Annotated in this window: 413 protein-coding genes, 4 tRNA genes, 1 other RNA gene, 5 pseudogenes and 1 riboswitch (2 of these 424 running past the window's edge); of the genes and pseudogenes, 311 read left to right on the plus strand and 112 right to left on the minus strand. The window is 51.3% G+C overall.

Annotated features, from left to right (window positions below; all coding sequences use genetic code 11):
• The 4 genes in view from PGRAT_RS10460 to PGRAT_RS10475 are tightly spaced (at most 28 nt apart) and all read right to left on the minus strand, a layout consistent with a single transcriptional unit that may run on beyond the window.
• Positions 1 to 405 carry the 5' end (the start) of an ABC transporter ATP-binding protein gene (locus PGRAT_RS10460; RefSeq protein WP_036702997.1) on the minus strand. 600 nt of this gene lie to the left of the window's left edge, so only the first 405 of its 1005 coding nucleotides appear in the window; the start codon lies at positions 403 to 405; the stop codon falls past the left edge of the window.
• A complete protein-coding gene (locus PGRAT_RS10465; protein ID WP_025703491.1) occupies positions 402 to 1184 on the minus strand; it encodes an ABC transporter permease in 783 nt (260 codons plus the stop codon). Before PGRAT_RS10465 ends, PGRAT_RS10460 begins: the two co-directional genes overlap by 4 nt.
• Positions 1185 to 1212: 28 nt before the next feature.
• Positions 1213 to 2031, minus strand: a complete 819-nt coding sequence (locus tag PGRAT_RS10470) for an ABC transporter permease (protein ID WP_025703490.1) — start codon at positions 2029 to 2031, stop codon at positions 1213 to 1215.
• Positions 2031 to 3224: a serine hydrolase domain-containing protein gene (locus PGRAT_RS10475; protein WP_025703489.1), complete on the minus strand. Its 1194-nt coding sequence runs from the start codon at positions 3222 to 3224 to the stop codon at positions 2031 to 2033. Before PGRAT_RS10475 ends, PGRAT_RS10470 begins: the two co-directional genes overlap by 1 nt.
• Positions 3225 to 3523: 299 nt before the next feature.
• Between PGRAT_RS10475 and PGRAT_RS10480 the strand changes: the two genes are divergently transcribed.
• The 3 genes from PGRAT_RS10480 to PGRAT_RS10490 all read left to right on the plus strand — a co-directional run bounded on the left by PGRAT_RS10480 (position 3524) and on the right by PGRAT_RS10490 (position 6177).
• On the plus strand, positions 3524 to 4831 hold the full coding sequence (locus tag PGRAT_RS10480) for an APC family permease (protein WP_036702992.1): 1308 nt from the start codon (positions 3524 to 3526) through the stop codon (positions 4829 to 4831).
• Positions 4832 to 4930: 99 nt separating this feature from the next.
• Positions 4931 to 5509 carry a TetR/AcrR family transcriptional regulator gene (locus PGRAT_RS10485; RefSeq protein WP_025703487.1) on the plus strand — a complete coding sequence of 193 codons (579 nt, stop codon included), beginning with the start codon at positions 4931 to 4933 and terminating at the stop codon, positions 5507 to 5509.
• 146 nt (positions 5510 to 5655) lie between these two features.
• On the plus strand, positions 5656 to 6177 hold the full coding sequence (locus PGRAT_RS10490; protein WP_025703486.1) for a flavodoxin family protein: 522 nt from the start codon (positions 5656 to 5658) through the stop codon (positions 6175 to 6177).
• A gap of 35 nt (positions 6178 to 6212) precedes the next feature.
• Here PGRAT_RS10490 and PGRAT_RS10495 read toward each other — a convergent pair whose 3' ends face one another.
• Positions 6213 to 6578 carry a VOC family protein gene (locus PGRAT_RS10495; RefSeq protein WP_051424677.1) on the minus strand — a complete coding sequence of 122 codons (366 nt, stop codon included), beginning with the start codon at positions 6576 to 6578 and terminating at the stop codon, positions 6213 to 6215.
• A 100-nt stretch (positions 6579 to 6678) separates the two neighbouring features.
• On the opposite strand from PGRAT_RS10495, the gene PGRAT_RS10500 reads away from it, so the two are divergent.
• Complete coding sequence (locus PGRAT_RS10500; protein WP_025703484.1) at positions 6679 to 7548, plus strand: LysR family transcriptional regulator; 870 nt, start codon at positions 6679 to 6681, stop codon at positions 7546 to 7548.
• 130 nt (positions 7549 to 7678) lie between these two features.
• Positions 7679 to 8338 carry a type 1 glutamine amidotransferase domain-containing protein gene (locus PGRAT_RS10505; RefSeq protein ID WP_025703483.1) on the plus strand — a complete coding sequence of 220 codons (660 nt, stop codon included), beginning with the start codon at positions 7679 to 7681 and terminating at the stop codon, positions 8336 to 8338.
• An 84-nt stretch (positions 8339 to 8422) separates the two neighbouring features.
• Here PGRAT_RS10505 and PGRAT_RS10510 read toward each other — a convergent pair whose 3' ends face one another.
• On the minus strand, positions 8423 to 9310 hold the full coding sequence (locus PGRAT_RS10510; protein ID WP_025703482.1) for a fructose bisphosphate aldolase: 888 nt from the start codon (positions 9308 to 9310) through the stop codon (positions 8423 to 8425).
• Positions 9311 to 9444: 134 nt separating this feature from the next.
• Between PGRAT_RS10510 and pyk the strand changes: the two genes are divergently transcribed.
• Together pyk and PGRAT_RS10520 are read left to right on the plus strand one after the other, a co-directional pair.
• A complete protein-coding gene (gene pyk, locus PGRAT_RS10515) occupies positions 9445 to 10554 on the plus strand; it encodes a pyruvate kinase (RefSeq protein WP_025703481.1) in 1110 nt (369 codons plus the stop codon).
• A gap of 209 nt (positions 10555 to 10763) precedes the next feature.
• A tRNA-Lys gene (locus tag PGRAT_RS10520) sits at positions 10764 to 10836 on the plus strand.
• 159 nt (positions 10837 to 10995) lie between these two features.
• Here the strand turns inward: PGRAT_RS10520 and PGRAT_RS10525 are convergent.
• Together PGRAT_RS10525 and PGRAT_RS10530 are read right to left on the minus strand one after the other, a co-directional pair.
• Positions 10996 to 11763, minus strand: coding sequence for an ABC transporter ATP-binding protein (locus PGRAT_RS10525; protein WP_025703480.1), 768 nt, complete (start codon positions 11761 to 11763; stop codon positions 10996 to 10998).
• Complete coding sequence (locus PGRAT_RS10530; RefSeq protein ID WP_025703479.1) at positions 11763 to 12869, minus strand: FecCD family ABC transporter permease; 1107 nt, start codon at positions 12867 to 12869, stop codon at positions 11763 to 11765. The genes PGRAT_RS10525 and PGRAT_RS10530 overlap by 1 nt, the downstream gene beginning before the upstream one ends.
• Before the next feature lie 202 nt (positions 12870 to 13071).
• On the opposite strand from PGRAT_RS10530, the gene PGRAT_RS10535 reads away from it, so the two are divergent.
• From PGRAT_RS10535 to PGRAT_RS10560, 5 genes are all read left to right on the plus strand, one after another.
• Positions 13072 to 14142 (plus strand): ABC transporter substrate-binding protein, encoded by a 1071-nt coding sequence (locus tag PGRAT_RS10535; protein ID WP_025703478.1) that lies wholly within the window; start codon positions 13072 to 13074, stop codon positions 14140 to 14142.
• A 196-nt stretch (positions 14143 to 14338) separates the two neighbouring features.
• Positions 14339 to 15394, plus strand: coding sequence for an LLM class flavin-dependent oxidoreductase (locus PGRAT_RS10540; RefSeq protein ID WP_025703477.1), 1056 nt, complete (start codon positions 14339 to 14341; stop codon positions 15392 to 15394).
• Positions 15395 to 15443: 49 nt separating this feature from the next.
• Entirely contained in the window at positions 15444 to 16739 is a 1296-nt protein-coding gene (locus PGRAT_RS10545; RefSeq protein WP_025703476.1) for an SMI1/KNR4 family protein, read from the plus strand.
• Positions 16740 to 16866: 127 nt separating this feature from the next.
• Positions 16867 to 17520: a hypothetical protein gene (locus PGRAT_RS10550; protein ID WP_036703003.1), complete on the plus strand. Its 654-nt coding sequence runs from the start codon at positions 16867 to 16869 to the stop codon at positions 17518 to 17520.
• Positions 17521 to 17894: 374 nt separating this feature from the next.
• The gene (locus tag PGRAT_RS10560) at positions 17895 to 19139 is read left to right on the plus strand and encodes an RICIN domain-containing protein (protein WP_025703473.1); all 1245 of its coding nucleotides are present in this window, start codon (positions 17895 to 17897) and stop codon (positions 19137 to 19139) included.
• Positions 19140 to 19289: 150 nt separating this feature from the next.
• Here the strand turns inward: PGRAT_RS10560 and PGRAT_RS10565 are convergent, their stop codons facing one another.
• Positions 19290 to 19829 (minus strand): hypothetical protein, encoded by a 540-nt coding sequence (locus tag PGRAT_RS10565; RefSeq protein WP_025703472.1) that lies wholly within the window; start codon positions 19827 to 19829, stop codon positions 19290 to 19292.
• Between the two features lie 119 nt (positions 19830 to 19948).
• Here PGRAT_RS10565 and PGRAT_RS10570 point away from each other — a divergent pair, with 119 nt between their 5' ends.
• From PGRAT_RS10570 to PGRAT_RS33165, 3 genes are all read left to right on the plus strand, one after another.
• On the plus strand, positions 19949 to 20536 hold the full coding sequence (locus PGRAT_RS10570; RefSeq protein ID WP_025703471.1) for a TetR/AcrR family transcriptional regulator: 588 nt from the start codon (positions 19949 to 19951) through the stop codon (positions 20534 to 20536).
• Between the two features lie 27 nt (positions 20537 to 20563).
• The gene (locus PGRAT_RS10575) at positions 20564 to 20947 is read left to right on the plus strand and encodes an iron chaperone (RefSeq protein ID WP_025703470.1); all 384 of its coding nucleotides are present in this window, start codon (positions 20564 to 20566) and stop codon (positions 20945 to 20947) included.
• A 419-nt stretch (positions 20948 to 21366) separates the two neighbouring features.
• Complete coding sequence (locus PGRAT_RS33165) at positions 21367 to 21504, plus strand: hypothetical protein (RefSeq protein ID WP_156124059.1); 138 nt, start codon at positions 21367 to 21369, stop codon at positions 21502 to 21504.
• A 2-nt stretch (positions 21505 to 21506) separates the two neighbouring features.
• Here the strand turns inward: PGRAT_RS33165 and PGRAT_RS10580 are convergent, their stop codons facing one another.
• Positions 21507 to 23198: a M3 family oligoendopeptidase gene (locus tag PGRAT_RS10580; RefSeq protein ID WP_025709023.1), complete on the minus strand. Its 1692-nt coding sequence runs from the start codon at positions 23196 to 23198 to the stop codon at positions 21507 to 21509.
• 190 nt (positions 23199 to 23388) lie between these two features.
• Between PGRAT_RS10580 and PGRAT_RS10585 the strand changes: the two genes are divergently transcribed.
• The 10 genes from PGRAT_RS10585 (at position 23389) to PGRAT_RS10630 (ending at position 33519) form a co-directional block, all read left to right on the plus strand.
• Positions 23389 to 23847, plus strand: coding sequence for a DUF1801 domain-containing protein (locus tag PGRAT_RS10585; protein ID WP_025709021.1), 459 nt, complete (start codon positions 23389 to 23391; stop codon positions 23845 to 23847).
• 181 nt (positions 23848 to 24028) lie between these two features.
• The gene (locus tag PGRAT_RS10590; protein ID WP_025709020.1) at positions 24029 to 24970 is read left to right on the plus strand and encodes an AraC family transcriptional regulator; all 942 of its coding nucleotides are present in this window, start codon (positions 24029 to 24031) and stop codon (positions 24968 to 24970) included.
• 68 nt (positions 24971 to 25038) lie between these two features.
• Positions 25039 to 25995 carry an ABC transporter permease gene (locus tag PGRAT_RS10595; protein ID WP_025709018.1) on the plus strand — a complete coding sequence of 319 codons (957 nt, stop codon included), beginning with the start codon at positions 25039 to 25041 and terminating at the stop codon, positions 25993 to 25995.
• 21 nt (positions 25996 to 26016) lie between these two features.
• Positions 26017 to 26910, plus strand: coding sequence for a carbohydrate ABC transporter permease (locus PGRAT_RS10600; protein WP_025709017.1), 894 nt, complete (start codon positions 26017 to 26019; stop codon positions 26908 to 26910).
• A 24-nt stretch (positions 26911 to 26934) separates the two neighbouring features.
• Positions 26935 to 28602 (plus strand): extracellular solute-binding protein, encoded by a 1668-nt coding sequence (locus PGRAT_RS10605; protein ID WP_025709016.1) that lies wholly within the window; start codon positions 26935 to 26937, stop codon positions 28600 to 28602.
• A 106-nt stretch (positions 28603 to 28708) separates the two neighbouring features.
• Positions 28709 to 29701 carry an N-acetylglucosamine kinase gene (locus tag PGRAT_RS10610; protein WP_025709014.1) on the plus strand — a complete coding sequence of 331 codons (993 nt, stop codon included), beginning with the start codon at positions 28709 to 28711 and terminating at the stop codon, positions 29699 to 29701.
• Positions 29686 to 31002, plus strand: coding sequence for a 6-phospho-beta-glucosidase (locus PGRAT_RS10615; RefSeq protein ID WP_025709011.1), 1317 nt, complete (start codon positions 29686 to 29688; stop codon positions 31000 to 31002). The genes PGRAT_RS10610 and PGRAT_RS10615 overlap by 16 nt, the downstream gene beginning before the upstream one ends.
• Positions 31003 to 31355: 353 nt before the next feature.
• Entirely contained in the window at positions 31356 to 31622 is a 267-nt protein-coding gene (locus PGRAT_RS10620; RefSeq protein ID WP_025709009.1) for a CD3324 family protein, read from the plus strand.
• A gap of 163 nt (positions 31623 to 31785) precedes the next feature.
• Complete coding sequence (locus tag PGRAT_RS10625; protein WP_025709008.1) at positions 31786 to 32670, plus strand: GNAT family N-acetyltransferase; 885 nt, start codon at positions 31786 to 31788, stop codon at positions 32668 to 32670.
• A gap of 93 nt (positions 32671 to 32763) precedes the next feature.
• On the plus strand, positions 32764 to 33519 hold the full coding sequence (locus PGRAT_RS10630; protein ID WP_025709006.1) for a MerR family transcriptional regulator: 756 nt from the start codon (positions 32764 to 32766) through the stop codon (positions 33517 to 33519).
• Positions 33520 to 33734: 215 nt separating this feature from the next.
• Here the strand turns inward: PGRAT_RS10630 and PGRAT_RS10635 are convergent, their stop codons facing one another.
• Entirely contained in the window at positions 33735 to 34565 is an 831-nt protein-coding gene (locus tag PGRAT_RS10635) for a sugar phosphate isomerase/epimerase family protein (protein ID WP_238326923.1), read from the minus strand.
• A gap of 168 nt (positions 34566 to 34733) precedes the next feature.
• Between PGRAT_RS10635 and PGRAT_RS10640 the strand changes: the two genes are divergently transcribed.
• Positions 34734 to 35726, plus strand: coding sequence for a Gfo/Idh/MocA family protein (locus PGRAT_RS10640; protein ID WP_025709003.1), 993 nt, complete (start codon positions 34734 to 34736; stop codon positions 35724 to 35726).
• A 516-nt stretch (positions 35727 to 36242) separates the two neighbouring features.
• Complete coding sequence (locus tag PGRAT_RS10645) at positions 36243 to 38297, plus strand: HelD family protein (RefSeq protein WP_174469024.1); 2055 nt, start codon at positions 36243 to 36245, stop codon at positions 38295 to 38297.
• Between the two features lie 472 nt (positions 38298 to 38769).
• Here PGRAT_RS10645 and PGRAT_RS10650 read toward each other — a convergent pair whose 3' ends face one another.
• Entirely contained in the window at positions 38770 to 40026 is a 1257-nt protein-coding gene (locus tag PGRAT_RS10650) for a S8 family peptidase (RefSeq protein WP_025709001.1), read from the minus strand.
• 169 nt (positions 40027 to 40195) lie between these two features.
• Here PGRAT_RS10650 and PGRAT_RS31555 point away from each other — a divergent pair, with 169 nt between their 5' ends.
• The 4 genes from PGRAT_RS31555 to PGRAT_RS33170 all read left to right on the plus strand — a co-directional run bounded on the left by PGRAT_RS31555 (position 40196) and on the right by PGRAT_RS33170 (position 41993).
• A complete protein-coding gene (locus PGRAT_RS31555) occupies positions 40196 to 40567 on the plus strand; it encodes a hypothetical protein (RefSeq protein ID WP_025709000.1) in 372 nt (123 codons plus the stop codon).
• 183 nt (positions 40568 to 40750) lie between these two features.
• Positions 40751 to 40930, plus strand: coding sequence for a hypothetical protein (locus PGRAT_RS10660; RefSeq protein ID WP_025708998.1), 180 nt, complete (start codon positions 40751 to 40753; stop codon positions 40928 to 40930).
• Positions 40931 to 41064: 134 nt separating this feature from the next.
• Positions 41065 to 41838 carry an aminoglycoside adenylyltransferase domain-containing protein gene (locus tag PGRAT_RS10665; RefSeq protein WP_025708996.1) on the plus strand — a complete coding sequence of 258 codons (774 nt, stop codon included), beginning with the start codon at positions 41065 to 41067 and terminating at the stop codon, positions 41836 to 41838.
• Positions 41835 to 41993 (plus strand): hypothetical protein, encoded by a 159-nt coding sequence (locus PGRAT_RS33170; protein WP_155990558.1) that lies wholly within the window; start codon positions 41835 to 41837, stop codon positions 41991 to 41993. Before PGRAT_RS10665 ends, PGRAT_RS33170 begins: the two co-directional genes overlap by 4 nt.
• Positions 41994 to 42055: 62 nt before the next feature.
• On the opposite strand, the gene PGRAT_RS10670 is transcribed toward PGRAT_RS33170, so the two are convergent.
• Positions 42056 to 42616 carry a TetR/AcrR family transcriptional regulator gene (locus PGRAT_RS10670; protein WP_238326922.1) on the minus strand — a complete coding sequence of 187 codons (561 nt, stop codon included), beginning with the start codon at positions 42614 to 42616 and terminating at the stop codon, positions 42056 to 42058.
• A 228-nt stretch (positions 42617 to 42844) separates the two neighbouring features.
• Between PGRAT_RS10670 and PGRAT_RS10675 the strand changes: the two genes are divergently transcribed.
• The 7 genes from PGRAT_RS10675 (at position 42845) to PGRAT_RS10705 (ending at position 50770) form a co-directional block, all read left to right on the plus strand.
• Positions 42845 to 43735: an oxidoreductase gene (locus PGRAT_RS10675; protein ID WP_238326921.1), complete on the plus strand. Its 891-nt coding sequence runs from the start codon at positions 42845 to 42847 to the stop codon at positions 43733 to 43735.
• A 241-nt stretch (positions 43736 to 43976) separates the two neighbouring features.
• Positions 43977 to 45401: an FAD/NAD(P)-binding protein gene (locus PGRAT_RS10680; RefSeq protein WP_042267987.1), complete on the plus strand. Its 1425-nt coding sequence runs from the start codon at positions 43977 to 43979 to the stop codon at positions 45399 to 45401.
• The gene (locus PGRAT_RS10685) at positions 45377 to 45769 is read left to right on the plus strand and encodes a hypothetical protein (protein WP_042266532.1); all 393 of its coding nucleotides are present in this window, start codon (positions 45377 to 45379) and stop codon (positions 45767 to 45769) included. Before PGRAT_RS10680 ends, PGRAT_RS10685 begins: the two co-directional genes overlap by 25 nt.
• Before the next feature lie 5 nt (positions 45770 to 45774).
• Complete coding sequence (locus tag PGRAT_RS10690; protein ID WP_042266533.1) at positions 45775 to 47640, plus strand: UbiD family decarboxylase; 1866 nt, start codon at positions 45775 to 45777, stop codon at positions 47638 to 47640.
• A gap of 266 nt (positions 47641 to 47906) precedes the next feature.
• Complete coding sequence (locus PGRAT_RS10695) at positions 47907 to 48479, plus strand: GNAT family N-acetyltransferase (RefSeq protein WP_025705026.1); 573 nt, start codon at positions 47907 to 47909, stop codon at positions 48477 to 48479.
• Between the two features lie 5 nt (positions 48480 to 48484).
• Positions 48485 to 49402 carry a helix-turn-helix transcriptional regulator gene (locus tag PGRAT_RS10700; protein ID WP_042266535.1) on the plus strand — a complete coding sequence of 306 codons (918 nt, stop codon included), beginning with the start codon at positions 48485 to 48487 and terminating at the stop codon, positions 49400 to 49402.
• Between the two features lie 435 nt (positions 49403 to 49837).
• A complete protein-coding gene (locus PGRAT_RS10705; protein WP_052415708.1) occupies positions 49838 to 50770 on the plus strand; it encodes an SDR family NAD(P)-dependent oxidoreductase in 933 nt (310 codons plus the stop codon).
• On the opposite strand, the gene PGRAT_RS10710 is transcribed toward PGRAT_RS10705, so the two are convergent.
• The gene (locus tag PGRAT_RS10710) at positions 50710 to 51870 is read right to left on the minus strand and encodes a glycosyltransferase family 4 protein (protein ID WP_025706942.1); all 1161 of its coding nucleotides are present in this window, start codon (positions 51868 to 51870) and stop codon (positions 50710 to 50712) included. The two genes, PGRAT_RS10705 and PGRAT_RS10710, sit on opposite strands and share 61 nt — an antisense overlap.
• A 171-nt stretch (positions 51871 to 52041) precedes the next feature.
• Between PGRAT_RS10710 and PGRAT_RS10715 the strand changes: the two genes are divergently transcribed.
• The 6 genes from PGRAT_RS10715 to PGRAT_RS10740 all read left to right on the plus strand — a co-directional run bounded on the left by PGRAT_RS10715 (position 52042) and on the right by PGRAT_RS10740 (position 57974).
• Positions 52042 to 52758, plus strand: a complete 717-nt coding sequence (locus tag PGRAT_RS10715) for a lantibiotic protection ABC transporter ATP-binding protein (protein ID WP_025706941.1) — start codon at positions 52042 to 52044, stop codon at positions 52756 to 52758.
• Positions 52751 to 53509, plus strand: coding sequence for a lantibiotic immunity ABC transporter MutE/EpiE family permease subunit (locus tag PGRAT_RS10720; protein ID WP_025706940.1), 759 nt, complete (start codon positions 52751 to 52753; stop codon positions 53507 to 53509). Before PGRAT_RS10715 ends, PGRAT_RS10720 begins: the two co-directional genes overlap by 8 nt.
• 2 nt (positions 53510 to 53511) lie before the next feature.
• Positions 53512 to 54297 carry a lantibiotic immunity ABC transporter MutG family permease subunit gene (locus tag PGRAT_RS10725; protein ID WP_025706939.1) on the plus strand — a complete coding sequence of 262 codons (786 nt, stop codon included), beginning with the start codon at positions 53512 to 53514 and terminating at the stop codon, positions 54295 to 54297.
• 20 nt (positions 54298 to 54317) lie between these two features.
• Positions 54318 to 55004 carry a response regulator transcription factor gene (locus tag PGRAT_RS10730; RefSeq protein WP_025706938.1) on the plus strand — a complete coding sequence of 229 codons (687 nt, stop codon included), beginning with the start codon at positions 54318 to 54320 and terminating at the stop codon, positions 55002 to 55004.
• Positions 55005 to 55019: 15 nt separating this feature from the next.
• Complete coding sequence (locus PGRAT_RS10735) at positions 55020 to 56456, plus strand: sensor histidine kinase (protein ID WP_025706937.1); 1437 nt, start codon at positions 55020 to 55022, stop codon at positions 56454 to 56456.
• Between the two features lie 192 nt (positions 56457 to 56648).
• Positions 56649 to 57974, plus strand: coding sequence for an MFS transporter (locus PGRAT_RS10740; RefSeq protein WP_042266538.1), 1326 nt, complete (start codon positions 56649 to 56651; stop codon positions 57972 to 57974).
• Positions 57975 to 58166: 192 nt separating this feature from the next.
• Here the strand turns inward: PGRAT_RS10740 and PGRAT_RS10745 are convergent, their stop codons facing one another.
• Positions 58167 to 59147 carry a zinc dependent phospholipase C family protein gene (locus tag PGRAT_RS10745; protein WP_025707814.1) on the minus strand — a complete coding sequence of 327 codons (981 nt, stop codon included), beginning with the start codon at positions 59145 to 59147 and terminating at the stop codon, positions 58167 to 58169.
• 256 nt (positions 59148 to 59403) lie between these two features.
• Here PGRAT_RS10745 and PGRAT_RS10750 point away from each other — a divergent pair, with 256 nt between their 5' ends.
• Together PGRAT_RS10750 and PGRAT_RS10755 are read left to right on the plus strand one after the other, a co-directional pair.
• Positions 59404 to 59820, plus strand: coding sequence for a VOC family protein (locus PGRAT_RS10750; protein ID WP_025707813.1), 417 nt, complete (start codon positions 59404 to 59406; stop codon positions 59818 to 59820).
• Between the two features lie 222 nt (positions 59821 to 60042).
• A complete protein-coding gene (locus PGRAT_RS10755; protein ID WP_042266540.1) occupies positions 60043 to 62283 on the plus strand; it encodes an AraC family transcriptional regulator in 2241 nt (746 codons plus the stop codon).
• Positions 62284 to 62392: 109 nt separating this feature from the next.
• Here the strand turns inward: PGRAT_RS10755 and PGRAT_RS10760 are convergent, their stop codons facing one another.
• The gene (locus PGRAT_RS10760) at positions 62393 to 63277 is read right to left on the minus strand and encodes a carbohydrate ABC transporter permease (protein WP_025705103.1); all 885 of its coding nucleotides are present in this window, start codon (positions 63275 to 63277) and stop codon (positions 62393 to 62395) included.
• 300 nt (positions 63278 to 63577) lie between these two features.
• Here PGRAT_RS10760 and PGRAT_RS10765 point away from each other — a divergent pair, with 300 nt between their 5' ends.
• The 7 genes from PGRAT_RS10765 to PGRAT_RS10795 all read left to right on the plus strand — a co-directional run bounded on the left by PGRAT_RS10765 (position 63578) and on the right by PGRAT_RS10795 (position 79592).
• On the plus strand, positions 63578 to 64519 hold the full coding sequence (locus PGRAT_RS10765) for an ABC transporter permease (protein WP_042267990.1): 942 nt from the start codon (positions 63578 to 63580) through the stop codon (positions 64517 to 64519).
• Between the two features lie 86 nt (positions 64520 to 64605).
• On the plus strand, positions 64606 to 66144 hold the full coding sequence (locus tag PGRAT_RS10770) for an extracellular solute-binding protein (protein ID WP_025705101.1): 1539 nt from the start codon (positions 64606 to 64608) through the stop codon (positions 66142 to 66144).
• Positions 66145 to 66277: 133 nt separating this feature from the next.
• Positions 66278 to 73657, plus strand: a complete 7380-nt coding sequence (locus PGRAT_RS10775) for a pectinesterase family protein (RefSeq protein ID WP_052415709.1) — start codon at positions 66278 to 66280, stop codon at positions 73655 to 73657.
• Between the two features lie 379 nt (positions 73658 to 74036).
• Positions 74037 to 75326: an MFS transporter gene (locus PGRAT_RS10780; protein WP_025703152.1), complete on the plus strand. Its 1290-nt coding sequence runs from the start codon at positions 74037 to 74039 to the stop codon at positions 75324 to 75326.
• 149 nt (positions 75327 to 75475) lie between these two features.
• Entirely contained in the window at positions 75476 to 76648 is a 1173-nt protein-coding gene (locus tag PGRAT_RS10785; RefSeq protein ID WP_025703150.1) for an aminotransferase-like domain-containing protein, read from the plus strand.
• Between the two features lie 243 nt (positions 76649 to 76891).
• Positions 76892 to 77623, plus strand: coding sequence for a helix-turn-helix transcriptional regulator (locus PGRAT_RS10790; RefSeq protein ID WP_042267994.1), 732 nt, complete (start codon positions 76892 to 76894; stop codon positions 77621 to 77623).
• A gap of 154 nt (positions 77624 to 77777) precedes the next feature.
• The gene (locus PGRAT_RS10795; RefSeq protein ID WP_025703146.1) at positions 77778 to 79592 is read left to right on the plus strand and encodes a methyl-accepting chemotaxis protein; all 1815 of its coding nucleotides are present in this window, start codon (positions 77778 to 77780) and stop codon (positions 79590 to 79592) included.
• On the opposite strand, the gene PGRAT_RS33175 is transcribed toward PGRAT_RS10795, so the two are convergent.
• Positions 79572 to 79754 carry a hypothetical protein gene (locus PGRAT_RS33175; RefSeq protein WP_155990289.1) on the minus strand — a complete coding sequence of 61 codons (183 nt, stop codon included), beginning with the start codon at positions 79752 to 79754 and terminating at the stop codon, positions 79572 to 79574. The genes PGRAT_RS10795 and PGRAT_RS33175 overlap by 21 nt on opposite strands.
• A gap of 39 nt (positions 79755 to 79793) precedes the next feature.
• Positions 79794 to 80561 (minus strand): RNA polymerase sigma factor, encoded by a 768-nt coding sequence (locus PGRAT_RS10800; RefSeq protein ID WP_052415710.1) that lies wholly within the window; start codon positions 80559 to 80561, stop codon positions 79794 to 79796.
• A gap of 179 nt (positions 80562 to 80740) precedes the next feature.
• On the opposite strand from PGRAT_RS10800, the gene clpP reads away from it, so the two are divergent.
• The 28 genes from clpP to PGRAT_RS10940 all read left to right on the plus strand — a co-directional run bounded on the left by clpP (position 80741) and on the right by PGRAT_RS10940 (position 115720).
• On the plus strand, positions 80741 to 81322 hold the full coding sequence (clpP, locus tag PGRAT_RS10805) for an ATP-dependent Clp endopeptidase proteolytic subunit ClpP (RefSeq protein WP_020433613.1): 582 nt from the start codon (positions 80741 to 80743) through the stop codon (positions 81320 to 81322).
• A 20-nt stretch (positions 81323 to 81342) separates the two neighbouring features.
• Complete coding sequence (locus tag PGRAT_RS10810) at positions 81343 to 81549, plus strand: hypothetical protein (protein ID WP_025708232.1); 207 nt, start codon at positions 81343 to 81345, stop codon at positions 81547 to 81549.
• Positions 81550 to 81673: 124 nt separating this feature from the next.
• Positions 81674 to 82078: a hypothetical protein gene (locus PGRAT_RS10815; protein WP_025708231.1), complete on the plus strand. Its 405-nt coding sequence runs from the start codon at positions 81674 to 81676 to the stop codon at positions 82076 to 82078.
• Between the two features lie 637 nt (positions 82079 to 82715).
• On the plus strand, positions 82716 to 84368 hold the full coding sequence (locus PGRAT_RS10820) for an AraC family transcriptional regulator (RefSeq protein WP_025708230.1): 1653 nt from the start codon (positions 82716 to 82718) through the stop codon (positions 84366 to 84368).
• Between the two features lie 100 nt (positions 84369 to 84468).
• Positions 84469 to 85503: an ABC transporter substrate-binding protein gene (locus PGRAT_RS10825; RefSeq protein ID WP_025708229.1), complete on the plus strand. Its 1035-nt coding sequence runs from the start codon at positions 84469 to 84471 to the stop codon at positions 85501 to 85503.
• A 29-nt stretch (positions 85504 to 85532) separates the two neighbouring features.
• A complete protein-coding gene (locus PGRAT_RS10830; RefSeq protein WP_025708228.1) occupies positions 85533 to 86543 on the plus strand; it encodes a FecCD family ABC transporter permease in 1011 nt (336 codons plus the stop codon).
• Between the two features lie 10 nt (positions 86544 to 86553).
• Positions 86554 to 87579, plus strand: a complete 1026-nt coding sequence (locus PGRAT_RS10835; RefSeq protein WP_025708227.1) for a FecCD family ABC transporter permease — start codon at positions 86554 to 86556, stop codon at positions 87577 to 87579.
• A gap of 58 nt (positions 87580 to 87637) precedes the next feature.
• Entirely contained in the window at positions 87638 to 88453 is an 816-nt protein-coding gene (locus PGRAT_RS10840; protein ID WP_025708226.1) for an alpha/beta hydrolase, read from the plus strand.
• A gap of 753 nt (positions 88454 to 89206) precedes the next feature.
• Entirely contained in the window at positions 89207 to 90406 is a 1200-nt protein-coding gene (locus tag PGRAT_RS10845; protein ID WP_025705621.1) for a saccharopine dehydrogenase family protein, read from the plus strand.
• Positions 90407 to 90425: 19 nt separating this feature from the next.
• Positions 90426 to 91562, plus strand: a complete 1137-nt coding sequence (gene nspC, locus PGRAT_RS10850; protein WP_025705620.1) for a carboxynorspermidine decarboxylase — start codon at positions 90426 to 90428, stop codon at positions 91560 to 91562.
• 398 nt (positions 91563 to 91960) lie between these two features.
• Positions 91961 to 93661: a carbamoyltransferase family protein gene (locus PGRAT_RS10855; protein WP_025705619.1), complete on the plus strand. Its 1701-nt coding sequence runs from the start codon at positions 91961 to 91963 to the stop codon at positions 93659 to 93661.
• Positions 93662 to 93708: 47 nt separating this feature from the next.
• Positions 93709 to 94278, plus strand: coding sequence for a flavin reductase family protein (locus tag PGRAT_RS10860; RefSeq protein ID WP_025705618.1), 570 nt, complete (start codon positions 93709 to 93711; stop codon positions 94276 to 94278).
• Between the two features lies 1 nt (position 94279).
• The gene (locus tag PGRAT_RS10865) at positions 94280 to 95866 is read left to right on the plus strand and encodes a pyridoxal phosphate-dependent decarboxylase family protein (protein ID WP_025705617.1); all 1587 of its coding nucleotides are present in this window, start codon (positions 94280 to 94282) and stop codon (positions 95864 to 95866) included.
• Positions 95856 to 96638: a glycosyltransferase family 2 protein gene (locus tag PGRAT_RS31560; protein ID WP_025705615.1), complete on the plus strand. Its 783-nt coding sequence runs from the start codon at positions 95856 to 95858 to the stop codon at positions 96636 to 96638. The genes PGRAT_RS10865 and PGRAT_RS31560 overlap by 11 nt, the downstream gene beginning before the upstream one ends.
• A gap of 21 nt (positions 96639 to 96659) precedes the next feature.
• A complete protein-coding gene (locus PGRAT_RS10875) occupies positions 96660 to 97928 on the plus strand; it encodes a pyridoxal phosphate-dependent aminotransferase (RefSeq protein ID WP_025705614.1) in 1269 nt (422 codons plus the stop codon).
• Complete coding sequence (locus PGRAT_RS10880) at positions 97882 to 99006, plus strand: hypothetical protein (RefSeq protein ID WP_155990389.1); 1125 nt, start codon at positions 97882 to 97884, stop codon at positions 99004 to 99006. Before PGRAT_RS10875 ends, PGRAT_RS10880 begins: the two co-directional genes overlap by 47 nt.
• Positions 98981 to 100216 carry a phenylacetate--CoA ligase family protein gene (locus PGRAT_RS10885; protein WP_025705612.1) on the plus strand — a complete coding sequence of 412 codons (1236 nt, stop codon included), beginning with the start codon at positions 98981 to 98983 and terminating at the stop codon, positions 100214 to 100216. The genes PGRAT_RS10880 and PGRAT_RS10885 overlap by 26 nt, the downstream gene beginning before the upstream one ends.
• A gap of 15 nt (positions 100217 to 100231) precedes the next feature.
• Positions 100232 to 101776, plus strand: a complete 1545-nt coding sequence (locus PGRAT_RS10890; RefSeq protein ID WP_025705611.1) for a class I adenylate-forming enzyme family protein — start codon at positions 100232 to 100234, stop codon at positions 101774 to 101776.
• 7 nt (positions 101777 to 101783) lie between these two features.
• Entirely contained in the window at positions 101784 to 101993 is a 210-nt protein-coding gene (locus PGRAT_RS10895; RefSeq protein ID WP_025705610.1) for an acyl carrier protein, read from the plus strand.
• A 20-nt stretch (positions 101994 to 102013) separates the two neighbouring features.
• On the plus strand, positions 102014 to 103015 hold the full coding sequence (locus PGRAT_RS10900) for a zinc-dependent alcohol dehydrogenase (protein ID WP_025705609.1): 1002 nt from the start codon (positions 102014 to 102016) through the stop codon (positions 103013 to 103015).
• A gap of 23 nt (positions 103016 to 103038) precedes the next feature.
• Positions 103039 to 103923, plus strand: a complete 885-nt coding sequence (locus tag PGRAT_RS10905; RefSeq protein ID WP_025705608.1) for an SAM-dependent methyltransferase — start codon at positions 103039 to 103041, stop codon at positions 103921 to 103923.
• Between the two features lie 54 nt (positions 103924 to 103977).
• The gene (locus PGRAT_RS10910) at positions 103978 to 105687 is read left to right on the plus strand and encodes a B12-binding domain-containing radical SAM protein (RefSeq protein WP_025705607.1); all 1710 of its coding nucleotides are present in this window, start codon (positions 103978 to 103980) and stop codon (positions 105685 to 105687) included.
• Complete coding sequence (locus tag PGRAT_RS10915) at positions 105684 to 107387, plus strand: B12-binding domain-containing radical SAM protein (protein WP_025705606.1); 1704 nt, start codon at positions 105684 to 105686, stop codon at positions 107385 to 107387. The genes PGRAT_RS10910 and PGRAT_RS10915 overlap by 4 nt, the downstream gene beginning before the upstream one ends.
• Positions 107371 to 109146, plus strand: a complete 1776-nt coding sequence (locus tag PGRAT_RS31565; protein ID WP_025705605.1) for an ABC transporter ATP-binding protein — start codon at positions 107371 to 107373, stop codon at positions 109144 to 109146. Before PGRAT_RS10915 ends, PGRAT_RS31565 begins: the two co-directional genes overlap by 17 nt.
• A 41-nt stretch (positions 109147 to 109187) precedes the next feature.
• Positions 109188 to 110885, plus strand: coding sequence for an ABC transporter ATP-binding protein (locus tag PGRAT_RS31570; protein ID WP_162165076.1), 1698 nt, complete (start codon positions 109188 to 109190; stop codon positions 110883 to 110885).
• 41 nt (positions 110886 to 110926) lie between these two features.
• The gene (gene pheS, locus PGRAT_RS10930) at positions 110927 to 111958 is read left to right on the plus strand and encodes a phenylalanine--tRNA ligase subunit alpha (RefSeq protein ID WP_025705603.1); all 1032 of its coding nucleotides are present in this window, start codon (positions 110927 to 110929) and stop codon (positions 111956 to 111958) included.
• 47 nt (positions 111959 to 112005) lie between these two features.
• The gene (gene pheT, locus PGRAT_RS10935; RefSeq protein WP_025705602.1) at positions 112006 to 114132 is read left to right on the plus strand and encodes a phenylalanine--tRNA ligase subunit beta; all 2127 of its coding nucleotides are present in this window, start codon (positions 112006 to 112008) and stop codon (positions 114130 to 114132) included.
• A gap of 13 nt (positions 114133 to 114145) precedes the next feature.
• Positions 114146 to 115720 carry a hypothetical protein gene (locus PGRAT_RS10940; protein ID WP_025705601.1) on the plus strand — a complete coding sequence of 525 codons (1575 nt, stop codon included), beginning with the start codon at positions 114146 to 114148 and terminating at the stop codon, positions 115718 to 115720.
• A gap of 92 nt (positions 115721 to 115812) precedes the next feature.
• Here PGRAT_RS10940 and PGRAT_RS10945 read toward each other — a convergent pair whose 3' ends face one another.
• On the minus strand, positions 115813 to 117318 hold the full coding sequence (locus PGRAT_RS10945; protein WP_025705600.1) for a stalk domain-containing protein: 1506 nt from the start codon (positions 117316 to 117318) through the stop codon (positions 115813 to 115815).
• Positions 117319 to 117548: 230 nt separating this feature from the next.
• Between PGRAT_RS10945 and PGRAT_RS10950 the strand changes: the two genes are divergently transcribed.
• The 10 genes from PGRAT_RS10950 to PGRAT_RS10995 all read left to right on the plus strand — a co-directional run bounded on the left by PGRAT_RS10950 (position 117549) and on the right by PGRAT_RS10995 (position 129364).
• Complete coding sequence (locus PGRAT_RS10950) at positions 117549 to 118172, plus strand: deoxynucleoside kinase (protein WP_025705599.1); 624 nt, start codon at positions 117549 to 117551, stop codon at positions 118170 to 118172.
• A complete protein-coding gene (locus PGRAT_RS10955) occupies positions 118169 to 118831 on the plus strand; it encodes a deoxynucleoside kinase (RefSeq protein WP_025705598.1) in 663 nt (220 codons plus the stop codon). Before PGRAT_RS10950 ends, PGRAT_RS10955 begins: the two co-directional genes overlap by 4 nt.
• Positions 118832 to 118929: 98 nt before the next feature.
• Positions 118930 to 120108: a MalY/PatB family protein gene (locus PGRAT_RS10960; RefSeq protein WP_025705597.1), complete on the plus strand. Its 1179-nt coding sequence runs from the start codon at positions 118930 to 118932 to the stop codon at positions 120106 to 120108.
• 271 nt (positions 120109 to 120379) lie between these two features.
• Entirely contained in the window at positions 120380 to 121624 is a 1245-nt protein-coding gene (locus tag PGRAT_RS10965; RefSeq protein ID WP_025705596.1) for a stalk domain-containing protein, read from the plus strand.
• Positions 121625 to 122073: 449 nt separating this feature from the next.
• Positions 122074 to 122262 (plus strand): hypothetical protein, encoded by a 189-nt coding sequence (locus PGRAT_RS10970; RefSeq protein ID WP_025705595.1) that lies wholly within the window; start codon positions 122074 to 122076, stop codon positions 122260 to 122262.
• Between the two features lie 76 nt (positions 122263 to 122338).
• Entirely contained in the window at positions 122339 to 123292 is a 954-nt protein-coding gene (locus PGRAT_RS10975) for a radical SAM protein (RefSeq protein ID WP_025705594.1), read from the plus strand.
• 282 nt (positions 123293 to 123574) lie between these two features.
• A complete protein-coding gene (locus tag PGRAT_RS10980) occupies positions 123575 to 125608 on the plus strand; it encodes a methyl-accepting chemotaxis protein (RefSeq protein ID WP_025705593.1) in 2034 nt (677 codons plus the stop codon).
• 725 nt (positions 125609 to 126333) lie between these two features.
• On the plus strand, positions 126334 to 127668 hold the full coding sequence (locus PGRAT_RS10985; RefSeq protein WP_036704948.1) for a helix-turn-helix domain-containing protein: 1335 nt from the start codon (positions 126334 to 126336) through the stop codon (positions 127666 to 127668).
• Positions 127669 to 127923: 255 nt separating this feature from the next.
• The gene (locus tag PGRAT_RS10990; RefSeq protein ID WP_025705591.1) at positions 127924 to 128190 is read left to right on the plus strand and encodes a CD3324 family protein; all 267 of its coding nucleotides are present in this window, start codon (positions 127924 to 127926) and stop codon (positions 128188 to 128190) included.
• Between the two features lie 160 nt (positions 128191 to 128350).
• A complete protein-coding gene (locus PGRAT_RS10995) occupies positions 128351 to 129364 on the plus strand; it encodes a phosphotransferase enzyme family protein (protein ID WP_025705590.1) in 1014 nt (337 codons plus the stop codon).
• Between the two features lie 455 nt (positions 129365 to 129819).
• On the opposite strand, the gene PGRAT_RS11000 is transcribed toward PGRAT_RS10995, so the two are convergent.
• Complete coding sequence (locus PGRAT_RS11000) at positions 129820 to 131094, minus strand: histidine--tRNA ligase (RefSeq protein WP_042268000.1); 1275 nt, start codon at positions 131092 to 131094, stop codon at positions 129820 to 129822.
• 303 nt (positions 131095 to 131397) lie between these two features.
• Between PGRAT_RS11000 and PGRAT_RS11005 the strand changes: the two genes are divergently transcribed.
• The gene (locus tag PGRAT_RS11005; RefSeq protein ID WP_025705587.1) at positions 131398 to 132060 is read left to right on the plus strand and encodes an HD domain-containing protein; all 663 of its coding nucleotides are present in this window, start codon (positions 131398 to 131400) and stop codon (positions 132058 to 132060) included.
• Between the two features lie 81 nt (positions 132061 to 132141).
• A complete protein-coding gene (locus tag PGRAT_RS11010; protein ID WP_025705586.1) occupies positions 132142 to 133581 on the plus strand; it encodes a DEAD/DEAH box helicase in 1440 nt (479 codons plus the stop codon).
• A gap of 599 nt (positions 133582 to 134180) precedes the next feature.
• Here the strand turns inward: PGRAT_RS11010 and PGRAT_RS11015 are convergent.
• Positions 134181 to 136442 (minus strand): FAD-dependent oxidoreductase, encoded by a 2262-nt coding sequence (locus PGRAT_RS11015; RefSeq protein ID WP_042266553.1) that lies wholly within the window; start codon positions 136440 to 136442, stop codon positions 134181 to 134183.
• A gap of 146 nt (positions 136443 to 136588) precedes the next feature.
• Between PGRAT_RS11015 and PGRAT_RS11020 the strand changes: the two genes are divergently transcribed.
• From PGRAT_RS11020 to PGRAT_RS11030, 3 genes are all read left to right on the plus strand, one after another.
• Positions 136589 to 137356: an AraC family transcriptional regulator gene (locus PGRAT_RS11020; protein WP_025703916.1), complete on the plus strand. Its 768-nt coding sequence runs from the start codon at positions 136589 to 136591 to the stop codon at positions 137354 to 137356.
• Positions 137357 to 137485: 129 nt separating this feature from the next.
• The gene (locus PGRAT_RS11025) at positions 137486 to 137824 is read left to right on the plus strand and encodes a PadR family transcriptional regulator (RefSeq protein WP_025703917.1); all 339 of its coding nucleotides are present in this window, start codon (positions 137486 to 137488) and stop codon (positions 137822 to 137824) included.
• Positions 137825 to 137827: 3 nt separating this feature from the next.
• Positions 137828 to 138760, plus strand: a complete 933-nt coding sequence (locus PGRAT_RS11030; RefSeq protein WP_025703918.1) for a permease prefix domain 1-containing protein — start codon at positions 137828 to 137830, stop codon at positions 138758 to 138760.
• A 110-nt stretch (positions 138761 to 138870) separates the two neighbouring features.
• On the opposite strand, the gene PGRAT_RS11035 is transcribed toward PGRAT_RS11030, so the two are convergent.
• On the minus strand, positions 138871 to 140586 hold the full coding sequence (locus PGRAT_RS11035; protein ID WP_025703919.1) for an ABC transporter ATP-binding protein: 1716 nt from the start codon (positions 140584 to 140586) through the stop codon (positions 138871 to 138873).
• A gap of 213 nt (positions 140587 to 140799) precedes the next feature.
• On the opposite strand from PGRAT_RS11035, the gene PGRAT_RS34020 reads away from it, so the two are divergent.
• On the plus strand, positions 140800 to 140904 hold the full coding sequence (locus PGRAT_RS34020; RefSeq protein ID WP_020426712.1) for a hypothetical protein: 105 nt from the start codon (positions 140800 to 140802) through the stop codon (positions 140902 to 140904).
• Here PGRAT_RS34020 and PGRAT_RS33180 read toward each other — a convergent pair.
• Entirely contained in the window at positions 140885 to 141112 is a 228-nt protein-coding gene (locus tag PGRAT_RS33180; RefSeq protein WP_155990310.1) for a hypothetical protein, read from the minus strand. The two genes, PGRAT_RS34020 and PGRAT_RS33180, sit on opposite strands and share 20 nt — an antisense overlap.
• 226 nt (positions 141113 to 141338) lie before the next feature.
• Between PGRAT_RS33180 and PGRAT_RS11040 the strand changes: the two genes are divergently transcribed.
• Entirely contained in the window at positions 141339 to 142568 is a 1230-nt protein-coding gene (locus tag PGRAT_RS11040) for a CynX/NimT family MFS transporter (RefSeq protein WP_025703920.1), read from the plus strand.
• A 34-nt stretch (positions 142569 to 142602) separates the two neighbouring features.
• Here PGRAT_RS11040 and PGRAT_RS11045 read toward each other — a convergent pair whose 3' ends face one another.
• A complete protein-coding gene (locus tag PGRAT_RS11045) occupies positions 142603 to 143364 on the minus strand; it encodes a methyltransferase domain-containing protein (RefSeq protein WP_025703921.1) in 762 nt (253 codons plus the stop codon).
• Positions 143365 to 143865: 501 nt separating this feature from the next.
• On the opposite strand from PGRAT_RS11045, the gene PGRAT_RS11050 reads away from it, so the two are divergent.
• Positions 143866 to 143949 (plus strand) — tRNA-Leu (locus tag PGRAT_RS11050).
• A 440-nt stretch (positions 143950 to 144389) separates the two neighbouring features.
• Here the strand turns inward: PGRAT_RS11050 and PGRAT_RS11055 are convergent.
• Positions 144390 to 146297: a serine hydrolase gene (locus tag PGRAT_RS11055; protein ID WP_081758600.1), complete on the minus strand. Its 1908-nt coding sequence runs from the start codon at positions 146295 to 146297 to the stop codon at positions 144390 to 144392.
• A gap of 167 nt (positions 146298 to 146464) precedes the next feature.
• On the opposite strand from PGRAT_RS11055, the gene PGRAT_RS11060 reads away from it, so the two are divergent.
• The 5 genes from PGRAT_RS11060 to PGRAT_RS11080 all read left to right on the plus strand — a co-directional run bounded on the left by PGRAT_RS11060 (position 146465) and on the right by PGRAT_RS11080 (position 152857).
• Positions 146465 to 147181, plus strand: coding sequence for a response regulator transcription factor (locus PGRAT_RS11060; RefSeq protein WP_025703923.1), 717 nt, complete (start codon positions 146465 to 146467; stop codon positions 147179 to 147181).
• A gap of 83 nt (positions 147182 to 147264) precedes the next feature.
• Positions 147265 to 148260, plus strand: a complete 996-nt coding sequence (locus PGRAT_RS11065; RefSeq protein ID WP_081758602.1) for a HAMP domain-containing sensor histidine kinase — start codon at positions 147265 to 147267, stop codon at positions 148258 to 148260.
• Positions 148261 to 148453: 193 nt separating this feature from the next.
• A complete protein-coding gene (locus PGRAT_RS11070) occupies positions 148454 to 151927 on the plus strand; it encodes a PAS domain S-box protein (protein WP_238326748.1) in 3474 nt (1157 codons plus the stop codon).
• Between the two features lie 251 nt (positions 151928 to 152178).
• Entirely contained in the window at positions 152179 to 152367 is a 189-nt protein-coding gene (locus tag PGRAT_RS11075) for a DUF6954 family protein (RefSeq protein ID WP_025703926.1), read from the plus strand.
• A gap of 88 nt (positions 152368 to 152455) precedes the next feature.
• Complete coding sequence (locus PGRAT_RS11080) at positions 152456 to 152857, plus strand: NusG domain II-containing protein (protein WP_025703927.1); 402 nt, start codon at positions 152456 to 152458, stop codon at positions 152855 to 152857.
• Here the strand turns inward: PGRAT_RS11080 and PGRAT_RS11085 are convergent.
• From PGRAT_RS11085 to PGRAT_RS11095, 3 genes are read right to left on the minus strand one after another with little or no spacing between them, the layout of a single operon-like run.
• Positions 152844 to 153719 carry a TIGR03943 family putative permease subunit gene (locus PGRAT_RS11085; RefSeq protein WP_025703928.1) on the minus strand — a complete coding sequence of 292 codons (876 nt, stop codon included), beginning with the start codon at positions 153717 to 153719 and terminating at the stop codon, positions 152844 to 152846. The two genes, PGRAT_RS11080 and PGRAT_RS11085, sit on opposite strands and share 14 nt — an antisense overlap.
• Positions 153720 to 153748: 29 nt before the next feature.
• Positions 153749 to 154738 (minus strand): permease, encoded by a 990-nt coding sequence (locus PGRAT_RS11090; protein ID WP_042266562.1) that lies wholly within the window; start codon positions 154736 to 154738, stop codon positions 153749 to 153751.
• Positions 154735 to 155775 (minus strand): CobW family GTP-binding protein, encoded by a 1041-nt coding sequence (locus PGRAT_RS11095; RefSeq protein WP_042268005.1) that lies wholly within the window; start codon positions 155773 to 155775, stop codon positions 154735 to 154737. The genes PGRAT_RS11090 and PGRAT_RS11095 overlap by 4 nt, the downstream gene beginning before the upstream one ends.
• Before the next feature lie 199 nt (positions 155776 to 155974).
• On the opposite strand from PGRAT_RS11095, the gene rpmG reads away from it, so the two are divergent.
• From rpmG to PGRAT_RS11130, 7 genes are all read left to right on the plus strand, one after another.
• Positions 155975 to 156124, plus strand: coding sequence for a 50S ribosomal protein L33 (rpmG, locus tag PGRAT_RS11100; RefSeq protein WP_025705318.1), 150 nt, complete (start codon positions 155975 to 155977; stop codon positions 156122 to 156124).
• Between the two features lie 51 nt (positions 156125 to 156175).
• Positions 156176 to 157384 (plus strand): GTP-binding protein, encoded by a 1209-nt coding sequence (locus PGRAT_RS11105; RefSeq protein WP_042266565.1) that lies wholly within the window; start codon positions 156176 to 156178, stop codon positions 157382 to 157384.
• Positions 157385 to 157773: 389 nt separating this feature from the next.
• Positions 157774 to 158481, plus strand: coding sequence for a metal ABC transporter ATP-binding protein (locus PGRAT_RS11110; protein ID WP_042266567.1), 708 nt, complete (start codon positions 157774 to 157776; stop codon positions 158479 to 158481).
• Positions 158427 to 159275 carry a metal ABC transporter permease gene (locus tag PGRAT_RS11115; RefSeq protein ID WP_025708022.1) on the plus strand — a complete coding sequence of 283 codons (849 nt, stop codon included), beginning with the start codon at positions 158427 to 158429 and terminating at the stop codon, positions 159273 to 159275. The genes PGRAT_RS11110 and PGRAT_RS11115 overlap by 55 nt, the downstream gene beginning before the upstream one ends.
• Before the next feature lie 8 nt (positions 159276 to 159283).
• Entirely contained in the window at positions 159284 to 160402 is a 1119-nt protein-coding gene (locus tag PGRAT_RS11120; RefSeq protein WP_042266569.1) for a metal ABC transporter substrate-binding protein, read from the plus strand.
• 42 nt (positions 160403 to 160444) lie between these two features.
• Entirely contained in the window at positions 160445 to 160714 is a 270-nt protein-coding gene (gene rpsN / locus PGRAT_RS11125; protein WP_025703747.1) for a 30S ribosomal protein S14, read from the plus strand.
• Positions 160715 to 160989: 275 nt separating this feature from the next.
• Entirely contained in the window at positions 160990 to 161616 is a 627-nt protein-coding gene (locus PGRAT_RS11130) for a class I SAM-dependent methyltransferase (RefSeq protein WP_025703748.1), read from the plus strand.
• A 14-nt stretch (positions 161617 to 161630) separates the two neighbouring features.
• Here the strand turns inward: PGRAT_RS11130 and PGRAT_RS11135 are convergent, their stop codons facing one another.
• Both PGRAT_RS11135 and PGRAT_RS11140 read right to left on the minus strand, forming a co-directional pair.
• Complete coding sequence (locus PGRAT_RS11135; RefSeq protein ID WP_025703749.1) at positions 161631 to 162437, minus strand: MBL fold metallo-hydrolase; 807 nt, start codon at positions 162435 to 162437, stop codon at positions 161631 to 161633.
• A gap of 194 nt (positions 162438 to 162631) precedes the next feature.
• Complete coding sequence (locus PGRAT_RS11140; protein ID WP_025703750.1) at positions 162632 to 163216, minus strand: helix-turn-helix domain-containing protein; 585 nt, start codon at positions 163214 to 163216, stop codon at positions 162632 to 162634.
• Positions 163217 to 163414: 198 nt separating this feature from the next.
• On the opposite strand from PGRAT_RS11140, the gene PGRAT_RS11145 reads away from it, so the two are divergent.
• From PGRAT_RS11145 to PGRAT_RS11195, 10 genes are all read left to right on the plus strand, one after another.
• On the plus strand, positions 163415 to 163702 hold the full coding sequence (locus PGRAT_RS11145; protein WP_025703751.1) for a Dabb family protein: 288 nt from the start codon (positions 163415 to 163417) through the stop codon (positions 163700 to 163702).
• Positions 163703 to 163923: 221 nt separating this feature from the next.
• Complete coding sequence (locus PGRAT_RS11150; protein ID WP_025703752.1) at positions 163924 to 164364, plus strand: DUF86 domain-containing protein; 441 nt, start codon at positions 163924 to 163926, stop codon at positions 164362 to 164364.
• Positions 164365 to 164453: 89 nt separating this feature from the next.
• On the plus strand, positions 164454 to 165119 hold the full coding sequence (locus PGRAT_RS11155) for a helix-turn-helix transcriptional regulator (protein ID WP_025703753.1): 666 nt from the start codon (positions 164454 to 164456) through the stop codon (positions 165117 to 165119).
• A gap of 102 nt (positions 165120 to 165221) precedes the next feature.
• Positions 165222 to 165671 (plus strand): YtxH domain-containing protein, encoded by a 450-nt coding sequence (locus tag PGRAT_RS31575; RefSeq protein WP_025703754.1) that lies wholly within the window; start codon positions 165222 to 165224, stop codon positions 165669 to 165671.
• Positions 165672 to 165909: 238 nt separating this feature from the next.
• On the plus strand, positions 165910 to 166716 hold the full coding sequence (gene racE / locus PGRAT_RS11165; protein WP_025703755.1) for a glutamate racemase: 807 nt from the start codon (positions 165910 to 165912) through the stop codon (positions 166714 to 166716).
• A gap of 284 nt (positions 166717 to 167000) precedes the next feature.
• Positions 167001 to 168209 (plus strand): M14 family metallopeptidase, encoded by a 1209-nt coding sequence (locus PGRAT_RS11170; RefSeq protein ID WP_042266572.1) that lies wholly within the window; start codon positions 167001 to 167003, stop codon positions 168207 to 168209.
• Positions 168210 to 168395: 186 nt separating this feature from the next.
• The gene (locus PGRAT_RS11180; RefSeq protein ID WP_025707580.1) at positions 168396 to 168647 is read left to right on the plus strand and encodes a hypothetical protein; all 252 of its coding nucleotides are present in this window, start codon (positions 168396 to 168398) and stop codon (positions 168645 to 168647) included.
• Positions 168648 to 168772: 125 nt separating this feature from the next.
• On the plus strand, positions 168773 to 169075 hold the full coding sequence (locus tag PGRAT_RS11185) for a HesB/IscA family protein (protein ID WP_025707581.1): 303 nt from the start codon (positions 168773 to 168775) through the stop codon (positions 169073 to 169075).
• Between the two features lie 41 nt (positions 169076 to 169116).
• Positions 169117 to 169356, plus strand: a complete 240-nt coding sequence (locus tag PGRAT_RS11190; RefSeq protein ID WP_020426769.1) for a YuzB family protein — start codon at positions 169117 to 169119, stop codon at positions 169354 to 169356.
• A 195-nt stretch (positions 169357 to 169551) separates the two neighbouring features.
• Positions 169552 to 170376 carry an aldo/keto reductase gene (locus PGRAT_RS11195; RefSeq protein ID WP_025707582.1) on the plus strand — a complete coding sequence of 275 codons (825 nt, stop codon included), beginning with the start codon at positions 169552 to 169554 and terminating at the stop codon, positions 170374 to 170376.
• A gap of 42 nt (positions 170377 to 170418) precedes the next feature.
• On the opposite strand, the gene PGRAT_RS11200 is transcribed toward PGRAT_RS11195, so the two are convergent.
• Positions 170419 to 171534, minus strand: coding sequence for a sensor histidine kinase (locus PGRAT_RS11200; protein WP_025707583.1), 1116 nt, complete (start codon positions 171532 to 171534; stop codon positions 170419 to 170421).
• 1 nt (position 171535) lies between these two features.
• On the minus strand, positions 171536 to 172279 hold the full coding sequence (locus tag PGRAT_RS11205; RefSeq protein ID WP_238326876.1) for a response regulator transcription factor: 744 nt from the start codon (positions 172277 to 172279) through the stop codon (positions 171536 to 171538).
• Between the two features lie 176 nt (positions 172280 to 172455).
• Here PGRAT_RS11205 and PGRAT_RS11210 point away from each other — a divergent pair, with 176 nt between their 5' ends.
• From PGRAT_RS11210 to PGRAT_RS33690, 3 genes are read left to right on the plus strand one after another with little or no spacing between them, the layout of a single operon-like run.
• Positions 172456 to 173331 carry an ABC transporter ATP-binding protein gene (locus tag PGRAT_RS11210; protein ID WP_025707585.1) on the plus strand — a complete coding sequence of 292 codons (876 nt, stop codon included), beginning with the start codon at positions 172456 to 172458 and terminating at the stop codon, positions 173329 to 173331.
• Complete coding sequence (locus PGRAT_RS33685) at positions 173328 to 174920, plus strand: hypothetical protein (RefSeq protein WP_025707586.1); 1593 nt, start codon at positions 173328 to 173330, stop codon at positions 174918 to 174920. Before PGRAT_RS11210 ends, PGRAT_RS33685 begins: the two co-directional genes overlap by 4 nt.
• Positions 174917 to 175531, plus strand: a complete 615-nt coding sequence (locus PGRAT_RS33690; RefSeq protein ID WP_025707587.1) for a DUF4097 family beta strand repeat-containing protein — start codon at positions 174917 to 174919, stop codon at positions 175529 to 175531. Before PGRAT_RS33685 ends, PGRAT_RS33690 begins: the two co-directional genes overlap by 4 nt.
• Positions 175532 to 175649: 118 nt before the next feature.
• Here PGRAT_RS33690 and PGRAT_RS11225 read toward each other — a convergent pair whose 3' ends face one another.
• The gene (locus tag PGRAT_RS11225; protein ID WP_042266576.1) at positions 175650 to 176789 is read right to left on the minus strand and encodes a THUMP domain-containing class I SAM-dependent RNA methyltransferase; all 1140 of its coding nucleotides are present in this window, start codon (positions 176787 to 176789) and stop codon (positions 175650 to 175652) included.
• Between the two features lie 193 nt (positions 176790 to 176982).
• Here PGRAT_RS11225 and PGRAT_RS11230 point away from each other — a divergent pair, with 193 nt between their 5' ends.
• Positions 176983 to 177612 (plus strand): O-methyltransferase, encoded by a 630-nt coding sequence (locus tag PGRAT_RS11230; RefSeq protein WP_025706950.1) that lies wholly within the window; start codon positions 176983 to 176985, stop codon positions 177610 to 177612.
• A gap of 20 nt (positions 177613 to 177632) precedes the next feature.
• Here the strand turns inward: PGRAT_RS11230 and PGRAT_RS11235 are convergent, their stop codons facing one another.
• Positions 177633 to 178850 (minus strand): MFS transporter, encoded by a 1218-nt coding sequence (locus tag PGRAT_RS11235; RefSeq protein ID WP_025706951.1) that lies wholly within the window; start codon positions 178848 to 178850, stop codon positions 177633 to 177635.
• A 225-nt stretch (positions 178851 to 179075) separates the two neighbouring features.
• Between PGRAT_RS11235 and hemE the strand changes: the two genes are divergently transcribed.
• From hemE to PGRAT_RS11290, 11 genes are all read left to right on the plus strand, one after another.
• Positions 179076 to 180143, plus strand: a complete 1068-nt coding sequence (hemE, locus tag PGRAT_RS11240) for a uroporphyrinogen decarboxylase (RefSeq protein WP_042266578.1) — start codon at positions 179076 to 179078, stop codon at positions 180141 to 180143.
• Between the two features lie 45 nt (positions 180144 to 180188).
• The gene (hemH, locus tag PGRAT_RS11245) at positions 180189 to 181145 is read left to right on the plus strand and encodes a ferrochelatase (protein ID WP_025705978.1); all 957 of its coding nucleotides are present in this window, start codon (positions 180189 to 180191) and stop codon (positions 181143 to 181145) included.
• Entirely contained in the window at positions 181142 to 182632 is a 1491-nt protein-coding gene (gene hemG, locus PGRAT_RS11250) for a protoporphyrinogen oxidase (protein ID WP_042266580.1), read from the plus strand. The genes hemH and hemG overlap by 4 nt, the downstream gene beginning before the upstream one ends.
• Positions 182633 to 183561: 929 nt before the next feature.
• Positions 183562 to 184959, plus strand: a complete 1398-nt coding sequence (locus tag PGRAT_RS11255; protein WP_025705980.1) for a CapA family protein — start codon at positions 183562 to 183564, stop codon at positions 184957 to 184959.
• Positions 184960 to 184999: 40 nt separating this feature from the next.
• On the plus strand, positions 185000 to 185731 hold the full coding sequence (locus tag PGRAT_RS11260; RefSeq protein WP_042266582.1) for a glycerophosphodiester phosphodiesterase: 732 nt from the start codon (positions 185000 to 185002) through the stop codon (positions 185729 to 185731).
• A gap of 40 nt (positions 185732 to 185771) precedes the next feature.
• Positions 185772 to 186395 (plus strand): fumarylacetoacetate hydrolase family protein, encoded by a 624-nt coding sequence (locus PGRAT_RS11265; protein WP_025704783.1) that lies wholly within the window; start codon positions 185772 to 185774, stop codon positions 186393 to 186395.
• A 3-nt stretch (positions 186396 to 186398) separates the two neighbouring features.
• Entirely contained in the window at positions 186399 to 187220 is an 822-nt protein-coding gene (locus PGRAT_RS11270; protein ID WP_156124061.1) for a DUF92 domain-containing protein, read from the plus strand.
• Between the two features lie 73 nt (positions 187221 to 187293).
• Positions 187294 to 187899: a TetR/AcrR family transcriptional regulator gene (locus PGRAT_RS11275; RefSeq protein ID WP_025704854.1), complete on the plus strand. Its 606-nt coding sequence runs from the start codon at positions 187294 to 187296 to the stop codon at positions 187897 to 187899.
• A 44-nt stretch (positions 187900 to 187943) separates the two neighbouring features.
• On the plus strand, positions 187944 to 189881 hold the full coding sequence (locus PGRAT_RS11280) for an ABC-F family ATP-binding cassette domain-containing protein (RefSeq protein ID WP_025704855.1): 1938 nt from the start codon (positions 187944 to 187946) through the stop codon (positions 189879 to 189881).
• A gap of 321 nt (positions 189882 to 190202) precedes the next feature.
• Positions 190203 to 190688, plus strand: a complete 486-nt coding sequence (locus PGRAT_RS11285; RefSeq protein WP_025704856.1) for a tetratricopeptide repeat protein — start codon at positions 190203 to 190205, stop codon at positions 190686 to 190688.
• Positions 190689 to 190823: 135 nt separating this feature from the next.
• Positions 190824 to 191315: a DL-endopeptidase inhibitor IseA family protein gene (locus PGRAT_RS11290; protein WP_025704857.1), complete on the plus strand. Its 492-nt coding sequence runs from the start codon at positions 190824 to 190826 to the stop codon at positions 191313 to 191315.
• An 84-nt stretch (positions 191316 to 191399) separates the two neighbouring features.
• Here the strand turns inward: PGRAT_RS11290 and PGRAT_RS11295 are convergent, their stop codons facing one another.
• The 6 genes from PGRAT_RS11295 to PGRAT_RS11320 all read right to left on the minus strand — a co-directional run bounded on the left by PGRAT_RS11295 (position 191400) and on the right by PGRAT_RS11320 (position 196198).
• Positions 191400 to 192122 (minus strand): hypothetical protein, encoded by a 723-nt coding sequence (locus tag PGRAT_RS11295; RefSeq protein ID WP_244884062.1) that lies wholly within the window; start codon positions 192120 to 192122, stop codon positions 191400 to 191402.
• Between the two features lie 91 nt (positions 192123 to 192213).
• Complete coding sequence (locus PGRAT_RS11300; protein ID WP_042266586.1) at positions 192214 to 193257, minus strand: M42 family metallopeptidase; 1044 nt, start codon at positions 193255 to 193257, stop codon at positions 192214 to 192216.
• A gap of 58 nt (positions 193258 to 193315) precedes the next feature.
• The gene (locus tag PGRAT_RS11305; protein WP_025705650.1) at positions 193316 to 193636 is read right to left on the minus strand and encodes a LapA family protein; all 321 of its coding nucleotides are present in this window, start codon (positions 193634 to 193636) and stop codon (positions 193316 to 193318) included.
• Between the two features lie 86 nt (positions 193637 to 193722).
• A complete protein-coding gene (gene pepF / locus PGRAT_RS11310) occupies positions 193723 to 195513 on the minus strand; it encodes an oligoendopeptidase F (protein WP_025705651.1) in 1791 nt (596 codons plus the stop codon).
• A 274-nt stretch (positions 195514 to 195787) separates the two neighbouring features.
• The gene (locus PGRAT_RS33695) at positions 195788 to 195958 is read right to left on the minus strand and encodes a hypothetical protein (protein WP_036704984.1); all 171 of its coding nucleotides are present in this window, start codon (positions 195956 to 195958) and stop codon (positions 195788 to 195790) included.
• 6 nt (positions 195959 to 195964) lie between these two features.
• A complete protein-coding gene (locus PGRAT_RS11320; RefSeq protein WP_025705652.1) occupies positions 195965 to 196198 on the minus strand; it encodes a hypothetical protein in 234 nt (77 codons plus the stop codon).
• Positions 196199 to 196370: 172 nt separating this feature from the next.
• Here PGRAT_RS11320 and PGRAT_RS11325 point away from each other — a divergent pair, with 172 nt between their 5' ends.
• Positions 196371 to 196568: a cold shock domain-containing protein gene (locus PGRAT_RS11325; protein ID WP_019911834.1), complete on the plus strand. Its 198-nt coding sequence runs from the start codon at positions 196371 to 196373 to the stop codon at positions 196566 to 196568.
• A gap of 477 nt (positions 196569 to 197045) precedes the next feature.
• On the opposite strand, the gene PGRAT_RS11330 is transcribed toward PGRAT_RS11325, so the two are convergent.
• Complete coding sequence (locus PGRAT_RS11330) at positions 197046 to 198278, minus strand: MFS transporter (RefSeq protein ID WP_025705654.1); 1233 nt, start codon at positions 198276 to 198278, stop codon at positions 197046 to 197048.
• A gap of 224 nt (positions 198279 to 198502) precedes the next feature.
• Between PGRAT_RS11330 and PGRAT_RS11335 the strand changes: the two genes are divergently transcribed.
• The 5 genes from PGRAT_RS11335 (at position 198503) to PGRAT_RS11355 (ending at position 205130) form a co-directional block, all read left to right on the plus strand.
• Positions 198503 to 199585, plus strand: coding sequence for a tetraprenyl-beta-curcumene synthase family protein (locus tag PGRAT_RS11335; RefSeq protein ID WP_025705655.1), 1083 nt, complete (start codon positions 198503 to 198505; stop codon positions 199583 to 199585).
• A 63-nt stretch (positions 199586 to 199648) separates the two neighbouring features.
• Positions 199649 to 200620: a 6-phosphofructokinase gene (pfkA, locus tag PGRAT_RS11340; RefSeq protein ID WP_025705656.1), complete on the plus strand. Its 972-nt coding sequence runs from the start codon at positions 199649 to 199651 to the stop codon at positions 200618 to 200620.
• Positions 200621 to 200732: 112 nt separating this feature from the next.
• A complete protein-coding gene (locus PGRAT_RS11345) occupies positions 200733 to 203219 on the plus strand; it encodes an FAD-dependent oxidoreductase (protein WP_025705657.1) in 2487 nt (828 codons plus the stop codon).
• 15 nt (positions 203220 to 203234) lie between these two features.
• Positions 203235 to 203495, plus strand: a complete 261-nt coding sequence (locus PGRAT_RS11350) for a metal-sensitive transcriptional regulator (protein ID WP_042266591.1) — start codon at positions 203235 to 203237, stop codon at positions 203493 to 203495.
• A gap of 168 nt (positions 203496 to 203663) precedes the next feature.
• Positions 203664 to 205130, plus strand: coding sequence for an esterase-like activity of phytase family protein (locus tag PGRAT_RS11355; RefSeq protein ID WP_025707757.1), 1467 nt, complete (start codon positions 203664 to 203666; stop codon positions 205128 to 205130).
• Positions 205131 to 205284: 154 nt separating this feature from the next.
• Here the strand turns inward: PGRAT_RS11355 and PGRAT_RS11360 are convergent, their stop codons facing one another.
• From PGRAT_RS11360 to PGRAT_RS11375, 4 genes are all read right to left on the minus strand, one after another.
• Positions 205285 to 206649, minus strand: coding sequence for an MATE family efflux transporter (locus PGRAT_RS11360; protein ID WP_025707758.1), 1365 nt, complete (start codon positions 206647 to 206649; stop codon positions 205285 to 205287).
• Between the two features lie 136 nt (positions 206650 to 206785).
• A complete protein-coding gene (locus tag PGRAT_RS11365) occupies positions 206786 to 208048 on the minus strand; it encodes a putative glycoside hydrolase (RefSeq protein WP_025707759.1) in 1263 nt (420 codons plus the stop codon).
• Between the two features lie 236 nt (positions 208049 to 208284).
• On the minus strand, positions 208285 to 208473 hold the full coding sequence (locus tag PGRAT_RS11370; protein WP_174469026.1) for a hypothetical protein: 189 nt from the start codon (positions 208471 to 208473) through the stop codon (positions 208285 to 208287).
• 174 nt (positions 208474 to 208647) lie between these two features.
• Positions 208648 to 209475, minus strand: a complete 828-nt coding sequence (locus PGRAT_RS11375) for a YitT family protein (RefSeq protein ID WP_025707761.1) — start codon at positions 209473 to 209475, stop codon at positions 208648 to 208650.
• A 316-nt stretch (positions 209476 to 209791) separates the two neighbouring features.
• Here PGRAT_RS11375 and cshA point away from each other — a divergent pair, with 316 nt between their 5' ends.
• Positions 209792 to 211438, plus strand: coding sequence for a degradosome RNA helicase CshA (gene cshA, locus PGRAT_RS11380; RefSeq protein WP_042266592.1), 1647 nt, complete (start codon positions 209792 to 209794; stop codon positions 211436 to 211438).
• Positions 211439 to 211507: 69 nt separating this feature from the next.
• On the opposite strand, the gene PGRAT_RS34300 is transcribed toward cshA, so the two are convergent.
• The gene (locus PGRAT_RS34300) at positions 211508 to 211603 is read right to left on the minus strand and encodes a hypothetical protein (protein WP_025705196.1); all 96 of its coding nucleotides are present in this window, start codon (positions 211601 to 211603) and stop codon (positions 211508 to 211510) included.
• Positions 211604 to 211780: 177 nt separating this feature from the next.
• Here PGRAT_RS34300 and PGRAT_RS11390 point away from each other — a divergent pair, with 177 nt between their 5' ends.
• From PGRAT_RS11390 to PGRAT_RS11395, 3 genes are all read left to right on the plus strand, one after another.
• Positions 211781 to 212593, plus strand: a complete 813-nt coding sequence (locus PGRAT_RS11390) for a YesL family protein (protein WP_025705197.1) — start codon at positions 211781 to 211783, stop codon at positions 212591 to 212593.
• Positions 212594 to 212697: 104 nt separating this feature from the next.
• A non-coding RNA gene (ssrS, locus tag PGRAT_RS32315) (6S RNA) lies at positions 212698 to 212889 on the plus strand.
• Positions 212890 to 213053: 164 nt separating this feature from the next.
• Complete coding sequence (locus PGRAT_RS11395) at positions 213054 to 213443, plus strand: DUF1499 domain-containing protein (RefSeq protein ID WP_020428947.1); 390 nt, start codon at positions 213054 to 213056, stop codon at positions 213441 to 213443.
• A 163-nt stretch (positions 213444 to 213606) separates the two neighbouring features.
• Here the strand turns inward: PGRAT_RS11395 and tpx are convergent, their stop codons facing one another.
• Positions 213607 to 214125 (minus strand): thiol peroxidase, encoded by a 519-nt coding sequence (gene tpx, locus PGRAT_RS11400; RefSeq protein WP_025705198.1) that lies wholly within the window; start codon positions 214123 to 214125, stop codon positions 213607 to 213609.
• A 115-nt stretch (positions 214126 to 214240) separates the two neighbouring features.
• Between tpx and PGRAT_RS11405 the strand changes: the two genes are divergently transcribed.
• Together PGRAT_RS11405 and gltC are read left to right on the plus strand one after the other, a co-directional pair.
• Positions 214241 to 214867, plus strand: coding sequence for a rhomboid family intramembrane serine protease (locus PGRAT_RS11405; RefSeq protein WP_025705199.1), 627 nt, complete (start codon positions 214241 to 214243; stop codon positions 214865 to 214867).
• 13 nt (positions 214868 to 214880) lie between these two features.
• The gene (gene gltC, locus PGRAT_RS11410) at positions 214881 to 215795 is read left to right on the plus strand and encodes a glutamate biosynthesis transcriptional regulator GltC (RefSeq protein ID WP_025705200.1); all 915 of its coding nucleotides are present in this window, start codon (positions 214881 to 214883) and stop codon (positions 215793 to 215795) included.
• Between the two features lie 56 nt (positions 215796 to 215851).
• Here gltC and PGRAT_RS11415 read toward each other — a convergent pair whose 3' ends face one another.
• The gene (locus PGRAT_RS11415; protein WP_020428939.1) at positions 215852 to 216529 is read right to left on the minus strand and encodes a zinc metallopeptidase; all 678 of its coding nucleotides are present in this window, start codon (positions 216527 to 216529) and stop codon (positions 215852 to 215854) included.
• Positions 216530 to 216562: 33 nt separating this feature from the next.
• On the minus strand, positions 216563 to 216994 hold the full coding sequence (locus PGRAT_RS11420) for a MerR family transcriptional regulator (RefSeq protein WP_025705203.1): 432 nt from the start codon (positions 216992 to 216994) through the stop codon (positions 216563 to 216565).
• Positions 216995 to 217647: 653 nt separating this feature from the next.
• On the opposite strand from PGRAT_RS11420, the gene PGRAT_RS11425 reads away from it, so the two are divergent.
• From PGRAT_RS11425 to PGRAT_RS11435, 3 genes are read left to right on the plus strand one after another with little or no spacing between them, the layout of a single operon-like run.
• A complete protein-coding gene (locus PGRAT_RS11425; RefSeq protein WP_025705204.1) occupies positions 217648 to 219042 on the plus strand; it encodes an ammonium transporter in 1395 nt (464 codons plus the stop codon).
• 37 nt (positions 219043 to 219079) lie between these two features.
• Complete coding sequence (locus PGRAT_RS11430; protein ID WP_025705205.1) at positions 219080 to 220153, plus strand: DUF294 nucleotidyltransferase-like domain-containing protein; 1074 nt, start codon at positions 219080 to 219082, stop codon at positions 220151 to 220153.
• Positions 220150 to 220899, plus strand: coding sequence for an exonuclease domain-containing protein (locus tag PGRAT_RS11435; protein WP_025705207.1), 750 nt, complete (start codon positions 220150 to 220152; stop codon positions 220897 to 220899). The genes PGRAT_RS11430 and PGRAT_RS11435 overlap by 4 nt, the downstream gene beginning before the upstream one ends.
• On the opposite strand, the gene PGRAT_RS11440 is transcribed toward PGRAT_RS11435, so the two are convergent.
• A complete protein-coding gene (locus PGRAT_RS11440) occupies positions 220886 to 221353 on the minus strand; it encodes a M67 family metallopeptidase (RefSeq protein ID WP_025705208.1) in 468 nt (155 codons plus the stop codon). The genes PGRAT_RS11435 and PGRAT_RS11440 overlap by 14 nt on opposite strands.
• A gap of 224 nt (positions 221354 to 221577) precedes the next feature.
• On the opposite strand from PGRAT_RS11440, the gene PGRAT_RS11445 reads away from it, so the two are divergent.
• Complete coding sequence (locus tag PGRAT_RS11445) at positions 221578 to 222147, plus strand: TlpA family protein disulfide reductase (protein ID WP_036704574.1); 570 nt, start codon at positions 221578 to 221580, stop codon at positions 222145 to 222147.
• Between the two features lie 100 nt (positions 222148 to 222247).
• Here PGRAT_RS11445 and cimA read toward each other — a convergent pair whose 3' ends face one another.
• Positions 222248 to 223867 carry a citramalate synthase gene (gene cimA, locus PGRAT_RS11450; protein WP_025705210.1) on the minus strand — a complete coding sequence of 540 codons (1620 nt, stop codon included), beginning with the start codon at positions 223865 to 223867 and terminating at the stop codon, positions 222248 to 222250.
• A gap of 161 nt (positions 223868 to 224028) precedes the next feature.
• Here cimA and PGRAT_RS11455 point away from each other — a divergent pair, with 161 nt between their 5' ends.
• The 3 genes from PGRAT_RS11455 to PGRAT_RS11465 all read left to right on the plus strand — a co-directional run bounded on the left by PGRAT_RS11455 (position 224029) and on the right by PGRAT_RS11465 (position 227331).
• Positions 224029 to 225321 (plus strand): DNA polymerase IV, encoded by a 1293-nt coding sequence (locus tag PGRAT_RS11455; protein WP_025705211.1) that lies wholly within the window; start codon positions 224029 to 224031, stop codon positions 225319 to 225321.
• 158 nt (positions 225322 to 225479) lie between these two features.
• Positions 225480 to 225722 carry a ferredoxin gene (locus PGRAT_RS11460; RefSeq protein WP_025705212.1) on the plus strand — a complete coding sequence of 81 codons (243 nt, stop codon included), beginning with the start codon at positions 225480 to 225482 and terminating at the stop codon, positions 225720 to 225722.
• Between the two features lie 187 nt (positions 225723 to 225909).
• Entirely contained in the window at positions 225910 to 227331 is a 1422-nt protein-coding gene (locus tag PGRAT_RS11465; RefSeq protein ID WP_025705213.1) for a L,D-transpeptidase family protein, read from the plus strand.
• On the opposite strand, the gene PGRAT_RS33705 is transcribed toward PGRAT_RS11465, so the two are convergent.
• Positions 227328 to 227465, minus strand: a complete 138-nt coding sequence (locus tag PGRAT_RS33705) for a hypothetical protein (RefSeq protein WP_167330823.1) — start codon at positions 227463 to 227465, stop codon at positions 227328 to 227330. The genes PGRAT_RS11465 and PGRAT_RS33705 overlap by 4 nt on opposite strands.
• Positions 227466 to 227677: 212 nt before the next feature.
• Between PGRAT_RS33705 and PGRAT_RS11470 the strand changes: the two genes are divergently transcribed.
• From PGRAT_RS11470 to PGRAT_RS11495, 6 genes are all read left to right on the plus strand, one after another.
• Positions 227678 to 228772, plus strand: coding sequence for a quinone-dependent dihydroorotate dehydrogenase (locus PGRAT_RS11470; protein WP_025705214.1), 1095 nt, complete (start codon positions 227678 to 227680; stop codon positions 228770 to 228772).
• A gap of 28 nt (positions 228773 to 228800) precedes the next feature.
• Positions 228801 to 229613, plus strand: a complete 813-nt coding sequence (gene yjbM, locus PGRAT_RS11475; RefSeq protein WP_025705216.1) for a GTP diphosphokinase — start codon at positions 228801 to 228803, stop codon at positions 229611 to 229613.
• Positions 229579 to 230055 (plus strand): DUF309 domain-containing protein, encoded by a 477-nt coding sequence (locus PGRAT_RS11480; RefSeq protein ID WP_342342270.1) that lies wholly within the window; start codon positions 229579 to 229581, stop codon positions 230053 to 230055. The genes yjbM and PGRAT_RS11480 overlap by 35 nt, the downstream gene beginning before the upstream one ends.
• Positions 230056 to 230126: 71 nt before the next feature.
• Positions 230127 to 231674 (plus strand): RsmB/NOP family class I SAM-dependent RNA methyltransferase, encoded by a 1548-nt coding sequence (locus PGRAT_RS11485; protein WP_025703100.1) that lies wholly within the window; start codon positions 230127 to 230129, stop codon positions 231672 to 231674.
• Between the two features lie 3 nt (positions 231675 to 231677).
• Positions 231678 to 232469: a pseudouridine synthase gene (locus tag PGRAT_RS11490; RefSeq protein WP_025703101.1), complete on the plus strand. Its 792-nt coding sequence runs from the start codon at positions 231678 to 231680 to the stop codon at positions 232467 to 232469.
• Positions 232470 to 232700: 231 nt separating this feature from the next.
• Positions 232701 to 233501: a Cof-type HAD-IIB family hydrolase gene (locus PGRAT_RS11495; protein WP_025703102.1), complete on the plus strand. Its 801-nt coding sequence runs from the start codon at positions 232701 to 232703 to the stop codon at positions 233499 to 233501.
• Between the two features lie 713 nt (positions 233502 to 234214).
• Here PGRAT_RS11495 and PGRAT_RS11500 read toward each other — a convergent pair.
• Positions 234215 to 235609 (minus strand): RsmF rRNA methyltransferase first C-terminal domain-containing protein, encoded by a 1395-nt coding sequence (locus PGRAT_RS11500; RefSeq protein WP_025703108.1) that lies wholly within the window; start codon positions 235607 to 235609, stop codon positions 234215 to 234217.
• Between the two features lie 174 nt (positions 235610 to 235783).
• On the opposite strand from PGRAT_RS11500, the gene PGRAT_RS11505 reads away from it, so the two are divergent.
• The 3 genes from PGRAT_RS11505 to PGRAT_RS11515 are packed head-to-tail and all read left to right on the plus strand — an operon-like array spanning position 235784 to position 241915.
• Complete coding sequence (locus tag PGRAT_RS11505) at positions 235784 to 236920, plus strand: glycosyltransferase family 4 protein (RefSeq protein ID WP_025703110.1); 1137 nt, start codon at positions 235784 to 235786, stop codon at positions 236918 to 236920.
• 4 nt (positions 236921 to 236924) lie between these two features.
• Positions 236925 to 238451, plus strand: a complete 1527-nt coding sequence (locus tag PGRAT_RS11510) for a metallophosphoesterase family protein (protein WP_025703112.1) — start codon at positions 236925 to 236927, stop codon at positions 238449 to 238451.
• On the plus strand, positions 238448 to 241915 hold the full coding sequence (locus PGRAT_RS11515) for an AAA family ATPase (RefSeq protein WP_042266606.1): 3468 nt from the start codon (positions 238448 to 238450) through the stop codon (positions 241913 to 241915). Before PGRAT_RS11510 ends, PGRAT_RS11515 begins: the two co-directional genes overlap by 4 nt.
• Before the next feature lie 827 nt (positions 241916 to 242742).
• On the opposite strand, the gene PGRAT_RS11520 is transcribed toward PGRAT_RS11515, so the two are convergent.
• The gene (locus tag PGRAT_RS11520) at positions 242743 to 243867 is read right to left on the minus strand and encodes a YkvI family membrane protein (RefSeq protein WP_025704429.1); all 1125 of its coding nucleotides are present in this window, start codon (positions 243865 to 243867) and stop codon (positions 242743 to 242745) included.
• 177 nt (positions 243868 to 244044) lie between these two features.
• Between PGRAT_RS11520 and PGRAT_RS11525 the strand changes: the two genes are divergently transcribed.
• From PGRAT_RS11525 to PGRAT_RS11535, 3 genes are all read left to right on the plus strand, one after another.
• On the plus strand, positions 244045 to 244617 hold the full coding sequence (locus PGRAT_RS11525) for a xanthine phosphoribosyltransferase (RefSeq protein ID WP_025704430.1): 573 nt from the start codon (positions 244045 to 244047) through the stop codon (positions 244615 to 244617).
• A 104-nt stretch (positions 244618 to 244721) separates the two neighbouring features.
• Positions 244722 to 245039, plus strand: a complete 318-nt coding sequence (locus PGRAT_RS11530) for a hypothetical protein (RefSeq protein WP_020433779.1) — start codon at positions 244722 to 244724, stop codon at positions 245037 to 245039.
• Between the two features lie 123 nt (positions 245040 to 245162).
• Positions 245163 to 245381 carry a hypothetical protein gene (locus PGRAT_RS11535; protein WP_025704431.1) on the plus strand — a complete coding sequence of 73 codons (219 nt, stop codon included), beginning with the start codon at positions 245163 to 245165 and terminating at the stop codon, positions 245379 to 245381.
• A 64-nt stretch (positions 245382 to 245445) separates the two neighbouring features.
• On the opposite strand, the gene PGRAT_RS11540 is transcribed toward PGRAT_RS11535, so the two are convergent.
• A complete protein-coding gene (locus PGRAT_RS11540) occupies positions 245446 to 245901 on the minus strand; it encodes a YhjD family protein (protein WP_042266609.1) in 456 nt (151 codons plus the stop codon).
• Positions 245902 to 246079: 178 nt separating this feature from the next.
• On the opposite strand from PGRAT_RS11540, the gene PGRAT_RS11545 reads away from it, so the two are divergent.
• The 3 genes from PGRAT_RS11545 (at position 246080) to PGRAT_RS11555 (ending at position 248003) form a co-directional block, all read left to right on the plus strand.
• Positions 246080 to 246163: transfer RNA gene (locus tag PGRAT_RS11545), tRNA-Leu, on the plus strand.
• A 608-nt stretch (positions 246164 to 246771) separates the two neighbouring features.
• Positions 246772 to 247098, plus strand: a complete 327-nt coding sequence (gene trxA, locus PGRAT_RS11550) for a thioredoxin (RefSeq protein WP_337588158.1) — start codon at positions 246772 to 246774, stop codon at positions 247096 to 247098.
• The gene (locus tag PGRAT_RS11555; protein WP_025704434.1) at positions 247095 to 248003 is read left to right on the plus strand and encodes an NAD(P)/FAD-dependent oxidoreductase; all 909 of its coding nucleotides are present in this window, start codon (positions 247095 to 247097) and stop codon (positions 248001 to 248003) included. The genes trxA and PGRAT_RS11555 overlap by 4 nt, the downstream gene beginning before the upstream one ends.
• Before the next feature lie 358 nt (positions 248004 to 248361).
• Here the strand turns inward: PGRAT_RS11555 and PGRAT_RS11560 are convergent, their stop codons facing one another.
• On the minus strand, positions 248362 to 249057 hold the full coding sequence (locus tag PGRAT_RS11560; protein WP_155990331.1) for a DUF7002 family protein: 696 nt from the start codon (positions 249055 to 249057) through the stop codon (positions 248362 to 248364).
• Positions 249058 to 249140: 83 nt separating this feature from the next.
• Between PGRAT_RS11560 and PGRAT_RS11565 the strand changes: the two genes are divergently transcribed.
• The 3 genes from PGRAT_RS11565 to PGRAT_RS11575 all read left to right on the plus strand — a co-directional run bounded on the left by PGRAT_RS11565 (position 249141) and on the right by PGRAT_RS11575 (position 253792).
• Complete coding sequence (locus PGRAT_RS11565) at positions 249141 to 250052, plus strand: GNAT family N-acetyltransferase (protein WP_025704436.1); 912 nt, start codon at positions 249141 to 249143, stop codon at positions 250050 to 250052.
• A 196-nt stretch (positions 250053 to 250248) separates the two neighbouring features.
• Positions 250249 to 251895, plus strand: a complete 1647-nt coding sequence (locus tag PGRAT_RS11570) for a response regulator transcription factor (RefSeq protein ID WP_025704437.1) — start codon at positions 250249 to 250251, stop codon at positions 251893 to 251895.
• A gap of 49 nt (positions 251896 to 251944) precedes the next feature.
• Positions 251945 to 253792 carry a sensor histidine kinase gene (locus PGRAT_RS11575; protein ID WP_081758657.1) on the plus strand — a complete coding sequence of 616 codons (1848 nt, stop codon included), beginning with the start codon at positions 251945 to 251947 and terminating at the stop codon, positions 253790 to 253792.
• 405 nt (positions 253793 to 254197) lie between these two features.
• On the opposite strand, the gene PGRAT_RS11580 is transcribed toward PGRAT_RS11575, so the two are convergent.
• Positions 254198 to 254545 (minus strand): VOC family protein, encoded by a 348-nt coding sequence (locus PGRAT_RS11580; protein ID WP_025704439.1) that lies wholly within the window; start codon positions 254543 to 254545, stop codon positions 254198 to 254200.
• Between the two features lie 226 nt (positions 254546 to 254771).
• On the opposite strand from PGRAT_RS11580, the gene PGRAT_RS11585 reads away from it, so the two are divergent.
• The 4 genes from PGRAT_RS11585 to PGRAT_RS11600 are packed head-to-tail and all read left to right on the plus strand — an operon-like array spanning position 254772 to position 259625.
• The gene (locus tag PGRAT_RS11585; RefSeq protein ID WP_025704440.1) at positions 254772 to 255737 is read left to right on the plus strand and encodes an ABC transporter permease; all 966 of its coding nucleotides are present in this window, start codon (positions 254772 to 254774) and stop codon (positions 255735 to 255737) included.
• A 22-nt stretch (positions 255738 to 255759) separates the two neighbouring features.
• Entirely contained in the window at positions 255760 to 256635 is an 876-nt protein-coding gene (locus tag PGRAT_RS11590) for a carbohydrate ABC transporter permease (RefSeq protein WP_025704441.1), read from the plus strand.
• Positions 256636 to 256673: 38 nt separating this feature from the next.
• The gene (locus PGRAT_RS11595; protein WP_036703889.1) at positions 256674 to 258203 is read left to right on the plus strand and encodes an extracellular solute-binding protein; all 1530 of its coding nucleotides are present in this window, start codon (positions 256674 to 256676) and stop codon (positions 258201 to 258203) included.
• A gap of 15 nt (positions 258204 to 258218) precedes the next feature.
• The gene (locus PGRAT_RS11600) at positions 258219 to 259625 is read left to right on the plus strand and encodes an FAD-dependent oxidoreductase (RefSeq protein WP_081954748.1); all 1407 of its coding nucleotides are present in this window, start codon (positions 258219 to 258221) and stop codon (positions 259623 to 259625) included.
• Between the two features lies 1 nt (position 259626).
• On the opposite strand, the gene PGRAT_RS11605 is transcribed toward PGRAT_RS11600, so the two are convergent.
• A complete protein-coding gene (locus PGRAT_RS11605; protein ID WP_025706165.1) occupies positions 259627 to 260463 on the minus strand; it encodes a YihY/virulence factor BrkB family protein in 837 nt (278 codons plus the stop codon).
• A gap of 355 nt (positions 260464 to 260818) precedes the next feature.
• A complete protein-coding gene (locus PGRAT_RS11610; protein ID WP_025706166.1) occupies positions 260819 to 261688 on the minus strand; it encodes an SDR family NAD(P)-dependent oxidoreductase in 870 nt (289 codons plus the stop codon).
• A 195-nt stretch (positions 261689 to 261883) separates the two neighbouring features.
• Between PGRAT_RS11610 and PGRAT_RS11615 the strand changes: the two genes are divergently transcribed.
• The 3 genes from PGRAT_RS11615 (at position 261884) to PGRAT_RS11625 (ending at position 264628) form a co-directional block, all read left to right on the plus strand.
• On the plus strand, positions 261884 to 262339 hold the full coding sequence (locus PGRAT_RS11615) for a MerR family transcriptional regulator (protein WP_025706167.1): 456 nt from the start codon (positions 261884 to 261886) through the stop codon (positions 262337 to 262339).
• 158 nt (positions 262340 to 262497) lie between these two features.
• Entirely contained in the window at positions 262498 to 263595 is a 1098-nt protein-coding gene (locus PGRAT_RS11620; RefSeq protein WP_025706168.1) for a glycerol dehydrogenase, read from the plus strand.
• A gap of 97 nt (positions 263596 to 263692) precedes the next feature.
• A complete protein-coding gene (locus PGRAT_RS11625; RefSeq protein WP_042266612.1) occupies positions 263693 to 264628 on the plus strand; it encodes a divergent polysaccharide deacetylase family protein in 936 nt (311 codons plus the stop codon).
• On the opposite strand, the gene PGRAT_RS11630 is transcribed toward PGRAT_RS11625, so the two are convergent.
• A complete protein-coding gene (locus tag PGRAT_RS11630) occupies positions 264615 to 265373 on the minus strand; it encodes an N-acetylmuramoyl-L-alanine amidase (protein WP_052415754.1) in 759 nt (252 codons plus the stop codon). The two genes, PGRAT_RS11625 and PGRAT_RS11630, sit on opposite strands and share 14 nt — an antisense overlap.
• Before the next feature lie 209 nt (positions 265374 to 265582).
• On the opposite strand from PGRAT_RS11630, the gene PGRAT_RS11635 reads away from it, so the two are divergent.
• Positions 265583 to 265828: a YqzE family protein gene (locus PGRAT_RS11635; protein WP_042266615.1), complete on the plus strand. Its 246-nt coding sequence runs from the start codon at positions 265583 to 265585 to the stop codon at positions 265826 to 265828.
• A gap of 125 nt (positions 265829 to 265953) precedes the next feature.
• On the opposite strand, the gene PGRAT_RS11640 is transcribed toward PGRAT_RS11635, so the two are convergent.
• The 3 genes from PGRAT_RS11640 to PGRAT_RS11650 form a co-directional block, all read right to left on the minus strand.
• The gene (locus PGRAT_RS11640; RefSeq protein WP_156124062.1) at positions 265954 to 267027 is read right to left on the minus strand and encodes a hypothetical protein; all 1074 of its coding nucleotides are present in this window, start codon (positions 267025 to 267027) and stop codon (positions 265954 to 265956) included.
• A 156-nt stretch (positions 267028 to 267183) separates the two neighbouring features.
• On the minus strand, positions 267184 to 268260 hold the full coding sequence (locus tag PGRAT_RS11645) for a YqhG family protein (protein WP_042266619.1): 1077 nt from the start codon (positions 268258 to 268260) through the stop codon (positions 267184 to 267186).
• Positions 268257 to 270002: a DEAD/DEAH box helicase gene (locus PGRAT_RS11650; protein ID WP_025703390.1), complete on the minus strand. Its 1746-nt coding sequence runs from the start codon at positions 270000 to 270002 to the stop codon at positions 268257 to 268259. The genes PGRAT_RS11645 and PGRAT_RS11650 overlap by 4 nt, the downstream gene beginning before the upstream one ends.
• A gap of 430 nt (positions 270003 to 270432) precedes the next feature.
• Here PGRAT_RS11650 and PGRAT_RS11655 point away from each other — a divergent pair, with 430 nt between their 5' ends.
• A complete protein-coding gene (locus PGRAT_RS11655) occupies positions 270433 to 273081 on the plus strand; it encodes an adenosylcobalamin-dependent ribonucleoside-diphosphate reductase (protein ID WP_042266621.1) in 2649 nt (882 codons plus the stop codon).
• Positions 273082 to 273341: 260 nt separating this feature from the next.
• Here PGRAT_RS11655 and PGRAT_RS11660 read toward each other — a convergent pair whose 3' ends face one another.
• Both PGRAT_RS11660 and PGRAT_RS11665 read right to left on the minus strand, forming a co-directional pair.
• Positions 273342 to 273737, minus strand: coding sequence for a cupin domain-containing protein (locus tag PGRAT_RS11660; RefSeq protein WP_025707703.1), 396 nt, complete (start codon positions 273735 to 273737; stop codon positions 273342 to 273344).
• A gap of 20 nt (positions 273738 to 273757) precedes the next feature.
• Complete coding sequence (locus PGRAT_RS11665) at positions 273758 to 274078, minus strand: carboxymuconolactone decarboxylase family protein (RefSeq protein ID WP_025707704.1); 321 nt, start codon at positions 274076 to 274078, stop codon at positions 273758 to 273760.
• 168 nt (positions 274079 to 274246) lie between these two features.
• Between PGRAT_RS11665 and PGRAT_RS11670 the strand changes: the two genes are divergently transcribed.
• From PGRAT_RS11670 to PGRAT_RS11715, 10 genes and pseudogenes are all read left to right on the plus strand, one after another.
• Positions 274247 to 275086 (plus strand): DUF3737 family protein, encoded by an 840-nt coding sequence (locus PGRAT_RS11670; RefSeq protein ID WP_025707705.1) that lies wholly within the window; start codon positions 274247 to 274249, stop codon positions 275084 to 275086.
• A 108-nt stretch (positions 275087 to 275194) separates the two neighbouring features.
• Positions 275195 to 276076 (plus strand): LysR family transcriptional regulator, encoded by an 882-nt coding sequence (locus tag PGRAT_RS11675; RefSeq protein ID WP_025707706.1) that lies wholly within the window; start codon positions 275195 to 275197, stop codon positions 276074 to 276076.
• Between the two features lie 168 nt (positions 276077 to 276244).
• Positions 276245 to 278113 carry a beta-glucoside-specific PTS transporter subunit IIABC gene (locus tag PGRAT_RS11680; protein ID WP_025707707.1) on the plus strand — a complete coding sequence of 623 codons (1869 nt, stop codon included), beginning with the start codon at positions 276245 to 276247 and terminating at the stop codon, positions 278111 to 278113.
• Between the two features lie 33 nt (positions 278114 to 278146).
• On the plus strand, positions 278147 to 279571 hold the full coding sequence (locus PGRAT_RS11685; RefSeq protein ID WP_025707708.1) for a 6-phospho-beta-glucosidase: 1425 nt from the start codon (positions 278147 to 278149) through the stop codon (positions 279569 to 279571).
• Between the two features lie 144 nt (positions 279572 to 279715).
• Positions 279716 to 280120 carry a MerR family transcriptional regulator gene (locus PGRAT_RS11690; RefSeq protein ID WP_025707709.1) on the plus strand — a complete coding sequence of 135 codons (405 nt, stop codon included), beginning with the start codon at positions 279716 to 279718 and terminating at the stop codon, positions 280118 to 280120.
• 70 nt (positions 280121 to 280190) lie between these two features.
• Positions 280191 to 281357, plus strand: a complete 1167-nt coding sequence (locus tag PGRAT_RS11695) for an MFS transporter (protein WP_051424781.1) — start codon at positions 280191 to 280193, stop codon at positions 281355 to 281357.
• 196 nt (positions 281358 to 281553) lie between these two features.
• Positions 281554 to 282717: a MalY/PatB family protein gene (locus tag PGRAT_RS11700; protein WP_025707711.1), complete on the plus strand. Its 1164-nt coding sequence runs from the start codon at positions 281554 to 281556 to the stop codon at positions 282715 to 282717.
• Between the two features lie 33 nt (positions 282718 to 282750).
• Complete coding sequence (locus tag PGRAT_RS11705) at positions 282751 to 283107, plus strand: cyclophilin-like fold protein (protein ID WP_025707712.1); 357 nt, start codon at positions 282751 to 282753, stop codon at positions 283105 to 283107.
• Between the two features lie 66 nt (positions 283108 to 283173).
• Positions 283174 to 284055 (plus strand): annotated as a pseudogene (locus tag PGRAT_RS11710) (aldo/keto reductase); the annotation flags it as partial.
• Between the two features lie 535 nt (positions 284056 to 284590).
• Positions 284591 to 292675 carry a glycoside hydrolase family 2 gene (locus tag PGRAT_RS11715; protein ID WP_042266625.1) on the plus strand — a complete coding sequence of 2695 codons (8085 nt, stop codon included), beginning with the start codon at positions 284591 to 284593 and terminating at the stop codon, positions 292673 to 292675.
• Positions 292676 to 292718: 43 nt separating this feature from the next.
• Here PGRAT_RS11715 and PGRAT_RS34890 read toward each other — a convergent pair.
• Positions 292719 to 292996, minus strand: a pseudogene (locus PGRAT_RS34890) (transposase); the annotation flags it as partial.
• Positions 292997 to 293114: 118 nt separating this feature from the next.
• Between PGRAT_RS34890 and PGRAT_RS11720 the strand changes: the two are divergent.
• The 6 genes from PGRAT_RS11720 (at position 293115) to PGRAT_RS11745 (ending at position 302314) form a co-directional block, all read left to right on the plus strand.
• The gene (locus tag PGRAT_RS11720; RefSeq protein ID WP_025706718.1) at positions 293115 to 294134 is read left to right on the plus strand and encodes a LacI family DNA-binding transcriptional regulator; all 1020 of its coding nucleotides are present in this window, start codon (positions 293115 to 293117) and stop codon (positions 294132 to 294134) included.
• Positions 294135 to 294184: 50 nt separating this feature from the next.
• The gene (locus PGRAT_RS11725; protein WP_042266628.1) at positions 294185 to 296485 is read left to right on the plus strand and encodes an AraC family transcriptional regulator; all 2301 of its coding nucleotides are present in this window, start codon (positions 294185 to 294187) and stop codon (positions 296483 to 296485) included.
• A gap of 225 nt (positions 296486 to 296710) precedes the next feature.
• Positions 296711 to 297631, plus strand: coding sequence for an ABC transporter permease (locus PGRAT_RS11730; protein WP_025705998.1), 921 nt, complete (start codon positions 296711 to 296713; stop codon positions 297629 to 297631).
• 15 nt (positions 297632 to 297646) lie between these two features.
• Positions 297647 to 298582, plus strand: coding sequence for a carbohydrate ABC transporter permease (locus PGRAT_RS11735; RefSeq protein ID WP_025705999.1), 936 nt, complete (start codon positions 297647 to 297649; stop codon positions 298580 to 298582).
• A gap of 99 nt (positions 298583 to 298681) precedes the next feature.
• A complete protein-coding gene (locus PGRAT_RS11740; RefSeq protein ID WP_025706000.1) occupies positions 298682 to 300265 on the plus strand; it encodes an extracellular solute-binding protein in 1584 nt (527 codons plus the stop codon).
• 147 nt (positions 300266 to 300412) lie between these two features.
• The gene (locus PGRAT_RS11745; RefSeq protein WP_025706001.1) at positions 300413 to 302314 is read left to right on the plus strand and encodes an RICIN domain-containing protein; all 1902 of its coding nucleotides are present in this window, start codon (positions 300413 to 300415) and stop codon (positions 302312 to 302314) included.
• Positions 302315 to 302455: 141 nt separating this feature from the next.
• Here the strand turns inward: PGRAT_RS11745 and PGRAT_RS11750 are convergent, their stop codons facing one another.
• Entirely contained in the window at positions 302456 to 303295 is an 840-nt protein-coding gene (locus PGRAT_RS11750; RefSeq protein WP_025706002.1) for a YheC/YheD family protein, read from the minus strand.
• 128 nt (positions 303296 to 303423) lie between these two features.
• Between PGRAT_RS11750 and sbnA the strand changes: the two genes are divergently transcribed.
• Positions 303424 to 305676, plus strand: coding sequence for a 2,3-diaminopropionate biosynthesis protein SbnA (sbnA, locus tag PGRAT_RS34785; protein WP_337588166.1), 2253 nt, complete (start codon positions 303424 to 303426; stop codon positions 305674 to 305676).
• An 18-nt stretch (positions 305677 to 305694) separates the two neighbouring features.
• Positions 305695 to 306657 (plus strand): ornithine cyclodeaminase, encoded by a 963-nt coding sequence (locus PGRAT_RS11765; protein WP_025706003.1) that lies wholly within the window; start codon positions 305695 to 305697, stop codon positions 306655 to 306657.
• 113 nt (positions 306658 to 306770) lie between these two features.
• Here PGRAT_RS11765 and PGRAT_RS11770 read toward each other — a convergent pair whose 3' ends face one another.
• A complete protein-coding gene (locus PGRAT_RS11770) occupies positions 306771 to 308072 on the minus strand; it encodes a sugar phosphate nucleotidyltransferase (RefSeq protein WP_025706004.1) in 1302 nt (433 codons plus the stop codon).
• Positions 308073 to 308086: 14 nt separating this feature from the next.
• The gene (locus PGRAT_RS11775; RefSeq protein WP_025706005.1) at positions 308087 to 308899 is read right to left on the minus strand and encodes a DUF6492 family protein; all 813 of its coding nucleotides are present in this window, start codon (positions 308897 to 308899) and stop codon (positions 308087 to 308089) included.
• 211 nt (positions 308900 to 309110) lie between these two features.
• Here PGRAT_RS11775 and PGRAT_RS11780 point away from each other — a divergent pair, with 211 nt between their 5' ends.
• Together PGRAT_RS11780 and PGRAT_RS11785 are read left to right on the plus strand one after the other, a co-directional pair.
• Positions 309111 to 309866, plus strand: coding sequence for a YheC/YheD family protein (locus PGRAT_RS11780; RefSeq protein WP_025706006.1), 756 nt, complete (start codon positions 309111 to 309113; stop codon positions 309864 to 309866).
• A 316-nt stretch (positions 309867 to 310182) separates the two neighbouring features.
• Positions 310183 to 311403 carry an NAD(P)-dependent malic enzyme gene (locus tag PGRAT_RS11785; RefSeq protein WP_238326814.1) on the plus strand — a complete coding sequence of 407 codons (1221 nt, stop codon included), beginning with the start codon at positions 310183 to 310185 and terminating at the stop codon, positions 311401 to 311403.
• A 479-nt stretch (positions 311404 to 311882) separates the two neighbouring features.
• On the opposite strand, the gene dhaK is transcribed toward PGRAT_RS11785, so the two are convergent.
• A complete protein-coding gene (dhaK, locus tag PGRAT_RS32325) occupies positions 311883 to 313643 on the minus strand; it encodes a dihydroxyacetone kinase subunit DhaK (RefSeq protein ID WP_042266631.1) in 1761 nt (586 codons plus the stop codon).
• A 7-nt stretch (positions 313644 to 313650) separates the two neighbouring features.
• Entirely contained in the window at positions 313651 to 314784 is a 1134-nt protein-coding gene (locus PGRAT_RS11795) for a glycerol dehydrogenase (RefSeq protein ID WP_025705018.1), read from the minus strand.
• Between the two features lie 278 nt (positions 314785 to 315062).
• On the opposite strand from PGRAT_RS11795, the gene PGRAT_RS11800 reads away from it, so the two are divergent.
• The gene (locus tag PGRAT_RS11800; RefSeq protein WP_025705019.1) at positions 315063 to 316112 is read left to right on the plus strand and encodes an AraC family transcriptional regulator; all 1050 of its coding nucleotides are present in this window, start codon (positions 315063 to 315065) and stop codon (positions 316110 to 316112) included.
• Here PGRAT_RS11800 and PGRAT_RS11805 read toward each other — a convergent pair.
• A complete protein-coding gene (locus tag PGRAT_RS11805; RefSeq protein ID WP_025705020.1) occupies positions 316099 to 316707 on the minus strand; it encodes a TetR/AcrR family transcriptional regulator in 609 nt (202 codons plus the stop codon). The genes PGRAT_RS11800 and PGRAT_RS11805 overlap by 14 nt on opposite strands.
• 174 nt (positions 316708 to 316881) lie before the next feature.
• Here PGRAT_RS11805 and PGRAT_RS11810 point away from each other — a divergent pair, with 174 nt between their 5' ends.
• The 9 genes from PGRAT_RS11810 (at position 316882) to PGRAT_RS11850 (ending at position 328072) form a co-directional block, all read left to right on the plus strand.
• A complete protein-coding gene (locus PGRAT_RS11810) occupies positions 316882 to 318882 on the plus strand; it encodes an oxidoreductase (protein ID WP_025705021.1) in 2001 nt (666 codons plus the stop codon).
• Between the two features lie 252 nt (positions 318883 to 319134).
• On the plus strand, positions 319135 to 321993 hold the full coding sequence (locus PGRAT_RS11815; RefSeq protein WP_025705022.1) for a Na+/H+ antiporter subunit A: 2859 nt from the start codon (positions 319135 to 319137) through the stop codon (positions 321991 to 321993).
• A 1-nt stretch (position 321994) separates the two neighbouring features.
• Positions 321995 to 322330 carry a Na(+)/H(+) antiporter subunit C gene (locus PGRAT_RS11820; protein WP_025705023.1) on the plus strand — a complete coding sequence of 112 codons (336 nt, stop codon included), beginning with the start codon at positions 321995 to 321997 and terminating at the stop codon, positions 322328 to 322330.
• Entirely contained in the window at positions 322327 to 323802 is a 1476-nt protein-coding gene (locus tag PGRAT_RS11825; protein WP_042266633.1) for a Na+/H+ antiporter subunit D, read from the plus strand. The genes PGRAT_RS11820 and PGRAT_RS11825 overlap by 4 nt, the downstream gene beginning before the upstream one ends.
• Before the next feature lie 6 nt (positions 323803 to 323808).
• Entirely contained in the window at positions 323809 to 324288 is a 480-nt protein-coding gene (locus PGRAT_RS11830; protein ID WP_025704786.1) for a Na+/H+ antiporter subunit E, read from the plus strand.
• The gene (locus PGRAT_RS11835) at positions 324285 to 324578 is read left to right on the plus strand and encodes a Na(+)/H(+) antiporter subunit F1 (protein ID WP_025704787.1); all 294 of its coding nucleotides are present in this window, start codon (positions 324285 to 324287) and stop codon (positions 324576 to 324578) included. The genes PGRAT_RS11830 and PGRAT_RS11835 overlap by 4 nt, the downstream gene beginning before the upstream one ends.
• Entirely contained in the window at positions 324562 to 324945 is a 384-nt protein-coding gene (gene mnhG / locus PGRAT_RS11840) for a monovalent cation/H(+) antiporter subunit G (protein WP_025704788.1), read from the plus strand. The genes PGRAT_RS11835 and mnhG overlap by 17 nt, the downstream gene beginning before the upstream one ends.
• 10 nt (positions 324946 to 324955) lie before the next feature.
• A riboswitch (cyclic di-AMP (ydaO/yuaA leader) is annotated at positions 324956 to 325116 on the plus strand.
• A gap of 7 nt (positions 325117 to 325123) precedes the next feature.
• Positions 325124 to 325939, plus strand: coding sequence for an alpha/beta fold hydrolase (locus PGRAT_RS11845; protein WP_025704789.1), 816 nt, complete (start codon positions 325124 to 325126; stop codon positions 325937 to 325939).
• 264 nt (positions 325940 to 326203) lie between these two features.
• Positions 326204 to 328072 (plus strand): LTA synthase family protein, encoded by a 1869-nt coding sequence (locus tag PGRAT_RS11850; protein WP_025704790.1) that lies wholly within the window; start codon positions 326204 to 326206, stop codon positions 328070 to 328072.
• Between the two features lie 69 nt (positions 328073 to 328141).
• Here PGRAT_RS11850 and PGRAT_RS11855 read toward each other — a convergent pair whose 3' ends face one another.
• Both PGRAT_RS11855 and PGRAT_RS11860 read right to left on the minus strand, forming a co-directional pair.
• On the minus strand, positions 328142 to 328606 hold the full coding sequence (locus PGRAT_RS11855; protein WP_025704791.1) for a MarR family winged helix-turn-helix transcriptional regulator: 465 nt from the start codon (positions 328604 to 328606) through the stop codon (positions 328142 to 328144).
• Between the two features lie 111 nt (positions 328607 to 328717).
• The gene (locus tag PGRAT_RS11860) at positions 328718 to 329488 is read right to left on the minus strand and encodes a DeoR/GlpR family DNA-binding transcription regulator (protein ID WP_025704792.1); all 771 of its coding nucleotides are present in this window, start codon (positions 329486 to 329488) and stop codon (positions 328718 to 328720) included.
• Between the two features lie 223 nt (positions 329489 to 329711).
• On the opposite strand from PGRAT_RS11860, the gene PGRAT_RS11865 reads away from it, so the two are divergent.
• From PGRAT_RS11865 to fucU, 4 genes are read left to right on the plus strand one after another with little or no spacing between them, the layout of a single operon-like run.
• Entirely contained in the window at positions 329712 to 331478 is a 1767-nt protein-coding gene (locus tag PGRAT_RS11865; RefSeq protein WP_025704793.1) for an L-fucose isomerase, read from the plus strand.
• Between the two features lie 26 nt (positions 331479 to 331504).
• On the plus strand, positions 331505 to 332932 hold the full coding sequence (locus PGRAT_RS11870) for a rhamnulokinase (protein WP_042266637.1): 1428 nt from the start codon (positions 331505 to 331507) through the stop codon (positions 332930 to 332932).
• Positions 332933 to 332951: 19 nt separating this feature from the next.
• On the plus strand, positions 332952 to 333602 hold the full coding sequence (locus PGRAT_RS11875) for a class II aldolase/adducin family protein (protein WP_025704279.1): 651 nt from the start codon (positions 332952 to 332954) through the stop codon (positions 333600 to 333602).
• A 15-nt stretch (positions 333603 to 333617) separates the two neighbouring features.
• Positions 333618 to 334049, plus strand: a complete 432-nt coding sequence (gene fucU / locus PGRAT_RS11880) for an L-fucose mutarotase (RefSeq protein ID WP_025704280.1) — start codon at positions 333618 to 333620, stop codon at positions 334047 to 334049.
• A gap of 555 nt (positions 334050 to 334604) precedes the next feature.
• Here the strand turns inward: fucU and PGRAT_RS11885 are convergent.
• On the minus strand, positions 334605 to 336110 hold the full coding sequence (locus tag PGRAT_RS11885; RefSeq protein ID WP_036703756.1) for a serine hydrolase domain-containing protein: 1506 nt from the start codon (positions 336108 to 336110) through the stop codon (positions 334605 to 334607).
• A 376-nt stretch (positions 336111 to 336486) separates the two neighbouring features.
• Here PGRAT_RS11885 and PGRAT_RS11890 point away from each other — a divergent pair, with 376 nt between their 5' ends.
• Together PGRAT_RS11890 and PGRAT_RS11895 are read left to right on the plus strand one after the other, a co-directional pair.
• Positions 336487 to 337533: an aromatic ring-hydroxylating oxygenase subunit alpha gene (locus PGRAT_RS11890; RefSeq protein ID WP_025704281.1), complete on the plus strand. Its 1047-nt coding sequence runs from the start codon at positions 336487 to 336489 to the stop codon at positions 337531 to 337533.
• Positions 337534 to 337760: 227 nt separating this feature from the next.
• The gene (locus PGRAT_RS11895; protein ID WP_025704282.1) at positions 337761 to 338669 is read left to right on the plus strand and encodes a hypothetical protein; all 909 of its coding nucleotides are present in this window, start codon (positions 337761 to 337763) and stop codon (positions 338667 to 338669) included.
• 185 nt (positions 338670 to 338854) lie between these two features.
• Here PGRAT_RS11895 and thiD read toward each other — a convergent pair whose 3' ends face one another.
• Positions 338855 to 339667: a bifunctional hydroxymethylpyrimidine kinase/phosphomethylpyrimidine kinase gene (thiD, locus tag PGRAT_RS11900; RefSeq protein ID WP_025704283.1), complete on the minus strand. Its 813-nt coding sequence runs from the start codon at positions 339665 to 339667 to the stop codon at positions 338855 to 338857.
• Positions 339668 to 339943: 276 nt separating this feature from the next.
• Between thiD and PGRAT_RS11905 the strand changes: the two genes are divergently transcribed.
• Positions 339944 to 341056, plus strand: coding sequence for a glycosyltransferase (locus tag PGRAT_RS11905; protein ID WP_025704284.1), 1113 nt, complete (start codon positions 339944 to 339946; stop codon positions 341054 to 341056).
• Positions 341057 to 341290: 234 nt separating this feature from the next.
• On the opposite strand, the gene PGRAT_RS11910 is transcribed toward PGRAT_RS11905, so the two are convergent.
• A complete protein-coding gene (locus PGRAT_RS11910) occupies positions 341291 to 342058 on the minus strand; it encodes an SGNH/GDSL hydrolase family protein (protein WP_025707549.1) in 768 nt (255 codons plus the stop codon).
• Positions 342059 to 342204: 146 nt separating this feature from the next.
• On the minus strand, positions 342205 to 343311 hold the full coding sequence (locus PGRAT_RS11915) for a glycosyltransferase family 4 protein (protein WP_025707550.1): 1107 nt from the start codon (positions 343309 to 343311) through the stop codon (positions 342205 to 342207).
• A gap of 140 nt (positions 343312 to 343451) precedes the next feature.
• Between PGRAT_RS11915 and PGRAT_RS11920 the strand changes: the two genes are divergently transcribed.
• On the plus strand, positions 343452 to 343958 hold the full coding sequence (locus tag PGRAT_RS11920; RefSeq protein ID WP_025707551.1) for a DinB family protein: 507 nt from the start codon (positions 343452 to 343454) through the stop codon (positions 343956 to 343958).
• On the opposite strand, the gene PGRAT_RS11925 is transcribed toward PGRAT_RS11920, so the two are convergent.
• Positions 343949 to 344794 (minus strand): sugar phosphate isomerase/epimerase family protein, encoded by an 846-nt coding sequence (locus PGRAT_RS11925; RefSeq protein ID WP_036706073.1) that lies wholly within the window; start codon positions 344792 to 344794, stop codon positions 343949 to 343951. The two genes, PGRAT_RS11920 and PGRAT_RS11925, sit on opposite strands and share 10 nt — an antisense overlap.
• 102 nt (positions 344795 to 344896) lie before the next feature.
• Here PGRAT_RS11925 and PGRAT_RS11930 point away from each other — a divergent pair, with 102 nt between their 5' ends.
• Positions 344897 to 345868, plus strand: a complete 972-nt coding sequence (locus PGRAT_RS11930; protein ID WP_025707553.1) for an acetylxylan esterase — start codon at positions 344897 to 344899, stop codon at positions 345866 to 345868.
• 101 nt (positions 345869 to 345969) lie between these two features.
• Here PGRAT_RS11930 and PGRAT_RS11935 read toward each other — a convergent pair whose 3' ends face one another.
• Positions 345970 to 347058 carry a low temperature requirement protein A gene (locus PGRAT_RS11935; protein ID WP_025707554.1) on the minus strand — a complete coding sequence of 363 codons (1089 nt, stop codon included), beginning with the start codon at positions 347056 to 347058 and terminating at the stop codon, positions 345970 to 345972.
• Between the two features lie 136 nt (positions 347059 to 347194).
• Here PGRAT_RS11935 and PGRAT_RS11940 point away from each other — a divergent pair, with 136 nt between their 5' ends.
• Positions 347195 to 347569: a YkvA family protein gene (locus PGRAT_RS11940; protein WP_025707555.1), complete on the plus strand. Its 375-nt coding sequence runs from the start codon at positions 347195 to 347197 to the stop codon at positions 347567 to 347569.
• Between the two features lie 202 nt (positions 347570 to 347771).
• On the opposite strand, the gene PGRAT_RS11945 is transcribed toward PGRAT_RS11940, so the two are convergent.
• Positions 347772 to 348155, minus strand: a complete 384-nt coding sequence (locus tag PGRAT_RS11945) for a winged helix-turn-helix transcriptional regulator (RefSeq protein WP_025707556.1) — start codon at positions 348153 to 348155, stop codon at positions 347772 to 347774.
• Between the two features lie 142 nt (positions 348156 to 348297).
• On the opposite strand from PGRAT_RS11945, the gene PGRAT_RS11950 reads away from it, so the two are divergent.
• From PGRAT_RS11950 to PGRAT_RS11960, 3 genes are all read left to right on the plus strand, one after another.
• Positions 348298 to 348972: an NAD(P)H-dependent oxidoreductase gene (locus PGRAT_RS11950; protein ID WP_025707557.1), complete on the plus strand. Its 675-nt coding sequence runs from the start codon at positions 348298 to 348300 to the stop codon at positions 348970 to 348972.
• A gap of 239 nt (positions 348973 to 349211) precedes the next feature.
• Entirely contained in the window at positions 349212 to 349622 is a 411-nt protein-coding gene (locus tag PGRAT_RS11955; RefSeq protein ID WP_025707558.1) for a CidA/LrgA family protein, read from the plus strand.
• Positions 349619 to 350308 (plus strand): LrgB family protein, encoded by a 690-nt coding sequence (locus tag PGRAT_RS11960; protein WP_025707559.1) that lies wholly within the window; start codon positions 349619 to 349621, stop codon positions 350306 to 350308. The genes PGRAT_RS11955 and PGRAT_RS11960 overlap by 4 nt, the downstream gene beginning before the upstream one ends.
• 10 nt (positions 350309 to 350318) lie before the next feature.
• On the opposite strand, the gene arfA is transcribed toward PGRAT_RS11960, so the two are convergent.
• Entirely contained in the window at positions 350319 to 351827 is a 1509-nt protein-coding gene (gene arfA / locus PGRAT_RS11965) for an arabinosylfuranosidase ArfA (RefSeq protein WP_025707560.1), read from the minus strand.
• A gap of 159 nt (positions 351828 to 351986) precedes the next feature.
• Between arfA and PGRAT_RS11970 the strand changes: the two genes are divergently transcribed.
• The 3 genes from PGRAT_RS11970 to PGRAT_RS11975 all read left to right on the plus strand — a co-directional run bounded on the left by PGRAT_RS11970 (position 351987) and on the right by PGRAT_RS11975 (position 353611).
• Positions 351987 to 352889 carry an ArsR/SmtB family transcription factor gene (locus PGRAT_RS11970; RefSeq protein WP_025707561.1) on the plus strand — a complete coding sequence of 301 codons (903 nt, stop codon included), beginning with the start codon at positions 351987 to 351989 and terminating at the stop codon, positions 352887 to 352889.
• A gap of 115 nt (positions 352890 to 353004) precedes the next feature.
• On the plus strand, positions 353005 to 353178 hold the full coding sequence (locus PGRAT_RS33710; protein ID WP_167337224.1) for a hypothetical protein: 174 nt from the start codon (positions 353005 to 353007) through the stop codon (positions 353176 to 353178).
• Positions 353179 to 353425: 247 nt separating this feature from the next.
• Entirely contained in the window at positions 353426 to 353611 is a 186-nt protein-coding gene (locus PGRAT_RS11975; protein ID WP_020434040.1) for a hypothetical protein, read from the plus strand.
• Positions 353612 to 353791: 180 nt separating this feature from the next.
• Here PGRAT_RS11975 and PGRAT_RS11980 read toward each other — a convergent pair whose 3' ends face one another.
• Both PGRAT_RS11980 and PGRAT_RS11985 read right to left on the minus strand, forming a co-directional pair.
• Complete coding sequence (locus PGRAT_RS11980; protein ID WP_025707562.1) at positions 353792 to 354382, minus strand: acyl-CoA-like ligand-binding transcription factor; 591 nt, start codon at positions 354380 to 354382, stop codon at positions 353792 to 353794.
• Between the two features lie 91 nt (positions 354383 to 354473).
• A complete protein-coding gene (locus PGRAT_RS11985) occupies positions 354474 to 355733 on the minus strand; it encodes an alpha/beta hydrolase family protein (RefSeq protein WP_025707563.1) in 1260 nt (419 codons plus the stop codon).
• 410 nt (positions 355734 to 356143) lie between these two features.
• On the opposite strand from PGRAT_RS11985, the gene PGRAT_RS11990 reads away from it, so the two are divergent.
• From PGRAT_RS11990 to PGRAT_RS12005, 4 genes are all read left to right on the plus strand, one after another.
• Positions 356144 to 356701, plus strand: a complete 558-nt coding sequence (locus tag PGRAT_RS11990) for a putative ABC transporter permease (RefSeq protein WP_244884066.1) — start codon at positions 356144 to 356146, stop codon at positions 356699 to 356701.
• A 191-nt stretch (positions 356702 to 356892) separates the two neighbouring features.
• Positions 356893 to 357180, plus strand: coding sequence for a DUF4362 domain-containing protein (locus tag PGRAT_RS11995; protein WP_025705336.1), 288 nt, complete (start codon positions 356893 to 356895; stop codon positions 357178 to 357180).
• 11 nt (positions 357181 to 357191) lie between these two features.
• Positions 357192 to 357665 (plus strand): NUDIX domain-containing protein, encoded by a 474-nt coding sequence (locus PGRAT_RS12000; RefSeq protein WP_025705337.1) that lies wholly within the window; start codon positions 357192 to 357194, stop codon positions 357663 to 357665.
• A 31-nt stretch (positions 357666 to 357696) separates the two neighbouring features.
• Positions 357697 to 358083 (plus strand): ribosomal maturation YjgA family protein, encoded by a 387-nt coding sequence (locus PGRAT_RS12005; RefSeq protein ID WP_025705338.1) that lies wholly within the window; start codon positions 357697 to 357699, stop codon positions 358081 to 358083.
• Between the two features lie 110 nt (positions 358084 to 358193).
• Here the strand turns inward: PGRAT_RS12005 and PGRAT_RS12010 are convergent, their stop codons facing one another.
• A complete protein-coding gene (locus PGRAT_RS12010; protein WP_025705339.1) occupies positions 358194 to 359225 on the minus strand; it encodes an aldo/keto reductase in 1032 nt (343 codons plus the stop codon).
• A gap of 189 nt (positions 359226 to 359414) precedes the next feature.
• On the opposite strand from PGRAT_RS12010, the gene PGRAT_RS12015 reads away from it, so the two are divergent.
• Both PGRAT_RS12015 and PGRAT_RS12020 read left to right on the plus strand, forming a co-directional pair.
• Positions 359415 to 360023, plus strand: coding sequence for a TetR/AcrR family transcriptional regulator (locus PGRAT_RS12015; protein WP_036704695.1), 609 nt, complete (start codon positions 359415 to 359417; stop codon positions 360021 to 360023).
• Between the two features lie 259 nt (positions 360024 to 360282).
• On the plus strand, positions 360283 to 361074 hold the full coding sequence (locus tag PGRAT_RS12020) for a lipid II flippase Amj family protein (protein ID WP_025705341.1): 792 nt from the start codon (positions 360283 to 360285) through the stop codon (positions 361072 to 361074).
• Positions 361075 to 361153: 79 nt separating this feature from the next.
• Here PGRAT_RS12020 and PGRAT_RS12025 read toward each other — a convergent pair whose 3' ends face one another.
• Complete coding sequence (locus PGRAT_RS12025) at positions 361154 to 361966, minus strand: hypothetical protein (RefSeq protein WP_025705342.1); 813 nt, start codon at positions 361964 to 361966, stop codon at positions 361154 to 361156.
• 293 nt (positions 361967 to 362259) lie between these two features.
• On the opposite strand from PGRAT_RS12025, the gene PGRAT_RS12030 reads away from it, so the two are divergent.
• Genes PGRAT_RS12030 through lepB form a run of 9 tightly spaced genes read left to right on the plus strand, consistent with a single transcriptional unit; the run spans position 362260 to position 370665 of the window.
• Entirely contained in the window at positions 362260 to 363261 is a 1002-nt protein-coding gene (locus tag PGRAT_RS12030; RefSeq protein ID WP_042266647.1) for a beta-ketoacyl-ACP synthase III, read from the plus strand.
• Positions 363251 to 364480 carry an ATP-grasp domain-containing protein gene (locus tag PGRAT_RS12035; protein WP_244884068.1) on the plus strand — a complete coding sequence of 410 codons (1230 nt, stop codon included), beginning with the start codon at positions 363251 to 363253 and terminating at the stop codon, positions 364478 to 364480. The genes PGRAT_RS12030 and PGRAT_RS12035 overlap by 11 nt, the downstream gene beginning before the upstream one ends.
• Positions 364477 to 365469, plus strand: coding sequence for an NAD-dependent epimerase/dehydratase family protein (locus tag PGRAT_RS12040; RefSeq protein WP_025706837.1), 993 nt, complete (start codon positions 364477 to 364479; stop codon positions 365467 to 365469). The genes PGRAT_RS12035 and PGRAT_RS12040 overlap by 4 nt, the downstream gene beginning before the upstream one ends.
• On the plus strand, positions 365466 to 366320 hold the full coding sequence (locus PGRAT_RS12045; RefSeq protein ID WP_025706838.1) for an MBL fold metallo-hydrolase: 855 nt from the start codon (positions 365466 to 365468) through the stop codon (positions 366318 to 366320). The genes PGRAT_RS12040 and PGRAT_RS12045 overlap by 4 nt, the downstream gene beginning before the upstream one ends.
• The gene (locus PGRAT_RS12050; RefSeq protein WP_025706839.1) at positions 366317 to 367633 is read left to right on the plus strand and encodes a F390 synthetase-related protein; all 1317 of its coding nucleotides are present in this window, start codon (positions 366317 to 366319) and stop codon (positions 367631 to 367633) included. Before PGRAT_RS12045 ends, PGRAT_RS12050 begins: the two co-directional genes overlap by 4 nt.
• Positions 367630 to 368772 carry a hypothetical protein gene (locus tag PGRAT_RS12055; RefSeq protein WP_051424756.1) on the plus strand — a complete coding sequence of 381 codons (1143 nt, stop codon included), beginning with the start codon at positions 367630 to 367632 and terminating at the stop codon, positions 368770 to 368772. The genes PGRAT_RS12050 and PGRAT_RS12055 overlap by 4 nt, the downstream gene beginning before the upstream one ends.
• 56 nt (positions 368773 to 368828) lie before the next feature.
• Positions 368829 to 369695, plus strand: a complete 867-nt coding sequence (locus PGRAT_RS12060) for an SDR family oxidoreductase (RefSeq protein ID WP_025706841.1) — start codon at positions 368829 to 368831, stop codon at positions 369693 to 369695.
• Between the two features lie 41 nt (positions 369696 to 369736).
• Positions 369737 to 370138, plus strand: a complete 402-nt coding sequence (locus PGRAT_RS12065; protein ID WP_162165089.1) for a DUF4265 domain-containing protein — start codon at positions 369737 to 369739, stop codon at positions 370136 to 370138.
• A gap of 29 nt (positions 370139 to 370167) precedes the next feature.
• Positions 370168 to 370665 (plus strand): signal peptidase I, encoded by a 498-nt coding sequence (lepB, locus tag PGRAT_RS12070; protein WP_025706843.1) that lies wholly within the window; start codon positions 370168 to 370170, stop codon positions 370663 to 370665.
• Here the strand turns inward: lepB and PGRAT_RS12075 are convergent.
• Entirely contained in the window at positions 370662 to 370964 is a 303-nt protein-coding gene (locus PGRAT_RS12075; RefSeq protein WP_025706844.1) for a Dabb family protein, read from the minus strand. The two genes, lepB and PGRAT_RS12075, sit on opposite strands and share 4 nt — an antisense overlap.
• Before the next feature lie 138 nt (positions 370965 to 371102).
• Here PGRAT_RS12075 and PGRAT_RS12080 point away from each other — a divergent pair, with 138 nt between their 5' ends.
• The 8 genes and pseudogenes from PGRAT_RS12080 to PGRAT_RS12115 all read left to right on the plus strand — a co-directional run bounded on the left by PGRAT_RS12080 (position 371103) and on the right by PGRAT_RS12115 (position 379444).
• Positions 371103 to 371567, plus strand: a complete 465-nt coding sequence (locus tag PGRAT_RS12080; RefSeq protein ID WP_025706845.1) for a hypothetical protein — start codon at positions 371103 to 371105, stop codon at positions 371565 to 371567.
• A gap of 129 nt (positions 371568 to 371696) precedes the next feature.
• Positions 371697 to 372728, plus strand: a complete 1032-nt coding sequence (locus tag PGRAT_RS12085; RefSeq protein WP_025706846.1) for an HD-GYP domain-containing protein — start codon at positions 371697 to 371699, stop codon at positions 372726 to 372728.
• Between the two features lie 144 nt (positions 372729 to 372872).
• On the plus strand, positions 372873 to 373610 hold the full coding sequence (locus tag PGRAT_RS12090; protein WP_025706848.1) for a GTP pyrophosphokinase: 738 nt from the start codon (positions 372873 to 372875) through the stop codon (positions 373608 to 373610).
• 57 nt (positions 373611 to 373667) lie between these two features.
• Positions 373668 to 375293 carry a glycoside hydrolase family 9 protein gene (locus PGRAT_RS12095; protein WP_042266653.1) on the plus strand — a complete coding sequence of 542 codons (1626 nt, stop codon included), beginning with the start codon at positions 373668 to 373670 and terminating at the stop codon, positions 375291 to 375293.
• Positions 375294 to 375320: 27 nt separating this feature from the next.
• Entirely contained in the window at positions 375321 to 376025 is a 705-nt protein-coding gene (locus PGRAT_RS12100; protein ID WP_025707173.1) for an HAD family hydrolase, read from the plus strand.
• A gap of 70 nt (positions 376026 to 376095) precedes the next feature.
• Positions 376096 to 376608 (plus strand): annotated as a pseudogene (locus tag PGRAT_RS12105) (SDR family NAD(P)-dependent oxidoreductase); the annotation flags it as partial.
• A gap of 404 nt (positions 376609 to 377012) precedes the next feature.
• Positions 377013 to 378608, plus strand: a complete 1596-nt coding sequence (locus PGRAT_RS12110; RefSeq protein WP_025707174.1) for a sensor domain-containing diguanylate cyclase — start codon at positions 377013 to 377015, stop codon at positions 378606 to 378608.
• Positions 378609 to 378706: 98 nt separating this feature from the next.
• The gene (locus tag PGRAT_RS12115) at positions 378707 to 379444 is read left to right on the plus strand and encodes a cupin domain-containing protein (protein WP_081758903.1); all 738 of its coding nucleotides are present in this window, start codon (positions 378707 to 378709) and stop codon (positions 379442 to 379444) included.
• A gap of 194 nt (positions 379445 to 379638) precedes the next feature.
• On the opposite strand, the gene PGRAT_RS12120 is transcribed toward PGRAT_RS12115, so the two are convergent.
• Positions 379639 to 380631: an acrylyl-CoA reductase family protein gene (locus PGRAT_RS12120; protein WP_042266657.1), complete on the minus strand. Its 993-nt coding sequence runs from the start codon at positions 380629 to 380631 to the stop codon at positions 379639 to 379641.
• Between the two features lie 121 nt (positions 380632 to 380752).
• Between PGRAT_RS12120 and PGRAT_RS12125 the strand changes: the two genes are divergently transcribed.
• The 4 genes from PGRAT_RS12125 (at position 380753) to PGRAT_RS12140 (ending at position 384221) form a co-directional block, all read left to right on the plus strand.
• Positions 380753 to 381349: a TetR/AcrR family transcriptional regulator gene (locus tag PGRAT_RS12125; RefSeq protein WP_025705956.1), complete on the plus strand. Its 597-nt coding sequence runs from the start codon at positions 380753 to 380755 to the stop codon at positions 381347 to 381349.
• Between the two features lie 180 nt (positions 381350 to 381529).
• Complete coding sequence (locus PGRAT_RS12130) at positions 381530 to 382939, plus strand: NAD-dependent malic enzyme (RefSeq protein ID WP_025705957.1); 1410 nt, start codon at positions 381530 to 381532, stop codon at positions 382937 to 382939.
• A 139-nt stretch (positions 382940 to 383078) separates the two neighbouring features.
• The gene (locus PGRAT_RS12135; RefSeq protein WP_025705958.1) at positions 383079 to 383627 is read left to right on the plus strand and encodes an AAA family ATPase; all 549 of its coding nucleotides are present in this window, start codon (positions 383079 to 383081) and stop codon (positions 383625 to 383627) included.
• A gap of 150 nt (positions 383628 to 383777) precedes the next feature.
• On the plus strand, positions 383778 to 384221 hold the full coding sequence (locus tag PGRAT_RS12140; RefSeq protein WP_025705959.1) for a GNAT family N-acetyltransferase: 444 nt from the start codon (positions 383778 to 383780) through the stop codon (positions 384219 to 384221).
• Between the two features lie 82 nt (positions 384222 to 384303).
• Here the strand turns inward: PGRAT_RS12140 and PGRAT_RS12145 are convergent, their stop codons facing one another.
• The 3 genes from PGRAT_RS12145 to PGRAT_RS12155 all read right to left on the minus strand — a co-directional run bounded on the left by PGRAT_RS12145 (position 384304) and on the right by PGRAT_RS12155 (position 386915).
• Positions 384304 to 385107, minus strand: coding sequence for an ABC transporter permease (locus PGRAT_RS12145; RefSeq protein WP_155990408.1), 804 nt, complete (start codon positions 385105 to 385107; stop codon positions 384304 to 384306).
• The gene (locus PGRAT_RS12150; RefSeq protein WP_025705961.1) at positions 385104 to 385934 is read right to left on the minus strand and encodes an ABC transporter permease; all 831 of its coding nucleotides are present in this window, start codon (positions 385932 to 385934) and stop codon (positions 385104 to 385106) included. The genes PGRAT_RS12145 and PGRAT_RS12150 overlap by 4 nt, the downstream gene beginning before the upstream one ends.
• 165 nt (positions 385935 to 386099) lie before the next feature.
• Positions 386100 to 386915, minus strand: coding sequence for an ABC transporter ATP-binding protein (locus PGRAT_RS12155; RefSeq protein ID WP_025705962.1), 816 nt, complete (start codon positions 386913 to 386915; stop codon positions 386100 to 386102).
• 408 nt (positions 386916 to 387323) lie between these two features.
• On the opposite strand from PGRAT_RS12155, the gene PGRAT_RS12160 reads away from it, so the two are divergent.
• On the plus strand, positions 387324 to 387920 hold the full coding sequence (locus PGRAT_RS12160; protein WP_156124063.1) for a hypothetical protein: 597 nt from the start codon (positions 387324 to 387326) through the stop codon (positions 387918 to 387920).
• 129 nt (positions 387921 to 388049) lie between these two features.
• Positions 388050 to 388541, plus strand: coding sequence for a DinB family protein (locus PGRAT_RS12165; protein ID WP_025705964.1), 492 nt, complete (start codon positions 388050 to 388052; stop codon positions 388539 to 388541).
• A gap of 100 nt (positions 388542 to 388641) precedes the next feature.
• On the opposite strand, the gene PGRAT_RS12170 is transcribed toward PGRAT_RS12165, so the two are convergent.
• Positions 388642 to 390312, minus strand: coding sequence for an ABC transporter substrate-binding protein (locus tag PGRAT_RS12170; RefSeq protein WP_025705965.1), 1671 nt, complete (start codon positions 390310 to 390312; stop codon positions 388642 to 388644).
• A 114-nt stretch (positions 390313 to 390426) separates the two neighbouring features.
• Here PGRAT_RS12170 and PGRAT_RS12175 point away from each other — a divergent pair, with 114 nt between their 5' ends.
• The 10 genes from PGRAT_RS12175 (at position 390427) to PGRAT_RS12220 (ending at position 406257) form a co-directional block, all read left to right on the plus strand.
• Positions 390427 to 391962 carry a DUF4153 domain-containing protein gene (locus PGRAT_RS12175; protein ID WP_025705966.1) on the plus strand — a complete coding sequence of 512 codons (1536 nt, stop codon included), beginning with the start codon at positions 390427 to 390429 and terminating at the stop codon, positions 391960 to 391962.
• A 121-nt stretch (positions 391963 to 392083) separates the two neighbouring features.
• Entirely contained in the window at positions 392084 to 392779 is a 696-nt protein-coding gene (locus PGRAT_RS12180; RefSeq protein ID WP_025705967.1) for a Crp/Fnr family transcriptional regulator, read from the plus strand.
• A gap of 43 nt (positions 392780 to 392822) precedes the next feature.
• The gene (locus tag PGRAT_RS12185; protein ID WP_025705968.1) at positions 392823 to 393398 is read left to right on the plus strand and encodes a DUF4256 domain-containing protein; all 576 of its coding nucleotides are present in this window, start codon (positions 392823 to 392825) and stop codon (positions 393396 to 393398) included.
• Between the two features lie 436 nt (positions 393399 to 393834).
• Positions 393835 to 397710, plus strand: coding sequence for a galactose-binding domain-containing protein (locus PGRAT_RS12190; protein ID WP_025705969.1), 3876 nt, complete (start codon positions 393835 to 393837; stop codon positions 397708 to 397710).
• A 327-nt stretch (positions 397711 to 398037) separates the two neighbouring features.
• Entirely contained in the window at positions 398038 to 398958 is a 921-nt protein-coding gene (gene cysK, locus PGRAT_RS12195) for a cysteine synthase A (protein WP_025705970.1), read from the plus strand.
• A gap of 34 nt (positions 398959 to 398992) precedes the next feature.
• Positions 398993 to 400015 carry a hypothetical protein gene (locus tag PGRAT_RS12200; protein WP_025705971.1) on the plus strand — a complete coding sequence of 341 codons (1023 nt, stop codon included), beginning with the start codon at positions 398993 to 398995 and terminating at the stop codon, positions 400013 to 400015.
• Positions 400016 to 400339: 324 nt separating this feature from the next.
• On the plus strand, positions 400340 to 401137 hold the full coding sequence (locus PGRAT_RS12205) for a sensor histidine kinase (protein ID WP_025705972.1): 798 nt from the start codon (positions 400340 to 400342) through the stop codon (positions 401135 to 401137).
• Positions 401134 to 401799, plus strand: a complete 666-nt coding sequence (locus tag PGRAT_RS12210; RefSeq protein ID WP_025705973.1) for a response regulator — start codon at positions 401134 to 401136, stop codon at positions 401797 to 401799. Before PGRAT_RS12205 ends, PGRAT_RS12210 begins: the two co-directional genes overlap by 4 nt.
• 61 nt (positions 401800 to 401860) lie before the next feature.
• On the plus strand, positions 401861 to 402532 hold the full coding sequence (locus tag PGRAT_RS12215) for a YcnI family protein (RefSeq protein WP_036705177.1): 672 nt from the start codon (positions 401861 to 401863) through the stop codon (positions 402530 to 402532).
• Between the two features lie 338 nt (positions 402533 to 402870).
• Complete coding sequence (locus tag PGRAT_RS12220) at positions 402871 to 406257, plus strand: X2-like carbohydrate binding domain-containing protein (protein ID WP_042266662.1); 3387 nt, start codon at positions 402871 to 402873, stop codon at positions 406255 to 406257.
• A gap of 45 nt (positions 406258 to 406302) precedes the next feature.
• Here PGRAT_RS12220 and PGRAT_RS12225 read toward each other — a convergent pair whose 3' ends face one another.
• Both PGRAT_RS12225 and PGRAT_RS12230 read right to left on the minus strand, forming a co-directional pair.
• Complete coding sequence (locus tag PGRAT_RS12225) at positions 406303 to 406845, minus strand: hypothetical protein (RefSeq protein ID WP_042266664.1); 543 nt, start codon at positions 406843 to 406845, stop codon at positions 406303 to 406305.
• A 374-nt stretch (positions 406846 to 407219) separates the two neighbouring features.
• On the minus strand, positions 407220 to 407960 hold the full coding sequence (locus PGRAT_RS12230) for an SDR family NAD(P)-dependent oxidoreductase (RefSeq protein WP_025703568.1): 741 nt from the start codon (positions 407958 to 407960) through the stop codon (positions 407220 to 407222).
• A 284-nt stretch (positions 407961 to 408244) separates the two neighbouring features.
• Between PGRAT_RS12230 and PGRAT_RS12235 the strand changes: the two genes are divergently transcribed.
• From PGRAT_RS12235 to PGRAT_RS31585, 3 genes are all read left to right on the plus strand, one after another.
• Entirely contained in the window at positions 408245 to 409147 is a 903-nt protein-coding gene (locus tag PGRAT_RS12235) for a LysR family transcriptional regulator (protein WP_025703569.1), read from the plus strand.
• A 33-nt stretch (positions 409148 to 409180) separates the two neighbouring features.
• Positions 409181 to 409873: a class I SAM-dependent methyltransferase gene (locus PGRAT_RS12240; RefSeq protein WP_025703570.1), complete on the plus strand. Its 693-nt coding sequence runs from the start codon at positions 409181 to 409183 to the stop codon at positions 409871 to 409873.
• A gap of 623 nt (positions 409874 to 410496) precedes the next feature.
• Positions 410497 to 411120, plus strand: a complete 624-nt coding sequence (locus tag PGRAT_RS31585) for a hypothetical protein (protein WP_025703571.1) — start codon at positions 410497 to 410499, stop codon at positions 411118 to 411120.
• Between the two features lie 138 nt (positions 411121 to 411258).
• On the opposite strand, the gene PGRAT_RS12250 is transcribed toward PGRAT_RS31585, so the two are convergent.
• The gene (locus PGRAT_RS12250; protein WP_025703572.1) at positions 411259 to 411876 is read right to left on the minus strand and encodes a nitroreductase family protein; all 618 of its coding nucleotides are present in this window, start codon (positions 411874 to 411876) and stop codon (positions 411259 to 411261) included.
• A gap of 331 nt (positions 411877 to 412207) precedes the next feature.
• Here PGRAT_RS12250 and PGRAT_RS12255 point away from each other — a divergent pair, with 331 nt between their 5' ends.
• From PGRAT_RS12255 to PGRAT_RS12320, 15 genes are all read left to right on the plus strand, one after another.
• On the plus strand, positions 412208 to 412621 hold the full coding sequence (locus tag PGRAT_RS12255; protein WP_025703573.1) for a helical membrane plugin domain-containing protein: 414 nt from the start codon (positions 412208 to 412210) through the stop codon (positions 412619 to 412621).
• A gap of 18 nt (positions 412622 to 412639) precedes the next feature.
• A complete protein-coding gene (locus PGRAT_RS12260) occupies positions 412640 to 413818 on the plus strand; it encodes an NAD(P)/FAD-dependent oxidoreductase (protein WP_042266667.1) in 1179 nt (392 codons plus the stop codon).
• A 331-nt stretch (positions 413819 to 414149) separates the two neighbouring features.
• Positions 414150 to 415013: a DUF2785 domain-containing protein gene (locus tag PGRAT_RS12265; protein WP_025707926.1), complete on the plus strand. Its 864-nt coding sequence runs from the start codon at positions 414150 to 414152 to the stop codon at positions 415011 to 415013.
• Between the two features lie 75 nt (positions 415014 to 415088).
• Complete coding sequence (locus PGRAT_RS12270; protein WP_025707927.1) at positions 415089 to 415718, plus strand: SGNH/GDSL hydrolase family protein; 630 nt, start codon at positions 415089 to 415091, stop codon at positions 415716 to 415718.
• A gap of 195 nt (positions 415719 to 415913) precedes the next feature.
• Entirely contained in the window at positions 415914 to 416972 is a 1059-nt protein-coding gene (locus tag PGRAT_RS12275; RefSeq protein WP_025707928.1) for a YhfM domain-containing protein, read from the plus strand.
• A 119-nt stretch (positions 416973 to 417091) separates the two neighbouring features.
• A complete protein-coding gene (gene map / locus PGRAT_RS12280) occupies positions 417092 to 417838 on the plus strand; it encodes a type I methionyl aminopeptidase (RefSeq protein WP_025707929.1) in 747 nt (248 codons plus the stop codon).
• 31 nt (positions 417839 to 417869) lie between these two features.
• Positions 417870 to 418190: a carboxymuconolactone decarboxylase family protein gene (locus PGRAT_RS12285; RefSeq protein ID WP_025707930.1), complete on the plus strand. Its 321-nt coding sequence runs from the start codon at positions 417870 to 417872 to the stop codon at positions 418188 to 418190.
• Positions 418191 to 418220: 30 nt separating this feature from the next.
• Positions 418221 to 418805, plus strand: coding sequence for a DJ-1/PfpI family protein (locus tag PGRAT_RS12290; RefSeq protein ID WP_025707931.1), 585 nt, complete (start codon positions 418221 to 418223; stop codon positions 418803 to 418805).
• Positions 418806 to 418830: 25 nt separating this feature from the next.
• Complete coding sequence (locus PGRAT_RS12295) at positions 418831 to 419646, plus strand: hypothetical protein (protein WP_042266669.1); 816 nt, start codon at positions 418831 to 418833, stop codon at positions 419644 to 419646.
• Between the two features lie 53 nt (positions 419647 to 419699).
• On the plus strand, positions 419700 to 420125 hold the full coding sequence (locus PGRAT_RS12300) for an Rrf2 family transcriptional regulator (RefSeq protein ID WP_025707206.1): 426 nt from the start codon (positions 419700 to 419702) through the stop codon (positions 420123 to 420125).
• A gap of 706 nt (positions 420126 to 420831) precedes the next feature.
• Complete coding sequence (locus PGRAT_RS33185) at positions 420832 to 421008, plus strand: hypothetical protein (protein ID WP_155990478.1); 177 nt, start codon at positions 420832 to 420834, stop codon at positions 421006 to 421008.
• Positions 421009 to 421161: 153 nt separating this feature from the next.
• The gene (locus PGRAT_RS12305) at positions 421162 to 421719 is read left to right on the plus strand and encodes a GNAT family N-acetyltransferase (RefSeq protein WP_025707207.1); all 558 of its coding nucleotides are present in this window, start codon (positions 421162 to 421164) and stop codon (positions 421717 to 421719) included.
• Between the two features lie 63 nt (positions 421720 to 421782).
• Entirely contained in the window at positions 421783 to 422514 is a 732-nt protein-coding gene (locus tag PGRAT_RS12310) for a metallophosphoesterase family protein (protein ID WP_025707208.1), read from the plus strand.
• A gap of 241 nt (positions 422515 to 422755) precedes the next feature.
• The gene (locus PGRAT_RS12315; protein ID WP_025707209.1) at positions 422756 to 423622 is read left to right on the plus strand and encodes a VOC family protein; all 867 of its coding nucleotides are present in this window, start codon (positions 422756 to 422758) and stop codon (positions 423620 to 423622) included.
• Between the two features lie 75 nt (positions 423623 to 423697).
• Positions 423698 to 424573 carry a beta-1,6-N-acetylglucosaminyltransferase gene (locus PGRAT_RS12320; RefSeq protein ID WP_025707210.1) on the plus strand — a complete coding sequence of 292 codons (876 nt, stop codon included), beginning with the start codon at positions 423698 to 423700 and terminating at the stop codon, positions 424571 to 424573.
• Positions 424574 to 424682: 109 nt separating this feature from the next.
• On the opposite strand, the gene PGRAT_RS12325 is transcribed toward PGRAT_RS12320, so the two are convergent.
• Positions 424683 to 425438, minus strand: coding sequence for an MBL fold metallo-hydrolase (locus PGRAT_RS12325; protein ID WP_025707211.1), 756 nt, complete (start codon positions 425436 to 425438; stop codon positions 424683 to 424685).
• Between the two features lie 235 nt (positions 425439 to 425673).
• On the opposite strand from PGRAT_RS12325, the gene PGRAT_RS12330 reads away from it, so the two are divergent.
• The 3 genes from PGRAT_RS12330 (at position 425674) to PGRAT_RS12340 (ending at position 428580) form a co-directional block, all read left to right on the plus strand.
• Positions 425674 to 425874, plus strand: coding sequence for a helix-turn-helix transcriptional regulator (locus PGRAT_RS12330; RefSeq protein ID WP_020433825.1), 201 nt, complete (start codon positions 425674 to 425676; stop codon positions 425872 to 425874).
• A gap of 148 nt (positions 425875 to 426022) precedes the next feature.
• Complete coding sequence (locus PGRAT_RS12335; protein WP_425311845.1) at positions 426023 to 428050, plus strand: Na+/H+ antiporter; 2028 nt, start codon at positions 426023 to 426025, stop codon at positions 428048 to 428050.
• Complete coding sequence (locus PGRAT_RS12340) at positions 428050 to 428580, plus strand: GNAT family N-acetyltransferase (protein ID WP_238326857.1); 531 nt, start codon at positions 428050 to 428052, stop codon at positions 428578 to 428580. Before PGRAT_RS12335 ends, PGRAT_RS12340 begins: the two co-directional genes overlap by 1 nt.
• 103 nt (positions 428581 to 428683) lie before the next feature.
• On the opposite strand, the gene PGRAT_RS12345 is transcribed toward PGRAT_RS12340, so the two are convergent.
• The 3 genes from PGRAT_RS12345 to PGRAT_RS12355 all read right to left on the minus strand — a co-directional run bounded on the left by PGRAT_RS12345 (position 428684) and on the right by PGRAT_RS12355 (position 430710).
• Positions 428684 to 429115, minus strand: coding sequence for a threonine/serine exporter family protein (locus PGRAT_RS12345; RefSeq protein ID WP_025709244.1), 432 nt, complete (start codon positions 429113 to 429115; stop codon positions 428684 to 428686).
• 27 nt (positions 429116 to 429142) lie between these two features.
• Positions 429143 to 429910 (minus strand): threonine/serine exporter family protein, encoded by a 768-nt coding sequence (locus PGRAT_RS12350; RefSeq protein WP_025709242.1) that lies wholly within the window; start codon positions 429908 to 429910, stop codon positions 429143 to 429145.
• A gap of 218 nt (positions 429911 to 430128) precedes the next feature.
• Positions 430129 to 430710 (minus strand): YitT family protein, encoded by a 582-nt coding sequence (locus PGRAT_RS12355; protein ID WP_025709240.1) that lies wholly within the window; start codon positions 430708 to 430710, stop codon positions 430129 to 430131.
• A 309-nt stretch (positions 430711 to 431019) separates the two neighbouring features.
• Here PGRAT_RS12355 and PGRAT_RS12360 point away from each other — a divergent pair, with 309 nt between their 5' ends.
• Positions 431020 to 431241, plus strand: coding sequence for a hypothetical protein (locus PGRAT_RS12360; RefSeq protein WP_025709239.1), 222 nt, complete (start codon positions 431020 to 431022; stop codon positions 431239 to 431241).
• A gap of 62 nt (positions 431242 to 431303) precedes the next feature.
• On the opposite strand, the gene PGRAT_RS12365 is transcribed toward PGRAT_RS12360, so the two are convergent.
• The gene (locus PGRAT_RS12365; protein WP_025709237.1) at positions 431304 to 432176 is read right to left on the minus strand and encodes a helix-turn-helix transcriptional regulator; all 873 of its coding nucleotides are present in this window, start codon (positions 432174 to 432176) and stop codon (positions 431304 to 431306) included.
• Positions 432177 to 432338: 162 nt separating this feature from the next.
• Here PGRAT_RS12365 and PGRAT_RS12370 point away from each other — a divergent pair, with 162 nt between their 5' ends.
• Both PGRAT_RS12370 and PGRAT_RS12375 read left to right on the plus strand, forming a co-directional pair.
• Complete coding sequence (locus PGRAT_RS12370) at positions 432339 to 434306, plus strand: glycoside hydrolase family 127 protein (RefSeq protein WP_042266673.1); 1968 nt, start codon at positions 432339 to 432341, stop codon at positions 434304 to 434306.
• A 328-nt stretch (positions 434307 to 434634) separates the two neighbouring features.
• Complete coding sequence (locus PGRAT_RS12375) at positions 434635 to 435414, plus strand: DUF817 domain-containing protein (protein ID WP_025705244.1); 780 nt, start codon at positions 434635 to 434637, stop codon at positions 435412 to 435414.
• 330 nt (positions 435415 to 435744) lie between these two features.
• Here PGRAT_RS12375 and PGRAT_RS12380 read toward each other — a convergent pair whose 3' ends face one another.
• Both PGRAT_RS12380 and PGRAT_RS12385 read right to left on the minus strand, forming a co-directional pair.
• Positions 435745 to 438180 carry a glycoside hydrolase family 94 protein gene (locus PGRAT_RS12380; RefSeq protein WP_042266674.1) on the minus strand — a complete coding sequence of 812 codons (2436 nt, stop codon included), beginning with the start codon at positions 438178 to 438180 and terminating at the stop codon, positions 435745 to 435747.
• A gap of 174 nt (positions 438181 to 438354) precedes the next feature.
• Entirely contained in the window at positions 438355 to 439599 is a 1245-nt protein-coding gene (locus PGRAT_RS12385; protein ID WP_342342271.1) for a LacI family DNA-binding transcriptional regulator, read from the minus strand.
• On the opposite strand from PGRAT_RS12385, the gene PGRAT_RS12390 reads away from it, so the two are divergent.
• Entirely contained in the window at positions 439569 to 440030 is a 462-nt protein-coding gene (locus PGRAT_RS12390) for a GNAT family N-acetyltransferase (RefSeq protein ID WP_025709178.1), read from the plus strand. The two genes, PGRAT_RS12385 and PGRAT_RS12390, sit on opposite strands and share 31 nt — an antisense overlap.
• A 46-nt stretch (positions 440031 to 440076) precedes the next feature.
• Here PGRAT_RS12390 and PGRAT_RS12395 read toward each other — a convergent pair whose 3' ends face one another.
• Positions 440077 to 440268, minus strand: coding sequence for a hypothetical protein (locus PGRAT_RS12395; RefSeq protein WP_025709177.1), 192 nt, complete (start codon positions 440266 to 440268; stop codon positions 440077 to 440079).
• Between the two features lie 300 nt (positions 440269 to 440568).
• Here PGRAT_RS12395 and PGRAT_RS12400 point away from each other — a divergent pair, with 300 nt between their 5' ends.
• Together PGRAT_RS12400 and PGRAT_RS12405 are read left to right on the plus strand one after the other, a co-directional pair.
• On the plus strand, positions 440569 to 441588 hold the full coding sequence (locus PGRAT_RS12400; protein ID WP_025709175.1) for an ABC transporter substrate-binding protein: 1020 nt from the start codon (positions 440569 to 440571) through the stop codon (positions 441586 to 441588).
• Between the two features lie 115 nt (positions 441589 to 441703).
• Complete coding sequence (locus PGRAT_RS12405; protein WP_025709173.1) at positions 441704 to 443305, plus strand: helix-turn-helix domain-containing protein; 1602 nt, start codon at positions 441704 to 441706, stop codon at positions 443303 to 443305.
• Between the two features lie 38 nt (positions 443306 to 443343).
• On the opposite strand, the gene PGRAT_RS34645 is transcribed toward PGRAT_RS12405, so the two are convergent.
• The gene (locus PGRAT_RS34645; RefSeq protein WP_269847144.1) at positions 443344 to 443466 is read right to left on the minus strand and encodes a hypothetical protein; all 123 of its coding nucleotides are present in this window, start codon (positions 443464 to 443466) and stop codon (positions 443344 to 443346) included.
• A gap of 436 nt (positions 443467 to 443902) precedes the next feature.
• Between PGRAT_RS34645 and PGRAT_RS34025 the strand changes: the two genes are divergently transcribed.
• A complete protein-coding gene (locus PGRAT_RS34025) occupies positions 443903 to 444016 on the plus strand; it encodes a YjcZ family sporulation protein (RefSeq protein ID WP_208619445.1) in 114 nt (37 codons plus the stop codon).
• Positions 444017 to 444113: 97 nt separating this feature from the next.
• Here PGRAT_RS34025 and PGRAT_RS12415 read toward each other — a convergent pair whose 3' ends face one another.
• The 4 genes from PGRAT_RS12415 to PGRAT_RS12430 form a co-directional block, all read right to left on the minus strand.
• A complete protein-coding gene (locus tag PGRAT_RS12415; protein ID WP_025706780.1) occupies positions 444114 to 445820 on the minus strand; it encodes an ABC transporter ATP-binding protein in 1707 nt (568 codons plus the stop codon).
• Between the two features lie 148 nt (positions 445821 to 445968).
• Positions 445969 to 447012, minus strand: coding sequence for an ArsR/SmtB family transcription factor (locus PGRAT_RS12420; protein WP_025706781.1), 1044 nt, complete (start codon positions 447010 to 447012; stop codon positions 445969 to 445971).
• Between the two features lie 98 nt (positions 447013 to 447110).
• Positions 447111 to 447629 carry a spermidine/spermine N(1)-acetyltransferase gene (gene paiA, locus PGRAT_RS12425; protein ID WP_025706782.1) on the minus strand — a complete coding sequence of 173 codons (519 nt, stop codon included), beginning with the start codon at positions 447627 to 447629 and terminating at the stop codon, positions 447111 to 447113.
• A gap of 24 nt (positions 447630 to 447653) precedes the next feature.
• Positions 447654 to 448106, minus strand: coding sequence for a MarR family winged helix-turn-helix transcriptional regulator (locus PGRAT_RS12430; RefSeq protein ID WP_025706783.1), 453 nt, complete (start codon positions 448104 to 448106; stop codon positions 447654 to 447656).
• Positions 448107 to 448418: 312 nt separating this feature from the next.
• On the opposite strand from PGRAT_RS12430, the gene PGRAT_RS12435 reads away from it, so the two are divergent.
• The 8 genes from PGRAT_RS12435 to PGRAT_RS12465 all read left to right on the plus strand — a co-directional run bounded on the left by PGRAT_RS12435 (position 448419) and on the right by PGRAT_RS12465 (position 452570).
• Positions 448419 to 448616 carry a hypothetical protein gene (locus PGRAT_RS12435; protein WP_025706784.1) on the plus strand — a complete coding sequence of 66 codons (198 nt, stop codon included), beginning with the start codon at positions 448419 to 448421 and terminating at the stop codon, positions 448614 to 448616.
• Positions 448609 to 449871 carry a DNA polymerase IV gene (locus PGRAT_RS12440; protein WP_025706785.1) on the plus strand — a complete coding sequence of 421 codons (1263 nt, stop codon included), beginning with the start codon at positions 448609 to 448611 and terminating at the stop codon, positions 449869 to 449871. Before PGRAT_RS12435 ends, PGRAT_RS12440 begins: the two co-directional genes overlap by 8 nt.
• Positions 449868 to 450341 (plus strand): YhjD family protein, encoded by a 474-nt coding sequence (locus PGRAT_RS12445; protein WP_025706786.1) that lies wholly within the window; start codon positions 449868 to 449870, stop codon positions 450339 to 450341. The genes PGRAT_RS12440 and PGRAT_RS12445 overlap by 4 nt, the downstream gene beginning before the upstream one ends.
• Before the next feature lie 252 nt (positions 450342 to 450593).
• On the plus strand, positions 450594 to 451133 hold the full coding sequence (locus tag PGRAT_RS12450; RefSeq protein WP_155990453.1) for a hypothetical protein: 540 nt from the start codon (positions 450594 to 450596) through the stop codon (positions 451131 to 451133).
• Positions 451126 to 451656, plus strand: a complete 531-nt coding sequence (locus PGRAT_RS12455) for an accessory gene regulator ArgB-like protein (protein ID WP_025706788.1) — start codon at positions 451126 to 451128, stop codon at positions 451654 to 451656. The genes PGRAT_RS12450 and PGRAT_RS12455 overlap by 8 nt, the downstream gene beginning before the upstream one ends.
• Entirely contained in the window at positions 451653 to 451790 is a 138-nt protein-coding gene (locus PGRAT_RS32330; protein WP_081758884.1) for a cyclic lactone autoinducer peptide, read from the plus strand. The genes PGRAT_RS12455 and PGRAT_RS32330 overlap by 4 nt, the downstream gene beginning before the upstream one ends.
• A 20-nt stretch (positions 451791 to 451810) precedes the next feature.
• Positions 451811 to 452185 (plus strand): LytTR family transcriptional regulator DNA-binding domain-containing protein, encoded by a 375-nt coding sequence (locus tag PGRAT_RS34895; protein ID WP_411830817.1) that lies wholly within the window; start codon positions 451811 to 451813, stop codon positions 452183 to 452185.
• 67 nt (positions 452186 to 452252) lie between these two features.
• The gene (locus PGRAT_RS12465) at positions 452253 to 452570 is read left to right on the plus strand and encodes a hypothetical protein (RefSeq protein ID WP_042266678.1); all 318 of its coding nucleotides are present in this window, start codon (positions 452253 to 452255) and stop codon (positions 452568 to 452570) included.
• Positions 452571 to 452585: 15 nt separating this feature from the next.
• Here PGRAT_RS12465 and PGRAT_RS12470 read toward each other — a convergent pair whose 3' ends face one another.
• Positions 452586 to 453011 (minus strand): hypothetical protein, encoded by a 426-nt coding sequence (locus PGRAT_RS12470; protein ID WP_025706791.1) that lies wholly within the window; start codon positions 453009 to 453011, stop codon positions 452586 to 452588.
• A gap of 305 nt (positions 453012 to 453316) precedes the next feature.
• On the opposite strand from PGRAT_RS12470, the gene PGRAT_RS12475 reads away from it, so the two are divergent.
• Positions 453317 to 453610 (plus strand): YciI family protein, encoded by a 294-nt coding sequence (locus PGRAT_RS12475; RefSeq protein WP_025706792.1) that lies wholly within the window; start codon positions 453317 to 453319, stop codon positions 453608 to 453610.
• Between the two features lie 414 nt (positions 453611 to 454024).
• On the opposite strand, the gene PGRAT_RS12485 is transcribed toward PGRAT_RS12475, so the two are convergent.
• Positions 454025 to 454480, minus strand: a complete 456-nt coding sequence (locus PGRAT_RS12485; RefSeq protein WP_025706793.1) for a ferritin-like domain-containing protein — start codon at positions 454478 to 454480, stop codon at positions 454025 to 454027.
• A 620-nt stretch (positions 454481 to 455100) separates the two neighbouring features.
• Between PGRAT_RS12485 and PGRAT_RS12490 the strand changes: the two genes are divergently transcribed.
• On the plus strand, positions 455101 to 456066 hold the full coding sequence (locus PGRAT_RS12490) for a helix-turn-helix transcriptional regulator (protein WP_025706794.1): 966 nt from the start codon (positions 455101 to 455103) through the stop codon (positions 456064 to 456066).
• A gap of 399 nt (positions 456067 to 456465) precedes the next feature.
• The gene (locus PGRAT_RS33870) at positions 456466 to 457350 is read left to right on the plus strand and encodes a discoidin domain-containing protein (protein WP_042266681.1); all 885 of its coding nucleotides are present in this window, start codon (positions 456466 to 456468) and stop codon (positions 457348 to 457350) included.
• A gap of 235 nt (positions 457351 to 457585) precedes the next feature.
• Here the strand turns inward: PGRAT_RS33870 and PGRAT_RS31590 are convergent, their stop codons facing one another.
• The gene (locus tag PGRAT_RS31590) at positions 457586 to 458137 is read right to left on the minus strand and encodes a hypothetical protein (RefSeq protein WP_025708038.1); all 552 of its coding nucleotides are present in this window, start codon (positions 458135 to 458137) and stop codon (positions 457586 to 457588) included.
• Positions 458138 to 458674: 537 nt separating this feature from the next.
• On the opposite strand from PGRAT_RS31590, the gene PGRAT_RS12505 reads away from it, so the two are divergent.
• The 3 genes and pseudogenes from PGRAT_RS12505 to PGRAT_RS12520 all read left to right on the plus strand — a co-directional run bounded on the left by PGRAT_RS12505 (position 458675) and on the right by PGRAT_RS12520 (position 460050).
• Entirely contained in the window at positions 458675 to 458872 is a 198-nt protein-coding gene (locus PGRAT_RS12505) for a hypothetical protein (RefSeq protein ID WP_025708039.1), read from the plus strand.
• Between the two features lie 424 nt (positions 458873 to 459296).
• Positions 459297 to 459671 (plus strand): annotated as a pseudogene (locus PGRAT_RS35055) (YhjD family protein).
• A 130-nt stretch (positions 459672 to 459801) separates the two neighbouring features.
• Positions 459802 to 460050 carry a DUF7667 family protein gene (locus tag PGRAT_RS12520; RefSeq protein ID WP_025708240.1) on the plus strand — a complete coding sequence of 83 codons (249 nt, stop codon included), beginning with the start codon at positions 459802 to 459804 and terminating at the stop codon, positions 460048 to 460050.
• Positions 460051 to 460463: 413 nt separating this feature from the next.
• On the opposite strand, the gene PGRAT_RS12525 is transcribed toward PGRAT_RS12520, so the two are convergent.
• Positions 460464 to 460535 (minus strand) — tRNA-Val (locus tag PGRAT_RS12525).
• A 353-nt stretch (positions 460536 to 460888) separates the two neighbouring features.
• Here PGRAT_RS12525 and PGRAT_RS34310 point away from each other — a divergent pair.
• A complete protein-coding gene (locus PGRAT_RS34310; RefSeq protein ID WP_238326903.1) occupies positions 460889 to 461245 on the plus strand; it encodes a helix-turn-helix domain-containing protein in 357 nt (118 codons plus the stop codon).
• A pseudogene (locus PGRAT_RS34315) lies at positions 461246 to 461373 on the plus strand (MmyB family transcriptional regulator); it runs 352 nt beyond the window's last position.

Consider the following 461373-nt stretch of genomic DNA (forward strand, 5'->3'; position numbering starts at 1 on the left):
TTTGAAATCCGGGTTGGCGATGCCGTAGATTGCCTTGTTCATATGGAAGCTGTCGATCGGCGGAATATCCCAGATCAGTTGGGATTTCTGACCGAATACAGCTCCGATTTTGCCGACATAGCGTTTTCTGTCCCGGGCAGGTGAATAACCAAGAACTTGAATTTCACCGCTTGTCGGATACAACGCGCCGCAAAGCATTTTGATCGCCGTCGATTTCCCTGCACCATTGGGACCCAGCATGCCGCAGATCTCCCCCTGCCCAATGGCAAAGCTGATATCGTTGACTGCGTGGACTACGACCTCTTCGCGCTGGAAGAAGCTCTTCAAGGTCTGCCCCATGCCTGCACCGCGCTTATAGGTTTTATATGTTTTGGTCAAATGCTGTACATCAATAACCGGCATCATCCGCCCACCCCCTCGTACAATCTGATCATGTGCCGGTAAATCCATATTCCTGCTGCCAGAAATAAAAAGCAGGGCAGAATAGCCGCGTAATCGCTGGCATGCATCCGTCCAAGAAGAGCAGATGCAGGGAGGAAGCCCACCATTCCCACAGGAATGATCAATGTCGCCACAGCCTGTACAGCTTTTGGAAATACGGGCAGCGGATATTTTCCGATGTGAAGCACACTGTCAGCAAGCTCGGAAATTCTCGAATTGCCTACCCATTTGAAGGAAATAGCAGCCATCATCAGCGATAATCCTGCCAGGACTGCAGTCCCTGCAATAAACATCCCGGCAAATTGCAGCCAGAACAAGACCGGAATAGGGCCTACATGCATAGCGGAGAATATGAATAGGGAAACACCGCCCAGAAACAGCCCCACACTATCGATTGAAAATGTAGTGGCAATAATAAAAAACAGCGGATTCAGCGGTTTAAGAAGAATGACCTCGAAGCTTCCCTCACGGACATGCGACATTGTGGTCCATAGAACGCCGCCGAATATAAGACTAGTAAGCCCGCTGGACATGGTGAATACAGACTGGATCAACAACACCTCGAATAAGCTCCATCCGGGAAAGCTGGAGCCTGCCCGGTATATAAGCAGGGTCACCAACGGAAACAGAATGTTGCCGGCCAGCGTGATCAGACTGCTGACGATGAAGTTCATGCGATAGGCCGCAGCCGACTGCAAGGCGGAATACATGCACTGCTTATAAATATCCATATACCGTTTCATGTAAAGAACTGTCCTTTCATAGGGTCATTCACGCGCCGACAGCAGTAAACTGCTTCATGGCCAGACGGCGAACGAGCTCGCTAAAACCAAATGTTATCAACACCGCCATCGCCTGTATGCCTACAGCTTGCTGAGTGGAGAGCTCAAGGCCTCCAAGCGAATAATGGCCGGTGAAAACCATTGCAGGCATATAGGCTATGTACTGAAACGGCAGGAAGAACTGGACCACCTGAAGCCAATTCGGGAAAAAACCAAGCGGAATGAGCGCCCCTGAAAAAATACCCGATACCAGCATAAACGCGCTTCGTATTCCATTCGACTGGATAATCCAAAATGAAGCCAGGCCAATCGTATAGTTCACATAAAAATTCATCAAAAAGGCAAGCAGTACCGACAGAAAGGTCCATGGAAGGCTTGCCGGCCGCATATCGACTCCAAAAATAAAAATAAAGATTAAAAGGCAGGGCAAAAATTCAAACAGGAAGCCCAAAGAACGATGTCCGATTTTTTGAAATAATGCGAACGAACGGTGATGAATCGGGCGCAGATGAAAGGTGAGAAATTTACCGGTACGTACAAGCATCGATAAGTTCCAGTCGGCAAAATCCATGATCAAATAGCCGATAAGCGCAGTAGCACCGAAGTAGCGGATCATCTGGGGGAGATCCATGCCTCCAAGTGAAGATTGACCGCCATATACCGCTGTCCAGATGAAATATTGCACCATGAAATATACAGGGCCGACGATAACGGACACCAGGGAATGAGTACGGTAGGCACTCCACTCTTTGTAGGTCACCTCCGCTACCGTCCGGCAAATAAGCCAGTTGTGTTTCAACCTGTTCATTAGTTCAGTCCTGACCAGATGATGTTGGTCACATTAAACAATGCCTCTGCGTACCAATTATCCTCGGTGAAAGGCACAAACCATACGGCGGCGAGCTGCTCAGTAGGATCGATGGCCATGCAGCAGGCTCCCGCGCCTTCATGAAAATAGCTGGTCGGAGAATAGAGGAAGGCAGGGCCTCTTCTCATATCCAGTCCAATGCCATAGCTCCGGTCTTTGACATCGTTACCCCAGCAGTAATCTGGTACTCCGTATAGGGTGCGGGTTGTGATTTTCTCGACAGCCTTGCGGCCGATAATACGGGTATCGCCCAGTGTCCCCATGCCCAGCAGCATGTTGGCGAACCGGATAAGATCAGCTGGTGTAGAGGCCAGACCTCCACCGGTACTGGAGACTGTATCCCACAGCTTCTCCAACTGCGAAAATTCCGGCTGATTACCATTGATTAGATCGTTCAGCCGTTTCTCATGTCTCTCGTTTCTTATAATGGCGCGCCCCGCCAGTTCCGGAGTAAGTTCCCAAACGGTGTCCTTCATGCCAAGAGGCTTCAGAATTTGCTCTTCTATGTACTGTTCAGCGGTAACGCCGGTCACCTTCTTGATGATTTCTCCGAGGATGCAGAATCCGAATGAGCAGTATTGCCATTCCTCGCCCAATTTTTTGCTGACCCCGCCGCTCAGCGCGGCTGTGATCCAGTCCGGCTCCCCATCCCCGGGGTTATACTTTTCGAAATACTCCCCGATTAATTGCCAATAAGACTTATGATAGGGGATCAGGCTGCCCGCACAGTCGGGGAACAGGCCGGAGGTATGGGTCAGAAGACTGTAGATATCGATTTTATTGAACGGGGCCACGTTAAACGGCTCCAATATGGCGCCTACCGGGATGTCAAACCGGAGAATACCGTCCTCAACAAGCTTGGCGACCGCTACTGAGGTAACGGCTTTGGTAATAGAAGCGATATTATGAACGGTTGTCGGCAAAAGCGGATCTGCCCTGTCATCCCGGAACGAAAGCGGTCCGATAGCACCGTGCATGAATGTCTTTCCATACCTGGAGACACAGTAAGATGCGGCCTGGATCTTTTTTTGATCGATCAGGGTCTGGAAATGGGCATTCAAAACCTCGATTCTTGAAGTGTCATAACCCACCTCTGCCGGTGGACAGTCGGTAACTCCTGGTGTATGCAGCATAAGATATAGGCCTCCTTATAATATTTACGCCATGCATGGGTAACTACTCTATTAAAGCGCTCTCAATAAGTATATTTCCAAACAATGGATGACACAACAGAGAGTTTTTTTATAATCAAACTTGCCCGGGAGATGCGGCGTGTAAGAAGCAGGATGAAGAAAGATACTAAGGCAGAAGCCCTGTGGCAAACTAGAGATGCGGAAATGAAATTGTTCGCTTTCAAGTTCACGGCTTCATGGTAATATCAGCAGATGGAATATGAAATAATGTCATGACCGAAAGGAAAATAAAATTCACTATGAATACTGAGAAGTCGTTAAAAAAAACGGTAACATTCTTTGAAGCTTTGGCCATTGTTGTAGGAATGATCATCGGTTCCGGGATTTTTCTGAAGCCCGGTATTGTGCTGAATAATGCAGGTACACCCTGGATGAGTATTTTGGCCTGGGGGATTGGAGGAATCATTACCCTGGCTTCAGCCCTGAGCGTAGCAGAAATTGCAGCCGCAATTCCTAAGTCGGGGGGCCTGTACACTTATTTGAGCGAGTTATACGGCGGGGTATTCGGCTATCTGCTGGGTTGGGTACAGGCGGTAATCTCCTATCCGGCTTCTGTAGCGGCGCTTGCAATTGCTTTTGCCACCTATTCCGGCTACTTTTTGCCGCTGAATGGCTGGCAGCAGAAGCTGCTCGCTGTTTGTATATTAGCTTTTATACTGATAATGAACGTCATTGCCACCAAATTCGGCGGGATCATCCAGACGGTAGCGACGGTGGGCAAGCTGATTCCGGTGGTGGGTATTGTAGGCGTGGGCCTGTTCTCGAATCTGGCGCCCGGTTTTGGAGGAATTGAGGCTTCGGCGGCGGGTGCAGGTTTTGGGGTAGCTGTTCTGGGTACACTTTGGGCCTATGACGGCTGGATTAGTGTGACCAATATGGCAGGAGAAATCAAGGACCCGGCAAAGACGCTGCCCAAAGTCATTTCAATCGGGGTTATCTTTGTGATCGCCGTGTATGTGTTATTTAATATTGCAGTTTTCAAGGCGCTGCCTTACGGTCAGATCATTTCTTCCCCGACTCCGGGGGCTGATGCGGCAGAGGCATTGTTCGGCAACGGCGGCGGGGCTTTTATAACTGCAGGAATTATTGTGTCCGTGCTCGGTGCGCTGAATGGTTATCTGATGACCGCTGCGCGTGTACCTCAGGCGATGGGGGAGAACAACCAGATTCCATTTTCCCGGGTGCTCCGCAGCATCCATCCGAAGTTCCAGACCCCGGCCAATGCGCTTATCTTTCAAAGTGTGCTGGCGGTCATCTATATTTTTTCCGGCACCTTTAATACACTGACCGATCTGCTGGTGTTTGTGCTGTGGATTTTCTTTACCATGGGGGTGTTCGGGGTATTCATCCTGCGTCACAAAATGCCGCCGGAAAAGGGGCGCTACCGTGTGCCGCTCTATCCGGTTACCCCAATCATTGGGGTGGCAGGCGGAATCTATATTCTGGCCAGCACGATCATCAGTGATCCGCTGCGCTCCCTGGTCGGTATCGGCATTACGCTGGCCGGACTCCCGGTCTACTATGTGCTGTCCCGCAAAAAACGGTAGGTTCTATCTTTTTACTAAAACGATTTGGATTGACAAATTTTCATCCAGATCATATGATGTGAATGAAAAAATAATTATTCATTCACGGAGCTGCTTAATGTGGAAGATAAAAAATCACTGATTTATGATTGCGCAAAAGAACTGTTTAGCGATAAGGGGTTTAAAGATACGAATGTTTCAGACATCACCAAAAAGGCTGGAATGGCGGTAGGGACTTTTTACAACTACTATTCCTCCAAGGAAAAGCTCTTTATGGAAATTTTTCTCGCAGAAAATGCCAAGCTGAAACAAGAATGTATGCAGTCTCTTGATTTGAGCCAAAGCCCGCTGACTGTAGTTCGGCAAATGATGATGCTCAACATGGAAGGCATGACTGCAAATCCTATACTTAAAGAATGGTATAACAAAAGCGTGTTTGGGAAAATTGAGCAGCTTTTCCGGGAGGAAAACGGTACTCAGTCGGTCGACTTTCTCTATGACAGCTTTCTTGAGATTGTGAAGCAGTGGCAAGCTGAAGGTAAAATGCGGAGTGATATTGACAGCAAAATGATCATGATGGTGTTCACCGCGATTATCAACGTAGAGACTCACAAGGAAGAAATCGGGCCGGAGTATTTTCCGCAGCTTCTGGACCATATGACGGAACTGATTATGAAGGGTTTGACGGACTGCTCCTGACCGAACTAAAGGGGGCAGTTCATTTACCGAATAAAATGAATGAATTTAATATTGTTCATTCACATAATATTCATTCACACATCTTAAGGCACTGAAAATGCGCTTAAGCAGGAACAAACAGAATAAATCGTAAGAGGAGGATTCACATGGACATTGCAGTCATTTCGTATTCTTTTACCGGAAACAATCAGTTATTAGCGGGCAGCATAGCCAAGGAGCTGTCGGCAGAGCATATTCAAATCTCCGAACCGAAGACCCGCACGACGGGTACAATTGCCCTGGACATGATCTTCAGCAGGACACCGCGGGTACAGCCAGCGCCGGAAACCATAGGGGGATATGATTTGGTTCTCTTTTTTGGACCGGTTTGGATGGGGCATGTGGCCGCACCGCTCCGTGCATACTTCAAGTATCTGAAGTCACATCCGCAAAGGTACGGGTTCCTGTCCATCAGCGGTGGAGCGGACGGCACCAACCCGAAGCTGACAGGCGATCTCCACAAAAGAGCAGGTACAGAACCCGCTGTACTTATCGACCTGCATATAGCTGACCTATTGCCTGATCACCAAAAGACTGTCCGGAAAGATACCTCCGCCTACCGGTTAAATGACAGCGATATTCATAAATTGACCCATACCATGATGCAGAAATTAAGGGAAGTAATTTAGACCGTAATCTTTTGTCGAAAACGGTCTGTTTCTCCCTAGCTATGCTCCGCCAACTGTACCTCAAAGCCGTCCGGGTCCAGGATGTAAAAGAACCGCAGGTGGGGGTTCGGCGTGATCGGCCCGCGCGCTACGGGGATACCCTGGCTTTTCAGGTACTCCATGGCCTCATCCAGCGATTTCACTTCAAACCCAACGGAAACACCGCATTCCGGTTTCAGGGCCGGATCGTTTCCCTGAATAAGCTCAAGCTTGGGGTGCGTCCCTGTGTCTAACATCACAATTTGTTTTCCTCTGCTCTCAAATCTGCGCTCAATCGGAAGCCCCAGAATCCCGTGATAGAAATTAAGGGAGGTCTCCAGATCGCGTACCCTCAGCGTAATCCAGTTCAGGCTCAGTTCCATGTTTTTAAATACTCCTCTGTGATTTTTCAATTTTATCATTATATATGTATTATAGAGTATAGCGGGCAATAGTCTATTTGAACCGGAGGAGCTATAGCAAATGGTCGATTTTGAGTGGTACAGAAGCTTTTGCATCATCTATAAATACAACTCGGTGTCCGAAGCGGCAAAGGTGCGGATGATGACCCAACCGGCAATGAGCCAGCACTTAGCCTCTCTGGAAGCTGAGGTGGGTGAAGCGTTATTCATCAGAACCCCGCGAAAAATGATTCCAACGGAACGGGGGAAGCAGTTGTATTCACAGCTGGCTCCGCTTATCGAATCGCTGGAGGAGGCCACGATGAATTTTAAGACGGCTTCGTTACCTACACTCACCTTTATAAAAATAGGGACAGCACATGAATTTTATACGGAAAAGATCCTTCCTCAGCTTCATCAATCCAATAGTTCGGTCATTTCAAGTTTTGGAACTGCGGATCAACTGCTGGAGCTGCTGAAGGAAGATAAATTAGATCTCATTGTCACTTCAAAAAAGATTCCAGCCCCCGGCATTGAGTACCAGAAGGTTATGGATGAAGAATTTGTAATCGTGGCCCCTGCAGCTTATGAGCTTCCAGTTACCGATAGTCTGGAGCATACCGAGCATTGGCTCTCTGCGCAGCATTGGATCAGCTATGGGCTTGATTTACCGATCATCCGGAGAATTTGGAGAGAGCATTTCAAAAAACGTCCGCAAATCAGACCGGTCCATGTCATTCCTAATCTGCATATGATCCTAAAGGCCATCGGGGACGGTGCAGGCCTAAGTGTTATTCCTACTTATCTTTTGGAAAATTCGGGTGATAAACGGACAAAGGTTATTTTCGGGGAATTAAAAGTGAACAATGAGCTGTTCTTCGCCTATAAACTAAAAGATAAACAACTGCCCCAGATCCATGAGATGATGACAATCATACGTGAAAATGGGTAAAAAACGCAGCCAGTCTATATCCGATGTATAAAAATATTTATGGTTAACCTGCTATTTCATAATTTGTTTTATAGCATTAACGGAATTAGAATAAAGGAGGCAAAAAAATATAGTATTGGAGGCAAGTATAATGGCAAAAAAAGTGTTGATCGTCGTTACAAATCATACGGAAATTCATGAAGGCAGACCGACTGGGATCTGGCTGTCTGAGTTTGCCGAAGCCTATATGGGATTTACCAGCCAAGGGTATGAAGTTCTGGTGGCTAGTCCTCTAGGAGGAAAAGCTCCTGTCGATCCAGGCAGTGTGGATGGGCAGACACCGCAGGAAATTTTGGATGCCAAAAAATATCTGGAGAATACTGCAAAGCTTAATGAGGTATCTGCTGAAGGTTTTGATGCTATTTTCTTGCCGGGGGGTCACGGAACAATGTATGATTTGCCTGATAATCAGGCTCTTCAGAAGCTGCTGCGCGATTTCTATGAAGCGGACAAGATTGTAGCTGCCGTATGCCATGGACCTGCCGGACTGGTGGGTGCTACATTGTCTTCGGGTCAACCCCTGGTGGCCGGCAAGCGCGTAAATGCTTTTACGGATCGTGAAGAGGCGGACACGACGCTGGATAAGCATTTGCCTTTCCTGCTTGAAAGCAAGCTGCGTGATTTGGGTGCTATCTATGTGGCTGCGCCGAATTGGACTTCTCATGTTGAAGTGGACGGCAACCTGATTACAGGCCAGAATCCACAGTCGACGGTTGCTGTAACTCAAGCGGTTATCGCAAAACTGGGCTAATTCCACAATCAAGGTTCTATAACGGCCTCATCCTAAACAACAACCCCTGGCTGTTAAAAAGCACAGGGGTTGTTGTGCTTTTCCTTAGGTAATGGATGCCTTGTAAATGGCCTCAGTGGATTGTGCGAGCAACGCATTGAATTCATCGTCTGATTGCTGGTCGCTTAGCCCTTGCGATAAAGCGCGGGAGAAGCTGGCGATCAGCCCGTGGTTATGTGCGAGCTTGTCATTGGCTTCCGCTTGTGTATAACCGCCGGACAAAGCCACCACCCGTACCACATGCGGATCTTGGATTAAATCGCGGTAGAAATCATCTTCAGACGGGATAGACAGCTTCAGCATGACTTTTACGTCTGTGCCAAGAGCGGATAACAAGGCGGAGATTTCCTGTTTTAGAAGCCGTTCGGCTTGTCCTTTATCTGCCATGTGAATATCCACTTCGGGTTCGATAATCGGCACCAGGCCATAGGAGGCGATTTGCTTCGCGATGGCAAACTGCTGTTCAACCACTTGTTTGATGCCGGCAGGATTCGCTTCCTTGATTAGTGAGCGCATCTTGGTCCCAAAGATATTTTTTTGCACGGCGCGCTTCAGGAGATCATCCAATCCGGGGATAGGCTTCATGAGCTGAACCCCGTTTTCAGGCTCGGCCAGCCCTTGATCGATTTTTAAAAAAGGCACTATGCCTTTCTGCTCCCACAGATAATCTGCAGTTAATTGGCCGTCAATGGAGCGGTCCATCGTGTTCTCAAAAAGGATTGCACCCAAAATATGTCTGGAATCAAACGCCGGGCTCTTGATAATACGTGTTCTCATCTCATGCACCAGTTCAAACATCTCTTCTTCATTGGAATAGCGGTCTTCCTGAATACCGTATTGCAGCAGCGCTTTGGGAGTGCTTCCGCCGCTTTGATCCAAAGCTGCAATAAAACCCTTACCTGTGTGAATCCGTTCCAATTGTTTCGTATTCATGGATATGTCCCCTTCCCTTCCGTAAAGTGAATGACAACTGTTTCAATCATGTATAGTTTAGTTAGAAAAAACGAACAATGCAAACTAGATGAAAAAAGACAGGGAAGCCAATCAGGCAGGGAGGGTGAGTTCACATGAGTATTGATTTGATCTGCACGATAGGTCCGGCCAGTTCATCTCCTGCTGTCCTCAAGGAATTGCTGCTGGGCGGGATGACTTCCGCCCGGCTCAACATGTCACACGGGAGCCATGAGGAGCATGGGCGGGTTATTGAAGCTGTGCGGGCAGCCGCCGCCGAAACGGGACAGCCCTTGAGGATTATGGGGGACTTGCAGGGACCGAAAATCCGTCTGAAGAGCATCCAAGGGGACGCGGTTTCATTAGAAGAGGGCCGGACGTTTATCCTTGACCAGTCAGATGAACCGGGAAACCGGGACCGGGCTGCGCTCGATAATCCCGGGGTGATGGAAGATATTTCACAAGGAGCTGCTATCTTAATCAATGACGGGGAAGTCAGGCTTGAGGTGACGGAGAAGCATCCGCAAAGGATCACAACAAAGGTTATAGTCGGTGGTATGATCGGCAGCCGAAAAGGCGTTAATCTTCCGGGAACGATAATCCGCTTGCCGGCCATTACGGAAAAAGATAAACAGGATCTTCAATTCCTGCTGGAGCATCATGTGGATTGGATTGCTTGTTCTTTTATCCGCGAGGCTTCGCATCTGCAGGAAATCCGGGAGTATGTATCCCAACTAGGGAAATACAGCCAACCGGGGCTTATATCCAAGATTGAAACCGTACAAGCTGTCCGTAACTTTCCAGCCATCATGGAGGCGTCCGACGGAATCATGATTGCGCGCGGAGATCTGGGGGTGGAGCTTCCTTTTGAGCGAATCCCGTTCATTCAGAAAATGGTGCTCCGCGAGTGCAGTCTATCCAAGACCTATGTAATTACGGCTACCCAAATGCTGCAATCCATGGTGGAGCATCCGGTTCCGACACGCGCAGAGGTCACAGATGTCTCTCAGGCTGTTCTGGACGGGAGCGATGGCGTGATGCTGTCAGCGGAAAGCTCGGTCGGCCATTATCCGGTGCGAAGCACACAAGTCCTGAATACGGTCGCCAAATTTGCGGAGAACATGCGTGAGCAGGGAGAGAGCGGTATTTCACTGGAGGAGTTATGCGAGGACGACCCTTTTGATGAGCTGTTCAAGAAGGTTGCTCTCCTTAACCGGGCGGATTGATCTGCATCACATTTGGTTCCATATTGATGATCTTGGTTTTCGTCTGGCCCGGTCTCTGCGTTAATGGGATAATAAAGCAATAGGCAGTGTACCGCTCGGAAGAAATAAAAGCTTGAATTGTGGGCTCAAAAATGTTACACTCTTAAACGTGAGAAATTTACAAATCACATTGCAGCCTCTTTATTAGAATAGGACGGTACTGCATATGTGGACTCTTAGCTCAGTTGGTAGAGCAGTTGACTCTTAATCAATTGGTCCAGGGTTCGAGTCCCTGAGAGTCCATCCTGAAGAAACGGCAGAAATGCCGTTTCTTTTTTTGCGTAGAATAATAAGTCCGAAACCCAAAGAAATGCCCTTCCGGCTTCTTATTGGGAAGCGAAAGGGCGGGCAGTTGCTTTCTCGACTTTCAGTTATGCTACATTCATTATTCCGCAGCAATACTTACCGTGCCTCCAGATAAGCAATGCCAAGCGCCCCGGTTACAGGGTTGCGGTAAGTCTCGCAGGCCACATCGAATACCTGGCCGATTAATTCCTTCGTCAATATATCCTCAGGTTTCCCGCTGGCGGCCACTTGGCCTTTTTTCATCACATACAGATAATCGCAGTATTCCGCCGCAAGAGTGAGGTCATGGAGCGCAGCGAGAATGCCGATGTCAAGCTTTTTGACGATATTTAGAATTTGCAGCTGATATTTGATATCCAGATGGTTGGTGGGTTCATCCAGAATCATGAATTCCGGCTGCTGGGCCAGAACACGGGCGAGAATTACACGCTGCTTCTCTCCGCCTGACAATGAATTATAGCTGCGGTCTGCATAACCCTCCAGATTGACCTTGCGCAGAGCCGCAGAGACGATATCCGCATCCTCTTGATTGTCTGTCTCCAGCATCCCTTTATGCGGGGTTCTGCCCATCGCGACCATTTCCCGCACGGTGAAGTCGAAGCTCAGTTCGTTGAACTGGCCGACCACACCCAGCTTTTGCGCCACGAGTCGGGGACTGGATTTCATCAGATTCATTTCAGACAGGGATACTTTGCCCTGGCGCGGTTTGATAACTTTATAAATGCTCTTGAGGAGCGTAGATTTGCCGCAGCCGTTCGGACCGATGAGGCCGACGAATTGTTTGTTTCTGACCTTCAGGGAGACATCCTTTACGATATTTGCATCGGCAAAAGATACGCTTAAATGCTCAACATTCAAATTCATTAGTTTTTCCCTCCAAATGCGTAGCCTTTTTTGATCAGCATGTACATGAACATCGGGGCGCCAATCAAGGCGGTAATGATCCCGATCGGGAGCTCCACATTTGGTACAATCGTCCGGGCGATCACATCGGTCCAGATCAGGAAAATAGCACCGAACAGAACGGACGTTGGCAGCAGCCTCCGGTGATCGGAGCCAACCAGGCCTCTGACCAAATGGGGAATGATGAGCCCCACGAATCCGATCATGCCGCAGCTTGCCACCATCACCCCTGTAATCAGCGCGGTAATCATCATATAGGCTTTGCGGAATGCCCCCAGATGAATCCCCAGAGTGACTGCAGCTTCATCCCCAAGCAGCATGGCGTTCAGAACCCGGAATTGCATCAGGAAAAAGAAAATGGCGGCTAGGACAGCTACTGAGATCAGCGGCAGCTTATCCCAGCTGGCAGCAGCGAGGCTGCCCATCGTCCAGAAGGTAACGGTCTTAATGCCTTCCGCATTGTTGGCAAAGTATACAATGAAGTTGGCAAAGGCCGTACATAAAGCATTAATAACCATACCGGCCAGGACGAGTTTGACGGAGGTCATTTTGCCGCCCGCGCTGGCCAGAATCAAGACCAGAAGTGAAGCGCCGACCGCACCCGCGAAGGCCCAGAAGGCAACGCCCGTCTGGCCCAGCAGCCCCATAGAGCCGAAGCCGATCAGGATGGCGAAAGTTGCTCCAAGCGAAGCGCCGGAAGAGATACCGAGTATGTACGGATCAGCAAGAGGGTTCTGTACGGCCGCCTGCATAATCGTTCCGCACAGCGTCAGCCCGGCACCAATGAACATGGCCATGAGAACGCGGGGAAAGCGGATTTTCCAGATGATATCGACGAATGAACCGGAGGTCAGCTCCTGGATATCTCCAATTTGAATGCCCGTGATGTGGTGGAGCAGAATCCGGTACGATTGCGAAACGGGAATATCGACCTGTCCAAAGGAGACAGCCGCACCCGCTGACAGAATTGTAATCATCAGCAGGATGCCTATGACAGTCAAAAAGCCATATCGGGTATGAATGATAGATTTCTTGGGTTCGGATTGTGCTGCTAGATCAGTTTGCATGTCATTCATAAGGCTCCTTATATTAAATTAAAATGTTTAATTTAAAATATAATTCATAATGAGAATGATTGTCAATGATAATAATTCTCATTGACAGGCAGTCCAACTTTCTATATTCTACGTTTGTATCCCTTGCAGGACACCGTCTTGTCACAATTCATTCAGGATACACAAATGTACATACAGAAAAGGGGACTAGGCAATGAAGAAATCATTTAAAAGATATATGCCGCTGCTGGCGGTTTTGGTAATGGCAGTTATGCTTGCAGCATGTTCATCCGGTACGAAGAATGCGAATGAACCGTCTGAATCGGCTGCACCTGCAAACAGCGCTCCGGCCAGCACGCAGGAAGCTGCTCCAAGCACCAAGACGGTATATCCGCTCACCATTGAGAACTACACCAATAACGGTGAAGGAACGGAATGGAAGGTTAAGTCACAGACTTTTGACAAGGCGCCTGAAAAGGTGGTAGCCAATACCCAGGGAGCGGCTGAGCTGCTGATCAAGCTGGGCTTGACGGACAAAATGGTCGGCGTAGCTGCCCTTTACGGTGCGGGCGATCCGGCGGTGCAGGAGGAGTTCAAGAAGATTCCTGTTATCTCCAAGGAATATGCAAGTAAAGAGCTGGTTGTAGGCGCAAGTCCTGATCTCGTTCTGGGACGCAGTGACCTGTATGCGGATGCGGATTGGGGCAGCGGGACTGTAGAAGGGTTAAACGAACTGGGCATCAAAACGTTCGTGCAAAATACCAGCGTTAAGGGAGCCACACTCGACAGCTTGTACAAGGACATTGAACAGATCGGGCAAATCTTTGATGTGCAGGAGAATGCAGCCGCCTATACCGCTGAATTGAAAAAGCGGGCACAATCGCTTAAGGATAAGGCCGCAGCCAGTGGGGAAAAAACCTTTGCTTATGTGTCTGATGGCGGCAATGGGGCAATCGCCGTGTACAGCGGGAACACCGACACTTTTGCCGGAGATGTCCTTGGTTTGCTGGGACTCAAAAACAGCTTCGGCACGGTTACCGGAGAAATCAGCAAAGAACAGCTGATCGCAACTAACCCCGATGTCCTGCTGCTCTCGGTGTATACCGGAGGCGTGGACCCGGAGAAGACGCTGAAGGCTTTTTATGCCGACCCTTCCCTGCAAAGTCTGAATGCTGTTAAGAACAAAACCATTTATGCGATCGACTTCAACCAGTTCTGGGGGTACAGCTACTCAATCTTTGATGGGGCTGAGAAGCTGGCTTCTGAAATAACCGCTAATAAATAAGAGCAGCAGAGAAATCCGCATACTAGAAGCAGATTGGGCCGTCACCCATGTGACGGTTCGATCTGCTTTTTGAGTGGCGGAAGAGAAGTTTGGATACTTACGGAGCGAATGCGTCCGGAATTTAAATTTTGAATATTCAACTATAAAGATATAGAATATAGTAATTGAATTGACAACAGCTTGGGGGAACAAAGTAGTGGAACTTGGAATCAGCACTTTTGTCGAAACCACACCTGATGTAATCACAGGTGAAACGATGAGCCATGCGGAGCGGCTGCGTGAAGTAGTAGAAGAAATTATGCTCGCGGACCAGGTGGGGCTGGATGTATATGGTGTAGGGGAGCACCACCGCCCGGATTTTGCCGCATCCTCGCCTGCGGTAGTCATGGCTGCGGCAGCGTCCCTGACCTCCCGAATCCGGTTGACCAGCGCGGTGATGATCCTGTCGTCAGCCGATCCGGTGCGCGTCTATCAGGATTTTGCCACACTGGACGGTTTGTCGGGCGGACGGGCTGAGATTATGGTGGGCCGTGGTTCGTTTACGGAGTCCTTTCCTTTATTCGGATGCGATCTGAAAGACTATGAAACCTTATTCGAAGAGAAGCTTGATTTGCTGATGAAGCTCCAGACGTCCGAGAAGGTAAGCTGGGAAGGGCAGCATAGACCTGCCATACATAACCTGGGAATTTATCCGCGTCCGGTGCAGCAGCCATTGCCTGTGTGGATTGCCAGTGCGGGAAGTCCCGAGTCAGCCGTACGTGCAGGAGCACTTGGGCTGCCTTTTGCGCTGGCTATGATTGGTCCGGTGCATCCCCTGGACTTTGCGTCACAGGTTAAGCTCTATAAAGAAGCGGCTGCCCATGCAGGCCATGACAGCTCACGGCTGCCGATTGCGGCGCATGCGCATGGTTTTATTGCGGCGGATACCCGGAAGGCGATTGAACAGTTTTTTCCGTCCACCTATGCGCGGACCAATGTCAGAGCGGCAGAGAAAGGGCTTCCGCCTTATCACCGCGCGGATTACGATGCGGCATGCAGCTTCGACGGAGCTTTATATGTGGGGGACCCGGCAAGTGTCGCGGACAAAATCATTCATCTGCGAAAGCATGTAGGCGTTACAAGATTTCTGCTGCATGTTCCGCACGGCACAATGCCCCACGCTGAGGTGATGGAAGCGATCAGGCTGCTCGGCACCGAAGTGGCGCCCCGCGTCCGTGAGGAAGTAGCGCTTTGGGAGAAGAACAACCTGTAAGATACCTGAATTACACGACATTTGACAACCTGGGGAGGTAGCAGCTCTGATGAAAGAGCAAATGAATGTCTGGAAACGGCAATGGCAGGAGCTTATTCAGGCACTTGGGCAAAAAGGTGCAAACACCCGGTTTAACGTTGGTCCTCCTGCTGCGGAGAGCAGGCTTGCCGGAGTGGAAGCTAGGCTCGGAATCCGGCTTCCGCTGGAGCTGCGTTCCCTGCTGAAAGAGGGGGCAGGCAAAGCTTATGTCTATTGGAATCTGCCAGATGCAGCGATTCTTCCCTTTGAGGTGAGCGGAGAGCTGGGCTGGGATGCGGACCAGCTGGATTTTTTCGTTACTCCCGACGAAGAAGATTCCGGGGAGACTCAGCGTTATCTCAGTTTACATCCGGCAGGCAACGGGGATGAGCTGCTGTTGGATTTGCATAGCGCTTCTGAAACCGCAGTCGTGCATTGGGCCCACGAAACGGCGGAATATCTGCTGCTGGCTCCAAAGATCACGGATTTCATCGGCAAGGTTACGGCGCTGGGTTGTGTAGGTGCGGAGGAATGGCAGTACCCGGAATTTTGCGGTGAGGCCGGGTTGGACCCGGAGAAGCCCGCCAGCAGACAATGGATGGCCTGGTTGAATGAATATTTGACACTGACTCTGGCGCAGGCACAGAAGGAGCTCTCCTTACTCCTTCGCTATGCAGAAATGTTCGGGATGGATCAGGAGACTGCTGAAGCTTTTGGCCGATATGACGCGGATGAGGTGCTGCAGGCTTTTTTGGATCGGGCAGGACAGGAGCGTGACAGCCATAACAAAGAAGCCATCCTTTGTCTTGCGGGAGATGTGCTTAAGGAAAAGGCAGCGGATCTCGTACGCTCAATCTGGGCAGAGACTCTTCCCCTTGAAGTAAGCCGGAGTACACTTGCTTACCTGTCAGCTCATTGTCTTCCGGAGGATGAAGGGTTGGAGCGTGTCTTCCGCTTGCTGGAGCAATTGGCGGCAACCCAAAAGCTGAGCGGTTATCAAGCGAACTCGCTGCTGCAGGATTTTCACAGCCGCAGGGTGCTGGGGTGGATGGAGGATAAGATCGCTTTTCCTTATGACGGGTGGGATACACTTTATGTTCACTCACAGCCCACACCGTCCGACATTGTAATGTGGCTTGGCGGCAGTGACGTTCAGCGCCAGATCGTTATCGCTGCGTTTCCTGTTTTGTATAGCAATACCGGGGCTGAGGTCTTCAGCCCTGCTGAATTGCAGCAGATCCGCTGTCTGCTGGAACAGGCACTGGATGAAGCTGTGCTGAAAAAGGAAAAGCAGGCTGTCCGCGATGCCCTGGGGCTGCTGGCTTGAGTACCGCCCTTTTAAGGACGGCGCAGCGCTTTTCTGCTTGCAATATTGTCAATTGCATGTCTTGTCCATAACAAGATGTCGCTTACAGCCCTGGGATGGTATGATAGGAAGTGGGGTGAATATGATAATGAACAATAAGTCAACGACTGACGAAGCAACAAATGAGGTACAAACAGGCGAGGAAGCAACCAACACAGAGCATACCATGACTGAAGAACAGATGGCTGAGCTTGTAAAGGCGGTTCACCATAATGGCATCGTGGCCCTTAAGATGCATTTCAATGAAGTTCAGGGCCAAGTGATGAATATGGAGGCTTATGGCCCGGTATTTGTATTTCATGTATTGGATGAAGCGAAGGATGTCTATTCCTGCGGCTTTTTCCTGCATGAACTGGTTACCAGATTCCAGACAAACAACAGTCCGAATGTCTGGATGGCTTCGTTCTTCATTGACTTGATGAAGGTCAAGGGGGGCAAAGCTCTCACACCGCCTCCAACCAGTGAAGAAGAAGCCAAGGCGATGATCGATAACGTGCTGGTGCCGCATTGTATTGAAGCTGTACGTGAAGAGTTTGCACCTGAGCAGGTACATGCCGGGCTGGCCTGGAATGAAACCCATGGTCCGGTGTTTGAAGCCGGATTTCCGGCGGTTACCGAAGGGAATAACGTATGCGCAATCCCGCTGCATATGCTGTTAATCCATCTGCAGCTGAACCGCGATCCATCGGAGCTGCTGCTTCAAGGCTTGTATAACATCCGGAAAGAACATGGCATGGAGTAAGCCATCCCGTTCTTTTATCGTGAATAATGCTGCAACAGCCCTCTTCCTGTATAAGGAAGAGGGCTGTTTTGTTTGAATATCAGCAAAGGGATAGGCAGCCCGCAGCCAGTCATGAATAACAGGAATATTATGGGTGGGAAACATATACAATGCAAAGAGAGGATAACGAAAGCGGTTGCGGAAGCAAGGGGAATGTTGCGGGAGGAACGAAACCGGTTGGGGAAACAGAGCTTCCAAAGCGGCGTGAGTGCTAAACTCTGCAATTGCTGGCTGATTCATGTGGAGGCTATACATAGGCAAGGCATCGCTTGGGTTTCAAGAGCACGTTCGCGCGGCGTGTATTGAAATAGTTGTAACATTTGAGGAGGAATAAGATGCTGAAAAGAGGTAAAATGCTTAGCTTGCTGGTGATATTTACACTCCTGACTACGCTCTTTCCCACAGGCAATGTAAACGCGGTTACGAATTGGAATCTGGCATGGAGCGATGAATTCGATGGTACATCCTTGAACACATCTAACTGGACTGCCGAAATTGGTACCGGCGTCAGCGGATGGGGGAATAATGAGCTGCAATATTACACCAACCGCCCGCAGAATCTGCAGGTCACAGGCGGCAATCTCGTAATTACGGCGTTGAAGGAGTCTTATAACGGCAGCAGCTATACCTCTGCACGTATAAAAACACAAGGCAAGAAGAGCTTCACTTATGGAAAAATCGAAGCCAGAATCAAGCTGCCTTCAGGTCAGGGGCTATGGCCGGCCTTTTGGATGCTGGGAACAAATATTGACGTACCTGGCGTGGGCTGGCCCAAATGCGGGGAAACGGATATTATGGAACGCGTGAACAACAATGCTTTTGTCAACGGAACTGTGCACTGGGATGCGAACGGCCAGGCCGATTACGGGCAGATATCCGGAAATCTGGACTTCTCCCAGTATCATGTGTACAGCATTGAATGGGACGCCAAATATATCCGCTGGTTTGTGGACGGCAATAAGTTCAATGAGTTTTATATTGAAAATGGGACCGGAAATACAGAGGAATTCCAGAAGCCGTCGTTCCTTTTGCTGAATCTTGCCGTTGGAGGCAACTGGCCTGGAAGTCCCGATGCTGCTACTCCTTTCCCGGCCAAAATGCTGGTTGACTATGTGCGTGTCTATCAGGCCTCCAATGCGCCGAATATCGTTAGCGGCGGAGTCTACACCTTTGCATCCAAGGCCAGCGGCAAGGTGATGGATGTGGTGGATGTGTCCACGGCGAACGGAGCCAAAATCCAGCAGTGGACCAACTATACCGCCGCCAATCAGCAGTTCAGAGTGGACAGCACGGGAGACGGGTATTATAAGCTAACCGCTGTGCACAGCGGCAAAGTGCTGGATGTACCGGGCTCTTCAACATCGGCCGGAGTACAGCTGCAGCAGTGGGACGACAACGGCAGTAATGCCCAGCAGTGGAGTGTCATAGATGCAGGCGGGGGCTACTACAAGCTGATCTCCAAAGTAAGCGGTTTGGCCGTGGATGTATCAGGCTCATCTACTGCAGATGGAGCAGCGGTCCAGCAATGGACGGATAACGGAAGCGACGCCCAGAAGTGGGCGCTGACCAAGGTGAACTAGCACTCAGCAGATGTATGCGTATCATGTCTTACAAGTAGAAGGATCGTTTATGGCGAGAAGCATATAAATTCTATATTTTGAAAAAAAACACACCGCACGGTGTGTTTTTTTGTCAGAGCGCCTGAAGTCTGGCATGGGAAGCCAGGCGGCTCAGGATTTTGCTTTTCTCGGCCAGATAAAATATGAGCTTGATATAAGGAGATCAATCCCCACTACAACGGTCCATATCTTCAGTATGCTAAAGAGCGCTTCCGTACGTGCCGGGTCGTCGATCCAGATCATGAGTCCATAAAGAATCCCGGCTCCAAGGATAAAAGCAAGCAAATGCTTCAGCCAGCTTTTGAAATAATGTCTGGCATGGTCCATGCCGTAACGTTTGACCGGTGCAGCTCCCTGCTTGGTTACATAATAGCGGAAGCGTTCGTCTGCCCAGCTGATCATACTTTTGCCGAACACAATCGACACGGAAATATAGATGGCTGCAACTGCATGTGCCGTAGTGGCGGAAGCGCCGTTGTACAAATCGATGCCGGCAATGATTAACAGAATCAGATCCAGAACCGGAGTCAAGGCGAGAAAGAACAGTCCCAGCTTCTGGCGTTTGAATAGATAACGTGCTGAAAAACCGGCAAGAATAACAACCCAGAATAAGACCTCACAGGCGACAATCGCCCAAGCAACAAAATTCATAATCCACCCCTTATGTCTAATTGATACGTTTATATATGAAATTATAGCAGCGGATTTTAAATAATACAATTGTATTATTAAAATTGCGCAAGAAGTTTTAAGTATGCTACAATAGGAACATGCCAAAAATTGTGGATCATTCGGAGCGAAAATCGCATATTGCAGAAGCGACCTGGCGCGTCATCATGAATCAGGGAATGAAAGGGGCGACTGTACGAAAAATAGCGCAGGAAGCAGGAGTTTCTCTTGGGGCCTTGCGCCATTATTTCTCTACACAGCATGAGCTGCTTGCTTTTGCCATGAATCTGGTGAAGGACCGGGCCCAAGCCAGGATTGACACTGTTCTACAACTCGATCTGCCGCCCAAGGAGCAGGTGACAAGGGTGCTGATGGAGATGATTCCTGTAGATGACAGTACCATGGCTGAAATGGAGGTATGGTTCGCCTTTGTCTTTCATCTGAAATATACGGACGGGGAGTACGGCGAACTGAACGACGATATCTATTCGGGGATACGCGAGATGGTCGATTTACTGGACGGGCAGGGAATACTGAGAGAAGAACTGGATAAGGCCGTGGAAGCCGAAAGGCTGTACGCATTGGTTGACGGACTGGCCCTGCATGCGATGCTGGAGCCTGAGCGCCTGGACAAGCAGCGGATTATCCGGGTTTTGACCAGTCATTTGGATTCCATAAGCAAGATATAAGAACAGAATAACAGAGAGGAGCCGGTTATGGAACCTGTTAAGATCACTTATGAGTCCATCGACGATTATATTACCCAAGCCCCTTTGGAAATCCGCAAGAAGCTGGAAGCGGTAAGGAAGGTAATTCATGAAGCGGCGCCGGAGGCCGAAGAGAAAATTAGCTACCAGATGCCGACCTTCTTCCTGCATGGGAATCTGGTGCATTTTGCAGCTTTCAAGAAGCATATCGGCTTCTACCCGGCCCCCAGCGGGATTGAGGCTTTTCAGGAGGAGCTGGCACAGTACAAGGGAGCCAAAGGGTCTGTACAGTTTCCTCTGGATAAGCCGCTGCCGCTTGATCTGATTAGCCGGATCGTGAAATTCAGAGCAGCGGAGAATCGGGAGAAGGCGGCAGCGAAGGCCAAGAAATAAGCGGGGCCGCTAAGGCAAGGGAATGAATGGGACAGCAAAAAAATAGGTATATACGCGACAGCAAAGGTACGGAATGAACGCGACAGTGTCCAAAAAAAAGGAGCCTGCTTAGGCTTTAAGCGGGTTCCTTTTTGAGTTCAACCGGAAAAGCTGAGTGCTCGTAAACCTGCTCGCTTCATCTGAAGCCGAAGTTTAAGTGGAAAAAGTAAAACTAATTAGCCGAAATTCTGGATTTTATAGGATTTAGTTGGAATTTGTACACTTATTTTAAGTCAAACCCCCAATTATGGGTGGTTTCAGCGGGAATAGGGGTACTTTTTCCAACTAAGGATGCCTCAGGAGCCAAACACGCTAGATTAGTGGTACTTTTTCCAACTAGGGTACCTTGAGAAGCCAAACTTGGTTGGATTAGTGAACCTTTGTCCACTAAAGATGGCCGTCCTTTGGCAGCCAGAGCAGCCGGAGCAGTCGGGTCAGCCGGAGCAGCCAGAGCAGCCAGAGCAGCCAGCAGCCAGAGCAGCCGGAGCAGTCGGGTCAGCCAGAGCAGCCATCCTTAAGCTTACAGCTGCTTGTCGTCTACGCTGTTCAGCCAGTTTTCAATATCTCCAATCACGGAACGGATGCTGCCATCCCCGAAGGGGGATTTCAGTCCGGCCAGCTCGACCAGCTGGAGGAAGGACAGGCTTCCGCCGGCCTGGCAAAGCCGCAGATAATCGGCCCAGGCTGATGTGAAATCCTCATTCGACCGCTTCCAGAACTGGAAGGCGCAGAGCTGGGCGAGCGTATAGTCAATATAGTAGAACGGGGAGCGGAAGATATGGGCTTGCTTCTGCCAGAATCCGCCTTGTTCCAGATAAGTGTTGTCTTCATAGTCGCGCAAAGGAAGATACTTTTTCTCGATTTCCCGCCAGGCCTGCTTGCGCTCGGCAGGTGTCGCATCCGGATTGGCATAGACAAAATGCTGGAATTCATCGACGGAAACGCCGTACGGGATGAACTGCAGACTGTCCCCCAGATGGCCCAAACGGTACTTGGCGGCGTCCTCTTCAAAGAACAAATCCATCCAGGGCCAAGCAAAAAACTCCATACTCATTGAGTGGATTTCTGCAGCCTCATAGGTTGGAAAAGCGTATTCGGGCACATGAATATGGCGGCTCTGATACACCTGGAATGCATGTCCAACCTCATGAGTCAGCACATCGATATCTCCGGAGGTTCCATTAAAATTAGAGAAAATGAAAGGGGCCTCATACAGGCTGAGATAGGTGCAGTATCCGCCGCCCTGCTTGCCTTTTTTGCTGACAAGATCCATCAGTTCATTCTCCAGCATAAAGCCGAAAAATGCATCGGTTTCAGGAGACAGTTCTTTGTACATTTTGGCCCCATTCGCAATAATCCAGTCGGGATCACCCTTCGGCGCGGCGTTTCCACTGTTGAAATTCAGGCTTTCATCATAATACTTCAACTTCTCCAGACCCAGACGGGCCGCCTGGCGTTCCTTCAGCTTCCGGGAGACCGGAACGATATAATCCTGCACCTGCTTGCGGAAATTAGCGACCATATCGGCATTGTAGTCGGTGCGCAGCATCCGGTCGTAGCCAAGCTCAACGAAGCTCTTATAGCCGAGTTTTTTGGCGATACCGGTACGGACCTTGACCAGCTCGTCAAAAATCCGGTCAAACTCAGCCTCATGCTCGGCCATGAATTGAAACCGGGCCTCCGAAGCGCGCTTGCGCATCCCGCGGTCTGTCGACAGCTCAAACGGTGCGAGCTGCGGCAGTGTGCGCTCCTCACCCTCAAACGGAATTTTCGCCGAAGCAATAATCTGGTTGTATTCGGTAGACAGCTTATTCTCCAGCTGCAGGTCTTCAATAACCTCCGGACTGAACGTCCGCAATGAGATCTCGGCAATCTGAAGCAGCTGTGAGCCCCATTCCTGTTCGAATTCGGCTCTGAATTTGGACTGCACAAGTGCTCTGTAATAGTCGGTTACATACTCCTGAATAACAGGTCCCGCTTCATCCATGTATTCCTGTTCAGCTTTGTAGAATTCATCTTCTGTGTTGATCGAATGTCTGATGCTGACCAGGGTTGCCATCGTGTCAAATTCATTCCGCAGCTTGTTAATTTCACTAAAGGCCGATTTCTGCTCCTCAAGGCGATCTGCGTTAAGACCTTTCAAAAGCTCGGCAAAGCGTACTTTCAGCTTGGCAGCATCCGGACGTTCATACCGGTATTCGCTAAATTTCATGAAATCATCAACATCCTTTCAGGTAGCTTTCATAAACATTTCGTTTTCATTATATTATCTGAAATAATTTTAAGCACTATTTAAACGGAAACTTGAGATGTATCGTGGCATTGACGCTTGTTAATCCATCCGGCTATTTGTATATTGGTACTATTCTGTATCACGGTTTGTACACAAAGGAGGAGCAAGGTTGAAAAAAGAATGGAACAATTCTGAGGATTATATCAGCCAGTTGCCGGAGGAACGGAGGGAAGCCGTATCGAAACTTAGACAGACGATTAAGGTCAACCTGCCTGAGGGGTTTCAGGAAACCATGTCCTACGGAATGATCACCTATGTAGTTCCCCATCAGCTCTATGCACCAGGCTATCATGTCAATCCGGAGCAGCCGCTCCCTTTTGTCAGTATAGCCTCGCAGAAGAATTTTATTGCACTCTACCATATGGGGCTGTATATGTTCCCCGAACTGCTGACATGGTTCAAAGCGGAGTATCCGAAGCATGTCCAGACCAAGCTGGATATGGGCAAATCCTGTGTCCGGTTCAAAAAAGTAAACAACCTTCCCTATGATCTCATTGCTGAACTATGCCGGAAGGTTACTGTGGAAGAATATATTCAGTTGTACGAGAAAGAAGCAGGCAGACACTAAGCGGAAAATCTAATCCATAGGATGTTGCTTCAGAAACTACAGAGGAACGTAATTATATGTAACTATTATTGACATGAAAATAGGAATGACATAGGATGGACCTAATCTTGTTTCGAGAGCTTGATTTTCAGCAAATACAGCAGGTCTTTTCTCAAATTACGTTACTTGGAGGCGAGTGCGGATGGAGATTATCCTTACCGAAGACAGGTTCAGAGAGAAGGTTTTGTTTCCAAGGGAGTATCCAATCTTTCTTGAGGACACGATCGGTGTCACTTCCCATTATCAACGGCTGCATGCCCATGACGCGCTGGAGATTAACATGATCAAATCCGGCACCGGCTACTACAGAATCAACGGGGAGCGTTATGATTTCCGGGAAGGGGATATTCTGCTGATCAACTCCAATGATCTGCACTGTGCCTACGAGACCGATAATTTGGTCATGCAGGTCATTACGTTTGATCCCTCATGGTTTCTGGGCAGCCTGCGCTGTGATCCGGACATACTGTGTCCTTTCAAGGAAATGGGCATTTCGTTCAACAACCTGCTTGACCGCGGCCATCCCAAGATGGACGAGCTCCGGGGGCTTCTGCTGCGGATGCAAGAGGAACACGAGGGCGGAAGGTGCTCATACAACTCCATCGTATATGCTTATCTTCTGCAATTCCTAGTGGCAGTCAACCGCTATTTTCGTGTGGACAACCTGAAGAAGAGCAAGGGAACCATTACTGCCCCGCAGCTTGAAAAAATACGGCATGTCACGCGGATCATGGAACAGCGGTTTGCATATCCCTGGACCCTGGAAGAGCTGGCTGCCCTGACCTACTTGAGCCCCTCGCGCTTCAGCGATATTTTCCGCCGGACCGTCGGCGTGTCCCCCCTCATGTATTTAATTCACCTTCGCCTGGAAAATGCATATGGCCTGCTGGAAGCATCGGACCGTAAAATTGTCGACATTGCCCTGGAATGCGGTTTCCGCACACTCTCCAATTTCAACCGGCTGTTCAAGCGCCATATGGGGACCGAGCCAAGAAACGTCAGAAACAAAGCAAAATCAGCTTGCAGTAAGATAGTGTTAGTTTATGAGCAGTTAGGCGGAGAGTTAGCTGCAGAAGAACGTTAAACTAAGGTTAGATTATATAACTCCACAGGTAATTTCAGCTTACACAATTAGAGGCGAGGGAGGTCAAAATGCAAAAAATCGCATATAAGCTGGAGCATGGACAAAAGACCGGGAACGATTCACTGCTGAAACGGATCCTCAAGCAGTGGGATCTTCAACTCATGGTGGTGCCCGCCCTGTTATTTATCCTCGTGTTCAGTTATATCCCCATGTATGGTGTGCTGATGGCATTTCAGGATTACAATCTTTTTAAAGGTTTCACGGGCAGTCCGTGGGTTGGATTCAAGCACTTTGAGATGTTTTTTCATGCCCCGGAGTTTTGGACCGTTATGCGCAACACCATAGTCATCAGTCTGCTTAAGCTTTTGATTGGCTTTCCGGCTCCCATTGCCTTGGCCCTGATGCTGAACGAAGTCAAAAGCCGGGTATTCAAGCGGACGGTTCAGACCATCAGCTATCTGCCGCATTTTTTATCCTGGGTCATTGTCTCCGGTTTCATAATGTCCATGCTCTCCACAGAGAACGGGAGCGTAAATATGCTGCTGCAGAAGCTGAGCCTGATCTACGAGCCCGTCAATTTTCTCTCGCTTCCCGAATACTTCTGGACCATTCTTGTGGCTACAGGGGTGTGGAAGGAAATCGGCTTCTCCTCAATTGTGTATCTGGCAGCTATCGCCGGTGTCGATCCCCATATGCATGAAGCGGCGGCAATGGACGGCGCAAGCCGGCTGAGACAGATGTTCTCGATCACGCTGCCCTCCATTCTGCCGGTAATCATTGTCTTCATGATTCTGGCGGTTGGCAATCTTCTCAGTGCCGGCTTCGAGGATATTCTGCTGCTTGGCTCGAACCCCGTGCTGCGTGATGTCGGCGATGTCATAGATACTTATGTATACCGGATAGGGATACAAAATAACCGTTATTCCTACGCTACGGCGGCAGGCCTCTTCAAATCACTGATCGGGGTGTTCCTGCTGGTGGGGGCCAACTATGCCGCACGCAAATCCGGCAACAGCTTGTGGTAGCAGAAATGGAGGCAGATATTCATGAAGTCCACGACCGGCGATAAAGTCCTGATAGCGGTCATATACAGTCTGCTGTTCCTTCTGGGGCTTCTGGCCTTTTATCCATTTTGGAACGCTGCTGTAATTTCGTTTAACAACGGAACTGACACGATGAAAGGGGGCATAACTTTTTGGCCCAGGCAATTTTCACTGGAGAATTACAGGGTGGTCTTTGAGGACAGCCGTTTGATTAACGGATTTGTGATCTCGATCCTGAGAACTGTCACCGGCACGCTGGCTTCCATTGCTGCTACGGCTATCTTCGCTTACGGAATGAGCAAATCGGAGCTGATTGGCCGTAAACCCTACATGGTTCTGTGCATTATTACGATGTACTTCAGCGGGGGATTGATTCCTACCTTCCTGCTGATCCGCGAGCTGCATCTGTTCAATACCTTCTGGGTCATGATCATTCCGGGGATTATCAGTGTGTGGAATATGATCATCTTCCGTACCTTTTTCAAAGGTATCCCGCAAGCCCTGGAGGAATCTGCGCGGATTGACGGCTGCTCCAACTGGATGGTGCTGTTCCGGATTATTTTCCCGCTGTCCGGCCCTGTTATTGCCACCTTGTCCTTATTCACCGCCGTCTATCACTGGAACGACTGGTTCACGCCCAGCATTTATATCAGCGATACCGGACTCATGCCGATCCAGACCAAGCTCCAGCAGATTCTGAACTCGAACATTATGAGTGAACAGCTGGCGCAGATGGATTCAGCCGCCCAGGGACGGATGAGCCGGATGAAGGCTGTCACAACCAAATCGCTGTCGATGGCCACGATGATGGTGGCTACGCTCCCGATCCTGTGCATCTATCCGTTTCTGCAGAAATACTTTGTCAAAGGCGTGATGGTCGGTTCGTTGAAAGAATAGCAAAAACGAAGGGGGAAATCTGCGATGAAATCTGTTCGATCAATGGCGGTATCCTTAGCTGCTGTGCTCAGTCTGACCGCGGGTATCGCGGGGTGCTCAGGCGGGAATTCGGCAAAGGACAATGGCGCTCCGGCTAATGCTGCAGGAAATAGCAATTCCTCGGCTAATGCGGCTCCGGGAGGCGGGTATGTTCTTGGAGAACAGCCTTTGGAATTTTCGTTCTATGGTCATTACGACTGGTACACCATGCCGAATTGGGGCGAGGATCTGTCCACCCAGTGGATCAAGGACAATAAGAAGGTTAACGTAGTGCCGATTAGCTCGGGTGGCAACGCGAAGCAAAAGCTCAGCACGATGATCGTCTCCGGTCAGCTGCCGGATGTGATCTGGACCGAGCGGGGAGCGGACGTGGAACAGCTGAGACAGGCGGGCGCACTGGTTCCCTTCGATGATTATCTGGATAAATACCCCAATCTAAAAAAATGGGCGGGCGAAGAAACGCTGAACATGCTGCGTTCGGAAGACGGCAAGCTGTATCAGTTCCCGAACTGGTACACGACCCAGCCGAACGGAAACACCGGTTACATGGTGAACAAGAAAATTTATAACGCTCTGGGAGCTCCAAGTCTCGAAACAACGGAGGATCTCTATAATTATCTGTTGCAGGTGAAGCAGAAGTATCCGGATGTGGTCCCGCTGGAAGTAGGACAAGGCGCGGAGGGCATCGATGTATTGTCATCGGCCTTTGCGGAGAACCGGCCTTACCAATACAGCGCGAAGAGCATGATGGCGGTCCCGAACGGCAGCGGGCTGACCTCCGTGTTCACAGACCCGGCTTTTCGTGAGTCGCTGGTCTACGCCAACAAGCTGTTCCAGGACCGGCTGATCAGCCAGGATGCCTTCACGCAGACCCGGGAGCAGGTAGAGCAGAAGATCATTACGGGCAAAGCGGCTGTATACGCTGCATCCAGCCCGACGGAATTCGGCGCCATCGGCAACTCGCTGCTGGAAGCAGAGGACCCCGAGGCAGGCTACATTATGGTATGGCCGGTCCATAAGGAGGGACTGGACAAGAATAAAATTTTCCCCGGCTCTTATAATCGGTTGGGCTGGAACGTCAGCGTCATCACTACAGCAGCGAAGGACCCTGAAGCCATCTTTGCCTTTCTCGACTGGTTCACTGGACCTGAAGGACAGCGGATTATTATGTGGGGACCTGAAGGCAAGTACTGGGAAGGAACGGACGAGGAAGGTGCGCCGCTCTTTACCGATGCCTTCACTACGGATACCAAAGGGCGCGACGAGCTGATGAATGCTACGGTCAATCTGCAATGGAACGGCAACACAGTATATGTGGATAATTCCAAGATGAAGTTCGAGTCCACGCTGCCGGAGAACAAAAAGAGCTGGGAAACGAAATGGCAATCCGAAATTACCTGGAAAACGCAGTATGACACTACAGAGTTCGTAAACCTGGCTCCGGCCGGCGATTCCCAGGAGGGGATTATCTCGCAAAGCGTGTCTGAAATCTATGAAAAAGCCAGAGCGCAGGCGGTAATGAACGCAGGCAGCGAAGCAGAGGTGCTTGCCATTCTGGACAAAGCGGACAAGGATGCCCAGGCTGTGGGCTATGCCGATCTGCTGGCCTTCAAAACCCGGAAGTGGCAGGAGAACCTGAGCAAGCTGAAGTAATCGGACTCGGGTAATAGGGTAAAATCACAATCTAATACTGCGCTTGCCGGGTACTGAAGCTGGCAATGGACATGAGGTCCCGGCAGCGCTACAGGAGCGGGAGACATTGAACTACTATTTGGGTGTTGATGGAGGAGGCAGCAAGACGCTGGCTGTTGTGACGGACCAGGATGGAAAGGTTATGGGCCGTGCGGCAACGGGCTGCGGCAACCATCAATCCGGAGCCGCGATAGCTGAACAGAATATCCGGCTGGCGGTGGATGAGGCGCTTCACGCTTCGGGCTTGACAAAAGAGAGGATCACATACTCCACGTTCGGTCTGGCGGGAGCCGACCGGGAGGCGGACTATCAGGTGCTGCGGCCGATGATTGCAGGCCTTGGCCTGGAGCGGCATCACATTGTATGCGATACGGTCATTGGTTTGCGTGCCGGAACGCGGCAGTCCCATGGGGTAGTGGTCATCTGCGGAACAGGTACCAACTGCTATGGAATCAATAGGGAGGGGCATGAGCTGCAGGTCGGCGGCTTCGGCTATGCCTTTGGTGATTTTGGCGGCGGTGGAGAGCTGGCCGTAGAAGTATTCCGCTCCGTGATCCGGGCATGGGAAGGGCGTGAACAACCGACAAGGCTGTCCCAGGCCACACTGAATCTGCTGGGATTCGCATCTACAGAAGCGATGTTCCATCATTATCTGGATCATGGCATGCGGGCCCCGCTTGAGATTGCCAAGCTGCTGTTTGAAGTTGCAGAGCACGATGAACTCGCCCGTGATATCCTTCGGAGGCAAGGCCGGGAGCTGGGAATTGCCGCAAGTGCGGTGATCCGCAAGCTGGGCATGCAGCAGGACAGCTTCGATCTGGTAATGGCCGGAAGCCTATTGACCAGGGGCGACAGCCGGTTTATCTCCCCTTACATTGAGGCGGAAGTATGTGCAGCAGCTCCGGGCTGCCGGCTTATGGTGCTCAGACTTGAACCTGTGGCAGGAGCGTTATTCATGGCTATGGAAAAGAGCGGGAATCCGGTAGGCGAATCCGTCTATCATGAGCTTGATGAGCAATTATCGGTACAGGAGGCGAATGCGCTATGGCACAAAAATTGAAGGTAGCCGTAATTGGGGGAGGCTCCTCATATACACCAGAGCTGATCGAAGGCTTCATTCTGAATTATTCCACTTTTCCAGTAAGAGAAATTGTGCTGGTTGATATCGAAGAAGGCTTCCGCAAGCTGTCCATTGTAGGCCAGCTTGCCCAGCGGATGGTCGCGAAATCCGGACTTCCGATTGAAGTGAAGCTGACGCTTGACCGGCGTTCGGCGCTTGCCGGAGCAGACTTTGTCTCGACCCAGATGCGCGTGGGTATGCTGGAAGCCCGCGGCTGGGATGAGACGATCCCGCTGAAGTACGGCATGATCGGCCAGGAAACAACCGGCCCGGGAGGAATGATGAAGGCGCTGCGCACGATTCCGGTGCTGCTGGGGATCGCCCGGGACATGGAAGAGCTGTGCCCGGATGCCTGGCTGCTGAATTTCACCAATCCGGCGGGAATGGTGACGGAGGCCATCAACAAGCACTCCGGCATTAAGTCGATCGGGTTATGCAATTCCCCCATTGCGGCTTATAAATGGCTTTCGTCACTCTATCAGGTCCCCCAGAGCCGGATTTATTGCGAGTTTGCCGGTCTCAATCATCTGCACTTTATCAGCAAGATTACGATTGACGGGAAATCCAAGCTCCCCGAGCTTCTGGCGAACAGGGATGGATACTCGGCGCGGAATGTGCCTCAGTATGAATGGAATGCCAGCCTGCTGCGTTCGCTGGGTTCGATTCCCTCCTATTATTTGAAATATTTCTATTTGCAGCGGGAGATTCTGGAGGAGCAGCTGGCATCAGCAGCCAAAGGAGAAACAAGGGCGGAGGTTGTGCAGCGGCTGGAAGATGAGCTGTTTGAGCTGTATCAGGATGTGAATCTGGCCGAGAAGCCGAAGCAGCTGGAGCTGCGCGGCGGAGCGTATTACTCGGAGGCAGCGGTCCGGCTGATGAATTCGCTGTACAACAACTCCGGCGATATCCAAACGCTTAACGTGGCAAACCGGGGGATTCTTGATTTCCTCCCGGACGACGCCTGTATCGAAGTGAACTGTAAAGTGCTGAAGAATGGACCTGTCCCTATGCCGGTAACGGTTGTGCCTCCTGCCGTGAAAGGGTTGATACATGCCGTCAAAACCTATGAGCAGCTCGCGATTGAGGCGGCAGTCAGCGGCAGCAGGGACATGGCATTGACTGCATTGGCACATCATCCGCTGGTGCCGTCTGTGAATGATGCAGAGGCGATGCTAAATGAGATGCTGGAGCGGAACAAGGCTTATCTGCCGCAGTTTTTTCAGCCTGGCGCTGGACAGTAAGGGCTGGAACTGTAATTAATGGGGTTGCGTGATTGCACTTTCTGCAATAGAATGCTGCTATCCTGAGCATTCTATAGCTTTCGTCGTTGACCCACCTCCGGACGCATTATAAAATCAATGTGTGAATATCCATCAAAATCACATTGAAATTGGCGCATTTGCCGTTGATTAGGAGGTGGAAGTGATGTACCCGATTTTTGATTTCTTACTCAAAAAGCTCCATGCAAAGCCTGTGGGACCCAAGGCGAAGCTTGCATGGAGCGAATAAAATTCGCCTGGATTCAGGAATGAATGGTTAACCCCGCAGGCTTTGCCCTTAAAAGATCAAAATCATTTTAAGGAGCGGAGCCTTTATGGAATATGTAAAAGCGGCAGAGGTGTTACCGGAGTGGTTGCTGAGAGAGATTCAGCAGTATATTCAAGGGGAATTCGTGTATATTCCCACCCTTCCCAGCAGACGGAGAAAATGGGGCGAGAGCTCCGGTGCTGCACAGTATTATCAGGAGCGCAACGAAGAAATCCGCAGAATTTTCCGTACCGGCGCCAGTGTGGATGAGCTGTCCGGGAAATACGGATTGTCCGTAGATAGCATCAAGAAAATAATATATTCCAAGAAATAACTGGACACCCGCAGAATAGATCTGCGGGTGTTTGATGTGGAATGGGCCGCGTAACCGGCCGAGTTCTATGGGAAAAAACTTTTTACATACGAACTTGGCATACCGCTGCATCACCTATCGTTTTACCATAAAGACAATATCATACTGAGGGAGAGGGGTACATATGGGGACCCAATATAGAGCCTATTCGTCGGACGACATGATGAAAGTGAGCCGGTTTCTTTCACATGCGCATTCAAGGCTTAACCGGCCGAGCAGCTGGACAATTGCCCGTTTTCAGTTCGAGATTTTTTTCTATCAGCTGAGAGCGGGATTGCTTCCCGAGTGGGAACAAAATATCGGGCTATGGGAGCACGATAATGGTGAACTGGCTGCCGTCGTTTGCAGGGATGGGGATTTCTACTTCCAACTGGATACGGAGCATCCGCAGGAGGAGCTACTGCGTGAGATGTTCGGATTCATTGAAGCGAAGTCTGCGCCGGGTGCCGTGAAGCTGGCGGTTCCCAAACTAATGCCAAAGCTGCAAGAGATGGCTCACAGCAGAGGATATGTGCTTCTCCCGAACGAAAGTGATAATGTTGTCTCTATCAAGCTGGAGGAGGATCTCCAGGTGGTTATCCCTGCGGGCTTCTCGCTTCAATGCGGGGAAGAGGTATCGGACCAGGCGAAAGCACAGGGACATATCATGGCGTTTAACTATCCAGGCACTGCTCATGCAGAGGAGATGCTGCGATTATACGGGGGAATCCGCCAAGCACCAGGCTACTGTCCAGAGCTGGACTTGTCTCTGGTTAACGGGCAGGGAGAGGTCGTCGCGTTCTGCAATGCTTTTGTGGACGAGGTGAACCGGATTGGAATTCTTGAACCTGTGGGAACCCATGCTGCTTATCGGAAGAGGGGGCTCGGCCAGGCTGTTATCTATGAAGCGCTGAACCGCCTGCGTTCACTCGGTATGGTTAAGGTATATACAGGTCCTATGCAGCCATTCTACCAGCATATCGGGTTTGAGATGGATGTGGAGTTCGGGGTGTGGAAGAAGGAAGGATAGCTCGGAGTAATCATAGTGCAAATAAACAGTTAAGCAGTATTGACTCTCCTCTTAGGGGAGCCTGTAAACTCATCAAGGAAAGGAGGAATCAGAATGCTGTACACAGTAAAGGATGTAGCCGTACTGTCCGGAACTACGGTGAAAGCCCTGCATCATTATCACAAAATGGGTCTGCTGATGCCAGCAGAGGTCAGCGAAGCCGGATACCGGCTGTACGGGATGGCGGAGCTGGAGCGCTTGCAGCAAATTATGCTCTATAAGGAGCTGGACTTCACGCTTGAGCAGATTGGGCAGCTGCTGGAGGAGGAGCCGGAGCGCTTATCTATTCTTGTGGAGCAGGAAAAGCTCCTGCTGCTGCGCAGACAGAGGCTCGATACAATTATTGAAACCTTGCGGAAATCGATAACAAGCAGAGAAAGAGGCGAGATCATGAAAGATACAGAAATGTTCAAGGGACTTGCTAGTGAGCAAGAATGGAAAGCGGCCCTGCAGGAGCAGGGAGAACACTTAAAAGAATCGTACGATTATGACTTGATGGCTGACGGTGCTCCGGTTGATGTCCAGCACATGAACGATATGGCAGCGGAAGCCGCAGCATTTATGACGGCTATGGCAGATGCTCTGCGGTCGGGAGTAAAGGCAGGAGATGTGAGCACAGTGGAATTCATCCGCAACCATCTGGATTTTTTGGGACAGCACGGGCACCCAATGTCTGCTGCGGATTTTGCCGCGCAGAACCGCTTTTTCCTAAGGGATGACTTCCATCTCCGCATGCTTGAAGGGCAGCAGACCGGACTGGCGTACTATCTGAGCGCGGCAGCCGATGCGTTTGCGGCACAGCAGCAATAGGCTAGTATAGCAACAGTTCTAAATCTGTAAATAAGGACGGACCCTCCGTGGTTCGATGAAGAGAAACAACATCAAGCGAGTCTGCTCCTTACAAACCGTAAAACCTTTATTTTCACAAAAACAATGTGGAGAGCAAGTAGGTAGTGTGCAAAGCAAGCGACAAGTATGCAGAGCAAGAGGGGGCCACAGTTTCTGCGGTTCCCTCTTGCTGTCTGTTATGTCTGAAGCTGGTTGAATTTGGCCTGCAGCCATTGTGCAGATTGTTTCATGTAAGCCAGTTGATCCGCAGCGTCAAAATGCTCAATGGCTGCCGTGTTTTTGTACCCGATAGCCACTAGCCGCTCTAAGATCTCTTGCACCGGAATGCAGCCGGAGCCGACAGGAGAAGGAAACAGCCTGGTCCCGTCTGTGCTGATTTTCGGAACTTCACCAGGATGTTCTTCGAGTGAGCGGTCTTTACAGTGAACATGAACAATTCTTGATTTCAGCTTCTCGAAGGCTTCCAGCGCATCTTCGCCCCGGTAGATGAAATTCCCTGTATCGAAGGTGATGCCAAGCTTTGGAACCTCATTCAGGAACCACAGCAGTTCTTCGGAAGTGGAGAATGGCGCCCGGCTGTCATCGAAATCCTCCATCGTGACAACAATACCTGTGCGCTCTGCATACTCGCACATTTCCCTGAGTGCCGCAGCCATGTGCCGCAGCGAGCGTTTCCGCAGCTCCTGGTCTGCCGATTCACCGGTGAAACCGGGAATCACAAGAACTTTGCCCGCACCCAAAAATTCAGCCGTATCAATGAATGCAAGGCCGGGCTGGACATCGGAAGCATTGCCGAAATCAAAAAAAGCGTACATGGAAGCCACAGACATTCCGGCTTGCTCCAGCAGCTTTTTCATAGCCTCAGGGTTCGGCTGCACTTCATCCAGATCCAGCTCTACAGCCTGAATGCCATACCCGCGCGCAAGACCCAGCACCTCCGGCAACGGAAGCCCTGTTTGTTTGCTTGCAGTCACTATATGGTTGTAAAACACAGATATTTGCATCATATGCTCCTTTCATTCTGTGAGATTTTGCAATCGCTTCCTTGACAAGTATAGGGGATATTCGTCAGGGGTTCCACTGGCAATTCCGCAGGAGGACAGGCGTCCTTTTTTTGTTTCCTAAATTGCTCTATGATGAGGGACAAGAATCCATATTCAGGGGAGAGAACACATTTGAATACAGCAAAGCTCAGTTTTATCGGTGCGGGATTTCATGCATCTACGAATATTTATCCTTCGGCCACCCAAGCGGGGGCAGAAATTGTTGCGATTGCGACCCGGAATCTGGAGCGCTCCAGGGCCGCACTCCAGCGGTTTGGCAGCAGCGGCAAACCTTACAGCGACTACCGGAAGATGCTGCAGGAAGTAGAATGCGATGGAGTAGTGGTGGTCGCGCAGCCACAGGATCAAACCGCCCTGGTGCTGGATTGCATCCATGCCGGAAAAAATGTCTATGTAGACAAGCCGCTTGGCTGGAATGGCCCGGAAGCGCTTCAGTTTGCAGATGCTGCCGAACAAGCCGGAGTGGTGCTGATGGTGGGGTTCATGAAGCGTTATGCCCCCGTCTACTTGAAGCTGAAGGAGCTGATTGCGGGAGGAACGCTGGGGGAAGCCCGCTCCTTCCAGGCCCGGTTCGCGGTGGACAGCACACCTTTCTGCAAGGACGAGGAGCAGTTTATGAAGCTCGCTGCCATTCATATTGTGGATTTATTGCGGTTTTTGTTTGGTGAAGCGGTCCAAAGCTCGGGGTTCACGAACAATGACAATGAACGGATCGCCCAGAGCATCTCGCTGAAATTTGCCAATGGCGTCGTGGGCAGCGTCTATTTTGCCGGGATGAGCGCATGGTCCAGAGAAAGCGAGAGCCTGACAGTTACCTTCGATCACGGGTTCGTCTGTGCGGATGAAGTCGTGAAGCTGTCGGTTCATCATTCTCTGGCGGCCAGCGGGCTGCCTTGGCAATCGCTTGCGGAGCAGGATATGGTGTTCACCCCTTCCGCATCTGCGATGTCCGGCGGCTACAGAGATTTGTATCTGCGGGGCTTCGTCGGCGAAATGGCGCATTTCATCCAATGCTGCCGTGAAGGGCTGACGCCTGTCTCCAGCGGCCGGGATAATGTAAAAACCATGGAGCTGTGCGATGCCATTTTGTCTGCATTGATGTAGTAATCCCCTGTAAACATGGCACTTAATTGGCTTCCGGGGACAGGAGATCCGTTATTTCATATGAATGCCTTTTCTTAGGCTGTATAGTCTGAAATAACGGATTCTGAATCCGTATCAATTGGTAAATAAATGGCAGGCCGGGATACCGCGCAAATCCATATACTTGCAATCGGAGCCTGAAGGAACACACGTTTCAATCTGCCTCCATAAGCAGTTAATCCGAAACTTACTTCTCTTCTTCGGCAAATAAAGAAGCCGCCTCACTGCAGCCCGTCCGGTAATCTCAGACAGTAAATACAGCAAAACGGCGTGTACTTCACGACATCTATGGGTTCATTAAATATTATCTATGAGTTCATCAGATATGTACTCTTGAATTGGGAGTTCGGGTTCTTGTGTATGACCTTTTTTGGACCCACGATAATTGCATAATACTACAGCGGGAAGTATAAGTCTATATTTTTTTGGGTTTCTCTCTATACTTATGAGTATTCTCATCAGGAAAAGAGGGCCAATATGATTGTTAATCGAAGTGAAACAGATGAAAAGGTATATTTGCAGGAGGTAGTAGCAAGGCTTAAGTATGCTCTGGAAGCAATCGATGGACGGATAAGCTCAGCCCGGCAAGAGATTCTTGAGGCCAAAAAATACCTCTGGGCCAACTCCGCGCAGATCGATCCTGCGGAACGGGCGGCTAACAAAGTTGAGATATCCCTAAGCATTGGCCATGGAGAACAAGCAGTAGTCAAGCGGGGCAGGCTGCGGAAGCTGCTTCAGACCCCATATTTTGGCAGAGTTGATTTCCAGTCAGATCATCATTCGGAAGCCTTGACCTGTTACATCGGGGTGCATTCTTTTGCCGAAGAAGACAGCCAGGAGAATGTGATCTATGATTGGCGTTCTCCCATCGCAAGCATGTTCTATGATTTCAATACCGGCAGGGCCAACTATTCTTCACCTTCCGGAGAAGTGGCCGGGGAAATCACGCTAAAAAGACAATACAGCATCAAAAACAGCAAAATGGAATATATGATCGAAAGCTCGCTGAACATCAATGACGATGTGCTGCAAAAGGAGCTCAGCCGGACCTCGGACGAGAAAATGAAAAATATTGTCGCTACCATTCAGAAGGAGCAGAATGTGATCATCCGCAATGAATCCGCCCGGGAGCTGATCATCCAGGGTGTTGCCGGCTCGGGTAAAACCTCTGTCGCCTTGCACCGCGTGGCTTATCTGCTGTACCGGTATAAGGAAACCTTAACCTCGCAAAATATCCTGATCCTCTCTCCGAATAAGGTGTTCTCGGATTATATTTCGAATGTCCTGCCGGAGCTGGGCGAAGAGAAAATCATGGAACTCAGCTTCGATGAGCTTGCTGCCGCTGAGCTTGCGGGAATATGCGGATTCCAGACCTTTTACCAGCAGGTCGCAGAGCTGGCCGGTTCGGTGGATGACTCCGCAATTGAACGGATCAGATACAAGGCGGATATGGATTTTGTTCAAGGGCTGGAGAGCTACATTCTGCATATTAGCGAAGCCTATTTTGTTCCTGCTGATATATCCGTTGGTCAGGTGCGGATTCCTGCAGAAGAAGTGCTGAGTGCCTATCAGTCCGCACGCAGTCTGCCGGTTAGACAAAGGCTGGAGAAGACGGCATCGATCCTGTCAGGCCGGACCCGGGATGAGAACGGGCGGAGTTTACCCTCAGCCACAGCCAACACCATCAAAACCGCTGTCAAAAAAATGTTCAAATCGCTTAATATGCTTACGCTCTATAAGGATTTCTACGAGCATACCGGCAGGCCGGAGCTGTTCAAGCTGAAAAAGGCAAAGCTGCTTGAATTCTGCGACGTTTTTCCCCTGGTCTATCTGAAGCTTCGAATGGAAGGAACTAAAGGCTTCGATGCTGTAAAACATCTTTTGGTGGATGAAATGCAGGACTACACGGCCATCCAATACAGGGTTCTAGCGCTTCTTTTTCAATGCAAAAAGACGATACTCGGTGACAGCAGCCAATCCGTGAATCCGTATTCTTCCTCATCCATCTCGGAGATCAAACAGGTTTTTCCCGGAGCCGGTACGGTTGAATTGCTGAAGAGCTACCGCTCCACCCTCGAAATTATTCATTTTGCCCAGGGAATTAATCATAACACCCGGATAGTTCCGGTCGAACGCCATGGTGAGCCTCCGGTGATCATTGGTGCAGACACGCCTGAAGAAGAATTGTCGCACATCAACAGGCTGATCGCGCGCTTCCGTGAATCGGGGCATCATTCCCTCGGGGTGGTCTGCAAGACACACGAGCAGGCGCAAAGTTTGTACGAAGCAGTAAAAAGTGCCCACAAGGATATGGTTCTGCTGGATTTCAGCAGTGACAGATTTCATGAGGGGATTATGATCACCTCCGCACATATGGCTAAGGGGCTGGAGTTCGATCAGGTGATTATCCCTTTTTGTGATGCAGTGAATTATAGGACAGAGCTCGACCGGAGTATGCTCTATATAGCCTGTACCAGAGCCATGCATGTGCTTGCTTTAACCTTTTGCGGTGAAGCCTCTGGGTGGTTATAACCATCCTGCTCTGCGCATACAGCAGTTTAATGTCCTCTGTATGCAGCTTGCGCAAAAATGATCCGGATGAGAGATATGATTTCGAGGCGGTGGACCACAAAGTTTTTATCATATCTGTTTTTTGCTTGCCGATGTTTTGATGATCGTGTGGCTGCGGCTCTTCAGTTCCGGCCGGGTGAATATCAGAGGGAAGGCAGGGCATAAACCCCAAAAACCACCACCAAATTCCTTGCCTCTCGTAAGTAGGGGGAGATGTTCACTTTACTTTGGAGATGATTGTATGCTTCTCAATTCAACTTCCTTGATTGCTAAGGACATTCCGGATCGAACGCGCCGGCTGCCCGGCTGTCAGCCTTCCATCAGCCAGTGTGGACAACCTGCCGCTCGGTTTTCAGTGCATCGGCAGTTACGGCCGGGATGAGGCACTGGCGGTCTGGGCGCGGCAGATTTTAGAATTGGGGCAGATAGCTAATCATCTCTTTCCAAGCAAAAAGCGCATATTAATCTCGCCGCTGCCTGCAGTGTTCGGCTTCAAGCCGAGCCGGAATGCGTTTCTCTTCAGCCGGGCTTTTACCTGGCCGGGTGTAAGCGACGGACAGCTCTGCAGAAGCTGGGCGGCGGCTCCGGAGACGATAGGAGTAGAAACACTGGTGCCGGACAATACGAAATATTGTTTGCCAATCCGCAGGTACGGGGAATTCCGGGCCAGCTGGGAGCCGGGGGCACGAAGGGAAATAACGGATTCTCCCGGGGCTACGATATCCGGTTTAATCTTCCCGCAGGATGTTGGACCCCGGCTGGAATAGAAGGTAATCCGGTCATCCTTTTGCGTGAGGGTCCGGCGGTCATCTACAGCTCCAACCGTAATCGCCGCAGGATTGATGCCCGGTGACTCAATCGTCTTGCGGCCCGGTCCGCTGTTGCCTGCAGCGATTACAACGGTAAGTCCGGCTTGGACGGCTTTGTCTACGGCCTGACAGAGCAGATCGTCCTTACAGGAGGTGTTTACGGGTCCGCCGAACGACATGGACAGAATGCGCAGCTTTAACCGTTTCTTCTCCGCAATACACCATTCTATGCCTTTAATAATCGTAGAGTCATAACCATCTCCGTTGATATCCAGCACTTTAACGCCTACTATACCCGCTTCCGGTGCAGGGCCTTTGTACTTTCCTTTGCTGCTCGAGCCGTTGCCAGCTGCATCCCCGGCAATATGTGTGCCATGGCCGTTGTCGTCATAGGGGCGTTTCCGGTGGTTGACGAAATCCTTGAAGGCCACGATTCGGTTCACGGGACGGACCAGATCGGGGTGGGGGAATACTCCGGTGTCTAACACGGCGATGTTGATGCCTTTTCCGGTAAGCCCCAGCTTGCTTTGAACAGCAGCCGCACCAATGGAAGGAGTAGCAATATCCAGCGATATGGATTTGACATGATCCAGATATACCTTATGAACACCTTCCGAGCAGCACAGCCGTTTCAGGCAATTCACTGAGACATGGGAGGAAAGGGCATTAAGCATAGGAATACGGTGTTTAATAGCAAAAGCATGTGTGCCTAGATGCTTGTGTAAGGCCAACATTTTGCTTGGGGTTATCTTGTGATTGAACTGAACAATAACAGGCAGCGCCGCTGGCCCCTTGCCGGAATGATATGTTTTACGAATTTCGGTCCTCAGCGGACGGTTCATTTTGGAAGCATACTGCTTCACCCACAGTTTATCGCGCATCACTGTCGACCCACCTCTCCGATACAGGGTATGCACGAAAAGGCGCAATGGGTACATAGCTATAATTCTAAGACACTACCACATTTCTCGATTAATAGGCAAAAACGTGTTTCACTGCACGTACAAATTGCATCTACTACTGTATCCTATCAGAAAGTGGTGAAGAGATATGAAAGCTCCTGACAAAAAAGCAGTAATGGCCAAAAAAGCTTTACTGGCCAAAAAAGCAATGATGGCCCGCAAAGCGAAAGCAACGCCTGTGAGAAGAAGACGCAGAATCAGACAAACCTTTGACAGATTCGTAGTTCTTGCTACAAGTCTGGGCAATGTGCCTAAGGACTCCACCGGCTGGACCGCTTCCCTGACTAGCGGTGCAACTACGGTAACTACCGATTTTGACGATTTTGGTGTCGCCCGTTTCCCTACGATTACTACGCTGACAACGGTACCCTATATTCTGAGAATAAGAGATGCAGCGGGCAATCAATTAACACAAAAAAGTGTCCCTGCTGACCGCGAGTTTTATGTAGCCAGATTCTAATCCCGATAAAAGAGTGAATCCAAAGAGCGCGTACCTTTGACGGTATGCGCTTTTTGGTGGTATTGCCCGTCACGTGAATTTCCGGGATGACTATCCCAGGGAATAGTAGTTTATGAAACATCAGCCACGTTTTATATTTCCAGCCGCCATGATATTGTATAAAAGAAATTACTATAATGTATAGTGGATACAGGCCATGCACTGGTGAATGTGATTGATCTGAGCAGGCAGTCTCACATCAAGGCATGGAATGAACTGAAGGACGTCAAAGTGTATGAGCTTCCTGAAGGCATGGATTTTACCGACTTCAATCATGAAACCGCAGAGCCGATTCCCACCGGCATTTCGTTCTTATATGACTAGGATTCTATTCAGTCCATGATCGGCTGGGTCAATCAGGAGTTGGAGGACTTCAGCGGGTCTTGACATAATGTCATTTAAATATAAATGTCATTTAAATATAATGGAAGCCAATGATTGCAAGGAGGCGCAAAAAAGTGAATGTTCAAGTGGAGCCGATTCTGGACCGGTTTACGGCGATTTTCAGAGAAGAATTAGAAGCAGACCTGGCAGGGATATACCTGCATGGCTCTCTGGCGATGGGGTGCTTCAATCCGGCTGGAAGTGATATCGACATTCTGGTGGTAATCCGCACACCGCTTCCCCATGCCCGCGCAGCAAGAATCGCACAAAAGCTGCTGTCCCTGCGTGATGATATAGCAAACGGCCTGGAGATTAGTGTTATCCGGAAAGAAGTACTTGCATCCGTGACCTGTCCGACGCCATGTGAGCTGCATTTCTCCGATTACCACCGGGAGAGGTACCGGGCTGATGCGGATTATCTATGTGGAGGTTATGAGGACGCAGACCTGGCTTCACAAATCGCTGTCGCTTATTACCGGGGCAGAACGTTATACGGGGAACCTCTGGCCATGCAATATCCTCCGGTTAACCCCGGCGCCTATCTCTCATCTATTCTGCATGACATCGCGGAGGCGGCAGCGGAGATTATGGATAACCCGATATACATAACACTGAATTTGTGCCGCGTGCTGTATTACCTACAGGAAGGTAAGATCGCTTCGAAGAGAGAAGGCGGAGAGTGGGGAACAGCAAACCTGCCGTTGGAGTTCAGGGAACTCGTACAGGTCTGCCTGAATCAATATAATGGAGTTTCGGAAAACAGGCAGGTACAGCCAGATCAGTTGGCCGCTTTTGCCGGATATATGCTGGATCAGATTGAGAAGGAAGCAGCAGGTGATGCAAAATGATCTTAGCTGAGGGCGTGGCCACCATCATTCCGGTAGAAATAAAGGCAGAGGCTGTTGAAGTTTTTAAGAGGAGCGGGATTATGAAACTGGAAGTGTGTAAAGACGGATTGATCTACCGCCAGCGTAATTATGATTGCTTTGAGCGGTTTCAGTAAAAGTACTTCTTGTCTAAAAACAGCCCTGGCCTAGATCGCGCAGATCCTGCCAGGGCTGTTTATTACACTCTGATGGCCTTCCAGCAAGCCTCCAGCGTTTGCTGCACCTGCAGCTCGTCCAGGGGGTATTTTTGAATGATGAAGCCCTTGACAATGGATACCATAATCCCGTGAATAATCTGATGGGACAAGTGCGGGTCCATTTCCTTGAATATTCCCTGAGTTTGTCCTTCTTCAATCAGAGAGAGCATGATCTCCCGCGAAGCATCCTCCATTTTACGGAGATCGGCTGAAATGTAAGGAGAATAGGAATAACTGTCGATGAACAGAAATTCCTTTGGAGAGGATAATCCAAAATGCAGCCTGTTCAGCTGCAGGCATTTGTATCTTTCATACAGGCTTAGACCGGGATTATAATTCCGCAGCAGGGCTTCACCCATATGCTTACGAGCCGCCTTGTACACCTCGTTGACCAATTCTTCTTTATTGCTGAAATAGTTGAAAAGCGTGCCGGAGCCCACTTTTGCCCTCTTCATGATCTTGGCAATGGTCACAGACTGCAGACCTTCCTCATCAATCAGATCCAATGTGGCGTTCAGTATATCGTCGCGTTTACTCATCATATACACCTCATAAGCTTAAATGTAGTGCCCGTCTGCTGAAGTGTCAAGTTAATGGATTATTTACTCCGAAAATTCGAGAATGAATTTTATTTTTTTATGCGTTTTAACCTTTTTTATGTACTTATATTCATCGTAGTTGGAATGAATAATCCAAAAAATGCTTGATCTTTCTCTTTTGAAGGACTATACTTGCTTTGGATTAAACATTCCAAATTGAAGGAGATCATAATGATGAGTAAAGTATGGCTGATTACCGGCAGCTCGCGTGGTCTAGGTCTGGAAATTGCCAAAGCGGTCTTAAACAATGGGGATAAAGTGGTGGCAACTGCCCGCCGTCCAGAGCAGCTTAACAGTCTTGTACAGAAATATGGCGATCAGGTACGCACAGCTGAGCTGGATGTCACCAATGCTGCTTCAGCAAAAGCGGCAGTCCAGCTGGCACTGGATGAATTCGGAGCGCTGGATGTGGTAGTGAACAATGCCGGTTATGCCAACAGCTCTCCAATTGAGGAGACGCCTGACGAGGATTTCCGGGCACAGATTGAAGCTAATCTGTTCGGCGTGATCAATGTGACCAAAGCTGCGCTGCCGGTGCTGCGCAAGCAGCGCAGCGGACATTTCATTCAGATTTCATCCGTCGGCGGACGGGTGGGAGGGACACCGGGGCTTGCAGCCTATCAGGCGGCTAAATTCGCGGTTGCCGGCTTCTCGGAGGTGCTTCATAACGAAGTAAAACCGCTTGGCATCAAGGTCACCATCATTGAACCGGGAGCCTTCCGGACCGATTGGGGCGGGTCTTCAATGATCATTCCTCCCGTCGGAGAGGACTATGAGCAGACCGTGGGGGCGATGAATAGATACCGTATATCCGTAAACGGAAAAGAGAACGGTGATCCGGTCCGTGCCGCGGGGATCATCGCGGGTTTGGTCCGGCTGGAGGAGCCCCCGCTGCGCCTTCTGCTAGGTCCTGAAGCAGTAGCACTGGCCCGTGCAGCCTCAGAGGCCCGTGCGGAAGAAGTGGAGAAATGGGCTGACATAAGCATGTCTACCAATTATTTGGATTTGAATGAAATGGTTGACAATCCAGTTCTTCAGCGGATTAAGAATCAGGCACCCTAAGCGTGTGAGGGATTGAAACGGTCCAACAACGGAGGAAATCTTACACGGAAATCTTTCGCATAGCCGGGTTTTATCTTTTGTCAATATAAAAGCCGGGTCAGGCCTCAAATATTAGTGATCGGGTACAATCCGGTTGAGGAATTTTAGATGTAATGACAATAAACCTGACATATCCGTTCAAAAGACGGGGGTTACACGCTATAATATGGCCTAAAGATCCATCCGAAAGGTCTGAGGAATGATGAGTCTGGAAGCCTTAAATGAACGTGTGATCACCGATCTTTCCTATCTTGCTTATGGAGGCGCAGACTGGGTAAGGCCGCTAACCCATCCTGAAGGCCATGTGTATGATGTTGTGGTTGTCGGCGGGGGACAAAGCGGCCTGGGGGCGGCTTTTGGATTGTTGCGTGAACGGATATCCAACATTCTGGTCATTGACGAGAACAGTGAAGGAGCCGAGGGGCCTTGGGAGACTTATGCGCGGATGGTCACGCTGCGGACTCCCAAACATTTAACTTCTGTGGATTTAGGGATTCCTTCACTGACCTTCCGTTCCTGGTGGGAGGCGCAGAACGGATCTGAGGGCTGGGACGCCATAGATAAGATCCCGCGCGGCGAGTGGATGAACTATCTTCGCTGGTACCGCAGGATTCTGGGTTTGCCTGTGATCAATGAGGTGCAGCTTAAGCTGATAGAACCATGCGAAGAAGGGATTCACCGCTTGCATATCTCTGGTGCAGGAGCACCGTCCGGGCAATTGCTGGCGCGCAAGGTTGTGCTGGCCACAGGCATCCAGGGCGGAGGCGAATGGCATGTGCCGCCGATGGTGGCCGACTATCTGCCGAAAGCTCTATACGCCCATACCTCCGAGGCGATAGACTGCAATGTCCTGCGCGGGAAAAGAATTGCGGTTCTCGGCGGCGGTGCCTCGGCCTTCGACAATGCGAACTTTCTGCTCACGGAGGGGGTGGCGGAGGTTCATGTATTTGTCCGCCGCGAGCAGCTTCCGAATATCAACCCGATCCGCCAGATGGAGGTATCGGGCATGATTGAACGGTTTCATACCTTGCCTGACTCTGATAAATACGCCGTAATTTCACATTTTTTCAAAACGAATCAGCCGCCGACCAATGATACCTTCGCCCGTGCGGCGGCTTGGCCGGGCTTCCAGCTTCATCTCGGTTCACCGTGGCTGAAGGTGGAAGCAATCGGCGACAAGGCGGTCGTGACAACGCCGAAAGGGGAATTCTCCTTTGATTTTCTTGTGGTCAGCACCGGACTGCTCAGCGACCCAGGGCTGCGTGCGGAGCTGCGGCTGGTAGACAGCCATATCGCCCGCTGGAGCGACTGCTACGAAGCGCCGCCGGAGCTGGCGAACCCGCTGCTGGATGCGCATCCGTATCTCACTCCGGGCTTTGCGCTCCAAAGCCGGGATGAAGCGGGCCGGGCGCTTGTTCACGGCCTGTTCGTTTTCAACTATTCAGCGCTTGCCAGCTGCGGCCTGTCGGCTTCGGCTATCTCCGGCATGAAGAATGCCGTGCCAAAGCTTGTGGCTGGGGTGGCCGACCAGCTGTTCACGGATAACCGCGAAGCCATCCTAAATGCATTTTTCGCTTATGATGAGGTTGAGTTTACCGGAGCGTGGCCTTTGAAAACGCTGGGCTGACAATCAGGGGGCTGTCTCACTGGCAGATTTATCTGCGAGAGGGGAGCCCCCTTTGTGCTGCCCGGCGGTTCCCGGCTCTGCCAGGCAGCGCCGGAACGGCCGAATCAAAGGTATTTGTACCTTTGAATCTGCCCGGCAGCGCCGGAACAGCCGAATCAAAGGTATTTGTACCTTTGAATCTGCCCGGCAGCGCCGGAACGGCTGAATCAAAGGTATTTGTACCTTTGAATTTGCCCGGCAGCGCCGGAACAGCCGAATCAAAGGTATTTGTACCTTTGATTCAGGCCATCGCCTGGTGCGGCGTTGACCTGGTGCGTTCCCTCATTGATAATAAGGAGAGTTCACATTTCTTCTGGAGATTGGAGTAAGACCCATGAGATACCGCAGTATGGAAGAATGTATTGCCGATTTGGAGAAACATGGACATTTGGTCCGCATACAGGAGGAAGTTGATCCTGATCTGGAGATGGCCGCGATCCATCTGAAGGTCTACGAGGCAGGCGGTCCGGCCCTGCTTTTCGAGAAGGTCAAGGGCTCGAAATACCGTGCAGTGTCGAACCTGTTCGGCACTATAGAACGCAGCAAATTTATCTTCCGCGATACCTGGGAATCGTCCCAGGATGTGATCGCTTTACGCAGTGATCCTATGAAGGCGCTCAAACAGCCTTTTAAATACATCGGGACAGGACTGGCTGCCAGAAAAGCGCTGCCGCTGAAAAAGGGAAACGGTATACCGGCCGGCTTCGAGGAGATTCGGATCTCAGATCTGCCGCAGATTAAGCATTGGCCCGGCGATGGCGGCGCTTTTGTTACTCTGCCACAGGTCTATTCCGAGGACCCTGACAAGCCGGGGATCATGAATTCCAATCTGGGCATGTACCGTATCCAGCTAAGCGGCAATGAGTATGAGATCAATAAGGAAGTCGGCGTGCATTATCAGATTCACCGGGGCATTGGCATTCACCAAACCAAGGCGACGAAAAGAGGTCAGCCGCTCAAGGTCAGCTGCTTCATCGGAGGACCTCCCGCGCATACCCTGGCGGCAGTCATGCCTTTGCCCGAAGGGTTAAGCGAGATGACCTTCGCCGGGCTGCTGGCGGGCCGCCACTTCCGGTACAGCTATGTGGACGGCTTTTGTGTGAGCAGTGACGCCGATTTCGTGATTACGGGCGAGATTCATCCCGGCGAGACCCGGCCGGAGGGGCCTTTTGGCGACCATCTGGGCTACTACAGCCTGACCCATCCGTTCCCTGTGATGAAGGTGCATAAGGTTTATGCGAAACAAGGGGCGATCTTCCCGTTCACTGTTGTAGGACGCCCGCCGCAGGAGGATACCTCTTTCGGGGAACTGATTCATGAATTGACAGGCGGTGCGGTGAAGCAGGAGGTGCCGGGAGTGAAAGAGGTGCATGCGGTCGATGCGGCAGGCGTACATCCTTTGCTGTTCGCTATTGGCAGCGAGCGTTATACACCTTACCAGCAGTTGAAGCAGCCGGCGGAGCTGCTGACCATCGCTAACCGGATACTCGGGACAGGCCAGCTCAGCTTGGCGAAGTATCTGTTCATTACTGCAGAGGAAGAGAGGCCGGTCAGCACTCACAACATCAGGGATTTCCTGGCGTATATTCTGGAGCGGATCAATCTGCGGCGGGACATCCATTTTCAGACTAATACAACCATAGACACTCTGGATTACTCCGGCACGGGAATTAACAGCGGCAGTAAAGTGGTTTTTGCAGCGGTGGGAGAACAGAAGCGGACCTTGTGTACGGAGGTGCCGGAGATACTGGAGAAACTGGAGAATCTGGAAAAGCTGCAAGGGTTCGGACAGGCGAAATTGATTATGCCGGGGATCGTGGCCCTGCAGGGAACGAAGTTCACGAATTATGCGGAAGCACGGAAGGAAACGGACATGTTGAGCGCCGCGATTCAAGAGCAGGGGGGGCTGGATGCATGCCCGATGATCATTTTATGCGATGACAGCACGTTCATGAGTGAATCATTGAGCAACTTCCTCTGGGCGACCTTCACACGCAGCAATCCCTCACATGATATCTACGGGGTGAACAGCGGCGTAGAGCACAAGCACTGGTTCTGTGACAATGTGATGATCGATGCCCGTGTGAAGCCGCATCAGGCACCGCCGCTGATTCCGGATGCGGCAGTGGAACGGAAGATTGAACGCTTTTTTGTACAGGGGGCTGTGCTGGGCGGATTGCGGAAAAAAGAGCTGAGTTAGTCTCGCGGCGGTATGGCGGAAGTAGAGAGAGGAACCACGGCAGGCGTTCTGGACGCAGGCCGTGGTTTTTTACTGCTTGGATTATTATACGCAATAAATAAAACGGACTGAGAAGACGCTATTCAGCGAAAAAAAACGGATTATGCGGATGGGTGCGGACTCAGTAACAGGCTGTCATAAGAAATGTTATTGAAAATTCCGCATTACACTTGCTATATTGTGGATGAATTTAACACCTTGAAGTAGAGATGAAGGGGGATAAAACTATGGAAGTTCTGGAAACACAGCGGTTAACGGTTAGAGGCTTCCAGCCGGAGGATTGGGAGGATCTGCATGAATATCTTTCCCGGGAAGAGGTGGTGAGGTACGAGCCATACGGGGTTTTTGATGCGAAAGCGAGCCGGGCGGAGGCACTTCGGCGCTCTGCGGACCCTGCCTTTTGGGCGGTATGCCTGAAGGAGTCCGGGAAAATGATCGGGAATCTGTATTTTCAGCAGCAGGAGCCGCTGACTTTCCGGACTTGGGAGCTTGGCTATGTCTTCAACAGTGAATTCCATAACAAGGGTTATGCGGCGGAGGCTTGTCAAAGGTTACTGAAATACGCTTTCTGTAATCTGCAGGCTCGAAGAGTGACCGCACACTGTGATCCCCGCAACTTCCCCTCCTGGCGTCTGCTGGAGCGTCTCCAGCTGCGCCGCGAAGGGCATTTGCTTCAGACCGGATATTTTAAATGTGACAATGAAGGACAGCCCCTCTGGCATGACACCTATGCCTATGGAATCCTTGACAGGGAATGGCTGAACAGCAACCAGGCAGATCCGCAGAGTCGGAAGGTATAGCCGGGATGAAGATTGACCGTCTGCTGGGGATCGTGGTCTATCTGCTTAACCGTGAAACGGTCAGTGCCCGGGTGCTGGCTGAGAAGTTTGAAGTGTCGCCGCGCACTATCCAGCGGGATATGGCGTCCATCAGTCTGGCCGGAATTCCTGTGGGCTCGCAGCAGGGGCTGAATGGCGGCTACTACATCATTGACAGTTATAAAATGAACAGACAGCTCCTCCATTCCGAAGATTATACATATATTCTTGCTGCGCTGAAGGGCCTGCTATCCGGGTATGACAACCAGCGGGCACAGGGCACTGTTGAGATTATGACTTCTCTCGCTCCCGACAAAGCGGCACTTGGGCCAATGCTCCAGCTGAACCTGGGCGTGCTGCGTGAAGGAGAGGGGACAGACGGGAATATAGCTATGGTGGAAAAGGCGCTAAGAGAGAAAATAAGGCTTGGATTTCAGTATACGGATGCCCGCGGCGGCGTAACGGACAGAGGGGTGGAGCCGCTGCTATTGACCTATAAATGGTACGCCTGGTATCTGTTCGCATATTGCTGCGACAAGCTGGATTACCGGCTGTTCCGCCTCTCCCGGATGCGGGCCGTTCACCTGATGTCCCAGGCATTTACTTTAACGCATAAGGATGCAGAGCAGCTCCTGTCAGAGCACAGCGACGTCCGGCCGCAAGTGAAAGTCCGTCTGGCCTGTAAGGGAGAGCACAGGGTGCTGCTCCAGGAGGCGTTTCCGCAAGCTGAGCTGCTGGAGGAGCCCGAAGGTGAGTTCCTGATGTCCTTTACTGTCCCGGAAGAGGAGCGTGGCTGGTTCGGTAAGCTGCTGGAGTACAGCCAACTGATTACGGTGCTTGAGCCAGAGCGTCTGAGACGGAGAATGCACAGCCAAGCTGCATTAATCCTGGAAAAGTACCGCTGAAATGACGGTGATGGCCGGGACGGAGTTTGTTCTCCAAGTGGAAAAATATGGTTTCGAATGGAAACGTGCACCGGGCCGGTGAATGCCATTATCGGCACGGGCGCATGGGCATGGCCTATTTGGCCTTGAAGACAGGTGAAATGCCCGGCAGCGGATTATGATTTTGCAGGGGCGGGGAGCCAAGTGGAATTAGTTAACTTAAATGGAACAAAAAGCTTGCTGCAGAGGGATTAGCGGGAAAAAGTAGACTTATTATAAGCGGATTCACCTGAACAGGGGGAAATCGTTCAGATTAGTTATCCTTTTTCCATCTATTGCTTGCGGGGTTTCCTTTTTCCACTTGGCGTGCCTGCGGAGTTGGAGTACTTAATGCTTGCCTTAAAGTGAACATTAAGGAATATGATGATCCCGAAGAATAGAACGGAGGGATAATATATGGAATCACAAACCAACACTTATCTAACGGTTCAAGCGCCGCTCGCAAGTCGGTTCGGTGCCCGGACGACAGCCGCCGAGGTGATCGGCGGCCTGGATCTGACCGGCAAGGTAGCAATTGTAACAGGCGGATATTCCGGGATTGGTCTGGAAACCTCACGTGTGCTTGCCGAAGCGGGGGCCACTGTAATCGTTCCGGCACGGACTCCGGTAAAGGCCAAAGCTGCCGTCTCCGGCATCCCCCGCCTGGAGCTGGAAACTCTTGATCTGATGGACCCCGCCTCGATCGACAGCTTCGCCATGCGGTTCATCGCTTCTGGGCGGCCGCTTCATTTCCTTATCAACAGTGCGGGTATTATGGCTGCGCCGTTGACGCGTGATGCACGCGGTTATGAGTCGCAGTTCGCCACCAACCATCTGGGGCATTTTCAGCTGACGGCCCGCCTCTGGCCTGCCTTGCAGCAAGCGGGTCGGGCCCGGGTCATCTCGGTTTCATCCCGGGCGCACCGTCTCGGCGGTGTTGATCTCACCGATCCGAATTTTGAGCGGCGGGAATATGACAAATGGAAGTCTTATGCCCAGTCCAAAAGCGCGAATGTGCTGTTCGCGGTTGCCCTGGACGGGAAAGCCAAAGCGTATGGAGGCCGGGCCTTTGCCGTTCATCCGGGTCTTATCCCTTCCTCGGGGATAGGCCGTTTTCTGGAGACGGAAGAAACTGGGGTTAAACCCGTCAAGGTTCAACCGGCACAGGAAGACGGGAAGGGGCAGCCTGTATGGGTCTCTAATCCATTATCTGCATCAAAGAAGGGCGCCCGAATTAGGGCGTCCTTCTTTGGATGGAACGAGCGGGCAACGTTCTCGATGCCTCGTCCTCAGGCGGTAAATATCTGCGCACTGGCCTTGATGCGTCTGCCGTCGATTATTTCTTCATAATCCCGGATCAGTCCGTCAAAAATCTGTTCCCAGGAGCGGCCTAGCGCCTGTCTCCGCCCCTCACTCCCCATAGCCGTCCGCAGCATGGAATCGCTGGACATGCGGCATAGTTCCTCCGCGAGCGAGCCCGGATCATGCGGCTGAAACAGCACCCCTGTAACCCCGGGCATGACCAGTTCCTTGCTTCCGCCTGCACCGGCGGCAACGACAGGCAGCCCTGAGGCCATAGCTTCCAGCACTACATTGCCGAAGGTTTCCGTGCTGGACGGGAACACGAACAGGTCGGCGGAGGCGTACAGCTCCGCCAGCTCTTCGCCGTGCTTGGCGCCGGTGAAGGTGACATTGCGCGGTGCCCGGGCACGCAGCTCGGGCAGCAGCGGTCCGTCGCCAACCACCAGCAGGTGGACTCCGGCGGCAACGGATTCCGGCAGCAACTGCAGAGCGTGCAGCAGGGTGGCGATATCCTTTTCCGGGGCAATCCGGCCTACATACAGCAGTACAAGCGGAACGGCTATTCCGTAGCGCTCCTTTACGCCGGCGGCCTGGCGTTTATCCGGGGAATACTGCCGGCAGTCAATGCCTCTGGACCAGAGGCGCAGCCGTTCGAAGCCCTGCTCCCGCAGGATCTCTGCCGTTTCCCGCGACGGGGCAAAGGTGGCACCGCAGGAGCGGTGGAACCATTTCATATACCTCCAGTAGAGTGGGACAATCCGGCGCATGCGGTAATATTCAAGGTAACGGTCGAAATGGGTATGGTAGGAGGCTACATGGGGCAGGCCCTGCCTGTGTGCATAACGGAGGCCGCAGAGGCCGATATTGAACGGGGTGGACATATGCAGCAGATCGGGCTGGAAGGCGTTCAGCTGGCTCTGAATGGAGGACATGCTCGGGAGAGCCAGCCTGCATTCCGGATAGAGAAAAAACGGGATACTGGCAACAGGACGGACCGGATCGGGGTAGCTGTCTTCGGGGGCGGATTTGGGCGTGAACAGCAGATGCTCAATCCCCCGGCGGTTCAGATGGCCGGTTAACTGGCCAAGCGTGCGGGCAACACCGTTGGTTTGCGGAAGAAACGTGTCCGTAAATAAGGCCAGGCGCATGGAATCCCTCCCTATATGTTACTCGCCCTAATCTTATCAGGCGAATATTTCAAGGGCGTTAACCGGAGGTTAAACAAAACACGGTGGACAAAAAGTAATTCCAAAACATTATAAAATCTTTATTTTCTCTTGGTAAGCTGTGTCCAGATAAGCAAGAGAGGATGGGATTAGATGCAATACATTTTGGAGACTAAGCATTTGAGCAAGCGGTTCAAGCGGCAGCAGGCCGTGGAGGACGTTTCACTGAAGATCCCGGCAGGCAGGGTATACGGACTGCTTGGACCGAATGGGGCAGGCAAAACGACGACACTGAAAATGATTACAGGACTTCTGCGCCCGAGCGGGGGAGAGATTCTGATCGGCGGCAAGCCCTGGGAGAGAAAGCAGCTGGAGCGGATTGGCGCATTGATTGAATCTCCGGCGCTGTACGGGAACCTTACGGCCCGGGAAAACCTGACGGTTCATACAAAGCTGCTGGGGCAGCCTGCGCGAAGAATAGATGAGGTGCTGCACACCGTGGATTTACAGGAGACCGGCTCCAAAAAGGCCTCCCAATTTTCCCTCGGCATGAAACAAAGACTGGGCATCGCGATTGCTCTGCTGAACCGTCCGGAGCTGCTGATTCTGGATGAGCCGACGAACGGTCTGGACCCGCTCGGCATTCAGGAGCTGCGGGAACTGATCCGCTCCTTTCCGGCGCAGGGCATTACGGTGATTCTCTCCAGCCACATTTTGTCCGAGGTGGAGCTGATTGCCGATTATATCGGCATTATCAGCGGCGGGCGGCTGGGCTATGAGAGCATAATACACGATGGCGAAGATCTGGAAACCCTGTTCATGCAGGTCGTTGCCCGGAACCGGGAACAGGCGGGGGTGCACCATGCTTAATATCCTTCAGTCTGAGCATTTAAAATACAGACGCAGCTTTTCGGTAAAGCTGGTCTGGGCGGCCCCGTTGTTTTTTGTTCTGTTCGCGCTCGTTGCACTGCTGTATCTTCCCAAAGGACAGAGCTTGCCGGGTGACCTGTTTCTTAGTATGGTTTTTAACTGGTGGCCGTTTGTATTTGTGCCGCTCGGCACGGCGCTTCTCTGTGCGCTGGCTGAGGTTAGGGAACGCAAGGCCGGGAATTACCGCGGCCTCCGGCTGCACAATGTCCGTCCCGGTGCATTATGGTTCGGCAAAATCATGGTGCTGGCCTACTATATGCTGCTGTCCTCCCTGGGAACCATTGCTGCTGTTCTGATTGCCGGCCTGCTGATTACCGATGCAACCCTTCCTGTTGAAAAGGTTGTGGTTGCCAGCCTGCTTACATGGCTGGTCTCGCTGAGCCTGATTCCGCTCCAGCTGCTGGCAGCGGCGTGGAAGGGCATGGCGGCATCCATCGGGCTGGGTGTTGCCGGTATGTTCGCCGGTGTAATTGCCGCACCCGGGCCGAACTGGCTCTATGTTCCTTGGAGCTGGGCTCTGCGGCTGATGTGTCCGGTAGCCGGTGTGCATCCGAACGGAGTCCCGCTGGAATCCGGCAGCCCGCTGCTCGACACCTCGGTGATTCCGGTGGGAATTGCCGTATCCTTGCTGTTTTTTGCGGCCAGCTCCTGGCTCACGGGAATGTGGTTTGCCCGGAAAGAGGTGAAATAACGATGCTGCTGCGATTGCTATCTTCTGACTGGCTCAAAACGAAGCGGACGCCGGTCCGCTGGCTGACGGGGGCCGCCATTCTGGGCTATCCTGCGCTTCTGCTCTGGTATTTCGCCCGCCCTGTGCGTACGGCGGAGCTGCCCTATGAGATCCATCAGGCCTTTTTTCAATCGGCCAGCATTATTCTGCCTGTCGGCATAGGTTTGCTGGCCGGGCTGCTCGCGGCCCAGGAAGAGAACGCCGGGCATTTCAACGGCCTGCTGGGGCAGAGCGCCCCGAGAACGCTGATCTATCTAAGCAAGCTGCTGCAGCTGGTATTGCTGGTGACCGTATTCCTGTTCGGCTCTATGCTGGTGTTGTTATCCGGAATGCGCTATCTGCTGCATATCGGGCAGCCTGGCACCGGGATATTTATGCTCAGCGGCTTGCTTGCACTGGCGGGCAGCCTGGCTCTATGCGTGCTGCATTTGTTCCTGGCACTCGCCTTTGGGCTTGGCGCTTCTGTCGGAGCAGGAGGAGCGGGACTGCTGGTTGCGGCCATCATAGGCACCACTTCCATTGGAGAAGCTATCTGGCCTTGTGTACCTTGGTCCTGGCCGGCGCGGCTGGCCGGACTTCCAGCTTTGGCTATGCCCGGGCTCCCTCTGCCGGAGGGTTTCGCATTATCACGGTTTCTTCAGGATGAATTGATCTGTGGCCTCGTTCCGGCATGCATGGTATTTTTGCTTGCTTCCGTTTGTAGTATACTATGGTTTTGCAGATGGGAAGGCCGCAAGAGCTACGAGTAACACAAGATAGGAGGGATAAGGTGGGCAGAATTCTGATCATCGACGATGAGGTGGCCTTGGTTCTGCTGCTCACCGATGAGCTGCAGTCCAAAGGGCATGAGGTGCTGGCCGCTTATGACGGCAACGAAGGGGTCAGGCTGGCGGCCAGCGAGCCTGATCTGGTGATCCTCGACATTATGATGCCGGGGATGAACGGTTTTGAGGTCTGCCGCAGCATCCGGGACCGGGTAAGCTGCCCGATTATCTTCCTGAGCGCCAGGCAGTCCGAAGCGGACCGTGTGCGCGGGCTGACACTGGGCGGCGATGATTATGTGATCAAGCCGTTTGGCCTCCGGGAGCTGCTGGCCCGGATCGAGGCCAACCTGCGGCGGGAGGAGCGGTCGCGGCAGAAGCCCCAGCAGCAGAGCCGGCTGCGGTTCGGCAAGCTGGAGCTAAGCCTTAAGGAACGGCTGGTCAGTGTGGCAGGAGAGCCGGTTGCGCTAACCCGGCGGGAATATGAGATCACCGAGCTGCTGGCGCTGCATGGCGGGCAGGTTTTTTCGCGCGAGCATATTTATGAGAAGGTGTGGGGTTATGATGCCGAAGGGGATGCCTCCACCGTGGTGGAGCATGTCAAGAAAATCCGCGCCAAGCTGGCTGCTGCCGATCCATCCGGGGATTATATCTCTACAGTGTGGGGAATCGGCTATAAATGGACAAATCCGTAAGCAAGGAGCTGCTGTATGAACAAAAGACCGCTTAAAACCCAGTTTCAGCTGGCCTTCACCTATATTATCCTGGCCAGTGTAGTGGCGACGGTGATTACCTATGCATTTGCCGTGCTGCTCTTTATGCGGGTGGAGAACAAGCTGGTCTATCCCGCCAATCATTATGAGAAACGCCTGCCTGCCATCGAAAGCTACATTCTGCAGCAGCAGACGGCACTGCTTGCCTCTTCTGCCAGAACGGCGCTGGAAGCGGCGATACCGGGTGAGGGCATCACCTACCAGGTGGTGGACAGGAATGCAGATAAACTATATGGCACACTGGACACCGTACATATACAAGGACGAACGGAGCTGTACAAGCTGCTAAATACGACCTCCAGTGTTCAGGGGAGGTATGTGCGGACGGTGCCGATTATCGATGGGGAGGGTGCAGTCAAAGGGGCGGTACTGCTGTCCTATGCCCTGAAGCCTACCTATGTGAATGAATCCGGCAACTGGTGGCTGACAGTGATTTTTATCGGCGCACTGGTGTCACCCTTCCTTTATATCATCCTGTTCGCCCTGCTCTTCTCGCGGGTGGTGTCGAACAACATCAACAAGCCGCTGCGCCTGCTGATGGAGGCTGCCCGCAAGATTAAAGAGAAGGACCTTGACTTCGAAATCGGCTACCATTCGGACAATGAGCTGGGCCAGCTGAGCAGCGCTTTTGATGAAATGAAGACAGAACTGGAAAGCTCGCTCTCGGCACAGTGGCGGATGGAGCAGGAACGGGTAGAAATGGTCGAAGCGCTGGCGCATGATCTGAAGGCTCCGCTCTCCATTATCCGCAGCTACACCGAAGCGCTGATGGATTCAGGAGAGGCGGACGATGAAAAGCTGAGGCGCTATCTTGGCGTGATTCACGAGAATGCTGGTAAAAGCAGCGAGCTGGTGCGCCAGATGCAGTACACCTCGGATATGGAGCGGACGGATACCGTACTCCATGCGGAGACTTTTGAGCTGGCACCGTTTCTGGAACGCAAAATCCAGGCTTACAGGCTGGAGGCGGGCCGGAAAGGGATTGACATTATTCTGCGGATGGAAGACGCGGCGGGGATCTGCCTTTGCACCGATGCAGAGCTGCTGGAGCGTATTCTCGACAATGTGGTAATGAACAGCCTGGAATATACACCCGGCGGGGGTTCGGTTTCGATGTCCGTTGCCCTGCGCGGCAGCCGCGTCTTGTACGAAATCTGTGATACCGGCCCCGGCTTCAGCCGCAGGGATCTGGAAAAGGCTGTTCAGAAATTTTACCGGGGAGATGATGCCAGAGCCAGCAGGGACGGTCATTCCGGGCTTGGCCTGTATATTGCAAAACAGCTGGCTGCAAAGCTGGGCGGATCGATCCGGCTGCGCAACACACCGGAAGGCGGAGCCTGTGTGGTAGTGGAGCATGACCGCGGCGGGCAGTAGCGGATCGTATTTCCGTAACGATAGAGAGGGCAGCGGCATATAAGGAGAGATACACCCCCAATTAATGCCCCCGGCTTAATACTCCGCAAACATTTGCTTAGAACCTCCATGACGTTTCCTCTGTATAATCTATCCGACGGATAACGGTTCAAATGCAGGGGAATTTACTCGGGTGAGGGGAAAATGATTCGCATGAATAAATCTGCGGTACGCGCTTGGCTCATGTATGATTGGGCGAATTCAGCCTATGCGACAACGGTATTGGCAGCAGTGCTGCCAATCTTCTACAGTTCGGTGGCGGCGAGCGGCCTAAGTGAAAATACGGCAGCTTCATATCTCGCGTATACTCACGCGATCGGGATGGCACTGGTCGCGCTGGTGTCGCCGCTGCTTGGCTCCATTTCCGACCTGTCGGGCCGGAAAACCAGCTTTCTGACGGCATTTGCACTGCTTGGCATCGTCTCAACGATGGGCTTCGCCCTGGTCGGAGAGGGGGACTGGCTGCTCGCTTCCGCACTGCTGGTACTATCTACGCTTGGATTTGCCGGCAGCTTAACCTTTTATGACTCGATGCTGCCAGACCTGGTGCCCTCCGGGAAAAGAGAGGATGTCTCCGCCAAAGGTTATGCCCTTGGTTATGTAGGCGGCGGGGTGCTGCTGGCGGTTAATCTGCTGATGATTCAACAGCCGCAGCTGCTGGGTATGAAGGATACGCTGACCGGAACACGGCTCTCGTTCGTAACCGTCGGAATGTGGTGGCTGATCTTCTCCATTCCGGTCATCCGCCGTGTGCCTAATCTCCCCCGGCAGGCTGGCGGCTTAACTGCCGGCGGGTATGTTCGGGCAGCGGCCCGAAGAATCGGCGGTTCCTATCGTGACATCAAGCGATATCCGCAGCTGGTCCGGCTGATCGCTGCTTTCTGGTTCTACAATGATGGGATTAACACGATTATTTTAATGGCTACGATTTATGGAACGACGCTGGGGATCGGCTCGAGCGATCTGATTCTGGCGCTGCTGATTACACAGTTTGTCGGTTTTCCAAGCACGATCCTGCTCGGCAAAACTGCGGAACGCCTCGGTGCCAAACGGATGCTGCTGGTCTCGCTGTTCATCTATGTGCTGATTGTAATCCTCGGCTTCGGCATGACCCAAGCTATTCATTTTTATATCCTGGCGGTTATGGTGGGCCTGGTTCAGGGGGGAAGCCAGTCCATTTCCCGTTCCCTGCTTAGTGATCTGATGCCGCTGAAGCGCACCGGTGAGTTTTTTGGCTTTGTGAACATCACCAGCAAATTCTCTTCGATCTTTGGCCCGTTTGTCTTCGGGCTGACCCAGCAGCTCACCGGGAATCCAAGACTTGGCATTCTCTCCCTGCTGCTGTTCTTCGGGCTGGGGATTATGATAGTGCTGAAGCTCGATGTGGAGAAGGGGAAGCAGGACGCACTGCAGGATGGAGATCCGCCAGTTCCGCCGGCTCCGCCGCATATTCCGGCACATGCGGCAGCAGAGGTATAACCGCTGAATTGCTCTCCACGGACTCAGTGCTGCCCGGAGATAAATAAGTCTTGCACAGAGAGGCCTTCTTGACACCTGCCGCTGCGGAAGCGGCAGGTGTTGTGCGGCTGCAACCAGAAAAAACAGATCTCCCTGCGGAGATCTGCCCAGTTAATGTCCTATAAGGACGGCTTACACCGTACCCGTACGCCTTCAAGAGATAATGCCTGCCTCCCAAATCGGCTCGGCATACAGATTCCTAAGCTTGCTGCTGCATTCTTTGCCTGTATCGTAGGAACGGTCCCCCAGCACCTGCTTGAAACGCTCCAGCGCGCGGGCGGCTTCTGCCGGCACTGTGCTGTTCAGCCACGAAGCCAGAGCACGCAGCACTGTCCGTCCTTCCGCAAGCGCCTCCTCCCACAGGTCCCAGACACTTTCCGTCCGCACCTCGGAGTAGAGCGCCGAATGCCGCCACTCGCCGTGTTTTTCGTTCAGGTAATCGAGCTTCTCTTCCGCAGGGGACAGCTGTTGTGAAAACAGGCGGCGGGCCTTACCCCTGAGCAGCGATTTCTTCCAACCCTTGGGATCGTATAGCCATTTATGCGCTAAAATCATGTCGAGGTAGGCCTCATGCCAGATTTCAGACGGGAGGCGGCGGGACTCGGGATACCAGTCTGACGCTGTTTCGCGGAGAATAGTGTGGATCGGAAAGGGCAGGCGGGAACCCACGTTGATTTTTTTCCAGGCCGCATGCCGCCAGGTATCCAGCTGTTTCAGGCGCTTCATGAACAGCGTGTCAAGGACAATCTCAAAACGCTGGTGATTGCGGTGCTTGTAGCCTGCTTTCCAATTGATATAGGGATGAAGGTTGCGGTCCAGCAAATGGTGGGTAAGGAAACCCAGGAAATATTGCTGCGCCTCCTCCAGCTCACCGGAGGGAAGGGACAAAGCCCGCTGCCAGAAATCAATCAGTACAGGTCCGCAGTTCTCTGTGTGCATAAGGTCACCGAGGCGGATGGCCCGGGTATCCTTTTTCCAGGGAAGAAAGCTGTGGTACAGCAGGAAATCCGGCCCCTGACAGCCCAGGTGGTACAGCTCAGGACGTTTTTTCCTCTCCGCCAGAAAAGGGAAATCACGGCTGAATTCGTCCGCCAGCTGCTGCCCATACTCCAGATGCATCCAAATGTTCGGCATACAGTTCACCCCTTGTGATCGTAGTTAGCTCCAGTATACAGGCTTCATGTTAAAAGAGATTGAATAATGCTCAAGCGGATTGTAATTCTCTTGATGAGCAAGATGGTAAGCCGTCATACCGTGCCTCTTCACCTTTAGGTTACTCCTCACCCTAATCAATTTCAAGAAGTACAGCAATCGGGAAGAAACTGCTGCCGCCGCTTCATGCTATAATCGGGCGGTAAACACTCAAATAAAATGCAGAGGTGATCAGAGAATGGGATTCAAAGCAGGCCAGCTTTTTGTCAATTTGCCGGTAAATGATCTGCAGGCTTCGATTAACTTTTTTACGGCACTTGGTTTCGAATTCAATCTGCAGTATACCGATGAGAACGCCACATGTTTGATCATCAACGACAACACGTTTGCCATGCTGCTGACCAAAGAGTTCTTCAAAACGTTTGTCTCCAAGGAAATTACCGACACCTCCAGCCACACTGAGGTCATTATGGCCTTCTCCGCATCCAGCAGGGCAGAGGTGGACGAGCTGGTACACAAGGCGCTGGCTGCAGGCGGCACGAAATATAATGATCCGGTCGACCACGGATTCATGTACAGCTGGAGCTTCCAGGACATCGACGGGCATCTGTGGGAAACTATGTATATGGAAGAAGGCACGGCAGAGAACGCGTAACCATAGAGAATATGTGTCAAAAGATAGCAGGCCTCCTGAGTCGGGAGGCCTGCTTTTTTGACGGCTTGCTTAAGAACCCGACATAACTGCGCGGGCTTACATCTTAGCCGGATGGCAGCACGCATTCAAGAATATAGACAATGCACACGTTAAATATCCTTGAATTTCAATTTATGAAAACGCTATAATTGAAAATGATTACATAATTGAAGGAGTCTACCTATGAAAAAAGGCAGAATGTTCTACAAGATCTTTATCCCCATTCTGATTCTCGGCATTGGTCTGGTCATCAGCTTTGGCGGTTATATTTACTTAACGACCATCCATTCGGTCATTGACAGGGTCGCGGACAGCAAAAAGAGTCTGATCACCCAGATCAAAAACACGCTGGAGCAAAAAATAAAAACGATTGAATATGCTTTCAATACTTACAGCACCACCAATTCTTTCAGTGAGGTCATCAAAAATCCGATCACGGAGCGGGATTTTGAGGCCTATCGCGATATTAATTCCCAACTTAACTATATTGCCTCCATGGGAATGGACGGCGTTGAATATTCGCTGATCAGTCTGGTGAAGGACTGGCAGATTTCCAATGGCCGGCTGTCTTATTTGACGGAGGATGGCAAAAAAAAGCTGTCTGAGAGCTACATCGGCAACCAGAGCAACTCCCTGTTCTGGATCAAGACGGATACCGGCATCCGTTTCGTCAATACGCTGCCCGTCTTCTCACAGACGAAGCAGGCCATCGCTTTATCGGATATTTCGCTGCAGTCGCTGCAGCACACCCTGCAGACCGAAGAGAACACACCCGTATATCTGCTGAACCGGCAGGGGGATCTGCTCTATGAATCGGACTCCGCCCCCAGCTTGACCGGAGCCCAGCTGAGCCGCATTACGGAGACCGCCGGTAACATGAGCCAGACGGGAAGTGTGGTGCTGGATAAGGAGAAACATCAGGAGGTTACGGCGATCTACGCCAAATCTTCTTATAATAACTGGATCTATGTTACGCTTCTCAACAAGCAGGAAATAGCGGATGCCCTCAAGACCACCCGCTTCGGCTTGTTTATGATGGTTCTGGTCATTACGCTCCTGATTGTGGTCGTAGCCTACGTAATCGCAGTTTATTTCAACAAGCCGATCCAGAAGATCCAGCGGCGGCTGTCGGGCAGTACCCAGCCGGCGCTGAAGGATGAGATCGACTGGATCATCAGCTCCATCGACGACATCCTCATGGAGAAGGAAAGTCTGGAGGATTTGCTGGAATCGGAGCTGCCGCAGCTGGAAACCCAATTCATTCTTAATCTGTTCCGCAGCCGGATTACGGCGGAGGAGCTGGATCATAATATGTCCCGCTTCGGATATTCCCTTACCCAAGGCACGGTGTATGCAACGATGCTGATTCAGCTCGACAATTACGGGGAACGGCAGGCCAGCGACAAGGATCTGCTGCTTGTTGCCGTGAACAGGCTGGTGGAAGAGCTGGTTCCGGATTCGCGGCGGATGACCCCGATTCTGTTGAATGACCGGACGCAGGCCACGATTCTGATCTTTGAGGAAGGCAGCGGGCCCGGAAGCCGCAAGCAGGTGCTGGAGGATGCGAAGCGGATCGTCATCACAGTCAGGGATATCCTGAAGCTGTCGGTCAGTGTCGGAATCAGCGATTTCTACGCAGACCTTACCTTCAGCAAAGAGGCTTGTGAGATGAGCAAGCAGGCGCTGCATCACCGGCTGAATCTGGGCAAGGAATCTATTATTTTCTATGAGGATATTTCCAGAGTGATCTCGGGGCCGGTGCTGCTGCATTATCCGGCAGAGCTGGAGTCGCAGCTGTTCGATGCCATCCGGCTCGGGGATGAAGAGCAGGTGTCGCGTGCGCTCTACCCGCTGCTAGGCGAAATGATGAAGCACAGCAAGAATCCGCTCAATTTCGAAGTAATGCTGATCCGCTTCGTGAACAATCTGATCCAACTGGAGCAGCTGATCGGCGTGGAGGTATTGTTGACTGAGGATAATTACGCCCTGTATCACCGCCTGCTGGATATCCGCAACCCGGAGGAAATTGAGCGGATCCTTGTAAAGGAAGTCATTCAGCCGATGGTTGCTGCGATGAAGGAGAAGACCACCCGCCAGTTCCGCGGCCTGTCCGACCAGATTGCGAACATCGTACGCACTGAATATGATCAGGATCTGTCACTGGAGCTGATCGGTGAGCGCCTGCATTACAGCCCGAACTACTTAAGCAGTATCTTCAAGAAGGAATTCGGCCTGACCTTCAGTGAATATGTAATGGGCTATCGGCTGCAAATGGCAAAAAAATGGCTGGTGGAGACCGAGATGACGATCAAGGAAATTGCAGAGCGTCTCCAGTACCACAACCCGCAGAACTTTATCCGCTCTTTCCGCAAAAAGGAGCATGTCACACCGGGTGCTTACCGGGCCTTGAGGCAGGATAAGTGAAGCAGGATTAGCGGCACCAATTTCAAAAAAAACAAAAAACAGCCAGCTGCCATTTACGGAAGCTGGCTGTTTTTGTGCCGCTGCTGAAGTACTGCGGGTGGCCGGTTGTTCAGCCCTTTACGGCCCCCAGGAGAGCACCTTTAGTGAAATGCTTTTGCACAAACGGATAAGCGATCAGCATCGGTACAGTAGCGACGACAATAACAGCCATCTTGATCGTCTGAGCGGGCGGAATGACATCGACTGACGTACCTTCGGCCTGCATTCCGCTGGAGACGATGACGATCTGGCGCAGCAGCACTTGGATTGGCCATTTTGTGGAATCCGTAATGTACAGGATAGCGGTCATATAAGTGTTCCAGTAAGCTACGCCGTAGAACAGGGACAAGGTAGCGATGGAAGGCAGTGCCAGGGGCAGCATGATTTTGAGGAAGACGCCAAAGTCGTTGGACCCGTCAATTTTGGCCGATTCCTCTAATCCCTCTGGAAGTGCCTGGAAGAAGTTGCGCATGATGATCAGGTTGAAGGCGTTGATGGCGACCGGGAAGACCAGAGACCAGTAAGAGTCGATCAGTCCGAAGGCTTTGACCACTAAAAATGTAGGAATCATTCCCCCGCTGAACAGCATGGAGAATACGACGATAAAATTGATGATATCGCGGCCTGCCAGATACTTTCGGGATAGTCCGTAGGCCATCAGGGCGGTTAGGATCATGCTTACTACAGTACCGGCAAGGGTGACGCCGATAGATATGCCGAGGCCCCTAAAGATGGTGGGGGTAGACAGGATATAACGGTAGGCATCCAGAGAGAAGGTGGTCGGGAACAGGATGAATTTTTTCTCCACCACTTCCTGGGTTGAGGCAAAGGAGCTGGCAAACACGTTGACAAAAGGTAAAAGACAGATGAGGGCAATGAATGCCAGCAGGGTGGTGTTGACTATGGTGAACAGTTTGCTGCCCATAGTTTCTTTTTTTAATGAAGATTGTGCCATGCGGTTATCCTCCTTGTTATCGTTTCAATGACACTGTATCAGGGGGTCTTCATTCCGTATATAATCATTAGCTTTGGCATTGTCCAGGGTGGAAGAAGCAGGCGGAATCCGGCATAATCCTTATGTGCGGTCGGTATCCCTGCATAGGGTGAGCTTACGGAAAACGGCATAACGGCGCGGCTTCGCGGCCCAGAGTAACTAATGATTATTTACGTAACAGGCAAAGGACCGTAATCTGGGAAGCGTTACAGAAATGCGCTCAAGGAGGACGGTAGGGTGGAAGAAGCAAATGTCACCACGATGAAGAGGAAAGTGACACCGGAAAGGAAAAAGCGGACGGGACACAGCCTGCTGGGTCTAAAAAGAAACAAGTTATTGTATTTAATGATACTTCCGGGATTTTTGTATTTTGTTATTTTTAAGTACCTGCCTATGGGCGGGCTGATTATCGCTTTTCAGGATTACCAGCCTTTCCTCGGGATCACGGGCAGTCCCTGGGTCGGACTCAAGCATTTCATAAGGCTGTTTACAGAGCCCACCTTCTTTATGCTGCTGAAGAATACGCTGATCCTGTTTGCGCTGAATATCGTGATTTTTTTTCCGCTGCCGATTATTCTGGCGCTGATGCTTAATGAAGTCAGGCATAAGATGTTCAAAAATGTGGTCCAAACGATCATCTATATTCCCCACTTTCTCTCATGGGTCATCATTGTTTCCATTACTTATGTATTCATGAATGTGGACGGCGGGGTATTGAATGAGATCATTGCCGCCATGGGCGGACACAAAATCAGCTTCCTGACCTCTCCCGAATGGCTGCGCACCGTTTATATCGGCCAGATTATCTGGAAAGAGCTGGGCTGGTCCACGATTATTTATCTCGCGGCTATTACCGTCGTAGATACACAGCTGTACGAGGCTGCGGAAATGGACGGAGCGGCACGGCTGCGCAAAACCTGGCATGTCACCCTGCCGGCGATCCGTCCGGTTATCATTACTCTGCTGATTCTGAAAATCGGACATACCCTGGATCTGGGCTTCGAGCATATGTACCTGCTGATCAACTCCCTGAACCGGGAGGTCGGGGAAATTTTCGATACCTATATTTATACTGCCGGGCTCAAGAACGGCCAGCTCAGTTTCAGTACGACAGTTGGTTTGTTCAAAGGGGTCGTGGGTCTGATCCTCGTTATGCTGTCGAACAAACTGGCGAAAAAAATCGGGGAAGACGGTGTCTATTAGCATACCGCACTTGTGAATTCGTACCCACGCCAATGGCGGGGTGGAAGATACAGCAATGCCAATTCGTAATCAAAGGGGTAATGTTCATGAATCGCAATTACAAGAAACTGGCTGCTCTAATGCTGTGCAGCGGTCTGCTGCTTACCGCTTGCGGCGGAAACGCCAACAACAGCAAGGGCGGGTCAGAAAATGCGGCAGCCAGCGCCGGAGCAAATGGAGGAACGCAGGCCAAAACGAAGATTTCCTGGCTCAACGTTCTGCATACCGCTTCACCGCCAACCGATACCGTGCTGAACAAAATTGAAGAATTCACCAACGCTGACATCGAGTTTTCCTGGATTCCCGATGCCTCTAAGGAAGAGCGGATCAACACCTCGCTGGCCTCCGATTCTCTTGCAGATATCGTAACGCTGACGATTCTAGACAACTCTTCGGTCCGCAACGCATTGAAATCGGGCATGTTCTGGGAGGTGAGCCCTTATCTCGACGAATTCCCGAACCTGGCAGCGATTTCCCAGGATACCCGCACCTCAGCCTCCATTGAAGGCAAGCTGTATGGTGTGCCGTTCCAGAAGTCCAAAGCCAGAAACGGAGTCATTATCCGCAAGGACTGGCTGGATAAGCTGGGGCTTGCTGTTCCCAAAACAACCGCCGAACTGAAGGAAGTTGCGAAAGCGTTTACTGAAAAGGACCCGGACGGCAACGGCAAAAAGGATACTACCGGATTCATGGACCGCAGCGATCTGGTGTACGGGGCGTTCAAAACGCTCGGCTCCTATTTCGGAACCCCGAACAACTGGGCGGTGGACGATGCCGGTGTAATGACGCCCGAATTTGCAACGGAGGGCTACATCCAGACAATGGACTATATGAAAGCCTTGTATGACGGCGGCTACATTAACCAGGACTTTGCAGTAACGGCTAAGAACGATCAGCAACAGAATTTCGCGCAGGGAAAAGCCGGCATTTATGTAGGTGCGCTGTTTGACAGCAAAAACCTGCTGAACTTGGCCAAAGGCATCCAGGACGGCATGGAGCTGGTGATGGTCAATGACATTACTTCCACCGGCAAGCCTGAAGACCGGGCCATCTGGTCATCGAGTAATGGCATCGGCGGCCTGCTGTCCTTCCCTAAATCAGAGGTCAAAGATGAGACCGAACTGAAGCGGCTCCTGAAATTTGTCAACGACCTGATGAGTGATGAAGTGTACGCTCTGATGACATATGGTATCGAAGGCGTGCATTATACAGCAGATGCGAACCTAGCGGTAACCATCAAGGATACCGATCTGTGGCAGCAGGAGGTACAGCCGTTTGCAGCTTCCCGCCCGAATGAGACCGGGTACAAGATTCATGATGCTGATCCGCTGAAGGTGGAGGCCGAACGGCTGATCCAGGAGAATGCGGAATACGGGGTACTGAACCCGGCCTTTTCGCTTGAATCCGAAACCAATACTGCACAGGGCTCTGAACTGCAAAAGATTATTACTGACGCAACCTATAAATACATTCTCGGCAAAATGGGTCTGGATGAATTCAAAGGCGAAATTGATCAATGGAAGAAATCCGGCGGCAGCAAGATCATTTCCGAATACGAGGCTGCCTACAAAGCGGTAAATCCGTAGGTAGCGCGAAATTAATTCATGCCCTTTGGTACTCATAACCACTGGGCTTCTTCCCTGGCGGTTTCACTTTTTAGAGGAGCTCCATGCGTCTGCCAGGAGCTTCTCGATATTTCAATAGATCAGGAGGTCTTATATGAAAAAGAAATGGCTGGCCCAGGTGCTCATCGCAGGTCTGCTGGCAACAAGCTTTCCCGCCGGCGGTGTGCAAGCGGCTTCTCTGCAGGCTCTTCCCGCCTTTCCCGGCGCGGAAGGCGGTGGCAAATATGTAACCGGAGGCCGGGCACAAGCGGTATACGAGGTGACCACGCTTGCCGATTACAGCAGCAAAGACGCACCGGTTCCCGGCTCCTTGCGCGATGCGGTGAGCGGAAGCAACCGGACTATCGTATTCCGCGTGGGCGGGACGATCCACCTGAAGGAGTCGTTGAAGATTACCGGCTCTAATCTGACGATTGCAGGCCAGACCGCACCCGGTGACGGAATTACGGTCGCCGATTACACGACAAGCATAGAGGCGGATAATATCATTATACGGTACATGCGCTTCAGGCTCGGCGACCGGGTGGCCAGCGAAGACGATGCCTTCGGCTCACGCTACCATAAGGATATCATCATCGACCACAGCTCGTTCAGCTGGTCGGTGGATGAGGTTGTAAGTCTGTACGACAATGAAAATACCACTGTCCAGTGGTCGATCTCGGCGGAAAGCATGCTGATGACCACCCACCAGAAAGGGCGGCATGGCTATGGCGGAATTTGGGGCGGCAAGAATGCGAGCTATCACCACAACCTGATCGCCCACAGCGTCAGCCGCAACCCCCGGCTGCCCACGATCACCAGGCTCGCCGATCTTACAGAAATGACTAACAATGTCATTTACAACTGGGGTTTCGCTTCAACTTACGGCGGCGGAGCCGAAGGCTATCTGTACAATCTGACTAACAACTATTATAAGTACGGTCCAAACACTTACAGCAGTGTCAAGCGCCAGTTGTTCGGAGAACTGGCCCCGGTCACCCAGCTGTATCTGGCCGGCAACATGATGGATGGCAGCCCGGAAGTTACCACGGACAACTGGAAAGGGGTGCTGCGCTATTCAGACAGCTCAAAGCTGGCGGAGCCGGCGGTGATGCCCAATCCATATACGGCAGAACCGGCGGAAGAAGCCTATCTGAACGTGCTGGCGGACGCAGGCGCTACCCTGCCCCGGCGGGATGCCTACGATGCGCGCGTCATCAGTGATGTGAAGAACCGCACGGGACAGCACATTAATTCCCCGGCTGAAATCGGCGGGTATCCCGATTATCCCGAGACATCTTCAGCAGTAACGGATGCGGATCATGACGGGATGGACGATACCTGGGAACTTGCTCACGGACTGTCGCCTACAGACCCCGACGACCGCAATCAAGCGGAGTTGTCCCCGGAAGGCTATACGAATCTTGAAGTCTATCTGAATGGTCTGATCGAGGCGGCCGCAGCGGACGGAATGCATACGGACAATCCTGAAACCGCTGTCAACTATCCGCTGAACAACCAGATTGTTGAGGCGGGCAGCGATGTGACCGTGGAAGCTTCCGCCAGCGACAGGGACGGAATCGCCAAAGTGGAATTTATCATCAACGGCGTAAAGCAGGGCGAGGCAACGGAAGCACCGTACAGTTTTGCGTGGAACCATGTGCAGGATGGCACCTATTATCTGGTAGTCCAGGCCACGGACAATAAGGGTCTGAAGACTCAGTCCGATAATGTCGCTGTGCATGTCAACACCTCAGGCGACACCGGTCCGTGGACCTCACAAGACATCGGCCATCCGGGTATTGCGGGCCATACAGAGCTTGGTCTGCAGAGCGGGGAGATTACGGTCAAATCATCCGGGCTTGTCGGGGCGACCTCGGAGAGTGAAAGTGCCGCAGACAACTTTCAGTTCGCCTACCAGCCGCTGAAGGGCAATGGGGAGATCATCGCCAAGATTGAATCGGTGACGCCGACCGATGATTATGCCAAGGCTGGCGTGATGATCAGAGACAGTCTGGATGACAATGCCAAGATGGCGATGCTAGCCATACCCTATGTCAAATACGGTAAGAAAGGCGTGCTGATTACCCGTTCCGCCACAGGAGCGAAAGTAGTCAAGAAGGAGCCCGGAAACTTCATCAGCACCCCGTATTGGGTGAAGCTGGTCCGGCTTGGTGACGAGATTACGGGGCTGGTGTCACCGGATAAGACGACATGGAGCAAGATGGGAACGGTGAGCCTCGATCTGGGAGACACCGCCTACTTTGGCCTTGCCGCCGATGCTGCCCAGGCGGATAACCAGGTGAGCAGGTACAACACCTCCCGATTCAGCGGTGTGGAGCTGAAGACGCTGGATGAGCGTTATCCTTCTGCTCCGTCCGGGCTCAAGGCAACGGCGGGCAGCAGTGCAAAGATTAGGCTGAGCTGGGAGAAGACAAAGTCTGCCGAGTCTTACACTGTGAAGCGCAGCGAGGTGCCGGGCGGCCCCTACTCAACAATTGCCGCAGGCCTTGCGGAGACCAGGTACACCGATTCCGGAACCAGCCCAGGCAAAACCTACTATTATGTGGTCAGTGCGGTGAATGAATCCGGAGAAAGCTTCGATTCGGCAGAAGCCGGCGCCAAGGCATTGGCAGATGGCGGTAATATCTATTATGTCGAAGAAGATTATGAACAGGCTGCGCTGGATATCCCCCCGGTTTACTATGAGGTAGCGCCGGACCCGCAGACCGATACGCAGAAGGTTGCCGTCTCCGCCACTCCGTCAATGAGCATGGGCAACGGCTCACAGCGGGTGTTGGGCGTATACGATACAGGCAGCGGCAATGTGCAGTTTGTCCGCAAATTCACCCCGGTTGCGGGGGCGCTGGTAATCGAAGCTGACTTCATGTTCGCGGCGGAATCAGGAACCTCGGTGCTGCTGCAGGCCCAGAATGCCGATGGAAGCAAAACCGCATTCTCCCTGGAGAGCCGCAAGCCAACGCTTCCCGCAGCCGGCAGCAAATACACGCTGACCGTCAGCAGGGGAAGCAGCCAGTATCATCAACTGATGAACTCCTATTCCCTCGGCCAGTGGTATAATCTCAAGCTGAAAGCTGATGTTCAGGGGAGCAAGGTGGATATCTATATCGACAATCAGCCGGCAGGCAGCTTTCCATTCACGACCGCTAATTTCGGAAGCTACGGGATCGGGCGTATTTTGTCTAAAACACCGGGCGGAGGATCGGGCAATTATTATTTCGATAATCTGAAGGTATATGCGGAACCGGTCGAAACACCGCTTGGCCTGACCGGCTTCCCCGGTAACGGGGCGGCCCAGCTGAAATGGCCGGCACTGGGAGGTGCAGCAGCCTACAATGTGAAACGGAGTCTGACCAGCGGCGGTCCTTATGACCTGATCGCAAGCAGTATTGCAGAACTTTCCTATGTCGATGCAGCCGTCGTCAATGATACCACTTACTATTATGTCATCACAGCGGCCGGACCGGCCGGGGAATCCGGGATCTCCAATGAAGTCAGCATCACTCCATCCGCTTCTGCACTGAAGCTTCCAGCACCGGAAGGGCTTGCAGCGGTAAGCCGCAACGCTCAGCTTGATCTGAGCTGGAGTGCGGTTGATGATGCTGCGGGATATACAATCAAGAGGTGGAATGAAGCAGCGGGCAGCTATGAAACGCTGGCAGATAACATTGCAGGTACGGCTTACCGCATCGGCGGCCTCGTGAACGGTCAACGCTACCGGTTCACGGTTTCGGGCACCAACGTTGCCGGGGAGGGTGCGGCCTCGGAGCCTGTTGAGGCGGTTCCCGCCGCTCCGCCGGGAACCCCAAAGGTCGTTGCGCTGGCCGGCGATAGCACAGTAGCACTGACCTGGGCGGCGGCCAACGGAGCAGACCGCTATACGGTCACACGCGCATTATCGGCAAGCGGCCCTTATGAAATCCTGGCTGCAGGTATCGCCAGCACAAGTTACACCGATAACCGTGCGGCTAACGGCACACCGTACTATTACAAGGTGTCGGCGGCCGGTGCGGGGGGCAGCGGGTTAGATTCCGCAGCCGTCGCGGCTGTGCCGTACAAGGAGAACGGCCAGCCTCCTGCTCCGCAGGGACTTATGGCTGAACCCGGCAGCGGTGAAGTCAGCTTAAGCTGGAATCCGGCGGAGGGAGCCGTCAGCTACCGGATCATTCGTGCGGAGAATGGCGGTCCATACGCTGTCGTTGCCGACGGTATTAAAGCAGCGGCGTATACAGATACCGGGCTTCGGAACGGCACCACCTATGTCTACGCGGTCATTGCCTTAGGCAGCGGCGCCGGGAGTCTGCCATCGCAGGCGGTTCAAGAAACTCCGGCACAGGCCATTGTGGTTGATGCCGCAGGTGCAGGGGATTTCAAGACTCTTGCGGAAGCCGTTCAGGCGGTTCCCGACTACAGCGGGTTACCCACTGTTATTAAGGTGATGGACGGGATTTACCGGGAAAAGGTGCTGGTGCCTGCAAGCAAACAGCATCTTCGCATCCTCGGCAGCAGCCGGGAAGGCACAGTGCTGGTGAACGGCGATTCGGCCAAGACGCTGGGTGCAGACGGTAAGGAATTGGGCACCAGCGGGAGCTATACCCTGAGGACGGCGGGAGCGGATTTCACCTTGGAAAATATGACGGTAGAGAACAGTGCCGGACGGGATGCCGGGCAGGCTGTGGCGCTGTATGCCGAGGGGGATCGCGGAGTTTACCGCAATGTCAAGCTTCTTGGCCATCAGGATACTTTGTTCGCAGATAAGGGCAGGGCGTATTTCGTGGACAGCCTCATCGAAGGCACGGTCGATTTCATCTTCGGCAATGCCGCCGCCGTCTTCGAGAACAACGAGATCCGGAGTGTCGGCGCGGGTTATATCACCGCTCCTTCCACGGAAGCGGGCAAACCGGGCTATGTGTTCCTGAACAGCCGGCTGACCGCCAGTGCACAGGTGGCACCCGGCACCGTTGATCTCGGCAGGCCGTGGAGAGATTACGGCAGCTCCACTTTTATTCATACGGATATGGCGGAGCATATCCGCCCGACAGGCTGGCATGAATGGTATGAAGGCCGCTCTAAGACTGCCCGGTTCTCTGAATACTTAAGCATCGGGGCGGGAGCGGATGCCGCTGCACGCTACAACTGGTCTAGACAGCTTACCGCAGGGGAAGCGGCAGCCTATGCCGTCCAATCGGTGCTTGGCGGCAGCGACGGCTGGAATCCGCAGACTCCCGTTGTTGTACCCGGAGCTGAAGATGTACCGGTGTCACGAGTAACCTCAATTACAGTGAAAGGGGCAGACAATATCAGCGCCATTGAAGCGGATAAGGGGACTCTCCAGCTTCAGGCGGAGGTACTGCCGAAACAGGCGGCGAACCGGAACGTTGTCTGGACCGTGACAGAGACAGACGGCCTCACTTCAACCGCCAAAGCGGCTATCGATCAGAACGGGCTGCTGAAGGCAAGGCTGAACGGGACGGTGCGGGTGACCGCCAGCGCGGCGGACGGCAGCGGAATCAGCGCCAGCCTGGATATTGCCATCAGCGGCCAGCAGGAGGCAGCGGCGGATATGCCTTCGGCAACCCTGACTGGACCTGAAACTGTAACAGCCGGTGAGGAATTCGTGTACCGCGCTGGGTTGGCTAATGTTACTGCTTCTGTTTACAAGGACGTCTACGGAGTGGAGTTTGCCCTCGATTATGACCCAACGGGGATTGAATTTCTCTCGGCCCGGAAGCTGGTGGACGGATTTGAGCTGAGCCATGTTTCCGAGGGCGATCCGGGCTATATTGTGATCCGTGCCGCCGCCACTGGGGCGGAACATGCCATTACTGCCGGTGCCGGCTTCATTGAACTTCGCTTCCGCGCCCGGAAGACTGCAAAAGAAGTACTGGCGCCGCTTGGATTTGTTGCCTTCCGGGGATATGATGGAAGGCAGGATTATGATATTCCGTATGCGGCAGGAATAATCGTCCGGGTGGTTCCTGTACCGGTGAAGCAGATCAGGGTAGCTTCCACGGGAGAGGTGAGCGAGTTGTTCACCGGTCAAACGCTGCAAATGCTGGCAGAGGTTCAGCCGCCAGAGGCTGCCGGCCAGACGGTAGTCTGGTCCGTGCGGAATGGGGAGGGTTCATCCGGCGCAAGGGCATCCATCACCGGCGGGGGGCTGCTGACCGCTCTTTCGGCGGGTGAGGTGATCGTAACAGCGGCAGCGGGCAGCGGCTCCGGTACCGCCGGAACCCTGAAGCTGACCATTAAGAACCCGGATACGGCCTCGCCGCCGGGAACAAGCGCCCCGGCTGCTAGTCCTCAGGAGAAGAAACCGCCGGAAGCTACAGCGGGAGCGGCTGGCATTGCCATTACGGTCACGGGGAATGCTGGCGGCAAAGCTGCCGTCGAGCTGTCTAGTGATGTTGTGCGGCAGGCGGTGGGCCTAATTCAGGAGGGGACGCTGCGGATTAGCATGAAGCTGCCGGCAGACATTACGGCGGTTGAACTGGTGCTCCCCGCACAAGAATTGCTTAAGGCTGCCTCGCAGGGGGTCCGGACTGTAGAGGCCGATCTGGGCCTGACCAGCTTCGTGATTGATTCCGGCCTGATACTCAAGGCGGCCGGATCAGACGCAGCTTCCATCAAGCTTGCCGCCGCCCGGATGGACAGCAGGCAGCTTGCAGTTCAGGCAGACAACATCGGTAGCGCATACGAGTTGGGTTTCACCGTGGACGGGAAACCTGTGGACAGCTTCGGCGGCGGCCTGAAGGTGAATCTGAACTATGAGCGTCCAGTCCATGCGGATGCGGATACCGTTGTCGCTTACTGCATTAATGAAGACGGCTTAGAGGTTGTCAGAAACTCCGCTTACCATCCGCAGAGCGGTAGAGTGGCCTTCAGGCCGGAACATTTCAGTATCTATGCTGCAGGTTATGCGGAGGTTGCCTTCACCGATCTATCCGGCTTGGCCTGGGCGCAGGACAGCATTGAAGCTTTGGCAGCGCGGGGAGTTGTGCAGGGCCCTGAACCACAAGCTTTCAGACCGGAACAGAATGTTACCCGGGCCGGTTTTCTGAAGATGCTGCTGCTGGCTCTGGATCTGCCGCTTAGCGGCGGGGACAGCAAGTTCCGTGATGTGGCTGCCGGTGACTGGTATTACAGCTATGCTGCCGCTGCCGGGCAGCTGGGCATTGTGCGGGGCAGAACGGATGGAACCTTCGATGCACATGAAAGCATAACCCGGGAAGAGATGGCACTGATGGCTTACCGGGCGGCGGAGCAGGCAGGCTTGCAGCTTCAAGCTGCGGGTCCGGCACCGGACTATGCAGACAGCCCGCAGATTTCAGTGGATGCCCTTGCGGCCGTTCAGTCCATGAGCGGCGCAGGAATCATCCAAGGTGTCGGCAATGATCTCTACTCGCCCAAGGCTTATGCTTCACGGGCACAGGCTGCGGTCATTGTCCGACGGTTGTTCCAGAAAAGACCCTGACTTCTAAAGCTACATTCAGGGGCTGTCCCCAAAGAGGAGTTTCCAACCCCTGAAATAGTCTTGTGAAAAAAAGTCCGTAAACACAACAGAGCAGCGATTCTCCACTTATTGGAGAGTCGCTGCTCTGTTGTGTTTGGTCATTGGCTGCTTGCTTGAGGAGATTATGTGTTCGCTGCAGGTCCAATGGAGTGGAGTCGGTGAACTCACGAGGTCTTGCGGCTCATGCTTCCTATCAATCATAGGCCCTTAGTTGCTTCCTTTATAAACAAAAGAAGGAAATTAAAGGGTTTGTATTGAATATATTAAACCTACATAAATTAACTGTAAAAGATTGTTGCGGGAATACACAAATTACTATGAGGAAGAGAGGAGAGATTTGTTGATTAAGCGGTCTTTTTATTATCTTTGGGGCTCTCAGACGATCTCGAATATAGCAGATATTATCTATATTTTGAGTATAACGGTATTGGTGTTCAACTCAAGCAATTCTCTAATGCAGACTACTTTAATTCCGTTGTTCCGTTTGTCTGCCCAAGTGGTTAGCGGGTTGGTTGCACCTATAATTCTCAGCCGGTTCAGGCTCACGCGGATTTTGCTGTTCTCCCAACTTGGGCAGTTTGTTATTTTTACACTGCTGCTGCTTTACTTGTGGACCGTGCCTGGGCAAAGTTCCTTTCTTTTCATTTTTGTGCTGGTGTTTGGCATGTCCTTTCTGGATGGCTGGACCAATCCGGCACGAAATGCGCTTGTGCCCCGCTTGGCCAGCGGTGAGGGACTCATGCGCGCGAATGGTTTGATGGCAGTCAGTGATCAAGTAGTTAGATGCGCAGGGTGGGCGCTCAGCGGGATTATTGTTGCCTGGCTCGGTACCTTGAGTACACTTGTGATCGCATCCTGTTGCTATTTGGTGGCTGCAACTGTCACCTCAGTCATCCGTGATCCGCTGGAGCATCAGAAATCAGGCTCCGAAACCCCAACATCCGCTGCCAGTCCGGCAGCAGCCGAACCCAAAGGAGGTTATTGGAAAGAACTTGGGGAAGGGTGGCAGATCATTTGGCATAACCGGCGTATTCGTTCTCTGATGATCGTGGACAGCATAGACACGATAGGGGGAACCTCCTGGCTCGGAGTATTTATTCTGGCCTATGTAACCCAGGTGCTGCACAAGGATGCAAGCTGGTGGGGATTCATGAATGCCTCCTTTTTTAGCGGAATGATTCTGGGCGGGGTGCTTGTTGTTGGCTTGGTCAAACGATTGCAAAAAAACGGTTATTTGTACATGCTTGGAGCATTGTTTGTGTATGTGCTGATTACAGTAGTATTTGCTGTCAATACGATCCCGGCGGCTGCGCTTGTTCTTTTTGCCGTCTCAGGGTTACCGGTGCAAATGGCTGGGATTATTCGCCGCACCTTGCTGCAAACAAGCGCTCCTGCTGCCCAGCTCCCCAAAGTAATGGCAGGAATTGATGTGCTTACTAACCTTACCTTTGGTTTATCCTTGTTGTTCCTGGGATGGTATGCAGACCGTTTTGGAATGGTGCAGGTGTATCTGCTGGCTGCGGCCATGACGACAATTGCTGTCCTGATCGGGTGGTTCTACCGGAGGGAGTTTCAGGATAGTGAGCAAGCGGACTATCCAACTGTCACGGACGAAAGGGTAAGCAGCTGAGACTTAGAGCGAATCCGTTTTGCGTGAAAATGAATCAATCAAGGATTTCTGTCCTCATTCCGGGGCTGAATCGACTTTCAGGTAGGATTGGTATGCCAAGTAAGTTATACTGATACCAAAAGTTCATTCAAGCTCCAGAGGAGGTACATATGAATTACTCTTTTTCCAACCGTATCGCGGCACTCCAGCCGTCTATCATCCGAGAAATTCTAAAAGCCACATCGGGTCAGGATGTTATCCCTTTTTCTGCGGGCAATCCGGCCCCCGAGACCTTTCCCATTGAAGCTATCCGGTCGTTTACGAGAGACATTCTGGAACAAGACCCGATAACTGCGCTGCAGTACGGTATAACTGAGGGATATTTCCCCCTCCGTCAAGCGCTTACGGATCATTTAAGATCGGGATTTAATACGGGAAAGGATTCAGACAGCCTGTTCATCGTATCCGGTGCCCAACAGGGGATAGAGCTGGCTTGCAAAGTATTCTGCAACGAAGGCGACACGATTATTTGTGAGAGTCCGAGCTTTATTGGTTCGCTTAATTCCTTCCGGTCTTCCGGTGCAAGGCTTGTTGGCGTCCCAATGGAGCCGGATGGGATCAATCTTGACAGGCTGGAACACGCCCTTAAGTCAGAGCCCAATGTAAAGCTGCTGTATTTGATTCCAAGCTTCCAGAACCCGACGGGAATTACAACAAGCCTGGAGAAACGGAAAGCGATTTATTCGTTGGCTAAAAAGTATGGTGTTGTCATTCTTGAAGACAATCCTTACGGAGAGCTGCGCTTTGGCGGGGAAGATGTGCCGACGATCAAATCTCTGGATGAGGAGGGCTTGGTTATCTATGTAGGTTCGTTCTCCAAAATTTTGTCCGCCGGCCTTCGTGTAGGTTTTGTTCTCGCCCCGGATGACATCATCCAGAAAATGGTAGTTGCCAAGCAAGGGGAAGATGTGCACACGGCAATGCTTCCGCAAATTCTGGCGTACAAGTTCATGAAGGAATACGACTACGCAGGCCACGTCCAGCTGATCCGGGAGGTTTACCTCAGAAAATGCACGCTGATGACGGACTGCATGGAGCAATATACGGATGGTTCAATGGCATTTACCCGGCCCGATGGGGGATTGTTTCTATGGTGCGAGCTTCCTTCGACGATAACCATGCTGGATTATTGTAAAATAGCGGCGGCAAAAGGGGTTGCTGTCGTTCCAGGAACAGCGTTTCTTGTTGATCCGGGTGAGCCCTGCAACGCAATAAGACTGAATTTCTCTACGCCTTCAGATGAACAAATCGTGAAGGGGATTCAAATTTTGGGACAGATCTAAAATGGAATGAGCCGGCATCTGCGCTGGACATATTAAGCACGCCGCTGATTTCGGTCAGCGGTGTTTTTTGGATATGCTGCTGCACTGCGGCGGTTTCAATTTTCCGGTTCCAATTAGTTAGAATTTGTGATATTATTTATGCGAACTTACGTTCTTAAGATCAATCCCCGAAGAAGGGTGGACCTTACAGTGACAGAACGGTTTGCAGAGATTGACGGCGTTATCGCCTATATTCACCAGCATATGTATGATCATCTTCCGCTGGAGCGCCTGGCCCGCTACGCCGGCTACAGTCCTTATCATTTTGCCCGCATGTTCAAAGAGCGGACCGGACTTTCCCCGCTGTACTATGTCTCCTCCCACCGCCTGCAGCGGGCAAAGGACATGCTGCTGCGCACAGGTCTTACCGTCCGCGATATTTCGCTGGAGATCGGGCAGCAAAGCCTCGGGACCTTCACGTCCCGTTTTGCCGCCAGGGTCGGGATGTCACCGGCAGAGTTCCGCAATTCGGTCCAGTATGCCGGAGATCAGATGAGCTCGCTGAGGAAGCTGCAGGACTGGCGGTCTTCTTATCCCATCAGCAGGCTGCCTTCTTCCGTACACGGCACAATTTCCGCGGAGGTTCCTTTTAATGGGGTTATTCTTATTGGCCTCTTCGCCAAACCCATCCCCGAGGGACTGCCTTTGTATGGCACCCTGCTCTCCTCCCTGGGGCATTTTCACTTCGATCATGTTGCACCCGGGACTTATTACCTGCTTGCCACCTCGATTTCCTGGGAAACGCGGACGCTGGATTTCCTGCTTCCACATGCCACATTGCGTACCCGGTCGAGGGCCCCGATCCATGTCGGGCCAGGTTCGCTGGTCCCGCATCAACAGGTAACTCTGCACCCCCCAAGACTGGACGACCCGCCGATACTTATTTCACTGCCGCTGCTCATGAACCGTTTCCTGAACCGGATTGCGGTTCGATAGCCGGGCGGCCTCCCCGTGTTAACATTTTCGCAACAGATTCTTTACGGTCCGCATACAAAAGTGAAGAGAGTATTTAATATCCAGCTTCTACAATGAGTGTGTTAGTAAAATATACCTATTGTATTTCGAAGCTTGATATGAAGGGATGATTCACTTGAAGGGAAACCCGCTGCACTTTTCTATGAAATGGAAGCTGATTTTAAGTTTTTTGGTCATTGCGCTTATTTTTCTGGGCGTGGCTGTGTACCAAGGGAATAAGATCGGCCAAGTGGAGCTTTCTATGGAAAAGCAAAAAACGGAGATGGAAAAGAGGATCACCGTCTCAACGGTTACCCAGCTGCTGCAGGAGTTGAACCGTGCAGAGACGGCACTTGCCGAAGCCAATGATCCGGAACTGGCGGCCCCGCTTGAGGACAAGCAGCAGGAACTTGCCCGGGAAATGGGCAAAATACATTTTGAGGCCGAAACCCCCGCATTCACAATCCTTGAGCTGCTGCGGACCCAGACTGATGAATATAGCGGGATCATTAATCAACTGGTTCAGACCCTGGGAGACGACAGCCTCGATCCATTGACGGTACTGGAACGGACAGATGAATTACATACGAAAGCATTGGCACTGAGCCAGTCCATGCTGGAGACGAACGGCAAGCTGTATGCGGCAGCGGCGGATAATGCCGAGCGGGCGCAGAATTATTCTTTTCTTTTGCTGGACCACACCGTTTCAGTTGTCATCTATGCGGCGGGGGGAGTAATCCTGTTCATGCTGCTGCTCGGCTGGCTGCTGATCCGTTCTTTTGTGTCACCCGTCGGTAAGCTGCAGGCAGCCTTGCGGGAGATTGCCGAAGGAGATCTGCGGCAGCAGATCAATTCCCCTTATAACGATGAGCTTGGCCGGTTGAGTCACCATTTCGACCATATGGTGCGCCGTGTGCGCGACATGCTGCGGCAGACCTTAAGCGCGGCCTCTTCGCTGGCGGATTATTCGCACTCATTTCAGCAATCCTCCACTATTACCGCCTATACCAATCAGGATATTCTTCGCACGATCCAGGAAATTTCCGCGGGGGCAGAGCAGCAGGCAGAGCAGTCAGAACAGAGTACGGTGCTGCTGCAGGAACTGGAACGCGGGGTTCAGGAGATTACCGATTATACGGATATGATGCTCTCAACGAGTGAAACGGCCAATCGGAATACACGCAAAGGTGCAGACACGGTTACCGCGCTCCGGGAGATTTCCCGGCATTCCCGTGATTCCATCACGAAGGTTTATGAGGCGCTGGAAACGCTCGTTCAGCAGTCCGGCGATATTTCGCGCATCACTAATTCCATTACGGAAATTTCCAAGCAGACGAATATTCTATCCCTGAACGCCGCCATTGAAGCGGCGCGGGCAGGAGCTTCGGGCAAAGGTTTTGCCGTCATTGCGGACGAGGTCCGGCATTTGTCCGTGCAGACGAATGACTCCTCCAACCATATCAGCCGGATCATCAGTGAGCTGCAGGACAGTATGACGGATTTTCAGAAGTATATGCTGGGGACTAAAAAAAGCCTGGAGGCGCAGGACCACCAGGTGGTAGAGACTCTTGCTTCCTTCGAAGCCATTGACGAATCCATTACCGGGATCAGCCGCCAGATCGGGCAAATTCACCAGAAGGTGGAGCAGACCCGGAATATCAATACCCGGCTGGCTGAATCTGTGCATTCTGTAGCGGCTGTAGCCGGGCAGACGGCAGCGGGCGTGGAAGAGGTCAACGCTTCCAGCACCCAGCAGGATCAGGCGATCCGTAATATCGCCCGGCAGGCGGTGGAGATCCATGAAATTTCGCAGCAGCTGTTCCGGGAGATTAATGTGTTCCAAATCGCAGAAGAGACCGGAACGGATGCCCCGGCCGGTCAACTGCTTATTATGGAAGAAACCAGAGCCGAGAATGAGGACAGAGGTCCGCTACTCGCGATCGCGGAGTGAAGCATCCAGCTTCGTTACCAGTTCCCCGGCCAGCTCCGGGAACCACTCCGCCAGCTTCAGAAGCTGGAAGCCCGCCCCGCGGGCTTTTGCTGTATCCATGTACCAGGATTCTTCGATTCCATACGGCGGCATATCTTGGTCAGCTGTTTCACTTAGAACCACTGCCTCCCGGCCATCCGCAGCGCCGTCCTATTTCGCTTGTTAAGCAGCCATCCGCAGTGCCGTCATACCGCCAGCCGACATGCTGGTACCGGAGCTTCCTCTGCCACAACCCAGCGCCTGCACATTGCTGCTGCTGAGCGCCATCGTCATCTCCGTAGCTGTCTCCTGCCGTAGCAGCTCCAGCATGACGGGTAGCTGGCCTTTTTCATAAGACTCCGCCAGCGCCTGGAGCAACATCCGGAAGTCCAGGTCCTGCGGCTGTGCAGGGCCTTCGTCCTCGGCAAGGTCTTTGCGGACCGCACCGAGCGCCTGACGCGCCCGGTGCAGCGCCGCCTTGACGGCCCCTTCGGTGGTCGCAAGAATTTCCGCCGTTTCACCTGCCGGGTAACCAAGTACATCGCGCAGCACGAACACCGTTCTTTGCAGCGGAGATAAATGCCGGATCAGCGCCTGGAAAGCCAGCTCAATCTCAGACCGTCCGCTCTCCGGTGCTTGACCGGGTATCTGCCCTTGAACGATCGCCGCCATAGCTTGCGTATGTTCCAGCACACGTCCAAGCGAGGCCTTGCGCCGCATGGCATCAACCCAGGTATTTTTGGCAATCCGCAGCAGCAGGGCCTCTGGATTTGGGGTGTCTGCAAATTTTTTATAAGCCAGCGTTTTGGTCCAGGTATCCTGAGCCAAGTCCTCGGCTTCAACACGGGAGCGGGTCAAGGAAAGGCAATACCGGGATAGGGCTTCCCGGAGCGGAAGCAGGTTTTGGTCATCCGTGAATACTGCGGTGCTGTATGGTTCAAGGATCGACACTTGCGATCATCTCCTTTTCGGTCATCCTGAGTTTTCTGTTGCCTCTATTATATAAACGATCTGCACAATGTAAAGGATACGCTGCTTTTCAGTTATTTTCCCGGGAGCTCTACCGTATCCTTTGCAGGGTTCCATCCGTTTACAGGGTATCAACCAAAGCTATTCAAGGAGGCATGAACATGAGCGTAATTCCTTATGTCATTGAACAAACAAGCAGGGGTGAGCGTTCCTACGATATTTATTCCCGGCTGCTGAAGGACCGGATTGTGTTCGTAGGTGCGGCCATCGACGATCAACTCGCAAACAGCATCATTGCGCAGCTGCTCTTCCTGGCGGCAGACGAGCCGGATAAGGATATCCAGATGTATATCAACAGCCCCGGAGGTTCAACTACCGCAGGCTTCGGCATTTATGATACGATGCAGGTAATCAAACCGCAGGTCAGTACAATTTGCACCGGCTTTGCGGCTTCCTTTGCTTCCCTTCTGCTGCTGGCCGGAGCGACCGGCAAACGGTATGCGCTGCCGAACAGCGAGATTATGATCCATCAGCCGCATGGGGGAGCACAGGGGCAGGCCAGCGACATTGCCATCAGCGCACGCCGTATCCTGCAGATTAGGGAAAAGGTTGTGCAGATCAGCGCGGAACGCACGGGACAGCCGGCGGAGAAGGTGGCGAAGGATATGGACCGGGATTATTTCATGTCGGCCCAGGAGGCGCTGGAATACGGCATTATCGACAAGGTCATTACCAAACTGTAAGCAGAGGAGCGGATTCTACAATGCTGGAAGCTTTGAAAGGCCAAGAGGTCAGTGTGAATTTTCTGGATGGTTCAAGTGTAAGAGGCGGCGTTCTGGAGGAAATCGACGAGCGATTTGTGAAGTACCGTACGGAATATCAGGTGCTGTACATTCCCATTACCTCGATCCGCGCTGTGGCTGTGGAGACCAAAGAGCGCGAGCGTCCACGGGTCGGATTCGGGCAATAACAAGGAGAGGAAAACCATCCAGTATATAAAGTCAGTTATAGATGATGAAATCTGGTATTTTGAAATTGGTGAGGAGCAGACCGCTTACCGGCAGATTGTTGCCCGGCAAGAAGGCACCTACCGTGTGTCCGGCAGCCCCGATTTTTACTTAACGGACCAGTCCGTGGAGTGGATGGAGGGAGATATCCCGATTCAATCTGCAGAATTTGAGGCGGTTTGGACCAAGGCAATGGCCCCCTACCAGGAGGAATGGAACCGGACCAGGCAGAGGTATCCTGAAGGGCGGCGTGTGGCTGGTGCTATTATGTTTTTTTCGATCCACGGCATTCATATTGCCTTATCTGACGGAGGTTATGCGGTGACAGCGTATGGACCAGTCCGTTCCCGGGTGGATCACAGCTATCTGTACCCGCATTATCTTATTGAAGGCACAGTTCAAGGAGGGGACAATGTTAACTGCTGGCTGGTTCTGGGCAATTGCACCATGAGTGGCGGTACAGACGGCAAAGACTCCATTCTGCAAGGTTAACCTTTTATCCATTCATGTAGTTTTTCAAGGCTATTCCCCGTTGTCCAGGAACGGAAGGAATGGTCTTTTTTTGTTGTATAGGAAAATATGATCACTTCCGCTTGTGGATTTATAGCGAATAACGGCAGAAATACCGTTGTTGGAGCGGCACAGGCTGATTTGCCCTTATCTTTTAAACTATTAAGCTGAGGGATCAGCCGGTCTGGATCTTCTCATTCCAACTAGCGCTTGCTCACCGGCTTCTTCGCAGGACGCTAGTTGGAAAAAGGGAGCTTATTATTCTGGAAATTCAAAAATTCTGAGACTTAAGTGGAAAAAGGAAACTTAATTGGGCCATATTCGCCCGGTAGGAGCGAAAGGAGCTGAATTAGTGTCCCTTTTTCCACTTCATCTGTCGAACACAGGATGCTCTAGCAAATTAGTTAACCTTTTTCCACTTGGAGTTGCCGTAGGAATCACGGGGAGTCGTTCTCCGGGTTACGCTAGACTGAAATCCAAAAACGGCTGCACCCCGTGGGACGGCACAGCCGTTTTGTTCGCTGCCCCGGTAAAAATACTTTTTCCCGGCATTGTTATTGAGAATGGTTATCAATATACTTGATATATTATACAAAGCTCAACACGGGGGATGTCAGTGATGAAAAAAACGGCAGCACAGGCCACAGGCCACAGGGATCTTCGGAGCTGGGACCGGCTCTCCTTCAGGCTATTGTCGGTTCAGGCGGTAAAAGACAACGGGGAAGTGCAGCTCCCGCAGCAATTGGTCTTCTCTTATGCGCTGATCGTGGTGGCTGGCGGTGCAGTAGAACTTATGGTCGATCAACAGCAGTTTGAAATGAAGGCTGCTTCAGCTGTGCTGTGCCTGCCTGAACAGACCTTTGGGACCGCCCGGCCGGCCTGGGGTGTGGAGATGTTTATTTTTTATTTCGATGTATTTGAACACGGCGGGGCTGAGGCTGAAGAGACCAGTATCTCACCCTTGAGAGACTTTCCGCTGTTTCCGGAGCAGGGAAATCTGGTGCTGAATGACATGAAGCATGTTCTTTCTATTGGGAGAGAGGTGTCCTGCAAGGATAAGACCTGTGGCCAAAATCTAAGCTTCCGCACGCAAATTGATTTTCAGGAACTGCTGTATCAGCTTCAAAATAACAGCCGCCAGCGATCCAGGGATGCCCATTCTGCGCTGGAGCAGGCCAAGCAGTACATAGAAGCGCATTACACCGAACCGCTGACTGTAGAGCAGCTTGCCCAGACAGCGGAATTCAGCCCTAAATATTTCATTGACCTGTACAAGAAGAAGTATGGCAAAAGCGCATTGGAATACGCCGCAGAGCTGCGGCTGCAGCAGGCCAAACGCCTGATGGCACATAGCGGTGTCCGGCTGCGTGACATCGCCCATCAGGTGGGCTATGCGGATGAATTCTATTTCAGCCGCAAGTTCAAAAAGATGATAGGCGTTCCTCCGGCAGTATATATGAAGAGCCGCCGCCGCAAGCTCGCAGCCTACACAACGGCGCTGCTTGGTCAGCTGCTGCCGCTGAATATTGTCCCTTATGCGGCGGCGCTGCACCCGAAGTGGACGGAGTATTATTACCGGAACTACCGTGCAGATATTCCGGTACATATCAGCGCGTACCGCAGCAACCGCGATTGGCAGGCCAATCTGGCGCTGCTGCGGCAAAGCTCTGCCGATCTGATCCTGGCAGCCGGTGAGCTGCACGCGGAGGAAAGGGTTGAACTGGAGCGCATGGCTCCAGTCTATTATCCGCCGGCAGAAATGGGGGATTGGCGCGAACAACTGCTGCATCTGGCCCAGTATCTGGGCGAGAGCTGGCAGGCGGAGCAGTGGCTCGCTGCATATGACCGGGAGGTGCGCACCGCCAAGGATCAGCTGCAGAGACTGCTGGGCGGTGAATCGGTTGTTGTGATCCGAATGCTGGGCAACAGGCTATCTCTGCATTGCAACCGCGGAATGGCGGGGATGCTCTACCGTGAGCTGGAGCTGCGCCCAGCTTATGAGAGTGGAACAGAGCTCTACGATGTGCCGGTAACACCGGCAGAACTTGCTTATGTGCCGGCAGATCATCTGCTGATGCTGATCCGCCGGGAGAGCGAGACCCTGGGCGAGTGGAGCAGGCTGCAGAATGATCCGCAGTGGATGAAGCTGCCCGCCGTGCAAAGGCATCGCGTGCATCTGCTGAATTCAGATCCCTGGCGTGAGAACTCTGCTTATGCCCAGCTGCGGATGCTGCGGCAGATGCTTCAGCTTTTCCCGGGTAATCGTCCATAGTTGTTCGGTATTTTGTCCATGGTGAAATGGCAAGCCCTTCGTTATACTCGAAAATGATAATCATTATCAATTAGATTAGCGGAAGGGGATCATGAAAAAGATGAAAAGATCATTTTGGATAGCGGGGCTTGTAGTCTTGTTTGTATTGGCGTTAACGGCGTGTGGAGGAAATGGCAGCAATAATCAGACGGGGAACAGTGCGGCGGCAGGCGGGTCAGCGGCAAATGCGGCACCGTCGGCAACAGCCGAAGTAACGCTTGAGCCCTCATCATCTCCGGCGGCTGCGGAAAGCGCAACGCGTACGATTGAATACATGGGTGAACAGTATACGGTACCCGCAAATGCTGAACGGATTGTAATCACAGGGGCCATGGAAGCTATGGAAGACGCATTGGTGCTGGATGTGCATCCGGTGGGTGCCATTACATTCGGCGGAGCCTTCCCGGAGCGGTTCGCGGCGATTACGGACAAGGCCGAATCAATTGGGGAGAAAACCGAACCAAACTTCGAAACTATTCTCAAGCTGAAGCCGGATGTGATTCTCGGTACGACAAAATTCAAGCCTGAAGTGGTAGAGCAGCTGAAGAAAATCGCTCCGCTTATTCAAGTTTCGCATATCGCAAGTAATTGGGAAGCCAACCTGAATCTGCTCGCGGAACTCACAGGCAAACAGGATAAAGCCCAAGCAGCAATTGCCGAATACCAGGCCGATCTCGGCAAAGCCAAGGCGCTGCTGGGAGATAAGCTGAAGGATAAAAAGGTAGTGGCACTGCGCATTCGGGCAGGCCAAGTCTTTATTTTCCCGGCAGCAGTATTCGTTAATCCGATTCTGTATAACGATTTGGGACTGGCGGTCCCGGCAGAGGTTGAAGCGGCCAAAGCACAGGAAGCGATCTCGGTAGAGCAGCTGGCGGCAATGAATCCGGATATTCTGTTCCTGCAGTTCGCTGCGGACGAAAATGCTGAGGCCGCCACAGCGCTGGAGGATCTGCAGAATAACCCGATTATTCGAAAAATCAATGCGATGAAAAATGATAAAACCTTCGTGAATGTGATCGATCCATTGGCTGAAGGCGGACCCGCATGGAGCCGTGTGCAATTCCTGAAGGCTGCTGTAGAACAGCTTAACAAATAATCCAAGCATGTATAGAAGAGTGAGATGACATGAAATGGACTGCCGGAGCCAAGACCTCCTCGCTGCTGATGGCGGGAGCTCTGCTCATCCTATTTATCAGCCTGTTGTCGCTGCTGTATGGCACCAAATCCATCAGCTATGAGACGGTTTGGAATGCGCTGGTTCACCCGGACCCGGAGAATATCGATCATCTGATCGTACGCACCTCGCGGATTCCCCGGGCAGCGGGCGCGCTGCTGATCGGCGCTTTTCTGGCAGTGTCAGGGGCGCTTATGCAGGGTATGACGCGGAATTATCTGGCGTCTCCTTCGATTATGGGCATCAGCGACGGGTCGGTGTTTGCCGTTACGTTAGGCATGGTGTTTCTGCCCGGAGCATCTTCCCTGTCCCTGATCCTGTATTCGCTGGCCGGTTCGGCGCTGGGGGCGGCTCTCGTCTTCGGCACGGCCAAACTGCTGCCCGGAGGAGCTTCCCCTCTGACCCTGGCCGTACTGGGTACGATCATTGGCACCTTTCTCGGCGGGGTTTCCCAGGCACTTGCCACCTATTTTCAGGTGTCGCAGAATATCAGCTTCTGGTACAATGCCCGCCTGCATACGATGGACCCGGTTCTTATTAAGCTGGCACTTCCCTTTGCTGCTGTAGGGCTAACGCTCGCGCTGCTGATGGCCCGTCCAGTAACCATGCTCTCGCTTGGAGATGAAACGGCATCAGGCCTGGGACTGAAAGTGAATGCTATTAAAGGGCTGACCCTGCTCAGTGTGGTGATTTTAACAGGGATTTCGGTAGCAATAGCCGGTAAAATCGCTTTTATCGGCCTGATTATCCCGCATATCACCCGCTACCTGGTAGGACAGGATTACCGCAGAATCATTCCTTTTTCCGCCTTGTTCGGTGCATTGTTCCTGTCTCTGTGCGATCTGATCAGCCGGTTCATGAACTTTCCGTTCGAGACGCCGATCGGGGTCGTAACCGCACTGTTTGGCGTGCCCTTCTTCCTCTATTTAATCAAGACAAGAGGGGGCGGGTCACGTGAATAAGCGCAGGTTAATGCTGGCGTCGAAGAGAAGAACCTTCTGGATGTTGTTTTTGCTGATTGGTATGCTGACGCTGTGCGGCATGTATGTCAGTCTGACGAACGGCACATTTGATATTTCAGCCGCAGATGCCGTCCGCACACTGCTGCGCATTCATCCGAACGCGGATCACGATCTGGTGATCTTTGATTTCCGGCTGCCCCGCATTGTTCTGGGCGCACTGGTCGGATTCGGCCTGGGGATTGCGGGGGCGGTGCTGCAGGGCATCACCCGCAATTCTCTGGCTGATCCGGGAATTCTCGGCATTCACGCTGCTGCGGGCGCTTTTGTCGTAGTGTTCATGTTCTTCACCGCAGGCACGATGAAGGCTCCGGGCTGGCTGTCGGTGCTGACCATGCCCGTGTTCGGATTCCTCGGCGGACTGGCCGCCATCGTTCTGCTCTTTATCTTTGCGAGGCGGGCTGGTGAATTTGATCCGCAGCAGCTGATTCTGGTGGGGATCGCTCTGGCCTCCGGCTTCGGCGCCATTACGCTGTACGTCTCGCTGAAGATGGACCCGCAGAATTTTGAGATGGCCGCCGTCTGGCTGGCCGGCAGTGTCTACAACGCGAATTGGAGACAAATCCTGTCGATTCTGCCATGGCTGGTGATTCTCATTCCGGTGATCTGGAGACGCGCAGCGGTTCTGGATCTGCTTCAGCTGCATGAAGTGAGTATCAAAGGAGTGGGCGTAGCATCAGGCAGAGAACGGCAGGTTCTGCTGTTATGCTGTGTCGGTCTGGTCAGCGCCTGCGTATCTGTATCGGGAAGCATCGGTTTTGTGGGCTTGATCGCCCCGCATATTGCCAGACGCCTGGTCGGCAACAGCTACCGGTATATCGCCCCGCTGTGCGGAATGATTGGAATGCTGATGGTTGTTCTATGTGATTTTATCGGTAAAACGGTATTTGCTCCCGCCCAGCTCCCGGTAGGGATTGTAGTTTCAATTATTGGCGTGCCGTATTTTCTGTTCCTGCTGTTCAAGACACGGAAACAATAGGATGCGATGCGGTGGCAGCAACGTACGAAATACGCTTTTGGGAAAGGACACTCCATGTATGGAAGGAACATTTAGGCGGGAAGTGGTTCAGGGCCGCGGGCTGCTGATCTATTTGCCGCGCTCTTATGGGGAAGAAGGCCGGAGATATCCGGTTGTGTATCTGCAGGATGAAGGAAGCGTCATGAAACAAACAGCCAACTATCTGGAGCATCTGTTCATCGCCGGAGAGCTGCCGGAGCTGATTTTTGTCGGAATTGTTTCCCCTGACCGCAATGATGAATATACCCCTTGGCCGTCTCCGGCGGTCGTGCCGGGTTCGCCTGATTTTGGCGGAGGCGGGAGGGGGTATCTGAAGGAACTGGTGGAGATCATCAAACCTTATGTCGACGGACAGTATGCCACCTTACCGGGAAGCAGGGATACCGGGCTGATAGGCTGCTCACTCGGAGGCTTAATCTCTATGTTCGCTTATTATCTGTACCCGGATACGTTTGGCCGGATCGGGCTGCTCTCCGCTTCGTTCTGGTACGAAGGGCTGCTGGAGTTTATGCGGACCTGTCCGGCACCCCCTTCAGGGCGGAAACTCTACATGTATGTCGGGGAGCTGGAGGGATGCTACAAAACCAATGTGCAGAAGCAAATGGTGCCCAAGACTCTGGAGGCGCACAGGCTGCTGCTGGAACAAGGGTTAGGTCCAGATGAGCTGCACTTCGATAGGGAACGGCAAGGAACTCATGACAGTGTGTTTTTCAGCCGTCAGCTGCCGGTGGCCTTGAAATGGCTGTTTGGAGCAGATGAGCAAGCTCTAGTTGGAAAAAGTGAACTTATTTCTCTCCCAAAGACAGCAATCGTGAGATTTAAGTGGGAAAAGTGAACTTAATTGGGTGATTTTACTGCCTCAGGAGCGAAACGAGCTGAATTAGTGATCCTTTTTCCAACTTAGGCTGAAGAGATCCGTGTGCTGGGGCAATTAGGGATCCTTTTCCACCTAGATTGCCGCAAGTCTGATGGTGAAGTCCTCCAGGCAATGCTAAACTGAAAGAAATCCAAAACGGCTGCGTTGTCCAGTGAAGGACGGCTTGGCCGTTTTGTTCTGATCAGTCATGGGAAAATAATGCTGCAGCTGGCTTTGGTATTGTTGTTTCAGGCGGCCGCAGCCGCTCCTTACCGTTTACGATGGCGGGTATTGGATTAACAGGACTACATATAATAACAACAATAACCGGGAGATTCTGGTGAAGCAGCGGCATGAGAGTTATTACATGAGGGTTATTATTAGGAAGGAAAGCGGGTAAAAAGAATATATTGCGCTATGCAACAGACCACTTTCCTTGCTTTTCAAAAAGTATTATGAACTAGACAGCTGCTGTGATACAATAGTCTAGTTGTCCGGGACCGTGAAGTTTCTTTCTTATAGTGCTTTGACACACACTGGGTTTGAAGAATAATCCGCAGGAAAACGGAGCATTTCGGTGTATTTCCATGCGTTTCAGAGTATTAACGGGGAAAACAGAAGATTTTACAGTCTTGGTATCAATTTTTGTCGTTTTTTATTGATTTATTGCTGCGCATTCTGTATAATCAGCCTTGTTGATTTTTCAAATGTATTTTTAGGAGGTAATCAATTTTGGGAAAAGCGTTAATTATTGGCGCTGGCGGTGTAGCAAGCGTTGTTGTTCATAAATGCTGCCAGAACCCGGATGTATTTGAAGAGATCTGCATAGCGAGCAGAACCCTCGCGAAATGTGATGCTCTGAAAGATAAATTGGCCGGAGGCCAGACGAAGATTTCTACGGCGCAGCTTGATGCAGACAACACGGACGAGGTAATCGAACTGATCAAGAGCTTCCAGCCGGATGTCGTGATTAATGTCGCTCTCCCATATCAGGACCTGACCATTATGGATGCCTGCCTGGCAACGGGAGTGCACTATGTCGATACCGCCAACTACGAACCGCAGGATACCGCGAAATTCGAATATTCCTGGCAGTGGGCGTATAAAGAAAGATTCGAAAAGGCCGGAATTACCGCGCTGCTCGGCAGCGGCTTTGACCCGGGCGTAACCGGCGTGTTCACAGCGTATGCGCAAAAGCACTATTTTGACGAAATCCACACCATTGATATTGTTGACGCCAATGCGGGCGACCATGGTTATCCGTTTGCCACCAACTTCAATCCTGAGATTAATATTCGTGAAATCACCGCCAACGGACGTTATTTCGAGAACGGGGAATGGATTGAAACGCCGCCGCTGTCCGAAAAGAAAGTCTATGATCTCCCGGAGATCGGTCCGAAAGATATTTACCTGTTGTACCATGAAGAGCTGGAATCCCTGGCTGCCAACATCCCGGGCGTGAAGAAAATCCGCTTCTGGATGACCTTCTCGCAGAACTACCTGACTCACCTGAAGGTGCTGGAAAATGTGGGCATGACTTCCATTGAGCCGATTGTGTATGAAGGCAAAGAGATTATTCCTTTGCAGTTCCTGAAGGCAATCCTGCCAGACCCGGCTTCTCTCGGACCAAGAACCAAAGGCAAAACCAACATTGGCTGCATTATTCAAGGCACCAAAGACGGCCAGCCAAAAACCTATTACGTATACAATGTCTGCGATCATGAGGAATGCTACAGAGAGGTTGGCTCCCAGGCCATTTCCTACACCACCGGCGTACCTGCAATGATCGGAGCCATGCTCATTATAAAAGGCATCTGGAAGAAACCGGGCGTATATAACGTGGAGGAATTCGATCCGGACCCATTCATGGATGCACTGAACAAACACGGGCTGCCTTGGCAAGAAGATTTCTCGCCAACGCTGCTGGATTAGGCGTAAGGCAATGAAGGATATAGATATTGACATCAGCAAGCTCCCGTCACCTGCCTATCTGGTTGATGAACGGCTGCTGAAGAAGAACCTGGAAACCTTGAATTATGTGCAGGAGAAGACCGGAGCCAAGATTCTTCTGGCGCAAAAAGGGTTTTCGATGCACGCACTGTATCCGCTGGTCGGCAAATACCTGCACGGAGTGACCTCCAGCTCCCTGTTCGAAGCCAGACTTGGGTATGAAGAAATGGGCAAAGAAGTGCATGTCTATGCACCAGCTTACATGGACCGCGAGTTCGACGAGCTGCTCGGCTATACGGACCATATAGTGTTCAATTCTTTTGACCAATGGGCCCGGTTCAAGGAACGGGTGCAGAGTGCACCCAAAGCGATCAGCTGCGGAATCCGCGTCAATCCGGAGTATTCCGAGATTGAAGTGCCGCTGTACGATCCTTGCTACAACTACTCCCGTATGGGTGTAACCCTGCCGAATTTCCGGCCGGAAGAGCTGGACGGCATTGACGGCCTGCATTTCCATACCATGTGCGAGCAGAACTCTGACACCCTGGAGCGTACGCTCAAGGTGGTTGAAGAGAAGTTCGGACAATATCTGCACGGCATGAAATGGCTTAACTTCGGCGGGGGACATCATATTACCCGTCCGGATTATGACCTGGAGACGCTGATCAGAAGCATTCTTCATATGAAAGAAACCTATGACGTGCAGATCTACCTGGAGCCTGGTGAGGCGGTTGCACTGAACACCGGGTATCTGGTAGCAACTGTACTGGACACCATGCGCAATGGGATGGATATCGCCATTTTGGATACTTCGGCAGAATGCCATATGCCGGATGTGCTGGCGATGCCGTACCGTCCGGGTATTATAGGCGCAGGCGAACCGGGGGAGTATCCTTACACATACAGACTCGGCGGCATGACCTGCCTGGCGGGCGATGTCATCGGGGACTATTCCTTCAAGGAGCCGCTCAAGTACGGCGACAAGCTGGTCTTCCTCGACATGGCGCACTATTCCATGGTCAAGAACCATATGTTCAACGGCGTGAACCTGCCGGCCATCGCTTCGTATAACGATGAAGAGGGCCTTAAGGTGATCCGGGAGTTTGAATACAGCGATTTCAGCGGCCGGTTGTCTTAAACGATTATAACGATTATTCAAACAGGACATTCTGATGTACCATGTCAAGTGGTTATCGGAATGTCTTTTTGTGCTTCAAAAAGAAATGGATGTTTCCGGTTATTGTCCGCATCCATCTTGTGCTGTTTCGCTGAATAAATTACCTAGGCTTAATACGATAAAGCTGCCTTAATTATCTATATAAAATATTAATGAATTGAATTGAATTTATACAAAAATATGTAATTGACACTATATTTGTTGTGTACTAGAATGGTCTATATTATCGAATAAAGTATAAATTTAGCAAATATATAATAAATTTATTTGATAACAAAAATTTAAAAGAGATGTAATGCTCAATGAAGTATTCTTGAAAAAGGCTTTAGAACGTTTACTTAATTACAAGGAGGGCGTTTATGAGCAAGTACATATTAGGCTTATGTTTATCAGATCATGATTCTTCCGCATGCTTAATCAAGGATAACCGAATTTTGGTTGCGATCAGCAAAGAAAGACTAACCCGCATAAAACGGCATGGATGCTCTAAAGGTGACTTTGATAATGAAAGCGTTCAATATTGTCTTGACTATGCAGGAATTTCCATTGACGATGTCGATTTAATTGTCCAGAACAGCATTTTTACATACCTCAGCGATCCTGCCTACTATGAAACTCTTCGACACTACAAAGGCAGTCATGATTACAGCGAGCGAATCATTAATATGACACAGCATCCTGTCCTTCCTATTTCGCATCATTTAGCACATGCCTACTCTTCCTACTATTTATCTCCTTTCGATGAAGCAGCGATATTGGTTATTGATTCTATGGGCAATGAAGATCACTCTGTGATGAATTTTTTTCAGGGAGAAGATCGGGAATTTCTGTTATCTTCCGGGTACCGTGCCACCGGAGGGTGGGAGAGGGAATCCGTATACACAGCCAAGGGCGGAATAATTACGCCAATAAGCAAACGTTTCGCACGGGACACACAACCGTATGACAGCTTAATAAAAGGGTTCGGCATCATGTATCATGAGGTCTCGGAATACATATTCGGAGATGGTCACAAAGCGGGGGAGACCATGGGACTTGCTCCTTTCGGCAAAGCCGATTATCCGTTGGGCGCTGTTTCATTTACGGAAGAAGGGTACGCGTTCAATGATCAGTGGCTGAAGCAACTGGATAAGCCGCATCTATCCATGGATCAGTGGAATGACAGATTTGAGGAATTTGCCGGTTTGGCATATCAGGTGCAAACAGAACTTGAAGATTCGCTTATTCACTTGTGCAATCGTATCCACAAAGAGACGGGACTTGATCACCTGTGCTTGGCTGGAGGCATTGCATTGAATAGCGTAACCAACAAGAAAATTCTTGACCGTACGCCGTTCAAATCCGTTTTTATCCCACCGGCTGCCGGCGACAGCGGAATCAGCATCGGCTGCGCGCTTAAAGGGTACCGGGAACTGGGCGGTTCGCCCAAGGAATTTGTTTTTCTCAATGATTATCTGGGGAAGACATATTCCAATGAGGAGATTGTGCAGGCCATAGAGAACTCCGGGCTGCAATTCCGCAAATCCGAGGATATTTGCAAAGAGGTCGCAGGGTACTTGAGCGAAGATCAGATTATCGCCTGGTTTCAGGAAGGAAGCGAATTCGGGCCGAGGGCGCTGGGACACCGCAGTATTCTATGTCAGGCTACAAGTATTGAAATGCGGGATTCCCTGAACGCGAGGGTGAAATTCAGGCAGAGCTTCCGGCCATTCGCCCCGAGTGTCATGGAAGAATATGCTCCTGATTTTTTTGAAATGGATTTCAAAAGTCCATTTATGCTCATGGTCACTGATGTCAAGAAGGATAAAGCTGATGTTGTGCCCGGAATAGTGCATGTAGATGGTACCGCCCGGGTCCAGACTGTGACGGAAGAAGAAAACGGCATTTACTACAGATTGATTAAAGAATATGCCCAGTTAACCGGAATCCCATTGATTCTCAATACTTCGTTCAACGTAAACGGCGAACCGATTGTTGAAACCCCTGCCGATGCTCTGAACTGTTATAAATCTACTAACATAGATATTCTTGTGATTGGTGATTATATCATCAGCAAATAGGTGAAAAATATCACAATTCACCTAATGCCTGCTTGGGAGGAATGGGTTTGGGAGACAAACTGATTTGGGAACCGCATGCCGTATTATTTCCGATGCCTACTGTAATTATCTCTACCGCATACGAGGGGAAAGAAACCGTTGACGCTTGTGCCTGGCTGATGCCGGTAAACCTGGATCCGCCTATGATAGCGCTTGCGCTAAGGCCGAAATATTTATCTTGGGAATATATTAAACAAAGCGGAGAATTTGCAATTAATATCCCTTATGAGAATCAAACGGAATTTACAGATTATTGTGTCAGGACAAGCGGTTACTCCGAGGACAAGCTGCGCGAGACCGGATGCAAAGTGTTTTACGGTAAACACATCAAGGCTCCTCTGTTAAGTGACAGTATAATCAACATGGAATGCGCTATGAAAGAGACTTATGAGATCGGCGGAACACACAGCATTTTTGTCGCCGAGGTTCTGCAAACTTATTTTGATGAGAAGATCGTTGTTGACAGGGACTGCGATAATTTGAACGATGCCGTATCGCTTCAGAATGCCAAAGGCATTGCATATGTAATGGGTGAGTATTGGAATCTAGGACATTGTATAGGTTTAAGGAGTGAGTAGGATGGCAGTAAGCAGCGGATTTCGGCCAACAACCGATGATCTGGTTCTTAGCTCAGGCAATAAAGAGATTTTCATGAACATGTTCATGCAGTTGATGAAAAAAGGGGTGGAATTCAAGCTGAGAGAACCCGTAATCAACTTTGTTGAGCCGGGTGAACTGAACGGTATTCTTGATCGTTTTACAGTCAAGCAAGAAGGCATTGAGCTTGTAGAGCTTCTGAATGACTTTGAGACGCTTGGTAAGTATTCGCTTAATTTCAGTTCCGCGAATTTCCTCGCCCAGCCTGATAGCGGCAATTCAATAGCCGGATTACTGGGGGAAATCGGCAAGGTTTTTTTACAGCAGAATACCGTCAATTATGAATATTCACCTGCAGCGACATTGTTGGAGATTAAACTTCTTACTTTGCTGCGGGGAATTATTGGTTACCAAGTGCTGCCCAATCCGGAACTGCTTGCCGTCAATAGCGGCGGTGCCTTTACTTTTGGAGGTTATGGTTCCAACATGTCCTGCTTGCTGGCTGCAAGAGAGAAACTTAAGGAGAAGTTGAGAGCACAAGGAAAGATATTTAATCCCAGAAGAACAAAGGTAATAGCGGCGGTGCCTTTTGCCCATTATTCGCTGCGCAGAAGCCTGGACATTCTCGGACTGGGCAATAAGGATCTGTCCGATATCCAACTGGCGGAAAATGGGCTTGACCGGGAAGCGACCATTCATGTGGAAACGGAGCATTTCCGCATGAATATCTCTGATTTGGAACGCAAGATTGTGGAAGCGGAGGCGGACGGAACAGATATCATGGCCATCTATGCCATCGCCGGTGAAAGCCGGGCCATGGGATTTGACCAATTAGCGGAGATTGCTGAACTTGCCCGTAAGCATGACATATGGCTGCATGTGGATGCTTGCCAGGGCGGGCAATGTTTGTTTAGTCCTAAACTGAGGAGAACGTTATTGAACGGAATTGAGCAATGCGACAGCATAGCGCTTGATCCGCATAAAGTGTTTTTGTTGCCTTATAATTTAAGTGCTTTCTTTTTAAAAAATCCAAAGGATTTATATTTATTGCCGAAGGGGTCCTCAATTATCAGCAATGAAGATGATTCTTTGGGGAAATTTACTCCCGGGATCGGAAGCAAGGGATTTATATCCCTAAAACTGTATTTCATGCTGAGGCATTGGGGACTGGAGAATGTTGGGCTGGAGATTGACCGGAGGCATGCGCTTGCAATAAGAACCGTTGACATGACCGGACAATTCGAACAGTTGGTAGTACTTAATCCTGAACCACAGCATAACTCCGTCATGCTTATGTATAAAACCCCGGGATACAGGCATGATCATTTGCTTTTTAACCAGGTTAACCAAAAGATTCATAAACGCATGACTGAACAAGGAACGTATATGGTTCACACTTTTCCCAGTATTGATGATGAGTCCGTAATCAGTAGCGACAAGAGCGTGCAATTCTATCCGCTTCGCTTGATGTTTGGAAATCCAAACTCTACGGAAGAGAATATCCTGGGCTGCTTAAAAACCATTATTGATCTTGGAGATGAAATCTTGCGTGAACATAATGTGGAATAAGCCAAAAGTTAGCGTGATTATGCCCGTCTATAACCGTGAGGAAGTTCTCAGCTGCGCCATTGAAAGTGTACTGAACCAAGACTATGCAAAATTTGAACTGATCATTGTCGATGATTGCTCGACTGACGGCACGCCTGAATTAATCAGCAAATATGAAAAGATGGATAAACGTATACGCAGTGTGCGGAATGAAATGAACAGCAGGCTTGCCCCGCAGGAATGGGAGCCGCGTAACGATGGTCTGAGACTGGCCCAAGGTGAATATGTTGCCTATCTGGATTCGGATAATGAATGGTGGCCGTCGTTTATCGGGGATATGTCGAAGGTGCTGGAGATGAACCCGGAGATGCAGCTTGTCCATTGCAACAGTCTTAATTTCTATCCGCCTCAAGTACTCCAGCGTGTTATGGCATCGGATCAGCGAAAACTAGTCTATAGCGGGAATGATTGTGCATGCTTCAGCTGTGAGGAGCTGACCGAAAGCGAATTCGGTGCTGCCGTATATATCGATACCAATGAAATGATGCATAGGGCTTCTGTATTCAGGGAGATCGGCGGCTACTGGAATACTTTCCACCCGAGGCGTAAGGAGATTCAAGCCTACCAAGGCAACCGCTATTTGTATCGAAGACATAATGATCAGGATTTGTTCGAACGCATCTATTACCGTTATTCACGCCAAAGCATATATCATTTAAACAAAATGCTTGTCAATTATTATTATCCCGGTTCCAACCGCACACGTCAGCCGCAATGGTTCGAGCATATTTAGGCATAGGGAAGGAGACACGCCTTGTCAATTCTTGACACTGTAATCGAGAACAGTCTTGAGTCGTTGAACATCGAGCATTTTTATAACGATTACCTGGTTGCGGACAAGCGTACGCCTGTCCATGATATGAGCTTGGGTGAAATTGCAAATGTCCATTATTCCGAAAATCAATATGGTCTGTATAAGCGGTTTCTTACAGAGCATGATTTGCAGAACAAACTGACCAGATATGGGGGGGCTGAAGGAACTCTTGAAACGGTATTAATAACCGCCAAGCATGCAGGAGCGTTAACCGGTTTGTCTGAACTTGACGAAAGGCATATCACATTTTTTGACGGTGCGCAGGATGCCATATCCAATGTCATCTCTTGCACAGTATCGCCGCTTGGCTCCGGCTACCGCAATAAGCAATTTGTTCTTGCAGCCATTCCCTCGTATCCTTATGCTGCATCTATCCTTAATCAGAAGTGCGGCGTGAAACTGTTCCAGGCTTTTTCAGGGGATGAGTTTACCCAAGGGGTCGTAGATTGCATTGATGAAACGGTAGGGGCCATTCTGGTCAATATTCCGCAAAATCCGCTTGGCTACATCCTTACCGCTGATCATGCGGAAAGAATCAACCATGCGGCGCGGTTGCACGATTGCGCAATTATTGTGGATATGGTCTACGCGGGATTTACGGACAAAGGCGATATTCAACAGGCATTAAGCCAATTTGATCCTGAACGGACCATTTATTGCGACAGTTTTTCCAAAATTTTTGGTCTGCCGGGTCTCAGGTTAGGGATGGCCTTCAGTAGAAATCAACAAATTTGCAGTGCGCTGAGAGCCGTTAAGAGCGCCCATTCGCTGCTGCCCAGTGCACTGAAGTATTTGTTTATCGGTTATTTGCTGAAGAATCATCAAGGACTGATCGAAGCGATTCAATCCTCTTTAAGGATGCGGCATCATCTCTTTGCGAGCAGCTTTGAAGCCTTGAACAGCTCAGCCGCCAGGCTGCTTCCTTCTGATAATCATTTGTACCGGTGCATCGATCTGGGGGGGATGTCCATCACTTCGGATAAAGCGTTAAATGAATGGACGTATTCGTTAGAGAAGATGACCGGGGTGAGAGTTACCTCCGGAAGCAAATTTTTTCCAAAAATTAATTTCGTGCAAAATAATAGTTCCAAATATATGTATTGCAGCAGCGGGCTGACCCATAAGCCGTTCTGGCGGATTTCATTAGGGAAAGAACCCGAAATTGAAGCAGTCTCGCAAAAAATATGCAATTTTCTCAGAAACCACTAGAAAGGATCAACAGATGATGGCTGTATATACACATGAGCTTTACAACAGAATTAGCCTGGGTTGGAATCAGGATGAGAAGTTTATTCCGGAAATAGCAGCTAAGTACCAAGAGTATATCACCGAAATATTCTTCTCACCCCCGCTTGCTTTGAAGCTAGGCAACGGTAAGGAGCATTACAAGGAACTGGAACTGGAAGCTTACAGAGAACAATTGACCGAGATTAAAGCTGCGTATCCCCACATTGGCTTAAACATGCTGTACAACTTCTTCTGTATGGGAGATCATTTAAAGCCGGATAAAATCAAGAAATTGCTAGATATTCCGCAAAAATTGGACGTAGGAATTGAGATGCTTTCCGTCTCAAACTTGCTGCTGGCCGAAATTATTATGAAAGAACTTCCCCATATCAAGCTCCATTTATCTGTCAGATTGAACATTGACACGTTCGAAAAAGTCGCATTTCTGGTAGATAAATACGGAGAAGATTCGATTTATTGCATCAATCTGGGCAGAAATTCGGTTTACCAGCTGCCGCTGTTTCAAAAATTAAAGAGGGAATTCCCCGGTATCAAATATAAGATAATCCTCAATGAGTTCTGCACCAGGGATTGTCTGGATTCGGATCTGCACAGCCAAATGAAGGCCCACAACTCATATTTGCACGTCGAACGGTTTCTGTGCGCTTCTTATCAAAAGCATAACTGGTGGCGCTATTTTACAGGCCAAGGTATTCTGCCGAGCGATATCCATCATTGGTTTGGCCAGATGGATATCTTCAAAATATCTTCCAGATGGCTTCCCACAGATCAAATCGCAAAAATTATGGAGTTCTACTTGAATGGCGAGGAAGTCAGCCTGGGAGATATTATCTATACCATTGGTCAAGGCGGCACACGCTTCAGGTATAATCCGGAGTTCATGGCCGAGATTGATGTGGACAGGAAATATCCCCAAGATTATTGGAACCGCCGCTCCAAGTGCAAGTTCAACTGTACTGAGTGCGGCTATTGCAAACAAGTAGCCGACAGCTTTCTTAAAGGGGGGAGCAACAATGGAACGGCTGTTGTCTCATCTTAACTATTTAAAATTGCATGTGCCCTTTTATATGGAGAGAAACCACCGAGCTACTTCCATTGCGGAACTTCCAATAATGACAAAGGACATGATCCGCAAACAATACGGCGAATTCTTCAGTAATGAATTTGCCGAAGTAAAAGATCGCCTGGTTGAGTTTGTGCAGAATCCCGCAATACAAAAAGACCGTACAGACAATGAGCTGTACTTTTCCGAAGATATTATCGTTGAAGAAACTACAGGAACCAGCGGTGTTCCGTTTCGGTGTGCTAAGACCAAGCCGGAACGGGCAGTACTCTCCTTGGGGATCTGGAAGCAGAGACGGCAGGTGGACCGGGAGGTTAGCCCCGGCAATCTTTTTCAATTCAATCATATCGGCAAAGATGCTGATAAATTGGATATTTACAATTATGATCCTGAGAATTTATTGAAAATTTACGGCAAAGTCAAGGATGCAAACGCCCGCTGGCTGCATACTCCACCCAGTACCATTCAGCATCACGTTGTTTCCTTACAAAAAAATAATATTCAGCTTGATCTCCCCAAATTAAAAGTGATCGAGTGCAACGGAGAGTATCTTCGACCGGAGACGAAAAAGATACTTGAGGAATACTTCAATGTTCAGGTCGTCAATCAGTATGGAACAATTGAAACATGGACAATCGGATTAAGCTGTGCCTGCGGCAATTTACATATTAATGAGAATGTATATGTTGAACTGGTTGATGATGACAACAATCCTATCACAAAGCCCCTTGTAACGGGACGGCTACTGTTGACTGCGCTTTCGAATCGGTTGCTACCCTTTACACGCTATCTGTCGGGCGATTACGGATACTTTAATGAAGATACTTGCGGTTGCGGCAATCCTGGCCCAACATTTACAATCCTTGAAGGCCGGGAGATCAATCTGATCAAAGGCTGCAAAGAAAAATTGTACGGAAATGTGTTTTTTCATCAGATGGTTAGAAGAGTGCTTAGAGAGCGGCAGATTCCCGGGCTGGAATATATACAAGTCATTCAATCCAATTTGGACCATTTCAATGTCTATACGAATTATTTTGATGAGGTAGAAGTGTTCATGGAATTATTCGCTTCCGCAGCCTGTCTGTGTATGGAGCGAGACGTTGCCTTTCAGCACAATATTTTAAGCGAGAGTGAAATTGTACGGAAGCAGCGAGAGAAGCCGAATGTATTCATTTGCAGATGTTAGAGATGGGGAATGCCGATGAGTAGAATGAACAGGCTGTTTCCGGACCTGAATTCGTTCAAAGACAGCTTGCTCCAGTGGGGCAGCTGGACGGGCGATTATACTTGGCTCTGCGACAATTCAACACGGGTGTCACAACGACTGCATGAGCTGGGAATTACCCGGTATATGAATGTAGTTATGATGATGCGGAACTCCCCGGCAATGCTTAGTGCAATTCTTGGAGCACTTGCTTGCGATGGAGTTGTTGTTCCCCTCTATCACAACACGCCGGCGCGTTCATTCGAGTTCATCATTCACGAAACGCAGCCCTTTGCTGTTATATTTGACCGGAGTTGCATCGATAAAGAAGTGCTTACGCTTCTCAGAAACAAAGTGCATGCGGTACTTTGTATCGACTTCTGCGAAGGAAGCGGGCAACTGGCCATTGAGGAGATAGCTTCTCCGGCCGGCAGCTTGGCGCCAAGATTGATGGATGAGGATGTATGTGAAATATTGTTCACCTCAGGCTCAACAGGCACTCCCAAGGGTGTGCTGCTCACAGAGGACAATGTTAAGCATTGCGCCACCAGTGTACACACTTATCTGGAATTACAGTCAGCCGACAAAGTTCTCTTGACCAAACCTTTAGCTCACTCATCCGGTATGAATTCCGAATTGTTTGCCGCGTTATCGGTTGGAGCTTCTATTGTAATTGAACCTGAAGTGCTGGTTCTTTCCCGGCTGATCAGAGTAATCAGGAATTATGGAGTCACTGTTTTTTTTACGGTTCCTACATTGCTTGAACTGATAAGGAAAGCGGGGCTATTGCCCCGGTTCAGGGAGACGAAATTGCGGATTATTCACTTTTACGGCGCTCCGGCCGGTCAATCTCTTATCCAGGCTTTGATATCTGAAGTTCCCCAGGCAGAGATTATTTATGGTTATGGAATATCGGAAGCGGCCTCGCGGGTCACATATATCAAGACAAGAGAGCTGGGTCTTCTCACTGGCTCTTCTGGCAAGCCTATCGCAGGAGTGCAAGTGGATATTCAGAGGCCGGATGGAACATCCGCCGAAGCCGGCGAAATCGGTGAGGTTGCTATAGCGGGTCCAACATTGATGAAAGGTTACTTGTCCGAAACAACCGCAGCGCCATTCCGCGCAGGCTGGCTGCTCACCGGGGATATTGGCTGGCTGGACAACGACGGTTATTTGTTTCTTTGCGGGCGTAAAGATGACATGATTATCAAGGCCGGGCTTAATATATATCCAACCGAGATCGAAGAGGTCTTATTGGAGCACGATGATGTTCATCTGGCTTTGGTTAAGGAAGAAAGCGATCACTTGGGAGGCAGCAGAATAGCCGCCTATATAGAAGCTTGCTCTGGACAAATATTGTCCACTGCAGATTTAGTCCGTCATTGCCGGCTAAGACTGGATCATCGCAAAGTGCCGGCGGCCTTTTATTTTGTGGACAAGCTGGAGCGGGGGTTAACCGGTAAAATCAACCGAAAGGGAAGTGGGGGCAATGGCGATGAGATCCGTCCAGCAAGAAGTTTGGAAGTTAATCAAGGAGATTAAACCCGAAATGGATTTACCCGATTCAGCGGCTCCTGATACGGATCTGATGAACAGTCTAGGATTCGATTCCATTCAGTTAATCCAGCTGATAGTGAACTTAGAGACAGCGCTGGATTTTGAATTTGAAGACCAGGATATGTCGATGGAACACTTTTTGAAATTGGAAGATTTAGTTCATTTGGTAGAGCAACGGATCACAGAACAAACCACATTATAAAAACCCCGGAGGTAATAGACATGATTTCGTACATTTTAGAAGGACCCAAAAATATGATACCGGTGGATGCTGAAATTCCGGAGCCGTCCCCGTATGAAGTCCGCATCAAAATAGCTTATACCGGTGTATGCGCCTCGGATATTTCCATCTATCTCGGTAAACGATCGCCGGAAATGTATACGGAAGGCCCAGTATTGCTTGGTCATGAACCATCGGGAGTTATAGACAAGGTAGGGAGCATGGTCACCGGTTTAAGGGTTGGTGACCGTGTTACCTGTATAGGTGTCTGGGGCTGTTTCTCCGAATATGTAGTCACCGAGCCGATGAATGTGTTAAAGCTGCACCCTGATCTTTCTTTAGTTGACAGCAGTATAGTTGAAGTTTTGCCGAGTATAGCGATGACAGCCATGAAAACGGGAATCACGGAATCGAGCGATGTTCTGATCTATGGTCAAGGTTTGACCGGACTGATCATGACCCGACTGGTCCGGTTCTTCGGTTGTAAAAAACTGATCGTTGCCGATTTATATGAAGAAAAGCTGCGGATTGCCAAAGAATTCGGTGCAACTTACTTCATTAATGCTTCTACCGAAAATGTGACAGAGCGAATCAAAGAAATTGTTCCTGAAGGCGTTGATATTGCCATTATTGCCACGCGGGACGGCAATGATGTGGAGAAAGCTATCGACTGGACCAGAATAAGAGGGAAGATCGTTAACTTTGGCGGAATTGGCCCCTGTGACGGATTTGACTACTTTAAACTGCACAGAAAGGGACTTTCTGTGGTTAAAGAAAGTATGAATATTTCAGGTGTATTCGAGCACCGCAAACTATGGCGTGATGCGATGGAGTTGGTCGCCGACGGGATTCTGCCGACACCGCGCCTTCGGACGCATATTTTTCCTATGGATCAATTACAACAAGCTCTCGATTTACGTGCAGAATGCAGTGCCGATGCGATTCATGTGTTGATGGAGAATGAGTGGGCGCGCGAAAAAAGGCTCAACGGAGAATTCTTCTAAGCCTTAATGACAGGGGGATCGGAATGGATCAGCATAAAGGCAATATGATTGCAACTTATAGTGAAAGCCGTCAAGGCAACATTGTTAAAGCCGGGAGCACCAAAGGATTTATGAATCTTGGATATGAACGGTACTCTCTTGAAAAGACAAGCTCCAGACAGAAGCAAATCCAGATGGTTGACCATATTTTCGAATTGCTCAAACCGGAAGTGAATGAAGATATAGCAGATGTGGGCTGTGGTATTGGCGGAGCTATGACGAGGCTTTTAAGTACATTTTCAGTCAAGTCTGTGACCGGTTTCAATATTGATCCGCTGCAGCTTGAAGCGTGCCGAAGCCTGCTGGAAGAATATCGTGTAGTGCAGCGAGCCCATTTGAACGAAGTCAACCTGGAAGAGGAAGGCCTCAGAGGACAACTCTTTGATAAGATATACGGCATTGAAATCTTGACCCATATCCGTAATAAAGAGAAATTTCTACAGCATTTATACAATGGAATCAAACCTGGCGGCAGACTGGTTTTGGCTTACACCACGTTGGCAAGGCCGTTTCATGAATTCCGGGGTGAAGATCAGGAGTTTATGCTGAAGATCGGAGAGTACTTCAAAGAGACACCGGAGGACTTTCTGACGGAACGGGATTATAAAGAATTGCTAAATGACGTAGGCTTTCGCGAAGAAAAGACAGTCAATGTTTCGGATCATGTCTTCCCACACCGGCACGCCCATATGGCTAAAACTTATGCACAGCTGAATTCCAAGAACCTGATTGTCAAAACAGTGAGTTCGTATTATTGGAAGAACAAAGAACGGTGCGATATCGATTATCTGAATACGTTCCTTAAAGATCAAATAGCGAAGCATCAATGCAGGATGTACGAGTATTATTTGACCGCTTGGAGGAAATAAACGACGAATATCGCCGGGATAACCGCATAAGTCGAAAAATAAGGGGGTTTCGTAATGGACTTGGATTTACTCTTAATCTCTCCTCCGTATTGGGATTTTTACTCTCCCTTTCTGGCTTTGCCGAGTTTGAGCGGATTTCTGCGTTCCAAAGGATTCGCTGTACGGCAGCTTGATTTGAATATTGTTCATTTCAACCGGATGATCGATAAGCAGGGGTACGCCATTCTTAAAGAACTGCAAAATAATGATGTTTATGACGGTCTGGACACTGCATATAAAAATGTGTTCAAAGCAAACGATGCAAAAGAGTTTACCAGAAAGAGTGCCTTTATACAGCCGGGACAATTAAGCGGACAATTTCTCAAGAAAAATTTCTATCAATTTACATTGGATGAAATTAATTTTTTGGATGGCATTTTTCATTATATTTATTTTAATCAGCTGTATAAAAAGAACTATTGGAATAAATTAATGGAGTTTGAACTGGACAGTATTATGGAGGAGGTTAGCAGCGAGCTGTTAACGGACACCTTGCTTGGCAACGGATGCATGACGTTGATTCAGCAAGGGCTTCGGCTGATCGGATTTTCCAGTACCAGCTTCGATCAATTCATTGTTTCCTGCATTTACGCCAGGATGATTAAAAGGATACACCCTGAGGTAAAAATTGTATTTGGCGGCAGCTACATCCCTGTGCTTATGAAGACGGTGCGCCCTGACAAACAGAGAAAGATCTTCGATTTATGTGATTATATAGTAAACGGAGAAGGAGAAACCGCCCTGGAGTTAATTATTCAGCACACCTCCAATGGACAAGGCGAATTAGCGGATATTCCTAATCTTTGCTTTATGGACTCTTCGGGACAGGTTGTTCATAATGCGGCTAAATTTGAAAATTTTCAACAGCTGCCGGAACCTGACTTCAACGATTTGGATTTTGAATTATACTTGATGCCTGAAATTATGCTTCCCTATCAGAGCTCACGCGGTTGTTTTTGGGGCCACTGTACATTTTGCGACCATGATGCCAATTACCGGTATAATTTTAGAAGCAAAACTGCTGAGACGGTTGTAGAAAATTTAGCTGCTTTGAAAAAAAAATATAACAACCAACATATACAATTTGTCGATGAAGCAATTAAACCGGAGAAACTGAAGGAAATTGTAGCGGAGATGGAAGAACGTGAATTGAACTCGTTGGATTGGATGTATTACTCCCGGATCAGCGGGGAATATACGGATGATCTTGTACAGAGAGCCAAAGCTTTAGGTTGCCGGCTGGTTTTGTTTGGCGTAGAAACGTTTAATTTGCGGCTTATAAAAATGATTCGTAAAGGCATTTCCGAGAAAAACATATCCAAAAATTTAAGTATGTTTAGTAAATTTGGAATTAAGAATATAATATGGATGATTTGTGGGTTTCCTTCACAAAGGGAAGAAGAGATATGGTATGATATTGATAAACTTAAGGAAAATTCACCCAATTTAAAGGGGGTTTTCGCCGGTTTGTACCGCTTGGAACGCAACTGCGATATGTACAGTGCACCGGAAAAATTCAATATCATTGATTCTGACCCGGATAATCCGTACATCTTCAAATCGCATTACAACGGTGAACTGATCGATCAAAACCAAATCTTCTCTCTTTACAAACAGGAATATGCTCCGCTTGTGAGTGAGCTTTCCCGCTCTCACAACAGATATATTATCTATTTTCGCCAGGAGGAACAGGATAAGTCAATGGAAAGGGGCTTGTCCAAATGAATGTAGCGCTCTGGCATTATACCAATGAGAATGACAAGTCTACGTATATGCCTCTTGGAATTCGTTATCTTAAATCTTATGCCGAACAATATTGTGAACAATATCACAATGTTACGATAATCGAACGGCTTCACGAGTTGACGGATGATGTGGATGTTGTGGCTATATCCTGCATGTCGCAAGATTTTGAACTTTTAAAGGAGCAGTTACAGGAGATTCGGAAACGGGTGCGGGACATTGTTCTGGGGGGATATCATATTTCCTTAATGCCGGAAACGCTTCCGGAGGAAATTGCTGTTGGCGTAAGATTTGAAGGAGAAGAAACCTTCAGAGAGATTCTGGATATTAGAGCCAGGAACGGTTCCTTGTTGCCTGAGTACTTAAGTGATGTCAAGGGAATTGTATACCGCAATAAAGGAAACGTGCAGATCAATCCCTTGCGTGAGCCGATCAAGAAAATGGAAACGGTCCCTTTTCCCGACAGAACCTCTTTAATGAAACCGTGGTGGCAAAAGAAACAAAACCTGTTTTCCTCACGGGGTTGCCCTTTTAAATGTGTATTCTGCTCTTCCACCAATTTCTGGAGCCGGTTTAGAAGATTCAGCGCAGAGTATGTGGTTGACGAGATTTCTGCCATCCTAAGAGACTTCCCAGACACTCAGGAAATCACTTTCGTGGATGATTTGTTTACCGCTGACCGAAAACGACTGCGTAACATTATCAGTCTTATGGAAGAACGCAATATTCTGGGAAAATTGCTTATCAACATCTCTATCCGTGCAGATCAGGTAGATGATGAAATGTGCCAGCTGCTTAAGGTGTTGAATGCCAATTTCATTTATTTCGGTATGGAGTCTGCGAGCCCCCGTATTCTGAATTACCTCAAGAAAGGCACTTTAACCGTGCCTCAGATACAGAATGCACTTGATTTACTTTACCGGAACGGCATTCCCATCAGTGCCTCAATCATTGTCGGTTCTCCTGGAGAGACTGAAGAAGATCTGCGGATGACCTATGATTTTGTTGTCAGGAATATGCGTGAAGGAAAGCTGAATGAAGTGGCTGCGAACATTTTGTCTCCGATGCCTGGTACGGAGCTCTGGGAGGAGGGCAAGACAAGGGGGATCATACAGGAGCCTGTAGAGTGGAACCGTATGCTTTATTATGGATATACGCATACTGAGAAGTTCTATAATAGGCCCTTTCAGGAATGGGTCAAACTAAGAAGCCAGAACGACAGCTTTTATTTGAATGATGAGATGATGTCTCAGCACCGGCTCTATGAAATTATGCTGGAATACGATGTGCAGATCAAAAAGATATTTGTTGAACGGATCTACCGAAAATATCGGGTTCTTATCGAAAATACTCTTGCGCAGCTCCAGCCGGGCCGGAAATTGATTGTGTATCACGTGAATGAAATTTCATATGCACTGGTCCATCTTCTAAGAGAACAGAACTTTGAGGTCTCCTATGTAATAACGGATGATGATGAGATGAACTATACATACCTGTCTGATGTACCGGTGCTTCAATCCGGACAATGGTCCCGAATTAAGGATGACCACATTGTAATCAGCTGCAGCGAAAAAGACTCCGTTGAAGTAGAACACTTTACAGAGAAAAAAAAGCTGGACCTGATCAATTTAATGGCAGTAACACTCCGGGTAGGAGGGGAAAAGGTTGTTGAAGCAGAGTGAAAATAAGGCGGGGTCTTCCTGGAAAGTGCTCATCTCCCTGTTGCAAATCAACAGAAAATTATGGCCACAGTATGTATTTTTAATCATTTGTATTATTTTGGCCGCTGGAATTGATGTGGCGGGAACGGAAGTGTTCAGACGCATGATTTCGGCCGCTACCGCCAGAAATATGGAGGCTCTGCGGGAGTCCTTATTGCTAGCCGGAGGAATTATAGCGGGAACTGTAATTCTAGGGTCCTGTGCTTCCCTGCTCACGGAATTTGTAAATTACAAATCTTCGGTTCATCTGGAATCTTTAATGGTTCAAAAATTACTTCATATCAATATTGCCTACCATAAAAATTACCACTCCGGAGACCTGGTGAAGAGGGTAAGCGACAATGCACGCAACGGCCAAATCGCACTGAACAATAATCTGATGGATGGTTTTCGGGTATTTGCAGTTATCGTTCTAAATCTGGTGTATTTGAGCGCTATTAATAGCCTGTTTACCGTTAGCTGCCTTGTTGTCGCGCTGCTTCTTCCCTTCGCTCTAAAATACTTGTCCCGAAAATTAAATGTCATTTATGGGCGTAAGCTCAATGCCGAATCGGCGCTGAATGCATTCACGCAGGAGTGTATTGACGGCGCCGAGGTGGTCCGTACCACCTCGCTGGGGGAACGGACGGATTCAATCTTCCACAGCAAATATGCGGAATTCATGAAATGGGCCAAAAAAGGGATCTGGTTTGAGTCGCTAACGAATCAGGTGAACTTTTTTATCCGTATCGGCGGCATGATCTTCATCATTGGCTACGGCGGTGTTCTCGTCAAGCAGGAGATCATTGGTGTCAGCAGCGTTGTGGCCTTTATTCTCGTATTCTGGAGAATGCTTAATCCGATATCCAATGCTATGGTGATGTGGCCCAAATTTCAAAATTCGTTAAGTCAATTGTCCCGTGCTTTGGAGATTTTTGAAATAGAGGAAGAACGCGGCATACCTAATGGCAATGAAATACTGTCCCGAAACAATAGTGAGCCGGAGATGGTACAATTCTCCAATGTAAGCTTTGCTTATTCTCCAGGTAGAGTTGTGCTCGACACCATTTCTTTTACGGTGAAAGCAGGCACTGTTACCGCAATCGTTGGCCCGAGCGGAAGCGGAAAAAGTACAATACTTCAGTTACTCCTCGGGTTTCTGCAACCGGTGTCAGGAGAGATCAGGATTGGTTCCGCATTGCAGGCGGAGCATGATATCTTGCAATGGCGAAGCGATATTGCTTATATCAGCCAGGAAATGTATGTATTCTCCGGGACTTTCTTTGAGAACATTGCTTTGGGTAAGCTTGATGCTACCTTGGGAGAGGTTATGGATGCAGCCCAAAAAGTAAATATGCACGATATGATCATGAGTACGCCTGAAGGCTATGGTACCTTGATCGGTGAAGGCGGGCTGACACTTTCCGGGGGAGAGTGTCAGCGAATCTCCATTGCCCGGGCTCTGATGAAGCAGGCCTCCATCTTTGTAATGGATGAACCTACCTCTGCGCTGGATGGAGAGAATGAGGCGGCTATCTTCCGGGAATTTAAGAACATGATTAAGAGTAAGACGCTAATTATTGTCAGCCATAAGCCGTTGCGGTTGGAGCAGGTGGACCAATACTTGTATCTGGACCATGGACAGATTGTAGAACAGGGAACTTATGAGCAGTTGATTGCCCGGAAGGGCAAATACTATAACCTGCTAAACGGATATGCAGAGGAGCATGATATCGCATGAAGCATATAGGAGCCTCCATTTTCTTGAGAGTATTCACTTATGTGAAGAACGGCAAAAACCTGCTGCTGTTTGGCCTGGTTTTATTGATGGTTGATGTCGCATTTAATATCGGTATAGCCAAGGTTCAGCAGTCCTTTTTGGATGTTCTGAATCAAGGCGATTTCAAGCGATTATCCTTCTATCTGATTGCGTTTTCCATCTGCTTCTTGCTTGCGATGATTCTTACCTTTGTGGGCTATTTCTTCAGAGAATATTCTTTTTCTTTGATGACAAGAAATTTCCAGTTTGACACCTTCTCGATGGTAAACAAGTTGCCTTATGAAGAGCTCAAGGGACGGCACTCCGGGGATTTGATATCCCGCGCCTCCTATGATGTCCAAGACTGCTGCAGACATTTAAAAGACGGGCTCTTCGGGATTTTTGAGAACGCACTGCAGTTTGCTGTTGCTTTGACCTATTTGTGCTTTATCAATTTTCCGCTGGCCGTTGCTGTGGCTATTACGGGCGTCCTTATCTTTTTTATCAGCAATATATTTAATCCCAAGCTCCGGAAAATGTCTTCGGAAATATATAACAAGGAGTCTGATATCAAGAATTTAATTAAAGAAATGGCGCAAGGAATTTCCGTAGTGAAAGCTTACGGGCTGCAAAGCTATTTCGAAGAGAAGTACGCAAAGTTTAGAAGGGATACTTATCTGTTATACAGGAAAAGCATACTCACCAATGTGTTTATGCAGCAACTCCTGAATATTATGAGGGAATCGGTCTGGATCATAGGTGTATTTCTGATCTGTTTTTCCGCAATAAACGGAGAAATGACGGTTGGCCTTGTGCTTACCTTTACGTTGCTGATGAGTCAGGTTTTGTGGCCGTTTGTAATTATCGCAGATCGCTGGAGAACACTGAATAACAGCTACGGATCTGCATATCGGGCACTGGATCTTGCTTCCTCTGGACCATATTCGCATTCGGAGAAGATAGAAGACACAATTCGATTATTACCTGCAGAGGAAGACATTGCCGTCTTATTGCGCAATGTATCGTTTAAGCCGGACAAAAGCGTCGAAGAGCCGCTGTTTGAATCTTTTGATCTTGAAATCCGCCGAGGCGAAAAGGTTGCCATCGTTGGAGCAAGCGGTTCAGGGAAGAGCTCCCTGCTGAAATTGATAACCGGTCTGTACCGGCATGACAGCGGAATAATAAAGATCTTTGATAAGCAGGTTGACGGAACTTCTGAAGTAAAGGATTTTTATTCTTATGTTCCACAGCATAATTACTTGTTTACAGGAACAATCAGCGAGAATATATCCTTCGGAGCGAATTCCTTTGATGATGACCATATCAAACGCGCTGCTGAAGCAGCCAATGCGGATGAGTTTATTTCCCGGCTTGAGCAGGGGTACAGCACTCCCGTCAAAGAGGGGGGAGCTACACTATCCGGCGGACAAAAACAGCGGATTGCCATTGCAAGGGCAATGTTAAAGAATGCCCCGTTGCTTATTTTAGATGAAGCTACATCTTCTTTGGATCGCAGGAATGTGATGAAAATTCAACGCTTACTGGAAAACTTGCCAACAGAAACAACGTGTATCTTTGTGACGCATTCCCCTGCTTCCCTGTCCTTTGTGGATCGGATTGTCATACTGGAGAAAGGAAGGATAGCAGCCTCCGGAAATGTTGAAGAATTAACACAGCGAAATCTTCTGTATCAGGAGTTATTTAACTCCGCCGAAGTATGAATGGAATCTAATTATTTGCGCTATTATGGAGGGGAATATAAATGAAAACCAAGCTAGACGAGCTGTCTCTTGAGGCAAAGAAAGCTATACTACAGGCGGAGAGTCTTGCCGAACTGAATGAGTTGCGGGTGAAATATTTCGGAAAGAAAGGACTCATTACCGAGATTTCCAAAAAAATGAACACCCTCAGCCCGGTAGACAGACCCATAATCGGCATGATGGTTAATTCGGTCAGAGAATCTATAAAAGATCAGCTGAACGAGAAATCCAAAGAAATTGAGCAGGGAATACTAAAAGAACAATTGGCTAAGGAAACCATTGATGTTACACTGCCGGGAAATCCGGCTCCTATAGGCTCGGTTCATCCGCTCAGCAAGGTTACGCAGGAGCTAGAGGATATCTTTATTGGCATGGGATATTCCGTCGAGGAAGGCCCCGAAATAGAGAGGGATTACTATAACTTTGAAGCACTGAATCTTCCCAAGGATCATCCGGCTCGGGATATGCAGGATACATTCTATATTACGGAAGAGATTTTGCTGCGATCCCATACTTCCCCGGTGCAGATAAGAACTATGGAGCGAATGAAAGGTCAGGTTCCGGTTAAAATTATTTGCCCGGGGAAAGTATACCGCCGCGACGATGATGTCACCCATTCCCATCTGTTCACACAGATTGAGGGGTTGGTGATTGACCGCCATATCAGAATGAGCGACCTGAAGGGAACCCTGCTTCAATTTGTGCAGAAGATGTTTGGGACTCAAACGCAAATCCGGTTGCGGCCCAGTTATTTTCCGTTCACGGAGCCCAGTGCGGAAGTGGATATATCCTGTATGTTCTGCGGTCAGGCAGGGTGCAGAATTTGCAAAAACAGCGGGTGGATCGAAGTGCTTGGCTCAGGAATGGTACATCCGAATGTATTGGAAATGTCAGGATACGATTCAACCCAATACAGCGGGTTTGCATTTGGGATCGGTGTAGAGCGGATAGCGATGCTTAAATATGGTGTGAACGATATCCGCAACTTCTACACCAATGATTTACGGTTATTGACACAATTTAATCATATATAACCCGTCGTTTATTTCCGGCATATCATCATAGTTAAAGGGGAATAAAGATGAAAGTATCTACTACTTGGTTATCCGAATATATAGATTTGAGAGGATATACAGGCGAAGAACTGGCAGAACAATTAACTGCCCATGGAATTGAAGTAGACAGTGTGCTGTCAGCTGCTGAACTTTACGGACAGGAGTCTTCGCTTCAAGAGACGGAGGATAACATTCTCGACCTGGACCTTACACCCAACCGTTCAGATTGCCTCAGTATCATCGGCACGGCATATGAAATGGGGGCAGTGCTGGGAAGATATATGGATAGCAACAGTCTGAACCGTTACAACGTGTCCTCCTATAATTATTCACCTCTGAATTCATTCTCGGTTAATAACGAGGCGGAGCAGGAATGTAAGTGTTATGCACTCGCATTAATAGAGAATGTTCAGATAGGGCCTTCTCCGCTATGGATTCAGCAGCGCTTGTCCTCTTTGGGAGTTGCACCGGTCAATAATGTGGTTGATTATGCCAACTATATTATGCTTGAATGCGGTCAACCTATTAATATATATGATGCGGATCAATTTTCCGGCGCCCAGATACAGATCCGGTTTGCCGATGAAGAAAACATCATGACTGCAGATGGTCTGGAAAGGACAGTCGATTCCACGGCCCTGCTTATTTCAGACGGACAGAAGCCTGCTTCCATTGCCGGTATTGCCAATGCTGCCGACTATGAAATCTCACCGGGTACCCATAGAATATTGATAGAATCCGCCCACTTCTCAGGAAGTGTCACTCGTAAGACCTCCAGGAAGCTTGGGTTGCGCAATGAAAAGACTGTCCGCTTTGAAAAAGAAATTAATTTGGAGATGATTCTCCCTGCCCTGTTGCGGATCTCGGAGCTGATCGTCGCTGCTTCACCTGGGGCTAAACTGTCCGGTGTCTCACATTGGCAGTATGCACCTATTGAACACAAGACTATCAAAGTGAGCCAAGAAAAGATCAATCGCTATCTGGGTACTGAAATATCCGGAGAACAAATTGAAGCAATTCTGGAATATCTCCATTTTCCATTTGAGATTCCGGAGAATTCTGTTTATATCATCTCCGTTCCTAAGCGACGGGGGGATATTACCCAGGAGGTCGATATCATCGAGGAAATCGCCAGATTGTACGGCTATGAGCATATTCCTGTGTCTCTGGTACAGGGCGTTACAACACCAGGAAGATTAACGAATGAACAGCGGATCCGGCGCAGCATCAGACATATTCTAATTCAAAGCGGGTTTAATGAGACGATCACATATTCTTTGACTCACCCTAAGCATTTCAATATGATCCCTGTAAACCCGCTGTATCCACAAGCCGTCTTTTTGAACAATCCCATGACAGAAGACCGCTCCATGCTGCGGATGAGTCTATTGCCTCACCTTCTGGAGACAGCGTCCTTCAACTTGAAATATGGTACAGAGAACATTGCTATATTCGAAATTGGTAATATCTATTGCAGTAATGAGCCCGTTTTAACGCAGCTGCCGCAGGAGTTCCCCTGCCTGGGGATGTTGCTCACGGGGAAACGGAACCACCCCCACTGGAATTGCCCAGCCCAACCAGTATCTTACTATGACATAAAGGGAACTGTCGAGAAGATGCTGAACTATCTGGGGATTGAAAGCTATTCCTTTGAAGGGGCCCAAATTCAAGGTCTTCATCCAGGGCGAACAGCAAACATTTACTTAAAGGATAACGACGGTAATCCAATTTACGCTGGTTATGCGGCGCAGCTGCATCCGGATGTCCAGAAACAATATGACCTTAAGGAAACCTTTGTGCTGGAGCTTTCTCTCGAGCCTATCTATCGGCTAACCGATTTTGGAATATCCGCTCAATCGGCACCGAAGTATCCTTCGGTCCAAAGGGATATCGCGGTAGTGGTGCATGCCCATGTTTTCGCCGCTGCAATGATTGCCGGCATCAAATCATCCGCAGGAGAATGGTTGGAAGATGTGTCTATTTTTGATGTCTATTCCAGCGGCAGTCTGGCCCAGACAGGCCAGAAAAGCATTGCCTTCTCACTTGTGTTCCGTCATCCGGACCGGACGCTTACGGATGATGATATCTATCCGGTATATGAACGAGTGGTTAATACATTAAAAGAACAATTCGCTGGCGAATTAAGACAATAAAGGGTGGAATGCGATGTTAACAAGAAATGGTGCCGATAAGCAGGAAAGAAATGTTCTCGGTCATATTCGTCCCCTATATAGCTCCTATACACTGGATTATGTCAATTGTCTGGAGAATCCCATAGGTCTCGCAGTTGAAGGAATCCGGCCGCAGTACGGAGCTCTGTTCTATATCGGCCTGAAGCTCTTTAGAGCCTACAACCATCATCTAAAGGCCGAAGAAGGGGAGCCACTTCAATTTTACATGGGGCAGGCGCTGGCAGCCTGCGGGTTACAGTTGAATTTTTTAAACGGGGTAGAGGATTTGATTTCTGTGGTGAAAGCGGAAATCGACCGGAGAAATCCTGTTTTTGTTTTTGGGAATTTAAAGGAATTATATTATTCCAATCATTATAAAACCTCGGATTGGATGCATAATTTTCTTATTAAAGGATACGACGTTCATAAGAAGTTGTTCATGGTGATTGACGGATGTCAGAAGAAAAACGAGGAACATAACTACGAGGAGTTTGTAATTCCCTTTGAAATTATGGACCAGCTGAATTCTTCTTTCATCGAAACATACGGTTATCCTTGTGTCTTCTCTATCATCAAATCAGATAATCCGCCGCCGGGGCGAATTGGAATTTTATTGGACTATATTGATTTTATATCTACGCAGCTGGCAACGCAGCCATACAAAGAGCTTGAAATGATGAAGAACGGTATTTGTGGGGAGGTCCCCTCGATCAATTCGCTCAGTTTGCCGTTATTCGAAATTATTAAGAACAAGGATGTACTATACTCGGAAATTATACGAGTTATGCTCGAAAGCAGCGTTGCTGAAGCAACCGTTAAAGAGCTCAATGAACACAAAGCTGCAATGTTAGCCCAGGGATATTTACTCATCAATAATTATGTCGTCAGTCAAACGAGGGGAAAACATTTTGACATTGAGGACAAAGCCGAATCATTTATCCAAGCGGACGGTGCACTGAGAGAATCGCTGATGCGGATCATTTCAGATTTGCGAGAGGAATTGCAAAGGTATGATGAGCAAAAGGAGACGCTGATGGCGTTCGAAAACAATGCTGATCAGATTATTTCGCTAGCCAACGAAAAGGTAATCTTTAATTTTACAGGAGATAAGCTGTATAACTGCTGGATCACAGATGAATCTCCAAAGGCAGTGCATCAGCAAACAGAGAAGCTGGCTAAAGATTTTTGTTTCTCAGCGGATATCGAATGTTCCTCTTTGAGCAGCGAGGTTTTTTTTCACGCAGGACTAATTTTCAGAACAGCCCCCGGGGATTTATACTTTTGGGGAATCATGAACAATAAGTCGGTAGTCCTTGGGAAAACAGGTGAATTTCAGGAGTTGTTTATTTCTGAGCTCTATGCCCAGCCTCTTACATTAAGCATTAGAACGGAGAAGAATGGTTACCTATTCGAACTGCATTCCGCCCAGTCGCGTAAAAGTGTGGAATTCAAGGCTTCTGAAATTGGACAAATTGTCCAAATTGGACTAGGGTGCAAAACGTGGAATCGGCCTGAGCCATTGACCATCGAATTTAATCATTGCGGATTTGTTACGCATTCAAGCATTTGAACAGGTGTCTGCAAAAGATGTTCCCCTTATAAAGCGGAATTATATACCGCTACATAAGGGGAGCATGTTAATTTGTGGATCTTTTAGTGCCGCTATTTCAGCATAATTGTAATCCGCTCTTCCTTCGGCAGCCATTCAACCTTTGCTCCCAGCTTCTCGCTGATGAAGCGCAGCGGCAGGTACAGGGTTCCATTTACGGTAAACGGCTTGTTCGCGAGCGTCACGGCCTGACCATTTAATGTGGTTTGGCCATTCTTGGCGCTGACACTGATTTTAAGTGCCGGAAGGCTGGGATCGGTGCGCGTGACGGCCGCCAGCTTGCTCGTTCCATCGAAGCCGATTTCGGCCCCAAGCTTGTCGAACAGAGAGCGGAGCGGGACGAAATTTTGGCCGTTCCGGGTAATTACTCCGGCGGTAAGGGGCACATTCTCCCCATTCAGGGAAACGGCGATCGGTTTCTGCACAGGGACAGGGGTATCATGCATGAATTCATAATCCCCATATCCAAGCTCCGAATTTTTGTTCACACCCCAGCCCCACAAGCTGCCATCCTTCTTCTGCATAATCATATGCCTTCCGCCGTTCTTAATCGTACTAATATCCGAGGCGAGCAGCACAAAGTTTGGATTTGCCGGCATGGCATCCCGGGCAACGGATGTTGAATAGACCTTATTGTCAAGCGTCTGGACGATCAGAGAATGCTCGACAACAAAAGCATCCTTGACGTTCTGGATGCTGGTTATAAGAACAGGATCGGGATGATCCGCATACGTCCAGCCGTCTGCATAACCGGTTACCGTACCGCCCCAGAACCACAGGCGGGACTGCTTGTCGATGGCGAGCGTGGACTTCTGCTCGTGTTTAAGGGTTTGGATACTGGTTAATGCGGTGAATTTGGAGGCAGCCAAAGCGCTTGCCGGAGGATTCTTTTCTGCGAAGGTGGCAGGCCAAGTCCAGACTGTCCCGTTTTTTTGCAAGGCATAGTTCTCCGCAATTTGCACAATATCATGCAGGTTCTGAATAGGCTCGAACTCCTGCAGCTCCCCGTTGTCTCTCCAGACTGTTCCGTCTTTTTTCAGAAACAAATGCCGGTATCTCATTGAATCCGAATATTCCTCCGCATATATTTCAATGTCCGCTACATTGTCTATGCCTGTCACCGGGGTGTAGGTTACTTCATTCTGAGGCTGGGAATCGTCTGCTCTGACTTTCGTATACACCGCCCCGGCAGCATCCGCGATAAGGGTGCCGTTCCAATCGAGCACATCCTGGATGGAGCTTAATCCGCTGACCGGCTTGACCGTTATCGCCGGAGTATAATAATCGTTACTCCATTGCTTAATCGTCTGATCCCCCATTACCACCAGTCCTCCCGGATAGGAACCGGTGGTACCGGTCAGCTCCGGAATTTGTGTAGGAACGGATTGGTTGTAATCCCAGATCCAGAAGCTTCCGTCTGTTTTGGTCAGCCAATCTGTTCCGAAGGACTGAATGCTGGAGGCGGGGGTTGTGTCCGCACCAGCAGCGGCAGAAGCACTGGCACTGGTAACGAGGCTGATTCCCAGAAGAGTACTGCAGAAGAGTGTCCATTTTTTCATAAGCGTCCCTCTCTTTTCGATAATTATTGTAGTCTGCAACAACGAATAACCCATTATATTACATTACATTTAGACGCCTTGAACCCCCGAAAGGTTTCTCCAAAATAAAAACACTCATAGGCAACACTCCTGTGATACAATAATTTAGTCTGTTTTTTGGGGAAGATGTGCAGACTTCGGAGTTAAGCAAGCTTCGGATTTGACCGTATTTGAGGAGGACATCAGCGTTAATGAAACATGCACCTTTTATCGCCGTGGAAGGCCCGATCGGGGCCGGCAAAACCACACTGGCAACCATGCTGGCCGGAGAATTGCAGCTCCCGGTTATTAAAGAAATTGTTGAGGAAAATCCGTTCCTGGACAAGTTCTATCAGAATATGGACGACTGGAGTTTTCAGCTTGAGATGTTTTTTCTGTGCAACCGCTACAAGCAGCTTGAAGATACCGTGTACCAGTATATAGATAAAGGTAAACCGGTGATATCGGATTATCATATTTATAAGAATCTGATCTTTGGCGAGCGTACTCTGAAGGGAACGAAACGGGAAAAATACCGGCAGATCTATCACGTGCTGACCGACGATCTGCCGAAGCCGGATATTATTCTCTACATCCGCGCGGATTTGGACACTCTGCTGGAACGCATTGCGAAGCGTGGACGTCCGTTCGAGGAGGAAATCGCCCCCGCCTATTTGCAGCAGTTAATTGAGGATTATGATGCTGCCATGGCCTCACTTGCTCTTACCGGGCCTTCCACGGTCATAGTTACCATCGATGGGAAACAGGTTGATTTTGTGGAAAACCAAGAAGACTTCACCGCTATCGCCTCACAGCTAAAGGAGCTAATGAAATGAACGCATACAATATCCCGGATAATGCCGTTATCACAGTAGCCGGCACAGTAGGTGTGGGTAAATCGACGCTGACTGCGGCCCTGGCGGAGCGCCTGAACTTCCGGACATCGCTCGAGCAGGTGGATCATAATCCGTACCTGGAGAAGTTTTATCATGATTTTGAGCGCTGGAGTTTCCATCTGCAGATTTATTTCCTGGCCGAACGCTTCAAGGAGCAGAAAAAAATGTTCGAGCTGGGCGGCGGCTTTGTGCAGGACCGTTCGATCTATGAGGATACCGGTATTTTTGCCAAAATGCATGCGGACCAGGGCACCATGTCGAAAACCGACTATGACACCTACACCAGCCTGTATGAGGCCATGGTCATGACGCCGTATTTCCCGCATCCCGATGTACTCCTCTACATTGAAGGCAGCCTGCCCTCAATCCTGACCCGCATTAATGAACGCGGACGCGAGATGGAAATCCAGACCGATGTCTCCTACTGGGAGCACATGCACGGCCGCTATTCGCAGTGGATTGCCGGGTTCAACGCCTGCCCGGTGCTGCGCCTGAACATTGACGATTATGATGTGAACGATCCGGCTTCCATGTCGGAGATTCTCAAGCAGGTAGGCGCGGCCATTGGGCGGGCACCGGTGGAAAACAGGGGAAGCTAAGGTTATAGCAATCTGAAACTCCACGAGTCTGAAGCAGGTGCCGGAAGTGTCTCCCCATGTTACAATAAGTGAACAAGCAGAAAGGATGGGGATTCTAGTTGAAGTATGATTTTAACCGTATCATTGACCGCCGCAATACCCGCTCATACAAATGGGACCAGTCCGAGAAGCTGTTCGGAGACAAAGACATTCTTCCGCTATGGGTAGCCGATATGGACTTTGAGAGCCCGCCTGCCGTGAAGGAAGCAATTCTGCGCCGCGTGCAGGAGGGGATATACGGCTATAGCGTGACAAGTGACTCCTACAAATCAGCGATTGCCGGCTGGTACCGCAGACGCCATGACTGGGAGATTCAAAAGGAATGGATCACGGATTCCCCCGGCATCGTTACCTCGCTGAGCCTTTCGGTAGAGCTGTTCAGCAACCCGGGCGATCAGGTGATTCTGCAGTCGCCGGTGTATTATCCTTTTTATGATGTGATCCGGATGAATGACCGCAAGGTGGCTAGCAATCCGCTGAAACTCGAAGACGGCCATTATGTCATGGATTATGACCAGCTCGAAGAGCTGATGAGCGGCGGCGCCAAGCTGATGCTGCTGTGTAATCCGCATAATCCGGGCGGCAGAGTGTGGGGACGCGAGGAGCTGCTGCGCCTTGGAGAACTGTGCCTGCGCTACGGCGTGACGGTTATTTCGGACGAAATTCATTGCGATTTGGCGATGCCGGGCCATAAGCATATTCCCTTCGCATCCTTGTCGGAAGAGCTGTCGGATATTACGCTGACCACACTGGCGGCAACCAAGACCTTTAATCTGCCGGGCCTGCAGACCTCATATATCGTAGCCTCCAATCCTGAATTGAGACGGAAATTTGAATATAAGCTGAAGACGCTCAGCCTGCATATGTCTGCTTTCTTTGCGCCGGAAGCGGTGGAAGCGGCATATAACGAAGGCGGGGAATGGCTGGACCAGCTTATCCAGCATATCAGCAGCAATGCGGAGTATGCCATAGGCTACCTTGCAGAGCATCTGCCGCAAGTGAAGCCCATGAAGCCGGAGGCTACTTATCTGCTGTGGATGGATTGCCGTGAACTCGGACTCGATCCCGAGGGTCTCAAAAAGCTGATGTACCGCGAGGCCAAAGTGGCGTTTAACGAAGGTTCCGTTTTTGGTACGGAAGGCCAAGGTCATCTGCGGATTAATCTCGCTTGTCCGCGTTCTATTCTGGCCGAAGCGCTGGAGCGTTTCGCCCAGGCTGCTGCACCTTATGTAAATTAAGAAGATTGCGCCTATTCATAGGCCGCCGTTTCTCCATTGAACTGAATAGGTTCACGGAAGCGGCGGCTTTTTTGGACTGGGATTGCCGTTTAGATTTTACCGGGAAGCCAACTATCTGATGAACAGTGGACGCCGAACGGGCGGTCGGGATCTTTTTGAGCGCGTTCATGTAAAGGTAAGGGATTTGCTAATAATACCCGATTTGGTAAAATGGTAGAAATAAGTGGTTGAGAGATTTGTGAATCTATCTATCAGAATGGGGAATTGAGAAATGAAATGTTTTGCTAAAATACTATTGTGCGCAGCGATTACCGCAGCAAGTTTTACTTCACTTCCAGCCAAAGGGGCCCAGGCCGCCGCGGGAGGTGTCCGTATCGTTCTCGATGGATACCCGCTTCCTTTTCCGGTAGAACCGGCGGTGATGAGCGGGACTACGATGGTGCCTTTCCGGGCGATATCCGAAGCTCTGGGTGTCAAGGTGGAATGGAATCAGGCCGCCAGGCAAATCACTGCAACGAATAAAGAGGCTTCAGGTACCAAGAAAGTTATACTTACCTTAGGCAGCACAAGTGCATCGGTGAACGGCGCAGCCGTGAAGCTGGCCGTCGCTCCGCAGAATGTCCGCGGTACCACGATGATTCCGCTCAGCTTTTTTGGCCAGCAGTTCGGTGCAGGCGTATCCTGGAATCAGGCAACCAAGACGGTGTCAATCACCTCCCCGAAGAAAGATTTATATACCCTTGGGTTCTACGCGCAGGGAGCGTACAGTGAGGTTTCGCTGATCCCGGATTTTGATGCCGTTGCCTTTGGCTGGAGCCGGATTGACCGCAGCGGCCAATATACGACCTCGGGGCCAGAGTTCAGATGGCCGCAGGCAGCCGGTGATGTCACACCGGAATCCATCGTCCGGAATGCCGCATCCGGGGGAACAGCACCTTATCTGATGGTATACTCAGGGGATAAGGAATTGGAGCTGACGAAGAATGTGGAAGATTTGCAGCTTCAGCAGCAGACAATTGCCGGTATCGTAGATACTGCAGCGCAGAAAGGATTCCAGGGGATTGCCCTTGACCTGGAGGGACTTGGCATGACCGGGGACAAGACGGTTGTGCAGAGCCAGTACAACACTTTTGTCAAGAATCTGTCCGCCAAAGCCAAGGCCGCGAGCCTTAAGCTTACGGTCATTCTGCATCCGCTCAACAGCTCCTATAAAGGTTATGATTATAAGACGCTGGCCTCGATTGCCGACGACCTGGTGATTATGGCTTACGCATATGAAGGTGAAACCGGGCCGGAGCCGATGAACAAGGTGGATGAAGCCATCCGTCTGGCCCTCCAGCAGGTTAGCAAGGACAAGCTGATTCTGGGTATTTCGGTATACAGTGAGAATAAAACCTCGGTCAATGCCAAGATCGGCCTGGCCAAACGTTATGGCCTAAAGGGGATCGCCATCTGGCGCCTCGGTCTGATCGGGCAGCCGGTGTGGAGCGAAATGGGGCAATCGGTAGAATTGTAGCATTCCGGGATTTGAAAAAATACAAATTGAATATTTTACAGCCATCTTAGCCACCTTCGGGTGGCTTTTTTTTTGAAATATGAGCTATATCAAAATAGTTTTTTTATTTGTTAGCGTAATAACTAATAAATTAGCTAATTTTGACGATAAGAAATGATGTGGAAAATCATCCCGGAGGTGCGAAAATGGTCAATCAGCAAGAGCAGTCAGATTTACGGTGGAGAAAAAAAGAGTGGAAATTAATATGCACCCTAGAAAAAGTATGGGTGTGAAGTTATTTCTGTAGCCAAGGATTCCATTCTGGATGAAGTTTCGAATTCATCTGAGCAGACTATAATTCATTATTGTGAAAATATGGATTTTGTTTTTAATAAATACAAGGACTACTCCTTAGAGTATATTGCAGATCGATTCCACAGATTATGGAATTCCAGGCGTATAATCCTCATATGCTGGAATCGGTTAAGCTTGATGATCTTCATAAGAAGATTTCATCATTGTCAGGTGTTAATATTGATGATGCCAGTTTGATTCAAACCTTGGCATTAGCCAAAGAAATTGACGCTGAGTACGCCAAGTTGAATGAGAAATGGAAACAGGCGAGACAAGAGATTCTGGCACAACAAATGTCACATTAACTTAAGCGGCGAGCCTGTATAATTTGTAAGGTTAACCTTAGCGGGAGAATTCTTACTTTCAGGAGGAATACAGAGCATGAGCATGAAATATAAATCACTGGAGCTGGACAAACCGCTGACCTATGAGCTGGAGGGACTGGAGGTCGGGGTAACCTCGAACTGCAATTTCCGCTGCGATTACTGCTGCGCGTATAACAGAAATGACGGACAGAGCATCAAAGGCAAAGAAGTGATCCGCATCCTGGAGGAGCTGCCGAATCTTAAGCGGGTCCGTCTCTCCGGCGGCGAAGTCACTCTCAAATTCGAAGATTGTGTGGAGATTGTCAGCTACTGCGCTTCCCGGGGCATTCAGACCCAGCTGAATTCCAACGGCAGCCTGCTGAACCCGGAGCGGATTGAGCAGCTGGAGAAGGCCGGACTGACCACGATCCATATTTCCTTTAACTTTACGACAGCCGGGGCATTCTCGCGCTATTATAATATTCACACAAGCATTTATGACAAAATCAGAGAGAACATCACGATGTTCGCCAAAACCAGTGTGGACGTAGTGCTGGAAACGCTGCTGTTCAACGAGACACAGGACAACATGCAGGAGATCAGCGATCATGTCTATGCGATGGGAGTTAGGACCCACGAAATCCAGAACAGCATTATTATGGGCCATACCGGCTGGAAGGCGATCGCGGCCCGCGAACAATTGAAGAACGCCGTGAACGGGCTGATTGCCCGCAAAAAAGAGGATACGACCCTCTATTTCACCTGTATGGACCGTTTTATGGAGCAACTGGGCTTTCAGGAGCAGCCTGGTGTATATTTCCCGCACTGCATTGAAGGCAAGAAGCAGCTTCACCTGCACGGCAACGGGGATATTCTGATCTCCGAGCTGTGCCACCCGGTCATTATCGGCAATATTTATAAAGGCACCTCGTTAAAAGATCTATACAGCGATATGCCTGCACCGCTTTCCGATTTCCTTGACAAGCTTCCTTGCCCGGCACTGGATGCTCTCTTCCCGCAGGAAGTATAAGTCCTCTGCAACGGATATTCGCTTAATGTCCGGGCGGAATCGCGCCGGAGGATGGATGATAAACAAGACCGCAGCCTGGTGCTGCGGTCTATTTTTTCAGGTTTTTGTAGCGGATGTTACTTTGGACCTAGATTTCGACAAAATGCGATAATATAACCTAATTTTCTCTATGTAATATTCACTATCCCAGGCTTAAATCCGATAATTATTGTAATAAATGTTACTGCTTAAAGATGGGGACAGAACTACCGAGGAAATCAGGACGGAAGGATGTAGAAGAAAATGAAGATTCGGATGAAGCTTTCAGTATTAATGATCGTCGTCACACTGATTTCTACGGTATTAATGGGGGTTTTTACGTACAGTAAATCCACACGGACCATTCTTGATCTGACTGAAACCGCCATGGCACAGGTCAATACAAACAAAGCGCAGACCATTGAAGCGATGATAGACAAAGAAAAGCGCAGCATGGAGCTTGTTGCGGGTGAATCGGAAATTGCCGAGCTGCTGCTGAAGTCTGCAAGCGGAAGTCTTACCAGCGGGGACCCGCTTCGGGCCGAGGTGAATGCCAAGTTTCAGCAAATGGTGAAGGACGCGGGCAATCTGGAGCATATGTTTGTGGCTGATATGAAAGGAATAGGGATTGCGGACAGCGATACCAAGCTCATAGGAGCGGATTTCAGCGAAAGAAATTATACGAAAAATGTGCTCAAAACCGCCGGACCGGTCATCAGTGAAACGCTGAAGTCCAAATCTACAGGCGCGTATGTCCTCGCTTTTATACATCCGGTGATGAGCGGCGGCAAAATGATCGGTTTCGTGGGTTCCGCCGTCAACGCGAACAGCATTATCAAATATTTGGCCGATGCTAAGGTGGCGAATGCGCCTTCTTCCTATGCCTATCTTGTGGATGAGACGGGAAATATTCTGTATCATCCTGATGAGGCCAAGATCGGATCACCGGTGGAGAATGCACAGATCAAAGCAGTTGTGGAAGAGGTGAAGGCCGGTGGGACGGTAGCTGACGGCAATGTCGAATATACCTTCGAAGGTACGGAGAAAAAAGCAGCATTTACGGTTTTGCCGCAAACGAAATGGACACTGGTGCTGACCGGCGATGTCGATGAAGTGATGAAGCCGGTCACCAATATGACGAAATTTATTGTTCTGCTGGGACTAGGGAGCCTGCTGCTGACCTTACTGGTAGGCGTCTCTGTGGCCACACGGATTTCTTCGCCGATCATTAAGCTGACAGAGCTGATTAACCGTACTGCAGAGCTGGATCTCAAATATGATACACAATATGAGTACCTGACTAAAAATAAAGACGAGACCGGCACGATCGCCAAAGCGATGTTCCATACGCGGGCTGTGCTGCGGGAAATGGCCGGCAGTCTGGTTACGATCTCCACCAAGGTGCTGGACAATGCGGAGACGCTGGAGAAGCTGTCCATTGATGTACGGGAGAACGCCCATGATAATTCGGCGACTACAGAGCAGCTGTCGGCAGGCATGGAGGAGACGGCAGCCTCTACCCAGGAGATGACAGCGGCGATTCATGAGGTGGAGAACAATGTCCGGGTGATCTCCGGACGTGTCAAGGAAGGTGCAGGTGTATCTGTACAGATCACCGAACGGGCTCTGGCGCTGCAGCATGATGCCACCGAGTCCATCGGCAATACCCGCGAAATCTATGATTCGGTAAAAGTGGAAATGCAAAAAGCGATTGAGCAGTCAGACTCCATTCATGAAATCAACGTCCTCGCCGATACGATTCTTTCTATCACCAGCCAGACCAATCTGCTGGCGCTGAATGCGGCGATTGAGGCGGCGCGGGCCGGAGAAGCGGGCCGGGGATTTGCCGTGGTGGCGGGGGAAATCCGCAAGCTGGCTGAGAAATCCTCCGAAACAGCAGCAGGCATTCAGGACGTTGTCAAAAATGTCTACTCTTCCGTAGAACAGATGAAGGGGAATTCCGAGGCGATCCTGCACTTTATTGATCAGAATGTGCTGGGAGATTATGAGCGGCTTGCGGAGGTCAGCGAGCAGTACAACAGTGACGCCACAGCGATAAACGGGCTGATGAGCCAGTTTGAGGAAGCCGCCGACCATCTGAGCGAAACAGTGTCCAGCATAGCCATTGCCGTCAACGAGGTAGCAGCTACCGTTAATGAAGGTGCAATTGGGGTGCAGGATATTGCTGTGAAAACTGCGGATATCGTAGAAAAAACCTTCCATGAGGCAAAAATGGCTGATGAGAATACACAAAGCGCCAAAGAAATGCAGCGACTGGTGGAACAATTTAAAATATAAATTAGTTAATGTAATCTTTAACCTGTCTTCATCTGAATTTAAGCTTGCGGGGGTATATTAAATCCATAACCCCCCTTTAATTATAGCTTTGGCCCCGCCGGTTGCCGGCGGGGCCCTTTTTTACATATCCAGAGGCCATTCAGGTACATTTAGGGGTAAAGTCAGCATATTTCCGGGTACGAAAGTCATCAAGCAGGGTTCCTTTCTTGATGGTTTCGCGATCCCGGGTATCCCCTGCTTTTTTGTGCCTGCCAGGCTCCAAATCTTGGTCCATAACTTACTTTACGCCATCCAGAGTGGCGGCTGAGTGACATGAGAGGTATAAATACCCTAGATTTGACCAGAAGTGAGCGGCTGAGGAGAAGGAGAGGTATAAATACCCTAGATTGGGTCAGAAGTAAGCAGCTGAGTGACATGAGAGGTATAAATACCCTAGATCAGGTCAGAAGTGAGCGGCCGAGGGCAAATGAGAGGTATAAATACCCTGGATTTGACCAGAAGTAGGCGGCTGAGGGGAAATGATGAGTTCCCCCTTCTTGCACTTGGGATTGCCATAGGGTTCAAGGGAGTCGTTCTCCAGGTAACGCTGGACTGAAATCAAAGACTGCTGCGCGGTCCCGTGAAGCTGAAGGATCGCAGCTGTTTTGTTCTCCTTTGGGCACAATGGCAACGGCATTATAAACCGTATTTTTGGTCCATAATGTTTACCAAGAGGTGAGGGCAAAATGAGAGATTATTTGCTGAAGCCGGGGGCACGTGAAGACCTGAATGAGCTGCTTAGCAATCTGGGCCAGGAATTCGAACAGAAGGCGAAGGCGCAGAGTCAACGTGCTCCGGATCACGGAAATATGGGTAAGAGTAACCAAATACAGTTGCTGCAGGAGAGCTTTCTACTGCAAATGGTTAGGGATGAGGGGCCTAGTCTCCCGGTGGTTAGGGAACGTCTGCAGCAGCTAGGGTTAGCCCCGCTGGCGGCGGGGGATTTGAGGCTGCAGTTTGCGGCGGTGGAAGTAAGAATGCCATCAGAGATAATGGCAGGCCGCCAGGAACGCCGGAACCTGATAAAGCAGGCTTTTCAAGAGCACTGCCAAGTAACGTCCTCTCATTGGAAAGGGATTTATCCGTTTGGCAACGATGCGGACGTGGCAGTGATGTATTTTCTTGTGATCCTGAAACCAGGAGTGGATCATGCCCGGAAGACCCAGAGGTTCATAGAGCAGCTGAATCACAGCGTAACCAGTGAACTGAAGCTGGAATGTGTGAGCGGGATTGGCGGGGAAGTGAAGGGACTGAAACGGCTGAAGCACGGCTATGCCTCCTGCATGTTGTCCTGGAGCCGGAGCAGCAGCGGCGGGAAAGCGGATGGGCATTGCCGTGACCAGGAGCTGTCCCAGGCCTTCACCCCTGAGGTTGAACAAAAGCTGAAGCGGGCGGTTGAGAATCTGGACACGCACGGCTTCCGCCGGGAACTGGACAACATGCTTAGCAGTGAAAGAGATACACCTGAGTTAACTTTTTTGGCCCTCAGGCTGATCCTGCTGCTTGCCTCCACTGCCAAAAAGTTCGAGCTGGGCAGTTCCTCCTTGCAGAGGTATGTATGGAACTCCCGGATGGCCATTATCCAAACTCCCTCGCACGAAGGGGTGCGGAGTTTATTGGATGAGCTGGCGCAGCTCGTAATGGAAGAAGTGAAGAAGGTCCGCTTCTCAGACGGCTGGCATCTCATTGAGGCAGTCCGGAAATTTGCCGGGGAGAATTTCTGCTGCAGGCTGGAGCTATCCTTCCTGGCAGAAATGTTTTACTTGAATGAGGCCGATTTGCCAAGACAATTCAAGCAGCATGTCGGCATAACCTTCAGCGACTATATTACCAAGCTGCGGATGGCAAAAGCCGAGGAGCTGCTGCAGGACAACGAACTCAAGGTGGGCGACATCGCCGGGCTTGCCGGTTATTCCGGCTTCGGTGATTTCAGCGCCTCCTTCAAAAAATACAGCGGTAAAAGCCCCAAAGAATACCGGGAACGGTTGTTGCAGAGGCGTGCGGCTAGAGGCTGTCCATGAGGAGTTTCTGCATTTTCCGATCAATGGTACAATAAGGAAAAGGGATATGAATACCCGCTTGATACTGAAGGGAGGATTAAAATGAGAAGATTAGGGTTCCGCTCTATGCAGAGTCTATGGTTGAACAACAATTGCGGTTGTTTGCATAGGGCGGGAAGCACAACACCGCTATAATTGCCTGCAAGAATATCGTTGATCATCCTGTAGACTTTGCCACCTTAAAAAGTTCAATAAATTTAAGGGAGCGAAACTACGATGAAATACATTAACGCAGATATAGTATTGCCGGAAGATTTGCTGAAGGAAGTCCAGAAATATATACACGGCGGGATGCTCTACGTGCCAAAGCCGGAAGGGCTCCGGGCCCGGTGGGGCGAGAACTCCGGCGGCAGAGCATATCTGAACCAGAGGAATAATGAAATCCGCAAGCAGTATAGGGCAGGACTCGCTATTGAGCATCTGGCAGACCAATTCTGCCTCTCCTGCGACAGCATCAAAAAAATCGCCTATGGAAAAAAATAAAAAGCGACAAAGGCCGCATCGGGTTATTCTCCGGTGCGGCTTGTTTATGAATGAATGCTTGTTTGAATTAAGGAATATTTGGTTTAGAACAGTTCATTCCGTATCTCCTGATTAAGGCTTGCGGCTATAATGGTTGGATAATGCTGTAAGGGGGAGAACCATGGACGAATCATGTTGCAGAGATCATTGTCATGACAGGCGGCATCTGTTAAATCGGGCAAGACGGATTGTGCTGTGGGCATTACCGCAGTATGATCTCGAATGGGAGTGGATTAGGTATATTGGGATGTCTGATAGTGTTACCTATCAAATACAGACCCGTAATGCAGGGCGCTTTTTGCTGCGTATTCACCGGGCACAGGTCAGTGAATCGGAAATCAGGTCAGAGCTGATGCTGCTTCGTATGTTGAACGGAGTACTGCATTTCCCTGTCCCTGAAGGGATTCCAGGCATCGGTGGGGATGATCTGCTCGCTGTAGCCGGAGAGGAGCCGGAGTTCTCCTGGGTTACCCTGATGCGATGGGTGGAGGGGGAGGAGGCGGCAAAAGATTTGACGGAACCCGCTCTGCTAAAAATGGGTAAAATGATGGGGCGGCTGCATCAGGCGGCAGCGCAATTCAACCCGCCAGCAGGGTTTACCCGGCCGGTATGGGGAGCTGAGAGCTTTAGAGGGGAAATGATTAAGTTGGAACATCATTATCCCGGTTTCCTCTCAAAGAAGGCCTGGAAGTCCTATCAGGCGGCTGCCGCAAAAATAATCGCCGAGCTGGAGAAGATGGATGTCAGCAATGATACTTATGGACTGATTCACGCAGATTTACACAGCGGCAACGTCGTCTTTCATGGAGATGAGCCGCATCCGATTGATTTTGGAAGATGCGGCTACGGGTACTACCTCTATGATATGGCCGGTTCGCTGCTTGAATTGTATCCCGACCAGCGGAAGGTTTTTATCGAAGGCTACGAAAGTGTAATGAAGCTGGAAGCGGATTACGCCCGGAAGCTGGAAAGCTTCTTCATTATGGTGATGATCGGAAATTACTGTCACTATGCTCCGATCCCGGAGGAAGCCGCCCGCTTGCGGGAGGAGCAGCCCTACGCCCAGGCCTATATAAGAGAATATTTGCAGGGCACCCCGTTTGTGTTCAAGCGGATTGAACCGGCGGAAGCGTAAGGAGCCGATTTGCAAATATGCTGCCGGTTAGGGTATGTCAGAGGCAGCCGAATTGGAGAGGCAGAGAGGTTTACATTTAGGATCTGAACCGGGAGAACTGCTCTGCCATAGTAAACGGGCCCGGGATTAGAAGACTTAACGGGAATCATCGGGCAGTGTCATAAAAATGGGCTGAGGATCGGCGAGAATCCATTGCACCGCCAGCTCGCTTAATCTGGCAGGTTGCTCATAGCCAGTGATGTTACGGAAACGGTTGGCGAGTGCGGCTGCCGTTGCCTTGATCGAAGAGATTCCGTCATGTCTCTCGAGCTCCGCTACAGGCTCGACATCAAATTGCCGGTACAGCTCCAGGTGAGCATTTGCAGTTTCATCCAGCTTTACCGTTATTGATTGGTTCTGTTGAATTCAAAATCCTTGCCAATTCGACGTGGAATTAAGATATCCGGTCTACTGCTTTATTTGCTGATGACAGCAATGGCTGCCTCCACCGTAAGCAGTTCTTCGCTTTGCTGCAACATATCCTTGAGCCGGATCTTGCCTTCGGCCGCTTCACTCTCCCCGATTAGAATGATGTAGCGGATACCCTTTGTATTCGCTGCGGCCAGCGTTTTCTTCAGCTTGCGTTTACCGGTATCCACGGCAGTGCGGATGCCGGCAGCGCGAAATGCGGCGGCTGTTGTCAAGGCCTGCGGCAAGCACTCTCCAACGGGTATGACCAGCACCCTTGAAGCCTCTTCACGGACAGGCCGTTCGCCAAGCAGAGCCATAATCGACTCCATACCGAAGGATATGCCCACCGTAGGGTATTCGATATCTTCGCGCCCCACCAGCTTTCCGATGATCGAGTCATATCTGCCTCCGCCGCCCAGGCTGGAAGTGTAAGCACCGGAAGCATCGAAGATCTCATATACCGTCCCCGTGTAGAATGACAGGCCCCGTGACAGAAAAGGATCGAATACACAGGTCTCCGCGAGTCCAACCGCCGCGATCAGCCGCTGCAGAGCCAGCACCTCCAGAGCACCCGGTTGCCCGCTTAATTCATATTTCTCCACCAGCCCTTCAAAAGATGGAGCATCCATGTTCAGCAGCTCCGCGAGCGCACTTACAGCAGCCGGAGCTATTCCTTTCCCTTCAAGCTCCGCGAGCACACCGCGGCTGCCGATTTTGGCCAGCTTATCGAGCGACAGCATCACTGAGAGATGCTCCTCCACAGGCATGCCGGCCGCCGTCAGAATTTCCCCGAGAAACCGCCGGTTGTTCCATTTCACGATGACGGGAATCTCCAGTCTGCGGAAGGCTTCCGCCGCAAGCTGCATCAGCTCGGCTTCTCCCTGCGGGCCGGCAATGCCCACCACATCGGCGTCGCATTGCAGGAATTCGCGCAGGCGGCCTTTTTTGACCGGACCATCACGGAATACCTTGCCGATCTCATAGCGCTTGTAAGGAAATTCAATGCCCGGATTCAGGGCGATCACTTTGGCAAAAGGAATCGTCAGGTCGTAGCGCAGTCCCAACTGGCGGCCGCCTTGATCGGTGAGCTGATACATTTCCCGGAGAATCTCATCGCCTCCTGCATATTTGGAGGTTAGCAGCTCCAGCTCATTCAGCAGGGTGGTCTCCATGGATTCAAAATCATAGAGTTCAAACAGTTCGCTCAGCGTAGAGCGGACCTTCTGGCGGATGGCCTGCTCCCGGCCGAAATAATCATAGGTTCCTTTAACGTTTTGCATAATGATTAACCCCTTTTCATGTTCAGCTCTGTGCAAACAAAAAACGCGCCGGACCTCCTGGTCCTGCGCGCCAATATGCGGCAGGGAGGCCAAACGCAAAATGCGTCAGCCCTCCCTGGAAAATGTTCAGGAGTGCTAACGCTGCTTGTGGTGATGATGCCGATTCAGTATGATAGTTATGCTGTTCATGAGCATCAGATCCTCTCAAGGCTGGATTACAGCACATTATAGCGGATCGGGAGAAGTCGTGCAAGGCCCGGCCCGCTGATTCTATCATTTGCAAAGTAAAGGGAGGATTTTACTATGAACTATACACAGATCATTACCGCAGCCGAAAATTTCGCCAAAGAGCAATTGGGCCAGGACACCACCGGCCATGACTGGTTCCATACGGACCGTGTGCGCAATACGGCTGGGCTGATCGCAGAGATGGAACAGGCGGATGTGTTTATCTGCACCTTAGCGGCGCTGCTGCATGATGTGGCCGATGAGAAGCTGAACCCGTCCAAAGAAGCTGGACTGCGAAAAGTACATAACTGGTTGGCGGAGCATCTCAGTGATGAGGGGCAGATCAGGCACATCATGCTGATTATTGAAACGATGTCCTTCAGCGGCGGCGGGGGCGAGCCCATGTCCACACTTGAAGGGCAGGTTGTGCAGGATGCTGACCGGCTGGACGCGCTGGGGGCGATCGGGATTACGCGTGTGATGGTTTTTTCGGGGGCCAAGGGACGTCCGGTCTATGATCCCGAAATTGCGCCGCGTGACGAATCCCTCCAGAAGGAGTACCGCGACTATTCCAAGGGAACGGCGGTCAACCATTTTTACGAGAAGCTCCTGAAGTTAAGGGACTTGATGAATACACCCTACGGGCGCAAGCTGGCGGAGGAGCGGCACGCGTTTATGGAGAGCTTTTTGGAGCAATTTTATAAGGAATGGAATCAAGGGAGCCGGAAGCTGTTATAATATTAGAATGCACAAGATGGAAGGAACGCGGGAAATCCCGCTTGAACCGGAACAATCGGCATAGAAGAGGTAGACAACTACATGAGTGTATTTAGAGATTACAGCTTAAATGTAGAGATTATCCGCGCGCTGGATGTGCTGAATTATCTTGAGCCTACAGAGGTGCAGAGCAAGGTCATTCCAGCGGCCCTGAAGGGCCAGGATCTGATCGTCAAGTCACAGACCGGCAGCGGCAAAACCGCATCGTTCGGCATCCCCCTCTGTGAACTGGTAGACTGGGCGGAGAACAAGCCGCAGGCTTTGGTACTGACACCGACCCGGGAGCTGGCTGCACAGGTTAAGGAGGACATCACGAACATCGGGCGCTTCAAGCGGATTAAGGCGGTCGCTTTGTTCGGCAAGCAGCCGTTTGCCCCGCAAAAACAAGAGCTTACACAAAAAACGCATGTCGTCGTAGGTACACCGGGACGTGTGTTCGACCATATCGAGCGCGGCACGCTGACGCTGAACCGGATCAAATATCTGGTGATCGATGAAGCGGATGAGATGCTGAGCATGGGATTTATCGAGCAGATTGAACAGATTATCCAGAAGCTTCCCCGGGAGCGCGTGACGATGCTGTTCTCCGCGACGCTGCCGGATGCCGTGAAGAATCTGTGCCTGAAGTATATGAACGGGCCGGCGGATATTGAGATCGAAGCCAGCGGCATTACGACAGCGGCGATTGAGCATGCCCTGATTGAAGTCAGACAAGCTGCGAAGTTTGGGGTGCTGCTTGACCTGCTGACGGTGGAGAATCCGGACAGCTGCATTATTTTTTGCCGGACGCAGGAGCAGGTGAACGAGCTGTTCCGTGGTATGGCGGATCTGGAGTATCCGGTGGACAAGATTCATGGCGGGATGATGCAGGACGAGCGCTTTGAGGTCATGAACGCATTCAAGAGAGGCCAGTTCCGCTATCTAATCGCCACCGACGTTGCTGCGCGCGGGATTGACATTGAGAACATCACCCATGTGATCAACTACGATACTCCGATGGAAAAAGAGAGCTACGTGCACCGTACCGGACGCACCGCACGCGCCGGCAAAAGCGGTAAAGCGATCACCCTCGCCACGCCGAATGAACACAAGTGGGTACAGGAGATTGAGAGCTATATCGGATTCAGCCTCCCGGTGATGAAAGCTCCTTCGGAGGCTGCCGTGGCCTACGCCAAGCCTGCTTTTGAAGCGAAGCTGGGCAAGCAGCAGGTCCGCAAGAAGGGCAAGACTGAGGTCATGAACGAGGACATCATGAAGCTCTATTTCAACGGGGGCAAGAAAAAGAAGCTGAGAGCCGTCGATTTCGTCGGCACCATTGCGAAGCTGGAAGGAATCACCGCTGACGACATCGGGATCATCACGATCCAGGACAATGTTACTTATGTAGATATCCTGAACGGCAAAGGGGCGCAGGTGCTGCAGGCGATGAAGGACACCACCGTGAAGGGCAAGCTGCTTAAGGTGCATGTCGCGAAGAAGTAGGGTGGCGTAGTGGCAGGGATGAAGCAGAAGTGGGCAAGGAGATAGAGCAATATTTGGCAAGTGAAACCACCGTGAAGGGCAAGCTGCTTAAGGTGCATGTCGCGAAGAAGTAGGTGCGTAGCGGCAGGGATGAAGCAAAGTGGGCAAGGAGATAAACATATTTGGCAAGTGGAAACAAAGCCGCTGCATCGCCTTTTGGGCCCTGCAGCGGCTTTGTTTCCAATGTATAAGTTTCCAACTATAAATTATCCTGCTCTTTCTTGCTGAAATGGTCCTGAAAGCGACACTCTGTATCGCTGCCTCGGAGCGTAGGTTGCTTTAAAAAAGATGGCAAAGCCGGTTCTGCTTATTCTACAGCATCCTATTACGTCTCCACCCGCAAGGAGCTAAGTGGAAAAAGTAAACTTAATCCCACCTCAATAAGCAATCGTGGAGATTTAGGTGGAAAAAGTAAACTTAATTTGGCTAAATTACCCTGTTGAAGGGAAAATGAGCCGAATTAGTGATACTTATTCCACTTAAGCTGCCTAATAACAGGGGGATGAGCAAATTAGTGGTAATTTTTCCACTTCGGGCGAGCGGGCAGATTAACGGTGCTGCTATTGAGCGCTCCCATAGGCCCTAATCTCGATCAGCTCCGCATGGCGGCTTCCGTTCGTGGATTCAATTATAACCCGAAGGCTCCGCGCCTGCACAGGCTCCGGCAGCAGGTGAACGGCCTTCCGCTTGCGGTTGCCGGTTCCGGCTGCAATTTCTGTCCACACTCCGCCGGCGCCGAGGGCTTCCACCCGGTAATTGCGGACCAGTTCGGGAATGATGGCAAAAGCTGTGCGGTGATGGTGCAGATTCACCAGGTCCTCATTGACATCATCGTTGAAGGTTAGATGAATCTCACCAAACGTCTGCTCAGAATCCCAATCCAGCTGCAGCCACTCCGCCCTGCCGTCCTTCATCGGCTCCGACATCCACTGCTGCGGTCCGCCGTACGGGCGGTGATAGCCGTTCACCGCTTTGTCCGCCGCGAACGCCGCCGTTGGCGAACCCAGCCGGAAGCAGAAAGGCCGCCGCGCCTGGCCCTTCATCTTCCAGAGGACGACAAGCTGATCCGTGGAGTGGTCCTCCAGATCCTTGGAGACCTGCGGCTGCTCATCTTTGAAGAAGGCCAGCACGCCGCTATGCGGCTCCAGCGAATGATAAAGGCTGACCGCAGGGTTCGCCTTGATGATCACAAAAGCGTTCTGCGGGTTCTCCGGCTGCCACTGCAGATCAAAGGCCACCCACTGCCGCTGCCCCGCTTCGGCAGGTGCGGCTGCCCGTGCCTGCAAAGTATGCGGCACGTAATTCTCCCCGCGGCCGGTGTCCCACAGCTCCACCGTCACTTCCGCTGCCTGCTCCGCATCCAGCAGCAGGTCAAAGCCGCTGATTCCCGGATCCGCCGGGAACAGCACGGCCACATCATGCAGCAGCCTGCAGGCTTCGCCCGGCTGCGCCAGCTCAAGTGCGGTCTGCACGCTGGAGGCGCTGACCCGCGCCCGTCGCGCAAGATCCGCTTCATCGCTGCTGCGCAGGCCGATGACCGAGGCATCCTGCCGCAGCAGCGTCTGCCGCAGCTCTGCAAGGTGCCGCTCGTGCAGCTCGCGCGGCGTGATGCCCAGGCGGCTGCTCAGCGCCGCCCCGGTGCCGGCGGCTTCGCCGATGACGGCGCAGGTCGCCATTACGCGCGTCGTGCCGAAGGCGACGTGGGAGGCGCTGATATCGCGCCCGGCCATCAGCATATTCCGCACATTCGCGGAATACAGGGAGCGGAAGGGGATGTGATACACCCCGTCTGCATGCATATGCTTCGAGCCGCTGGCTTCGGCGTACATCCCCTGCGGGGGATGGAGATCGATCGACCAGCCGCCAAAAGCCACGGCGTCCGTGAACTCGCGCTGGGCAATAATATCATTCTGGTTCAGCACGTAGTCGCCGATGAACCGCCGGTATTCGCGCTTGCCGGGCAGCGAGCCGACCCATTCCAGCGTCATGTTTTCGGCGCCGAATTTGCCGGAGTTTTTGATATAATCCCAAATGCCGTAAATGACGGACCACAGCTCGTCGCGGATCATCTCATTATCATGCACCGTGTCATGCTCGCCGCCCCATTCAATCCACCAGTAGTGGCAGCCGGAGTCGCCGCTTCGGATCACCCGGCGGAGCGGAATCGACGTTTCCGAAATATCCTTGGCAAAAGAAGGCGGGACAAAGTTCACCGGTACCCCCGCATCTTTGGTATAAAACAGAATAGTGCTGCCTAGTGTGATACCGTCAGCCACCTCCGGAGCCCACTCTTCGTTGTATTCACTGCGGGCTTCCCGCCCCAGAGAGAATTTCGCCCCGGCGAGGAAGCCGATCAGACCATCACCTGTACAGTCCAGATATACATTGCTCTTGAATGTGATCCGCCGCTCTGAGCCCATCATCCAGCCCACGACGGCAGTGATCCTCCGGTCATCCTCCCGGCCTTCGGCCTGTACCTCATGAACATCTGTATTCAAATACAGGGTAATATTCGCTTCGGCTTTTACAGCCTCCAGAACCACCAGATCCCAAAGATAAGGATTGCCCTCGGGGTTCCGGTACTGGTTCTCCACAAACAGCTCGCCCATAATGCCTGTTTCCCGGGCATATCGGTTCGTTCCATGCGCGGTTGCCCCGCAGACCCAGACGCGCACCTCGCTGCTGGAGTTGCCCCCGAGGACGGGACGGTTCTGCACCAGCGCCACCTTTTGCCCCAATCTGGCTGCAGCAATGGCTGCACACACCCCGGCCAGTCCGCCGCCGATTACCGTAATGTCATTGTTAACTAGCTCCTGCTTCATAACTATTCACTCCCGTGACTTCATTTGGATGAACCCTGAGTTATATTTGTATATCTATAATTTCATCATAAGCTCCGCAATTTACTTTTTAAATGCACTATATTATCATTGAACATACACTTTATTTCGTAGGGAGTGAAAGATTCGTGCAGCTTTTGAACCATATTTACTGGCGGCAGAAAGGGGCATTCGACCTGGCGGAAGATCTCTACGATACTTGGGTGGCTTTTGCGGTGGAAGAAGGTATATTCCGTTATGAAATTGGGGTCCAATCTGGAGAAGCAGGTTTTGCCGATGTGGTGCTGTGTCCGCCGGGAGTTCCCTTCCGCCGGGCGGCCATCACTCCGCTCACCTTTCACTATTTGCAGTTCAGCGCCAGCAGAGAGGAGGCGGCTGAGCTTCTTCCGCCTGCCGGCAGATCGTTAATCAACGATACCAAACGGCTCGCTTCAACCTATGCTTATTTGCGTCAGGCGAGCGAGGAGAATGACCTGCCATCCGAACTCTGGAAGAATCATCTTCTTATGGATCTGTGGCAGCTATTCCAGTTGGAGCGCAGACAGAGCCGGCTGAAGGAGCGGAAATTCACCGAGGATGTACTGATGGCGGAAGCAGCAGTGCTGCTGGAAGAACAGGCCGGGGAGACTGTCAGCCTTCAGGAGCTGGCCCATCGGCTGGCATTAAGTCCGGTACAGCTTACCAGAAGGTTCCGCGAGGCTTTTCAGGAGACGCCTTCCGATTATCTGAAAGCGGTCCGGCTCAAAAAAGCGCGCAGCCTGCTGGCCGCAAGCACGCTCACCCTCGCACAGATCGCCGAGCGCTGCGGGTATGAGAACGGCTTTTACCTGAGCAGAGTCTTCTCCAAAGCCATGGGCGTCAGCCCTTCAGAATACCGCAGACGGAGCCGGGTGTAAGGAAAACACGCGGGTCACAGAGGCCGGGGATCACAGATCTCCGGTTTATTTTTGCATCCCTATTTGCGTTCTCTGGAATATTATATTACGATGTACTTAATAACGCGAAGTACTTGGGGAGGGACGAGATTGGAGTTTGAAAAAGAGCTGCTCAAGGGTTACATCGATATTATTTTGATCAGCATTGTAAAAGAGAAGCCGATGTACGGTTATGAGATTGCCAAGAAAGTCCGCGACATCAGCGGCGGAGCTTTTGACCTCAAAGAGGCTACCTTGTATATGGCGCTGAAGCGGCTGGAGAAACAGGGAGCCGTGGAAGCTTTTTGGGGCGGGGAACACGAAGCGAGCGGCGGCGGCAGAAGAAAATATTATCGTCTGCTTGCTGCGGGGGAGGACCGGCTGCGCGGGAGCAGACAAGGCTGGACGATCTTCCGGAATTTTATGGATTCATTATTGGGGAGGGAATAGATCATGACGGATTACAAGCTTAAGGGTAAATCTGCCGGGCGTATTGCAGCATATGTAGAGAATCTGTGCCGGCAGATGAAGGAGCCAAGCGACCAGGTGAATGATTTCCGCGAGGAAATGACGGCCAATCTTACCTCATCTGTACTTGAACAGATGCATCAGGGCTTGCCGGAGGAGGAGGCCGTAACCGAAGCGCTTGCCCGGTTTGGAGAGTTGGGTGAGGTGAAGAAAGAACTGGTGCGCATCTACAAAATTAAAAGAACTTTTGCAGGCATTGTCCTTAAAGGCGCCTTCTCTCTGCTTTTACTAAGCGCCGTTGTTCTCGGGCTGATCATCGGAGTATGGAATGAATGGGCGGTGTCCAAGTATCCTAAAGAGGCCTATGCTATAGTACAGGGGGAAGCCAATGTCCGTGGAACTGAGTCATTGCCTGAGCCTCTGCAGCGGAAATTGCAGAACTGGGTGGACCGCACCTGGGGGGTCAAAGGGGTGAGCGTTGAGCCGACTTATGGGGCCATGGATCATAGAGTGAACCTGTTCATGTATGCCGGGAACCCGCTTGCGGAAGGGATGCTGAGATTTGTGAATTTATCAGAGGATGCTCCCGCACCCAAGCAAGAGGGATTTTTGGTCAAAACCAATGCGTTCAGCGAATTTGGCTATAATCCCGCAGATCCTGATCTTGACCAGACGCAGTATCCGTTTGTTGTTCATGTGGCAATGACTTATTTTAACTACACTTTCTTTTACAGCCTGGGTTTGTTCCTGCTTGGGGGATATATTCTGCTCTTTGCCGTATGGGCAAGTATGAACGCGTATTATGAGCGCCGCGGCAATGTGGCTTGGGTGCTGCTTTTCCTGTTAACGAATGTGCTTGGCTACGGGTTGTATGTGCTCTCGCGGAGATGGGATCATCCGGGGCTTCAGGTGAATTGAGACAAGGATCCGCAAAAAAAACCTTTCACAGTCGGCCTTAAACGGCTGATCAGCGAAAGGTTTTTTTCATTTAATCCACTCCTCCTGCTGTACACAACGCAGCAAGCTGTCTACGCATGATACTGCGCCTGATACAGGCGGCTGTAGGTGCCTCCGGCGTTCACCAGCTCCTCGTGACGGCCCTCTTCGGAGATGCCGTCTTCATTGACGACGATGATCCGGTCGGCATTTTTGATCGTGGTAAGACGGTGGGCGATGACAAGTGTCGTCCGTCCTACGGACAGATCCGCCAGCGATTGCTGGATCGCCGCTTCCGTCTCGGTGTCCAGTGCCGAGGTTGCTTCATCCAGAATCAGAATCGGCGGATTCTTCAGGAACATCCGGGCGATGGCCAGCCGCTGCTTTTGCCCGCCGGAGAGCTTCACGCCGCGTTCCCCGATCACGGTATCCATTCCGGCCGGGAGGCCGTTAATCAGCTCCTCCAGATGGGCGCGTCTGGCCGCCTCCCAGATTTCCGGAAGTCCGGCATCCAGCTTGCCGTAGGCAATGTTCTCGCGGATGGTGCCGGAGAAGAGGAAGACATCCTGCTGCACAATCCCGATTTGCTTGCGCAGCGCGTTCAGCTTCATGTCGCGGATATCGGTTCCGTCAATGGAGACCGAGCCGCCGGTGACATCGTAGAAGCGGGGCAGCAGGCTGCAGATGGTCGTTTTTCCGGCCCCTGAAGGACCTACAAAAGCAATGGTTTCCCCGGCATTTACCCTCAGGCTGATGCCATCCAGCACCGGCCGGCCCGGATCATAGCCAAAGCTGACCTGGTCAAAAACGATATCTCCGCGCAGCGGACCGGCATCCACAGCGCCGGGTTTGTCAGCGATATCAGGCTCCGTATCAATGACCTCAAGGTAGCGTCTGAAACCGGCGATGCCTTTCGGATAGCTCTCGATCACGGCGTTGATTTTGTCAATCGGGCGGAAAAAGATATTGGACAGCAGAATAAAGGCCACGAATTCACCGATCTCAAGCTCTCCCTGAATGAAGAACCAGGCTCCGCAGATCATCACAACGATTGTAATCAGACGGGTCATCATATAGCTGACCGACGAGCTTTTGGCCATCAGCTTGTACGCCATCAGCTTGGTTGAGCGGAACATCTGGTTGTCGGCGGCAAAAAGCTGCTTCTCATGTTCTTCATTGGCAAAAGATTGAACCACACGGATGCCTCCGACATTATCCTCGATCCGGGCATTGAAGCTGCCCACGTTGCCGAAGAGCTGATGATAGGTGCTGGTCATGTTGCGGCCGAAGTGGATGATGATCCAGGCCATGAGCGGAACCACAATGAAGGTGATCACCGCCAGCTTGAGATTAATATCGGCCATCAGGATAAAGGCTCCCACAAGGGTCATTACCGCGATGAACACATCCTCCGGCCCATGATGCGCCACCTCGCCGATATCGTTCAGGTCATTCGTGATCCGGCCGATCAGATGCCCGGTTTTGTTGTTGTCAAAAAAACGGAAGGATAACTTCTGGATATGATCGAACAGCTTTTTGCGCATATCCGTTTCGATATTGATCCCGAGCATATGGCCCCAGTACGTGACGATATACTGCATCGCGGTATTTAAGGCGTAAATGGCCATCAGCGCCAGGCAGGCGATCAGAATCAGCGGCCAGTCCTGACCAGGCAGCAGATCATCGATGAATTTATTAACAGCCACCGGAAAGGCCAGCTCAAGCAGTCCCGCTCCCACCGCACAGGTGAAGTCGAGAATAAACAATTTTTTATAAGGACGGTAATAGGAAAAAAAGCGGCGCAGCATCTCTTGTTCACTCATTTCTGTATAGTTGTGCTCCCTGGTGAGAGTCATTCTCAATAAGAACCTCATGTTAAGGATACTAAAGAGGCTGGAGGGATTTGTCAACGGCAAAGGTAATTATAATGGACAGTGCCGGCGTTTTTTGCCTAAATACCCAATCCCAATCCACCTTTTCTACATAATTTAAATGTATTCCAGTAAGAAGGAGGAGTAATCATGGGCGAAAATGTTGGAGGATACGGCGGTGCTTTTACGTCTACTGGTGCCATTCTGGTTCTGTTCATCCTGCTCGTAATCATTACTAAATCTCTCTGGGTATAATTGCAATTCCTTTGATATGTTCAACAAGCCAGTCGCCAAAGACTGGCTTTTTTTGTTTTTTAGGATATGATGCTCCCCCTTTCTTGTGAAACTTTGGTTTATTTTCAGGATAGAATACTTCTGGTTTTTGCGTAGCATCGCCTTCTGCTGTATTTCGTGCAACAGATTTTCGGATATAGAGTTTTGTTTGTATTGCCGAACGATTCATACAGGGTTCCTGTGCAAACGTTAACTGAAATCCAAAACGCTGCCTATCCAGTCAAGGACGGCGCAGCCGTTTTGTTCCTGCATGCAGCGGCAGGCGTCTCAAAAACCTGTGCAGGGTTAGCGGTAAAAGAATATAATGTAACAATGTGATTATTACATAAAACCGCACATCCCTCGGACAAGCCTGTGGTTTGGTTCGGAGAATGTGCTGTAACCGGGAGGAACTCATGAGATCCAAACAACAAACTGCTGCTACTCTAGAACTGGATAAGACCCGGCCGGACACCGGAACAACCCGCATCCTGCTGGCGGTAGGCATTATTTTTGTGGCTGCGGCTCTCCGAGCTCCTTTTACATCCGTTGGACCTCTGCTGGGCATGATCCGCGATGATCTGGGGTTGTCGAGCACGCTGGCGGGAGCCATTACGACCTTGCCGCTGCTGGCATTTGCCCTGCTGTCCCCTTTTGCGCCGCAGCTCGCCCGCCGGTTTGGCACCGCTAATGTTCTTATGCTGGCTCTGCTGGCCTTGTCCACAGGTATTCTGATCCGTTCGGGGGCGGGCGTGGTTATGCTGTACGCAGGTACAGCGGTGATCGGGTTATCCATAGCTATCTGCAATGTGCTGCTGCCGGGACTCATCAAGGGGAAATTTCCAGAGCGGATTGGACTTATGACCGGTGTGTATACCGTATCCATGAATATCTGTGCCGCTGCCGCCTCAGGCATCAGTGTTCCGCTGGCGCAGCATGCCGGATTCGGCTGGCGGGGCACATTGGCGCTATGGTTTGCAGTAGCCGCGTTAGCAACAATATTCTGGATTCCTCAGATGCGGAATAGGACTAAGGGAAGTACTGCGGATCACAAACCATCCTCCATCCGGATCTGGCGATCCCCGCTTGCGTGGCAGGTTACCCTGTTCATGGGCCTGCAATCACTGCTGTATTACGTGCTGATCGCCTGGTTTTCCGTGATTTTGAGTGAGCGGGGGATGTCCTCCAGCCATGCAGGCTGGATTCTGTCCCTCATGCAGCTGGCCCAGCTGCCGTTTACCTTTTTCGTGCCGCTCTGGGCGGGCCGGATGAAAAACCAGCGCAGCCTGGTGATCATCACATCTATTCTGTTTATGATTGGTATTCTCGGTGTCTGGCTGGGCAGTACCGCCTGGATGGCTGTTTGGGCGATTGGCATCGGAATCGCCGGGGGGTTTGCCTTTGGTCTTGCGATGATGTTTTTCAGTCTGAGGACCCGCAGCACACAGGAAGCCAGCGAGCTGTCAGGCATGGCTCAATCTGTCGGGTATCTGCTGGCGGCAATGGGGCCCGCAGTGTTTGGGCTGCTGCATGATGTCACCCATAGCTGGAACGTGCCGCTGGCCTTACTGGCTGTAGCGAGCGTCTTATTGTTCGTGGCAGGGCTTGGTGCGGGCAGCAGCCGGTTTGTAGGCGACTCCAAGTAAGGCCGATGAAGCAGTCTCCGCCTGAATGCGTGAATCAGGAATTTTTCTTGGCGGCCACACGGATTCGCCTGTAGTCCATAACCCATTGGTCCCCTTGGAATAATTGCGGCTTCAGCTCCTGCTCAAGAGAAGCGAGAACTGCAGTGCGCTGATCAGGAGATAATACGCTCAGAATTCCATCTGCAAAGGTATTCAGCCATTGGCGGAAGCCCTGTTCTCCGCCTTGTAGCGGAGTAGGGCGGTCGAAGCAAAGGGCCAGCTCGACGGTGAAGCCGTTCTGCTCCAGCAAGGCAGCGTATTCTCCGATGCCGGGGAAATACCAGGGCAGCTCCAGCTTGCCGCTGCACCCGATAGCATCGAAGGCGCGCGGCAGCCCGGCTGTAACAGAGGCGATGTTGCCCTGCCCGCCGAATTCGGCGATAAGGCGGCCTCCGGGACGCAGGCTGGCGGCCATGCTGGATACAGCTCCCTCTGCATCCCGCAGCCAATGGAGTGCGGCATTGCTGAATATGGCGTCCGCGGCAGGCTCCGAACGGTAGGCCTGGCCATCGGCGAGCACGAATTCCAGCTGCGGATGTTTGCTGCGGGCGGCGGCAATCATATCCGGCGATGCATCGATTCCGGTGACAGAGGCCCCATAGCCGGCAATGGCCGCAGCCAAATCTCCGGTGCCGCAGCCCCAATCGATAACCCTCTCGCCGGGCTGAGGCTGCAGCAATTCAATCAGCGGCGCTCCAAAGCGGGAAACAAAAGCCATATCCTTATCATAGGTTCCGGTATTCCAATGCTGGTTCATTAGATTGCTCCTTTCGGGTGAATCGGGAATTACTACTGTTGTATCATGGCGGGCACTTATAAGTGAAATATATAATACATATAAATGTAATTGCCTCAGCCTATAACCTGCGGATTGCCGGGGCAACAGCTATGCCCACCTCTAGAATCAATTGAACTTAAATAATGTAGGAACAAAGCAATCCTCCTTAGCAGGAAAAAGGATCACTAATCGAACTCATTTGGTTTGTAGAAGTTCTTATGTGGGGAAAAGTACCACTAATTCGGCTGAAAGCGGCCGTGTGGGATGAAAAATGCATGGATTAGTTGTACGAAATCCCACTAAAACTTTATATAGCCAGGATTTCAGCTCATTAGTTTTACTTTTTCCACTTGCTGATTTCTTTGGGCCTGAAAGAAGTTTATTCTTGCTGTCTAAGCTGCAATTAAAATCCCTTGCATTTTATTCAAAAAGAGAGTATAGTCTTACGTATAGCGATCAAAATGCTGAGTTACATAATATGCGGTCATGGCGGAATTGGCAGACGCGCTGGCTTCAGGTGCCAGTGGTAGCAATATCGTGGAGGTTCGAGTCCTCTTGACCGCATCACACAAAAAACCGTTCCTTTGGTGAAATGGAGTACTATCCATTAACTAAGGGAACGGTTTTTTTCTTTTAGGAAATTATACAGCGCAGAAGGATGTGGACTACTTGGAAGCTTCAGAAGAATCATGCGATGCGGCAGCAGCCAAGTCCTTCTGTTGGATGAAGCGGCCAGAGAAGATACTATTTGGGGTTATATACACCTTTTCCGGCTGATTCGGACCCAGGTTCCGTTATTTTGTTCATTTGAACCCAAAAGGAGGGGAATGAAGCCTATTAACGGAAGCTGTGTCCGATTGGCCTATCCTGCACGATGTACAACAAAGTATGCTCAATCACGCCAGGTTGGCGCTAATTTTGCACGTTTTACAACACCCGGTCATAACTTCACGTTGGTGTTCACCCACAAGGGTATATTTGTACTACATTCCGTCTCTGAATGTTCAAGAAAAGTGAACAGAGAGCATATTCCAATAGTACAAAAAGAAAGTATAGCCCAAGCTCATGACTACCAGCAGGTAACGTCCGTATCGGACCCTCCGCTTCTCATCCGTATTCTGCTGCTGATGCCTTACAGTCTGAATGCCCAGGTGGATTGCCGCAGCGGCAGCAAGAAAAGGCAGAGACGAGAATCCCAAGGCGTACCATGCCGGATAGCCGAAGATAACCTGCGAGTTGCCATACAGGAGTTGGCCGATCAGGTAAATGGAAAATATGACAGCAATGAATGCGGCATGTCCAAGCCTTTGCTGCTTCTTGCGCCGGATTAATCTCAGCAGGCTTCGAATCACTGCTATGAGAATCATGACGGGCCACGCCAATCCAATACCGGCATAGATGGCCAGAAGAGTGGAGGGCTGCTGTAAGAACGCGGGTTTCTCCTCTATAGTTACCCCCTGGATAAAGGTTAGCTTCCAGACGCCAGCTTGCTGGTGGAATGAGATAAGCTCCCCGCTCTCTTTGTCCCGGAACAATCCTTCCCGAACAGGAATATACGTTTTAGACTCCTCCGATCCCGTTCCCTCCGGAAAAACCCCTGTGATCCGCAGCGTTTCCCCTGCATTTTGCACTTCAAAGTTTTTGCCCCCCAGCCATCTGAACCATTTGCCCCAGCCATGCTGCGGCCCCAGACCCATGGTATAGGTACGCGCATATTGCTCCAAGTCAGGAGTGGAAGGAGCAGCTACTGCCGGGTCCTGAATCTGTGGTGCAGGCAGCAGGCGCACAATAGCATCTGTCACTTGATCGCGCAGCGGCTTTCCGGGTGATTCGGCATTGCTCACTACTAATATGCCAAGCTTATGCTCAGGAATAAGCTGCATCTTGGCAGCGAAGCCGTCGATGTCTCCTGTGTGGGACAGCGTGAGAATCCCGTTGCCCGTACGATTCCGGAATAAGCCATAGCCTACACCTTCCACACCCGGATGCTCTGTAAACTGCCGGGCCTGCATTTCTTCTACGGTAGCTTGTTTAAGGATATGCTGTCCCTGATAGCTGCCTTCATTCAACAAAGCGATCATGTAGTGGGCCAATTCATCAGGGATCACACTGAGGGCTCCTGCCCCGGGCAGATTCGGGTAAGAATAGGGGATTTCCTGGAAGCTCCCCTTCTCATATTGATAGGATTTGGCCATGTCCGGGTCGCTGTCCTGATGAATCAGGCTGGCACTCGGCATTTGCAGGGGCCCGAACAGATTGCGCTGCATGTAAGCCTCCAGCGTACTTCCCGTTACTTGCTCGATGAGGAAGCCGGCAAGCCCCGCTCCGGGATTGCTGTAAGCATATTCTGTCCCTGGCTCACGGACAGGGGGCTGCGTGGCCAGATACTGCTGCAGGAATGTCTCCGCAGGCACAGCCTTGTCGGCGGATGGCGCCGCCAGGTGGTAGACACCTTCATCCAACCCGGCCGTATGCGTCAGCAGGTGATGCAGGGTAATGGGAAGGCTGTGGTATAGGGGGACCTTGAAGTTTGTCAGATAAGTGTTAATATCCTGGTCCATCGCTACCTTACCTTGCTCCTTCAATTGCATGACCGCTGCTGCAGTCATGGACTTGGTGAGCGATCCGACCCGCATTACGGTATGTCCGGGATCGACAGGAAGTTGTTTCCCAACATCGGCATAACCGTATCCCTTGCTGAATACAATGCGTTCGCCCTCTGTTACCACAACAGCCGTGCCCGGAATATGATCTGCCTCCATGATTTTATTAAGGAGAGGAGTCAGGGTTTCCTCAAGCTGTTCTTGCGTAAGGGCGTCATCCGTGCCGGCTGCTTGAGCTGCAGAGACGGTTCCGAAAGTGCCCATCCATAAAATAACAGAAACGATTAAAACAGATTTCAACTTCATCATCAGAACCTCCAAAACTAGAGCTGTCTAAATCTTCTGTGATTAGCATAAGGGAGAATTCTTTCACAGCTATGTCGCCAATCTTACAATAACCTTAAATCACTTAAAAAAAGCCCGGAATATGATAGACTAATGAACATGAAAGCGGGAATGAATGAGGAGGCTTGGATGTGCAGCGAACGGTACTGCTCGTCGACGACAACCGGGAAATTATAGAGCTTTTGAAGCTTTTTCTGGAGAAGGAAGGACTGCGTATCTTGGAGGCTTATAATGGTGCTCAGGCATGGACATGCATCCAGCACGAATCCATTGATCTGGCCGTGCTTGATATTATGATGCCTGAGCTTAACGGTGTTCAATTGCTGCAGCTGCTCCGCGCGGAGTACAAGCTGCCGGTAATTCTGCTGTCTGCCAAAAATCAGGACAGTGACAAGATTCTGGGCCTGCGTCTTGGCGCCGACGATTTCATCTCCAAACCGTTTAATCCGCTGGAGGTTGTAGCCCGGATACATGCCATGCTAAGGCGTACCTATGATTTCAATGAACCGGCAGGACCCGTTCAGGATACCCTGGAGCCTACCAGTATCGGTGAGCTGATGCTTGACCACACGGACTGCGTGTTGTATAAGGCCGGGCGGGAGATTTCATTAACCGCAATCGAATATAAGCTGCTGGCCACGCTGATGAATGCGCCTGGGCGCATTTTTACCAAGAAACAATTGTTCGAGCAGGTCTGGTCGGAGCATTATTATGAGGATGCCAATACCATTATGGTGCATATCTCCAGATTGCGGGACAAGGTGGAGGAAATCCCGAAGCAGCCTGTGTATATCAGGACGATCCGGGGGCTGGGTTATAAGTTTGCCAAAAAGGATGATTTCCGCTGAAAAAAACGAAGCTTTTCTCCAAGTTGATCCGGTCCTATGTTTACTTTGCCCTCACGTTGGGGCTGGTTGCTGCAGTTTTTCTGATGATTACTCTAGATATCGATACTCAAACCATAGAACTTACACTGCCCACCATGCTGCTGATGCTGGGGCTGTTTGGCATGAGTATTTATATATTCAGCCAGTTGATGGTCAAACGCATTACCAGACCTCTGGAACATATTGCGGAGGCAATAGAGAGAATGGGCAAAGGAGAGTATAAAGAGCGTCTCTCTATTACAGCGGATTACGAATTCTCGGTGATTCAGCACCGTTTTAATGAGATGGCAGAGTCGCTGGAGCAGGCTGAGCAGGAGAACCGCAGACTGCAGGATAGCAAACAGCGGATGCTGGCTGATCTGTCCCATGATCTGAAAACACCGGTTACGACAATCCAAGGCTATGCCAAGGCACTGCAGCTGGGGTTGGTGGATAGTGAGGAGAAGAGGGAACGGTACCTGCAGCTTATCTATAACAAAGCAACCGTGGTCACTGCGCTGATTGATGATCTGTTCAGACTGTCCAAGCTGGAGCGTCCGGACTATCCTATATCGGTTGAGCGGGGAGACCTGGCTGAATTGCTGAGAGAAATTGCCGCCGATTATTACGATTCCATGGAGGAGAAGGGAATGGTCATGGAATTGGACATCCCTTCGGGTGAGGTTATGGCGGATTATGACCCTGGCCTTATGCGCAGAGCCATAGCCAACCTGCTGTCCAACGCCGTCCGGCATAATACCGGGGGCACGGAGGTCCTGATTGCTCTGGAGGAATTGCCTGAGGAAGTGAGGATCAGGGTACAGGATAACGGGGGCGGAATATCCGATGAATTGAAGGATGTGATTTTTGATCCTTTTGTGCGCGGAGATGCCGCCCGGCCGGGAGATGGGGGCACCGGGCTGGGGCTGGCGATCTCTAAGCAAATCCTGGAGCTGCACAGAGGAGAGCTGAGACTTGATAACCGGAACGGACTAACTGTATTTGAGCTTGTGGTCAGCAAGCAACCCGGGGCCGGAGAATCCGAAGCCGGACACGAATAACTCGAAAACGGCCTTGTGGAAACAAGGCTTTTTTGGGGGGAGTATGACTGAATAGTCTGCTCCCTTTTTCCAATTTCCCCAGAAATTCCATCCGTAATTAACCCCGCCCCTTCACATCAGAAGCAACTTTTCCGAAAAAAAGGTATACTATGATTAGTTTCAGTCCCCACTTTTACGGAGGAGGATCTATCACTTGACCGACACACTCTTTAAGCATCTGTATTTGCGGTCCTCTATAGGGTTCGCAGTAGTCTCCACGAAAGACGGAACCATGATTATGGCGAATCCTGCGCTCTGCAGCATGTTCGGCTATACGGAAGCGGAAATGATGAAGCTCCGTTACCTGGATATCGCTTTGCCGGAGGATGAGCCTACTGCCGATCATGAGCTCATTATGAAATGTTTGCTGCAAAGTCCCGTAGCGGCTGTAGATAAAGAGAAACGATTCGTGCGCAAGGACGGCAGGATCATCTGGATTGCACTACATATTTTTTTAACATTCGATGAAGCTACTGGCGTCCCTCTTCATCTGATTGCCGAGATGACGGAAATTACCAGCCGCAAGCTAGCCGAGCAAAAAATAGAAGAAGACCGGCTTCTCTATAATCTGATTACGCAAAATACGCCGGACATGATCTCCTTTGCTGATGCGGACGGAACGGTGCGGTATGTGTCTCCGTCTGTTGAGAAGCTGCTTGGTTACTCCATTGATGAGGTGATCGGCAGGAAAAGGCCTGATTTCTACCATGAAGAAGATGCGATAGAAATGGAACACCATGGGAAGATGTATTCTGACAATGATGTCTTTACCCAGCGGGCCCGGCATAGAGACGGACACTATCTCTGGCTTGAAAATTCGTTTCAGGTTATGCGCGACAGCCAGGGCAGCGTGGAGAAGATTCTGACCATTGCCCGCGACATTACGGAACGCAAGAAATATGAGAATTTACTTGCAACTGCCCAGGAATTGGGGAACATCGGTTCATGGGAATGGAATTCCCTGAATGAGCGAATGACCGTCTCGAAGCAGCTGCGCTCCATTTTTGATCTGTGCCAGGACAATGGCACGGCTACTCACAGCCATATCGATTATGTGCAGCTGCTGGCCCGTGTGGTGCCTGAGGATATGGCTCAGCTTCGAGCCGAACTGAGCAAGACTTTGAAGTCCGGGGTCAACGGCCAATCGGTATTTAGAATTCAAAATGACAGAGGTGAGCGCAAGTTCATATATACCCATTGGGAAGTAGTGCTGGATACAGCCGGAAAAACCCTGCAGATTAACGGCATAGTGCAGGATATCACCGAACGTTACCGGATGGAGGAGCAGCTGCGCGAGAGTGAGCGCAATTACCGGCTGATATCGGAGAATTCGCTGGATTTTATCTCCCGGAATGCGACGGACGACGAAGCTACTTATTTGTATGCTTCTCCGGTCTGCCTGCCGATGCTCGGCTATACGCCGGAAGAGATGGAAGGCTCAAGCGGTATGCGGTATGTTCATCCGGAGGATAGGGACAAAGTTCGTGCGTACTTACAGGAAAGCATGGAGGGCAAAAAGCTGGAGCCTATTATGTTCCGGTTTTTGTGCAAGGACGGCTCTTACCTCTGGACGGAAACGACGCTCCGCCATATCAGTTCAGGGCCGGGAGGCCCGGCGGAAATGGTCTGCGTTACCCGCAATATCTCTGAGCGCAAGCAATATGAGCTGAAGCAGCTGGAGAGCGAGAACCTCTATAAATCCCTGTTCGAATATAATCCTTCGGCGATTAGCGCCATGGATTTGAACGGGCATATCCAATCGCTGAATGCCAGCCTGCAGCAATTAACGGGTTATCCGCATGATAGCCTGCTGCATGCCAGTCACACCGACATTATTGATCCGGATGAACTGGGAATGGCTGAGCAGCGTTTTGAGCTGGCTGCGAAGGGTCTCCCCCAGATTTTTGAAAGCAGGCTGATCCACCGGGAAGGCTATTCCGTTGAAGTCAGCGTGATCTATGTACCGATTATGGTGAACAGCCAAGTCGTCGGTGTATTCAGTATTACCAGCAACATTACGGAACACAAACGCCATCTGCAGCAGATAGAGAAACTCAGTTATGAGCATGCACTTATTCTGAATTCAGTCTCAGAAGGTATCTTCGGCATGAATCTGCAGGGAGAAACGATGTTCATTAATCCGGCTGCATCGACGATGCTGGGGTATGAGCCGGGTGAACTGGCTAGGAACATTAAGCTGCATACCGTGGAACAAAGATGGCTGGACGCCGAGCCGTATGTCAGCGGGCGGTGGGCGCAGCCGGATTCCTTATCGGGCCAGGTCTCTTACGAGGACAAGGAAGGAGTATTCTGGAGACAGGACGGCTCCAGCTTCCTGGTTAAATACCGCATGTCTCCAATATTTGATAATGGCGAACGAAAGGGAGCGGTTGTCGTCTTTCGGGACATTACCGAAGAGAAGGCTATTGTGCGGGCGAAAGAGTCGGCGGAGCAGGCGGACCGGGCCAAGTCTGAATTCCTGGCAATTATGAGCCATGAGCTGCGCACGCCGATGAACGGGATTATTGGCATGGCGGATCTATTGGCTGGAACAGAGCTTGATGAGGAACAGCGATACTACACAGAAATCATCAACAAAAGCAGTGAGTCCTTGCTGCATATTCTGAACGAGGTGCTGGATTTCAGCAAAATTGAGGCCGGCATGATGACGCTGGAGCTGCAGACGGTGGACCTGGCCCAGGTGATCCAGAATGTCATGGAGCTGTTTTATCCGAAAGCCCTGGAGAAAGGTCTGCTTCTGGATAGTAAGCTGGACCCCGATCTGCCGCTGCTTGTGGTGACGGATGAGATCCGCTTGCGGCAGATTCTGGTGAATCTCCTTGGCAATGCGGTGAAATTCACCGAGGAAGGTGAAATTCACGTTACAGCGAAGCTGCAATCGATAGCCGAGACCGGAGATCTGGTTATAAAATTTACGGTAAAAGATACCGGGATCGGCATTCCCCAGGGAAGCCAGGGACTGCTGTTTCAGTCTTTTTCCCAGCTGCATCCTTCCATTAACCGCAAGTATGGCGGCACGGGCCTGGGGCTGGCGATCAGCAAAAAACTCGTTGAACTGCTGGGCGGGATGATTGGTGTGGAAAGCAATGAAGGGGAAGGGGCAGAATTCTTCTTCACGATCCATGTTTTTCTGCCTCTGTCGGAACCTGCCTATCAGCAAATCCCTATTGCTGGCATGGAGAACAGGAATGGAAAGGAGGCTGCGGGCAGAACGCCTTCCGAAGGCGAATATGGCCCGCTGTCCATTCTGGTTGCCGAAGATCATCCGGTAAATCTCCAATTGCTTCAGGCTTATCTCAAAAAACGCGGCTACTATGCCGATGTGGCCTTAAATGGGGAAATGGCCGTCGAAATGGTGCGCTCGCATCCATATGATCTGGTGTTCATGGATATCCAAATGCCGCAGATGGACGGAATCGAGGCGACAAGTATCATCCGCCACGAGATGGGGCTGTCGCCTGTTATTGTGGCAGCAACGGCTTTTGCGCGCAAAGAGGACAAAGAGCTGTGTCTCAGAGCAGGCATGCAGGACTTCATCTCCAAGCCGATTTCACCGGTTGAGGTGGACCGGGTGCTAAGAGATTGGTCGGCCCATATCCGCAGATAAAAGAAGAGACGGGCAATGATGAATAGTGCCGGGGCCACGCTGCATATCCGTGTCATTTTGAACCCCTCCTGACAGTAAATAACATCCAGTTTTCTGAGTTACACTGCAAGACAAAAGAAAAGCCGCTTAACTCCAATCCCTCCAGATCTTTCCGGACGGATTTGCTGTTAAGCGGCGTGTGCTTCACGGCCTTTTTGGATATTATAGCGTGTATTACCATGTCATTCAGCTACTTGAAAGGGGGCAAGTAAATGAGAGGGCTGCTGTATGCGCTGTTTGCTGTGCTGTATATTTTGATAACATTTTTTGGTCTCGGACCGGTGCTGTTTGCCGACGGCTCTGCGAGAGAGCGGGTGCTTACACTAATTGTGGTCCTCTTAATTTACGCGGCGGTCACAGTTGGGTTACGGATCATCTTGAAGCGGCTGCGCAGGCGTTGACAAACTTCTGCGGCCTGGCTATATTTAAATTATTCGTAATTATTACGAATATAATTCAGCCAGTAGGAAGGTAGCGGAATATCCAAACATGAAACGCGGTGATATGATTCTCATTCTTGTGGTGCTGCTGGCGGCAGGTACCCTTTACGGAATCAAGGCTTACAAGGACCATAATGAACATTATGCACAAGGTGAATTGAAAGCAGTTATTACAGTGGACGGCAAGGAGTACAAGACGGTATCCCTGACCAAGGAAGAGCAAATGATCGATATCCAAACAAAGTTTGGCCACAACATCCTAAAAGTATATGACTACGGAATTCGTATGACCTACTCGGATGCCCCGCTCCCGATTGCCCTCGACATGGGGTTTATCTCCAGACCCAAGCAGCAGATTCTCTGTATTCCGGCGCGGCTGATGGTGGAAGTCTTTAATCCGCAGCGGTCTATCAATGACGATAATGAGCTGGATGCGGTTATTCAGCCTTGAGCCCGGCTTGCTGGATTTCAGCCCAGGCAGCTACCGAGTCGGCATTGGTATAGACGTATGGAGTGGAAGGCTGTGGAACAGGAATAATACTTTCTGGTGCAATTTCCATCACTTTTTTGCCCAGATAAGCCGACATCCGAAGCTTGCCCCGAACCTCAATCCAGGTGTCGGCGGGCAGGCTTATTTGCGTTCGGGGGTCCAGGAGGAGGCCCAGAGGTGTCGCGTCCGCTGTGCAGCATTGAACCAGAAAGCGGCTAACCGCATACGTTTTAGAAGCCCCGTCCTCGTTCTTCTGGTACAGGAAGCCGGTTACCGTAATGGATTTGCCCTCGAATTGCTGTTTGTACAAATCGATGGCTCCCAAGGTTTCAGAGAAAATTTCCGGATACACCTGAATAACCGGCTGCACATACAGCTTCCCGGCGAGCTCCGCGAACTCCTCCAAGTAGGGACTGGCGGCATTGAACTTCACATGTTCTACGGCTTCATCGGCAATGTAGGATAGGGACATGCCTTTTTTGGCGGCTGCCGCACTGCCCAGTGAACGGTCAGGGAGCAGGAAGCCGAGCAGCAGCGGGAAGAGAAACAGGCCGTACAGCATAACGCTGTTCAGCCCGGAACGGGGCAGGCGGTGCTCACAGTCGCAGAGCCGTGCGCTTTTGCCGAATAAAGCCTGGATTCCCAGACTCAGCGCCATCAGCGAGAGCGGAACCGGGCAGAGGCGAATCCAGCGTGCCAGCTTGGGGGAGACATAATAATGCAGCGCATCCTGCTGAACCAGGTGCCCTATATAGAGCGCGAAGAGCAGCAGGAGCAGCGCCCTGAAGCCATAGTGAATCCGGATGCTCCGGGAATCATTCATACGGGGACCTCCTGAACGTCATGACCGTTTCATAGCCACAGTGAGGCCAGAACGGAACCGATAAATACGGCAGAGAAAATCAGAAAAAACAAATAAAGTGCAAATCTGGTCTTGAAGAGCGAGAGCAGCATCAGCGAGTTTTTGAAATCAAGCATTGGTCCGAGCACCATGAAGGCGAGCAGGGAGCCACCGGGAAAAGTATGCAGAAAGGTGGAGGCCACAAAAGCATCCGAGGTGGAGCACAGCGAGAGCACATAGGAAAGTCCCATCATGAACAGGTAGGAGCCGAGCGGTTTCCCGCCAATGGCGGCCAGACTGCCTTGGTCCATAAAGGTCTGGATGCCTGAGGTAAGCAGACAGCCGATAATCAGATATTTGCCCATTTCAAAAAACTCGTCCGATGTATGCACGAAGACGGCCACCAGCTTGCCGCCGCGCGTACTCCGTTCATGGGGTTCTCCGCTTTCACGGGCGATGGAGAGCCGAAGAGGTGTTTTTCGGACGGTGGCATACACTATAAATCCGATAATAGCAGCTACAATAAAAGCAAGGCCCATCCGGGCATATGCCAGCTCCGGATGGGCGCGGAATGCCGTCAGAGTGGCCCCGTACACAACCGGATTCAGAATCGGTCCGGAGAGGATGAAGACGATAGCCACGTATAACGGCATGCCTTTGTGCATCAAGCGGCGGACCAGCGGAATCATCCCGCACTCACATACGGGGAAGAGGATGCCGAGCAGACAGCCGAACAGGATGGCCGGGAACGGCCGCCGCGGAATCCAGCGGGAGATCATCTCGTCCGGCACGAATACACGAAGCAGTGAAGAGAGCAATGCGCCTAGAAGCACAAACGGCAAAGCTTCCAGCAGGATGCCGATGAAGCCGGTTTTAAAGGCCTCGGTGAAGGCATTGTTCAGCACCTGCGGGTGGCGGGGGAGCCAGAGGGTGCCGACGGTAATTATAAATGCGGCAGGGATCAGCAGCGGCAGTGTTTTGAGCGGTGAAAAGAGGGTCAAGGCCGATAGAACAAGGCGGACCAGCGGTCGGTCAGCTGCTTCTCATCCAGATTGAGTCCGATGAACACGACATACGGCTGACCGGGATACCGTGAAAACTCCCAGTTGCAGCGGTTTCCGGCATATTGCACTAGCTGGACCCCGTCCCGTCCCGCAAGCCGGACATGCCCCTTGGCTCTTACCAGGCTGTCCCCCCACTCCCGGAAAAAGCCCTCCAGCAGCTCCTGCCGGATTCCGTCTGCCGCTCCCGGCGGAAAGGTCAGCGTTACAGCCGCCACCTGCGAATAAGAGCTCAGCTGCGCGGATTCCGGCTCCTGAACGGCAGTTGCTCCCTGTCCGCTGGCCACACTGTTGATCCGTTTAAGCGCCATCCCGTGTAGTTCACGGCTCCCGCGCTGCGGAGCCGGAATGCGCTGCTCTTGGGGCGAAATTCCTCCCAGCAGCGGGGCAAGATTGATTTTGCTGTAATGTGTAAATACAATCTCGGCATCCGTATTATGCCGGCTGGCCATTTTTTCAATGCGCCATAAGGTTTCCGGTTCAACCAGATCGCTTTTGTTAACGATGATCAGATCGGCGCTGGAGAGCTGCCGGCGCAGCGTCCGTACGAGCTGCTTGTCGGCGGAGAAACGGCTGCCGTATTCCAGCACGTTTTCTGCGTCCAGCACGGTAATGGAATAGTGCAGCACCAGCCGCCCGCATAGCGCAGGCTCCAGAAGGGATTTGGCAATTTCCTCGGGATCGGCCACCCCGGTTAGCTCAATATAGATCACATCCGGCCGCCGGGCGAGCAGCAGCTCCAGAGTCCTTGGCAGCTCATCCTTGCGGCTGCAGCAGACGCAGCCGTCCAGCAGCTTTTCCACATTTGCGCCGGTATGTTCCTGCAGAATGTAGCCATCCACATCCTTTTTGCCGAGCTCATTCATCACAATGCCCGGAGAAAGCCCCCTGGCCTTGCTCTCCTTGAGCAGCGACAGCAGCAGCGTTGTTTTCCCGCTCCCCAGAAAACCTCCAAGTATGATTACCGGTATCTTCATATTTCTCCCTCCTGCTTTTATTCCTGCAATTGCAAGAATCATATTTTCATAATCCATCTATACGTACTTGCTCTCCCGGAAAGACCACAAATTTAAGAGAGTTGAAACTTTGCGGGGCTATGGTTGACACTTGGCGGATAAAACATGTAGAATGTGTTAATCGTAATAATTACGAATAAATGAAAAGGAGCTGATCTTTTTGAGAGTTATCGTGACCCTTGCCTGTACTGAAACCGGCGACCGCAATTACACCACCACCAAGAACAAGAAAACCCAGCCGGGACGCCTCGAGATGAAAAAATACAGCCCCCGCCTGAAACGGGTTACGCTGCACCGTGAAACCCGCTGAGTCGGCGGGAATTACAATACCAACTATAAAATTTGAAGTGAAGGAGAACCTATGAAACCCATTCCTGTTACTGTGCTCAGCGGATATCTGGGCTCCGGCAAAACGACACTGCTTAACCACATTCTGCACAACCGCGACGGCCTGAAGGTGGCCGTGATTGTCAATGACATGAGCGAAGTGAATATTGATGCGGGTCTGGTGAAATCCGGAAACACACTTTCCCGGACAGAGGAGAAGCTGGTTGAAATGTCGAACGGCTGCATTTGCTGCACCCTGCGTGACGACCTGCTGCGCGAAGTGCATACTCTGGCGGCAGAAGGGCGGTTCGATTATATTCTGATCGAGTCCTCCGGCATCAGCGAGCCGGTACCGGTAGCCCAGACGTTTACCTATGCCAATCCCGAGCTGGATATCGATCTTACAGCGTTGGCCCGGCTCGATACTATGGTTACAGTAGTCGATGCCAACCGTTTCTGGCATGATTTCGGTTCCGGCGACAGTCTGGTTGACCGTGGCACCACCGCTGGAGAAGGAGATTCCCGCGATATCGTTGACCTGCTGATTGATCAGATTGAAACCTGCGATGTGCTGCTGTTGAATAAATGCGACCTGGTGGAAGAACAGGAGCTGAACAAGCTTGAGGCCATATTGCGCAAGCTGCAGCCCTCTGCCAAAATCATCCGGACCGTCAAGGGCATCGTTGATCTGAGGGAGGTCCTGAATACAGGGCGGTTCGATTTTGAACGAACAAGCATGTCCTCCGGCTGGATCGCCGAGCTGAACAAGGAGGAGCATACGCCGGAAACCGAAGAATACGGCATCAGCTCTTTTGTCTACCGCCGGCGGGTGCCCTTTCACCCGCAGCGGCTAAGCTTCTTCTTCAGCAATTGGCCGGAGGAGGTGGTGCGGGCCAAGGGTCTGGTCTGGCTGGCGGCGAAAGGTGACCTTGCCGCCAGCCTCAGCCAGGCGGGGCCGTCCATCCAGTTCGGTCCTGCCGGCTACTGGCTGGCAACCCTGCCTGAGGAACAGCAGCTTGAAGTGCTCGCCACGGAGCCGGATGTGAAGGCCAGATGGGACGAGCAGTGGGGCGACCGCATGAATGAGATCGTATTCATCGGCGTCGGCATGAACCGGTCCGACATTGAAGCCCGGCTGGACAGATGCCTGCTGAATGAAGAAGAGATGACGCAGGATTGGAGCCGCTGGAACAACCCGCTTCCCTGGCCGGCGGAAGAGTTTTTGACGACTTCTCCGGCATAAGCGAGCTAGAGACTAGAGCAAGCCAACCCCGGGATCTGGAGATAGGCCTGATTGCAAGGCAGGACCGGTTCGGGCCGGGATCAGGAGTCTTGTGATCCCGGCTTTTTGGCGTACCGCAAACTATTGCTTATCAACACTTGCGGGTCAGTGCTTTTGATTTCGCTATGTGCGGGCAAAAGGGCGGAATGAAATTATTAATAATAATTACGATTAATTATTGGTTTTGTGTTTACAAATCGTAATAATTACGATAATATCATTGGAGCTAATGCGTAATGTTTACGGATAAAATAAACGTCTAAGCATCAAACACCAAACGCCCAAACACCAACGCCCACGCCAGCAGCTCTGTCCCAGCAGAGACCAGATTATGAAAGGAGGTATAAGCCATGATTTTATCATCCATGAAGGATGTAGTGTTCGGTTATGGAAGTGAGCCGGTCATTGACAACCTCTCACTTGATATTGAAGCCGGGCAGTTTATCGGGATCACCGGCCCGAACGGGGCCGCCAAAACGACTCTGCTCAAGCTCCTGCTTGGCCTGCTCCGGCCTTGGAGCGGAACCGTCACGCTGAACAAGGAGATTACGGAGGGAGGAAAGCTGGCAATTGGTTATGTGCCGCAGCAGGTAGCATCCTTTAATGCCGGATTTCCGAGCAAGGTGATCGAGCTGGTCCGGTCAGGCTGCTACCCGCGGCTGGGATGGTTTGGACGCTTCACGAAGGAGCACGAAGAGCTTGTTGAGCGGAGCTTGCGGCAGGTGGACATGTGGGAATACCGCAACCGGAGGATTGGCGAGCTGTCTGGCGGGCAGAAGCAGCGGATCTGCATTGCCCGGGCACTGGCGCAGCAGCCGCAGGTCCTGGTGCTGGATGAGCCGGTAACGGGCATGGATATCGGGAGCCGGAGCGGATTTTACAAGCTGATGCGGCATGATGTCAGCAATCACGGGCGGACCGTCATCATGGTCACACACGGTCTGGAAGAGACCCGTCCCTATCTGGACACGGTGATCAGCCTGGAGCGGGAAGAGCAGGAGGGCTGGAAATGCTTGGTTACGAATTCATGCAGCGCGCATTTTGGGCCGGGGGCCTGATCGGCATCATCGGTCCGCTGCTGGGCGTGTATCTGATGCTGCGCAGGCAGGTGCTGATGGCCGATACCCTGTCCCATGTGTCGCTGGCCGGAGTGGCGCTCGGCTCGGTGCTGCAGCTCAGCCCGGCGCTCAGCGGATTTGCGGTAGCCGTAGCAGGCGGCCTGGTCATTGAGCAGCTCCGCCGTTCTTACCGTACATACAGCGAGCTGCCGGTGGCGATCATTATGACCTCCGGCCTGGCGCTGGCCGTGGTGCTGATGAGCCTGAAACAGAATCTGAGCCGCAGCTTCAGCTCCTATCTGTTCGGCTCCATCGTCGCTGTCAGCGATACTCAGCTGGGGCTGATTGCCATAGTGGCCGCTGCAGGACTGTTATATTTCATCGTTCTCCGCCGCCCGCTGTACAGCCTGACTTTTGATGAAGAGACAGCTTCTATCGGCGGTGTCCACACAGGCTTATTGTCCTTTTCGTTTGCAGTGCTCACGGGCATGACGGTTGCGGCTGCAATGCCTGTTGTCGGCGTTCTGCTGGTGTCAGCACTGATGGTCCTGCCGGCGTCCATTGCCCTGAGGATTGCATCCGGCTTTAGTGCAGCCATTCTGATTTCAATCGGTGTTGGCCTTGCGGGCGTTTTCAGCGGCCTGACCGCTTCCTACTATATCAACACGCCTCCCGGAGGCACGATTGCCCTCATTTTACTGTGTTTTCTGCTATGCGCAATTGCTGTACAGAAGCTGCTGGCTTTCCAGAAACGCCGCAGTGTCCGTAAATCCATATTAGAAAAAGGAGCTTGAACAGAACGATGCTGAATGTGAAAATCCGTCACCTTGCCGTCCTTTCCCTTGCCGCCATGCTGATTGCCTCCGGCTGCGGCAACAAAAACACCGCAAGTAATGAGGAAGAAGCTGCCCCGGCTTCATCCGCAGCCGCAGAGCCGGCCGCCGCTGGAGCTGCAGCCAAGGCAGACAAGCTGGATATCAAGGTCAGCTTTTACCCTATGTATGAGTTCACCAAAAATATTGCCGGCGACCTGGCCGATGTGGAAACGCTGATTCCGGCCGGAATCGAGCCGCATGACTGGGAGCCTACGGCACAGGATATGGCGGAGATTTCTGCCGCCGATGTGCTCGTCTATAACGGTGCAGGTATGGAGGGCTGGGCGCAGCAGGTGATCGACAGTGCCAAGGGGACCCAACTGGTGGCCGTAGAGGCCAGTAAGGGGCTGGATATTATGGAAGGTGTGGAAGAGGAAGAAGAGCATCATGCCGATGAAGCGGATCATGATCACGAGGCAGGCGAGCATGCCGATGAAGCGGGGCATAATCATGAGGCGGACGGGACAGCCGAAGAAGATCATGATCACGGCCATAGCCACGACCACGAGCATGATCACGGCGGCCTGGATCCGCATGTCTGGCTTGCCCCCTCTCTTGCCATCAAGGAGGTTCGGACGATCGAAGCCGCTTTGTCTGCTGCCTCTCCTGAGAATGCCGCTGCCTTCCAGACGAACAGCGACGCCTATATCGCCAAGCTGGAGCAGCTTGACCAGGATTTCAAGGCTGGTCTGAAAGACACGAAGCGTAAAGATTTCATAACCCAGCATGCCGCATTCGGCTATCTGGCCAAAGAATACGGCCTGACTCAAGTGCCTATCGCCGGACTGTCGCCGGAGCAGGAGCCTTCCGCCGCTCAAATGGCCAAAATTGTGGAGTTCGCGAAGGCGCATAAGGTGAAGACGATCTTTTTCGAAACCCTTGTATCGTCCAGTGTCGCGGATACAATTGCCGGGGAACTCGGCGCCAAGTCAGCGGTCCTGAACCCGATTGAAGGCTTAACCGATGAGGACCGCAGCAGCAATCTTGATTACCTCGCCATTATGCGCCAGAACCTTGAAGCGCTGAAGACCGCTTTGAATGAATAGAGAACCATATGAACCTGACAAATGTATGAAAGGAGCAGCAGCATGGCTAAAAAATCAAAGATTATCAAGGAACTGAAGAGACAGGAGCTGGTGGCGAAATTCGCTGACCAACGCAGAGAGCTGAAGGCAAAGGCGGACTATATGGCCCTCCAAAAGCTGCCGCGCGATTCATCGCCTACCCGCCAAAAAAACCGGTGTGCCGTTTCCGGCAGACCCCGGGGGTACTTAAGCAAGTTTCAAGTCTCACGGATCGTGTTCCGTGAACTTGCGCTCAAAGGGCAGATTCCCGGCATCACCAAATCAAGCTGGTAATCGGTTTACCTGATACCAGCTTCACATAGAACGGCTGTTTCTTTGCTTAGGCGGAGGAACGGCCGTTTTGAAATATATTTATGGATTTATCATTATACCGGGGGCTTAGGGCTTTGCCTGATGAAGCGTGGTGAACTATGATAATAAACAAGCGCAATCAATGATGACCAATCATACCAACTATGAGGGAGACAGAACATGAGCTATACCGATACATAGAGATTTATCAATACTGGTACAGAGTGAAAAGCCGGGTGTAGAAAGGAGCAAATCAAATGTCACAGTATTGGAGCACCAGATTTGCCCGCGAAGGCATGATCTGGGGAGATCAGCCCAGTCCATCTGCCTTGCGGGCAAAAGCGTGGTTCCTTGAGCAGGGCGTAAAATCTGTTCTGGTTCCCGGTGCGGGTTATGGGCGGAACACCAAGGTGTTTTCCTCCGATTTGGACACCTATGGCGTCGAATTGAGCGGTGCTGCGCTGGAGCTTGCCGCCGGCTGGGACAGCCATACCCGGTTCATTGAAGGATCGGCCTTGGAGCCCCAATTGGACTTCCGGGTAGATGCAGTCTATTGCTATGATGTGCTGCATCTATTTCTTGCTGGAGAACGCCGTCAGCTTATTGCCGCAAGTCTTTCGCAGCTCCGTCCCGGAGGCCTGCTGTATTTCACCAGCTTTTCCGATGAGGATTCCAACAACGGCCATGGGAGGATGGTGGAGCCGGGCACATATGAATACAAAGAAGGGAAGTACGCCCACTTTTTCAGCGATGTTGACCTTCGCGAGCATTTTTTTGCGGCAGAGGTAGTGAAGACTGGAACGTTTAAGGAATCATTGCAGAGCCACGGAGGCGGGACACATGAGTATCTGCTCCGGGAGATTTTTGCCCGCAAGAGAAAATAGGTCAAGAGTGTGACTTATACGAATTTTCCCTGGGAAGGGACAGACAGCTCTTTAAACGTCTTGCATAAATGGGCAAATTGCGCCGGCAGTTCCGGAACGGCCATAGGCAGGCCGTGTCCGGGAAGCACAATCTGGGGGTCCAGAAGAGCAAGCTTGCGTACGGACTTCTCAGCTTCTACCCAGTCAGTTGTGAAATAGGCCGGAGGCCCATGCAGCTCCTTGTGCTGTGTCATGACTGCAAAAGCCGACTCCTGCTTGACGGTAATCACGGCATCCCCGGATACGAGCACTTTGTCAGCAGGGCGGAAAAGAGAGACGTGGCCCGGGCTGTGCCCCGGTGTATGCACCCAGGTCCATCCCTTCGCTCCGGGTACACTGCCATTCTCCGGAAGAGGATGTACAGCTCCCCCCAGATTGAGGCCCCTGTGCGGATACAGCGGTGAGACGGCGGCCATGAGGCCTCCGCCTACAGCAGGGTCTGCCGGAGGATAATCCTGGAAGCCTGTGAGATAAGGCAGCTCCAAAGGATGTGCGTACACCGGAACTCCATCCCATTCCTCCATCAGCTCCTTCAGGTTGCCGACATGATCAAAATGGCCGTGTGTCAGTACAATGGCCGCCGGCGGCTTGCCAAACCATTCCCAGCTGGTCTGCAATATACTCCCCGCGAAATTGCCAAGTCCGGTGTCAACCAGAATCCATTCCGTTACAGAATGGCCTATATAGGCAACGTTGACAAACAAAGTCCGAAGGGCGGCCACACCTTCTGCTGCCTCCCATGTATCAGTCAAGCCGGAAGTCAATATCCCGTTCAGTTCCACCTTCGTACCTCCTATATTGTTTTTAGGTTCAATGTGATGTCTTCCTGTAGTATGGCCTTTTTTACAAAATACAAATAGGATTGAGGGAAGAAAACAAACGGGAGGATGCGAAACGGCCAAAAAACCCTCTCCAAAAGGGAGGAGGGCCTGGCGAAGTTAAAGGAAGTAACCGTATGTAGCTTGCGGCTTCATGGCTAGCGCAGTTCACAATCAGCGAACAGAATATGTCGCGGAATATGGAAAAAATTCTCGGCCTTTTCCTGCAGGGCCAGCGTCGGGAGGTGGCATTGATGCAGCCATTTCCGGAAGGTTCCGGGATGGACTCCAATCCAGATGCTGACATCTGTGACAGAGAAATCATAGACCATGCACAGTCCTGTAAGGATCACATTGCTGTGCGGGGAGCGGGCATTTGCTCTTTTCATGAATCTTGAAGGTGTAGGCTGGCACACAATCGGACTTTGCCGCAGGAGAGCCTCATTGAACAAGATATGGGACGGGTAGCCAAGGATACGGCAGACCTTGTCCAGATTGGTTCTGGAAGGAATCCGGCCTTCATATACCCAGGCGCTGACGCTGCGTGAAGAGACGGAGAGCTCTTCGGCCAGCCGGGACAGCTTGATGTCTTTGGCCATCAGGACGGCCAGCAGCACGCGGTTGCGGATTTGGCTGCGCTTCGGCCGGCGGAATCTTTTGACCCGTACGCCTTGTCCAAGATATTTGCGGTTGATCAGAGACCAGGCCTGAATTTTATGTGTTTCTTGCTGATTATTAGGCATAATTCCTCCGATATACTGATTTGATAATTTAGTAAATATTCTGGTTTGGCTTGATATGACTTTAACATTTCGGTTATGCTTTCGTCCAGATGAAATGCTTGCCGGTCCGCCAGCGCTTAAGTTTCTTTCAGAAGTGATGCTGGTATGATATATTTTTAGTAATCTATTTTATAATTCAGGACGCAGGGAGCGATATAGATGATTAAGCACATTGTATTTTTCAAATTAAAAGACCGGGCTCCAGATAAGGTACAGGAAACCGTAGCAGTGCTCCGGAACATGGAGGGTAAAATTCCGCAGCTGATCTCCATCGAGGTAGGTGCCGATATCATTCGCTCAGAGCGTTCTTTTGATATTGCGCTGGTGACGGTGGTCGCTTCGCTGGATGATTTACAGGCCTATCAGGTGCATCCGGCGCATAAGGAAGTCATCGCGCACATCAATGAGGTCAAAGAGGTTTCATTTGCTGTAGATTACGAAATCTAGAGAACACGGGAGAGACGGCGGCTAACCGCCATCAACAACCGGAAGGTGGGGACGTTATGCGAGAGCTTGAGTACCCGATGGAAGCGTTAACCTATTTGGTCGTATTTCTGGCTGCGTGCATCATCATGCTGTTCTGGCTGAAACGCCGTGGCAGACGGGGAAAATAATCCGGAATCCGATCGCTGCTCTTGCGCTATATTACCATACTTGGAGGGTCTACAGTGTACTATGTCAACCGGAAACAGATCGAAATTATACTCGGACAGATTCCAGATATTAATAAAGGGCTCCGGGCAGCAGCAACCTCGTGGGATGGCGGAACATTCACGGGACTGGTTCAGGAAAGATGCCTGCATTTAGCGATTGAGGTCGTTACGGATGTGGGCAGCTCCTTGATTGACGGATTCATTATGCGTGATGCCGGAAGCTATGAGGACATCATTTCCATCATCCATGAGGAAAAGGTTTTTGAAGGCAGCAGCCTGTACGATTTACTGATCCGGCTTGTGGCACTCCGCAAGCCTTTGGTACAGGACTACTATGTCTGGGACCGGACAGCACTTCACCCGCTTACAGCGCAGCTGCCGGAAGCACTGGAGCAATTCGCCGCTGCAGTGCAGAGCTATCTGGATCAGGAACTGGGTGCACAAGCCTCAGTGTAACCTTACGGCAGCAGCCGGGATTTACTGGTTATAAAGGAACATATATAGGTGTGAACACAAGCGTCAGCCTGAAAGGAAGGAGGTCCTTAATGATGAAGAAGGGGCAGGAAAGCGGATCAACAAGGCGGATGATTATGACGCTCCTGAAGATGAAAGGGCCGCTGACGATCGCTGCGCTCGCGGAGGAGCTGGGGATCACGGAAATGGGTGTCCGGCGCCACGTGCTTCAGCTGGAACAGGAATCGCTGGCCAAAACCAAAGCCGTCCGCCAGGCTATGGGCCGTCCGCTTCATGTGTATTCGCTGACAGAACGGGCGGAAGACCATTTTCCCAAAAGCTATCATAATCTGGCGCTGGAGCTGCTGCGCGAGCTGGACCACGGCAGCGGACAGGAGGCGGTTAATGTTCTGTTTGAAGGCCGCAGGAAGCGTATGCTGGCCCAGTATGCGCCCATGATGGAGAACCGGAATCTGGAAGAGCGTGTCGCCGAGTTGTCCTCCATCCAGAATGCGGGCGGCTATATGGCCGAGTGGAATCAGGAAGAGGACGGCTCTTATGTGATGCAGGAATATAACTGTCCAATCCGCCAGGTTGCAACCCAATACCGCAAGGCCTGCCAGTGTGAACAAGCGCTGTTCGAGGAGCTGCTGGGGGCGAAGGTTACACGCACGGAATGTATGGCTGAAGGCGGACAGAGCTGCCGGTACGCTATTATTCCCAGCAAGAAAGGCAAATCTCCGGAATTGAGTGTATAACAGTCACAGGACAAACTCTCTTTGCTTATGATATAGCAGAACTAGGCGATCGCCCGGATGGCCGGGCAGAGGCTCAAATAGAATCCAAGGGAGAGATGAGACATGAAAAAAGACACCAAAAGCTTGCTGTGGGGTATTCTGGCCGGCAGTGTGGTGGGTTCGGTAACGGCTTTGCTGTTCGCTCCTAAAGCCGGTAAAGAGCTGCGCAAAGACATTGCGGAGGGAACCACGGAAGCTGCCCACAAAGTGCAGGAGATTGCCGGAGCGGCAAGCGACAAAAGCACAGAGCTGTACAGCAAAGCCAAAGACGCGGTAGAGTCTGTTGTCATTGAGGTTAAGGAGTGGAGCAGACAATACACCGGGGCTGATGAAGAAAAGGCGGTTGTGGTAAGCGGAATTGCTGCCGAAGGAGACACCGCTGAAGCCGCCTTTGATGAAGCTGCTCAAGCAGCGCTGGATGAAGCGGAAGCCCGGATTGACGCCGAAACAGATGCTGATACTGTTGTGGAAGATGACACAACAAACGGCAAAGACGGCAGTGGAATCGCTTAAGCTGGCGGAAATCAAGTGAATCAGCCTTTTGCAGGGCACGGCGAAGCCGTTTCTCCTTGGCGGAGAGGTATGGTGAATTTTTTCCGGCCTAGAGCCGCTTTTCGCATTCTTGCGGAAGGCGGCTCTTGAACTGTCCAGGGTTTTGGAGTATCATCTGCAATTGGGGCTGAAGCCCAGGTACATTTTGTTTTAGCCTTACATAAGCTACACAAAACAAGTAAAAGGAAGCGGTGTGTTCGTGCAGCAAGCTATCGCAATACTAGATTCAGGTGTGGGGGGACTCACGGTTGTCAAGGAAGTGATGAGACAGCTCCCACGGGAGAAGATCATTTATTTCGGTGATACTGCCAGGGCCCCGTACGGACCCCGTTCGACAGAAGAAGTGAAAATGTTCACCGAACAGATTGTGGACTATTTAATTCAATTTAATCCCAAAATGATTGTTATCGCCTGCAATACAGCAACTGCGGCCGCACTTGACTATATCTCAGCCAAAGTATCCATTCCCGTCATCGGCGTCATTCATCCGGGTGCGCGTGCAGCCATAAGTGCCAGCAAAACCGGCCAGGTCGGCGTCATCGGCACCATCGGTACGATCAAAAGCGGTGCCTACACTGCTGCGCTGAAGCAGCTGTCCCCTTTTGTCCAGGTCGTCAGCCAGGCCTGTCCGGCACTTGTTCCTTTTGTGGAACAAGGGATGTTCCGCTCGGAGGAGAGCCATATCGCAGTGGCGGAATCGCTGAATGGCATCAAGTATGAGCCAATCGACACACTGATTCTGGGCTGTACCCATTATCCGTTCCTGGTGGAGCCCATCGGCAAGGTAATGGGACCAGGGGTGAAGCTCATCAGTTCAGCGGATGAGACAGCCAGAGAAATCAGTACCATCCTCTATGACAAAGGCAAACTGGCCAGCGGAGACCAAAGTCCCATCCACCAGTTTTTCTGCAGCGGGGATGCTGAGATGTTCCAACGGATCGCGCGTGACTGGCTTGGGGAGCAGATTAAGCGTACACCTGTTGTGTGGCAGGTTTCTTCACTGTAAGCAACGGGAGTGGTGAGTTGAATAAGGACAAACCCCTGATTCAGGGGCAGTTTTAGAACCAATACTTGAGGCCGGAACAGCAATGTTCCGGTCTTTGCTGTTTATTTTAGAAGCTGGTCCGCGTTTCTGGACATCTTAAGCGGGATAGGCCGATTCAATTCTTTCATGGTGGACAGCACGGTCTGCATACAATGGAATAGAAGGCTGTGTCCGAATGTCTCCCGTGAATTCTCCGGCTGACGGCATTGGATGACGCCAACTAGACGGCCGAGAGGATGAGGCATATGCAGCAATATATTGCCCGCAGGGGAGATACGGTTAGCCGGATTGCCGCGAGGCATGGACTCACACCGGAGCATGTAATTCAGGGGAACCCATGGGCAGGCAGGCAGCCGTATTTAATTCCGGGGCAGATTCTGTTTCTGCCTTCCGCTCCGCGTAAACGGTATGCCGTACAGCAAGGTGACGATGCCTGGAGCATTGCTGCCTTGTTCGGAGTGGATGTGAATGAACTTGAAAAACTGAATCCGGGCGTTGGCTCAGTATATGGATGTACCCCCGGCAAGGTACTGGTCATTCCTCCGGCGGCACCGCACAAAGTGGTGCATTTGCGCGGAGAATATGGTCCTGCCGAGGTGGAAGCGGATATTATTCAGCTGCTGGACCAATATCCTTTCCTTCAGCATGAATCTATTGGTTCAAGCGTTCTGGGCAAGCCGCTGCATCTGCTGCGGATCGGCAGGGGGCCGCACCAGCTTCATGTCAATGCCGCACTGCATGCGAATGAATGGCTGACCTCGCCCTGCCTCATGTCTTTTGTGGAGCAGTATGCGGCAGCATATGCTCAAGGAAAGGACTGGAATGGCCACAACCCTATGGATTGGTACAGCAACTGGACGGTATGGGCTGTGCCCATGGCTAATCCCGATGGGGTGGAGCTGGTACAGGAAGGGGGACTTCCCGGTCACCCGTATTATGACGAGCTGATGGCATGGAACGGTGGACGGAGCAGCTTCCGGCACTGGAAGGCCAACATCCGCGGGGTGGATCTGGGCGACCAGTTCCCGGCCCATTGGGAAGAAGAGCAGGCCCGGCGGGGAGTGCCTGGACCCGGGCCGCGTGACTACGGCGGGACGGCTGCGCTAAGCGAGCCGGAAGCCGCTGCCCTGGCGCAGCTGGCAGAGAGAGTCCCCGGCGATGCCGCTGTATCGCTGCACAGCCAGGGTGGAGAGATTTATTGGAACTACCGGGGGTATGAGCCGCTGGAGAGCCGTGCACTTGCAGCACAGCTAGCGGCGGCGAGCGGCTACCGGGCGGTTGAGCTGACCGGCAGCGATGCGGGATACAAGGACTGGTTTATCCAGCGTTTCCGCAAGCCCGGTTTCACTGTGGAGCTGGGAGTTGGCAAAAATCCGCTGCCGCTGGCTGATTTTGAGGATATGGCGCTGGAAACCGGTCTTATTTTGGCATCGATCCTTTCAAATTTCAAATAAAAATGAAACAATTTCTGCAAATTTGCGTAATATAACAGCAAAGGGTACGGCCGCAGTCATTTCCAGATGCGCTTCGCGGCTGGATCCTTTTTTTGTGGAAAAACGGAGCATCTGCCTTCGGAAGCTGATTTTATTGCGGAGTTTATTCCGGCAGTAAAGCTTCATAAAACTTTTAGGAGGACCGTGATGAAACTGAAAAAACTGCTCTCGCTTAAGCAATGGTCCCATATTTTCCGCAATTCCTGGCAGTTTGTCATCTCCCCGCAAGTAGCCCTGGCAGACAAGCTCCTGTTCACCGTTCCGGTGCTTTTATACTGGGTGCTTCCCGATTTCATGCCGTTTCTGCCGATTGACGATATTGGAGTGACGATGCTGCTGACGGGCTGGTTCGTCTCGCGGATGGAGCGCAAATACCCGGCCCAAAGAGCCGGAAGATGAAGGATTAGCGAATCTTTTCATGGTTTTACTGATCTATTTCGCCAATACAGTTGCTTTTACAGGCTGATTTCCTTAAAATAAACTATTGAGTATTTAAACTATAGATGCACGGGAGATGGATGAGGATGAACGTCAAAATTACCCGCAACGCGGCTAAAGTGATAAAGAAAACGATGGAACTTGAAGGCAACAGCGAGTTGAAGCTGCGCGTAGCCATTACACACGCCCACGGTGATCATGCCCACTACGGCCTTGATCTGGACACGCCCAAAGAAAGTGACGTTGTTGTATCCACTGACAAAGAGATTGATGTCATTCTTGATCCGAATCAGCCCTTGCTGGATGGTGTGAAGATCGACTATCTGTACTTCCCTGAAGAAGGTTTTGTAATTACTAATCCGTCTAAAGGAAATCACGGCGATCACTAAGTGTTCGCCCGTATTTTACGGACATAAAGAAGGGTTGCTCCATGGCTAACGATATACGCATTTGCGACGAGTGCAATCATATCAAGATGAAAAGTATCCTCCCCAAGCTGCGCAAGATGGCGCCTGACGCCGAGATCAAGACCGGATGCATCTCCTATTGCGGACCTTGCGGCAAACGGCCGTTTGTCTATATCAACGGCCGGTACGTCAGCGGCCCGACAGAAGACGAGGTGCTGGCTAAGGCCGAAGCTTTTGTCAAACGGCCGGTTGCTAAGGAATAGGGCATTGGGTTTAGCAGGGCCTCCGCTAAGTAAGCGGAGGTTTTTTGTATCCCTAGGGTGCCGCGCGGCGGTATGAATCAATTGCACTTTCTGCAGTTGTTTATCCTGGTGCGCCAGGCTGGGGCTTCGCTGAGGCCCATGGTATAATAGGAATGTTCTCAACATCAGAAGATACATAGGAGGGAATGTAGCACAATGAAGCATATTGCTGATGTAACGATTCTGAACAACGGGATAGCCATGCCCCGGTTTGGACTGGGCACCTACAAAGCCGAGGGGGAAGAGGTAGCGAGTGCTGTAGCAACTGCGCTGGAGCTGGGTTACCGGAGTATTGATACCGCTGCGGTATATGGCAACGAGGAAGAGGTGGGACGCTCGATTGCCGCCAGCGGCATCAAGCGGGACAGCCTGTTCGTGACAACGAAGGTATGGAACTCGGATCAGGGCTACGATGAGACACTAAGAGCTTTCGAAACCAGCAGCAAGAAGCTGGGCCTGGACGTTATTGATCTCTATCTCATCCACTGGCCGGGCACGGATAAATATAAAGCTACCTGGCGCGCACTGGAAAGGCTCTATGCTGAAGGACGCGTACGCGCTATTGGTGTCAGCAATTTTCAGATTCACCATCTGGAGGAATTGCGGAAGGACAGCGAAACTGTGCCTGCCGTGAATCAGGTGGAGCTGCATCCGCGTTTTATCCAGAAAGAGCTGCATGACTACTGCGCCAGCCGCCAGATTCAGATCGAAGCCTGGGCTCCGCTGATGAAGGGCAGGCTGCAGGACAACGAGCTGCTGCAGGGGATTGCTGGCAAGCATGGGAAGACGGTATCCCAGGTGATTTTACGTTGGGGGCTGCAGAACGGGATTGTGATCATCCCGAAATCCGTAACCGCCTCGAGAATTAAGGAAAACAGCGAAATCTTTGATTTCGAGCTGTCGGCGGAAGAGCTGGCTGCCATCAGCGGACTGGATGCCAGTGAGCGGATTGGTTCTGATCCGGACAAGTTATTGTTTTAGTTCAATACGTATATTTCACAAAGTCTCCCTGAATGCTTACGCTCAGGGAGACTTTTCATGCTGCCGGACAGGCAAAGAGATATGAAAGGCAGTTCCTTTGGATACTTCGCTTTCTACGGTCAGGAAGCCGCCGTGCGCGAGGATCAGTTTTTTCACAATAGCCATGCCGAGTCCTGTCCCCAGGTTCGGAGAGCCGTCTTTTGCTCCGCGGTAATATTTTTGGAACAGATTCTTCAGTGTATCTTCGTTCATTCCGGTGCCATTGTCGGATATCGTGATGCTCACACTCTCATCCCCCTCCCGCCGCACAGTCACATGAATGGCAGTGCCTGCCGGATTGTGAAGCACCGCATTCATCAGCACATTTTGCAGCGCCCGGTAGAGCAGCTTCTCGTCGGCAACAAGCTCCAGCAACTCGGTCTCCGTTTCCAAGCTCAACAGGTGGGACACCGCTCGCGGGTCGTTGCCGACATCAGCCGTCAGCCGCTGGAGAAATCCGATCAGCTCCAGCGTGCCAAGCTGCATGGGCAGGGAGGCATGATCCTCATTCATCTGAAAAGAGAGGTTGATGTCGCTGATCAATTCCTCAATATGCAGCCCTTTGGAGTGAATTTCTTGCAGGAACGTCCGCTGCTCATCCGCGTTCCAGCTATACTCCTCGTTCAGCAGCAGTGTTGAATATCCCGTGACATACGTTAATGGCGTTTTGAGATCATGAGAGATGCCAGCCACCCAATCCTTTTTGTTTTCTTCCAGCTTGCGGCGTTCCAGTTCGGCCTGTCTCAGGCTGGCAGACAGCGACTGGATGTTCACAATTAATTCACCGTACAACCGGTATCTGGATTTGAGCTTCCTGTTCCGCTTGAAGATGCTCTGCACCGCAGGCGGAGGTTCGAAATTCCCGCCCGACAAGGAGGCAATCCACGACATCATAAATTTTAACGGACTTCCGAAATACCAGCCGAACAGCACGCTGCATGCCGTAATATTAACCCCGAATACCGCCAGAATGTACAGATCATAATACTCCTGCCCTTCCAGAAGGCCCAGCAGCGGAAACAGCACCTCCACGCTAATCATCATGGTGAGGCCGAGTCCAAGCATCCAGGCGATTAATCCGATGACAAAATGGATACTGAACCTTAGTCCCGTCTTCATCTCAGGCTCCTTTGACCGGCGGTACAAATTTGTAACCGATCCCTCTCAGGTTAATGATCAGCTCAGGGGCTTTCGGATTGTCGTCCAGTTTTTTTCTGATTTTTGAAATATGGATAGTGACCGTTTTCTCGTCGCCATATCCCGGGCTGCCCCACACCAGTTCATAGATTTGCGAGGTTGTATAGATCCGGTTCGGATTCCGGCAAAAGAAGCTCAGCAGCTCCAATTCCTTGGCTGTACATTCCACACTCTCTCCATTCACGATCAATGAGGCGTCTGCAGGCCTTAGAATAAAACGCCCATAATTATATTCTTTGTTTCCTGCACCTTCCGAATTTCCGTTAGACGAGGCTTGGGTGAGGCTCTGCCTTCTGAATAAGGCTTTGATCCGGGCAATGACCTCAAGCGGATTAAAAGGCTTTGTGATATAATCGTCCCCGCCAATCCCGAGCCCCGTCAATTTATCGAAATCGCTTGCGCACGACGTAATAAAAAAAATAGGCGTATCTGTATGCTTGCGGATCTCGCGGCACAGCTCAAAGCCATTGACATCCCCCAGCATCACATCCAGCAGGATCAGGTCATAGGTATGATTTTTTACGAAAAATAACGCTTGTTCCCCGGTTGTACAGCTGGAGATGTTATGGTAGCGCTCCTTCTTCAACGTAATCTCCAGCAAAGTCAAAATTCCCTTCTCATCGTCAACCAGCAAAATTTTCTCTGCGTTCGTATGGTCATTCAGCAACGGTGTTTCCTCCCTGAGTGCATAAGTTCTCTCTAAGTCTAGCATTCATTTTGGAATTTTTCTGGTTTCCTGTGTCCTTTTAACCGTGAGTTTGCTTTGATTTTACTTTCGGGGGCTATTCTAACGTTGCGCCGCCAAGGAATGGTCCGGCAATTGGTTGTGACGGAGGAATAGACATGGAATTGCAAATTGAACAGGTATCGAAAAACTATGGTGCAAAGCATGCCCTCAGCGGCATCACCTTGAAGCTCAAACCGGGGGTGACCGGTCTGCTTGGCCCAAATGGTGCCGGGAAATCCACGTTAATGCGGATGCTCGCAACTATAGAGAAGCCAACACATGGGAGCATTACATGGAATGGGGTGGATATTGCCGGGAAACCGCAGGTTTTACGGAAGGAACTGGGATATTTGCCGCAGGATTTCGGTGTATATCCGAATCTGACCCCGCTTGAATTTCTGGAATACATTGCGGCGATGAAGGGACTGTCCCCCCGGTACGCGCGGACCCGGATCAACGAGCTGCTGGAAATTTTAAATCTTTCGAATGACCGGAAGCGGCTGCTCGGCGGTTTCTCGGGCGGCATGAGACAGCGGGTGGGTATTGCCCAAGCCCTGCTTAATGATCCGTCGCTGCTTATTGTCGACGAACCCACGGTCGGCCTGGACCCCGGAGAAAGAATCGGTTTCCGGAATTTATTATCCAGCTTGTCCGGGGACAGAATCATTATTTTATCAACGCATATTGTGACCGACATTGAATCCATTGCCCCCTCCATCGCCCTGATGGCGAAGGGCCGGCTGGTCAAGTATGCGGCACCGGAGAACTTGCTTCAGAGTGTGGAGCAGAAGGTCTGGAACTGCATCCTGCCTGCTGCCTCGCTGCCGGAAATGCAGGCTAAATACACGATCAGCAGCGCCATTCAGCGCAGCGACGGCATCCACACCCGGATCGTTTCCGACCTGCGCCCCAGTGCAAACGCCACCCTGCTGCCCGCTTCACTGGAGGATGCGTACCTGTATACAGTGTCCTCGTTAGGAGTCCAGCCATGATCCGTACTCTCTCAGCCTACTTTTATTTAATCAAAAGCAATTTGGTCAGTCAGATGCGCAGCTATTCCTTCCTGTTCGTCATAGGGATCAGCGTATTCGCCGGTTATGCCTGCGTGCCGGATGCCGCTGCCGGATATGAAATCTTTTATATCGGCGGGGTCAGAGGCATCTATAACTCGGCGTGGCTGGGCGGACTTGCGGCGATGCTGACCACGATGCTGCTCTGGCTGTTCGGTTTTTTTATGCTTCGAAGCCAAATATCCGGAGATGCACGCCTGAAGCTTGGGCCGTTGATCGCCTCAGCCCCTGTCTGGAAAATCAGGTATATCACCGCTAAGGCAGCGGCAAATTTTGTCGTCCTGCTGGTGATAGGAGCTGTCTTGCTGGGGGCCTTTATGGCCATGCAACTGCTGCGGGGGGAAAGTTCCCAGCTCCGGTTAACGGATTACATGGCTCCCTTTTTCTTTGTAACTTTCCCATCCCTGTTTCTGCTCGCTTCCTTAACCGTCCTGTTTGATGTATTTCCCGGTTTGAAGGGGGTTGTGGGGAATGTGCTGTTCTTCTGCCTGTGGATTGCTGTCGGGGTGGTTTCCATAGCCGCGCCAAGCGAGTGGTGGGATTTGTTCGGCGTGAGCGGTATCCTGAACGCAATGGCCCACAGCGCAGCGGAGCATTATCCTTCACTCTCCAGCCTTGAGGCGAGCGGAAGCTTTGGATATTACCCGACACAAGGGCAGATCCCCACATTTGAGTGGCAGGGCGCAGCATGGGATTCTTCGCATGTCCCCGTCCGGCTCGTCTGGATCGCAGCGGGCATAGGAGGGATCGTTCTGTCGGCCCTGCTGTTCCGCCGTTTTGAACACCCGGAAGCATCAAAGGTTCATCCGCATGCTTCGGACAGGGGGGAAACACCCGTTCTACCGGTTATAGCCATGGAGCACAGCCGCTCCCTTAAGCTGTCTCCCGCAGTGAAGGTGAAGGGTGCAAGGTTGCCCCGACGGGTCAAAGCCGAGCTGAAGCTTATGCTGAAAGGCATGTCCCTTTGGTGGACACTGCCCGCCATAGCGCTCATTGCCGCGCCTCTGCTGGTTACGGCAAACTCCGTGAACAACTTGCTGCCCTTTATCATGATATGGCCTCTCGCTTTATGGTCGCAGATGGGCACGCGGGATCAGCATTATTTCACCACTGGATTGACCTTGTCGTGCAGCTCGCCGCTGGCGAAGTGGTGGACGGAATGGCTCTCCGGCGTATTCATCACCTTGCTGTTTTCTTCGGGGGCAATCTTCCGCTTCATCGCGGAGAACCAGATGCCGGCCCTGTTGGCATGGGGAACAGGCCTCCTGTTCATTCCGACCTTGGCGCTTGCACTCGGTACACTGGGCGGGTCAAAAAAGCTGTTCGAAGTCATTTATCTGCTCTGGTGGTATATGGGACCGCTCAATCATGTTCCCTCACTCGACTTTTTGGGGGTGTCCGAAAGGAACCCTGCGCATTATCTCGTGTTCACTGTGCTTTTATTCACAGCAGGCGCAGCCGTCCGTCTCTGGCAGACTGGAAATTTATCAATAAGAAGGAGATCTATATGACAAAATATATCCGCCGTACATGGCTTATCCTCATCCCGGCAGCGTTCGTTATGCTCATACTTGCGGGCTGTGGGGACAAGTCCGTAGAGAAAACAGCTTCATTCGAAGGATCAAAAGTGCAGCAGATTGAGGTGAAAACGGACGGACAATCCATTCAGGTGAGCCGTTCCAAAGATTCGGATGTGAAGCTCCGTATGAAGACGGAAGGTGAGCTGCCGGCGGTGCTGGAGGAGGGTGTGCTTACTGTCGGCGCTGAACCGGCGTCCGGCTTCATCCATTTAAAGAATGAGACCATTTATTTGGAGCTGCCGGAACAAAGCTACGAGTCCATCCGTCTGGCTACAGCTTCCGGCAATATTACCTTTGAGGACGGCCAGGGGGAGCAAATCGTGCTGGACGCCGACTCAGGCAACATCACCGTCTCCGGCTTTGCGGGGGAGATCGATGCAGCCACACAATCGGGCACCATTCACTCGGAGGTCCAGGCGTCCTCAGAGGTACAGACAGACGGTGGCGGCCAGAGTCTGAAGGGGAAGGTGGGTGCAGAGAGTGCGGAGACTTCTACACTGAGTGTGCATTCAGCTTCAGGTAATATAACTTTGGAGAATTAGACAGCTTCCGCACTTTCAATTGACTCCATAAAATTCATGAATGAAAAAACGGACATGCTCCCTTTCGGGGGCTGTCCGTTTCTTTGTGCAGAGCTGCTTATCCTGCCTTTATACCGGCTTATTGCGGATTACGCGGCGGCAGGGGGCCGAGGTATTGATAATACTGGCACTCGATCCGTCCATTGTAGAGCTTGCGCCGCTTGTCCGCCTTGCGTCCGTAGTACTGCTCGAATTCCTTATACGGGCTGATGGCGAAAAAGGACCAGGTCGGCAGATACAGCATCATTTCACCGAATTGGCGGGTAAGCTTCTCCACTTCCTTGTCATTGCTGATGCGCTCCCCATACGGGGGATTAGTAATGATGCAGCCGTACTCGCCTTGAGGTCTGGCTTTGGCAGCAGCGATGGCCTGAAAGGTAATCTCCCCGGCCAGCCCGGCTCTCTTGGCATTGGCTTCGGCGATTTCAATCGCGGCGGGATCGATGTCCGTGCCGGTGAGCTGCAGCGGGTAGTCGTCGCGCACAGCATCGAAGGCTTCCTCGCGGGCTTCTTCCCAGAGGCGCTGCGGGATTTCAGGCCAATGCTCGGACGGGAACGAGCGCCGCAGGCCCGGCGCAATGTTCCAGGCGATCATCGCCGCTTCGATCAGCAGCGTGCCGGAGCCGCAGCACGGATCGTACAGCGGACGGTGGCCGTTCCAGCGGCTGAGCTGGATCAGTGCGGCCGCCATCGTTTCCTTCAGCGGCGCTTCCGTTGCCTGGCGGCGGTAGCCGCGTTTGTGCAGCGCGGGACCGGTGGTATCCAGCGTAATCAAAGCGGTATCATTCAGAAGAATTACTTCCACCACATACCGCGGGCCGTTCTCCGGGAACCATTCGGTACGGTATGAAAGCTTCAGCTTTTCGACAATGGCTTTCTTGACAATGCCCTGGCAGGCGGGTACGCTGGTAAGCTGGGATTTATGCGACCTTCCTTCTACGGGGAACTCTCCGTTTTCGGGAATCCAGTCCTGCCACTCGATGGCTTTGACACCTTCGAACAGCTCATCGAAGGTCCGGGCCGGGAACTGGCCCATTTTGACCAACACCCGGTCCGAGGTCCGCAGCCATAAATTGCAGCGGCAGATGTCGATGTAATCTCCATTAAACAATACCCGGCCGTTTTCGACCGTAGTCTCATAACCCAGTTCGTTCAATTCACGTGCTACGACGGCCTCCAGCCCCATGGGGGCGGTGGCGATCAATGTTAATTTGCCCAAATTCGCTCAACTCCGTTTAACTTGTAGATGAATACACATAACCTTTACAATAGGTGAAGCGGTGCTTCCGGAAGTCCTCATACGGCTTGCCTATCAAGTATAGGGGAATGAGGGGCGCAGCACAATGCCCGTCCCGCCGTTATCAGCGCGGCTGATCTTCTAACATCAGTACTAACCACAAAGGAGAATACATATGCCCAATCAGGAAGAATACAGTGAACAATTATATACAGAGGACGCGCTGCTGCTCAAGGTGAAGCAGGCCATTACAGATAGCGGAATGCCCGAGGTGTCCATTGCGCCCGGATATGGGCGGCTGTTGACGATGCTGGTGGCGGCGTCCCGTTCCACGCGGGTTTTGGAGATTGGCGCACTTGGAGGCTACAGCGGCATCTGCCTCTGCCGCGGGCTCCGGCATGGGGGCCGGCTGACTTCGCTTGAATTGAAGGCTGAATACGCGGAGCTTGCCGGACGACACCTGGAAGAAGCGGGATTCAGTGAAGCCGTGGAATACAAGCTCGGCCCCGCGCTGGACAGCCTGAAGCTGCTGGAAGCGGAGGGCCGGACCTTCGATTTCTTTTTTATTGATGCCGATAAGGAAAACTATCCGAACTATCTGGAGTATGCCATTAAGCTGGCGGTGCCGGGTGCTGTGATCGCCGGAGATAATATCTTTCTGCGCGGACGCACATTGAATGCAGAGAAGAACGGACCGGCTGTTCAGGCGATGCGGCGCTTCAATGAGATGATTGCGGGTGATGAACGGCTGGCCAGCACACTGCTTCCCGCGTACGACGGACTGGCGCTGGCGATTGTAAAGTAAGCTGCGCGCCGCTGATTCCGTTATCTGAATAATCGTGGGGCGGCCCCTTTGTACAGCTTGAGCCGCACCCACACCGTATTGACCAGCAGGAAACCGCCAGAGATAAGGAACAATCCTTCAATACCGATAAAGCCGGATAAAAAGCCCCCGATCACTGCTCCCAGCATGTTCCCGAGAGCCAGCATGCTGCTGTTGAAGCCAAACGCCCGGCTCTCCTTGCCGTCAGGCGTATACGAGCGGATGAGGGCGTTGACGCTTGGCAGCAGGCCGCCCATGAAGACACCCATCAGAAAGCGGACAATAATCAGCTGCCAGACACTTGTCACAAAAGCCTGCGGAATGATGAACACAGCAGCACCGATCAGAGCATAGGTGAGAATCCGGTGTGCCCCAACCTTGTCGCTCAGCTTGCCGAGCACAGGTGAAGCCAGCATGTTGGATACGCCGGTTACGGCGCTGACGACCCCTGCCCAAAAGGCAATGTTCACGGCAGTGCCATGCAGCTTCTCTACATAGAGCGGAAGCAGTGTCATCGGGGCGATCATCGCAAACTGCAGGAGGAAGGTTACGCCGAACAGCGCAGGCAGCTGCGGCACCTTGGCCAGCTCCTTGAAGCCCTCAAGTACGGAAATCTGCGGCACCTGTGCAGCTTCGGCCCGGTCGAATTTCTCTTTGACGAGAAATAAGGCGAGCAGTGAGGCGGCGAACAGCAGAACACCAACGATATAAAAGATCGGGCGGTACCCGATCCAGTCCGCCATAGCCCCGCCGATCAGCGGGCCAAGAATGGTTCCGGCGACCGAGCCGGACTGCATTAGCCCCATGGCAAAGCCCATGCGGGCTTTTGGCGTGTTGCCGGAGACCAGTGCGATAGACGCCGGATTGAAACCGGAAATGGTCCCGTTGAGCAGGCGGAGCAGCAGCAGCTGCAAGGGCGTTTGTGCGAAGCCCATCAGCACAATGACCAGGGCCATGCCGAAGCTGGAGCGCAGCAGCATGATTTTGCGTCCGTATTTGTCGGCAAGCTTGCCCCACAGCGGCTGGAACAGGAATGAGGTCATGAAGTTCGCGGCAAAAATAAGTCCGGCCCATAACCCGAGCGCATCGCCTCGTACCCCCAGGTCTTTCGCCAGATACAAGGTCAGGAACGGGGTGATCATGGTCATTCCGGCGTTAACCAGGAATTGGCCGAACCAAAGCACAATGAGGTTGACTTTCCATGTCTCCCAATTCTTCAAAGTGCTTTCACTTCCTTTCAAGGAATTCAAGGTCAAGAGTTCACGAAAAAAGACATTCTATCAGTATATCATAGATTTGGAGAGGACCGATGCAACACTTGTCATAGTAATGTCATGGGATTGTCATTCCCTCACGGGTTCAGCGGTTGTTCCGAACTTTCAAAAAGAGCATAATAAAGGATAAGCGTATACACACATTCTATCAAAACTAATGGAGATCTTATCATGACCTACAATGACACTTTTATCCGCGCCTGCAGGAAGCAAGACACGGACCACATTCCCGTATGGTACATGCGGCAGGCCGGCCGGTATGATCCCGAATACCGTAAAATCAAGGAAAACTACTCGCTCCTGGAGATCTGCGAACAGCCGGAGCTTGCGGCAGAGGTTACAATGATGCCTGTCCGTAAGCTGGGTGTGGATGCGGCCATTCTGTATTCCGATATCATGAATCCAGTTGCTTCCCTTGGCGTGAAATTCGACATTGTGAAGAACATCGGTCCCGTTATCGACAATCCGATCCGCAGTGCTGCGGATGTGGAGCGCCTGAAGCCAATCGATGTGGAAGGCGATCTCAGCCATATCCTGAAGACTATAGCTATTCTGGACAAAGAGCTTGATGTGCCTCTGATCACCTTTGCCGGAGCGCCTTTTACCATTGCCAGCTATCTGATCGAAGGCAGACCTTCCAAGAGCTACCACCGCACCAAGGAAATGATGTACAGCCAGCCGCAGGTATGGTTCATGCTTATGGATAAGCTGGGCGACATGGTCATCGCCTATTTGCGCGCCCATGCCGCCAGCGGAGGCAAAGCGTTCCAGCTGTTTGACAGCTGGGTTGGTGCGCTTGCTCCGCGTGATTTTGAGTTATACGTACTGCCGACCATCTCCCGTATTTTTGCCGGACTTGCCGATCTTAATGTGCCGAAGATCTATTTTCCGGGCGTCAGCTCAGGAGAGCTGCTGCCAAGCCTGAAGAATCTCCAGGCGGATGTCATCGGTCTGGACTGGCGCGTAAGTCTTGCTGAAGGCAGACGCCGCACCGGTGGCCGTTTTGCGGTCCAGGGCAATCTGGACCCTTATCTGCTGACGGCTCCGCTGGATCTGCTCAAGGAGCGGGCCAAAGGTCTGATTGATGAAGGCATCCGCGAGCCAGGCTACATTTTTAATTTGGGGCACGGATTATTTCCCGAGGCTTCTCTGGACACGCTAAAGGAACTGACGGAATATATCCATGACTATTCCCGTGAGGCTCTGAAGCAAACCGTGAAACCGCGTCTATCATTATAAATAGATCTGTAAGATGTTCATTATCCGCAGAAAGGGATGGAATCTGTGACCACTAAAATTGGTGTACTCGTTATGTCGTACGGCACGCCTGAAAGTCTGGAAGGGGTGGAGGCGTATTATACGCATATCCGCCGGGGCCATGCGCCTTCTCCAGAGCAGCTGAAGGAGCTGAAGGACCGTTATGAAGCCATCGTTGGCGGAGTGTTTCCGCTGCGGGAGAATACGAACCGGCAGGTTGAGGCGCTGCAGGCCGCGCTGAACAACGGTCATGCCGGAGAAGGAGTGGAATTTGTCTGCTATCAGGGGCTTAAGCACGCCCGTCCTTTTATCGAAGATGGTGTGGAAGCGATGGCGAAGGACGGCATTACCCATGGTGTGGGGATTGTGCTTGCCCCGCATTATTCGGTAATGAGTGTCGGCACCTATATCAAACGCGCCAAGGAAAAGGCGGAAGCCAGCGGAATCGAAATGGCCTTCGTGGAGAGCTATCACCTCCATCCGGAGCTGATTGATGTCTTGAGCCGCAGAGTATCGGCCAAGCTGGATCTGTTCGAGGAAACCGGTGCGGTGCGTGAGGATGTCCGGGTATTATTCAGCGCGCATAGTCTGCCGGAGCGTATCTTGTCCATGGGTGACCCGTACCGTGACCAGCTGCTGGCCACCTCTGAAGCTGTCGCCAAGCAGGCGGGAGTCACCAACTGGCAGTTCACCTGGCAGAGCGCCGGCCGCACAGCCGAGCCATGGCTGGGACCGGATATTCTGGAGACCATGCACGAGCTTAGCGAGGCGCAGGTGAAATATGTGCTGGCAGCTCCGGTCGGCTTTGTATCCGACCATTTGGAGGTGCTGTACGACCTGGATATTGAAGCACAGGCGCTGGCCTCTGAACTGGATATGCGGCTGATGCGGATTGATTCGCTTAACAGTGATCCGGCATATATGTCTGTGCTCAGCGATGTGGTGCAAACGGCGGCTGGACAGCTCAAGGTGAGCCAGTTATGACCGGCTCAGCACGAAAAGTAGTCATTGTCGGCGGAGGCCTCAGCGGCCTCAGCGCCGCTTTTTATGTCCGCAAATATTACCGTGAAGCCGGAATTCAGCCGGATATCATTCTCGTGGAGAAGGACAAAAGCCTTGGCGGCAAGATCGAAACACTGCACCGCGAGGGTTTTGTCATTGAGAAGGGACCGGACTCCTTTCTGGCCCGCAAGACCGTGATGAGCGAGCTGGCGAAGGAGCTGGAAATCGATCATGAGCTGGTAACCACCAATCCGAATGCCAAAAAAACGTACATACTGCAGCGCGGCAAGCTGCATCCCATGCCGGCAGGCCTTGTGCTGGGCATTCCCACTGAGCTGAAGCCGTTTCTGAAGAGCGGCCTTGTTACTTTTGGCGGCAAAATGCGGGCGATGATGGATTTCATCATTCCGCCCCGGCGCAGTACAGAGGATGAATCACTGGGTGCGCTGATTGAACGGCGTCTAGGGACGGAAGTGCTGGAGAATATGACGGAGCCGCTTTTAGCCGGGATTTATGCCGGGGACATGCGCAAAATCAGCCTTCAGGCGACCTTTCCGCAGTTTGGAGATGTAGAACGGGAGTACGGAAGTCTCATTCGCGGGATGATGATGGGAAGGAAACCGGCTGAAACGCATACCGGCACCAAAAAAAGCGCTTTTCTGACCTTCCGCAAAGGCTTGCACAGCCTGGTCCATGCCTTAATTCATGAATTGCATGATGTCGAGCAGCGGACGGGAACGGGAGTCGCTGCCATTCATGTGCGCGATGAGAAGGAGGCTGCCGGATCGTCTTCACAGGCTGCGGGAACGGGGTCTTCACCCCGTTATGAAATCGAGCTGGACAATGGAGAACTAGTGCAGGCAGATGATGTTTATGTTACGGTGCAGAACTTTGCCGCGGCAGGCCTGCTCCGGCCCCATGTGGATGTGTCGGCACTGGACAGCGTCAACTATGTATCGGTGGCGAATGTAGTCATGGCATTTGCGAAGCAGGACATTCACACCGAGTATGACGGGTCCGGCTTCCTGGTCCCGCGCAAGGAAGGGCGCAATATTACCGCCTGCACCTGGACCTCGACCAAATGGCTGCATACCAGTCCCGACGACCGCGTGCTGCTGCGCTGCTATGTCGGCCGTTCGGGCGACGAACAGAACGTAGAGCTGCCGGACGCAGCACTGACAGAACTGGTGCTTAAGGATCTCAAGGAGATTATGGGCATCACGGCCAAGCCGATGTTCACGGAAATCACCCGGCTGAGGCACTCCATGCCGCAATATCCGGTGGGGCATCCGGCCAGGATAGCGGCGCTGCGCAGCGAGCTCGCCCAGAAGCTGCCCGGAGTGTACGCCTTTGGCGCCGGCTATGACGGGATTGGCATGCCGGACTGCATCAAGCAGGCCAAGCAGACAGCAGAGAGCGCCGCAGGGAGGGTTGTGCAGCAGCCCGAACCGCCAGCGGTGTTGAAATAACCGGAAAGGTGAAGCGCGGAAGGAGCCGCTTCACCGTTTTTTATTTTTTTGGAAATGATGATCCCTTTTCTTGTGAATAAGGCGTGTTATAAAATTGGGGCAAGCTGGCGTGAATTCGGCGGATTCACTCAAAGAGGTGGAGATCAGTCGGATTCGCCCGCCTTTTTCCCAAACAGATTTTTCAAGGGATTCTAATGTACAGAGTGCAATCAATTAGCTTTTCGACTGATTTATGGGTTATTCTTCTGCAGACAATGCAAGAGAAGGCGAGTTCTGGCCTAATCATCTAAGCGGAACTTAAGAATGAAGGTGAGCTGATTGGCGAAACCCTTGAGGGCCAAGGATTTTACGACTACAGTAGGTTAGATTCTTAAGTTCACTCTATATAGAAAGAGAATTGCATCGGACTCGGTACCATACGTATCGGACTCGTATCAGACTCGCACCGGCTTCCGCCTCTGGATGAGTCTGCTTGCTTCCATTCCTACTTTTTTAAGTCCAAACTATTTAGCGCTTGCGATAAAGCAGGTGAGCAAGCTACAGTTGGAAAAAGGGAACTTAATTCTCCCTAAAAATCAACATTTGGTAAATCAAAGTGGAAAAAAGGAGCTTAATTGGGCAATATTACTTCGTCAGAGGCGGAATGTACCGAATTAGGTAACCTTTTTCCACTTCACCTGCGGAAAACAGGATGTTCGGGCAAATTAGTGATCCTTTTTCCACTTGGAATTGCCGAACGAATCATGCAGGGTTCTCGAGGCAACGCTATACTGAACTCCAAAACAACGGCTGCCTTAATTAGTGAAGGACGGCGAAGCCGGTGTTATGACTCGTTAGCGGTTCTTTTACCTGTCTCTCTTTTTGGAGGAGCGGGAGTGACTTATGCTATAATAGAAACAATTTTAGGGCAAAGGAGATTGCTTGCAGCTATGTATCCGCCGCGTTCACGTACCAGAAAAAATAACAAACAAAGCAGAAAGCGCCGGCGCAGAACGGTTTGGGCATGGATTAACGTAAGCCTGCTTTTATTGATTACTGCACTGCTAACCTATTCGTTTATGAGAGCGGATGGGGGCGGCAATCAGCCGCCGCCTGCCGCAGAAGCGGTGAACTCGCCTTCACCGGATCAAGGCGAGGCTGCTGCGTCCGTTCCGCCAGCATCAACGCCAACGCCATCGCCAGCGCCGGAAGCCACACCCGATAAGGAGCCTTCATCTGAACCGACTGCGGAGATATCACCGGTTTCTATGGAACCAACTCCCTCACCCGCACCTGAAGAAAGCGCCGCACCGGAAGAAACAGACGATCGGGGAGATACCGGAACCGCGCAGAATACTGACAGCGGCCTAATCTCCGGCCTGCCGGAGAATGCCGGGACAACCGTGAAGCTGAATTTTGCCGGAGATGTCATTTTTTCAGGCAAGGCAGGACAGCTCCTGATGCAAAAAGGCTATGACTACTCCTACGCCGCTCTGGATGGCATGTTCAAGAAGGATGACCTGACCATACTTAACCTGGAGACCCCCATTACCACCGGAGGGGTAGGTGCCGCAAACAAGCAGTTTGTATTCAAAGGAGAGCCAAAGGCACTCGACTCCTTGAAGGCCGCCGGTGTAGATGCCGTCAATCTGGCCAACAACCATACCCTGGATCAGGGAGAGGAAGGCCTGCTGGACACGCTGGAGCATTTGAACAAGCGCGGTATTCCCTATGTGGGGGGCGGAGCAGATGCAGCAGAGGCGTACAGCGCCAAGTATTTTGAGCGTAACGGCATCCGCATCGCCCTGCTTGGATTCACGCGTGTGATGCCTGTGATGGAGTGGAAGGCGGAGGCCGGCAAACCGGGGGTGGCTTCGGTGTATGACAGTGCGGAGGCGCTGAAGGCTATCGCCAATGCCAAAAAGAAGGCCGACCTGGTCATTGTGGCCGTACACTGGGGCAAAGAGCGGATGGAACAATATGATTCCGTCCAGCAGTCTCTTGGGCACAGCTTTATTGATGCTGGCGCGGATCTGGTCATAGGCGGGCACCCGCATGTGCTGCAAGGGATTGAGCCTTACAAGGGCAAATGGATTGCTTACAGCACCGGCAACTTTATTTTTACCCGTTCCCAAACCCGGGCCACCTGGGATACCGCTGTGTTTCAAGCGGAATGCAGCATAGAGGGACAGTGTTCCCTGAATCTTAAGCCGATGAATGCGGAGCTGGCTCAGCCGGTGCCCATGAATGAGGTGGACGGCCAGCTGCTGCTGCACAGAGTAGAGTCCCTGTCCTACGGTCTGGTGAAGATCGGCAGTGACGGAAGTGTAGCTCAGGCTGTCAAGTAAAGTGCAGATATAGACCATACTTCCGCCGGAGGTGCTTACGATGAAAAATATGTGTGTGGCCCATCGCGGCTTCTCCGGAAAAGCTCCGGAGAACACGCTTGCTGCCGTACGGATGGCGATAGCGCTGCCGTTTGTGCGCTGGATGGAAATTGATGTTCAGCTCACAAAGGACGGCGTGCCGGTAGTGATTCATGATTTTTCGCTGGACCGCACAACCAACGGGCATGGCAAGGTCAAAAATATGGACTACGAGCATGTCCGGCGATTGGATGCGGGGAGCTGGAAAGGGCGTGCTTTTCGGGGAGAACGCGTTCCGTCGCTGAAGGAGGTGCTGGAACTGGCCTCCGGCAGACTGCGGCTGAACATTGAGCTCAAGACCAGCGGTGATATGTATCCGGGGCTGGAGCAGGCAGTCATTGATCTCGTGAATGCACATGGCATGCGCGACGAAGTGGTTCTGACCTCGTTCGATGCCAGCGCGCTGCAGCGGATCAAGGGGCTGGACCCCCGCTTTCGGACAGGATTGATCTATGACTCCAGATCCGGTGACCCCGCGCGGAAGTTGAAGGAGCTGGACTGCTCATTTCTGTCCATCAGCTTTGACCGGCTGAATCCCCGTCTGGCGGAGCTTCTTGCCGAGCGGGGGATACGGGTGATGGCCTGGACGGTGAACAAGGCAAAGGAAATGCGCCGTCTGGCCGGGATGCATTCGGAGATCATGATCTGTACGAACCGCCCCGACATCTGGGGTGATACGTTTCTGGAAGTCTAGCTAAAGGATGAAATTGACGGGAAAGAGAGCTGAAGAATATATGTGCGCTGATGTTAACAATATCTACTGTGTTGGACGCAATTATAAGCAACATGCAGAGGAACTGGGCAACAAGGTGCCGGTGGAGCCTCTGATCTTTCTGAAGCCTTCCCATGCGGCGGTCCCCCTCGACAAGGCGATCATTCAGCTTCCCAAGGATGCCGGGCTGATCCACTATGAAGGTGAGATTGTCCTGAGAGTTGCCCGGGATTATGTGCCTGGCATGAGTGTGCAGGAGCTGGTGGATGTAATGGCCCTTGGGCTGGATTTTACCCTGCGCGATGTGCACAATGATCTTCAGAAGAAAGGGCTGCCCTGGACGCCCGCCAAAGGCTTCAAGAACGCTGCCCCGCTGACTCCATACATTGCGTTTCCGGAGACGGAAGAACTGGAAGCGACTGATTACACTGTACGCAAGAATGGTGTGGAAGTGCAGCGCGGAAACGTCAAGAACATGATTTTTTCGCTGCAAAAAATTGTGGAGTTCATTGCCGCCCGTTATGGGCTGGGCAAGGATGATCTTATCTTTACCGGTACTCCGGCAGGTGTAGGTCCGGTGGCTTCAGGGGATTCGTTCGAGCTGTTCTGGGGCGGGACTCTGCTGGGCACCTGTCTGATCGGTTAACTTATGCCGACAGGACTTGATGTGCTGCAATGGGTGACCGGCTTCGGCGGGGCCTTGCTGGTAGCAGGAGCAGCTTATTATAAACAGTCCCTCAGCTTTTCCGGGATGCTGGCGGCGGTTGTGATGGGAACCCTCTATTTCGGAGCAGGAAATGCCTTCTGGTTTGGCATTTTGCTGCTGTTCTTCATCTCCTCCAGCCTGCTCTCGAAGCTTCATCATGAGAATAAAGCGGAGCTGGAAGCTACCTATGACAAAACAGGACGCAGGGATGCCGGCCAGGTGTTCGCCAATGGCGGGCTTGGCATGCTGCTGGTGCTCCTGAATGCCATTTATCCCTTGGAGCTATGGGGATTTCTGTTCATCGGCGTCATGGCCACCGTGACCTCGGACACCTGGGCGACGGAGATTGGCACCCTCGCCAAGAAGCCGCCCCGCTCCGTGCTGACGGGACGGATGCTCCCGCCCGGCACCTCCGGCGGCGTCTCGCTGCCGGGCACCCTGGCCGCCGCTGCAGGCGGCGCCCTGATCGGCCTTGCCTCCTGGCTGCTGCGGGCAGCCTCCGGCATGCCGGAGCATTCCGTCCTGCTGCTTACGCTGGCAGGACTCCTCGGGGGCCTCGTCGGCGCTTTCGCCGACTCGGTTCTGGGGGCGACGGTGCAGCGCATGAACCGCTGCACCGTGTGCGGCCGCGAGGTGGAAGCCTCGCGGCATTGCGGCCAGCCGACGGTGTATGCCCGGGGCTGGCGCTGGATGAACAACGATGCTGTGAATGCCGCCAGCTCTATTCTGGGCGGGCTCGCCGCCTTGCTGATTGGCGGGTTGTAATGCAGGGAGGCCGATGTTGGGCCTTCACATACAAAAGTAACCTTATACTCGCAATATTGAAGGAGGTGAACCGGTGGGCAGCGCATCCATTCATAAACATACAGCCATCCTGGATGCCGCTTACGAGCTCTTCGGTTCAGGCGGCTTTTACGAAACGAAGATTTCGGAAGTAGCGGAACGTGCAGGCATTGCCAAGGGCACGGTGTATTTGTATTTCAAAAATAAAGAGGATTTGTTCATGGCCGTCACCCGGCGGGACTGTGAAGGATTCCTCCAGCAGCTGGAAGCCAAGCTCCAGGCATGCAGCAGCCTGACCGGGAAGCTGTCCGTTATTGCCGGGCATCATCTGTTCTATTATTATGAGCGCAAGCAGCATACCAAGCTTTTTTTTCGTGCGCCGAACAACAACCCTGAGCTGGTAGCCTACATGGCGCTTTTCATGGAAGAGTACATGCAGGCTGTGGTGAAGGTGCTGCTGGAAGGCGGGGCGACCGAGCCCGAGCTGATGGCCCAGTCGTACATTGGCATGCTGGACCGGCTGAAAATGGATATTCTTTTTGATCCCTTCTTCACGGAGGAGGAAGCGCACAAACGGGCGAAGTTTGCCGCCAGCCTTTTTATCGGAGGGGCTGTCGGCAACATGAATGCATCACTTGGAGATTTGCCGGCAGAGCAATAAAGAACACAGACCGGTTACAAATATAAGGCAAGCGAGGACAGAGCATGAATATTATGACCGTGGAACATCTTTCCAAGAGCTATGGGGAAAAAACACTGTTCCGGGATGCGTCGTTTGGAATGGATGACAGGGACAAAATTGGCGTTATCGGTGTGAATGGTACGGGGAAATCAACCTTTTTGAAGATTATTGCCGGTCTGGATACACCGGATGACGGACAAATTTCCATTGGAAATGCGGTACGGGTACAATACCTGGCGCAAAATCCGCCGTATGTGCCGGATAATACTGTGCTGCAGCAGGTTTTTGCCGGTGATGAGCCTGAGCTTGCTGCCATGCGGGAGTACATGGAGACGCTGGCTCTTCTGGAGACCAATCCGGGCGACTCCGCCCTTGAGCGCCGGCTGGTGCAGATTGGACAAGCCATTGATGCAGCTGGGACGTGGCAGCTGGAAAGTGAAGCCAAAACCGTCCTGACGAAGCTTGGCATCACGCAGTTTGATGCACGTATGGAATCGCTGTCCGGCGGACAGCGCAAGCGTGTGGCTCTGGCGGCGGCGCTGATTACACCTTCAGAGCTGCTGATCCTGGATGAGCCTACCAACCATATCGATACGGACTCTGTGGCCTGGCTGGAGCAATATTTGCAGAAGCGGCGCGGCGCGCTGCTGATGGTCACCCATGACCGTTACTTTCTGGAACGTGTGGCCAGTGTCATGCTGGAGCTGGATGGCGGACAGTTGTACCGTTATGAAGCAAACTACTCGCGGTTCCTGGAGCTGAAGGCGGAGCGTGAGGAGCGTGAAGCATCGGAGGAGCAGAAACGCAAAAATCTGCTGCGCACCGAGCTGGCCTGGATTCGCCGTGGCGCCAAGGCCCGCTCCACCAAGCAGAAGGCCAGAATCGACCGCTTCGAGAAGCTGAAGGAAAACCAGGGCTCGGCATCGGCGGGCGCACTGGATATTTCTGTCGCTTCGACAAGATTGGGCCGCAAAATCATCGAGATGAAGGATCTGGCCAAATCGCTCGATGGACGCAAGCTGATTAAGGATCTGACCTACATCGCGGTGCCGCAGGACCGGGTAGGGATCGTGGGCCCGAACGGCAGTGGCAAATCGACCCTGCTGAATCTGATTGCCGGGAAGCTTCAACCGGACAGCGGAGAGGTGGAGCTGGGGGCTACCGTCAAGCTGGGTTATTTCACCCAGGAGCATCAGGATATGGACGACACTATGCGGGTTATAGAGTACGTGAAGGAGGAAGCGGAAGTTATCCGTACGGCGGACGGCAGCGTCATTACAGCCGGACAGATGCTGGAGCGTTTTTTGTTCCCGCCGGCCATGCAATGGACTCCGATCGCTAAGCTCTCCGGCGGAGAAAAGCGGCGTCTTTACCTGCTCCGCGTCTTGATGGGCGCACCCAATGTGCTGCTGCTGGACGAGCCGACCAACGACCTGGACATCGGGACCCTTGCCGTACTGGAAGATTATCTGGACGAGTTCCCCGGCGTGGTGTTCACGGTGTCCCATGACCGGTTTTTCCTGGACCGCACGGTGGATAAGCTGATTGCCTTCGAGAATGGCAGCATAAGGCTGCATGTCGGAAACTATAGTGAATATGAGGAATGGATGGCAAATAACGTTCCGGCACGCGGTGTCGACACCTCCAAAGAAGCGGGAACGGGAAAAAACAGCTCCGCACCGGTACAGGATCAGGCACCGCCAGCTGCACCTGCGGCAAGAGAGAAGCTGAAGTTCACCTTCAAGGAGCAGCGTGAATATGAGGGAATCGACGAGGCGATTGAGCAGGCAGAGCAGCATCTGTCCGACATTAGCTCGCAGATGGAAGCTGCCTTTGCGGACTCCGGGAAGCTTCAGGAGCTGGTAGAGAAGCAGCGGCAGGGTGAAGCCGAGCTGGAGCGTCTAATGGAACGCTGGACATATCTGAACGAGCTTGCGGAAAAGATCGCCGGAAAAGCATAGTACGCTTGCATTTATAACTGCGGTTATCCAGCGGCGTTCTCCGCGTCATACCAGAGAGGTTATCCTGCTCTTAAGCTGGATGGCTCACAGCTTGTGACATGAACACAGCATTCAGAGGTCCTGCCCTGAGTGCTGTGTTTTCTTGTACACATTATTTATAGCCTTCACGCTATAAATTTTCCTTTGAAACAGTACCTGAAAGCAATACTCTAAGCGATACTCTGTATCACTGCTTCGGAAGCATAGGCTGCTTTCCAAGGACAGCCGAACCTTTTACACTGGAGCGTACAGCTATAAATCACAATGAGGAGGCAGATGAGTATGACAGATTTGCTTGCAACTGCGGCGGCCCTTCGCAGCGCCGGGAAGGCTGAAGAGGCAAGGGAATTGCTCCTAGCCCTGCTGAGCGGGGATAAAGAGAATGCCGAACTGCACTATCAGCTGGCCTGGACCCATGATGTGCTGGGCCAGGAACGGGAGGCGGTTCCCTACTACGAGCGGAGCCTGTTGCTTGGCCTGCCTTCTGAACAGCGGATGGGCGCACTCCTGGGACTTGGCAGCACTTACAGAACACTGGGCGAATATGCCCGTTCCAAGGAAGTGCTTGAGCAGGGCGTGCGGGAATTCCCGCAGCAGAAGGAATTTCAGGCTTTTCTGGCCATGACCCTGCACAACCTGGGCGAGCATAGGGAAGCTATGAAGCTGCTGCTGACCCTGCTCGCGGAGACCTCCTCCGACGAAGGGATCGGGAGCTACCGTAAAGCTATCCTGTACTATTCGGATAAGCTGGAGCAGGTGTGGGAATAAATCAATTATATTTTTTCCGCATACAGGTGCCCATTCGAATGCTCTGTCTGCAGGAAAACTATGGTCTTTTCCCCGTGGACCAGTACACAAGCATTTCCCTCAGCTTGCAATACTATATTGCAAGGAGGAGATATTATGGTGAGAGCAGCCCAGACTGACAGTGAATTAAAAGCCTTCATCGCCACTGCGGAGGCGGCCTGGTTCAATGTGTATGATTCCGCGGATATAAATAGGGTGATTACTGTGGGCGGGGTGGAGTATAAGCGGCTGCCGCTGAGATTCAGCACAAGGGCCAAGGTCATCGCTTATTTCCGGCAATACTGGGGAATTGCAATGAGCAACCGGATGTTCTGCAATCTCCAGACTGTTTCGCGGAACAACAGGCTGTACGTTATTGTAGGCGATACCGGCCTCGTTTCCTTCATTCCCCTGCGGATCAGAGTCACGGAGCGGAGCGCTACGCGTATCAGATTGACCGCCGTCCTGTCTGCGGATCCGATAGAGGCAATTGAAACGGTGAATGTCCGCTATCTTATTGCGAAATCGGGAGCGGCACTCCGGATTCTAAACAGGGACAAAAAAAATACGGACCCCAGGTATCAGACATGCCCGCTGAGCGTCAGGTGATTTTTGCCGCAGACTCCGCATGATTTGAAAAGGGTACAGATTCAGCGGGGATCACTGAATCTGTACCCTTTATCCATACTTATTCTAGGGCTGCTCCGCTCCTGCCAGGGCAATCATCTGCACGACCGGGCGCGAGTCGCCGGTCAGCAAGGCCTCTTCGGCGTTCATCTGCGAGGAGCCGTCGCCGTCGAGGAAGATCCCTTCCCGTCCACCGCCGGGGACGGTTTCCAGAATGGCTGTACGGAATGCCTCTGCCGTACAGCGCGTTGGCGTGACGATCAGCCACAGCTTCCCGTCCGCATTGTACACCAGCCCCGAGCGCATCCGCTGCTCGTCAGCATAGGGAAGATGCTCTGCGGCGGCTGCCGCCCGCCACAGCCCTTCACGCTGCAGGTTCATGCTGATGCCGCCCTGCGCCCAGTAATGCCCGCGGTCCGTGACGTCCAGGTCATCTCCTGAGGAGACGACCTGCACCGACAGCATTCCGCTGGCCCCGTCCCAGACCAGTGTTCCACGCGGATATTTGGCGTTGAACCACCCCGAGCCGTACGCCCCTTGAACTCCGTTCACCGGGCGGTCATTCACGACCGCTACCGACAGCAGGTCGCTGCCGTAAAAGAAGCCGCCGTTAATCCCGAAGGCGGCAATCGGGCGCAGCGGCGAACCTGCGCTGCGCAGTATGATGTCAGCAGGCAGAGCTGACATCATATGCAGCTTCACCTGGCCGGAGCTGTCCGCCTGCAGGTAGCTGTAAACGTGAGGGAGGCCATGGAAGGCCTCCCTCGGCTGCGGCCTCGTCCACAGCACGATGGCCGCCGTCAGGGCCGCCGCAAAGAGAACGGCGGCGGCCAGTTGCGGCTTGCGCTGCCATGCCCGGCGCAGACCGGCACGGACGCTCTCAGTTCGCGCCCACATAAGCCGCGAGCAGCTTGGCCGTGTTCAGCACAGCCTGCTTGTGGGTGCGCTCCATGGAGTGGGAGGCATGCACACCCGGCCCGATCAGCGCGGCACGGATATTGTTCCCGCCCCGCAGCGCGGCGGAAGCATCGGAGCCGTATTGCGGGTAGATGTCGACCGCAAACGGAATTGCCAGCCCGTTCGCCAGTTCAATCAGCCTGCCGGTCATGGCATAGTCATACGGTCCGGAAGAATCCTTGGCACAGATGGAGACATCGGTCTCCTTGCAGCTGAGGTCATCACCCATGGCACCCATATCGACGGCGATCATCTCGCTGATCTCACCGGGAATCCAGGCAGCCCCGTGACCGACCTCTTCATAATTGGAGATGAGCAGGGAAAGATTGTGCAGCGGTTTCCAGCCTTCGCGCTTAATGCTCTCCAGCAGACCCAGCAGAGCCGCCACACTGGCTTTGTCGTCCAGATGGCGCGATTTGATGTAGCCGCTCGGCGTAATCACTGCCCGGGCATCGAAGGAGATGAAGTCGCCGACGGAAATGCCGAGTTTCAGCACGTCGTCTTTGGTAGATACCACCTCGTCGATGCGGATCTCCATGTTTTCCTCTGAACGTTTGAAATCACGCGCATCCGCATAGACATGAACCGAGGGATGGCTGCTCAGAATCGTGCCGGTGTAGGTTAATCCGGTACGGGTATGGATGATGCAATATTCGTTTTCGATGCTGTTCATGGTGAAGCCGCCGACAGAGGTCAGGCGCAGCGTGCCGTTTGGCTTAATGGAGCGTACCATGGCTCCAAGTGTGTCCACATGGGCACTGATGCCGATGGTGCGTGTGGGGTCAAGTCCGGGGACGGCCAGAATCACTCCGCCTTTTTCATTCCAGCTCAAGGGGACGCCCAGCGCTGCCGCTTCCTCAGCCACAAGCTTCATGACCTGAGCCGTGAAGCCGCTGGGGCTGGGGGTGTCCAGCAGTTTTTTTAGAATCGATAAGATATAAGCCTCGTTAGGTTGAATGGTAAGCAAGATTATTGTCCTCCCGTGATTTACATTCTATTTCTCTTTGATTCTCGTGCAGGCCGGCTTAGAGCTGGGATGTGCTGTCTGCAGACAAGCTATCCTGATTCATAGACACCGCATCCAGGGAATTCCCCGCATCACGGAGCTTGTTCAGCTCTGCTGTAAGGCCTTTGATCTGCTTCTGCAGCTTATATTGGCGGAAAATGCCATAGGAACCGACAATAACCCCCCCGATCAGCGCACAGCCCAGAATGACCAGAATCAGCGGAATGCTGACCACATCAAAATAGAAATTAACCTGAACCGGATCAACATTGATGACTGCGAATACAGCGGTCAGCAGAGCGAAGATCAGACCTAATATCAGTGACCATTGCAATCTCATGATACTTCCTCCTTTGAGCATGGGTGACAAGATAAATCCCCTGCCCGCAAAGGGCAAGGGATTACAGTAATACTAAGCTTTATGGCTTATTTGGTCAACTGTTCCATCTGCTCAATCACGCTTTCGAAAACACTCATCGCTTCGCGGATCGGAGCAGGAGAGGACATGTCGACGCCTGCCTTGGAGAGAATGTTGATCGAATAATCACTGCCGCCGCTCTTCAGGAAGCCAAGGTACTTGTCGACCGCCGGTTTGCCGTCCTCCAGAATCTGCTTAGCGAAGCTGGTAGCCGCCGAGAAGCCGGTAGCATATTTGTATACATAGAAGCTGTTGTAGAAATGCGGAATCCGTGCCCATTCCATCTCGATTTCCTTGTCAATCACCATATCCTTGCCGTAGTACTTGACATTCAGATCATAGTAGATGGACGACAGGTCCTGAGGCGTCAGCGATTCGCCTTCTTCGGCGCGCTGGTGAATGATCTTCTCGAATTCAGCAAACATCGTTTGCCGGAATACAGTAGTGCGGAACTGGTCGGCATAATAAGTGAGCAGATACATTTTTTCTTTGGGATCTGTGGATTTCTTCAGCAGATAATCCATCAGCAGCGCCTCGTTGGTCGTAGATGCCACTTCTGCAAGAAAAATGGTGTACTGCGCATCCCTGTATTTCAGCGCGTTGTCCGAATAGTAGGAATGCAGGGCGTGGCCCATTTCATGCGCCAGCGTGAACATGCTGTTCAGGTTATCGTTATGGTTCAGCAGCACAAAAGGGTGAGTGCCGTAGGCTCCCCAGCTGTATGCACCAGTTCGTTTGTTCTCATTTTCGTAGACATCAATCCAGCCCTTGTCGTAGCCTTCCTGCAGCACACTCAGATAATCCTCACCGAGAGGCTTCAGGCCTTCTTTAGTAATTTTCTTGGCTTCATCAAAAGTGATATCCATCTTGTATTCGTCCACCAGCGGAGCGAACAGGTCATACATATGTAACTCGTCAACGCCGAGCAGTTTCTGGCGCAGCTTCATGTAGCGGTGCATCAGCGGCAGGCTTTCGTGAATGGTATCAATCAGGTTGGTGTAGACCTCTTTGGGGATATTGTCTCCGTAGAGGGACATTTCCAGCACAGAAGGATACTTGCGCACTCGCGAGTAGAAGACATTTTTGTTAACGTTCGCGCTCAGTGTTGCTGCAATGGTGTTTTTTTGCTTGCCATACGTTTCATAGACTGCTTTGAACGCATTTTTGCGCACCTCGCGGTCAGGGCTTTCCAGGAATTGAATGTAGCTTCCGTGCGTCAGATCTACTTCCTTGCCTTCCTCGTTCTTGATCTTCGGGAACTTGAGGTCGGCATTGTTGAGCATGCTGAACACGGTTTGCGGGGCCTGGGCCAGCGTGCCGACCTGTGCAAGGAGTGCTTCCTCCGCTTTGGACAGGATATGCGCTTTCTCACGCTTCATTTCTTTCAAGGTGAAGGTGTAATCCGAGAGGGAAGGGTCGGCTATGAACTGGTCCAGCTTCTCATCGGGCAAGGCCAAAATTTCCGGTGTGATAAAAGAAGTAGCTTCTCCGGCTTCCACTCCAAGCTTCTTTGCTTTTTGGGAGAGAGCCTGATAAGTTGGAGCGGCTGTATCTTCATCCTGGCGCATATGCGCGTAGACATACAGGCGCTCGGTCAGCAGGGACAGCTTGTCGTCCAGTTCGAAGCACTTTTTGAGTGCATCGGGTGAGTCCAGCTTGCCCTGGAATCCGGAGGCGCTGCGGATAAGCTCCTTGGCTTCCTTGTATTCCGCATCCCATTGCTCCTGTGAAGCGAACATATCTTCAAGCTTCCAGCGGTTCTCGGCGGGCACTTCACTTCTCTTCAATAATTGTTCCATAGAAATCCTCCTCGGATGATGGGATGTAGTAGGCATATTCTTCTGCGGTGCGGCGAATGAAGACAAATCGCCCGGCAGCAGGCTTAAGGCAAGCAGTAACGGGAGGGACTTGACAGTAAAGGACATAACAGAAGCCTCCTTAGCACTTTAAGGTTGGCTTAGTATGCCCTGCCAAATCCTGATTATTTATCCTATGGCGCGTATTCCAACTCCCGCGTATTCCAACTCCAATGTTAGGGTTTGAATACGTATCCTTAAGAACCAGCCGCAAGAGCTATGCCACCAAACTATAAATAATGAAGACAAAAGCTAAGGCAATCAGAACTACCGCAGTCAGGGCCATGCCGCGTTTGAGGCGCGGCGGCACCTTTTCCCTGCCCATGACCAGAACGGCTCCCAGGCACAGAACAACAATAATATAGATGACTAAATTCTCGTTATCCATCTGCGGCTAGACCTGCTTGAAGGCTGCCATAATGTTCTTGTATTCTTCTTCATTATCCTTGTACGATTCCTTGTTGAAGCGGTTGTTGACCCATTGCATCATGGCCGGACGGCTCATAAAGGTATGCGTCTCTTCTCCCCACTGGTCGGAAATCTCCCGGAGGACAATATAGCGCCCTTGAACCTCTACGGTCATCATATTCCATTTGTCTGTTTTGTATATTTCATGTTTTTTGATCATTTTCATTACCACCCTGGCGATTTTTGACTTTTGGCTCAATGATAACGCACGGGGGAAGTGAAAAGCAAATATTATCACAGGATAAGGGAATTGATGGATTGCTTTGCAGGCAGAGTTGGGGTATAATGTAAGCATACGCCATATATGGCGGTATTTTTAGGAGGTTGTTCATTTGAAAGGTACAGTAAAATGGTTTAACGCAGAAAAAGGCTATGGTTTTCTTCAAGTAGAAGGCGGCGAAGATGTATTCGTTCACTTCTCAGCAATTCAAGGCGACGGATTCAAGACTTTGGATGAAGGCCAAGCGGTAGAATTCGATATTACTGATGGTAACCGCGGTCCTCAAGCAGCTAACGTAGTTAAATTATAAGAAACGGCTGGACAGCATGTCTGTCGGTCACAACATATATTTTTGAAATGGCAGCACTTGCAAGAGTGGTAACCAGAAATTCAAAGCACACAGTTCTTACGGGAACTGTGTTTTTTTGTTTTATAGGAAATTATGAAAGTATGAAAGTATGAAAGTATGATTCCCCTTTCTGGTAGGCGCGAAATCAGCGAATTCACTCAAAAAGGTGAAAATTATCCTGATTCGATCGCCTATAGCGCTTGCGAAGACGCAGGCGAGCAATGCTAAGTGGAAAAAGGGAGCTTGTTTCTCCTGAAAATCAACAATTAAGTAATTTAGGTGGAAAAAGGGAACTTAATTGGATCATATTACTACGTCAAAGCGAAATGAGCCTAAATTAGTTATCCTTTTTCCAACTATGGCACACGGAGGAGGGGGACTGGTGAAATTTAAGTTTACTTTTTCCACTTGGGCTTGCCGCCGGGGCGAAGCAAGAGTCTAATAATCTTTTCTGCGCAAATAACGTCCGAACCCGAATCCCGTATCCACCAGGTGTTTGGAGAAAAAACCAATAAAGGCCAGCAATGAGAAGCTCATAGCCACCACATAGAGAACGGTGCGTCCGGCATCTTCATAGATAAGTCCGCCAAAGGTGCCGCTGAGCAGACCGGCTGCGCTGGACCAGACGACTGTAAAGACCGCCATACCGGTTGCACGGAGATGATCCGGGATAATCCGCGTAATGTACCGGACGGCCGTCACGTAGTATATACCGAAGGAGACGCTGTGCATGGCCTGGATCGCAACAACGGCACCAGGCTCATCCGCCAGCGCCATGAACAGGAAGCGTGCGGCGAACATCAGACTGGCAAAAGCGAGCAGAGGCAGCTCCTTGAATCTGTCACCGTATCTGCTCAGGGCGAAGAAGACCGGAATCTCGCTCAAGGCAGAGGCCAGCAGCGACCAGCCCACGATCTCATCGCCTGCATTCATGGCTTTCAGGCTGAGTGTAAGGAAAGCTTCGTTCATTCTGTAGCCAATGGCCAGAACGAAAACACTGCTGAAAAACCACAGCACTTCTTTTTTTAGCAAAATCTGTCTCAGACCTTCACCCTTGGGAGGCTCGGCTGCAACATCGATAGCCCTTGGCCTGTTCTCTCCGGTCCGCTTGACATCTTTCAGGCCAATGGTGATTAGAAGCGCAATGATTACGATTACAATACAGACGGCTATGATGGAGGACGAGCCCAGCGCTTTCAGCACATATCCGATCGTCAGCGCGAAAAAGGAGTAGCCGAGCGAGCCAAAAACCCGGATGGTAATGAAGTTGCGCCCGTGGCGCTGGGCAATTTTGATCGCCATCGTATCTGCAAGCGGGAAAAGCGGGTAATAGAAGAAATAGAAAAGGGACAAAATAAGCATAACCACCCCAAAATCTGTGGCTCTTGCCAGGATGAGTGCAGTAACCAGTTGGCCGGCCAGTAGAATGGCCATGATTTTTTTGATGGTGCCCAGCCGGTCGCTGACCATGCTCCAGAACAGGTTGGACAGAATGGAGACCAGGGGTCCGATGGAATACAGGATTCCGATCTGCGGGCTGGTGAAGCCAAGATGGGTGTAAAACAAAGGGAAATAAGAGACGACAAGCACACTGGTGCCGAAAAGCGTGAACATAAAGGATCGCAGCCAGTTTTGATCGCTGTACTGGCCGCTGCTCCGTCCTGGTGTCATGATGCCTGCACTCCTCCGAATATGAACTACGGCTTAGTATCCATATACTCTAGTGATGAACGCGTTCTAGTATAGCATAAAGCATACCCCGGATGTCCGTGAATTTATTGTTTCTGAATCTTTCACAGTTTTGCGAAAGTGATTTTGTTGTTTGTACAAATACGCTCTGCATATTATAATAATGATGATTTGGATAAGGAGACAACAATGTGGAGGCACTGTCATTGAATGAATTTGAGCAAGGCCGTTACCTTAGCCCTCGCGGCCCGATTGGGCTGATGAGCAGGGTCTACAAGTACGTGCTGCCGGAAGTGCGGGAATGTCTCCATTTCTGGCGCCAGGATGCGGAAGGGATTCCCGATCCCGAGCTGCGGAAGCAAGCGCTTGCCAGCATTGAGACCAAAGAGTTTCACTGCCAGGGCGGCGGAATATATGCCGCCGGCAATTTGTCGATGCGACATATACTTATACCGCTTATTGTTGCTTATCAAACGATCAGTGATTATCTGGACAACCTATGTGACCGCAGCACTTCTCTTGATCCAGACGATTTCAGACTGCTGCATCAATCCATGCTGGATGCTATCAATCCCAAGGCTGAGCTTGTTAATTATTATGCGCTCCGCAGTGAGCAGAACGATGGCGGATATTTGCACAGGCTTGTCCGCAAATGCCAGGAGATGACTGCGCTGTTGCCCGGTTATGCCGCGGCGGTTGAAGAGGTGCGTGGTCTGGCCGTACTCTATACGGATTTGCAGGTTTACAAACACATTCGCCCCGAGCTCAGGGAGGCTGCCCTGAAGGAATGGTGGGAGGTGGAGGGCCAGGCGGCCCCGCATCTGCAGTGGAATGAGTTTGCGGCAGCAACGGGCTCTACCCTCGGCGTTTTTATGCTTTTTCTGGCTTCTTGCGATCCCAAGCTGAGCACATCGGCAGCGGCTTCCATTCGTGCAGCATACTTTCCGCATTTATGCGGTTTGCACATTATGCTGGACTACCTGATTGATCAGGATGAGGACCGGGCCGGCGGTGACCTCAATTTCTGCAATTATTATGACACCAGCGATACCATGCTGAATCGGATCGCCTCCATTGTGGAGTGGGCCCGCAGGGATGTCCGGAATCTGCCCGAGACCTCAATGCATCGCATGGTCATCGAGGGCTTGCTGGCACTATATTTATCCGATCCGAAAGTCAGCGAACAGCGGGAGGTTCGCTCTGTATCCAGACGTCTCATGAGAAGAAGTCCACTGACAAGATTGTTCTTCTTCGTGAACAGCCGTTGGATTCGCAGGCATATGTATTAGAGGCTGTGGGGCATGATCTGACTAAGAACGGGCTCCGCACTATTTTAAGGAGGAACAAACAGGATGGCAAACGTAAAAAAAATCGCAGTATTAACCAGTGGAGGAGATTCCCAGGGCATGAACGCGGCAGTTCGCGCTGTGGTGCGCAGTGCAATCTACTTTGGCATTGAAGTGTTCGGAATCCAGCGCGGTTACCAGGGACTGCTTAACCGTGACATTTTTCCAATGGATCTGCGCAGTGTAGGTGATATCATCCAGCGCGGAGGCACGATTCTGCAGTCTGCCCGCTGTCTGGAATTCCTGACCCCTGAAGGCCAGCAAAAGGGTGCGGATATCCTGAACGAGATGGGTATCGACGGGTTGGTAGTTTGCGGCGGTGACGGTTCTTACAAAGGAGCCAACAAGCTCAGCAAGCTGGGCATTAACACCATGGCTTTGCCGGGTACCATCGATAATGACATTTCGTTCACGGACTATACCATTGGCTTTGATACTGCGGTAGGTGTTGTAGTTGATGCCATCAATAAGCTTCGGGATACGATGTCCTCGCATGAGCGTTCATCCATCGTTGAAGTTATGGGCCGCCACTGCGGAGATATCGCGCTGCACGCGGGTCTTGCTTCCGGAGCGGAAACGATTCTGGTACCGGAGATGCCTTATGATCTGAATGAAGTAGCTGACCGTATGCGCGACAACTTCGCCAGAGGCAAACGCCACAGTATCGTGATTGTCGCTGAAGGTGTAGGCAAGGGCGAGGATGTGGCTCAAGCACTGAAAGACCGTCACTCCTCCCTGGATGCACGTGTTACTGTGCTTGGACATATTCAGCGTGGAGGCACGCCGACGCCTGGGGACCGCAACCTGGCCAGCCGTTTGGGCGACTTTGCTGTCCGTTCCCTGATTGAAGGCCATTCGGATAAAGCCTGCGGCATCATCAAAGGCGAGCTGACACTTACCGATATCGATCTTGTAGTGAATACCAAAAAAGACTTCGATATTGAGCTTTACGAGCTGGCGTCACGTCTTTCCCAATAAAATAATCGCCTTCATCCGGACCGTCTTAAGAAGACGGTCTTTTTTTACTTGACCATATACCCCCATGGGTATAATATATACCCCATAGGGTATATTAAGGAGGAAGATACAAATGGGTAAGAAGATTGTAATTATCGGCGGAGTAGCGGGCGGGGCTTCAGCGGCTGCACGCCTGCGCAGACTAAATGAGCAGGATGAAATTATCCTGCTGGAGCGCGGTGAGCATGTCTCTTTTGCCAATTGCGGCCTGCCGTATTACATTGGCGGCTCGATTGATTCCAGGGAGAAACTGTTTCTTCAGACGCCTCAGGGGATACGTCAACGGTTTAATATTGATGTAAGGACGCTGACGGAGGCTACATCCATTGACCGCGCAAGCAATCTTGTCACGGCCAGGAGTGCAGCCACAGGAGAGATCCAGCAGATTCCTTATGATATTGTGATTCTTTCTCCCGGAGCAAAGCCCATTGTACCGCAAATTCCGGGGATCACCGGTGCCAATAACCTGTTCACACTGCGAAATATCCCTGACACAGACAAAATCAAGGCTTTTGCTGATGATCAGCATCCTAAGCATGCCACGGTGATTGGAGCAGGTTTTATCGGACTGGAGATGGCGGAGAATCTGAGGGAACGTGGCCTTGAAGTGACAGTTATTGACCGGGGGACACAAATATTGAACCCGCTTGACCCGGAAATGGCAAGACCTGTTGAAGAGCATATGCGGCTGCATGGAGTCGAGTTCAGATTAAATGAAGGTGTCGAGGCTGTCTCACAGGAAGGCAGGCTGCTTCAGCTTGCTTCCGGCGCAACACTTGCTACGGATATGATTATTCTGGCAATTGGAGTAGCACCTGAGAATGAACTGGCTAGAAATAGTGGACTTGAGCTGGGGGTCCGGGGAGCGGTGAAAGTGAATACCTCGCTGCAGACCAGTGATCCTGCAATTTATGCAGTCGGTGATGTTATTGAGGTCAAGGACCGGGTTCAAGGCTATGAAACGATGGTGTCACTCGCCTGGGGGGCCAACCGTCAGGGCCGCCTTGCCGCTGATCATATCAACGGGCGGCCGATTTCCTATGATGGAGCATTGGGTACTGCGGTCATTAAGACCTTTGGCCTTACTTCAGCCCTCACCGGGAACAACGAAAAGATGTTGAAATCACTTGGGGTTCCTTACGAGGCCATTCACATTCACCCGAATTCACATGCAGGCTATTATCCTGGTGCAGCACCAATTGCCATTAAACTGCTGTTCAACCCCCATACGGGAGATATATACGGAGCACAGGCAGTGGGAAGTGAAGGGGCCGATAAACGGATTGATGTGGTTGCCACAGCTATCCGCGGAAACCTCAAGGCGAATGAACTGGCGGATATCGAGCTGGCCTACGCACCGCCTTATTCATCTGCCAAGGATCCCGTGAATATGGCCGGCTACGCAGCTTCTAATGTCATGGAGGGGATGGTGCAGAATCTTCAATGGCATGAGGTGGATGAGTTTTCCCGTACGGGCGGGCTCATTATCGATGTCAGGGATGAGGCAGAGCGTCTTGCCGGATATATTCCCGGGTCTATCAACATTCCGCTGTCCGAATTGAGGGGCCGCTTGGCAGAAATTCCTTCTGACCAAGAGATTTCGGTAGCCTGCCAAGTCGGTCTCAGAGGATACATCGCGGCAAGAATGCTTAAACAGCACGGATTTCATGTGAAAAATGTTGACGGAGGGTATAAAACCTACGCTGTGATGAACAGAGGCACAGGGATTGCTCCACATGGAGAGGAGCAGCCAATTATAGCGGGCTCTTCATTGCTGGCAGCGGCGGATCAAAAGGCGCCAGAAACTGCTGGACAGCGGCTGGTGCTGGATGCTTGCGGTTTACAGTGTCCTGGCCCTATACTCAAGGTATATGAGACCGTGCAGTCCATGAAAGACGGGCAGCAGCTTGAAATTGCAGCAACTGATTTCGGTTTTGCTGCAGATATCCGGCAGTGGTGTCTTACCACACAGAATACTCTGGAGTCTGTAGAGGTTTCAGGGGGCAAGGTTCAGGCTCTGGTGCGTAAAGGGACACAACAACCAGCGCAATCCTCATTCACCTTGCCAATGCCAGAAGTGAGGAATGTGAAGAATGGGACGACAATGGTTGTCTTCAGCGGCGATCTGGACAAGACGATTGCTTCCTTCATTATCGCCACGGGGGCGGCTGCAATGGGCAAGCAGGTTACGATGTTTTTTACCTTCTGGGGGTTGAATCTGCTGCGGCGTGAGCATGGGCCTCGGGTAGAAAAGAATGTGCTGGATAAGTTGTTTGGTCTGATGATGCCGCAAGGAACCCGAAAGCTGCCATTGTCCAGAATGAACATGGGCGGTCTGGGGGCCAAATTAATCCGCCATACCATGAAACGCAAAAATGTGAACTCTCTGGAAGAACTGATGCAGGGTGCAATCCATGCAGGAGTGAAACTGATGGCCTGCACGATGAGCATGGATATTATGGGCATTAAGCAAGAGGAGCTAATAGCAGGCGTTGAATTTGGCGGTGTAGCCAGTTATTTGGGTGCTGCTGAGGGTTCAGGCGTCAATCTGTTCATTTAAAGGATGTGGATATCAATGGAGTACGATAAAGGGATCAAAAACAGACTAAAGCGCATTGAAGGACAGGTGCGGGGAGTATTAAGCATGCTGGAGGAAGGTCAGGACTGCCGCGAAATTGTTATCCAGCTGACCGCCATAAGAACGGCAGTAGACCGTACGGCAGGTGCCGTCATCGGAGCCAATCTGGAGCATTGTATACAAGAGGAGCTGGAACAAGGGAATTCTCCGAACCAAGTCATAAAAGACGCGGTGGAGCTGCTCGTGAAGAGCCGCTAGACGGCAAAACAAAAAAATGACGTATAAGCGGGCAACCGTTTTACGTCATTTTTTTGTTTTATGCAAGGGAGCCTTAACCTAATCATGCAATTGGAAAAATATACAGAAAACAAAGGGATGATATATTTAAAAAATCAGTAATAAATGACATTAAGGGGTGTTATTCAGATGAAGAGAAAACCATATGCCGTCATGGCCGCAGCGGTGCTTGCATTAGCTGTTGGCAGCGGCAATGCCGTAGCGGATTCACAGCAGGCCGCAGGCAAAAGCAAGATCAAGTACAGCAAAAACGGACAGGCTCTGGAAGCACCAGCGGCGGAAATGAGATCAGCGGACGGAAGCCTTTTTGTGCCGGTACGCGACATGGCTAATCTGATGGACAAGTACGTGGATTGGGATCCGTTCCGCAGAAGCATTGCTTTTACAGACAAACCCAAATTAACCGGTAAATATAACCTGAAGGCAGCGGATTTGGCTCCGGGAATTAAGATGGGAGTAGGCTCCTCCTTGACCCATCTGCCCGGTGATCCGGCCAATATCTTCTATTCTACGGCGGACCGTGGACCGAATGGCGAGCTGAAGGTAAATGACGCTACGCGGCGGACCTTCCCGTTGTCTGACTATACGCCTACCATTTACAAGATTGAGGCATCCGCAGGAGAAATCAAGATTCTGGACAAAATTCCGCTGAAGGTGAACGGCATTGATCCGGTCAGCGGGACCGCCAACATAACGGGTGTAGGCAACATTAAGGGCCGGGACGAGGCGCCGTATGATGCTAAAGGCGAAAAGGAGCTGAGCTATGATCCTTATGGTCTTGATATTGAAGGATTGGCGTATAATTCGAAGGATGATACCTTCTGGATTTCTGATGAGTACGGGCCGTCCATCGTTCACGTTAAGCGGGACGGCACCTTGATTGAGCGCATTGTACCCAAGGGCTGGGGAAATAACAAAATAAGCACGCCGCTGGTACCTGCCCGCGAGGTGCTGCCAGAGGTTTACAACAAGCTCCGCCAAAACCGCGGTGCAGAAGCGGTAGGCATTACACCTGACGGCAGCACGATGTTCATGGCGATGCAAAGCCCGTTGCGCAATCCTGACAAGAGTACAGATAACTCCCGTCAGCTGCGCATTATCAAGATTGACCTGGCCACACTTGCTCCAACGGCAGAATACGTTTATGTCACAGAGGATGCTGCCCGGTTCAAGGACCTCAAGCAGTCGGATATCGTGATCTCCGATTTGTACGCCGTCAATGATCATACCCTCCTTGTTGATGAGCGGGATAAGAACGCTGGAGATAAGGCTGAGCTGAAACGGATTTTCCAGATCGACTTATCCGATGCTACCAATATTCTGGGCAAGTATGACCAGGCTGCAGCTGGCGGCAAGACGCTGGAAGAGATGAGTACTTCCAATCTGACAGCAGCGTCAATTATGCCTCCTTCCAAGCGCACGGTGCTGGATGCCGTGGCCTTCCAGTTTCCTTATGAAAAGATTGAAGGCCTGACATTGGTGGACGGGAACACCATCGCCATCATTAATGACAACGATTTTGGCGTAGGCAGCGAATCAGCGGAGAATGGCACGAGCCTATGGACCTTTCAGTTGCCTTACACGATCACGCCTTAAGTCAAACCTCATGCTAACCCAATAAGAATGCAATAAAAAGGCGTTCCACAAGCCATGAAATGGCTGGTTGGAACGCCTTTTGTCTTTTTCTCATTCTGGAGCGGGCTCATGCGGATGCTTGATGAGGTTTCTGGAGGCTTATGCTGCCGGTATTCTAGGCAGCACTCGGCTTGTTGTGCGCATATCGCCGCTGCACTTTGACCAGGCGGGACAGCAGCAGAATAGCTCCGATAGCCAGACCTGCGATGAGGCCGACCCAGTAGCCATAGGCTGCCAGACTGGTATAAGTAGCCAGCAGATATCCTGTGGGTAGGCCGATTACCCAGTAGGCTAGAAAACAGATGATGAATGCCGGATTCACATCCTTGTAGCCCCGCAGCACCCCTTGTGTAGGAGTGGCGATGGCATCGGAAATCTGAAAGAAAATAGCATAGATCAGAAAGTGCCGGATGAGTGAAATAACCTCAGGCTCATCGGAGTAAAGGCCGGCAACATGGCTGCCTGCGAACAGAAGTACAAGAGCTGTAACGAGTGAGAGGACAGCCGCTGTTCCAATGCCCATGATTCCATATTGCCGCGCATCCTTCAGCCGGCCGGCCCCGTTCTCGAAGCCGACCAGAATTGTCAGGCTCATACAGATGCTCAGCGGAATCATATATAGGGTGGAAGCAAAATTAATGGCGGCTTGATGGGCCGCAATAGTTATTGTATCGAACCGGCTCATGAGAAGGGTCACGGCTGAAAAGACCGCCGTTTCAAAAAAGATGGAGAAGCCGATCGGTAAGCCGATTTTCAGCAGTTCTTTGAAGCTGCGCAGAGACATGAAGTGAAAGCTGCGGAACAGCCGGAGGCTCCGGAAAGGTTCGGAGCGGTAGACAAAGAGCAGAGAGATACCGAAGATCACCCAATATGTAATTGCTGATGCAACCCCTGCACCAACACCACCAAGGCGGGGAAAGCCGAATTTACCAAAGATCAGCAGATAGTTAAGCCCTACATTGACTGGCAGGGCAATCAGTGTAATGAACATGGAGACCCGTGTCTGGCCCAAAGCATCAATACAGCTGCGGACGACCGTGTAGCCAAAGAGCGGAATGATACCGGCTGAGATCGCACACAGGAAACGAAAGGCAATATCATGAACCTGCGGTTCCAGATTCATGAATTGAAGCACCGGTGAAAGCGCGAAGGTTCCAGATACCAGGACAAGCAGTGAAACGAGCAGAGACAGCCATATGCCTTGAGTAACCTGGTAGGCAACGTCCCCTTCCTTTTTACTCCCCATCAAATGTGACACTAACGGTGTTATCCCCATTAATATTCCACTGAGTCCTGTTTGAATCGGAATCCATAGGCTGGTTCCAATGGCTACACCGGCCAGATCGTTCGTACCGAATTTGCCGGACATGTTCGTGTCGAAGAAGGTTATAGCTGACAGAGCAATTTGTGTAATGAGGATGGGAAATAAAATATGCAGAAATTGTCTTGCTTTTTGTTTCATTGAAGTAGTAGGTATCATTATATTTAAGCCTCTTTATTCTTAATTCTTATTATAGATTTTAGGGTGAACTCCCCAGTAAAAGGACCCCACAAAGTGGGGTCTTCAATGCTGCGTGTGTTAAATTGAGGATTTGATGATTGCAGGAAGCTTATGATTATTTTTCGTAATCTACACCAGCCGTATAGCGGTTGTTGGCATTCCAAAGCAGGAATTCATCGACGTTCTTTTCTTTCAGGGCACGGATCTGGTCTTCTACCTGCTGCTTGCCGTATTTGACATAATGTCCGCTTCCAAGCCAGCTTGCGGTGAAGTCTTGAATCCAGGGCCGGATGATGGGCTTGTAGCTGCCCAGGGGATTCAGCTTTTTATGTGTATCAACCATAGAGCCTTTGATGGTGGCATACGGGTTCTTGTCGGGATCTTTCACATCAAACCATCCGGTAGAGTAGTGGCTTGGGTAGACCATAGGGCTGATGACATCCACGTTCTTCGAAATCTTTACAAAATCCTGGCCGATGCCTTCGGCAGCAGGCACCGAAGCGGCATATCCAAAAATATCCACCGACACGCGGACGCCAAGCGGCCCGAGCTCTGCTTTGGCATATTTGACAAAATCAGAAATAATCTCGACACGCGGACGGTCGCTTTTGGTATATTTGAGCGATTCCGCGCGTTTTTCGAAGCCTTCAGGAAACCGCACATAATCGAACTGGATCTCTTTGAAGCCAAGCTTCACAGCCTCTTTGGCAATATCCACATTATATTTCCAGACTTCCTGGTTATATGGATTTACGAAGCTGTCACCGCCTTTGTTTGTCCAGACAGAGCCATTGGCATTCACAAAGGATAGTTCCGGTTTTTTCTTGGCGAGCACAGAATCTTTAAACACAACAATCCGCGCAATCGGATATACCTCATGTTTTTTCAGACGGGCCATTAATTGGCTGATGTCACCGATGAACGGCTGCGGATGGCCCAGCTTCTGAAGTTCAGGGTTATCCGTTTTGTATGTGATGTATCCGGCATCATCCTTAATGTCAATAACCATTGAGTTCAGCTCGGTTTTGTCGAGCAGGTCCAGCAGGGTCGTCATCCGGGATCCGCCTGCACTGTAAGCTGTTACGTAAATACCCTTAACCTTGGGGGCATCCGGCTGGGGATCTGCATGAATGGCACTGTCTGCTGCTTCGGCAGTCGTGCCTGGTGTGGCCTCTGTCCCGGGCGAAGCGCCTGGAGAAGGGGTTGCGGCATTGCCGCCCGCAGTGTTCTGTGATGCGTCAGGATTTGCTGTGTGCTGTGCGGTGATGGTTGGATTCATGGCAGACTGCAGTGCTGCGGCCACATCGGCTTCATGTGCAGGATGCTGAACGCCGACGCCTCCCAGAGCCATCATGAGTAGAGCCCAGGTGATGTTCATTTGTTTATTCTCTCCCTTTATGTACATTCCCTTAAAGTATAAAGGAACGGCGGCGGCCAAAAAGAACAGACTTGTAACAATCCCCGTAATTTTGGTCGCATAATAACCGCTCTTGTTGTTTATAAACGGGATGTACAGATTCTAAACGCTGTATTTAAAAAGTAAATGCCGCCCGGGTCCGGCACGTGGCCAAATCCAAAGCGGCAGCTATCCAAACTGATGTCCAAGCGGCTTGCTTATTGAAGATACGCAGAATTCTGATGCTCGCAAATGCTGTAATGGATAATATCCATAGCATCCTCGGGTTCAAGAATACTTAGACCGTCACGCAGAACAATTACGGAATTCAATTCATCCTGCTTCAGAAAAGGTATCATATCCGGATACCATCTCATGACGATTGCTGACAGTTTTACCGTTTCCATTTCCACAACAATCACCCTTTCCTTTTTCGAATAGTGCTGAATTGAAATTCAGGTTCATCGGAAAACGAAGTGCCAGGAAAAAAGAGGGTAAATCACAATCTTCATGAAATTTGTAAGGTCCTGCGTGACTCTAATATATCACAATTATCAGGCATGCGCATTTTTTTCGGGAGCCTATCTTTTCCGGAAGGAGCCCATGACCCCGACCGTTTCTACAATATTCACAAAAGCCTGGGGATCACTGTTCTTGATGATCCGCTTGAGTTCAGCAAGCTCATATCGTGTCGTCACTGTCATTAGCATGTCCCGTTCGATATGAGAATAAGCACCTTCAGTTTTAATTTTTGTAACTCCGCGCTGAAGCACCAACAGCTGTTTCAGCAGTTCATCGGTCCGGGTTGTTACAATATATACCGTAACTTTGATATGGCTGATGTGAATCAGATCCACCACTCTGCCGGAGACGTAAATGGAAACCATGGAGGCCAGAGCTAAATTCCAGTTGTTGTCAAAATAGGCTGCAGCAAGGATGACGAGAGCATTCAGTCCCACAAGAACGCTGCCTATTGGAAAGTCGCGGTATCGTGTGATGATGGACCCCAGGATATCAAATCCTCCGGAAGAGCCCCCCACCCGGAAAGAGACACCTGCTCCTACGCCCACAAGCACTCCGCCAAAAACCGAGGCCAGCAGCATATCCGACGCTACGGTTGTTGTTGGAATGAGGGCCATCAGCCAGGTAGTTGCACCTACCGACAGAATGCTCATAACAATAAATCTCCGCCCCAGCTGAAACCAGCCTGCCACCAGCAAAGGCACATTGAACAGCAGGTACAGCAAACTAATGTTGAACGGAGTAAAGTAGCCAACAAGCATGGCGAGTCCTGAGACTCCTCCGCTCAGCAGTCTGTGAGGGATTAAAAACAGATTGAAGCCGCATGCAATCATCGCTGAACCGAAGATAACCGCAAGGTAATTCCCGATTTGTTTTAGTCTTAACAAGCAAATTCACCTCTGACGCGTAATGTAAGTAATGAAAGAAAGGAATACACTGGTATTCCTGATCGGGTTTGTGATATAATGTATAGGATATTCTTGAGTAGGACGTTACAATGGTATTTTTGCATTGCTTCGGATGCAATATACAATTGTTCAGGCATATTGAGTGGCCTGATCTTAGGACAGCTTTTGGTCCCAATGCGAGCTAAACCATGCAGAGAATCCGGCATGATTGGACAGCCTATAAATGTGTTTACCGCTACTTAAGAATACAGACAAGCATGTGGAATGTCCACTGTATAGAAGGAGCATGAATAATTTGAAAACATTCGCAGAATTCGGCTTGGAGCCAAAAGTGCTTCAAGCAATCACAGAGCTAGGATTTGAGGAAGCAACACCCATTCAGGAGCAGGCGATTCCGATCGCATTGACCGGATCGGATCTTATCGGCCAGGCACAGACCGGTACAGGTAAAACCGCTGCTTTCGGGATTCCCCTCATCTCCAAAATCGCCCGGGAAGAAGAGAAAATCCTTGCACTTGTTATGACGCCGACACGTGAGCTTGCTATTCAGGTAGCTGAAGAAATCGGCAAATTGACCCGTTTCAAAGGACTGCGCTCCCTGGCCATCTACGGCGGGCAGGATATCGGCCGCCAGATCCGCGGACTGAAGAAGAAACCGCAGATCATTATCGGTACCCCTGGCCGTCTCCTGGACCACATTAACCGCAAAACCATCCGCCTCGATGATGTCCAGACTATTGTACTGGACGAAGCAGACGAAATGCTGGATATGGGCTTCATGGAAGACATCCAGTCCATTCTCAAGCTTGTACCGGAAGAACGCCAGACCATGCTGTTCTCAGCTACAATGCCTCCTAATATTCAACGTCTTGCCCAGCAGTTTCTGAAGAATCCGCAGCATGTTTCTGTGATACCGAAACAAATCAGCGCACCTCTGATCGATCAGGCATATATTGAGGTTCCTGAGCGCCAGAAGTTCGAAGCCCTGAGCCGCCTGATTGACATGGAATCCCCTGATTTGGCAATCGTCTTCGGCCGCACCAAGCGCCGGGTTGACGAGCTTGCTGAAGGATTGCAAAAACGCGGGTATTCCGCAGACGGCCTGCATGGCGACTTGTCCCAGAATCAGCGGGATGCCGTAATGCGTAAATTCCGTGACGGCAGCATTGATGTGCTTGTGGCTACAGACGTTGCAGCCCGCGGACTCGACGTTTCCGGTGTAACTCATGTTATCAACTTTGACCTTCCGCAGGATCCTGAGAGCTATGTACACCGTATCGGCCGTACAGGCCGTGCGGGCAAGGAAGGGACTGCCTGGTCTTTCGTGACACCCCGCGAAATGGATCACCTGCATCTGATTGAACGTGTTACACGTCACCGTATTACACGCAAACCGCTGCCGACAATGGCTGAGGCTATCGAAGGCAAGCAACGCATTACGGCTGAACGTTTGCTGGCAATGGTCGAGGGCGAAGGCGGCGAATTGAACGAATACAAAGGCATCGCTATTCAATTGCTTGAGCAATATGATTCGGTGCAGCTGCTGTCAGCGGCAATGAAGCTCCTTACCGGCGACAACAAGGATGCCCAGGTTGAACTGACACCTGAAGATCCGATCCGTGCCAAACGCCGTGGCGGCAAGAATGATATCCGCAGCGGACGCAAGCCGAACGGAGGATATGGCGGTAACCGCACAGGATCAGGCAGCGGCGGCGGATACCGTGGCAACCGTGACAATGCAAGCGGCGGCAGCCGTGGCGGTTACAGCAGTGGATACGGCGGCGGAAGTGGCAGCGGCGGATATGGCGGCGGCTACAAAGGCAACCGCGATTCCGGTACAGGCCGTGATGGAGCTGCTGGACGCAGCGGAGAACGCAAACCATCTACGCGTCCAAGCAGCACAAGCACACGTCCGGCTAAGCGCGAAGATTACGATATCTAATCAGCATTACTGCTGATACAAGAAGACGAGATGCCGCAAGGCGTCTTCGTCTTCTTTTTGCTTGCTTATTTAGACAAAAGTGCGGGTGATGATCACAAGCAGGATGAAGAGAACAAGAATCGTGCCAGTCGAAGTCCAAGGATTGTAACAGCAAGGTGAGGACATGAGGTTAACCTCCTTCGGAAGTGGTAATTTAGTGGTTACGATTCTAATATATGGACTCTTCTCCAAGTCTGCTTAGACATTGACCCAGAATCGTAAACTTGGGCGCTGGAAAAGTCCGGGTCAAATAGGGTATAGTTAAGATACGCAGTATGCGCGAGACAGACAGGAGGAAGGGAATTGGAGTTTAAGGGAGCAATGGGCGGTTTATACCGCATCACGGAGTGGATATCGCGTATCGCCTTCAGCAATATTTTGTGGGCGCTATGTTCGATTCCGTTTCTGTTCATCGCAGTGACAAAAATGATCATGCTGGGTTCAGGTGCTGGTGGGCCCAATGAACAGATCACACTCAACTGGGTACTTGGCATTTTGGCGCCTTTCACTGTATTTCCGGCAACGGCAGCGCTCTTTACCGTTGTACGCAAATGGGTGATGGGCAATACGGATGTCAGCACATTCCGCACTTTTTTTCAGGGGTATAAAGAGAATTATTTGAAGAGTATGCTTGGAGGAGGCATCTATACCCTGCTGACTGTCATTATGTACGTGGATGTGACCGTATATATGACACAGATGGCCAATTTTAGAATTGTGGGCATTTTAATGCTGGTGCTGATGATTATTTTATTCGTCTCCATGTTTAATTTCTTCTCAATTGTGGTTCATTATCAAATGACCTTCAAGGAAGTGGTGACGAATTCGATTCTGCTGACCATCGCGCGGCCGATTCGAGTGTTCTCGACACTTATTGGTGCAGCGGTTCTCGTCTATATAGGTCTGCGGTATCCGGTGCTTTATGCGATATGTATACCGACCCTGATTTCAATGCTGGCCTTCTTTAATTTCTATGCCACATATAACAAGCTTCAAGAGCAGGTGGAGAAGAAAAAACAAGAGGAAGAACTGGCTGCTTTGGAGGCTGCAGAGAAAGAAGCCGATGATGACGATCAGGCAGAAGATGAGAGCGATAAAGATCTCAAGCGCATTTAAGAACAGTGAGGCAGAAGCTGTGATTAATGGGCGGGATTTTGATTCAGGTGTTAATTAAAGCGCATACAGGTTTACTTTTTCGTCAAAACGCAATATAATAAGTGTAATTCCTGCGATGTTCGTTACGGTTGCTCGTTGTTTTGAACCAATGATAATGTCTTGGGAGATCTACATGAAGCGCAGCTGAACAGCCCTGTCTATACGACCTGGGGAATTCAAAAACGACTTCTGCGGTCACCCACCTGCTCTAGCAGGTTCAGAAGACACTGTAGCCGGACGGCATAGGCGGGTTTTTCTACTGTTATTGACAAGGTACCCTGTTTTCCCGCTTGGCTGCGGATACGGGGTGCCTTTTTGTGTATAGCAGCAATAATTGAAAGTGAGCAATGCCCTTTTGTTCCGGGGATAAGAATGTTACACTTAGATTAATGAACTTGGGATTTGAAGAGGGGGAAGTATTTTGTCGTTGAAAAGAACCTTGGTCGGTTTATTTCGCAGTCATGACGGTACAAGCGACCGTGCAAAAGACCCGGCATTAAAGACACGTTACTACAATCTTTCCAGAGACAAAGCGTGGGATGAAGTATCCTCTACGCTGAAGAAGATTCCTGGTTACAAAGTCCTGCATGAAGTAGAGTCCGTCGGGGAAATCACCTTGGAAAAAAGAACAGGCTTCGGCCGGACGCTGGACATTACCGTGTCAGTGTTGAACACTTCTCCGGTTCGCTGTGCGGTTGATATCTATTCCGCATCCAGAGGATCGCTCGGGGATCTCGGAGCCAATTACCGTGTTATTCAACGCTTATATCAGTCATTGGATAAGAAGCTGGGCAAATATAAAGTGGACTGAGGAACACAGCATTCTTTTGTTCCTGGATTGTATGCGGTTTCGGGCTTTCTCCGAACAATCTTTGGTATCGGCTAATAAACAAAAAGCGGGAGAAGGATGACCTTCTGCCGCTTTTTTACACAGATTCGAGTGTATTCGCTGAGATATTTGTCTGTCTGCTCTGTTACAGGAGTTCTTTTACGGCTGCTACAGCAGCTTCATAATTCGGGTGTTCAGCCATCTCAGCCAAGTATTCTACATAGGCCACGGTATCATTTTTGTCGATCACGAAGATGGAACGCATATCGAGGCGGAATTCTTTAATCAGGACACCATAAGCTTGTCCGAAAGAGGCGTCTTTATGGTCAGACAGGGTAATGACCCGGTCAATGCCGGCAGCGCCGCACCAGCGGGCTTGGGCGAAAGGGAGGTCCATGCTGATGGTGAGTATGACCACATCGTCACCGAGCCCTGCAGCTTCAGTATTGAAGCGGCGGGTCTGCGCATCGCATACACCGGTATCCAGAGAAGGCACAACGCTGATCAGCTTGATTTTACCGGCATAATCGCTGAGGGACGCGTCTTCCAAAAGATTCTTGCTTACCACAAAATTGGGCGCGGTATCGCCGGCTTTCAGCTCTGGCCCTACGAGAGTAATGGGGTTGCCCTTGAAAGTGGCTGCACCTGTTCTTTCTTGCGTCATATCCTGTTTCCTCCTTGAATTGCATGATTGGATTCTTACTGCCACAATAAATTATAATCTTTTTAGAAGCTTAATGTCCAACGAGGACCCATTATGATACATAAGGGATGGTGCTATGATCTTTATAAGGTATGAGAAATGGAAAGGATACATCCGCTATTATCCGGTGACTTGTATTCTGATTCTGCTGAATGTCCTGATGTTCATTGTGCTTACCGCCAATGGCGGCTCGACGAATCTGGAAACCCTGCTGAAGTACGGGGCTACGCTGAATGCCGGTCCGGAAATGGATGAGATGTGGCGTTATGTGACAGCGACCTTTTTACATAACGGGTTTGCCCATTTATTCTTTAACTGCTTTGCGCTTCTGGTGTTTGCTCCGCCGCTTGAGCGGCTGATGGGCTGGTGGCGTTATGCGCTGCTCTACATGGCCGGCGGTTACATTGCCAACTATCTGTCCGTGATCTTCAGCAGCCGTTCGGTTGTGGATACGGCTACAGTTTCTGTAGGCGCGTCAGGAGCAATTTATGCCGTCTACGGTGCGTTTCTCTATATTGCCCTGCTGCAGAGAGGGATGATGGATGAGAACTCGAGCAAGACACTTTACGGTCTTCTGGTGATGGGGATCATTATGTCCTTCGCTACTCCATACGTTAATTGGATGGCACATCTCAGCGGCCTGGCCGCCGGTTTTTTCCTTTATGGACTGATTATTCGTATTTTCAAAAGAAGCCGACGATAGGAGAGGTTCTCAAGTGGAGCTCAGACAGCTGCAATATTTTTTAAAGGTTGCTCAGAAGGAACATGTAACAAGAGCTGCGGAGGAATTGCATGTTGCACAATCCGCAGTAAGCCGCCAGATTCATCAGTTGGAGCAGGAGCTTGGTGTCGACTTGTTCATGCAAAAGGGGCGTAACCTGCAGCTGACACCAGTGGGGCAGCTCTTTTGCAAAAGGGTGGAATCGGTGCTCAAAGAGCTGGAGCGTTCTGTGGCGGAGGTGCATGAATTTCTCGACCCGGAACGCGGTGAGATCCGTATCGGATTTCCTCATAGTCTGGGAACGCATTTGATCCCTTCGATCGTGGCGGAATTCCGGAAATACTATCCGCATGTGAAATTCCGCTTTAAGCAAGGGTCCTACCCTTCCCTTATTAAGGATGTAATTTCTGGAGAAGTGGATCTGGCCTTTGTCTCTCCTTTCCCGGAGAACGATGAGCATGTAGCGGGGGATATTGTGATGACCGAGGAACTGTTTGCCATCCTACCGCAGAATCATCCGCTGGCCGGGGAAGAGGTCATCCGGCTGGAGCAACTGCGGGAAGAGAAGTTTGTTCTGTTCAGCCAGGGATATTCACTGAGGCCGATCGTATGGCAGGCCTGTCTGCAGGCAGGCTTCAAACCCCAAATAGCCTTTGAAGGCGGAGAAACGGACACCATACGCGGTTTGGTTGCTGCGGGCATGGGGGTGAGCCTGCTCCCGGAGATGGCTCTGTATCAGACCAATCCGATGCAGCCTGCTCAAGTACGGGTCGTAGAACCTCCTGTAACCAGAACGGTTGGGCTTATCCACCGGGCTGATGGCAAGCTGCCCTTGGTAGCCCGGTCCTTTCGGACCTTTCTGCTGACCTATTTCAGAGACAGAAACAACAATACCCCGGTAGGCTCCTAGCCTCCGGGGTATTTGTTAAAGAATAAGGATTAATCTGGTTCACACCGTTATCACGATTAGTCGCGGTTTCCAAGGAACATGGTAATTAAGCGCAGCAGCTCAAGCAAGGAGACCAGAGCTGCGGCCACGTAAGTCAGGGCTGCCGCATTCAGTACCTTCGCCACACCGCGTTCTTCTTCATTGCGTATATACCCTTGCTCGACCATGACCTGGCGCGCCCGGTTACTGGCGTTGAATTCTACGGGAAGCGTTACGAGCTGGAAGGCAACGGCCGCTGAGAAGAAGATGATGCCGAGGCCGATCAGGTTAAAGGAGCTGAATAGAAAACCTGCCAGCAGCATAAAAGGTGCGACGCCGGAGGCGATATTAACGACCGGGAACATCCGGTGGCGCAGCGTAAGCATCGGATAATGAACTTTGTGCTGGATTGCATGGCCAACCTCATGGCACGCTACAGAAATGGCTGCGATGGAACGTTCGTAATAAACCGGCTCTGACAAACGCACAACCCGGTGAATAGGGTCGTAGTGGTCAGAAAGAGCGCCGCGGACGGGCTCAATCGGCACATCGCCCAGACCGTTTGCATCGAGCATCCGCCGCGCTGCATCATAGCCGGTCATCCCGCTTGTATTGGCCACCTTGGCCCATTTATTGAAATTGCCCTTCACCCGAAACTGTGCCCACAATGAAAATAGAAAAGCGATTATTACGAGCAGATACATCAATGGCATCATATGTCATTCCTCCACAATAGTTAATAAGCTGACTTACATTGGCGGTCCTTGCGTGAGCAAGAGCTTGATCGCCTCCATGCAGGCAACTCCTTGGGGCAGAAGCGCGGCCAGTGCACGTCTGGCCTGAACGGGCTTCAAACCGTTGATGACAGGTTCAAGCGCCTTCACTTCACGCTCTAGCCTTTGCATCTGCAGCTCTAGCTCCGCCAACCTGTCCGAAACGTCGTTTTCGGAGGTGGCTGCATTCCACTTGCTCATTATGGATTTGATCTCATCCAATGTATATTTCTCTTGCTTTAGTTGATTAATACGCTCCAAAGCGACAAGGGTTTCATGACTATATAACCGGTAATTTTTAACACTTCTTGATTCCGGCGCAATCAAACCCAGCTTCGTATAATAATCAATGGTCCGTTCGCTGGTATGGGCGGCTTTGGCCAGTTCGCCAATCCGGTAAAGGGTCATATCCCCATGGGTCCTCACCTCGTTGTATGAATTCGTTTGATCAAAAGGATATATTTTCTTTCTATAATAAGAGAGCATACTTAATGATAGCAAATCACAAACCGTACAGTCAAACGTCATACTTACTTTAAGTATATGTTGGAAATTCTATAAGATGCCTGGGTGGCTGCCCTTACATTCAGTGAATGAAATCCACTAGGGAAAGGCTTAATGTATCGATGATATATATTACATACCATGTTAACTTATATCAAAAAACACTGCCTGCTAAGGAACAACAAGGATAATAGAAAGTAAAGTACAAAGATGTTGACGATATAATCAAGAAAATAATCTGTCTTTAACTGCTTGTTTTTGATTGCTTGCCTGCATGTTTCGGTTAAAAAATTAATAAAAATACATATAAATGGTTTAATTCATTAAAAGCGGATGTAACCGTTCTCATAAGAAAAGCCTGAAGAAGCTGGAGAATTCTGCGGATTATTTTTAACTAAGGCGGGGAAACGTCCATTTTTGAAGAAAACATGAGCTTTCATAAATAAATTAAAACATCCAAAAAAATAGTCTTGTCAATTTACCTGACTTCTGATTATAATGACATTAAGAGTTTCACGCTTTGTTAGAAAATATAACATTGGGGAGTGGGGTAAAGAATGAGAAAAAAGATGATAATGATGTTTTTGGCCATGATTACTCTGATGGTCTATCCGGTTAGCGCTTTTGCCGCTGACGGCCCGACAGCACCGGATTTGCAAATCGGTTTGGATACGGCGTTTACGTTCCTGGCCTTCATTCTGGTATTCTTTATGCAAGCGGGATTTGCAATGCTTGAAGCCGGTTCGGTCCGGATGAAGAACGCAGGCCACGTTGCCGGCAAGACTGTACTGACGCTGGCTATCGCAAGCTTATGTTTCTGGGCTATCGGTTTTGGCCTTGGATTCGGTAACGGCAATGGATTCTTCGGAACTACAGGCTTCCTGTACGGCGGGGATACTCAAGCCGCATCGTTCGATTCCCTGGCCTTCTCCGATGTAACTCTAAATGTTAAATTCCTCTTCCAGATGGCATTTGCAGCAGTTTCCCTGGCTATCGTATCCGGTGGTATGGCAGAACGTGCTAAACTAAGCGTATATATCGTATTCGGTATTTTGTTCTCCGTCGTGATTTATCCGGTTGTTGCCCACTGGGTATGGGGCGGCGGCTGGCTGGCAGAGCTGGGCATGCAGGACTATGCAGGTTCCACAGTTGTCCATCTTACAGGTGCTACGGCGGCGGTTGTTGCAACAATTTTGCTTAAGCCTCGTCTTGGTAAATTCAATAAAGAAGGCAAACCTGTTATTATTCCAGGCCATAACCAAGTGTTCACTGTTCTCGGTGTGATCATTCTGTGGTTTGGCTGGTTCGGATTCAACCCTGGGAGCGCATTGTCCCCAATGGGCGGATTCTTCGGCCATGTGGCTTTGACAACTAATATTGCTGCAGCTGCAGGCGGTCTGGCTGCGCTCATCGCTTCCTGGCTGTACTTTGGCAAGTCGGATATTCCGGCCATGCTGAACGGGGTGCTGGCTGCATTGGTTGCCATCACTGGGGCTTGCGCATATGTAGAGCCTTGGGCTGCTATTCTGATTGGCTTTGTCGCTGGCGCATTCACATTCATGACTTCGCAGTGGCTGGAACGTGCCGGACTTGACGACCCGATTTATGCTTTCTCCGTACATGGTATTGCAGGGATGTGGGGTGCGGTTTCCACAGGTTTGTTCGCAGCACCTGATCTGATCTCTAAAGGTGCACTTGTCGGGGATGCTGGATTGTTCTACGGCGGAGGCTTCCACCAATTGGGTGTTCAGATTCTCGGGGTTGCAGGTACCTTCGTATTTGTAGCTGTAATGTCCTTCATCATCCTCTATGTCATGAAGCTGGTTATCGGACTCCGTGTTACAGAGGAAGAAGAATTGATGGGTCTGGACATCAGTGAACATGGGACTTACGGATATCCGGAACAAATGAAACTGATTGCAGAATCGGAATCCAAGACCCTTAAACACTAATAACTTCACTTGTTGGGAGGCGGACCGAGTGGCTTCGATGGAGACGGCAGACTGGAATGAGGATAATAGATATTTGTCCATCGCAACGGCCGGTTCGCCGCAGGAGCTTAAGGCCAAGCGTATCGCTTGTCAAACAGTACTGCTGGAGCAGTTAAACGTTATCCCCATTGAGGAATGGCTGTCCCGGGTCAATGCCATGCATGACCGGATTGCCTGGGCGGCAGTCAATATATGTGAGGCGCAGATGAAAGAGGCGGGCTACGGCCCGCCTCCCTGCGCCTATTCCTTTATTGTGTTCGGCAGTGCCGGCAGACAGGAAGCTACCCTATGGAGTGATCAGGATAACGGCCTAATTGTTGAAGGGGAACCGGATGGTATTAAAAAAGTATATTTTGAAGTCTTTGGTGTGATGCTGTCCGATGTGCTTGAAGAAGTAGGTTATGAGAAATGCGACGGCAAGGTGATGTGCTCTGAACCCTTGTGGCGCAAAACGCTGCCCGAATGGAAGCGGCAGCTTGAAGGCTGGATGAGCCAACTGGAATGGGAACCGATCCGTTACCTCATTATTGCCTCCGATATGCGCCATGTTGCGGGAAGCGAAGCGTTGTCCACTGAGTGGCGGGAAGCATTGCATGCAGGCTTCGTTAATAATGACAAACTGTCTACAGCGGTGCTCCGCAATACTGTCCGTCACAAAGCCACGCTTAATCTGCTGGGCCAGGTGCTTACGGAGCGCTTTGGCGATTATGCGGGAGGTTTTGACGTTAAATATGGTGTCTATATTCCTTTGGTTAACATCGTCAGACATTTGATGCTTCTGCACGGTGTAAGGGACAGCTCAACGCTCAATAGGCTGGAGCAGCTGGCCAAGCTCGGGAAGTATGAGCATCTGGATGATATCAGGCGTGCTTTTTTAACAGCGCTGCGTATGCGTGTGAATACACCCTATGCTGTTCAGGACGGCTTATTGTCCAGCAGTGACTATATTGCTGAGAGTGATCTGAAGAATAAGCAGCTCTTGTCAGAGCTGCGGGATAGTCTGCTGCTTGTCAGGCGTTTGCACAAAGCCCTGCAGCGTCAGCTCCGGTCAGCGGAAAGGAGGCAGTCATGAAGGAGCCGAACAAAGGCGGGGGGTTCTGGAACAATCTGAGACAGGGCGGAATGCCATCCGCCATCGCGTCCATCAGGGGCGGGGAAACGGCACAGCAAACGGCGCAGCAGATGGCCTTTATCCGGTCGCTGATGCGCGAGAAGCGGCGCCCTGAAGTACTGCATACCCCGCTCTCGGAGTTGGAGACGGTTATCTTTGATTTAGAAACGACGGGCTTTTCCCATCAGCACGGCGATGAGATTCTGTCTTTTGGCGCTGTCAAGGTCGTCGGAGAGGAAATTAAGGAAGAGGAATGCTTTTATACCCTGGTGAACTGTCAAACCTCAATTCCGGAGGACATTACGAAGCTAACGGGGATATCCGAAGAGATGACGTCGGCGGCACCTTCATTGATCGACGGGCTGCATAATTTCATGTCTTTTGTGGGACAGCAGGTACTGGTGGCACATGGGAGCAATCATGATAAATCTTTTTTGAATGCCGCCCTGTGGAAGACCTCCAAGGTTCAGCTTACCCACAGAGTGCTCGATACAATGATGCTGGCCCGCTGGCTGGAGCCGCACCGGAGCAATTATTCACTCGATGAGCTGCTGGCCGTACACGGGATACCGATTCAAGGCCGGCATAATGCGCTGGAGGATGCCAAGATGACAGCACAGTTATGGGTATGTTACCTGCGGGAGATTTCCCGGAAAAAGCAGGTGGAAACACTGGGTGACCTATACGCCTATCTTAGCAGAGCGTAAGGGTAGAATGCAGCAGTCTATAGCTGGGTTTGCCTGTGGAATCAGGCTGCCGGTCGATCAGGAAACCGTTTAGTCGGGGGGCACTGCCGCTGAGTCCTGGAGAACCGATCAGATAGACCTGGAATCCGGCACCGAGCGAAGACAAGCCCCGGATATCCGCGCTGGAAGGCCAAGGCGCTGTATGCGGATGGGAATGGAATATCCCTACTGGTACAGGAGTTAGATAGAGAGCGGCAACCCATTCCTGCGGGTCGGGGACAAAAGCATGCAGCGGGTCAGGCGCTACGTTGCGCATGGGCAGATACCTGCCGATGCGCATGCCGCCCGCTGCGGCAGCACCCAGCAGGACTCCGCATGCTTCATGCGGATAACAGGTCAGCATGTGCTTCCCCAGCGCCTGCTGCACGGAGGCATCCAGCTTAATCGGCTGGAGGTTTCCCTGGAATGCTGTCACTTGTTCACCCCTCTCTCTTCATAGGGTTTCGTCATTGGCGAAATCCTCTTTTTTGAAATATAAGCATTTATATGCTTCGCGTTATAAATGATCCTTCTATTTCTCGCTGAAACGGGCCTGTCCTTTTAAGGGCGCTGTAGCCGTTTCTGCTTGGTTGGTTTGAAACTGCCGCAATTGGGGGTACAATAGAAAAAAACCATCCCATTTGCAAAGGACAAACCACTATGAAAGCTGTGAATAAACGAAATATAACGGTTATAGCGGTCATTGTTTTCCTGGCTTTTCTGGCGATAGAGCGTACAACCCAGTCAGAACCGGAAGCGGTCCCTGCCATGGAGCAACAGGGAAGCTCCAAACCTGAAAGCGGAGCGGGTGCGGGCCTGCTGGCACCTGCGTTCACCTTACAGGGAGTGAATGGTGAGAGCTACTCCGTTGGGGGGACCAGAAAAAAAGCGGTGCTGGTAAATTTCTGGGCTTCCTGGTGTGATCCCTGCCAGCAGGAGGCGCCGGCGCTGAATGCGCTGGCATTGAAGTACAAAGATGTGCTCGATATTTATGGAATCAACGTGACGAGCCAGGATTACAAACCTAACGCGGAACGTTTTGTCAGGAAGTATATGCTGGCGTTTCCCGTTATGTATGATCTGAAAGGCGAGGTTTTTGACAAATATAAGGGTGCCGTATTTCCGACTAATGTGCTTGTGGACAACAACGGAGTCATTGCCGAGGTTATACTTGGACTCCTGTCCCCGGAAGAGCTTGAAAAGAAAATCATCGCCCTGACCGGTTCCTGAACAAAGGGGATACGGTATAGTTAGTAAAGCCCCTCTGCACCCTCGGGATCTTCCCGGGTGCGAGGGGCTTTGACTTGAAATATAGACTATAAACTCTGAATTAGTGATTCACGAGTCCTCTTGGCCCTCTGCTTGCTTCCGTGTCATTCTCCAGCGAAATCTGGCCCAGAAGGGCATAGCGCATACTGTCTACCAGCGCTTCCCAGCTTGCTTCAATCACATTACTGGATACCCCGACAGTGCTCCAGGTGTCACTGTAGTCTTTGGATTCGATCAATACGCGGACCTTCGCGGCGGTCTGATCCTTCTCGTCGAGCACCCGCACCTTGTAGTCGGAGAGATGCATGTCTTTCAGTTGCGGGAAGTAAGTCAGCAGCGCCTTGCGCAGCGCATTATCCAGCGCATTGACCGGACCGTTGCCTTCGGCTGCGGTATAGAGATTATCTCCGCCGACTCTCAGTTTGACGAAGGCTTCTGAGACCACGGGGCTTCCGGCGGTCTTTTCCACAAGCATCTTGAAGGATTCGAAGGTGAACAGCTCGTTCATCTCGCCGGTGGCTTCGCGCAGCAGCAGTTCCAAAGAGGCGTCCGCACCTTCGAACTGATAGCCCTGATGCTCCAGATCTTTGATCTTGTCGATCACCTTGCGGGCTTGCTCGCTGCTCGGATCGAGGTTTAAGCCCATATCCTGTGCTTTGGACAGGACATTGCTCTGACCCGCCAGCTCGGAGACCAGCACCCGCTGCTTGTTGCCCACAAGCTCGGGAGCGATATGCTCATAGGTGCGGGAATCACGCAAAATGGCCGACACGTGGATCCCGCCTTTGTGTGCAAATGCGGCATTGCCTACATAGGGCTGATTCACCGGCAGGTTCACATTGGCCACTTCGCTGATATAGTGGGCGGTATTCGTTAGCTGAGGCAAGGAATCACCGGGGATGCAGTGATACCCCATTTTGATCTGCAGGGTAGGAATAATCGAGCACAGGTTAGCATTTCCGCAGCGTTCACCGTAGCCGTTGATCGTACCCTGGACCTGCCGCGCACCAGCGCTGACGGCACTGAGTGTATTCGCCACTGCGAGCTCGCAGTCGTTATGGGTATGAATGCCGAGCGGGGCGCCAGGCAGCTGAAGAGCTATGCCGGATACAATCTCCTGAATTTCATTCGGGAGGGTTCCGCCGTTCGTATCGCACATGACCAGCCAATCCGCACCGGCTTCACGGGCCGCTCCCAGAACGGCTGCTGCATATTCGGGATTGTTCTTATAACCGTCGAAAAAGTGCTCTGCATCGAAAATGACCTCAAGGCCTTTGCGCTTCAGATAGGCAATGGACTCGCCGATCATGGCAAGGTTCTCTTCCAGCGTCGTCTGCAGTGCAGTGTGAACATGGAAGTCCCATGACTTCCCGACCAGAGTAGCCGCCGGAACACCGGCATCAATCATCCGCTGCAGGTTCTCGTCATGCTCGGTGATGGAATTCTTGCGCCGGGTGCTGCCGAATGCGGTGATTTTGGCATGAAGATGCAGTTCCTTGACTCTTTTGAAAAACTCAATGTCCTTGTTATTGCTCCCCGGGATGCCACCTTCAATATAATGCACACCCAGATCATCGAGTTTCTTGGCGATCTTCAGCTTGTCATCCGCCGACAGACTGATGCCTTCACCTTGGGTGCCGTCACGCAACGTCGTATCGAAGATGGAAATGGACTTAGACATGAGAGTCCTCCTAAAAGTTTTTGAATTTTTATATTATAGCATTTTTACGCGGGAATGTAACAAAGAACTTTAGAGGAGATTCACACCTGGTTGACCTTGCGCCGGGAGAAGAGGTATGCTGAAACCAACAATGGAAACCCTAAGATAAGAAGGTAGATATTGTGCAGAATGTGGATCAATATTATCCGGCAAGCGGCAGGGTGATTCTGCATGTGGATATGAATGCTTTTTACTGCTCTGTGCATGAGGCGGAAGATCCGGATCAATATAAAGGAAAAGCAACGGCGGTTGCCGGCAGCGTGGAGCTCCGCAGGGGAATTATTGTTACCTGCTCCTATGCAGCGCGCAGACTGGGGATTTCAACAGGGATGCAGGTGCAGAAAGCGCTGCGCATTTGTCCTTCGCTTCTATTAATCAAGCCGAATTTTCATCTCTACCGCAAGTACTCTAATGCTTTTATGCAGATAGCCTACAGTTATACTCCGCTGCTGGAAGCTGTCTCGATAGATGAATGTTATCTGGATATTACCGGTTCACGCCAATTCGGGACCCCGCTGGAAATTGCCGAAGCGATTCAGCGTCGCATTATGGAGGAGCTTGGACTGCCTTGCTCCATCGGCATCGCCCCCAATAAGCTGCTGGCGAAGATCGCTTCCGATCTGAAGAAGCCAAGTGGCATCTCTATCCTGCGGCTGCGTGATGTGCCGGGTATTCTGTGGGACAAGCCTTGCAATGAGATGTTCGGGATCGGAAGCAAAACCGCAGAGAAGCTCCGGAAGCTCGGCATCTACAGCATCGGACAGCTGGCAGCAGCAGATGAACGGATGCTCGTGGAGCATTTCGGGGTGATGGGCTCCTGGCTGAAGCGGGCGGGGAACGGCATTGATCATGGCGTTGTGAACCCGGAAAGGGAGCAGAGCAAGTCCATCGGGCACACCACGACGCTTCCGAGCGATGTTGTCGGGCTAGCTGAAGCAAGGCCGATCCTGCTGAATCTGAGCGACCAGGTGGCCCGGCGGCTGCGGAAGCAGGGATTGGTGGCGTCTGGGGTACAGCTCACCATCCGTACGCCGGATATGAAGACGATCACGCGCTCGCGCCAGCTGGAGACGCCTACGGAGAGTGCCGAGGATATTTACAAGACGGCTTGTGACCAGTTCGCCCGGCACTGGAAAGGTGACAAACCGGTGCGTCTGCTGGGGGTTACGCTGCAAGGGCTGACGCCCAAGGAGGATTCCGCCATCCAACTGGATCTGTTCAATTATGAACGCCAGCCCAAGAAGGAGTCGCTTAACCAAACGATGGACATGCTGCGCAATAAGTTCGGCGAGAACGCGGTCCTTACGGCCGGTATGCTGAGCGACAGCCATTCGGCGCGCCTGCGCAACCACAAGGAACGGGGCACTTCCCTGCAAAAGGATAATCTTCACAAGGTGGACCCTGCGGAGGAGTGATTCAAGTCCTATCCCATGGCTGATTGCCGATCCGCAACATGCGTCAAAATTGGAAACGTACTGAAAATCCATTGAAATTGTTTTCTATTTATATTAATATGACAAAATAACAGGCTGCTGCAATAGGTCTGTATTGTTCAACGGGAGGCAGAGAAGAAATGGCTAAATACACTTGGGTCGAAAAAGATACCTGCATCGCATGCGGTGCTTGTGGCGCGACGGCCCCTGATATTTTTGATTATGATGATGAAGGTTTGGCGGAAGTGATCTACGAAAACGACGGCAACCACGGGGTGACCGCGATTCCCGACGACTTGTTCGATGATCTGCAGGACTCTGCCGACGGATGTCCTACGGACTCCATCAAAATTGCAGACGCACCTTTTAACAAAGAAGGCTAAACCTCCGGGTTATTCGTATCTGCGCAAAATATAAGGATTAGAATGAGGTAAACCTTATTTCTAATCCTTATATTTCCATAAAGACATTCCTTTTGCTGCGATAAATGCGGCTGGGGATGTCTTTTTTTCGTGAGCGTGCCGATATAAAATATAAAGATTGAGAATTCCACAATCCGCGGAGGCCCCGATGAAAAACTCGCAGCATCTCAAAGCCTATGTTCAAATGCATCCCGATAACAAGATGGCATGGTACTTGCTTGGTAAAGAATATTATAAGAACGGACAGCATGGAAAAGCAAATTACTGCTTCAACCAGGCTGGTGAAGTGTATGAAGCTTTTGAGCACAGCAAGGTACCGGCGGAAATGCTCCGGGAGTATGAGGAAGGGCTGATCCGGGAAAACCGGCAGCGGCATGAATCCAGGCTGAGGCTGCGCCGGGGATTGCTCGCGCTGCTCATGCTGCTGCTGCTGATCCCGTCGGCTGTAGCCCCTGGCGTGAATCCGGACGGATCCGGGGCTTCAGACCCGGAAATTGCTGCCGGGGACCTTGAAGAGCCTGCGGCAGCTGAGCCTGCGGAGGAAGAGGAACCATTGGTACCGGCTGTCTTGACGTTTACAGCGTCTGGTGAAGATGCAGCTTCAGCGGGCCAGGCATTGGCCGCCATCCTGAAGAACCGGAAGGCGCCTTCCCAAACTGCTGTGCTGGCCATGAAAAAGTCAGGGCGCTGGCTGATCTGGAAGAAGAACCTGCCGCTTGCGGCTACGTTGGAGCAGAGCCGGAAGGGGAAGATTGTCTACCAGTCTTATGATCCGGCAACCTGTGCCTGCGAACCGCCGGAAGCTGGCGGGCTGCAGAAGCAGGCGGAGATATGGCAGGAGAAGCAGGAGGAGCTGGCAGCTCTATGGAGTGCTATACGTTCCTACAACAGCAGCAAAGGAAAGCCGCCGGAATCGCTGAAGGAGCTGACCCGGCCTTTTCCGGGGAATGTTCTGGGCGAAACGACCCCGCTCATGAAACAGGAGTTCGCGGCATTACGTGCGGCCTCGACCCTGCAGCCGCTCCAGGCTTCAGCGCAGCCTTCCACGGCCCCGTCAGCAGAGGGCACAGCGGCAGTTGGAGTGAAAGATACGGCCAATCTGAGCAAGGGGCAGCCGCCCTTTTTTAGCCGCCCGCTTACCATTATTGTGGATAAACAAAATCACCGCCTGGCAGTCACCAGCGGCAATATCATTCTAAGGAACTATGCGGTTGGCCTTGGGGGCGAGAAGACACCGGAAGGGGAGTTTGCGGTCTCCGATAAGGTGGTCAATCCGAACGGGCATGACAACGGGGAGTTCGGCAGCCGCGGCATGCAGCTCTCGGACACCAATTATGCCATACATGGCACGAATGAGCCGGACAGCATCGGCAAGGATGAATCATTGGGCTGTATCCGGATGAAACGCGAGGATGTGGAGGAGCTGTTCGCAATGGTGCCGATGGGGACGAAGGTCCAAATTAGTAAAGGGGTTCTGCCTGACGAACTGATGCTGCCCGGGGAGCGTTACCCGTCACGTACACCGCCGGATCAGACCAACCCCAACAAAGTCTACCATTGGCTCAATTAATTTCCGGCAACAATAAACAACACAATAATCAGAAGAATCAGAAGCACCAGACTGACACTGATCCATAGGATTGCTTTGCGGTTGACTTCTTCTTTTTTCTGCTGCAGTGTCGGGGGTTTGCGCTTTGTAGACATATTAGCCATCCTTCTTTCTCTCTTTATCGTTGATTACCCTTACATTGTAATGCGTTTACAAGAAAAATACTATACTCTGCGTTTCACCGGGAAGCACCGCCCGGTAAAAAACTTTTCTTTTCCCCCGGAAACGGCTAAAATTAAGATGAAACCTACAGAATCGGGGATTTACCTGACATCACTTAAGGGTTCCCTTTGAAGGAGCGAGAACGGTGCTGTATCGACATTTAGGCAAACCTATTTTCTTTAAAATGGACCCGGAGAAAGCGCACCATCTCGTCATAGGCGGACTGAATAAATCAGATCTGGTGCCTGGCGGGAGTGCGGCTATGCGGCTTATGTACGGCGTTCCCGAAACAGCCGACCTTGCGGTGGATCTGTTCGGCCTGCATTTCCCGACTCCGGTGGGACTTGCGGCAGGCCTCGATAAGAACGCTGAAGCGGTGGGCGGGTTCTCATCCATCGGCTTTGGTTTTATGGAAGTGGGCACTGTCACGCCGAAGGGCCAGCCGGGCAATGACAGCCCGCGTCTGTTCCGTCTTCTGCCGGACGAAGCGCTGATTAACCGGATGGGCTTCAATAATAAAGGCGCCGAAGCCATGGCGGGGCGGCTGAAGGCAGTTAAGAAGCGCAGGATTCCGGTGGCTGTGAACATCGGCCGCAACAAAACGACGCCCAATGAATCTGCGCATGAGGATTACCGCCAGTGTATCCGTACGCTTTATCCGTACGGTGATTTTTTTGTGGTCAATATCAGCTCGCCGAATACGCCGGATCTGCGCAGTCTTCAGCACGGCAGCGAGTTGTCGAACCTTCTGGCCCAGGTCAAGGAGGAAATGGCGCTTCAGCACAAACAGAGCGGCACTGCCAAGAGCCTGCTGGTCAAAATCGCACCTGACGTCAGCGACGGTGAACTGGAATATATGGTACATACGATCGCTGAGGCCGGAATGGATGGTGTGATTGCCACCAATACCACACTCAGCCGTGAAGGGCTGCGGAGTGACAAGGCAGGAGAGACAGGCGGACTCAGCGGCAAACCGCTGCGCGACCGTTCGACTGAAATTATCAGCAGAATCTACCGCCAGACAGGCGGCAAGCTGCCGATTATCGGTTCAGGCGGTATTTTTACCGGCCAGGACGCATATGACAAGATCCGGGCAGGCGCGAGCCTGGTCGAAATCTATACAGCTCTCATCTATGAAGGACCAGAGGTTAACCGCAAAGTGCATGCCGGATTACGGAAGCTGCTGCGGCGGGACGGATTCTCTCATATCCTAGAAGCGGTGGGCGCTGATCATCACTGAAGGATGAATGGACAGGAGGACGAAGGCGATGGACGTCAGGGACTGGGGAACATTTTTGCTTCCATATGAACAAACTGTGGAGGAATTGAAGGTTAAGTTCAAAACGATGCGCTCGGAGCTTAAAAAAAGAGAAGAATATACACCGATTGAGTTCGTAACCGGACGCGTCAAGCGGCTGTCAAGCATACTGGAGAAAGCCCAGCGGTTAAATGTAAAAATGGAGGATCTCGAAACGGGGATCGAGGATATTGCCGGCATTCGCATTATGTGCCAGTTCGTCGAGGATATCCGCAGAGTAGCGGAATATATCCGCGCCCGTAAGGATCTGGAAGTCCTCTATGAGAAGGACTACATCACCAACTATAAGGAAAGCGGGTACCGCAGCTTCCATATGATTATTAAATATCCGGTGCAGACGGCACTGGGGCAAAAGATCGTGCTCGCCGAGATTCAAATCCGCACGCTCGCGATGAACTTCTGGGCAACCATCGAGCATTCCCTGAACTACAAATACCGGGAAAGCCTGCCCGACGAAATGCGGCTGCGCCTGAAGACCGCAGCGGAAGCTGCCTCTATTCTGGACAGTGAGATGTCCAGCATCCGGGATGAAATTCTTGAGGCCCAGAAGACCTTCGAGGAAAATTCGAATACGACGACCCAACTGCTGAAGGCGATTCACCAGTTGTACTTCTACCATCTGGTCAATGAGGCGATTGAGAGCCAGGAGCGCTTCAACCAGATCTGGCAGGCGCAGGATATGGAAGCGATGAAGGAACTGCTGGATCATGTGCGCGAGCTGCTGTCGAATGCCAAAAAGGACAGCCTGCCGGATGGCCTATGAACGGCTGTACCTGGCATATCTAGTCTACTTCAACCGGGACAGGGATTATTTCGAATGCCATGAGGTGCTTGAAGAGCTGTGGCTGGCCCGGGACAAGGACCCGCTCTATAAGGCGCTGCTGCAGGCAGCGGTAGGCCTGTACCATTTCCGCAATAGCAATGTGCGCGGCGGCATGATTATGCTGAACCGGGCGCATGAGGTGCTGCAGCGGTATCCTGCGGATATGCTTGGCATCAATCTTGCCAAGCTGGCCCGCGAGGCCGGAGATTATGCCAGGAAGCTGGAAACCTACGCGGAGCAGCCGTTCGGGTACTATGATCTCACGATTGAACTGCTGGACCCGAAGCTTGCAGAGGAGGTGGCTGCGGCGGGCCGGGATATCCTTCCGAGCCATCCCCAGCGCCGCGGTCCGCAGCGGCCGGAGTCATCCCGCCGCAATTAAGGCATAATGAATAGCAAGGCTACCACAGGAGCACCCGCAGGGGTGTTCCTTGATTATTGGAGGAAGGCATCATGGCAGTTGAGCTGCCCGGCACTTTTATGCAGCGCATGAAGGACATGCTGGGATCGGACTATGAGCAATTTGCGGAATCGTACCAAGAGACTCCTTATAGCGGCATCCGTGCCAACACATTAAAAATTTCCGTGGAGGCGCTGCGTGCTCTCTCCCCTTTTACGCTTGAGCCTATTCCATGGTGCCCGTCCGGGTTCTATACGGAGGCAGGGGCGAGACCCGGCAAACATCCGTATTACCACGCCGGCCTGTACTATATTCAGGAGCCCAGCGCAATGGCTCCGGTTGAACTGCTTGGTGTGCAGCCCGGCGACCGGGTGCTTGACTTATGTGCGGCTCCGGGCGGCAAGTCCACACAGATTGCCGCCAAGCTGCAGGGTGAAGGGCTGCTGGTCAGCAATGACCTGCACCCGGACCGGACCAAAGCTCTGGCGAAGAATCTGGAACTGTACGGTGTCCGCAACGGCATCGTGCTGAATGAAAGCCCCGGGCGGATTGCTGCGGCTTTTCCCGCATTTTTTGACCGTATCCTGATCGATGCGCCTTGCTCGGGCGAGGGTATGTTCCGCAAGGATGAAGATATGGTCAAGCAGTGGGAGCCGGAAACGCCGCTGAAGTACGCGGCAATGCAGCGTGAAATTCTGGCATCCGCCGCAGAGGCGCTGCGGCCCGGAGGAACACTCGTCTACTCCACCTGCACCTTTGCCGTAGAAGAGAATGAAGGGATGATCAGGGAGTTTCTGAACAGCCATCCGGAGTTTTCGCTTATTCCTGTAGGCGGAACCGGATCTTTTGCGCCAGGCCTTGGGGGGCTGCCGGAAGCAGCCCGGCTGTGGCCGCATAAAGTTAAAGGCGAAGGGCACTTTATGGCCGTATTGCGCCATGACGGAAGCGGAGCGTCCGCCGAGGAAGGCGCAGTATATCCGGCACATAACGGCCGGGACAAGGCGTTGTCTGTTTCCCCGCGGAACAAAGGGGGGAAGGCGCAGGCCTCCGCCAAGGCCGCTGCTGCGAGAGCGGATGGCGGACGCGGTGGCAAACCCGGCCGCGCTGCCGGCAAATCTGGCGGCGCGGCTCCGGGACGCCAGTCTCAGGGCATGGGAGAAGAGGCAGCACTGGCTGCATATGCCATATTCGCCGAAGAACAGCTGGGCTGGCAGCCTTCCGGATACCCGGTACTGTTCGGAGATCATTTGTATCTCTCCCCGCTGCCAAAGGCTGCGCTGGACGGGCTGAAGACAATTCGTCCCGGCTGGTATGTAGGGCATATCCGCAGCGGACGGTTCATTCCCGGACATCCGCTCGCTACCGCGCTGCATCCTGCCGAAAGTACCCGCTGCCTCTCCTTGTCCAGTTCAAGTGGCGAAGGTGTCTCGTATCTGAAAGGAGAGACGCTCTCTATTACGGCAGACCGTTTATCTGTAAAGCCCGGCAGTCCCTCCAAGGGATACGTACTGGTCTGTATCGACGGTTACAGTGCAGGCTGGGGCAAATGGCAGGACGGCATGCTGAAGAATGAATATCCCGCAGGCTGGAGGTGGACATAGCGTATGAGTGCGGCAGGAAATTCTCCCAAAAAACAACGGCTCGATAAAGTGCTGTCCCACATGGGGATAGGCTCCCGCAGTGATATCCGCAAACAGGCCAAGCAAGGACTGATTAGGGTGAACGGCACTGTAATTAAAGACAGCAGCTTCCATGTTGATCCCTATGCTGACCAAATCGAGGTTAGCGGCGAGCCGGTGGTCTATCGTGAATATATCTACCTGATGATGAATAAGCCGCCGGGCGTGCTGTCTGCTACAGAAGATAAGCGGGATCGTACAGTGCTGGACCTGCTCAAGCCGGATTATGCGCAGTTCGAGCCGTTTCCGGTCGGAAGGCTGGATAAGGATACGGTAGGCTTACTGCTGCTGACCAATGACGGACAGCTGGCCCATGAGCTGCTCTCACCCCGCAAGCATGTGCCGAAGACGTATGAGGCTACGGTTGAGGGCGAGGTGGATGCCGCGGATGTGGCTGCTTTTGCCGCCGGTGTTGAGCTGGATGACGGGTATGTGACATTGCCTGCACAGCTCACCATATTGGGCAGAGAACGCGGAAGCAAGACCTTATCGCAGATTTCACTGACCATTACCGAGGGGAAATTCCATCAGGTAAAGCGGATGTTTTTGGCGGTAGGCAAAAAAGTAATCTTCCTAAAAAGAGTCTCCATGGGCGCACTGAAGCTGGATGAGCGTCTGGCTCCCGGGGCTTGCCGGGAACTGACGGCCGAAGAGCTGCGGGTGCTTGGCGGCGGGGAAGCTGAAGGCAATGAACTGCCAAACTTTATCCCTATATAGATTGAACTTGAAAAAATAAGAATAAGGGGAAAAGTGGCGTAGGAGAAGTTTGGAACTGTAGGAGCGGTAGCGTCCGTCTTTGTCTGCGGATTTAATCGCGACCAGCGGGTTAGAATCAAGAAATCTGCAGTTGGGCAGCGGCCAGAAGTCCAAACATTCACTGTAGTCCGGTTAACAGATAATAGATACAATGAAATATTTACAGATAAAGAAAGACAAGGATGGTGGGGTATGAAATACAAGCTGATAGCGCTGGATGTGGATGGGACGCTCCTGAATGACGACCACAAGCTGAGCCCGGAAAATAGGGAGGCTATAGCGGAGGTGACCCGGCAGGGCGGGCAAATCGTCTTGTGCACAGGCCGCAGTCCGCAAAATTCGATTCCTTTCATGGAGGAGATGGGGCTGGCCGGATATGTACTGGGACACAATGGAGCCGCCACAGTTCGGGTGGAGGACCGTGAGGTACTGCATATCTACGGGCTGGATGCCCGCGGACTAGATCCTTATATTGATTATTGCCGTGCGCGAGATATTCATTATGATGTGAATACTGCTTTTGACATGTATGTGGACAATGTGGCCAACCTCACCAAAGAAGCGACGTTTATGTACGAACATTTCCGGATTACGCCTGCATCACTCCCGGCTTGGGAGGATTTCCGCGAACCGGTTGTCAAATTTACGGTATTCACTAAATCGGATATTCTGGACGAAGCCCAGCGCGAATGGAGCACCTGGACGCATCTATATAATATTGTGCGCAGCGGGGAATTTTTTGTTGATTTCATGCATCCGGATGCTTCCAAAGGCAATGCGCTGATGAATCTGGCTTCCCAGCTGGGGATTGCGCAGGAAGAAGTTCTGTCCATTGGGAATTATTATAATGACATATCCATGCTGACATACGCCGGCCTTGGCATTGCCATGGACAACTCGCCACTGGAGGTCAAGGCGGCAGCGGATGCAATTACGGGCAGCAACAATGATCATGGCGTTCGCGACGCATTGGTGAAGTACTGCTTGTCCTGACGGATATTCTTTCCAGGGTCCTCTTCTGGTTGTGGCCTCTTTAAATTCGATATGAAGCGGATAAATCCGGTGGGAATGGCTCCTGCCGGATTTTTTTGTGTTGTTGAGGAAATCATGAGTTTTTTCTGTTGTGATAAGGTGTGTGAGGGATTAAGGTTTGTTTGGTTCGTCAAAAGGACGAATATGGACCTGACGCCGGTTTGCCCGTAAACAACGGCAGAATTGCCGTTGTTGAAGCCCTGTGGGTTGGCAGGTGCAGAAACAACGGAGGAAGTGCCAGAGCTGGAGCGCCGTGGGTTGGGGTTGTGCAGAAACAATCCAGAAGTGCCATAGTTGGAGCCCCGTGGGTTGGTAGGTGCAGAAACAACGGAGGAAGTGCCATAGCTGGAGCCCTGTGGTGGGAAGCCGAGTGGAAAAAGGAAACTTAAATTCCTCAGAAATCAACAAACGTGAGGTTTAAGTGGAAAAAGGAAACTTAATTCGGCAATATTCCCTTCTATGGAGCGGAACGGGCTGAATTAGTGTACCTTTTTCCACTTAACCTGTCGGGTTACTCGATGCTTAAGCAAATTAGTGATACTTTTTCCACTTAATCAGCTAACGAACAGCCAAGAAGATACGTGCCTCCTTACGCAAACTTTTTGATCGGGGCGGTCGCTTGAATTTCATTATGCTTAAGTAAACCGCAAATGTGCATGGATCTCCCTGGCTGCCTATTGCTCATCAGTCTGGGCTTTGAGAATCCGCAGCCCTTTGGGCAGATGGTTTTTTAGCTGCCCGGAGCTGGCTTTGCCCCAGCTGACTGGAAGTCCGTCTACGGTTACTAATGTCCAACCGTGCAGCTCAGGCGAGACAGGAAGACTCTCGCCGCGCAGCCAGGCTTGAATTTCCGGACTGTCTGCCGCCAGATCGTAGCTGCGTGCGGCCTGGTCCGGCTCCAGAGCCATGGCGAGGGCATGTGCCGGTTCAATGCGGTTTTTCTTCAGATGGGCAATGTGCAGCCCTGCGCGGGGGACCTTCAGCCCGTCCAAGAGGCCGGTATGCAAGCTGGCGCTGAACGCTTCAGGCAGCAGGTACAGGGAATCTCCGAACAGCAGAGGCATACCGTGTCCAGGAAATCCCGGCAGCTCTCCGGCAGCCCAGCTCATGAATTGCTGGTAGGCATCGCGGACAGTAGAAGGCAGCTTCGGACTGGTTTTGCTCCGCCCGCTGCCGCGTTTACTCTGGCTAGGCACAGTTTCTCCGGAGGCCTCCTTGCGGAGCAAGGCGACGAAATGGCCTTCGCCTTTTTCCACATGAGGCCACAAACGCTTCTCGCAGATCAGCTCCATATCGGGATAGCTATTCAGAAACCGCGAGATCGTGTCCTCATTCTCCTTGCGGTTGAAAGTACAGGTAGAGTAGGCCAGGCTGCCACCCGGTTTCAGCATAATATAGGCATCCTGGAGAATGTCCCATTGCCTTGCCGCACACATCTCGACATGCTCCGGGGACCATTCGCCGATGGCAGCGGGGTCTTTGCGGAACATTCCTTCGCCCGAACAGGGCGCATCCAGCATAATCCGGTCAAAAACTTCCGGGAAACGGCGGGACAGTTCACCCGGGGCTGCACTGGTTACAATGGCGTGGGAGATGCCAAGACGTTCGACATTCTCCGCCAGGATTTTAGCCCGTTCCGGATGAATCTCATTGGAAACGAGCAGCCCCTGACCCTGCATCAGAGCAGCGATATGGGTGGTTTTGCCGCCGGGAGCTGCCGCAAAATCAAGCACGGTCTCACCGGCGCGTGGGGCCAGCAGTTCGGCTGCGGACATTGCGGAGGGCTCCTGAATATAATATAATCCGGCGGTATGATAAGCATGGCGGCCCGGCCGGGCAGGTTCTTCATAATAGTATCCTTCAGGGCACCAGGCCACTGGCGTCAGGGCGAATAAATCTGCTGCGTGTGCAGCCGCTGCACGGCCTGAAAGCGAGGTGCTTTTGAGCGTATTGAACCGCAGTCCCTGGGTCCTGCGGGCGGTGCAGCTCTCCAGAAAAGCGTCCGCCTCCTGCCCCAGCATCTCTCTGATGGCGGCAGTATAAGCGGCAGGGAGCCGTTCTTCATTCATACATCATTTCTCCTTTTGTCAAAATCTAAAAAGTTCTTCTTAGTTGCTGTTTCAGGTGGATACCGATAAAATCAAGGTATGGGACCTAAGCGTACCTGTAAATGTACATATATACCACTATATCATAATTGCCGGGTCTCATCGTAAACGGGCAATTGTAAAGGGGAATGCCTTATGAACTTGCTGCAAGCGCTATTCTTCCCGCCGGAGCAACCCGGTGGTGTATCTTCTATGATCCCGTATTTGCAGGAACGCTTCCGTTCAAGCCGCTGGGACATGGATTTGTTCTGGCTGCCCAAGCGCATCCGGGGCAAGGGGCGCGAAGAGGTTAGTTTTGAAACCTTTGACTGGACCCTCTATGGCGAAAGTCCTGTTGTACAAAAATACATTCAGACCTACAAGGATTATATATGGTGGACCAAGCTGCGTATGAGCAAAAACTATGATCTGATCCATGCCCATCATCCGATTGCCGGACTGGCGATGAAAAAAATCTATCCCGAAATCCCGCTGATTCAAACTTTGCACTCCAGCTATGAGCGCGAGCTGATTCTGAATGGAGCCATTCTTGAAGGCGGACCAGAGCATCAATTTCTCGTCTCGATATACCGCGAACTGGAGCATGTCAGCGACCGGCTCATGACGGTATCACGTTCTTTTGCCGACTACTTGGCCCCATATATTAATCAGCCTGACAGGATCGGAGTGATTCCGAACGGTTTTGATGAGAAAAGATTCAAGCCGGTGCCGCATGACAACGACATTCCGCAGCTGGTAACCGTAACCCGTCTGGTACCGGCCAAAGGAATAGACATCTTGTTCAAAGCCTGCGCCGAACTGAAAAAACGCAATCATGAATATGTGCTGCATATTATCGGTGATGGTCCTTCCCGTGCAGAACTGGAGCAGCTGGCACAGAATCTGGGCATTTATAATGAAACGATTTTTTACGGCTATACGCTGCACCCGGAAGAATTTATGCCGTTCTTTGATATTTTTGTGCTGCCATCCCGCGCGGAAGCCTTCGGATCGGTGTTTGCGGAGGCGGCGCTAAGCTGTCTGGCGCTGGTAGGCACCAATGTAGGCGGAATTCCGGAGCAGATTGAAGACGGGGTGAACGGCCTGCTGGTTGATCCGGATGATGAGGTGGCACTCGCGGATGCTCTGGAAAAAGTGATCAGCGATCCCGGATACCGCTACGAGCTGTCCCGTTCGGCCTGGGATAAAGCGAAGAGCTTATATTCATTAACACGTGTAGCCAATGAGCTCAAAAAAACCTATCTGCAGTATCAGCCGGGAACGAAAGGGTGAGGCTATGATTCCTTTTCGTTTTCTGCATGCCGCAGATCTGCACCTGGACAGCCGGTTTGCCGGACTGGCGCAGCTCCCGCAGGCTATACGCTCCTATTTAAGGGAGTCCACCTTTGCCGCCCTCGGGCGGCTTGTTGGCGTAGCGGTTCAGGAAAAAGCCGATTTTGTGGTCATCAGCGGGGATGTCTACGATATCTCGGACGCTTCGCTGCAGGGGCAGCTGCGCTTTCAGGAGGCGCTTCAGGAGCTGGGGAGGCACGGCATTGCAGTGTTCCTGATTCATGGCAATCATGATCCGCTGGACGGGCCCCGTCTCCGCACCGAGCCTCCGGGGCATGTGACCGTATTCGGCGGCAGTGAACCAGGACAAGCTATTGCCCGGCGCCGCAGTGATGGCCGGGAGGTGGCTGTAGTCAGCGGAATTTCCTATCCTACCGCCAAGGTGACCGAGAACACAGCTTTGCAATTTACACGCAGGCCGGGAAGCGATTTGTACCATATCGCTCTTTTGCACGGCAACGTAGATGGAGATCCCCAGCATGAGACTTATTCTCCCTGCAGCCGCAAAGATCTGATCAGCCGCGGTTACGACTATTGGGCGCTGGGACATATACATAAACGCAGTATTCTGCATGAGCAGCCGCCGATTGTATACCCGGGGAACATTCAGGGGCGCAGTGTCAAAGAGACCGGACCGAAAGGCTGTTATGTTGTGGATGTGAATGAGGCAGGTCAGGCGGCCCTCAAGTTTCATGAATTGGATGTTGTCCGCTGGCATGTCCGTGAACTCTCCATAGATGGCTTGGCGGATGAAGCGCAGTGGACCGGGGCCGTGGAACAGGCCGTAGAGAAGGTCAGGGACGAGTTGCCGGAGCGGATGTCTGTGGTGCGCTTCCGGCTGACAGGACGAGGCGCAGTACACAGAGCGCTGGCGGAGAAAGGTGCGGCAGAGGATCTGCTCGCTGAATTGCAGCGGCGGGAGGCCATACGCGCAGAACGCAAAGAGTACGCAGGTCTGGTCTGGACCGAAGGACTCGTTCTGGAAACCGGACTGGCCATTGACCGCGGGCGTTTGCTTCAGGAGGACAGCTTTCTTGGCGAAATGCTGAGGCTGGCCGGGCGGTGTGAACATTCTTCTGCCGGGCTGGAGGAACTGATGGACAGCGCGCTCAAGCCGCTGATGGAGAATCGTGAGCTGCGCGGAATGCTTGCTTCTGTCTCACGGGAGGAGAAGCTGGGCTGGCTGAGAAATGCAGCCGAGCTTGGCATTACTCTGCTTGCAGGAATGGATGAGAATGCTGAAGCCATGCTGGCCGGGAGCGAAACCCGGCAAGAAGACCATAACCGTCAGGAACAGCTCCATATAGAGCCAGGAATGCTGTCCGGTGAGCTAGGGGAGTCTCCTGTCTCAGAGGACGAAAGCAAATTCCAGACTGAGAACGGCGAAGAGTTAGTGCCGTACGGCACAGAACAGACGGCACGGGCTAAGACAGTGAAGCCTGTCCGGGAGGAACGGGGGGATGCCGGGTGAAAATAGAGGAGCTGCAGATTGGCGGTTATGGCCGCCTGCATAACCGTGAAATGAAGCTGGACAGCGGTATAAGCCTGCTCTATGGCCGCAATGAGGCCGGAAAAAGCACGACCTTGCAGTTCATACGCGCTATGCTCTTCGGCATTCCGGGCAGAGCCAACCTTCTTGAGCGCTATGAGCCTGCGCAAGGTGGGCAGCATGGCGGAATGCTGACCGCGCGTGATCGGGAAGGCGGCCAGTGGAGAATCCGCCGGTATATGACAGGTGGAGAGACACCGGGCAGAAGTGAAAAGCTGCACATTACGGTTAGTTACCCCGACGGAAGAACCGAAGAAGCAGGCCAAACGGAGATGGAGCGGCGTTTGCTGGGCGGTATCTCCCGCAGCATGTTCCGCCAGCTGTTTGCGGTTTCGCTGGATGAGCTGCAGGAGCTTGGCGCGCTGCAGTCCGAGGAAATGAGCAGCTATCTGTTCCATGCCGGTATGGGGGGCGGAGGTGAGATTATGCGGGCCGAGCGGCGGCTGCAGCAGGACGCGGAGAAGCTCTACAAGCCGCGCGGAAAGCTGCAGGAAGCAGCTAAAGTCCTGCAGTCGATTGAGAAGCTGGAGAGGGAGGCGGCCGAAAGCCGTTCCTATCTGCCGCGCTATAACCAGAACATAGCCGACTTGGAAGCTGTTGAGCTGCAGTTGACACAGATCGAGGACCGACGGCGGATCGCAGCCGGAAGACTCGTTCACTTGCGCAAAGCCCAGGAGATCCGCGAGCTGTGGCTGAAATGGAGCGAAGCCAAACTGGAGCTGGCGGAGCTTCCGGTGATCGCTGGGGCATTTCCTGAGGATGGAGCCGCCCGCTGGCGGACACTGGAGACTGAAGTGCAGAATGCCGAAGGGGTGGTCTTCCGTCTAAAGAGGCAGCACAGGGAACTTGCAGCTGAACTGGAGAAGCATCCGCCGGATGAACGGCTGCAGGCTCAGGGACCGCACCTCGAAGCTCTGGACCGCCGGCGCAGCAGCTATGAAGATAAGAAATCCGAAGCGGAACGCCTTGCAGCTGAACTTGATGCGCTGCAAGTGCATCTGGAACGCATTCTGCGCGGCATCGGGGCGGGCTGGGGCAAGGCTGAGCTGGCGGGCTTCTCCGCTACGGCGGCAGACCGTGAAGCTGCAAGGCGCTTTGCAGCAGGCTTCAGTGCGTATGACCGCCGCATGGAAGCGCGTGAAGCGGAGCGCCAGACGCTGCGCTCCCGCCTGGCCGCTGCCGCCGCTGCGCTGCAGGCGGCAGACCGGGCCCTGGCGCGCGAGCACGCCGCCGGTGCAACCGACTTCGCGGGCTTAGCCAAGCGCAGCCCGCGCGAGCTGCTGCAGCTCTGGGACGAGCTGCAGCTGGCTGCCGAGCGCTGGCGCGAAGCGCAGCTCGGCGGAGAGCCGCTGCGCGGCCGCGGCGCCGCAGGCAGCGGCACCGGCAGCGCCGGGCGCCGGGCGCAGCGCTACCGGCGCATGCTGCTGGCGGGCGCAGCGCTTACGCTGCTGCTGCCGCCAGCGTTGTGGCTGACCGGCGCACCGCCGGTCAGCGCCTGGGCCGCACTCGGCCTGCTGGCCGCAGCGGACCTGGCCCTGTGGGTGGCCCTGCGCGCGGAGCGCAGGGCGGACACGGCCCCGCCGGGGCACGGCGGGGAGGGCAGCGCAGCCGCTGCGGAGATGCGGCGGCTGCGGGGGCTGCTGCTCTCCGGCGCGGCGCCGGAGAGCGGGCTTGGCAGGCCGGGGCAGCGGCCGGCCGGAGGCGTAAGCCCTGACGCCAGCGGGCTGGAGGCCGGGATGAAAGAGCTTCGCAGGCTTATGGATGCATGGAACGCATGGCGGCAGCGTGTGGAAAAACTGGCTGCCGAACGGGAGGCCTGCCGGGTTGAGCTGGACTCGCTTTCGGGACAGGAACATGCACTCGCCGCGGAACTGGAGCAGGCCGAGGCTGATTTCACAGCGCTGGCCGGACGCTATGAGGAATGGCTGCATGAACGCAAGCTGCCTGACGGCCTCTCGCCCGAGGGCCTGCCGGATATATTCTCCATGGTGGAGCAAGGCAACGAGCTGCTGCGTCAGGAGCATAAGCTTGCTGTGCGTCTGGGTAACTTGAAATCCGAGTGTTTTTTCTTTGAACGGGAAGTATCGGCATTAATGATTGAAGCCGGAGATGGAGCTATAGCTGAAGTGGGATCGGGGCAGAATGAAGGGGCTGGGAGGGACGTGGGTACGTCTGCTGATGCAGGCCACCAGAACTTGTCTTCGGATGACCCGGTGAATGAATTAGAGCATTCTGCCGGAGCTGTTCAAGCTCTTCGAAGCTCAGACGGTGTTGCTGCTACCGACCGGTCTGATATGCCCAATGCTCCTGCAGCAGCTGATCACGAACATCCATTTTCGGGTTCTAAGACGACCTCTGTCTCAGCTACTCCGCTTCAACAGCAATTCGAAGCTGTGGGTTTATCTCTTCTCAGCTGGCTGGAGTTGAGGAAGCGGGAGTGGGACCTTCTACAGATGGAGCAGCTGCGCCGGGAAGGAATGAACGTTCGGCTGCTGGAACTGCAGGAAGAGCTGGCAGTGAGCAGCAGGGAACTGGAGGAACTGTCACGCCGTTCCTGCGAATTGCTGCACGAAGGCGGAGCTGTGGACGGTGAGGAATTTCTGCGGCGGTCCTCGGCTGTACAACGGCGCGTTGAGCTGACGAAATCGATCCGTCAATGGGAGCTGGCTATGTTCGGAGGCTGGGAGAATCAAGCCGCCGCCGAGCTGCTGACACTGCTGGAGACTCATGATGCATACACTTTGGCACAGGAACGGAATACTGCGGAGGAGAACGCAGTTAGTATTGAAGATGAACGCAATGCTATGCTGCAGCATCGGGGCAAGCTACTGCAGGAGCGTGAATATTTGCTGGAGCGTGGGCTGGAGGATTCAGTCCTCCAGCAGCTAGAGGAGCAGCGGGCGGCGCTGCGGGTAATTGCAGGCCAATATGCAGTAACAGCATTGGCGGCTGAACTAATGGGCAGAACGCGCCGTATCTATGAGCGGGAGAAGCAGCCGCAGGTGCTGCTGCTGGCGTCCGAGTATTTTGCTAAACTGACGGAAGGGGAGTACCGGCGGGTGGTTATGACACTTGGCAATAAGGAGCTAAAAGCGGAGCATAAGAACCTGGGGCTGCTGGACAGCGGCCTGCTCAGCCGGGGAACGGCGGAGCAGCTGTACCTGGCTATCCGGCTGGCGCTTGCCGAGACGATGTCACGGCAGGCAAATCTCCCGCTGCTGTTCGACGACCTGTTCGTTAATTTCGATGAACGCCGGCTGCATGCGGCACTCGCCCTGCTCGGCGAGCTGTCTGCAAACCGGCAGATTATCATGATGACCTGCCACCGGCATGTGGTTGAAGCGGCAGCCAGGATCATTCCCGCAGCGCAGGTTATTTCCGTCTAGAGCCTAATATTGCGGATCTCACCATTCGTACGGTTAACGAGCACCTTCGAAAACTCATTTGCCAGATTCGCTTGGGAGAATCAAAATGTAAAAGCACCTTTGAACCGGCCCCGCCCGCAGGAAGCAGGCGGAAGTGGGTGGTAGCAACAGCAGAAATGCGGTTATTGAAACACCGCAGGCATAAGCCATCCGAAACAATAGCTGAAATACGCTTGTTGGAGGTTACTGGAGCGCAGCAAGCATGATCCACCCAAAACAACCGCAGGAATGCGATTGTTGGAGGCTGATGAAGCACCGCATGCGTGAGCGATCCAAGACATGGCAGAAATACGCTTGTTAGAGCGCAGCAAGGGAATGAAGTGGAGAAAGTGCCTTTGATTTCGGCAGTGGGGCAAGCAAGTGGAAAAAGGGAACTTAATCTCCTCAGAATTAAACAATCTTGAGGTTTAAGTGGAAAAAGGAAACTTAATTCAGTGATATTTCCATATCTGGAGCGAAATGAGCTGAATTAGTGTACTTTTTTCCACTTAGACTTCCGGGGTGCTTGATACTCAAAAAATTAGTGATACTTTTTCCACTTAACCGGCAAACAAAGCGCCAAGAAGATACGTAGACTCTTTACTACCTTGAAACCACCGGAATGGCGCAATCAAAGGGTAAAATACGTTTGAACCGGCCTCGCCGCAGGACTGGCCTCCCCGCAGGAACCGGCCTCGCCCGGATATACCGCCCGGATTTGATCCGGTCCTGTTCGTTCACCCAGAGGAATGTTTCAACATTACCCTCTTAGTATATGTACAGAGCAGGTTCGCTTCCAGCGGCAGCCGTTATTTTCGTGTAATCCGGATCACTGGTTTAACAGCGGCGATAGTGATCCCTTTACCCTCCTTGCCTGGAGGAGGATCTGCCGGGCCTGGAGGCGGGGACATTGGGGCACGCAGCAGCATTACGACCCATACCAGCGACACTGCGCCGAAGATAGGGTAAAATATAGACAGAAGCGAGCTGAAGCCAAACTGGCTGAACACGTAGCAGATCAGCATCAAGAGTGGAGTCACGAGGACAGGGGCGACCGGCAGGCGCTGTTGAAGCTGTACGCCGACACCAAAGATATCAGCGACAAAAGTGCTGAAGATCTCCATGAAAATCAGCAGGAGATAGATACTCTGTACGGCAGGGCCAAGACGGATGGCGATGGTGCCCATTGGAATCTCATACTGAAGGATGCCCGGCATTTGCGAGCTCATGGCAAAATGTGCCGCGAGCAGCATGAAGCCAATACCTATCCCCCCGAGAATCCCGCCGCGCAGCAGAGCTTTTTCATCATTCGTATGCCGGGCCAGCGGCACCAGTACGGCTTGGGCCATTCCGAGATTGAACGCCGTATAGAGCAGGGGGGACATCCAGGCGCCAAAGAAGCTGTGATCCGTCGGAAGGAACAAAAAACGTTCCGCACCGGGCACGCCCAGCGTATTAAAAATAATAATTAGCGACAGAGTAAGCATTAACGGCACCACCAGGCTGTTGATCTGCAGGATACCTGAAATTCCGCGCTTCAGCAGCAGGTAGGAACCCAGAATGGTCAACAGAAGCCCAGCCTGATAGGGCATTCCGAGATGCTCCTGAAAAATAGCTCCGGCCCCGGCCAGCATAATGCTGTTCACGCCAATCAGGATAATCATGGTGAACAGGCTGATGCTTCTCCCGGTACGTTCACCGAAAAGATGGCGGTTGAAATCCTCATAAGACTCTGCTTGAACGCGCCGGGCGATGATCATCATTTTGGTGCCGAGCCAGATAAACAGGACGGTGGAGAACAGGATGGTCAGCACCGCCCAGTGTCCATAACGTGTGAAGAAACGGAGGATTTCCTGGCCGGTAGCGAAACCGGCGCCTACGATAGTACCAATATAGGTAAAGGCGATTTGCAGTGTGCGGACATGGGATTTCATGGCTCCCTCCTTAAAAATGCTGCCAAGATAAAAATAGCTATACCAAGGATAGCCTTGTGCAGTCCATATAGTACAGGTTATGATGTTGAGCAGAAGGACATGACTTCCGCCTAATACTTATATGAAGTGGTTACAGCGGAATGTCTGGAATTATAAAGGGTAATGGAGGTTCATAACATGGAATTATTGAAAAAACGGATTTTGGAGGAAGGGGTTGTCCTTTCCGATCAGGTGCTAAAGCTGGATGCTCTGCTCAACCACCAGGTTGATCCTATGCTGACGATGGAAATGGGACGGGAGTTTGCCGGGAGATTTGCTGATGCTGGAGTTACCCGTGTGGTTACCGTGGAATCCTCGGGTATTGCCGTGGCATTTGCCACCGCTTATGAGTTGAAGGTGCCGCTGGTTTTTGCCCGCCGCAAAAAAACGCTGCTCGCTGATCCGGATGCGCTCTGTGAAAGAGTTCCTTCGTTCACCAAAGGCATCGTTACAGACATTATGCTCTCCCGGCAGTTTATTTCCCCGGACGACAAGGTGCTGTTTATTGATGATATCATTGCTAACGGCGATGCTGCGCGAGGTCTGATTAAAATCATCCACCGTTCCGGTGCCGAACTGGTCGGACTCGGTGTAGTCGTAGAGAAAAGCTTCCAGGCAGGGGCCAGAACCATCCGGGAACAGGGGATCCGGCTGGAGTCGCTTGTCCGCATTATGTCACTGAGTGAAGGAAAAATTGTCTTTGACGAGTAAAGGGTGACAATTAGAGGAACTTAGCCTATTTTTAAAACATCTGCTTTTCACTCTATAACTTTTCCTTTATAATAAAAATTAGACATGAGAGAGGAGGCGTCACAATGGGGAAAGAACCGGTGACAGAGCAATTTTTTATTGATAAACTAACCGAGGCCAAGGATCACTTCGAGCGTGCGCTGGATTGCAAACATACGGAATTCGACGATCTGTATCCCTATATGATCGAACATCCTCAGTTTTTCTGGTACAAACGTTATGTCGCTTGGTCTGAGCTTTTGACCATCACAAGTCTGTGTGAAGAGCTGTCCTTCAACTGGAGACAGAAATTCAGTGATCATCAGGTGGAGTATTTGGAGCAACGTGTGATGTCCGCTAAAGTTCTTGACTTCTGGTTTGAGAAGAATGAAGCGCTGATATAAGAACTTCATAAGATAAAAGGATTGATCTGCAAGCAACTAGACCCGGATGATTACTCATTTGGGTCTTTTTCACGGCTGGATTACGGAATTGATGTGTTGGAAAGGAAAGGTGACTTCAGTCTTATGATCAGTGATGAACAGCTGGATGCCTACCGGATTTCCGGTGAGAAGATACGTGTTGTACGCGACGGATTGGAGAGCAATGATGTAAAAGGGATTGTGCTGGCCTGGGACGAGTCGCAGGTGATGATCCGCCGGCCCAATAAGCGGGTTGTGAAGCTGGACCGCAACTATATATACCAGCCCTTCGCCGAACCCAGACAAGGGCCGGAGAATATATAACTTACAGCAGCACTAACAGCCCCGTCCGGTTATGGACGGGGCTGTTGCAGCGTCTAGGCAGATCTTAAATCGATAGAGCCATCTGCTCCACCGCTTCTTCTCTGGGAAGCACATTAAGCTCAGGATTCAGACCGAGGTAGGCACGCATCCGCAGCATCATTTCATTACGGAAGCCCGGCCATGGAATATTCATCTCTCCGGCGTATCCGCGGCAGGAATACTGGGCCTCTACACCACGCTGATCCTGGCGGATGGTTGTGATCTTCAAATTATGCGCGGTGAGTTCACGGGTGACCTCCTGCAGCATAAGAGAAGTCTTCTTCGTTGCACCAGACACCAGCTCCATATACAGCTGCGGCGTCTTGAACAATCCGCTCCTGCCGATGACACGGCAATCGCGTTCAAATACTTTATGAATGAACGTAAGCAGCAAATAGCTCCGGACAAGTGACTTTTCGTCTTTGGTTATATCTTCTGGGATCAATGGTGCATTTAGTGTACTTCTCTTGGTAGTCGCCATATAAATCACCTCATTTATAGTATGCGAACCTTTGTTCTCATTATACTCCTAACCAGCAAATAAAAGCAATATTTATACAAAAATTTATGAATATAAAAAAATTACGAAAAGATATTGACTTCGTAATTCCTGCATGGTATGATCTATCTTGTGACCGCGAAAGCGAGTCTAATGATATGCGGTCGTGGCGGAATTGGCAGACGCGCACGGTTCAGGTCCGTGTGGTAGCAATACCGTGGAGGTTCGAGTCCTCTCGACCGCATTATTTTAACAATGAATAAGCTCTTGAATTGTCCTTGTGACGGTTCAAGAGCTTTTTACATATTTTTTTGGACTATCGGAAAACCGTTGAGTGGAAAATTCTTTTGCGGCTCTTGATTCATATAAGTGAGATTCCTTTCAGAAGAAAACATTGTCTGGGTCAAAGGGGGGAGCGGGGCGCCTAACCAGAACCGTACAATGAGGTGATAGCTAGCAAGATCATGGAGCGGCTGGACATCCCCCATGTTCCGTACACGCTGATGGAGCAAAGAGATTACCCTTACAGGGTGTGTGGAATATTACCCCGCAGACGGAACTCATTACCGCCTGGTATGTGCTGCATACCCAGCAAAAGCCAAATCATGTTTCTGGTTTGATATTCTACCCACCGACAGGCAAGTTTCTACGAAGTGATTTTCGCTATTGCAAGACATCTCAGTCTGTCGAGACTTTCCCGACAGCAACCCCCCTTCAGTGGAAGGGAGCTGTGTATAGTTGATTTGACATACTGAATTATCCGGTATATTATAGATATATTAAGTCCTTTATTTAATGCTTTTATTTCAATAAAGGATATAATCAGTCTCTAAAGGTTATAATAGGAGGGCGATAGCAATGGCAATTCAACATGCTACAGATCAGAATTTTAATCAGCTGGTTCAGGGAAATGGAGTAACAGTAGTGAACTTTTGGGCTTCCTGGTGTGGGCCGTGCAGAATGTTTGCTCCTGTTTTGGAGGCTTTTGCGAAGGAGGCAGAAGGGAAGGTTAGTGTCATTAAAGTCAATGTGGATGAAAATCCGGTAACGTCCGCCCAGTATGGGATTATGAGTATTCCCTCCACGCTTATTTTTCAGGACGGTACCTTAAAGTATAAGGAGACAGGGATTCTTCCGGCAGGTACTCTGCGCGCTCTGGCTTCAGGAGAAGCAGGATGAGTTACGACTGTGCAATTATTGGCGGGGGACCGGCAGGATTAAATGCGGCTTTGGTGCTCGGCAGAGCGAGGCGGAAGGTAATTGTGTTCGACGACAATCAGCCCAGAAACGGAGTAACTCATGCCTCCCACGGATTTATTACCAGAGATGGCGTGACACCGGCTGAATTCCGGCGTATGGCCTATGAAGAGGTGCTGCGGTATCCGTCGGTTACTAGGCAATCTTTCCAAGTCACTGATGTCTGCCGGGCCGGCAATGAATTTTTAATCGCGACAGAAAACGGCGGCTCCGTTACGGCCCGCAAGGTGCTGATCGCTACGGGGCTGCGCGAGATTATGCCCGACATTCCCGGGTTAAGCGAGCATTATGGGCGAAGCCTTTTCAACTGTCCCTACTGCGATGGCTGGGAGCTGCGGGATCAACCGCTTATCGTGGTGTCCGGTCAGCCGGGAGTGTTCCACATGACCAAAATCCTGTATAACTGGAGCAAAGACCTGATTGTTGCCACAGGCGGGGCGGATGTGCTGACAATGGAGCAGCGGGAGCTTCTGGAATCCAGGAATATTAGGATCATTGAGCAGCCAGTGGCTGCATTTATAGGCAGTGGGGGAAAGCTGCGGCAGGTCGAATTTGCAGATGGTACGCACTTTGAGCGGACAGGCGGTTTTGTTGCTCCACGGCTGCAGCCGAAGGCGGATTTTCAGGCACAGCTGGGTTATGAAGTGACTGAGTCGGGCGGAATTGCCGCAAATGAGATGGGAAAAAGCTCAGTACCCGGAATTTACGCGGCCGGGGATGCCTCCTATGTGATGCCCTCGCAGTTAATTTACGCCGCTGCCCAGGGCAGCAAGGCCGCCATGTCCATCAACATGGAGCTGACGGAAGAGGAGTTCGCGTATAGATAAATCCGGCCCTTTCAAAAACTATCTGCCGCCACATGACTATAGGAGTTGAACTGTGAACCTGATGGTTTTGTGAACTTGAGGGTTTGGAGAAGGCAATGAGGCCCTTCCGGAACAGGGGCGAAGTGGAAAAAGGATAGCTATTTCGCTGAAATCCTCGCTGCAGGAGGTTTAAGTTGGAAAAAGTATACTTAATTCATGCATAATCCCCCTAAACGGCTGCTTTTAGCCAAATTAGTGGTCCTTTTTCCCACATAGTCTGGTCCGTAGGCCGAATAGCTTGAATAGTGGTACTTTTTCCCACATTGTCTGCCCCTATAGGCGGAATAGGCTTGACTAAGAATCTCTGTGAACGGATTCGTTAAGGCGGCTGGGAAGCAGGCAGTACCAGCGGTTCACGGATAGCGCTCCAAGCCACAGGGACCCGCCCGGGATCAGAACAGTATACTGTCTGTAGATATCTGCTTAACGGAGTGAGCTGAAGTTCTACAAGCACTTCTTTGATCTGGGAAGGTGCAGCCGGAAGGGCTGCGCCTTTCTTCGTCATGAACTGTCCGATAGGCAGCAGCATGTCGCAGCTCTTGCGGTAGGACATCCGGTGCGGATAACGCGGGGAGCTCCCGGAATCATATTTGGACAACCGGATATGGTCGAAATGTTCGGTTAATAGCGGACGTGCGGCAAATCTCAGAATGGCAAAAGCCTCACCCGGTTCCCGGCGGGAGTACATAGACGCCATAGCCATACAGTCACGTTCAGTCGGCCAGAGGAAGACATGGCGGTCCAGGCAGGCGCGGAATTGTTCAGCCGTTGTTCCCGGTCCCATAGCCTCGGGGGTGATTCGCAGATGGGCGTTAAGCACTGCAAGCTGGCCGTTAAAGGCCGCTTCCCGGGCTTCTGTCCGGCGTACGCCATTAGCATATTCAGGGTAGAGCAGGGAGGAAGCGAAGATCGCATCCAAGGCGGCCATGCCGGGAAGGTTCCTGGCTCTTGTGAAATGGTATAGTGAGCCTCTTAGCGGGCTTTTGGTCATAGCATCGATGATAGAATGGTCCATAATTGTTTTTTATCCTTTTCGAAAAGCTGAACTTCTGATATTTTTAGAACAGCAGTATTACAGGCTGGAAGGATGACAAGCTAATGGAAATTGAAGCGTTGAGTCAGGACAGAAGGGACGAATTTTTGGATTTTTGCCGGAAACACCGGGCGGATATTGATGATTCTTTTCTGTATGAAGAAGACCTTGCAGAGTTTGAGCTGTCCGAAGAGAACCCCACCTATGTTGCGGTTAATGCACAGGGCACGGTAATTGCGGCTGCTTCGCTGATTCTGAATGACTACAACCGCAGAGGGCGGAAGGGCCGTTTTCGGATTTTTCAGGCAGATACAGCGGACCAGGGGATATACCAGGAGCTGCTGCAAGCCATTTTACCGCATACGGCAGGTCTGGATAAGCTGAATTTATTTGTGCCGGCGGTTAATACAAGAGAGACGAAGAATATGCTGGCTGCCGGATTTGCCATAGAGCGATATTCCTTTTTATTGGTCAGGGATGAAGAGACGGTTCCTGATTTCAGCTTGCCCGCCGGCTACGAGATTAAGTCCTTTCGTCCAGGAAGCGATGAAGCTGTCTGGTGTGAGGTCAGGAATGCCGGTTTTGCCAAGCTGAAGGGGAGCGAAACCCCGGCCACACCGGAAATGGTTACTGAGATGATCTCCGGCAAGGACTACATTGCCAACGGCTTATTAATACTTTACCATAACGGCCAGGCAGTCGGCATTGTGCGTGGAGCGGATGATGATTACGAAGATTCTCCGATCATGAACATTGGACCTTTGGCTGTGTTGCCGGAATATCAAGGGAAAGGGCTGGGACGGATTCTGCTGAGAGCGGCACTGCGGTTCGCCAAGGACAATGCATACACCCGGACAATACTCTGTGTAAATGCGGAAAACGAGCGTGCCAATTCGCTGTATATAGGGGAAGGCTTCAAGCAAGCCGAGTCCGCCGCCTGCTTCGCATACGATTTGACAGCTAAAGAGAACGAATGATGAAGCGCCCGGGAAACCGGGCGTTTTTTTTGGTCTATGAAATGTAGAAAAAGGAATATCCCGGTGTCTAAGAATTTGTTTGAGGAAGGAGAACCTCTGCATTTGTAGAAATTTTTGGTGAGGAGGAATTTTGTACTGCCGGATTAGGCCGGCTAGGAGCATGGAATAACTGGAAGATTCAGAAAGGAACATTCCAATGAAAACACTGGTCATTGTTGATGATGAGCCTTCTGTACTGAACGGGTTGCGCAGTTATGTGGACTGGGCGGGGCAGGGGATCGAGCTGATTGGCGCGGCGGATGACGGAGATACGGGACTTGAGATGATCAAGGAGCTGAAGCCGGATATTGTGCTGACGGATGTGCAGATGCCTGCGATGGACGGCATACGGATGGCTGCGGAAGTGCGTGCGGTACTGCCTTTTACTAAAATCGTGTTCATTAGCGGGCATAACGATGCCGATTATTTGCGGTCTGCGCTGCAGATTCATGCAGTGGATTATCTCCTGAAGCCCATCCGCCGCAAAGAGCTGGCTTCTGTCATGGGCAAGGTGACGGGAGCGCTTGATGCGGAAGCAAGGGAACGCAGCCGGGTGAAAGAGATGCAGGTTAAGCTGGCACAGAGCCTGCCGCTGCTGCGTGAGCGGTTCCTCCTGTCCGTAATCAGTGACCGCATCAATCCGGCGCATATCCGGGAGAAGCTTGAGTTTCTGGATTTGGCATTGTTATCTGCAAACGGTTACATCGTTATTGTCATTATGATTGATGATATACCGGAGGTACTGGATACCCGCACCGAACAGGATAAGCAGTTGCTCTCCTATACGGTGCTGAATATTATACAGGAATTAATCGATAAGCAGATGCGGGGGATTACCTTTGAGAAGCAGCCCGGAGAATATGTGGGTATTCTGCTGACCCGGCAGCTGGATGACGGAGATACGGAAGAGGCTGAGGAGGTTCAGTCTCCCGAGCAGGAGCTGCTCTTGCTGGCGGAATCCATCCGTGACAATCTGCGGCAATGGCTGAAGCTCAGTGTGACCATCGGAGTGGGCGAAGGCGTCAGCAGCTTGCCGGAATTACCGTCGTCCTACAAGCAGGCGAGAGGTGCGGCAGACCAGAAATGGTATCTGGGCAAAAACCGCATCCTGTCGATGGACAAGCTGGAATCCGCTGAGCATCTGCGGTACCGCTATGAAGCGGAGTGGAGTGAACGGGTGCTCGCGGCATTGCGGTCCGGAGACCGGAAGCGCACCTTGAACGAGCTGGAGCAGATTTTTGCACGGCTGGAGCAGAACCGCGGTCATGGCTCCCGTTATGCCCAGAATGTCAGCCTGCATCTGATTCTCCAATCCGGGCAGGTCATGCTTGAGCTGAACGGGATGTCAGAAGAGTGGGAGCAGAAAGAGATGGAAGCCTGGAAGCAGGTAATGCGCCAGGAAACGATGCAGGATTTGCTGCGGTATACCGCGGCATATCTGCAAGAGGTTTGCGATTTCTCCCATTTGAAGCGCAGTGGAAAGGCCGGCGAGGTTATTGAACGGGTACGCATGCTGATCGGGCAGAGATTTGCCGAGAATTTAAGCGCATCGGACATCGCTGAAGGCGTATATCTCAGCCCCACCTATGTCAGATTGCTGTTCAAGCAGGAAACCGGAGAAACCTTATTTGAATATCTGACCAAGGTCCGGATTGAGCAGGCGAAGAACCTGCTGAAAGATCCGCAGAATAAATTGTATGAGGTCTGTTATGCGGTGGGCTATACCGACCCCAGCCACTTCAGCAAGCTGTTCAAAAAAATAACCGGAAGTACACCTAGCGCATACAGGGAGCAGCTTAAATGAGGCCGCCTGAACCCTTGCGGGGACAGGCCGGGCAGAGCGGGGAGGTTGCATGATGAAAAGAGCCTGGACTTATCTGACTGGCCTTAGTCAGGGGATTCTCTCTGCGAGAAATTGGCTGCTCGCCTATACACTGCTCATTCTGCTGCCTGTGTCGATTATGCTGGGGTCCTTTTATCAGCGCTCCAATGACATTCTGGAGAAGGAAGTAACCCGCACGATGCAGCTCACTCTGAAGCAGGCGGGAATGAACCTGACTTATAAGCTGAACCATATCCGCGACAGCAGCAACTCTGTCTTCATGAACCAGATCCTGTACGACAATCTGCTGCAAAAGGACAAGATTACCGATCAGCTGGGCCAGATCAAGGAGCTGCGGAATCTGGCCGAAACCGCCCAGGAGAATGAGGATATTTTCCGGCTGCGTTTTTTTGTGGATGCTTCCCGGATGTACGGCGGTGACCGGATTAACCTGTATCCGCTGGCGGATATGGACAAATACCCTTGGTACGAAGCTGTAAAGGAGGCGGGCGGGGGCATTGTCTGGACGGGGGTATATCCGGAAATCTATAACGATTATGGAGAGAAGAAGATTTTTTCCGCTGCCCGGATGCTGCGCAACCCCAGGGACTATGAGGAAATTGTCGGCATTTTAGTGATGGATGTATCTGAAATGCTGGTTCAGGAGATTGTGTCGGAGCTGCAATTCTCGGAGAAGTATGCACCGTATCTAATCGACGGGCGCGGTAAGCTGATCTATGGGACAGATGGACCTGAAGGTTTGGAACCCGATGCTGCAGCAGACTCCTCGCAAGCCTTGAACCAGCTTCCCGAAGAACTGCTTAGCGCTGTCAGCCATTCCGAAGAAGGAATTGTAAAAAGAACCATCGGCCGCGACAAAGTAAATGTGGTATACACCACTGTTGGCACGACTGGCTGGAAGCTGGTGGCACAGGTATCGGAAGCGGAGATTTCGCACCGCGCTACAGCGCTTGGACAGTTCACCAGTATTGCTACCCTCGCGGGAATTACGGTCATGTTCCTTGTGCTGGTGTTTGTGCTGCTGATGTTCATGATCCAGGGCATGCAGCGACGGGTGCAGATGATCCTGCGGATGATCCGCAAGGAGGGGATCGGGTGGCTGGAGGACCGCCGGTCGTTGCCGGACGGGGATTTCCGCCTGCTGGAACGCAGCGTTGATCATCTGATCCATAAGGTCAACAATCTGATGGAAGAATCCTATCGGGCAAAGATGCAAGAGCGTGAAGCCCAGCTGAGGACGCTGCAGGCCCAGATCAATCCTCATTTTCTCTACAATGCCCTGGATATGATCAATTGGTCAGCAATTTCCCATGATGCAGAGGATACCAGCGAAATGATCGAAGCGCTGGCCCAGTATTTCCGGCTAAGTCTGAACAAAGGCCGCGATAATGTCAGCATTGCGGATGAACTGGAGCTGGCCCGGGTGTTCCTGGAGATTCAGCAGAACCGTTTCCCTTCTACCTTTACGTTTTCCATCCAGGCTGAGTCTGGTCTGGAGTCTTATATCATTCCTAAGCTGACGCTCCAGCCACTAGTTGAAAACGCGCTGCTGCATGGTATACGCAAGACGAAAAACAAGCAGGGAACGATAGAAATCTCTGTGCGTCTGGAGAACGGCGATGTTGTGCTGACTGTAGCGGATGACGGCATCGGGATGGACCCGCAGCAGGCGAACTGCCTGCTGCTTCAGCCCGCCGCCGGACAAACGGCGGAAGGACTGGACGGCTCGTTCGGATTATACAATGTGCATGAAAGAATCCGTTATTTTGCCGGAAACCGCTATGGCCTGTCCATCGAAACGAAGCTGGGCACGGGCACAGCCGTAAGGGTTACTGTGAAAGCAGTTATAAGAAAATAAAATATTTGTTGCACCGATGCCAATTATTCAATCATTTGCCTGGAGACGGGAATTGGCACCGTGGGCTCAGGTATAGTTGGAAAAAGGGAGCTTATTTCTCCCCAAAATCAACAATTGTGAGATTTAAATGGAAAAAGGGAACTTAATTGGGTGCAATTCCCTCTTCAGGAGCGAAATGAGCTGAATTAGTGCCCCTTTTTCCACTTCACCTGCGGAGAATAGGGGATATGGGGAAATTAGTTATCCTTTTTCCACTTGGATTTGCCGAAGGATTGATAAGGGGCTCTCAAGGAAACGCTAAGCTGGAATCCACAACGCAGCGTTGTCCGGTGCAGGATGGCACAGCCGTTTGCAGCCTTGGAACAGAAAATAAAGGCCTGGACTGCCGCTGCTTTATTAAGCTCGTTATTTTTCCCAAAGCTCGATCAGGCGACCTTCAGGATCTTCAATCCAAATAAACTGTCCAAATTCGCTGCTCTCTTTTTTCTTTGCAAGAGGTATTCCAATATGTTCAAGGTGCTTAATCGTCTCGTTAAGATTAGATACTTGGAAATTTAACATCACTTGTTGTTCTGTCGGGAAGTAACTGTTACTCTCGGTAAAGAAAGAAAAGACCGTCTCATTTCCTGCCTGGGGTTTTATCACAGTCCCATTCCAATCTCCTATTTCAACCTGCAACACTTCACTGTACCATTTTTTTGTAGCTTCAAGATTCTTGGTTCTCCAAAATATTCCTCCGAACCCTTTTATCATCGTACTTTACTCCTGTCTGTTATCAAATTTTTAGTTATCCGATTACATTAAATATTCTATATTAATTATTCTACATTTAAATTAAAGTTCCTTTTTCAATGGCCTCGGCGGGATATAGCACCTTGATTTACAGTCGCCAGAGACCAGAAATAATCAGATTACCCTCTACAAGCCGTTCCCCGTTCCCCGGTATAATCAACTCACAAGCAAATGGGGGTGAGTGAACTTGGGCACAGGTGCCACTGAATTGAACCGGAAGAGCAGAGCCGCCGCAGCCAGAAGCAGGTCCGCAAGCAAGTGGAGAATCGCCTGGAGGAACAGGGACTATTATGTGCTGCTGATACCCGGTCTTTTGTTTTTGCTGCTCTTCAAATATACGCCTTTGTATGGCGTACTGATCGCCTTTCAGGACTTTAATATCTTTGACGGCATCAGAGGCAGTGAATGGGTGGGGCTGGAGCAGTTTCACAAGCTGGTGAGGTCCGAAGAGTTCGGACAGGTGTTTATGAATACGCTGCTGATCAGCGTGTATAAGATCGTGCTGCTGTTTCCGGTTCCGATACTCATCGCATTGGTGCTGAACGAGGTCCGGCTGATGTTTTTCAAACGAACGATCCAGACGATTATCTATCTTCCGCACTTTCTGTCCTGGGTTATTATTTCGGGATTGTTCGTGACGATTCTCTCGACCTCAGGGGGGCTAGTCAACAATATCATCCAGTGGTTCGGCGGTGAGCCGGTCAGTTTTTTTGTCAGCAACCAGTATTTCCGCAGTCTGGTAGTTTTCACTGCCGGGTGGAAGGAGGTGGGCTGGAATGCCATTGTCTTCATAGCCGCCATCGCCGGGATTGATCAGGAACAATATGAAGCCGCTTCCATTGACGGGGCAGGCCGAATCCGCCGAATGCTGCATATCTCGCTCCCGGGGATTCTGCCTACTGTGGTGCTGATGTTCATTCTCCGCCTGGGCTCCGTGCTGGATGCCGGGACCGAGCAGATCCTAACAATGTACAATCCGGTAGTCTACGAGACGGCAGATGTCATCGGAACCTTTGTATACCGGATCGGCCTTGGCAAAATGGACTACAGCTTCAGCACGGCAGTCGGATTATTCAATTCGGTCGTAGGTTTTATTCTCATTGTCTCCGGCAACTATATCAGCCGCAAGCTGCTGAAGCGCGGGATCTGGTGAGCAAGAAAGGAGCAGGACAACAATGACAAAACGGACCAAAGGCGATCTTTTACTGGATACCGGCGTGTATCTGTTTCTGATTGCCCTCGGAATGATCATGCTGCTGCCTCTGGCGAGTGTTTTCTCCAAATCTGTCAGTGAAGAATGGGCGATCACCTCCGGGAAGGTGGGGATTCTGCCAGTAGGCTTTCAGCTCGACACCCTGATGAGGGTCATTTCTTCATCCATGTTCATTCGGGCTTTCTGTATTTCCGCCGGTGTTACTCTCATCGGAACCCTGATTTCCATTCTCATGACGGCGCTTACAGCCTATCCGCTATCCAAACGCAATCTTCCCGGCATTTCCTTCTGCATGGTGCTGTTCATTTTCACGATGCTGTTCAGCGGCGGATTGATTCCCAATTATCTGCTGATGCGTCAGCTGCACCTCGTAGACAATCTCTGGGTGCTGATTCTTCCGGGGATGATCAGTGTATTCAATATGCTGGTGATCAAAAGCTATTATGAAAGCCTGCCCGAAGCACTGGAGGAATCGGCACGGATCGACGGAGCGAAGACCTATACCATTTTGTTCCGGATCATCCTTCCGCTCAGTATGCCGGTGATTGCCACTATCGCCCTGTTCTATGCTGTGGGTTACTGGAATGATTATTTCGGCCCGATGATTTACATTAATGACACCGCGCTCAAGACGCTGCAGCTCTACCTGCAGGATGTGGTGATGGACGCAAACAGCGCGAATCTCACGAATAAAAGCATAGATGATCTGATGAATATGTCTCCCGAAGGCATCCGTGCAGCCACAGTCGTCGCATCCACGGTGCCGATCCTGCTCGTATATCCGTTTATGCAGAAGTATTTCATCAAAGGGGTGCTGATTGGCTCGGTGAAGGGTTGACCTGCGGATTTTAGAAATTATGGGGAGGTTTTATTCATATGATAAATAGAAAATGGCTGACACTTGTGCTGTGTGCGGGGCTGGTGGCATCGGCGGCCGGCTGCGGTTCATCCGGCAATACGAACAAGGGGGGTGCAGCGGAGCAAACAGCCGGCGCGCAAACGGAGAGCGGTTCCAAACCGGAGCTGAAGACGCTTAATTTATGGTCGAAGGATGATTACAACACGTATACACTGGCTAAGGTGGTGGAGGAACAAACCGGCTATAAGGTTAAATACGAAATGCTGCCTGCCGACAAGGCCATGGATAAGCTGAATCTGCTGATCTCTTCCGCCGAGCCATACGATGTCATTACGATCGCTGGGGAAAAGGCCGTCTATACCGATTATGCCAAAATGGGCGCACTCGTCGATCTGACCCCACTGATTGACAAGTATGGCGGGAATATCAAAGCTTCCATCTCCCCTGAGTCCTTCGAGGCCATGAAGGTGGACGGCAAAATTTACGCTATTCCGAACCGGGCCTCCGAGTTCGCTGGCAGCAGTCTGCTGATCCGCACGGATTGGCTGGATAAGCTCGGCCTGAAGATGCCCGCAACACTGGATGAATTGACTGCAGTCCTGAAAGCCTTTAAACAAAAAGACCCTGGCGGCAACGGAGATAAAGGCGCTCCGCTGTCCATTGACGGCGCAATGGCTACGATGGTTAATGTAACCGGAGCTTTCGGCATTGCCACGGGCTGGAGTGAGGTGGACGGCAAGCTGGTTGCGGCGCCGCTGCAACCGGGGTTCAAGGAATATCTCAGCTATATGTCAGACCTGTATAAACAGGGACTGCTGGACAAGGAATTCGCCGTGAACAAGGACGCTACGCTAAAGGAAAAGTTCACCAGCGGCCGGGCCGGTGTGATTCCGCTTCCGTGGTATGACATCCCGGGCATTGCCGATGCCTTGACCAAGAACTTCCCGGATGCCAAATACGCATATGTTCCAGCCCTGAAGGGCAAGGACGGGCAGGCAGGTCTAGGGATGAGCGGCGGCTTCGACCGGCTGACATTTATACCGAAATCCTCGAAGCACCCGGAGGACGCAATAAAGTGGATTAACGCCAAGCTGGATAAAGACACCTTCAAGCTGATCGCCATCGGCGAAGAAGGCAAGCACTTCACCTACAAAGACGGTGTATACAGCCCGATTCTGCCCTTATTCACGGATGAACGCGGGCTTGCAAGCAACTATCTGACCGGAATTGATGAAAAGCTGTATCCCGTCTACTGGCAGGCCCGTGTCCAGAAAGACCCGCGTTTGTTCGCAGGCTTCACCTTCCTGAACAGGGAAATTCCGGCAGAAGACCGGATCTCCGATCCGCTGGCGATGGCGCCGTCCTTGCCGGAATATTCGAAGAACAACGCGTCGCTGAATCAGATGATCAATGATTTTGCCGTCAAAGTGATTGTGGGCGAGGAATCTACCGGCGCCGTGGCGGCGTTCATCGGGAAATACAACGCCGCAGGCGGAGAAGCAAGCAGCAAGGAAGTCAATGAATGGTATGCTTCGGTGAAGAAATAGCCGGGAGGAACGCGTATGAACAGCTATAGGATGAACAGTGAAATACCGCTTCAGGATTCATGGGATGTTATTGTTGTGGGTGGAGGCCCGGCCGGCTGCACTGCCGCTGCCGCAGCGGCGCGGGAGGGGGCAAGAACCCTGCTGGTTGAAGCCACCGGCAGCCTTGGCGGAATGGGAACCTCGGGACTTGTCCCGGCGTGGTGTCCATTTTCTGATCTGGAGCAGATCATTTACCGGGGGCTGGCTATGAAGGTGTTCGAGTCCCTGAAGGCGCAGATGCCGCATGTCCGCAAGGATGCTATGGACTGGGTACCGATTGACCCGGAGAAGCTGAAGGTTATCTATGACGAACTGGTCCGGGAGTCGGGGGCGGTCGTTCAGTTCATGACACAGCTTGGGGCGGTAGATACGGATGACAACGGCAAGGTGACGACACTGATTACTGCCAGCAAGAATGGACTCCAGGCTCTCCAGGCCAAGGTGTATATCGATTGTACGGGCGATGCGGATGTTGCCGCTTGGGCGGGAGCGGAATATCTTAAGGGTGATATGCAGACCGGTGAGCTGATGCCTGCCACGCACTGCTTCACACTGGGCAATGTGGATGAATACGCTTACCTCAATGGTCCGCTGCTGCACAGCAGCAACAAAACCAGTTCGATCTATGACATCCTCGGCTCGGGCCGCTATCCCCTGATTCCCGATGCGCATATCTGCAACAATATTATCGCTCCCAGAACGGTGGGGTTCAACGCCGGGCATTTATGGGACGTGGACAATACAGATGCCGGGTCCATATCGGAGGCCTTGATGCAGGGACGCAAGCTGGCGGCTGCTTACAGGGACGCGCTTGCTGAATTTATGCCGGCTTCTTTTGGAAGCTCCTATGTAGCCAACACGGGATCTTTGATGGGCGTGCGGGAGACACGGCGAATTACCGGCGATTACGTGCTTAGTGTCGACGATTATGTGGGCCGCCGCAGCTTTGAGGATGAAATCTGCCGCAACAGCTACTTCATAGATATTCATGGAACGGAGAAAGAAGAGAAGCAGGCAGGCGGCAAACAGGAAGTCATTAAACGTTATGGTCCGGGGGAATCTCACGGTATTCCATACCGCTGCCTGACACCCCGATCTCTGAAAAATGTATTGGTTGCCGGACGCTCCATTTCCTGTGTACGCGAGGTGCAGGGCAGTGTGAGAGTGATGCCGGTCTGTCTCGCCATGGGTGAGGCTGCCGGGATTGCGGCTGCCATGGCCTCCGTTCAGCCAGCGCCTGACGTCCACGCTGTAAATATCGCGGCGCTTCGCAGACGTCTGCGGGAGGAAGGCGCATATCTGCCGGATACCGAAGCTGAAACGGCAGCAGCCACTGCGGGAAAGACAAGGAATGAAGAGGACGGCGGGGGGACCTCTTCTTGAATTACCGCTTGTGCGAACGCTTCATCAGGATGGCATTGATCTCCCCGCCAGCCAGGATGATGATGGAGCTGATATAGAGCCAGATCAGGAGGACCATTACTCCGCCAAGACTGCCGTAGGTTTCGGTGAAATTGCTGAACTGGTTGACATAGACGGAGAAGAGGATAGAGGTTATGATCCAGCCGAGGGTGGCAAACATCGCGCCGGGCATAACCTCTTTAAGCGTGAGCCTGCGGCTGGGGGCAATCCAGTAGAGCAGGGTGAATACCAAAAACATGACAAACAGCGGGACGGCATATTGCAGCAGGTCCCATATTTTTTGGAAGCCATAGGGCAAATCCAGGAGCAGAAAAACCTGTGTCTTCAGCCAGGTGCCAAGCACGAGCAGCAGAATGCTGAGCAGCACCACGAATCCGATGAACAGAGTAGCCAGGAATGCAATACCGCGTATTTTCCAGAACACCCTGCTCTCTTCAATATCATAGGCACGGTTGAGGCCTTTGATAATAGCGTTGATTCCTTTGGAAGCAGCCCATAACGTAGCCAGCATCCCAAAGGACAGCAGGGCCTGGCTGCGGCCATCCGCCACATCCTTCAGAATTTCCTCGATAATCGAGATAGCCTCTGCAGGCATGATCTGCTCCAGATCACGGATCTTGTCCTCTACTGAAATATGGGCATAGCCAATCAGCGTCATTATAAAAATCAGGAAAGGGAACAAAGACAGGATCAAGTAGTAAGTAAGCTGCGCGCTGATCCCCTGCACATCATCAAGTTTGATCTTTTGGTACAGCTGTTTGGAAAAGGAAAAAGCTCTTCCGGCGGCGCTTTTCTTCATAATGCCCTCCTCTGCTTATTCTATAATATGCTATCGCATATATTTAACTCCACTCCGCAGTTTGAATCATCAGACGAAGCGGATAGAGGGCCGGGGCCTGTTAATCAATAGCTTATGTTAACCAGGGATCTAAATCAATGGTATGGACAGTTATGAATCCATTCTTCACCATTCGTTCTAGATGGGAATAATCACAGCAGAGCGGGGGGATTTGTGCAGCATGGGATAACAGCAGCGCAGAAAAACTGTGCGTTAAGCACTCCGCTATTGCCCGGAGTGCTTTTTAGCAACTTTAATTCTGGGGTCAGAGAGTGCAATAGAATGCGGGTTATTTTCGCAAAGGGGCTGAACGTGATCACGAAGTATGCATACTTTCCGCTGCGGCAAATTCCTGTTCATATATAGCTTGCACCTTGGACAGCACTTTGGAGCTGTGGGCTGCGAACTTCAGCCCAGTTACCTGATCCTTGACCAGGAAGACGCCGGGCAGGTTGCTGTGCTGGCCTAAGGCCGCGTTATACAGCAGGTTGGCACCATGGCTTGGATGGGGAAAAAAGAGCTTGATGACCGGCTTCAGCCAAAAGGGCAGCCCGGATTTTTTTCCGCTGCGGATAGTGTTATTGCCTCCCGGGTCAGCACTGCGGAGCATAATTCCTTCTGCGGCCAGCTGCGGCGCAAGCTCCAGGGTCCAGAGCGAGAGGGCCAGCTTGGAGGCGGCATAGGGACCGAAGAGCTTTTTAAATTCAGTGGGGTGCTCCAGTGTATCCGGGTTAAATTGCTTCATGGTCATAAAAGCGTTGGACGAAGTGTTGACTACAGTTTTTAATTGGCCCTTCTGCAGCAGTGCTTTGAGCTCCATGGTAATTATATACGGTGCAACAGTCTGAAGGTCAAAATGCATTTCACGCCCCTGCTTGGAATTTTTCAGCTCAGGAAAGCTTCCGCCTGCATTGTTGAATAGAATATCGAGCTTCTGCTCCTTTGACTTGATCTCATCCAGGGCATGGCTTAATGCGTAGAAATCACTCAGATCCGCTTTGTAGATCCGCAGTTGCCTGCTTGCAACCGCACCAGTGATTAATGGATCGTCAGTTGTAAACCCTGAACGGATTAAGGCAATAATCTGCCAGCCTTCGGCCAGCATTTTGCGGGTCAGTTCCAGTCCAATGCCGTTGTTTGCACCTGTGATGAGTGCTGTTCCGTGGTGTTGTTGCCCTATTGTCATTAGTCATTTCCCCTTTGTAATGAAGTCGCAGGCAGTTCGCATGGAATCGCGCCAGCCAGTGAATGCGCTCAGTGTATAACTTGGAGTCGACTCCAAGTCAAGAAGCGTTTTCGGATTGATAAAGAGTTGACTTGGAGCTGACTCCAAGCTATATAATAGTCCTACCGGTACACAAATAATCTGAGAGGTGATCCTATGAGTGAAACTGGAGTGGATACCGGCGTGCATATTGTGCAGGGTTATTCCATTAAACAAACCTCTGAGCTGACGGGAATTACAGAGGATACCATCCGGTATTACGAAAAGATTGGACTGCTCCCCCGGGCACAGCGCAAGGGAAACAGCCACCGTATCTACGGCGACAACGATATTGAGACCATGAAGCTGATTACCTGCCTCAAAAAAACAGGAATGCCGCTGGACGACATGCGTCCTTTTCTGGACCTGTCGCTTGATTCCAATCTGTCTGAATTTCCGGAGCTGCATGAGATGATTGTGAACCATAAGCAGAAAATATTGGATCAGATCGCCTCGCTGCAGCAGATTGTAGACCTGATCGACAGTAAAATGGACCAGAATTTCCTCGGACCGCAGGAATGCGAGCTCACTGTTGACCGGAAAAAAATGCCGGTGCGGCGGACAATCAGATAAAATTCGGAAGCTCCGGCCTTTAGGGTGGGGCTTTTTTCATTGCACGATTTCCCGCAGGCTGCTTAGAATGAAAGGAATTGGTCAGCGCAGGCTTCCGAAACAGTCTGTAAGAGGATACTCGGGAAGCCCGGGCACCAAACTTTTTGGGGGGATTGCATATGACGCAGATGATTGGTGCTCCGTTCAAATATATTCAGGGCAGCGGCGAGATTTCCAAGCTCGGACTGTATTGCTCACAGCTTGGGGCGAAAGGGGTTTATGCTATCTTAGATCCGTTCGTTTACTCCATGTATGGAGAAGAGGTTAACCGTAGTTTTGAGCAGTATTCCGTTGCACTCGTTCAGGAGGAGTTCAGGGGGGAATGTTCGATTGAGCAGGTCGAGCGTATTGTATCCGCAGCGCAGGCAACGGTCAACAGCGATGTAATTGTAGGGATTGGCGGCGGCAAAACCCTGGATACGGCAAAAGCCGTCAGCCACTTTGCCGGCCTTCCAGTGGTGCTCGTTCCAACGGTGGCTTCCACAGATGCGCCATGCAGCGCACTGTCGGTGCTGTACACGGAGGATGGAAGACTGGACCGCTACCTTCCCTTGCGGCACAACCCGGATATGGTGATTGCCGATGTGGATATTATCGCGAAAGCGCCGCCCAGACTGTTGGCTGCAGGTATGGGGGATGCTCTATCTACTTACTATGAAGCCCGGGCCTGCCGCCGCTCCGGCGTAGTCACCCAGGCCGGGGGCCGCAGCTCTATAGCCGCCTTTGCCCTGGCCAAGGCTTGTCATGACACCCTGATTGCCTATGGAGCGGAGGCTCTGCGGGATTGCCGGGAAGGGACCGGTTCAGAAGCTGTTGGACGGATCGTGGAAGCCAATATATATCTCAGCGGCATCGGCTTCGAGAGTGGAGGACTGGCCGCGGCCCATGCGATCCATAATGGTCTGACGCAGCTGGAGGAATGCCGCCACATGCTGCATGGGGAGAAGGTTGCATTCGCCACACTAGCACAGCTGATGCTGGAACAGGCACCGGTAGAAGAGATCGAAGAGGTGACTGCTTTTTGCCGGATGGCAGGCTTGCCCGTAACCCTGGGCGAACTGGGTCTGAACGCTGCAAAGGCGGAAAGGTTGAGGATTGCCGCCGAAGCCAGCTGTGCAGCGGACAACCCGATGGGGAACATGCCGTTTGCCGTTTCGCCGCAGCAGGTGCTGGATGCAATACTTGCGGCAGACCTGCGGGGACAGCAGGTTTCCTGACGATTGTTAATAATTGCGCAGGCGGACGGTACATATTAATCCTTCGTGTTCCAAACAATGAGAACAAGGGTTGTAGAACTCGAAGGAGGCGTTCCCTATGAAGAAGGGCAAACGTATGGTTAAGCGCACCAAGAAGTATTTTTACCCTGCCGCCATTTTTATAGCCGCCACACTCTGCACTGCTGTTCCGGCCGCAGGTGGGGCCGGCCTTTCGGAGAATGTTCATCACAGCGCGGGGCAAAAAGCGGCAGCTGCTCTGCTGGCTGAGCCCGCTGCGCCAAACGGCGGCCGCGGCTCCAGGGTGCAGCCTGCGGAGGACAGCGCAAGCCGCAGCCGTGTCGCTATCATCATCGATGATTTCGGCAACGGCATGAAGGGAACCGAAGAGATGTTTGCGCTCCCGGTCAAATTCACCGTAGCGGTAATGCCGTTCCTGCCGACTTCCGTGAAGGATGCCACAAGGGCTCATGAGCAGGGGCTTGATGTGCTGGTCCATCTGCCCATGGAGCCGCGCCAGGGCAAACCGGAATGGCTGGGACCCGGAGCCGTCCTGACCCGGATGAGCGATGCAGAGGTCCGGAAATCGGTCGAGGCGGCGCTGGATAATGTTCCGTTTGCCATCGGAATCAACAATCACATGGGCTCCAAAGTGACCGGGGATGAGCGGGTGATGGGCATTATTCTCACCGTCTGCAAGGAGCGCGGGCTGTTCTTTGTAGACAGCCATACCAATTACCGCTCGATTGCCGGAAAAATGGCACAGAAGATGGGATTGCCTCCGGTAGAAAATCACATTTTTCTGGACGATGTCCACACATCAGGCCACGTCGCGAAGCAAATGCGGCTGGTGCAGGAAAGGGCGCTGGATCAAAAATATTGTGTGACCATCGGACATGTCGGCATTCAAGGCAAAGAAACCGCCGCAGGTATCCGCAGCGGCATTGCCGAATTGAAGGACAGTGTTGAATTTGTCGGAATCTCTGAGCTGGTCAAAGACCAGTGGAAATGGAATTCCAGTGTTACACTTCCATAAGATAGGCAGCTATGCCACCCGCAATGGCTTCAGCAATCTTTTCTTGACCTTTCGGGCTGCACAGCATATCCCGGTCGGTCGGGCTGCTTATGAATCCCGCCTCAACGATAACCGTTGTGGCGGTTATTTTGTTAAGCAGATAAAAGGGTTTACCGGGTCTGGGGGCTCCCTGTGCGCCATAGAGCTGGTTCAACTGGTCCTGAATCGACCTTGCGAGCAGGAAGCTGCGTCCTTCTTGGCGGTATAGAACCAAAGGGCCCTTTTTCGCCGGGGATGGCGCCCAGTTGATATGGATACTGACCACAACGTTCGCCGGAAGTGTCTCTGCCAGCTCTTTCCGCTGGGCCAGATCCCGCATATGCCGTGAGGAGCTGCGGAGCCAGCGGTTGTCATCACTGGGCGCATAGTCGCCGGTCCGGTTCAGGATGGCGTCGAAGCCGTCGCTGCGCAGCAGCAGGAACAGACGGCGGGAAATCGCCAGGGTAATGTCTTTTTCCAGAATGGAGCCATGCGAGGTGCCCCCGTCAATGCCTCCATGGCCTGCATCGATCAGAATGATCCGTTGATCATGTCCCAGCATCTGCTGTCGTTCCGGACTTGCCTCAGCCCCGGACGTTCCGGGTACCGCCTGTGCCTCTGCACCCGTTCCCGACAGGAGTGACAGCAGCAGTCCTGCAGCGGTCAGAAGCAGCCACAAACGGCGGGTCTGCGCTCTGCGGGCGCCCGCTGAGGGTTGTGTTTTCAAGTGAATACAGCCTCTCAAGTGAAAAACCTCCTTTGCCCAGGATATTGATCTTTTGGGATGGATACTTTGTTAGAGTGTACCGCCGCAGGCGAACCTATACGAAATACAGAGCGATGGTTTAGGGAAAGGCAGATTGGAGCACACTAGACACATGGAGCTTAAAGCTGATAAAGGGGAATTCCCGATCAAAGGAAACAGGAGGTGTCAAGATGGCTTCCGGCGGAGATGATCTGGTGAAGTTTATTACGGAGAAGGTAGTCGTCTATATGGAAGACCCGCGGGCCAGCCGGGAACGCAGAAAGGCTGAGAAGCAGCCGTGGGCGGAAAAATGGTTCGGGATGCTTCCGCTTGGCTGGTCGATATGGCGCAGCAAGTGGACTCGCGGCGGTAAATCGGACAGGAACCGGGCGGCTTTGCCAGACAATAATAAAGACATGGAGAAACTCGGAACATAGAGAGAGCAACTCCGGTCCAGTCACATTGAAGAGCTAATTCGGCTGAAAGCAAAAAAAGAACCTTCTCATGCCAGTTGACGGTAGACGGGAAGGTTCTTTAGCTTGCGCCTAAGGCAAAAAAAGTTTCACTTACGGAACGAAACCTCTCCTGGTGCAGAACCCAGCTTGGGGCTGTGTTCCGAAGTCAGCGTGTGCAGGGTGCCGCTGTCCTGCAGCGCTGCCAGCGGGAGATACCGCTGGCCTCCCGGACCGGAAGCAGCGTAGACAATGGCTGAACTGCCGGTTGCCGTGCTGGTGCCGGAGGTGTATAAACCCCAGCTCTGGCAACCGGTAATCATAAACGGAGATCCATACGCCTCATTACGGCCAGAGGACTGAAAGGCAAGGCTGCCGCCTGAAGCGAGAGCAAGCGCAAATTTGTCACCGCTGAGGGGAGTCAGCGGCGGTGCTGACAACCACAGCAAATCGGCATATGGATTATCCTGCCCCCCGGTCTGGTAGACAGGGAGGGGAGTAAGGCCGGTATTCAAACTGGATAATGCGCCAGTACCGGCGGATTTCGCATGAAGAATATCCTCCGCTTTATCTAAACTCCATGGCAGAATCTGTAATACTGAAGCGTTAATATACATTGTTTTGTTGTCTATCGTTAATTTCCATACCGGCAGCAGCGGAGCGTACAGTGCCGTAAGTTCAAAATTCCCGGAATTAGTAGACGGGATAAGTTCCTGCTGCACCAGAAACTGGTGCAGATCCTGCAAGCTGTAAGGGAGGCCGTAGCTTCCGGCTCCATATTCACTGAGCATATATCCGCCTTGCTCCTTGGCGGTAATAATCAAATAACCGATCCGCTGCTCACCATTCATGACATTCACCAGCCAGCTGTGGGTTCCCGGTCCCAGCGGATAATACTTGGTGCCGGCATTTTTCCAGGCGGTGAAGGGCGGGTTGGCAGACAGCTTGCCAACGGTCAGACGGGCGAAGTCCTGCAGGGACTCCGGTGAAGCAATCGCTGTCATTTCAAGTATTGGCGCTGTGGCTTGGGAGACCGCCTGCGTAACGGTTACCCGGGTACCAGTAGCGGACAGCTCGGCAGGAAACGCAGAACCCGCCGAGTAAAGGGTAAGTCCCAGACACAGACAGAGGAGGAGGCGTACACGTCGCCCGAGTCTGTCCTTCTGCCTTGCATTTATCTTCATTTGTCGTTCACCTTTCATACAATATAAGGATTGTCACACGATTCAGCCTGCTTCTATTGTAGGGGACAAGCTCTAAAAAGACTGTTGCTTGCTGTCGCGCGGCCGTGCGGGAATTCCGCTGTTTTTTTGCCTGCTTTTAGCGAGCCGGGTCACATCTTATGTGCTCCGCAGGTTGAAGAGGCCATAGGTTACGGCGGAAACTGCAATCTGCGGTTCATACTGCCAAGCCGTTTCCTTGCGCCGGCGGTTGTATTGTTCATGGATTGCCAGCCTTTTTTCCTCGTCCTGTTCTTTGAGCAGTTCCTCGTAGTATATGTCCACGATGCTCAGCTCCAGCCGCAGCCGTTCGCGTGCCTCCTCGGCCCAATTGTAGTCCATGAGCGCAAGCTTAGAGGTCAGATAACCCTCCAGCCGGCCGGCCCCGTCGGCAACAGTCAGCTCGGAAGGCTGAATGTGAATGTTCTCGGGCAGGCGCGGGGTCAGCTCGCGGGAGGCCAGTTTGGCCTCAAAGTCCGGGATGATCCGCCCGGAGGTGAGAGAGACGCCGATGAAATGCAGCTCCTCCCGCTTCAGGTCGCAGCTCATTTCCACCTTGTAGCAGACTGCAAGCCACGGTTCATAGGCTGCAGAGAACAAGGTCATCTTCTGTCTGCTTCCCGGGTCCTCAAAGAGCTGCAGGCATTTGCCCTCATCCCGGGCGGCCGCCCAGATCTGCCGCAGCCGCTTGCTGCCGTAGATGATGTCTTCGCGCCTGATCATGCCTGGACCGATCCGGGGCAGCGCCGGAACGAACCCGAAGAACCGGGCGAGGATGCTGTCCTGCGGATCAGCCGGGCCCCCCGGCGGTGCCGCAGATACCGGCGGCCCTCCGGCAGTGGCGCCGCCCGTATCTGCGGCGGCTTCCATCCCGTCCGCTCCGGCTCCGGCCGGCAGGCCCGCCGCACTTGCGGGGTTCCCCGGACGCAGCGGCCGGGAGGGTGGAGCCGCCTGCGCCGCGGCGGCCAGATTGTCGTACTTCTCCGGCTCGAAGACGAAAGTGAACGACAGGGTCTCCGGGTCCACGCCTGTCCGCTCGACGAACCCCCAATAATACGGCCGGTCTGTGAGCATCCGGTCCGCGCGCGGCGAGAGCTTCACCGTTACATGCAGCGGCGACGCCTCGATAATCGAACACTCCGTTGCCTCGAGGTAATCCATCACATGCTTGCGTATTTCCTGTGCGGTGAGTGTCATGCTTCAGCCTCCTGTCCGTCCCGCACCCCGTGGGTCAGCTCACTCAGCGAATCGCCTATGTGATCCAGCCCGCTGCGCAGCTCCTCGTCGCTGCGGGCTTCCAGCATGATCTTATAGAGGCTTTTTTCCAGCGATTCCTTCTTCTCAAAGCGTTCCAGAATCACATCCAGCCCCCCGATCACCATCTCGAACATGTTGATTTTCTCATGCAGCAGATGAAGAATATGCTCCTCAATGGTGCCTTCCGTAGAAAGATTGTAGATCACCACATCATTCTCCTGTCCCAGCCGGTGCACCCGGCCTATCCGCTGCTCGACACGCATCGGGTTCCAGGGCAGATCGAAATTAATCATATGGTGGCAGAACTGCAGGTTGATGCCCTCGCCCCCGGCTTCCGTGGCAATCATCACCTGGGCGCGGCCGCGGAAGAGATCCATCATCCAGTCTTTTTTGCCCCGGTTCATGCCGCCGGAGTAGGTGACGCACTGGAGCCCGTGCTCGCGGAAATACTGGAGGAGATACTCCTGGGTCGCACGGTATTCAGTGAAGACAATCACCTTTTCGTTCATTTCCCGGATCAGCTCCATGGCTTTCTCCGCTTTTGTGTTGCTCTTGACGGTGCGGATGGTCTGAAGCAGCTCCATCATCCGGTCACGCTTGGGAGAGTCCGCCGGAAGCTTTTTGATCAGATTGACGAGGGTGATGAAGACAGCATCCCGGCTGCTGCACACCTCCCGCTGAAGCGTTACCAGAGAGAGCATGCTGCTGAGATTGCCGCCAGCCTCCTGATATTGGTCTTTGACAAAAGCGGTGACACCGTCATATAATACTTTTTCCTCCGGTGAGAGCGTGAGCGGTATATTGCGCACTTTGCGCTTCGTGAAGGTGACCGGACCTTCGCCGCGGCGGTTGCGGATCATGACCTTGGAGAGCTCGTCCCGCAGCTGGACTTCATTCTTCGGCTGGCGCTTGTCCACCACGAAATTAGCGGCAAAGTCCCCCTGGTTTCCCAGCTGGCCCGGCTTCAGCAGCGTAATCAGATTGAACAGCTCACCGAGATCGTTTTGAACCGGAGTTGCGGTGAGCAGCAGGCAGTATTTTTTGCGCAGCTGCTGGACGAACAGGTAGTTGGTGGATTTCTTGTTCTTGAGCTTATGGGCTTCATCGATAATCAGCATGTCGTATTCATTATTCAGCAGCATTTCCTTATGGGGGTCACGCTTGGCGGTATCCATGGAGGCGACCACAATGTCGTTGCCCCAGGAGTAGGATTTTTTCTGGGCTACAGCGGAAATCCCGAATTTGTTGTTCAGCTCACGCACCCATTGCAGCACCAGTGAAGCGGGAACGAGAATGAGCACCTTGGCTACAAGCCCCCGTACCAGATATTCCTTCAGCACAAGCCCGGCTTCAATCGTTTTGCCAAGCCCGACCTCATCGGCGAGAATCGCGCGGCCTGACATTTGGAACAGTACTTTATGAGCAGTATCGAGCTGGTGGGGGAGCGGGGACAGCCCGGACAGATGCTTCATGCACTGCAGCTCATCAAAGCTGGTTACAAGCCCGGACTTTTCCCCCTCAATGGCCAGTCTGGATAATCTCCAGTCACCCCAAGGTCCGCCTTTGTCCAGCCTTGACTCTAAATCATTCAGCCAGTTTCGTTCAAAAGACAGGGGAACAGGAAGCAGGGGGGCCGGGGTACCCGTTTCTTCGGGCAAGGGATTGCGGAATAATTGCGTCATGTTGCAGCCTCCTCCGGTGCTTGGTTCATATCGGACACGTAGCAGTAGTATGCTCTTAAAAGAGAGAATTCATAACCTGCTATTTTCGGCCGGATGTTGTAAAATAGCGAGCAAGAGGGAGTAAAAGTGCCATCTTTTGCCGATATTTCGGCGAGATGCTCCCATTTTCGAAAAAGACCTTCCACACAATATGTGGTATAGTTGAAAAGCTGACTGACACCATATATTGTTACAAATGCTTGAAATATTTGATTACGGCGGGAATTTTGCGGTTATTTTTTATTGACAAGGGAAACTTTCGGAGTACACGCCGGCTGCGGCGGTTACCCGCAAAGTTTCTGCTGGAATATAGGGGTTTATAGATACAGTGCCATGAGGCATCCTTGTATTTCATGGTTTTACATATCACATTATCCGGGAGGTTTTTCTATTGAGTACAGTGGAACGCAAACAGCGTCTTGAAGGTCTGAGCGAAAAAATATTTTTGGACCGCTACGCCTGGAAGGATGCGGACAGCAACAATGCCAAGGTAGGCGATGTGGTGCTGGTGTTGACCAAAGATGATCCGAAATTCCCTACCAAGGAAGTCGGAGAAATTGTAGAACGGAACGGACGCACTGTTACGGTAAAGACACGCAGCGGCGAGCTTGTACAATCTGATGTAGAGAAGCTGACGCTTAACATAGAGAAGACCCCGGAAGAAATGTGGGACCGGCTTGCGTCCGCCATGGCCTCCGTAGAGTCAACCCCTGAGCTTCAGGAAGAGTGGACAGGCAAATTCCGTTCGATTCTGGATGACTGGAAGCTCGTTCCGGGCGGCCGGATTGCCGCAGGTGCCGGAGCAAGCGAAGAACTGACCCTGTTCAACTGCTATGTTGTGCCTTCGCCAAAAGACAGCCGGGGCGGCATCATGCAGACGCTGTCTGAAATGACCGAAATTATGGCCCGCGGCGGCGGTGTTGGCATCAACCTGTCCTCGCTGCGTCCGCGCCGCGCTATTGTCAGAGGCGTTAACGGTTCGTCCAGCGGCTCCGTATCCTGGGGCGGACTGTTCAGCTACACGACCGGACTGATTGAGCAGGGCGGAAGCCGCCGCGGCGCGCTGATGCTGATGATCAATGACTGGCATCCCGATGTTGTCGATTTCATCACCGTGAAGCAGACCATGGGCCAGGTGACGAATGCTAACCTGTCGGTATGCGTGAGCAACTCTTTTATGAAGGCTGTGAAGGAGGATCTGGACTGGGAACTGGTCTTCCCGGATACCACCGATCCTGACTATGATACGGTTTGGGACGGCGATCTGGATAAATGGAAGGCTGACGGTCGCGCAGTCATTCCTTATCGCACGGTTAAGGCCCGCGATGTCTGGCATACCATTATTGAATCGGCCTGGAAATCGGCTGAGCCGGGCGTCGTATTCATGGAATACTACAACCAGATGTCCAACAGCTGGTACTTCAACCCGATTATCTGCACGAATCCGTGCGGGGAGCAGGGGCTGCCGGGCTGGGGCGTATGCAATCTGTCCGCCGTCAACCTCTCCAAGTTCTATGATGCGGAGAATCATGATGTGGATTGGGCGGATCTGGCGACGACTACCCGCTATTCCGTCCGTTTCCTGGACAACGTCATTGACAAGACACCGTATCACTTCCCGGAGAATGAAGCCAACCAGCGCAAAGAACGCCGCGTAGGTCTGGGAACCATGGGCCTGGCCGAGCTGATGATCAAGCTGAACATCCGCTACGGCAGCCCCGAATCCTTGGAGTTCCTGGACAAGCTCTACGGCTTCATGGCCCGGGAAGCCTACCTGGCCTCGTCCGAAATTGCCGGTGAGAAGGGATCGTTCCAGGCTTTTGACACAGAGAAATATCTGCTCAGCGGATTCATGAAAAATATTACCGAAACCTACCCTGAAGTGGGTGATTCGATCCGTAAGAACGGCATGCGCAACGTTACCGTTATTACTCAGGCCCCTACAGGCAGTACGGGTACTATGGTTGGTACATCGACCGGCATCGAGCCTTATTTTGCCTTCAAATACTTCCGTCAGAGCCGTCTCGGCTACGACGAGCAGTTTGTGCCGATTGCCCAGGAATGGCTGGAAGCCCATCCGGGTGAAGAGCTTCCCGACTACTTCGTAACGTCGATGGACCTGTCGGCCAAGGATCATATCCGCGCTCAGGCGGCAATCCAGCGCTGGGTGGACAGCTCGATCTCCAAAACGGCGAACTGCCCGTCCGACTTCACCGTGGAGGAAACGGCAGAGCTGTATGAAATGGCCTTCGATCTGGGCTGCAAAGGCGTAACGATCTACCGTGACGGCAGCCGTGACGTACAGGTGCTGGAAACCTCGAAGAAGGAAGAGAAGAAGGATACTCCGGCAGTGGAAGCCGCAGCTCCGGAAGCAGAACCCGCTGCACCGGCTGTAACAGCCAGCGCAGTTGGGGCTGCAGCTCCTGCGCCGCAGGTAAGCGCAGTGGACAAACAATACAAAAAACGCCCGCAAGTGCTGCGCGGTGCTACCTATAAGATCAACACGCCATTCGGCATGGCGTATATCACCATCAATGACCTGGACGGCATTCCGGCCGAAATCTTCCTGAATGTCGGCAAAGCCGGCTCCGACGTCTTCGCCATGGCCGAAGCGCTGGGCCGTGTCTGCTCGCTGTTCCTCCGCTACGGCGACCACGGCGAGAAGGTTGAGCTGCTGATCAAGCATCTCAAGGGCATCGGCGGCTCCGGCGCCATCGGCTTCGGCGCGAACCGCGTCGAGTCCATCGCCGACGCGGTAGCCAAAGCCCTGGAAACCCATGTGCTGAACAACGCCCATGACGACCATGTGCCCGCTCCAATCGCGGCCACCCTGGAGCTTGATTTCAACGAAGCGCTCAGCGCCGAGCTGAAATCAAGCGTTCCAGCGGCAGCTTCGGCCGATGACGGCCACGGCGGCCACAGTGCGCACAGCCACGCCACCGCCTCCCGCGACCTCTGCCCATCCTGCGGCAGCGCCTCGCTGATCAACATCGAAGGCTGCAAGACCTGCAGCAATTGCGGGTATAGCCGGTGCGGGTAAGGATAAGGGCTTAGGCAGATATACACGCATATGTGGTGGATCACCAAAGCTGCAAAAACGGCCACAAATGATAATAAAAGTGGATCATGAAAGATGATAATCGATTAATCTATTTAATAGAATGCATAAATATTCAAGTGAGTTTTTTTATGCATTTAAACGCATTGAAATTAGCGGCTTTGATTTTTTTAAATGAACACAATAAAAGTCCCGATTAGGAATTTCCTATATCGGGACTTTTATAATGTGATAAATAATGTTTATAAACTACCATACCATGCGTCATCGACAGGCTCTAACCATTCGGTTTCGCCTGGTGTAATAGCCAGATGGACAAACCAGCTGTCTTGGGTAGCACCATGCCAATGCTTCACATTTGGTGCAATATTAATTACGTCACCAGTTTTAAGCAACTGTGCAGGTTTTCCTTCTTCCTGATACCAACCCTCACCACCTGTAACTAATAAAACCTGTCCAACTTTATGTGAATGCCAGTTATTACGGGCGCCGGGGGCAAAGGTCACATTTCCGATCGGGGCATTTAAAGGAGTTGGATCAGTAAAGACCATTTGTAAATAAGCATCGCCGATAAAATTAGCTTCAACTTTTTTTCCTAATGGAAAAATGGTGCTGCCCTTTAATTGTTCATTTGACATCATGGACATCCTCTCTATTTTTATTCTTTATAGATTTCCTTAGCGATGTTAAAAGAAGACCAAGCTTTGGGCCAACCGGCATAGAACGAAAGGTGTGTAATGATCTCGGCAATTTCTTCTTGGGTAATTCCATTTGCTTTCGCTTTATGAAGATGTGGAGTTAACTGTTCAAAGTTTCCTCCTGTGATTAGAGCTGCTACTGTAATCATGCTGCGATCGCGGGGAGAAAGTTCTTCCTCCCTTGACCAAACCTCACCAAACAATACATCATCGTTCAGTTCAGCAAATTTAGGTGCAAATTCTCCCAGCTTGTCTCTTCCTGCAGTTTGTTTCTCTGCCATTGTTACCATCCTCCATTCATGTATTAGCTGCAACATCATCTAGTGTACAACTTCAAGTGGACTTTAACGCAAGTAGAGATCAATAATTATCGATCTATTCGTGCCCGAAAATATTTGACTTCAAGTTAACTTTAAGTTGTAAGCTGATCTGAGACAGGGGGATTAGCAATGCAAACTATTGACCAACAAAAGCTAACAGGAGAACGCGCACTATTTAAGAGCAAGAATCTTTTGATTAAGAACTCTACTTTTGCGGAAGGTGAATCACCGCTGAAGGAAAGTGAAGATATTACTATCCACAACAGTTTTTTTAAATGGAAGTATCCGCTATGGTATTGCCAGAACATTAGCTTAAAGCGAACAACTCTTCAGGAAATGGCACGCTCCGGAATCTGGTACAGTCATCATATTTCTATGAATGACAGTGTCATTGAAGCACCCAAGACATTTCGCAGGGCAAGTGATATCCGTCTGAATCATGTGGATATGCCTAATGCAGAGGAGACGCTATGGAACTGTAAGGATATTGAATTGTTACATGTAACTGCAAGAGGAGATTATTTTGGGATGAACAGCGAAAATATCAGAGTGGATGATTTAACTTTGACCGGAAACTATGTTTTCGATGGTGCGAAAAACATAGAAATCCGTAATTCCCGGCTCCTCTCAAAAGACGCATTCTGGAACTGTGAAAATGTCACCGTATATGATTCGTTAATCACCGGAGAATATTTAGGATGGAATTCTAAAAATATTACGTTTATTAACTGCACTATTGAGAGTAATCAGGGAATGTGTTACATGGAGAACGTGGTAATTGAAGATGGGAGCATAATCAATACGGATTTGGCCTTTGAATATTCCACAATTAATGTGACAACAACTACAATGATTGACAGTGTCAAAAATCCAATCTCCGGAATCATTAAAGCGAATGGAATTGGAGAAATAATACTGGACGATGAAGGAATTGCTGCTTCAAATATTATATATGAGCTGAATGATTAAATGAAATGAGCTTCTCAGCAAAGCAGAGTTTTATCCGGATGGTTCTGTGTGGGTAGCGGGTGATTCGCGGCTGCTGAAATTTTACAATAAATGCAATCAGGAGGAACAATGGAACTAAGAGTACTTCGGTATTTTCTAACCGTAGCCCGTGTTGAAAATATTACGCACGCGGCTACTATCCTGCATGTTACACAGCCTACGTTAAGCAGACAGCTGGCCGATCTTGAAAAAGACTTAGGAACTCAATTGTTCACACGTGGAAAAAGTAAGATCACACTAACCGATGCGGGGATGCTTTTGCGTCAAAGAGCAGAAGAAATCCTTACCCTTGCGGATAAAACAGAGAAAGAGTTTAAAGATCAGAGCAATCTGGTTGGAGGAACAATATCCATTGGAAGTGTTGAATCATTAACATCAAATGTTATTTTCGAGTTATTACAAGCGTTTAATGTTGAATATCCACAGGTCACCTATCATATTTTCAGCGGGACAGGTGATGATATAAAGGAAAAAATAGATAAGGGCTTACTTGAGATTGGCATTTTGTTGGAGCCTATTCATATTGAAAAATATGATTTTATCAGACTGCCGCAAAAGGAACGCTGGGGAATTCTTACCAAAACCTCGTCAACGCTGGCACAGAAGGAATATGTTACTTCCAAAGACCTGGCCGGAGTACCCCTGCTTATACCCAGCCGGTCAGTATTACAGAATGAAATTGCCAGTTGGTTTGCCGATGAGCACTCACAATTACGCTTTGTAGCTACCTATAACTTAATATCCAATGTGGTTAATCTCGTGGAGCAGGGAATGGGAACGGCAATTTGCATTGAGGGTGCTTTCGCAATGAAGCACTCTGATCATTTATGCTTTAGGCCCTTCTATCCTGTACTTCAATTCGGATGTGTGATTGTCTGGAAAAAACACAAAATTTTCAGTCAGGCTGCGGCCAGGTTTTTACAATATATCAAGCATGCCTTGCAGGCATAATGAAGAATGAAATATAGGCATTGGCTATAGCTGTTTATATAGTGATATTTTAAAGGTGTAATGTGAATGAAGCCTTTACTTATCGCTTATAAATAGCCTTTTGTTGTTGTAAAGCGCTTCCGTATTCGTTCATATTATGCAGCATTTATTAGGAGGGGGCATAATTGTATGAGCCAAAAGTATGAAAAATTAGCTGGAGAAATTGTAGAGAAAGTTGGCGGCAGTGAAAATGTATCTACATTAACTCATTGCATGACCAGACTCAGATTTGCTCTGAATGATAATAATAAGGCAGATCAACCAGCCGTGAAAGCATTGGACGGCGTTCTTGATGTTATTGAAAGCGGCGGACAATTTCAGGTTGTTATTGGTACTCATGTTGAAGACGTTTACACGGAGGCTATTAAGCATCTGAAATCCGTAGAAGGTTCAGGTCGTGAACTAGCTAAAGAGAGAAAGGTAGGGTTCATCGGCAAATTAATCGATTTCGTTTCCGGTACATTTAGTCCGATCGTTCCAGCTATTGCTGGCGCAGGTATGATAAAAGCGCTGCTCGCTCTACTTATTTTATTTGGTTGGGTTTCAAAGGAGTCCCAGACCTATTATGTATTAAGTTTTATGTCGGATGCCATTTTCTACTTCCTGCCGTTTCTATTGGCGTACTCTGCTGCTAATAAGTTAAAGTGCAGTCCCGTCTTGGCTTTGGTGCTGGCGGGTATTTTACTCCATCCAAACTTGACCCAATTGCGGACAGACGGGAATGAAGTTAGCGTCTTTGGAATCCCGTTGACACTGGTTGCTTACAGTTCTTCTGTCGTTCCAATCCTCTTAACTGTCTGGGCACAATCTTATATGGAAGCGATATTCAAAAGGATCATTCCAAACGCAGTCAAAGTTATTTTTGTTCCGATGTTTACGATTTTGGTAGTTGGGCTCCTCAGCTTAACCGTATTAGGACCTCTAGGGTCATTTTTCGGAACGTATTTAGCTATGGGATTTGATTTCCTGGGGTCGCACGGATCTTGGATGATTATATTCGTTATCGCAACCTTATGGCCGATACTGGTTATGTTCGGATTACACCATAATATCGTTCCTTTATCGTTGGCTCAAATCACCACCCTGGGTTACGAGAACATTATCGGCCCTGGAGCGATGATAAATTGTATTTCCCAAGGTGTCGCTGCATTGGTGGTAGGGATGAGAACAAAGGATAAGGCGTTAAAGCAAATTTCAACTTCCAGCGGGATAACAGCTTTTATGGGAATTACGGAACCCGTCTTGTATGGCGTGAACTTGCCTAAGAAATATCCTCTCGTTGCTGCTATGATTGGTGCTGCCAGTGGAGGACTATATGCAGGACTAATGAATGTCTCTCGTTATGCGACAGGTGCTTCAGGAATTCCAGCTATTCCACTGTACATCGGAGAGAATATCTGGAATCTATATAATATTTTGATTGCATTAGTAATTACAGCGGTTGTAACTGCGGTTATTACCTACTTCTTAAGTTTGAAATATGAACAAGAATTGACCACTCAAGAAACGGTTGTTAGTGATGAAGAAACGATTACGATTAAAGACTCTGTGATTATGAGCCCAATTAAAGGGGCAATCATTCCATTACAAGATGTACAGGATGCTGCCTTTGCTTCAGAAGCCATGGGGAAGGGAATTGCTATAGAGCCAAGTGAGGGGAAAGTGGTGGCTCCTTTTGCTGGGGTTATCGTTTCACTGTTTCCTAAAAAGCATGCCATGGGCTTATTATCCGATGACGGTGTAGAAATCCTCATTCATGTTGGCCTTAACACCGTTAAACTAAATGGGAAATATTTCGAAGCCCATGTTGTGGAAGGTCAAAGAATCGCTAAAGGCCAGACCTTATTGACCTTTGATCTGGAGAAAATCAAACAAGAGGGGTATATTACTCAAACTCCTGTTATTGTAACCAATACCTATAATTATTCAGATGTGGTATCAGAGAGTAGTCGTGATTATATAGATTTCAACAATGCGCTGCTGCTAGTAAAAGCATAAATAACAATACTCATTCTTAGGAGTGTATTTTAGATGACCTTAAGACAAGATTTTCTCTGGGGTGGAGCGGTTGCTGCAAACCAATGTGAAGGCGGATACGCAGAAGGTAATAAAGGGCTGTCAACGGTCGATGTCATTCCAGCGGGGAAGGATCGGGTTCCTGTTATGAAAGGCAAGGTCAGCATGCTGGAGTGTGACGAAGAACATTTCTATCCAAGTCATGAAGCTATTGATTTCTATCATCGCTATAAAGAAGATATCGCATTATTAGCGGAAATGGGTTTTAAGTGCTTCCGTTTATCCTTGGCATGGACGCGGATCTACCCTAATGGAGATGACGAACTCCCAAATGAAGAGGGACTGAAATTCTACGAATGTGTTTTTGATGAATGTTTAAAATATGGTATTGAGCCCTTAGTAACGATTACCCACTTTGATGTCCCTATCCATCTGGTCAAAACAATCGGCTCATGGAGAAGCCGCAAAATGGTTGAATATTATGAGAGACTATGTGAAACCATCTTCACCCGGTACAAAGATAAAGTGAAATATTGGTTAACCTTTAACGAAATCAATATGTTATTGCATTTGCCCTTTGGAAGCTCTGGCCTGGTATTTGAAGAGGGTGAAAATGAAGATGCCGTAAAATATCAGGCAGCACATCATCAACTGGTCGCAAGTGCGAAAGCAACTGAAATTGCGCGCAGAATCAATCCGGAATTTAAGATAGGCTGTATGCTGGCGGGTGCAAGCACGTATCCGTATACATGTGCACCAGATGACGTTTGGAAAGCAATGACAAGAGACCGGGAACACTACTTCTTCGTTGATGTACAGTCCCGTGGAGAATACCCAAGCTATGCCAGGAAAATGCTTGAACGAATGGATATTCACTTGGAAATGGAAGACGGAGATGAGGAATGCTTAAGAAATAATACCGTTGACTTTATATCGTTCAGTTACTATGGCTCACGGTTAACCAGTGCGGACCCTGAGGTAAATACGCAAACCGCCGCAAATCTGTTTCCGACCCTGCGCAATCCACATCTAACGACAAGTGAATGGGGATGGCAGATTGATCCGCTGGGGCTAAGAATTACATTAAATGCATTATATGACCGCTATCAAAAGCCGTTATTCATTGTAGAAAATGGATTGGGAGCGCTGGATACACCTGATGAAACGGGATATATCGCAGATGATTACAGAATCGGGTACCTGCGGGAACATATCAAAGCGTTCATAACGGCAGTGGAAGAGGATGGAGTCGACTTGCTAGGCTATACTACTTGGGGCTGTATAGATCTCGTAAGCTCCAGTTCCGGAGAAATGAGCAAAAGATACGGCTTCGTTTATGTGGATAAAGATGACGCTGGAAATGGCACATTGGAGCGCAGGAAGAAACAATCTTTTGAGTGGTACAAAAAAGTAATTCACAGCAATGGTATAGAGCTGTAGTCTGCTAATGAATGAAGACGTAATAACGCATTGAGTCATGGACTCGGTGCGTTATTGCTTTATAAATGAATAGACCAGCTTCACTTGACTTAAAGTTAACTTTAAGTGATAAGTTTGAACAAAAATTGATATTGGGGTGAAGGTATGAATATTACCCAGGTTGCTAAGCTGTTTGATCTTTCGCCAGCCACATTAAGATACTACGAGAGCGTTGGTTTATTTCCGCCGGTTAACCGGAAAGAAAGCGGTGTGCGTGATTACAACGAGGAAGATATCAAATGGGTTGATTTTATAAAATGTATGCGGGATTCAGGTTTGACGATAGAGGCATTAATTGAATATACGTCATTATTCGCTAGCGGTGATCACTCTTTAGAAGCACGCAAACAGATTTTGGTCGATGAGAGGGAGAAGCTGATACAGAAACGGAAAGAACTTGACGAATCTATCAGCAGATTAGCCGTGAAAATTAAGGACTACGACGGAAAATTGTTTGAACGAGAGGGGAAGCTCAAAGGCACACGCGTAATAGAAGCGAAGCATGACTAAATCAGAATTCGGTAGCTAAAGGAGTGGGATTCATATTAAACCTAAGGAAAAACTAAAGACGTACTCCTTATTGTCAGTAGCGTTATTAATATCTTCAGGACCAATAATCGCCGCTAATATTCCGGCGATAGCGAAAGATTTTCCTGCTATTTCTCTGACACAGGTAGGGTTACTGGCTACAATACCTTCCCTGTTTGTTATTTTTGGTGTTCTAATCGGGAATCGGCTGGAACTGCGGATCGGAAAGAAGAGAACCATTTTAACAGGATTAGGATTCGTATTCATTGCAGGGACATTCCCGGCAATGAAGCACGATGTTTTTTCATTATTATTCGTTTCCCGCTGTTTGTTTGGTCTGGGTATTGGCTTATTTAACCGCTTAATCATTCAGATGATCAATGATATATACCAAAATAATCCAGGAAAACAGGCATCTTTAATTGGAATTGAGAGTGCCTTTGAGGGATTAGGAGGTATCTGTCTGACGCTAATCGTGGGTCAATTATTAAAAATTAACTGGTATACATCATTTTATGTTTATGCATTGGCACTTCCCGTTTTTGTTGCGTTCCTTTTCTTTGTTCCGGAAGATAAAAGGGAGATAGACAAAGGCGGGGCGGAACAACTAACACTGACCTCAGACCAGCCAAGTAATAAAAGGCCCTTACGAGTGATAATTGGCTTTGGCATTTTATTGTTTGTAATTGTTACTCTATTTATCAACTACAATATTCAGATTACTCCTTTGATAATGGAGAAGAGTATTGGGAACGCGACGAACGGCAGCAATATGATTGCTTTTATAGGTTTAGGAGCCTTTATTGCCGGCTTCTCTTTTGGAAAATTATATAAATTGCTCAGACACTCTATTGTTCCTTTGGCCATCCTTTTTCTGGGAGTATCCATGTTTGTGACGACGATCTCACAGAGTATTGTTCTGACTACATTTTGTTCGATGGTTATCGGTTTTTCATTTCGGTGTATTATGCCTTACTTACTGCATACATTTACGCAGCAAATTGCGAATATGGCAAAATTGGGCACTACGATCGTATTGGTCGCTTATAACTTAGGAGCCACCCTTTCACCTTATGAAGGGACATTGGTCAGACAGCTATTTCATGCTCCAAGTATACAATCATTGGTTTTCACTAATGCAATGATTCTCTTATTGATTGCCATAACTGGATTTGGTGTAGTTTACGTAAATCAAAAAAGAAGTTTGACTTCAAGTTAACTTGAAGTTGTAAACTTGGCCTGTATCAATAACTGAGGAGGAATTAACATGACTAATATTAAAGGGAAAATCTCTTGTTGAATCCCTGCACGCAGTAACCTATGTCATTAGTACACCTGAACGGTTGCCGTAAGTGAAATTTTAATTCGTCCGACGAAGCAACTTGTTTAATCTGGGGAAGCAGGTGAACCATTCCGTGTTTGATTTTGATAAAATGACCAACCGTTTGGGCACGAACTCTTATAAATGGGATGTTCATTCGGACGAGCTTGCACTATGGGTGGCAGATATGGATTTCGAGACGTCTCCGGCAATTGTAGAAGCTCTGCAGAAGAGATTAGACCATAAGATCTTTGGCTACACGATGGTTCCTGATGCGTACTACAATGCAGTTTCAGGGTGGTGGAGTAGGAGGCATCAATTTCAGATACAACAGGAATGGATTATGTTCTGTACTGGTGTCGTCCCGGCAATTTCCTCCATTGTGCGTAAAATGACCAAAGTGAATGAGAAAGTACTGGTGCTGGCTCCAGTCTATAATATCTTTTATAACTCGATCGTGAATAATCAGCGAAAGGTTCTTACGAGCGAGCTGGTCTATAAGGATCACAGGTATTCCATCGACTTCACCGATCTGGAAGTGAAATTGGCCGATCCCGAAACAACACTCCTGATTTTCTGCAATCCGCATAATCCAATAGGCAAGGTGTGGGACAAACTAACACTTGAGACCATCGGCAACCTTTGTATTAAACATCATGTGCTGATCCTTTCTGATGAAATTCATTGTGATTTAACGCATCCTGGCTACCGTTATACTCCCTTCGCTTCGGTATCCGAAGAGATAGCTCTGAATAGCATCACATGTGTGGCTCCAACCAAAACATTTAACCTGGCAGGACTCCAAACGTCATCTATTATCGTACCTAATCCGGAGCTGCGGGCGCTTGTAAATCGTGGAATCAATACCGATGAAGTGGCTGAACCTAATGCTTTTGCCATTGAAGGAGCCATTTCTGCTTTTACAGAAGGAGAACCTTGGCTTGACGCACTGCTGGAATATTTAATGGTCAATAAGCAATGGATTGAATATTTTATGGCAGCAGAGCTTCCAGAGCTTAAGGTCATTCATTCAGAGGCTACCTACCTGGCGTGGATTGATTGCACAGCTGTAACTAATGATTCGAAGGCTTTAGGCGAATGTATAAGAAAAGAAACCGGGTTGTACATTTCTGAAGGAGCTATTTTTGGCGGGAATGGACAAGGGTTTATAAGAATAAACTACGCCTGCCCCAAAACGCGTCTGGAAGATGGCTTGCAGCGCTTGAAGCGGGGGATTGAAATTTTTCAAAGTATGTAATCAATCCATAGAACGAATGGGAGTGAAACTAGCATGAAATTAAAAATGACAATTGGGCAGGATGAATATATAGCCACATTAATAGATAGCAAAGCAGTGGAAGGATTCATCACCCAGCTTCCTTTAAAGCTAACCTTACAGGACTATGCGGGCGCTGAGAAAATCAGTGATCTTCCAGCACGTCTATCCGCCGAGGGTTCTCCGCCAGGGACAGCCGCTTCAATAGGAGACCTTGCTTACTACGCCCCTTGGGGGAACCTTGCGATATTTTACAAAAGCTCCGGATATGCTTCGGGACTAATTAAGCTGGGAAGTATAGAGTATAATGCCAAGAAACTGGCTAGCTATAATAAACCGATAGAGGCACTACTTGAGATAGTCAATGAATAAGTTTTTGTATTTTGGACTATACAGACAAATGATTTGAGCTAATCAGCAAAGCTTCTTTTTAATGATGAGAACAGCCGTCCGATCATAAAAAAAGCATTGGAGCTGGGCATTAACTTTTTTGATACAGCAAATGTCTATGCGGAAGGAACAAGCGAGGAAATTGTTGGCCGTTCACTTAAGGATTATGCTAATCGAGATGAAATCGTTATTGCGACAAAAGTGTTTTCCCGCATGCATGAAGGCCCTAACGGCTCCGGCCTCTCCCGAAAGGCAATTATGAGTGAAATTGATAAGAGCCTCAAACGAATTGGAACGGACTATGTGGATCTGTATCAAATTCACCGCTGGGATGAACATACACCGATTGAAGAAACGATGGAGGCATTACATGATGTAGTAAAGGCCGGTAAGGCGAGATATATCGGAGCTTCCGTCATGCAGGCCTGGCAGTTCCAAAAGGCACTGTATGTCGCCGAGAAACATGGCTGGACCCGGTTTGTAACGATGCAGAATCACTACAATCTGATCTACCGTGAAGAGGAGAGGGAAATGATGCCGCTGTGTATGGCAGAAGGCATTGGTGTCATTCCATTTAGTCCGCTTGCCTCGGGCCGGTTGACCCGTGATAGGCAGGAAACCACACAGCGTTCAGAAACCGATCAGGTGCAAAAAGCTAAGTATGACGCGACAGCTGAAGCCGACCGGGTAATTATCGACCAAGTTGCCGCAATTGCAGCAAAGCATAGCGTTCCTCGCGTGCAAATTGCACTTGCGTGGCTGCTGCAGAAAGAACCTGTTACTGCTCCGATTATCGGCGCTACGAAAATTTCTCATCTTGAAGACGCCGCCGCTGCCCTGACCATTACCTTAACTTCTGAAGAAATATCGTTATTGGAAGATGCATATGTACCCCATCCGGTGTATGGGTCTAATGCTGGTTTTAACTGAACCTAAATTTTATGGTCAAGGTTCTTATAAGATGAATACTGCAGTAAAGCCAATTTATTCAATAGATACAATCTGCTGTAACCCTTAATAAGGAAATCACTTTTGAAGCTTTGATCACTTATTCAAAGGTGCAGCGAATAGAAGGAAAGTGGATACACTCCGGGTGTTGATTAAGGAGACCCTATCAAAACGGTCGACTTGACTCGGAAAGTGAAGAATAAAAACATCAAAGAAAGCGTTGACATCTTTAATAGAGTATTCATATAATAAATTTGAAATCGATTTCATTTGCAGCCCTATTCGCTTCAGCCGGTTTATAAGCTTTTAAGAGTGGGAGGAATGAACAGGGGAATCTGTTTTTTTATATCAAAATGAAATCGATTTCAAAAAAATGATAGTCCAATGGAGTCCTACTACATTGGATGACTTAGGCACTCACACTTTTTATACAGATGAGAGAGGGAGGAATGAAAATTAATTCTATTTTCTTTTTTGATGAAATCGATTTCAAATAAGAGAGTCGAAAGGAGTATGTATGCAGTCCATAAGCAAATCGGTAAAGCGCAAGCGGGGGCATAACAAATATTTCGCGGCGGTCATGGCACTGGTTTTGCTGTTCCCGGGAGTATTCGGGGGAATGGCACGAGATACCGCTTACGCGCAGGAGACACCACCGCAGACACCGCCGCAGACGCAGACAGACAGCAAGTGGTATCAGAACTTTGAGCAGGCCGGGGAGGGGAAGACCTATGGGATTTCTGCCGTCGGCACCTCATCAACAGCGTCGGTTACAGACCGGACACCGGGAGGTGGAAGTCGGGGAAGTGTGCGCCTGATCCAGACGAATGACAATAATCCCAGCGGCGGAGCCTGGAACACCGACATTTACGGATTCACGGTAACGCCACAGAAGGACACAGTTACAGAAGGGACCTATTATGATGCTTCTGACTATAACTATCTAAATTTTTACATTCTGGACACCGATGTTCATAATCCGAATGTTGTCATCCGGGATGCAGACGGGAAAGAATGGAATGCCAATACGGACCAGACCCTGTCCGTGAAGGATGAGTGGACGAGGCTTTCGATTCCGCTCGATAAGACAAAACTCGATTTTTCGCGGATTGTCTCCATTTCGCTGGGCGAGTATTGGGGCTGGGGCAACATCTATTATTTTGACGAGATGTACTTTGCCAAATCTGCTGCCGCTCTGCCGCCCGCTTATCCGGGTGATGGCTTAGAGCCGTCGGCGCCTGTCATGTACCAGAGTTTCGAACAACCCGGCAGTGATGGCAGCTATGGCTTGGCAGGTCAGGGAACCGCGACGGTCGCTCAGCGTGTTACTGCGGATGCTGCTTATTCCTCAAGCTCCGGCAGTCTTAAAATGGTGCAGAATACCTATACGGACGGGGAAGGGAAGGAACGGAACGAAGCCTGGAACACCGGCGTTTATGGAGCCGGAATTAAACCTGAAGGCAGCTTGACCGTATCCGGTGCGACGTATATGGATGCTTCCCCTTTCAGTTATCTGTTGTTCTACGTCAAGGATACGACAGCAGCCGCCGGATCCAGTATTCATGTTGTATTCAAGGATGCCGAGGGCGGGGTCTGGGATACGGAAACAAGCCCAGCGGTCAAGACGCAGTCGAAGCAATGGGTGAAAATGACCGTAAAGTTGGACAAATCAAAAATTAATTTGTCCAGACTGCAGCAGATTGAGCTTGGAACGTACTGGGGTTACGGTAATGTGTACTACTACGATGATCTTTATCTGGCCCAGAACGAAACGGATGCTTCGCCTGCCGTTAAGCCAGAGCGCACAGCCTTGTTCAATGATTTCGAGAGCAGAACCGGCTACTCTGCAGGCAGCGCTGCCACCGCCGAGACCTCCGGAGATATAGCCAACGCAGCGGGCATGGCTGGTGTCATGGTCACGACAGTCAAAAATGACTGGCCTTATGCGGTCGGGAGTTATTTGAGCGTACAGCCCAAAGCAGGCGGGACGTTCGATGCGTCAGCTTATTCATATCTTGCTTTCTATCTGAAGGACACCCAGGGCAGCAATGGAGTGGAATTCCGTATCAAGGACGCCAACGGGGGCGTCTGGGACACGTGGGGAACCTCCAAATCTACCAAGAATAAATGGGTCAAAATGCAGCTTTCGCTGGAAGGAGCCTCGAAGATTGACCTGACAAAAATCGTCTCCGTCGACATCGGCTTTTACAATGCCGGAGTGTATTATCTCGATGATATGTATTTTGCCATGGCCGAAGACGATGTACTGGCCGGCTTCATCAGCGGAGCCCAGAATATCGGAGCGGTCTGGTATCAGAATTTCGAGACGAAAGGGCAGGACGGACAATACGGGATTACGGCAGGTACAGAGGTGAGCACCGCGCTCAGCATGGAGAAGTCAGCGAATGCATACAACTCTGCGAGCATTCGGGCTGTGCTGTCCCAGGATTCGACTAACCCAGCCATGAATGGCATAACCGTCAGGCCGCAGGCGCTCGAAGAGTCTCCGGATAAGAACCAGCCTTACGCTTATCAGCCGGAGTTCAACGCCACAAATTTCAGCCATCTGATCTTTTATGTGTGGGATGAGCAGGGCGGTCAGACGCTGTCCGTACAGTTGAAGGATGCTGGCGGCAAAACGGTAGACTGGCAGACCGAAAAGACGACAGCAGCCGGCTGGAGCCGGATCGTCATGCCTATGGACAAGAGCCTGAAATTCCAATTTGCACGCCTTAGCACGGTGACGGTGATTCCCGGGAAAGCAGGGACCTATTATCTGGATGAGTTTTATTTCGCTAAAAAAGAAAGCGCAGGGTTCCCGAATGCCGGCTTTACACAATTGGTGCTGAAGGATGTGGACGGCGAAGCGATGCCTTATTCGGGTAGTTTGCCGTTGGGTTCATTCGAGAAGCAGAAGGACAGAACGTACCTCTCCTTAAACGGGGACTGGAAAAAAGAAAGAACCACGCTGGATTCCAATCTGTCAGCAGCACCCCGGGACAGCGCCAGGACTGCCGGCCTTGAAGAAGAGGCGGGCGGCAGACAGGAGACCGGCTACAACGATTCCGGCTGGGCCGGCAAGACGCTGCCTCTCCCGGAGGATGAGAGCACAGCTTACGAATCGCTGAGCGGACCGGAGAACAAGAGTGACAAGTCGGGTTATCAGGGCGGGGTATGGTACCGCAAGCATTTTGAGGTGAATAGCTCTCTTGAGGGGCAGCCTGCACAGCTTACTTTCCTCGGCGTCAACTATTTCGCGGATGTATGGATCAATGGGAAATATGCGGGCGGGCATCAGGGCGGCTACACGCCGTTCGCACTGGACGCGTCCAATCTATTGAACTATGGCGGCGACAATGTGATCGCTGTGCGGGTTGATAATCCGAAATGGGACATGTTCAATAACGGGGAAATCCTGCCGTACGCGACATCCGACTGGTTCAACTACACAGGAATCCTGCGGGACGCCTACGTTGAATTTATGCCGGACACCTATGTGGTGCGCAGTGATGTGCGTACGCTGGATACGGATGGAAATCTGTCGGTCCGTACGTTTCTGAATCATACGGGTAAAACGGCGGAGCAGGTTCAGCTGTCCTATACAATCTATGAAGCGAAGATCGGAGAGAGTAACCGGCTCAGCGAATATGCGCAGGATCTGACGGGTACGGAAGCGGCAGCGGCGCAAGGAAGCGCATTAACGGTTCCAGCCAGCGGGGAGGCGGTACAAACGCTCAAGGTAAAAGTACCTAAACCGAAGCTGTGGAGTCCGTCTGAACCGAATCTGTATATTTTAAAGGTAGAGCAGAAGACAGGTGGAGCAGTAACCGACACCTTCTATACCCAGTTCGGTATCCGTACACTGGAAGCGGATGGTGTACAGCTTAAGCTGAACGGAGAGTTGGCCCCGTTCCTCACCGGGGTCGGTTATACAGAGGACAGCAGCGACAAAGGACCTTCGCTGAATGATGCAACCCGGTACAGCGACCTGCTGAAGATCAAGGAGGAGCTGAAGGCCAATTTCGTCCGGACTGGGCATTTTCCGCACAGCCTGCCGACCTATCAGTTTGCCGACCGGATCGGTCTGGCCATCTGGCAGGAAATTCCGGCCTATTGGTTCAGCGGAGAAGCCTTCGACCTGCAGCGTCAGCGGGGCCAGGCTAAGCAAATGATGGAGGAAATGATCTTCAGTAATTACAACCGTCCTTCCGTCTGGTTTGACGGGGTCAGCAATGAGTCAGGCGGGCAGCTGGAACGTGTTAACTTTATCCAAGAGCTGCGGGACGCTGCACATGCCATCGATGGAACAAGACTGGTCGGCCAGTCCGCCGTGGCGAATCCGTACAAAGGCGTGAGCGACCATTCACATTCCCCGGCCGATATCATCGGAATGACCATGTATTTCGGCGCCTTCTACGGTGCGAATCCAGACTTGGAGACACAGGAGGAAATTGAGGCCATACATGCGCTGCATCCGGGTAAGCCGATCATTGCTACAGAGTACGGCTACTGGACAGGTGATGAAACCGCCTCGGACACAAAGCAGACGACGCTGTTCACCGGTACCTTCAATGCATTTGCCCGCATAGCTACCCGTGCGGAGGACGGAACGCCGAACCCGGGCGGACTGTTGAGCGGTGCAGCCTGGTGGACTGCATATAACTGGTATACCAATATTACGGGCCTGCAGACGATGGGCTTGTATCATATGGACCGGACAACGCCGAAGCAGGTGAAGGATATTCTGGCCGAGCGGTATAACCGGTATAACCGGATTTCAGCCGGAACGCAGCCGAACCCGGCCGGTATCTCGGCTTGGTTCCAGAGTTTTGAATCAGGCCGGGGGTACTTATCTTCCTCCCCTCAGCTGCAGCTGGAATCAGCAGCAGACAGTGCGGCCGGCAATGGCACGAAGAGTCTCAAGATCACAGCGGGCTCCGGCGCGGACGGGACTTATGCCGCATTTGTTCCGCAGGGCGGCGCGATCAACAGTGATCTGACAGGCTACAATTACCTGAACTTCTACGCCAAGGACAGCGCGGGGGACAGACCTCTTTCCGTTACACTCGTGGATGCCGAGGGGCATTCCTGGACAACGGAGACGGATGGGAAGACGGTGAAAAACGCATGGACACGGCTGAGTGTTCCGCTTCTGAAGTCGCAGGGCGTTCCACTGTCCAGCCGGCAGCTGAATACGCTGGCGATTACCCAGATCAGGATCGGTATGAACGCTTCTGAGCAGCTATGGGTCGACAACTTCTTCGCGGCAACCTACAAGACTGGCGTGGAGCCCGCTTCGTATCCTGTAGGTTCCAGCGGCTGGTTCCAATCTTTTGAGGAACCGGATGTGCAGGTCGGCCAGGGTGTGAATGCCACCGCGGCGGTGGACCGGACATTCGGGGTCAATCCTGGAGGAACAGGAAGTGTGAAGCTGGAAGTCACTGGAGACGCCGGCTCACCGGGAGCGGATAAGCAATCTGTCATCATTAAGCCACAGGGCGGCGCAGCTTCCATAGATGCTTCCGGGTTCAATTATCTGGCCTTCTATGTAAAGGATATGCAGGGATCGAACACCGTCCACGTTACCTTTGTGGATACGGACGGCACGGTCTCCGTGAACAACTGGACCGATGTCAGTTCAGTCAAGGGGCAGTGGACGAAAGTGTATCTTCCGCTGATGAAGACCTCTGCGGATATCAGCCGTCTGAAGGAAATCCGGTTGTCGGAGTGGAATCCCGGCACCTATTATTTTGACGATCTGTACTTCGCTGAGTATCCGTCGGATGAAATTCCCGCCACATATACGGAAAAGATTCCAGAGAAGAACCGCCCGGAAGGTCAAATCAAGGTAGCAGCGGTCGGAGATAGTATCACAGCTGGAGCCGGGCTGAAATATGCCGGGGTAACGAGTTATCCGGCCCAGCTCCAGTCGCTACTCGGCAGCAACTTTGCCGTCAAGAACTTCGGCGTCAGCGGCCGCACGCTGCAAAAGGACGGCGACGATCCGTACTGGAATGAAGCAGCATTTGCGGCCAGCCAGACTTATGCTCCTGACGTCGTGGTTATCCAGCTGGGTACCAATGACACGAAAGCCTGGAACTGGAAGGAGGGGCAGAACCACTTCCTGGGCGATTATAAAGAGCTGATTCAATTATATCAGGCGCTGCCAAGTCATCCGAAGGTCTTTGTCAATCTGCCGCCGGCAGTGTTCAATGACGATCCCAACCAGGCTTATGGCATTGTCAACTCCGTCCTGCAAAACGGGGTCATTCCTCTGATCCGGAAGGCGGCCGAAGAGACAGGCGCAACCCTGATCGACGTGAACGCGGCTACAGCCGGAAGCAGCAGCGACTTCCCGGATAAGATTCATCCGAATCCGAAAGGAGCCTGGACTTTAGCCGATACAGTGGCCAAAGCCATCCGGGGCAGACTTTTCAACATCGGGGATACGGAGGTCACCACCTGGAAAGACGGCAAGGCCGGCGCGTATTCGATTATGTATGATGATGGTATCTACGAATCTGATTTACGGTTCGCCGGATTGCATGAAAAATACAACCTGAAAGGAACGCTGGCGCTGATCAGCGGCTGGATCGACAATGCCTATAATGACACTGGCGCTTCCACGGGCACATGGGAGCAGTGGAAAGCACTGCTGGATAAAGGGATTTTCGATGTAGCAAGCCATACGGTTACTCACCGCAATCTGACCACGCTCAGCGCGTCAGAGGTGTCCTCCGAGTTGAAGGATTCTGTCGACCGGATCAAGGAGAAGACCGGTTATAAGCCGGAATCACTGGCGCTCCCGTACAATACGGGCAATGCGGCGGTTGCGGCGGAAGCAGCCAAGTATTTCGTTGCTGCGCGCCAGGGAGGTAACAATGCCGGCAACGCCAGCAGCACAGAGCAGTATTACAATCTGAGCAGTACAATGGTTGAAAGTACGACAACGGCTGTCCAGCTGGATGATTGGACCGACTTTGGTATCGCCAAGGGCAACTGGCTGATTCTGACCGGCCATGGCAATGATGGTGAAGGCTGGTCCTCACCTCCGCTCAGTCTGTATGACAGTCATTACGGTTATGTAGCCCAGCGGAAAGATGCTCTTTGGAACGGTACCTTTGCCGAGGTGGGCAAATATTTGCGTGAAAGACAGAACGCCACAGCTAAGGCAACGAAAGCCGCTTCCGGTGCAATCGAGGTTAAGCTGGAGGGTACACTGGACCCGGCAGTATACAATGAGCCGCTAACCCTGAGAACGAAGGTTCCGGCCGAGTGGAACGAGGTTACTCTCACACGGGGAGCCACTTCTTATAACCTGAAGCCGGTCCGGGAAGGTGAAGGTGCATTCGTCTATTACGAAGCCGTGCCTGGAACGCAAATGCTGGTTATTAGTAAGAAGGGAACGGAGACTCCGATTCCTGATGCCGGAACCTCCACACCGGCCCCTTCTGTCTCTGTAGCCGCAGCAGACAGTACGAAGTATGTTCTTGCTCCCGGCACAGCGGAGCTTACGAAGGCGCTCGCCGCCGCTCCGCCAGATGCCAATGGAGTGCGGACGCTTACGTTTAAGGCCGGACCAGCTGCGGGTAAAACAACATTCGAATTGCAGCTGCCTGCCTCATATCTGGTCTCGATGAAGCAGGTGCGGATCCAATTCATTACCCCTGCAGGAAGTCTGCTACTTCCGGGGGATATGTTTGCGGGCACGGCTAAAGACGCGAAGCAGATTGCTGTGTCCGTTAAGTTCGCGGATCTGTCCGGTGCGGATGGAGACGTCAAGCAGGCTGCGGGCAGCCGTCCAGTTGTCGAGCTGGGCGCGGCCGTGGATGGTAACCCTGTCAGCTGGCAGAACAATCTAGCGACCGTTACGTTCCGCACGCCTTACCAGCTTTCCTCCGCCGAAGCGCTCAACCCGTCTCAGCTGACGTTCTGGCAGATCGGGGAAAACGGCAAGGGACAGCCGGTAATCAGCGGACGATATGACAGCACAGGCAGTGAGATGATATTCACCACACATCACTTCAGCCGCTATGCCGTTGTCTCAGTAGCCAAGAGTTTCGGCGATCTGGACCGCTACGGCTGGGCGCAGGCAGCGGTGGAAGCTCTTGCTTCTAAGGGAGCTATCCAGGGAGTCTCACAGCATTCGTATTCGCCTGCTCAAACTATTACCCGAGCAGATGCGGTGGTCATGATTATGCGGCTGTTTGATCTGCAGGCGCAAGCCTCCCATTCCTTTACGGATATAGCGCAGGCTGATTATTACTATGAAGATGTGAATGCTGCCCGGACGCTGGGCATTGTTCGCGGTACGGGCAGTGATGAGTTCCGGCCGAAGCAGCCGGTAACCCGTCAGGAAATGATGATGATGCTGGACAAAGCCATGCTTGCGGCAGGCAAGGAATACCCCGTGGGCAGCGGGGAAGCAGTGCCGGAATTCAGGGATGCTTCTCTGGTATCCGCTTATGCCAGGGATAGTGTAACCCGTGCGGTTTCCGCTGGTTTGTTCCAGGGCTATAACGGTTACTTGCAGCCCGTTTCGCCGATCACAAGGGCGGAAGCTGCTGTCACGCTTTACCGGTTGTATGGAATAATGTACTAGTTGAACTGGCGGGCCGTTTCTGTGAATATTAAAAGCATAAAAGTCAATAGAGCAGCGCTCCTCCTGTTATTGGAGGAGCGCTGCTCTTATGTTTTTGGTCCTTGGCTGCTCGCTGCAATAGATTATGGGCAGGTGAAAGCCAACCGAATTCGAGCGTCACTTTGTCGATGCCACGAAGCAGAAAACGCCGGAAGCCCCGGTTATTTTCAGTTGTCCAAATACACTTTCCGGCTCCGTCATTAGACGTACAGATAAGGCGTAGTCCTCTTCACTCCGCAACTGTTCCCGCGCTTGGTTCTGGTATCGCAGCCGTTCCGGACTGATGACCACCATGATTGTTGAGATTTGCAGTGGAACGGAGGCAGTGTAGGAAAGGATATTGAAATCGATTTCATTGGTGTTATAATGGGTTTATCAAACCTTGAAAGTATGTGAACTGATGAAGGATAGCAAAATTATCGATGTTGCCCGGATTGCCAATGTCTCGCCCGCGACGGTATCCCGCGTATTAAACGGCAGTCCTCTGGTAACCAAGGAAACGCAAAATAAAGTATTGAAGGCCATTCAGGAATTGAATTACACACCGAACGCTATGGGCAAGCAACTCCGATCCCGAAAGACCATGACGCTCGGCGTCGTCGTACTCGATATCGGGATATCTTATCATGCCGAGATTATCAAGGGCATAGAACAAAAGGCAAACGCAATGAATTACAAAATCCTCATCTGCAACTCGCAAAATGAGAAGAAGAAGGAACTGGAGTACTTATCGCTGCTTCAGAACCGGACTGTAGACGGCATTATCCTGGTGGCGCCAATGCTTAGCGACGGGGAGATCGCATCCTTCGCTGGTGAAGGCTATGCCATTGGGGTTATCGGACGGCGTCTTGGACATCTTAACATTCCCTGCTCTACTACGGATAACTGGAAAATCGGCCGTGATGTGGTCACTCACCTGGCGGCAAACGGGCACCGGCGGATTGCTTTTCTGAACGGCTACGAGGAAGCGCTGGACAGCATCGAGCGGCTGCAAGGGTTCAAGGAGGGGCTGGCTGAGGCGGGACTACCTTTTCTGCCAAATCTAGTTGACAGAGGAGATTTTTCCGAAGATGGAGGATACGCGGCTTTCCGTCGTTTATGGGAAGAGAGCAGCGATTTTACAGCGGTATTTGCCGCCAATGATGAGATGGCACTCGGAGTATACAAAGCTTGCTCTGAGTATGGCATTGCAATTCCGGACCGCATGGCGGTGGTGGGTGTCGACAATATCCGGATTACCAACTATGTTTCGCCTAAGATTAGCTCCGTTGAACAGCCGCTGTACGAGTTGGGGGGGCTGCTGGCGGACAAGGTTATCGATCAGATTAACGGTGATCTCCAGCCGGGTCAAAAGGATTTTGTGATCAATTCCAGGCTGATTGTCAAAGGTTCTTCGCAAAAAGGGGCTGATTCGATATGAATGCCTACTCACGCGGCTGGAACAACACTATCCTTTGAGGGGGATCATACATGAAAATGCCGCACAAAAAAGTAGATCGCTACTTCGGGAAGTTTTTTTCTGTAATGGTTGTTACGATATTTCTGACTATTTCCATACTGTCCATCATTCTGTATATGAATTTTGAGAAAATCGCGCTCAGCCAATCCTACGATCAGACGATGGACAGTCTGGCGCAGACGACTCAGGAAGCCTCCGTGATGGCTGTGACCGCCGCTACGTTCGCCAAGCAGATTCATAGCGATCAGAATATCGCCAATCTGCTTAATTTTCCCGACCTCAGCGCGCAGGACATCAATAGTTCCATCCGCCAGTTAACCAATTACCGTGAAACCTCGCCGTTTATCGATTCCATCTATGTTTATAATGCCGAGGCACGCACCTTCTATATCACTTCGGATATGAGCGTGCCCTCGGTATTCAGCGAGGCGGAATTTTACGACCAGGAACTGAGCAGCATGCTCCAGCATGTGAACGATTACAAAACACTGATGCCGATTCCCCGTAAGCTTAAGATCGACGGGCTCGTTGGAAACATCGCTGAGCGGGAAAGGGATACGTATACTTTTTTGCTGTATGACACCCTCAGCAAGAAGCCGCGGAAGAATGCGGTTGTTGTCAACATCAAGGAGACGCAGCTGCAAAAACATATCGACGGTTCGCTGACGAATGATCCGACGAATACCTTTCTGATCGACGAGAACGGCACGCTTGTCACGAACAGCTGGAAGACACCGATGCTGACCAACCTTAAGGGTACGCCGTATATTGACCGGATCTTGCGGGAACCGGACGATTCCGGGTATTTTGCCGCTGAGGTGGATCATGTCAAAAGTCTAGTCACCTACAGCAGTCCGGACTATCTGGGCTGGAGATATATCCGCATTGTGCCTTATTCAGTGATCAGCCGGAATATCGATAGTATGCGGATCAAGACGCTGATCGTTGCCGGGGCCATCCTGTTCGCCGGACTTGCGCTGTCCTCACTGCTGTCCCGGCGGATCTTCAGCGGGCTGAGCCATAAGCTCTCCCGGCTGGGTAAGCTGGAAACAGAACAGCGGGAGAGCGTCCAGGCGATGCGCTCGGAATATCTCCGCAGCCTGTTGAACGGATATACACAGATGAACGCCGGGCATGCAGCCGCCCGGTTTGAACGGTACGGCATTCCGCTGGATCCTGCACAGCCGATCCGTGTCCTGCTGATCTTGGTGGACGATCACCTGCTGTTCGTGAACCGGTACAAAGCGGAGGACCGCAAGCTGCTGCTCTACGGAGTGCTCAACATTGCCCAGGAGCTGTTCGCCGCCGCTGGCATTCCAGCCGCTGCGGCGGATATCGGGGATGAACAGGCGGCGGTGCTGCTTCAGATGTCAGGCGAAGCCGATGTTGACCGGGAGCGGTGCAGAGATTATGCTGCTTGGATTCAAACGGCGGTCAGCGAATATTTAAAGCTGTCGGTCACTGTATCCTCCAGCCTGAGCGGTCCGGGGATCGAAGCGGTGCATGCCCTGTATCAGCAGGCAGTGGAAGCCTCATACAGCTGGGTATTCAGCGGAGCCGGCAGCCATATCGAAGCCGAAGAAGTGGAACAGAACAAGACCAAACGTTATGAATATCCGCTGCAGAAAGAGAAGCAGATGATTGATGAGCTGATGCTGGGGCGGATAGCTGATGTAAGGCAGCTGTTCCGTGAGATCATTATAGATACGGCTGATTATACCTATATATCCTACCAGTTTGCTGTTTCACACCTGACCTTTGCGCTGCAGAACGCACTGCGGATTATCCGCCAGCATTCTCCATCGAACGAGGACTGGGAGTTCATTAACCTGCACCTGTATATGCCTCACTCCCGGGCAGAGACGATGGGGCAGTTCATTGAACGTTGTATGTCCCTGTTTGATCAGCTGGAGAATCAGATGAATGAACGGAAGAAGAGCCGGCAGGATGAATTGCCGTGCCGGATCAAAAAAATTCTCGATGAACGTTATGCTGATCCGAATCTGTCTCTGGACATGCTGGCAGAGGAGCTCGGCATGTCCGCCACCTATCTCGGGCGTGTGTTCAAACAGCATACGCTGCAGACGATACTCGGTTATATCCAGGAGGTGCGGATGAGCAGAGTGCGCGAGCTGCTCCTGCATACGGATGCCCCTGTCGGAGAAATCGCAGAACGTGCCGGCTTCTCGAACAGCCCGTACTTTTTTAAAGCGTTCAAGAAGTACAATGGTGTAACGCCTGCGGAATACCGCAGAACGGGCCGGAATCGAACGGATGAGGACGGTGTAGAGGCAGGCATTGCAGCTGAATAGAAGGGAAGGCGTTCTTGGCGAAGAAATCGCACAGGAACGCCTTTTTTAACGGATAAAGGTAGCAATTAAGCAGTCAGTTCGGAAAAAATTAGTCTGCTTTTTAAGCGGAAAGTGAGTCATATCGCATATGGTAAGTTGCCCGGAAATAGGCTCTCTCCTAGTATAAGGTTTGTAGCCGGGAGTACCGGCGGAATATACAAACAGAAGGAGAAGGAGGCCGATTCGATGTCCGGAAAGAGCGGGATCATCCGGGAGCTGCGTCAGAGCAAGACGCTTCTGCTAATGATTGCACCAACAATTGTGTTTTTCATTGTGTTTAGTTACATCCCGATGATAGGCGTATATTACGCCTTTACGAAGTTTGATTTTGACGGAGGGCTGTTTGGAAGCCAGTTTGTCGGGATGGAGAATTTCAAGTTCTTATTTAATACTGGAGTGCTGTGGAATCTGACCAAGAATACCGTGCTGTATAATCTGGCGTTCATTTTCCTGGGGAATATCATGCAGATTATTTGTGCCGTATTCCTTGCTCAGCTGTCAGGCAAGCTGTTCAAGAAGACAGCCCAGTCGCTGATGTTTCTTCCCTATTTTCTGTCCTGGGTGCTGGTAGGCGCGTTCGTCTATAACCTGTTCTCAGATCTTGGGGTAGTCAACAGCGTACTTAAGCAGCTTGGACTTCATTCCTATGATTTCTACCTGCATACCGCACCGTGGAAGTTCATTATTGTGTTCTTTAGTGTCTGGAAAGGGCTGGGCTATGGCACTGTCATTTATTTGGCGGCCATTATGGCAATCAGCGATGAATATTACGAGGCGGCGAAAATCGACGGGGCGACTATCTTTCAGCAAATCCGCAATATCACGCTGCCGTTGCTGAAGCCTACCTTCATTCTGTTGATTCTGTTCAGTCTAGGCGGCATTATGAAGGGGCAATTCGATCTCTTCTATCAGATTATCGGCAGCAACGGTATGCTGTACGATGCCACAGATATTATCGACACGTTTGTGTTCCGTTCCCTGACAGTCAATTTTGACATCGGTATGGGTACGGCAGCCGGCTTGTATCAATCATTTTTCGGCTTCGCCTTAATCATGATTGTCAATTTCATCATCCGTAAGACGAACAAGGACTACTCCTTGTTTTAGAAAGGAGGTATACGCATGAGTACCCAAGTCAAACAACTGGCCAAAGCGGATGCCTTCAAGGGCAACCGGATTAAGCAGGACAAGGAAACCATCGCTTTTAATATCATCGGCTACACGCTGTTGACACTCGTTTCCCTGATCTGTCTCATCCCCTTCTGGCTAATCGTCGCCGGTTCTTTTACCGATGAGCTGGAGATTATCTCAAAAGGCTTTCAATTATTCCCGGACACGGTCTCGTTCGAGGCGTATAAGTCCGTATTCAGTACACCGGAGCAAATATACCGGGCTTATAGTGTAACGATCGGTGTGACCATCGCCGGTTCGCTGCTGGGCATTTTCCTGACCTCGATGGCAGGGTATGTCCTTTCCCGCAAGGATTTCGCGATGCGCAACGGGATTTCGTTCTTTATTTACTTCACAACGCTGTTCAGCGGCGGCCTCATTCCCTGGTATATTCTCATGACCAAAAATCTGGGGCTCAAAGACAGCTATTGGGCGCTGATTCTGCCTCCGCTGCTGAGTGCCTGGAACATTATCCTGATGCGCAGCTTCATGAAGTCGATCCCTGAATCCATTGTAGAGTCCGCCAAAATTGATGGCGCCGGTGATTTCAAAATCTACCAGAGGCTGATTCTGCCGCTGTCGACGCCGGGACTCGCCACAATCGGGCTGTTTCTCGCACTTGGTTACTGGAACGACTGGTTCAATGCCAATATGTTCATTACAACGGATAGTAAATATCCACTGCAATTCCTGCTCTATAAAATCCTGTCCAGCGCAGCGGTGCTGCAGACGAATAACGGGGCCTACCTGGCCGCAAATGTCGTGCCGCCGACGGAAACACTCAAAATGGCCGTTGCTGTGGTGGCGACAGGGCCAATTATCCTGCTGTATCCTTTCGTCCAGCGCTACTTCGTGAAAGGGCTTACTGTTGGAGCAGTCAAAGGTTAGACCCGGCTTGCCGGCTAACATAGTATTTTTTTATAAGTAATAAAGGGCAAGGTCAGACAGGCTCGAAGCATTTAGCACATTCATTGAGGAGGAATCAAGTTGGGAAAAATCAAAAAAAGATGGACGCTGCTCGTCTCGCTCTCCATGCTGGCATCGCTGCTGTCAGGCTGTGGCGGATCGAATAACAATGCAGCGGAAAAGAACAATTCGGATGCGTCCGGCGGCAATGCCAGCCCATCGGCAAGTGAGGCTACAGCATCGAAGGAACCGCTCAAAAAGGTAAAGCTGACCTGGTATCTGGTCGGCGATACGCATAAGGATATGGACAAGGTGATGGCCGAATGGAACAAAATGCTGGAAAAGGATCTGAACACTACGGTCGATCTCAAGTTTACCACCTGGAACGACTGGCAGACTAAATACAATCTGCTCCTAACCTCCGGTGAGAAGATCGACATGATCTTTGCATCGAGCTGGGCAGATTTCTACAAGCTGTCCAAGCAGGGGGCCTTTCTGGATCTGACCAAGCTGCTCCCTGAATATGCGCCGGTAACCTGGGGCAATGTGCCGAAGGATGACTGGGGCTCCGTCACGGTCGGCGGAGGTATTTACGCGGTGCCGAATACGAATCCGGAATACACGCCATCCGGCTACGTCTACCGGGAGGACTGGCGCAAGGAATTGGGCCTGCCGGAGTTCACCGACCTGAATTCGATTGAGGCTTACATGGATGCCGTGAAGACGAAGAAGCATGTTACCCCGATCAATGGCTTGGTCTATGATAACGTGAACGTCCTGTTCAAATCCTGGAATGATTTCCAGATGATTGGCGGAAACGAGCTGATCGCAGCCACATCTTACGATACTCCGCGTGACATTCAAATCGTACCGTTTACCGACAAGTACGAAGCTTGGGTCAAGAAGATGAAGGAGTGGGCAGACAAGGGCTACTGGAACAAAAACTCGCTGTCCTCGAAACAGGAAGCTGGCGATTTCATCAAGACCGGACAAGGAGCGATCTACTGGCGCAACCCGTCCAGCGCCGGAGGCTTTATTAATGAGGTGAAGGCCAAAAAACTGAATATGGAAATCGGCTACTTCCCGTTCACCCGGTTTCACAATTATGTAATGCCGACGCTGCCAAGCTCGAACGCGATGGCTGTTCCGAAGAGCTCGGAGAATCCGGAGCGCTCGCTGATGGTGCTCGATAAGCTTCGCAACGACCCTGTTTACTTTGATCTGATGACCTACGGGATCGAAGGCAAGCACTGGGCCAAGGGCAAGGACGCCAAAACGATTGTCATTCCGGCACCGGGTGTCGATCTTAATGAAACGCCTCGTTTCGATATCGCTAGCTGGGGCTGGCGCTATGAGCCCAACATGCTGAAAGAAGAGGGAGGCTGGGACGGTCTCGATAAGCTGAAGGAAGAATTCAAGCCAATCAGCAAACCGGATATTTTCGGACCCATTTATATGGATTATGATCCGGTCAAAACCGAGCTTGCAGCGGTTAACCAGGTGTTTGAGCAATATGGCAAACCGCTGATGCTCGGGCTGATACCTGATGTGGACGCTTCACTCAAGACCTACCGCGACAAGCTGAAAAAAGCCGGGATCGAAAAACTCCTGACTTATGTGAAGGAACAATCGAATCAGTATTTTGACGAAAAAGGAATTAAATAAAACTTGGCATGATGAGGAACAGCGGCGGAGGCAATTTCGCCGCTGTTCCAGTTCATATTCAGAAAAGAAAGGGGTCAAGTCATTAAAACGGTTGGCACTATAAGGGCATTTTGAGAAGTTCATATTATTCAGGGAGAGTGAACTGTTATGGCAAACAAAAAAATGCTGACTCTGGCAGTTGTTCTGGCTATTTCCGTGCCCATGGGGGCGGTGTCCTCCCCGCAGCAGGCGCAGGCTGCAGGTGAAAACGTACAGGTATGGTTGTCCAATCCCAACACAAATACTTGGTTGGCAAGACAACCGGATGTCAGGTTCTCTCCATCCAGCACAGGTGCCGACTATACGATTGCTGTCAATGAAGGAAGCACGTATCAGACGATGGACGGTTTTGGAGCTTCACTCACTGATTCATCCAGCTGGCTGCTGCAAAACAAACTGTCTGCAGCCAAAAGAACCGAGGTCATGAATCAGCTGTTCAGCGCCAGCGGCATCAACATCAGCGCCCTCCGCCAGCCGATCGGCGCGAGTGACTTCAACTGGGAAATGTGGACCTATGATGATACGTCCGGGAACAGCGATGATATGAACCTGAGCGCTTTCTCACTCTGGAGGGATGAAGCCTATATCCGCCCTATGCTTAATCAGGCCTATAACGTTAATCCGGGCCGGATCAAGCTGTTCGCCGCCCCATGGAGTCCTCCAGCCTGGATGAAGACGAAAAAAAGCCTCTACGGTGATACGGGCGGCACCTTGCGTGAGAATTGCTATGATGTCTATGCCAATTATCTGGTGAAATATCTGCAGCAGTATGCCGCACTTGGAACACCTGTCTATGCCCTCTCCCTGCAGAATGAACCGAAATATGCCCCAAAACACTATTCCGGACTTCTAATGTCTGACGTTGAACAAATCAAACTGATCAATCAGCTGGGCCCGAAGCTGGCACAGAACGGACTTAACACTCAAATTATGGCCTATGACCACAACTATGACGATATTAGCTATGCCAAGTCAGTGCTGGAATCTAGCGCTTCTGCCTATACGCAGGGCAGTGCTTTTCATTACTACACTCAAGATAGAGACCATTCCAAACTGACCACGCTGCATAACCTTTATCCGACCAAACGGATCTGGTTCACGGAAGGCGGCAGCGGAACGTGGATTGGCGGCGGCACGAACGCGGGAATGTTCCAGGATCTGATGATGCATATGATCCGCTTCCCCAGAAACTGGGCAAAGTCCTATATCATGTGGAATGTCGCGCTGGACCAGAATGGCGGCCCTGCGCTCGCCGGAATTGATGCTGCCAACCGCGGCCTGCTGACCATCCGCTCTGACACTACGGACTCAGTGACCTACAACCCGCAATTTTACGGTTTGGGGCACAGCAGTAAATTTGTCGACCTGAATGCGTCCCGCATTGATTCGAATACGTTTGAGGACAGCATGGAGGACGTAGCCTATAAAAATCCTGACGGCACCATTGCGCTTGTGTTGTCCAACCGGCTCTCCAGCACTAAGACCGTCAAGATTCAGTGGAATTCCCAGTCATTCACGTACACCGTTCCTGCCGGAGGCGCGATCACCTTCAAATGGCCGTCCAACTCGGCCCCGGTGACCGGCGGCACCTATAAGATTTTGAGCAAAGCAAGCGAAATGGCCCTGGATGTGACTGATGTTTCTACGGCGGATGGCGCGCTTGTCCAGCAATGGGAATATGCAGGCGGCAATAACCAGCGGTGGACGATCAGCGATGCAGGAAGCGGGTATGTCAACATCGTTAACACAGCCAGCGGTAAAGGCCTGGATGTGATAAACGGCTCCACCGCGGACGGTGCGGGTGTTCAGCAGTGGGCGCTTACCGGTACAGGAGGATATAATCAGCAGTGGAAGCTTGAAGCAGTTGGCGGCGGCTATTATAAGGTTGTGAATAGACAAAGCGGCAAAGTGCTGGATATTCCAGACTCTTCAACCATGAACGGTACCAAAATCCAGCAGTGGTCCTATTTCGGAGCGGACAATCAGCTATTCTTCTTTGTGGCGCCGTAAGGTTTGATTTGTACGCCAAAAAGCCCGCACAAACGCGGGCTTTTTGGTGTGTGGTGCGCCTCCCACAGGGCGGTCTATTGGTTGTTCCAACCTCTGTTTTAATACGAATCTGAAAAACCTTCCTCAGCCTCACGGCTCGAGTCACATCACACCCTGCTTCGCCTTCATACATTTCAGATTGTAAGTCCGCCCATAGGCCTTGCCGTATCTAACGATCCGGTTGATCATACTACGGTCCTGCAGTTTGGTGAACGGGCAGGGATCGGGGGCTGTATTCACTTCCAGGATCCAGGGCTTCAGATGCCGGTCCAAGGCAATATCAGCTCCGATTTCCTGAAGGCCGGGGAAGGCAGTGCTTAACTGATGGGCGGACTTTACTCCAATTTCCTTCATTGCCGCGATCAATGCTGCACGCTTTTCTAGGGTTGTGTAGGCGTTCAACAATACTTCAACCGGATATATGGTCCCTCCTTGACTGCCGTTGGTCACCACTTTGTGAGGAGGCGCCACGCGTCCTGCAATCCCCGTAGCTTCCCACTCCCTCTTAAGATTCCGCTGCACCATCACCCGGATATCGAAGGGCCGACTATCATAGGTAAGCAGCCGGATTCCCTTTTGTACTAAATAGGATCTTCCCTTGGTTTCCCTATAGATTGCGCGATAGGCGGTGTCGTAATCGGAGAATCTATGCACTAGCGTACCGGCTTGATAGCGGTAGGCCATCTCTTGCCCCGGGTCATGATCTCTTCCGCTGCTGCGTTTCAAGCGTTTGACCGGAAATTTGTCAACCCGGATCACGCCCCGCCCCAATGAACCGCAGCATGGCTTAATGTACACCATATGATATTTTTGCAGCATCTCTTTTAGCGTGCTTGGATTCATTTTTCTCGATACCGGGATATGCATCCTTAACTCATGGCTTCCAGCCAGCACCTTTGTCTTCATCAGCTTGTTGGATATACGTGTGGTTTGTTCCTTCATTATGTCCCTCCGTTGCAATAAGCCCTATAGGCTATCTTACGGGGATAGTTGAACTTTTGATTGGGCAGCAGATGATAAAAGAACACACCCGGAGCGTGCTACATATGATGATTTAAGGTGTGTATCTAATGAGGCTGCAGTATGCAGCAGAGCGGGAGGCGGCGAAGATGCTGCTGGACAAATTACAGGATAAGGTGCTTGAGGTTATCGGGGTCTTTCCTTGGTACAAGGGGCTGATCGGCGGCGGGCAAACCAATTATAGCCTTCAGAAGCTTCCGCTGCTGACGTCAGAAATTCTTGAAACCTATTATTATACAGAGCCAGCTGACCCTTCTCTTGCCGTATACAGGACATCGGGCACAAGCACTGGCCGCAGGAAGGCGATTCTCTATTCCGAGGAAGATGACCAGCACTATATAGATATCAAAACAAAGCTGTTCGGTGAGCTTATCGCAGGAAGCGGATGCACAAGAGCCTTGGCAGACATGGGTACCGGACATGCAGCGAACACTGCACTAACCATATTTGAACGGCTGGGCCTGGAAAATAGCTCGATCCCGTTTGAACTGCCGATTCAGCAGCACATTGAACAGCTTGAGGCTTTCCGGCCGGACCTGCTGTATACGATGCCTTCTATCCTCGACCATATCGTATATGCTGCGGATAATCCGCTTGCCTTCGGAATCCGCAAGATCATTCTGGTCGGGGAAATCGCCACACCTGAGTGGCAGTGTAACATGGCCCGCCTGTTCGGTCTGGAGCCGCGTGACATCATCGATACGTACGGCTCCATTGAAATCGGGACGATTGCTTATTACTCCCATGATCTTGGCCGGTATATTCTCGCCGACGGCATCTATGCGGAAGGGATCGGGACACAGGAGTTAGGCGAGGAATGGAGACCGCTGGCAAAGGACGAGAGTATCCTGGTGCTTACCTCAAGCGTCCGCAAGATGCTGCCTGCTATCCGTTTTGTTACCTATGACGTTGTAAGAGACTTCAGGCCTGTGAAGGCAGGCGGTGTAGAGAAGCAGAGCTTTGCGTCTATTGTCAAACGGGTAGGCCGGGAATTAAAGCACGGGGAAAAAATAAGCCTGTACGATATTGAACGGGTTGTATACCGTCATCTTGAGGATGCGATCATCCGCGTTAGAGTAGAGGACAATGCGCTGACTGTATATATTCAGAGCAAATCTGCGGAAAACTCCGCTATTCCGGCCATCCGGAAAGAAATCGGGGAGTGTATTCCCGAAATCGGCAGGATGATTCGAAACCATCTGCTTGATGCTATTGAGGTCATTACCGTAACTGCGGATGAGCCGCTGGAGAGCGGGCAGGTGAAGAACAAAAAACTGTATTACCAGAAAGACAAAGATAATAGCAGGCCAGATATATATCTGAATGGCGGCATTTTGTCGGCTATCGGAAACACACCATTAATCAAGCTGAATAACTTGTTCCAGAAAAGCGGATTTGAGGTTTACGCGAAAATGGAGCTGCTGAACCCGGGCGGAAGTGCGAAAGACCGTCCCGCTCTGCAGATGATCCGGGAAGCCTGGAAGGAAGGGATCATTGGGCCGGGAACTTCCATCATTGAATCGAGCTCGGGAAATATGGCGATCAGCCTGGCGATGATTTGCAAGGTTTTGGGGATGCGTTTTATCAGCGTGGTTGACCCCAGAACAACAGACACGAATCTGCAAATCCTCAAGGCGCTGGACGCTAGAATAGACCTGGTCCCGGGTCCCGACCCTGAAACAGGCGAGTTTTTGCCTGCCAGGCTGAACCGTGTACAGCAGCTCCTGGCGGAAATACCGGGCAGTTACTGGCCGAATCAGTATGCGAATCCCAATAATTATCTGTCCCACTACCATACGACCATGAAGGAAATTGTGGCTGAGCTTGGGCGGGTGGATTACTTGTTCTGCAGTGTCAGTACCTGCGGCACGATTCGGGGCCTCGCGGAATACGCAAGGGATCACGGGCTTATGACCCAAATCGTGGCTGTTGACGCAGAGGGGAGCGCTATTTTTGGCGGAAATAAGGGGCAGCGGCGCTTCCCGGGACTCGGTGCCGGTATCGTACCGCCCTTCTGCAGAACCGGTCTGATCGACCGTATCATCCATGTCTCGGACTGGGATATTGTCAAAGGCTGCCGGGCACTCGCCCGGAGCGAATCGGTTCTGGCTGGCGCATCCTCCGGGGGAATTATTGCAGCCGTTAAGAAGATGGAGCCGGAATTGACACCGGGATCGGTCTGCGCGGTCATTCTGCATGACAAGGGAGAACGTTATCTAGATACTGTCTATTCAGACGCCTGGATTCTGAGCCAATTCGGCCGGGAGCTTTCAGCTGAGGACAGAACCGGCCTTGGAATATAAGAAAGGATATGAAGCGGGATGCTGTACTTAAACGACCGGGACCTTCGGGAAGTTGGCCTGGATTGGCCTGCCCTTGTGGAGTCGGTAAATTCTGCAGTGCGCATTATGGATTCCGGTGATTACGCCCAGCCGGTAAAGCCTTACTTGCGCTATAAGAATCCGCAAAACCGGATAATTGCCATGCCCGCATACGTAGGGGGAACCGTGAACGCGGCAGGTATCAAGTGGATCTCCAGCTTCCCGGATAATACCCAGGCTGGTCTTCCCCGCGCGCATAGCATTATAGTAATCAATAATCCCGCTACGGGCGAACCTTCAGCCATCCTCAACTCGCCGATCCCCAGCATTGTAAGGACGGCCTCCATCAGCGGGCTGATGATTCGTTATTTTATGGAGGCACGCCCGGCGGACCGAATTCATCTCGGCATTATCGGCTGGGGGCCGATTGGACAGTATCATTTTCAAATGGCTGCAGCATTGTATGGGGACCGGATCGAATCAATCCGTATCTTTGATATAAGGGGAGCAGATTTGTCGGGAATCCCGTCTATGTACAGGGACAGGATGGAAGTAGTTAAGAATTGGACGGATGCCTACCGGCATTCCAATATCTTCATCACCTGTACCGTGTCAGAACACCGGTATATTAATATTCCCCCGGCCAAGGGCAGCCTTCTGCTGAATGTTTCGCTGCGTGATTACAAGCCGGAGGCACTGACTTCGGTAAAAGCCATCATCGTGGACGATTGGGATGAAGTGTGCCGTGAGAATACGGATATCGAGCGGCTTCATCTGGAGCAGGGGCTGACTTGTGAAGGTACGCGAACGATTACCGATGTCGTCAGCCGCCGCTGCTTTGCGGATTTCGCCGCAGATGAGCCGATTCTTTTCTGCCCGATGGGTATGGCCGTCTTCGATATCGCTACAGCCGTATACTACGTAAAGATAGCAAGGGAAAAAGGGATTGGGAGTGAGCTGTAAGGGGAAGGGTCTGTCTTACAGGTAAAGTTGGTCCATGGTATATTGAATTACAAAGAAACCTCTCCTAAAAGAAAGGTTTCTTTTTTGCGTTTCTTTAAAGAAGGTAGAGCCAGCTATTCCTCTTCTTCAATTGTCCGTATCTCAATCAGCTTCATAGCGGTAAAAGCTGTGATTCCATGGCTGTCTCCCCTGGAGAATGTAAATATTCCGCCTGACTGTGCTTCAATGGTCAGGCCGTTCAGAATGACTGCTCCGTCTCCGGACAAGATCACCCAGCTCTTGGTGGAATGGTGACAGAGCTGTTCTGGTAGTGTCCGGCCAGACAGCAGGGACAATTTCAGCGTAAGCATCAGGCCGGCACTGCTTGAGGTCCGGTCGAGGACGGTATAGCTTCCCCAATTGGTTTCGCCATATCTGGATTCTGCGGAAGCGTCCCGGATGATTCCTTTAATCGCGTTTGCGTCCTCTTTCCGGGCAAGCAGAATCCCCTCGGGACCACTTACAGCAACTACGCCGGATACGCCGATAACATGTAACGGAATGTCCAATTCGTTAACAATGTGGGTATTCCGGCATTCCCCCCAAATTCCGCCTGCTCCAATAACCGGCTGAGCAAGCTGAGCGGTGAGCGATCCCCAGCTTCCCAGATCCAGCCATTCACCTTCATGCCGAAGTACGACGGCTGAGCTGCTGCGCTCAGCAATCTCCTTGTCAAAGCTGCGGACCGGGAATCCGGGATACCGTTCTGTAAATGCAGCCAGTTCCACAGGCAGACCCATCTGCTGCAGATGGGCGAGCATGAAACGTAACGGAAAAGCAAAAACACCACAGTTCCATAAGGCGTTTCTCCCGATCAGCTCCTCAGCCTTGGCGGTATCCGGTTTTTCTGCAAAAGAGATCACCGGAGAATACCGCTTGCCAGCGGCGTTTCCCGGGACAATATAGCCATACTGGTCAGAGGGGTGGGCGGGCCTTGTCCCAAGCAACACAAGGTCGGCCTTAGATTCAGCCAAAACATCCGAAAATTGATGGAATAAACGGAAGAATCCGTCATCCGCATACATATCCGCCGGGGCCACACACAAGGTGTCTTCCGGTTTCGCTGTTCCTGAGGAATATAAGTAGAGGGCACCCAGCGCGGCAGCCGTGAATGTACCACGTTTAAAGGGCTCGCCAATCACCGGATACCGGTTCCGGGTGTGCCGCCGCGTGAGGGCCATCTGATCCTCATGTGCGACGAACAATGCCGATGCACCAAGACCGGCATGGTCCAACTGGCGGCATACCCGCCCAAGCATGGACTCTTTGCCCCCATCCGGTGCGGGGAGCAGCTCCAGAAACATTTTGGAACGGATGCGGCCCGACAGCGGCCATAGCCGTTGACCGGAACCGCCGCATAGAAGAATGGTATGCACAGCTGTCTGCCTCCTTAGTGCCTGGCTGGAGTGGAGTATCCCTTACGCTGGTGAAAGGAAAGGGAACGGTACGTACGGGCAAGCCGCAGAGTCTGCGCTTTCCCCAGAGACGCAAATGAGCTTTTCAGCGATTTATTGTTGGCATTCTTCAAGATGACAGAGGTGCTGTCACCGCTGTATACATAATTGGCGTAGGTTTCGTACTCAGAGAAGCCGAACTGCTTCTTCTTGTCGATACTGCGGATAATGGCAGCATGCCAGGACATGCCGTGCCGGTCTTCGATTTTTCGTTTTAATCCGGCCAGCTTTGCCTTCTCAAACAGCATGTAATGGGTGACAAATGATCTGGGAGAGGGCGGCCGGGCACCCATCAGCTTCCGGTAGGTACGGAAATATTCGGGCTGGCTCCAGCTGCGGCAGTAGAAAATGCTGTTGTTCCCGGAACGGAACCGGTGGGGACGGATCAGCACAGTATCGGCATCTATAACCAGAAAAAAGCTCTCCCGGCAGATATGATCCCCGTTCATCTTCAGCAGCTGCTGATACAGCCAGCCCGACCGGTTCCAGCGGGTAGAGGAATAATGGATGTCCTTTTTGGTAAACGGCAGAACACGGGTCTCGTCGACAAAAATACAGCCTTTCCGTGTGCACAGAGATCTGATTTTGCTGCTGTTCGGTGAGACAATGTAGATATTGCTGACCGGATGGCGGACATAGCGGCGAAGACTGTCTATCACATGAGGGAGGGTTGCCAGATCTTTTTCAATGGCCGGGATCAGGACATCGATTGCCGGGCCCTTGTTCGTTAAGCCTGATATTGCTGACATAGCTTCATCTCCGGACACATATTGACACTTGGGGCGTCTACAACTAATGTATGCGGCTGTAACCGTTCAGGACCGGGCAAGGGCCGCCGTAAAGTTAATCTTCCTGCACGGGATAGATGCTTAATTCGGCAAAGCTGCCTTCCGCATAGGATACAGTGACGTTGCAAATCAGGGAGGGGTAGGTGCCCTTACCGGATAGGAGAGTGCAAGTGTGAAGGCAAACACAGGTAACTTAGTTCAGAGCAAATGGCTGAAGACGAAGCTGCTGCTGCGCAGCAATGCGGTCAGACCCTTTATCCCGGATACCCGGAAATTTTCCAGACGCAATCTGGAGCAGATGATTCATAGCTATGGAATGATATATGTCAAGCCGGAACGGGGAACCTATGGCAACGGGGTCATTCGGGCCGAGCGGGGGGAGCACAAGGGCTTTACGTACCAGTATGAGGAAACGGTCCGCCATTTTGACACCTTTGAAGCTTTTCACAAAAGCCTGGCCAAAAAAACAGGCAAAAGGAGTTATCTGATTCAAAAAGGCATCCACCTCCTGAAGCACAACCGCCGCCGCTTTGATATCCGGGTGATGGTGCAGCTAAGCTCTAAGGGGGTCTGGGAAGCTACCGGAATCATCGGACGGCTGGGCCATCCGCGCAAAATTGTTACGAATTACCACAGCGGCGGCCGACCGATGGCGATTGAAACCCTGCTCTCAACCCATCTGACCCAGCATCAGCTTGCCCATCTGACCGGGGAATTGAGCCTGCTCGGCACCCGCATGGCAGCTCATATGCAGAAAACCTATCCCCGTATCCGGCAAATCGGCGTTGATGTCGGTCTGGACCGGTCGCTGACCCCTTGGGTGATTGAAGTGAATATGAAACCCGATCCCTATATCTTCAATCAGCTGAAGGACAAATCCATGTACAGGAAAGTTATGAAATACCGGCGTTATTGGCTGGAAAAGTAAGGCTGCCGCCTTGAATCAGACTGCCGCTTGAAGTGGCTCTATAAGAGTTCCAAGTAATAACCCCACTCCGTGGGGTTATTTGGGCATGTGCATACCTCCGGCAAAGTCACGTTGTTGGGGATCATTTCAGCATTTTTGTCGAAAAAAAACGAAAGAGGGGCTGATTGTGATGTTCTTCAGCGAAAAGAATGCATGAGCGATGTAGAGTTAAAAACATAGGTAATCAAAAACTCCATATGTTTAGGACGATTATCTTGTGAATCTGGTGAGTATTGCCGATAACTATTAGGTATACATACAGAGGTTCAGTAACGGAATGGAGATTAGCGGATTAATGGAGGGAAATATTGTGGATTTATTGGATGAGATCATGCTGCTCCACAAAGGCGGAAAACTTGAGACAACATTAAAAAATCCGATCCGGACCAAAGAAGACTTGTCCAAGGTATATACACCGGGTGTGGCGGAGGTCTGTCAGGCGATCGCACAGGATCAGGCGCAGGCCTATGAACTGACAACAAAGAAAAACACAGTGGCTGTGATATCTGATGGAACGGCTGTACTGGGTCTGGGAGATATCGGCCCAAGAGCGGCCATGCCGGTGATGGAAGGCAAAGCGGCGCTGTTCAAACAGTTCGCCAATGTGGATGCTGTGCCCATCTGCCTCGACACGAAAGGTACGGAAGAGATTATTGCTATTGTAAAAGCGCTCGCCCCTACATTCGGAGGCATTAATCTCGAAGATATTTCCTCTCCGCGGTGTTTTGAGATTGAAAAGAGACTCCGGAATGAGCTGGACATTCCGGTATTCCATGACGACCAGCACGGAACGGCCATCGTGGTGCTTGCCGGGCTGCTGAACGCCCTGAAGGTCTGCGGCAAAAATATCAAGGATGTCAAAATCGTGGTGAACGGGATCGGCGCAGCAGGCATCTCCGTTTCCAAAATGCTGCTCCATGCAGGGGCTGTGAACCTGATCGGTGTGGACCGGGAAGGTGCCCTCAACCGGCAGGTTCCCTACAGCCGGACACACTGGAGCGAATATGCCCGGATGACGAATCCGAACCTGGAGGCCGGCCAGCTGTCGGATGTGATCAAGGGTGCCGATGTATTTATTGGGGTTTCCGCCCCGGATGTGCTGAAGCTGGATGATGTGCTGAACATGGCCAAGGACCCCATCGTGTTCGCCATGGCGAATCCGATGCCGGAAATCGATCCCGCAATCGCTGCGCCTCATGTAAGAGTTATGGCGACAGGCCGCTCAGACTACCCGAATCAGATTAACAATGTGCTGTGCTTTCCCGGAATTTTCAGAGGGGCGCTGGATTGTGAAGCCACCGACATCAATGATGAAATGAAGCTGGCGGCGGCAAAAGCAATTTCCTCAGTCATTGATCCTGCGGATCTCCATGAGACGTATATCATTCCGGATGCCTTTGATCCGCGTGTGGTGGAACGAATCCGCGTAGCCGTTGCCGAAGCGGCGTTCAATAGTGGTGCTGCCCGCAAAAATCTGCTGATCGGGGCGAATTCATAATAGATGGGCAGCTGCGGGCGAGAGTCATGCCGGCAGCTTAGCAAAAAAGAGTACTCCAGCTCATTACAGCTGTGGAGTACTCTTTTTCCCGTTGTAGGGGAAATCATGAACCCGGATAACAGGGGGGCCTTCAGCAGAGGCCACCAATCATCCGAAGCAGATAACCTTGTTGAGTCTTTTTCTAAATAGTGCTTGCAACGAAGCAGGTCAGCAGTGGCTAGTTGGAAAAAGGGAGCTTATTTCTCCCCGGAATCAGCAATTGTGAGACTGAAGTGGAATAAGGGAACTTAGTTGGGCCATTTTACCTCATTAGGAGTGAAATGTGCAAGATTAGTTATCCTTTTTCCACTTAGGATGACTGAAGGATTCGTGTAGGCTTCTCCAGGCCACGCTAAACTGAAATCCACAACGGCTACGTTGTCTGGTGAAGGACGATACAGCCGTTTCGGCTTGGGGATAAACGCTTACGCCGGCTTCGCTTACTGGACGGCTTCCGCCAGTGCCGTGAAGATGACACCGAGCGCGTAGGCTCCGGCATCCGGGTAGCCGATGCTGCGTTCACCGACGGTTCCCGCCCGGCCCATCCGGGCGACGATGCCCTCCGTACTCTTGGCACCTTGAACGGCAGCTTGGGCGGCTTTGGTGAAAGCCTTATGCAGCGTGTCTTTCTGCTCCGCACTGCTCTGCCACGATTCGGCGCAAGGAACCAGGGCATCAATCAGCGTTTTGTCGCCGACGACGGCTCCCCGGCCGAAGGAACGCTCACCGGTATCCTGAATACCCTTGACGGCTGCGGACAGCATGTCAGCCACTTCCTGAATCGAGAGGGAGGTTTTGTTTCCTGCGGATTTGCCTGCTGCACGGATCGCGGAGCCCCAGATTGGCCCCGATGCACCGCCGCAGTGCTCCATAATAATCAGAGAGCAGGCCTGCAGGAAGCTGCCGATGTCTGTAGAGTGGTTCTGGAGGAGATCCTGCCACTCTGACTTCAATTGCTTGAAGCCTTTGGCCACACTCATGCCGAAATCCCCGTCTCCGGCATGGGCGTCCAGCTCGCAGAACGGCACCTCGTTCGTGATAATCACTTCGCTCATCTGGTCAACAAGATAGATGATATTGGCTGTCGACAGGCGTTCTTCCCTTATCACTGCATGGGCAGGATCAGTCTCATTGGTGTATTTCACCTCGCTGGCCTCCACTTGCCGTTCCAACGGGCCGGCATACAGAACGGGTTCGGTTGGTCCTGTAATTCTCAGGGCCGGCGTATCACACGGGGCGGCCAGCCATTGGTTCAGCTCATCATCGAGCTTCATCAGGGTTACTGAGGCTCCAGCCATGTCGATGCTGGTCATATAGTTGCCTGCGAGCGTGCGGCGGACCGTTATGCCGCGTTCTGACAGCTCCCGGATCACAGCGTGGTTCAGAACATACAATTCCTGCAGCGGCGTGGCCCCGAAGCCGTTGACCAGAACGGCCACCTCCTGGCCGGTCTGTCCGTCCAGCTGCAGGCTTGCCAGCAGGGCGGAGGTCATTCGCACGGCAAGCTCGTCGGCACTGACCAACTTTTCTTTGCGGATACCCGGCTCTCCGTGGATGCCGACTCCATATTCCATTTCATCCTCTGCAAGCTGGAAGGTGGGGGTGCCTTTGGCCGGAACCGTACAGGAGGTAAAAGCAAAGCCGATGCTGCGCACCCGGTCCGCCGCATGCTGGGCTGCGCGTTTCACTTCTTCCAGCGACAGGCCGGCCTCTGCTGCGGCTCCGGCAATCTTATGCACGAACAGGGTTCCGGCCACACCGCGTCTGCCGACGGTATACAGGCTGTCTTCCACTGCGATATCGTCTTCCACCTTCACGTAGTCGACGGCAATGCCGTCTTCCCGGGCAAGCTGCGCCGCATTCTGGAAGTTCATCATATCGCCGCTGTAATTTTTGATGATCAGCAGGGCGCCCTTGCTGCCTGTGGAGCTGCGGAGGGCTTGATACACCTGGATTTGGGAAGGGGAGGCGAAGACATCTCCGCATACCGCGGCATCCAGCATGCCCAGGCCCACAAAGCCTGCATGGGCAGGCTCATGTCCGCTGCCCCCGCCGCTGATCAGGGTGACCTTGTCCCCGTTGAGCGTTTTTTTGGCGATGATTTTATATTTGCGGTCAAAAACCAGCTCCGGGTGGGCCATCACCATGCCGCTGCCCATTTCGCGGACTAAGGTTTCCGGCTGATTGATTATCTTTTTCACGGCGCGTTTACACCTTGCCTTTCTTGAAGGCCTGACCCAACTGGTCGGCCACAGTAATCGCTGCGGCTACCGCTTCCGGTGTGACCGGGAACGGCATCGAGTGGATCGATTCCTCCGGAATGCAGGCCTTGCGGGCCACTTCCAGCAGCTCTTCCCTGGTGATCGAGCGGACGCCGATGTCAGCCAGGCACACAGGAAGGCCTACGGAAGCGCAGAAGGCGAGCACTTCCTGGATTTCACGGCTGTCCGCATTCTCCAGCACCAGCTGGGCCAATGTACTGAAGGCCACTTTCTCGCCATGGTAATAATGATGGCTGCCTTCCAGAACCGTCAGTCCGTTGTGGATGGCATGGGCTGCCGCAAGTCCGCTGCTCTCAAAACCGAGGCCGGACAGCAGGATGTTGGTCTCGATAATATTTTCCAGTGCCGGGGTAACAACATTCTGGTCACAGGCCAGCTTGGCCTTGACGCCATCTTCCAGCAGGGTTTCGTAGCATACGCGGGCCAGCGCAAGCGCGGCCTTGGTTCCTTTGGCTTCCTGGCTCACGCCTTCGCGCACGCCGCAGGGAAGCCCGGCATTCACATTGGAGAAGGATCTCGCAGTAGCCCGGGCTTCAAAATAGGTTGACAAAGCGTCCCCCATGCCGGACACCAGGAACCGGGCAGGGGCTTCAGCGATGACAGTTGTATCGATCATGACCACGGAGGGGCTTTGTTTGAAATAAGCATAGTCGTCGAAAGCGCCCTCCGGTGTATAAAGGACCGCAGAATGGCTGGTGGGAGCGTCCGTTGCGGCAATCGTGGGAACGATGATTAAGGCTTCGCCTTCGGCTACGCATTTCGCTGTGTCAATGGCTTTGCCTCCCCCGAGCCCAATCGTACAGGCACAAGCATGTTCACGGGCCAAGGCTTGCAGCCTGGCCACTTCCGGGCGGGAGCACTCTCCCTGGAAATTTCCCGTGACCAGAGTAATGCCGAACTTACTGCTGGTAGCATCCAGCTTAGCCTGGACCCGCCGCACATCATCGGGGTGGGCAATCAGCAGGGCGGAGTCTCCGAAGGTTTTCACAAAATACCCCAGGTTAAGCAGCTCGTCTTCTCCCTGAATATATTTAGTAGGACTGATGAACACTTTTCTCATGGCTTATTCCTCCTAAAAGTTTTGTGAGCATAACTTCCTGAATACACTTCGTACAAAACTCGCTTCGAAAAACATACGCTTAAGTTTTGTGGGCATATCTTTATTATAGACACGGGCCAAACTGGATGCATGGAAGGAAACTGACAGATTTAAGCGTTTTCAGATCGTAAATTCTTGTTATACTCCCGGAAAATATAATTATCTTGTTCTCTCGCGCCAGGTTTCGCTATAATTCAGTATAGAACAGGCATATTTGCCGGGGATGGGGGCAAGCGGCTATGAGGTTATCCAAATATGATCTGAAGTCGATTATTGATCTTGAGAAATGGCATGCGCTTCAGGATTCAATGTCACTCGTCACGCAAATGGCTATCATTACAGTGGACTACAAAGGCGTTCCGGTTACCCGGCACAGCCACTGCCAGGCCTTCTGCCAGGCTGTCCGCCAGGATGCCGAACTGTCCTCTTACTGCCAGAAATGTGATGCGCGCGGCGGCCTGGAGGCAGTCCGGCTGAACGAACCTTATGTGTACTTATGCCACTTTAACATTCTGGATATAGCTATCCCCATAACGGTGGACAACCAGTATGTCGGAGCGGTGATGGCGGGGCAGGTCCGGCTAGCGGACAACGGCGGATCACGGCTGGAGCAGATTGTAACCCGTCCGGCATCACCGGAGAGCGCCGGCACATTCGCAGCGTTAAGGCAGGAATATGAGCAGCTGCCCGTTATGCCGTATGATCAAGTGGTCACCATCGCCGAAATGCTGTCCCATCTGTGCAATTATATCGTTGAAGAAGCGAGCCGGAAGAATGAAATCATGGATTTGTACCGGCAGGCCATGGCTGTACCGCCTGTAGATATACTGCCCCATATGAGGCTGGCAGATTCGGCCTGTCCCGCTTTACAAGAGGTGCAGCAAGAGCTGTCCGATTCCGGTGCGCTTTTAGAAAGCGGAGGCGAATCATCTATCCTTCCGGCCAGTCAAGCCGTCAGCTGTTCCAACCCAACGCTGCAGCCAGCCTTCGATTATATCCACAGCCGCGAGCATGAGAATTTCTCACTGGAGGCGATGGCCCGGCTCTGTCATATCAGCCCCAGTTATTTCAGCCGGTTGTTCGTACGGGAGAGCGGAGAGAACTTCTCGGCCTATGTCTCCCGGCTCAAAATCGGACGGGCCAAACAGCTGCTGGAAACGACCGGCCTGTCGGTTAATCAGATCAGTGATCATCTGAGCTTTTGCGATGCAGGTTATTTTATCAAAATTTTCAAGAAATACGAACAGCGGACTCCTGCGGCCTACCGCTCATGGATTAGGGGAGAGTAGGGGGCGCATTCACAAAAACAACTACCAGCCGCCCCATGTATTCTTCCATTTTCCGTTCCAGATCATAGCTGCCTTCATGCAGGCACCAATTATAGATGACACCCCGCGCGGCGATGAAGAGGTACTCTGTCATATCCTCCGCAGTCATATCTGCGATCAATTGCCCGCCAGCTTGCCCCTTTTCCAGGAGAGCCTGAAGGACATTCTGCATATAGCGTCCCTTGGCGATGAACAGCTTATTGTTGCAGGTATACAGCTGCTTCACCGTTTCGATGCCGACATTCAGATTGTAGTCCGCATAGATTTTGAAGTAGTCCACGATATCATTCCGGATCGAAGCCGAAGGCTCCAGATCCCTGAATTTCTGGTCAAAATATCCGTCAGCCTGCTCGTACATCTGGATGAGAATATCGCTTTTGGTGGAGAAATAATTATAGAACGAACCTACAGAGACACCGGCCCCGCGGCAAATTTCAGCGATGGTAATGTCCTCCAGGGAGTGCTGTTTCATCAGCTTAACGGCACTTTCGAATAAGTTGTTTTTGGTCTGGATGCTTTGCAGCTGCCTTGAGGTTAAAGGTTTGTTTTTGGACATTTTGGTACACTCCGTCTCAGATAATCTCTATTTAATGTAGGGGTTAGGATTTCTTTTGTCAATTTAACTTAGTGAAAATAATCACATTATTCAGCGGCCTCCGACTTTATAATGAATTTGTTCAGTGAATGCATTCACCGAACGACAATCCGATTTTTCTTAGGAGGACTTACATTGAAGGACAGCCACAGAATTTTATTTGAACCGTTTAAGATCGGCAAGCTGGAATTGAAAAACAGATTCGTTATGGCTCCGATGGGACCCGGCGGACTCTGCAATGCGGACGGAACATTCAATGAGCGCGGGGTGGAGTATTATGTGGAGCGGGCCAAAGGCGGCACCGGCCTGCTGATGACAGGCGTGACGATGGTCGAGAATGAGATTGAGAAATGCGCATTGCCGTCCATGCCGTGCCCAACGCTCAACCCGTACCATTTCATCAAGACCGGCAAGATGATGACCGAACGGATTCATGCCTATGGGGCCAAAATCTTTCTGCAGCTGTCCGCAGGGTTCGGGCGCGTAAGCATTCCTTCGATTGTAGGCAAAACTGCCGTGGCTCCTTCACCGATTCCTCACCGCTGGCTGCCTAATGTAACTTGCCGGGAGCTGACGATCGAAGAAATTCATACCTATATAAGAAAATTTGCCGAATCCGCTGCCATTGCCCAAAAAGCCGGGTTCGACGGAATAGAGATTCATGCCGTGCATGAAGGTTACCTGCTGGACCAGTTTGCTATTTCCTTCTTCAACCAGCGGACCGATGAGTACGGGGGAAGCCTGAGAAACCGTCTGCGGTTTGCTATCGAAATTGTTCAGGCCATCAAAGCGGAATGCGGCCAGGATTACCCGGTATCGCTGCGGTACAGCATCAAGAGCTTCATCAAGGATTGGCGGCAGGGCGGCCTGCCCGGCGAAGAATTCACTGAACAGGGCCGGGATATCGAGGAAGGCATAGAGGCGGCACTGATTCTGGAAGAAGCCGGATACGATGCATTCAACGGGGACGTCGGCTCCTATGATTCCTGGTATTGGTCCCATCCGCCGATGTACCAGGAGAAAGGCCTGTATCTGCCATACAACAAAATTCTCAAAAGCATTCTTAAGGTTCCTGTCATCACCGCCGGAAGACTGGATGATCCGGACCGGGCCAGCGACGCGATTCGTGACGGTGCAACCGATATGATTGCCCTGGGCCGTCCGCTGCTGGCGGATGCGGATATTCCCAACAAGATCCGGGCGGGCCAAATTGAGCGGATTCGTCCGTGCCTGTCCTGCCAGGAGGGCTGTATGGGCAGACTGGCGTCTTTTGCTGCCATTTCCTGCGCCGTGAATCCCGCCTGCGGCCGGGAGAAAGACTATGCCATCGGCAAGGCAGAGCAGCCGAAACGTGTGCTGATCGTCGGCGGAGGCCCGGCTGGCTGCGAGGCGGCACGCGTGGCCGCGGTTCGCGGCCATGAGGTGAGCTTGCATGAGCAAAGCAGCCGTCTGGGCGGCAATCTGATTGCCGGCGGGGTGCCGGGGTTCAAGGAGGATGACCATCTGCTAGCCGACTGGTACGGAGTGGAACTGAACGCACTGAAGATTGATCTGCACCTGAACAGTGAGGTAACCGCAGAAACAATAGCAGCCAGTGGCGCGGATGCGGTGATTTTTGCCACAGGCTCAACGCCCAAAAGCTTCGCTATCGGAGACTCCTCCAATGTCTATACTGCTGAAGAAGTGCTGCTTGGTCAAAAGGACCCGGGAGATTCCACGATTATCATTGGCGGCGGGCTGGTTGGCTGCGAAACGGCATTATGGCTCCAAGAACAGGGGAAGAAAGTCACTCTCGTAGAAATGCAGGAGGACATTCTGACGATTGGGGGTCCGCTGTGCCATGCCAATGAAGATATGCTCCGCGATCTGGTGGCCTTTAAGGAGATCGAATTGCTCACGGATACCGTGGTGGCCGGGGCTGCAGCCGGGGGTTTTGTGCTGAAAAGTAAAGCTGGCGGGGAGAGGGTGGTTGCGGCGGATTCAGCGATTCTTGCAGTAGGTTATGCTCCACAGAAGAAATTGTATGAGGAGCTGAGTCAGGAGCTTACGGAAACGTATCTGCTGGGAGACGCCAAACAGGTGCAGAACATTATGTATGCCATCTGGGATGCATATGAAGTAGTCAAGAATATTTAATTGCAGCTCACATAATGTAATAACTTTCCGGGAAAAAGGGGATATTACAGGCGTTGTGTACATAACGCTTGTGGCGGTGAGGCCAACGGCTGACCCGCTTGTTCCTTTACAATCTTCCCGGTAGCCTATATAATCAATTTAATTGTATATGGATGTACCCGGAGGAGCCTGCCAACAGCGGGCTCTTTTTGCGTTTTTTTCTGGGAATTATAGGAAGGAGATTACGAATTTGAAGAGGGGGAGTGCTAAGCTGTGCTGCATGCTGCAATCTTGATTCCATTTCTGCTGGCTGTTCTGGTCCCGCTCGTCAAGCGTTTTCCGCGTCTTCACGCAGGCTGGGCGGTGCTGCCAGTTCCAACGGCTCTTTTTGTGTACTTCCTGATGCAGATCCGGGGTGTTCAATCCGGTGAAAATACAGTAGCTTCGGTAGCCTGGATGCCTTCGCTTGGGATTAATATTACCCTGGTGCTGGATGGGCTGAGCCTGCTGTTTGCCCTGCTGATTACAGGGATGGGAGCCCTGGTGGTTCTATATTCGATTTATTATCTTGAAAAGCGGATGGAATCTATCCGTAACTTCTATATGTATCTGCTTATGTTCATGGGAGCGATGCTGGGCGTTGTTCTGTCTGACAACCTAATGGTGCTCTACGGGTTCTGGGAGCTGACGAGTATTACATCTTTCCTGCTGATTGCCTTCTGGCACCGCCGGGAGAGATCGCGCTACGGAGCGCTCAAGTCGATGCTGATCACCGTGTTTGGCGGACTGGCAATGTTTGCCGGGTTCAACCTTCTCTATGTGATGAGCGGAACCTACAGCATCCGGGAAATCACCCTGCAAGCCGGCCAGCTGTCTTTGGAGCCGACGTTCATTCCGGCCATGCTGCTGATTCTGCTGGGAGCCTTCACCAAATCTGCGCAATTTCCGTTTCACATCTGGCTTCCCGATGCCATGGAGGCGCCGACTCCGGTCAGTGCCTATCTCCATTCCGCGACGATGGTCAAGGCGGGGCTGTATCTGGTGGCCCGGCTAAGTCCCGTATTCAGCGGGCAGTCCGAATGGTTCTGGCTGGTCTCCGTCTGCGGACTGGTCACTCTGTTATATGGATCGTTCAAAGCCATCAAACAAACCGATTTAAAAGCGATGCTCGCCTTTTCTACGGTCAGCCAGCTGGGGTTGATCATGTGCCTGCTGGGACTGGGCTCTGCGTCGGCCTTCTTTTCAGGTACAGGAGAGTCTGTATTCTATGCTATGGCTACTGCGGCGGCCGTCTTTCATCTGATCAACCATGCGGTGTTCAAAGGAACCCTGTTTATGGTGGTTGGCATTGTAGACCATGAGACGAATACAAGGGATCTGCGCAAGCTGGGCGGATTAATGTCCTTGATGCCGGTCACCTTTTCCGTAGCGCTGATTGGCGCCTTTTCCATGGCCGGGCTTCCGCCGTTCAGCGGCTTCCTGAGCAAAGAGATGTTCTTCACTGCCGTGCTTAATATTCGGGAGATGAATGTATGGAGCACACAGTCCTGGCTGCTGCTGTTTCCGGTCCTGGCCTGGACAGCGAGCGTGCTTACCTTTGTATACAGCATGATCCTGGTGTTCCGGACGTTCACCGGCAAGCTGCAGCCGGAAAAGCTGGACAAAATACCGCATGAAGCTCCGCTTGGATTGCTGTTTTCTCCTGTGGCGCTTGTCTCCCTGGCTGTTCTCTTTGCCTTTTTCCCGGACCTCCTAAGCTCATCTTTAATTGAACCGGCTGTGGCGGCGATTCAATATGGCCATCTGCCGCCGGAGGAAAGCCTTCATGTTTCGATCCATTTCTGGCATGGCTGGACTCCGGAAATCTTCATGACCTTTGGTGTGATCGCCGCCGGAACGCTTCTGTACAGAGGTTATAGCAGATTGCGGATATTGGACCGTGAGTGGAGCGGGCGGGATTCGCTTAACCGTATATATGACCTCAGCATTCGCGTGCTGGAAGGCGGTTCAGCCCGTTTCACCAACCGTTATATGACCGGCAGCAACCGGCATTACCTGCTGTATATTTTCGGGTTCATCATTATTGCCCTGGGGAGTACACTGCTGGGAGCACAAGGAATTACCCTGGGCATGGCGGACTACGCACCGGTCTCGATGTACGAAGTAGCGGTGGTTGCGGTTATGCTGGCGGCAGCGTTTGCCGTTCCTTTTGCCAAGTCGAGAGTCAATGCCATTCTGTTCACAGGCGCGGTCGGGTACATGGTAACCCTGCTGTTTGTCATCTTCCGGGCGCCTGACCTTGCCTTGACGCAGATGATCGTGGAGACGGTGTCGGTGATTCTGTTCCTGCTGTGCTTCAAATATTTGCCGAAGCTGAAGCGGGAGAAGGAGAAAGCATCCTTTAAATGGCTGAATCTCATTGCCGCCGTGGGAGTTGGCCTGACGATGACACTGATTGCGCTGGCGGCGATGGGCAGCAGCCCGTTTGCGCCGATCTCGGAATTTTTCCTGAAAGAAAGCTATTCCCTGGCGGGCGGCAAAAACGTAGTGAATGTAATCCTGGTAGACTTCAGGGGCTTCGATACGCTGTTCGAAATTATGGTTCTCGGCATTGCGTCCCTTGGCATTTATGCTCTGGTTCATCTGAGAATGGAGTCAGGGAGAGTTCCGCCAGCAGCGAAAAATAAACCGGCAGCCTATCTGTTTCCCCTGCGCAGCAATGATGTGATTCTGCGGACGATGTCCAAGGTGATAGTAGTCATTATCCTTACTTTTTCGCTGTATTTGTTCTTTGCCGGGCATAACCATCCGGGCGGAGGTTTTATCGGAGCTTTGATGACATCCGCCGGCCTGATTCTGATGGCGATTTCACTAGGAGTGGATACGGTCCGCACACTTCTCCCGGTTAATTACCGCATCCTCACGGCGGCGGGGCTGCTGACCGCGATCCTGACAGCGGCAGGCTCCTTTGCGTTTGGCGCGCCATTCCTGAGCCATGCCTTTGGCCATTTTGACCTGCCGCTGCTTGGGGATACGGAGCTTGCGACAGCCGTTCTGTTCGATTTGGGTGTATATCTGGCGGTCATAGGCGTGACCATGAATATTATTTTTACCATAGGGGGGGATGAGTGAAATGGAATGGATGATGGCTGTAGCGGTCGGTGTTTTATTTACCGTCGGAGTATATTTGATTTTGTCCAAAACCCTGCTGCGGATTGTACTCGGTACTTCCCTGCTTACGCATGGCGTCCATCTGCTTCTCCTGACTATGGCCGGACTGAAAAAAGGGGCAGCTCCTGTATTAGGCGGCAAGGCGGATGCCTATGTGGACCCGTTGCCGCAGGCGCTGATTCTGACGTCCATCGTGATCAGCTTCGGTGTTACGGCGTTCTTCTTCGTGCTGGCCTACCGTGCCTACCAGGCACACGGGACCGATGAAATGGATAACATCCGGGAGGAGGAGCAATGAATAATCTCTTGGTAATGCCGGTCCTGATTCCCTTGTGTACCGCCGTTATATTAATGTTTCTGAAAGAGAAGGTGCTGCTGCAGCGGCGGATAAGCGCCTTCAGCGGCATTCTGAATCTTGTTCTGGCCTGTGTGCTGGTTACCCGAATCCATGAGGAGGGCATCCAAACCCTGCAGATGGGCGGCTGGACTCCGCCATACGGCATTGTGTTTGTCGGAGATATGTTCGCAGCATTGCTTGTGCTGACCGCTTCGGTTGTGAGCCTGGGGATTCTGCTCTATTCCTTCACCAGTATCGGTGCGGAGCGGGAAAAATTCTTTTACTATACCTTTTTTCATTTTCTGCTCGTGGGCGTATATGGTTCTTTTCTGACCGGAGACATCTTCAATCTGTTCGTGTTCTTTGAAGTGATGCTGATCTCGTCCTACGCTCTGATATCCCTGGGCGGAACCAGGTTACAGCTCCGGGAAACCTCTAAGTATCTGCTGATTAACATTGTGTCCTCCACGCTGTTTGTAGCCGCAGTTGCTTACCTGTATGCCGCAGTGGGAACACTGAATATGGCTCACCTGTCCCAGCGTATTCACGAGGCCGGGCAAGGCGGTGTGCTGAATGTGATCGCTGTGCTGTTCCTGACCGTCTTTGCTCTGAAGGCCGGGCTGTTCCTGTTCTTCTGGCTCCCCGGCTCCTACAGTGCACCGCCGGCGGCAGTCCGGGCCTTGTTCGGGGCGCTGCTGACCAAAGTGGGGCTGTACGCCATTATAAGAACTTTTACGCTTATCTTTGCCGAAGATCCTGATGTCACGAACGGCTGGATCGCCTGGATGGCAGCGGCTACGATGATTCTGGGCGCACTGGGTGCTGTGGCTTATAACGATATCCCCCGCATCCTGAACTACAACGTCATTGTCAGTGTGGGTTTTGTCGCCTTCGGATTGTCCGCAGGAACACCGGATGCACTGGATGGAGCTGTTTTTTATCTGCTGCACGATATGCTGGGCAAGGCCCTTATGTTCATTCTCGGCGGGTTGCTTATTGCCGCTGCGGGTACGGACCGGCTTGAGCGGATGGGGGGGCTGATCCAACGTTATCCGCTGCTCGGTTGGAGCTTTTTCGCCCTGGCGCTGGCACTAGCCGGTATTCCTCCGTTCAGCGGCTTCCCCGGCAAAGTGCTGATTATCCGGGGAGGGCTGGATGCAGGAATGCTGACTTTATCCCTGATCGGGCTGGGTTCCAGCCTGCTTGTGCTGTACTCGCTGATCAAAGTATTCAGGCTCGCCTTCTGGGGCAATGCGCCCGGTACAGAACCGCCCAAGGTTAAGCTGAAAGGCGGGACGGCAGTGGCAGCCGGATTCCTCGTTCTGGTCATCCTGATGGGCCTTGGAGCAGAGCGGGTGAATACCTATGTTTCACAGGCGGGGGATGTGCTTGGTTCTCCCAAGCTGTATATCGAAGCTGTACTGAAGGAGTAGATGAAGATGGCTGTTCAAATCTTATTAAACCTGATGACTGCGTTTCTGTGGATGATGCTGATCGGCGACGGGTCAGGCTCAGGCTTTGCAATCGGCTATCTGCTGGGCTGCGCAATTCTGCTGGTGCTGCGCAGGTTCCTTCCTGAACCGTTATATTTGAAAAGGGTGTGGTCCATAGTGAAGCTGCTGGCGCTGTTTCTGCGGGAGCTGGTCCTGTCCAACTTCGCAGTTATCCGGCAAATCTTAAGTCCCAGACTGGCTGTCCGCCCGGGCATCTTCGCTTACGAAACCGCACTTCGGTCCGACCTTGAGGTCACTCTGCTCTCCTGCCTCATTTGTCTGACACCGGGGACCCTTACACTGGAAGTGTCGGCCAGCGGACAGACCCTATATATTCACGCTATGGATATTGAGGACGCCGGCCAGCTCTCCCGCCAGATCGAGGGAACCTTTGAAAAAGCAATCATGGAGGTGACCCGGCTATGATTTCAGTACTGCTTAATATTTCGCTGGTGATCCTGGCACTGGCCATGCTGGCCTGCCTGTACAGGCTGATTCAAGGACCGACCCGTTCGGACCGGATTGTTGCGCTGGATACGATCGGCATCCACCTGCTGGCAGTGATCGCGGTGCTGGGCATGCAGCAGAGGACAGAGGATTATATTGATATGGTGCTTGTGATCGGAATTCTGACGTTTATCGGAACTGCGGCATTAGCCAGATACATTGAAAGAGACGCGGTTATCGAGCCTGGAGGTGATAAACTTGATCGGTGAGCTGCTAATTGCGATACTGGTATTGCTGGGGGCATTATTGTGCGGGCTTGGCGCGTTTGGGCTGGTCCGGCTCCCTGATGTCTATTTACGTTCCCATGCCGCCACCAAAAGCGCTACACTGGGTGTATTATGTGTGCTGGCAGGAGCCTTTCTATTTTTTTTCTTCTATATAGAAGTAGTCAGCATCAAACTGCTGCTCGGGATAGTATTCGTCTTCATCACTTCTCCGGTTGCAGGGCATCTGAATGGCCGTGCGGCTTACCGCTCGGGTGTGCCTTTATGGAAGGGCAGTGTGCAGGATGATCTGAAGCCGGTGCTCAAAAAGAGGGAGACGAAGCAGACTGACACACAGCATAAGTTAGAGTAAACTAAAGAATATGTCTTTTTCGCTGAATTCTGTAAAAGAAGCGGGGGAACCACCGGTGTGTGCAGTTTTCGAAGCTGCCATGCCCAAGGGGTGAATCTCGAACATTCGAGTAGGGCTACTCTTCAGGCCCGAATCCGTCAGCTAACCCCGTAAGCGTAGAAGAGAGGAGACGAATGAGTTGCCGCAAATTCAATTAAATGGAACTTCTATCTACTATGAAACCTATGGTACAGGGGTGCCTGTTGTTTTTATTCATGATCACCTGACTTCGCATCATCTGTTTGAGCCGCAAATTGAGTATTTCCGTGACCGTGTTCAAGTGATTGTTCTGGATCTGCGGGGGAACGGGTTGTCCGGAAAAATGGATGTCGAGGTTCACCGCATTCTGGACACCCAATGTGAAGATTTGAAGGAGCTGCTCCGCCGTCTGGAGCTGCTGAGTGTGATTCTTGTCGCAAGCTCGGGCGGGGGTGTGCTCGCCCAGAAATTCGCTGTGCAGAACCCGGAGCTGGTGCGTGCGCTTGTGCTGGTGGACAACTGCTCAAGCGGCAATGATTCCATGAAAAATAATAGAATATGGGGAATTATCGAGAGATGTTCATGGATATCGTATTATTTGCCGCCTGAACTGCTTCTGCGCTCCCTGCGAATCGCCTATAACAAATGGCTGCCCGCCTATCATATCCTCAGGAATGAGCTGCTGCATAAACGGCCAACCGAAGGCATCAAACAGCGGATTGCCCTGCGCCAGATTGACATTCTTGCCTATGCGGTTAAGCTGCAGGTTCCAGTGCTGTGTGTAACGGGAAGCCAGAATGAGTGGAGGCTCGCACAGGCGAGCAAGAACGCCTCCATGCTGCCTTCGGCGCAGCTGGTGGTGCTGGATGATGCCATGTATCCCAGCCATCTGTGCCAGCCGCAGCATTTTAACCGCCTGCTGTTAAATTTCCTGATTGACCAGCATGCCGTTCATCAGCGGGAGAGCGGGTTATGAAGGCGGTGGATGAGGCAGCTCCTAATCTCTGTCCAAGCCGTACTCCCAGGTGGAGAGCTGCCCTACACTGAATGGCTGAGTAATTCGCCCCAATTGAGTTTTTTTGGTGCACATTTTTTTGCTGCGCATATATAATAAGCAGTGTGTTTTTTATTTCTAAAAATAGGTTGATAACCTATGTACTTTGTGATTTAATGCAGGAGGGGTATTGATAACACGAGCGGGGCAGTCCATCCATTTTTTTGAAAGGAAATGAATTTTTTCATGAAGAAATCATTCAATAGCATTCTAAACCGGCCGATTCTATTATTCAGCTTCGTGCTGCTGCTCAAAAGCGCCGTGGCCTGGTTTGTCGTGTTCAGCGACGGTCCGAACTGGAGTATGGTCTTCACCGAAATTCCCTTTTTCATCATTGTGTTCAGCCTGATTGAATGGCTGTCTTCCAAACGGAAGATTCTGTACTATATGATTGCTAACTTATTCATTACGATTATTTATTTCTCTGTTCTGATGTATTACAAATATTATGGCGTAATTGCGACCTATCATGCATTGCAGCAAGCGGATAAGGTCACTAAGGTCGGAGAGAGCACCTATTCCCTGATTACACCGTATTATCTGTTTATTTTTGTGGATATCGTCTTCTTCCTGTTCTTTATGTTCCGTCCCAAATATATTGCCAAATGGAAGGAGAGAGGCGCATACCGCATCAGCCGCCCTGTGCTGCTTACCGTGGCTGCCGTTTCGCTCGCGCTGTGCTTCTTCAATATCTGGCCTAACCATGCGAGCATGAATGAGATCAAAAAGGCGGAGAGCATGGGGATTCTGAACTATGAAGTCTACACGCTGTTCGCAGACAGCACAGAGAAGGAAGAGCTTATCGACAGCAAAGAGATTACCCAGCAGGCCGTGGATACGGTTAAAGGGGTTCAACCCCCGCAACAGCTGAAGTACACCGGGGCCGACAAGGGTAAAAACCTGATTATCGTGCAGATGGAATCGTTCCAGAACTTCCTGATCGGACTGACTATTGACGGGCAGGAGATTACACCGAATATTAACAAGCTGGCGCACAGCAATACGTATTTCAACAATTTCTACACCAATGCCGGCCAGGGGACGACCTCGGATGCCGAGTTCGTGGTGAACTCCTCTTTTTATGTGCCCAAGAACGAACCGGCAACGTCATCACCCTATATGAAAAAATCCGTGCCCAGCCTGCCGAAGCTGCTGAGTGCGAACGGGTATTATACAGCTACCTTCCATACCAACAGTGTGGAATTCTGGAACCGCAAGGCCTTATACCAGGCGGTAGGTTTTGACAAGTATTATGACCAGAGCTTTTATGGCGATGATGATCATATTGCATTCGGTTCTTCGGATGAGGTGCTGTTCGCCAAAACGGTACCGGAGCTGGCTGCACTTGATGCCAAGGATCAGCCGTTCTATGCGATGGTCATTTCCATGAGCGCCCATCATCCGTTCCGCATCCCCGAGGAGAAGTTCAAGATGAAGCTGCCGGAGCGCTTTGAAGGTACGCTGCTGGGGGACTATATTCAGGCCCAGAATTATGCCGACTATGCGATGGGGCAGTTTCTGGAGGAGCTGAAGGCCAGCGGACTGTGGGATGACAGCCTGATTGTGTTTTACGGAGATCACCAAGGCGTGCCGATGTACACCCTGGGTGAGGATGAGAAGGCTCTGCTGCAAGAGATGCTCGGACATGAGTATGGGTATACGGATATGTTCAATATTCCGTTTATCGTCCACTCGCCAAGCGGCGTACTGCCTGCGGTAGTGGACCGGACGGGCGGACAGATTGATATTCTGCCGACAGTATCCAATCTGCTGGGCGTGCCGCTGCAGAATCAGCTGCATTTCGGTGAGGATCTGCTCAACTCGGCATCGAACCTGATCCCGTTCAGACATTTCCTGCCCACAGGTTCTTTCGTGAATAATACGAGCATTTATTTGACGGGGAATGATTACGAGGATGGGAGCAACTACAGTCTAAACGATAATTCAGTTATCCAGGGCGGCTCTACAGAAGCGCAGTTCGAAGCTGCGGAGCGGCTGCTGAACATGTCGAACAGCTATCTGCTGCAATTGCCGGACCGGCCGGACCAGCAGTAATCCGCAAACAGTAAGTATGGGGCTTGCCCCCCGTGCTTGCTGTTTTTTTTGTGCAGAAAATAAGGTTCCTCAGTCCTCCAGCTGCCCGTTGATTTCTTCAAAATAGTGATAGACCCCGTTCAACAGCTCAATCAGCGCTCTGCTGCGCTCCCCGCCGAGATAGTCGATCATCCCCTTGAACGTATCGCGGATTCTGGCAACAGCAGCATCGGCCAAACGTACGCCTTTGTCTGTCAGAGCAATCCCGCTGACCCGCTTATCCTGGGCATCGCTGGTGCGGACCACATAGCCCTGTGCCAGCAGGCTGTTCACCATTTGGGTGATGGTGGGGGAGGTGACCTTGTGCATTTTGCTGATGTCGGAGATGGTAAGCACCGGCTTCCCGGATTTCTCGGTTCCTAACCGGATCGTGACCAGCACGCGTATTTCACTGGGCTTTAGCATCGATGGATTATTCTTTTGCCAGTTGATCTTGGAGAATTGCTGGAATGCTTCCATCAGCTCGTCGATTTTGTCATATCTGTCTTCGTTCATCTGTACACCTCATGGACTTGTTTCCTTTAATTATAGGGCATGTGATGAAATAAAATAAAGGAAAGGAAACCGATCCCTTAACATTTCCAGCTCTCTTCGCTGTGGCCCCGGTTACTCTGCGGGATTGTGAAGAAGCGATATCTGATATTTGCTCAGAAATGAAATCCATTCGTCCGAAGGCTTCTCGTCGGTAACGATATAATCAATTTCTTCAAAACCAAACAGCTTGACAAAAGCAATCCGGTCAAACTTGGAATAGTCGGCCAGCAGGACGGCTTTGCTCGCCTGCTGCCGCATAAGAATCTTAAGCTCGCTTTCGGCTTCGTTGGAATCGCTTAGTCCCCCCGTCATCGAGAGGGCTTTGCAGCTGAACAGCGCCGCATCCACGTTATACCGCTGAATGGTATGGGAAGCGCTCGGCCCGACAAACGAGTTGGTCTCCGCTCCCAGCACACCGCCGGTGGAAATCAGCTTATGCCCGGAATGCTGAAACTCGGAGAGGACGACCAGTGAATTGGTAATGATCGTCAGGTTTTTTTTGGCTTCGGTAATTTTCTTCAGCGCCTCAAAGGCGGTAGAACTGGTATCTGTCATCAGGCTGTCGCCGTCATTGATCAGATCCAGGACATTGGCCGCAATGGCCCGCTTGGCTTCGATATTCACCGCATGTCTGTGGGAGTAGGAAGGGTCCTCGTTGGTGTGGACATTCAGGATGGCCCCGCCATAGCTTTTTTTGGCAATGCCTTCTTTGTCCAGCTTCTCCAGATCTCTGCGGATCGTTTCTTCGGAAACCTCGAAATCCTGGGCCAGATCAGCGACATGGACTTTTTTGTTGCGGTACAGTTTATTGATAATGAGTTCACGGCGTTCGAACGCTCTCACTAAGACGGCCTCCTGGCATCGTTAATCTTTTTTATCTATTTTACTATAAACCGAAGTATAAATAAAAGGAAAATCCACAGAAAAATCCACATTGACATTTTGAATACCACATAAATACACAATAAAATGTGGTTTTATGTTGACATTCCATGATTATGATTTATGATAGGAGGAGATGCAAGCGCTTAATATTGTTCTTATCATTCTGAGGAGGTTATAAGGCATGACAACTCATTATCCCAAAATCGGCATCCGCCCGACGATTGACGGGAGACGCCGCGGTGTGCGCGAATCACTGGAAGTCCAGACCATGGGCATGGCAGAGCGGGTCGCTGCTTTTCTGCAGGAAAATCTGCGATACCCTGATGGTTCACCTGTAGAATGTGTGATTGCTGATTCTACAATCGGCGGTGTGAAGGAAGCTTCGGCTGCACAGGCCAAATTCTCAGGTGCCAATGTAGGCGTATCCATTACCGTGACACCCTGCTGGTGTTATGGTTCGGAAACGATGGATATGGATGCCGGCATCCCGCATGCGGTATGGGGTTTCAATGGTACGGAACGTCCCGGAGCGGTTTATCTTGCCGCTGTCTTGTCGGCGTACGCCCAGAAGGGCATTCCGGCTTTTGGGATCTATGGGGAGGATGTGCAGGATTCAGGCAGCGAGGAGATCCCGGCTGATGTGCAGGCCAAGCTGCTGAGGTTTGCCAAATCGGCACTTGCCGTTGCCTTAATGAAGGGGAACTCCTATTTGTCCATGGGTTCGGTTTCTATGGGGATTGCCGGTTCGATTGTGAATGACCAGTTCTTTCAGGAATACCTGGGCATGCGCAATGAATATATCGATATGTCCGAGTTCGTCCGCCGTTTCGAGGAAGGGATTTACGATCAGGAGGAATTTGCCCGTGCACTTCAATGGACAAAGGAGAACTGCCAGATTGGACCTGACAATAACCCGGCACATCTGCAGGTCAGCAGCGAAGAGAAGGCAGTTCAATTGGAAACCTGCGTTAAGATGGCGCTTATCGGCCGCGACCTGATGATTGGCAATCCGGTGCTGGCTGAGCTTGGCTTTGAGGAAGAAGCTCAAGGCCACAACGCGCTTGCCGCCGGTTTCCAGGGACAGCGCCAATGGACGGATCACTTCCCGAACGGTGATTTCATGGAGACGATCCTGAATTCCTCCTTCGACTGGAACGGCAAGCGGGCGCCTTATATTCTGGCTACGGAGAATGACAGCCTGAACGGTGTAACGATGCTGTTCAATTATTTGCTTACGAATACGGCACAGATTTTCGCTGATGTCCGCACTTACTGGAGTCCGGCAGCTGTGAAGCGTGTTACCGGATATGAGCTGCAGGGCGAGGCGGCCTGCGGCCTGCTCCATCTGATCAATTCAGGCTCTGCCGCGCTGGACGGCGCCGGTGAACAGACCAGGGACGGCCAACCGGTGATCAAGCCGTTCTGGGAGATTACCGATGAAGAGGTGGATGCCACTCTGAAGGCAACACAATTCCGTGCGGCATCGCAGGAATATTTCCGCGGCGGCGGCTTCTCTACTGATTATCTGACCAAAGGCGGCATGCCTGTAACGATGGCGCGCCTTAATCTGGTCAAAGGGCTGGGACCTGTCCTGCAGCTGGCGGAAGGCTATACTGTGGAGCTTCCTGAAGAGGTACACCGCACGCTGGATGAACGGACTGATCCTACCTGGCCGACAACCTGGTTCGCGCCAATTTTGACAGGTTCCGGTTCGTTCAGCTCGGTATATGACGTGATGAACAATTGGGGGGCCAATCACGGAGCGATCAGCTATGGGCATATCGGTGCGGATCTGATCACACTGGCATCCATGCTGCGCATCCCGGTGAGCATGCACAATGTGGAAGCGGCGCGGATCTTCAGACCGCGCGTCTGGTCGCTGTTCGGAACGGAGAGCCTCGAAGCTGCCGACTACCGGGCCTGCCAGAGTTTCGGACCGCTATATTAATTTCTGGGAGCGGGCAGGTGGATGTGATGAGCAAGCTGAAGAAGCTGCTGGCCGTTGACCTCGGGGCAAGCTCGGGGAGAGTGATTCTCGGCACCTATGACGGAAGCAGGATTGTAACAGAGGAGCTCCACCGGTTTGCCAACACCCCGGTGGAGGCAGGCGGTCATTTGTACTGGAACGTTCCGGCGCTGCTTGAGGAGATCAAGCAGGGAATCCTGCTGGCGGTCCAGGGCGGCAGTGAAATTGTTAGTCTAAGTGTGGATACCTGGGGAGTAGACTATGGCTTTGTGGATCATGCGGGGAAGCTGCTGAATTCCCCGCATCATTACCGCGATCAACGGGTAGGCAAATACCGCCCCCGCCTGGAGGAGCTGCTGCCGCCGGAGGAACAGTTCCGTCTGACCGGCAATCAGCCGGACCCGATCAATACAGTCTACCAGCTGTTTGCAGATATGCAGGAGAACCCGCTGCTTCAGGAGCGTGTTGACCACATTCTGATGATGCCGGATTTGTTCCTGTACCTGCTGTCCGGAGCGTCTTCCGCGGAGCGGACGATCCTGAGCACAAGCGGGCTGCTGGACGCCGTTACGGGTGAGCCTTCTTCCGAAGTATTCGGCAGGCTCGGCATCCCGCTAAGGCTGATTCCGCCCCGTGTTGAGGCGGGAACCGCAATCGGCACGCTGCGGCCCGAGCTCTGTGCCAAGCTCGGTTGCGGGCCTATCCGCGTGATTGCCGGCGCATCCCATGATACGGCTTCAGCCGTAGCCTCGATTCCGTACGCGGACAAGGACGGCGCGGCGTTTATCAGCTGCGGCACCTGGTCATTGGTCGGGATGGAAACGAAGGCGCCTGTCCTTACTCCGTTAAGCTATGAATATGGCTTCACGAATGAAGGGTGCTGCGGCAGCGGCAACCGGCTGCTTAAGAACATTACCGGACTGTGGCTGCTGCAGGAAACGCGGCGGGTCTGGGCAGAAGCCGGTGAAGACCTCAGCTTCAGCGAGATGGCTGCGCTTGCCGGGAATGAGGGGGCGGCACAGTCTTTTATTGAGCCTAATGATCCGCTCTTTAGCACGCCCGGTGATATGCCGGGACGGATCGCGGAATACTGCCGGAGCAGCGGCCAACGGGTGCCGGCAACCAAAGGAGCCATTATCCGCACGATTCTGGATAGCCTCGCCAAGTCCTACGCGGCCGCGCTTAAGGAACTGGAGGACCTTACGGGCACAACGATCCGCAAGGTTCATATGGTCGGAGGGGGCATACAGAACAAGCTCCTCTGCCAGTTAACGGCGGATGCTGCGGGAAGAAAGATTATCGCCGGCCCCGTTGAAGCCAGTGCGCTGGGCAATCTGCTGGTGCAGCTGGCTGCGCTGGGAGAACTGGATTTCAGCCGTGCTGCTGAGGTAGTGGGCGCATCCGAGACCCTGACAGTGTACCGGCCGAATAAATAAGAATTGAGGAGAGTAAACCATGGATGAGCTGGAAAAGAAACTGCGTCTGCAGATTTGTGATATCGGCAAAAATCTGTTCAATAAGGATTTTATTGCCGCGAATGACGGCAACATCTCGGCCCGTTTGAGCGAAACTGAGGTGCTGGCTACCCCGACCGGGGTCAGCAAAGGCTACCTGGAGCCGCACATGCTGGTCAAGGTCAACCTTCAGGGAGAGATTCTGGAAGCCCGGGAAGGCTATAGACCTTCAACGGAAGTCAAAATGCATCTGCGGATTTACCGCGAGCTTCCCGAGATGAACGGGGTGGTTCATGCGCATCCGCCATTTGGCACTGCTTTTGCCATTAAAGGGGAAGCACTCGACAAAATGATGATGCCGGAATCCGTAATTGCCATGGGTGAAATCCCGCTGGCGAAATACGGCACCCCTTCCACAGAGGAGGTTCCCGATTCCATCATGCCGTTCCTGGGCAAGAAAACAGCCGTACTGCTGGAAAGCCACGGGGCTTTGACCTGGGGCAAGGATGTGATGGGAGCTTATATGAATATGGAACGGCTGGAATACACCGCCAAGCTGACTTTTTTGACCCGCATGATCCACGGAGAGCGGGAGCTGCCGCCGAACCGGATTGAAGAGCTGGTGGCGCTGCGGTCCTTCTACGGAATGTAAAGGGGAGAGCGGCAGATGCTTAAGAAAATCCCCAAGCTGCTCTCTCCCGAACTGGTGAAGACCATGATGGAAATGGGCCACGGCGACGAACTTGTACTTGCGGACGCCAACTTTCCCGGACATGCGCTGCATTCCAGAGTCATCCGCTGCGACGGCATCGGCATACCGGAGCTGTTGGACGCGTTGCTGGAGCTGTTCCCGCTGGATCATTATGCGGACCATCAGGCTGCCCTGATGAGTGTCGTAACGGGAGATCCTACCGTCCCCGTAATCTGGGACACCTATAAGGAAATCATCTCGGGACATGACAAGGAAGCTGTGATCACTCATGAAGAACGTTTTGCCTTCTATACCCGCGCCCAGAGTGCCTATGCCATTGTGGTGACCGGGGAGGAAGCGCTGTACGGCAATATTATCCTGAAAAAAGGTGTTATAAAGAGCATTTGAGAAAAGGTGCTGACATTGGCACTTCACTCGAAAAATTAATCCTGCCCCTGTTGGATTCTCCAAGTGAGAATGCATCGGGGCGGGATTTTTTCGCCGATGCGCGCCTAGCCATGCTAGGCACAACTAGCCGGTGAAAGTCCGGTCGAGGTAAGAGCCAAGTCGCCTCGCAGCTAACAGGCAGCTGTACCGTTTGGGTTTCACTAGGTACTTTCGGGGAGTGGAGTGGAATTAGTGAACTTAAATGTGCACAAAATCGTTGAACAGTGAGGTTTAGTGGGAATTAGTAGACGCAAATTCACCTGAAAAGGTACAAGTGGGCCGGATTAAGTTTACTTTTCCCAACTAGCGTTTGCGGAGGGCGGGAGTGGGGAGAATTAAGTGCCCTTTTTCCACTATAGAACTGCCTCCCGGGTTCATGAAGCAATAGCTGGCAAGCAGCCGGTTAATTTGCCCTGAAGCAGCGACTGTAAGGTTCACGGACGGACAGCCCGGGCCTCAAACGGCTGCGCTCTTTAGTAAAGGCCGCGCAGCCGTTCTTATCTTAAAATGTTGCTGTCACTTCCGTATTCTGGTCTTCGGGAAAAAGCCGGCGGCGAGCAAAATGAGATGCCAGGCAAAAACCGCGAGTACGATGTTTTTTAAACCGGACTGGAGACCGAGAATGCTCCAGGAATAAGAGGCCAGGAACAAACAAGTACCGGTTGCTGTAAGCAGAACCACGCGTATCCCGAGCCGGATAAAAGGCTGCGGTGAATGCTTCGTTATGAACACTCTTCTCCGCTTGCGCAAGCGGATGGCAAAGATAACCAGATATAGGCCGAGCGCGGCTGCAAGTCCTTGCGTAATGTATGCATTAGTCTGCCTTCCGGCGGCAAGGGCATCGTATCCATCGGGCACAGAACCGGTAAGTGACCGCACCCATGCATTATAAATATCCTGCCGCAGGTCAATTCCGTTCTCGCTGTTTGTCAGAACTGCAAGTCCGTCGCCGGACTCCGGGACGAACCCGTAAAAGCTGTGGAATCCGCGGTTATCCCCCGGGTGATACAGCATAACCTGACCACCCGGAAGGGTTCTAACGAAGATCCCCAAACCGTTGTCAGTCAGAACCGGTGTCTGCATCTCCTGAATAAGCGGTTTTGCAGCCACTGGGTTGCCCGGCAGCTGTCCATTCCGCCCATTCATACTGTTAATAATCAATGTCATCAGATCAGCAGAGGTGGTGGAGAGGCCGGCGGCGGCTTTTTCGGTAAATTGATAATCCGGCAGCGCCTGGCCGAAATATCCATACCCAGTAGACGTGAAGGGACTGCCGGTAGTTGCTGCGAAGGTGCTGGAATTCATCCCTAGCGGCTTCAGCACCTGCTCGTCCATATACTGTTCAAAAGGCTGGCCGGTCACTTCCTCGATCACCAGCTGCAGCAGGGTATAGCCTGCACCTGAATACACTTCCTGAGTTCCGGGAGCTGTGGTCAATCTTACAGGATCGTTGAACCAACCGGCCCCGGACAACGATTCCTCCAGTGCCGGAAGCTTTTTTCCCGGAGCAGTTCCCAGGTAGCCTTTGTGTGCAGGCAAACCTGCGGTATGGCTAAGCAACCGCCGGAGCGTCACCTGACCCGGATCAAACTCCGAGTCCGGCAGCTTCCACCGTGTAAGATATTTTGCAGCCGGATCATCCAGGGAGAGCAGACCTCGGTCAACAAGATGCAGGATGCCCCATGCGGTCAGGCTTTTGGAGATCGACCCTGCCTGGAATAGCGTATGCTCATTCACAGGCTGGTGACTTTTGGTATCAGCAACACCATAATTCAAGGTGTAGGCGACTTTTCCGTTATGTATCACACCTACTGCCACACCAGGTACTCCGTAAGTTTCCTGCCACTGGGGGACTTTGTGGTCCAGATATTGCTTGAATTCCTCTGCGCTTCCGGCAGTGGGCGCCTTATCGGACTCAGCATTCATGTGGGGGGAGAAGCCCCATAGAACTATCAAGCTTGCGGCAACCATCATGCTGAGGGAAAGTCTCCGGGAAAAAATTGTTCTTTCTGTACGCTTCATGTTTCTGAACTCCTTTGGGATTAAGTCAAATGAACACTATATCCAGCATAGTTCACAAGATGTTCAGCACCCATAGATTTAGCTTACGTCTACCTTTAAAGTTCCTTAAAGTAAGCTTACACGGCTGTAAGGTAGGAGGATGCTCAAGCAATAAATATTGAGACAGCCTTCTGATTCGTAGAAAGCTGTTTTTTTGTCCTTTATGTTATAATGCATAACATTTAGACGGTATTTTTAGTTGGAAATACAAAATAAGATGTTTCGCAATTGATTTTTTTAACGGAAAAAGATTAAAATATACACAACAAGTTATATAATCTGACATATAATAAAATGCTCTCACGGAGTGTATAGGGAGTGGAGAGGTGGAACGATCATGATAGAGGAAAAGAAGAAACCGGTGCAAGAACTCGAGCTTCCCCGTGATTGCACGTTCTCCCCTGAGGACTGGCGGGTACTGGCTGAATACTGGTATCCGGTGGCAATTGCGGAGGAAGTACAGGACAAACCGCTGGCAGTGAAGCTTCTGGATATGAAGCTGGTATGCTACCGCAGTGAAGGCAGCGTGGTGATCGCCCGGGATCTCTGCTTCCACCGGGGGGCGCCGCTCAGCAAGGGCTGGGTCGAGAACGGTGAAATTGTGTGCCCGTATCATGGCTTCCGTTACAACTGTGAAGGCAAATGCACCGCTGTACCGGCCCATCCCAGCTCCAAAATCTCACCCAAACTGAAGCTGATCGTCTATCCGGCGGTGGAGCGATATGGCCTGATCTGGACCTGCCTGGGTACCGCGGCGGAGCAGATTCCGGATTTCCCGGGCTGGGATGACCCGGACTATATTAATATTTTACCGCCGAGTTTCGATATTGCCGGTTCGTCCGGCCGCCAGATGGAGGGGTTCCTTGACGTCTCCCATTTTGCTTATGTGCATACAGCCACCTTTGGGGACCGGAACAACACTGAGGTTCCCCAGTACAAGGTCAGACGCGAGGGCAATGAGCTGGTCGCTGAATACTGGAGTACGGTAAGCAACTATGGGAAAGGCCAGGAAAATCCGGCACCGGAGGGTTTCATGTGGCTGCGTGAATTCCGTGTGTTCCCGCCATTTGCGGCTTCCCTTACCGTCTATTTTCCCGGCGAAGGCCGACTGAAAATCCTGAACTGTGCTTCCCCGGTATCCGCACGCTATACGCGCTTGTTCTGTCCGATTTCCAGGAACTTCGACAAGAGTGCCCCGGTCCAGGATACGATTAAGTTCAATCTGCAGGTCTTTGCAGAAGACGCGGAAATGGTGGAGTCACAGACTCCGGAGGATTTGCCGCTCGATTTGCAGGCCGAAGCGCATATACCAGCTGACCGCACGTCCATCGCTTACCGCCAGCTGCTGACTGAATTGGGTCTGGGACGGTCTTATACTTCTTAAACAGTGGAGCATTCATTCTATAGCTTGATCCCACAGGTTCCTTTCTGTATCTGTTCTCCGGAGCGGCGTGCGGAAAGGGTTTTTGTGTTTTCATCCGCTGACTGGAGAATGTAGGCCCATGTCTGATAAAATAGAAATGCAGATGGTAGCATGAATACACAACGATTCCAGACTGTACCGGCAGCGGCGCAATGCAGGACCGGCATCAACCCAAAGGAGACTTGATTGTGAACGAGAAACTGACGCAAGCCTATGAAAGGTTAGGGTTGCCTGAAACCGTAACCAGGGAGGAACTTAACAAAAGGTTCGATCTGCTGCTAAGACGGCGGCGCTCATTAAACACTGAAGCGGAAATCGCTGCTTATGAAGCGGATTTTCAGGCGATCAAGTTTATTCTGGATTCCAGAGATCAGCAGGAAATTCAGGAGGCTGAGGACCAGCGGCTGGCCAAATACGGCAGTCTTGCGGGCGGAGCGCGTAAATGGGAGCGCTTTATGCGGCTCTATAAGACACATGTCATCATTTCGATTATTGCTGTAATCGTGCTTGTTTTTGCCGGCAACGCGCTCTATAACAACTGGCAGCATAAAAAGTATCTGGCCACTTTGCCGCCGGTTGACGCGAAGATTATGTTCATAGGCAATTTCGGCGTGAAGGATGAGGACGGTAAAATGGATGCGCTGAACCAGGCGATCATTGAGCAGTACCCGGAATGGAAGCGTGTGGACAGCAGCATGGTCTATCTTCCCAAGACCGGCGAAGGCTCGGATACCCTGGATATGAATTATATGCAAAAAGCCGTAGTCGAGCTGGCAGCGAACACGCCGGATATTCTGATCCTCGATGAAGCTACGCTTGAATGGATCGGTAAGCAGGATGGGTTTCAGAATCTGGAGCCCATTCTGGCGGATGGCAAGATTTCCAAAGACGATCCCCGCCTGAAGTGGGGAAAGGTGGGAGAGAGCACTGAGGAACAGCTGTACGCTGTTGACATCACAGACTCGAAGTTTGTGTCCTCCCTGCCGATCAACCATAACACCAAGTCTATTGAAATTGGAGTGCTGGGCGGGGATGAACCGAAGGAGAAGATCATTCAATTCGTGAAGCATATCACCGAGGAAGGCGCAGCGAAGTAAAAGGTTTTGTTTCGGGAGGAGCTTCCTGCAGCCGGTATTTGCAGCCTCAATAGATGGACAACAATAAATGGCGGAACCGAAGGGCACCATGCCTTTCCGTTCCGCCATTATTTGTGTTATAGCGCAGCTGTGCGCTGAAGGATCAACTGCAGCAGGTGCACACCTTGCTAAGTCTTGTCCCGGGATTAACGCTCCAACCGGTAGCCGCCGTGGAAGACAGGGCCGACATATTGGTTAAACGCGTAGCCGCTGCGGATGGCAGCGGAGACGAAGTCCTTGGCTTTTACCACTGCATCATGCACAGACAAGCCGTTGGCCAGGCCGCCTGTAATGGCAGCGGCAAAGGTGCAGCCCGCTCCGTGGTTGTAGGCCGGTTCGATTTTGGCTGTTTCCAGCACAGTATATTCGGAGCCGTCGAAGAACACATCTATTGCCAGATCGCCGCCCAGTGCTTTGCCGCCCTTGACGACCACATTTTGGGTGCCGAGCGCGCGGATCAGGCGGGCAGCTTCTTTCATTTCGTCAATGGTAGTCAGCTTGCCCAGCCCGGACAACACACCGGCTTCGAACAGATTGGGTGTAGCCACTGTGGCGAGAGGCAGCAGCAGATCACGGATCGCATTGGCGCTCTCCGGATTCAAGACTTCATCTTCCCCTTTGCAGACCATAACCGGATCAATGACTACGTTAGTCTGCAGGTTCTCCTTGATCGCTTTTTCTGCCACCTTAACGATATCCACACTGCCCAGCATGCCGGTCTTCATGGCATTTACAGGACCCCCTGCGAACACGGTTTTTAGCTGCTCCGCAACGAGGGCTGCATCAATCGGATAGACATTGTGATGCCAGCCGTTATCCGGGTCCATCGTCACAATAGTGGTCAAAGCGCTGAAGCCGTAGGTGCCATACTCCTCAAAGGTTTTGAGGTCAGCCTGGATACCGGCACCTCCGCTGGAGTCACTTCCGGCAATGGTTAGAGTTTTAATGATTTTTGACAAAGCGAACGTCTCCTTCTGGTATATGAATAGATGAAGCCTAATTCAGGTGGAATCTTTTAAACTCTACGATATTATAACAAAAAACATTCCCGGTGTCCGCACTCCGGCGGGAACTCGTCTACTGTATTGACCTCCGCTTTCCTGGAAAAGTTTCTTTTTTTGGTAAAAAAAATTAAGGGAAAATGGGAACAGCAGGAAAAGGCGGTGGGTAGGAGGCGGGTTCTCACCGGAGCAAACTGCATATCCATATAGAAGTACAACGTTTAGGAGGCTGCCATGATCGAAATCAGCTTATGCATGATCGTCCGCAACGAAGAGAACAGTCTGCCCCGCTGCCTGTCTACCGCAGCAACTATCGCGGATGAGATCATTATTGTCGATACGGGGTCAACGGACCGGACCAAAGAAATTGCCGCGTCCTTTGGAGCGGTGATTTATGATTTTACGTGGATCGAGGATTTCTCGGCGGCCCGGAACTTTGCCTTCAGCAAGGCTGCCAAGGATTATATCCTGTGGCTGGACGCCGATGACTACTTGAAACCAAAGGATCAGGAGCTGTTCAGAGGACTCAAGAGCAGTCTTCCAGGGCATGTGGACAGCGTGAATATGCCATATAATCTTGCTTTTGACGCTGCCGGCAATGTGGTTACCTCGCTCCGCCGCAATCGTCTGGTCCGCCGCAGCTGCAATTTCAAATGGATAGGGCCGGTGCACGAATATCTGGAGGTATACGGCCCATCCTACAGCAGTGATGTCTGCATTACGCATGAAAAAGACAAAGCCTACACGGACCGCAATCTGCGGATTTACCAGAAACGGGCCGCAGCCGGTGAAGCCTTCTCCCCGCGGGACCAGTATTATTACGCGAATGAGCTGCGGGACCACGGGCAGCATGAGGAAGCCTGCCGGTATTATACTCTTTTTCTGGAAGGGGAAGAGGGCTGGATCGAGGATAATTACCAGGCCTGCCTGCGGCTGGCCGAATGCCAGGAACGGTTGGGGAATAAGGAGGAAGCCTTCCAGGCACTCTGCCGGACGCTGAAGATCGATAAGCCGCGGGCGGAATTCTGCTGCAGGCTCGGTGCTTGGCACTTGGAGAAGAATCAGCTGCTTCAGGCCGTCTACTGGTATGAGCTCGCTGTGATGCTGCCCCGGCAGAATGACTCTATGGGCATACGCAATGAGAGCTACAGCACCTGGCTGCCGAATCTGCAGTTGGCCTTATGCTACGACCGTCTTGGACAGCATGAGAAGGCGAACCAGTTCAACGAAACGGCATTGCGTTATCACCCGGCCCATCCCAGCATGCTGTATAACCGGAAATATTTTAAAACCCTGCTCGGTGACAAATATGTCGAGCTGCAGCCCATTGCAGAGCAGGCGGAGTAAGCGAGGTAAGCGAGGTAAGCGAGGTAAGCGAGGCTTCTCATTCTTGGGTATGCCAATCGACCATGGGTGCCTGGTCCGCCACAATAACGGATCACCTGTCCTCAGCAGAAAGTATTCGCCTAAGTTTTATTTGGTAAAAAAACCCGCGGCACATCTGAATGTGCCGCGGGTTCTGCCCGTTCCATGAAATTCTGTTCCATTAAACAAGGGAACAGGCTGCCTGGCAGCAATGGATCAGCGGCTTTGCAGAGCCTGTCCCTTGCCGTCGAGCAGCAAGTGGGGTTCGCTGCTGGAGATGAACTCCAGTACCTTGTCATAGATAATCCGGTGTCCTGCCCGGTTGGGATGAATCCCGTCACGGCAGATGAACTCTGTATAATCCGGCTGCTGAAGAAAAGCGCCCCGGACATCAATAATCTTCGTCTTGGTGCTCTCAGCGACCCTGATAATGGTGGAATTGTACCGTTCCTGCCACCAGTAGATTTTGGTGACACTACCGAGAAATTTCATAATGTTCGCTTCCGAGGCCGGATTGTTCCGGCTCACCCATTTGAAGTAGCTGTCCGCATTCAGCGGCGGCAGGCTCATCAGAATCGGCATGATCCCTTGAGTTCTCAGGAAGTCGATCATATCCCGGAGCATGCTTTCGAATGCCGGGAAATCCGTTTTGGGATTATGCTCAGCTTCAGGGTTATCCACAATCTCTTCCCAGTGGAAATCGCAGTCGTTCCCCCCGTATTCAATCAGCACCATATCCGGCTTCTCCTTCAGTACATCCCGTTTGAGATTGCCGAAGCCCTTGAGCAGCGTATTGCCGAATCTGGCGGTGTTGCGCAGCGCCCCCTTCAGCTTGCCTTGCAGCAGAGAGACGTAATTATCCTCTAGAATTACATATTTGCTTCTGGACTCGTCATAGACTACACCCTTCGAAATGGAGTCTCCGCTCACCATATACTTATATTCAAGCTCTGCAGCTGCCGAATGATTTTCATTCTGATGCATGGCCACACCTCCGAAACTATATTGTTCTTAATCTTAGTGTAAACCATTCATGAAGGCATTGCCTATGTATAAACGTCACGGGTCATGCGAATAAGCAGCTGCAAGATCCGTGATTCCGGAAGCAGCTGCTTCATATTAACTTCAGGTTAAAGGCCTCTGCTTATTCTATATCCGGCCATTCGGCGCAATAAGGGAGCCCGGTTTGACTCATTATGGGGTATATTCTGCATAAACCGCACTACAGCCTGCTCCATGCTGTTCACACTATTATCCCAGGTCCAGGCCAGAGAATCAGCTTCACCTTGTTCAGCGAGCCGGACTCTGAGCGCAGAGTCAACAATCAGGCGTACCACATCCTGGGCCAGCCGGTTCTCATAACGGTAGGAGAGCAGGCAATTCTCCTCGTGGCGGGCATACTGGAGATTTCCCCCGGAGTATACAGATACTAGCGCTGCCCCACAGCGCATAGCCTCCAGTCCCGGCAGGGAACCGGCATCGAAGGCACTGGCGCTGACAAAAATATCTGCCCCGTTATAATGGTAGCAGAGCTCTTCATCATTCTGCGGAGTGAAGAACCGGTATTTGCCCCCGGCATGCATCCTCTGCAAGGATTCCGAAGAATAGAACTCATCCGGCGGACTTATGAAGTTGATGTTCACCTGCGGCATGTTGTGCTTGACGATATCGAGCTGTTTCACCAAGTAGCCCTGTTCACGGTGCGAGGCAAAGCCGTTCTCTTCCTTGCGCAGAATCGCCGTGATATTCAATGGCTCCTGCAGCATGTGGCGGATATGCTGGTTACGAAACACCGTGCTGATGCCTACCGGCACAATGCTCCCGGTAATCCCATGGCTCAAAGCTATTAATTCCTGCTGCCACTGTGATAAAACCAGCAGCTTGTCAGTGATATGATAGGAAGGGAAGGACACTTCGTTCTCCGGCAGGAAGAGCGGCTCATAGCATAGAGACAGGCGGATATGCATGCCTTTTCCCTGTTGGCTTGCCGCCTCTGACACGGGGACAGTTGTATAGAAATTGGACACAATAATATCACTGACAGGGAAATCGGATTCTCGCAGCACAGTGTGGTCCGTCGTTAGTATATTAGAATGGACCTCATAGGAAATGTCGCCCCCTAATGGCATGAGGATCACAACATCATGGCCCCGGGCGGTGAGCCCGTTGGTGAGTTCTACCAGCATGCGCTGCGCCCCGCCATGGCATAAGGTGAGAATGGGAAATGTAAACCTCATGGATGATCTCTTCCCTTCTACAATATAGCTGAAAATAGCAAACACTGGTTATGTATACTATTTTATTCAGCGAATGTCGAAAAGTGCCGGGACTGCAGCCCTTAAATTTTAACGGATCCCCAAAAAAGGAGGAAGTAAAAATGAATGAGATTATTGGCGAATGTATGAGAAGACTGGATCAGTCGCTGGGGTATCTGGAGCTGGCAGCCGGAAGGCTGACGGAGGACCAGATATGGTTTCGTCCACGGCCAAAGATGAACGCGATAGGCAATCTGTGCCTGCATTTGGCCGGCAACGAATATCAGCATCTGGTCTGCGCGGTCGGGGGGCGTCCGGCAGAGAGGGACAGACCTTCAGAATTTTTGACCCGTGGAGGCTGTACTCCGGAGGAGCTGCTGGAGTCATTGAGGGAAGTAAGACGGGAAAGCCGGGCTGTAGTCAATGGATTGACGGAAAAGGATCTGGAGCGGGCCGTCACCGTGCATTATACCGAGAGTTCAGAAATGGAGAATTACAGCTGGAGTATTCAAAAGGTACTGATCGGTACGGCAGAGCATTACGCCTACCATACCGGCCAGATTGTGTATCTCGCGAAATGGCTGCAGGAAGAGGATGTGCATCTGCTGAACTGGAAGCATTACGACTGAGGGCTTCTTAGGCGTTCCAGCAGCTTCACCGTTTCACGGATTTCGGGGCCTTGAATATCCTCCAGCGAGATATCGATCATCGGTTTGTGGGCCTGGAGCTTATTCAGGAACTCTGCAGTGTGGAACAATCCCCGGCCTGCCTGGCCATGGCGGATGCGGTTTCCCTCGGCATAAATATCCTTCAGATGGGCCAGGATGATCCGGTCTCCGAACAGGCTGAAGGCATCATCTACAATCTCATCCTGGTTCTGGACATTGTCTCCGATCAAGTTACAGGGATCAAAGACTACGCCAATTGCGCTGGAGGGGACTTCGTCGAGAATCCGGCGCACTTTGGCCGGAGTGGACAATGTATGGGTGCTTACGCCTTCCAGCCCGAGGAACACTCCCCATTTTTCAGCTTCCTCGGCCAGCTCCCCGACCGTGGCCCGCAGCGTCTCCCAGCCCAGTTCCTCATAACGGTAGGGCTCAAATTCGGCAAAAGTGGTCAAAGCTCCGGTCTCCGTAGCGACCATCGGTGCCCCGAACAGCCGGGCATAACGCAAATGCTCCTTGAACCGCTCGATCTCCCCCCGGCGGATGGCCGGATCGGGATGAATCGGGTTAATGTAACAGCCGAGTACACCGATGCGGATTCCCGCGCGGTCAAACTGTTCGGCAATATAATTGGCAAGGCCCGGGCTAAGTTTCCCGGTTGAGGTATCGATATCCTGTATAGCTTTGGACAAGGCCAGCTGGACGAAATCAATTCCAAAGCCTTGAAGCGCGGCAGTCAGCTCTTTAAGGGGCAGACAGCCTGCGGTGTGGGCCAAAGTTCCGTAACGGATGGTAAACATCTCCTTTTGGAAAATAGGGATTTGTATTATTATTAACTTTATATTAATAGCGCTTACAGCTACTTGCAATCATAACGCGCTGACAGAATAGGAGAGCATGCAATGAATACGATAGAGCTCCGCAAGCAGGAACTCGAGAACTGCCGTCCTGAACCGACGCTGGAACCAGGGAAAGTCAACGAATTTTGGGATGGCATTCTTGCAGAGTATGCCCGCAAACCGCTGGAGATTATTTCTGTGCCCGAAGTGACGCCGTATCCGGGAATGCGGGTAGACAAAGTCAGCTTCCAGAGCTTTGATGAAACAAGGGTCAATGCCTGGCATATTCAGCCTGCACAGGCGGCGAATGGCGAAGGGCAGCTTCCCTGCATCATTACGTTTCCCGGCTATACCGGGGACAGGGGATATCCGGAGCGTTATGCTTCCTGGGTACTGCTCGGCTATTCCGTCCTGGCCGTAGATGTGCGGGGACAACTGGGAGAGACCGGAAATCTGCTGCCCATGGAGAGCGGTGTGGCCAAGGGCTGGATTACGCAGGGACTGCTGGAGAAGGAACGTTCTTATTATATGGCGGTGGCTATGGATACCGTCCGTGCCGCGGAAACGGCTGCGCAGCTTCCGGGCGTAGACCCGTCGCGCATCGCGATTACCGGCGGCAGCCAGGGCGGGGGCATTGCTCTGCTGGCTGGTGCCCTAAGCAGCCGGATCGCTGCTGTGGCCGCAGATATCCCCAATCTGTGCCGGCTGGATTTCGGCGTGCTGAATTCAACCAGCTCCCTGACCGAAATCGGCGCTTATGTGCGGCGTTATCCGGAGCATCTGGAACAGGTCCTGGATACGCTTGCTTACTTCGATATCGTGAATCTGGCCCCGCGCATTGCGGCCCCGGTTCTGATTTCTGTCGGCTGGAAGGATACGGTCTGTATGCCCGAAAGCGTATATGCCGCGTATAACCGCATAGAGTCGGATAAGCAGATTCTGGACTATCCGTTCTCCGGACATGAGGTTAGTGAATATCATCACCGCCAGAAGGTATTGTTTTTACAAAAACATCTGGGTCAGGCGGAACGCTAGGCCAAACAAGTTGTCTCCTAAGAAAAAAGAAGAGGCGTCCCGCTGCGGGCGCCTCTTTTTTATGGAAATCACGAACTGACCGGTGACAGCGCATCTTCATGTTAGCTTGTGATCCGGGCGTAAACGGCAAAAAACAGCGCCATTTCCCCCATAATCAGCACGTTTGGTACATGAACAACCATGTCCAGAATGTAGAAGCCAGCCAGGAGCGCCGCCAGCACCGCCAGATGAACGATTCCCAGCCGGTGCTGCTTATGCCGGTAGACGTGGAAGACCAGTGTCGTGGAGGCAAAGTAGAGCAGCACCGAGCCAAACAGCAGGTTTAGCATCAGCTCATAATGTAGCTTGTTCAGGAACAGTAGCTGGATCGAGGCGGCCAGCATACACAGCGACAGGAAGATGAACAGATGTCCGTAAATAATCGTCTGCCCGGCTGTATAAATATTTTTATCCACCTTTTTCTCCAGGTTATCGTAATATTGCCACCACATGGCTATGATCAGTACGAAGGTCAGGCCCGCGAAGCCTACAGATTGCAGGGTCCAGGTGCTGGACTGCAGCACAGCAAGGATGCTCACAACGGATTCCCCCAGGAGGATCAGGGCAAATAGAGAGAAACGCTCCAGCAGATGGTGAGTATTGGCGGGCGTTTTGACCAGAATTTTCCTTCCCGCCAGCGGCAGGATAATGTCAACAGCAATTCCGGCGTACAGCACGGCATAACGGACCCAGGAATCAAAAAACAGGGAACAGGCGGAAATCGCCAGTCCGATCCAAAAGCGGCTGCCCAGATAATGAGCGGTGGCCTTAAGATGCCCGTTTTCCCTGGAGCGTACGTAATGATACTGTACCGCAGTCATCGCCCGCAGCCCGAGGTAGCCTATCAGAAACGAATAATAGGTCTGATCGAAATCGACAGACAGGCTTGCCGTCATAATCAGCACGAAGAACAATTGAATAATCAGAAAAATCCGGTGAGAGACGATGTCCTGCCCATAGCGGTTGACAAACAGCGTCTGGCCCACCCAAGCCCACCAGATCGGGATAAAAATCAGCACGAATTTGCCCAGTGTTTCAAGTGAAAGGGTTTCGTCCTCTACATGCAGCAGCACATGGCTGGCTTTGGACACGGCGGCAACATACAGCAGATCATAAAAGAGCTCCAGCCAGGTTACTTTTTTTACAGTCATATAGCGCTCCTTTGTTGTTCGGATGAATGCAGTTCTGTATGGCCCTGTTTTCCCGGAGCGGTCCCGGTTATATGTTATAATAAAGGCACTCTACCGATGAGCGCAAGACAATCTGAGCATTAGAGGAGGAACGCAGATGGAGAAGGACGGAGATAAGCTGCCGGCGGAAATTGCAGTGGAGAATTTCAAATACAGCGAGAAGAACGAACAGCTGGTGAAAAAGAGCTTTTGGAGTAAAACCCGGAAATTTGCCGGGAAGATTCCATTTACCAAAGATGCAGTGGCGATGTATTACTGTGCCATAGATGCCAAAACCCCTTTGTGGGCCAAAGGTATTGCCTTCGGGGCATTGGCTTATTTCATTTCCCCCATTGATGCGATTCCAGACGCACTGATCGGCCTGGGCCTCACCGATGACGCAGCAATTATTGCCGCAGGTGTAAGGGCGATTGCAGGCCAGGTGACGGAGGAGCACCGGCAGAAGTCAGCGGAATTTTTTGAAAAGGAATAACAATTTAACCCCGTACAGTGAGGCTTTGCCTGGGGCGCTTTGATGCTTTGCAGGATATCATATCCATTTTGCCACAAGTGGAAACGGCTACGCCGTCCTTATAAGGACGGTACCCGTTTCAGCGAGAAATAGAAGGATAGTTTATAGCGCGAAGCATATAAATTTTTATATTTTAAAAAAAGATGCAGCTTGGGCTGCACCTTCACAGACTCTCCACCGGACAGCTTTCTTTGGAAAGCTGTTTGGTTTGGTATTCTTTGCCCCAATCCCTCATCAGCCGGATGATGGGGATGAGGGTCCGGCCGAACTCGGTCAGGGAGTATTCGACCTTCGGCGGAACCTGCTGATAGACTTCGCGGTGAACAACGCCATCCTCTTCCAGCTCCCGGAGCTGCAGGGTCAGCATGCGCTGGGTGATTCCCGGACAGATCCGGCGGAACTCGCTGAACCGTTTCTTTTCCTCCATCATGTGGTACAGCAGCACACCTTTCCATTTGCCGCCGATAACATCAAGGGTGAATTCCACAGGGCAGGCTGCCTGGTCGCAGCCGGGAGAATTACCGAAGCCGCCTTTACGGTCGCGCATAACAATGTCACTCCTTCAGTATCAATTTGTATACTACATTACATTAATGTGCGTACTTCAAAAACAATTATATATACATTAATATAAACGCATAAGCTTCAGGCAGTCAATAAAATGAAGTGACCGAAAGGGAGTAGAGACGATGGAAATGACAGCAGCAGTTAAAAAGGAAATAATAGCAGCCTATGAATTCAGACATGCCACAAAAGAATTCGACAGCAGCCGGAAGATCAGCGGAGAAGACTTTCAGTTCATCCTGGAAACCGGGAGACTTTCACCCAGCTCGTTTGGCTTTGAGCCTTGGAAGTTTGTTGTGGTACAGAACCCGGAGATCCGGGAGAAGCTTCGCCCGTTTGCCTGGGGAGCCCAGAAACAGCTTCCGACAGCCAGCCACTTCGTGCTGATTCTTTCCAGACTGCCCAAAGATCTGACCGCCGGATCGGATTATATCCAGGGAATCATGAAGGATGTGCAGAACCTGCCTCCAGAAGTTGCTGAAGGAAAAAGCAAAATGTATGACACCTTCCTGACAACCGATTTCGGATTGGCGGGCAATGACCGGGCCCTGTTCGAGTGGGGCGCCCGCCAGACTTATCTGGCCCTTGGCAATATGATGACTGCCGCCGCCCAGATCGGCATTGACTCCTGTCCGATTGAAGGCTTCAACAAGCTGGAAATTGAAGAGATTCTGGCGGCTGAGGGCATTATGGACCCAGAGCATTTCGGAATTGCCTGTATGGTGGCTTTTGGCTACCGCCTGAATGAGCCGCGCGGCAAAACCCGGCGCAGTGCGGACCAGGTGGTTCAGTGGGTATGAGGCTGCCGGAAATGGCAAGATAGGGTGAACGGTTAGAAATGAAGTTAAAAAAACTGCTCTGCTGAAGGCACGTGATACCTTGTGCCTGCCTGCAAAGCAGTTTTTTGCGGTGTACAGCTCCTGAAAATACATAAAAGCTTCGAAAAACAATTGAAAAATTACTGAAAACTCTGATAGTCTTATGGAGTGAGCAGTTTTACACCGGATTGTCATTTCAAGATTGAAGGGATTCCTGCAGCATGAAAATCATTCGTATTATTGCCCAGGTAGCTGTACTGTACATATTCTTTCTCGCCGGAGATTATTTGCAGAAACTGATGCACCTTCCGGTACCGGGCAGCATTGTCGGGTTGTTGCTTCTGTTTATTTTACTGCTGTTCAAGATCGTGCCCGTGAAGCTGATTGAGGACGGCTCATTATTCATTCTGGCCTATCTGCCAATGTTCTTCATCCCGGCAACGGCCGGAATTATGAATCACCTGGATATTTTCAGCGGCCGGGGGCTGATGATGATCGGCATCCTGGTCGCTAGCAGTGTGCTGACTATGGTTGTGACAGCACATGCCACCGAGTGGATCACCGTCCGCCGGACTGGCAGCAGAAGCCGCTCTAAAATAACGGTGGTGCGCGAGAAAGGGAGCGAAGCATGAATATCCTGCTTGCCGCCGGCTTCGTTCTGATGAATGTTGGTATTTATCTGTTTATGTCCATGCTGTATAAAAGGTTTCGTCTTCCTGTGCTTCTGCCGGCGCTGACCGCTACTTTTACAGTGGTGGTTCTTCTGCTTGGCTTCAATATTTCCTACGATACTTATATGATCGGCGGCGAATGGATCAACCGCCTGCTCGGGCCGGCAGTGGTATCCCTTGCATATCCGCTGTATAAGCAGCGCCATGTGCTGTGGCAGAACCTGCCGGCCATACTCGGCGGGACGGTTATCGGGCTGCTGGTCGGCATGTTCAGCGGGATGCTGATGGCGGTGGGCCTTGGTTTTTCCAAGCTGTATGTGCTCTCAATCTTGCCCAAATCCATTACAACCGCTGTAGCAATCCAGATTTCCAGCAATCTTGGCGGTGACTCTTCCTTAACCTCCGTTTTCGTCATGATCGCCGGGTTTACCGGAGCTATTGGCGGTCCTTATATCATCAAACTGTTCAGAATCCGCAGCGAATCCGGTATTGGCATCGGCCTGGGGACAGCTTCTCACGCTCTGGGTACAGCAAAAGCGCTGGAGTACGGAGAACAGTCAGTATCCATGAGTTCTGTGGCTATGACAGTCTGTGCGATTGTAGGTTCGATAGTAGGCCCGATCGTTTCATGGATTATGTACCACTAGAATATCCGGCCTAGCCCTCAACCCGCAGGCGGATCACATTCCACGAAGCTTTGGACAGAAGGGCGGTGATCCGGCCGTCCTCTGCCACAGCTGTTCCCCGGTCATGGGGAAGGACGTTTCCCGGATGCTGCTTGGTGTTGGCCGCCTGCAGATCTTCATGATCCATAACAATATGCTGAACGACTTCAGTTTGTCCGAAGCTGCGCAGATCCACGGAAAGCTCCATTCCTTCGCTCAAATGGCGGTTTACAGCAAAGACGGTAATTTCACCAAGTTCCTCATTGTATACGCTTACTGCTTCCAGGTAAGGAACATCAGTGAAATCTCTGGAATCATATTTAGGACTGGTAATGAGCGGATGCAGCACCGTGCCCCGCCCGTAAAGCGATGCATGCATGTAAGGGTAGTACGTAGTCTGGAGCCATAATGGCCCTCCGTTCTCAGTCGTAATCGGCGCAATGGTGTTGATCAGCTGGGCAATGCAAGCCATCTTCACCCGGTCTGCATGTTTCAGCAGGCTGATCAGGCAGCAGCCCACAGCCAATGCATCCTCCATATTATAGACATCCTCGAATTCCGGCGGAGCAATCTGCCAATGGGTTTCCATCCGGCTTGACCCCTGAGATTTCCACACATTCCATTCATCCAAAGACAGGTTAATTTTCTTTTTGCTCTTCTTTTTGGCTTTGATATAATCGCATATCGCTGCCACGCTGCCGATGAACTGGTCCAGATCCAGTGACTTGGCAAGAAAGTTAGCAGTGTCGCCATCGTTATTGTTGTAGTAGGTATGGAGGGATAAGAAATCCACATTGTCATAAGTCAAATCCAGTACAGTCGCTTCCCACTCGGCAAAAGTGCTCATGCTACTGCCTGAGCTTCCGCAGGCGACCAGCTCCAGCGACGGGTCCACCCAGCGCATGGCCTTGGCGGTTTCATTGGCAAGCCGCCCGTATTCTACAGCGGTTTTGGCCCCGATTTGCCAGGGGCCATCCATTTCGTTGCCGAGGCACCAGGTTTTGAACTGATGCGGAGCCTTCACCCCGTGGGAGATCCGCAGGTCGCTCCAGTAGGAGCCGGATGGGTGATTGCAGTATTCGACCAGGTTCCTGGCGGCGTCAATCCCGCGCGTGCCCAGATTCACTGCCATCATGACCTCTGAACCGGCCAGCCTGGCCCATTCTGCGAACTCATTGGTGCCTACATGATTCGTTTCGGTAGTCCACCACGCAAGTTCTAGTGTCTGCTTGCGCTCCGCTTTTGGGCCTACTCCGTCTTCCCAGTTGTAGCCGGAGACGAAATTGCCGCCGGGATAACGGATAATGGGGACATTCAGTGCCCGGACGGCATTCAGAACATCCTGGCGGAATCCGTTCTCGTCCGCTGTAGCATGTCCCGGCTCATAGATTCCCCCGTAAACCGCCCGGCCCAGATGCTCGATGAATGAACCGTAGAGACGGGGGTCTACCTCAGCCAGCTTGAAGTCTTTGTCCGCAATCATGGATGCCTTAATAGTCATAGTCAAATTACTCCTTTGCAGAATTAATATAAATCTTAATTGAATATTGCGTTTTATGATTACATCATACGAATCCTACTTTATAATTAGCAATATAAAAATTCAGGATTAACTTAATCGCTAATTCTTACCCTTTGGAGGAGAGATTGGAGGATAGAAATGTATTTAACAACGGATTCAGAATCACTTAGGGTATATGAAGCTTTGGCCAGCGAGGTACGGCTGCGCATAATTGATCTGCTGAGTGACCGGGAGATGCATATCAAAGAGCTTGCCGCAAGCCTCTATCTGAGCAGCGCCATTGTCAGCTCTCATGTCGCCAAGCTGCAAAAGGCCGGCATCGTCAGCTCACAAATGAAAAGAATGGACGGAGGCACCTATAAATGCTGTTCATTGTCCGCGAATTTTTTACAGATTAAGCTGGCGGGCTCACGGGGCATTTCCCGAAAAGTGGTTGAGGTGTCGGTCCCTGTCGGGCAATATACGGATTTACAGGCGGCGCCAACGTGCGGGATTGCTACAACGGAGAAGCTGATTGGTTATTATGATGATCCGCGTTACTTTTTGGACCCCGAGCGGGCAGATGCCGGAATCCTGTGGTTTGCCAAAGGTTATGTAGAGTATAAGGTGCCGAATTATCTTTTTATGGATCAGAAGGTGCAGGAGATCGAAATCGCCATGGAAATTGGCTCAGAGGCCCCCCATGTGAATGAGAAATGGCCTTCGGATATTACGTTCACCCTGAACGGAGCAGAGTTGGGCAAGTGGACGAGCCCCGGTGATTTCGGCGTAATGAGAGGACGGCTGACGCCGTCCTGGTGGAATCCCGATGTGAACCAATACGGGCTGCTGAAGGTGCTGCGGATTAACTCAGGGGGGACTTACATAGACGGACAGCAGATTTCCGCAGTGACACTGAATGATGTATCCTGGCAGCAGGATCAATGGAGCTTCCGGTTAACCGCAGAAGACAGCACCCGTAGACGGGGCGGATTAACTTTGTTCGGCCGGGGCTTCGGCAATTACGAGCAGGATATTGTTTTTAGGGTGTACTACGAATAACACTTGTAACAGCGCCATCGTGTGAATGAGTGTCAGCATGTTTGCAAAACAGTCCAATGGGTAACTATAAACTAAGTAACCACTAACCTGCACAGCATGCAAAGGAGGATTTCACATGTCAGATCATATCAAGAATGAAGCGGACATCCGCAATAAAGAAAGTAAAACAGACGATTCGCTCGCAGAACGCAAAAAGATGGAGAATGGTGTGGACATTGAGCCGGAGGCCGATGACTGGGTATCCAAACCTGCTGAGACCTCCCATCCTGATCCGTTCCCGAAGAACTAAAGACAGGGTCCCTGTCTGTCTTCTGACAGGCTATCCTCACAGGATAGTCTGTTTTTTGAGCGGCTCATATTGAGAACCGATTAGTAAATAATGTATACTGAATTCAAATCCATGTACTCGTATCATCAAGTACAAGTACAGACTAGCCATATCTAGAGCCAAGAATCCAACTTAAGTATGTCATTCTCCGGTTCATCGCAGATTTCACAGGTCTCTGGGCAATCCATATTGCAGGGAGGAATCGTTAATGCGGAGTCGAAACGAGAACGGCCGGTACCGGCAAAAGCGCGGGGATGCGCTTGTGGGCAATCTTGAGAAAAAGTACGGTTCAGACTTTGGCGTACGCAGCGACATGAAGCTGGAGACGCTGAGAAGGCAGCATGGCGGACAGTCGTTGACACAGCTGCTCAAGGAGCAGCACGACAAAAACTAATCTATAGGGAGCGCAGTCTGAAGCTTCTGGAATTAGAGCATAACCTGCGGGTTATGTTTTTTTTTTTGATGAAGATAAACGCCGGAAAAAACAGAAATGTCTTCAAGCGGAGAAGGAGGTGAGTTCCCTCAAGATAACACGAGATTCTCATTGTTCCTTCTTCTTTTCCGCCCTGCACGATTAATACTCATACCCCAACTGGCTGATTGCGTCATCAAGTATTTCGTGTAGCGTTGGCCCTCCTGGAGATGAACTTGTCCAAAAAAAGACAGCTGCACGTACCGCCGCAATTAGCATCGCTGCTAATAATGTCGGATAGATATCCCGCGTCAAATCCTTTTTTGTACGTTCTGCGATGACCTTCGCGAGGTTCCGTTCGAACTCGATCTCTGCCTTTCGCTGTGCGCCGATCAATGCGGGATCATCCCGAAGGAGGATCATGCGTGCCAGCCATTGCCGGTCTGAGGCCTCTGAAAACCCGGCAAGAACTGCGGCTCGGAGCGAGTCTTTTAGAGCCTCACCGGGCGGACGATCGGCTAACGCAACAGCAATCTTCTCGGAACGTTGATACGCGTTGCCGATGATGGCCGCTTCTTTAGATGGGAAATAGTTATTGAACGTTCGTAGGGAGACATTTGCGGCAGCGGCAATGTCCTCAACCCGAACCTGGCCAACCCCTTTTTCGATGGCGAGGTTAAGGGCTATTTCGCTGAGCGTTCGCCGTGTCTCATCCTTCTTACGTTCTCTCAAACCGGATTTTTCAGTCGTCATGTCATCTGTTCCTCCAATTATGCGGATAGTTGAAGATCCATGGTGCTGAAATTACACAGCACCATGGACTAAATATCAATAATGCTAATTATTATTTCTGCTCAACTGAAGTTTGAATGTTATAATCGAGGACTTCGTCCAGCCAATCAAATATAACCTGATAGCTAAGCGGTAGATTATTAATTTGACAGTGCAGGTCAGCGCCATCCTCTTCAGTCCCCAAAAAGATAGCATTCTTCTTGTTCGGTGCTTTCTCGTAAGTCTCCACCGCTTGTCTCTTCATCTCAGGATGTTCAGCTTCCGAGTACATGGAGAGCAAGGGACACTGGACGTTTCGCGGATCAACGTCGAGCGCTTCCTTTGCTGCATCATACCATTCTACAATACTATCGAAACCGTGTGACCAAACGGATCCGGCGAACAGTGCCTGGCCTGTATATGGCATCTTTTCAGTTTGCTTTGCTGCTTCATCCGCGCTGCCTCGAAGAAACGAAGGCATCCCACGTTCAATGAAGGACGCCATTGAGTATACCGGTGAGTTCGGAACTGCCGCGGCAAAACGGTCATCGCAGCTTGCGTGGACCATCGTCTTGGCCCCTCCATAGCTCATGCCGCTTACGACCAATCGGGCAGCGTCCACATCAGGGCGGGCGAGGAGGAAATCAGTGGTGGCTCTATAGACGTTGTGCAGCTCTTCCTTCGGGAAGTTTTTGGCTGTCGCCCCGGGTTCATAGAATCTGGCACAGACATCCCAAGGAAGATCAATGATCAGCGCATTATATCCCCGGTCAATCGCCGCTTGTCCTCCGAGGAAGTAGGTGTCCTCCTTGTGTGTCTCTCCACCGTTGTGGAAAAGAATCGTCGGCTTTGGCACATCACTGTGCTCAGCCTTCAAAAAGCAGCCTGGGAACTTATAACCCTTGTATTCCACCTCCACCCACTCATGGGGAATCTGCCCAGACTTCGCATCAAGCGCCTTCCGGAAGCATTCCACACTCTTTTGATGAAACCGTGAGAAATCCGGTTCGTGCGGAAACGTACCGTAGAAAGCCGCTCTGTAGTACGAGTGGGCGCGTATAAACGCCTCACCGGCGCTAAATGAGTGGCCCCTCTTCAGACTGTCCTCTGCGGTTGCCTCAACTTTAATGGCTTCCTTCTCAAATTGATTCTTATAACTGGTAATGGAATTCGGATCAATCTGCCGGGCGAGTTTGAATAGCTCTCCCTGGGCAACGCCCCCGCAGTGCATAAACGAAAGCAACCACTGAAAAGTGAAATCGATGTCGTCACGCTCGAAGAATATCTTGTTTTTCAAACGCGCAGCGACCTTTGTGTCTTGATCATCTACCATTTTACTCTCCTCCTTATAGAATCTACAGTCTGGATTATTCACAGCAGATAAGCGACGAAGCGAGGGAGGGACCTGACCACTGCGCAAATCCGGGCCCGTGTATAAGCGTCCAGTGATCTAACCTACGCTTCTTATTATTGCATATTAGGAAAAATTGCGCAAAGTGCAAAATTGCATAATATGCAAAAATATAAAAATGCAAAATTCAAAAGGTGCAAAATTTGCAAGTATTAAGTTGTCCTACAAGGTGCTATATATTCTACAAAATGCTGTGTACGGAAATCGTTTTTCGGATAGGTTTGAGAATAACCAATATTTACTATAATGTTTCCCGTTTTTACCGGACATACTACCTCCCAATATGATCTGTTTATAACAGGGAGGGGGCGGGACCTATTTCGATTACACAATTGCTTTTGCTGGGGGATTCTCCCGGTTCGCTGCTGGCCGGTGAATACTTTTTTTATTTTATGCTCTATTCCTTTCTGGGCTGGGTCCTGGAGGGCAGCTATAATCTGTACAGCCTGGGAACGTTCCGCAAGGAGGGCTTTCTCAAAGGCCCCTTTAAGCCGATGTACGGCTTAGCCCCGCTGCTGCTGCTGGCTGCCAAGGATCTGGGGCTTTCGCTGCCGCTGATGATTCTGCTGGCGTTAATCATCCCGTCTGCTGTGGAATACGCCAGCGGATGGCTGCTGAAGTCTGTTTTTCATAAGCAGTGGTGGGATTATTCGAAGATGTCCTATCAGCTGCGGGGGCATATCTGCCTGAAATTTTCCTTATACTGGTGGGGGCTGGCGACGGTCTGCATGTATGGCCTGCAGCCCCTTATCGAGATGCTGTATCTCCGGATTTCCACGTTGTGGCTGCTGCTGCTGCCGCTTGCCGCGCTGGTGCTTGCAGCCGATCTGCTCTGGACCTGCCGGAACCGGCGGCGCAGCTTGAAGGGGCTTGAGCTCGGGGAAAGCTAAAGCAGGTTTTATACATCGGGGGAGAGGGTTTGACCTTATTCACAGATTTAGAACTGATGCTATACTAGGGACATTGCCAGCCTGCGGGGCTGGCAGTGTCCCTTTGCTGTTTGTACAGACAAGGAATACATGCTAGTCTTGTAAAATATAGTGAGATAGGCTCTTCAAGCAAATAGGTATCAGGAGGTCGAATGCACAAATTTCGAAAGCTTCGTATTGTTATTATTGTGATTGAAGAGTGGGGGATTGACAGCGGACCGTTCATTCATGATTTCTATAACGATGGCAAGGTGATCCACTGGACCGTAGATAATACGAGAGACGCTATGGCTGCAAAACCGGGGAAAACCGAATATGTATGCAGGGCAATCGGACTAGCCGAGACTGCGGAATCTTACAGGGTTGAGGTTTCAGATTGCGCAGGTTATGCCAAGGATGAGAACATCAGCTTAATTTCATTCAATAAGGATCGATTATAAGGAGGGCTAACATGCCAATATCTGAATATTACCGCAGTCTGCGCAATAGGGCTGGGAGTGAATTGTTGATGGTGCCGTCTGTTGCAGCAGTGATCCGAAATGAGGAAGGCGGGATTCTCCTGCTCCGCAAAGGCGGGGAACAGTTGTGGGGTTTACCCGCAGGTGCCATTGAACCTGGTGAGACACCGTCGAGGGCACTGCGCCGGGAGGTTTTTGAAGAAACGGGTTTAATGGTGAATCCGCTGCGGATTATTGGCGTATTCGGCGGTGAGAAATATACATATGAATACATCAATGGGGACCGGGTCCAATATTCGGTCATTGTGTTTGAATGTTCCATCGTCAAAGGAACACTCCGAAGTGTGGACGGGGAGGCAGAGGAGCTGGTGTTTTTTAACGAGGAAGAGTTTCCTGAACTGACGATCCCATATCCCCGGGAGATGTTTAGAGGAGATTCTGCTGCTGATCGGGCCATCTTCGAATAACACTTATGATCAAGATATGGGGATGAAGGAAATGAGGTCCAAAATTATTTATAGCACTGCTGTGCTTCTGGCGATGATCATGGGCCTCGGCTCCAGAGTTTTTGGTAAGCATCTGCCACCGTTTGCCGCCAGCCATCTTGGGGATGTGCTGTGGGCGTGTATGATTTATTTTGCCTGCCGTGTGCTGCTCACCCGTCAGCCTCTAAGCCAGTCGCTGCTGCTGAGCCTGTGCTTCTGCTTCGGAATTGAGTTCAGCCAGCTCTACCAGGGAGAATGGATCAACGGGCTGCGGGCTACCAGGGTAGGGGGATTAATTCTGGGGAAAGGATTTCTCTGGATTGATCTTTTACGCTATACGGTGGGGATTGTTTTCTCCTATGCCTTGGACCGCTTTTGTCGGCCTAAAAAATCCTCTTAGAGTAGAACAGTAATGTCTTACGCCGCATCAGGGTTATGTAAATGAACCGCCCTTTCATCTGCTGGATGAGAGGGCGGTTTGTTAGTAATTAAGCTTCTTGAGTGATGTCTTTACCGTCTGCGCTGCGCGGCTGATAGCCAATCCGGCGTCCAGGCCCGGTCCACATCGTCAACGTTGCTGCCTGGAGGAACGATCCGGTCTATGGCGTCCAGCACATCCGCGCTAAGCTGCAGATTGGCTCCGCTTAAAAAGTTACCCAGCTGCTGAGGGGTTCGCGGTCCGATAATTGTTGAAGTTACTGCGGGATGCGTTTGCGTAAAAGCAACAGCCATATGCGGCAAGGAGATTCCTGCCTGATCGGCTACAGTCTGCAGTTTATGGATGAGCTCAAATTTATTTTTGTTTTCGGGGCGTTCAGGATCAAGGGCCTCTCCGGCGGCACATCCCTTATAGCGGGCGGCTCGCGAATCTTCGGCTGCAGCATGGCCTGCTCTGTATTTACCGGTTAGTAGCCCTCCGGCCAGTGGCCCATATACAAGTAGCCCCAGACTATATTTGTCCGCCGCCCCTGCAAGATCCAGCTCGATGGCCCGTTTGAGGATAGAGTAAGGGGACTGCTCACTGATGAAGCGCTGCAATAACCGACGGCTGCTTACGGCCTGCGCTTCGGCAATTTGCCAGGCCTGGTGATTGGAGGTTCCAATGTACCGGACTTTTCCTTCTTTGACCAAGTCTGTCAGCACATCGAGCGTTTCCTCGAAATCGGTATCCGCAAAAGGCCTGTGGAGCTGGTACAGATCAATATAGTCAGTCTGCAGACTACGCAGACTGTTCTCAACAGCCTGTCTGATCCACGTCCTTGAAACCCCCTGATGATTGACTGCCCCGCTTTTTGGGTTGCCCACTTTGGTCGCCAATATAACCCCACTGCGCCGTCCGGCCAGTGCTTTTCCGATAATCCGCTCGGATTCGCCGCCGGAGTAGATATCCGAAGTATCCAGGAAGTTGATCCCGGAATCTATGGCCTGATGGATCATTTGAATACATTCATCCTCGTCTTTGTTACCGGATCCAATGACACCTCCGCCAAGGGCGTAGGCACTGACACGGATACCTGTACGGGATAAATTTCGATAAAGCATAATTAATCATCCTCCTGCTTATAATTAACACGTGTATATTTTGGGACGCGTGTTGATCTGTTGATGCAGGGTCAATTATAATAAGTGCTGCAGCCGGCTACAATAATCAGCTATGTAAAAATGTTGATTAATGAACAGACCCGGCAAAGTGACGATTATCATATAGCTTCATCCAAGGGAGTGAATCTATTGGCGGACAAAGACAGGGATCTTAGGGTAATCCGTACCAAGCGGCTGATTGATGAAGCGTTCATGGAACTGCTGAAGGAAAAAGGGATCAGCGGGCTGACGGTCAGAGATCTGACGCAGCGGGCCGGAATTAACCGCGGGACCTTTTATCTCCATTACCATGATATTTGCGAGCTGATTGAGCGGACAGAGATGATGAAGGAGCTGGAGGAACTTTTTAGACCGGCAGATTTTGAAGCAATGCTATACAACAACACAGATCAAACACCCTTCGGGCCGATCGTCAGGGCCTTCACCCATTTAAGCAAACATGCAGATTTTTTTAGGGCGATTTTTGATCCCAAAGGCTCAAAAGCACTGGGAGAACGGCTGAAATATCTGATGGGCACACATATGTATGACCATGTGAAGCAAAGCAGCGGCGGCGCAACACTGGGCGGCATCCCAGACCGCTATTTGATCAACTACCTGGGTGCGGCCCAGTTCGGACTGATTCAGACCTGGCTGGAATCAGGCATGGCCTTCACCGCCGAAGAAATGGCGCTGATGCTGACCCGGTTGATTCAGACGGGGCCTTTGCAGTCCGTTGCTCTTCAAGAAGTCGACTGAATAAGTGTTAAGAGCGGGTAGATTAGCAAATTCATGGAGAATCAGTTGAGACGGGCAGATATCTTCACGGGATGTCTGCTCTTTACGGTTCTTTCGGGTAAATCCTATAAGTCACTCTATTAATCTTAAAAATTTGCTTCTGGATTACAGAAGTCAAAGAATATATATTTAGTGGGTTGATTTGCATTTGTAATTATATGGATGGATGGACTGCTGCAAATCAGCAAAATGCTGCCTGATATGGAGATGAGATCCGCTAATGACCAACAGTTTAATCGTAGTGTGCATACTGACCTTGATCATTCACACAGCCGAGACGTTATCGTATTCGGTGCGTTTTGCCGGTGTGAAGCTGAACAAAATCGCCATCGCATTATCCCTGACGGGGATTATCGTGCTGGTATCCAGAACGGCCAATATGGTCCAGGCTCCGCTGACTGCCAAATTTGTTGATTATGCCAAGATACATGACACTTTCCCTCTGGAGAATTATTTGCGGATCATCATGCTGGCTTCTTCACTAGGTACCCTGATTGCCATTGCCTTATTCCCAACCTTCGTAGGGCTGTTTGGAAGAATCATTTCCAGACTGGAAATTGAAGGCTCCATTCCCAAGCTGCTTACCAGTGTGACAATCAGCCAGCTGAAAAACACCCGCAAGTATATCCGCAAACCTAAAGTGAAGCTGCACGCTTTCCGCTATCTGGGGATTCCGAAACGCTTTATTGTTATGAATATATTTATTACCGCGTTCTATACGGTCGGTGTGCTGTCATCTTTGCTGGCAGCGCATCTGGTACCTGCACTCAGCACGACTGCCTCCCAGGCTTCCGGGATGATCAACGGGCTCGCTACCATCATGCTGACGATCTTCATTGACCCTCAGCTTGGCCTCATCACTCATAAAGCCATTGAAAATGCAGATTCCCGTGATCAGCTGGGGAAAATCTACGTCTTACTGATGGGCTCGCGGTTTCTGGGAACCCTGCTCGGCCAGCTTGTGCTTATACCGGCAGCTTATACCATCATCTGGCTGGTGCAGCTGATTTGAGGGACAGCGGAGCACAGAGAATCTGAAGCTGCCTGTATACACAGCAAGTATTGATAAATCATCAGCCTAACCGGCAGGCTTATTTGGGCAGCTTGGCTTCAGCAGCCCGCAGTGCAAGCGTGATCTTCTGCTCCCAAACGTACGATTGCTGCCCGAAAGTTCGAAGCTCCCCCATCCTTGCATAAGACCATTTCATCGCTGCTGCAGCTGCGACAGCATCACCTGATGTAATAGCGGCTTTATAACGCCGGTCAGCCTCCGTACGCTCTGTCTGTACGGTACTGGCCGCTTTATTCTGCGCTGTAATCTGCTTCTTAAGACTTGAGATCGGCGCTAGGGCATCTTTGGCAGGTTTGAGCTTGGCTGCCGTCAGCGCCCTGGCTTCAGCATATGCGGTATTCTTCGCTTTGACCTCAGACCGGGCAGAGGCAGCCGCCGCCTTAAGCTTATTGCGCTTAATCTCCAGCAGAGCCGCCGCCTTCAGGTTCCCTGCCTTGCGTGCTGCTGAAATCTGCTTGCTGAGCGAAGTGTACTCCTCCAACAGCGGTGCATGTTTTTTCTTCAAGGCTTCAGCTTCAGTCTTCAGCCGGTTCAGCAAGCCGGCATCTACCGCCTTCAGTTTCAGGTTAATCGCTTTGAGATCGGCATTGTTCTGCTTGCGGAGAGTCTGCGTTCTTGCACTTTCGGACTTCAATGCCGTCTGCAGACCGGTATAATCACTGTACAGCGTATGAATCTGTTCCAGCGCAGAGTCCCAATCGGCAGCAGCCGAAGCAAGCGGAACATGTACGGTCAATACCATAAGAAATATCAGCAACCCTATCCATCTGCTGGACAAGCCTGCACCGTACCTTTTTTCAGCAGCACCGTACTTCCGTCTTAAATCTTCCATTTCATTCATCTCCTGTTATATAGTCGATAGAGACGCAAAAAAGCACCTCCAGAAAAGGCGCGATGGCCTGTCCTGCGAGGTGCTTCTCCCGCTTACCGTATGAAAATTTGTCCTTTTACTATAGCTTGAAATAAATGGTTAGTCAAGATGGAAAAGAACGCAGGTTCGCTTTTATGCACTTCTTTTGCTAGTATTATGTAACTGAACCAAGAAATCTAGTAGAATGAATCTATAGTTTACAATATTGGATAATGTTCGGCACCTAGAACCAGTTGGAACAGGGAGATGACGTTGTGCAGCTTAGACATGTAAAAATCCTGGGGACGGGTAAATATTTACCTTCCAGGAAGGTGACGGATGAGGAATTGGACACAGTGCTCGGCACACCTGCAGGCTGGGTTAACAAAATTACGGGTATAGGGGTGCGGCATTATGCCGGCGGGGGCGAAACGGCCTCCACCATGGGGGCAAAAGCGGCGGAAGCTGCGCTTCTGGCGGCAGGCCTCAGCTTTTCGGATATCGATTGCCTGGTCTGCACCAGCGGAACCAAGGAGCAGCCGCTGCCGAGTACAGCCGTATTTATACAGCAGGCTATGGGACAGGAGGACTCTGGCGTGCCAGCTTTTGATATCGATTCAACCTGCCTCAGCTTTCTGGTAGGCCTGGATGTCATGTCGTATATGGTCGAAGCCGGCCGATACCGGAATGTGCTTCTGGTAGCTTCGGAGATTGCTTCAGCCGGGCTTGATTATGAAGACAAGGAGAGTGCGGCACTGTTTGGAGACGGGGCGGCTGCGGTGGTCATTGGTCCGAGTACAGCTGGAGAGCCTTCGAAGATTCTGCATGCCTCGCTCAAAACATACAGCAGCGGTGCGCGTTATTCGGAGATTGCCGGAGGGGGCACCAGACTGCATGCCCAGAAATACAGCAAAGAGAATGCCCTGCCTTATCTTTTTCAAATGGACGGACAAGCCATTTTCAGAAAAGCTTCCAAGCTCCTTCCAGAATTCTTGGGAGACATGCTGGCACAGAGCCATACACAAATGGATGATTTCCGTTTGGTCGTGCCCCATCAGGGAAGTGCGATGGCCATGCGGCTGCTCCGCAAAAAGCTGGGCATAGCCGAGGACAGATTTCTCGACAATACGCCGGGTCATGGCAATACCATCGCGGCTTCGATCCCGATGGGGCTGCATGAAGCGCTCCGTCAGGGGCGGGTACAGCGGGGGGACCGCATACTGTTCATTGGAACTGCAGCCGGCCTGTCACTGGGAGGCCTGATTCTTGATTACTGATCCTTCCGGCAGTCCGCCGATGAACGTGCTCATCACCGGCGGACGGGCACCTGTGGCTCTGGAGCTCTCCCGGCTGCTGCGGGCTGCGGGCCACCGGGTGTATGCCGCAGAAAGCGCCGAATACCATTTGTGCCGCGTTTCTTCGGCTGTGGAACGAAGCTTTCGCACCCCGCCGCCAAGGCACAACCCGGAAGCTTATATTGATCTGCTGGCGAAGCTGGTAGAAGAACTGCACATTGATGTGCTGATTCCGCTGTGCGAGGAGATTTTTTATATATCGGCCGGTCTTGACCGAATCCGCGGCTGCCGTGTGCTTTCCGCAGAACGGGAGACGCTGGCCAGACTGCATCACAAGGGCGAGTTCATTGTCTGGGCCCGCGAACTGGGATTCCCAGTTCCCAGGACCCGGCTGCTCAGCAGCCCGGAAGAATGGAGAATCCAGACGGATGAAGCTGCCCATAAAGGAGAGGCTTGGGTGTACAAACCGGTGTATTCCCGCTTTGCATCCAAAGTCATTCTGCCCCGAACCATCACCGGCGGGCAAGAGGGCTTAACAGGCTCGCGCAGTCTTGCAGCTCCGCGCGGCATTTCATCCGCTGCGCCCTGGGTGGCGCAGGAATATATCAGAGGTGAGGCAGTATGCACTTACAGTGTTGTGCATCAAGGCGAGGTCATTGCACATGCGGCTTATGGCAGCAGGTACCGGACCGGCAGGGCGGGAGCGAGCGTGTACTTTGAGCATCTGGAGCATCCGGCGGCTTTGGACTGGGTGCAGCGCTTCAGCCGGGCGGCCGGCTTCAGCGGCCAGATCGGCTTTGATTTCATCCAGGTGCAGGAGGGAACCTTGTATCCGATCGAATGCAACCCGCGTGCGACCAGCGGGATTCACCTGTTCGCCGCAGAGGACGGGCTGGTGCAGGCGCTGCTGAATCCGGAGCAGCGGGTTCTGGCCGGAACCGTCAGCACGCCGCGTTCCGGCAGAAAATCCATGCTTGCGCTTCCCATGCTCGCCTGCGCCCTGCGTCCTGGGCCGGCAGGTCTGGGGGAGTGGGGGAGGGCGCTGCGCCAAGCGGAGGATGTAATCTTCCGCAGGAATGATCCGCGTCCTTTCCGCGAGCAGCTTCGGATCGTCTATCATGCCTGCCGCCTTGCCAGGCGGAACAAGATTTCAGTTACTGAAGCCCTGACAGAAGACATAGAATGGAACGGTGAAAGATGACTAGAGTGCTTGTAACGGGTGCAACGGGCTTTCTTGGCCGCCATACGGTACGGAGGTTCGCAGAGCTGGGCTGGGAAGTTTTCGGGCTTGGGCGAAACCGGGAAGCCGGACAGCAGATAGAAAAGGATGGTGCAGTCTTTATATGTGCCGATTTGCGCCGCACGGAAGCAGCGGTCCGCGCGTGCGCAGGAATGGATTTTGTCTTTCATTGTGCGGCGCTCTCCTCCCCCTGGGGCACATACAGTGATTTTGTGGCCTGCAATGTGGAAGCTACACGCAACATAGCAGAGGGCTGCAAGCGGCATGGAGTCCGGCGGCTAATCCATATCTCCACTCCCAGCCTGTATTCCAGCCGCGGGAGCCGGTTCGGTATCCGGGAAGCAGACCCGCTTCCGCCGAAACCGGCCAATAGCTATGCTGCAACCAAGCTTATGGCGGAGCGTGTCGTGCAGCAGGCGGCCGGGGAAGGGCTGGCGGCCTTTATACTGCGGCCCCGGGCGATCTTCGGGCCGATGGACAATGCCCTGTTCCCGCGGCTTCTTGCAGCCAATGAGGGCAAGGGAGTGCCGCTCCTGGATGGCGGCGGCGCCATGATCGATGTTACCTGTGTGGAGAATGTCATTGATGCTATGCTGCTCTGCTCCAGCGCCCCGCTGTCAGCGGCAGGGCGTGCCTATAACATCACCAACGGCGAGCCGATCATGTTCAGGGAACTGCTTGAGCGGCTGTTTGCCCGGCTGGAGATGCCGCTGCGCAGCAGACGGCTTCCCTACCGGACTGCATACGCTTTTGCGGGACTATTGGAAGGTGTATACAAGCTGCTGCCCTTCCTGGGCGAGCCGGTGCTTACCCGGTATTCCGCTTCGGCACTAGGGGTCTCCCAGACGCTGGATATTTCGCTGGCGCGGGAACAGCTTGGCTATCACCCCCGTGTGACTACAGACGAAGGCCTTCATTCCTTCGCAGAATGGTGGAGGAAACAGAAATGATAACTTCAACACCAGTATCAGTGTCTATCCTGTCGGCAGGATACTGCCTGCATCCCGAGCTGTTGACGCTGAAGGGCGGTACAATCAAACCCGTCGCTTTTCCTGCGGGCTATGCGCTGCTGAGGCATCCGCAGCATGGGCCGATTCTGTTCGATACAGGCTACAGTTCACGTTTCTTCGAGGAAACGGCGAAGCTTCCGGCTTCATTGTACCGCCATATTACACCTGTAGTTTTCAAAGAGGGAGAAAGTGCCGTGGAGCGGCTCCGGGAAGCCGGCATTGCGCCGGAGGAGATCCGTTATATGGTGCTGTCCCATTTTCACGCTGACCACATCGGCGGTGTACGGGATTTTCCCCGGGCGCAGTTCATATATTTGCGGAAGTCCTATGAGGCAGTATACCGCCTCGGTCCCATCAAGGCGCTCCGGGCCGGGTTTCTTCCGGGACTGCTTCCGGAGGATTTCACTGCCCGTTCCTTGCCCGTAGACGAGTACTCGCCAAAGCGTCCGCTGCCCCCCGGATTTCCCTTCACGGAAGCTTATGATCTGCTTGGCGACGGCAGTCTGCTGGCGGTGGAGATGTCCGGACATGCTGCCGGGATGATCGGCTTGTTTGTGTCCGGGAACGGATACGACTACCTGCTCTGTGCGGATACGGTATGGTCGAGCCGGGCCTTCCGCGAGAACCGCAGGCCGCATCCGGCGGCCGGTCTCATTATGTCTGACCGCAAGGAATACCGGCATAATTTTGACCGTTTACGGGTGATTTACGAGAACTTTCCCGATCTGCGGATTGTGCCCAGCCACTGCCGTGAGGCACTGGCTCTCTGGGGAACAGGCGGTGTCCAATGAAACGGCTGATGCGGACGCTCCGGTACTACATTCTTACCAGATGGGGACGCCGCTGGAAGGACCGGGCAGCCCTGGAGCAATGGCAGGAGCGGCGGATACGGCGGCATGTGGAACAAATCCGCCGGTTATCGCCGTTTTACCACGATCTGTGGGGTGATCTGCCGCCGGAAGAGTGGCGGCGTTTTCCTATTATAGAAAAACAGCTCATGATGGATTATTTCGATACGCTCAACACAGCAGGGATTACCAAAGATATGGCTTTTGCCGAGGCCTATGAGGCCGAGAACAGCCGTTATTTTAAGCCGACGCTGCATGGAATGACCGTAGGCTTGTCGTCGGGAACGTCGGGCAGCCGCGGGATATTTCTGGTCAGTGAAGAGGAACAGGCTGCCTGGACAGGTACCGTATTGGCGAAGCTGCTGCCCGGAGGGCTGTGGGAACGTGCCAAGATCGCTTTTTTCCTCCGGGCAAACAGCAATCTCTATGAGTCTGTCCGGCAAGGACGCCTGCAATTTCAATATTTTGATCTGCTGGAGCCGGTTCCGCAGCTGGTCGCACGGCTGGAGCAGTACAGTCCTGACATCTGGATTGCCCCGCCGTCCATGCTCCGTATGCTCGCCGAAGCGCGGCTGTCGGGAGGCCTGACGGTTCAGCCGCGCCGCCTGATCTCTGTTGCGGAAGTGCTGGACCCGCTGGACCGGGAGCATATTGAGCGGACCTTCGGCCAGACGGTTCACCAGGCTTATCAATGTACGGAGGGGTTTCTCGGGTACACCTGTAAATACGGCATGCTGCACCTTAACGAAGATATTGTTCATATTGAAAAAGAATATCTTGACCGTGAATCCAGGCGCTTCGTGCCGGTTGTGACGGACTTCTCAAGAAGAGTGCAGCCCATTATCCGCTACCGGCTGAATGATATTCTTACCGAATCGGCGTCCCCATGTCCCTGCGGCTCTTTGTTTACGGCGATAGAACGGATTGAAGGGCGATGCGATGATATTCTGTATCTGCCCCATTCGGAGAACGGCGGGCTGGTCACGCTGTTTCCCGATTTCATCACCCGGGCGGTGCTGGCTGCTTCTGCGGAAATCGAGCATTACCGGGTCATTCAGCGCAGTCCGCTGGATCTGGAGATTTCGTACCGCATACGCAGAGGCAACGCAAAGGATATTGAGTCCTTATTGACCGGAGAATTCTCACGATTGTTCACCCGTTTCAGCTGTATTCCGCCTCAGCTCCAGTTCACCGATTACAGCTTTACACCTGGAGCAGTGAAGCTGCGCCGGGTAGAAAGGAGCTGGAAGCTTTGAGGGACGGAGTGTTTCAATATGACCGGGACAGCATCCAGGGGCTGAGCTGGCCTGACACGGAATATGGCCGGTATGCGCAGCAATATATTTCAGCAATGTTCGAGCATCCGGCAGAGCACTTTATCGCCAATGTGCATACAACCGTCAAAGTGGTTGTGGTTGACGGCCTGCCGGTCCCCATCACAGTAAATGAAGCGGAGTATGCCAATTCCTATGTCTGCTCTCCGTACACGCATTATGTCAGCTATGCTTCTGAGGAGCTGGCTTTACTAAATAACCGGCTGCTGGAGGGGGCTCTGTCTGTTCTTTTGCGGGGCGTGGGGCTTCTGCTAAGGACTGCCCGGTTTAACCGGGTGGTCCAAGTAAACAACTGGCTCCTGTCCACCAACCTGTATCCTCCGGCAAGTCCGGACCAGCTGCTGAAAGTGCTTGATTTTCTCCGCGCCGAGTATCCCGGTTATACGCTTCTTTTACGCTCCCTCAGCAAGGAGACTTCCGGTGCTCTGCTGGAGGCCCTGGACGGATATGGCTGCAAATGGGTGCCAAGCCGCCAGATTTATCTGCTGCAGCATCCCGCCGGGTCCAAAGCCAAGTGGCTGGTCAAACGTGACCGGGGTTTAATCAATAAGCATGGCTACATGGTTGAATCACCCGGGCAAATTATGGAGGAGGATATCCCCCGCATTGTGGAGCTGTACCATCTGCTGTATATACATAAATATTCGAAGCATAACCCGCAGTTTACGGAAGCATACATCCGGCTTGCGCTGGAGAAACGGACCCTTCATATTTATGGGCTGCGCAAAAACGGCAGGCTCGACGCCGTACTCGGCTTCTACAGCCGTGAAGGGATGATGACAGCGCCGCTGTTCGGCTATGATACCTCATTGCCCCAGTCGCTTGGCCTGTACCGCATGCTGTCGGCCGTGCTGATTGACCTTGCCGGAAGCAGAGGGCAGCTGCTGCATGAGAGCTCCGGGGTAGGGCAGTTCAAGCGCAACCGCGGAGCGGTGGCGGCTACAGAACTGTCGGCGGTCTTTGACAAAGGCACGTCGTGGCTGAACCGCTGCAGCTGGTCTTTTTTGGGATGGCTGCTCAGGCGGGCCGGCATCCCGTTGATCCGGAAGCTTAAGCTGTAGTACATTTGTTTTAAGCTAATATTTCCGGAGCGCAAAACGATGAAGAAGGTGCCATTATGAACAGCGAAAACGGGCAGAACGCCGGTACAACCGCCCTCATCACCGGGACCTCCTCCGGCTTTGGGCTGCTGACCGCACTGGCTCTGGCCCGCAAAGGCTACCAGGTCGCAGCCACCATGCGAGACATAAGCCGCCAAGGGGAGCTTCTGCGCCAGGCCGCAGAAGCCGGGCTAGCGGAGCGGATACATGTGATTAGTCTCGATGTCACGGACTCAGCGTCCATACAATCAGCCGTTGCAGCCGTTCTGGATAAGTTCGGACGAGTAGATGTGCTGGTTAATAATGCCGGTTTTGCCGTAGGGGGCTTTGTGGAAGAGGTGAACATGGAGGCATGGCGGAGGCAGATGGAGACGAATTTTTTTGGGCTGGTTGAGGTCACGAAGGCCGTATTGCCAGTGATGCGAAGTCAGCGGGCGGGCTTGATCGTCAATGTCAGCAGTGTCAGCGGTTTGACCGGCTTTCCCGGCTATGCTCCTTATGCGGCTTCCAAATACGCCGTGGAGGGTTTTAGCGAGAGTCTGCGCCAGGAGGTGCTGCCGTTTGGCATCCGGGTCGTGCTGGTGGAACCCGCCTCTTTCCGTACCCCGATCTGGGGCAAAGGGATGAAGGGGATGCACACCAGCAGCAACTCGCCGTATCGGGAGCAGCTTGCCCAAGTCCTGCGGTATTCCCGGACGAGCGCCGAGACTGCACCCGATCCGGACCGGGTTGCCGGGCTGATTGCACGGATCACCGCGATGAAGGCCCCCCGGCTGCGCTATCCTGTCGGCAAAGGCTCACGCCTGCTGGTGGTCGGTAAAACACTGCTGCCCTGGAAGGTTTTTGAAGGGATTATTGCCAGTTCGCTTAAAAAAATGAAATAATGGATCATAGGATCTGGCTGAATGGAATGGAGGTGTTTTTCGTGCCGGGTACGGTAGGACTGCATATTTGCTTTGATAAGCGCGGCCGCGAGATTGAAGTTCTGGATGTGACACCAGTGGCGCAGGGCAAATACCGTATTGAAGAAACGCCGATTTTCAATCCGTGCATTGCCCTTGGGGATATTATTCGGGTCGAGGAAAAGCAGGGGATTGCGTATTATGTGGAAACGGTGCAGAAATCGGGTTATGTCAGATATGCCTGGCTGCTGAGCAAAGAGGCGGCAGTTTCGCGGGAAATTCATGAGTTCAAACAGCGGATAACAGAACATAAGGGCAGGTGGGAGCAGATCTTCGGCGGGCTGCTGGTGATCCACCTTTCCAAGCACTCCGGGGTTGACGTAGAAGCCGAAATGGCGCTGATCCTGAAACGTTTTGAAATTTAATCCAAGATGGACCGAAAGGTGGCAGTGAAATGAAAAAATTTCTGAAGCAGTGGGTGCCGAGCATAGCCATCGGTATTATATTATCTTTGTTTATCCGTACATATGTGGCTGAAGCCATGAGGGTCCCAACCGGCTCGATGATTCCGACGATCCAGATCAACGACCGGCTGGTTGTGGACAAAATGCTCTGGCTGACCTCGCTGAAGCATGGCGATATTGTAGTGTTCCATCCGCCCGTGCCTGGCGATGAGCAGAAGAGATATGTCAAACGCCTCATGGGGCTGCCGGGTGATACCCTGGAGATAAAGGACGGAGTTTTGTACAGAAACGGCGAAAAGGTCGATGAGCCGTACCTGCAGGAAAAGATGAACTACACGTTCGGGCCGGTCACGGTCCCCGCAGACCACTACTTTTTTCTGGGGGATAACCGGAATACGAGCTATGACGCCCATCTGTGGAACACTCCTTTTGTAGCCAAGGACAAGCTGGTCGGCAAAGTTCTGGTGGATGTCAATAATCTGTTCTAAAAAACAGGGTAATCCACTACCACGACATTCTCAATGATGCCCTCAAGCAGCTCCACAAATTGTTGATGTGCCGGATGGGGTCCATACCTGCGCAGGGCTTCCTGATCACTGAAGGTCACGCGAAGCCCCAGCGTATAGCCATTGATATTTTCTGTTTCCTCCGTTTCGTTCATACCTGCCGTAAGCCCGACAATCCCCGGAATGGAATCCTTTAGCGCCAGAAGCGTCTGTACCAGCTGCTCTCCGGTGCCGGGCTTATATTGCTCATTAAATCTAAAAACAACAAGATGCTCATACATTGTTCGTATCCTCCGGTTTGAAATATAAGAATTTAGATGCTCGCGTTATAAATTATCCTTCTATTTGTATAGATTATAGCTGTATAACCTGCTCAAGTATACTGCTCCATCATTCCGATTCGTGAAAGGAATCGTCCTATGCAGGACCAATTACCTGTATCCAGAATCAAGACTCCGCTCAGCTTACGCACCATGCTGTCGTTTGTTTTTCTTATTGCAATGCAATCCTGGATGCTGAACACAGCTTCCCGTAATCGGTTTCGGCCTTACTCTACAGCGGATTATTTAATGATAGGCTGGTTGGTATTATGCGGGCTGCTTCTGGTGTATCTAATCGTGAATGCCTTGCGGCCGGCAGCGGATATCAAGTGGGGGGCCGGTTTACTGCAAATCCGCGGCAAAACCATCGCTGCCCAGAGCATCCAATCGATCCAAATCGACGGACCGGTTGTGGGTATTAAGCCTATAGGCAAAAGAATTGTCCCCATCCGCCTGAGCTTCCGTTTTATCGGTGACCGTGAGCAGGCGATGAAAGAACTGTCCCGCTGGGCAGAAGAGAATAGAGTCAAGCTGACCTACAAAAGATTTGTGAAATGGATGTAGAAGAGGCTTAAGTCGGGGATTCAATATACCTAGTCCGGGCCCCGGAACGTGACTTTAACCATATTGTGGCTCTGGAGGATTTTAGGCTATGATCAAATAAAGCTTATACATAAAAAGGGGTGCTGAGACTTGAAAGTTCATGTCACTGATCTTAAACACGGCGACTGTCTTCTGACAGACACTTTCAATAGTGTGGGGCTGCACGTTCTTCCCAAGAGAACGGTAGTTCAGCGTGAGGAAATCACCATCCTGATCCGGCACAAGATCGAATACGTGGATATTGAGCCGCGCACCGCAGTTGATGCCGATGGCAATAGCCTTGGCCACAGTCTGAATGACAATTTCGACCATGCGATCCAGAATTACGAATCGATCTTCCTGGAGGCTCTGGCCCAAGGCACATTCACCCAATCGATGGTGGATGATACGCTGCAGCCGCTGATGGAAACGCTGGATGCGCAGAAAGATGTCGTATCTTTGCTGCTGCTGCTGGAGCGTGACGACATTGATACATATCACCATTCACTGCAGGTTGGCCTGCTGTCGTATTATATCGCTGCCTGGATGGGTTATTCCAAAGAAGAGCGTTACCAGATCAGCCGTGCAGGCTATCTGCATGATATCGGCAAAAGCCAGGTGCCGTTGTCCATCTTGAACAAAACCGGGATTCTGACTCCTGCTGAAGAGGAAGAACTAAAACGGCATACAACCTTCGGTTATGATATTATCCGCGGTTCCAAGATGGATGAGAAGACGGCGCTTGTAGCGCTGCAGCATCATGAATTTGAGGATGGAACAGGTTATCCGAACCAGATCCTTAAAAGCGGGATTCATCCGTACACGGAAATTGTCGCGGTGGCGAATATTTACATGGGCTTGACCACCTCCCGGCCGAACCAGCCGAAGCAGGGGTTAGTTGCTGTACTTCGCAAGGTGCATGAAATGGGCTTTGGCAAGCTGAACGGAACAGTGGTACAAGCACTTACCGGACATCTGCTGCCAGGGTTTGTAGGCAAAAGTGTGCAACTCTCCAATGGGGAAATCGGGACGATTGTGATGAATAACCCGCTGGATATGTTCAGGCCGCTGGTGAAAGTCGATAATGTGTTCAAAGACCTGTCGCGTGAGCGCAGCTTGTCGGTTGAAGAAATTATTATGTAAATCAAAGAATCATAAGATCAGGCATAAGGTTATCCTATTCGTTGCATAACGGATGATAGGGGTAGCCTTTTTGTATGCCGTGAATTTGTATTGTAATAATAGATTGGCTATGATGAATGAAAGATTAAGATAGGAGAAATGAGGATGAACACCCAAGATCAGATCGAAAAATTCAAGCAGCTTAAATATGATTTGACCCGTTTTATGATGATTTACAAATTTGCACTGGAGGAAATTGAGACCAAAATCGAAATCCTGAAGCAGGAATTCCAGATGCTCCATGACTACAGCCCGATCGAGCATACGAAATCGCGGATCAAATCTCCCGAGAGCATTATGAACAAAATGCTGCGCAAAAACAGCGAGCTGTCGCTGCCTGCGATCAAAGCCAGCATTAAGGATATCGCCGGACTGCGGATTACCTGCTCCTTTATTTCCGACATTTATCAGGTCAGTGCCATGCTGCAGAAGCAGGATGACCTGAAGGTGCTTGGCGTGAAGGATTATATCAAGAATCCTAAGCCCAATGGCTATCAGAGCCTGCATCTGTTGGTCGAGGTGCCGGTGTTTTTGTCCGACTGTCAGGAGCATGTCTGTGTAGAGGTGCAGATCCGCACCATTGCCATGGATTTCTGGGCCAGTCTGGAGCACAAAATCTTTTATAAATACAGCCAGTCCGTTCCTGAGCATCTGACCCGCGAATTGAAGAATGCCGCCGACAAGGCGTATGAGCTGGATCTGCAAATGGAGCGTCTGCACCGGGAAATTAAGGAGATCAAGGATGCCCAGGGCGACGATTCCGATGAAGAGCTCCGCCGGATTATTATCAACAATCAGCAATTTAATCTGCCGGCGAATTTCATCAAGCTGTTAGGCGAATAAAGGAGGGAATACATCGGGATTTTTTTGAAAATCAGTGAAGTGGAGGAGAGATGAGCTTTGAGCAAGCCTAATCTTCGCAGCATAACAGTCAATCAAATCGGCTATTCCACAGAAGGAGCCAAGATCGCCATTGTCAATGGGGAAGGGCAGGGTTTCCGGGTGATCCGTGAAGAGACGGGGGAAGTGGTGTATGCCGGGAAGTCCGGCGCTGCCGTGCTGGATAAGCCCAGCGGTGCCAAGGCCCGTGCGGCTGATTTCTCGGAAGTCAGGACCGCAGGGAGATATTACATTGAAGGAGACGACGGGTCAATATCCGCTTCTTTTGTGATTGCAGACAAGCCCTATCAGGAGCTGCAGCAGGGACTTTTGAAAGCCTTTTATTATTTCCGCTGCGGCGTGGAGCTGACCGGGGAATATGCCGGTCCATGGGCACACGGTGCATGCCATACGGCAGAAGGCATCGTGCACGGGCAACCGGAGAAGCGCCTCGACGGCTGCGGAGGCTGGCATGATGCCGGAGATTACGGCAAATACTCCGGCCCGGGCGCCAAGGCTATTGCCGATCTGCTGCTGGCCTATGAGCTGTACCCGGCAGCTTTTGAGGCTGCGGTTCCGCTGCCGGAGAGCGACGGCCGGACGCCGGATGTACTGCTGGAGTGCAAGGTGGAGCTGGACTGGCTGTTCAAGATGCAGGAAGCCGGTACAGGCGGAGTGTACCACAAGCTGACGACATTGAACTTCCCCGGTCTTGATGTGATGCCGGAGAACGACACTGCGGAGCTGTACATCTCACCGGTATCGGCCGCGGCGACGGGTGACTTTGCCGGGGTGATGGCGATGGCGGCAAGAGTCTATGAGCCATACGACCAGGCTTATGCACGCCAATGCCTGGCGGCGGCGCAGGCCGCCTGGACCTGGCTGGAGCAGCATCCCGGGGTGCCCGGGTTCACCAATCCGCCGGGAATTACCACCGGTGAATACGGTGACGGGAATGATCAGGACGAACGGTTCTGGGCAGCCGCAGAACTCTACCGCACTACTGGCATGGAAGTCTATCATGAGGCGGTTCAGGCGCTGGCGAAGCTGCCGTTCCCGAAATACAGCCTGGGCTGGGCGGACATGGGCGGCTATGGCACGCTGGCGTATCTTCTGAGCGGGAAATCAGCCACTCAGACGGCGCTGTATGCTTCGCTGAAGCAGGGGTTGCTTGCTGAGGCTGACCGCCTGGTACAGCAGTGCCGGGAGGACGGCTACCGGATTTCCTTGCTGGAAGAGGATTATATCTGGGGCAGCAATATGCTGGTGATGAACAATGCCATGCTGCTGCTGGCGGCAGAGCATTTCAGCGGGAACACAGCCTATGCCGGCTGCGCGCTGGATCATCTGCATTATCTGATGGGCCGCAATGTGCTGGACATCAGCTATGTGACCGGGTTCGGCGACCGTCCGGTGATGCACCCGCATCACCGCCCCTCTGTAGGGGATGGTGTTGCCGATCCGGTGCCCGGCATGGTATCCGGCGGTCCCGACCGCGGGCTGCATGATGAGTATGCTGCCCGGCATCTGCAAGGCAAGCCGGCCGCGCAGTGCTTTGCCGATCATGACCTCAGCTATTCCACGAATGAGGTCACGATCTATTGGAACTCTCCGGCTGTGTTCGTGACGGCACGGTTTAATGTGTAAGGAAAATCTGCAAAGGAGCGACTTCCAGTGAATCCTTACAAAGTAGTCAGCTTGGATATGTTTCAGACTCTGGTGAACATTGAAGGCCGGAGGAACCGCATCTGGAAGCCGATTCTGCAGCAGGATTTTAGCGAAGCACGGGCTTTGGAGCTGGCTCAAGCCCTGCTAAACCATTATTTTGCGCAAGCAGCAGCCATTCGTGATGCCGGGAGCTTTTGCACCAGCCAGGAAATATACCGCAGCGGCTTTGAGAAAGTCTTCCACGAGCATAGGCTGAGCTTTGATTGTCATGAGGCTGTGGATATTCTCTTTGCCGAGCATCGGCTGTCCGGCCTCTATGCAGACACCCGGCCCTTCCTGCAGAAGATCTCTGAAGCGTATCAGGTCTGCATTGTCAGCGACACGGATACTCTGATGCTGCCGGATTTCTATAAGGAGTATCCGATCAGGCTGTTCACTTCAGAAGATTACGGCTCCTACAAAAATGACGGGTTGAACCGGATGTTCACAGAGGTTATCGCATACTATGGCGTGCAGCCCGGGGAAATACTGCATATAGGAGATTCGGCCTCGGATGTGCTGGGAGCGGCCAGAGCGGGAATCCGCAGCTGCTGGATCAACCGGACGGGATCAGCCTGGAATCATGCTGGGCAGCCGCCGGATTATACAGTAGGCAATCTTGAAGAGATTTATGCGATTCTTGAGCCGGGGGTTCATACCGCACATACTTGATACCAAGATACAGTAGAAGGGAAGGTATTCTTCATGGAACTGCAACTGAAAGGTCAAACAGCGCTGATTACCGGATCAATTCTTTGAGATCCCGGACAGCGAATGGCTGAGATTTTTTGAGGTAAATGTACTGAGCGGTATCCGGTTAAGCCGGCACTATCTGCAGGGGATGCTCCGGCGGAATGCGGGACGGGTGATCTTTATCGGAAGTGAGGCAGCGGTAATGCCATCACAGGAAATGGCCCACTACAGTGCCACCAAAACGATGCAGCTGTCCGTCTCACGAAGCTTGGCTGAGCTGACCGGCGGAACGAAGGTGACCGTCAATACTGTACTTCCCGGCTCTACCTTGACCGAAGGGGTGGAAAAGATGCTGCAGACCTTGTATCCCCATGAGAACCTCAGTCCAGCGGAAGCAGAGAAACGGTTCATGAAGGAAAACCGTCCGACCTCAATCCTTGAAAGATTGATCTGGCCCGAGGAGATTGCCGAGTTTGTAGCCTTTCTGAGCAGTCCTCTGTCTGCTGCCATCAATGGGGCGGCATTGCGTGCAGATGGTGGATTGGTACGCAGCGTGTTCTAAAGTAAAAATATCATAGATACTTCATAATCCTGTTGCTGGAACGATGACTCTGGACATGGCGATCCGGAGGTGCAAATGTCAAAACCCCCATCTTTTTGCTTAGACCACCTCTATGATTGGACGGAACGGCTGGTAATTCCGGGAGAATGAAAAGAGCAAGCGGATTTGGGAGTTCTTCCCGCCGTTTGCTCTTTTTATCTGTTTTTCCGGAATCTTTAGTCTCGTGAGAAATCCGGCTGTAATTTTATCCCCTTGAAATTCTGCCCTGTAATTACCAATAAATCTGCCTTTGCATCATTGATCTGGAAGAAAAAACTGCTGGTGGACTCTGTTGTCCAATCGTATAATTAAACAAAGATAAACCTGTCGGCAGCTGCCGCCCAGCATTACAAGGAGGTTAAGGAATGCCCAGACTGGGAGGAGCAGGACAAAGACCACAGAAGAAACTCAGTCTTACCCTACTGCTGATCGGTCTGGTCACACTGGTGGTTCTGCTGACTTCAACGATCCTGCTCACCGCTTCATATCATTCGAAAAAAAAGTCGCTGATAGAAACGACCCTGAATTTGAATCAGGCCAATGCCGACCGCATGAGCCGGACAATGGATTCCCTGTTCCGTTCCATGCGCAGCAGTATGGCATACAGTGCGGACAAGCTGTCCAGGCTCGATGTGCTGCCGTCCGGGGAAGTGGATGATTACCTTGAATTGATGCGCAAGAGCAGCACTTATTTTAATTCAATTCTTTTGGTAGGGGCAGATGGAATTGTCCGCAATACCTCACCGGCAACGCTTGGAATGGAAGGCAAGCCGATTAAGTCCCCTTGGGCCCTAGAAGCGCTTGGTCTTAAAAGCCCATATCTCTCTGAGCCATACACTGCTGTTTCGACGGGCAGAATGATCATTTTTATGAGCGAGCCGGTATATGCTCCGGATAAGCATTATCTTGGGCAGCTGGGCGGCACGATCTACCTGCAGGATAACAATATCCTAAATATGATTTTTGGGAACACGGATGATATCGATGCTTCTGGTTCGTATTATTATATCGTCAGCTCCAGCGGGCATCTGCTGTTTCATCCCGACAAAGAACGGATTAATGAAGACGTTAGCGGCAATGAAGTGGTCCGGGAATTGATGAAAGGCAACAGCGGGCAGAGAGAGGCGTTGAACCTAAGAGGTGTACAGCTGCTGGCCGGCTATTCCAGTGTTCAGGCCAATGGATGGGGAATTGTAGTAGTTTCCCCTGTGAGCTTCATTCAGAAGGAGCTATGGAGCCAAATCCGTACCACTCTTGCTTATACGTTGATTCCCTTTGCGGTTCTGCTGCTTCTTGCTGTTCTCCTGGCCCATCAATTAGCCCAGCCTTTTGTTATGCTTGCTGATCTGATGAGCAGAGTGGGCAAGGGAAAAGCAGAGCTGCCTGAACTGAAGCCGCACTGGAACCGGGAGGCGGACCTTTTGACCAAAGCGGTCACCATAGCCTGGAGTAATATCCAGAAGCATACAGACCAGCTCACCCAGGCAGCCATGACGGATATTCTGACGGGTCTGGCCAACCGCAGATCCCTTGAGCTCACAATGAATCAGTGGATTGCCGCGCAGTTTTCGTTCTCTGTGATTGTGCTGGATGTTGATAAATTCAAATTTGTAAATGACACCTACGGCCACCTGGCAGGAGACGAGGTTCTGAAGCAGGTTGCAGGCATATTGAAAATGAGCATACGTCCAGGGGATGTCTGCTGCCGTTATGGCGGAGAGGAGTTCGTTGTGCTTCTTCCGCGAACCAAGCCTTCGGATGCCTATACCGTTGCGGAACGAATCCGCAAAACGCTGGAAGCCTCTGAAGTTCCTCTGGCGGTTAAAGTGACTTCCTCCCAGGGAATTGCTCATTATCCGAGCCATGGCAATACTCTGGAGGAGCTGCTGCAGCAGGCGGACCGTGCAATGTATTCGGCCAAAGGCAGGGGCAGGAACCGGACAGTTATAGCAGATGAGTAAAAATAATAATTCACCTGGGCCTGGGCGGATACATATTCTAACGCAGGAACGATAAAAAACGGATCTGCGGAAAGGAAGGCGTCCAGGTGACTTCATACATGGATTACAAATCACCCACTGCACAATTTAGCTTTGATGTGAATTCAAACACAACGTTTAAGAAGGATGATTGTAATTATATCAATACCCTGTCGATCAAAGAGCTTAATACACTGGAGAATACATCTCTCCTTGATATTTTTCTCAGCCGCTCAAACGTGGTGGAACCGCATTACCACCAGAATGCCGCTGAACTCATCTATTGTATCTCCGGGGCTGCAGTCGTCTCGCTGATCAATCCGTTTACGAACGAGCTGCTGCATTTTCCCGTTACACCAGGCCAGGTGGCCAATGTGCCGCAGGGCTGGTGGCACTATGAAGTGGCTACATCCGATTGTACCCATCTGCTGGCCATCTTCAACGCCCCTGTTCCAGAGGTCATTCTGGGCTCTGATCTCCTGACGCTTACTCCGGCAAATGTACTGGCCCACACCTACTGTCTCAATGAAGCCAAAGTGAAGGACACACTGGCGCCGGTGAAGCCGGGCACCTTCATTGGCCCGCCTGCAGACTGCTGCGAACCCGGCACAACCGAGGAAGCTAATGCGGCTCATGCCAACAATATGGCTCCGTATACTTATCCGCTGGTTCCGCAATCGCTTCAGCCCTTTGGTTATCAGCCTGCGCCGATGCACGGCTATTACGGCCAGCCCTATGTCCAGCAGTACCACGACCAGCCTTATGTTCAGCCTTATCCGGGCCTGCAGACAGCGGTGGACCCGGCCGGGAATGTGTGAACCTAAGCTCTAACTGAACAGCCGGCAGACTTTTGTGCCTCCCCGGGACCCGTCAAATGGACGGGTTTTTACTGTGCCCGATGCATTTATGGTATCTTACGGGAGGGGCTGCTGCTCTTGGTCTATCGTCAACTGTTCCGGGTAATAGAAGGGAGAAGCCACCCGCAGATTGCTCCCTGCGGGTGGCTTCGTTGTTAAGACAAGCGGACTAATATGCGGCCCCGTGTGTTGGATTGAAGGATATCCTCCAGTGCAGCAGGCAGCCCGGTTAAAGTGATCTCGCGGTCCACAAGCGCGTCCAGCCGCTCAGGCTTCAGATCAGAGGCCATCCGTTCCCAAATCTGAATGCGCTCTTCCATCGGACAAGCGACAGAATCAATTCCCAGCAGATTGACACCGCGCAAGATAAAGGGCAGAACAGACGCCGGTACCGCTGTTCCGGCGGTTAAGCCGCTGGCGGCAACTGAGCCGCCGTAAGCGATTGAGCTGAGCACTGCTGCCAGCGGAGTGCCGCCTACTGAATCAACCGCCGCCTGCCACAGCTGCTTGTCGAGCGGCTTGCCGGACCCTCCGCTGACCTGTTCACGCGAAATGATCTCAGCGGCTCCCAGCGCCTTCAAGTAGTCTGCTGCGTCTGCTCTGCCTGTACTCGCTGTAACTTGGTAGCCTTTCTTGGCAAGCATGGCTACCGCCGATCCGCCAACCCCGCCGGTTGCGCCGGTGACCAGCACTTTGCCCTTATCCGGGGCAGCACCGTGAGCCTCCAATGCCTGGATGGACATGGCCGCGGTATACCCGGCTGTACCATAGATCATCGCTTCCCGCAGGGTAAGGCCCGCCGGCAGCGGCATGACCCATCCGGCAGGGATGCGCGCATACTCGCTGAAGCCGCCGTAATGGGAGACGCCGATACCGTAGCCGGTGGCAATGACCGCTTGTCCTTCCTGGAATCGCGGGTCTGCGGAAGAAACGACCGTTCCCGACAAATCAACACCTGGAATAAACGGATAATTCCGTACGATATTCCCGTTCGGGATACTCGCGAGTCCGTCTTTATAGTTCACACTGGAATAAGCAACACGAATCAACACTTCTCCGGCAGGCAGTTTCTCAAGCGAAAGCGGCTGTACCGCCACGGAAAAGCTCTCCCCTTTATCGACAACCAAAGCTTGAAAGGTTTCTGTCATGCAAGGTCTCTCCTTTTGACGAGCTGTAATGTAAGTCAGTTATATATTATTTATTCTGACCGGTCAACTTTTTATTCTCTATGATATAATGTACAGTATTCCCTTATTCGCGGAGGTTGCTATGGTACGCTACAAGAAATCGGAAGAGAAACGCAAGCAGATCCTTTTTGCCGCCTTTCAGGCGTTGTCTGAGCTTGGCTACGATTCTGTGACCCTCCAGACGATCGCCGACCATGCCGAAGTCAGCAAGGGGGTCGTGCATTATTATTTTGGCAGCAAGGAAGCGGTCCTGGTGGAGCTGCTGGAATGGCTGACTGCGAAAATATCCGCCAAAGAGCAGGCAGCGGTGCAGGAGCAGCCGACAGCAGCAGGCAAGCTTAAGGCTTACATTGATTCCGCATTCCCCGGACCTGCGAAGAACCGTTCCTTTTACCGTGTATATCTGGATTTCCTGGCCAGAGCCAGCCGGATTCCGGTGTACCGGGAGATTAATCAGCGTTTCTATGACAACTGCGCACGGATCAGCACGGAGGTGCTGACACTGGGCCAGAAGGAAGGGATTTTTGCCAAGGCACTAATCCCGGACACTACAGCCCCTGTTATCCGTGCGATTATTGACGGCTGTCTGATCCAGTGGCTGATGAAAGACGACGACGAGCTGCATGCTGCATATAAGGAATCGTGCTATGAGGCGGTGATGAAGGTGCTGAGGGTGTAAAAAGCTTTGATTGGGTCTTCTGCATACATGGAGCGTGCAAAGCACTGCCGGGACGGTAAGTTTAAGTGAAACTGCAATTAGTGGTATTCATTTAGGTTGCTGCAAGCAGAAAATATTATGTATAAAATGTGAACTGTAGTATATTGGACATAGATTGGTCAGAAAAAGGAGGCTAGCTCTATGTCGATTGCGACAACGATGATTATCCGGCTGGAAATCCGCAAGTCAGTTGCGACCTTTGGAGATGTGGCGTCGAGACTTGCTGCGGTCGGTGGCGATATCGTGGCCATTGACGTGATTCGGGCAGGCAAGGATGTGACTACACGGGATATTACGGTCAATGTGCAGGATGCTGCGAATGAAGAGATTATCACGGTGCTTACGGACATGCCGGGGATTAAGGTCATCAATATATCGGACCGGACCTTTCTCGCCCATATCGGCGGCAAAATTGAGATTACCCCCAAGATGCCGATCAAGAACCGGGAAGACCTCTCACTGGTCTATACACCGGGGGTGGCGCGTGTCTGCATGGCGATTGCCGAGGACCCGGGCAGAGCCTATTCCCTTACGATGAAAAGAAATACAGTAGCTGTCGTCACTGACGGTACAGCAGTGCTGGGGCTGGGCGATATCGGACCGGAAGCGGCGATGCCGGTGATGGAGGGGAAGGCGATGCTGTTCAAGCAGTTGGCGGATATCGATGCTTTTCCGTTATGCCTGGATACCAAAGATCCGGAAGAAATTATCCGCGTTGTGAAAGCGGTTACTGCCGGGTTTGGCGGAATTAACCTGGAGGACATCAGCTCTCCGCGCTGCTTCGAGATTGAACGGCGGCTGTCAGCTGAATTAGATATTCCCGTGTTTCATGACGATCAGCATGGGACGGCAGTTGTAGCTTTGGCCGGTCTTTTGAATGCGCTGAAGGTGGTCGGGAAAAGAGTAGAGGATTGCCGGATTGTCGTGGTTGGCATCGGGGCAGCGGGCGTTTCGATCTGCCGTCTGCTGCTGGCGGCGGGGGCACGGAGCTTGTATGCGGTGGACCGGGCGGGCATTCTGCACAAGGGCCAGACGTATGACAATGCCGAGTGGAGCTGGCTTGCCGAAGCCACGAATCCCGAGGGGCTGACCGGAGGGCTGACGGAGGCGATGCAAGGGGCGGATGTGTTCATCGGGGTATCCAGTGGAGGCATCCTGAGCGTGGATCATCTGAAAAGTATGGCGGAGGATAACATCGTGTTTGCCATGGCGAACCCGATTCCCGAGATCGAACCGGAGCTGGCCGAGTCTTATGCCCGGGTGGTAGCAACCGGAAGAAGCGATTATCCGAATCAGATCAATAATGTGCTTTGTTTTCCGGGGATTTTCCGCGGGGCGCTGGACTGCAGGGCCAAGGTGGTGAATCTGGAAATGAAGCTGGCTGCGGCTCAGGCGATTGCTTCGGTGGTTCATCCGGACGAGCTCAATGAGCAGTATATCATCCCGAGTATTTTTAATGAGAAAGTGGTTGAAGGGGTACGGGAGGCGGTTATCCGGGCCGCTATCGCAACAGGTATGGCACGCAGGCTTCCGCCTGACATTTCGGAGTAAGACAGGTTAACTGCGGGTTTTTACGCATCATAATTTGCCGGCAAAAGGGTACAGTGAGAAGTGCCGCTGTATCTTTTTTTTAATATATGCATCATATGTTACACACTTAGCTGAAATTTACTTATCCATAGGAGGGTACATGTACAGCAGAATTCATATCATGGGAGCTTCGGGAGCGGGAACCAGCACCCTGGGGCGGGCTTTGGCTGAACATTTGCCGCATGTCCATTTGGACAGCGACGATTATTTCTGGGAGCACAAATATACACAACAGACACAGATCACAGAACGGCTGCGCGCGATCGGGTCTGATCTGGACCAGCAAGAGCCCTACATATTGTCGGGAGCGGTCTGCGGGTGGGGCGACGGGCTGCGCCCGCGTTTTGATCTGGTGGTATTTCTGTGGATTCCCCCGGAAATCCGGCTTGAACGCCTGAGAAAGAGGGAATATGAGCGGTATGGTGCGGACAGTCTGCCTGGCGGCAGCATGTTCCAAGAGGTGCAGACTTTTATGGAGTGGGCGGCTTTATATGATACGGCGGGACCGGAAGTCAGAAGCCGGGTGCTGCATGAGGAATGGATGTCACGGTTACAGTGTCCTGTGCTAAGATTGGAAGAAGATTTGACAGTGGATGCGCGGGTCGAGGCTGTACTGCGGGAGTATGATGCTGAAGCTTTACGGCGTTAAGACTTGAAAAAAGCAGCAGCTGGCTGCTGGAACGTGAACTGCGCCGAAGGGGCTTCAAGGGCAGACGGATGATTCATCCGCAAAATGGGCAGCTATATATCTATGAAAAGGAATAATCCAATAAACCAACAGGAAGCGGGATAACTACATATGGTCACTATTAAGGAAATTGAGTACGGATCACTGGACGCATTGAACAAGCTCTACGATGAACTGACCGGTCATCCTACAAAACCGCAGAAGCTCGAGGCTGCATTTCGCTCAATTCAGGCAGACAGCCGGTACATACTGTTAGGCGCTTTTGTTGACGGGGAGCTGCTGGGGTCAATGATGGGTATTGTGTGCCAGGATCTTGTGGGCGAGTGCCGTCCGTTTATGGTCATTGAAAATGTGGTCGTTTCTTCCCGCTCACGGCGCCAGGGCCTCGGCAAAAAGCTTATAGCCGCCCTGGAGGCCATCGCTCACGAAAGAGACTGCTATTACATCATGTTCGTCTCCGGTGAGAAGCGGAAGGAAGCGCATATTTTTTATGAGGCGATGGGCTACCGGGAAGAAAAGGTGGAGGGGTACCGCAAGCATCTGAGCTCGCACTAGAGGCAACTTGCGGTCCTTACACTCCTTCTACTACTGTGGCCCTACATTTCTGCGATGAGGTCGACATCCCACTATCGAAAGATCAGCTCCCCGTACTCTTATAATGCCTGACCCCAAACCGCCAGACCAGCAGCGAAAAGCACAGGAATGCCGCTCCGGCAGGAAGGGAGAGGTAGCCCAGCCACTGCGGATAACCCCAGCCGCATACTGTGGCCGCAGGGTAGAAGCTGATAAAAAGCATGGGCAGCACAAAGCTAAACATGCTTTTTAGCGCTCTCGGCATGTAAGGTTCGGGGCAGCGGGTGATCTGGTAGCTGGCATTGGTCAGGAGATAGATCCAGTCCAGGCCTTTGATGGTAAAGAACGCAAGTCCCGAGGTAAGCACGAATACGCCGCAGTACATGATGCACCCTCCTGCCAGCGCCATGGCGAGAATAGCGATCTTCCCCGGAGTAAGGGAAACGCCGAGCTCTGAGAGCGCCCAGCCTGCTGCACAGATTCCCGTAACGGGCCGGACCAGACGGTGCAGATGGAATCTGGACGCCGCTACTTGGACGAACAGGGAACGGGGGCGCAGGAGCAGCCTGTCGAAATCGCCGGAGCGCAGCATCTGCCACGGGAAATAATCAAAGCCGCGGCACAGGCTCTCCGCCAGCCCAAAGGAAGCCACCGCCAGCGCATAGACCAGGATAATATGGGCGACCGTCCATTCTCCGATGTTGCCGAAGCGGGAGAAAAGCAGCACAGTCGCAATCGGGTCTGAGATGACCACAACAAGCACCTGGATCAGCATCAGCCACCAGCCTTTGTATTCCATGCCTGACAGGAGGTGCATCTGTAAGTATTTGTAATAGATTTTGCCTTCAGCGATCATCCTTCTCTTCACCCTCCTTGTACGATAATGCTTTTGAGTTTATGGTCCATGATGGTTCGTCCGGAAGCGATAAAGACTGCACTCCAAAAGAACTGCAGGCCAATGGCAGGCAGTGCAGCGGATGGCGTTAGACTGCCGACATACAGCTGAACCGGGATATCCGCAAACCCGCCAAACGGCTGGAGATAGAGAAAGGTCTGCATGAAGTCAGGCCAGAGACGGAGCGGAAGATAAGTGCCCGACAGGATTCCGCTGAACAGCAGCAGCATATAAGTAGGCCCGTCGCCCCAGGTGATATTTAACCGTATCGCCGTCACGAACATGGCAAAAGAGGAGCACAGCACAAAGGCCATCACGGCAGACAGCAGAAAACAGGCAAAGCCAAGAACGGAAGCCGGAGCACCGAGTGCGTAGCCCGCAGGCATCAGAAAACCGGTCAGGATTGTGGCAAGGCTGCGGAGCCATGAGGTTCCCAGCTTGCCTGCCGAGCTTTTGACGAACCAGTGTGTGTACAGATTCAGGGGGCGGCACAGCTCGACTCCGACATCGCCGTTGTTGATTTTGCTCATAATCTCACTGTCAATGCTCATCGTTTGCAGCACAAACAGCCCTTGGGCCAGCCACACATAGGATATGGTTTGCGATAAGGCAAGCCCGTTGTTATTCCAGGCCCCGTTATCGCTGTATGTATAGAACACGGTGAACAGGACGCACTCAATAAGGCCCCAGAAGACGCTGACGAACACGCCGGATATGGCGGAAGCGCGGTATTGCAGTCCTTCAGCCATTCGTATGCGGAAAAGGGAGCTGCAAGCCCTGCAGGTACTTCGGAAATTCATTTCACACCTCCTAAAAGTTTTGTTAGCATTGCCTCATTGAACCTGCTTCGTACAAAACTCGCTTCGAAAGCATATACTTAAGTTTTGTGAGCATATTGCCTCATTGAACCTGCTTCGAACAAAACTAGCTTCGGAAGCATATACTTAAGTTTTGTGAGCATCCGCTTAAACCAGTGACAGGTCATTATACATGGCAGCAATCATAGCATCCGTATTTACCTTCGTAATTACCTCGGGAGCATATTTCTCTTGCAGGCCGCCAAGCCGTCCGTCATACAGCAGCTGTCCATGCCCGATGACCATCACCCGCTCGCAGAGCGCTTCAATGTCGTCCATATCATGGGTGGTCAAAACCATGGTTACCCCGTATTTGCGGTTTTCCTCTTTCAAAAAGGTGCGCAGGGCGAGCTTGGATACCGCATCGAGTCCGATGGTCGGCTCATCCAGGAAGAGGATCGCGGGCCGGTGCAGAAGGGCGGCTACCAGCTCGCAGCGCATCCGCTGCCCCAGTGACAGCTGTCTGACAGGTGTTTTTAAGAGCGCTTCCACACCAAGGGTCTCCGTTAACTCCGCAAGTCTTGTTTTATAATCCCCGGCTCTTATGGCGTAAATATCCTTCAGCACGTCAAAAGAGTCCGCCACCGGCACATCCCACCACAGCTGGGACCGCTGCCCGAACACGACGCCGATCTTGGAGACATGCTCCACTCGGTTCTTCCAAGGAACGCTGCCCATAATGGTGCATTCGCCGTTGTCGGGTGTGAGGATGCCGCTCATCACCTTGACCGTAGTAGATTTGCCCGCACCGTTGGGCCCGATGTATCCGACAAGCTCGCCTTCCGCAATCTCAAAGCCGATTCCAGCCAGCGCTTCCACTTGCGCCACATTGCGCATAAAAGCCCCTCTCAGCAGCCCCCATCTTCCTTCAGGCCGTTTATACACCTTAAAGGTTTTACGGATATCCTTGAGTACAATTTGCATTTAGTGCACCTCCTTCGTGCAGAAGATCATAACATTCACGGGCCGCTGAGATAAAATGGCATTCATTCGTCCGTTGGTCCAATCAAGCCGTACAGGAGGGGATATCACATGAAATTGCTCCATTTTTCATAAAAATGCTTGCTATCTTGACATTTCCGTGCTATATTAATTTTATAGTTAACGCAAGTAAACCATAGTTTTTTTTACATATGTGTTTCAAAAATTGTCTTTAGTTACCGGTGAATTTTTCACCGGCATTTTTGCGTTTATATCACCTTTTTTCTGTCAGATGGGAGGTCAATCTGTGCTGCATTGGGGCAGGTAGGATATGTGCAGTGCGGAGAGTCGGACGATTGGGCAGGGAGCGCTGGGCACACTCCAACACGCTATGCCGCAGGCTCTGGCGAAATGAGAGGTAGAAATACCTTTGATTTCGGCGCAGATAGGCCATGTGGCGAAATGAGAGGTAGAAATACCTCTGATCTCGGCGTAGATAGGCCATATGGCGAAATGAGAGGTAGAAGTACCTTAGATTTCGACGTGGGCAGGCCATATGGGGAAATGAGAGGTAGAAATACCTTTGATCTCGGCGTGGGCAGGCCATATGGCGAAATGAGAGGTAGAAGTACCTTAGATTTCGACGTGGGCAGGCCATATGGGGAAATGAGAGGTAGAAATACCTTAGATTTCGGCGCAGATAGGCCATATGGCGAAATGAGAGGTAGAAATACCTCAGATTTCGGCGTGGGCAGGCCATATGGGGAAATGAGAGGTAGAAATACCGTAGATTTCGGCGTGGGCAGGCCATGTTGGGAAATGAGAGGTAGAAATACCTTAGATTTCGGCGCAGATAGGCCATATGGCGAAATGAGAGGTAGAAATACCTTTGATCTCGGCGCAGATAGGCCATGTGGCAATAGAGAGCAGCAGCGGGGGCACAGCGGAAGACGTAAAGTTAGCTATAAGTGGTTTTTTCCATACAATGGCTTCCGCTTCGTGTGTTAAACTGGTTACAAGTGTAATTTACTTAACATTGGCTTATGAATCTTACTTATGATTTTTGTTTTTGAATCTTACTAAGGACTCAATTGGTTAATGATTTTAGTGCGGACAACATTACATTGGAGGGGTTGCATGCAGACGTTTTTTCGCTATAACTGGATGGTTCGAGAAGAGTGGTATAAGTGGTGTGAAGATTTGCCGGAGGAGGAGCTGCTGAAGCCGCGTATTGGCGGGGTTGGCGGAATTCTGAAGACTCTGTTTCATATTGCCGATGTGGAGTGGAGCTGGATTATGGTGATGCAGGGCAAACCTGATTTTCAGGAGGATTTTGCCGGGTTCAGCAGCCTGGAGAAGGTAAGGGAGCTGGATGCGCGCTTCCGGCCGGAGGTGGAGTCCTTTGTACTGGGCTGGAACGAGGGTCTGGAGCGGAAGACTTTTGCCGACACAAAAAAGGATGGATCCGTGGTAACCTATGCCTGGGGCGAGATTATGCGACATGTGATTGCCCACGAAATTCATCATATCGGGCAGCTCTCGGTATGGGCCAGAGAAGCCGGCAAGCAGCCGCCTTCCGCCAATGTAATTGGCAAGGGGCTTATGGACAGTCTGCCTGGCAGGGCGTAACGTTATCTACAAGCTGGCTGCAGCCGGCACTTTATCTCAAAAGGTATACAAAGCAGCTCCGGCGGAATTTCCGCCGGAGCTTTTTTCAAAAAGGAGCGCTCTACACGCGCGGAAACCACAAATGCCGCAGATCCACCCAGCCCTGGCTGTTGAAGGTTACACCGCGCACGGAAGGCAGATAAGCGGTCTGGACCGGCTTTTCGTACAGAATATGCAGCTGATGATCCTGCGTCAGCTTATCCTCAATCTGCTTGAAGCCTTCGGCTCTCGCTCCGGGATCGGGCTCCCGCGAGATGAGGTTCAGCGTACCTTCAATGTCAGCCCGGATGCCGGGCTCCACATGCTGTGCCAGCGTCTGATACAGATCGAACAGCCGCAGCTCCTCGTCCTGATCCCGGAGCAGGGAGAAGACGATGAGGTCGGATTGCAGCCGCACCGGGCCTTTGAATTCCTCCGGTGAGACGGATAGAACGCTGCAGGCATAGCCGTGCTGCACCAGCCGCGAGGCAATATGCTCGGCATCCCCCAGATATTGTGGAATAGTAGCGATCTGAAGGGGAATCGGCTGCATCTCTGGAGTACCGGGAGCAGAAGGCGATGCCGCTTCATTCAGACAGGACAGAAGGTCTGCGCGGAGCAGCGGATCGCTCAACGGTCCGTTTTTTTTCGTGTTGCAGGTGACAAACTTGCGCACATAGGACTCGGAATGAATCCGGCTCCAGGAGGAGGCATCCGCAGACGTCGGATTCGGGATGACATGAAAGGCAGAAACCGTATCCGGCTGCGCCTGCTCTATGCCGAAAGGAACATGTAGAATTTCCACACGGTCCAAGTGGGCCCGTCCCTGAAAGTAATAAGGGAAAACCTCAAGCACGCATAGCTCCTCGCTCATCTCCACCAGCTTGAAGGGTCCGGTGCCGGCCGGCCTCCGGCCAAAGGCACTCTCCGGCCCCGATTCCATATCACGCGGAACAATTGCCGCCCGGCTGGTGCACAGGAACGGAAGAAACAGCTCATTCGGCTTCCGCAGAACGATGCGCACCGTGGTTGAATTCAAGGCTTCCACCCCGGTGATTTCCTTGAAAATGGAACTGTACAGCGTCCGCTGCGAGGTCTGCATCAGCCGCTGCAGTGAATAGACTACATCCTCGGCGGACAGCACTTTTCCGTGGTGGAACAGAACCTCCTTGCGCAGATGAAACGTCCATTCGGTGCGGCTGCTATCCACATCCCAGGCGTGGGCCAGGCCGGGAACAAGGCCCCGTTCGCTGCTTCGCCCTACCAGCCCGTCAAAAACATGGCTGGAAACAAAGGATTCAGCCAGCAGATTCATATACAGCGGGTCAAAGGTATGCAGCTTCTGGTTAACCGGAAGCCGCAGCGTATCAATCTGCTTGTTGCTGCGGATTTCGGAATGATGCCCGAAATAGGCCAGCAGCCACCCCTGCAGCGTATTCTGAAGAGAGGAGGAGCGGGCATGTCCCCGAATGCCCTCGATGGCGCTGCCGATGTCCTTGCCGCTGATTGCCTGCTTCATGGACTCCAGGGCGATCTCCTCGGCATCCGCGAGGAACGTCAGCTTCGAGCGTTTGCCCCGGCCCCGGCTGGGGGTCCAGGCGATCCAGGCCAGTCCGGCCATTTTATTGATAATATGCAGGGCATTGCGGTGGGTGCAGCCCAGGGTGTACGCCAGCTCATCTAGAGTAACCTGGATTTCCGCCGGCCCTCCATGATGGGAGTGGAGCTTCAAAAATTGGCTGTGCAGCTTCATGCGTCCGGCTCTCCTTCATTAAAATAGGAAACAAACCCTTTTTTCTTTCTCTTTTTCTTCTTATTTTATCAGCTAGAATCAGGATAAGAAAGTAAGAAGATGGAGGTATTTACCATGGAAGATCAAACGGTACCGAAACCGGAGCGGGCTCTTCAGGCCCTGGGGGCGGCTTTTCTGCTCGCAGTCTTGAACCAGTATTTGTTTTACGGTAAAATGCCGGGAGTTTCCTATCCGCTTTTTGTATGTTTGTTTTATGTGTTTGTGCTCCACTTTGCCAAAGACAAGCTGCGCAAGCCTGCTGTTGTCAGCTATATCTGGCTGGGGGCGATTGTGCTGCTCTCCTTGACTTATGCGCTGTTCGCGAACTGGTTTTTCTTTGGGCTGAACCTGCTGGTCATTCCGGCGCTGATTCTATTACATATGACCTACATGCTTAGCTATAAGCTGCCGTCCTTGCGCGGTCCCCTGTTGATCGGGGCGGCGGCGGAGCATTTTTTTGCCCAGAGCCTGCGGCACTGGGGGACAGCTCCACGGATCATCCGCAGAATTTTCGGCGGGGCGAAGCTGCAGGACGAAAGGAAGCAAGTGGTGGTCAAAGTGCTGATCGGGCTGGGAATCTCTTTGCCGCTGCTGCTGATTGTAACATCACTGCTCTCCTCGGCGGACGGTGTGTTCCATGAACTGCTGGCGGGGATTCCGCAGCTGCTGGAACGGCTCTCCTTTGGTGAAGGGTTTGCGCGTCTGCTGTGGGTTCTCCTGCTGGGGACAGGTATGTTTGGCCTTCTCTGGGGCTTTGTCGATCACAAGGTGTATGTGTGGAACCCGAAGCCGGAGCTGAACATGGAGGAGGGATCTTCGGCAGCATCGCTCAATGAGCTGCTTCCCGGACCTTTGACGCTGAAAGTAGACCCGGTGATCCTCACAACCATTCTGACCGTCATCAATACGGTATACGTGCTGTTCGTAAGCTTGCAATTCTCTTACCTTTTCGGTGCCTGGGGTGGTATTCTGCCGGAGGGCAGCACCTATGCCGATTATGCGCGCAGCGGGTTCTTTGAGCTGATTCTGGTGACTTCGATCAATTTCGTTCTGCTGCTGCTGTCCCTGCATTCGACTGGCCCGGCCGCAGCCCGGCTGCGCAGAATCGTAAATATCCTGCTCTACATCCTGGTGCTCTGTTCTGTGATTATGCTCTATTCCGCCTATTCCCGGCTGGCCCTGTATGAGGAGGCTTACGGCTATACGTATATCCGGTTTCTGGTGCATGCGTTTATGATTTTTCTCGGACTGCTGCTGGTGCTGGCGGCGGTGCGGATCAGCCGGGTACAGTTTCCGCTTGCTCCGTGCTGTCTGGCTCTGGGGCTGTTTTCCTACGTGTTGATAAACTATATTGGCATGGATCACATTATCGCAAAACAAAATATCCAGCGCTATGAGACAAGCGGCATTCTCGACAGCAGTTATTTATCCAGGCTGTCACCGGACGTTACGCCGCTGCTGATCGGCTTCAGCAAGCAGGAAAACGGCAAGCTGGATGCGGTCCTGCGCGAAAAATGGGAAAACCGGACGCAGGCCGCGCGGACATGGCCATCTTTCAATGTGGCTAAGGCCCGTGCGGAGCGGGCGCTGGAGCATTATTTTGCCGAATAAAAACCTTCAACTGTGGCGGATTTGGAACGGGAGGACTGACCGATTGCAGGGGAGTTGGCTGCGCCGTGCATACTGTGTTACATTTAGTTCATTCGTGACCAAAGGTGGGAGGGAGCTGCCTGTGCAGTGGATTGCAGACCGGGAAAAGGTAAGTGCTTTGGCCGGGGAAAAGGGTCTGAAGGAGATCTTCAGCAGCGGGGCAATTGCCGGAATGGAGCTGCGGCGCTACAGTGACGGAGAGGCCATCTGCTCGGTGGGTGACCGGCTGGAGCATATGTTTTTACTGGTAGAGGGCCGGCTTAAGATTCATACGCTGCTGCCTAACGGAAAATCGCTGCTGGTCCGTTTTGCCCGGCCGATGTCGGTGATTGGAGATGTGGAGCTGCTGCGCCAATATTCGGTCAAAAATGAAGTGGTCTCGGTGGGGGAGAGCCTGCTGCTGGCTGCCGGAAGAGAGCTGGTGCTGAGGGAATTTGAGCAAAATACGGCGCTGCTGCGTTTTCTGGTCGGTGAGCTGAGCCACAAAATGTATACGCTGGGCCAGACTACGGCCCTTAATTTGCTCTATCCGCTGGAAAACCGCTTTGCCAGCTATCTGTTATCGCTGTTTGCCGACAGCGGCGGCCAGCGCGTGGAAGAAATCCGCACGTCTACACTCACCGAGACGGCAGATATGCTTGGGACCAGCTACCGGCATCTCAACCGGATCGTGCGCCGTTTTGTGGAGGAAGGCATCATTGAACGCAGGAAGGGAAGCCTGAGCGTGCTGGACCGGGACAAGCTGGCTCAATTGGCGAACGGCAATCTGTATGAATAGTCAAAACCGCCAGCTTTGGCATATTTGAAAGGAGAGAATAAGCATGTCAACCAGTTCAAACCACCATTTTAATTTGTCTCCGGAACAACGTGAGGGTCTGCTTGAAACTTTGAAAGCCCGTTTTGAGAAAAACATGAACCGCCATCAAGGCCTTGATTGGGCTAATGTACAAGCAAAGCTTGAAGCTCAGCCGGAAAAGCTATGGTCGCTTTATGAAATGGAAAGGACTGGCGGTGAACCGGATGTTGTTGGCCATGACCATGAGACGGACGGATATATTTTTTACGATTGTTCAGCGGAAAGTCCGAAAGGCCGCAGAAGTATTTGCTACGACCGTGAAGCGCTGGAGTCGCGCAAAGAACATAAGCCGCAAAATAACGCGATAGAAATGGCGGCTGCCATGGGCATTGAGCTTTTAACAGAAGCGCAATACCGGGAGATGCAGAAGCTTGGAAAATTCGATTTGAAGACGTCCAGCTGGGTGGAAACACCCGAGAGCATTAGAAAACTCGGCGGAGCCGTGTTTTGCGATCGCCGTTATGACACGGTCTTTATGTACCACAATGGAGCAGAATCCTATTATGGTGCCAGAGGGTTCCGCGGCTCTCTAAGGGTCTAGAATATCTGGCGAGCCCGACCGGCGCTTTCCCGCCGGAAGGGCCTTTTTCTTGCTGAGGCTTCTGCCGCTGCTCCAGGCAAAAGTGCTGCGAAAGAAATCGAAAATCGTAACAATGCACATACTATTCATAGAATTGGTCCTCGATCAAAATCTAGCGATAACTTATATTATTACCATAATTAGTTAGTTTGTTCATAGGAAAGCATCCGGGTTCGGTCCAGGCATCTTGCGATTGCGGTTTGTTGTTCTGCAGGTTTCGCAAGGGGGATCGTTCTTTTTTGCATTTTATGGACCGGGATAATGGGCAGCTGGCTGGTTAGCAGACTATAAATCGTAGGGGAGGGGGCATGAAAATTAAAGAGGTAAACGCAGCAAAACAGAAAAATATGAAAGCGCATACTTTTACGGAATAAACAATTATGGGAGGTGGGTGTCCATGTTAACAGGTAATAAAGCATCTGCCAGAAAAAGCCTGCTCGTGTACTGCCTGACTGCTGTTCTGTTCTTAGGCCAGCTGGCGCTGTTTCCGGCGGTCAGTTCGGCGGCGGGAAATCTGGCGGCAGGCAAGACGATGACAGCAAGCTCCGTTGGAGATGTATATGCTGCGTCCAATGCCGGAGATGGCAATCAAGCGACGTATTGGGAGAGCGCCAGCAATGCTTTTCCGGGGTGGCTCAAAGTGGATCTCGGGGCAAACAGCAGCGTCAATCAAGTGGTGCTGAAGCTTCCGGCATCCTGGGAGGCAAGAACCCAAACGCTTTCGGTTCAGGGCAGTACGAACGACTCCTCTTACAGTGATCTTGCGGCTTCAGCCGCCTACACATTTAATCCCTCCAGCGGTTCCAATACGGTAACCATCCATTTCACGGCTGTCACCGCCCGGTACATCAAATTGAATTTCACAGCGAATACAGGCTGGCCTGCCGCGCAGGTGTCTGAGCTCGAGGTTTACGGTACGCCAGCATCCCCAAACGGAACTTATGAAGCAGAAGCAGCCTCTTTATCCGGCGGAGCCAAAATCAACACGGACCACAGCGGCTATTCCGGTTCGGCTTTTGTTGACGGGTATCTCACACAGGGAGCATCCACAACCTTTACGGTTACCGCCTCTTCAGCAGGCAGCTACGATGCCGCGCTGAGATACGCCAATGCCTCGGGCAGCACCAGAACACTAAGTGTCTACGTCAACGGCACGAAGGTCAAGCAGACCCCGCTCGCCAATCTGGCCAACTGGGATACCTGGTCAACCCAAGTGGAAGCACTCAGCTTACTATCCGGCACCAATACGATTGCTTACAAATATGATTCTACCGATTCCGGCAACGTAAATCTGGATAATCTGCTCCTTGCTCCGGGAGTCACGCCAACACCTACAACGGCTCCTACTGCAGCGCCAACAGCAACGCCAACGGCGACACCGGCAGCAACACCTACTGGAGTGCCAACGGCAACACCGACAGCAACACCTACTGTAGTGCCAACGGCAACACCGACAGTTGCTCCAAGCACTGGTCCGGGGTCTAACCTGGCGATTGGCAATAGCATCAACGCATCGTCCTCCATCTACACATTCGTGCCAACGAATGCCAATGACGGCGATGTCACCACATACTGGGAAGGCGCGGGCGGGAGTTATCCTAATACGCTCAGCGTCAATCTTGGCGCCAATGCCAGCGTGACCGCCGTTGTCGTGAAGCTGAACCCGGCATCTATCTGGTCCACCCGCACCCAAACGATTGAGGTGCTTGGACATAATCAGGCCACCTCAGCATTCACAAGTCTGGTTCCGGCAGCAGTGTATACCTTTAATCCGGCCAGCGGCAACACCGTGACCATTCCGGTCACTGCCACCCTGAGTGAGCTTCAGCTGAAAATCACCGCCAATTCCGGTTCAGGCGCCGGACAGGTAGCTGAATTCCAGATTATTGGCACACCGGCGGCCAATCCGGATTTGACGGTAACATCGATGTCGTGGTCGCCGTCTGCTCCGGTGGAGACGGATGCCGTTACATTAACCGCCGCTGTCAAAAATACTGGAACTGCCGTCTCCGCCGCGACGAATGTCAGCTTCTACCTGGGCACAATCCTGGTGGGAACAGTGCCTGTCGGCGTGTTGTCCGCAGGAGCCTCAAGCAATGTGTCCCTTAACATCGGGGCCAAGGATGCGGCCGCATATGCACTTAGCGCCAAGGTCGATGAGAGCAACGGGGTCATTGAGCTGAATGAGGGGAACAACAGCTATACGAATCCTTCGCCGCTTACGGTAAACCCGGTATCCAGCTCGGATCTGATCGCTTCTCCGGTAAGCTGGACGCCGGGCAACCCGGCCGGCGGCAATACCGTAACCTTCTCGATAGCGGTCAAAAACCAGGGAACCGCAGCATCAGCAGGCGGAGCACATAATCTTACGCTGACTGTGACGGATGCCGCCACCAATACGGTGGTCAAAACGCTGACCGGCTCCTACAACGGCAGCATAGCCAGCGGTGCCACAACGGCTCCGGTTACCCTGGGCACCTGGACTGCAGCGAACGGCAAATATACAGTGAGGAGTGAAATCGCCGCGGATGCCAATGAGCTTGCGGTAAAACGGGCCAACAACATCCAAACCCAGCCGCTGTATATCGGCCGCGGGGCCAATATGCCCTACGACATGTATGAGGCAGAGGACGGAGTGGTTGGCGGCGGAGCCGTCAAGCTTGCGCCGAACCGCAATATCGGTGATCTGGCCGGTGAAGCCTCGGGCAGAAGAGCGGTTACGCTGAATTCAACCGGCAGCTATGTGGAATTCACCACTAAGGCGAATACGAACACGCTTGTTGCCCGTTTTTCCATTCCCGATTCGGCCAGCGGCGATGGCACCAATGCCACACTGAACGTGTATGTGGATGGAGTGTTCACCAAAGCCATCAGCTTGACCTCTAAATACGCCTGGCTGTATGGGCCAGAGGCCAGTCCGGACAATTCACCCAGCTCCGGCCCGCCGCGCCATATCTATGATGAAGCCAATTTGATGTTCGACAGCACCATTAAGGCCGGAAGCACGATCCGGCTGCAAAAGGATGCGGCGAACACCTCGCAATATGCGATTGACTTCATCAGCCTGGAGCAGGTGTCCCCAATCGCCAACCCGGACCCGGCCAAGTATGCTGTTCCTGCCGGCTTCACCCATCAAGATGTGCAGAATGCGCTGGATAAGGTCCGCATGGACACTACCGGCACACTTGCAGGTGTATATTTGCCTGCCGGAACCTACCAGACCTCAAGCAAATTCCAGGTGTACGGCAAAGCTGTGAAGATCATCGGGGCCGGACCCTGGTATACCCGGTTTGTGGCTCCAACCAGCCAGGAGAACACGGATGTGGGCTTCCGGGCTGAAGCTTCGGCGAATGGGTCTACATTTGCCAACTTTGCGTATTTCGGCAACTATACCTCGCGGATCGACGGTCCCGGTAAGGTATTCGACTTCTCAAATGTTGCGAACATCACCATCGACAACATCTGGACCGAACATCAGGTATGCATGTACTGGGGCGCCAACACCGACTACATGGTGATCAAAAACTCGCGTATCCGCAACACCTTCGCCGATGGCATCAACATGACCAACGGCAGCACGAACAATCTGGTCTCCAACAATGAAGCGCGGGCTACGGGGGATGACAGCTTTGCACTGTTTTCGGCGATTGATTCCGGCGGTTCGGATATGAAGGACAACGTGTATGAGAATCTGACCTCGATCCTGACCTGGCGCGCAGCCGGGGTTGCAGTCTATGGCGGCTATGGCAACACCTTCCGCAATATTTACATTGCCGACACGCTTTGTTATTCCGGGATTACGATCAGTTCGCTGGACTTTGGGTATCCGATGAATGGATTCGGCGCTTCGCCGGCAACGAACCTCCAGAACATCTCGCTTGTCCGGGCAGGCGGACATTTCTGGAACGGACAGACCTTCCCGGCCATATGGGTGTTCTCGGCTTCAAAAATATTCCAAGGCATCCGGGTCAGCGATGTGGACATTACAGATCCGACTTATCATGGCATCATGTTCCAGACCAATTATTTCGCTTCTTCGCCGCAGTTCCCTGTAGCAGATACGATCTTCACGAATATAACCATTTCCGGCGCGCGAAAGAGCGGTGATGCTTTTGACGCCAAATCGGGTGTCGGCATCTGGGCCAACGAATCGGCAGAGCCCGGCCAAGGTCCGGCAGTAGGTTCGGTAGTCTTCAACAATCTGAAGATCACGAACACAGTCACACCGGTAAAAAATACTACATCCACCTTTACGATCACCGTTAATCCGTAGTCCCCTGTTAGCTAATAAGGACTGAACCGGCGGAGTGACTTGTCAGCTCCGATGAATAATTACCGGTTTGAAGCGAAACCGTCTCTTCCTTGAAGAGGCGGTTGTTTTTGCTGTTTGCTTGGGCAGCTATGCAAGTACCTTTGAATGTGACTCAGTCGAGCTTGCAGTACAAATCAGATGTACGCCGTAATACGTATATATTTCTCACATTATCTGGAGCATAAAAATACTGTTCCTTCTACGCTCTGTTCCAGATGATCGACAAGAGCTGCCCGGCAGCGCTACAATGGGGGGATAGACAGCAGAAGAAATGAGGAGGCTCATTCCATGTCATCTCTTGTAGTCAGCAATATTACGGAACTGATCGGCAATACGCCGGTGGTTCGCTTGAACCGGTTAACCGGACCGCAGGATGCGGAACTGTATGTGAAGCTGGAAATGTTCAACCCCAGCGGCAGCGTCAAGGACCGGGCGGCATATCATTTGATACTCCAGGCAGAGCTTGCCGGAGTCTTGAAGCCTGGCGGAACCATTATCGAGCCGACGAGCGGCAATACGGGCATCGGGCTGGCGATGAATGCGGCGGCCAAAGGCTATAGAGCCATTCTGGTGATGCCTGACAATATGACGAAGGAACGGATCAATATTCTAAAAGCATACGGAGCAGAGGTAGTGCTGACTCCGGCAGCAGAGCGGATGCCGGGAGCAATCGCCAAGGCGCTGGAGCTGGGAAGTGAGATTGCGGACAGCTTCATTCCGCAGCAGTTCGAGAACCAAGCCAATCCCGATATTCACCGGATTACAACAGCACCGGAAATCCTGGCGCAAATGGATGGCAGGCTGGATGTATTCGTAGCAGCCTCGGGGACTGGGGGGACCATAACAGGTACCGGAGAAGCACTTCGCCAGCAGCTGCCGGAGATCCGTATTGTTGTGGTGGAGCCGCAAGGCTCACCGGTGCTCTCCGGCGGCCAGCCCGGACCGCATAAGCTGGTCGGGACCAGCCCGGGTTTTGTGCCGGCCATATTGAATACAGGTATCTATGATGAAATTGTCCAGGTCTCCGATGAGGACGCGCTGGAGATGGTCAGAACACTGGCCAGTACGGAGGGAATCCTGATCGGACCTTCCGGCGGAGCGGCGGTCTGGACGGCGCTTCAGGAAGCGCGGCGGCTGGGTAGCGGCAAGCGGGTGCTGTGCATCGCCCCCGATACAGGTGAACGTTACCTGAGCATGGGGATATTTTAATGAAAGTTAGACTTCCTGTCTGGGAGGGAATTATATGCTGAAGCTGTTCCGGATGGCTTTCATTGTCCTTCTGCTGGTTACCGCCGGATGCAATACACGGGAGAAAGACTCTGCAAACGGCGGACAACCAGGTGCATCGCCAGCCGCAGCCGGGCAGACCCCACAGGTAACGCCAGTGTCACCTGAGGCAACACTTCAACCGGCAGTAACCCGTGGAGGGACGCCGGATGTTTCCGGCAGTAAGCCATCTGCTGAGGCGTCCAACGCCGCACCGGCAGCCTATCTCGATCCGGCGAAGCTGTCGTCCGGCTTTGGATTTGCCGACAGTTCAGGCAAGCATCTCCTTGCCGCATGGGAAGATGACAGCAGGCTAGCAGAAATGAAATTGCTGAATACAGCTGTTGGCAACAATGGCCAGGTTCTTAGTGTGGCATTGGAGAAATGGCAGCCCGGCAGTGCTGACAGCAACGGCAGGGATATGGCGAATAATTTCGCCAATCTGTCCGGGTATGTTTTTACTGTGGAGGACGGGAAGGCAGCATCTGATGAGACCTACTACTTGGCCAATTCTGCAAAGCTGGTCCGCGGATCGCTGCTTGCAGTTAAGCCGCCAGCCGACCTTTCACAGCAGCTTGATGCAGATGATCCGGTGCGGCAGCAAATCCTTGCGCTTAAAAAGCGCGATATTAAGTCCATCTGGAAGCTCGCAGATCTGGCGGAAGCACCGGAAGACCGGCACCTGTATGTTGTTCAATTCGTGAGACAGAACACAAATATGCTGTTCAGCCTGGTACTCCAGAAGGGTCCGGAGCTCAGCTTCATGGACTATCCGGCGAAGATCCGGGACGATGAATATTCGGTCTGGCGTGTTGATGACGGCGGGGAAATGACTCCCGGGATGTTCTCGCTGCTTTTTGCGGCAAGGACAGCAAACGGTGTGGCGCTTGGCGTGAATTGGCTGGGAGCGGAGGGTGTGAATTCTTTTGTTCTCCTCCAGCAAAACGCAGGGTTCAAGGAAATGGGGATCGAATACAGCCGGTACACTTCACCGTTGTAGGCCGCAAGGACAGGCCAAATTGGGGTTCGGAGCCTTTTGAAGAAGGGCCGGCGGACTGACCGGAAGAACCGGTATAAGAAGCAAATGTATAAGAAGTGAACGGATGGGGTGCGAGCCGCATCTGTTTTTGTGCCAGAGGGCAAGTTGAACCGAAAAAGCTCGCAATAAATTTTAAATACTTATTTTTGTAACATTTAAGCTCTCCGTATAGCCCGAAAGAGTCATGTCAGGTTGGCGGGAGAATGCTATTGTAAGGCTTAAGATTGGGAGGGGACAGCAACGTATACAAGAATTAAACTGCTTATTCTGCTGCTGCCCACCGTTATGGTCGGCATTTGGGAAATTGTGCGCCATCAGTTCCTGATGCCGTATCTCTCCATGGATATGGGCAATTACTTAACCCCTGTGCTTGTATTCTTATTCAGCATAGTGCTGCTGGTGCCGCTGTTCTCTCTTATGGAAAAGAATGCCAGGGAACTGGAGCAGGAACGTTTGCTGAAGACGGCCATGGAGGCGCGGGAAGCGCTGGCAAAAGAGCTTCATGACGGGATCGCACAATCTTTATTTTTGTTGTCTGTACGGATCGACCGCCTGGAGCAGAAGCATCAGCGGGGAGAAATGGATGCAGAAACGATCGGCCAGCTCAAAAAAAACGTGCATGAAACCAACCGCTATGTCCGTCAGGCTATTTCCAATCTGAAGGTTCCGGTTGAAGCTGCACAGACGTCTCTGCTGGCACAGTCCGTTCAGGAGCAGTTGAAGCAGATTGCCCGTGAGGTCACAGTTGAGGCAGCCATGGATTGGAGCCTGCGGGACGTAAACCTCAGTCCTGCTGAACAGGCCGAGCTGCTCTCCTGTATCCGTGAGGCCATGATTAATGTCCGCAAGCATACCCGGGCGGGCAGGGTTGCGATTTCCGGCCACGAAGACGGGCAGGGCTGGCGTGTAACCATTTCTGATGACGGGGCCGGAATCGGGCATGAGGACCCTTTTGCCGTAAGTGGCAGCTACGGGCTGCAGATTATGAAGGAGCGTGCGGAAGGGATGGGCTGGACACTTGTGCTGAAATCCGGGGAGTACGGGACCATCGTAGAAATTGCCAAAAAGGGGGCTTCCGTATGAGCAGCTGCCGGGTGCTTGTTGTGGACGATCATGCCCATGCCCGTGAGGCGATGTGCGAGATTTTGGCTATGGATGAACGATTTGAGGTTATCGGGGCAGTGGGAAGCGGAGCCGAAGCCATCGAGCGGACCGGACTCTGGATGCCGGATCTGATCCTGATCGACATTCAAATGCCGGAGATGGATGGTCTGGAGACTACGCGCCGGATCAAATTGGAATTTCCCTATGTCAAAATCGTGATCGTAACCGTTTCTGACGAAATCTCTTATTTATTCGAGGCGCTGAAGCAGGGGGCACAGGGCTATCTGCTGAAAAACCTGGCTCCATCGACCTGGATTGAATACCTGCTGGCCATTGTCAGTGAGGAGGTTCCGCTGAGCCGGGAGCTGGCTTTTCAGATCCTGAAGGAGTTTGCCGTCACCTCTGTCAAGGAAGAGCGGGAAGCATTAACGGCACGGGAGAAGGAAATACTGGGATGTGTGTCCTCCGGTTCCACCAATAAGGAGATCGCGGCAACGCTCGGAATCTCGGAGCATACCGTCAAAAACCATCTTAAAAACATCCTCCAGAAGCTTCAGCTCCAGAACCGCACGCAGCTTACCAGATATGCTCTGGAGCAGGGGCTTGCGTCGCGGGAGCGGGATTTTCCCAAGAAACAATAGACATCCATGCGCTCATTGGCAGCGCTTCAAACGATGAAATTTCGGAGAAGGGGATATTAATATGAACAGACTGTTTCGTAAAATAGCGGTGTTGGCCGCCCCGTCTGCGGCAGCCTTGATGCTGTTCGCCGCTGCAGCCAGTGCGCATGTGACCGTTGCACCGGCCGAATCTACCACCGGCGCATGGGAGACATATACCCTAAAAGTGCCTTCCGAAAAAGACGCTGCCACCGTGCAGATCGATCTGCGCATACCCGCAGGAGCTGAATTCAAGCAATACGAGGCTGTGCCTGGCTGGGATGTGAAGATAGACGGCAACAAAATCAGCTGGGTATCGACCGGAGCAGGAATCCAGGCCGGGCAATTTCAGCGCTTTTACTTCACAGCCAAGAACCCGGACACCACGGGTGATATCGCCTGGGACGCCTACCAGCATTATGCTGACGGCAGCCTGGTGCAGTGGTCCGGAGAGGAAGGAACGGAAACCCCGCATTCCATCACGGAGATTGTGCAGGCGGCAGCCGGCGGCGGCAGTCATTCCGGCATGGCGATGGACGATCATGGTTCAATGAGCACGGGTGACCAGGATTCCATGAGTATGGACGAGCACAATGCGATCATGGAGGAACATGACAAAACATCTGGCGTATCCCCTATGATTTACATTGCACTCGGCATTTCCTTGCTGTCTTTTCTGCTGGCGGCGATTGCGTTGCTGCGAAAACGGGCATAAAGCAGGCCAGTTCTACTACAAGGTTCACTTTTAGAATAACAAGGTTAGTAAAGGAGACTTTTCTGAATGTGTTCAGAAGAGTCTTTTTTTATGCTAAAAATGTAATATACAGGTAGAAAATGGTACGGAAGCAGGCGACCATTTTCACGTAAAATCAACCGTTTTCCCTAACAAATCATAATATTTACCAATTATAATGTAAGCGTTACCAATTGTACATGCTGCTGTTTGCGGAATCATGCCGGGGATCAGAGAGGAGGGCAAGGTAGCGGGGGAAGCGCAAGAAGCGCAAGAAGCCATAGACTTGTATAGGAAAAATCAAACCTTAGGAGGCGTAAATGGTGACTCGAAAACGTATCCGTAAACTGGGACTGGTTGTCCTGCTGGCCGCTATGACAAGCTCGTTATTCACTGCCTTTCCAGCAATTACCCGCGCAGCCGCAAGCGAAGCCTATAACTGGAAAAGTGTCGTCACTGGAGCAGGCGGAGGGTTTGTGCCCGGCATTATTTTTAATCAGAGCGAACCGGATTTAATCTATGCGCGTACCGACATCGGCGGGGCTTACCGCTGGAATCAGGCCACAGGCAGCTGGGTATCCATCAGCGATGCGGTAGGCTGGGTAGACTGGAACAAGAACGGTGTGGATGCCCTTGCGACTGATCCTGTCGACCCTGACAAGGTATACATGGCTACAGGCACCTATACCAACAGCTGGGATGACAACGGGCAGATTATGCGTTCCGGCGACCGGGGAAACACCTGGCAGTCCACTCCGCTGCCGTTCAAGGTTGGAGGCAACATGCCGGGGCGGTCCGCAGGGGAACGTCTGGTTATCGATCCTAATAAGAACAGCATCCTCTTTTTTGGAGCGCGCAGCGGTAACGGGTTGTGGAAAAGCACAGACTCGGGTGTAACCTGGTCGAAAGTAAGCTCTTTCCCGAATGTCGGCACCTATATCCAGAATCCGACGCTTGAATACGGCAATGATCTGGTCGGATTATCGTGGATTACTTTTGACCCAAATACAGGCACGCCGGGAAACGCTACGCAAACGATCTATGTCGGTGTTGCCGATACGGCGAGCAGCGTATACCGCAGTACAGATGGTGGAGCAACGTGGACGGCGATTCCCGGACAGCCCACCGGCTACCTGCCGCATCACGGGGTGCTGTCTTCTACAGGAGATCTATACATTACGTACAGCAATGGTGTCGGCCCGTATGACGGCAGCAAAGGTGAAGTCTGGAAGCTGAATACAGCAAGCGGAGCCTGGACCAACATCAGCCCGTCTGCCGGAACGGATAACTGGTACGGCTTCGGCGGATTGGCTGTGGATGCCCAGCATCCCGATACGGTCATGGTATCCAGCCTGAATGCCTGGTGGCCGGACGAGGTGATCTTCCGCAGCACGAATGGAGGAGCGACCTGGAGCCGGATTTGGGACTGGGGCAGCTACCCGGAGCGGAGCTACAAGTTTGCTATGGACATTACCGCCGCGCCTTGGCTGAACCATGGCGTTACCAACTCTACTTCACTCGATCCCTCACCGAAGCTGGGTTGGATGATGGGCGATCTCGAGATTGACCCGTTCAACTCAAACCGGATGATGTACGGTACAGGGGCCACGATCTACGGAACGAACAATCTGACCTCCTGGGATACCGGAGGCAAAGTTAATATTGCGGTAATGGCCAAAGGCGTGGAGGAAACGGCTGTGCTTGGGCTGATCAGCCCTCCCTCGGGAACGGCCCATCTGATTACGGCGCTTGGAGACGTTTCCGGCTTCCGGTATGAAGATCTGACCCAGGCGCCGGTCAAGTTCCAGACCAGTCCTTCGTGGGCAACGACGACGGGCATCGATTTTGCGGAATTGAATCCGTCCTATGTAGTGCGCGTAGGGGGAGCAGATAAGGAGAAGGACCCGGGCATGAAGTCGATTGGAATCTCCAACGACGGCGGCGTCAACTGGTACATGCCGAACAGCGAGCCTTCTAGCGGCACGAAGACCACAGCAGGACAAGGCCAGGTTGCGGTATCTGCCAGCGGCAATTCCATCCTGTGGAGCACCTCGGATCTTGGAGTCTATTATTCCAAAACCACGGGCAACTCCTGGACCGTAAGCGCAGGCGTCCCAGCCGGAGCCAAAGTGGCCTCCGACAGAGTGAACCCGAACAAATTCTATGCGTTCTACGCAGGAATCTTCTATGTCAGTACGGATGGCGGAGCTACCTTCACCGCTACGGCGGCGGCAGGGTTACCGGCCAATAACGTTGGAGGGCTGCAGCCGAATCAAGCCCAGATCAGCATGAAAGCCATGCCGGGCATTGAAGGAGACGTCTGGTTTGCCGGCGGCAATACAGTTGAAAACAAGTACGGTTTGTGGCATTCGATCAATTCGGGCACAAGCTTCACGAAGCTGACGAACGTGGAGGAAGCCGATCTGATCGGCTTTGGCATGGCTGCCCCGGGCCAGAACTATATGGCACTCTATACGGTAGCCAGGATGGATGGAGTGAGAGGTGTCTTCCGTTCGGATGATGCCGGTGCATCGTGGGTGCGGATCAATGACGATGCCCACCAATACGCCAAAATTAACATGGCAATCACGGGAGACCCCAGAGTTTACGGCCGGGTCTATCTCGGTACGAACGGCCGAGGCACGCTCTATGCCGATCCAGTGAATCCGCCAGCACCCGGCGCCTCGATTACACCAGCCAGCGCCAGCTTCGACAAGAAGACAGCTAACCAGGCGGATATCGCTGTGACCCTCACGTTGTATGGGACTACCCTGGACTCGATTAAGAACGGTACCGCTGTTCTGTCGGCAGGAGCAGATTATACGGTCAGCGGCACCAAGGTTACGATCAAAAAAGAGTATCTGGCCACCCAGGCAACCGGTACCACCCGGCTCAGCTTCAATTTCAGCGCAGGTGCGGCGAAGACATTGACCATAGCTGTCGTTGACACTACAGGAACGGCCAGTTCAGTCATTACACCGGTCACTGCCAGTTTTGACAAGAAAACGGCCAGTCAAGCCGATATTCCAGTCACGCTGACGCTGAATGGCAATACCCTGAGCTTGATTAAGAACGGAACTGCTGTATTGACAGCCGGAACCGATTATACGGTCAGCGGCACAACCGTAACAATTAAGAAAGAATATCTGGCCGCTCAGCCGGTGGGTACCGCTACACTGAGCTTCATCTTCAGTGGCGGAGCTGCGCAACCGCTGGCTGTTGCTGTCGTGGATACAACTGCCGCACCGGCAGGGGCGCTTAAGGTACAGATGTATAACAGCGGAACAGCGGCTTCTGCCAATACGATGAGCCCCAAATTCAAGCTAGTGAATACTGGCACCAGTGCGATTACACTGTCCGGTGTGAAATTAAGATACTATTACACCATCGACGGAGAGCAGGCCCAGAACTTCTTCTGTGACTGGTCCCAGGTCGGCAGTGCAAATGTGACGGGCAGCTTTGTCAAAATGCCTTCTGCAAAAGCCGGCGCCGATCATTATGTAGAGCTTGGATTTAACAGCCCGGCGGGTTCCCTAGCAGCAGGCGCAAGCATCGATATCCAGGTGCGGGTGGCGAAATCAGACTGGAGCAATTACACACAGACCGGGGACTATTCCTTTAATGGAGCGGATACCAATTATGCAGACTGGATTAAAGCTCCAGCCTATATTTCCGGCAGTCTGGTGTGGGGGAATGAGCCATCGTAATGTCCAAAGTGGCACCAAAAAGCCATCATGGCTGCTTAGGACTCCTTAATTGGCGCTGCTGGCGAAAACAAAGGTATAAATACCTTTGAATTGAACCTGAGCGGCGCTGGGGGCCCAAACAAAGGTATAAATACCTTTGAATTCGGCCTGAGCGGCGCTGGGGGCCCAAACAAAGGTATAAATACCTTTGAATTCGGCCTGAGTGGCGCTGCTTGGCCCAAACAAAGGTATAAATACCTTTGAATCCAGCCTGAGCGGCGCTGGTGGCCCAAACAATAAAGGTATAAATGCCTTTGAATCCGGCCTGAGCGGTGCTGGGGGCCCAAACAAAGGTATAAATACCTTTGAATCCGGCCTGAGCGGCGCTGCTGGCGAAACAAAGGTATAAATACCTTTGAATCCGGCCTGAGCGGCGCTGACGGCCCAAACAAAGGTATAAATACCTTTGAATTGAGCCTGAGAGGCGCTGGGGGCCCAAACAAAGGTATAAAATACCTTTGTTGGGACTATTCCGGCTTGCGAGGCGAATCGGGTGGTATATGTGCCCGTTATATTCTGCTGAACCGGGCCGAAAGGTACTCCAAACAACGAGCAGTAAGCCCATAAGGGAGCCTTGCTGCTCGTTTACAATATGCAAGTGAGCCTCATAATTGCTGTAGCGTCACAAATTATTAGTGATAGAGCCACTTTTAAGTACATAAGAAGACATGAGAAGCAGTCTACTTCGTTCGAATGTTGTCTCTTTCGTACGAATGTTGTCTCTTTCGTTAGAATGTTGTCTCTTTCGTTCAAATATTGTTTCTTTTGTACTGAATGCTTTTTCTTTCAAATCAAATGTTTCTTTTTAAATCTAGTATTTCTTTTCAAATCAACTGTTTCTTTTCTTATTGAGTACTGTTGCCTTCGTATTAGAATGCTATTCTATTGTCCAGAAACAGCTGTCTTTCTTTCTGCTTCGGCATTTACAGCGTCTGCCCGCTGTCCACCGTGATGATCTGTCCGGTCATTGCCTCCTGCTCCAGGACGGAGCAGATGAATTTGGCAATATCCTCAGGTTCCGCGATACGCTGCAGCAGCAGATTCGGTGCAAGCTGGTGCATTTGCTCTTCCCGTCCTGCCCACCATCTGGTGGCTACAGCTCCCGGCGCTACACAGTTGACCCGGATGTCGGGGGAAAGCGCGCGGGCCAGAGACTTGGTTAGCCCGTGAACGGCAGCTTTGGAGACCGCGTAGGGGAGAGAGGAGCCGGCACCGGTAGTTCCGGCTATGCTGCCGAGATTGACGATAGCTCCTTGTTTGTTCTTTTTCATGTAAGGCGCCACGGCTCTCGCGCAGAGAAACATGCCTTTGACATTTACATCGTACAGCTCATCCCATACGTCTTCCGTTGCCGCCTCCAGATCATCCAGAGGGATATGCCTAGTGATACTGGCATTATTTACGAGCAGATCAACCGTTCCGAAGGTTCCGGCGATCCGTTCTACCATCTGCCGCACTTCTGTGTCCCGGGCCACATTCGCTTGTACGGCTATTGCCCGTCCGCCTTGATCTGTTATCCGTTGAACAGTTTCCAGCGCTTCGGCTTCTGAACGCGAATAATTAACGGCGACCGCCGCTCCGCATGCTGCCAGCTCGAGGCTTACTGCTCTGCCGATGCCAGTTCCTCCGCCTGTGACCAGTGCCACTTTTTCTGATAAATTCAAGCTTATCCACTCCTTGTTCGAATTTTATCCGTTGATGCAGCCTGAAGTAGCCAAACTCCTCTTATCACTTCTAAAAGGAGCGCAGTTGATTCAAGTTCAGTCAATGAATAGCCGTAGATATAGAGTATTGTATAAATTTTATTCGGTTTTGTATAATTGAATGAATTGAATAATGAGTTCAATTTCTTTGAAGTGAATCATTAGAGTAACTCAAATCAAGGTCTTAATGTGAATTCTCAATTCGGGCTTTGATTGGGATTTGAGCCACAGGGAGGGAACCCAAGCTGGATCTAAAAACATTAAAAACCTTTCAGGCCATCATCCGCTCCGGCAGCTTCAACCGAGCTGCAGAAGAGCTGAACTATGCCCAATCCACGGTCACGATGCAAATTCAGAAGCTGGAAGCGGATCTGGGAGTTCAGTTGCTGGAACGGGGCAAGGGCGTAACTCTAACTGAAGCCGGACGGTTGTTTCACGAACAGAGCCAGAGGATAGTCCAGGATATGGAACGGCTGCAGAGCAGCATCACGGATTTGAAATCCGGCGCAGCGGGGAGCATCCGCATCGGCGCTTCTGATCCGACGGCAAGCTGCCGGCTGCCTGGCATTCTGCAGAAATTCATGACCCTGTTTCCCAAAATGGAACTGTCAGTGGATATCTCCGGGTCAGGTTTACTGTGTGACCGGCTGCTTCGCGGAGAGCTGGATGTTGTAATCTGCTCCGCTCCGGAGCTGGGGACGGAGCTGCATTTTGAACCGTTGTTTACGGAAGTGTTCGTACTGTTACTGCCGGAAGGCCATCCGCTTATTTCCGCCCCCTCCGTTACTGCAGATCATCTGCGCGGACACCGGCTGCTGATTACAGCACCTACCTGTCCCTACCGCAAAAAACTGGAAAGCGTGCTGAAGGAAGCTGCCGGCCCGCCGCTCGATACCATGGAAATCGGCAGCATGTCGGCATTGAAGTACTATGTAGCGAGCGGACTTGGTATCGCGCTTGTGCCAGAGGTGACTCTCGATCCTGTTCCCGCCGGAACCGTAACCCGGAGGCTGGAAGGCAGAGCTGTGGACATGACATGCGGCATCATTTGCCGGATTGCGGATTACCCCTTGAAACCGCCCGTCCGCAGGCTGTATGATTTTATCAGGCAGGAACTGGGGACGCAGCCGGTTTTCAGCCGGGAATAGGAACACAGAAGAGGAAAGGTGAGCTGAGCAGAGATGAGCGGAAACAAACTGGATTTGGAGCGTATTGTTTTTATTGGCCGGACCTTTGAGGAGTATTTGCGGATGTTTAATTTGCAGCCGGGGGAACTGGGGGGACGGAGTATTTTGGATTGTCCGGCGGGAGCCTGCTCGTTTACCTCAGAGGCCCACAAGCTTGGCGCGGCATCTGTAGCCGCAGATATTGCTTACTATTATTCCGCCGAAGCACTGAGGGACAAAGGGCTGAAGGATATTGAGCATACGGTGCAGCAGCTGGACAAAGTTCAGGATAATTTTGTGTGGAAGGAGTTCACTTCCATACATGCGTTACAGCAGGCGAGAACTGCAGCCTTAGCAGCCAGTACGCTGGACCGGCAGCAAAATAGCAGCCGTTATATTCCAGTCGAGCTGCCTCTGCTGCCCTTTGCAGACCGGTCTTTTGATCTAACCCTGTCCGCCCATTTTCTGTTTATGTATGGGGACCGGCTGGACTATGATTTTCATCTCAGGACACTTCAGGAATTGATGAGGGTCACGAAGTCGGAAATTCGCATCTTCCCGCTGGTGGACTTATCCTCCCGCAGATACCATAAGCTGGAGCGGCTGGTCTGTGCAGCTCAAGCCCAAGGCTGGACGGCAGAAGAACAGCAGGTCCCCTATGAATTTCAAAAAGGTGCGGACTCCATGCTGAGACTGCTGCGTGTCTGAACGACAGGCGCTCAAAAGTTTTTATAGCGGTTGTATTTCCGGATTAAATAGTTGAGTGCAACACACATAACCCCCTATTATTGATTGTTCATCAACAATAGGGGGTTATGCTGTACATACTATACCCATGTTCTTCTCAGACTCCTTATCCTATCCTTGTACTCAGCCGGGTAGAAATCGTCCGAGGCGGCAGTAAATTTGCCTATCCTGCTTTTGAGTCTTCTCTAATTCATCCGCTGGTTAACGATTGGCTTCATGGATCAATGTTTGAGCTTTAAGAAGCTCATACCCTTTCGTTCCGGGATGGATTGAAAGCTTCAGCAACAGGATCAAAGATATAGTCTCAAGCACAGGGAGTACATCTGCTAAAGCTTCATTTGCGGAGAGATTTTACCTTCCCGCCGTTTCACTTTCAGCAGTGTATGGTTCCTTGACTTGATGCTTAAATTATACCGCTGTTCTGCCGATTCGTAAAAAGGCGAATGCTTTAAATTTGGGTATGTTTTCAGAATTATACTAATGTAAGCGATGTTATACGTCCGTATCCTTAGTTTTTTGGTGTATAATTTAACTGTACATAAGTGCTGAAGCAAGCTATCTTCAGGAATGAAAGGGTGACAGCAATGAAGCTATTCCGGGTTAAGAGTGGGCTGCCCGGGGTGAACCGGATGAAGGAGTTTCTGGAAGAAAATTACGTGTGTATCGGCTATACTGGCGTGGGGGATCTGGAGCATGCCGGCAAAAAGGAGATTCGCACGCGTCTGGTTCTAGCCGGGACTACCGCAGGAACGGAGCTGGAAGCTGCAGCGGACAGTCTGGACATGTTCGTGAATGTCATGCAGGATGGGGATTATGTGCTGATCGAGGATGGGGAGTGGGCTTATTTGGGGGATCTGGGCGATTATTTTTATGCCGAAGCCTTCGATTCGCCTGAAGACGGGCGCTGCCACCGGCGGGGAGTGACCTGGCTAAAGACGGTGCCTGCTCCGGCGCTTAATCCGCTGCTGAGAGCGTGGACCGGCGGGGAGGAAGCAGTCTTACAGTACAATGGGCCGCTTCCGGAGGCAAGGCTGGAGCTGTGGATTACAGACTCCTCTGCGGACGGTACTCCGGAAAGCGAAAAGGCAGCATTGGTAGATGCTGAGACGCTGTCCAAAGCACTCACTGTGCTGAAGTGTGCCTTGGACAGCGGGGATGCGGACCGGCGGGAACGTGCGGCAATCGCTCTCCTGCAATATGCCAAATGATTCGCCGTACTCGCCCTGGACGGTGTTTTTAACAGTACCCAGCGGCCTTTTGCAGAACCTGAAGCTTACGGATTGTTCAATATTTAAACCCAAAGAGCCTCCCGGCCGCAATGCCGGAAGGCTCTTTCTAATCTGCAATCAAAAAAACTCTACAAATTCATTCACCGGCTTGCGGTAGCCGCGGGGTCTGATCTTGTGCTTGTTGTCTTTGCCGATCGTAATCAGCATGACAGGCACCATGTTATCACTCAGGTTCAGGGCCGCCTTGACGGCTTGAGCGTCGAAACCAATCATCGGGCAGGTATCCCAGCCCTTATCCTTGGCAATCAGCATAAACTGCATGGCTGACAGGGAGGCATTGCGGATCGCTTCATCGTGCTGAAAGGCGTCTTTTCCGGCGTAGGCGTTATGGATGTCTGCAATCGTCTGGTCAAAAGCATCCTCGCTCATGGCTCCCAGCATTTTGAGCCCGCTGTAGATTTCAGATGCCTGCAGATAGGCATTTTTGTCTCCAAGCACGACAATGACAGCAGATGCGGTATGGATTTTGTACTGGCCATAGGCAGCTTCGCGGATCTTTCCTTTCAGGTCTTCATCACTGACCACCTTATAATGAGTGTGCTGCAAATTGTAGGCTGAGGGGGCGAGACGGGCGAGCGAGAACATTTCTTCCAGTTCACTTTGGGGGATTTTGATCCCCTCTACGAAGTTATTTGCCGATCTGCGTGCTTGAACCAATTCTGAAAAAGTACTCATGTTCATTCCTCCATAATGTATGTAGTGGTTAACAATTATTAATAGCTGATATTAATAAACATACTTACTATTTGTTACTTGCTAAACATATCACGGTGTTTGAGCATAGTCAATGACCAAATGTAGCTCAGAACAAAATTTTTTATGAAATTGAGATAAAAACCAAAAACCGTAGAAAAGAAGTGATTTTAATCACAAAATAAGGATATACAGGCAAAAAGATTGTGACATTTATTACATGAAGAATGTTATAATAATCACATTGATTTAGGGATTAATCTTTACATTCATTTTTATATGAGAGAAAGCTAATGCAAAGGAGAAACTCAATATGTCAGAAACAATCACGCAAAGCAAATCATTTATCAAAGAGGATCTTCTGGATCAGCTCTTGAAGCCTGAGGTACAGGAATCCCTGACGACGCTGGTGGAACAGCTCCCCCAGATTACGCAGCTGGTTGGTGCATTAACCAAGTCGCTTGATTTTGTGCAGACTGTTGCCTCAGATGAGGTGCTGAAGAGTGACACCGTAGGTGCCATCAAAGAACTTGCCGAACCCGTAGTGGATTCCGTAAAAACGATGGCAGCTACCGTAATCGAAGCCAAGGATCGTGCGAACGAAAGCAGCGAAAATATCACACTGTTCGGCATGATGCGCATGATCAAGGACCCGCAGGTGCAAAAAATGCTCCGTTTCATGAATGCATACCTGCAGGTCAGCGGCGAACGCAATCCACAAAAATAAGGGCGGAGGAAAAATTTCATGTCAAAACATATCGTTATTCTCGGAGCTGGCTACGGCGGTCTTCTGAGCGCTATTAACGTGCGCAAATATATGAGTAAGGCTGAAGCAAAAATTACGGTTGTCAATCAATACCCGACGCATCAGATTATTACGGAGCTCCATCGTCTGGCGGCAGGAAGTGTTGCGGAACAAGCTGTAGCCATGCCGCTCACCAAGCTTTTTGCCGGTAAAGACATTGATCTGAAAATTGCCAAGGTCAAATCATTTTCCGTAGACAGCAAGCAGGTGCAATTGTCTGACGGTACGGCGATCTCGTATGATGCGCTTGTTGTTGCGCTGGGCAGCACTACTGCTTATTTTGGCATTCCGGGACTTGAAGAGTATAGCATGGTGCTGAAATCCGCCGCCGATGCCAAAAAAATTCATGCGCATATTGAAGAACGCATTCGTGAGTATGCGAAGACACACAATCCTGCCGATGCGGCGATTCTGATTGGCGGTGGCGGTCTGACCGGCGTCGAGCTGGTGGGAGAGATTGCTGATGTGCTGCCGAAGCTGACCAAACGCTATGGCGTGAATCCTCAGGAAATCAAGCTGATGCTGGTAGAAGCAGGTCCAAAAATCCTTCCGGTGCTGCCGGATCACCTGATCGAGCGTGCAGTATCGAGCCTGACTGCCCGCGGTGTAACCTTCCTGACCGGCCTTCCTGTTACGAATGTTGCCGGCAATGTAATTGATCTGAAGGATGGCCAGCAAATTGTTGCCAATACCTTCGTATGGACCGGCGGTGTGCAGGGCAATCCTCTGGTCGGCGAGTCCGGCCTTGAAGTGAACCGCGGCCGTGCCACAGTCAATGACTTCCTGCAGTCCACTTCGCATCCGGATGTTTTTGTGGCTGGCGACAGTGCTGTTGTCTTCGCAGCAGATGGACGGCCATATCCGCCAACGGCACAAATTGCCTGGCAGATGGGCGAGCTGATCGGCTATAATCTGTACGCTTATCTGACTAACACAGCCTCCGAAGCTTTCAGCCCAATCAACTCCGGGACGCTTGCCAGCCTTGGGCGCAAAGACGGGGTAGCGATTATCGGAGCCAGCAATACTCCGCTCAAGGGCTTGCCGGCAACCCTTATGAAGGAAGCGAGCAATATCCGTTATTTGTCCCACATCAAAGGCTTGTTCAGCCTGGCTTACTAATACTGAAGCTCTGTTCTGCCTTCAAGCTAGACCTGCTGCCCTTAGTTAATAAGGACCGGGTCTGCTTGGAGGTTTTTTGGTTGTATAGGGGATTAGGATCTTCCCTTCGTTGTGGATAAGACAAGTACAGGGCTTGCAGAGAGAGGAAGGGGGGAGATTTATGTTCATTTTGTCCTCTTGGGTTTGCACGGCAATGTGCTAATATACATCTATCAAGCTGTTCACGAATTGCTGCACGCAGCGGACATTATATCCACCATGATGAACCGGAAGTAGTGAATGAAGAGATTAGACAAATGATAGATAACTTCACACCCCTAGGAGTGACACAATGAAAAAAACCAGAACACAGTTACTGAACGATTTGCAAAGAATAAAAGCAGAGCAGTACAAACTTCGTGAAGGCGAGGAGGTCCGGGATTTCATCTGCCTGATGCTGGAGTATATCGGGGACCCTCAGCCTGAGCTGCGGGACGAGCTAATCTATCCGACCTTCTATGAATGGATTCTGGAGCAGCGGCTTTTTTCTTCCGATGAGCTGCGAGGCATTCTGGCGGTCCTGCTGGATGAGCGACATCTGTTCCATGGCATTGGCGGCCAAGAGGATGATACTGTATTTACCCGAACCTTTACGGCACTGGTCATTGGCCTTATGATCCATCGGCACAGAGAACAGCCTTTTCTGGATGCTGCCGGGTTTCAGCAGCTGAAGTCAGCGCTGCTCCGATATTATACTGAAAAAAAAGATCTCCGGGGCTATGTCGAAAAAGGCGGCTGGGCCCACTCGGCGGCTCACGGGGCAGATGCCATTGACGAATTGGTGCAGTGTCAGGAAAGCGGTGAGACCGTCCAGCTTGAGGTGCTTGAAGCGGTCCGTGACATGCTGCAGAACGGAGTATATATCTTCAGAGAAGAAGAGGATGAGCGTATGGCTACGATTGTGGATACGATGATCCTCTGCAATTTGCTTGCGCGGGAGCGCATTGCTGAATGGGTCAGCAGCCTAGCAGCCAGCGGCAGCCAGCCCGGAAACCGCAGCCTATACATCAACTGGATCAACAGTAAAAACTTTGTGCGGGCTCTTTATTTCAGGAGAGAAAGGGAGTATTTCGGCAAGGAGCTTCAGGAAGCTTTGATTGCTGCTGAATTGAAAATGAACGAATTCACAGCAAAAACCATTCTTTCTGTTCAATAGATGCTCCGCAAAAATCTATTTGCTATAATAGGTTTGTTTATACTATAACAGCTGTTTCATAGGAGGACTTTCAGGATGGAATTTCAAGAAAACGATATCATTTTGTTCCAGGGTGACAGCATTACGGATTGGGGCCGCAATTATGAAGACCCGTCTTCGCTTGGTGTGGGCTATGCACTGATGGTAGCCGCACGGCTGGGATTGCTGGATCCCGAGAAGAAGCTGACCTTTATCAACCGCGGAATCAGCGGCAACCGTGCGGCGGATCTGCAGCGGCGCTGGGACAAGGACTGTCTGGAGCTGAAGCCGACTGTAGTTTCGATATACATCGGTATTAACGACACCTGGCGCCGCTTTGATTCCGGGGAGGAAACCACGGCTGCACAATTTGAAGCTTCCTACCGGGACCTCATTGAACGCACCCTCCGAGCAACCAATGCCAAGCTGATTCTGGTTGAGCCTTTTGTGCTGCCCGTTCCCGAAGACCGCAAGGGCTGGCGCCAGGATCTGGACCCGAAAATCCACGTGGTGCGCGAGCTTGCCCGCGAGTATGGCGCTCTGCTGGTTCCCCTGGACGGGCTGTTTGCAGCGGCATCCGTGAAGGCGGACTCTGCATTCTGGGCACCGGATGGTGTGCATCCTTCTCCTGCCGGACATGCGCTCATCACCGATGCCTGGCTGAAAGCTGTGGGAGCTATTAGCTAGTCGGTCAGCGGCTGCATTCCTTACATAGAAGTCTGCCAATTCTTCAGGACCGGTCCGTTGAGATAACGGATGGGTCTTTTTTTATATTTCGCGCTGAAAATGCAACACCTTCCAAAAGGACAGCTAGACGTTTCTATCTGCTAAAGAGCGAGAATGTTATTTGGTTCACAAGACTGCTATAATTGGAGAATACATATGGATTTGGAGGTGGGACCCATTAAAAGGATTCTGCTGACTGTGCCTGTTCTGCTGGCTGTTCTGCTGAGCGGCTGCCAGAATGCTTTTGGATTTATCAATGCCAGGTGGATTTCAGAGATAACCCTGGATTGTCAGCCTGCCGGCGGTAGGGCGCAGAGTGAACCTTTCGAGAGCCGGACTTTTACCGATCCTGCATTTATCAAGCTGATGGCAGATGCGATGAACGGCAGCAAGCGGGTGCAGAATGATCTCTACCATGGGGCTGAGTTTAAGATGAAGCTGACCTTTGGGGATGGCTATACGGAGGATTATATTCTGAACCTTGGAGAAGCCAAAGGGAAGCAAGGGCTGCTGGTCCCTGCGGAGAATAGCGCCAAAGGATACACGGTCTCCCCTAAGGACGCCGACAAGCTGAGAAAACTTGTGTATGGGGAAGCTGATTCTGCGGCTGATGCCGGATCAGAAGCCGCACAGGCTTCCGTTACGGTCTCGGGACCGGTAACCGTATCGCGGAATGATCTATTCCCGGTGACAGGGAAACATGAATTTCTGGATCTTCAGCTGTTGCAGGGGCAATACAGTGAGGACTGGACGGCATCTTCAGCGGCCGGAGGAAGGAGCTGGAGCGGTATATTCCGGCTGGTGGTAACGGATGAGCAGGGACAGGCCTTGAGCACCTTTGCGCTGAGCCAGCATTTTTCGGAGGAGCTGAGTTTTGGCGAGTTCTTTCCAATTCAGTTTGGCGATTATAATGGAGACGGCAATCCTGATTTCGCGATTGGTCAATTTGGGTCAAGCAATGGATCATTCGTCAAGCTTTTTACCTTGAACCCCGATTACTCTATACAGGAATTGAACATTCAAGGGGATCAAGAACTGTTTGTCAGCAGTCCGGACAGGTACTCTATGAAGTTTGACGAGGCGGAGGGCGGCTTCAAAGCCAGCCATTATGACAATGCAGCGGGCAGACAGGTGGAAGTATTCTACCGCTGGGACGGGACTGCTTTTCAGCAGGTGAACACCGGATCGCAGGCAAGTGCAAAAGGGATGGAATAGAGGGGGGATTCTTACATAAAAGGATCGCGGTAATCTCGGTTGTGCATAGCAGCACGCCCGCGCTGGAGGCTGTACTAGAGATATTGCGGGATAATTTGAATCGGAGAGGGATGGGGCAGATGACGAGCGATACAGCACAGGATTTGCAAGGATTGAGGGCAGTTGGCCAGGTAGTCGGCTATACTATAGCGGAAATGAGAAAAAGTATAGTTCCCGGTATGACCACTGCTGAGCTTGACAAGGTGGGGGCAGCGATTCTGGAGCGGTTCGGCGCAAAGTCGGCGCCCAAGGTCACTTATAATTTTCCGGGAAGCACCTGCATCAGTATCAATGAAGAGGTGGCCCACGGAATACCGGGCTCCAGAGTCATCCAAGCAGGAGATCTCGTTAACATCGACGTTTCCGCCGAGCTGAACGGTTATTACGGAGACTCAGGGGTTTCATTTCAGCTGCCGCCATACAATGAGAAGCTTGTCCATCTGTGCCGCAGCACTGAGGAAACTATGATGAGTGTCATCAATCATCTTAGAGCGGGGATGAAGGTTAACGAAATCGGCCGGGTGATGGAGACGGAAGCCCGCAAACGCGGCTATACAGTAGTGCGCAATCTGTGCAGCCACGGCATTGGCAGATCACTGCATGAGAAGCCTTATGAAATTCTTCCGTTCTACAATCCGCGTGTAGCCGACGTGCTCAAAGAAGGGCAAGTCATTACAATCGAACCTTTTCTGTCCACCGGGACGGATTTCGTGGAGCAGCAGTCTGATGGCTGGACTCTCAGTGTGAATGACAGCAGCCGGGTGGCCCAGTATGAGCATACGATCATAGTCACCAAGGGTAAGCCGATTATCCTGACCAGTGCCTAGACAGGCGCAAATACGAAACGGAGGCTAAATAATGGATCATTTAACGCAAGTGAGCAATGCATTTGCCACCTTTATGAAAGAAGCGCCACAGCAGCAGCAGGTTTGGATGGAGACCGTTCAGAAGCTGGATGCGGCAAGCCGCCTTGATCCGAAGACTGAAGAAATCGCCTATATTGCGGTATTGGCTGCGGTGCGTCTGGAAAGCGGGCTGCCCTTTCATGTGAAGCATGCCAAGGCGCTTGGAGCCACGCGGGAAGAGATCATCAGCGCGGTTCTGCTGGGTCTGCCGGCGGTGGGAAATGTCGTTATTCAGGCTTTGCCGGTGGCCTTGCAGGCATACGACAGCGAGTAATTGAAGAATCGCCGGGAGGAGAAGGATAAGATGCGTATGGCTTTTGTGCTTTTTGACGGTATCACTTTTCTGGATTTTGCCGGCTTTTATGATGTGATTCGCCGCTTGGGGGCTTTTGAAGCAGGACAAGGGCTGGAGATGGAGATTTGCGGATTCAGGGAAGAAGTGCGCGATGAGCAGGGATTGACGGTCAAGGTCAGCAGAGTTCAGCCGGAGCTGGGGCAATATGATCTGCTTTTTGTCCCGGGAGGAATGGGGACGAGAGCATTGCGCGGTGACAAACCCTTTATTTCCTGGCTTCAAGGTGCAAAGGATGTTCCCTATAAGGTTTCGGTGTGCACCGGCTCATTGCTGCTGGGTGCAGCCGGGTTTTTGCAGGACTGCTGGGCTACAACACATCCTTCCTCCTACGGGCTGCTGGAGCCTTATTGCGGGCAGGTAGTGGAGACACGGATTGTTCAGGACGGCAAAATCATTACAGGAGGCGGAGTGTCCACCTCTATTGACCTGGGATTATATATGATGTCGCTTCTGGCGGGAGAAGATGCCATGCTGGCTGTTAAGAAGCAAATCGACTATCCCTATGCTATGCAAGGAATCATTCGCAGACAGTAGAAGAATTGAGAAACGGGGCCTTAAGATGAAAGGAAATCCAGCCATATTGGCAGCGCTGCAGCAGCAGCTGGATAATGGTGGACTATGGCCGCAACTTACAGATTATATGCTGCAAGAGAGTGGTTTGCCCGGGCCGCGGGCTAACCTTACGCTGGCGGGCAGCTTTGCCAAGCTGTTTGCGAGACCTGATGTGACGGAGACTGCCTGGGAATTGATCTCTGCCTGGTCGCAGCTTACGGAATCTGAAGCAAAGACAGGTGATCCGCAGGAGTTCCTGGCGTTCTGTGCGGTGTGGGCCAGCGGAGCCCATTATGCTCATGCAGGCCGTACCCGGCGAGGCCAGGCGGAAGAGCGCTTGCAGGCGGCGATGAATGATGGCAGGTGGAGGCTGCGTGAGGCTGCGGCAATGGGTTTGCAGTCCTTGGGTGAATACGACTTTGCGCTGCTTAGGCAGTTGCTGGACGGGTGGTGTGTGGAGGCCACTCTGCTGGAGCAGCGCGCTTTTGTGGCGGCGCTGGCGCATCCGCCCCTGCTGAAGGCTGAAGCCAATGTTCTGTATTGCCTGGAGCTGGCAGCCGGAATTATGGAGGGTATCCGCAGCGGCGGTTCAGGCTCGGCCGACCCGGATCATTTTCGCGTCTTGTCCAAAGGACTGGAATATAGTCTCAGTGTATTTGCCGCCAGTCTACCCCAGCCCGGATTTGCCATGCTGCGTAAATATGCAACGAGCGGAGATCCCCGGCTGATTAAGATCGTGAAGAGCAACCTGGGCAAAACAAGGCTGACCAAGAATTACCCTGACGAGGTTGCCGGGCTGCTGCAGCTATTGACATCTTGTTAGAATGTAACTATTATAGTTGCATCTATGGGCTAACGCTCTAAGGAGAGATTTCCATGAACATCAGCACCCGGTTTGCGGTGGCTATTCATATTTTGACGCTGATCGACAGCAACAAGGAAGGCAAGAGCACCTCGGAATGGATCGCAGGCAGTGTCAACACCAACCCGGTGGTGATCCGGCGGCTTACGGGCATGCTGCATAAGGCCGGGCTGGTTGAGGTCCGCCCCGGTGTAGCGGGAGCGAAACTTGCGCACAGCCCGGGTGAAATCACCCTGCTGCAAATTTATCGGGCGGTGAATGCGGCGGAGGCGGACACGCTGTTCTCCGTTCACGAGCATCCGAACCCGGACTGTCCTGTCGGCAAAAACATTGCTGGAGCTATAGTCCCAGTCTTTTCCCTAGCCCAGCAGGCGCTGGAGAATGTGCTTCAAGGGGTTACTTTGGATCAGATCGTGAATCAGATTCCGGCGTCTTTATGATATGTAATGCGCTGCGACATTGAGAGGGGGGACCAGAGCCAAGGTTCATGGCTGTGGGCTGCCCTTTTGTTTTGTATTACTTGTGCCGGATTTGACAGGAACTTAAGCGGAAAGAGTACAACTTAAACTAGCCAATAACCTCCTGCAACAACGCTGGTGGGAAAAGTACCACTGATTTGGCCCATAAGACCGCTTCAGCCGGGTTTTCACCAGAGACACTCAAGAATCACAAGAGCAAGCCTGTTATCTCTATATTTCTGCAGGAATAACGGCGCTGTATCTTGCGTTCTTCCCCTCTTTCAGTTCGGAGCTTGCTGTCTGGCAGGAAATTGAAATTTAAGAAAAACTTCAGGAAGAATTTATGTAATTTTAAGGTTCGGGGAGTATAGTAGAGGTCTCCACCCCCCAGTGGATAGGTTTTTGTATAGATCCTGTCGTTCCTCGGCGGGATCTTTTTATGGGCAGCGAACCGGATTAGACAGATTCAGCAAATCTTTATTAGATTTTCATACGCTTTTAAGCTTCAGGGCTTATAGTCATCCTATGACCCCCTTATAAATAGACCTTGGCCCTGCCGGACGTTGGCGGGGTCCCTTTTTTTGTATATAGAAAATGTACGGACAAGCCGCTTCAGGTTCTCCATTCCTTTACACAATATTCCAAATGCTTTAGACTGACACCATGCATGCACGAAGGGAGTGGATTGATGTTGCTTATTGCGTTGGTTCTATGGTTCATCGGTCTGGTGGTGCTTATGCTCGTCATCAGAAAGGCTGTAGACGGTTCACAGACCTCAGACAAGCTGGATATATTGATTGAGGAAATCCGGCTGCTGCGCAAAGAAATTAGGGAAAGCAAACACATCATCGATAAACGGATGTAGCTGCAAACGGATATAGCTGCGATATTGCGATCTTGAGCGTTACTGGATACAGCACTCAGGTTTTCAGGAGATTATTTTTGTTTGTTTTGACGATGGAAATTACAGTTTATTCCTGAATCAACTGCAAACTCGTATGTAAAGGAGTGTTCTGCCATGATTCTTTATCATAAGGAAGAGCTCAGCGTTAGAAGTCTCGAGCCGGAGGACGCGGTGCTGCTGGTGAAATGGCTGTCTGATCCGGTGGTGCTGGAATATTATGAAGGCCGCGACCGTCCGCATGATCTGACAAAGGTCCAGGAGCATTTTTATGAAGACTCCCCGGAGGGGATGGTCCGCGGAATTGTCCGGTACAGGTCTGAGGATGTGGGCTATATTCAGTTCTATCCCATTGATGATGATGAGCGGACAGAGTACGGCTATACGGATTTCACGGGTAAGATTTACGGAATGGACCAGTTTATCGGCGAACCCAGGCTCTGGAATCAGGGGATTGGCTCGCAGCTGGTAAAAGAGACAGTGACCTTTCCCCTTACAGTGAAGCGGGCGGATAAAATTGTGATGGACCCGCAATGCTGGAACCACCGGGCGCTGAGAGTGTATGAGAAAAACGGGTTTGTGCGCAAAAGGCTGCTCCCGCAGCATGAATGGCACGAAGGGGAATATAGAGACTGCTGGCTCATTGAATACAGGGTACACACTCCGGAGTCATGACCAAATCCCAGAATGGAAAAATCACAAGTTGAGTTTATACAGCACAGCAACGGAGGTACATACGTGGAGACAATCGCAATTATTTCAGATATTCATGGCAATGTAACAGCTTTGGAGACGGTTCTGGCGGATATTCGGCAGCATCAGATCAGCCGGATCTTCTGCCTGGGAGACCTTGTGGGCAAAGGCCCCAATTCTGATCGGGCTGTTGACCTGATCCGGGAGCACTGTGAGAAAGTGGTCAGGGGCAACTGGGATGAGTTCATTGCAGGCGAAAGTGAGCTTGAACTGATAAAATGGCACCAGGCTCTGCTGGGAACAGAACGCCTGGCGTATTTGAGTGCACTGCCGTTCTCCATTGAGTTCTGGATGAGCGGCCGATATATCCGTCTCTTTCATGCTTCCCCCCGGAGTGTAAATGAGCGGGTCCAGCCCTGGGACGATCTGGAGCTGCGTGAGTCGCTGTTTGAGCCTTCAGAGCTGTGCAGCAGCCAGCTGCCTGCAGATGTGGCCGGATACGGGGATATTCATGGCGCCTATCTTCAGCATCTGGCAGGGAAGACCCTATTCAATGCGGGGAGTGTCGGCAATCCGCTGGATCTGACACAGGCCTCGTATGTCATTATGGAGGGGAATTACGGAAGCGGAGACCCGGCGCCGCTGAATATACAGTTCGTAAGAGTTCCTTATGACATCGAGCGGGCTGTACAGCAGGCCGTAGATTCGCAAATGCCCCATTTGGAGCCGTACATTAAAGAGCTTAGGACTGCGGAATACCGGGGCAAAGGTGTATGAATTCAGGCAGCAGGTACCCGGAATGAATTTATATGAAGTTCTAGTTAAGCCTGACCGTGCTGGTCGGCTTTTTCTTTTTTTGAGTAAAGTAATTGACAAACTTATAGAATGCTACTAAGATAAAGTTAGTTAATGTGTAACAGAAACAGTTACAGCTGTCTGAATCGTAGTATTGGAACTTGTTAAGACTAACCACAAACATAGAATTTGGATAACTTATGTTCATTCAGGAGGGGTTTATATGACAACAGCAGCAACATTGCCGCAAACGTTGGAAATTGGACGGGTGCAGCTTCGGGCAAGCAATCTGGATCGTTCGCTCGCTTTTTATCAGAATGTGGTAGGACTGAAGGTGCTGCGCCAGAGCGGGCGCGAAGTGGAGATGACAGCGGATGGCCAGCATGTGCTCCTGGTGCTGCGGGAGATTAACAGCGCGCGGGTGCTCCGGCGCAATTCGGCAGCGGGGCTCTATCACTTTGCCATTCTGGTGCCTGACCGTCCCAGTCTGGGACTGGTGCTGCGCAATCTGATTGATTCCGGGATTCACATCGGTCAGGGCGATCATCTGGTTAGTGAGGCGCTGTACATTCAAGATCCGGATAATAACGGAATTGAGCTGTACCGCGACCGGCCGCGGGATACATGGAAGCATGAAGCGAACGGGAATGTGGTAATGACCACGGACCCGGTAGATGTGGATGGACTGCTGGCTGCTTCTGAAGGCTTGTCCTGGACGGGACTGCCTGCAGGCACCGTGATCGGGCATGTTCATTTTCACGTGGGCGATCTTGGCGAAGCCAAGAAATTCTACGTCGATACGCTGGGCTTCGAGCAGACTGCACATTACGGTGATGCAGCGATGTTCATCTCAGCGGGGGGATACCACCACCATATGGGGTTGAATATTTGGGCGGGTCAAGGGGCTCCGGCTGCACCGGCGGATGCGGCGGGCATTGACTATTTTACCCTGCTGCTGCCAAGTATTCTGGAACGTGATGCAGTGGCTGAGCGGGTCCGCACCGCCGGATACCGGGTGGATGAAGCCGGTGGGGTTGTTACGATTACCGATCCATGGAACATAGGCATTAAGCTGCTGGTGAAGCTGTAAAAAACGCTAAAACTTGTTCATTTTCGCTCATTCCCCTATAATATGTGGGAATAAATGAGCGAAAGGATGAATGTCTTGCATAATTTCAGAATGGCATATGTTGTCCTTTGTCATAAAAATCCGGAGCAGATCAATCTGCTGCTGGAATCGTTAACGGATGAGCATGTGGAATTTTTTCTCCATGTGGACCGGAAAAGCGGGATCGAGGCGCAAATCCTACACCGGGAAGACATTCATTTTGTGAAGCAGCCTGTGGATGTGCAATGGGGCCATTACGGCCAGATTGAGTGTATTCTTAAAAGCTTTGAGCTGATCAAGGCGCATGGACACTTCGATTACATTCATATTATAAGCGGTCAGGATCTGCCGCTGGTTCCGAACCGGACGATTGTTGACTTCTTTAAGGAAAATCAAGGGAAAGAATTCGTCAAACATCTGCAGCTGCCAAACGAAACGGAAATGTGGGGCTGTATGTATAGAGTGTCTGTGTACTATCCGAGGGTTCTCGTCTCCCGGGCCAAGGCCGTCTCGGAAATCCGCAACCGCTACATCAATCTGGTAATGTCGGTGCCGATGCTGAAGCGCAGCCTGAAGCACCTGCCGGATGCTCTGTATAAGGGCTCGAACTGGATGTCGGTTACGGGAGAATGTATGGAGTATATTTTGGAGTATATCCGCACTAATCCGGGCTATGTCCGTTTATTTAAAAACTCCTTTTGCGGAGACGAAATCTTTTTTCATAGTATTATCTTGAACAGCAGGTTCAAGCATAAGGTGATCAATGAAATCAAACGTTATACCGATTGGGAGACCGGACCGGAATTTCCGAGGACACTGCGGGCGGAGGATTACGAACGAATCCGGCAAAAGGGAACCGGATGCTTCTGGGGCCGCAAGTTTGATCTGGATGTGGACCGGGAGATCGTTCAGGATATCCTGCAGCTGGCCTAAATCACCACTACTCAAAAGAATTAATGTAAAGCAGGAGCTGGACCGGCTTAGACTGGTCCGGCTCCTGCTTGTTACGTTCGCTCAGGCATACCCGCATATGGGCCGGAGACTAATTGCCTCCTTGCGCCAGTTCGGCAATCCGGCGGTTGACGCCGCCCCTGAACAGGCCCCCGTGATAGCAAATGACCTGGTCGATTTCAAAATCAGCAAATTTATGCAGAGACCGGAGGGCTCCAGCCATGTCAGGTGTAGCTGCTGCATCGGGACCGCATAGCTCACCTCCGCGCACAGTGAGCGCATCGGCTGCAATCAGCGTGCGGCTGGCCTGATGGTACAGGCTCAGATGGCCCGGACTGTGCCCGGGAGTATGAATGACAGTAATTCCGCCGGCAATGGGCAAAAGCTCGCCGCCTAAAAGCGTCTGGTCCACTCTTCCTTTGGGAGGATGAGCCAGCACATGCAGAAAAGCCCGCTTCCATTCCTCCGATATGTTCTGGGGGAGCATGGCTTCGGCGGCGGCCAGCGCTTCTGGAGTGTGCTTCAACAGCATTTTGTCGCCTTCAATATAAGGCCGCTCGATTTCATGCGCGAGAACGGTGATTTCGGATTCGCTCTGTTCCAGAAGGGCAGGCAGGCTTCCGATATGATCGATATCCTGGTGAGTGATGAGGATGGTCCGCACAAGGTTCCAAGGCACAGAGGCTGCAGCCGCAGCCTCCTTGAACTTTTGCGCTGCTCCGGGAACTCCGGTGTCGACCAGTACTGCCTCTTCTTCGTCCCAGATCAAGGCAGGATAGAACGTGTCCGTCCCTCCCATGACGGGGACCGAAATTTCCAGCATTTCAATTCCTTTGGCGATATACATGATATCCCTCCGTTACAAAAGATAGATTGATTTGTGCCGTTAGGCTAATGCATATCATACGCAAACTCATTATTATTTTCAACATCAAAATATTATATTATAACATAAATAAATATTTTTGTCAATGGATTAAACGGTGAACAATATGGGTTTTATGTAAAGCTGGCTTTACATTTCATGCGGAAAATGATATGCTGAATGTAAAGCTAGCTTTACATAACCGGGAGGAACAGCGATGAAGAATAAGCTTGAGGCAATCCGGAAGCAGCAGGGCATCAAGCAGGAGGAGCTTGCGGAGGCTCTGGAGGTGTCAAGGCAGACGATTTGCTCCCTGGAGAACGGGAGGTACAATCCGTCGATCATCCTGGCGTTTAAGCTGGCAAGATACTTCAAACTGAGCATCGAGGATATTTTTGAATATGAGGAGGAGGGGTAGTGTGAGGCTGATCTATTCGCCTGCCGGAAGGCTGCCGAAGTCCAGGATGAGCGGAAATTCCCCGGAGCTGGTGCTGGCAATCGGATTATCCAATTACTATACTAAGAGAATGTGAAGCTGAATGTAGCTTAAATATCAGGGGAGGTTGATGGGAGTGGAGACATTTCTTGCTGTGCTTTTAATGCTGGGACTGATCGCAGTCTCCAACATCGTGAACCGGTTTATCCCTTTTGTGCCGGTTCCCCTGATCCAGATTGGACTGGGTGTTATTGCTGCGGTCATTCCAACGGGTATACATATGTCCTTTGAGCCGGAGCTGTTTTTTGTGCTGTTCATTGCGCCGCTGCTGTTCAATGACGGGAGGCGCACACCGCGCGACGAGCTGTGGAATCTCAGGGCTCCCATTCTGCTGCTGGCGCTGGGGCTGGTCTTTGCCACTGTATTTGTAGCCGGGTATGCCATCCACTGGATGATTCCGTCGATACCGCTGGCAGCTTCCTTTGCACTCGCAGCCATTCTATCGCCTACGGATGCCGTTGCGGTCAGTGCGCTGGCCGGGAAGGTGCATCTGCCGAAGAGTATCCACCGGATTCTTGAAGGCGAATCGCTGATGAATGATGCTTCCGGTCTGGTCGCCTTCAAGTTTGCCATCGCGGCGGCAGTAACCGGAATGTTTTCGCTGCCCAAGGCAACGGTCAGCTTTGTGCTGATCGCGGCAGGGGGCCTGCTGCTCGGAGCACTGCTGTCGTTTGTGCTGATCCGGCTTAGTGTATTTATCCGCAGGTTCGGTATGGAGGATGTCACGATTCATGTGCTGCTGCAGATCCTCACGCCATTTATTATTTATTTGGTCAGCGAAGAAATTGGCGTGTCGGGTATCCTCGCCGTGGTAGCAGGCGGCGTGATGTTTGCTATTGAGAAGGACCGTGCTGTATCTCCGCAATACAAACTGCAGCTTGTATCGGCAAGCACATGGTCGGTGCTGCTGCTGATCCTGAATGGTCTGGTCTTTCTGATCCTTGGCGTGTCAGTTCCAGACGTCGTTGAAGTGATCTACCGCGACAGTACCTTGAACAACTTCATGGTGGCAGGGTATGTACTGGCGATAACGGCATTGCTGATTGTGCTGCGGTTTCTCTGGGTGTATGCCTATTCCCTGTTTGAGAGCCGCAGGCTGAAGACAACGAGATCACCGCTGAAGTCACAGCTGATTACTTCAATCTCGGGTGTGCGGGGGGCGGTAACGCTGGCCGGTGCGTTCTCTATTCCGCTGGTACTGGGAGACGGTTCTCCGTTCCCGCAGCGGGATCTGATTATTGCCCTTGCGGCTGGGGTTATTCTGATGTCACTGATTATTGCCAGCATCTTTCTGCCGCTGCTGGCGGACGAGGAAGAGACGGTTGTGGTGGAGCGCGTGTCGGCCAATTCGGAGCTGACCGCAAGATCAGTGGTGATTGACGCCGGAATGAGCATGCTGCGAAGCCTGATCACTGAGAATCCCCAGCCCGCGAACCAGCCCGCACTGCTGGAATTCACGGACAAAATCGACAAGCTCTGCGCTCCAAAAGCAGCCGATGATCCGGAAGCGGAACGCTTCCGGCAGCTGGGGGTTCAGGCCAAGCGGAGTGCTATTGCCGCGGAGCGCTCCGAACTGCGGAGGATGCTGGAGAATGGCTCCATCGCTGCTCCTGTAGCGTCGAAGATGGAAGAGCTGCTGGACCATAAGGAAGCCTTGCTGTGCAAGCGGCTGGATACGCAGATCAAATTCTCTCTTACTGAAATTCAGCGTCTGTTCTCGGGTTTATTCTCCGGCCGGCTGAACGGGGATGAGGGGCGGCAGGCGGCGCAGAATGCTGAAAGCGCCCGGACCGCGAAGATTTCAATGTGCCAGGCCGCCATCTCTGCCGTCAGCGCTGATATGAGCGAAGAGAACCGTCTGGCCTCACAGAAGGTCATTGACAAGTACGAGCAGATGGAGTCCCGGCTAATTGAGGGAGACGGCTGGATTAAGGACGGAGTTGTCGATGATCACAAGCTTGAACTGAAGCTCCAGGCCATACAGGAACAACGGAATACCGTCCAGCAAATGTATCAGGATGGGGCGATTAATCTGAAAATCGCCGGTAAGCTGCGTAAATTTGTCGATCAACTGGAAACAGCGATCTGGGAGGACTAATGATGGAGGAAACAGCAGCAAGCAGGTTGTCGTTTACGGAGTTAAGAGAAGAGCATCTGGCTGAGGTAGTCAATATTTATAATTATTACGTGCTGAATACGACGGTTTCTTTTCATACTGAGCCGCTGGATGAGGCTTTCATGCGTGAGTCGGTGCTGAACGGTGATCCGCGCTTCAAGTCTTACGCCATTCTAGAGAACGGCGAAATGCAGGGGTATGTCCTGATTGCCAGACACAAGAACAAACAGGCCTATGACAGCTCCGGGGAAATCAGCGTTTATCTGAAGCCGGGCAGCAGCGGGAAGGGACTCGGAGGGAAGGCGCTCAGCTTTATTGAGGAGCGTGCGGCCGAGCTTGATTTTCATGTGCTGGTGGCAACAGTATGTGCGGACAATGAACCCAGCCGCCGGCTGTTTACCAGACACGGATATGAGCAAAGCGCTTTGTTCAAAGAAATCGGCAGCAAATTCGGCAGATGGCTGGATATCGCAAGCTACCAAAAAATTATCGGCCGGCAAGCTTGCCTGTAAAATTCAAAACGGCTGCTGCTGTCCTTCATTGGACAGCAGCAGCCGTTTTGTCCGTTTCCGGGAGCCGGACTATGCTAATGGGGTTGTGCCTTGCACGGTGCTCCTATGTGCTTCGGCCGTTCTTCCGCCGGAACATCTGTCCCAGCACCTCGCTGAACACAAGGCCGGTTGCGATCGCTCCGCTGAGCAGCAGGGCCTGGACGGCAAACTGGATGGCCAGATTGTTGTCATTCTCGACGAACTTGCGCATGGCATCATACGCCAGGCCGCCCGGGACCAGCGGGATAATGCCGCCGATACTGAAAATGATGACCGGCATTTTGAAGGACCGGGCAAAGAGCTGGCTGATCACCCCGACCACCACGGTGGCCGCAAAGGTGGCTACAATGGTGTCCCATTTTGCGTCGAGCTGCAGATACAGCATCCAGCCCACCATCCCGGCAAACCCGCATTGAACTAAGGCGCGCACCGGCGCATTGAACAGAATGCAGAAGGTGGCAGCGGCAATAAAACTGGTTATCAGTTGCAAAATCATGAACAGGTTACCTCTTTCACATGGAGATCAAAAAAATGACAGCACAAGTCCAATGCCTGTCCCGATCGCAAACGCCGTCAGGAACGCATCGGCTCCCTTGGAGAGGCCGGAGACCAGATGGCCGGCCATCAAATCACGGACCGCATTTGTGATAAGCAGCCCAGGCACTAGCGGCATCACCGACCCGATAATAATCTTGTCCATTTCCTGGCCCACGCCGAGCCTCACCGAGAAAAAGGCGAGCAGTCCGATCAGAAACGAGGCGGTGAATTCTGCGAAGAACCGGATCTGTACAAGCCGGTGCAGGTATGTGGCTGCGGCGAACCCGAGACCGGACACGAAGAGGGCAGGAAGGGCATCCCACAGGCTGCCTTTGAACATGACCGTGAAGCAGGCTCCTGTTAGAGCAGCGGCTGCAATCTGCACCCAAGCGGGATAAGCATGGGCCGCATCGTCCACTACGCCCAGCCGTTCACGGGCTTCATTGGCCGTGATCTGGCGTTCACTCAATCGCCGTGAGATGTCGTTAACCTCGGAAACCTTCTGCAGATCGGTCGTCCGCTCGGCAATCCGGAACAGCTTCACCGGCTCCGTCCGGCTGGTGGTGAACATAATGACCGTTGGCGTTACGTAGCTGTGTGCGCCCGGAAAGCCGAGCGATGCCGCCATACGGCTCATGGTGTCTTCCACGCGGTAGGTCTCCGCACCGCTTTGCAGCATGATTTTGCCGGCCAGCAGGCACAGGTCGATAATGTCATGCGTAGAAGTATTGCTGTTGCTGCTTGTGCTATCCAACTTCGTCGATCCTCCCCTGGAATGTTATATCTTCGATTGTCGCCGCAATTTCACAAAAGATCAACCATTATTCCTGTGATTCCCTTAAATGTACTTAATGTAAGTATAATCGGAGCCCTTGCTCAGTAAACAGGAATCCACTGGATGTTCATCGATTGAACGTGATGCTGATAGATGAGGTGTCGAATGCTTTGGGCGCAGGTTACCTGCGATATGTATTATTTTTCAAGGGTACATAGACCGGTTGCGATCCCGCCGGAGAGGATGGTCAGGATGGAGTGGAGAAAGGTCTCTTTGGAGATCAGCAGGCCGCCGGCTCCAATAATCAGGGCATCTGTCAGAAATATGATGACTCCCAGATTGAGCGGAATGTAGCGTTTAATGAACTTGGCCAGCAGATCCGTACCGCCGGTACTCGCTTTGAACCGCAGCATAAGCCCAAGACCGGTGCCCATCAGGAAACCGCCAATAATTGCGCTGGAAATTGATCCAAGCTCTACATAATACAGGAAGTAATATTGAAGCGGGCCGATAAGCTCAATCATAAAGGAGGAGACTAGGAGCCCCAGCACACTGCTGTAAAAAATATCCCGCTCCTTAAGCCAGGCAAGCAGGAAGACGGGAAGACTGCACAGGATGATGGCCAGTCCGATTTTTGCCCCGGAGATATAATTAATTATGAGGGCAATGCCGATAATTCCCCCATCAAGTATTTTGTAAGGAACCAGAAAGAAGTTCGTGCCTGTGGCGATCAGCAAGCTTGCGAGAAAGATAACGGCATACTTGGGGATAGCGTGCATATTCAACATCTCCAGACCTAAGGCATGTCTTCGCCTACAACATGTCTTAATGAATATGCGTTCATATGGAAAAAAATAGCTAAAGCGAAAAAAAAACCTGCTGCGCAGGATGATTCGACATAAACGAATCCAGTTTCTTCAGTTAGCAGCGGCGCATATCCTCCAATTGCCGTTAAGAACTCCTATTACATACCTCTCTCTCTAAAAGGATGAACGTGATATAGCATGTCTAGCAACAGCGGTTTTATTCGAAGACGATGCCTTATGAAAAGCATACTTGAAATTTACAGCAGGGCAGGAGTGATACGAATGAGCTTTATCTATAAAGTGCTGGTGAGCGATATGGAACTGCTGGCAGCCGCGTTGTCTGAAGTCAATGTAACCGTAGCCGTAAAAAGCGGAGCGGGGGTTGTGGAGCCCGGAGGGCCGATCAGGGCCTATACTCCTAATTCCGTCCGTATCCGGGGATTGTCCTACAACCGGGAGCTGCATGAATTCCGGGTAACCTTAGAGTGGAAGGAACAAAATTAGAGCAGCCCCCAGCTCTGGAAGCAGCCTGGCTGGCCGGAATATTCCGTGACCCGACGCCGTGTTTAGCGGGAATAGCGTTTGCGGAAGCGCAGGGGGGAAATGCCAACCTTGCGGGCAAACCGCCGCGAGAAATAGGCCGTGCTCTCAAATCCGGTGCGTTCAGCAACGCTGGCGATGGGGATTTCTGTCTTAAGCAGCAGCAGTTTAGCCTGCTCCAGCCGGTAATCAGTTAAATATTCCATCGGGGTCAGCCCGTAGACCCGTTTCATGCAGCGCGCCAGATAGTTATAGTGGAAATGCAGCGCGTCCGCCAGGCTGACATTCGTCAGCGGCTCTGTATAGTGATTGCGCAAATAGGCTTCAGTCTGTTCGGCAATCTCCGCACCAGGGCTTCCTCCGGCATCCTGCTGGCCAAGATCCAGCATCCGCAGCATGTCCTCAAAGATCCGCTGCTGCTGCCATACGGCGCTGGAACGTCTTCCCCGGCTCAGTTGCAGCAGCAGCTCTGCTTGGCCGCTTCGCTCAAAAGGATCAGGCAAGGAACCGAACTGCGGTACACGGATGGTATAAGGATAAGTAAGGAACTTCTGGAAATGCTCTTCCCGGCTGGCATATACGGGATCACCTTCGGCCTCAACCCATTCGGCTACGGTGTGAAAATGCAGCCATACGAAGGAGGTCGTGTCCTCGCAGGGTTTAACCGAGTAGTGGTAGCGGTCCGGCAGAAGAAGCAGGGTATGCCCGGCCGGCACGGCCCACTGTTTATGCTCCTCGCCAATGAACAGGCAGCCCTGTTCAACAATCAGCAGATCGAATTTCCCCATGCGGGTGCGGTTGGGATGCTGATCCCCCGGCTGATAGACGGTACGGTCGCCCTCCAGGAAATAAGGGAAGGGCGGTGCCGCCAGATGGATGTAGGATGGATTAAATGTCATGCTGCTCTCCTTTTTATGGGGTTTTATCGCAAGTAGTGTGCGTCCTTTTATGAGTGTGAAATTGTGCAAAAACAGGGTTGCTTCTGATCCTGTTTTTTATTTATTTTACCGTCTATAATGGCAAATAGCGAGGATGAAATGAATGTAGAGGAGAAGTGGGAAATGAATAAAATCAGCGAAAATCAGCAAACAGCCGGCAATCTGTCCGCAGCAGTCCGGGATGACTTCTGGGGACGTTATATCCGGCTGGTCCAGGAGGTGGTCATTCCTTATCAGTATGAAGCGCTGTATGACCGGGTGCCGGAAGCGGAGCCAAGTCATGCAATGGCCAATTTCGAGATTGCCGCCGGCCGAAAAACAGGGGAGTTTCACGGTTTTGTGTTTCAGGACAGTGATGTCGCCAAATGGCTGGAGGCGGTTGGTTACTCGCTCCATCTGAAACGTGACCCCGGGCTGGAAGCCCGGGCTGACGCGGTAATTGATCTAGTCGCCGCAGCTCAGCAGCCGGATGGCTATCTGAACACCTATTTTACGATTAAGGAGCCCGGCAAACGCTGGACCAATCTCCAGGACTGCCATGAACTGTACTGTGCCGGACATTTCATCGAAGCTGCGGTTGCCTATTATGAAGCCACGGGCAAGGACAAGCTGCTGAATACGATGCGCCGTATGGCCGATCATATCGATTCCATATTTGGCCCGGAGGAAGGCAAGCTGAAAGGCTATGACGGGCATCAGGAAATCGAGCTTGCGCTGGTGAAGCTGTACCGGCTGACGGGCGAGGAGAAATATCTGAAGCTCAGCAGCTTTTTTATCGATCAGAGAGGACAGGAACCCAACTTTCTGCGGCAGGAATGGGAGGCAAGGGGCCGGGTGACGCATTGGAGCGGAACGCAGACTAACAGTATGGACCCCAGCTACAATCAAGCGCATCTTCCGGTGAGGGAACAGTCAGAAGCTGTGGGCCATGCTGTCAGGGCGGTCTATATGTATACGGCGATGGCGGATCTGGCAGCGCTTACGAAAGATAGTGCATTGCGTGATGCCTGTGTGAGATTATGGGACAATATGACCGGCAAGCAGATGTATATTACCGGCGGCATCGGGTCCACACACCAAGGAGAAGCGTTTACCTTCGATTATGATCTGCCCAATGATACGGTATATGCCGAAACATGCGCTTCGATCGGCCTGATCTTTTTTGCCCGGCGGATGCTGGAGCTGGAACCGGATGCGCGCTATGCGGATGTGATGGAACGGGCGCTCTACAATAACGTTCTTGGGTCTATGGCACAGGACGGCAAACACTATTTCTATGTGAATCCGCTTGAGGTCTGGCCGCAGGCCTGCACCTGCAATCCGGATAAGCATCACGTGAAATCCGAGCGCCAAGGCTGGTTCGGCTGCGCTTGCTGTCCGCCGAATGTGGCCCGGCTGCTGACCTCGATGAATCAGTATATCTATACCGTTCACGGAGACACCCTGTACACTAATCTGTATATTGGAAGTGAAGTGAACACGACACTGGGGGGGACAGCAGTCGCTGTCAGCCAGCAGAGCAATTACCCTTGGGAAGGGACCGTAACATTGCAGGTTAATCCGGGGGAAGCTGCCGAGTTCGGCATCGCTTTGCGCATTCCTTCCTGGAGCAGCAGTGCGGAGATCAGGGTGGGCGGCGAGACGCTGAGTCTGGATGAGAGTGTGCAGCAGGGATACTGCGTGATCCGCCGGGTCTGGAATGCCGGAGACACGATTGAGCTGAAGCTGCCGATGGAAGCGCACCGGGTCTATGCCCACCCAGAGCTGCGGGCAGATGCCGGGAAGACCGCTATCCAGCGCGGCCCGCTGGTCTACTGTCTGGAAGCTGCCGATAACGGCACGCCGCTGAACTCGATTGCATTACATGAATCTGCTCCGTTCACAGAGCATTTTGAAGATTCACTGTTGGGCGGTGCAGTAGTGGTAAAAGGCCAAGGCAGCCGGATAGAGCAGGCAGGCTGGAGCGGCGGCTTATACAGCAGAGCGAAGGCCCCTGTGGAAGCCGCTACGATCACGGCCATTCCCTATTATCTGTGGGGCAACCGCGGCAGCGGCGAGATGAAAGTATGGATTCCGGAGAGTAAGGCGTAAGCTGAGCCGGATTAAGATGTGGGATCACATGGAATCATAGAATGATAAATCAAAAGCCACCCGGCGTACAGCTTCGGCAGCGTACGCTGGGTGGCTTTTAGTGCGTAGGAAGTTGAAGACTACAAAAAATGTGGACGGTTTGTTCTGCGATGTTAAGTCTGACCCGCGGGAAAAAGTACGGATAAACGAAAAATAAGTATACTAAACAACAATTAAGTATTATTTATCAATCTAAATATATTGTAAAACAATAAATGTTGTGTTAAATTCAGAGTTGAGGAACGGAAGAGAGGTTAAGCCACCCGGCGCAGAAGAGGAGAGTATATTATTGAAATCCATAATACAGCTGCTGCATTTTGGCTATCATCAAGCGATGAGCTGCATATTTCCTGTTGCGATTTTTGGAACTTTAGCTCTTTCCAGCGCAATCGGGCTGCCCTTCATTTACCGTTATGATGCCATTCTTTTGATCCTGGTTGCCGTGCAGTACCTTATGTACCGCAGTGGGTTAGAAACCATCGACGAGATCAAAGTGATCTGCGTATTTCATGTGATTGGTTTGCTGCTGGAAATCTATAAGGTAAGGATGGGATCATGGGCATACCCTGAGCCCGGGTTAACGAAGCTGCTCGGTGTGCCGCTCTATAGCGGGTTCATGTATGCGAGTGTAGCAAGCTTTATGTGCCAGATATGGCGCAGACTGAAGATGGACATGAACGGCTGGCCGGGGCTTGCTGCTGCGGGATTACTGGGAGGAGCTATCTATCTGAACTTTTTTACACATCATTTTATTCCTGATTTCCGCTGGTGGCTGACGGCGCTTGTGCTGATTGTCTTTTGGAGAACATGGATCATCTACCGGGTTCGGAACACCACTTATCGGATGCCCTTGACCCTTGCTTTTTTCATTGTAGGTTTTTTTATCTGGTTAGCTGAAAATATAGCTACATTTTTTAATGCTTGGAGATATCCCAACCAATATCAGGCCTGGCATCTGGTCAGCTTCAGCAAGATCAGTTCGTGGTTCCTGCTGGTTATCATTAGCGTCATTATTGTTGCCCAGCTTAAACATGTCAAAGCCGGGCGGGAAACGAAAAATCTGATATAGTGCAGCCTATGCGTCCTATCCATTTGCAGGGCAATAAGCGAAAGAAACAGCGGCAGTCACAGGCGAGAAAAAAGACCTGGGCTGCCGCTGTATTGCTGTATTATTGAACTCCCTCAGTACGATTCAGTTTTCTCACGAATGTTCATTTAAGGCTTATTTCCGTGAGAATTTCATGAACCAGCTGAGCCGTTGCTGTCTTCCCGGACCCTGGTCATCCCTCCATCAAGACTAACTTCGATTTCATAATGAAAAACGGGCTCCCCTTTATACAAAAAGAGAAGCCCGGTGGCCTTTACAAATTACGAACTGTGCTGACGCTGCAGAAGTTAATTAGCCCAGCTCTACAACGACATGATGCACCGCGCCGTCGCCCACAGGGGCGATGATGTTGCCTTCAACGGCTGCGCCGTCGAGAGTGAGGCCGGCTACGCCTTTAGAGACATGGTTCGGATTCTTGATCTGAATCACGTAGGTATCTCCACGGAAGACGCGGGTGATTTCGAAGCTGTCCCACTCTGCAGGGATACAAGGATCGATTTTCAGACCGGCGAAATCCGCCTGAATCCCGAGAATCGACTGAGTAATCGCTACATAGTTCCAGGCAGCAGTACCTGTCAGCCAGGAGTTTTTTGCTTCCCCGTGGCGTACAGCATCTTTACCTGCGATCATTTGCGAGTACACATACGGTTCCATCCGGTGAACTTCGCTGATGTCTTCCAGATAAGCGGGAGCAATTTTTTTATAGATATCAAAAGCTCTGTCGCCATGGCCCAGTACGGTTTCGGCAATCATAATCCATGGGTTGTTGTGGCAGAAAATACCGGCATTTTCCTTGTAGCCCGGAGGGTATGTGGAAATTTCACCCAGGTTCAGATAGTACTTGGAGTAAGGGGGCTGCTGCAAAACGATACCATATTTCGTATCCAGACGTTCCTGTACGGAAGTCAGCGCTTTGGCGGCCTGCCCGTCCTCCACGCCGATGCCGGCCATTACGCAAATCCCTTGCGGCTCGATGAAGATCTGGCCTTCCTCATTTTCCTTGCTGCCGATTTTGTCGCCATAGTGGTCGTAAGCGCGCAGGAACCAGTCCCCGTCGAAGCCGTGGGTCAGCGTAATTTCACGCATGTTGTTGATCTTCGCAACCGCATCCGCAGCGACATCCTCAAGTCCGCGCATCCGGCAGATTTCGGCATAATCCGGTCCAACGAAGACGAACAGACCTGCGATAAACACGGATTCCGCTACGCCGCCTGCGATATTCTCAGTCGTCTGGAACGATTCGCCCGGTTCAGTGGAGAAGCAGTTCAGATTCAGACAGTCATTCCAGTCCGCGCGTCCGATCAGCGGCAGGCCGTGCGGTCCGAGGTTGTTGGTCACGTGCTCGAAGGAGCGCTTCAAATGCTCGAACAGGGTTGCGGTATTGTCCGGGTTGCTGTCAAAAGGAACCTGCTCATCCAGAATGGAATAGTCACCGGTTTCCTTGATGTAAGCAGCCGTCCCGGAGATCAGCCAGAGCGGATCGTCATTGAAGCCGGAGCCGACTTCGTTGTTGCCTTTTTTGGTGAGCGGCTGGTACTGGTGATACGCGCTGCCGTCTTCGAACTGGGTGGCGGCGATATCCAGGATACGTTCTCTGGCCCGCTCAGGAATCTGGTGCACGAACCCGAGCAAGTCCTGGTTGGAGTCACGGAAGCCCATGCCGCGGCCAATCCCGGATTCAAAATAGGATGCCGAACGGGACATGTTGAAGGTAACCATACACTGGTACGGGTTCCAGATGTTAACCATGCGGTTAAGCTTCTCGTCGCCGCTCTGAATTTGATATTTGGACAGCAGGTTATCCCAGTGTGCAGCCAGAACGGCAAGAGCAGCATCTACCTGGGCGTCTGTAGCGAACTGTTCGATGACAGCCAGCGCCGGTTTTTTGTTGATAACGTTCAGCGCTTCCCATTTCTGGTCTTCCGGATTTTCGATGTAGCCGAGTACGAAGATGAAGCTTTGCTCTTCGCCAGGTTCCAGCGTGATGTTCAGGGCATGGGAGCCGATCGGCGACCAGCCGCTGGCTACCGAATTGGCGGCTTCACCGGCAGCAACCGCCTGCGGAGCATCCAGGCCATTGTACATGCCCACAAAGGATTCACGGTCGGTATCGAAACCGGCGATTTCTTTGTTTACAGAGTAGAAAGCGTAGTGGTTTCTGCGCTCGCGGTACTCGGTTTTGTGATAGATTACGGAGTCCTTGACCTCTACTTCGCCGGTGCTGAGGTTGCGCTGGAAGTTGGTCATATCGTCTTGGGCATTCCAGAGACAGAATTCGGCAAAAGAGAACAGCTTCACGGATTTCTGCGCAGAGCCGGTGTTCTTAACCACCAGCCGGTGCACTTCGGCGTTATGGCCCATCGGTACAAAAGCGAGCTGGTTCACGGAAATGCCGTTACGTTCGCCTGTGATGGAAGTATAGCCTAATCCGTGGCGGCACTCGTAGAAATCGAGGTCACGCTTAACCGGCATCCAGCCCGGGGTCCAGAAATCACCGTCGTCATACAGATAGTAGTAGCGTCCGCCTGTATCCAGCGGAATATTGTTATACCGGTAACGGGTAAGTCTTCTCATCCGGGCATCCCGGTAGAAGGTGTAGCCTCCGGCAGTATTGGAGATCAGGCCGAAAAACTGTTCGTTGCCGAGGTAGTTGATCCATGGGTAAGGCGTTTTGGGAGTGTTGATTACATACTCTTTGCGGGTGTCGTCAAAGGTTCCGAATTTCATGAGAGAATAGTCTCCTTTCAATTGTGAACGCGCGTTTACAAAACTGAGAAAAAATCCCCCGGGGGAAAGGGAATTTCTCGGAATGAAAATAATTTCCTTTTTCTGAAAGTTGTCTGTTCTTTGTTTCAGCCACAGAGGGCACAGAGGAACATGGAATCCTGCAATGTGGAAGCTTCAGATCTTCGGCGGCTGGCAGGAGTCTCTTTGAACCAGCCGGGCCGGGAAGCTGATGGTACTGAAGGTCGGCTGGCGGGAATCGCACAGCTCAATCACTTTTTCGACTGCGGCCTTGGACATTTCATAAATCGGCAGACGGACGGAGGTCAGCTTCGGATGAATGCGTGAAGCCAGCTGCACGTCGTCGAACCCGGCGATGGAAATATCCTCCGGGACGGAAATCCCGTATTCAGAGAACGCTTCCATCGCAGAGATAGCCATGTCATCGTTGGCGGAGAAGAAAGCGGTCGGCAGAGCAGCGCCGGAAGCCAGCAGCTTCGTGACCTCTTCATAGGCGGTCTCTTTGAGAAAATCACCCTTCAGGACTAAGCTCTCATTCAGCGTCAAGCCATGCTTCTTCAGCGTATCCTCATATGCCATGTAGCGCTCCCGTCCAGAGTACGTATTCATGCGCCCGCAGATCATGCCAATTTCTTCATGGCCCAGGCTGATCAGGTACTCAATCGCTTCGACGGTGCCCTCATAGTCTTTGGAATTCACGATAGCCAGATGATTGCGGTCCAGATGCTCCGACATAATCTCCGATATGTCGTAATCGATCAGCACGAGCGGAAATTCAAGATTGACCATTTCCCGTACAATATCAATATCCTTCTGGGTGCCGACGATAATGCCGCCGTCAATCCGTTTCTGCAGGAAGGCCTGCTTCACCTTCAGGAAATCGTCGGGAGAATAGACAGTGTGGATCAGCACATAACAGCCGCGGGCATTCGCGGTGTCGACAACGGCATCAACGAAAGGCGCAAAGTAATTGTTCTGATAGATCCGGGTCGCATTCTCTTTCTCATTCATGCTGATAGCGAAAAGCCCGATCGTGTCGGTCTTCTTGCCGGCCAGAGCCCGGGCGAAGCTGTTGGGTTCGTACTGATGCTGCTCAATCACCTTCAACACCTTGGCCCGGGTCTCCTCAGGGACGTTGGAATAGTTGTTGATCACACGGGAAACCGTACTTCGGGATACCCCGGCGAGCTTTGCTATATCTTCGCTGCGCATATTGCCCCCTTTACGTAAACGCGCGTTTATGAACCCATTGTAAAATAAATCCCTCCAGAAATCAATCACCCGGGCTAAGAAATTTGCTTGCCCAATCTCCTGATCTGCGTTACAAATAAATGCAGCAGGAAAAAGAAAGGGAGAGAGGAGGGGGAGAAATGCTTTTTCAGGCCATAGATTCAGGAACACGCCAAGCGGCGCTTCAGATTAGCGGAACAGTCATCGTATCCAGAGGACGGATGCATAAGCTGGCAGAGCTGCCCGGATACTGCGCTGTACTGGACGGCAAGGTGCATGCGGCTATTTATTATTGCTGCCGGGGCGGGGAATGCGAAATCGTCTCTCTGGACAGCAACACAGAGAATATCGGGGCGGGCAGCCGGTTAATTGAACTGGTTGTGAAAGAGGCAGCCCGTGCGCGGTGCACCAGAGTATGGCTCATTACCTCAAACGACAACAGCAAGGCCATCCGCTTTTATCAGAAAAGAGGCTTCGACCTTATAGCTGTGCATAGAGAGGCGATTACGGAAGCCCGGAAGCTCAAGCCGTCGATTCCGCTAACCGGGTATGACGGCATTCCGGTGCGGCATGAGGTGGAGTTTGAATATAGGCTGGATTAACAGGAGAAGGGAGCGCTGAATATCAGTTTACATATTAGCAGAATAACTAGAATTTCTCCGGTTTTTCAATTATGATGGAAGCCACTTCGCCGCATTGTTTACAAAAGATAAAAATCACGGGCGAGCCAAAAGAAAAGGGCTTGCCGATTGGCATGACGTTGGCATAACCGTTTCTCATTTCTCCTTCCGTGAAATTGCTGCTTCCGCATGTCTTACACACCCTGTTTTCTTGTTTCATAAATATCGCCTCCGTTAATGAATGTCTTGTTTAATACGGTAAAAAAATGAGAATGGTTCATACACTCTCCTAATAATTACCCCTTATAGTAGAAGCAACACCTGTTGTATGCACTTGGCCTTGCCGGTTACCGGCAGGGTCCTTTTTAGTTCTCAGCCGTGTTCTATGATATCAAGCATGTTTGTATAAGAATTTCATCGAGAAAGTGCATTGAAAGCTGAGGAGGACATGCTACTATTGGGATTAAGATTATATGAGAATGATAATCAATTACAATAGAGTGCGGGAGTGAAGCAATCAATGGTTAAACGGGTTAGAAGATTTATCTGGACAGCTGTACTTATTCTGGTATTGACCGTGCTTGCGGCGTGTGGAACCGATAACCATGCTGCGGACAACGGTGTCGTACCGTCAGCAAATACGGGGGCGGTTGCTGCAGCAAGCAGCATGCCAGCCGATGCAGGCAGTAGCACACCTGCCGAAGCCGCAACACGGACTGTTGCCGGTGAATTCGGGGATGTAGAAATTCCTGTAAACCCGCAGCGGATAGCAGGGATTTATGTGGAGGATTATCTGAAAGCGCTCGGGATTACTCCGGTCGTTCAATGGTACCATCCAAGCTGGGGCAAGCAGGATTATCTGAACCTGGATGTGCCTGAATTCGATGTTTCCGGGAGCATAGAGGCATTGCTGGAAAAAGATCCGGATTTGATCATTCTTGACGGCGGCGCAGATGCAGCCAAAGTTGAACAATATTCCAAGGTCGCACCAACCTATCGTCTGCCGGAACAGGTGCTGCAGGACTCCAGGCAAATGCTTACAGCCATTGCAGACGCTTTGGGCGTTCCTGAGAAGGCAGAAGTTGCGCTCGCGGAATACGACCAGAAGGTGGAAGATGGAAAAGCTAAGCTGCAGCAGGCGCTGGGACAAGAAAAGGTGGCGGTCATCCGGCTGAATGTTGCGGACAAAACCTTCGCTTTATTCGGTGTCAAAAACCGTTATACCGGTGTGATTTATGACCAATTTGGACTGACTCCAATCCCGATGGCTGCCGAGATGACAGATTATCAGGCGATTATATCGGAAGAGGTGATTCCTGAGCTGGAAGCGGACCATATTATTGTATTTCCTGATCATGGAGGCTGGGATACGGCGGAGAATCAGGAAGCGGTTCAAGTCCTGGCTGGCCCGCTGTGGAAGAACCTGCCTGCGGTGAAGAAGGGAAATATTTATAAAATGGAACGTTCGCACTGGCAGTCCGGCGCCATTACGGCCAATGCGATGAAGCTTGATGATCTGCTGGAGGCAATGGTGAAATAAAATAGAAGTAAGCGCTATGAATCGTACAGGAAGGTCTATCAGCATGGTTGATAGGCCTTTTATTTTGTTTTACACTAAGGTGGTGAAAATGATTCTCAATTAGGGGGGCGGTAGAATGCAGCAAGACCCGAATATCACCAATAACAAAAAGCTGTTCTACAGCTTAATAAGTATAGAAGAAGTTACGCAACCCCTCACCGAAAACAGACCAGCTCCATTGTTTCAGGACTATACGCTGATTATAGTTTCAGAGGGGCAGGGCTGGGTCGAAGCGGACGAAAGACGGTTTCCAGTGGAAAAAGGTGCGGGATTCCTGTTTGATGCCGGGGCAATCCACCGGATTCAGGCAGGGGAGAAGGGACTTTGCTTTTACCGGATTGCCTTTGAAATTATTGGCAGGGGGAACAGTGGGCATAGCTGGAAGGAGAGGCTGTCCATGAGCGGAATACTCCGCCCGGGACCTGTTAGCTGCAGGCCTTACTCACAATGCGCATTGCTGCTCGAAGCCATCTGCCATAGCCGCAGGAGCCCGGAAGAGATCGAAGGATTCGCGGGACATATCCGCTTTCAAGAGCTGCTGCTGTTAATTATGCGTGCAAATGCCGCAGCGCTGAAGACAAGGGATGAGCATGAGGCGGTACAGCGTTCTATCCGCTATATGCAGGAGCATTTTAGTGAACCGGTTACGGTTGACCAGCTTGCGGAGGTTGCAGGCGTGGGCCGTGCCCGGTATACGCGGATTTTTAAAGAGATGACGGGGCGGATTCCCTTGGAGTACTTGAATGGACTGCGGATAGAACGGGCACAGCAGCAGCTGCTTCTGACCGATGACCGTCTGCATGATATCGCATTAACTGTCGGCTACAGCAATGAATATTATTTTAACCGGCGTTTTAAGGGCTCGGTGGGAGTTACGCCCGGCCAATACCGGAGTCTTCACCAGGAAGGGCTGCGTGTATTCGCTCCTTTTCTGGAGGATTACCTGCTGGCGTTAGGGATTGTTCCGGTGGCTCAGTTCTCCCATCCCCAGTGGGGTAAACAGGAGTATCTCAGTCTGGAGCAGGTGCCAACATTCGATATTTCCACTGGAGACTGGGACGGCCTCTCCCGCTTTATGCCCGAGCTGATTATGCTGGATGACGGCTTTCAGCGCTGGCATCTGGAGGAGTGCCGCAGGATTGCCCCGCTGCTCCGGCTCCCTTTTCATCAGGAAGACTGGCGGGCAACCTTGCACTCTGCAGCAGCCATCTTCGGCAGGACGGAACGTGTGCGGGAGATCATCCGCAATTATGAGCACCGGGCAAAGAGGGCCAAGCAACAGCTCAGCCGCATTGTAAAGGACCGGAGCGTAGCCTTCCTGCGGCTCTCCTCCTGCGGAATCACTCTATATGGTTGTGAAGAGCTGGGGTATACCGGAGGCGTATTGCATCATGATCTGGGGCTGCAGCCGCATCCGCTCGTCCGGGAATTGACCCGGGGTCAGAAGCGGGTGAATCTTACCGCTGAAGAGCTGTCACATCTTAATGCGGATCATTTGTTCATTACCTTTGACCGGCAGGAGGGTGAAGGGCGGGAACTGCTGGATACCTCGCTCTGGAAAAGACTGCCCGCTGTACGCAGCGGATGTGTATACGAGGTTGATTTTATGGCCTGGATGAATTACGGCGTGCTGTCCCATCAGCGTAAGATTGAGGATGTACTGCGCGTGCTGGCGTGAAGGCAGAAGAAGAGGCAACGTACGTGCGCAACCTGGGCTTAGGGGGCAAACGATACATTTTGAACAATATAACGGATGATAAAAAAGGCGATAATCAGCAAAGAAGCCAGGCCGAGTAAAAAAGAGACGACTGCTTTATCGGAACGTTTGAGTTTGCTCATTGATTTCACCTCTGGGGTTAAAGCTGATAAAACGTTTTATGGTCCAGTAAGGCAGCGTAAGCCGCCCTTCTTGGGTGGAAACCTCCAAAACATCGGAGATGGGATTGATTTCACATTTTCCGGTATACGTTTCCCCGCTTACCAGATGAACGCGTTGACACATACTGGTAACAAGTGCGAGCTGAATATCCTTTTTTTTCATTTCGTCACTTCCCTTGCTTCTATCTCTAAAATTACTTTGTATTAATTATTTAAACCGGATTAGCAATCATTAACAGTCATGAAAGTTACATCTTTGTTATTATTTATGCATAGCCAAATGGACCTGGAGAAAAAGCAGGTAGGTCTAAATATATTTCTTTTTCATGTATGCCCAAGCGTATGGCGTTAATCCGCATATTTTAAGCTGTACTCTATTTTAAGGAGGAATTAGATTATGGGTGAAAATGTTGGCGGATACGGCGGCGGATACGGTGCTTTTACTTCTACCGGAGCGATTTTGGTTCTGTTCATTTTGCTGGTGATCATCTCTAAAACTATTCTGCTGTAAGCTTCATTACTGCAACTCACTGCTAACGCTCATTGCAACTGCAAGCCAAAAACCGCCAGCTTGGGAGCTGGCGGTTTTTGGCTGAGGCCAGACGGGATTACCCGGTGGCTCCCGCCAGATCTTTTTCCAAAGTATAAAAACCTCTGAATCTGCCCCCATGCTTAAGCAGCTCCTCCAGACTTCCCATCTCAGCGATCTTTCCATTCTCCATATAAATAATCTGGTCGTATAAGCCAAGCAGATCCTCATTCATATTATGAGTGATTGTAATCAGGGTCAGCTCGTTAAGCTTCAGCAATCTGCTCTCGATTTCATAAGCGGTCTGCATATCAATAGCCGAGGTGCCTTCATCCAGGACCAGAATCGGCTTATTGCGGATCAATGCCCGGGCGACGGCAATCCGCTGCCGCTGGCCTCCCGACAGCTGCAAACCGTTCTCTCCGACAGGGGAGAGCAGGCCATCCGGTGTATTCTGTAAAAACTTATGAATTCCGCTGGTGTGAAGGGCCGTATCCAGCATTTGCTCCGAAAACTCCTCATGCAGGCATATATTGTGCCTGATATCGGAATCAAACATATACACATTCTGATGGATGGTGGAGACCATTTGCTGCAGCTTCTCCCTGTCAAGCCGTTTCAAATCGGTGCCGTCAAGCGCAATGGAACCATCAAAGCGATCATAATATCCCGTCAACAATTTGACCAAGGTTGATTTCCCGCAGCCGCTGGGACCCACCAGCGCGTATTTTTTCCCTTTCTCCAGACTAAGGGAAATATCTTGTATTACCGGATTTCCTTGTTTGTAGCTAAACTGCAGATGCCTGGCCTCCAATGTGCTGTGAAATACAGGAGTAAGTCCCTCGGCATCCGGCTCATGTTTCTCTTCGCTGAACAAATCGATGCGTTCCTGAACAGGCTTGATCCCCTGGATTTTGGGGAGATTCTCCATGATGGCCAGCACTGGCCCCACAAAGCCGCCGCTTAGCTGAACCAGGGCGACCAGGCTTCCGGCGGACAGATTGCCGGTAATGATCAGATAGGCGGCGATAAAAACAACCGCAAACTGTGTCAGAATCGCCAAAGTATGGGACACGCTTTCGTTGAAGGCGAACAGCCGGTCAGCGGCAAACCGGACCCCGGCGGCCCGGTGGTTTTGCTGTTTGAAGGTCTGCTCGGCATACCTGCCCATAGCATAGGATGTAATCACCTCGTACCCGGATAATAAATCCTTCAGGCTTGCGGTGAACGCGGACATTTGGCTGGAGACTTCACTTTGCTTATGCTGCAGCGCTTTGCCGAATAGGGAAGGAATGGCAAACATGAGCACCATGCATCCAATCAAGATCACAGTCACCAGGGGGCTGAGATAGAGCAATATCCCCAAAGAAACAGCAAATACTACTACGTTCTGCAGAACCTGCAGCATAGGCTGGATATAGTTGTCCTCCAGCAGCTTAATATCATTGGTGAGCGCGGACAAATAATCAGCGGTATTGGTTGCTGAGAAGGTTTCGGCCTTCTGCCGGAACACACCGCGAAACACCCGCCCGCGCAGTGTAATCGTCACATTGCGGATCAGCGCTTTGCTGCACAGCGAATAGATCAGTCCGAACAATCCCAAAAGCAGCAAATAAACAACCGACAGCAGCAGAATTTCCCGGAAAAGCTGTTTGTCTCCCTGCAAAGCAGCATCAATCACCTTTTGCAGGATCAGGGCAATAAGCACTCCCGCTGCTGAGGTGAGAATACTGCATAACAGTGTAATGGTAAGCAGTACTTTGTGCTCGCGGACCGCTTGTTTCATAACATTTTCCACTCCTTAAGTTAGATGGCGGTAAAACAACAAATGAAATATACCATATAAATTAGATTATGGTCAAACTAATTAGTTTAATATCGAATATTTGATTATAAAAAAAACTCCCCGCAGCCTTGCGGGAAGCCGTTTATTTTCACAGCAGATACCGTTCCAGTTCATCAATCAAAAGCCTTATATTGTCCGTCTCCAAATGGTAGTGGACTTTACTGTTTTTTTTGTCAATACCCACCATTCCGCTAGCCAACAGCACATTCATATGATGGGACACTGTAGCAGCCGACAACCCTAACTGTTCCGCGATCTCCAGATTGTATTTGGGACTGGCCTTCAGTGAAGATAGTATCTGCAGTTTGCTGTTGTCGGCAAGCGCCTTTAATCTCATAAGCAGGTATTCTTTGGGATCGGCAATATGGTTACCGGAGATGGGGAGTAAATCCACATACAATCCGCAATAACATTGTGAGACGTACACCGCCTGACCCAGAGGCATGATCAAAGCGGGATGGAGAGTACTACTCTGGCTGAAAAACTCGACGAGCTTTAGAAACCCCTCATCGCCGTTCTTATGAATCGATTGCACTAACTTGGGAATCAGCTTGCCAAGCGGCTTTTCGACCTCTTTGCAGGCCTGTTCAAAAGCGGGAAGATTTCTGCTCACCGCACTTACCAGTGCCAACATGTGTTTACGGGGCTGCTGCAGCAAGCTCATCAGCTTCCATTTCACACCTTCCTCAAACGGATACTCCTCAAGAAAGCTAATGATCTCATCCAATGAACGTACATTAAGGTGCGTATCCTCAATAGCAGAACTGTGCTGCTCACTGTGTTCCGAGATCAATACTTGAAGCAGTGCCTCCCTGATCCGGTCTTCAGACACTTTCTCAAGCTCCGTAAGCCAGTTGGCATTTTCACACAGCAGAGCCAGCAGCACAGAGAAATACGTCTGATCCGTAAAAAACAGGCGGTCACTGTCCTCAGTGATTTGATGTTTTTGAAAGGCCTGGATGTACTTGTCGATGATCTTCAGATTTTTATTGTAAAAGGCCTCGCCGTCTATGCCAAGTTTGTCCAGCTCCATGATCGTCTGTTCCTTATGCTGTTCCCTGTTGCTGCTGACATAAAGCAAGCCCATGGTTTCAAAAAGAGGATCGAGCTGTTCCCGGATATCGAGGTTCATGGCGCCTCCAATTTAATTAGTGAAATTTGGTGTTCATCTAATCTATTATATGTCTATGGAAGTGCCTTTTCAAGCGGATTTCCAAATGCTTAGACCCGTTATATAAGTGTTTTGGTCATTATAATGTCCATTTGTTCTTCATCACCCATATAAAAGGAGTGGACCCCCGTTTGAACAAACCCCATTTTCTTATAAAAGGCAATCGCATTTTCATTTTTTTCCCATACGCCCAGCCAGATTTTCTTTTTCCTGTGTTCCATCGCCATTTCTATAGCTTTATTTAGCAGAACTTTACCAAGCCCATGTTTTTGAAATTTATGCTTTATATAAATCCTCTCAATTTCCAGTGCTTCATCACCCATTTCTTCAGACTGGGCCTCATTGGTATTTACCTTTAAATATCCAGCGGCTTCATTATTAGAATAAATCAAAAAGAAGTGCGTAAAAATATTGGATAATTCGTTTTCTAATTGTTCTAAGTTGAATGCCTTTTCCAAATAAGCCTTCATGTTTTCAGGTGAGTTCTGATCCTTAAACGTCTCCTTAAACGTTTCATAACTAACTTCTTGAAGCTGGAATGAATCTTTAAGGCCACACTTTGTTATGTGTATAGTCATTTAAACGGGTTGCTCCTTTTAAAATTAATAAATTCTTTTGTTTCCTTTTTTTACAAATTCCCAGTCTTTTTCTATATTTTTTCTTGCTCTTTGGAGCAGAGTGAACATGGTTTCTAATTCTCTTTCGGAAAATCCCTCTAGTGCAACCCGATTGGAATGATCATTTTCTCTTTTAATAAAAGGATAAACATGCTGCCCTTTCTCTGTAGGAAAGAGCTTTTTATTTTTTTTGTTGTGCTTGTCTTCTTTCTTTTCAATAAAACCGTTAATTTCAAGCTTTTTTATAGCACGGGTTGCTGTTGACCGGTCTACTTTTATCATCTCAGCTAACTTTTCTTGGATGATTCCCGGGTTTTCACATATTCGCACAAGGTACAAATACTGCCCTTTTGTAAGGTCATATTCTTTGAATTCTATATTGCTCAAAGAATCCAGTGCCCTTGCTATCATTCCAATTTCCCGAAGAATTTCCTTCATTATTTAACTCCTTAGCAGATATTTTTGTTGCAAATACAATAAAAGAGGGCAGATTAAATTTAACCTAACTTTATTGCATTTGCAACAAAAAATAATTTTGCCACTTCACTGTTTGCTGTATAGATTGAACTTGTGATTGTTCTATTTCGGGATGGGTCGTGACTACAGAGAATGTTTGAACTTCCGGCCACTGTTGTCTGGATATCTCTTGGTTTCTTTTTTATCCCAGCGTAAGAATATCTTACTTGTTGTTTGTAGAACGTATGTTTGGTTATAATACAAACAAATGTTCCTGTGGTGGAGGCGGATCTTATGCAGATTCGAGACGGTCAAATGATCGAAATTGTATATATGGACAAGCTGGGAAACATATCTCAGCGGAAAATTGAAGTTGTGGGAATCAGGGACGGCCGGCTCCGGGCCCATTGTCTTACTGCCGGAGCACCCCGCGTATTTATTATTGCCAATATCCTCGCTTGGCGGCGGGTAGGAGAGAAGCGCTATGCCTAAGGATCGTGTCATTCTACTGTCCGACTGCCAAGCCTTTTATGCCTCGGTGGAGAAAGCCGCCCATCCTGAATATAGAGATAAACCGATCGCCGTAGGAGATCCGTCCAGAATGAACGGCATTGTACTGGCAGCCTGCCCGATTGCCAAAGCACAGGGCGTAACGACGGCCTCACGTGTAGGTGAAGCTTTAGCAAAATGCCCGGAGCTAATTGTCATACGCCCCCGCATGGGAACTTACATTAAGGTCTCGCTTCTGATCTCGGAAATTTATCGGACCTATACCGATCTGGTGGAACCCTACAGCATCGATGAGCAGTTTCTGGATGTCACAGGCTCTCTTGCTTACTTTGGAGGGTCATTGAAAGACATGATTCAAAAAATCCAGCACCATGTTTTGCTGTCGACAGGCGTCTGGACCCGGATAGGCATTGGTTCCACTAAAGTCATGGCCAAAATGGCGACGGATAATTACGCCAAAAAGATGAAGGAAGGGATATACGAGCTTACCTTTAACCAGTTGGAGTCCACCCTTTGGAGACTGCCGGTTCAGGATATGTTTATGGTGGCGTCTAGAATGACCAAGAATTTTTGGCGCATGGGTATATCCACAATCGGAGACATTGCACGAATGGAGCTGCCGGAGTTTAAGCAGCGAATGCGAACCACCATGGGCAAGCAGAGCGATATCCAGGCAGAATATTATTGGCAAACCGCGCGCGGGCTCGATCCTAGTCCCGTAGTTACAGGAATACGGCATCAGATCAAGTCCGTGGGGCATGGCAAGGCCCTGCGCTGGAATTTATATACCCGGCTGACGGATATCGAGGTTGTGCTGCTTGAGCTTGTCATCGAGGTGTGCCAGCGGGCACGGCGGTATCGTTACATGGGGGCGGTGGTCTCTATTTCCGTTTTGGAGACAGACGGAGAGAGCTCATGCTCTTATGAGCGCCAGATGACATTGCCCGAGCCTTCATCGTTGACGCATGAAGTGGCCGCAGCGGCGCTTACATTATTCATGGACAACTGGTCCGGGCTGCCGGTGGGGCGCTTAGCCATAACGTTGTCCCGCCTTTCGGATGACGGGGTGATCCAGCTTACGCTGTTCGATGACCGGGTCCGCTCTTACAACAAGGAACGCGCAATCGACGGAATTAAAGCCCGGTATGGAAATCAAGCCCTCATCAGGGCTTCATCTTTACTTGAATCCGGAGTTGCCCGGGAGAGAGCTGAACAGATTGGGGGTCATTATAGATGAGCAAACTCGACGGCAATGAACGCTGGAAAACGAAAATGATTATGACCGAGCATGTTGAGCAGTTCGAGGGGCAGCAGCGTGATGCCGGAGGTAAAATGATAACGATTGAAGAGAGGACGATGGTCCGTGACCTTATCCTGCTCCCTTACATGGATACTATGGTTAGCAAGAGCCTCAAGGAGCTTGAGCACTCCGGCAACATTCTGAAACGCGCCTATTCGATGGCCGGCCAAGCCATCCAGCGCCGGATCATGCAGGATACCTATCAGCTGCAAAAAGAGCTGAAGCAGCGGAATATCAGAGTGCTGGCGGATGAGCAGGAGGAATTTTTGGTGTATTACAAAATCTTTTGCCGGGGATACCAGGAACGCTTTGGGCTAACCCGTGATGTGATGCGGACAGAGATCAGCTTAAGGCTGACCCAATATACAGCCGACCTTGGGTCGGTGTTAAGAGATCATCTAAAATAGAAAGAACCCCGCCAATCGCTGGCGGGGTTTCTTCGCACGTACTTGAAGTAACCCCGTCTGATGGGGCTAATTCTGTAGTAAATAAGTACTATACGTTAGTCCTCTTTCCGATATATAATTAATGCATTGAATGAAAATTATGTCAGGCGGTGCTGTGTGTTGTCATGGGAACCTTTTGGATATATGGCATTTTCAACAATTGAAACCCTTTCGGTGTATTGTCTCATAATGTCGCTGTTCAGGTTTAAATTTATGAATTATATTTGGCAAGCCTTATTCATGGTGCTTCTCATTAATCTGCAGAGTTATATCATGCGCAATGAATTTTCACTTTCATACCTTGTTCCGCTGATTACGATTTTGCTGTTTGCAATCTTTTTTAAGGCTGTGGTGAAGATCCCCTTAATCTGGTCCTTAATTGTAACGGTGTTGGGTTATGTGGCATACGCTTTTTTGCAAACCGGCTTGGCCAAGCTGCTATTCGGATCTATTGCAGCTGCTCAAGGAGAGGCTTCGAACGGTTATTTGCTGCAGTTTGCAAGCGGATTAATAACCATTCTTTTGTCAGTATTACTGTATAAAATCGGTTGGGGATTTAAGTTCGATTTTGAACGGCTCCGTTTTAAATTCGAAGATATGCTGATGGTCTTATTAATCATAATCTTCCTGGTCTCCGTTTCGGTCATCTTCTATTATAATGATTTGTTCGTGAACATATTGTTTTTTGCTTCAGTCATGATGTTTCTGCTCTACTACGCTATTCGAAAGGAGGCGCAGGAAGACATTGATTGATGTTATTTCCACAAGATTGGCAGCCGGAATAAAGAATGTTGTTCCTGACCACCCGGCCTCACACGCCGTGCTTAAGTTTGCAATAGCCGTGGTTCTAAATGTGCTGTCTATCATCTCGTTGACGTTGTTAATATCTCTATTTACCGGCCGCCTAACTGAAGCTGGGTTGATATTGATTTCATTCGCACTGCTGCGGCAGGTATCCGGGGGAGTACACCTTAAATCTGGAACCCAATGTGTAGTCTTCACCACGGCATTATTCACTCTTTTATCCTTTGTGGAGCTGGGTAATGTGTACGTTCAAGCATTAAACGCTGTAAGTCTGGCCCTTGTACTATGGTTAGCGCCTATAGGAATTGAACGGCAGACTCGTATTCCCAAACGTCATTGGCCAAAACTCAAAATAGCTGCAGGCATCCTAATTATTTTTAATATGCTGTTCTGTTCAGCAGTAGTTGCAGTAAGCTTCTTCGCGCAGGCTTGTACTCTATTCCTTGCTTGGAGGGGGGTGAAATCAATATGATCAAGGATATTCAGCGTAAAGCGGTATATGGGCTGGCGTCTGTTTTGTCAGGAATGGCTGCTTTGGTTGTGCTTGTGAGCACCAGTATTGTATATATCAACCAGCCGGAAGTGCCCGAAGAACTGCTGAAATAGTTTGGAGGTTTAGCATGAGTATGATAAGCGCTACTACAGATCTAGAGGGACAGTCAGGGCTTGTTCCTGTAAGAGGGGAAGATATCATATTTCTGGGTACAGACAGCTCCTCAAGCATCATATTATTGCACACTTTGGACTCTGTATTTTACACAACCGGTACACTAAAATATTGGACAAGGGTTTTAAATGCATCGGGGTACACCTTTTACTTAGCAGACCGTAACAATAGTATAAACATCCACAACATAGTGGAGATCAACAGTCTTCTGAAGGTTGCTTACTTCGAACGCGAACGGACCAAGGATTCAAAATATTGCACAATGTCCAAAAGCGGCATCAAAAAAGTGTGCCAGCTTGTGGGAGAACTAAATACATCAGTGGTATTCAATTAAAAGCTATCCTTCGGGATAGCTCAAATGGGGTTTCAGAACCTAACCCTAAGTTCTGAAACCCCTGGAAATGAAGGTGGGGATTTGTAGTTCTGGATGCATAAAAGTAGTAATTGATTTAAAGGTTCATGAAAATGGCTCGCTTATTGCGATGACTAACTTTGGTGATTATTTTATTATTCCTTCGTATAATAATTTGGACGAGGCGACGGAATATTCGCCGTTTCCCGATTTCCTCAAACGTATTTCAGAACATGATTTAGCAAATTTATATCAAATAAGTGACGTTGATTATGAAAATAAAAGGATTATATTTATAGGAGGAAGTCAAAAATCAGTTGGCGAAGAATATTGGACGGATTTCATAAATAGTTATGAGCAGCAATGAAGCCTCGGAGAAAGCTTAAATTACGCCCTCTCCGCCAATAGCAGTTGCTGTGAATGCTATGGGTCCAAATAGATTTATAGGCAAGTTGCTATCATTTTGGATTACCAATTCATAGTTGTGGACTCCAAGATAAGGACCATCAACCCAGAGAACATTTATTTGAATATCAGTAGTTGTAGTAAAACGATAAAAGGATCGATAAATATCAACTCCAGCACGCCGAATTATAACAAAGAATTGACTATTAGCAAGTGCAGTAAGACTAAAACTACCATTTAACTCGACTCTACTGGAGAAAGAGGCAGGATTAGCCGGACTAATATTTACTTGCGCTGTGGCTAGACCCGCTCCAGCTCCAGGAGTCCCAACAACCGTTGTAGTAATAGTAAGCGGGTCTAATGGGATTTTTGCCTGTGAACCATAACTTATAATTGTTGCCATTTATCATCACTCCATTTCAATGTTATACGTTATTCTATTGTGAATCTGCAATTATAGATTGGACTGAATTCCTGATGATTACATACATTTAAGTTGTACTCTGCTTGATCCTATAAATCTAGATACTAGCGAGGGAATGTACAAAAAAACTTTTAACAAAAGATGCTGATCCGCAGCATGCCGGATTTAGTCCAGTTTCGCATCAGGAAAATTTTCCTTATCGTCATATACATAATGTTCCAAATAAAACGGATGGACAGTCTACTGCCAGTCTGATAGCACATTTCAATTTGAGGGGGACGTACATGTTTATTGTGAATTTGAGTTATATAAAGTCGATAAGTGAGGTTGAAAATCATCTTGAAGAGCATGTCAGATTTCTTGAAAAGTATTACAACTCAAATAAGTTTATATTCTCGGGAAGGAAGGTCCCTAGAACTGGTGGTGTAATTTTAATTAATGCCACAAGTAAAGAAGAATTAGACTTTATTTTGAAGGAAGACCCGTTTTATCAAAATAAAATTGCCCAGTATGAAGTTATAGAAGTTGAAATTACAAAGTACGATGATCGTTTCGCTACCTTCCTAATGAAGGAGTGATCACTTGAGCACTACATAAGTCATGGAGAGTGATGCAGACTTCCACGTGGCGGCTTTGGCACAATCGAAGGTATCAGTATGTTGCGGCCAGAAGATGATCCAGAAGGGCGTGGATTACGGGGGCATAGTTGAAGGATACTCTCCAGAGAGTATTAAGATAGCGGGTGGTCGGTTCATCCGAGAACGAGGTTCCGCTTTAAAGTGAGGACATAAGCTGCATAAAAAAAGCCCTGACCAGACCACGGGCTTTTTTCTATTTTTCTGTAACAAATTTATCAACGATTTTTTGTCTGCCTTCTTTGTTGAAGTGGGGATCACAATCCAAAGGGCCATAATAAATCCTCATACATCCGTAATTTACTGGCTGTAATGGGGGCGGCAGTGCATGCAATTACTACCGGTATGCAGCTGAGTTCACAGCAATAGATTATTATACTTCGCTGCATGCTTCTGCTCATCAAGAATAATGCCGTACAAAGTATCCTTATAAACGCCATATGGAAGGCCGAACCATATCTTTCGGTACTTTTCAACTGCAGACAATTCACCTTGAAAGGCTTTTTGTAAACCGGCAGTATACGAAGTAACTTGTTCAGGGACTTCATTGCTAACTCCTGTCACTTCATATCCTGTTAATTCCCTGTACATTTGCCGGAACATTTGATTATGCCCTCGTTCATCATTCCGAATAGAGGTAATAACTTCGGCTTGTTCAGGGTTCGGAGCAAGTTGAATGAGTTGGTCATAAAAAAGTTCATCATTTCGCTCGCCTTGGACTGAACTCCTCATTAATTCAAGTGCATCTGGAGTTGAAGTTGCCCAAATAGGGACAAATTGTGATCTGAACCAATACGGATACACCATATACATGAGCTTAGGCCTCCAATAATTAGTAAGCATTCTATAATCAATCATATGCGCACTGGCCCATTGCATGTGCAGGATCCCTCTTTTTACTTTATGTATCCTTTTGTTGTTCATCACATTCCATTGTTCGCATAAGCATTTCCTGGAGTTGCCGTTGCTAGATGAACGTAGTGTTCCATCTGAAGGCGGACTAATCAAGTGGTTATTGTTCTTAAAAGGTGCGGATACATACGTTCATTAACTAATACTTGCTATTATGGGATTTCAATTAAAATAATTAAATATTATGCTTTAAACCAGCCGTTTTTCCGGTTTGGAGAAACGGCATTTTTGTGCTGATTTTTCTTAATATACCTGGTGAATGTGCAAATATAGATTTCAAAAGTTGTATGGCTGGTACTGTGTGTTGTATACGCACTTTATCCGGTGCCGGAAACTGGATGATGAACATGCTGCTAACGACAATTTCTTTGATAGAAGTATTAAAAACTTCATATTGTAGGCTAGACGCGACGATGCAGAACTTAAAAGAACAAATGAAGGAACAGCAAGTAAAATCAAGCAGTGATCTCTCTGTTTCTTTATAATAAATATAGGGTGATTGAAACGGGGTGATTAGGCGAATGTACGAGTGGCAGAAACAAATTCAAATAATCGTTGATGAAATTGACAAATATATTAAAAATTATAATGACGAAGCCTTGACACTACGCTTTCTATCCCGCAGGCTGGGTTATTCCGATTTTTATACAACGAGAAAATTCAAAGAAATATCGGGTATGCAATTTAGGGATTATCTGCGGCATAGAAAATTAGCCTTTGCCCTAAAAGAAGTTCGGGATAGTGAAAAAAGCCTTTTAGATATTGCTTGTGATTATGGTTTTTCATCACATGAAGCTTTTACCAGAGCGTTAAAGGGAACGTATGGTGTAACTCCAAGCGAATACCGAAAAAAGCCTAAGCCTGTCGTTCTTCGTACAAAAATAAACCCTTTCGACCGCTACTTTTTGGGATTGGGAGAGATTGGTATGTTGAAATCTACAGACCATGTTAAAATTTATTTTGTAACTATCCCCGCTCACAAATTTTTGCACATTAAAAACTATGAGAGTAATGGGTATTGGGATTTTTGGCAAAAGCAAAGTCTTATTCCAGGACAAGACTGCGAAACCATTTGCGGCCTGCTCGATAGTATCAAGGGCAAATTGGATGACGATGGCGGGAGCGAATCTAACGGCGGCAGCGGTCAGATTATGGCGTACATTAATGACCCGGACGGCAGACTCTGCGATTGGGGTATTCCACGTACAGAGTGTCATGGTGTACGACTTCCTTTTGATTATAAAGGCGAAGTACCACCGCAAATGCTTATGGTTGATGTTCCCGAAGCCGAGTATATTGTTTTTGAACATGGGCCATTCGATTATGAGCAGGAAAATCGTAGTGTGGAGGAAAAGATTGAAAAGGCAATGGCAACTTTTGATTTTGCAGGCACTGGTTACTGCTTTGATACTTCCCCCGGTAGAATAATTTACTTCTATTTTAATCCGGACCGGTATTTTAAGTATATCAGACCAGTGCGGAAGTAGATAAAATCGACTGCCTGTCCGCTATTGTTTCTAACGGGAAAACCAAACAGAAAATTCCACTTTGATGAAGTGTGCGTAATGAATATCCTTTCACAGTCCTTGTCACACTCATGCATCATTGATGCTGGCATCAGGCGAAAATGTGAAGATAGTGTCCGAGAGGTTTAGACACGCCAATATCGCATCACACTGGACACGTACAGCCATCTGTTGCCAAACAAGCAAAGGGGCGCTGCTCAAAACTTCGATAATCTAATGCTAGCTAGTGACTCCTTTTTCAAATCCACATATTCCCTCAATAACCCTTAAGTGTATTGTAAATTTCTGTCGAATAACAGACTGTTTGTTCGCCTTTATTTAGTGTAGGCTTGGTACATACAATTTAAAAGGAGAGTACATATGAAGAAAATCTTTTTGCTTGTTGTATCTTGTATAATTTTTACTGTAATACTGGCTAAACCATTAGTCAATGCAGCTACCACTGAGGAAGTGAATTTAGTGCCTGTTATGACTTCTAACACGGCTCCTTCTGGAATTGCGAGTGCGAGTAGTATTTGGAGTACGAACCACCAAGCCTTTAGTGTATTTGACGGAAAACCTAATGATGTTGGATGGGCATCCAATGTAACCCAGGCTGGATGGATCGCTTATGAGTTTGAGGCCTCAGTCGTAGTTAATAAATATAAATTGATGCCACGTGGAGAAGACATCAGCTTTGCCAAAGAGTGCCCTCGTGATTGGACGTTTGAAGGTTGGAATGGAACTGATTGGGTAGTACTTGATAAACAGGCAAACGTATCGGATTGGGCTAAAGGTGTCAAAAAGGTGTTCTCATTCGAGAATGGGGTAGCTTTTAAAAAGTACCGATTGAATATTACCATGAACAATGGTACTACCGCTGTAACCCTTGGAGCATTTGAAATGTATAATTCAACACCAGGACCAACACCTACCGTCACACCAGAACCAACTGTTGAGCCAACACCAACGATTACGCCTACACCTTCACCAACCGCAACACCATCGCCAACTCCAGAGCAACCGACCGGTAACCGTGCAATCCTGGTTGTAACGATGAACACCGGCCTTGAAAAAGAATTTGACCTGAGTATGGAAGAAGTGAATTCCTTTATCACCTGGTATGAGAATAAGCAAGCCGGTGCAGGGAAGGCATCGTATGCTATTGATAAGCATGACAACAACAAAGGGCCGTTCACCAACCGAAAAGACTATGTGATCTTTGATAAGATCCTCACCTTCAGTGTGGATGAATATTCGAAATAGCATTTACAACTTGTTCTAGGCACAATAAAATAAATGTAACGGATGTACCGTACCCTGCCAGTAATGGTGGGGTATTTCTTTTCGTTAAGGAAAATTTATCCTTATCGTCACATACATTGATCCAGATGTGCTATTGTTTTATTACACGGATCGGAAGCACCGAGCGTGCAGTCCGAAAGCATCGGCAAAACTAAAAGCCCGTCAACCTTAACTGGTCGGCGGGCTTACTGTTTTTTTAAAGTCTGACTACATTGGATTCGCGAGGGGAATTGTTTATGTTTTTGCAGAAGTCATTTATGCCAAACGATATAACGTCTTGAAAAGTTACTGCCGACAACTCCCCTTTAGAATCGATAAAATTAAATATCATATAATGGTTAGTTTTTCCTTTCTTCTTTTTGTTTCCTATACCGGACATTCCCCCGACAATTGTCCCTAGTCCTGGGACAAGCAGTGTGCCGATTACAGCACGACCAACAACGCTTTTTCCCTTTTCGATTAACTCTTTCTCACTTTTGGCTTCGGCGGCTCTAAGTTGGTCCAGGTATATTTCAAACTTTTGTTTGCTTGAATCAATAAGTACACGATCAGAAAATCTAAAGATTTTGCACTCGACATTTCCGATGCCAAGCCCTTCCACGTGAGTTACATAAATCCCTTGCAATGCTCCGGTTTCCGCGATCTCTTCTTTAAGCTTTTTCGATTTTTCAATTCCTTGTTTTACTCCATAAACGGCAGCCCCTATAAAGATAATTGCAAGTAATCCTAAAATGACAAATACAATCATGATTATCCCCCTAAATTTGATAATTAATCAAAATCATTCTATCAAAATTGGGTAATATTTACTATGTAATTTTTAAGCTTGGGAATATGCTCACTGGTTTCGGTGGGCTTTTTGTCGTTTACATAAATAACCTTGTCAAATATACTGATTAGCAAATACTAAAATTGCACTTCGGGAGTGGTTTATATACCAAGTCAAGAGGCAGTTTTTAAAATGAAATCAATGTTTAACCCTAAAGATGAATTAGCCCAATGGGTTCTGAAAATTGCCATGTCCAGAAATGATTTTCTATATGTTCATAATCGCCTTCGTGATTTGCAACCATAATCTTGGAGCATATTAATTTGGTATTTGCTGATGATCTTGCTTTAAAGCTAAGTTTAGGTGAGATTTCTGAGGTGTTTTTCCTTCAGAATTTGTAATGATTTATCAAAAGTGATAACTTATCTTTAAAGGAGGAAAATATGGACATCTTAATGTTTTTACCTAATTGTGGTTATAATACAAACAAACGTTCTTGTCTCTGGAGGCGATCAAATGCACATGCACATTGGTCATACCGTTGAAATAGTATATATGGATAAAGCGGGAAAGATCACGCAGCGCAAGAGTGAAGTACACGGCATCCACGATGGCCGTATACGGGCGACCTGCCTGACTACCGGCGCGCCTCGGGTATTCCTGGTCGCCAACATCATGGCCTGGCAGCCAGTGCAGGAGAGGAGATATGCTTGACGATACCCCGCGTAAGCTGCTGCGTGTCATCGCACAGTTTCGTTACCATTTCAGGCGGATGCCGAATCTTCCGGAGTTAAGGCGGTTAAGCGGGCGGCGGCCAGCGGAGATAAACAAGGGGTTTAAAATACTGGTCGCTGAAAATTACATAACCTGGAGTCCGTCTCAACCTATCGAGACAGCCGTCATTATTGAGGGCTGGAAAAGGTGTTCCGTATGATACGATGCCGCAGGGAGGCGCACAGAACGCAAGTGGCGGCACTAACATAGATTGCTGGCTGTATCATTAGAGGGGTCACAGTGACCAGGTTGGAGGTCATTATAAATGAGCAAGCTCGACGGGAATGAGCGCTGGAAAACAAAAATGATCAAGACTGAGCATGTTGAGCAGTTCGAGGGGCAGCAGCGTGATGCTGGTAGTAAAATGATTACGATTGAAGAGAGGACGATGGTCCGTGATCTCATTTTGCTTCCTTACATAGATACCATGGTTAGAAAGAGCCTGAAGGAGTTGGAACACTCCGGCAGTATTTTGAAGCGTGCGTATCTGTTGGCCATTGAAGCCATCCAGCGCCGGATCATGCAGGGTACCTATCTACTGCAGAAGTAGCTCAAGCAGCGGAATATCAAGGTGCTGGCGGATGAGCAGGACGAATTTATCCTATATCACAAAGTCTTTTGCCGGGGATATCAGGAACGGTTTGGATTGACGAGGGATGTTATGCGTACAGAGATAAGCCTGCGGTTAAGCAAGTATATTGCAGAGCTAGGGACAGTATTAAAAGATCATCTTAAATAAACGAAATCTCGTCAGTGATTGTACTGGCGGGGTTTTGTTTGCTTTCCGTTCCACTTTTATTTTGTCGGGATGGTTGCGGAATCCGCCATACGAGGGCTGCCAGCGTCCTCGCATCATATAGGAGGGGTAGTTGTATGCACATGAACGAATGGCTGAATTATGGACTATCAGTAATCAACGTTCTTTGAAAAATTCTGAAAAACTTGAAATGGAGATCTGCCAGCAAGCAAACGTAATTTACTGCTGGGATTGGGCATGGTTTAAGCAGTTATCTTTAATAGCTGATGAGACAAATGACATCAAGATGCAGCATGAACTTTGCGCTCGATTAGAGGAGCTGCATTGGGAAGTCATGGTGTCCGATACTGAAACACTATAATCATCTAAAAGTTGTTTTGTAAGAGCTCTTTGGTTCATTCCCTTTGACTCTCGATGATAACGTAACAGACACTCCCCTAAGATGAGTGCCACAATACCTCCGATAATTAAATTAAGAAGGTGATGTAGAAAATAATAACACATGAATAAATTGATGACACAATGCGGGAAAAAAGAAAATGGTCCAAATATAAAAATCCGGTGGACGAGAAATTCTTAGAATATAAAGTTAGAATCGCGTTAGCAGTATTAGATGTTCCTTTACCAGCGAAAGTTAAAGTAATCACTCCGAATAAAAAATATCAAACAATTCGTCCCCAAAATAATTTTCAAGCACAATTAAGTTAGTTAAGCGAATTGAAGAGAAAAGAAAAAAACCCTTATATAATAAGGGTTTTTAGAGATGGTGCAGTATAGGACGGATGGGGTTCGAACCCATGACCCCTACCCTGTCAAGATAGTGCTCTCCCGCTGAGCTACCGTCCTGCAACGAAATTTATAATACCATAGGATGTGAGGGGAAGGCAATGTTTTTTTCTGGGCAGGCTCGCAAATACCTGATATACAAATTATTCTATCGTTGCTGCCGGAGGAATAGCGTAGGATAAGCTATGATACATAGAACGATCAATTGCTGGAGGGAGCAAGCAAGGACTGTTTTTTTTGCGAAAAATTACCTCAATGGGGCAGACGCTGGGATGATCTGGAATGTTGCTCAGCGGATTAACAGAAGATTAACGCACCAAATGGCAGTTTGTTGTGGATTAAGGTATAAGCTTTATCTGCTGCTCCGGCTGGGGTAGAATACAATAAACATGGCTTGGAAAAGAGGTTGGACTATGGGAAGTGACAGCAGCAGATTCAAAGTGCTGGGCGATTATCTCAGATCGCGGCGGAACCGTCTTCAGCCGGAACAGGCTGGCTTGAGCGGTTCCTACAATCAGCGGCGAACGCCGGGGCTGCGGCGGGAAGAGGTAGCTTTGCTGGCCGGGGTCAGCGCTACCTACTACACTTGGCTGGAACAGGGGAGAGAGGTTACTGCATCCCGGGACATTATGGAGAATATAGGGAGGGCCCTGCAGCTGACTCCGGACGAGAACAAGCATCTGATGGAGCTATGGAATCCCTCTGAGCCGGAGCAGGTTTCTTCTATTAATACAGTGCTGAATCCGCAATGGCAGGATATTATCCGGTAGTTGGCCTATACTTCTTTTATCAGCAATGAAAAATCCGAAATTCTGGCCTGGAATGAGGCCGCCGCCGAAATACTCATTGACTTTGACTCTTTGCCGGCACCGGAGCGCCTAATGCTTCGCTTGATGTT

The sequence above is a fragment of the Paenibacillus graminis genome (assembly GCF_000758705.1).
Classification (GTDB): Bacteria; Bacillota; Bacilli; order Paenibacillales; family Paenibacillaceae; genus Paenibacillus_AQ; species Paenibacillus_AQ graminis.

Bases quoted from the DNA above. Each gene is read 5' to 3' on its own strand.
- PGRAT_RS10465 (WP_025703491.1), bottom strand. From the start codon at position 1,184: ATGAAACGGTATATGGATATTTATAAGCAGTGCATGTATTCCGCCTTG.
- PGRAT_RS10470 (WP_025703490.1), bottom strand. From the start codon at position 2,031: ATGAACAGGTTGAAACACAACTGGCTTATTTGCCGGACGGTAGCGGAG.
- PGRAT_RS10475 (WP_025703489.1), bottom strand. From the start codon at position 3,224: ATGCTGCATACACCAGGAGTTACCGACTGTCCACCGGCAGAGGTGGGT.
- PGRAT_RS10480 (WP_036702992.1), top strand. From the start codon at position 3,524: ATGAATACTGAGAAGTCGTTAAAAAAAACGGTAACATTCTTTGAAGCT.
- PGRAT_RS10490 (WP_025703486.1), top strand. From the start codon at position 5,656: ATGGACATTGCAGTCATTTCGTATTCTTTTACCGGAAACAATCAGTTA.
- PGRAT_RS10495 (WP_051424677.1), bottom strand. From the start codon at position 6,578: ATGGAACTGAGCCTGAACTGGATTACGCTGAGGGTACGCGATCTGGAG.
- PGRAT_RS10500 (WP_025703484.1), top strand. From the start codon at position 6,679: ATGGTCGATTTTGAGTGGTACAGAAGCTTTTGCATCATCTATAAATAC.
- PGRAT_RS10505 (WP_025703483.1), top strand. From the start codon at position 7,679: ATGGCAAAAAAAGTGTTGATCGTCGTTACAAATCATACGGAAATTCAT.
- PGRAT_RS10510 (WP_025703482.1), bottom strand. From the start codon at position 9,310: ATGAATACGAAACAATTGGAACGGATTCACACAGGTAAGGGTTTTATT.
- pyk (WP_025703481.1), top strand. From the start codon at position 9,445: ATGAGTATTGATTTGATCTGCACGATAGGTCCGGCCAGTTCATCTCCT.
- PGRAT_RS10525 (WP_025703480.1), bottom strand. From the start codon at position 11,763: ATGAATTTGAATGTTGAGCATTTAAGCGTATCTTTTGCCGATGCAAAT.
- PGRAT_RS10530 (WP_025703479.1), bottom strand. From the start codon at position 12,869: ATGCAAACTGATCTAGCAGCACAATCCGAACCCAAGAAATCTATCATT.
- PGRAT_RS10535 (WP_025703478.1), top strand. From the start codon at position 13,072: ATGAAGAAATCATTTAAAAGATATATGCCGCTGCTGGCGGTTTTGGTA.
- PGRAT_RS10545 (WP_025703476.1), top strand. From the start codon at position 15,444: ATGAAAGAGCAAATGAATGTCTGGAAACGGCAATGGCAGGAGCTTATT.
- PGRAT_RS10550 (WP_036703003.1), top strand. From the start codon at position 16,867: ATGAACAATAAGTCAACGACTGACGAAGCAACAAATGAGGTACAAACA.
- PGRAT_RS10560 (WP_025703473.1), top strand. From the start codon at position 17,895: ATGCTGAAAAGAGGTAAAATGCTTAGCTTGCTGGTGATATTTACACTC.
- PGRAT_RS10565 (WP_025703472.1), bottom strand. From the start codon at position 19,829: ATGAATTTTGTTGCTTGGGCGATTGTCGCCTGTGAGGTCTTATTCTGG.
- PGRAT_RS10570 (WP_025703471.1), top strand. From the start codon at position 19,949: ATGCCAAAAATTGTGGATCATTCGGAGCGAAAATCGCATATTGCAGAA.
- PGRAT_RS10575 (WP_025703470.1), top strand. From the start codon at position 20,564: ATGGAACCTGTTAAGATCACTTATGAGTCCATCGACGATTATATTACC.
- PGRAT_RS10580 (WP_025709023.1), bottom strand. From the start codon at position 23,198: ATGAAATTTAGCGAATACCGGTATGAACGTCCGGATGCTGCCAAGCTG.
- PGRAT_RS10590 (WP_025709020.1), top strand. From the start codon at position 24,029: ATGGAGATTATCCTTACCGAAGACAGGTTCAGAGAGAAGGTTTTGTTT.
- PGRAT_RS10595 (WP_025709018.1), top strand. From the start codon at position 25,039: ATGCAAAAAATCGCATATAAGCTGGAGCATGGACAAAAGACCGGGAAC.
- PGRAT_RS10600 (WP_025709017.1), top strand. From the start codon at position 26,017: ATGAAGTCCACGACCGGCGATAAAGTCCTGATAGCGGTCATATACAGT.
- PGRAT_RS10605 (WP_025709016.1), top strand. From the start codon at position 26,935: ATGAAATCTGTTCGATCAATGGCGGTATCCTTAGCTGCTGTGCTCAGT.
- PGRAT_RS10615 (WP_025709011.1), top strand. From the start codon at position 29,686: ATGGCACAAAAATTGAAGGTAGCCGTAATTGGGGGAGGCTCCTCATAT.
- PGRAT_RS10620 (WP_025709009.1), top strand. From the start codon at position 31,356: ATGGAATATGTAAAAGCGGCAGAGGTGTTACCGGAGTGGTTGCTGAGA.
- PGRAT_RS10625 (WP_025709008.1), top strand. From the start codon at position 31,786: ATGGGGACCCAATATAGAGCCTATTCGTCGGACGACATGATGAAAGTG.
- PGRAT_RS10630 (WP_025709006.1), top strand. From the start codon at position 32,764: ATGCTGTACACAGTAAAGGATGTAGCCGTACTGTCCGGAACTACGGTG.
- PGRAT_RS10635 (WP_238326923.1), bottom strand. From the start codon at position 34,565: ATGATGCAAATATCTGTGTTTTACAACCATATAGTGACTGCAAGCAAA.
- PGRAT_RS10645 (WP_174469024.1), top strand. From the start codon at position 36,243: ATGATTGTTAATCGAAGTGAAACAGATGAAAAGGTATATTTGCAGGAG.
- PGRAT_RS10650 (WP_025709001.1), bottom strand. From the start codon at position 40,026: ATGCGCGATAAACTGTGGGTGAAGCAGTATGCTTCCAAAATGAACCGT.
- PGRAT_RS31555 (WP_025709000.1), top strand. From the start codon at position 40,196: ATGAAAGCTCCTGACAAAAAAGCAGTAATGGCCAAAAAAGCTTTACTG.
- PGRAT_RS33170 (WP_155990558.1), top strand. From the start codon at position 41,835: ATGATCTTAGCTGAGGGCGTGGCCACCATCATTCCGGTAGAAATAAAG.
- PGRAT_RS10670 (WP_238326922.1), bottom strand. From the start codon at position 42,616: ATGATGAGTAAACGCGACGATATACTGAACGCCACATTGGATCTGATT.
- PGRAT_RS10675 (WP_238326921.1), top strand. From the start codon at position 42,845: ATGATGAGTAAAGTATGGCTGATTACCGGCAGCTCGCGTGGTCTAGGT.
- PGRAT_RS10680 (WP_042267987.1), top strand. From the start codon at position 43,977: ATGAGTCTGGAAGCCTTAAATGAACGTGTGATCACCGATCTTTCCTAT.
- PGRAT_RS10690 (WP_042266533.1), top strand. From the start codon at position 45,775: ATGAGATACCGCAGTATGGAAGAATGTATTGCCGATTTGGAGAAACAT.
- PGRAT_RS10695 (WP_025705026.1), top strand. From the start codon at position 47,907: ATGGAAGTTCTGGAAACACAGCGGTTAACGGTTAGAGGCTTCCAGCCG.
- PGRAT_RS10700 (WP_042266535.1), top strand. From the start codon at position 48,485: ATGAAGATTGACCGTCTGCTGGGGATCGTGGTCTATCTGCTTAACCGT.
- PGRAT_RS10705 (WP_052415708.1), top strand. From the start codon at position 49,838: ATGGAATCACAAACCAACACTTATCTAACGGTTCAAGCGCCGCTCGCA.
- PGRAT_RS10710 (WP_025706942.1), bottom strand. From the start codon at position 51,870: ATGCGCCTGGCCTTATTTACGGACACGTTTCTTCCGCAAACCAACGGT.
- PGRAT_RS10715 (WP_025706941.1), top strand. From the start codon at position 52,042: ATGCAATACATTTTGGAGACTAAGCATTTGAGCAAGCGGTTCAAGCGG.
- PGRAT_RS10720 (WP_025706940.1), top strand. From the start codon at position 52,751: ATGCTTAATATCCTTCAGTCTGAGCATTTAAAATACAGACGCAGCTTT.
- PGRAT_RS10725 (WP_025706939.1), top strand. From the start codon at position 53,512: ATGCTGCTGCGATTGCTATCTTCTGACTGGCTCAAAACGAAGCGGACG.
- PGRAT_RS10735 (WP_025706937.1), top strand. From the start codon at position 55,020: ATGAACAAAAGACCGCTTAAAACCCAGTTTCAGCTGGCCTTCACCTAT.
- PGRAT_RS10740 (WP_042266538.1), top strand. From the start codon at position 56,649: ATGAATAAATCTGCGGTACGCGCTTGGCTCATGTATGATTGGGCGAAT.
- PGRAT_RS10745 (WP_025707814.1), bottom strand. From the start codon at position 59,147: ATGCCGAACATTTGGATGCATCTGGAGTATGGGCAGCAGCTGGCGGAC.
- PGRAT_RS10750 (WP_025707813.1), top strand. From the start codon at position 59,404: ATGGGATTCAAAGCAGGCCAGCTTTTTGTCAATTTGCCGGTAAATGAT.
- PGRAT_RS10755 (WP_042266540.1), top strand. From the start codon at position 60,043: ATGAAAAAAGGCAGAATGTTCTACAAGATCTTTATCCCCATTCTGATT.
- PGRAT_RS10760 (WP_025705103.1), bottom strand. From the start codon at position 63,277: ATGGCACAATCTTCATTAAAAAAAGAAACTATGGGCAGCAAACTGTTC.
- PGRAT_RS10765 (WP_042267990.1), top strand. From the start codon at position 63,578: ATGAAGAGGAAAGTGACACCGGAAAGGAAAAAGCGGACGGGACACAGC.
- PGRAT_RS10770 (WP_025705101.1), top strand. From the start codon at position 64,606: ATGAATCGCAATTACAAGAAACTGGCTGCTCTAATGCTGTGCAGCGGT.
- PGRAT_RS10775 (WP_052415709.1), top strand. From the start codon at position 66,278: ATGAAAAAGAAATGGCTGGCCCAGGTGCTCATCGCAGGTCTGCTGGCA.
- PGRAT_RS10785 (WP_025703150.1), top strand. From the start codon at position 75,476: ATGAATTACTCTTTTTCCAACCGTATCGCGGCACTCCAGCCGTCTATC.
- PGRAT_RS10790 (WP_042267994.1), top strand. From the start codon at position 76,892: ATGTATGATCATCTTCCGCTGGAGCGCCTGGCCCGCTACGCCGGCTAC.
- clpP (WP_020433613.1), top strand. From the start codon at position 80,741: ATGAGCGTAATTCCTTATGTCATTGAACAAACAAGCAGGGGTGAGCGT.
- PGRAT_RS10810 (WP_025708232.1), top strand. From the start codon at position 81,343: ATGCTGGAAGCTTTGAAAGGCCAAGAGGTCAGTGTGAATTTTCTGGAT.
- PGRAT_RS10820 (WP_025708230.1), top strand. From the start codon at position 82,716: ATGAAAAAAACGGCAGCACAGGCCACAGGCCACAGGGATCTTCGGAGC.
- PGRAT_RS10825 (WP_025708229.1), top strand. From the start codon at position 84,469: ATGAAAAGATCATTTTGGATAGCGGGGCTTGTAGTCTTGTTTGTATTG.
- PGRAT_RS10830 (WP_025708228.1), top strand. From the start codon at position 85,533: ATGAAATGGACTGCCGGAGCCAAGACCTCCTCGCTGCTGATGGCGGGA.
- PGRAT_RS10835 (WP_025708227.1), top strand. From the start codon at position 86,554: ATGCTGGCGTCGAAGAGAAGAACCTTCTGGATGTTGTTTTTGCTGATT.
- PGRAT_RS10840 (WP_025708226.1), top strand. From the start codon at position 87,638: ATGGAAGGAACATTTAGGCGGGAAGTGGTTCAGGGCCGCGGGCTGCTG.
- PGRAT_RS10855 (WP_025705619.1), top strand. From the start codon at position 91,961: ATGAGCAAGTACATATTAGGCTTATGTTTATCAGATCATGATTCTTCC.
- PGRAT_RS10865 (WP_025705617.1), top strand. From the start codon at position 94,280: ATGGCAGTAAGCAGCGGATTTCGGCCAACAACCGATGATCTGGTTCTT.
- PGRAT_RS31560 (WP_025705615.1), top strand. From the start codon at position 95,856: ATGTGGAATAAGCCAAAAGTTAGCGTGATTATGCCCGTCTATAACCGT.
- PGRAT_RS10885 (WP_025705612.1), top strand. From the start codon at position 98,981: ATGGAACGGCTGTTGTCTCATCTTAACTATTTAAAATTGCATGTGCCC.
- PGRAT_RS10890 (WP_025705611.1), top strand. From the start codon at position 100,232: ATGAGTAGAATGAACAGGCTGTTTCCGGACCTGAATTCGTTCAAAGAC.
- PGRAT_RS10895 (WP_025705610.1), top strand. From the start codon at position 101,784: ATGGATTTACCCGATTCAGCGGCTCCTGATACGGATCTGATGAACAGT.
- PGRAT_RS10900 (WP_025705609.1), top strand. From the start codon at position 102,014: ATGATTTCGTACATTTTAGAAGGACCCAAAAATATGATACCGGTGGAT.
- PGRAT_RS10905 (WP_025705608.1), top strand. From the start codon at position 103,039: ATGGATCAGCATAAAGGCAATATGATTGCAACTTATAGTGAAAGCCGT.
- PGRAT_RS10910 (WP_025705607.1), top strand. From the start codon at position 103,978: ATGGACTTGGATTTACTCTTAATCTCTCCTCCGTATTGGGATTTTTAC.
- PGRAT_RS10915 (WP_025705606.1), top strand. From the start codon at position 105,684: ATGAATGTAGCGCTCTGGCATTATACCAATGAGAATGACAAGTCTACG.
- pheS (WP_025705603.1), top strand. From the start codon at position 110,927: ATGAAAACCAAGCTAGACGAGCTGTCTCTTGAGGCAAAGAAAGCTATA.
- pheT (WP_025705602.1), top strand. From the start codon at position 112,006: ATGAAAGTATCTACTACTTGGTTATCCGAATATATAGATTTGAGAGGA.
- PGRAT_RS10940 (WP_025705601.1), top strand. From the start codon at position 114,146: ATGTTAACAAGAAATGGTGCCGATAAGCAGGAAAGAAATGTTCTCGGT.
- PGRAT_RS10945 (WP_025705600.1), bottom strand. From the start codon at position 117,318: ATGAAAAAATGGACACTCTTCTGCAGTACTCTTCTGGGAATCAGCCTC.
- PGRAT_RS10950 (WP_025705599.1), top strand. From the start codon at position 117,549: ATGAAACATGCACCTTTTATCGCCGTGGAAGGCCCGATCGGGGCCGGC.
- PGRAT_RS10955 (WP_025705598.1), top strand. From the start codon at position 118,169: ATGAACGCATACAATATCCCGGATAATGCCGTTATCACAGTAGCCGGC.
- PGRAT_RS10965 (WP_025705596.1), top strand. From the start codon at position 120,380: ATGAAATGTTTTGCTAAAATACTATTGTGCGCAGCGATTACCGCAGCA.
- PGRAT_RS10970 (WP_025705595.1), top strand. From the start codon at position 122,074: ATGCTGGAATCGGTTAAGCTTGATGATCTTCATAAGAAGATTTCATCA.
- PGRAT_RS10975 (WP_025705594.1), top strand. From the start codon at position 122,339: ATGAGCATGAAATATAAATCACTGGAGCTGGACAAACCGCTGACCTAT.
- PGRAT_RS10980 (WP_025705593.1), top strand. From the start codon at position 123,575: ATGAAGATTCGGATGAAGCTTTCAGTATTAATGATCGTCGTCACACTG.
- PGRAT_RS10985 (WP_036704948.1), top strand. From the start codon at position 126,334: ATGAGAGATTATTTGCTGAAGCCGGGGGCACGTGAAGACCTGAATGAG.
- PGRAT_RS10990 (WP_025705591.1), top strand. From the start codon at position 127,924: ATGAAATACATTAACGCAGATATAGTATTGCCGGAAGATTTGCTGAAG.
- PGRAT_RS10995 (WP_025705590.1), top strand. From the start codon at position 128,351: ATGGACGAATCATGTTGCAGAGATCATTGTCATGACAGGCGGCATCTG.
- PGRAT_RS11000 (WP_042268000.1), bottom strand. From the start codon at position 131,094: ATGCAAAACGTTAAAGGAACCTATGATTATTTCGGCCGGGAGCAGGCC.
- PGRAT_RS11005 (WP_025705587.1), top strand. From the start codon at position 131,398: ATGAACTATACACAGATCATTACCGCAGCCGAAAATTTCGCCAAAGAG.
- PGRAT_RS11010 (WP_025705586.1), top strand. From the start codon at position 132,142: ATGAGTGTATTTAGAGATTACAGCTTAAATGTAGAGATTATCCGCGCG.
- PGRAT_RS11015 (WP_042266553.1), bottom strand. From the start codon at position 136,442: ATGAAGCAGGAGCTAGTTAACAATGACATTACGGTAATCGGCGGCGGA.
- PGRAT_RS11030 (WP_025703918.1), top strand. From the start codon at position 137,828: ATGACGGATTACAAGCTTAAGGGTAAATCTGCCGGGCGTATTGCAGCA.
- PGRAT_RS11035 (WP_025703919.1), bottom strand. From the start codon at position 140,586: ATGCTGCGCCGCTTTTTTTCCTATTACCGTCCTTATAAAAAATTGTTT.
- PGRAT_RS34020 (WP_020426712.1), top strand. From the start codon at position 140,800: ATGGGCGAAAATGTTGGAGGATACGGCGGTGCTTTTACGTCTACTGGT.
- PGRAT_RS33180 (WP_155990310.1), bottom strand. From the start codon at position 141,112: ATGAATCGTTCGGCAATACAAACAAAACTCTATATCCGAAAATCTGTT.
- PGRAT_RS11040 (WP_025703920.1), top strand. From the start codon at position 141,339: ATGAGATCCAAACAACAAACTGCTGCTACTCTAGAACTGGATAAGACC.
- PGRAT_RS11045 (WP_025703921.1), bottom strand. From the start codon at position 143,364: ATGAACCAGCATTGGAATACCGGAACCTATGATAAGGATATGGCTTTT.
- PGRAT_RS11055 (WP_081758600.1), bottom strand. From the start codon at position 146,297: ATGATGAAGTTGAAATCTGTTTTAATCGTTTCTGTTATTTTATGGATG.
- PGRAT_RS11065 (WP_081758602.1), top strand. From the start codon at position 147,265: ATGATTACTCTAGATATCGATACTCAAACCATAGAACTTACACTGCCC.
- PGRAT_RS11075 (WP_025703926.1), top strand. From the start codon at position 152,179: ATGAGAGGGCTGCTGTATGCGCTGTTTGCTGTGCTGTATATTTTGATA.
- PGRAT_RS11080 (WP_025703927.1), top strand. From the start codon at position 152,456: ATGAAACGCGGTGATATGATTCTCATTCTTGTGGTGCTGCTGGCGGCA.
- PGRAT_RS11085 (WP_025703928.1), bottom strand. From the start codon at position 153,719: ATGAATGATTCCCGGAGCATCCGGATTCACTATGGCTTCAGGGCGCTG.
- PGRAT_RS11095 (WP_042268005.1), bottom strand. From the start codon at position 155,775: ATGAAGATACCGGTAATCATACTTGGAGGTTTTCTGGGGAGCGGGAAA.
- PGRAT_RS11105 (WP_042266565.1), top strand. From the start codon at position 156,176: ATGAAACCCATTCCTGTTACTGTGCTCAGCGGATATCTGGGCTCCGGC.
- PGRAT_RS11110 (WP_042266567.1), top strand. From the start codon at position 157,774: ATGATTTTATCATCCATGAAGGATGTAGTGTTCGGTTATGGAAGTGAG.
- PGRAT_RS11120 (WP_042266569.1), top strand. From the start codon at position 159,284: ATGCTGAATGTGAAAATCCGTCACCTTGCCGTCCTTTCCCTTGCCGCC.
- rpsN (WP_025703747.1), top strand. From the start codon at position 160,445: ATGGCTAAAAAATCAAAGATTATCAAGGAACTGAAGAGACAGGAGCTG.
- PGRAT_RS11130 (WP_025703748.1), top strand. From the start codon at position 160,990: ATGTCACAGTATTGGAGCACCAGATTTGCCCGCGAAGGCATGATCTGG.
- PGRAT_RS11140 (WP_025703750.1), bottom strand. From the start codon at position 163,216: ATGCCTAATAATCAGCAAGAAACACATAAAATTCAGGCCTGGTCTCTG.
- PGRAT_RS11145 (WP_025703751.1), top strand. From the start codon at position 163,415: ATGATTAAGCACATTGTATTTTTCAAATTAAAAGACCGGGCTCCAGAT.
- PGRAT_RS11155 (WP_025703753.1), top strand. From the start codon at position 164,454: ATGATGAAGAAGGGGCAGGAAAGCGGATCAACAAGGCGGATGATTATG.
- PGRAT_RS31575 (WP_025703754.1), top strand. From the start codon at position 165,222: ATGAAAAAAGACACCAAAAGCTTGCTGTGGGGTATTCTGGCCGGCAGT.
- PGRAT_RS11170 (WP_042266572.1), top strand. From the start codon at position 167,001: ATGCAGCAATATATTGCCCGCAGGGGAGATACGGTTAGCCGGATTGCC.
- PGRAT_RS11180 (WP_025707580.1), top strand. From the start codon at position 168,396: ATGAAACTGAAAAAACTGCTCTCGCTTAAGCAATGGTCCCATATTTTC.
- PGRAT_RS11185 (WP_025707581.1), top strand. From the start codon at position 168,773: ATGAACGTCAAAATTACCCGCAACGCGGCTAAAGTGATAAAGAAAACG.
- PGRAT_RS11190 (WP_020426769.1), top strand. From the start codon at position 169,117: ATGGCTAACGATATACGCATTTGCGACGAGTGCAATCATATCAAGATG.
- PGRAT_RS11195 (WP_025707582.1), top strand. From the start codon at position 169,552: ATGAAGCATATTGCTGATGTAACGATTCTGAACAACGGGATAGCCATG.
- PGRAT_RS11200 (WP_025707583.1), bottom strand. From the start codon at position 171,534: ATGAAGACGGGACTAAGGTTCAGTATCCATTTTGTCATCGGATTAATC.
- PGRAT_RS11210 (WP_025707585.1), top strand. From the start codon at position 172,456: ATGGAATTGCAAATTGAACAGGTATCGAAAAACTATGGTGCAAAGCAT.
- PGRAT_RS33685 (WP_025707586.1), top strand. From the start codon at position 173,328: ATGATCCGTACTCTCTCAGCCTACTTTTATTTAATCAAAAGCAATTTG.
- PGRAT_RS33690 (WP_025707587.1), top strand. From the start codon at position 174,917: ATGACAAAATATATCCGCCGTACATGGCTTATCCTCATCCCGGCAGCG.
- PGRAT_RS11230 (WP_025706950.1), top strand. From the start codon at position 176,983: ATGCCCAATCAGGAAGAATACAGTGAACAATTATATACAGAGGACGCG.
- hemE (WP_042266578.1), top strand. From the start codon at position 179,076: ATGACCTACAATGACACTTTTATCCGCGCCTGCAGGAAGCAAGACACG.
- hemG (WP_042266580.1), top strand. From the start codon at position 181,142: ATGACCGGCTCAGCACGAAAAGTAGTCATTGTCGGCGGAGGCCTCAGC.
- PGRAT_RS11255 (WP_025705980.1), top strand. From the start codon at position 183,562: ATGTATCCGCCGCGTTCACGTACCAGAAAAAATAACAAACAAAGCAGA.
- PGRAT_RS11260 (WP_042266582.1), top strand. From the start codon at position 185,000: ATGAAAAATATGTGTGTGGCCCATCGCGGCTTCTCCGGAAAAGCTCCG.
- PGRAT_RS11265 (WP_025704783.1), top strand. From the start codon at position 185,772: ATGTGCGCTGATGTTAACAATATCTACTGTGTTGGACGCAATTATAAG.
- PGRAT_RS11270 (WP_156124061.1), top strand. From the start codon at position 186,399: ATGCCGACAGGACTTGATGTGCTGCAATGGGTGACCGGCTTCGGCGGG.
- PGRAT_RS11280 (WP_025704855.1), top strand. From the start codon at position 187,944: ATGAATATTATGACCGTGGAACATCTTTCCAAGAGCTATGGGGAAAAA.
- PGRAT_RS11285 (WP_025704856.1), top strand. From the start codon at position 190,203: ATGACAGATTTGCTTGCAACTGCGGCGGCCCTTCGCAGCGCCGGGAAG.
- PGRAT_RS11290 (WP_025704857.1), top strand. From the start codon at position 190,824: ATGGTGAGAGCAGCCCAGACTGACAGTGAATTAAAAGCCTTCATCGCC.
- PGRAT_RS11305 (WP_025705650.1), bottom strand. From the start codon at position 193,636: ATGAGATTGCAATGGTCACTGATATTAGGTCTGATCTTCGCTCTGCTG.
- pepF (WP_025705651.1), bottom strand. From the start codon at position 195,513: ATGGAACAATTATTGAAGAGAAGTGAAGTGCCCGCCGAGAACCGCTGG.
- PGRAT_RS33695 (WP_036704984.1), bottom strand. From the start codon at position 195,958: ATGGATAACGAGAATTTAGTCATCTATATTATTGTTGTTCTGTGCCTG.
- PGRAT_RS11320 (WP_025705652.1), bottom strand. From the start codon at position 196,198: ATGATCAAAAAACATGAAATATACAAAACAGACAAATGGAATATGATG.
- PGRAT_RS11330 (WP_025705654.1), bottom strand. From the start codon at position 198,278: ATGACACCAGGACGGAGCAGCGGCCAGTACAGCGATCAAAACTGGCTG.
- pfkA (WP_025705656.1), top strand. From the start codon at position 199,649: ATGGCAAACGTAAAAAAAATCGCAGTATTAACCAGTGGAGGAGATTCC.
- PGRAT_RS11345 (WP_025705657.1), top strand. From the start codon at position 200,733: ATGGGTAAGAAGATTGTAATTATCGGCGGAGTAGCGGGCGGGGCTTCA.
- PGRAT_RS11350 (WP_042266591.1), top strand. From the start codon at position 203,235: ATGGAGTACGATAAAGGGATCAAAAACAGACTAAAGCGCATTGAAGGA.
- PGRAT_RS11355 (WP_025707757.1), top strand. From the start codon at position 203,664: ATGAAGAGAAAACCATATGCCGTCATGGCCGCAGCGGTGCTTGCATTA.
- PGRAT_RS11360 (WP_025707758.1), bottom strand. From the start codon at position 206,649: ATGATACCTACTACTTCAATGAAACAAAAAGCAAGACAATTTCTGCAT.
- PGRAT_RS11365 (WP_025707759.1), bottom strand. From the start codon at position 208,048: ATGAACATCACCTGGGCTCTACTCATGATGGCTCTGGGAGGCGTCGGC.
- PGRAT_RS11370 (WP_174469026.1), bottom strand. From the start codon at position 208,473: ATGGAAACGGTAAAACTGTCAGCAATCGTCATGAGATGGTATCCGGAT.
- PGRAT_RS34300 (WP_025705196.1), bottom strand. From the start codon at position 211,603: ATGTCCTCACCTTGCTGTTACAATCCTTGGACTTCGACTGGCACGATT.
- tpx (WP_025705198.1), bottom strand. From the start codon at position 214,125: ATGACGCAAGAAAGAACAGGTGCAGCCACTTTCAAGGGCAACCCCATT.
- PGRAT_RS11405 (WP_025705199.1), top strand. From the start codon at position 214,241: ATGATCTTTATAAGGTATGAGAAATGGAAAGGATACATCCGCTATTAT.
- PGRAT_RS11415 (WP_020428939.1), bottom strand. From the start codon at position 216,529: ATGATGCCATTGATGTATCTGCTCGTAATAATCGCTTTTCTATTTTCA.
- PGRAT_RS11420 (WP_025705203.1), bottom strand. From the start codon at position 216,994: ATGACCCTTTACCGGATTGGCGAACTGGCCAAAGCCGCCCATACCAGC.
- PGRAT_RS11425 (WP_025705204.1), top strand. From the start codon at position 217,648: ATGAGAAAAAAGATGATAATGATGTTTTTGGCCATGATTACTCTGATG.
- PGRAT_RS11430 (WP_025705205.1), top strand. From the start codon at position 219,080: ATGGAGACGGCAGACTGGAATGAGGATAATAGATATTTGTCCATCGCA.
- PGRAT_RS11435 (WP_025705207.1), top strand. From the start codon at position 220,150: ATGAAGGAGCCGAACAAAGGCGGGGGGTTCTGGAACAATCTGAGACAG.
- PGRAT_RS11445 (WP_036704574.1), top strand. From the start codon at position 221,578: ATGAAAGCTGTGAATAAACGAAATATAACGGTTATAGCGGTCATTGTT.
- cimA (WP_025705210.1), bottom strand. From the start codon at position 223,867: ATGTCTAAGTCCATTTCCATCTTCGATACGACGTTGCGTGACGGCACC.
- PGRAT_RS11460 (WP_025705212.1), top strand. From the start codon at position 225,480: ATGGCTAAATACACTTGGGTCGAAAAAGATACCTGCATCGCATGCGGT.
- PGRAT_RS11465 (WP_025705213.1), top strand. From the start codon at position 225,910: ATGAAAAACTCGCAGCATCTCAAAGCCTATGTTCAAATGCATCCCGAT.
- PGRAT_RS33705 (WP_167330823.1), bottom strand. From the start codon at position 227,465: ATGTCTACAAAGCGCAAACCCCCGACACTGCAGCAGAAAAAAGAAGAA.
- yjbM (WP_025705216.1), top strand. From the start codon at position 228,801: ATGGACGTCAGGGACTGGGGAACATTTTTGCTTCCATATGAACAAACT.
- PGRAT_RS11480 (WP_342342270.1), top strand. From the start codon at position 229,579: ATGCCAAAAAGGACAGCCTGCCGGATGGCCTATGAACGGCTGTACCTG.
- PGRAT_RS11485 (WP_025703100.1), top strand. From the start codon at position 230,127: ATGGCAGTTGAGCTGCCCGGCACTTTTATGCAGCGCATGAAGGACATG.
- PGRAT_RS11490 (WP_025703101.1), top strand. From the start codon at position 231,678: ATGAGTGCGGCAGGAAATTCTCCCAAAAAACAACGGCTCGATAAAGTG.
- PGRAT_RS11495 (WP_025703102.1), top strand. From the start codon at position 232,701: ATGAAATACAAGCTGATAGCGCTGGATGTGGATGGGACGCTCCTGAAT.
- PGRAT_RS11500 (WP_025703108.1), bottom strand. From the start codon at position 235,609: ATGAATGAAGAACGGCTCCCTGCCGCTTATACTGCCGCCATCAGAGAG.
- PGRAT_RS11505 (WP_025703110.1), top strand. From the start codon at position 235,784: ATGAACTTGCTGCAAGCGCTATTCTTCCCGCCGGAGCAACCCGGTGGT.
- PGRAT_RS11510 (WP_025703112.1), top strand. From the start codon at position 236,925: ATGATTCCTTTTCGTTTTCTGCATGCCGCAGATCTGCACCTGGACAGC.
- PGRAT_RS11520 (WP_025704429.1), bottom strand. From the start codon at position 243,867: ATGAAATCCCATGTCCGCACACTGCAAATCGCCTTTACCTATATTGGT.
- PGRAT_RS11525 (WP_025704430.1), top strand. From the start codon at position 244,045: ATGGAATTATTGAAAAAACGGATTTTGGAGGAAGGGGTTGTCCTTTCC.
- PGRAT_RS11530 (WP_020433779.1), top strand. From the start codon at position 244,722: ATGGGGAAAGAACCGGTGACAGAGCAATTTTTTATTGATAAACTAACC.
- PGRAT_RS11535 (WP_025704431.1), top strand. From the start codon at position 245,163: ATGATCAGTGATGAACAGCTGGATGCCTACCGGATTTCCGGTGAGAAG.
- PGRAT_RS11540 (WP_042266609.1), bottom strand. From the start codon at position 245,901: ATGGCGACTACCAAGAGAAGTACACTAAATGCACCATTGATCCCAGAA.
- PGRAT_RS11555 (WP_025704434.1), top strand. From the start codon at position 247,095: ATGAGTTACGACTGTGCAATTATTGGCGGGGGACCGGCAGGATTAAAT.
- PGRAT_RS11560 (WP_155990331.1), bottom strand. From the start codon at position 249,057: ATGGACCATTCTATCATCGATGCTATGACCAAAAGCCCGCTAAGAGGC.
- PGRAT_RS11565 (WP_025704436.1), top strand. From the start codon at position 249,141: ATGGAAATTGAAGCGTTGAGTCAGGACAGAAGGGACGAATTTTTGGAT.
- PGRAT_RS11570 (WP_025704437.1), top strand. From the start codon at position 250,249: ATGAAAACACTGGTCATTGTTGATGATGAGCCTTCTGTACTGAACGGG.
- PGRAT_RS11575 (WP_081758657.1), top strand. From the start codon at position 251,945: ATGATGAAAAGAGCCTGGACTTATCTGACTGGCCTTAGTCAGGGGATT.
- PGRAT_RS11580 (WP_025704439.1), bottom strand. From the start codon at position 254,545: ATGATAAAAGGGTTCGGAGGAATATTTTGGAGAACCAAGAATCTTGAA.
- PGRAT_RS11590 (WP_025704441.1), top strand. From the start codon at position 255,760: ATGACAAAACGGACCAAAGGCGATCTTTTACTGGATACCGGCGTGTAT.
- PGRAT_RS11595 (WP_036703889.1), top strand. From the start codon at position 256,674: ATGATAAATAGAAAATGGCTGACACTTGTGCTGTGTGCGGGGCTGGTG.
- PGRAT_RS11600 (WP_081954748.1), top strand. From the start codon at position 258,219: ATGAACAGCTATAGGATGAACAGTGAAATACCGCTTCAGGATTCATGG.
- PGRAT_RS11605 (WP_025706165.1), bottom strand. From the start codon at position 260,463: ATGAAGAAAAGCGCCGCCGGAAGAGCTTTTTCCTTTTCCAAACAGCTG.
- PGRAT_RS11610 (WP_025706166.1), bottom strand. From the start codon at position 261,688: ATGACAATAGGGCAACAACACCACGGAACAGCACTCATCACAGGTGCA.
- PGRAT_RS11615 (WP_025706167.1), top strand. From the start codon at position 261,884: ATGAGTGAAACTGGAGTGGATACCGGCGTGCATATTGTGCAGGGTTAT.
- PGRAT_RS11620 (WP_025706168.1), top strand. From the start codon at position 262,498: ATGACGCAGATGATTGGTGCTCCGTTCAAATATATTCAGGGCAGCGGC.
- PGRAT_RS11625 (WP_042266612.1), top strand. From the start codon at position 263,693: ATGAAGAAGGGCAAACGTATGGTTAAGCGCACCAAGAAGTATTTTTAC.
- PGRAT_RS11635 (WP_042266615.1), top strand. From the start codon at position 265,583: ATGGCTTCCGGCGGAGATGATCTGGTGAAGTTTATTACGGAGAAGGTA.
- PGRAT_RS11640 (WP_156124062.1), bottom strand. From the start codon at position 267,027: ATGAAGATAAATGCAAGGCAGAAGGACAGACTCGGGCGACGTGTACGC.
- PGRAT_RS11645 (WP_042266619.1), bottom strand. From the start codon at position 268,260: ATGACACTCACCGCACAGGAAATACGCAAGCATGTGATGGATTACCTC.
- PGRAT_RS11650 (WP_025703390.1), bottom strand. From the start codon at position 270,002: ATGACGCAATTATTCCGCAATCCCTTGCCCGAAGAAACGGGTACCCCG.
- PGRAT_RS11660 (WP_025707703.1), bottom strand. From the start codon at position 273,737: ATGTCAAATGAACAATTAAAGGGCAGCACCATTTTTCCATTAGGAAAA.
- PGRAT_RS11665 (WP_025707704.1), bottom strand. From the start codon at position 274,078: ATGGCAGAGAAACAAACTGCAGGAAGAGACAAGCTGGGAGAATTTGCA.
- PGRAT_RS11670 (WP_025707705.1), top strand. From the start codon at position 274,247: ATGCAAACTATTGACCAACAAAAGCTAACAGGAGAACGCGCACTATTT.
- PGRAT_RS11675 (WP_025707706.1), top strand. From the start codon at position 275,195: ATGGAACTAAGAGTACTTCGGTATTTTCTAACCGTAGCCCGTGTTGAA.
- PGRAT_RS11680 (WP_025707707.1), top strand. From the start codon at position 276,245: ATGAGCCAAAAGTATGAAAAATTAGCTGGAGAAATTGTAGAGAAAGTT.
- PGRAT_RS11685 (WP_025707708.1), top strand. From the start codon at position 278,147: ATGACCTTAAGACAAGATTTTCTCTGGGGTGGAGCGGTTGCTGCAAAC.
- PGRAT_RS11690 (WP_025707709.1), top strand. From the start codon at position 279,716: ATGAATATTACCCAGGTTGCTAAGCTGTTTGATCTTTCGCCAGCCACA.
- PGRAT_RS11705 (WP_025707712.1), top strand. From the start codon at position 282,751: ATGAAATTAAAAATGACAATTGGGCAGGATGAATATATAGCCACATTA.
- PGRAT_RS11715 (WP_042266625.1), top strand. From the start codon at position 284,591: ATGCAGTCCATAAGCAAATCGGTAAAGCGCAAGCGGGGGCATAACAAA.
- PGRAT_RS11720 (WP_025706718.1), top strand. From the start codon at position 293,115: ATGAAGGATAGCAAAATTATCGATGTTGCCCGGATTGCCAATGTCTCG.
- PGRAT_RS11725 (WP_042266628.1), top strand. From the start codon at position 294,185: ATGAAAATGCCGCACAAAAAAGTAGATCGCTACTTCGGGAAGTTTTTT.
- PGRAT_RS11730 (WP_025705998.1), top strand. From the start codon at position 296,711: ATGTCCGGAAAGAGCGGGATCATCCGGGAGCTGCGTCAGAGCAAGACG.
- PGRAT_RS11735 (WP_025705999.1), top strand. From the start codon at position 297,647: ATGAGTACCCAAGTCAAACAACTGGCCAAAGCGGATGCCTTCAAGGGC.
- PGRAT_RS11745 (WP_025706001.1), top strand. From the start codon at position 300,413: ATGGCAAACAAAAAAATGCTGACTCTGGCAGTTGTTCTGGCTATTTCC.
- PGRAT_RS11750 (WP_025706002.1), bottom strand. From the start codon at position 303,295: ATGAAGGAACAAACCACACGTATATCCAACAAGCTGATGAAGACAAAG.
- sbnA (WP_337588166.1), top strand. From the start codon at position 303,424: ATGAGGCTGCAGTATGCAGCAGAGCGGGAGGCGGCGAAGATGCTGCTG.
- PGRAT_RS11765 (WP_025706003.1), top strand. From the start codon at position 305,695: ATGCTGTACTTAAACGACCGGGACCTTCGGGAAGTTGGCCTGGATTGG.
- PGRAT_RS11775 (WP_025706005.1), bottom strand. From the start codon at position 308,899: ATGTCAGCAATATCAGGCTTAACGAACAAGGGCCCGGCAATCGATGTC.
- PGRAT_RS11785 (WP_238326814.1), top strand. From the start codon at position 310,183: ATGGAGATTAGCGGATTAATGGAGGGAAATATTGTGGATTTATTGGAT.
- PGRAT_RS11795 (WP_025705018.1), bottom strand. From the start codon at position 314,784: ATGAGAAAAGTGTTCATCAGTCCTACTAAATATATTCAGGGAGAAGAC.
- PGRAT_RS11800 (WP_025705019.1), top strand. From the start codon at position 315,063: ATGAGGTTATCCAAATATGATCTGAAGTCGATTATTGATCTTGAGAAA.
- PGRAT_RS11805 (WP_025705020.1), bottom strand. From the start codon at position 316,707: ATGTCCAAAAACAAACCTTTAACCTCAAGGCAGCTGCAAAGCATCCAG.
- PGRAT_RS11820 (WP_025705023.1), top strand. From the start codon at position 321,995: ATGGAATGGATGATGGCTGTAGCGGTCGGTGTTTTATTTACCGTCGGA.
- PGRAT_RS11825 (WP_042266633.1), top strand. From the start codon at position 322,327: ATGAATAATCTCTTGGTAATGCCGGTCCTGATTCCCTTGTGTACCGCC.
- PGRAT_RS11830 (WP_025704786.1), top strand. From the start codon at position 323,809: ATGGCTGTTCAAATCTTATTAAACCTGATGACTGCGTTTCTGTGGATG.
- PGRAT_RS11835 (WP_025704787.1), top strand. From the start codon at position 324,285: ATGATTTCAGTACTGCTTAATATTTCGCTGGTGATCCTGGCACTGGCC.
- PGRAT_RS11850 (WP_025704790.1), top strand. From the start codon at position 326,204: ATGAAGAAATCATTCAATAGCATTCTAAACCGGCCGATTCTATTATTC.
- PGRAT_RS11855 (WP_025704791.1), bottom strand. From the start codon at position 328,606: ATGAACGAAGACAGATATGACAAAATCGACGAGCTGATGGAAGCATTC.
- PGRAT_RS11865 (WP_025704793.1), top strand. From the start codon at position 329,712: ATGACAACTCATTATCCCAAAATCGGCATCCGCCCGACGATTGACGGG.
- PGRAT_RS11870 (WP_042266637.1), top strand. From the start codon at position 331,505: ATGAGCAAGCTGAAGAAGCTGCTGGCCGTTGACCTCGGGGCAAGCTCG.
- PGRAT_RS11875 (WP_025704279.1), top strand. From the start codon at position 332,952: ATGGATGAGCTGGAAAAGAAACTGCGTCTGCAGATTTGTGATATCGGC.
- fucU (WP_025704280.1), top strand. From the start codon at position 333,618: ATGCTTAAGAAAATCCCCAAGCTGCTCTCTCCCGAACTGGTGAAGACC.
- PGRAT_RS11885 (WP_036703756.1), bottom strand. From the start codon at position 336,110: ATGAAGCGTACAGAAAGAACAATTTTTTCCCGGAGACTTTCCCTCAGC.
- PGRAT_RS11890 (WP_025704281.1), top strand. From the start codon at position 336,487: ATGATAGAGGAAAAGAAGAAACCGGTGCAAGAACTCGAGCTTCCCCGT.
- PGRAT_RS11905 (WP_025704284.1), top strand. From the start codon at position 339,944: ATGATCGAAATCAGCTTATGCATGATCGTCCGCAACGAAGAGAACAGT.
- PGRAT_RS11910 (WP_025707549.1), bottom strand. From the start codon at position 342,058: ATGCATCAGAATGAAAATCATTCGGCAGCTGCAGAGCTTGAATATAAG.
- PGRAT_RS11915 (WP_025707550.1), bottom strand. From the start codon at position 343,311: ATGAGGTTTACATTTCCCATTCTCACCTTATGCCATGGCGGGGCGCAG.
- PGRAT_RS11920 (WP_025707551.1), top strand. From the start codon at position 343,452: ATGAATGAGATTATTGGCGAATGTATGAGAAGACTGGATCAGTCGCTG.
- PGRAT_RS11925 (WP_036706073.1), bottom strand. From the start codon at position 344,794: ATGTTTACCATCCGTTACGGAACTTTGGCCCACACCGCAGGCTGTCTG.
- PGRAT_RS11930 (WP_025707553.1), top strand. From the start codon at position 344,897: ATGAATACGATAGAGCTCCGCAAGCAGGAACTCGAGAACTGCCGTCCT.
- PGRAT_RS11935 (WP_025707554.1), bottom strand. From the start codon at position 347,058: ATGACTGTAAAAAAAGTAACCTGGCTGGAGCTCTTTTATGATCTGCTG.
- PGRAT_RS11940 (WP_025707555.1), top strand. From the start codon at position 347,195: ATGGAGAAGGACGGAGATAAGCTGCCGGCGGAAATTGCAGTGGAGAAT.
- PGRAT_RS11945 (WP_025707556.1), bottom strand. From the start codon at position 348,155: ATGCGCGACCGTAAAGGCGGCTTCGGTAATTCTCCCGGCTGCGACCAG.
- PGRAT_RS11950 (WP_025707557.1), top strand. From the start codon at position 348,298: ATGGAAATGACAGCAGCAGTTAAAAAGGAAATAATAGCAGCCTATGAA.
- PGRAT_RS11955 (WP_025707558.1), top strand. From the start codon at position 349,212: ATGAAAATCATTCGTATTATTGCCCAGGTAGCTGTACTGTACATATTC.
- PGRAT_RS11960 (WP_025707559.1), top strand. From the start codon at position 349,619: ATGAATATCCTGCTTGCCGCCGGCTTCGTTCTGATGAATGTTGGTATT.
- arfA (WP_025707560.1), bottom strand. From the start codon at position 351,827: ATGACTATTAAGGCATCCATGATTGCGGACAAAGACTTCAAGCTGGCT.
- PGRAT_RS11970 (WP_025707561.1), top strand. From the start codon at position 351,987: ATGTATTTAACAACGGATTCAGAATCACTTAGGGTATATGAAGCTTTG.
- PGRAT_RS33710 (WP_167337224.1), top strand. From the start codon at position 353,005: ATGTCAGATCATATCAAGAATGAAGCGGACATCCGCAATAAAGAAAGT.
- PGRAT_RS11975 (WP_020434040.1), top strand. From the start codon at position 353,426: ATGCGGAGTCGAAACGAGAACGGCCGGTACCGGCAAAAGCGCGGGGAT.
- PGRAT_RS11980 (WP_025707562.1), bottom strand. From the start codon at position 354,382: ATGACGACTGAAAAATCCGGTTTGAGAGAACGTAAGAAGGATGAGACA.
- PGRAT_RS11985 (WP_025707563.1), bottom strand. From the start codon at position 355,733: ATGGTAGATGATCAAGACACAAAGGTCGCTGCGCGTTTGAAAAACAAG.
- PGRAT_RS11995 (WP_025705336.1), top strand. From the start codon at position 356,893: ATGCACAAATTTCGAAAGCTTCGTATTGTTATTATTGTGATTGAAGAG.
- PGRAT_RS12000 (WP_025705337.1), top strand. From the start codon at position 357,192: ATGCCAATATCTGAATATTACCGCAGTCTGCGCAATAGGGCTGGGAGT.
- PGRAT_RS12005 (WP_025705338.1), top strand. From the start codon at position 357,697: ATGAGGTCCAAAATTATTTATAGCACTGCTGTGCTTCTGGCGATGATC.
- PGRAT_RS12010 (WP_025705339.1), bottom strand. From the start codon at position 359,225: ATGCTTTATCGAAATTTATCCCGTACAGGTATCCGTGTCAGTGCCTAC.
- PGRAT_RS12020 (WP_025705341.1), top strand. From the start codon at position 360,283: ATGACCAACAGTTTAATCGTAGTGTGCATACTGACCTTGATCATTCAC.
- PGRAT_RS12025 (WP_025705342.1), bottom strand. From the start codon at position 361,966: ATGGAAGATTTAAGACGGAAGTACGGTGCTGCTGAAAAAAGGTACGGT.
- PGRAT_RS12040 (WP_025706837.1), top strand. From the start codon at position 364,477: ATGACTAGAGTGCTTGTAACGGGTGCAACGGGCTTTCTTGGCCGCCAT.
- PGRAT_RS12045 (WP_025706838.1), top strand. From the start codon at position 365,466: ATGATAACTTCAACACCAGTATCAGTGTCTATCCTGTCGGCAGGATAC.
- PGRAT_RS12050 (WP_025706839.1), top strand. From the start codon at position 366,317: ATGAAACGGCTGATGCGGACGCTCCGGTACTACATTCTTACCAGATGG.
- PGRAT_RS12060 (WP_025706841.1), top strand. From the start codon at position 368,829: ATGAACAGCGAAAACGGGCAGAACGCCGGTACAACCGCCCTCATCACC.
- lepB (WP_025706843.1), top strand. From the start codon at position 370,168: ATGAAAAAATTTCTGAAGCAGTGGGTGCCGAGCATAGCCATCGGTATT.
- PGRAT_RS12075 (WP_025706844.1), bottom strand. From the start codon at position 370,964: ATGTATGAGCATCTTGTTGTTTTTAGATTTAATGAGCAATATAAGCCC.
- PGRAT_RS12080 (WP_025706845.1), top strand. From the start codon at position 371,103: ATGCAGGACCAATTACCTGTATCCAGAATCAAGACTCCGCTCAGCTTA.
- PGRAT_RS12090 (WP_025706848.1), top strand. From the start codon at position 372,873: ATGAACACCCAAGATCAGATCGAAAAATTCAAGCAGCTTAAATATGAT.
- PGRAT_RS12110 (WP_025707174.1), top strand. From the start codon at position 377,013: ATGCCCAGACTGGGAGGAGCAGGACAAAGACCACAGAAGAAACTCAGT.
- PGRAT_RS12115 (WP_081758903.1), top strand. From the start codon at position 378,707: ATGGATTACAAATCACCCACTGCACAATTTAGCTTTGATGTGAATTCA.
- PGRAT_RS12120 (WP_042266657.1), bottom strand. From the start codon at position 380,631: ATGACAGAAACCTTTCAAGCTTTGGTTGTCGATAAAGGGGAGAGCTTT.
- PGRAT_RS12125 (WP_025705956.1), top strand. From the start codon at position 380,753: ATGGTACGCTACAAGAAATCGGAAGAGAAACGCAAGCAGATCCTTTTT.
- PGRAT_RS12130 (WP_025705957.1), top strand. From the start codon at position 381,530: ATGTCGATTGCGACAACGATGATTATCCGGCTGGAAATCCGCAAGTCA.
- PGRAT_RS12135 (WP_025705958.1), top strand. From the start codon at position 383,079: ATGTACAGCAGAATTCATATCATGGGAGCTTCGGGAGCGGGAACCAGC.
- PGRAT_RS12140 (WP_025705959.1), top strand. From the start codon at position 383,778: ATGGTCACTATTAAGGAAATTGAGTACGGATCACTGGACGCATTGAAC.
- PGRAT_RS12150 (WP_025705961.1), bottom strand. From the start codon at position 385,934: ATGAATTTCCGAAGTACCTGCAGGGCTTGCAGCTCCCTTTTCCGCATA.
- PGRAT_RS12155 (WP_025705962.1), bottom strand. From the start codon at position 386,915: ATGCAAATTGTACTCAAGGATATCCGTAAAACCTTTAAGGTGTATAAA.
- PGRAT_RS12160 (WP_156124063.1), top strand. From the start codon at position 387,324: ATGAGAGGTAGAAATACCTTTGATTTCGGCGCAGATAGGCCATGTGGC.
- PGRAT_RS12165 (WP_025705964.1), top strand. From the start codon at position 388,050: ATGCAGACGTTTTTTCGCTATAACTGGATGGTTCGAGAAGAGTGGTAT.
- PGRAT_RS12170 (WP_025705965.1), bottom strand. From the start codon at position 390,312: ATGAAGCTGCACAGCCAATTTTTGAAGCTCCACTCCCATCATGGAGGG.
- PGRAT_RS12175 (WP_025705966.1), top strand. From the start codon at position 390,427: ATGGAAGATCAAACGGTACCGAAACCGGAGCGGGCTCTTCAGGCCCTG.
- PGRAT_RS12185 (WP_025705968.1), top strand. From the start codon at position 392,823: ATGTCAACCAGTTCAAACCACCATTTTAATTTGTCTCCGGAACAACGT.
- PGRAT_RS12190 (WP_025705969.1), top strand. From the start codon at position 393,835: ATGTTAACAGGTAATAAAGCATCTGCCAGAAAAAGCCTGCTCGTGTAC.
- cysK (WP_025705970.1), top strand. From the start codon at position 398,038: ATGTCATCTCTTGTAGTCAGCAATATTACGGAACTGATCGGCAATACG.
- PGRAT_RS12200 (WP_025705971.1), top strand. From the start codon at position 398,993: ATGCTGAAGCTGTTCCGGATGGCTTTCATTGTCCTTCTGCTGGTTACC.
- PGRAT_RS12205 (WP_025705972.1), top strand. From the start codon at position 400,340: ATGGTCGGCATTTGGGAAATTGTGCGCCATCAGTTCCTGATGCCGTAT.
- PGRAT_RS12210 (WP_025705973.1), top strand. From the start codon at position 401,134: ATGAGCAGCTGCCGGGTGCTTGTTGTGGACGATCATGCCCATGCCCGT.
- PGRAT_RS12215 (WP_036705177.1), top strand. From the start codon at position 401,861: ATGAACAGACTGTTTCGTAAAATAGCGGTGTTGGCCGCCCCGTCTGCG.
- PGRAT_RS12220 (WP_042266662.1), top strand. From the start codon at position 402,871: ATGGTGACTCGAAAACGTATCCGTAAACTGGGACTGGTTGTCCTGCTG.
- PGRAT_RS12240 (WP_025703570.1), top strand. From the start codon at position 409,181: ATGAGCGGAAACAAACTGGATTTGGAGCGTATTGTTTTTATTGGCCGG.
- PGRAT_RS31585 (WP_025703571.1), top strand. From the start codon at position 410,497: ATGAAGCTATTCCGGGTTAAGAGTGGGCTGCCCGGGGTGAACCGGATG.
- PGRAT_RS12250 (WP_025703572.1), bottom strand. From the start codon at position 411,876: ATGAGTACTTTTTCAGAATTGGTTCAAGCACGCAGATCGGCAAATAAC.
- PGRAT_RS12255 (WP_025703573.1), top strand. From the start codon at position 412,208: ATGTCAGAAACAATCACGCAAAGCAAATCATTTATCAAAGAGGATCTT.
- PGRAT_RS12260 (WP_042266667.1), top strand. From the start codon at position 412,640: ATGTCAAAACATATCGTTATTCTCGGAGCTGGCTACGGCGGTCTTCTG.
- PGRAT_RS12265 (WP_025707926.1), top strand. From the start codon at position 414,150: ATGAAAAAAACCAGAACACAGTTACTGAACGATTTGCAAAGAATAAAA.
- PGRAT_RS12270 (WP_025707927.1), top strand. From the start codon at position 415,089: ATGGAATTTCAAGAAAACGATATCATTTTGTTCCAGGGTGACAGCATT.
- PGRAT_RS12275 (WP_025707928.1), top strand. From the start codon at position 415,914: ATGGATTTGGAGGTGGGACCCATTAAAAGGATTCTGCTGACTGTGCCT.
- map (WP_025707929.1), top strand. From the start codon at position 417,092: ATGACGAGCGATACAGCACAGGATTTGCAAGGATTGAGGGCAGTTGGC.
- PGRAT_RS12285 (WP_025707930.1), top strand. From the start codon at position 417,870: ATGGATCATTTAACGCAAGTGAGCAATGCATTTGCCACCTTTATGAAA.
- PGRAT_RS12290 (WP_025707931.1), top strand. From the start codon at position 418,221: ATGCGTATGGCTTTTGTGCTTTTTGACGGTATCACTTTTCTGGATTTT.
- PGRAT_RS12295 (WP_042266669.1), top strand. From the start codon at position 418,831: ATGAAAGGAAATCCAGCCATATTGGCAGCGCTGCAGCAGCAGCTGGAT.
- PGRAT_RS12300 (WP_025707206.1), top strand. From the start codon at position 419,700: ATGAACATCAGCACCCGGTTTGCGGTGGCTATTCATATTTTGACGCTG.
- PGRAT_RS33185 (WP_155990478.1), top strand. From the start codon at position 420,832: ATGTTGCTTATTGCGTTGGTTCTATGGTTCATCGGTCTGGTGGTGCTT.
- PGRAT_RS12305 (WP_025707207.1), top strand. From the start codon at position 421,162: ATGATTCTTTATCATAAGGAAGAGCTCAGCGTTAGAAGTCTCGAGCCG.
- PGRAT_RS12315 (WP_025707209.1), top strand. From the start codon at position 422,756: ATGACAACAGCAGCAACATTGCCGCAAACGTTGGAAATTGGACGGGTG.
- PGRAT_RS12325 (WP_025707211.1), bottom strand. From the start codon at position 425,438: ATGTATATCGCCAAAGGAATTGAAATGCTGGAAATTTCGGTCCCCGTC.
- PGRAT_RS12330 (WP_020433825.1), top strand. From the start codon at position 425,674: ATGAAGAATAAGCTTGAGGCAATCCGGAAGCAGCAGGGCATCAAGCAG.
- PGRAT_RS12335 (WP_425311845.1), top strand. From the start codon at position 426,023: ATGGGAGTGGAGACATTTCTTGCTGTGCTTTTAATGCTGGGACTGATC.
- PGRAT_RS12340 (WP_238326857.1), top strand. From the start codon at position 428,050: ATGATGGAGGAAACAGCAGCAAGCAGGTTGTCGTTTACGGAGTTAAGA.
- PGRAT_RS12345 (WP_025709244.1), bottom strand. From the start codon at position 429,115: ATGATTTTGCAACTGATAACCAGTTTTATTGCCGCTGCCACCTTCTGC.
- PGRAT_RS12355 (WP_025709240.1), bottom strand. From the start codon at position 430,710: ATGCACGCTATCCCCAAGTATGCCGTTATCTTTCTCGCAAGCTTGCTG.
- PGRAT_RS12360 (WP_025709239.1), top strand. From the start codon at position 431,020: ATGAGCTTTATCTATAAAGTGCTGGTGAGCGATATGGAACTGCTGGCA.
- PGRAT_RS12365 (WP_025709237.1), bottom strand. From the start codon at position 432,176: ATGACATTTAATCCATCCTACATCCATCTGGCGGCACCGCCCTTCCCT.
- PGRAT_RS12370 (WP_042266673.1), top strand. From the start codon at position 432,339: ATGAATAAAATCAGCGAAAATCAGCAAACAGCCGGCAATCTGTCCGCA.
- PGRAT_RS12380 (WP_042266674.1), bottom strand. From the start codon at position 438,180: ATGAAATTCGGAACCTTTGACGACACCCGCAAAGAGTATGTAATCAAC.
- PGRAT_RS12390 (WP_025709178.1), top strand. From the start codon at position 439,569: ATGCTTTTTCAGGCCATAGATTCAGGAACACGCCAAGCGGCGCTTCAG.
- PGRAT_RS12395 (WP_025709177.1), bottom strand. From the start codon at position 440,268: ATGAAACAAGAAAACAGGGTGTGTAAGACATGCGGAAGCAGCAATTTC.
- PGRAT_RS12400 (WP_025709175.1), top strand. From the start codon at position 440,569: ATGGTTAAACGGGTTAGAAGATTTATCTGGACAGCTGTACTTATTCTG.
- PGRAT_RS12405 (WP_025709173.1), top strand. From the start codon at position 441,704: ATGCAGCAAGACCCGAATATCACCAATAACAAAAAGCTGTTCTACAGC.
- PGRAT_RS34645 (WP_269847144.1), bottom strand. From the start codon at position 443,466: ATGAGCAAACTCAAACGTTCCGATAAAGCAGTCGTCTCTTTTTTACTC.
- PGRAT_RS34025 (WP_208619445.1), top strand. From the start codon at position 443,903: ATGGGTGAAAATGTTGGCGGATACGGCGGCGGATACGGTGCTTTTACT.
- PGRAT_RS12415 (WP_025706780.1), bottom strand. From the start codon at position 445,820: ATGAAACAAGCGGTCCGCGAGCACAAAGTACTGCTTACCATTACACTG.
- PGRAT_RS12420 (WP_025706781.1), bottom strand. From the start codon at position 447,012: ATGAACCTCGATATCCGGGAACAGCTCGATCCTCTTTTTGAAACCATG.
- paiA (WP_025706782.1), bottom strand. From the start codon at position 447,629: ATGACTATACACATAACAAAGTGTGGCCTTAAAGATTCATTCCAGCTT.
- PGRAT_RS12430 (WP_025706783.1), bottom strand. From the start codon at position 448,106: ATGAAGGAAATTCTTCGGGAAATTGGAATGATAGCAAGGGCACTGGAT.
- PGRAT_RS12435 (WP_025706784.1), top strand. From the start codon at position 448,419: ATGCAGATTCGAGACGGTCAAATGATCGAAATTGTATATATGGACAAG.
- PGRAT_RS12440 (WP_025706785.1), top strand. From the start codon at position 448,609: ATGCCTAAGGATCGTGTCATTCTACTGTCCGACTGCCAAGCCTTTTAT.
- PGRAT_RS12445 (WP_025706786.1), top strand. From the start codon at position 449,868: ATGAGCAAACTCGACGGCAATGAACGCTGGAAAACGAAAATGATTATG.
- PGRAT_RS12450 (WP_155990453.1), top strand. From the start codon at position 450,594: ATGAATTATATTTGGCAAGCCTTATTCATGGTGCTTCTCATTAATCTG.
- PGRAT_RS32330 (WP_081758884.1), top strand. From the start codon at position 451,653: ATGATCAAGGATATTCAGCGTAAAGCGGTATATGGGCTGGCGTCTGTT.
- PGRAT_RS34895 (WP_411830817.1), top strand. From the start codon at position 451,811: ATGATAAGCGCTACTACAGATCTAGAGGGACAGTCAGGGCTTGTTCCT.
- PGRAT_RS12465 (WP_042266678.1), top strand. From the start codon at position 452,253: ATGAAGGTGGGGATTTGTAGTTCTGGATGCATAAAAGTAGTAATTGAT.
- PGRAT_RS12470 (WP_025706791.1), bottom strand. From the start codon at position 453,011: ATGGCAACAATTATAAGTTATGGTTCACAGGCAAAAATCCCATTAGAC.
- PGRAT_RS12475 (WP_025706792.1), top strand. From the start codon at position 453,317: ATGTTTATTGTGAATTTGAGTTATATAAAGTCGATAAGTGAGGTTGAA.
- PGRAT_RS12485 (WP_025706793.1), bottom strand. From the start codon at position 454,480: ATGTATATGGTGTATCCGTATTGGTTCAGATCACAATTTGTCCCTATT.
- PGRAT_RS12490 (WP_025706794.1), top strand. From the start codon at position 455,101: ATGTACGAGTGGCAGAAACAAATTCAAATAATCGTTGATGAAATTGAC.
- PGRAT_RS33870 (WP_042266681.1), top strand. From the start codon at position 456,466: ATGAAGAAAATCTTTTTGCTTGTTGTATCTTGTATAATTTTTACTGTA.
- PGRAT_RS31590 (WP_025708038.1), bottom strand. From the start codon at position 458,137: ATGATTGTATTTGTCATTTTAGGATTACTTGCAATTATCTTTATAGGG.
- PGRAT_RS12505 (WP_025708039.1), top strand. From the start codon at position 458,675: ATGCACATGCACATTGGTCATACCGTTGAAATAGTATATATGGATAAA.
- PGRAT_RS34310 (WP_238326903.1), top strand. From the start codon at position 460,889: ATGGGAAGTGACAGCAGCAGATTCAAAGTGCTGGGCGATTATCTCAGA.